We start from the raw sequence: 461373 nt of genomic DNA, 5'->3' as shown, positions 1-461373 counted from the left end.
CGACATAGCTGACGATCTTGCGAATTTCGAAACTCATGAGCTGCTCCGTTGGGGGATTGAGAGTGTCTGTGCGTCTGATGGTATACCATAATACCGATCCTGCAAGTCCCTCTGAAGAGATTTGCCTCATCACCCCGGCGAATGGTCATGTATTCAAATCCCGCACTCACCACCAACCCCTGTGGGAGCGAGCTTGCTCGCGAAGGCGGTGTGTCATTCAACTCAAATGTTGACTGATCCGGCGCTTTCGCGAGCAAGCTCGCTCCCACAGGGGAATTTCTTCGTTACAGAAGGCCGCTTTCGGTTAACAAAAGATAACGTGGCGCCGATTGTCAGACATTTGCAAAGCCCGATAGGATGAGCCAGCTTCCGAAGGGGCTCTGGATTGCGGGTTTCAGGACTATGCTTCCGAAACGCCACCAGCCGAGCACCCTTGCGGCGCCCTTGAAGGCCCGATGGCCCAACAATAATAAATAGGGGAAGGTCTATGAGTCGTTGCCGCCCGCCGGCGTTACGCAACACCGCGTTGCTGGCCACAGCACTCTCGCTGCTGGGCTTTGCCACGTTATCGGCACCTGTGATTGCGGCCGAGGCCCCGGCTGACGTGGTCTATGCCACCGAATCGGCCAAGGCCGCCAAAAGCCTCATTCTCGATGTCGTCCACGCTGGCGCGCGTCTGGTCGCGGTCGGCGATCGCGGGCACATCGTCTATTCCGATGACCAGGGCAAGACCTGGACCCAGGCCAAGGTGCCGACCCGGCAACTGCTCACCGCCGTGTATTTCGTCGACGACAAAAACGGTTGGGCCGTGGGCCACGACGCGCAGATTCTCGCCAGCGCAGACGGCGGTCTGACCTGGACCAAACAATTCGAAGACCTTGCACGTGAATCGCCGCTGCTCGACGTCTGGTTCAAGGACGCCAGCAGCGGCTTTGCCGTGGGCGCCTACGGCACGCTGCTGGAGACCACCGACGGCGGCAAGCACTGGGAAGACGTCAGCGATCGCCTCGACAACGAAGACCAGTTCCACCTCAACGCCATCGCCGCCGTGAAAGACGCCGGGCTGTTCATCGTCGGCGAGTCCGGCAGCATGTTCCGCTCCGCCGATGACGGCCAGACCTGGGAAAAACTCGAAGGCCCGTACGAAGGTTCACTGTTCGGCGTGATCGGCACGGCGCAAGCGCAGACCCTGCTGGCGTACGGCTTGCGCGGCAATCTTTATCGCTCCACCGATTTCGGCAGCAACTGGGAGCAGGTCGAACTCAAAGCCGCACGCGGTGCGCTGGAGTTCGGCCTGTCCGGCGGCACGCTTCTGGAAGACGGCTCGATCGTCATCGTCGGCAACGGCGGCTCGGTGATCAGCAGCAGCGACAACGGCGAAACCTTCAGCGTGTTCAACCGCCCGGATCGCATTTCGCTGTCGTCGGTCACCGCCGCCGGCAACGGCAACCTGATTCTGACCGGGCAGGGTGGTTTGCACATCACCCAGCCAAACGGTGCCGAGACCAATAACAAGAAGGCGGGGCTATGACTTCCTTGATCACTCCTCAGCAGGAAAAGGCGACGGTTCTCGAGCGCCTGATCTTCAACAACCGCCCGGCCGTGATCCTGATCTGCCTGGTGGTGAGCATTTTCCTGTTCTGGCAGGCCACGCTGATTCGGCCGTCGACCAGTTTCGAAAAAATGATCCCGCTGCAGCATCCCTTCATCGAAAAGATGATGGAGCACCGCAACGATCTGGCGAACCTCGGCAACACCGTGCGTATTTCGGTGGAAGCCACCGACGGCGACATTTTCTCCAAGGAGTACATGGAGACCCTGCGCCAGATCAACGACGAAGTGTTCTACATTTCCGGCGTCGATCGTTCCGGCCTCAAATCGCTGTGGAGCCCGAGCGTACGCTGGACCGAAGTGACCGAAGAGGGTTTCGCCGGCGGTGAAGTGATTCCGCAGAGCTACAACGGCTCCCAGGACAGCCTCGATCTGCTGCGCAACAACGTGCTCAAGTCCGGCCAGGTCGGACGTCTGGTGGCCAACGACTTCAAGTCGAGCATCGTCGACATCCCGCTGCTCGAGGCCTATCCGGACCCGCAGGATCAGGGCAAGTTGCTGGCGCTGGACTATCGCCAGTTCTCCCATGAACTCGAAGACAAGATCCGCAACAAGTTCGAAGCGCAGAACCCCAACATCAAGATCCACATCGTCGGTTTCGCCAAGAAAGTCGGTGACCTGATCGACGGTCTGGTGATGGTGGTGCTGTTCTTCGGTGTCGCCTTCGTCATCACCCTGATTCTGCTGCTGTGGTTCACCAACTGCCTGCGCAGCACCATTGCGGTGTTGAGCACGACGCTGGTGGCGGTGGTCTGGCAACTGGGGTTGATGCACTTCTTCGGCTTCGGGCTCGACCCGTATTCGATGCTGGTGCCGTTCCTGATTTTCGCCATCGGCATTTCCCACGGCGTGCAGAAAATCAACGGTATCGCCCTGCAATCCAGCGAGGCCGATAACGCCCTGACCGCTGCGCGGCGCACCTTCCGCCAGTTGTTCCTGCCGGGGATGATCGCGATTCTGGCCGATGCGGTGGGCTTCATCACCCTGCTGATCATCGACATCGGGGTGATCCGTGAACTGGCGATCGGCGCGTCCATCGGCGTTGCGGTGATCGTGTTCACCAACCTGATCCTGCTGCCGGTGGCGATTTCCTATGTCGGCATCAGCAAGCGCGCGATTGCCAAGAGCAAGAAGGACGCCAACCGCGAACACCCGTTCTGGCGCCTGCTGTCGAACTTCGCCAGCCCGAAAGTCGCACCGATTTCGGTAGCGCTGGCGCTGATCGCCTTCGGTGGCGGCCTCTGGTACAGCCAGAACCTGAAGATCGGCGACCTCGACCAGGGCGCGCCGGAACTGCGTCCGGACTCGCGCTACAACAAGGACAACAACTTCATCATCAGCAACTACTCCACCAGCTCCGACGTGCTGGTGGTGATGGTCAAGACCAAGGCCGAAGGCTGCTCGCGCTACGAAGCCATGGCGCCGATCGATCAACTGATGTGGAAGATGCAGAACACCGAGGGCGTGCAGTCGGCGATCTCGCTGGTGACCGTGTCCAAGCAGATGATCAAGGGCATGAACGAGGGCAACCTGAAATGGGAAACCCTGTCGCGCAACCCGGACGTACTGAACAACTCGATCGCCCGCGCCGATGGCCTGTACAACAACAGCTGCTCGCTGGCGCCAGTGCTGGTGTTCCTCAACGATCACAAAGCTGAGACCCTCGATCGTGCGGTGAGCGCGGTGCAGGAATTCGCCAAGGAAAACAACAAGGACGGCCTGGAATTCATCCTCGCCGCTGGTAACGCCGGGATCGAAGCGGCCACCAACGAAGTCATCAAACAGGCCGAGCTGACCATCCTGATCCTGGTGTACATCTGCGTCGCGGTGATGTGCATGATCACCTTCCGCTCCTGGGCTGCAACCCTGTGCATCGTCCTGCCGCTGGTGCTGACCTCGGTACTCGGCAACGCGCTGATGGCGTTCATGGGCATCGGCGTGAAAGTCGCGACGCTGCCAGTGGTGGCGCTGGGCGTGGGGATTGGTGTGGACTACGGTATCTACATCTACAGCCGACTGGAAAGTTTCCTGCGTGCCGGGCTGCCGTTGCAGGAAGCCTATTACCAAACGCTGAAGTCCACCGGTAAAGCCGTGCTGTTCACCGGCCTGTGCCTGGCGATCGGCGTGTGTACCTGGATCTTCTCGGCGATCAAGTTCCAGGCCGACATGGGCCTGATGCTGACCTTCATGCTGCTGTGGAACATGTTCGGCGCGCTGTGGCTGTTGCCAGCGCTGGCGAAGTTCCTGATCAAGCCGGAGAAACTGGCGGGGCAGAAGGGTAATTCGTTGTTTGCCCACTGATCTGAAGGCCTGAAACGACAAAGCCGCAACCTTGAGGGGTTGCGGCTTTGTTATTTTTGAACCAGGCGCCGATTCCCCTGTGGGAGCGAGCCTGCTCGCGAAGGCAGAGTGTCAGACAGCACAAATGTCACAGGCAGACCGCTTTCGCGAGCAGGCTCGCTCCCACAGGCCGATCTTCAGCTCTAAGTGAGCTCAGCACCCAGCACCACACTCAACGCACTGCGCGCATCATCCAGCTGCACCAGCGTCGCATGCCGGGCACCCAGCGCGTCGCGATTTTCAATTGCCGTCAGAATCGCCTTGTGCCTGGGCAACGCCAGTTCATGCAGATTCGGCCGTTGATTGGAATGCTTCAACGCCTCGGCGATCGCTACCGCCAACATGTTGCACAGGTTCGCCAGCAGGTCGTTGTGCGTGGCATCGGCAATGCGGCTGTGGAAGTCCAGGTCCGGCTGCAACAGCGCTTCCGGGGTCGGCGCGGCTTCCATGCGTTGGTAGGCTTCGTTGATCGCGGCGATGTCGGCATCCGTCGCATGCTGAGCGGCGAGGGCGGCGGCGGCCGGTTCGATGATGCTGCGCACACTGGTCAGCACGTTGAAGAATTCATTCTGCGGGCTGCTTTGCATCAGCCAGTGCAGCACGTCCGGGTCGAGCATGTGCCACTCGCGGCGCGCCTTGACGACCGTGCCCACGCGCGGTTTGGAATACACCAACCCCTTGGCCACCAGCACTCGAGTCGCTTCGCGCAACACCGGCCGACTGACCGCGTACTCCTCGCAGAGCAGGGCTTCGGCGGGCAGTTTGTCGTCGGGCAAAAAGCGTCCGGAGACGATCTGCATGCCCAATTCCTGGACGATGCGCGAGTGCATGCTTTTACGGTCGGAAGGTTTGCGGTAATCCATGGGGAGTGGCGCGATCCTGAGCGATGGAGATGCCGCGCATCATAGCAGGCACGGCACAATCTTGAGGTAGGCAATGATCGTTCCCACGCTCTGCGTGGGAATGCCTCAAGGGACGCTCCGCGTTCCAGCTCTGAAAGGGACGCGGAGCGTCCCGGGCTGCATTCCCACGCGGAGCGTGGGAACGATCAGTGGGGGGTCAATGGGAGTGACGCGGAACCTCGGCACCACGGCAACCGACCAGAAAGTCAAAGTCGCAACCCTGATCCGCCTGCAGCACGTGATCGATGTACAACTGACGATAACCGCCCACCAACAACTGCTGCGGCGCTTGCAGATCAGCCATGCGTGCGGCCAGTTCAGCATCCGGAATGTCCAGATGCAAACGGCCGCTGGCGCAATCGAGTTCGATCCAGTCGCCTTCCTGCACCGCCGCCAAAGGCCCGCCCGCTGCCGCTTCCGGCGCGACGTGCAGAACCACCGTGCCATACGCCGTGCCGCTCATCCGTGCATCGGAAATACGCACCATGTCGGTCACGCCTTCTGCCAACAGCTTGGCTGGCAAACCCATGTTGCCGACTTCGGCCATGCCCGGATAACCCTTCGGCCCGCAGTTCTTCATCACCAGAATCGAATCCTTATCGACGTCCAGCTCCGGATCGTTGATCCGCGCCTTGTACATGTCGAAGTTCTCGAACACCACCGCGCGACCGCGATGCTGCATCAGTTCAGCGCTAGCGGCGGACGGCTTGAGCACCGCGCCCAACGGCGCCAGATTGCCGCGCAACACACAGATGCCACCGTCAGCGCGAATCGGATTGTCGAGGGTGCGGATCACTTGGTCTTCGCCATAGATCGGCGCGTCCTTGGTGTTCTCGCCGATGGACTTGCCGTTGACGGTCAGTGCGTTCGGGTTGGGGATCAGATTGGCTTCACCCAGGCGGCGCAGCACCGCTGGCAAACCACCGGCGTAGTAGAACTCTTCCATCAGGAAACGCCCGGACGGTTGCAGGTCGACGATGGTCGGCATGCCGCGACCGATGCGCGTCCAGTCGTCCAGGTCCAGCTCGACGCCGATGCGCCCGGCGATGGCTTTCAAGTGAATCACGGCGTTGGTCGAACCGCCGATGGCAGCGTTGACGCGAATGGCGTTCTCGAAGGCTTCCTTGGTTAGGATCTTCGACAGTTTCAAATCTTCGCGAACCATCTCCACCGCACGCATGCCGGACATGTGCGCCAGCACATAACGGCGTGCATCCACAGCCGGAATCGCCGCGTTGTGCGGCAGCGAAGTGCCCAGCGCTTCAGCCATGCACGCCATGGTCGACGCGGTGCCCATGGTGTTGCAGGTGCCCGCCGAACGCGACATGCCGCCCTCGGCTGCGAGGAAGTCATCGATGGTGATGGTGCCGGCCTTGACCTGTTCGCTGAGCTGCCAGACCACGGTGCCCGAGCCGATGTCCTTGCCTTTGTGCTTGCCGTTGAGCATCGGCCCGCCGGTGACGACGATGGCCGGCACGTCGCAACTGGCCGCGCCCATCAACAGCGCCGGAGTGGTTTTGTCGCAACCGGTGAGCAGCACGACGCCGTCGATCGGGTTGCCGCGAATCGCTTCCTCAACGTCCATGCTCGCCAGGTTGCGGGTGAGCATGGCAGTCGGGCGCAGGTTCGATTCGCCGTTGGAAAACACCGGGAATTCCACCGGAAAACCACCGGCCTCGATCACCCCGCGTTTGACGTGCTCCGCGATCTGGCGGAAGTGCGCGTTGCACGGAGTCAGTTCCGACCAGGTATTGCAGATGCCGATGATCGGCTTGCCGTGGAACTGATGGTCGGCGATGCCCTGATTCTTCATCCAGCTGCGGTACATGAAGCCGTTCTTGTCGGCCGTGCCAAACCATTGGGCGGAGCGCAGGGTGGGTTTCTTATCAGACATGATCGATTCTCTTATTGTAAGACTATTGTTTGCGAGCTGACGCTTAATCTAAGCTCAAAATCTGCGCTTTGGAAGTGTTGTTGGGTAATTAGTATTACTATATAGTCGTTTTTGACGGAGGGATGGCCCTGGCTGTTTCGGCGAGAGGCGTCCCCCGAGGTTCTATAAAAACAACAATCGGAGACCGATCTCATGAGCCAGGAATTGCGGCTTGTCCGGCGCATCACACTGAAACTGATTCCCTTCCTGATCCTGCTGTACCTGATCGCCTATGTGGATCGCTCCGCCGTCGGCTTTGCCAAGCTGCACATGGGCGCCGACATTGGCATCGGCGACGCCGCCTATGGCCTCGGCGCCGGGCTGTTTTTCATCGGCTACTTTCTTCTCGAAATCCCCAGCAACCTGATGCTCGAACGCTTCGGCGCACGGCGCTGGTTCGCGCGGATCATGATCACCTGGGGCGCGATCACCATCGGCATGGCCTTCGTGCAAGGGCCGCACAGCTTCTATGTGATGCGCTTTCTGCTCGGCGCGGCGGAGGCGGGCTTCTTCCCCGGCGTGCTGTACTACATCACCCAGTGGTTCCCGGTGCGCCATCGCGGCAAGATCCTCGGCCTGTTCATCCTCTCGCAACCCATTGCGATGATGATCACCGGTCCCGTGTCCGGCGGTTTGCTGGGCATGGACGGCATCCTTGGTCTGCACGGCTGGCAGTGGCTGTTCATCGTCATCGGCACCCCGGCAATCCTGCTGACATGGCCGGTGCTGCGCTGGCTGCCGGACGGCCCGCAGCAAGTGAAGTGGATGGATCAGGCGGAAAAAGACTGGCTGACCGGCGAGCTGAAAAAGGATCTGCAGGAGTACGGCCAGACCCGCCACGGCAATCCATTGCATGCGCTGAAAGACAAACGCGTGTTGCTGCTGGCGCTGTTCTATCTGCCAGTGACCCTGAGCATTTATGGCCTCGGCCTGTGGCTGCCGACGCTGATCAAACAGTTCGGCGGCAGCGATCTGGTCACCGGTTTCGTTTCTTCCGTGCCGTACATTTTCGGGATCATCGGTCTGCTGATCATTCCGCGCAGCTCCGATCGTTTGAATGATCGCTACGGCCACTTGGCGGTGCTCTATGTGCTCGGTGCGCTGGGCCTGTTCCTCAGTGCCTGGCTGTCGCTGCCGGTGGCGCAACTGGCGGCGCTGTGTCTGGTGGCATTCGCGTTGTTCTCGTGCACAGCGGTGTTCTGGACCTTGCCCGGGCGTTTCTTTGCTGGCGCCAGTGCGGCGGCGGGGATTGCCTTGATCAACTCGGTGGGCAACCTCGGCGGCTACATCGGGCCGTTCGTGATCGGCGCGTTGAAGGAATACACCGGCAATCTGGCTTCGGGGCTGTATTTCCTCTCGGGCGTGATGGTGTTCGGACTGATTCTCACCGGCATCGTTTATCGCGTTCTGGAACGCAAGCATGTGCTGCCCGTCGACCAGTTCGCCGCCAGCGCCCGTGGCGCGACCCGAACCTGACACCTATGGATCAATTACCACCCCTGTGGGAGCTGGCTTGCCAGCGATGACGGCGGCACATCCAACATTGATGTGTCAGACAGGTTGCTATCGCTGGCAAGCCAGCTCCCACAGGGTTTTGCGGTGTTTCGGAATTTTGGATAAAGGAGAGGACATATGCATCTGGTTCAATTCGAATTACCCAACGGTGAGCGCCGTGTCGGCGTGGTCGACAACGGTCAGGTCCGCGAAGTGCAGGACGCGCGCAGCGTGCGCGATCTGGCTCTGTCCGCGATCGAAGCCGGCGGTTCGCTTGAGCAGCAAGTACAAGGCCTCGGCTTCGGCGCCAGCCACGACTACGCGCAGTTGCTCAAAGACCTGCGCATCCTGCCGCCACTCGATCACCCGGACCCGGCACACATGCTGGTCAGCGGTACCGGCCTGACCCATTTGGGCAGTGCCTCGGCCCGGGACAAGATGCACCAGCAGGCCGGCGATGAAGCGGCGATGACCGACACCATGCGCATTTTCAAATGGGGCGTGGAGGGTGGCAAACCGGCGGCGGGGCAGGCCGGCGTGCAACCAGAGTGGTTCTACAAGGGCGACGGCAGCATCGTCGTGCGTCCGGGGCAGCCGTTCCCGCTGCCGCCGTTCGCCGAAGATGCCGGCGAAGAGCCGGAGATGGCCGGCCTGTACATCATTGGCAACGACGGCAAGCCGTATCGCCTCGGTTTTGCGGTAGGCAACGAGTTCTCCGACCACGTCATGGAGCGCAAGAATTACCTGTACCTGGCGCACTCGAAATTGCGCAGTTGCAGTTATGGTCCGGAACTTCGCACCGGTGAATTGCCTCAACACCTTGCCGGCACCAGCCGAATCCTGCGTGACGGCGAAGTGCTCTGGCAGAACGAGTTCCTCAGCGGCGAGGCCAACATGTGCCACAGCCTGGCGAACCTCGAATACCACCACTTCAAATACAGTCAGTTCCTGCGTCCGGGCGACGTGCACATTCACTTCTTCGGCACTGCGACCCTGTCGTTTGCCGACGGCATCCGCACCCAGCCGGGCGACACGTTCGAAATCAGCCAGGGCGACTTCGGCGCTCCGCTGGTCAACGGTATCGCACCGGTCAAAGCGGCTTGTGAACCGGACAGCATCGGCACCCTTTAAGGAGATCCCATGACTCAGATTCTCGGTCACAACTACATCGGCGGTCAGCGCAGCGCCGCCGGCACCGTCAAACTGCACTCGGTCGACGCCAGCACTGGCGAGGCCCTGCCGCACGATTTCATTCAGGCAACGGCGGAAGAAGTCGACGCCGCCGCCAAGGCCGCCGCTGCGGCTTACCCAACGTATCGCAGCCTCAGCGCCGAACGTCGCGCGCAATTCCTCGATTCGGTCGCTGATGAACTGGATGCGCTTGGCGACGATTTCGTCGCCGTGGTCTGCCGCGAAACCGCGCTCCCGGCCGCTCGCATTCAGGGCGAGCGCGGTCGCACCACCGGGCAGATGCGTCTGTTCGCCAAAGTCCTGCGTCGCGGTGATTTCTATGGCGCACGCATCGATCTGGCCTTGCCGGACCGCCAACCGCTGCCACGTCCGGATCTGCGCCAATACCGCATCGGCCTCGGCCCGGTTGCGGTGTTTGGTGCGAGCAACTTCCCGCTGGCATTCTCCACTGCCGGTGGCGATACCGCAGCAGCACTGGCCGCCGGTTGCCCGGTGGTGTTCAAGGCGCACAGCGGCCACATGGCCACCGCTGAACTGGTCGCCGACGCGATCATTCGTGCAGCGGAAAAAACCGGCATGCCTGCCGGCGTGTTCAACATGATCTACGGTGGCGGCGTCGGCGAATGGCTGGTCAAGCATCCGGCGATTCAGGCCGTTGGTTTCACTGGCTCGCTGAAGGGCGGTCGCGCTTTGTGCGACATGGCCGCTGCACGTCCGCAACCGATCCCGGTGTTTGCCGAGATGTCGAGCATCAACCCGGTCATCGTCCTGCCCCAGGCACTGGCCACGCGCTCGGAAACCGTCGCGCGCGACCTTACCGCTTCGGTGGTGCAGGGTTGCGGTCAGTTCTGCACCAACCCGGGTCTGGTCATCGGTATTCGCTCGCCGCAGTTCAGCGCGTTTGTAGAGCAGGTCGCCGCTGCGATCGGTGATCAACCGGCGCAAACCATGCTCAACGCCGGCACCCTCGGCAGCTATGGCAAAGGCCTGGAAAAGCTTCTCGCGCACAGCGGCATCGAGCATCTGGCCGGTAATCCGCAGCAGGGCAACCAAGCGCAGCCGCAGCTGTTCAAGGCTGATGTCAGCCTGTTGATCAACGGTGACGAAGTGCTGCAGGAAGAAGTGTTCGGCCCGACCACGGTAATCGTCGAAGTGGCCGATCAGGCACAACTGAGCGCAGCGCTGCACGGCCTGCACGGTCAATTGACCGCGACGATCATTGGTGAGCCGTCTGACTTCGAGCAATTCGCCGAACTGACGCCACTGCTGGAACAGAAGGTCGGGCGCATCCTGCTCAACGGTTATCCGACCGGTGTCGAAGTGTGCGATTCGATGGTGCATGGCGGGCCGTACCCGGCGACGTCCGATGCGCGCGGCACCTCGGTGGGCACGCTGGCGATCGATCGCTTCCTGCGTCCGGTGTGCTTCCAGAACTACCCGGACAGCTTGCTGCCCGAACCGCTGAAAAACGCCAACCCGCTGCGGATTCAGCGCCTGGTGGATGGCAAGCCATCGCGAGAGGCGATCTAGCCAGCACCGTAATTTCCTGTGTCTTGATCGTTCCCACGCTCTGCGTGGGAATGCAGCCCGGGACGCTCTGCGTCCCACTGGAACGCGGAGCGTCCCTTGAGGCATTCCCACGCGGAGCGTGGGAACGATCAGATCAAAAGATCGCAGCCTTCGGCAGCTCCTACACAAGGGGCAGGGCGCCATGGGCTATCATTGGCCCTTTCCCCCTAGAAAGACTGTTTGCCATGACTGCCCAAACCCTTCTCAACGCCCTCGAACACTGCGGTATGGTCGAAATCGATGGCCTGCACGCCTTCGAATTCGCCCTCGACGAGGACGATAACCTGCACATCGAATGCATCGATGGCCGTGAAGCCAAGCACTGGGAATTCACCCCGGCGCAGGTCGCGGCGGCGACGTTCGATGAGACGCTGCAGAGCTGGCTGATCGTCGGTTACGCCAGCGACACCAAGACCACGGGCGAGCATCGTCTGGTGTGCCTCGGCGACGTAGTCAGCAGCAGCGACGATGAGGATGACAATAATGAAAATGCGTAACTTCTGGCCTTTGCTGATGGCCGGCAGCGTCGGCGCGATGGGGCTTTCCAGCGCCTCTGCCGACACCTTGCAGTTGCTGGTCGGCTCGTACACCGCCGGTTCCAGCCAAGGCATCTACCGCATGCAGTTCGACAGCGCCACCGGCCAGATCGACGCCAAGCCGCTGCAAGTGGTCAAGACCGAAAACCCTTCGTGGCTGACCCTCTCGAAAGACCAGAAGCGCTTGTTCGTGGTCAACGAAAACGGCCCGGGCCAGACTGACCCGGTCGGTCGTGTCAGCAGCTTCGCCATCGACCCGAAGACCCATGCCCTGAGCCTGATCAATCAGGTGCAGAGCCCGGGCAACGAGCCGACCCACTCCAGCCTCAGCGCTGACGCCAAACACCTGTTCGTCAGCAACTACTCGGTGATGGAAGATCCGGGCGGCACCCTGGCGGTATTGCCGGTCGATGCCGACGGCCAGCTGAAACCAGTGGTGCAGATGAGCGGCCACCCGGCGAGTCGGGTCAACCCTGAGCGCCAAGCCTCGAATCACGTGCACTCGACGGTGTCGTCACCGGACGGTCGTTACGTGTTCTCCAATGACTTGGGCGCGGACAAGGTTTTCATCTATCAATACGACCCGAAGGCCAACCCACACCTGCCGCTGACCCCGGCGAAAACCGCCTCGGTGGCACTGCCGGCCGGCAGTGGCCCGCGTCATCTGCTGTTCAGCGCTGACGGCAAGCACGCGTGGCTGACCATGGAGATGAGCGCGCAGGTTGCGGTGTTTGACTACAACGACGGCGTACTGACCCAGACGCAACTGGTCGATCTGGCGGCGGGCCAGCCAACCTCGGACAAGGCCGGCGCGGCGCTGCATGCCTCGGCTGATGGGAAGTTTCTCTACGTGAGCAATCGCGGCACGGCCAATCAGCTCGTAGTGTTCGGCATTGATCCAGCGACCGGTCAGCTCAAAGAGCTGCAAAAGCGCTCAGTCGAAGGTGATCACCCGCGCGAGTTTGCCCTCGATCCGAGCGGAAAATTCGTCTTGATTGCCAACCAGAAGAGCAACCAGATTGTCGTCGTCGAGCGCGATGCCAAGACCGGTCTGCTCGGCAAAACCGTGCAAAAACTGCCGATCGACGCGCCAAGCGATCTTAAATTCCTGGTGCGACAATAAGCCACAGGCCCCGGTCTGCGGGGCCTGCATCGTTGTATTAATTGCACTGATAACGGCTAATGCTACAAAAGATTTCAAGCGAGTAACCCTCGAGCGTTACGTTTGTTTCACAGCCCGACCGGGCAAACCAAGCAAACGAACACGAGGGTTACCGCCATGAACTTCAATCTCTTCTCCGTCATCGCCGCTTCCGCCATTTCTGCCACCGTGGTATTGCCAGCCGGTGCCAACGTCGAAATCGCCAGCAAAAAATCCCACACCCAGAGCTACACCCAGAAATACCTGCAACAAAGCGCCAACTTCTACGCCGCGCTGGATCACAAAACCCAAGCCTGAAATTCCCGTCTCCTGAAAAGGGCTGTCGAAGGCTGCGATTTACGTCAAAGATCGCAGCCTTCGACGGCCCTTTTTGCGCGCGCTCAACACCACCGATCGTTCCCACGCGCTACGTTTTTGATCGTTCCCACGCAGAGCGTGGGAACGATCGAACGATCAGTAAGAGGCATTAATTTGCGCGTGGGAACGATCAGTGGTGCGCGGCATTCGGTCATAGGTTTCTTCAAGCGAGGGAATAGAGCGGCTAAATAATCAACGAAGCTGATGTTCACCATTGCAAACCCTGAGTGGTTACCCCGGCTTTTTTGATTGATTCTGTGGCCATCGAAACCTTTGCCCACGGAGAACACCATGGCCAGCGCAATCCTCACTTCCGCCAAACGCGGCGCCTACCTGGCCATCGGTCTGTACTTGGCCGTGGTGCTGTTCGTCAGCATCAGCGCACAGATGGAACACAGCTTCGACGCTCCGATCGACGTCGCCCACCCCGGCATCCAGTTCGAACTGCGCTCGCAAAGCGCAATGGTTGACCGGGCCGAACTCGCAGGAGTCGGCGGCGCATGAAAGGCTACAGACTCTGGGTCATCGCCAGCCTTGCGCTGATGACCAACGGCGCTTCACTGTTGGGATTTGGCCAGGGCTCGGTGGGCGGCTTGGCTCGGGCGATAGAGGCCAACCACAACATCGCGCACAACATTGAACGAGCCAACACGCTGGGGCTGATGGCCGGCAATCCGCCGGTCAAGGTGGCGGTCGATTTCCTCGGACCGTTCGAAGTGGATTGCATGGCACTGGGCATGTGTAACGCCCTGGCGTAGACAGTGATCGTTCCCACGCTCTGCGTGGGAATGCAGCCCCGGACGCTCTGCGTCCCTCCAAAGCCGAACGCGGAGCGTCCGTTGAGGCATTCCCACGCGGAGCGTGGGAACGATCAATCGGGTTACTTCTTCATGATTGAAGTGAACAGCTCGGATTCGAGCAAGCGCTGTAACCAGGCTTGTAAGCGCACATAAGGCGTCTGCGCGAACCACTCGCGATCAACATGAGCGAACTGGCGCACGAAGGGCAGCAGGGCGATGTCGGCGAGGCTCGGATGATCGGCCAACAAATAAGCGCGGCCTTCGAGTAGCTCATCCAGTTTCTGCAGAAACAACGCACCTTCAGCTCGATAAGCCTCCATCGGCTGCTCAGGGTAGCGCTCGGCGTACTTGTAGCGATTCAATGCCGATTTGAAAATCTGATCATTACCCTCTATCAGTTTTTCCATCCACAGCGCTGCGAACGAATCCCCGGCCAGCAACCAATCATCCGGATCATTCTGCGCCAACGCCCAGCGCATGATCTGCAGACTCTCATCAATCACCACGCCATCGGCATTCAGCACCGGCACCGTGCCTTTGGGCGAGAGCGCGAGCATTTCCGCCGGCTTGTTCTTGAGGCTGACCTCAACGATCTCCACCGGCACGCCCGCATAGCGCAGGGCCATTCGCGCACGCATCGCGTAAGGGCAGCGGCGGAAGGAATACAGCGTGTTCATTTCACCTCCAGCATGCTCAAACCATTGCCCTGGCGTCGCACCTGAATCTGCACCGGGATGCGTTCGTGCATTTCCTGCACGTGGGAAATCACCGCCACCTTGCGCCCCTGCGCCTGCAAGCCGTCGAGCGCGTCCATGGCCAGTTGCAGCGATTCCGGATCGAGACTGCCGAAGCCTTCGTCGATAAACAGCGATTCGATTTTCAGCGTGCTCGACGCCATTGACGCCAGACCCAGCGCCAATGCCAGCGATACGAGGAACGTCTCGCCGCCGGAAAGCGAATGCACTGAGCGCAGTTCGTCGCCCATTTCCGTGTCCATCACCAACAGGCCGAGCATGCTGCCGCCGCGTTTGAGGCGATAGCGTTTGACCAGTTGGCGCAGCTGCGCGTTGGCGTGATGCACGAGCAAGTCGAGGTTGTAGGCCTGAGCGATCTTGCGGAAGGTGTCGCCGGTCGCCGAGCCGATCAAGGCACTGAGCCGCGCCCAGCGCTGGTACTCGGCGTAGGCCTCGGCGATCTGCTGGGCCAGCGCCTGATTGGCGTTCTGCCGGCGCTGGTCTTCAACCTGTTCGGCGCGCAATTCGGCGCAGTGCTGCTCGCTGACGGCGAACTGGTTTTGCAGCTCGGCGAGGGCGCTGTCGAGCTGTTCGGCGTCAAGAGTGCCGTCCTGCCGGGCCTGATGATCGAGCAGTCGCTGATCGCGCTCCTGCAACAAGACCTGGGCCTGTTCGATGGCTTTTTCGTTGTGCTGAAGGGTCTGGCGTAGCTCAGCGACTTGGGCGTCGTCAACGCTCAACAAGTCTTCCAGGCCGCCGTCATCCAGTTCCGGATGGCTGGCGCGCCACTCGGCGATCTTGTTGGCGAGCGCCTGGTCTTCAGCTTCCATCGCCTGCAAGCGTTCCTGCTGCGATTTGAGTTCTGCAGCGATTTGCACAAGCTGTGTGCGCACGCTTTGCAGCTCCTCAGCGGTGCTGGTTTCGGCACTGCGCGCCTGTTCCACCGTGTGTTCCAGTTGCTGCTGCCAATGCTCGGCGCTGCTGTGCTCGCCCAGTAACTGCGCGAGTTTTTCCTGACAGTTTTGCTGTTGCTCGGTCAACGCCGTGAATTGCTGCTCGGCGCTGTGCAGTTGCTGAGTGCGCAGCTGCTGGCGATCCTGCTCTTTCTCCAGCGTTTGTTGGCGTTGCTGCTGTTCGCTCAGTTCTTCCTTTTGCTGCTCGAGCTGGGCCAAACGCTCGGCGATCTGCCGGTCCAACTGCATGAACGTTGCCGCCGGCTCAAGGCGCAAGGCCTCGAGCGTGTCGGCGGGCAACAGCGGGCCGAACGCGGCGAGTTCTTCTTCAAGGCGCTGACGGTCGCTGTTGAGTTCATGCTGCTGATGGCTCAGCTGTTGCGTCGCTTGCTGATGCGCCACTTCGGCCTGACGCAATTGTTGCGACAGGCGCGCGGCGTCCTGTTGCAAGGTGAGCAGGGCGCTTTGCCGTTGTTCGTCCTGAGTGATGCTCTGGTTCAACTGCTCGGTCTGGCGGCTGAGCCAGGCGTCGCGTTTGTCGGCGTCCTGATTGAACAGTTGCGCGGCCAGCGGATGCGCGTCGAGGCTCGGCGCCAGGGCTTGTTGCTGCGCCGCCAGTTGTTCCTGTTGCTGCAGCAGCTCCTTCTGTTGTGCGATCACGCCACCGACTTCGCCGCGCAGCTCGATCAGTTTTTCCTTGAGCTGATCGACCACTTGCTGGACGTTGGCCTGTTCGCTTTCATCGTGGCGGCCGAGGCTTTGCAACAGCGCTTCGGGCTGATGATACGGATGCTCGTTGCTGCCGCAGACCGGACAGGGCTGATCGTCCTGCAACTGCGCGCGCAACTCTTCGACACTGGCGCTGCGCGCCAGCCGCTGCCGCTCGAGCAGTTCCCGAGTGACGCTGAGGGTCTGCTCGGCGACGGTCAGTTCGGCCTTGGTTTTCACCCCGTCCTGGGTCAGGCGTTCGCGTTGTTGCTGCGCGTCGAGCTGGCGTTGTTGCAACTCGGCGCTGCGCTTGTCGAGATCCTGCTGAGACGCCCACAAGCGCGACAGGTCTTCGATTGCGCGCAGCTGTTTGCGGTTGTCCTGGAGCAAGGTGCCGAGCAGGCCGATCTGTTCGGCCACCGCATCGGGCTCTGCGCCGGCCTCTTTGAACAGCACTTCAAGTTGCTGTTTGTGCGAGGCTAGTTGCTCAGCACTGCGCGCGGCGTTCTGTTCAAGGGACGCCAGTTCGCTCTGGCCCTTGTTCAAGCGGTTGCCGATCAGCATCAGCTGTTGCAGACGATCGCGATAGGCGCTCCAGGCATCGCTCAACGGCGCCAGATGCGCACTCTGCTCAAGCTCGCTGGCGATGCGTTGCAAGCGCGCGGCGACTTCAGCCTGTTTTTCCTGCAAAGCCTGAATCGCGCTCTGGCCATCCTTGAATGCTTGCTCGGCCGCTTGCCGGGCTTCGGCGCTGCTGGCGGTGTCCTTGATCAGGCGGGCGAGGGTGCTTTGTTCTTCGAATGCCTGACGCAGCAACGGTGCGTTTTCGCTCTGGCGTTGTTGCGCTTCGCTCAGGGCGACTTTTGCTGCGTCGAGGTTTTGCGCAAGTTGCGTCTGGCGTTCGCCCAGCGCCGCGTGTTGTTGGGTGTGCGCGGCAATCTGCGTCGCCAGTGGCGTGAGCAGCGCATCGAGCTCGGCCTTGCGCGCGAACTGATGGCGTTGCGGGCCAAGCTGTTCCAGACGCGTCAGTTTCACCCGCTCGCCGGCCAGTGCCTGCCATTGCTGTTGCGCGTTTTGCAGTTGTTCGCTGGCGGCTTTTTGCGCGTCCTGCAACAGACGCAAATCCTTCAGCCAACTGTGTTGTTGCTCAAGCTGTTTGAGCTGCGCCTGTTGCGCCTTCATCTGTTGCTGCGCGGCGTTGAAGCGCTCGTCGAGTTCGGCGCGGGCTTCCGGTGCCAGCGGCGTCACGCCGGTAGCCTGATCCTGCAACAGCTTGTGGGCTTCGCGGGCCTCTTTGGTCTTGTCGAAGGCGCGGCGGCCGAGGCGGGTGTACAGCGCGGTGTCGGTGAGTTTTTCCAACAGTTCACTGCGGTCGTTGTCGTCAGCCTTGAGGAACGCACTGAACTCACTCTGCGCCAGCAGCACAGCGCGAGTGAACTGTTCAAAGTTCAGGCCCAGCGCGGCTTCCAGCTGGGTTTTGTATTCGCCTTTCTGGCTGGCGAGCAGTTGATCCTGATCGATATCGCGCAGGCTCTGCCGACTGGCCTGGAGTTTGCCGCCAGCCTTCTCGCGAGCACGATTGGCTTCCCAGCGCGCGCGATAGCGGCGGCCATCGACGCCGACAAAATCCACTTCGGCATAGCCTTCACCGGTGCCGCGTCGCAGCAAGGTGCGCGGGTCGCCAGTGGCGATCTCTCCGTCAGCGTCGGGGACTTTGGCATCGCGACCGGTGTTGTTCAGGCGCGGCACGGCGCCGAACAGCGCCAGACACAAGGCATCGAGCAGGGTACTTTTGCCGGCGCCCGTCGGGCCGGTGATTGCGAACAGGCCGGCGCTGGCCAGCGGTTCAGCGGTGAAATCAATCTCAAACGGCCCGGCCAGCGAGGCCAGGTTCTTCAAACGAATGGCGAGAATCTTCATGGCTGCTCGCCCTCCAGTTGCACGTCCTGCAGCAGTTCGGCAAAGTCCTTGAGCGTCTGGTCGTCGACCTCGCTGCCGTAATTGTCGAGCCAGGCGCGGCTGAACAATTCCTGCGGGGTGAGCTGGTCGAGTTCGATCAACGTGCTGCCGTCATCGCTGCCATCGGCGCCACGATTGCCGGCGTATTCAGCGGCGATGCGCACCAGTCGCACGGCTTTGCCTTGCAGTGCGGTTTCCACTTGATGGCGCAGATCCGGTTGCGGCTCATCCAGGCGCACGCGCACTTCCAGCCATGGCTGGCGCTGGGTTTCGGCCAGCAGATCGATGTTCGGCAAGTCGGCCAGTTGCAGCAGGATCTCGGCCAGCGGCGCGGGGCCAATGCGTTGCAGATTGACCGAGCGCGGGATCAATTTCGGCTCGACGCTGACCAGAGTTTCACCGTCCAGGACCACATCGAGAATCTGATGCTGATAACCGATTTCGGAGAACGACAGCGGAATCGGCGAGCCGCTGTAGCGGATGCGCTCCTCGCCGTTGACCTTCTGCGGCTTGTGCAAATGGCCGAGGGCGACGTAACTGATGCTTTCGCCGAACAGGCTGGCGGGCAGCGCTTCGGCATTGCCGATGATCAGGCTGCGCTCGGAATCCTCCGACACCGAACCCCCGGCCATGTGCGCGTGGCTGATAGCGATCAACGCCTGACCGGGCTGGCGCTTGGCATTCGCCGCCGCGATCAGCCATTCATGCACCTGACCGATGCCGCGCAGATAGTTGTCACCCAGATGCGCGCCAGTGACTTCCGCCGGGCGCAAGAACGGCAGCGCCAGACACCACGCGGCGATTTCACCGGTTTTATCCGGCAACGGCAGCAACAGCCGTTCGGCGTCCAGTTGCCCGTCATCCAGCCACAACACCCGACCCAGCGCATGGGTGCGCAAACGCCGCATCAACGGCGCGGGCAATTCGATCCGTGAGCCGGAATCATGGTTGCCGGCAATCATGACGATGGTCAGCAGCGGCTGCTGTTCGTGAGCGCTGACGATGAAGTCGTAAAGGCGTTCCTGAGCTTTGACCGGCGGATTGACCGTATCGAAGATGTCCCCGGCGATCAGCAGCACATCCGGCTGCGCCAAGTGCAACTGGCGCAGCAGCCATTCGAGAAAACACGCGTGCTCGAAATCGCGCTCCTGGCCGTGCAGGTTTTGCCCAAGGTGCCAGTCGGAGGTGTGGAACAGACGCAAGGTGGACTCCGCATTTTGATCAAGAGGGTGGCCGCGAGGAACAAAGGGCGGCGAGAGGAGGGGAGTTTACTGGCAAATCACGCCCCTTGCCTTGTCGTGTGTCTGCTTGCACCGACAGCGGCGAATATTTCGGTAATCGGCCGATGCGGCTGGCGCTTGTGCATCCGCCGCACTTGTTCGCTCAGTCGCAACAACTCTTCACTGGGCTTGGCCCATTGCTCTTTCGGCAGCGGCTCGGACCATTCGCGCATGACTTCCGGCAGCGCCTGCTTGCCGATTCGTTCCAGGCGGCGCACTTCCCATTCGACCAAACGGTTGGGAATCGTCCATAAGGTCATGACGTGATACAGGTACCAGAAGAACCCCGACAACCGCGAGCGGCGGCCTTCATGGATCTGCTGATGCATCCGCGCGCGGGCGTTACGAAAAGTGTGCATGCCTTCGTGGGGTGGGTCGTCCGGGCCTTGCAGGTCTTGCAGGTCCTGGATCGATTTGAGGTCGTTGACCTCGTACTCCATGTAGCCGCGAATCGCTTCCCAGTGGCTGATCGCAAGCTCCAGGCCGGCGCATTGGAATTCGAGGCTGGTTAGGGTTTCGCCGTGGTGAAAACCGATGCCCATGCCGTATTGGCGATGGACGCCAAACTGGGTGGCGCCTTTGGCTTCGATGATCCAGGCGCTGAGCGATTCCCATGGAACGAAGACTGGTTCGGACGCCCCTTCGGGCATGAAGCAGACTTCGCGGCGTTGGCGGTTGAAGCGGGTTGGGATGAGGGAGAGGCGTGTTTTGTGGTGGTGGTGGTGCCAGACGCCTAGACTGATTGTTAGAGTGAGAAATAAAACCTCTAAGCCAAGCATTTTGGACTCTCGAAAAATCTCTTGTACGTAGGTCCAACTTTCCCACCCGTCTCCGGACGCCAGCCCAAGAATGCCTCCTGCCACAGGTGTCAGACAGACGAACCAGAAAGCAAGACTGAAAGGACCGCCCAAGGTCATCTGCCAAGAAAATATCTGTGGTGAGCCTGTGCCAAGATCCATGTAGACCTGACTGAGTTCGCCTATATGAGGCCCATAGGGGGGTATGGAAGTTGGTAATGGAAGTGGTGCGAGATAAGTGATTTTTCCACTCGAAAATGGTTCGATGCTTCCAGCTTTTCTGGCTTGCTCACAGATCGTCGTGTTAATCGGCTTGTGGGGTTTAATCTGCATGGTCAGCCCGCTCAAGAAACTGGACTTCGACCAGCAGTATTGGTGGTTTCTTTTTTATTTGCTGGGCTCCTACTACCGGAAAGTGGCCCTTTCCCCGTGGATCAAGTTGAATGATACGAGTTCGCGATATCCCCTCACCTTTTTCATTCGTTGACTCAATGCAAACTGCCAACTCAAGGGTTTCTTTCGCGGGCGTGTATTCAGAATCGAGATTGACTGGATACTTAAGACACAGCACTAATCCATCGGAATCAGACTTAGCGATACTTAGACTGGCTAAAATCTCGTCGCTGATAACTTCTCGCTTTTCCCGTGGCACTCCTCGGCTATGCAGCGGAACGGAAATACGATGCGCTCCTATACCTAAACGGTGCTTGGATTTTCCGCCAAAGGGTGGCAGCAATTCACTTAGTGTCAGGCTGGGTATGACTAGATGGATATCGCCGGGTTTGGGTGTGAGCAACAGTTTTCTCAACCATGACACGTCCTGGTTCGAACCGATCTGAACATAGGGAGCGTTGATCAGAAAGGCTAAATAACTTTGATAGTCGTGAAGTGTATGATCGCCACGCATCTCGGCATCTCTACCCCATGGTGTGATCCGTAACCATTTGTCATGAGCACTGATGTTGTAGCGGTTGAACAGCCAGGCCCCGCTCAACTCAAGCAAGGTGAACAACGCGCCGGCAAGATTAAACCGGAAAAAGACTGTAGAGAGACGGGTTCCGGCGGCGGCCCATGCAGCTGTTCTCGCAGCGCTGTTTGATGCATTGAGTACCTTGTAGCTTGCAGACAAAGTTTGTCCCAGACCATAGGCATTAGCCGACGTCATTCCACTTGCGCCTAAAACTGCGAGCGCGGCGGCCCTCTGTGCCGACGGATTACCACTGCGAATTGACTGTTGCCAATTTTCGAGTTGTTTTGCGAGATTGACTGCTGAGGTTACCAACCCAAGACCGTAGGTAAGAAAGCCCAGTCCGATGTGCAACTTGCCCATTTGTATGTGTACGCTTTGCAATGCCTCGTGCCGAACCCTGGCAATCAGCGCATCGCTACGAGCCTGCAACGCAGTATTGGCGAGGCTTTGCCCTGCAGTGAATCCAGCAGCCCCCGTAGCAGCGAGCGCATTGGCGAAAGGCCCCCACACCCTTTTATTCGCTGTTTGCCTACGTAACTCATGGAAAACTGCTGCCAAATTCACCACCTGCACCAACACCACCAACAACCCCATCCCCTCCGTCCGCACCAGACTCGCCTTCGAAACCCCCGCCACCCCCGCGCGAATATTCTCCAGCAACCCGCGCATTTCTCCGTGCTGCGCCGGCGGAAACACCACCGTCACGCCCGCTTTCGCCGGTGTGGCGCCATACAGTCGCGCCGAGCGATCAGGCACCTCATCAATCGGGCTTAGCGCTGCCGCGAGGCGGCCTTCGAACAAGGCCAGTTGCGTGCGCACGCGGACGATTTCCTGCTGCAATTCCACCGCCCGGGCGGTTTTGTGGCCCTGGCGGTTTTTGTTGTGGGTGAGCTGGTTGCGTTCGCGGTTGAGGGTTTTCAGGTAGTCGCGTTCGCGCAGCACTTCCTTGATCGTGGCTTGCAGCGCCGCTTGCTCCGCCGGGGTGGACACGGTGAAGGTCACGCCGCTGGTTCGCGCGGCGTCGAAGACGCGCAGGCGCAGGGCTTTGGGCAAGCGCTGGAACAGTTCGTCGAGGTCGGGGATTTTCTCGCCGGCAAGATCAAAACCTTCCAGCGCCCGGCTCAGGCCGAGGTTCAGCGCCGGGCTGTAGGTGTCCTGCACGGCATCGGCGAGGACGCGGCTGTGTGCGGGCAGATCGTCGAGGGCCGGCAGCTGCGGCTGCTCGATGCTCTGCAACTTGGCCAGCCAGTCCGGCAGGTTGTTGAACATCGCCATGCCGGCGTTGAACAGCGTTGAATATTGCCCGGCCTGTTCGGTCTGCAAGCGCAGCGGCAAGGTGTAGAACAGCGGACGGGTCAGTTGCGGGTGTTGCTCGAGGTAATCGAGCATTTGTTCGTTGGCCGCGTCGCTGCGGCCGATGTCCTTGAGGCAGGCGTATTCGCTGGCGAGCGCCTGATCGATCTGCAGTTGGCCGTCGAAATACCACGCCGAGCGATGGAAACGCCCGGCGCACAGCAGTTGCGCGCGATCGGCGGTGATGCGTTCGAGCAGGCGATTCCAGCGTCCGAGGTTGTCGCGATGACTGTTCAGCACCTCGTCCATGGCCGGACGGTCGATCAGGTCATTGATGCCGCGTTTGCCGCTGAGCAACGGGCCGTCGAGCACGTCTTTCATGCGCCGGTTCTGATCCTTGCCGAGGTCGACCAGTGTGTTCAGATGACGCTCGACGAAATCGGCCGGGGCGACTTCAGCAAAATATTCGCGGGTGTAAAAGCGTCGGTCCGCCTCGGCGGTGATGCGAGCGTGTGCGGTGAAATCCGGGGCGACGCCGTCGAAACGGTTCAGCGCCAGTGACTCGTCCAAAGCCTTTTCGCGCTGTTGTTGCAGTTCAGGTCGAGCCTGAGTATCGGTCGGGACAACCTCACCACCCTTGTTCAAATAGTCGAGCAGCGCCTGCCGGGTATTTTCCCGATCCGGTTCGGGCAATTGCTCCAGTTCAGCGAACAATGCCTGGGCGCGCGGATCGTCGCTGGCCTTGGCCAAAGTGTCGAAGTCCTGAGATCCGAGCTGACTCAGCGACTCGATGTAACTGGCCAGCAGATAGTCGCGCTCGTTGTTGTCGGTGTTGCTCCACTGCTCGATCCAGCCGACCACCAGGTCCTGATAATCAGCCAGATCACGCATCACCCCGAGGTCGTCGTTGACCAACAGAAACAGCGTGTCGTCCTGATATGGCCCCCGCACCCGCCCGAGAAATTCGCCGATATGCGCCTCGCGAAAACGTCGCGGGTTTTCCCACAGATAGGGTTCGCGTTCGTGCTCCGGCGCATCGCTGACCTGCACCGTCGGCATCCGCGTGGCGTCCGCCTCGGCCAGCGGTTTCGCTGTGCAGGCCACTTCCGCCAGCCACTGTTTGGCCTGGGCCACGGTGAGCAGATGCTCGCCGCCGATCAGACAATGCACCGGGCCGAGATCGACCGCCTGCATGAAGTGCTCGCGCTCCTCCGCGCTGTCCAGCACCTGCCGGCACTTCGCCGCGCTCAACTGCACGTCGGCGAAGGTCACGTAGAGGGTGCTTTTGCGCGAGAAGATCAACGCCGGACGTTCTTCGATGGCGCTGCGCTGCTCCTCGCTGACGCTTTTGCCGCGATGCAGCAATGCGCTGATCACGCCTTCAAGCACGCGGTATTCGTAGAGCTCACCGCTGAGACTGTCGACGATGTACAGCCAGCCATCGCGCAGGCGGCGAATGCCCATGGGACGCGTGGTCAGGGTGTACGGCAGCGTGAGTTCGCTGCTGGGGTCGAAGGGTTTTTCGACAAGGCCGTACGCGAGGGGCAACAGTTGCACGTGGGTGTTGCGCAAGGGGCAGGCGGCGGGGCCGATGATCGGGGCTTTGGACGCGGCGGCTGCCGCAAGGTTGGCGGGGTGCATCATTGAGCACATTTCCCTGTGTCTATTTGTGACAGAGAAATGTGCGTGTATCTGGAAAACGACAGCAGTCAGATCTTTCTGTGTTTTGCGTAGGAATCGAACACTCGGGATGAAACCTACAAGGGATCGTCCGAAATCTTACAGAGGTTACTTCGGATGAATCGTGAGTAACGCTGAAGGCCTACCCGCGCTCGCAAACCGACGCAGGGCAAACAGAGCCTTTAACAGGCGCATTGCCCGAGGATACGAGCTGTACCGCTCATCGAAACCGATTGTTCAACCCATCGATTGATTGACGCCAAAATAGTGGCCACCTAATATCATGCCGGCTGATGCGCTAGTGCAGAGAAGCCAGCGACTCTTTGCGCTCATCCGCGCCGCTGTCCGGCCGAGCATGGCACCTGATCAGATCGATTATTGCCCGTTACAGGATCTTCTACATGGACGTTCGTCGTTCGTATTCCTCGCGCACCAGTCTCCTGCTCCTGTGGGCGAACTCATCAGTTCATTGGCATGCCCAAGCGCGGACAGACGTTCCTGCTGGCAAACATCCTGGTCTTGCAGCCACTATGAGCGCAGTCCGATGGCATCGTCGTTGCCGATCCCAGTATCTCGCTGGATCGTGCGGGTAATGGAGCAGAACCAGGGACAAAACAAGTTCTGATAAACAGAGGACTGTCCCCCCGAGGTCCCCCGCGGCGGAAAATCGTGTCTGGAGCCCATGCAATGCATCTGATCAACTCTTTACCCTTCGTCATCGACACTGAACCCTATGACGCGTGGAAGCAGCAATGGGCAAATCAGGAAGGCCTGGATATTCATTCGTATATCAATGACCAATGCCACCCGGAACAGATATTGATGTTTTCCACGTTGCTGTTCCCGACGTTCATCGTGTCTGAGGGAGGCGTTTTCCTCGAGCGAAATTTTTCACACGAAGCGTTCGCGCGCTGCGTGAACCTTGCCGCTGGCGACATGGCGGAGGTTGAGCGGCTTATGAATTATGTGAAGATTTATGATGTTTTTGGCCAATACGGAAATGGTGTATCGCCCAGAATATTTTTTCAGCTGTGCGAGATGATCGGGTTTGCCTGGCGAATGGTGTTGAAGGAGAAATTCCGGGACACATTATTCACTGTCGAGGTGTCGAACTCGGATGAGGATTACGGCCCGGTGGTTACGTTCTATCAGGTGAAACAATGATTGATCCCATTCCCAACGCTCGCTGATAAAAAGATTTTTGTCTTGATGTGCTCGCCTCAAGACCGTGGGCGAGCAATTACGTTTCTTGAGTTGAGCCACCAATACAATGCCTAAATTTTCCTGCGTGTGCGGTCAGATAATCAATTTGTCTCATGGTACGTCCGAGTCCGAGTTTTCAATGGTTGCCGAGCGAAAGATAGATGAGCTGGGTGCTGCCTTGGCAGATCGTTGGTTGTCTGAGGAAGAGTTCTATCAGCAGATAGGTGCGAGTGCTACTGCTGTTTATCGCTGCAATAAATGCGAACGACTACATATTGATCAAGGTGGCGGAAACTTTTCTTCCTATATCAAGGAAGTATGATAGAGCGCGCCCACATGCTTTCGGGGAAAGAGTGGGAGCTGGATTGTTCACCAGCAAGAGGCTTCAAATGGACTTTTCAATTGCGGAATACGGATTGGTCGGCCCCCTGAATGGAAAACTGTTCAGAGCTCAAGTGCGCGAAATTCTGGGAGCCGGTTTCGAAGTGTTCTGGAAAACAGCTGACTCCTTGAATACTACGGATGCTTATTCTCAGCTCGACCTTCATGTCTACTATGACGAACGAGATATGGTTAAAGGGGTAGAGTTTTTCGAAAGAAGCACGGTGTCCTGGAACGGCCACAAGCTGGTAGGCGAAAGATCCACGGACGTGTTGGCTTTGTTTCGTCGCCACGGTATTGATCCCGTCATTGACGATGACGGATTTGAAGTCGGTGAGTTGGGTATGGGGTTTTACGTTGACGATGACGACGACTTGATCACCACTTTATATATCAATCTGCGCCGCGAAATTCATTTAACGGCGTCGTGCTCTAACAGGAGCCAGAGATGATCATCTGCCCAAGATGTCAGCAGGATTACATTGTCTGTGCCCATGTCAAGGCCACTGGGAAAGAGTTATTCATGTGCCCAGAGTGCGACGCTACCTGGTTTTCAGTTGAGGCGATCGGCGTTGCGCATTTTCTGGATTTTGGGACTTATATGGAAAGCATAGGCTTGTCGATGCTGTGGGACGAGTTGGACATTGTTTCCGATTCAGAAGACTCAAGAAATGACAGTGTCTGATCCGGCAATGAAGTGAGGTTGTTATGAAGGAGTTGTTCGGTCAGCCATACCGCCAGTCAGACCCTTATTGGATTGTCAAAGGGTATTTTGACAGGATTTATGATGATGGCCGTTTCATCGAGGCAGCCGGCTATATTGTTAGGCGTTGGGGGTTCAGTGTTGATGGAGCATACTGTAACTTCCCTGATGTAAATAGCTCATTTGAAGAGGGTCATTTCGAAGGAGTGGAGTTTTCTTATGGGTATCCCTCTAGCGATGCAGACACAATTGTTGTCAGTGAAGAGGTTTGCATGGAATACCTTCGGCTAGCTTGTGATAAATACCTACAGCGCCATCCTGAAAGTAACGCTGAAGTAGATGTTCTCTTAAGTGGGAGCTATATCTGATAAGTAGAAGTGTTCCATTTGTCTAGCGCAGCTAAAAGTTATCCGATCAAGAGAAAGTTGAAAGATGAAAGATGAATGATTTCGAGTCAGTAAAGAAACTGATCATCCAGTTGGTTAAAGATAAAGCCGGTGATTTTGATGGTGACAGTTGGGAAGCTGATTACAAGCTGAACTGGGAAGACGAGTTAGCGGAAAGGCTAGCAAACGCTTTCTACAATATGTCCAGAGCGGCATCCGCCAAGGAAAATGCAGACGATGTCATGTTGAAAGTTGCGCTGATGAATTCACGTGTGGACTTCATGGATCTCGCCAATTTTTTCAGGGATATTTTCGACGATTTGGATGCACTGCTGCGCAAGCCAGTCTGGCCGGATATTCCAGAAGGATTTGATTATCAGGGCTACCACCAGTGAGTTATCCATAGGTGCAGAATGCGACGACATCGGGTCTTTGATAAGGGGCGCGGGCGTCAGGCTAAAAGTGGACAGATTCGTTTTAGGAAATAAATCTGTCCTATTTTTTGCTTCCAGATAACAGAGGTTACGTAGTGGGCAATGCCACAAGAGATGGGCTCGATATCAAAGTTGTTTATGATACGGTTCTTAATCGTGTTGTAACAGGCTGTCCAGCGAATGTACTCAAGAATCCAAAATTATGAGTAGGGATGATGTCTTTGTTGAAAAAAGTCTCACAGCGCTCTTGGAGGAGCTTGAATCTCAGCCCGAAATGGCGATCTTCTTTGCGTCAGATATATTGGCTTATGAAGATACATTATCCAATATTAGAGAATGGTTGGAAGATGATAGCGAATATGGTTTGGCATACGAAGTGATGTTGTCCTTACTTGAGCGTTTTGATTTCAAGATTTCAGGAAAGTCAGCCGTCAGGTTGCTGGAAGTAGGGCTGTATTTCGGTTACAAGACCGATCTTGAAAGTGACCGTGATCTCGATTGGAGAACTTGATTGAAATTTTAGGCGACTTCTTAATCTCATTCCCTTTCACGCAGACGAGGTCTGAGACGTTTGGAGGAATAATGGGGCAGACCACGTTTAAATAAACGTGGTCTATCTCGAGGGGTCAAAGGTCTTTAACTTATGAAGGTTAGTGGGTAAATAAGGATGAATCACGTTTGGGACGTACTCCGAAAACGTGGTCTGTCCCCTTTTTATCCAGAAGGTTGTTTGGTGCCAAGTATGATGTAGCGATTAAGCAGATGTTGGAATATGCTTCGACTTTAAATCCGGACGACTTTAGGAAGAGATGACAATGATTTTCAATTTATTAGCCCGCGGTGATCTGGGATTGCTTCATGCTGGTATGTCACGAGATGAAACGAGGAAGGCTCTCGGTGGTGGGTTTGAGGAGTTTTTCAAATCCGAGGATTCTTCAGTACCGACTGACGCTTATGATGATTTAGGCATGCATTTATACTTCGATGAGAGCTTCATGGTGAGTGGTGTTGAGTTTTTAAAGTGGAGCCAACTCGTTTGGAACAGCCAGAAACTGGTCGGTGAAGACACGCTGCTGGTTCAAAGGTTTTTAATCGCGCAAGGAGAAAAATTGGCTTTCAATAATTCGGGCTTCAATATCATTGATATGGGCTTAAGATTTTACGTGCCCGATCTTGAAGAAGATGATGCCATCGTTGAAGCTGTTTACGTCGAACTCTTCCGTGCATGAAAAACCGCTAGGGGGACGGTTGTATATTTGCCGAGCGTGTTGGATAAATAGGACTATGCATGGTTCTTAGGAAGCTCCATTTCCGCTCCGCTCTGGAGTTTGTACAGTGATTACCGAAGACATAAAGATTGTCCAAGAGATTTTCCAGTTGGTCGAAGCCGGCATCGTCCATGGCTACGATGCGTTCTGCTATGGCGTCGAATGGGGCGGGAACTATATGGAAGCAGAGCTTGCCTTTGAAAAAGATGGTTTTGAACATTGGGATGCCGAAACCGATTTCAATAATTCAAAAATCTACATGCTCGTAGAGAAGCTTCACGGAAATGCAGCTGTAAGGGGCGAACCATGGAATTCCTTCGTGCTCTCGTATCGCGATGTGAACAAGTGCGAACGAAATTTGGTTATTGAATCCGATGTTTCTCAGCCTTTTCACCTGAGATCAAAGATCGCAGCCTTCGGCAGCTACTACACACAATCCGTAGGAGCTGCCGAAGGCTGCGATCTTGTGCTTTTACTTCGGATAAAGCGGCGGCAACCCACTCTCACTCACCGGGTCCTGCACGCGCTCGGCGGCGGGAATAGTACGAATCGCCCGCCACAAATCCTCACCCTGCCAGTGCTGCCCGGTCTCGCTGTACAGCGCACCATTCAACCCATCCAGCGCATCCGATAACGGTACAAACCGCGCGGCCATGTCCGCCAGTGTCTCCGGCTGTTGCCGCGCCCAGGCGTCCAGTGCCTGGCGGGTGGCGTGGGGGTCGTTGGCCTGGCTGGCGCGTTTGATGTCGTCGAGCAGGGTGCGCGGGCTCGGGCCGGTTTGGGCGGCGCGGTGGATTGCCGGTTGCCAGCGGGCGCGCCACCAGAGGCCGAAGCCGAGCAGGGTGGTGCAGGCGAGGATCAGGGTGCTGAGCTTCCACCACCACAGGGTGTCGTTGTCGGGCGTACTCGGTTGCAGGGTGCCGGCCGGGGTGTCGATTTGCAGGCTGGGGTTGTTCGCCACTTGCAGGGTGCGAGCGGGCAGGCTGCTGTGTTCGAGGTGGTCTTCGAAGGTGTTCCACCAGACCACGTCGACGGTTGGCAGGTCGATCGCGCCGCTGCGGCTTGGCACCAGTGCTTCGCGTTCTTCGCGGCTGCCGATGATCCCGCGGTCGCTGCTCTGGTTGCTCAGCACCGGTTGGTCGGGGTAGCGGCGCAGGCCGTTGACGTCGGTGGCGGGAAGGGCTGGCAGTTGCGAGCTGGCGAGGCCTTCGACTTTTAGCGTCAGGCTGCGGGTCAGGGAATCGCCGACCTGGGTGTGGTCCGGTTCCGGGCTCCAGCTTTCGCTGAGGCTGAGGTTGCGCGCCGGCAACCATGGCGCATCGACCGGGTAGGTCAGCGGTTTCGGTTTGACCGTCAGCGGAATCGACGCCGAGCTGACGCGCATCAGTTTGCCGGGCTTCGGCCCCGAGGCGTCTGCTGATGGCGCGGTATCGACCAGCGTGGCGCTGAACGTCTGCGGGGCGATCGTCAGCAGGCCGCTGTGCTGCGGGTAGATCGCGTAGCGCATCTCGATCACGCCGTGGCGCAGGCCGTTGATGTCTTTCTCGTAGGTGCGCGTGTCGCCGAGCTGTTCGATGCGCGCATCGGCGATTTGCAGCGGGCTCAGGCTGCTGTCGTCGTACAGCGAAACCGAGTGGTAGATGCGCAAAGTCAGGATGGCCTGGGCCTGCACATAAACGCTGGTCTGGTCGAGGCTGGCTTCGATGAACACCGGATCAAGGCTGTTGTTGTCTTCGCGGTTATCGCTGGCGATCACCTGCACGGTGATCGGCTGGCTCTGTGCGTCGCCCAGTTGCAGCGGCGGAATCACGACGCTGCCGTTTTCTTTCGGCAGCAGGGTGATGATCCAGCGTGTGGTTGCGCGGTTGTCGCCGTTGAGGGTGTTGAGCTGGTTGACCTGGCGTGTGCCGCGCACTTCGAACAGCGCTTCCAGCGCCGACAGATCGGGCTTGCCGAACTGGGTGACGTCGTCAGTTTCGAGGGTGAGCTCGACCGTCTCGCCGGAGTTCAGGCGACTGCGATCCACGCTGGCGATCAGCTCGGCCGCCTGAGCGGTGGCCGTGCAGATCAGCAGGGGCAGCAAGAGAGCGGTGAAGCGGGTCATCGAGTGTTTTCCTGATCCTGATGTTGTTGCTGTTCGTACCAGAATTTGCGCCTGAGCAGCTCACCCGGGTCGTCCGGGATCTTGCCCAGCCATTGCTCGAGTGCCTGACGCTGCTCGCCTTCGAGGTTGTTCTCGCTCGGGCGCAGGGTCGGCACCGTGTCGGTTTCCTCTTCCTCGTTGCTGCCGGGGATTTCATTGGGGCCGGGCAGCGGCGGGGCGGTCGGCGGCGGTTCGCTGGCCGACTCGGCCGGTTGCGCCTCGCTCTGGGTTTCACTGCTCACCGCCGGAGGTGGCGCGGTAGTGGGCGAGGGCTCATCGCCGGGCAGACTTTGTTCGTTCGGCTGGTTGTCCGGCTCGGGCGGCGGCGGGGCGTTTTTCTGCTTCAGCAGGTTTTCCACCAGCGCCTTGTTGGTCTGCGCCGGACGCAGATCCGGTTGCAGTTCCAGCGCCTGTTCGTAGGCGTCGATTGCTGCTTCCAGCTCGCCACTTTTTGCCAAGGCGTTGCCACGATTGTAGTGGGCGCGGGCATCGCTGCCCTCGGCAAAACGCTGAGCGGCGCCACTGTAGTCGCCGGCCTCATACAACGCCACCCCTTGCCACTGATGATCGTCAAAATGCTGCGCGGCTTCGGCCGGGCGTTTCTGCTTGAGCAGATGCAAACCTTGCTGGTCGGGGCGCAACCACAAGTCTTCGAAGTCGAAAGCGTAGCTCGGTTGCGGCAGGCACCACAGCAGCGGCAGGCAGAACAGCCAGCCACGGCGCCCGGCACACGCAGCCAGCAGCAACAGCGGCAACAGCAGCCAATAGCCCTGATCGGCCCACGTATCGAGGCGCACGGTCTGGCCGTCGTCGCGCAGGCTGCGCGGGCCGTTGAGCAGGCCAAGGGCGCCGAGATCGACCTCGTCGAGTCGGGCTGGGTGGTACTCGCCGCCGACGCTGTTGAGGAATGTCGCCAGACCAGGACTGTCGAGTTGCGGCACGCGGATCGCGCCTTGCTCGTCCTTGAGGAAACTGCCGTCCTCCTGGGCAATCGGCGCACCTTCGGCGGTGCCGATGCCGAGCATCAGCAGTTGCGTCGACTCGCCATTCAGAGCACGGCGAATGCCTCGCCGTTCTTCTTCATTGAGCGACGAACCTATCAGCAGAATCCGCCCCTGTCCCAGCGCACCTTGCTTGAGCAAGGCCAGCGCCTTGTCCACGGCCAGATCGGCGCGGTGGCCGGCTTCCGGCATCAGCGACGGCTTCAGCGCGTCGAGCAGGTTGCGGCTGGTGGCCAGATCATCCGACAGCGGCACCAGCGTGTGCGCGCTGCCGGCATAGACGACGATGGCGGTCTGCGCATCGCTGCGCGCCTGCAACAGGTCGAACAGCTTGCGCCGCGCCTGTTCCAGACGCGTCGGTGGAGAGTCGGTGGCGAGCATCTCCGGGGTCAGTTCGAGCACGACTACCAGCGGATCAGCGGGTTTCTGGCTGGTCTGTTCGACGCGCTCCCAGCTCGGCCCGAGCAAGGCCAGAATGGTCAGCAACCACGCCACGCCAAGGGCGATCCACGGCAGTTTGCTCTGGCGCCCGCTGCCGCCACTGAGCAGCGCAGCGTGAAATGCCGGCGGCAGAATCATCTGCCAGCGACCGGCGCGTTTCTGTCGGTGCCAGAGTTGCCAGAGCAGCCAGCCGAGCAGCGGCAACAGCAACAACCACCAAGGGCGGAACCAGTGCGGCCAGAGCGCAATCATCGGCGCCTCCGCAGACGCAAACGCTGCAAGCGCTCACGCCAGTCCGGCAGCGGACTTTGTAAATACAGTTGTTTGCTGAACAGGCGTTGCAGCGGATTGTCCGGCCACAGTTCGCGGACGACCAGCAACAGGCTCAACCATAGCGCCAACGCCAGCGGCCAGTGATACAAGGCTTGCGCCGGGCGTGCCTGAGTTGGTTGCTGGGTCACCGGTTCGAGCTGATCGAGAGTGTCCTTGATCGCTTGCAGCTCTTTGCCGTCGTGGGCGCGGAAGTACTGGCCGCCGGTGATTTCGGCGATGGCCTTGAGTGCCGGCTCATCCAGATCGAGGCTCGGATTAACCCCGAGCAGGCCGGTCGAGCCGCTGTCCTCCGGATTGGCGCCGATGCCGATCGGATAGATTCTGACGCCTTCACTGGCGGCCAGTTTTGCGGCGGTCAGCGGATTGATTTCGCCGCCGTTGTTGGCGCCGTCGGTGACCAGGATCAGCACGCGACTTTGCGCCGGGCGCAGACGCAAGCGTTTCAGGGCCAGACCGATGGCATCGCCGATCGCGGTGTTCTTGCCGGCGATGCCGATCCGCGCCTCGTCGAGCCACACACGTACGGTGCGCCGGTCGAAGGTCAGCGGTGCTTGCAGGTAGGCCTGACTGCCAAACAGGATCAAACCGACGCGGTCGCCATCGCGGCTTTCAAGGAAATCACCGAGCAAGTGCTGCACCAGCGACAGGCGACTGACTTCTTCGTCCTGCCATTGCATGTCGGGGAAATCCATCGAGCCGGACACGTCTACCGCCACCAGCAGATCGCGACCGCTGGCGGCAATCGGCAGCGGTTCGCCGAGCCATTGCGGGCGGGCGGCGGCGATCAGCAGGATCAGCCATAGCAAGATAAACGGCGCCTGCTGCCGCCATGCCGGCAAGTTGGCGCGGGCACGGCGGCGGGCGAGGCCTTCGAGGTCGGCGAGGAAACTGACTTTCAACGCCGGCTCGCCGCTGTCGGCCACAGGCAGGACCAGGCGCATCAGCCACGGCAGCGGCAACAGCACGAAGATCCACGGCCAGGCGAACTCAAACATGTTTGCGAATCCACGTGTCGACCGCTTGGGTCAGGCCGGCGATGGCTTTGTCATCGAGTTTGCATTCCGGTTTGTACGCGCCTTCGACCAGCACCATCCAGCGCGTCAGGCCGGCAGCCGGGCAGCGGTTATCGAGGAAGGCCAGCCATTTGCGTCCGTTGAGGGTGTGGCTCTGGCTGTACGGATAGTGGTTGCGGCACAGGCGTTTGAGCAGGCCGTTGAGTTGTTGCAGCCAAGCGCCGGCCGGTGCGCCGTCGTAAGGCTTGGGCATTTGCGCCAGTTCGGCGAGCGCGGCGATGCGCACCGGATCCAGCGGCTGCTCGGCGCGCACCACCGGGCGTTTCTTCATCGGAATGAAGCGGCGCAGCTTCCACACGGCAAAACCCAGCAGCGGCAACAGCAGAAGCAGCAGCCACCAGCCCGGTGCTGGCGGCCAGAAGGCGATCGGCGGCGGCGAGATCAGCGGTTGCAGATGGTCGAGGCCGTTCATCGACCTCTCCCCGGACGCTGCGGGTTGAGGAACTCGCGCATCTGCTCGACCATTTCGCTCTGCGTGCTCAACGGCATCAGCAACACCCGCAGCTTTTGTGCGAGCAATTCCCAGCGGGCAATGCGCGCTTCGGCCTGGGCGCGATAGGTCTGGCGCAGGTCGAAATTCAGCGTGTCGATTTCCAGTTGCGCGCCGCGCTCGGCGAAGCGCAGCAGACCAGCGGCGGGCAGGGCGTGATCGAGCGGATCGGACAGCGGCAACATCAGCAGATCGCAATGCCGCGCCAGCAAACTCAACTGCTGCTCGGCGCTGTCGGACAACGCGCGTTCATCGCAAATGACGATGGCCAGACTGCCCGGTCGCAGCACTTCCCGCGCGCGGCGCAGGGCCACGCCGAAGGCATCGCGATCCGGCTCGCGCTCGCTGTGCAGCGACTGATTGACCTTGACCAGGCGGTTGAGCAATTGCAGCAGGCTCTGCTTGCTCCGGCGAGGCTTGATTTCGTAGTGCTCGTTGTCGCCGAACACCAATCCGCCGACGCGGTCGTTGTGCCCCAGTGCCGCCCAGCCAATCAACGCCGCGACCTGCGCCGCCAGCACCGACTTGAACATCAGCCCCGAGCCGAAAAACAGCCGCGTGCTTTGCTCGACCATGATGAAAATCGGCCGCTCGCGTTCTTCATGGAACAGCTTGGTGTGCGGCTCCTGCGTGCGCGCGGTGACGCGCCAGTCGATGGTGCGCACGTCGTCACCGGCCTGATACACCCGCACTTGGTCGAAGTCGACGCCACGGCCACGGAATTTCGAGTGATGCAGGCCGATCAGCGGGCTGCGCTGGCTCGGCGTGGAAAACAGCTGCACCTCGCGCACGCGGTGACGCATCTCGATCAGCTCGGCGAGGCTGATGCGAATACCGGGTTCGGAGGGCAGGGCGGCGTTCATGGGGGTCAAGCGACGGCGACGACGTCGAGAATCCGCTGCACCACGCGGTCCTGATCGATGCCAGCGGCTTCGGCTTCGAACGACAGAATGATGCGGTGGCGCAATACGTCGAACAGTACCGCCTGAATGTCTTCCGGGCTGACGAAATCGCGACCGGCCAGCCAGGCGTGGGCGCGGGCGCAGCGATCAAGGGCGATCGAGCCGCGCGGACTGGCGCCGTAGGCGATCCACTCGGCCATTTCCGGGTCGAACTTGGCCGGGTTACGCGTGGCCATGACCAGTTGCACCAGGTATTCCTCCACGGCGTCGGCCATGTACAAACCAAGGATTTCCTTGCGCGCGGCGAAGATCGCCTGCTGGCTGACCCGGCGCTCGGGCTTGGTCTCGCCGTTCAGCGCCTCGCCACGGGCCTGCTGGAGGATGCGCCGTTCGACAGCGGCGTCGGGGAAGCCGATCTTGACGTGCATGAGGAAACGGTCGAGCTGGGCTTCGGGCAGCGGATAGGTGCCTTCCTGTTCGATCGGGTTCTGCGTGGCCATCACCAGAAACAGCGGCGACAGCTCATAGGTGCTGCGCCCGACGCTGACCTGACGCTCGGCCATCGCTTCGAGCAAGGCCGATTGCACCTTGGCCGGCGCGCGGTTGATTTCATCGGCCAGCACCAGGTTGTGGAAGATCGGCCCCTGCTGGAAGACGAAACTGCCGGTTTCCGGACGGTAGATTTCGGTGCCGGTGATGTCGGCCGGCAGCAGGTCGGGGGTGAACTGGATTCGATGGAACTGGGCTTCGATGCCCTCGGCGAGTTCTTTGATCGCTTTGGTCTTGGCCAGACCGGGAGCGCCCTCGACCAGCATATGGCCGTCGGCGAGCAGGGCGATGAGCAAGCGCTCGATGAGTTTTTCCTGGCCGAGAATCTGCGTTGAAAGAAAGGTTCGCAGCGCTAGCAGCGCTTCACGATGTTCCATCGGTGACTGTTCCTGGAAAGGGGTGGCCGGGGCGTTCGGATAACGCCGGGGCTGGGGGCGTTACTTTAATCCATCGCGGGGGGCGGCGACTAACGGCATTTTGTGCAAAAGAGCAAAAGATCGCGGGTTTCGGCAGCTTCCCGGTTGGAATGCGATCCCCTGTAGGAGCTGCCGAAGGCTGCGATCTTTTGATCTTTCGCAAAGCAGGAAATTGTAGCGGCGCCAGTGCCGGCCCTATCGCTGGCAAGCCAGCTCCCACAGGTTTCGGCGCAGTGCATGCGATTGGTGCAGCGCATCGGTCCCTGTGGGAGCTGGCTTGCCAGCGATAGGGCCCTTCCAGGCCCCATCAAACCTCGCTGATAAAGGTCCCGGTCCCATCTAGAATATTCTTCAAAGTCTCAACAACCTCATCCATATCCACCATGTCGGGGTTGAACGCGATCTCCAGCACATCATCGCCACTCAACGCATCGGCATCCGCGGCAGCAATCTCGATCTTCAGCAGCTTCGCAGTCAGCGTGACCTTCACCCCGTCGAGCGTCGATGGCTCGCCATCGAGAGTGATCTCCAGCTCATCCTCGTCCGGATAACGGCTCATCAGGAACATCTCGCCCTTGTCGCTGTGGCAGCACAGCATGGCCATGTTGTCTTCTTCGTCGTCGCACGGGTTGACGATCAGTAGGGCGGTGGTCATTTGCATGGGGAATTCCTGGGCAGTGGCGGCGGTGAATCTGTTCGAAGGCGCGATTTTGCCAGTCTCAACCGGTTTGCGCTGCTTGCATCGGTAAAAAGTGGCAAAGCAGGACATTTCCGTCGCCCACTTCCGAGTAGCGAGAAGGGGAAATCCGACGCCCCTGTAGGGCGATTACAGATGACGATTTTTCTACACGAAGTTGCGATGTTTCGCTTGAGATAGCCACCATTTTGCCGTTAGTTTTGCCCTCCCAGCAAAGGACCGCGCCCACCCCAATGAAAAAAAGGACCTCTTTCGATGAGCCCATATTTCGACCGCGCCGAAGAAATCTGCCACCTGTCCGATGAACAGATCGAGGAGATCTACAAGCGCTATCTCGAAGGCGAGAAAACTGCCGCGCTGATGGCGGAATTTCAGATCCCTGCAACGGTGCGCAGTCTGCTCAAGGTTCTGCCCCCGGTTATCAGTGCCGACCTCAGCTGTCCTTACTGCAATCTGCCGATGTGGATACGCCGACACGCCAGAGGTACTCCGCTTTCGCTGCGCAGTACATTCAAATGCGTACGCTGTGCGCACCAGCAAAGCCTTCCCGGTACCCATAGCCGCCAGACGACGTGCAGCTGCACAGAGTGTTTCAAGTTACGCCAGCAGCAGCTTGCCGCCCGGGCCGCGCGTGATCGCCTGGAATTGGAAGCTCGATATGGCGCGCGATGCCCCGCAGTGCCTTACGCCAATCTGGGGTTCGTGCAGAAGCTGACGTTGCTCGCCTTGCTGGATGATGGTTACGGCGCGACCGTTGAATGGATTGCGCCGTTGAATGCGCCATCCAGAGAAGAGCTGCTCGCCCTGACGTTCGAGGCCCGTGAAGAGTTGCTCAAGGGCCTGCACGAAGCCGGGGTGCTGGCGGTTTCCACCGATTCCGACATCAACGCCTTCGATCGCAGTGAGGGCTGCAATATCCGCGAGTACAGCGCGGTGCGCTGGCTGCCCAGCGTCACGCTCGACGGCGTGACGCGCAGTACCCGCGAGAATTTGTACCGGGTGCTGTATCAGGAGTTGTCGGGCAGCGTCAAAGCCGCCTGGAAGAGCGAAATCTATTCGCTGGTCTTCAGTCTCGCCCGCGAAGCGTCCATTCAATACATTCGTGTGCTGGCCGCGGAAGTGGATTTTGCCTTCACGGCCGAAGCCCGTGCCGAGGAGGTGGTCGGGCAGTTGCTGCAGGACTTTTCGGTGAGTCAGTTGTATTACTTCGCCCGCCTCGCGGTGAGGAACGCCGCGCACTTCTACGCCACCGGCAATTCCAAGGGACGCAGCCATGCCTCCAACACCATCCCGCGCAACATGCTCGGCACCGCGCAGGACGCGCTGGCGCGCAATTGGCGAAAGAACGCCCATCGCGACGCGCGGGTGCCGCAAACGGCCTTGCAACGCTTGCTTTACGACGTGGTGCTGAAGGACAGCGGCGCCGGATTTTCCAAATCGCCGGGCATGTACTGGCGTGACGAACTGGTCCCGCAATTCTTTTCCGCCGTGGCCTTCGACAGCGACTTGCTTAGCCACCTGCGGCTGTTCTGCCGCGAATGCGATTCGAGCAACATCGACGCCAGCATGGACAAGCAGATCCTGCAGACGATGTGCTACGACTGCGCCACGGTGAGCAAATTCAGAGCCTTCGAGGAACTGCCGGACTGATCCGCGTCAACCGTTGGCGCTGAACCGGATGCCACGCTCAGGGTCGATAACAGGGCCTTGGGCGTTTTCGTTTCCGGATATGTAACGTGCTGAAGGATCGTCCTGGCACGAAAGTCCCGTGAAACCGGGGTTTCGAACCTGCATTTCGGCGCACGCCTGCTAGTGTTGATGCAGGCGAAACCCTGCATTTACGTGCCAATGACCGAATATGTCGCAGCACCGCAAGCAGACACATTGTCGCACCCATTAAGCTGCGCAACGGATGAGTACCCGTAAAGGCATTGTCGGCAGTGCTGGCAGTCGCTTTTGCAGATGCTCATTCATGGAAGGTGAATGTGACCTGAGTGTCCCGTCCAGCTTCACCCACCTGTCTCCCTGTTTCCTCTGCCCGAGAATCAGGAACAGGGCGACACGAGGCCCGAAAGGGCTGTTGCACGCGACGCTTTCCATCAATAACAAGCTTAAGCGGAGTACCACAGATGGCGTTCTTCACCGCAGCCAGCAAAGCCGACTTCCAGCACCAACTGCAAGCGGCACTGGCGCAGCACATCAGTGAACAGGCACTGCCACAAGTGGCGCTGTTCGCTGAACAATTCTTCGGCATCATTTCCCTGGACGAGCTGACTCAACGTCGCCTCTCCGACCTCGCTGGCTGTACTCTCTCTGCGTGGCGCCTGCTTGAGCGCTTCGATCACGCGCAACCGCAAGTGCGTGTCTACAACCCCGATTACGAACGCCACGGCTGGCAGTCGACCCACACCGCGGTCGAAGTGCTGCACCACGACCTGCCATTTCTGGTCGACTCGGTGCGCACCGAGCTGAACCGTCGCGGCTACAGCATTCACACCCTGCAGACCACCGTGCTCAGCGTGCGTCGTGGCAGCAAGGGCGAATTGCTTGAAGTCCTGCCAAAAGGCAGCACCGGCGAAGGCGTGCTGCACGAATCGTTGATGTACCTGGAAATCGACCGCTGCGCCAACGCGGCCGAGCTGAATGTGCTGAGCAAAGAGCTTGAGCAGGTGCTCGGCGAAGTGCGCGTCGCCGTCGCTGACTTCGAGCCGATGAAAGCCAAGGTGCAGGACATCCTCACCCAGCTGGACAACAGCGCTTATCCGGTCGATGCCGACGAAAAGAACGAAATCAAAAGCTTCCTGGAATGGCTGGTGGGCAACCACTTCACCTTCCTCGGCTACGAAGAGTTCGTAGTTACCGATCAGGCCGATGGTGGCCACATCGAGTACGACCAGAGCTCCTTCCTCGGCCTGACCAAACTGCTGCGCACCGGCCTGACCTACGAAGACCTGCGCATCGAAGACTACGCCGTTGCCTACCTGCGCGAACCGACCCTGCTGTCGTTCGCCAAGGCCGCGCATCCGAGCCGTGTGCACCGTCCGGCCTACCCGGACTACGTGTCGATCCGCGAAATCGACGCCGACGGCAAAGTCATCAAGGAACACCGCTTCATGGGCCTGTACACCTCGTCGGTGTATGGCGAGAGCGTGCGGGTCATCCCGTTCATCCGCCGCAAGGTCGAAGAAATCGAGCGCCGCTCCGGCTTCCAGTCCAAGGCTCACCTGGGCAAGGAACTGGCGCAGGTCCTCGAAGTGCTGCCGCGTGACGACCTGTTCCAGACCCCGGTCGACGAACTGTTCACCACCGTGATGTCGATCGTGCAGATCCAGGAACGCAACAAGATACGCGTGTTCCTGCGCAAAGACCCGTACGGTCGCTTCTGCTACTGCCTGGCCTACGTGCCGCGCGACATCTATTCCACCGAAGTGCGCCAGAAGATCCAGCAAGTGCTGATGGAGCGCCTGAAGGCTTCCGACTGCGAGTTCTGGACCTTCTTCTCGGAATCCGTGCTGGCCCGCGTGCAGCTGATTCTGCGCGTCGATCCGAAGAACCGTCTCGACATCGACCCGCTGCTGCTGGAAAAAGAAGTGGTCCAGGCCTGCCGCAGCTGGCAGGACGACTACGCCGCACTGACCGTCGAAAGCTTCGGCGAAGCCCACGGCACCAATGTGCTGGCGGATTTCCCGAAAGGCTTCCCGGCCGGTTACCGCGAGCGTTTTGCCGCACATTCGGCCGTGGTCGACATGCAGCACCTGCTGAGCCTCAACGAAAAAAATCCGCTGGTGATGAGCTTCTATCAGCCGCTCGGTCAGGTTTCCGGCCAGCGCGAGCTGCATTGCAAGCTGTATCACGCCGACACGCCGCTGGCGCTGTCCGACGTCCTGCCGATTCTGGAAAACCTCGGCCTGCGCGTGCTGGGTGAATTCCCGTATCGCCTGCGCCACACCAACGGCCGCGAGTTCTGGATTCACGATTTCGCTTTCACCGCCGCTGAAGGTCTGGACCTCGACATCCAGCAACTCAACGACACCCTGCAGGACGCGTTCGTGCACATCGTGCGCGGCGATGCCGAGAACGATGCGTTCAACCGTCTGGTGCTGACCGCCGGTCTGCCATGGCGCGACGTGGCACTGCTGCGTGCCTACGCCCGTTACCTGAAGCAGATTCGTCTGGGTTTCGATCTGGGTTACATCGCCAGCACCCTGAACAACCACACCGACATCGCTCGAGAGCTGACCCGGTTGTTCAAGACCCGTTTCTACCTGGCGCGCAAGCTCGGCAGCGAAGATCTGGAAGACAAGCAACTGCGTCTGGAACAAGCGATTCTGACCGCACTGGACGATGTTCAGGTGCTCAACGAAGACCGCATCCTGCGTCGTTACCTCGACCTGATCAAAGCCACCCTGCGTACCAACTTCTATCAGACTGACGCCAACGGCCAGAACAAGTCGTACTTCAGCTTCAAGTTCAACCCGCATGCGATCCCTGAGCTGCCGAAGCCAGTGCCGAAGTTTGAAATCTTCGTCTACTCGCCACGCGTCGAAGGCGTGCACCTGCGCTTCGGCAACGTTGCCCGTGGTGGTCTGCGCTGGTCCGATCGTGAAGAAGACTTCCGCACCGAAGTTCTCGGCCTGGTGAAAGCCCAGCAAGTGAAGAACTCGGTCATCGTGCCAGTGGGCGCGAAGGGCGGCTTCCTGCCGCGTCGCCTGCCACTGGGCGGCAGCCGTGACGAGATCGCGGCCGAGGGCATCGCCTGCTACCGCATCTTCATTTCCGGCCTGTTGGACATCACCGACAACCTGAAGGACGGCGCACTGGTGCCGCCGGTCAATGTCGTGCGTCATGACGACGATGACCCGTACCTGGTGGTCGCGGCGGACAAGGGCACTGCAACCTTCTCCGACATCGCCAACGGCATCGCCATCGACTACGGCTTCTGGCTGGGTGACGCGTTTGCGTCCGGTGGTTCGGCCGGTTACGACCACAAGAAAATGGGCATCACCGCCAAAGGCGCGTGGGTCGGCGTACAGCGCCACTTCCGCGAGCGCGGCATCAATGTTCAGGAAGACAGCATCACCGTGGTGGGCGTCGGCGACATGGCCGGCGACGTGTTCGGTAACGGCCTGTTGATGTCCGACAAGCTGCAACTCGTCGCTGCGTTCAACCACATGCACATCTTCATCGACCCGAACCCGAACCCAGCGACCAGCTTCGTCGAGCGTCAGCGTCTGTTCGACCTGCCGCGTTCGGCCTGGACCGACTACGACACCAGCATCATGTCCGAAGGTGGCGGTATCTTCTCGCGCAGCGCGAAGAGCATCGCGATCTCGCCGCAGATGAAAGAACGCTTCGACATCAAGGCCGACAAGCTGACCCCGACCGAACTGCTCAACGCCTTGCTCAAGGCGCCGGTGGATCTGTTGTGGAACGGCGGTATCGGCACCTACGTCAAAGCCAGCACCGAAAGCCACGCCGATGTCGGCGACAAGGCCAACGATGCGCTGCGCGTCAACGGCAACGAGCTGCGCTGCAAAGTCGTGGGCGAGGGCGGTAACCTCGGCATGACCCAACTGGGCCGTGTGGAATTCGGTCTCAATGGTGGCGGTTCCAACACCGACTTCATCGACAACGCCGGTGGCGTGGACTGCTCCGACCACGAAGTGAACATCAAGATCCTGCTGAACGAAGTGGTTCAGGCCGGTGACATGACCGACAAGCAACGCAACCAGTTGCTGGCGAGCATGACCGACGAAGTCGGCAATCTGGTGCTGGGCAACAACTACAAGCAGACTCAGGCCCTGTCCCTGGCGGCGCGCCGTGCCTACGCGCGCATCGCTGAGTACAAGCGTCTGATGAGCGATCTGGAAGGTCGTGGCAAGCTGGACCGTGCCATCGAGTTCCTGCCGACCGAAGAGCAACTGACCGAGCGCGTCGCTGAGGGCCACGGCCTGACCCGTCCTGAGCTGTCGGTGCTGATCTCCTACAGCAAGATCGACCTCAAAGAGCAACTGCTAGGCTCGCTGGTGCCGGACGACGACTACCTGACCCGCGACATGGAAACGGCGTTCCCGCCGACCCTGGTCAGCAAGTTCTCCGAAGCCATGCGTCGCCACCGTCTGAAGCGCGAAATCGTCAGCACCCAGATCGCCAACGATCTGGTCAACCACATGGGCATCACCTTCGTGCAGCGACTCAAAGAGTCGACTGGCATGAGCCCGGCGAACGTGGCGGGCGCTTATGTGATCGTGCGCGACATCTTCCACCTCCCGCACTGGTTCCGTCAGATCGAAGCGCTGGACTATCAGGTTTCCGCTGACGTACAGCTGGAGCTGATGGATGAGCTGATGCGTCTGGGCCGTCGTGCCACGCGCTGGTTCCTGCGTGCCCGCCGCAACGAGCAGAATGCTGCCCGTGACGTCGCGCATTTCGGTCCGCACCTGAAAGAGCTGGGCCTGAAACTCGACGAACTGCTCAGCGGCGAAATCCGCGAGAACTGGCAGTCGCGCTATCAGGCTTACGTCGAAGCCGGTGTGCCGGAGTTGCTGGCGCGTATGGTTGCGGGCACTTCGCACCTGTACACGCTGCTGCCGATCATCGAAGCTGCCGACGTCACCGGGCAGGACCCGGCCGAAGTGGCCAAGGCCTACTTCGCCGTGGGCTCTGCGCTGGACATCACCTGGTACCTGCAACAGATCAGCGCCTTGCCGGTGGAAAACAACTGGCAGGCCCTGGCCCGTGAAGCGTTCCGTGATGACGTCGACTGGCAGCAACGGGCGATCACCATTTCCGTGCTGCAACAGGGCGACGGCTCCCAGGACGTGGAAGCGCGCCTGGCGCTGTGGATGGCCCAGCACGAAAGCATGATCGAACGCTGGCGCGCCATGCTGGTGGAAATCCGTGCTGCGAGCGGCACGGACTACGCCATGTACGCGGTGGCCAACCGTGAACTGCTGGATCTGGCGTTGAGCGGGCAAGCAATCGTGCCTGCGGTTGCTGCGAATGCCGAGCTTGAACTGGCGTAAGTAGTGGCTGAATGAAAAGGCCCCGGTATCGCGAGATGCCGGGGCTTTTTTATGCCTGTGTTTTTTGTGGTGTCTGGGCTGGCGCTTTCGCGAGCAGGCTCGCTCCCACAGTTGATCGCATTCCAAAATGTGGGAGCGAGCCTGCTCGCGAAGAGGTACTTACATTCAATACAATTTTTGAGCTGGTTTACTCTCGAGCATCGACACTTTCTCCACCGGCCGCACAACCAGATTACTGAGTGACCGATCAAACTCCCTTAACGCCTCAACCTGCAATTCTTCCTGCTGATTGATATCGGCCACGATCTCTTCCGAACGCTTGAAGTCCGCCCACACTGGCGTCAGCTCCCTAGCCTCCGAACCCTTCGCGGTGCCGATGTAGTTCAACTGCCCATCGTAAAAATCAGCACTGACATCCGCGCGGATATCCGAGCTGCGCGAGGTGATCAATTGGCTGTGGGTATCGACGATCGCCACCACATCAGGCCTCGCCGCGCGCAGGCTTTGCATGTCCGGGTACACCGTCACCGAACCGAACTGACGTTGCAGCGAAGCGTTGACCCACTCAACCGCGCGATCCGGGCTGGAGCTGGCGACGTAGGCGTCGTGAATCGGCTGCACCAGCAGGCTCTGACCGAAGCCGGTGCCGGCCTTGGCCTGATATTCGCGCAGGTATTGGCGATTGGCCTGGGTACCCGGGCTATAAATCACCCCCAGCGCGACGCCGGGACCGCTCTTGACCAAAGTGGCAGTGCTGCGACCGGTCGGGTGCGGCAGCAGCGTGTCGAGGGATGACACGGCTTGCGGGGCAGTGGGAACAGAACAGGCAGAGAGCAGCAAAGCCGAGATGGCCAGCAGGGCGGGAAGCGCAGGTTTCATGGTGTTTCTCCCGTGAAACAAGGTCTGTCGATGAGTGTGCACGGGCCGATGGTTCGGCGGATATTCAGGGTAAACCTGGGGGCCTGACCATTGGCTGAATAACCTGTGGGGCGTTAGTTTTATTGGCTTTAAGCGCTCCCAGTTAATGCCGCAAGGCAATAAAAAAGGCGCAAATACTCGATTTGCGCCTTTCGTTTATGGCTGATCAGGCAGCCATCAGTTTTCCAGCGGGATCAGCACCTGCTCATCCGGGGCCAGGACCATGAACACCAGCAATTTGGCCGGCTTGGTTGAACTGGCATTTTTCGACACCAGATGCTCCGAGCCAGCCGGCTCGTACCAGAACTGGCCCTTCTTGTAAGTAATCGCTTTTTCGCCCTTGACCTGGGAAATCACTTCGCCATCGAGCACGTAAGCCATCGCCGTACCTTCGTGTTTGTGGGCGATCGAGGATTGCCCGGGCTTGTAGTCGACTTCGATCATCATGGCTTTCTTGCCGGGGGCGTTTTTCAGCAGTTGTTCCTGCAGGACGGTGATTTTCTCGGACGGATCGTGAGCCATTGCCGAAGCGGACAGGCTGAAGGCGAGGGCGGCGGCGACGAGGGGCAGGGCTTTCATGGCGGGTTACCTGTGATGGTTGGGGTGTGCTCACAGTAGGCCGCAATGTGGCCGGTTCAAACGGCCAATATTCGGGAAGATCAGGTGACCAATTGGCCTCGGAAGGATTTCGGTGCGGCGCAAATCGCCTTCGCGAGCAGGCTCGCTCCCACAGGTTCTGCGGTTTCTCACCCATCTTGTGAACAACAAATAACCCTGTGGGAGCGAGCTTGCTCGCGAAGAGGCCAGCTCAGACGATGGGAAAGCTGTTGAAATCCACGCTATTGGCCAGGCGGCTGTCGATCAGGTCGATGAACCCCTGCGCCTCGGGCCGGTTGAAATGCGCCTGCATCGCCGCTTCCGACTGCCAGCGCGCGCTGACCGTCCAGCGGTGGCTGTCTTCGGGGCAGCGGTCGACCAGGTAGGAATCGCAGCCCGGAGTTTCGCGCAGGGTGTCGACGATCTTCTGCAATTGCTTGCCGAGCTCTTCCGAGCGGCCCGCAGCAGCCTTCACCTCAACCGTATTGATCACTTCGCTGGACATTGCTCACACTCCTGAATCAGGCCGGACGAATCCTGCTCACTGAGGGATAACGCCTGTGCAGAATAGGCCTGCCGCCATGAATCACCAATAACCAATCGGCGGTAAAAGCCTTATACCAACGGCTCATGACAGCTGTTCGAGGATGTCACGCAGGCGATCCAGAGCAATGTCGATGTCCAGGGTCTCGATGGCGCCGAAGCCGAAATACAGGCCTTCTTTCGCCGGCTGCTGGTAGTAGAAACCACTGATCGCATACAGGCCGACCTCGACCTTTTTTGCCAGCTCGATGACCAGCGGCAAATCGATCGGCACCTTGCAGAACACTGCCATGTGAAACCCGGCACTGGCTGGAACGGCTTGCAGCCAAGGTGCAAGGTCGGTGGCCATGCGCTCGAGAATGCGTTCGCGGCGTTGCGCGTAGATCGTGTGGCAGCGGCGGATGTGCTTGAGCAGGCAACCCTCGGCGATGAACTTGGCCAGCGCCCATTGCGGCAGGGTCGAGGCGTGCAGATCGGTCAGCTGTTTGGCGCGAATCACCGCCTCGATAATCGACGGCGGCAGGATCGCGTAGCCCAGACGCAGCTCTGGCAGCAGGGTTTTCGAGAAGGTGCCGACGTAGGCGACGATGCCGCGCTGGTCGAGGTTGTACAGCGAATCGGTGGGCCGGCCCTCGTAGCGGAATTCACTGTCGTAATCGTCTTCGATGATGATCGCGCCGAGCTCATGGGCCCGGGCGAGCAGGGCCTCGCGGCGCGCCTGACTCATCGCCATGCCCAGCGGAAACTGGTGCGAGGGCGTCACATAAATCAGCCGCGTGCCATCGGGAATCTGCTCGACCTGAATACCCTCGGCATCCACCGGCACCCCGACCACTTCGGCACCGTGCGTGCCGAACAACAAGCGCGCGGGCGGGTAGCCGGGATCTTCCATCGCCACCAGACTGCCGGGGCGGGTCAGCACGCGGGCAATCAGGTCCAGCGCCTGCTGTGCGCCGTTGCATACGACGATGTCTTCGTCCTGACAATTGATGCCGCGAGAAAACGCGATGTGCCGAGCGATCGCATTGCGCAGCGCCGGTAGGCCTTCAGCAACGCTGTAGAAGCCTTTGGACTGCGCCATCTGCCGCATCGCGTGGGCGACGCAGCGGCGCCAATCGTCCTGCGGAAACTGGCCCTTGCTGGTGGCGCCACCGATGAAGTCGTAGCGCAGCGAACCCTCCAGCGTCGGGTGGCGGAGGAACACCGGCAGATTGCGCCAGCTCTCGATCACCTCGGCACTGGCCAGCTCGGTGTGGCTCTGCTTGCGCTGCACCTGCGCAGGGCGGGCGTTGACGTAGGTGCCTTTGCCGATGACGCCGGTGAGGAAATTTTCGTAAGTCAGCTGCGCGTAAGTGTCGGAAATGGTCTTGCGCGAGATGCCCAATTGCTCGGCCAGCAAGCGGCTCGGCGGCAACTGCGTACCTGCGGCCAGCCGCCCGGATTCAATCGCCGCGCGCAACTGCTGATACAACTGACCGGCAAGATCCTTGCGGCCGTTGATCACGACATGAAGTTCCATACCGACGAGGCTCCCGGGTGTTGAGTGAAGTGTCGGTCAGATTAGCGTTGTTGGGCTTTTGGCAGTAGTTGCGTGGAGTAAAAACCGCAAATTGGCGTAAATCCCTGTGGGAGCGAGGCTGCTCGCGAAAGCGGTGGGTCATTGAACAGATTCGTTGTCTGACACTCCGCTATCGCTGGCAAGCCAGCTCCCACAGTTTTTGCGGCGTGCACAAATCTTGTGAACGACGTTAAACCTTGTGGGAGCTGGCTTGCCAGCGATGGCGGTGGTGCAGTGGATGAATATTTGTCTGGGAAACCACTTTCGCGAGCAAGCTCGCTCCCACAGGTATTGCGTTTGGCCGAGGTTCAGTGGTGTAGCCGAAATTCGTGGAATTGGGGCTGTAACACAGCCTGCACAGCCCTTACCGTGAACTCATCATTCCGCCTGCCGAGAGCCGCGCCATGTCCCTGCGTCTGGATTACTACAACGCGTCGCCCAAGGCGATGAAAGCGATGCTTGCCATGGAGGCGCTGACCAGCAACCTGAGCATCGAAGCGCCGCTGCTGCAATTGATCCGGATCCGCGCTTCGCAGCTCAACGGCTGCGCGTTCTGCACCGATATGCACTCGGTGGACGCGCGGCGAGCGGGGAGAGTGATCGGCGCTTGTATGCGATCGCGGTGTGGCGCGACAGCAGCTTCTTCAACCCCCGCGAACGCGCGGCGCTGGCCTGGGCCGAGGCGGTGACGCTGTTGGCCGAAAGCCACGTGCCCGATGACGTCTACCAGCAGGCGCGCGAGCAATTCGATGAAGGTGAACTGGTGGATTTGACGGTTGCGGTCAGCACGATCAACAGCTGGAATCGCTTGGCCGTGAGTTTCCGCCAGACCCCGAGTGACTGAAAAGCGCCCATCCCTGTGGCGAGGGGATTTATCCCCGTTCGGCTGCGCAGCAGACGCCAAAACGGTGAAAACGGTTTATCTGACAGATCAGAGTCAGGCGACTTCGGGGCCGCTGCGCAACCCAACGGGGATAAATCCCCTCACCACAGGCGCTAAATCCCCTCAGCACCCACAGTGCGATTCAATTCGCCGGCCGCTGCGGTTTCACTGATGTGCCAAACGTATTCCCCATCCGCGTACTGGTCGCCGCCGGCGTCGCCAGCCCGACCTGATTCGGCGCGCGCTTGTGCACCGGCACATTCAACGCTTCCATGTTCTTCTGCGCCGCCGCCGCGCCGTCAGGATTGTTACCCATCTGCTGGCTCAGGCAATCGTAATTCGGCGCCTTGTAACCGCCGACCGTGACCTCGACACAGCCCAGCGGCTCCTCCGCCTGCGCCGCGCCCACCGTCATCAGCAAGACCCACATCCACCGCGTTTTCATGTCCGCCTCCTGGCCCGCCCGATTGGGCCGCTCTGGGTTTGAGTCTAGTGCAAGCGCGGGGCAAAACCCGTGATGGTTTTTTTGCACCGCCCGTCATACCAGAGTCATAAATGCCCCGCAGGATAGCGATTTTCAGGGGTGCGCCAGTCGTGCAGCGAGGCAGTTCGCGGATCAGTCTTCAGCGCTCGGCGACGCTTGTGCGCCGCGCGGGTCTGGGGTGGCTGCTCGGTCTGCTGGCCAACGCGGCCAACGCAGATCCGGCAGCGGCGGACATGCGCATGACCTTGCACATCCCGGCGCAGGAGCTGGCCCGGGCGCTGGATCAATACAGCCGCGCCACGGGCGTCGCGGTGTTGGTCGACAGTCAGTTGAGCCGGGGCCGTCGCTCCCTTGCCGTGGATGGCGAATTCACCGCCGCCGACGCTTTGCGCCATCTGCTCGGCGGCACCGGGTTGATGGCGCGTTATGCCCGCGCCGACGCGTTCACCCTGCAAGCGGCGCAGGTGGAAGACCTGCCAGTGCCGACGGACAAACCCACGCCGGCCGCTGTCGCGGTCAACCGCAGTTACGCGACGGCGGTGCAAGCGGCGATCGAGCGCAAGCTGTGCCGTTCGCCGCTGACCCGGCCGGGCAGTTATCGCGCGGTGTTGCAGGTGTGGGTCGGGCGCGACGGCGTGGTGCAGCACAACCGGTTGGTCACTTCGACCGGCGATGTACGGCGCGATAACGCGCTGGTGGAAAGTTTTCGCAACCTCACAATCGATCGGCCGACGCCCAGCGCCTTGCGCCAGCCGGTCACGTTGCTGTTGTTACCGGAGTCGTCAGGGAAACGCATGGAATGCACGAGATGGGAAGGAGTTTCCGGGGGATGAAAGACGCCGGACAAAGCGTGATGGGCCAGCTGTTCCTCAGCTCCTACGAGGATCTTCGCGTGCGCCTGCGCCGCCGCCTCGGCTCCGAGGACCTGGCCAACGACGTGCTGCACGAAACCTGGCTGCGGGTCGATCGCATGGAGACCCCGCCAAACCTGCTCAAGCCCAACGCCTATCTGTATCGCATGGCCCTCAACATCGCCGCCGACCGCCGTCAGGCCGATGCGCGCCTGCTCACCGGCACCGAAATCGAGGAACTGCTGCAACTGAGCGACGAAGCCCTCGACCCGGCGCGGGTGGTCGGTGGGCAAAAGGAGATGCAGGCCCTGCTCAGCGCCTTGTACGAACTGCCGGCACGGCGTCGGCGGATCTTCATCGCCGCGCGGCTGGAAGAGGCGCCGCACCTGGAAATCTCCCAGCGTTTCGGCATCTCCACGCGCATGGTCGAAAAGGAAATCAAAGCCGCGTTGGGCTTCTGCGCAGCGAAACTTGAAAGAAAAGTGTTTCAGCGGTTCGGTCGCGGGGCCGGAAAACCGTCTAGCGAATAGTGACCCGATTAATCCGTTGAGAATTTGCGCGTTTGAACATCTTTCGACTGAAACCCGCCGAGCCTTTGGCCACCGAGTCTCTGCACAGCGAAGCCCACGACTGGCTGATCCTGCTGACCTCGGGCCGTGCCACCGTCGCCGACGCCCGCGCCCTGCGCGAATGGTGCGCGCGAAGCGGCGAACATGCCCGGGCCTTCGAAGAAGCCAAGCGGCTATGGCATCACCTGCAACCGGCCGCCGAAGCCGTGCAGGGCCGACGCGGCTTCGGTCGACGGGCATTTCTCGGCGGCGCGATTGCCGCATCCGCCGCATTCCTGCTGGTGCGCGGGACGATTCCCGGTGGCTTCGAAGGACTGGGCGCCGACTACATCACCGAAGTCGGCCAGCAGCGCCGGGTCGAACCGGCGCAAGGCGTCAGCCTCGAACTCAACACCCAAACCCGCATCAACCAGCGCAGCGTCGAAAACGGCGTGCAGGGCTTCGAACTGGTCAGCGGCGAAGTCGAAGTGCAAACCGCACGCTTGCCGCTGGCGATGCAGGCCGGAGCAGGGTGGTTGCGCGCCAGTCAGGCCCGCTTCAACCTGCGCAACACCGACCAGCAAGTCTGCGTGACCTGCCTCGACGGCGCGGTCGACGTCGCCATCGAAGGCCGCAACCTGCGCCTCGAAGCCGGCCAGCAAATCACCTACGACGCACGGCAAATCGGCAACGTACAAACCGTCGACACCGCCGCCGTAATGAACTGGCGCCAACAAGTGCTGGTGTTCAACGGCGCGACCCTTAGCCAGATGATCGACGAAATCAACCGCTACCGCCCCGGCATGCTCCTGCTGCTCAACCGCGAACTCGGCCAACGCCGCGTCCAGGCCCGCTTCAACCTCGACCAACTCGCCGGCGTCGCCCTGCTGATCCGCGATGCCTACGGCGTCAAATGCACCGAACTGCCGGGCGGCGTGGTCGTCCTCAGCTAACCGCCTGCCACACACAGATCCCCTGTGGGAGCGAGCCTGCTCGCGAAGGCGGTTTCCCAGCCGACCAATATCTTCCGGTCGCACTCGAACCCTGCGGGAGCTGGCTTGCCAGCGATGACGTCTAACAGCCACCCAACCTGCAACTGACCGCCCCCAACCCAACTGTGGGAGCGAGCCTGCTCGCGAAAGCGGTTTCCCAGCTGACCAATATCTTCCGGTCGCACTCGAACCCTGTGGGAGCTGGCTTGCCAGCGATGACGGCCTAACAGCCCACCAACCTGCAACTGACCGCCCCCAACCCAACTGTGGGAGCGAGCCTGCTTGCGAAAGCGGTTTCCCAGCCGACCAATATCTTCCGGTCGCACTCGATCCCTGTGGGAGCTGGCTTGCCAGCGATGACGGCCTAACAGCCACCCAACCTGCAACTGACCGCCCCCAACCCAATTGTGGGAGCGAGCTTGCTCGCGAAAGCGGTCTACCATCTGACCAATATCTTCCGGTCGCACTCGAACCCTGTGGGAGCTGGCTTGCCAGCGATGACGGCCTAACAGCCAGCCAACCTGCAACTCACCGCCCCCAACCCAATTGTGGGAGCGAGCCTGCTCGCGAAAGCGGTCTACCAGTAACAACAATATTGACTGACCCACCGCAATCGCGAGCAGGCTCACTCCTACAAAAGCCCTGCGGTGATCCCGGCTATTGCAACAACCCAATCACCTGCCGATACCGCTCAACCCCCTGCGCCGTCTGCCGGCTCAAACGAATCTCCAACCCCAACGGATCCTCCCGCCGATTGCCGCTCAACTGCCGCCAGCCCTTGTCCACCTCCCAAACCCGCACCTGCACATCACTCACCTCACTCAACACCGCAACCCCATTCCCAGGCGCCGGCAACGGATAGCGATTGCGCGCCTCAGCCACCGCCCGATACAACGTGTCGCCCTTGACCCACCAGCGAACCCGCTGCAACGCCCCCGGCTGATCCGCCGCGCTACGAATAATGTCCAGCCGAAACCCCTTGCTGTCGCTACTGCGCACCGTCACCGACGGCGGCGCGGTCGGCGCCTCATCCTCAGCCCCGACCTTGCGCGGCTCGCTCAACTCCACCCCCGCGCGCATGTCCACATCCCGCTGCAACTGATTCAACACCCGCAACAACCCATCGCTCTGCTCACTGCTCGCCTGCAAATGACTGTCCGCCCGCGTCACACTGTCCAGCCCGCGCCAGGCAATCAGACTCACCACCGCCATCAGCAGAATCGCGACCATCACCTCAATCAGAGTGAACCCTTGCTGAGTCTTCATTGAATACTGATCCGCCCAGTGCCATCGCGCAGCACACTCAGCCGATTGGCCCCATCCGACAAAATCAGCCGCAACGGCGGATTGATCCACTCGGCATTCAGCACCACCGTCTGCCGCGGCTCCACACGCACCTCGACCTTCGGGCTCTGCCACACACGCGGGCGCAACTGCGCATCCTCCTTGAACGACTCAAACCCCACGCCACCCTCACCACGCCGCCCAAAGCGAAACCCCTTGGCATCCGCCACCCACACAATCGGCCGCCCATCCGCGCGAGCCTCGGCCTGCGCCACCTGCAACAACTGCGCAACCCGCTCGGCATCCTTGCGCAACAACTGCAACGGATCGGGCTTGATACTCAAACTGATCGCCGCACTGGCAATCCCGATGATCACCAGCACCACCATCAACTCGATCAACGTAAAACCTTGCTGCCTGCTCATCACCCACGCGCTCCTTGGCGTCCCACCCCATCGTGCCCGGCGAACATGTAAGGCATGTGAAATAAAACGGAGAGAATTGCCGCGTAGGCTGGCAACAGGGACAACAAGGAGCGACAACCCATGAAATTCACCGCACGGATTACCCCGGCGCAAACCGTCCAGGCCCTGGCCCTGCTCGCCGCCCTGGTGGGCGTCGCGACATGGTCGTCGCTGCTGCTGACCACGGCGGAATCCCACACACCCGCAGCCGCCCCGCAAGTGCTCGCGGCGAGGAGCGATAGCCCGGCGTTGCAGTGGTTCTCCAATGAGACCGCACCGGTGGATATCAAGGTGAGCGGGGTGATCGCGGGCGGGAGTGGGACGGTGGCGATATTGAGTTTGAATGATGGCGCGCCGAGGAGTTTTTTGGTGGGGGAGAAGGTTGGGGTTGGGGTGAAGTTGGTGGGGGTTGAGGGGGAGGGTGTGGTGATTGAGCGAGGGGGGAGAGGGTGCGGTTGGGGGTGGAGAGGTTGGGGGAGGGGGTGGAGTTGCCGAGGCTGATCCGGCCGGAATTGTAGAGTGGGAAATAGGGACAACCCCGAGGTCTTGGCGTTTGCTTTTACCCAAAAACCAACAGCTGTGTTTGTCCGCTATCGGCCAATAGCGGTCCTTTGAAAGCGTCTACGGAAGAAGGACCGATTCACTCTGTACCAATTTTGCGCCAATCTGCCCAACGATACTGATCACGCCCGCTTGAAGCCCAACAAGGCGACTGTTATGTTGTCAAAATGGCATCATCGCCCAATATTCCAATCTCAAATGAAAAAGCACATGGACGCGGCAGAATTCAAAACACTCATTCGCAATACGTCTGCAAGTGAATTCGTGCAGACTAAGGTTCTCATAAGAGACTGCCCCCACTTCACTGAGGAACAGCTCAAGCACGTCCAAAAAACTATATCCGAAGCAACTGGCGTACAGATAAAGGATGACGAAATTTTTGTTGTAGGTTCAGCGAAGCTTGGGTTCGGCTTACACGCAAAAACCACAAGCGAAGGAAATATTCTGCCGGCCTTTCGGCCTTTTGACGCTGAGTCGGATATAGATATCGCCTTTGCATCTGCCGAATTATTCGATCTCGTTTGGCATGAACTCACCTCATTTGCTCACACACAGTCAAGATTTCCCGCAAAGATAAATAGACTAGGTGACTACTTGGTCTATGGATGGTTAAGACCTGACCATTTCCCCAAAGGTATAAGGCTTCTAAACTTTGATCGCTGGAATGATAAAGTCCGATCCCTTAAACGAGACAGGCTTCTAGGGAGAAGAAAAATTAGCGGCGCTCTTTATCGAAATGTAGAATTTATTACCAAATACCAAGAGCGCGGAATCAACGCCTGTAAAAAATCCCTGGAGCTAGCATGAGAACTTCTTCAACGAACAAGAAAGTCAGAGAGCTAATTACTCTTGTCAAGAGCGAAACAATAATTCCTCGACCAGAATTTCAACGCCGATTAGTATGGTCAAGAGAGGATAAAAACCACTTTATCGATAGCGTTCTAAACGGCTTTCCATTTCCTGAGATTTACCTTGCAGATGGTGATGTGGATCTTGATAGCGGCGAAGGATCTCAGCTGTTGGTCGATGGTCTACAGCGTATCAGTACATTGGTTCAGTATTTCGATGGCGACTCATCCTTGCGCCTCACTACTGTTCCTCCTTACGCCGATCTTAGCGAAACACAAAAAAGAGACTTCCTGCAATACGATGTATCAGTCCGAGACCTAGGCAATATTAGTAAAGCCCAGATTGTTGAAGCGTTCAAAAGACTAAACGCAACGAAGTATTCACTACTCGATATAGAAGTGAATAACGCAATTTACAGCGGAAAACTAAAGAAATTTGCTGAAGAATTGGCAGTCACCGATTTTTTTGTCGGCCACAATATTTTCAACGCGCTCGACTTCAAACGGATGGGCGATCTTAGATTTACGCTAACCATGATAGGAACGATGATAGAGGGCTATTTCAATCGAGACGATGCATTTGAAGAGCTTCTCAGTCGCTACAATGATGACTTTCTTATCGAAGACGAGATTAAACTGAGATTTGAGAGAGTCAGAAATTTTATTGATGAACTTGCGCTCAGCGATAAGTGCCGCGCTTGGAAGAAGGCAGACCTACTCAGCTTGATAATTGAGCTAGATCATATTCTGGAGAATGAGAACCCTGAATTAAATCCTTCAGACGCAGTGGAACGACTGACAGATTTTTACGACACTGTGGAATCATCAGCAATCAACGAGCCGACCATCCATTCAATATATTACAAAGCAGCGCTTCAAGCTTCTAACGACCGTATCAATCGTCTCCGTCGAGGCATTATTATCCACGGTGTTCTTTTGAATGATGAAGCAGAACACATTATGACGGATCTGCGTAATCAGGGCCTTTAACATTCACTTTCATGATCCTCGCGGCGCAGTTCAATTACCTTGCCTTCATCGGGTTTTGATCTTGAGTCCTCTCAGGCCGCGTGAGCCCACCAAAAACGGCGCTTTCGCGCTTCGCCGTTGGCGTACAGTGGGCTCAAGCGGCCTCCCATATGCCCTAATTTTGCCCTAAACAGCAATGGCGGCTCTCAGCCTGAAGCGGTCGTTCGCAAGCGGCAGCTATCGGCCATAAGCTGTCAGTCCTGGCTGTCAGCTTTCGGCAGAAAGTAGTCATTTCAAAGCGTCTATCTGTGGCATCGTTCTAGAGGTAACTAGTGCTAAATACCCGCAAGCCATATGTGCGGTGATTGAAGAGGTGGCTAAGTGGCTTTCCGAGACTGGAGTGTCGCTGCAAGCGCAATGAGGAGGAAAACTGGTACTGGCCACATCTCAATGCTTAAACTGACTAATGACACTCTAAGAACTCAATAAAACGTCTCCGATAGTATTTGTTACAAGAGTGAGGATTCGCATGGATGACATCAGAAAGCTGGCTGCAGAAATTGAACAGCATAATTTTATGTTGGCCGCTCTTCATCATAAATCGGCAAGGAAGTGCGCCTCGGAGAAATTAAAAGAATACAATCTTGACGATCGAATAATAGATGCGTGGGAATCGGTTGGGAAATCTGTAATAAGTTTATACTCGGCTTGCCGAGCTGTGGATATTGCTGAGAAAACCTCTGGAGCCTGCTCTTTAGCAGAAAGAAAAATAAAAGTTTGCATTTATGAGCAGTTAGGCAAAAAAATTAAGTTAACCAACAAAGGAATATTTGGTCGCGGAACTGCATCGCACGAAAAGAACTCAGTTGAAATTATCAACTCCCTTACCAATCAGCTAACTGGATCCATTCAGTACAATTTCGGCTATACAAGATTAAATGATGAGTTCATTGATAAACTATTGTCACTAGAGTCAATAGATATAGCCCCGGAAAAGGATAGCAAGACAAAACTACAAGAATATTGTCAACGTGTTGGCAGGAAGTTGCCCAGTTACACTCTACTCGAGGAAGAAGGCCCTGCTCACTCACGACATTTTAAAGTCAAGGTGGAAGCTCTAAACGTTCAATGTGAAGGTGCGGGGCCGTCTAAGCGACTAGCTGAACTCCAAGCCGCAGAGCGTTTTATTGAAGAGCACTCCATACGAGTGCAGCGAAATAAGAAGTCAGTAAATGCAAAAAAACAAGTTGATTATATCTCAATAGCAAAGTTAATGCCGCCACCGATCAATTCTCGTAAAATTAAATTGATTTTAGAGAAGCTAAAGCTGCCCATCTGGTCTGCGCCACTAGTTGGCCTGGCGTTAACTCATCGCAGCTACAGTTCGGCAAGTAAAAACTCGATTTTGGGTAAGAACAATACTGTTTTGTCATTTCTGGGAGCCAGTGTTATTGAGTGGGTTGCGTTCGATGCGGTTGTTAGAAATCTCAGCTTGGATGATCTTTCAAAAGCTGGAGGGATTCGAGAGGTAGTTAGGGCTGTAGTTAATGAGCGTAGTATTAGTAAGATTTACGAAGAGCTTCTAACTCTTGACATGCTTTTATTAGGGGGTGGAGAAAAAACTTAACTCAAGCGACTAAGTGTGAATTTGTTCAAGCGTTGTTCGGTGTGATTTTCTTGGTTGAGGAAAGAGAATTAGAGTCTGCAGAAACGTTAATTAGCAACGTGCCTATATTTTTAGATCACTTTGTAACCAAGCCTAAAAATATGAACTTGTCTCGCGATGAGGTTGTTCCGGTTAAATCAATATTTCAAGAAAAGTGCCAAATTCTTGGTTTGAAAGTTAAATTTCAAACCGATGTATTATTTCGCGATCAACAGCGGAGCGCAGCGCCGAACATCATCATTAAATCAGATTATCTTGATAGAGCTCTCAATATCCAAGGGGATACGCAGTTTTCAAAAAAGAACGAGGGAACACCAAACGTTGTACTAGAGTCGGAACTCGCCCGAAGCAATAAAAGCATATTTGACGTAGTTTTATTCAATGAGGTCGCTCCTGTACTTGGGGGTAGCCAATACCATTATATAAAGTGGCTTATTCAGCACTCCATTAGCTTGGCAAGAAATGCTGGAGGAAAAAGTGAGTCGTTGAGGATTTCCAAACTCATAAATAGAAACTTTCTAGCCGTAAATCTTATAAGAAAAATGAGCTTTACAGGTTTTGAGCGCTTTATTGAGTTGATAAGTAAATTTATTGATCTAGAAGCTGACTTGAATAAAGCTGGGCTAATAAAGTATTACGGGCATGCTGGCAGGAGTTTGGCATCAAACAAAAACAGTAGTTTGTCGAAAACCATCAAAGATCTTGAATTGGAGTTCTCTGAAGCCGATCCTCTTGAAGAATCGCACGATATACGAAAAGGGAGAGCTTTTAAAAATTTAATTTCTGAAGCAACAATTGCTCGATTAAAAGGCGGAGATATAGCCGTTACCAGTATTGGAGAAATTGTTGAAGAACTCAAACTTCTTCGGCGAGGTGGCGCAAATATAATCAGCAAGGCTGATTCCCTTGCTGAAGTCTTTGAGGTCGATGGGGCCCACTTGTGTCTGCTCGACATTTTTTTCAAAGCTGTGGACGCCAAGGATGATGCTATTGTTGTTGAATTTGATATTGATAATGGCGATCTACGTGTAGAAATTAAAGGTCTTACACGAAGTGAGCAAGAGCCTGTGCTTTCGTCTCCAATATTGTCCGACTTAAAGATTATACTCGGTGTCACTAAAATAGTTTCATCTGAAGACGCTATTGTAATCTTCATAGGGTCGCTTGCAACAAGTGTTTCTAGAAAAATATCCTTGGAGCTATGGTGGCAATACTATTTTAAGGACCCTTTTGAGGCGGCTGCAAATGACCGAATCTCTTCTATATTGCACGATGTAAAGAATAGCATATTGGGCTACTGTTTTACGTCTGAGTACGCTAGAAATAAAAGCAAAGGGCGAGAACGGTACTTGCTTGCTGCGGATGCTAGCGGCCACTTGGATAAAGCTAAGGTTGCGCTAAATATCGCAAAGAATCTGTCCAAGGAAACTGGTTCAGCAACCATTGCTTCCGTAAAAGTAAGTGTATTCATCAAGACGTTGATAAGCGAGTTGTGGTCGTGGGTTCCTAGTTCGATTAATTTAATTTTTTCACCATGCGATTCGAAAGTTGAGATCTACACTGACGAGCTTCGCTTGCGGGCGTTAATAAGTAATCTTGTCAAAAACTCTGTAGAAGCGATGAATGGTACCGGGAGCATCTACATTTCATACAGCATAGAAGAGACGTTGGAAGGCATGGAGTTCGTTATATCTGATGCTGGTCCTGGATTCAAAGCAGAACAACTAGTCGCGCTGGAGAATGGTATTCCACTTAAAACATCAAAAAAAATGGTCATGGCATAGGTCTCATGGCAGTAATGTTAACGACTAAGGACCTAGGTGGGAGTATAGTATTTTCGAATGCTGAAAATGGAGGAGGCGCTGTTAAATTATGGATTCCTTCAATACACCAAAATGACGAGCAGAGTGGTGGGTACAATTTATGATAAATATTCTTTGGGCTGACGACCAACAGGAAGTGATTGCTAGCATAGTGCGAATTCTAGGGCTGGACGATGTGGATTTTGAATTCACTAATGATGGCGAAGATGCGCTGCTCAAGATGCAAAAAAAGTTTATGACCTCGTGCTTATTGACTTGGCCATGCCTCCAGGCCGTTGGGGGGATTATGGCTGTTGCAAAAAATTAATGAATTAAAACTCAACCTTCCCTCAATAGTTGTCTCTGGAGAAGGCAGTCAAGCTGAGACAATCAAGGCTCTCCGATTAGGGGCCGTCGATTATGTCACAAAGGAGAATCTGATAACGGAGCTTCCACAACAGCTGAAACGCGCTTTAGATAATAATGCAGAAAAACATGCGAGCTTGACGTCTATTATTAAAGGCGGTGAAACAGATGTTGTCGAATTTAAATCAACCTTAAGAATAAACCTGCGAACCGGTGTTAAAGATCGTGAGATGGAGCTTTCGGTCCTTAAAACGATAGCCGGGTTTTTCAACTCTTCAGGGGGGACGTTGTTGGTAGGGGTTAACGACGAAGGAGAAGTGCTCGGTATTGATGGCGACCTATTTCCCAATAATGATAAATTTCAACTTCATTTTTGGAATATTTTCAGGGAGGCGATTGGTTCTGAGTTTTCTGAATTTGTCAGGTCGGATGTAATAAAAGTTGATGATAAATTTGTGTTTTCTCTGAGCTGTCTTCCGAGTAATCGACCCGTATTTCTGAAGTGGAAAGTCGCAGGTCAAAGTAAGAATGATGAGCTATTTTATGTGAGAATAGGCCCCCAAACAGATTTGCTCGGTATAAGGCAGGCGATAGCATATATCGAAGATCATTTTTAAGTAAAGGGGAGGTATCTATGCTTAAGAATTGATGCCTCCCAGTATTTAAGTTTGTTAATTTAGTATCGCCTTACTACTCCATGAAAATCTCAATACTAGTACTTTTCGAATCTGATGACTGGTGCAAGATTCGGTACCACGCGTTCAAGATCTGCGGAATTTGAGCGAATAGGTTGACGAATTTGCCTGTAGCGTAAAAATCGGGCGCCGTGATAGCGCAGAGTCATTACGAGAGACTGATTTTGGCCGGTCGCGGTCAGTTGCGAATGTACGCTTCTGGCCGGTAGCGGCCCGTCGTGCGAACGTCCGCTATTGGCCGAAAGCTGCCGCTCTCAAGGGTTAAAAGTCAGCCTGACAGGCCGATACGGGGCACATCTGTCCCGCCAGACGTGGCGCAATTGCGCCTCATAAACACAAATGTTTAAAAAGACATCTCCAGTCACGCTCCCAGGCTACATATCCTTGCGCCTTTGCCTACAGCTACGCCAGAATCCGCCGGCTTGTGCGCCTAGGGGGCGGGTTCTATTGTGGTGCGGTCGCTGACGAATCAGCGATCGGATTTGACCGTCCGCCCAATATCAAGGCGCGCCAGCGTTCTGCACCTGTTCAGGCATTGTCTGAAATTCTGTTGCGGTGGCTGTGCGTGGGACACCTTCGGGTGTGCCGGATTCCTTGATGTCCGGTCGGTCAACCCGCGTACAGCTGCCACCCTGTTTGTTTGACCGCGAACAGTGGCGGCTCCAGTCATCAAGGAGCTTCACCATGATCAAACCAACACCCAACCCGCCCGAAACCGATCCCACGTCTCCCTACGAATCCCTCGATTCCAACAAGCTCCACGAAGCCGCTGACCGCGCGCTCGATCATTACCTGTCTCCAAACAATCTCCTGCCGCCGCCACGTAAGGCGCGTGGGATGTATGCGGTGACGGCGGATACCAAGAATGAAGAACTGCTGGCGGATGCGAGTGAAACGCTTGCTTCGGCGAAGACGATTGCTCAGGACATTTCCAGTTTGCTGCCAGCGCCGCAGCGGCGGGCGTTGTTGGGGGTTGCTCAACTGATCATGCTGGGGGAGCTGGCGGTGAATCGGGTGATGGATAATTTGGAGGTGGCGGGGTGATGTCGTTGGCCTTGATCCGGCGCTGGGCCTTGGGATTTTAGGTGCGGCAGAAAAGCCCCTCACCCCAGCCCTCTCCCGGAGGGAGAGGGAGCCGACCGAGGTGTCTTGCGTTGTGCATCGACCTGGACGAGCGTGTTGATTATGGATTTTTGATGCTTATGCACCGCAGCAGAAGAGCCCCTCACCCCAGCCCTCTCCCGGAGGGAGAGGGAGCCGACCGAGGTGTTTTGCGTTATACATCGACCTGGAAGACCTTAGCGGCTATGGCTTTGCTGGGCTTCAGCAATGCTGGATTCAGAGCGATGCGTTCAGGTCGGCGTATCTCTGGAACATCCCCGAATCGGTTCCCTCTCCCTCGGGAGAGGGCTAGGGTGAGGGGCTTCCTGGCCGTGGCAACAGGGTCTCCAGTCTGGCCAACGGCGGCGCATCCTGGTTGCGATCAAATACTTGGATTCCAATCCTGAGCAGCCGTCCATTTTCTGCGCTGGCGATCACCTGTTCGCAGCGCAACATAAGCCGTCCTTGATCACATTCAACAGCCTTCATCCCATTCGGCAACCGACCTTCAAGGCGTAGCTCAGCCATCCGGCTCTGCGCGGCAATCAGGGCAATCGATCGATCCCGCAACACCCCATTACTCTGCGTCATCAACCCCGCGACGCGTACGGCGGCGGACATGGCGACGGCGATGATCGCCAGTGCCACCAGCACTTCAATCAGGGTGAATCCTTCCTCTCGCGTTCGCGCGCGCATACATGGCCCAAAAGCAAAACCCAGCCCTCGACGCTAACCCCCGTCCTTGACGGCTTGACGACGGAAACACCCGAGGATTTTCAACATCCCTGACATATCTTCTTGCAACACTGCGCGTCGAATTCGGATCAAGCCAGGGAATGTCGAGATGGATATCGCACCTTTGAAAACGCTCAGTCAGTCGCCGCGCATGCCACGTGGGCAGCAGGGTTTTACCTTGATCGAGATCATGGTGGTGGTGGTGATTCTGGGGATTCTGGCGGCGATGGTGGTGCCCAAGGTGCTCGACCGGCCGGATCAGGCGCGGGCGACGGCGGCGAAGCAGGATATTGGCGGGTTGATGCAGGCGTTGAAGTTGTATCGCCTCGATCACGGCACGTATCCGAGCATGAATCAGGGGCTGAAGGTGTTGGTCGAGCGGCCGGCGGATGCGAAGAACAGTAACTGGCGTTCGTATCTGGAGCGTTTGCCGAATGACCCGTGGGGCCGGCCTTATCAGTACCTCAACCCGGGCGCGAATGGCGAGGTCGATATCTTTTCCCTCGGCGCCGATGGCCAGCCTGACGGCGATGGCGTGAATGCCGATATCGGTTCCTGGCAGTTGTAAGGCCGGCCGTGAACACAGGTTCGCTCAACGGGGCGAAGCAACGGGGAATGGCGATTATCAGCGCGTTGTTGATTGCCGCCGTGGTGGCGGTGATTGCGGCGGGGATGTTGACGCGTCAGAGCGTGGCGACCCGGGCGCTGGAGGCCGATCAGCAGCGGGTGCAGGGGCGTTGGGTGGCGCAGGGTGGTCTGGAGATCAGCCGGCAGTTGCTCTGGGATGCGCGCCTGCGTGATCCGTTGACCCGGCGTGATCAGCCTTGGGCGCAGCCGTTGCTGGCGTCGGGTTTTGCCGGGCGCCTGGAGGACGAGCAGGGCAAGTTCAACCTGCGCAATCTGGTCGCCAATGAGCGCATCGATGAGGCGCAGGTGCAGGCGTTTGAGCGTTTGTGCGAGCTGATTGGTGTAAGCGCCGTTGTCGGGCAGCGCATTCGTCAGCGGGTGATTGCCGGGTATCCGCATCTGCTGAATGCGCAGATTGGCGCGACGGGCAAAGCCGGTTTCGACAGCGGCCGCGCGACTTCGCCCGATGCCGATCACAAACCGCCACCGCCGAAGGTGCCGATGCTGCGTACGCTGGATGATTTGCGCAGCGTCGAAGGCGTGACCGATGCGCTGATCGGCCAACTGGCGCCGTACGTGACGGTGATTCCGGCGACGACGTGGATCAACGGCAACACCGCCACGGCGCAGGTGCTGGCGGCGTATGTGCCGGGGCTTTCGCTGGAGGGGGCGACGGCGTTGATCGCGGAGCGTGACGCCGGGCGCTGGTTTATCAATCGCGGCGATTTTGTGAACCGCTTGCGCATGCCGCAGTTGGAAGTGAGCAGCGTCAAGGTCGGCATCACCAGTGACTGGTTTCGTTTGCGTGGTGAGGCGCGGCGGGATCAGCGTCGGGTCAGTCTCGACGCTTTGCTGCACCGCAGCGAGGATGGGCTGCCGCAGGTGATCTGGTCGCGGGTGGGCGCATGAGCCAGTTGCGCGTCGCGTTGCCGCCGCTGGCGGAGCTGGAGTTGCACAGCGAAGTGAGCTGCGCCTGGCTGGATCGTCAGGGGCAGGTCAGTCGTGAGGAGCGGCTCACTTTGAGTCAGTTGGGGCAACGGCCAAAACAGCCGCCGCTGCTGTGCTTTCTGCACCCGGCTGACAGCCTGCTCGCCAGCATTGATCTGCCGCCGCTGCCCGCGAACAAAACGGCGGCCGCTGTGCAGTGTGCGGCGCAGGCATTGATGCTCGGCGACAGCAACCAGATGCATATCGGCCACAGCCCTCGTGATGCGAGCGGGGAGGTGCAGATTTCCTGGGTCTCGCGGCAGCATTTGCAGCGTCTGGCTGCGGTGCTCAAGCAGGCGGGTTTGAGTTTGCGCGGTTTGTATCCGGCGCCTTATAGCCTGCCAGTGGCGCCCGGTGTTGTCGCTTGCGTGGCGGACGGTCATCTGCTCCGGCGCGAGAGTTTGAACAGCGCGCAGGTTGAGCCGTTGCTCGGTGATGAAGTTGATGAGGCATCGTTCGCAGCTGACGCGACACAACGCTGGATCGGCCCCTTGCCCGGTTGGGGGTTGCACGGCGGCCTGCAGCAAACCGGCGGCGAGCAACGTGGCTGGGGTCGTGCGGTCGGGTGTGTGGCATTGGCCGTGGCCGTTTGGGTGATTGGTCTGAATATCTACGCCGCTCGCGAAGCGCGGCAGGGCCAGCAGCTCAAGGCGCAGATGAGTCAGCGGGTGAAGCAGGCGTTTCCTGAACTGCCGGTGATTCTCAACCCGCTGCAACAGGCGCGTCAGCAACTGGAGCAGCGGCAAAAAGGCGCGGTCGATGACCCGGCGCAGAACTTCAATCGGCTGGTGTTGCAGGCCGGCACGGGCATGCCGTTCATGGCTGGCAGTGTCGAGCGCCTGACCTATCGCGACGGCGCCTTGCAACTGGCGTTGCTAAGCGATGCGAACCGTGGCGGCAACGACAAGGGCTGGCAAAGCACATTGGCCGAGGCCGGCATCAGCGTCACTGCCGATGACGCAGGCTGGACGCTGCGCCTGAGCGATGAATCCAGCGCCAACACCAACGAAGACGACGACAGCGGAGCAGACGATGAGTAGGGCGACGCTGGCGATTTACCGTGCGCGCTGGCAGCGCTTCAGCAGTCAGTTGCAGGCGCGTTGGCAGCCGTTGGCGCTGCGTGAGAAACGCATGGTCGGCGGCATGGCCGTGGTGCTGATCGGTGTGCTGATCTGGCTGACGCTGGTTAAGCCGCCGTTGGCCAGGATCACTTTTTGGCAGAGCGAAACGCCCAAGTTGCGCGCGCAAACCGAGGCGCTGGAAGTGCTGTTGCGCAGCGTCAACGTGCGGCCGCAGAGGCAAAGCGTTGGCCAGTCGCTGGAGCAAAGTCTGCAAGCGGCGGGGCTCGCCGGGCATTACCAATTACAAGCAGCGGAGGGCGGTACGTGGCAGTTGAATGTCGACGCCGCGCCGGCCGATGCGCTGCTCGACTGGCTGCTCAGCCAGCCGTCACAACTTTCTCTGCAGGTGGTCGAGGCGCAGTTGCAGCGCGCAAGCGAAACCTCGACCGATGTCACCGCCGGCACATTGTCAGGCACCGTTCGCATGGATCAGGCGCAGGGCGCTAAGGAAGCTTCATGAAGGAGTCACGCTGCAAACCGGCACGTCTGGCGCTGCCGTTGTTGCTGATGGCATTGAGCGCGTGCAACAGCACCACGACGCCGCAGAATCAGCCGCCGCTGTTGGTCGACAGCGAGCTCGGGCGGCCGCTGGCCAACACCCAGCGCAGCGGCGATGCGGTGGCCGATCGCGAACGGGCGCAGGCTCAGGCGCGGCCGGTGCCGAAGCAGTTGCACAACATCAGCCAGCGCGGGCGCAGTGGTGGCGCGGCGCCGAGTAACGCGGTTGCGCGCAATCCGTTGGGCGAGCAACCGGTGACGCTGAATTTTGTCGAGGCGGATATTCAGGCGGTGGTGCGTGCATTGTCGCGGGCCACCGGGCAGCAGTTTCTCGTCGATCCACGGGTCAAGGGCAATCTGACCTTGGTCTCGGAAGGTCAGGTGCCGGCCCGTCAGGCCTACGACATGCTGCTCGCGGCGTTGCGCATGCAAGGCTTCAGCGTGGTCGATGTCGGCGGCGTGGCGCAGGTGGTTCCCGAGGCCGACGCGAAACTGCTCGGCGGGCCGATCTACAGCGCCGACAAACCGGCCGGCAACGGCATGCTCACGCGCACGTTTCGCCTGCAATACGAGAACGCGGTGAACCTGATCCCGGTGCTGCGCCCGATCGTTTCGCCGAACAATCCGATCAATGCCTACCCGGGCAACAACACCGTGGTGATCACCGATTACGCCGAGAACCTCACCCGCGTCGCGCAGTTGATCGAGAGCATCGACACGCCGAGCGCGATCGACACCGATGTGGTGCAGATCCAGAACGGTATCGCCGCCGACATCGCGCCGATGGTGGCCGACTTGCTCGATGCGCCGGGCAATGATCCGACGCAGAAAATCGCGGTGATCGGCGACCCGCGCTCGAACACCATCATCATCCGCGCCGGCAGCCCCGAGCGCACCGAGCTGGCGCGCAACCTGATCTACAAACTCGACAACGCGCAGAGCAATCCAAGCAATCTGCACGTGGTTTATCTGCGCAACGCCCAAGCTGCAAAACTTGCGCAAGCCTTGCGTGGTTTGCTCACCGGCGAGAGTGACAGCGGCAGCAGCGACGCGGCGCGGTCGGTGCTCAGCGCAATGGGTAGCAGCACCGGCGGCAATGCCGGGCAGAACGGTCAGAGCAGCACACCGAGCACTGGCACTTCAACGACGACTGGCAGCGGCGCAACCGGCGGCAGTTATGCTCAGGGCAGTGGCGGCGCGGCCAGCAATGGCGGTACGCAGAGCAGTGAACAGAACGTTGCTTTCAGCGCTGGCGGGGTGACGATTCAGGCCGACGCCACCACCAACACGCTGCTGATTTCTGCGCCGGAACCGCTGTATCGCAATTTGCGTGAGGTCATCGATCTGCTCGATCAGCGCCGTGCGCAAGTAGTGATCGAGAGCCTGATCGTCGAGGTCGGCGAGGACGATGCCAGTGAATTCGGTGTGCAATGGCAGACCGGTAATCTCGGCGGCAAAGGCGTGATCGGTGGCGCCAATCTGGGCGGCGCGGGTCTCAACACGGGGGCCGGGAACAGCATCGACGTACTGCCGCAGGGTTTGAACCTCGGCTACGTCAACGGCACGGTCGACATCCCCGGCATCGGCAAGATTCTCGATCTGAAAGTGCTGGCCCGGGCGCTGAAGAGCAAGGGCGGCACCAATGTGCTATCGACGCCGAATCTGCTGACGCTGGACAACGAGGCGGCGAGCATTTTTGTCGGCCAGACCATCCCGTTTGTCAGCGGCAGCTACGTCACCGGCGGCGGGGGCACCAGCAACAACCCGTTCCAGACCGTGACCCGCGAAGAGGTCGGTCTCAAGCTCAACGTGCGCCCGCAGATTTCCGACGGCGGCACGGTGAAGCTGGATATCTATCAGGAAGTCAGCAGCATCGACGAGCGTGCATCCAACAGCGTGACCTCGGCGGGCATTGTCACCAATAAGCGGGCGATCGACACCAGCATTCTGCTCGATGACGGCCAGATCATGGTCCTCGGTGGTTTGCTGCAGGACGGTTACAGCCAGAGCAACGACGCGGTGCCATGGCTGTCGACGATCCCGGGCATCGGCGCGTTGTTTCGCAACGAACGCCGGGCGATCAGCAAGACCAACCTGATGGTGTTCCTGCGCCCCTACATCATCCGCGACAGCGAAGCGGGGCGCAGCATCACCCTCAACCGCTACGACTTCATGCGCCGCGCCCAGGGCGGCTTGCAGCCCGAACGCAGCTGGGCGATGCCGGATATGCAGGCGCCGCAATTGCCGACGGCGGCGCAAGGCGTGCCAGCGCCGGGGCCGACATCAGGCCCACGGGCCACGATCAAAGCCGTACCGATTGAAGGGAGCACCCGGTTTTGACTGGAATGATGACTGTGGCGAGGGGATTCATCCCCGCTCGGCTGCGCAGCAGTCGTAAAACCGGTACACGCGATTTGCCTGGAGAAACCGGTTCTAAGGTTTTGGGTCTGCTTCGCAGCCCAACGGGGATAAATCCCCTCGCCACAGAGGTTCCCATTGCCACAGGGCATCCCATTGCCACGGTACCGATTGAAAGGAGCACCCGGTTTTGACTGAGATGATGACTGTGGTGAGGGGATTTATCCCCGCTCGGCTGCGCAGCAGTCGTAAAACCGGTACACGCGATTTGCCTGGAGAAACCGGTTCTCAAGGTTTGGGTCTGCTTCGCAGCCCAACGGGGATAAATCCCCTCGCCACAGAGGTTCCCATTGCTACAGGGCATCCCATTGCCACGGTACCGATTAAAGGGAGCACCTGTTTTTGACTGAGATGATGACTGTGGCGAGGGGATTTATCCCCGCTCGGCTGCGCAGCAGTCGTAAACCGGGCACACGCGATTTGCCTGGAGAAACCGGTTCTAAGGTTTTGAGTCTGCTTCGCAGCCCAACGGGGATAAATCCCCTCGCCACTGGGGATCTCAGTGCCACATGGGACCGCATTGCTATGGCGAATTGTGGGGAGGGTGAGCGATGAGTGCATTGCCTTACGCCTGGGCCAAGGCGCAGCGGATTCTTTTGTGCGATGGCGTGTTGACGGTGTGCCCGTCAACACCTGGCTGGTCGATCAGCGAGGTGCGTCGGCAGTTCGGTGCAACACAAGTCGAGCGGGTGCGTGATGACGAGCTCGACGGTTTGCTCGCCAGCGCTTACGCCGACACCGGCAGTGCGGCAGCGGTGGTTGGCGCCGCTGAGAACGAAGTCGATCTCGATCGGCTGATGCAGGACATCCCGGAAATCACCGACCTGCTCGACACGCAGGACGGCGCGCCGGTGATTCGCATGATCAACGCCTTGCTCACTCAGGCCGCGCGCGATGAGGCCAGCGACATTCATATCGAGCCGTTCGAAACCCATTCGGTGGTGCGCTACCGCGTCGACGGCACCCTGCGCGACGTGGTCTCGCCGCGCAAGGCGTTGCACGGCGCGCTAGTGTCGCGGATCAAGATCATGGCCCAGCTCGATATCGCCGAAAAACGCCTGCCCCAGGACGGTCGCATCGCTTTGCGCGTAGCGGGGCGGCCGATCGATATTCGTGTGTCGACAGTGCCCACTGGCCACGGCGAACGGGTGGTGATGCGCCTGCTCGACAAACAGGCCGGGCGCCTGCATCTGGAAACCCTCGGCATGGATGCGCAGGTATTGGCAAAGCTCGACCACCTGATCCGCCAGCCCCACGGCATCGTCCTGGTCACCGGGCCGACCGGCAGCGGCAAAACCACCAGTCTCTACGCGGCGCTGGCGCGGCTGGATGCGAGCACCAGCAACATCCTCACCGTGGAAGATCCGGTGGAATACGACCTGCCGGGGATCAGCCAGATTCAGGTCAACGCCAAGATCGACATGACCTTTGCGTTGGCGCTGCGGGCGATTCTGCGCCAGGACCCGGACATCATCATGATCGGCGAGATCCGCGATCTCGAGACCGCACAAATCGCCGTGCAGGCCTCGCTCACCGGGCATTTGGTGCTGGCGACGCTGCACACCAACGACGCGGTGTCGGCGGTCAATCGCCTGATCGACATGGGCGTTGAGCCATTCCTGCTCGCGTCATCCATGCTCGGCGTCCTTGCGCAACGCCTGGTGCGGCGCCTGTGCAATCAGTGCAAACAAGAGGACCCGGCCACGCCCGGCACTTGGCGCCCGGTCGGTTGCGCGGCGTGCAATCACACCGGTTACAGCGGCCGCACCGGCATCCACGAATTGTTCTGCATCGACGACGACATCCGCACGCTGATTCACCAAGGGGCAGGGGAGCAGGCCCTGCGCGCGGCGGCGTCGAAAGCGGGGATGTTCAGCCTGCGTGAGGACGGTGAGCGCTGGATTCGCAGCGGTGCCACCGCACCGGAAGAAATCCTTCGCGTGACACGGGACGCCTGATGAATCGCTATCGCTTTGAAGCGGCGGATGCCACCGGGAAAATCGAGTCCGGGCACCTTGAGGCGGACAGTCAGAGTGCGGCGTTCAGTGCCTTGCGCGGACGTGGATTGACAGCGTTGTCGGTGCACGAGGAAAGCAACGTCGCCCGACACGGTGGCGGCGGTTTGTTCAGCGCCAGACTCTCCGACAACGACCTCGCCTGGGCCACGCGGCAACTGGCGAGCCTGCTCGGTGCCAGCCTGCCATTGGAAGCAGCGCTGAGCGCGACGGTCGAGCAGGCCGAAAAAGCACATCGCCCAGACCCTCAGTGCTGTGCGCGCCGATGTGCGCAGCGGCATGCGTCTGGCGGAATCGCTGGCGTCGCGGCCAAGGGATTTCCCCGAGATTTATCGGGCGTTGATTGCCGCTGGCGAAGAGTCCGGCGATCTGGCCCAAGTGATGGAACGGCTGGCGGATTACATCGAGGAACGCAACAACCTGCGCGGCAAGATCCTGACCGCGTTCATTTATCCGGGCGTGGTCGGGCTGGTGTCGATCGGCATTGTGATTTTCCTGCTCAGCTACGTGGTGCCGCAGGTGGTCAGTGCGTTCTCTCAAGCGCGGCAGGATTTGCCGGGGTTGACCCTGGCGATGCTCACCGCCAGTGATTTCATCCGTGCGTGGGGTTGGTTGTGTGCGGCAGTGATGGCCGGGGCGTTCTGGAGTTGGCGTCTGTATTTGCGCAATCCGGCGGCGCGTTTGAGTTGGCATCACCGGGTGCTGAAGTTGCCGCTGTTCGGGCGTTTCATTCTCGGCCTGAACACCGCGCGCTTCGCCTCGACCCTGGCGATTCTCGGCGGCGCCGGGGTACCGTTGTTGCGTGCGCTGGAAGCGGCGCGGCAGACCTTGTCCAACGACCGCTTGAGCCTGAGCGTCAGCGAGGCCACGGCGAAAGTGCGCGAAGGCGTCAACCTCGCCGCCGCGCTGCGGGTGGAGAATGTCTTCCCGCCGGTGCTGATTCACTTGATCGCCAGCGGCGAGAAAACCGGCTCGCTACCGCCGATGCTCGAGCGCGCGGCGCAGACCTTGTCGCGGGATATCGAACGACGGGCGATGGGCATGACTGCCTTGCTGGAGCCGCTGATGATCGTGGTGATGGGCGGGGTGGTGCTGGTGATTGTGATGGCGGTGTTGTTGCCGATTATTGAGATCAACCAGTTGGTGCAATAGCCCGGTTTGATGTTGTCAGGTCGGGCCTCATCGCTGGCAAGCCAGCTCCCACAGGTTTTTGTGTTGTACCCCAGGTTGCATTAACAACACTGCACCCCTGTGGGAGCTGGCTTGCCAGCGATTGGGCCATTCCAGCCAACAAATTTCCCAAATTACTTTCACCGGTCTGCCTACCACCCGAGCCTCAATCCGCCCATCCTCGGGTTCTCCTTTCTGTCATCTGCAACCACCCGCCAACGCCTCCAGCCCGATTCAGCCAAACCCGCGATCCAGACGCGCCGCAACCCACCGCAAACACCCGAGAAATCCGCGCAAAAATCCCCGCGCAGCTCCCGAGGTTTTTTCCTTTATCTGTCACCGGAAGCTGCGAATTTCTCCCTGCGGCTCCACCACGGTGGACCCTCCCGGTGTCATGCAAGCCTTCCGAAACCTGTGTTCCAAACCAAGTTGAAAAGGAGATTCTTCATGTTCAAGCGCACTCTGATCGCCGCCTCACTGACCGTCGCCGCTCTGGCTTCCGCCCAGGCCATGGCCGTAACCGGTGGTGGCGCCTCGCTGCCTGCCGCACTGTACAAAGGTTCTGCCAACAGCATCCTGCCTGCCAACTTCAGCTACGCCGTGACCGGTAGCGGCGTCGGCAAAAGTGCTTTCCTGACCAACAACGCTGCCCAGTTCAGCACCACCGGTACTGTGCACTTCGCCGCTAGCGACTCGATCCTCAGCGCTGCGGAACTGAGCACCTACACCGCCAACTTCGGTGCTTCGTACGGCCCGCTGATCCAGCTGCCATCGGTGGCCACTTCGGTTGCCATTCCGTACAAAAAATCCGGTCAGACCGCGCTTAACCTGACCAGCGCTCAACTGTGCGATGCGCTGTCGGGCACCGCCACCACTTGGGGCGCTCTGCTGGGTACCGCCGACAGCACGCCGATCCGTGTGGTTTACCGCAGCGTGTCCAGTGGCACCACTGAAATCCTCAGTCGTCACCTGAACGCCGTTTGCCCAGGCAAATTCGCCGTCAACTCCACCTTCACCAACGCTCGTCTGCCAGCCGGTTCCGCGCTGCCATCGACTTGGGTCGGCGTAGCCAACACCGCTGATGTGGCCACTGCGGTGAACGCCGTGGACGGTTCGATCGGCTATGTGGGTCCGGACGGCGTGAACGCCACCAGCAACGCTGTGGTTGCCCGCGTCAATGGCGTCCAGCCAACCAACGCTAACGTGACGCTGGCGCTGAGCACTGCACCGGTGCCAAGCGCACCTGCCAACCCGGCTGGCTGGGCCCCGGTCGTGCCTAACCCGGCAAGCGGTTACCCGATTGTGGCTTACACCAACTTCATCTTCGGCCAGTGCTACAAAGATGCAGCCGTGGCCACCGCCGTGCGCAACTTCCTGACCACCCACTACAGCAACCCGGGCAACAACGTCGCCACCGTCGCCCACAGCTTCACGCCGGTTCCCAACAACTGGAAAACCGCTGTGACCGCCAACTTCATCACCAACACCTCGGGCAACAACCTGGACATCAACAACGCCAACGCCTGCAACGGCATTGGTCGTCCTTTGTAAGCCTTGTCTCAACTGCAATGAAACGGCAGCAGCCTTCGGGCTGCTGTTTTTTTGCCGATTTACTCCTCGATCATGAAGTTTGTGTGACATCCGTTCGGTCGTGAGGCTCGCCAACTGCCTATGTCGTAACAGCAGGGCTGATCCGACCTGCCACCCAAAAGGACCTGTAGTGATGCTTGCTCGCACCTCCCGTCACAGTAACCGTATCCGGCCGATCAAACGTGGCGCGGGCGATCCCGCACAGTGGCTGCTCAAGCCATTGGCGCAAGCCGTCGCCTTGTGTCTGGTGGCGGGCAGTGCCGAGGCGGCGACAGCGTTCAGTTCCACCTGGTTTGCCGCGAAGGGCGCAGCGCAGCAGGCTTCGGCGTCGCGTCCGGGTGGGGGCGGTCTGCCGGGGATGACCCCACCGCTGGCGCAGCAGCAACGGGCCAGCCAGCAGTTGCAGCGCTCTTTGCAGACACTCAATAACACCGTGGCAGCGATTGCTGCTCAGCAGGCCGCACAAGCCGCTGGACGTGCCGCCGCGTTGGGCAGTGTGCAAGTGGTTCCGGACGGATTGGGCGAGGGCGGCCTGAAGGTCGATAACAGCCTGAGCCAGGGCTGGATGAACGCCAAAGGCCCGCAACAAACCCAGGCCGACGGCAAGACCACGGTGAAGATCGAGCAGACCGCCGACAAGGCGATTCTCAATTGGGAAACGTTCAACGTCGGCCGCAATACCACAGTGGAATTTGCCCAGCAGGCCAACTGGGCGGTGCTCAATCGCGTCAACGATCCGAGCGCACGGGCCAGCCAGATTCAGGGGCAGATCAAAGCGGACGGTACGGTGATGCTGATCAACCGCAACGGCATCGTCTTCAGCGGTGGCAGCCAGGTCAATGTGCGAAATCTGGTAGCGGCAGCCGCGAACATGACCGATGCCCAATTTCGCGATCGGGGTCTGTATTTCGACAGCACCGGCAGTCAGCCAACCTTTACCGACGCTGCTGGCAAAGTCCTGGTGGAGCGTGGCGCAGCCATACAAACGCATCAACCTGCGCTCTCCACCGACGCCGGCGGCTATACCTTGCTGCTTGGCCAGGACGTGCAGAACGACGGCTCGATCAGTACGGCCAAAGGTCAGACGGTGCTGGGTGCGGGGGACCGTTTCTATATCCGCAAGGGCTCGGGCACCGATGGCAATGGCTATTCAACCACCTTCGGCAGTGAAGTCATTCCCGGTTTCAAGGCTGACAGCTCGGGCAAGGTCAGCAACACCGGCCTGATCCAGGCATCCACCGGCGACATCACCCTGACTGGCCGCGACGTTGTGCAAAACGGTGTGCTGCTGGCGAGCACTTCGGTGGCGACGCGCGGCACCGTGCATTTGCTCAATCCGGCCAGCGATGCCCAGGGCCGTGTGACCCTGGGCGAAAATGGCGTCAGTGCGATTCTGCTCGACAGCAGCGATCTCACGGCCCTGGACAGCCAGCGCGAGGCGGCGCTGACCGGCGTCAATGCCAACAACCGGATCCGCAGCGATCAGTCACGCATCGACATCGGCAGCGGCGGCACCGTCGAATTCAAAAGCGGCTCGATCACCCTTGCCACCGGTGGGCAGGTGGCGGTTGCCGCCGGGCGACGCAGTCTGTTGCGCGAGGGGGCGGTGATCGACGTGTCCGGCGCCCTCGGCGTCAAAGTGGCGATGGCAAACAACAACATCAAGATCAACGTCCAGGGCAACGAGCAGCGTGATGCGCCGGTCAATCGCGAGAACGGCGCGCTCAACAGTAACGACATCTGGGTCGATGTCCGTGAGCTGGTATTCGTGCCGGCGGGCACCAACGGTTACGCCACCGACCGCTGGTACACCGCCGGTGGGTTGTTGGAGGTCGGCGGATACCTCGGCACCCAAGGCCATGGCGTTGGTGAATGGATGGCGCAGGGCGGTGAGGTGCGGTTTGCCGGAAAGGACGTGATCAGCGAAAAAGGTTCGCTGATCAATGTGTCCGGCGGCACGCTTGATGTGCAGGGCGGCGAGATTCGCCAGAGCTGGCTGCGCGGTGCGGACGGGCGGTTATACGAAGTGTCGCGTGCGCCGGGCGATATTCTCTACAACGGTCTTTACAACGGTTACGAAAGTCACAGCGAGCGCTGGGGCCAGACGGATTATTTCTATAGCCCGCTGATCGCGCCGACGCGTCGTCAGGAAGCGGGTTACACCGTTGGGCGGGATGCCGGCCAGTTGGTGATCGCCACGGGCAACGCCGTGCTGGAAGGCCAGCTGTTGGGCGAGGTGTTTCAGGGCGAACGGCAAATCCAGGCACCGCGGGCAGGTCTGGACGGCTATGCCCAGACCCAGACCGCCCGGGCGCGGCGAGGGCAGTTGGTGGTTGGCAGTTACGATGCTGCTTATGTCGCTGCCAGTGCCGGCCTGCTCTATCAACTCGACCCGTTGCTCGATCAGGTGCAAGTGGGGGGCGCGCATGCCAGCGTAGCGAACGCAGGGCTGACCGATGCGGTCGCGGCAGAACGCGCAGGCAAACTGTTCCTCGATGCCGGGTTGCTCAATGGTTTCGCGCTGGGCGCGCTGAAGATCTCGGCAAAAAACACGATTGAAGTCAATGAAGGCGTGACGGTGGATCACGGTGGCAACATCACCCTGTTCAGCCCTGACGTGCAGGTCAATGCCGATCTGATTGCGCAAGGCGGCAGCCTGCAATTGGGCAACGTTTTGAACCAGCTGGCCACCGATCGGCGTGATGACACCAGTCTCCAGGTTTCAGCAGGCAAGCAAGCGCGAGTGACGGTTGCGCAGGGTGTGCAGCTGCAGACACGCGGTCTGTGGCGCAACCTGTCGAGTAACCCGGACGACGCGGGCGGCCTGGCGTACCTCAATGGCGGGACGGTGTCGATCCGCAGTACCGGCGACATTCTGCTGGCCAGTGGCAGCCTGGTCGATGTTTCGTCGGGCGGTGCGGTATTGGCCAACGGCAAGACGCGTGGCGGCAAGGGTGGCGACGTGACGCTTGAATCCAGCGCCAACAGTGCGCCAGGCCTGTCGCGCATGGTGCTCGATGGCGAGGTGCAGGGCTATGGCGTGAACGGCGGCGGCACCTTGACCGTGCAGGCCAGCAAGGTGCGGATCGGCGCTGCCGGCGAAGTGTCCGAAGAACAGACCTTGCGCCTGACGCCGGAGCTGTTCAGCACAGGGTTCAGCGCTTACAAAATCATCGGTCTGAAGGGGCTGGAGGTCGCCGCGCAAAGCGCGATCGATGTGCAGATGCCGGTCTATCGATTTGGCGAATCCGCCTCGACCATTGTGTCCGGTATGTCGCCGCGCGCTGCGCTGGAGCTATGGACGCCCGCGCTATTCCAGGAAGACCCGCTCAAGGGCGTCTTGACGCAAAGGGCCGGCGCTTCTGTCGCATTGCAGGCCGGCGCGACGCTTGCTGGCTTGATTGATCCCGCCAGCAGTCCGTTGTCGATTGGCGAAGGCTCACGGATCAGTGTCGATCCCGGCCAGCGCATCGGTTTGCGCGGGGCAGGCCAGATCACGCTTGAGGGTGAACTCAACGCCTGGGGCGGTACTGTCGATATCCGTCAACAACAATTCGGCGCGATTGATGTGGCGACGTCCTTGCAAGAGGCCGATCCGACCCCGCACAACCGTTCGATCTGGATCGGTGAACATGCCTTGATTGATGTCGCCGGTCGGGCAGCGACCGCTGTCGATGCGCTGGGCCGCGTCTACGGCCAGGTTGGCAAGGGTGGCTCGATCATTGTCGGTGGCGAGATTGATGTGAAGAAAATCACGGCGACCGCTGCCGATGCTTTCGTCATCATCCGCCACGGTGCGCGACTGGAAGCGTCCGGTGCGCAAGCCGTGCTCGATAGCGGTGGGCAAGGCCCCGCTCGTGTGGCCACCGATGGCGGACGGATCACCCTGAGTTCCTACAATGGTCTGTTCATCGAGGGCAGTCTGCAGGCCAATGCTGGCGGTGCGGGTGCGGGTGCGGCGGGCGGGCGTCTGGAGATCGCTCTGGATACACCGGCGTACGGTTCCGCGAACTTGAGCAATGCGGTGCGCGTGCCACGTGAAATGATCATTGCCCAAGGGCCTGCGCCGGCACTGCCGCAGCCGCTGCGAGCGGGAGAGGCTTCGCCACTTTTACGCTACGGGCGTACACGCTTGAGTGCCGATCAGCTTATGAGCGGTGGCTTCGACAGCGTGAGTCTGCTGAGCAACGGTCTGATGACGTTCGACGGCGATGTCGACCTGCACATGGGACAGGGCCTGAGCCTGTTCGCCGGTTCTCTTTCATTGGCCGAGTCGGCGAGTGACAGCGCCCGGGTCAACCTCAGCGCACCTTACCTGCGCCTGTCAGGGCTGGGCACCTATTTCAGCTCGGAAGTCAAAGTGCGTCCGCGGGTGATGAGCAATCCGACAGCGCAGTTGTCCGGCGCGCAATTCACCGCCAGCGCGAACCTGCTGGACGTGGGCAACTCGCTTTCATTCGGCACCGAAGGGACTCTCGTGCAATCGGCCGCACCGGCGCTGGCGGTCAGCCGCCGTGGCTTTGGTCTGGTCACGCTCGACAGCCAGGGCGACTTGCGCTTCCTCGCGCCAACCGATGAACAGCAGCGCAGCCGTCTGTGGACTGCGGGTGACATGCACATGCGGGCTGCGCAGATCTACCCGGCCAGTGGCGTCTCGGCTGAGGTGCGAGTGGGCTATCAAAGTATGGCCGGATCGGTGCCGGAGCATACGTTGCGTATCGGCAATCACGGGGCGGCGCCGACCGCTTTGCCTTACTCGGTGTTCGGCAGCCTGACACTCAGTGCGGGACAGATCGAGCAGGGCGGCGTCATTCGTGCGCCTTTGGGGCTGATATCCCTGGGTGATGACATCATCGTCAAAACCCGTGAACTTCACCTTCTGCCGGGCAGCGTGACTTCAGTCAGCGCCGCCGGACTGGTCATGCCCTATGGAGGAACCACCGACGGTATCGACTATCGGTACAACGGCAAGTCGGTAGTGTTGAATGGCATTGCCGGAGCGACCTCCGGGGTCATCCTTGATGCGCAATACACCAATGTGCAGGCCGGGGCGCTGATCGACCTTTCGGGCGGCGGCGATTTGCGCGGTGCCGGTTTTGTCTCCGGACGAGGTGGCTCCACCGACGCGCGTTTCAATCCGCTGGTACGCAATGCCACCGATGGCACCTTCAGTTTGCCGGGGCTGGCCAATAACCCCGTGTATGCAATCCTGGCCGGTGACCAGAGCCGCTATGCGCCGATGCTGGCCGAGGCCGGCGCGGTCGACCCGCGTATCGGCCAGCAGATCACCCTCGGGACCGGCGTTGCCGGACTGGCACCCGGCACCTACACCTTGTTGCCATCGACCTTTGCCTTGTTACCGGCCGCCTTCCGGGTCGAAATCAATGGTCAAGCGATTGCGGGGCCGATGGACAGTGCGTTGAAGTTGCGCAATGGCTCGTGGACCACGGCCGGACAGCTGTCGATTGCCAACACCGGTATTCGTGACAGTTTGCCCAGCCAGGTCATCGTGACGTCTGCCGATGTGCTGCGGCGCTATTCACAGTACAAAGAAACCGGGTTCAGCCAATTTGTGCTCAATGATGCTGCCCGCCGCGGTCTGCCGCGCGCCCGCACACCGCTGGACGGCAACACGCTGCACCTGCGCATGGTCAGTGGCGGCGAGCACGACTCAGCCCTGGATTTCAACGGGCAGGTGCTGTTCAAACCTGCCAGCGGCGGGGTCATTGGTACGGCGGTCGTGCAGGGCGGTTATACCGGCGCAGAGTTTGAAATTCTCGGTGCCGGGCATACGCGAACGCCAGGGTTCGACGGTGTATCGCTGTACGCCGACACCCTCAACCGCTTGAATGCCGGACGTTTGACCATCGGTGGCACCCCAACCGTGTATTACGGTTCGGAGGGCGGCTCGATCAAGGTGATCGGCAATACCTCGGCGATTCGTCTGCGCGAAGGCGCGATCCTCTCGGCGCCAGAGGTTGTGCTGAGCAGTAACAGCGCCAATGGCGGCATCACCATCGATGCGGGAGCGGGCGTCAATACCTTGGGGCGAGGTAACGTCCCGTATGATGCCGCAGCCGGTTTCGTCTACGAACCGGGGCGCTCCAGCCTGCTGGTGGTGTCCAACGGCTGGACGCCGGTGCTTGCGCCCACCGATGGCGGGGGTGGGAGCATTCGTATCGGCAACTGTCCGACGGCCGATTGCACCGCTGCGGCGTTGCTGTACTCCAACGGCAGTATCATCGCCGCCACTGACAAAGACTTCGAACTGGGCGAAAGCGTGCGCTTTGGCACTCGCCAACTCGGGCTTTCGGTCGGTGTGGTCAATGCCGGCAGTGCGCAAGCACTGGCCGCAGCCAGCGGCCGCACACCCGCGGGCCTGACGCTTAACCAGAACGTGCTCGATCGCCTGTTGCAGGGCGACACGCAATCTGGCGCCCCCGCCCTGGAAACCCTGAGTCTGGTGGCCCGCGATGCGTTCAACTTTTTCGGCAGCGTGACCCTCGACACCATTGATCCGCAGACCGGCCAGAGCCGTTTGCAGAATCTGGTGTTGGGTAGCCCGGCCATCTACGGCTCGGGCGCTGCCACCGATGTCGCGACGATCCGCACCCGCAATCTGATCTGGAACGGGGCGACTCAGGCCCCGGGTACGGTGGTCAAGGACGGCGCCGGCAACGGGCACGGCACGCTGGATATTCAGGCGCAGCGGATCGAATTGGGTTATGGCCCGAACCCGCAGCCCAATGGCCTGGATCGCAATAACCGACTGGCCCTGGGGTTTGCCAACGTCAACCTCAACGCCAGCGAGCGCATCACCGCCAACCACAAGGGCAGTCTGGCGGTGTACGAATCCCAAGGGGCTTATGACGCGGTCAAGGGGTTCAGCTACAGCGGCGGCAATCTCAATCTGCGCACGCCATTGCTGACCGGCGAGGCCGCCTCGGTCAGTGAACTCAAGGCGGGCAACAACCTGACTCTGAGTGGTAGCGCCACAACGGCTGCCGCGGATGCCCTCGGTGCGCAACTGAGCCTGACGGCACGCAGTGTTGTGCTCGACAGTCGCATCGTCCTCGCCAGCGGCAAGCTGCTGGTCAATGCCGAGGATGATCTGCTGCTTGGCAGCGGTGCGCAGGTGGACATGGCGGGCCGGGTTCTGCCGTTCAATGATGTGCAGAAATACAGCTGGGGCGGGGACGTGTCGTTGCAGAGCAACAACGGCAATATTCGGCAGTCGGCGGGCTCGCGAATCGATCTGTCCGCCGTCAACAATCAGGCCGGCCAATTGAACGTTGTGGCGCTGGCCACTGACGCTGGACAGGTTGATCTGCAAGGGCAGATTGTCGGCAGCAGCAGTGGCTATTACGACGCGGGCGGCACGTGGGTGCCGTACAAGGCCGGTGGCGTGGACATTCGCGCCCAGCGCCTGGCGGGTGATTTGAGCGAGGCCTTTGCCAGCCTTAACCTGCGCTTGAATGCCGGCGGGGTAGTGGGCAGTCGAAGCTTCCAGTTCAAGCAGGGCGATCTGCGTATCGGTAACGAACTCAAAGCGGGCGAAGTCAATGTCTCGGTGGACAGCGGCAACCTGACCGTGGACGGGGTGATCGATGCCAGTGGTGAACGGGTCGGCAGCATTCGCCTTGCCGGCAAAAACGGTTTGAGCCTGACGGGCAACGCACTGCTCGATGCCCATGGCCGCGTACTGCGCGTCGACAGCTACGGCAAAATCATCGACGCACCGAACCGCGCCATGGTTGAACTCAATTCAGGTGACGGCGTGCTGACGCTGGCCGCTGGTGCACGGATTGATCTGCGTCAGGGCACCGATGCAGTGCCTGGAAACCAGGCGGGACAACGCGATGACGTGTTGCGTGGGACGCTGGAGCTGAATGCACCGCGCCTGGGCAGCGGTGACATCGCGGTGGATGCCAGCGGTACGTTGAATATTCAAGGTGCCCGCTCCATCGGGCTGAATGCCGTGCGAAGTTACAGTGATGCTGCCGATGGCACCGATCCGGCGGCCAGCGGTCGCCCGTATCAAGTGATCGATCAAGCCTACCTGGACCGCATTCACTCAGACAGCAGCGGCTTTATCGATGCGGCGCTGGGTAACAGTGATCTGCTACAACGCAAACTGGCCGGCCTCAACAATGCGACCTATGCCGATGCGTTTCATCTGCGCCCGGGGGTGGAAATCGTCAGCAAAACCGCTGACGGCGATCTGGTGGTGCAGGGCGATCTCGACTTGTCCGGCTACCGTTACGCCAGCCTCAACCCGCACACTCGCCGGACCTCGGTGTATGGCAGCGGGGAAGCGGGCAGCCTGTTGATCCGTGCCGGTGGCAACCTCGATATCTACGGCAGCATCAACGACGGTTTCGCACCGCCGCCGGAAACCGTGGACGACGCTGGCTGGAAACTGTTGCCGGGGATACAGCCTTTCGGCGGTGACCTGATCGTACCGGGCAGTGGTGTCAGCCTTGCCGAAGGGACGCTCTTTCCGGTTGGCGCCACCTTGAATTACGACCTGCCGATTCAAGCCGCCACACTGGCTGCGGGCACGGTGTTGCCGGTTCAGAGCACTTTGGCCGCACCTTACGTGTTACAGGGTGGCACGGTGCTGGCCGGCGATGTGCATGACGCGGCGGGTAACCTGATGTATGCCGCCGGTACGTTGCTCGACAACGCTGTGACCCTGCCGGCCGGCAGTCGTTTGGGTGCAGGTATCCGCTTGAACAACGCCACCGCACTGCAGGCCCTGCTCTGGCCCAAAGGCGTGCCGCTGCCGGGTGCGGTTGATGCCGACAATAAAAAGGTGGGTGTTGTGTTGAACGGAACGTTGGCGCTGTTGCGGGGTTCGCTGATCCCCTCCATGACTAACGTGAAGCTCGCCGATGGCACGGTATTCCTCGACCTGCGTCCTGCCAATGGCAACCAGCAAGGTCGTAACTGGGCGATCGCCAGCATGCTGCCGGCGGGCAGTGCGTCGTGGTCGATGCGCATGGTGGCAGGCGCCGATCTGACCGCGGCCGACAGCCGTAGCGTGAAACCTCAGGCCAGCGTCGGCAACTTGCAGATGGCCGACACTCACTATGGTGTGAGCATGATCGAGGTGGCCGGCAAACTGGTCTGGGCGGTGGATAACGAGTATGGCTTTACACCGTACGAACCGGTTCCCGAGGAATACCTTGTGCTCTGTGATATCGCTCCCGGTTCTTGCGCGCCCATGGCGCGCAGTGTGTGGGCGCCTGGCAACTGGATGGGCATGCCGGATTACACACCGATGAACGATGACGAATTGTTCTGGTGCTCCATCGACCCGGCACTGTGCATAGAAAACAATCCGAGCAAGAGCGCCCAGGCCCACACGCAGATGTTCAGCGTTTTGCGTACTGGCACCGGCGACCTGGATTTGATGGCGGCCGGTAACCTGAGCATGGCTTCACCTTTCGGCGTCTACACCGCCGGCACCCAATCGGCAGACGTCGATGCGCGTTATGACCAGCCCCGCGGAAGGCTGTCGTCTGATGGCTCGGTATTGGGCAGCGCTGGCAGCGATTACGAAAAATGGGTCGATGGCGGCAGTGCCAGCCTCTATCAGGCCTGGTATCCACAGATGGGCGGTAACCTGACGATCAATGCCGGCGGGTCTGTGTCCGGTGACGTGCTCGGCCGTCGCTCGGTCGCCACGGGCGACGGTACGCGGGAGCAGGTGCCGAGTGTGGCGGTGGGCAATTGGCTCTGGCGCCAGGGTACCGGCAACAACGATGTACCGACTGCCTGGTGGATCAATTTCGGCAGCTACGCTGCGCAGCCATTGCCAGCGCTGGGCGAGGAAACCAGACCTTATCTGGTGGGCTTTACCGGGTTCGGTACGCTGGGCGGCGGCAACATCAGTCTGAGCGCTGGCGGGGATGCCGGCATGCTCAAGGCCATGGGCGACGACAGGTATGCGTCGTACCCTCGCAGTCAGGGGTTGATCGTGGCTGTAGGCAGTACGGGCCGCGTGGACAGTGACGGGAACCTGCAACTGACCGGTGGTGGAGACCTGGATATTCGTCTGGGCGGTGTCCTTAATCCGTCTCTGCAGGCACGTGCCGGCCTGGCGGGTACCGGCACGCCGACGCACGACTTGCAGGGCGCGCTCATCAACCTGCGCGGTGCGGCGCAACTGACGGGCGCCGCGTTGGGCGGTATCAATCTGCAGTACGGTGCTTCGGCGCTGTTTCATGACCCACGGGAAACGCGCGCCTTCGATCCGTTCAACTCGACGGCCAGTAATGCCAGTGGTGGGCTGGTGCTGATTCCCGGTGACTCCGGCATGCGCCTCAACACCCGCGGCGATCTGGTCTTGGGCGCCGCCGCCGATCCGGGCCGCGTGCGGTTGCAGAACTCCACACCGTTTACCACGGCGGATGGCGTTTACCATGCCGGTGGCGGTTTGAGTGGTTTCTCGCTGTGGACCGATCACACGGCCATCGATTTGTTCTCGGCCGGCGGCAACCTGACGCCCAGCACCCAGTTGATGGAAACCACCGGGCAGGACCCCGTCGCCGGGCTTAACGGGTCACCGACCGATGACCGCTTCGTCTTTCCTTCGATATTGCGTGCCGTGGCCGGCCAGGGCTCGATTTATGCGGGACCATCAGCGGCCTACGGCATAGGCAACCCGGCGCCGGCTCTGGCCTGGTCATTGCTGTTGGCACCTTCCAGCGCGGGGCAGCTTGAACTGATCGCTGGGGATTCGATCTATGCCGGCGGCTACGCCATCAACCAGTCAGGGGCCAGCCCGGCGGCGCTCGCCACACCGTTTGCACCCGCGTTCAATGGCTACGGCAACAACCAGTCCGCACGGCCGATCATGACCAATGCCGGCAGTGATGGTGTGCTGGCGCAAGCCAATTCGCGCTATCCACTGTTTGCCTTTGGTCCCGATAGCTACTCGGGGTTGAGCAGTGTTCAGGGGCCGGCGCGCTTCTATGCACTGACCGGTGACCTGGTAGGAATTCGCACGGGCGAAACGCTGGCGTTCGCGACCACGAAGCGCACCTGGTATGAATCGGCAGGCCCGGTGTGGATGGTGGCGGGGCGTGACATCGTGGCGTCCGGTACCCATTTGGGGCAACCCACGTTTGCGCCCGTTGGGGGCATGAGTCGCAATAACGAACAGATCGCGTCTACCGGCAATCTGTTCGTGCATAACGATGCGCGCGACATTTCGCGGGTTTCGGCCGGGCGAGACATTCTCTACAGCAGCTTCGGCATTGCCGGCCCGGGTGTTCTGGACGTCAATGCCGGGCGCAATATCCTGATGGAAGATCGCGCCAGCATCACCAGCCTCGGCCCTGTCGTGGCAGGTGATCAGCGCCCCGGTGCGAGCATCGTGATGCAAGCGGGTGCGGGCGCGCAGGGGCCGGATTACTCACGGTTTATTGCGCGTTATCTGAATCCGCAAAACGTCGCGGATCCGGCTGTTGCCCTTAGCGCGCAACCGGGCAAAGTGGTCAAGACCTACGTCAAAGAACTGCAGAGCTGGCTGAGCCTGGGTTATGGCTTCAAGGGTAGCGACGAACAGGCGCAAGCGTTCTTCGCCGCACTGCCGAGTACCGAGCAGGCGATCTTCGCCCGCCAGGTGTACTTCGCCGAATTGCGCGCCGGTGGCCTGGAATACACCGATGCCGACGGCCCGCGCACCGGCAGTTACCTGCGCGGTCGCAACGCCATTGCGGCGCTGTTTCCGACCACTGATGTCGCCGGCAATCCGCTTCGCTACGACGGCGATATCACGATGTACGGCGGAGCAGGGGTCAAGACGCTGTTTGGCGGAGACATCCAGATGCTTACGCCAGGTGGTGGTCAAGTGTTCGGCATCGAAGGCGCGGCGCCGCCGTCGACGGCGGGGATCATCACTCAGGGTTCGGGCGACATTCAGATGTACTCGCAAGGCAGCATTCTGCTCGGCCAGAGCCGGATCATGACCACGTTCGGCGGCTCGATTCTCGGCTGGTCCGCCGAGGGCGACATCAACGCCGGTCGCGGCTCGAAAACCACCGTGGTCTACACGCCGCCAAAACGTGTGTACGACAGCTGGGGCAACGTCACGCTGTCGCCATCGGTGCCGAGCACCGGCGCCGGTATCGCCACGCTCAACCCGATCGCCGAAGTGGCGCCGGGCAACATCGACCTGATCGCGCCACTGGGCACCATCGACGCCGGCGAAGCGGGGATTCGCGTGTCGGGTAACGTCAACATCGCCGCGCTGACGGTGGTCAACGCCGCGAACATTTCCGTGCAGGGTAAAGCGACCGGCGTGCCGGTGGTGTCAGCGGTCAACACTGGCGCAATCACCTCGGCGAGCTCGGCGGCATCCTCCGCTACCCAGGCAGCGGAAGACGTCGCCCGTCAGCAACAGGCAGCAGCGCGGCAGAACCAGGCCTCGGTGTTCACTGTGCAGGTGCTCAGTTTCGGCAACGAGCAACTGGCGCCGTCGCGTGATGGTGCCAGTCGCGCGCCAGCGACCGGTTACAACCCTGACAGCCCGGTGCAGGTGCTAGGCGCCGGGGCGCTGGATGAACAGGCGAAACAGCAGCTGACCGAGGAGGAGCGTGGGCAGCTGACGTTGTAGAGGACTCTCGTGCAGTACGTTTGGGCGGCCGGTTGGCCGCCTTTTTTATGAGTGGTTATGGATATTTTTTACGGGCGTGCAACACGGTCAGAATTCTGATGTGGTCTGTCACCCGATAGACCAGTAAATAATTTGAGTTAATGACCATTTCGCGAGTGCCCGGTATTCGGCCGGAGCGGAAACCATGCGGTATCCAGGAAAGCCTTCGCGCTGCGGCGCTGAGCTTTTGGTGCAGTGCAACTGAAGCGACAGTGTTGCGTTGTTCTACGTATTCGATGATGTCAGCCAGATCTCCAAGAGCCGGTTTACTCCAGCTAACCGGCAGCGCGTCGATTCTTGCGTCTCTCTTCCAGCATCTGACCTAGCAGCACCATTGCCTCATCATGGGCAATAGGCGGGCGTGGATCATCAAGTGCAGCTTGTACCTTGGCGCGATACCAAAGGTCGTATTCCGCAGCCTCTTCTTCGGTTTCGAAGTCTGAAACGATAGGTGAAAGTTCAGCGCTCATCATGACCTCCATGATCAATGTGAAGCAGTCTAAGGGGGATGTGGCTCGTTGTCGTCACTGGCGGGACGAGGGAGACATCACCCCCAAACGGACGATACAAATCTGTCAGGCGCTTCGCATCTGATGCGTGCGAAGTCGATCAGCTGTGTAGTTCGATTCTGTAAGAAATCTGCCTGTGGTCATTGGGCGACGGCGAAGTGGGGACGGATAACATCAAGCTAATCGTCCCGCATCGAATTGGGCTCGAAAGGTACCGAATTGATCAACGACTGCGTATCGGTGTCGCCCAGCGCCTGATCTTCAACGTCATAACTGAAGATTGAGCCGAGTTCTTTTGCAAACTCCACACGGATCAGGGGTAGAAACCGGCCCGTGACGTTGAAATAATCGCGTTGGATATAGCGCGCACCGGTCAGTCGGTCACCAGCGATATGAGACGGGTTGAAAGTTGCGATCGCTTCCAGCGGGAGTTGCTCCGGACGATCTTCTGTCCACGCTGCCATAATCAGTTCATTCCAGCCTAACGGATCTTTGGCATCCGGGCGCACCGTGGTCGCCAGTTGAAAGCTCTGCGGCTCTGTGTTGAAGGCGCAGGTTCTGGTGGGAGCGCTCGCATACCGCGCAACCCATGACTCTCGACTGGCAATGCCAAGCTCTTCGCACTGACCGCCGTGAGTTCTACAGATATCTGCCGAACCGCCCGTACCCGCGTCGAAAGGGTACAGGCAACGCACGGTCAGCGGTTTGCCGGACGGCGCAAAAGATTCGCGGACAATAAATCCTTGAGCCTTGTACGTACGGGTCACTCTCGCGCCCGGATGAATGAACGTGAATGAAACACCATTACCCTTCGTTGAGCTGGGGCTGGGGTCCCAGGCGTGATGGCCGGTCGAGCCGCTGGTTGAACGAACCAGCACTCCCGCGCAGTTGAACGATGCGCTGTTGCCCTCGCATGAGGTTCTCGGGTCGACGGAGCGAGCATTCAAACGAGCAGCCACCTCAAAGCCGGTATACAACTGCTCTTGTTGAGTGAATCCGAACACCTGATCCGCTGGCTGGTTCAGATCCATGCGCACAATGGGCAGCCATTGGTCAGTGGCCTTGAAGTAGTCACGCTGGTCCCGTTGTGCGCCGAGTAATGAACCCGGATGGTTTACGTCGTGAAACAGCGCGAGCAAAGGCAATTGCGCCGGCGCCTGCTCCGGCCAATTTTTGACTTTCAGCAGCACTGGCTGCGCAGACCATGTGTCGCCAAGGGCCTGATGCGCGGTCAGGCTGGCGGCGAACTGCGCGGGATCGTTGCTGCTCAGTGAACACTGCGCAGCGAGCACGCTGCCTTCTCCGGCGAAGTGCGCAAGCCAGCTTGCGCTGTCCGTCGCGCCAAGCGCCGTACAGGAACTGACGTCCTGCACGCGATTGACAGCCGCCACCCAGCCACAACCGAAATCGGGGCGCGTGCTCTGCACCGGAAAGTCGAACGGATAGACACACAGCACATTCAACTCGTCGCGATCACCGATTGTCGTGGTTTCATCGCTGAACACCACGCCGAATTTCTGCGGCAAAGTTCTTGTGTCGAGATCGGCGCGCAAATAATGAACACTTTCAGCGCCAAGCGCGGTGGCGTGAGCACTGTGTTTCCAGAACTGCGCAGTACCCTGGCTGCCTAGCAGCAAGAGACCGCTGCAATGGTACGCAGGCTCATTGCCTGGACACTGTTTGGTGATTTTTTGATAACTGCGATTGAGCGATTGGGCGACCTCAGGACCGGTCAGGACGGGTGCAGCAACTCCGGCATTGCTGATCAGCAACAAGGACAGGGCTAGTGAGAGAACGGTGAGGGGAGAGGTGTGGGACATGTTCAATCCTCCCCTTTGCTTTGAGATTCTGCGTCAGGTCTGGAGATTCCCACTACGGGCAAAAACTCGGTCTTCGACTCGCTGCCGACATTTCCATTCTGTGATGCACCGTTCAGGTCGTAGGTATTGGCGGTATCGGCGCCGACGGTCGTTCCAGTCCATATCGGGTAACTGCGCCAGCCCAGGTAGGTGGCGACCGGTTTTTTTCCGGATAATAGTAAAGCGCCCAGAGACGTCCTGCCTCGTCGAGGCTGATCGGTTGCAAGCCCTTGTCGCTGCATCGTTTATTCTGGCCGTCCCAATCGTCGCCATGATTAAGATAATGAACTTCGCGGATACCCTTGACCGTCAGATGGTACTCATGGGTCTGACTATCGCTGTCGGTCGCACTGATGGAGCAGACCCCGTTCGTCAACGCGGTGACCTCTCCGGTTTCTTTATCGACACGGGCAACTTCCTCATTGTCGCTCGCGTAGTTGTAGGGGACGCTGCCCCAGTTGGCCTCGCGCGTCATGCATGCCGACGAGGGGACGACCGGCGGCGGCTTGTCGACGGCGATTATGTAATTTTCACTGCTTAGATCGAGCATTGCCGGGGCTTCGAACGCACTCTTGATCAGAAGCTCAAGCGTCTTTGATTTTACCGGGGTGCTGCTATCTTTCAGCTTTACCTTGTAGTGGATGCGAACGACCTCATCGGCATCGGCGACAAATTTATTCGCCGGAATGACGAAGACAACCTCCTCGTCGACCGCCGAGAAACCGATCGGCACGTCATCGACGGAGTCAACGTCATCGCCAATGTGGAGATAAACCCAGTCGCCGATTTTCATGAGCGGAGTCCAGGCTTGAATTTTCACAGTCGCGCCGTCGGCAGGGATTTTTTGCGGGTCCAACACGCCGTTAACGGCTTCTTTAACCGAAGGCAGGGTGTCGGCTATTTGTTTTTCCATGTCATCACCTCATCAGGCAAGTCGGCGACGCTCCTGCGAGCGCCGCATTGCGCGAGCAGAAAAGCGCAAAATCAGGAAGAACGGGGCGAAGCGTAATAGGACACCTGGCCTTTGAGCCGGTCTTGCGCGCCGCTACTGTCGCCACCGCCAAGAGGATCGCCCCAAGTCACCACATTGGCGTCGGCCGTGACTGCCGTGAAGCCATGGCGGTTGTCGTAAATCGCCCTGACCTTGACCAGCTGATCGGTGATCGCAGTGACATCTCCACCGGAGGCTGCTTCGCCCCAAGCCACGACAGTCCCGTCCTTGCACAACGCAGCAAACGCTCCGGAAGAACCTGCCAGTTGCACAAAGTCGTCTCTGCCGGCGATGGCATCGGGTACCAACCCGCCAGCGTTCTTGGCTGGCCACGCGACGATATGTCCGCTCGCTCTCAGCGCGGCGAATGCATTCGAGTTGGCAACCACGGAAACGACATCGGTCAGCGACTGAATTTCTCCGGGCACCTCCGCGCCATAGGTCGCATTGCCCCAGGCGACGACCTGCCGTGTTGCGCGAAGCGCGGTAAAGGCCTGAGCATTGGCGCAGGCCAGTTGTTTGATGTCGCCCAAAGACGCTATCGGATCCGGCACCAAACCACCGGCCGCCGGATTGCCCCATGCAACTACAGTGTCATTCGCTCGCCGTGCCACGAAGGCGTGGGCATTGCCCATCACTTGAATGACATCTGTCAGGCTGCCGATATCGGCAGGAACCACGCTGCCAAGCGCCTCGCCAGCGCCCCACGCAACTACCTGGCCGGTTGCGCGCAAGGCCGCGAACGCCTTCGCGGCAGGGATGATATCGACCACATCAGTCAGCGGCTTGACGTCGTCCCTCACCGTCCCGCCATTGGTCGCATCTCCCCAGGCATGGACGCTGCCGTTGGCTTTCCTGCCGGCGATTGCCAGGCTGTTTCCGCTCAGCTGGACGAAATTCTGTGGATCGATTCCGGTCATTTCGCCCCCTTGGCCTGCAGTGCCCGGCCAGGCGACGGTGAAGTTATTGGACCGGATTGCTGCGTACGAGCTGCCTGAGCAGGCAACCGAGAGAATGTCGGTGAAAGTCTGAAACGTCGCCGGGATCTTCGCGCCGTACAACGGATTGCCCCAGCCAGCGACATTGTTCTTGTCTCGGAGCGCGACGAACGCCCCGTCATTGGCTACTGTGCCTTCGCCACCGCTGCCAAATATGTTCAAGCGGGTGAGGGTGATCTGGTCGTCACCCGTGCGCACCTGCAGGGATTTTTCCGGGGCAGTGTCGGTCCACGTCGCCGCGGTCGTCCAGGTAGTCTCGTCAGAGTATTTCCACTCAGCCTGAACAGGCAGCAGCGTCGTGGCATTGAACGCTGAAATCAATCGACTGGCGCTCGACTCACGAAAAACACCGCGAGCGTAACGGGCGCCCATGACCAGCAACTTACCGCTGCCGATCACCTTGCGCACCTCGTAGACGGTTGAGCTGGACGGGCCATCGGTCCCGCCCGCCTTGCGCTCAACGGTGTACTTCAGTCCGACGGTTTTGCCGTCACACTTGACGATTTCTGCGTGCGGCACCTTGATCAGTGACAGCTCTTTCCCCGCTTGCGCTGCAGTGACGAGGTGCGGATAGACAGTAGTTGTCAGCCCTTCGAAACTCACGATTACCCTATCGTCTTCTTTCAACAGCGCATCAGCAGCAATCACCACCGTCGCGCCACCCAAGACATCGTCCGGGTTCAAGAGGTTTTTCTCCGTGCCGCTCGCTTCCTTGAACGTGGCAACGGGCAGTCTGACGGCATTCTGTACCACGCTCAGCGTGTAATCTTTGGCCGGCTGTTTAGTTCCATCGAGCAGTTCGACGTAATAGCCCAAGGTGACATCATGCCCCACACTGTCCTTGACGATGTTGGCAGGGATATTGACTTTGACCGGCTTGCCTTTGTTGGCTGAGGTGACGAGCCTGTCATCAGGGTGCTCGACTTTTCCGTCTGCAGTGGTCCACTTGATGTAATAGTGATGACCCGCGTTTTCAGCGTCATTGGCGGCGAATTCAGCGGTAGCACCGTTCGCTGCATCCGCCACATCAAGCACATCCTCGATGGCTTCGATCACCTTGCCTGGCGGCAGTTGCTGCTGGGCTGTGCCGATAATGAAGGGCAACGGATTGGACTGGTTCGTCTTGCCGGTTTCGAATCGCTTGATGAAGTAGTCGACCACCAGCTGTTCGCCGCGGCGGTTTTCGAAGTATTCGAGAACGAACGCTTCGTCGAGTGAAAAATGGATGTTTTTCCCGGCATTGAGCGCATTGACCAGTTTGTGATCGGTAAATAACAAAGTGGCGTCAGCGTCGTATAGTCGCCAGTGCACTTCATCCTTGCTTTTGGTCGGATCATTGATCGGGTTGGGGCATTCGACCTCGCTTCTGCCGTCGGCAAGATCTTTAGGCTCAAGAGCGCCGTTTTTTTCGCCTGACACGATAGGCTTGACCAGCTCGAACTGCGGCTCGCCGACATTGAGCAGTGAGGAACTCAGAGATGTCCGTCGGACGATCTCGCCATCTTCATCGGAGAGCAGATCGTACGAAAAGCGGACTTTGCCCCCATTCAGAGTCTTGATGTGCGCCCCGTCAAACGTGATGACATATGGCTTGCTGCCGTCGGCTTCTTCCTGGGAAATCTCGAACCATTCCAAGACCGGCTCGTAGTCGCTGCCGTCGAAACGAGTGCCCACTATGTGCAGTTCGATCATCTTGTCCGTGGACAATTGTTCATTATGGGGAATGTGGATTCGATACTTGGGAAGGTCGGGTGCAACCGCGCCACTGGCTGCATCCAGCGCAATCGGGGCGGCCAAGCGTTTGGCCTCGCCGATGACGTTGTAGGAGCGGGTCTTGGATTTTGCAATGACTTTCTCGTCACGTTCCAGTTCGTAGAAGTACACCGCTGTGCGCTTGGCGAGCTTGTACAGGCCGCTGTTGTCGTGCTCGATTGAGAACGGCGTCGGCGGTTCTTGGTCGATAGCCTTGCGCTTCACGATGTCGATCTGTTCGCCGCCGGCTGTGGTGCCGGTCAAATGCATGATGATGACGTCGTCTTTTTGAAACTCCGTCTCCAGCTCTACCCAGACGTACAGCAGGGGTATCTGTTCAAGCAGTACATTCAGATCCAGCTTGGCACCGTCAGCCTGTTCGAGGATGGGCGCGCCGCGTTTCGAGTTGTTGGTATCGACGGGGATGGCCACGGGCTTACACCAGTCTTCGGACTCGTTGTAGACGCAGTCGCGAATCTTGTAGCTGACGAGTACTTTTTCGGAGTCGCCGGCAGCGAGAATGACCTTCTCGCTGATGAAAACCTGGATCGGATTGTTGACCGGATCATCAATCTGTTTTTGACTGATGGGCGCCGAGTCGACGACTTTGCCGGCCCAGGCAACGGTAATCACATCTCCCTCGGAGACATTCGGGTAGGCCTCACCGCTGCCGGACTTGGGTACTACAACGACCGTCACACCGTCCTTGACGCTGTCCTTGTCGACACCGTCCTTCACGACGTTTGGGGGGATAAATCCTATCGCCAATTCGGAGTGCCCATAATTAGGGTCAGTGTCCTGCCCGCCGGGCAACTCAAGTTTGACGAACAGTTCAAGGGTCGGACCGGGATCTGGTTGCTGACTGAAGCGTTTGACTTCGTAACTCAGTTTCCACTCGCCGCTGAGCAAACGCTCCACCGGTACGAACAAGGTCGTGCGCTCGCGTAGCTCAATTGACTCGGTAACGGTTTGTTGATCAACCAGTTTGCCGTTCAGAAACAGCTTGCAGTTATCGTCTATGGCTTTGTTTGGCCAAATAGGAACATGAATCCTCAGGCCTTTTTCGGGATCCAGTAATCGCGCGGCCGCGAGGTTGACACCCCATCGGCCATCTTCCAGCTTTCGGCCATTGGGGACATCAAGGTCTTCAAAGGCAAGCGGGTGCATGTTTCTGAATGGCCGAATGAGCATGGTGGCATTCCTGTCTGGCGTCATGGGGACAGGAATGATTAGGGGATAGTTTTGCGATTTGCGCACCTGTCAAAGCTGACAGGTTTTGGCAGATATCAGACGAGTGGTCGTAAAGGCCTGCCGACCCTGATTGTTTCGCAAGGGCAGGTTTTTGATCTGATCAATCCGAGCTCCCGCGTCGTTGATGCCTCAACAATGCTACGCGCCTGGCTCCGGATGGAACACGGAGCGTCCCGGGCTGCATTCCCACGCGGGAGCGTGGGAACGATCAAGAATTGCTGATGACCAAAAAGGAAGTGCGCGACGAACACAAGGATCAGAAAGGCCGTCCCGAGCAAGCAACGCATCCGCCAGACCCGACGCGAGATGTCGTAGCGGCGGATGATGTCGGCGATTCCCGAAGCCGACGGGGTCATCACCAACCCGACTCACTACGCCTTCGCGCTCAAATACGACTCGGAGAAGGGCGGCGCGCTGGTGCTGCTAGGCAAGGGCAGCGACTTCATCGCCCTGAAAATCCACGAAATCGGTGTGTCCAACAAACTCATACCGCTTGAATCGCGCGCGCTGGCACGCTCGATCTTCTATTCCACGGAACTTGAGCAAGAAATTCCCGGCGGGCTATATCTGGCAGTCGCGCAGGTATTGGCTTACGCCTGCCAGATTCGCCAACACCTGGCGGGCAAGGGTAAACGTCCGGATCCGCTGAAGGATGACCTGCCGATTCCGCCGGATTTGCATCGGGATTCTTGACCTCCCGTGTGATACAAAAAAAGCCGTTCCGATTGAACGGGGCGGCGATTTTTATCCGTGAAGTGCTGCATCGGCTGAAGGCCATCTTCGAGCAAGGCCGCCCCACAGATTTGACTATGAACATCGCGCCGCTAAAACAGCATCAGCCAGGAGCAATGACCGTAGAAACGGTCAAAGTCCGCTTTGGCGTCGTTCCCAACTCCGGTGCGTTAGCCACAGCGGCTTGGAAGCTATGCAAACCCGGCTTCAGATCAATGACAAGTGCCTCCCATTCGCCTGTGGCAGAATCGGGATGCCCCAAACCTACTAATTTTGAAATCTCTGAATCCACGACCAAGACTGTCCCCTTGGGACTTTTGCCGCTAATCACCACGCTGGTCTCATGGGTCGTCTCACCTTCCTTGATTTCCTTGCCGCTTGAGCATTCCTTGATCAAGTCGAGCGTGAGCAGTTTGGGGCGCACCGATTCACCGATTACAAAATCCAGCACATTCGAATAACTGGTCGTGTTGCTGGCGGCCCGGAAGATTTCGTAATGCACCTGCACCGTTTTCCCGCGATTAGGCTCGATGTGCTGCGCCACAAACGCTGCGTTCAGCGGGAACTCCACGTCCTTGTCCTTGGACAGTGCGTTGAGTTTTTTGAAGTCGGTAACAGGCTTGTTGCTTTCAACGATCCAGAAATAAGTGACGATATCGTTGGCCTCGCTCGGAACAGCGACCGGCCGTGGGGCGGTGAGCTTGCTGGCGCCACCGGGCAGGTCCTTGGGTTCCAGGGCGCCGTCCTTTTCGCCAAGGACGACAGGTTTGACCAGCTCCCGTTGCGCTTCGCCGACGTTGAGCCGCGAAGCATGCAGCGACGCGCGGCGGGTGATGGTGCCGTCTTCGTCGCTCAGCAGGTTGTATGACAGATCCAGCGTGCCGCCCTCAAGGGTTTTGCCGTGTTCGCCGGGGACGGTGACGACGAAGCCCTCGGGATCATTGGCCTCGTCTTTGCTCGGGAAATACCACTCCAGTTCCGGGTCGTAAGTCGTGAGGTCCGCCCGGGTGCCGAACCATTTGAGTTCGATAGCATTGTTCGTGGTGATCAGTAGATTGTAGGGGATGCGGATGCGGTATTGGGGCGCGTCAGGGTCGAGCGCGCCACTGATGTGATCTATCGCGATCGGCGCGGCCAGACGTGTCGGTTCGCCGATTACGCTGTAGGCGCGGGACTTGGATTGGGAGTTGTCGACCACGACACCGTCGCGGCGGACATGAAAGGAGTACACCACCGTGCGTTTGGCCAAGGCACGCAGGGTACTGTTCTTGTGCTCGATCGAGACCACTACCGGCGGCGCGCTTTCGATCTTCTTGTCCACCAATTCACTGATCTCTTGACCTGCGTCGTCGATACCGGTGACGCTGAGGTAGATCTTGTCGTTCTCTTTGAAGATGTTCTCGTCAACCGCCCAAACGTCCACTATCGGCGGTTCGTCCCCCAGCACTTCCAGATCCACGACGAGGCCATCGGCCTGATCGAGGATGGGCGCATCCTGCCGCAAGCCCTCGGTGTCGACGACAATATGCACGGCCTCGCACCAGTCTTCGGACTCGTTGTACACGCGGTCGCGGATCTTGTAGCTGACCAACACGCGGTCGGAGTCTCCGGCCGAGAGGATGGTGGCCTTGTTGGCCAGAACGACGATCGGGTTATCTTCCGGATCGTCGAGCTGTTCCTGAGTGACGGGCTCGGAGTTCTCGGTTTTCCCGGCCCAGGCCAGGATGAGCACGTCACCGACGGCGGCATTCTTGTAGAGCAAGCCATCGCCGGGTTTGGGTTTGGCGTAGATCAGCACGCCTTTCTCAGCGGTGGCCTCGTCGACGCCGTCGCGCACCACATTCGGCGGATCGAAGGCGATGGTCAGTTCGGAGTGGCCATATTCAGGGTTAAGATCCTGACCGCCGGGCAGTTCGAGTTTGACGAAAAGCTTGATTGTCGGTCCCGGCTCGGGCTTCTGTCCGAAACGCGTGACCTCGTAGGACAGCTCCCAGTCGCCGCTGAGCAAGCGCTCGGGCGCGACGAAGAGAGTGACATGCTTGTTCACTTCAATGTCTTCGTTGATGGTCTTTTGCGCGACCATGGTGGTGCCCAGGTACAACTTGCAGTTATCGCTCTTGCTCATGTTGTTCCAGGCGGGAACCTGAACCTTCAGCCCCTTGTCGGGGTAGTTGAGTCGCGCGGCGGCGAGGTTGATGCCCCACTTGCCGTCATCCAGCAACCGGCCGCCGGGGATTTCCGGGTCGAGCAGGGACAGTACAGAGATTTCTTTGCGTGGTTGGATGAGCATGACGGGCACTCCTGTCTGGTGTGGGAACGACGGAGTGATTAGGCCTTGGTTCGGCGATTTGCACACCTGTCATATCTGACAGGTAGAGGCACGTTTCAGACCAGTCGCCCCCCTTGCGTGACCGTTGAGACGATTGCAAGAGGGGGAATGCAGTCGGGTGTTATCTGAGCCCGACGCCTAATGCACTATGGTTAAAGCCTGGCTTGGTTATACCGGAGGCGTTGGTTCCGTTGACAAGATGAACCGTTTTATTTCCTGGCCATGGCCAGTGGTAATTGGTCGGGGTACTGGACCAGTAGAAGCCGCTACCCATTGGCCAACGGCCCACGTAAGCGCTGAAAATTTCATAGAGTTCGTCGTAGCTGGGCATTCTGGCGCCATGTTGTGACGCAACGCCAACTATTGAATTCCATGTTCCCCCTCCAAGGCCGATGCAATGAATGACGTTGGTCACATATACGGTGTAGCTCTTGGACTGGTTTACCCCATCCCTTGCTGTTATCAACGCCGAACCCCGGCCGCGCGCGGTAACGAAACCTGCATTATCAACCGCAGCTACTGCGGGATTGCTGGAGCTGTAGCTGATTGCTCCGGAGCCACCCGATGCCTGATGCCGTACCGAGTTGCCCGCGTTGGGCGCGGGAAACAGGTGAGGGTAGGCTGGACATATATATGTTTTACCTCCCAGGGTTACCGGGTTCTGATTGAAGTTCAGGGGAGGGATCGGGTTATCCCGGCGGAAAGTCCGAGTGTTGGAATTCTGTCCGGTTGCCAGCGCTTTTGCATAGACCGAATGTCCGCCAAGTCCTACGCCCAGAGTCGTAGTCCAACTGCCGTTGCTTGGATGCCCGGTGATCTTTGGTCCTGCACTGTTGTTGTCATAAATCTGCACTTCATAACGGGGTGTCACAGTACCGCTCAGCGTGACGCTGGAGTCAGTAGTTGCACCTCCATTCAATAGGTCGCCTCCCGAGTGTCTGACTGACGTCAGCGTTACTGCCAGATGAGCCTTGACCGCAAAGTTATGCAGCGCCGATTCAAGTTGTTGGCCATAAAGCGCTCTGGCTTTGACCGCGTAACCTTTGATAGTCAAATCGGTGAGCGTGGTCGAGCCATTGCCCTCGCCATCAAGTTCGATGGCAACACCAATCGCTGTAGCGCTGTCGTAAAGCTGGATCAACTGGTCTGGGTCGGCCTTCACCGCGACGGTCACCGCAGAGTCGTAAGTAGTGCCATCCATGGCCACGGGCCCCTTGGAGTCATTGACCGCTGTGATGCTGGGTTTGGTAGCAACGCCGACGGTAAATGTTCTCGGATTACCGACCGGGACATCTGCGTCGTACAAGGCTTCGACAGTGATTTTTTGAAGGCCTTCGTTCAGGCTGTCGGCAGGGCACTCCCATGTCCAGAGTGCTGAGGCTTCGGGTGTGCCTTTCAGTACGTCATTGATCTTGATCTCTACCTTCTCGCCACGCGTCGCCGTGCCCTGAACCGTCACACGTTTATCGTATGTCAGCCCGGCTTCAGGAATGTCCTGGCCTTGCGGGTTCAACACTTTGGTGATGACAGGCGTCACGTAGTCATAACGGGTGCGGATGGTCAGCGGCAGAGAGGGAAACTCGATCGCTGCCGACATGTCTGTGCTGCCATCAAAAACAACCGCGCACTTCACTACGGCTGCAGAACTGTGCAGCAGTTTCAATAGTTCGCTTCTGGGCAAAGGCTCGTCCAGGCCTTGGATGGCTTGCTGATCGGTAATCAGGTGTGCCGTCAATACTTCAATGACGTAGCTGCCGGTGGTGGCAAGACCTTCGAGCCAGACCGAGGCGAGCTGGCCTTTGGCAATGAACGGCCAGGGTTTAACCACCACGCTGGCGTCGCCGGCGATCTCCATCAAATCCAGCACCGCGTCTATGGCCTGCGGCACCTCGGGCCGTGGCAGCTCTTTTTCCGGATCCTGAAAATCCAGTATTTGCAATGGCAGCAACTGTGATGACGTCCACAAGCCGTATCGCTGAACGTCGTAACCGACATTGACTGAACGCCGAATATTCGCACCCACAAACGAGGACGCGAGATGAAAGGACACGGTGCCGGAAGGTTCGGCTGGTTGTTCGAGATCTTCCGATGTGCCGGGGCCGGGTGTGCCACGCCATTTCAGCCCAAGTGTATCGAGCTCGACATCCATGGTGGGATAGCTGCACTGGATGTCCACTCCGTTGAGAGCATCCATCGGATTCAACGCAGCGCCGATCGCTTGCACAACTGTCGGTGGCTTCAATTCGCCAAGCGGTATCCCGACCATTACCTCGAACGGTGCGGAATAGCTGAACTTGCCGGTTTCCACATGGAGCAACGTATAGCGCACCGTTACCACGTAGCCGATATTGGCCGTGACGTATCTGGCATCCACGCGAAAGCGCACCGTTTTATCAATCGTCAACAACGTGATCGGCACGCTGCCTTTGGTTGAACTGTAAGGATTAACGCCAGACCAGTGGTACGTCAGGATGTCGCCCTTTGCCCAAGCGACCGGTTTGACCAGCACATGCGCCTGCGTATAAACCTGGGTCGGATCGATTACGCCCTCTTTGGCTTCTTCCACATCGGGCGCGGGAAGGGTGGCGGACAATCCGCGTACGTCGACTCGCAGGAAGTCTGACTCGCTGAGGCCAAAGTCGGCAGGATCTTCGTTGTAGACCCGGTAATACAATTTGAGGCTGCCATTGATCAGCGCAAGAATGTGTTCACCCATCACGTAGATGAAGATGAATCCCGTCTCTTCATCATTGCCGCTGACGTCGTAGGATTCCTCGTACAGGTAAGAGTTGCCATCGCCCTTCTTGCCTTCCCAGATCATGTTGATCGTATCGCCCACTTTCAGGCTCGGGTAAGCGATTCGCACGGTCGCCGCCAGGCTGTCACTCGGGAGGATGGCGCCGATAACCTCTTCAATCGTCGGCGCCGGCAACAGCGCCGGATTGCCAATCACTTTGACGAAGGCGCGTTTCGAGTAAAGCGGCGCGCTTCCGTCCTGCTTGAGCAATACGTAGGAACCATCCAGCGTACCGGTTGCGAAAAGGCTGACGAACTCGAAAGGAATAGGCACTTCGTGAATGTAGGCCGGATTGCCAACCGTTATCTCTACCGAAAATGTCCGTGACGCTGTTCCCGGGCGCCCGATGCCGATGACATTGACTCTGATTTTGTCGCCGGAGGTGAACTCGTCGTTGTCCTTGATATTGATCAGCAGGTTGGTCGCCTGATGATCCAGTTGATCGAGGTGCAGCTCCCCACCGTCGGCGTCGTCGAAGATAGGGATACCGAGGCGAGCGGCACCTGCTTCAACCCGAACTGTGGTTTCCTTCGACCATTTCTCGCTGAAGTTCCAGACTTCGTCATGTATCTCATACTTGATCAACAGCTTGAGGCTGTCGCCTGCGGTGAGGATGTCGCTGGGCGATGCTGTGACAACGATTTCGGCAGTGCCGTCGACCTCGGCCTGCGTCACGACATGGGGCGCCAGGAAAATACTGCCCCAGCACACCCAAATAACATCGCGTACCCGCATGTCCGGGTACTGCTTGATGATCATCGGGACGCCGCTGGCTGCCCATTCTTCAGTGACACCATTATTGATGACATCGACGGGCAGACCGACGATGTCCAGCTCTGAGTGCCACGGATATGGCTTTTCCTTGTCCTCACCGGCGGGGAGGGTGAGTTTTATGAAAAGCGTCAAGACAACCGAAGGGTCGTCCGGGAGTGTTTCGCCTGCGCGGGTCAGTTCGTAGCGACACGTGGAAAAGCCCGCGTCGATCTGGTCGGTTGGCAAGTAAAAGAACAGGCGCTCGTTGACCTGGGCGCTGTCTACCTTCAGTTGGAGGATCGCCTGGTCGTTCCAGAAGAGGACTACTTCATCTCCCTCAGCCATTCTTTCCCACGGGTCGATGACGGCATATAGGCCTTCATCGTATCGTTCGAACGTGTCCAGATTGATTCCGCCATCAGCGCCGAGGACCGGCTCGGTCCTGTCGGCGAAATAGACCGGATAGAGATTCGATGGCGAGACGGGAGAGTCCGGTCGTTTGGGGAAACGAGAGAATCTGAAGGAATTCATCGGCCAATCCATCCGAAGGAGATGGCCTGTTGTAAGCTGATTCGAAGTATCTGCCCACTGTCAAACCTGACAGGTTGACGGGGTTTTCCGATCAGTGGTAGTCACGCACTTGCACACCGTTGCGCATTGATAAGCAGGATGAAACGGGTGACTGCAACCACAATCCGGGGCGTCACCCCGAGTCGCGACAACAGTCACTCCCGAATCAATTTCCGTCCGCCACCTTACGCTCGATCTCATCAACCTTGCGCTGCAGTTCTTCCGCTTCCTGCTCTTTGACCCGAGTGGAAGACGGCGTGATGACCTTGTCCACGCCTTCGGTTTTGTCGTCACGGTCCTGCAGATCGCGTTCGACCACGTTCACCGGTTTACCGCTGGCATCGGTGGGCGGGGCGTTGGGGGTTTTGTCGTCGTTGGGGTTCATGGCGCTGGCCTCCTGTGGGTGTACACATTGGAGACAGCGCGGCGGCAGACGTTCGAAATTTTTCAGCGGCGAGGCCCTCTCCCGCAGGAGAGGGCGCAACAGCGATTTCAGTCCTTGAGAATGTCGCGGTCCTTGGTTTCCGGCAGGAAGAAGGTGCCGAGTATCGCCGTCGCCACTGCGATGACGATCGGGTACCACAGCCCGTAGTAGATATCGCCGGTGGCGGCGACCATGGCGAAGGCCACGGTGGGCAGGAAGCCGCCAAACCAGCCGTTGCCGATGTGGTAGGGCAGCGACATCGAGGTGTAGCGGATGCGCGTCGGGAACAGCTCGACCAGCCACGCGGCGATCGGGCCATACACCATGGTCACGTAGATCACCAGCACGGTCAGCAGGAGCAGCATCATCGGATAATTGATTTTCGCCGGGTCGGCTTTTTCCGGGTAACCGGCTTCTTTCAGCGCCGCGCCGAGGTTGGCGGTGAAGGCGTCGTTGCGGGTCTTGAAGTCGGCGGCGGGGAGGGCGCTGCCTTCGAAGCTCTCGACGACGCGGTCACCGATGCGCACCTGCGCCACCGTGTTCGGTTCGGCGGCGACGTTCTCGTACGGGATCGCGCGTTTCGCCAGCAGCGTCTTGGCCAGGTCGCAGGAACTGGTGAATTTGGCCTTGCCCACCGGATCGAACTGGAACGAGCACTGCTCGGGACTGGCGATCACCTTGACCGGATTTTTTCCTGGGCGACGAACACGTCCGGGTTGCCGTACTGGGTCAGCGCATGAAAGATCGGAAAGTACGTCAGCGCAGCCAAGATGCACCCGGCCATGATGATCGGCTTGCGCCCGATGCGATCAGACAGGCTGCCGAAAATCACGAAGAACGGCGTGCCGATCAGCAGCGAGCCGGCGATTAGCAGGTTTGCGGTCTGCGGATCGATCTTCAATGTTTGCAACAGGAAGAACAGCGCATAGAACTGCCCGGTGTACCAGACCACCGCTTGCCCGGCGGTGCCGCCGAGCAGGGACATGATCACCACTTTGAGGTTGTCCCAGCGCGCGAAGGACTCGGTCAGCGGCGCTTTCGAAGCCTTGCCTTCGTCCTTCATTTTCTGAAACACCGGCGACTCGCTCAGTTGCAGGCGGATATACACCGACACGGCCAGCAGAATGATCGACAGCAGAAACGGAATCCGCCAGCCCCACGCCTCGAACGCTTCGGTGCCCAGCGCCGTGCGGCAGGCGAGGATCACCAGCAGCGACATGAACAGACCGAGAGTGGCGGTGGTTTGAATCCACGAGGTGAAAAAGCCACGGCGATTACGTGGCGCGTGTTCGGCCACGTAGGTCGCGGCGCCGCCGTATTCCCCGCCCAGCGCCAGACCCTGGAGCAGGCGCAGGGTAATCAGGATCACCGGGGCGGCGACGCCTATGGTTGCGTAGCCGGGCAGCAGACCGACGATTGCCGTCGACACGCCCATGATGACGATGGTGATCAGAAACGTGTGTTTGCGCCCGATCATGTCTCCCAGGCGCCCGAAGACGATGGCGCCGAACGGCCGCACGGCGAACCCGGCAGCGAAGGCCAGCAGGGCAAAGATGAACGCGGTGGTTTCGTTGACGCCGGCAAAGAAGTGCTTGGCGATGATCGCCGCCAGTGAGCCGTAGAGGTAAAAGTCGTACCACTCGAAAACCGTGCCCAGCGAGGAAGCGAAGATGACCTTGCGCTCCTCCCTGGTGATGCCGCCGCTGCGGGGCGGTGTGCCGGTGGATGCTGTGTCGATTGTGGCCATGGGTGTTCTCCGTCGTGCTTATTGTTGTAGGCCGGAGTCCCCCGTTACTGCCTGTCGCACTCTGGCCCGTTGGCATCTGCCGCCGTTGCTCTCGCGTGAAGCTTGCACAGTCTGACCGCCTCGCAGGGCTGCAAGGTTTCCTGAAGCATAATCAGCTTTTGCCAGATATCCACTCGGCCTACGCTTTGACCCAACGCTGCCGGCTCCAGGCGCTCAGCCAGTCAACCAGAAACACCAGCAACAGCATCGCCAGAATCACCGTGCTGGCCTGGGCTTCCTGGAACAGACTGAGACTGACATACAGCATCTGCCCCAGCCCGCCAGCGCCGACAAAACCCAGCACGCTGGCCATGCGGATGTTGTTTTCCCAGCGATACAGGCAGTAGGCAAGCAGTTGCGGGGCGAGGTTGGGCAGGGTGCCGTAGCAGAACGCCAGAATCGGATTGCCGCCCTGCAAGCGGATCGCCTCGGCCGGTTGCGGCGGGGTGTTTTCCAGCGCTTCGGCGAACAGTCGGCCGAGTACGCCAGTGGTGTGCAGGGCGAGGGCGAGGGTGCCGGCGTTCGGGCCGAGGCCGGCGGCGAGCACCATCAGCGCCGCCCAGACCAGTTCCGGAATCGCCCGCAAGCCGTTGAGCAGCAGACGCGCCGCACTTTGCAGCGGCCAGCCGAAACGCCCGGCGGCGGGCAGCGCCAGGACGATGCCGAACAATGCCGCGAGCAGGGTGCCGAGGGCTGACATGGCCAGGGTTTCCAGCGAACCGTGGGCGATGGCTTTCAGGTAACTGGCGCTCAAGTCAGGGCTGAGAAAGCGCTGCACGTAACTGCCCATCTGCTTAAGGCTGTTGGCGCTGCCCAGTTCGGCCAGATCCAGTTCCAGATAAGCGAAAGACGCGACTACCGAGAGCGCAATGGCGGCGAGCAACAGCAGATTGATCAGGCGCCTCATGTCAGCCTCCAGCGCAGCAAACGGCTGAGTTGATCGGCGCACAGCACCAGCAGCAGGAACGTCAGCAACATGCTGGCGACTTCACCGCCGGCGAACATGCGGATCGACAAGTCAATCTGTTGCCCCAGGCCACCAGCGCCGACAAAGCCCATTACCACCGAGGCACGAACCGCGCACTCCCAGCGATACACCGTGTACGAGAGCAATTCGGCGGCGACATTCGGCAACGTGCCGTAAGCAAACGCCGCCAATCGACCGCTGCCGGCCTGCAACAGCGCGTGCGCCGGACGCTGGTCGGTGGATTCGAAAATTTCTGCGTAGACCTTGCCGAGCATGCCGCTGTAGGTGATGGCGATGGCTAACACACCCGCTGCCGGGCCGAGGCCGACCGCGCGGACGAACAACAGCGCCCAAACGATTTCCGGCACGCTGCGCAAAAAGATCAGCAAGCCGCGAACCGGCCAGCGCAGCAACCGCCCAAGCAGGCTCGGCACGCCGCCCCGTGACGCCGCCGAGAGCGACAACGCGCGACTGGCGATCAGGCTGGCCGGCACTGCCAGCAGCAGGGCCAGGGCCATGCCGGCCGTGGCAATCGCCAAAGTTTGCAGGGTGGCTTTGAGCAGCAGTTGCAGGAACGCTTGATCGTGCGCCGGGGGCCAGAACGCCGAAACGAAACGGCCCATTTCGTTCTGGCTATCGGCCTGAAACAACACGCCCAGGTCCAGCTCGCTGAGTTGAATGCCCGGCCACAACAGCGCAAGCGCCAGCAGCGTCAGCAACAGTCGCGGCCACGCCGCCGGGTCCCGTGAATCAGCTTTCAGCATCGCGGAATCTGCACAATCAAAGGCGCGGCCGCTGGCGCAGGCGATTGCAGTTGTTCATTGGCGTACAACGCATCGAGCTTGTCGCGACTGACTTCGTCAGAACGGCAGTCGAAAAGAATCTGCCCGTCGCGCAAACCGATGATCCGTGGAAAGTGCGCCAGCGCCAGATCCACTGCGTGCAGGCTCGCCACCAGTGTGACGTTGTGCTCGCGAGCATGGCGCGACAGGATCGACAATGTGTGGCCGGCGAGCACCGGGTCCATCGCTGACACCGGCTCGTCGGCGAGCAATATTTCCGGCGCCTGATACAGCACCCGCGCAATGCCGACGCGCTGCAGTTGCCCGCCGGATAGCTGCTGGCAATGGGCGAACAATTTATCGCCCAGATCCAACCGCGCCAACGCCGCGCGCGCCCCCGCCACATCCAGCGGATGCAGCAGGTTCAGCAGACTTTTGCCCAGACTCCACTGGCCAAGCTTGCCGGCCAGCACCGCCGTAATCACCCGCTGACGCGGCGGAATCGGTGGCGCCTGATGCACCAGACCGATGCGCGCACGCAGGCGCTGCCGCTGGCGCGCCGACAGGTGCCAGGCACGTTCGCCGAGCACTTCGATCTCGCCGCTGCTGGGCTTGAGCGCGGTCGCCAGCAGATTGAGCAGGCTTGATTTGCCCGCGCCGGACGGGCCGATGATCGCGACCTGTTCGCCAGTGCCAATCTGTACGTCGATAGTGCGAAGGGCATCGACGCCATTGGCATGGCGCAGGCTGCCCTGGGTGAGGCGTAGGGTCATTTCAGCAGTTCGGCGGCGCGGGCGGCTTCCTCGATGCCCTTGTAGTTCTCGGGCTTGGTGTCGATGAAGCGACTGGCGGCCTGCAGATCGAGGATCTTCTTCTGCTCAGGGTTGGCCGGATCGAGGTCGAGGAAGGCTTTCTTGATTTTCGCGGCCAGCTTCGGATCAAGGGTGCCGCGCACGGTCCAGTTGTAATCGAAGTAGGTCGGGGTGGTGGCGAAGACCTTGACCTTATTGGTGTCGACCTTGCCAGCGTCGACCAGTTTCTGCCAGACACTGGCGTTCAACACACCGGCATCGACCTTACCGGCCTGCACCCAGGCAACGGTGGCGTCATGTGCGCCGGAATAGGCAACGCGGCTGAAATAGCCTTCAGGCTTGATGCCGTCGTTTTTCAGCATGAAGTAACGCGGCATCAGGCTGCCGGAGGTGGACGACACCGAACCGAAGGCGAAGGTTTTGCCCTTGAGGTCGGCGAGGCTTTTCACGTTCGGGTCGGCGGTGATGAATTTGCTGGTGAACTGCGCATCCTGCTCGCGCTGCACCAGCGGGATCACTGGCGTGGTGGCGTCGGTCTTCAAACGTGCCTGCACAAAAGTGAAACCGCCGAGCCAGGCCATATCGAGGCGATCGGTGGCCAGCGCTTCAACCACCGCCGGGTAGTCGGCGACAGGCACAAACTGCACCTTCATGCCCAACTGCTGCTCAAGATAGGCACCCAGCGGTTCGAACTTGCGCAGCAGCTCGGTCGGAGCTTCGTCGGGAATCGCGCTGACGCGCAGGACATCAGCGGCCTGCGTCATCAGGGCAGAAAAGGACAGCGCCAGACCGGCGGTGAGGGCGAGGGTACGCTTGAACATAGAATTCTCCGTTTCATAAGCGTCAACATTCGAAGGGCTGCCGCTACAGAGCGGCGCGCCACGTCAGGGTAGACGAAACGGCGAGGTTATACGCATTCGCGAGGAGATTGGCCAGCCTCCGTGCCGGCGCGTTGTGTCTGTTTGTGTGCGGCGCCGGTCAGGCCGCTTCGGGCAGTTTCGCAATCACCTTGATCTCGAAATCGAAACCCGCCAGCCAGGTCACGCCGACAGCGGTGACAGTCGGGAACGGCGCTTCGCCCCAGAACTCTGGGACCACACTCCAGATTGTTTCGAACGTGGAGTGCGGATCGACCATGAACACAGTGACATCCACCGCGTCGTCGAAGCTGCAACCGGCCGCAGCGAGGATCGCGTTGAGGTTGTTGAACGCCGTGCGCACCTGACCGGGCAAATCGGCCTCGGGTGAACCGTCCTCGCGGCTGCCGACTTGTCCGGAGACAAACAGAAAACCGTTGGAGCGAATTGCCGGCGAGTAACGGTGACGCTCGTACAGGGCATGGCGGGCAGGTGGGAAAACGACATCGCGCTTAGACATGGTGCTGACTCCATCAGTGGTTGATGGAGCGACTTTAGGTATTTGCAGCTGCCGGATAAACGCGCAAGCTTGGCGTTCACTGTTTGTAAACCCCAAACAATCGAGGGGCGCGATGGACCGTTTCGATGCAATGCAGGCCTTTGCCCGGGTGGTCGAGGCGGGCAGTTTCACCAAGGCTGCCGAAACCTTGCACATGAGCAAGACCACGGTGACGCAATTGGTGCAGCAACTGGAGGCGCGGCTGCGGGTCAAGCTGCTCAACCGCACCACGCGCAAGGTCAACGTTACCGCCGATGGTGCGGCGTATTACGAGCGGGTGATCAAGTTGCTGGCCGACATGGACGACGCCGAAACCAGCCTGCCCGGCGCCGCCGCACGGCCACGCGGACGCTTGCGCATCGACGTGCCGAGCCCGTTCGCGCGGCTGATCCTGGTGCCGGCCTTACCGGAATTTCATGCGCGCTACCCGGACATTCAGATCGACATGGGCGTGAGCGACCGCATCGTCGACATCATCGATGAGAACGTCGATTGCGTGGTGCGCGGTGGCGAGCTGCTCGATCAATCGTTGATGGCGCGCAAGCTTGCCGATCTGCCCTTGGGCGTATTTGCCGCGCCGGCTTATCTGGCTCGCGAAGGTACGCCCGACCATCCGCGCCAACTGGAAGACTCCCATCACCGCGTCGTTGCTTTCCTCTGGGCGCGCACCGGCAAACCTCTTCCGTACACATTGCACAACGGCACCGAGCGCTTGCAGATCAAGGGGCGCCATGTGCTAGCGGTGGATGACGGCAATGCCTATCTCGCGGCAGGGCTGGCCGGCATGGGTGTGCTGTGGCTGCCAACGTATATGTCTGATGCCCCTGTGGCGCGGGGCGAGTTGGTGCAATTGTTTGAAGGCTGGCAGCTTGAGTCGATGCCGCTTTATCTGGCCTATCCGCCGAATCGGCATGTGAGCCTGAAGTTGCGGGTTTTTATTGATTGGGTCGTAGAGCTGATGGCACAGCCGGCGCCAATCGTGACGCGCCAGTCACGGCCATGATTGACTCTTGCGCAGAACCGGCCAACTATCGCCGCATAACAACGACCGATGGACCCGACCTTGATTGAACGACGTCAATTCAGCGGTGGCATGAAGGGCAAGAACCTTCGCTATCTGAACGAACAAAATACCGATGACACCGGCGTGACCCGCACCGGCTTTCTCTTGCTCGAACATTTTTCGCTTCCGGCCTTCACCCAGGCGCTGGACACGGTAGTCACCACCAACCTTTTGCGCCCGGGATTGTTCTCGTCGCGCACTTTCGGCCTGGGTGATGGCGAGGTGATCAGCGATTTGGGGCTGGTCATTCGCCCCGATGCGCGTCTGGATTCTGCTGCGCTTTACGATCTGGATCTGCTGGTGGTCTGCGGTGGTTATCGCACCGAGCTGCGCGCCAGCGACGAATTCATCGGCTTGCTCAAGTCGGCAGCGGAGCGGGGCGTGAGCCTCGCCGGATTGTGGAATGGATCGTGGTTTCTCGGCCGGGCCGGTTTGCTCGATGGCTATCGCTGCTCGATCCACCCGGAACATCGTCCGGCGCTCACCGAAATCGCCAAGAGCACCCACGTCAGTAGCGAGCCTTATGTGATCGATCGCGACCGCCTCACCGCGTCGAGCCCGTCCGGGGCTTTCCACATGGCGCTCGACTGGATCAAGGGCCTGCACGGCAAAGCGTTGGTCGAGGGCATCGAAGACATCCTCGCCTTCGAAGAGTCGCGCTATCGGCGGATCAAGCCGGATGAAAACATCTGCGTCAGTGCGCCGTTGCGTGAAGTGATCAAGCTGATGGACGCCAACCTGGAAGAACCGCTGGAACTGGAGCAGCTGGCGGTCTACGCCGGCCGCTCACGACGCCAGCTCGAGCGTTTGTTCAAGGAACAACTGGGCACCACGCCACAGCGCTATTACCTGGAACTGCGCATCACCGAGGCGCGACGCCTGCTGCAACACACGGAGCTGTCACAGGTGGAAGTGTTGGTGGCGTGTGGCTTCGTCTCACCGAGCCATTTCAGCAAGTGCTACAGCTCGTACTTCGGTTATCGGCCTTCGAAGGAAAAACGGCTGGTCAAATAGAACCAGCCGTTTCAATGACCCCGGAGGTTTTCTTCAGAGTTGGTCGGCATCCACTACTGCCTGGGCGAATGCCTTCGGCGCCTCTTGAGGCAAATTGTGTCCGACCCCACCTTCAACGAGCCTGAACTGATATTTCCCGGTAAAACGCTTGGCATAGTCCTCAGGCTTGGGATGCGGCGCGCCATTGGCATCGCCTTCCAGCGTAATCGTCGGCACGCTGATGGACGGCGCGGTGGCAAGCTTCTGCTCCAGCGCTGCGTATTTCGCCTCGCCCTGCACCAGGCCCAGACGCCAGCGGTAGTTGAACACAGTGATCTCGACGTGATCGGGGTTCTGCAACGCCTTGGCACTGCGGTCGAAGGTGGCGTCATCAAACTTCCACTGCGGCGAAGCCAGTTGCCAAATGAGTTTGGCGAAGTCGTGGGTGTTCTTTTCATAGCCGGCGCGGCCGCGCTCGGTGGCGAAGTAGAACTGGTACCACCATTGCAATTCGGCTTTCGGCGGCAGCGGATTTTGCCCGGCGGCCTGATTGCCGATCAGGTAGCCACTGACTGCCACCAGCGCTTTGACCCGCTCTGGCCACAGCGCTGCGACGATGTCAGCCGAACGCGCGCCCCAGTCGTAGCCGCCAAGCACCGCTTGTTTGATTTTCAGCGCATCCATGAAGTCGATCACGTCGCTGGCCAGCGCCGCCGGCTGGCCGTTGCGCAGGGTGTCTTTGAAGAGGAACTGCGTATCGCCGTAACCCCGCGCATATGGCATCAGCACGCGGTAACCCTTGGCGGCGAGCAGTGGCGCGACTTCGTCGTAGCTGTGAATGTCGTAGGGCCAGCCGTGCAGCAGAATCACCACGGGACCGTCGGCAGGACCGGTTTCGGCGTAGGCCACATCAAGTACGCCGGCCTTGATGTGTTTCAGCGGGCCGAAAGGTGAGGGCGCCGAATAGCTCGCGGCGGCCGGTTCAGTGGTTTGCGCCTGAGCGCTGCCAACCGCGCCGAGCAGCGACAGCGCCAGCATCGACAAGCCGAGCGCGTGGGTGATTTTTGAGGTGTGCAGAGCCTGTTTCATGCTGACGTCTCCTTTGCGAGCCTGTAGTCAAGGGACGAGATGAACCCTTGAAACCGTGGAGGCATTGAAGCGTGGCGAGGTATCCGCTCTGTGTCGCCGAACATGTTTTTTGCAAGGGTGTGTATGGCAGCGGGGAGCGTACACACTGTGATACACGGCAGCCAAACTCAACGTTTTCGCGCGAAAATAATAAGTGGCTGTTTTAAAACAAAAAATATTTCATCACGGGCTTCCCAAACGAAACGAATGTTGATAAATTGCGCCCCGTTCTCACAGCGATCCTCACGGAGCCGCTGACCAGAGCTACAGGGGCGTCGCCAAGCGGTAAGGCAGCAGGTTTTGATCCTGCCATGCGTTGGTTCGAATCCAGCCGCCCCTGCCATCTACGAAAAAACGCCAACTTCGCAAGAAGTTGGCGTTTTTTTATGCCTGCGATTTACGCGCTTGAGCCAAGCAGGCGTGCGAGATGCCGAAGCACCGCACACGCCGGTCACTCAGTGCGGTGCGCGCGGGATGGTTTTCATCAGGTCTTCAGGGCTGATGTGGCCGACCACGCTGCCCGGCTGCGGCAGATTGAGGATGTGGCCTTTCATCTTGCCGATGATGTGCATCTCGCAGGGCTTGCAATCGAACTTCAGCGTCAGCACTTCATCGCCGTGGATCAACTGCATCGGCGCGACTTTGGTGCGAACGCCGGTCACGCCTTTGGCCTGTTTCGGGCACAGGTTGAAGGAGAAACGCAGGCAGTGCTTGGTGATCATCACCGGCACTTCGCCCGGCTCTTCGTGGGCTTCGTACGCTGCGTCGATCAGCTTGACGCCGTGACGGTGGTAGAAGTCGCGCGCCTTCTGGTTGTAGACGTTGGCAAGGAAGGTCAGGTGCGAATCCGGATACACCGGAGGCGGCGTGGTTTCGGCCTTGCGGCTGCCACGCGGATGCGCGGCGACACGTGCCGCAGTCAGTGCTTCGATCACTTCACGGCGCAGGGACTTGAGCTGCGAGTTGGGAATGAAGAACGCTTGCGGCGCATCAAGTCTGACGTCAGTGGCGTGGTACTGCGTGGTGCCGAGTTGGCCGAGCAGGTCACGCAGTTGCTCCAGCGCTTGCTCTGGCTTGTTGGCGACACCGAACGGCCCGTTGAGGGTGACGCTGGCGCTGATGCCTTCTTCGCTGGTCGCGGTCACTTCCAGCTGTTCTTCACGCAGGCGGGCAAACCAGCTCAGGGCCACGCGACGTTCCGAAGAAGTCTTCTGCAACGCCTGCTGCCAGTTGTGATCGAGGTTGCGATTCAACGGGTGGTTCGGACGCAACTTGAACAGGCCCTCGGGCATTTCGTTCGGCTCGACGCGATAGCGGTAGCGCTTCTCGCCGTCTTCTTCGAACTCGCCTTTGGCTTCGGCGATGTTGGCGCGGAAACCGACCACTTCGCGTTTGACCAGAACGTTCAGACCATCACCGTTGGACAGCGGCTCGTGCGTCACCACCTGCATGTCACGCTTGCCGACTTTTTCCACGGTGCCGACCGGCAGGCCGGTGAAGGTCGGCGAATCGAAGGCGCCGATGTCGATCTTGCGATCGGTGACAAAGTAATCGGTGCTGCCACGGTGGAAGGTTTTTTCCGGATCAGGCAGGAAGAAATGCACGGTACGGCCGCTGGAAGCGCGGGCCAGGTCCGGGCGGTCTTCGAGCACATCGTCGAGGCGCTGGCGGTAATAGGACGTGATGTTCTTTACATAACCCATGTCCTTGTAGCGACCTTCGATCTTGAACGAACGCACGCCGGCCTCGACCAGTGCGCGGATGTTGGCGCTCTGGTTGTTGTCTTTCATCGACAACAGGTGTTTTTCGTAGGCGATCACGCCACCCTTTTCATCTTTCAGGGTGTAGGGCAAGCGGCAGGCCTGGGAGCAGTCGCCACGGTTGGCGCTGCGGCCGGTTTGCGCGTGGGAGATGTTGCACTGACCGGAGAAGGCCACGCACAGCGCGCCGTGGATGAAGAACTCGATGGCCGCATCGGTTTCATCGGCGATGGCGCGGATTTCCTGCAGGTTCAGCTCGCGGGCCAGCACCAGCTGCGAGAAACCGGCCTGATCGAGGAACTTCGCTCGCTCAAGCGTGCGGATATCGGTCTGGGTCGAGGCGTGCAGCTCGATCGGCGGAATATCCAGCTCCATCACGCCCAGATCCTGGACGATCAGCGCATCGACGCCAGCGTCATACAACTGATGGATCAGCTTGCGCGCCGGCTCCAGTTCGTTGTCGTGCAGGATGGTATTGATAGTGGTGAAGATGCGCGCGTGGTAACGGCGGGCGAATTCGACCAGTTCGGCGATTTCGCTGACTTCGTTGCAGGCGTTGTGGCGCGCACCGAAGCTCGGGCCGCCGATGTACACGGCGTCGGCGCCATGCAGGATGGCCTCGCGGGCAATGGCGACATCGCGGGCAGGGCTGAGCAATTCCAGGTGATGCTTGGGCAAGGACATAGTTTTTTTAGTCAGGCGGTCACGGGCAAGGGGCGCATTCTACCCGTGAAACGCGCGGCGGGCACGTGTGTGCTGCCCGATGGTGGCTGCCAGAATCGCGGCTACACACAAAACCATTGTAGGAGTGAGCCTGCTCGCGATAGCGGTGTGTCAGTCAAAACATCTCTGCCTGACAGACCGCTATCGCGAGCAGGCTCACTCCTACAGGGGGCATTCCAGAGTAATTGAAGATCAGCCCTTGGCCGCCATCGCCGTCACTTCCACACGCATTCCTTCAACCGCCAGCGACGCAACCCCCACCGCTGCGCGCACCGGCCACGGTTTGGCGAAGTAGCGTTTGTACACTTCGTTGAATGCCGCCCGATCGCCCATGTCGGTGAGGTAGATGGTCAAGTGCATTACGCGATCCATCGAACTGCCTGCACGTTCCAGTGCGACTTTCAACGCTTGCAGGGTGCACTCGCTTTGCTCGGTGATGCCGCCGAGTTCCAGGCTGCCATCGGCGCGGATCGGGATCTGCGTCGAGACCATGATCCCGCCGAAGGTGGCGACGTCGGAGGAAATCGAATCGGTGTCCGGATCGGGGGTGAAGGTGATGTCTTGATTGGCCATGGGCAACCTTTGTTCTAGTGAATGAAATTCGCGCCAGTTTACAGATTCCCGCCCGGCATGGCCCGTGCGTGGTCAGGCTGGCGGACTCGACAAGGATCAGCGCCTTCAGACAGGGGCTTTTGACTGCGGCACGTGACAGGTTTGTATGAGCGTGTATCCACCCTCAACGGATACACATGGCAACACCAAAACCAGCTTTCGAGACACATCCGCCCTACATGCCGAGCCCAAAGTAGCCCTCACACCAACACCACGTTAAAGAGGGCATCACCATGTACCGTCCACTGTTTCTGGCTTCCGCCGTTGTCTTCGCCGCCCTGACCGGCTTCGCCCATGCGGCGGATGCGCCGGCAACGAGCTGGCAGAAAGGTCTGAGCCGCACCGACCTGGTTCGCCAGGATCTCGGCGCTGACAATCGCGAAGTGATTCAGGCGCGTATCGATTTCGACGCTGGCGTCACCTCGCCTCGGCATGCTCATCCCGGCGTGGAAGTCGCCTATGTCATCAGCGGCACGTTCGAGTATCAGCTTGAAGGGCAAGCGCCAGTGACACTCAAGGCCGGCGATTCGTTGTTCATTCCGGCGGGCGTTGCGCATGTCGCGAAAAACATCGGCAGCGACAAGGGGGCGGAACTGGCGACTTATATCGTGCCGAAGGGCGAGCCGCTGCTGATCCTCAAGCCATGACCCGTCAGGCTGCTATTTCGAGCGGGGCTTGCTCATCGCACGTTTGATGCGCATCCAGTCCTGAAAGGCCGCCGTTCGCTTGGCGTCGGCCAGAGCCTTGGCTTCGGTGAAACGAGCCCAGGCTTCAGGATTGTCCGTGTCGTCCTCGATGAGTTTGTAGGCCGCTTCTTCGAGCAAGTCAGCTTCGCGGAACATCGCGGCGTTGTCGGCCATCTCGTCATCCCAGGATCGGCCGAAACCGAATTTCAAAATGTGTTCAGTCATTTTGCGTGATCCTCCTCCCAGATCAGCGGAACCGATGCCCGCCACTGCACTTGAGTTACACCAAAGCGTTCCGCCATTGGCTTGGAATAACGTTTCAACGGAGGACGGCCGGGACGCGCAATCGGCGAAATGCCCGCATCGCAACTTGCCCATTGCCAGGCTTCGGCATTGTTCCTGTTAGCTGTGCGGATGACGAAAGACCTGGGCTTTGCGTGAAGCAGGTAATCGATCACGTACAGATCCGCTGCGCTCATACATTTTCTCCGGTGACTTATATAGAAGGAGGGCTGGCGAAATGAATAATTCAGAGAAATTGCCGGTGGCGGGATGATCGGCTCACGACTTGTTCAAGGTTGTTTCTTCAGTGGAGAAGCGCGTCTGCCCAAGCGCTGAAGGCCATATTGCACGCATGGAAAAACGCGCCAACGGGGACGCGTTATTGAGTTGCACTTTTACGAATAGATGCACGAGCAGACGAAATCTGCATGGACCTCGGTGTTCTCGACCGCCGTGATCAAACCTGAATGCAACGCTTCTTCCGGATTGATGATGCGTGGAGCCGCCGTCAGATATTTCTCGGTTTCCAGCGCGTTCTTCCCGTTGCTCGTGCGTTCGGCGACGATTTGCGCGTAGAGGTGCAGGTCATAATCCAGGCTCATGGCGTATTCCGACATGCGCGAATGATCGACCGATCCTTGCAGATGCCAATGGAAAGGGTGAAACAGAAACTTGCTGTGGGTACAGGCGGTCCGGCGCTGGCCGGCCAGAAAGACAATATTGCCCATCGACTCGACGGTTCCCAGATTATGGGTGTGCACGGGAATAGGCAGGGCCAACAGGAAGTTGTACATCGTGAAACCGTAACTGCATTCACCGCCCATGGTGGCGATGTTGACGATCAGTCTGGGTGCATCTTCCTTTACGGCGAGCGAGGCTTTATCGATCAATTGACCGCAGGTCGAGGCGTTGATCGGGCCGGTGAAGTTGATGACGTGAACAGGCATGGCGATTCCCTCGGCTGGTCAGGACTCCTAAGCAATAGCTGTAATTTCGCTTGAATGAAAGTGGGCGGGGGAGCCACGCTCCCCGCACCTGGCGCATCAACTGTTGCGCCCGCCACCATGGCTGTTTTGACCACCCTTGCGTCCAGCCTCAGAAGCTTTTTCCCGATCATTGGCGAAGTTACCGCCGCTGCTCTGACCGCCCTTGCTGCCAGCTTCGGACGCTCTGTCCCGATCGTTGGCAAAATTGCCACCGCTGTTCTGGCCACCTTTGCTCCCGGCTTCAGCGGCCCGTTCCGGATCGTTCTTGAAGTTGCCGCCACTGTTCTGGCCGCCCTTGCTGCCGATTTCCTGATAGAACTCTTTGTCGTGCGAAGCTGAAGTGGCTTCCCCACCTTTTTTACCTGCTTCGTTTACCGACATGCCGCCTTGTTTATCTTGTGCCATTTCAAACTTCCTCATTTCTCTATATAGCAACTGGCGAATCAAGGATGCACAAACTGCGTGCCGTCGTCATTCGCAAAGTGCTGACTAGTTAGCTGATTGGTTTGCTGTTTGGGTCTCGCTTGTCTTGTAACTACAAGTTTGGCCGGTCTGCTAAGAAGAGCGCTCATAAGTAGGTTGTGTATTCGCAGTGCGGGAGTTCTCTGCGTTAACAGTAAGTTCCCGGCGTTCATAACATTCCTGCTGAACGCTTTCCCTGTATCGTGGACTGATTTGCTGTCTTTCAACACAAGGGGACACAGGCGAAACATCCGACCTCGTCACTTGCGAACTGCGCGCTGCTTCGGGATACACTTCTGCCCCCTTGTTTCGTTGCACTTCGCCTCGTGCAGAAGCCGTTACCGTTCTCATGATTGCGCTCCATCAGCCGATTTCAAAGGGCAGCAGGGCTGCCCTTGTGCTGCTCACTCAGGACTTGCGACCACCACCGTGGCTGTTTTGACCACCTTTGCGGCCAGCCTCGGATGCCTTCTCACGGTCATTGGCGAAGTTACCGCCCGATGCCTGGCCGCCTTTCTTGCCAGCTTCAGACGCCTTCTCACGATCGTTCGCGAAGTTACCTGGATTTTTATTTCCTGTAGTCATGATAGCTCTCCGATATCAATAAACGTTTCGCTAGTTGTGTCCATTGTTGCACCGGACATCTACTCCGATTACGAGCCGGCGAAGAATGTTTTGAAAATTTTTACTTAGGCCGATGAACGGTATGTTTGTGATGAAACTTATACAGGCGGGTGTTTATCATGCCGCTTCGTATAAGTTTTAAAGGTCGGGTTGGTCATAAAGCGGCGGCTGAATTTAATTGCCGTTTCGCTTGGCAGTCATAACCATTTGTCGGCGGGAAGTTGAACTGAAGTTTGTGCAATCTAGAGTCTGTGAAGTGTGACTACAACTCTGTGGAGGACAGGACCATGACCCATCATCACAAGGACCAGCCATTCGCCGAGGATTCGCAAAAAATCAAGGAAGCCGGCAAGAAGGGCGGGAATTCAGTCAACGTGAAAGTCGACCGTGCGGAAAAGGCGCGCGTCGGCGGACAGCACAGCCACGGCAGTACGCGCACGGGCAAGGGTGACTGAGGCGCCGGGAAACCGATAACTGCCGTCCTCTCTGCGCCAACGCAGAGAGGACTTTACGCTGACGCCTATCTGAACCGTGGTAACGGCCGGTCAATCGGCTTGAGCGTCGAGAGCGTGTCGCGAATCAGCGGCGCGTCTTTTTCGATATCGTGAAGTCGATCGCGGATGCGTAATGCCGTCGGGTGACCGCCCTGATGGTCGACCCAGTCGGCGATCTCTTTGCAGGCGGCTGCCAGGCGCGCCTGGCGGGCGTCGAGCAGGGTGAGGAGGGTAGTGATGGACTCTTTTTCGGACATGGAACACCTCCGTTCAATGAAACCGCTGAACCGCAACAAAAAGCCCGCAAGTAGCGAGCGTTTTGCCGTTGGGGTGCTGCTCCATCAGCTGGTTTCAGTATAGACCCGCTGTTGCCGGGCATCAGCCGGAGTGCTGGCGGGCCGGTAGTTGAGAACTCGCTGCGTTGAGGCGCTGACATTCGCGCTGAGCATCCGCTTGCTCGTCAAAGCCGTCGCGGATGAAGCCAGCGGTGCGTGTGTCGCAGATGCGAAACCATGCCGACGCTTCGGCGGGTTCCTGCTGGCTGTCTCCGGCGCGGCGGCCGTGAATGACGATCTTGTTGCAACGCTTCACGACGAAAATGTCTTCCATGGCGCCACCGCAATTGATTCGTGTCACATCAACTATAGAAGCCTTGTGCGATCGTGCAAAAAATAGCCAACTCAACTCGTCGGCGGAATCCATGTGGGAGCGAGCTTGCTCGCGAAGGCAGCGTGTCAGACACAGATGATCTGCCTGCCCCGACGCCTTCGTGAGCAAGCTCACTCCCACAGGTTTCGCGGCGGAACCCAAATTCAAGGCAGCCCCGCAAACCTCATGTGGGAGCGGGCTCGCTCGCGAAGGCGTCGGGGCAGGCTCAGATCAGTTGCCTGGCGCAGGATGAGCTTCTGATATCGGCGATCAGGAAGCTTCGGTCACCTCGCACATGCGTTCGAGAAACATCGCCAGCGCCACTTCCTCGGCGCGCAGACCTTTGCGCACGCGCGGGCGGGGCAGTTCGGCGAGGGCGCCGAGCATGAAGTGTTCGAGCACGGCGGGGTGGATGTAGCACTTGCGGCACACCGCCGGCGTGTTGCCCAGCTGTTTGGCGACGCTCTTCACGGCTTCCACCACATGACGCTTGGCTTCGGTTTCCGACTCATGTTGCAACTCGCGCAACACCGACAACGCCAACGCGCTGCCCGCCCAGGTGCGGTAGTCCTTGGCGGTAAACGCCGCGCCGGTGAGCTTTTGCAGGTAAGCGTTGACGTCGGAAGAGGTAACGGTGTGCCGCTCGCCGTGTTCATCCAAATACTGAAACAGGTTCTGCCCGGGAATTTCAAGGCAGCGCTTGATGATACGTGCCAGACGCCGATCCTTGACCGTGATCTGGTGCTCGATGCCGCTCTTGCCACGGAACTGGAACAGGATCGCGCTGCCATTGACCTCGACATGCCGGCTGCGCAACGTCGTCAAGCCATAGGAGCGATTGTCTCGCGCGTATTGGGTATTGCCGACGCGGATCAGCGTGGCGTCGAGCAAGGTGATCACCGTCGCCATGACCTTGTCACGACTGAAGCCCGGCTTATCGAGCAGCGCCTCGAGCTGGCGCCGCAGTTTGGGCAGGGCCAGGCCGAAGTCGCGCAGGCGCGAGTATTTGTCGGCGTCGCGCACTTCACGCCAGCGCGCGTGATAACGGTATTGCTTGCGCCCGCGTGCATCGCGGCCGGTGGCCTGCAAATGACCGCACGGGTCGGCGCAGATCCACACGTCGGTGTAGGCCGGTGGTACCGCAAGGGCGTTGATGCGTTTGATTTCGTCCGGGTCGGTGATGCGCTGGCCCGACGGTTCGAAATAGACGAATTTGCCGCGCAGTTTCTTGCGGGTGATACCAGGCTGAGTGTCATCGACGTAATGCAGGTCGGCGGGCAGAGCATCTGTCAGCACGGTATCGGGCATGGCGGCTTCCTTCGGTCATACGGCAGTCTGTAACTGCATTGACCGCAGCCGCTGGCCGTCGTGCCGAATGATTTACGCGAGCACCGCCACCGCCTTGATTTGCGCCCACAGCCGCTGGCCTGGATGCACGGCCAATTGGTCACGCGAGTAGCGGGTGATCCGCGCCAGCAGCGGCGTGCCCCCCGCGTCCAGGCGGATCAGCACGTGAGCACTGTTGTCAGCCGCCTGTTCGCTGATGACCGTAACGGGCAGACGATTGAGAATGCTGCTGGCTGCATCATTGTTCAGCGCCAGGCTGATGTCGCGCGCGTGCACTTTGCAGCGCAGGGCCTGGCCCACGGCCATCGGCGCATGGGTGACGCGAATGTTCATTTCGGTAGCCGGCAGTTGCAGGCTGATCAATTGATAGGTGGCGTCGTAGGCGCTGACTTGGCCTTCGATGATCACCCCGGCGTCATCGCCCAGCGCCAAAGGCAGATCCAGGCGCGCAAGGGTCTCGCCGATCGGGCCGCTGGCGAGGGCTTTGCCATCACGCAGCAACACCAGATGATCGGCCAGACGCGCGACTTCATCCTGGGCGTGGCTGACGTACAGCAGCGGAATATCCAGTTCGTCATGCAGGCGTTGCAGGTACGGGAGGATTTCGCTTTTGCGCCGGCTGTCGAGCGCCGCCAGTGGTTCGTCCATCAGCAGCAGTTTCGGGCTGGTCAGCAGGGCACGGGCAATGCCGACACGCTGCCGTTCGCCGCCGGACAGATGCTGTGGATGACGTTCGAGCAAATGGCCTATGCCGAGCAGTTCGGTCGCTTGGTTCATATCGACCCGGCGTTGCGACTTGGCGATGCGTTTGAGACCAAACTCCAGATTGGCCAGCACCGATAGATGCGGGAACAGGCTGGCTTCCTGAAATACGTAGCCGAGCGCACGTTTATGCGGTGCGACGAAAACGCCCTTGGCGCTGTCCTGCCAGACCTCATCATTGATCTGCACAAAGCCCTGTTCTGCGCGCTCCAGCCCGGCGACGCAGCGCAGGCAGGTGGTCTTGCCAGAGCCGGAATCGCCAAACAGCGCGGTGACGCCGCGGCCCGGCACTTGTAGATCGACATCCAGTTCGAACCCCGGATAAGTGCGCTTCAGGCGTACATCAATCATTGATTAGCTCCAGCCTGCGCGGGTTTTGCGGCTGGAATACAGCGCCAGCAACACCAGAAACGAAAACACCAGCATCGCCGCGGACAGCCAGTGCGCCTGGGCATATTCCAGCGCTTCGACATGGTCGTAGATCTGCACCGAGACCACGCGGGTCTTGTCGGGAATGTTGCCGCCGATCATCAGCACCACGCCGAATTCACCCACGGTGTGGGCGAAGCCGAGGATCGCTGCGGTGATGAAGCCGGGGCGCGCCAGTGGCAGGATCACGCTGAAAAACGTGTCCCAGGGATTGGCGCGCAAGGTCGCCGCGACTTCGAGCGGGCGGGTGCCAATCGCCGAGAAAGCGTTTTGCAGCGGTTGCACCACGAACGGCATGGAGTAGATCACCGAACCGATGACCAGCCCGGTGAAACTGAACGTCAGCGTGCCCAGCCCCAACCATTGAGTGAACTGACCGAGAAAACCGTGCGGCCCCAGTGCCAACAGCAGATAAAAACCGATCACCGTCGGCGGCAGCACCAGCGGCAGGGCGACGATGGCGCCAATCGGGCCGCGTAACCAAGACGAGGTGCGCGACAGCCATAACGCGATCGGCGTACCGATCATCAGCAGGATCGCGGTGGTCAGCGACGCCAGTTTCAGGGTTAGCCAGATCGCGGCGAAGTCGCCACTGGTCAGCGACATTTACAGTTGATACCCAAAGGATTTGATCACCGCAGCGGCTTTCGGCCCCTTGAGGTAATCGACCAAGGCCTTGGCAGCGGCGCTGTCCTTGCCCTTGTTCAAGATCACCGCGTCTTGCTTGATCGGATCATGCAGGGCGGCCGGGACAATCCACGCCGAACCGCTTCTGACTTTGCCGTCCTTGTAGATTTGCGACAGCGCCACAAAGCCCAATTCGGCGTTGCCGGTGGAGACGAACTGGTAGGCCTGGGTGATGTTCTGGCCTTCGACGATTTTCGCCTTGGTAGCGTCGGTCAGTTTGAGCTTTTCCAGCACCTGAGTGGCGGCGAGCCCGTACGGCGCGGCTTTCGGGTTGGCGATGGACAGGTGCTGGTATTGATTGGTTTTCAGTACTTCGCCTTGCGCATCGACATAGCCGTCTTTCGCTGACCACAATGCCAGGGTGCCGATGGCGTAGGTGAAGCGCGACCCCTGGACGGTCTCACCTTCCTTTTCGAGTTTCTCTGGCGTGGTGTCATCAGCCGCGAGGAACACTTCGAAGGGCGCGCCATTCTTGATCTGGGTGTAGAACTGGCCGGTTGCGCCGTAAGCGGCGACCAGTTTGTGGCCGGTGTCTTTTTCGAAGTCGGCCGCGATGGCCTGGATTGGCGCGGTGAAATTGGCGGCGACCGCCACTTGTACTTCGTCAGCCTGCGCGGCGCCGATATTGAATAGTGCGAGGAGTGAGGCGAGGCAGACAGGGGCCAAGCGTGTGGCAGCAAGTGTCATGTAAAGGCTCCGTGATCGGCGGTAAGTGCTTGGATTGGGATAACGCCGATACACGGGCGCAATCGCTGTATACGGAAATATATAGCGATACGCCGCCAAGTGGCGAGGGAATAAATTCGCCCACCCCATGAATTTAACGAAGGTGCAGTTTCGCCAGTGCGCCCTCGGCCAGTTGCCGGGTCAGTTCAGCGCTGCCGATGTCCTTGCCCAGCGTAAACGCCTGACCGGCCCAAAGATTGGCAAAGTCCGCGTCATCCTTGGCCCTTAGAGGCATCAGCGCACCGCCGGCCAACGGAAAAGCCGGCGCCTGCGCTGACATCGGGCCGAGCTCACGCATCGCCCGATTGACAATGCCCCGCGCCGGACGTCCGGTAAAAATGTTGGTGATCGCGGTCTGGCTTTCCTTGGCGGTGCGCAGGGCCTTGTGGTGTGAGGCGCTGACTTTGGCTTCCGGCGTGAACAGATATGCCGTGCCGACTTGCACCGCCGAGGCGCCGAGCATCAACGCCGCTGCAACACCCCGGGCATCGCTGATTGCCCCGGCTGCAATCACCGGCACCTTCACCGCGTCGACCACCTGCGGCACCAGGGCGAAGGTGCCGACCTGGGTGCTCAGATCATCGCTGAGAAACATCCCGCGATGGCCACCGGCTTCATAGCCCATGGCAATGATCGCATCGCAACCGTGCTGCTCCAGCCAGATCGCTTCTTCGACCGTGGTGGCAGACGAAAGGATTTTCGTTCCTGTAGCCTTGACCCGATCGAGCAAAGATTTTTCCGGCAGCCCGAAATGAAAGCTCACCACTTCGGGCCGGAATTCTTCGAGCACGGCGCACGCGGCTTCGTCGAACGGTGCACGGTTGGACACCGGCGTCGGTGCCTCGAAATCGGCGCCCAGTTCGCGGTAGTAAGGTTCGAGCAGGTTTTTCCATTCACGGGCGCGCTGTTCATCAGGCGCCGGTGGCTGGTGGCAGAAGAAATTGACGTTGAATGGCTTGGTGGTGTGCTGGCGTATGGTTTTCAGTTCTTCGCGCAGCTGCTCAATGCTCAGCATCGCCGCCGGCATCGAACCGAGGCCGCCAGCGTTGCACACCGCGATCACCATCGAAGAATTGGTCGCGCCGGCCATCGGGCTCTGGATGATCGGCAGTTCGATTCCGAGAAGATCAAGGATGCGGGTGTCTGGCCACTGGCTCATATAGCGATTCTCCGAACGATGAAACGGGCAGGGACGGCATTCGGTTTTTAGCAGCAAAACCGGCTGCGGAGCCAGTCTGAAATTCTGAACATTACGTGCAGTTTTTCAGCGTCGGTGCAATCCTCCGCCACCGCCAAACGAACGGTTCATCATTTGTGAAGAATGGTTGAAGTTGTGCGTGCGCTGATTGCCGAAATTACGTGCGGCGGATTCGCGGTTGAGATTCTGCAATTGCGCATTGTTGTTCGCGGGTCTGGTCCGGTTGGCACCGCTGCCGGCCACGGACTGCCAGCCGTTGTCGGTTTTCTTATAGACGTTGCCGTCGCGCCCGGCATAAACGTTATCGCCGACCCGCGCAGCGCCGCCGTCGCGGCCATGGATAACGCCGTATTGCGTGGTGTTGCCAGTATTGGGGTTGTAAACGGCGCCGCGATTGGCACTGACGTGAGTGCCACTGCGAACGTTGCCAGCGCTAACCCGTTCTCCGGCGATGGCGCCGCCGTTCGGGCCGACTGCCACGCCGCTGCGCCCGGCAGCGTAGTTGCCGGTGTAGGCGTTGTGCACCGCGCCACGTTGCCCGGCGGCGGCAATGCCGGTACGCGAGTTGTACGAGGCGCCAACCTGACCGGCCCAGCGATTGCCGGTCCAGGCGTTGTAGCCGGCGCCATAACGGCTGACCGTCGCGCGATCACCCCACTGATGATAAAGATTGCCGGTGGTTCCGGCCCAGCCACCCGGACCCCAGGCCACCGCGCCGCCGCGATAACCGTAGGCTGCGCCACCCCAGGCCAGCGGCGCCGGGTACAGACGCGGACCCCACGCGTAGCCCCAGCCGTAATTTCCCCACCACGGATAGGCGCCCCAACCCCAGCCCATGGCGACGGTGCTGCCGCCCCAGCTCCAGCCGAATCCGAAGCCGAAGGTCCAGCCAGTCCACGGCGTGTAACGAATCGCGACGCCGAAACCATAGGTCACCGGCGGCCCGTACCAGACACTGCCCACCCACGGCGTATACGGATAACCGGTGCCGTACACCACAACGCCAGTCGCCGGGTCCAACGTCGAGCCTTGATACCCCGGCGTGTAGCCGACCACCACAGTATCGCCGCTGGATTCGTAAACCTTCACGTACGTGAGGTAGTGCATCGGCGAGCTGGGCGGAATCGAATAAATCACCGCTGGTACTGAAGAGGCCACGCTCCACGGCCCGTTCAGTGAGGTGGCGCTGAACCAGATGCCGTTCTCCACCGCCCACCAACTGTCGTTGTCGACTCGAATAATCGGAGTCGCGCTGTTGACCACGTATTGCAGCGGCGTATTGCTGATCGCTTTGAGCTGCGGTTCACCGTCAAATTGCGGCGCCGTCATCTTCACCGCGCTTTTCTTGATCGCCGAGGTCTGCGGGATGGTCGCCGCAATCGCCGCCTCCTGTGCCTGTGGCGTGCCGGCTACCGAGGCCTTGACGTTCTCTTTGGCGCTGTCGTCAGGAATATTGGCAAAGTCGGCCGGCAGCTTGTCTGCCGGGACAAAGGTCCATGGCCCGCTCATGTCGCTGGCGCGGAACCAGCGCCCGGAGATCAGCACGTAACTGTTCTGGTCGCCGATTTCCTTGAAGATGTGCCCGGTGGTGTTGCTCACGTACAACAGGCTGGTGCCCTGAATCGGTTGCCATTGCGCGGCGCCGTCGGTCACCAACAGTTCCGTTGGCGTGGTGGCGATGAAGATTTTCGGCTGCGGCGGCTTGGCCAGGCTGGGAATCTTGTCCTTCGGATCGCTTTGCCCGGTGAGCAGGTCCACCTGGCGACTCTTGATCGCCGCCTGTTTGGCTTTTTCCAGACTGGCCAGCGGTGCAGCGAGACGCGTGTAATCGCCGGCCAATTGATCGGCAACCATCCAGCCGTCGAATACGTGCAGGTAATGTTTGCCTTGGGCATCCTTGAGCAGCAGTGGGCGCGTGTTGATCACCCGTTGCAGCTCCGTTCCTTCAACCGGCCGATAGGCCGCCTCGCCGTCGATGTATACGAGGATTGCCGGACGGTCGGAACTGACGATGGTCGGCGGCGTGTTTTCCAAGGGCGCGCGGTCGGCTTTCTGTTCAGCGTTGAGCACCCCAACCGCTGCTTCCAGCTGATCCAGTGAAATGGTTTTCCTGCGGCTCTCGGCATCTTTTTTCAGGATGGCGAGCCACGTTTCGGCCTGTTTCGCATCGGCGGGGAAATCGGCCTTGATGATTTTGTACTGATCGAGCGCGACCCAGCGAGTGGCCTTGTCGACGAGGGTATGAGCGCTGAACTGGACGATGCCGTAGGTGGACTTGCCATCGGCAGCCGTGGCTTCGACCGCCGCGCGGGCATTGAGCGTATAGCCGTCCCAACTGTCGAGCTGCGGCTGATACACCGTCAGCTTGCTCTTGCCGCTGCTGATCACCTGCGGCCATGTCGGCTCGCTTGGCGCCGTGTTCGGCTTTGCCGCCGGTGAGGCTGCCCAGGCATTGCCAAGTGTCAGCAGACATAACATCAGCAACGAGGGTAAAACGCTCAGGAAAGGCATCGTCAGCTCCATCGACACACCGGTTTGCAAGGCGCAACCGGGAAAACACAACCGTCGAAAAAGCATAGCCGCCCGCCGTGGATTTACCCGGCTGATTGAGCCGTTAGCGCAAAGTCGAGTGTGGCAATTTGTTGCGATGTGCTATTTCAAGGCATGCTTTTTCCAATCATCTTCGAGGGGCCGTCATGTTCAACGCCATTCTGATCGACAAAGACGACAGCGGTTATCGTGCCAATCTGCAGCAAATCGATGAGCAGCAATTGCCCGAAGGCAATGTCAGCGTGAACGTCGCGTACAGCACCCTGAATTTCAAAGACGGCCTGGCGATCACCGGCAGCAGTCCGGTGGTACGCAAGTTTCCCATGGTGCCGGGGATCGATCTGGCGGGGACTCTCGAGTCCAGCTCGCATGCGGATTTCAAGGCGGGCGATCGGGTGTTGCTCAACGGTTGGGGCGTCGGCGAAAGCCATTGGGGCGGCCTGGCGCAAAAGGCCCGGCTCAATGGCGACTGGCTGATTCCACTGCCCGCAGCTTTCACCCCAGCGCAAGCCATGGCCATCGGCACGGCCGGCTACACGGCGATGCTGTGCATTCTGGCGCTGGAGCGTCATGGCCTGACACCTGATCAGGGCGAAGTGCTGGTCACCGGCGCCAACGGCGGGGTTGGCAGCTTTGCCATCGCCTTGCTCAGCAAGTTGGGATATCGGGTGGTGGCGTCTACGGGCCGTGTGTCCGAGCATGAATACCTGCAGCAATTGGGCGCCGCAGAAATCATTGACCGCGCGACCTTGTCCGAACCGGGCAAGCCTTTGGCTAAAGAGCGTTGGGCGGCGGTGGTCGATTCGGTCGGCAGCCATACACTGGCCAACGCTTGCGCCAGCACGCGTTCGGAAGGCGTGGTTGCGGCATGCGGGTTGGCGCAAGGCATGGATTTCCCGGCCTCGGTAGCGCCGTTCATTCTGCGCGGCGTGACGCTGGCTGGAATCAACAGCGTGACCCAGCCCAAAGCACGCCGTATCGAGGCCTGGGACCGACTGGCCCGGGATCTGGATTTCTCTTTATTGCAACTGATCAGTCAAGAAATCAGTTTGAGCGAAGCCCTTGAGGCTGCGCCCAAACTGCTCGCCGGGCAACTGCGGGGCAGAGTGGTGGTCGACGTCAATCGTTGAGTTCGCGCTCAAGCAATTGGCGTTTGCGCTCGACGCCCCAGCGGTAGCCGGAAAGGTTGCCATCGCTGCGCACCACGCGGTGGCAGGGAATCGCCACCGCCAGGCGGTTGGCCCCGCAAGCCTGGGCCACCGCACGCATCGAAGTCGGCGCGCCAATGCGTTGCGCGATCTCGGCGTAACTGGCGGTGCGGCCTGCGGGAATCTCACGCAGCGCCTGCCAGACGCGCTCCTGAAACGCGGTGCCGCGTATATCCAGCGGCAGGTTCAGGTCTTTCGCCGGTGCTTCGACAAAGCCGACGACGCTGGCGATCAACTGTTCAAATTCGCTGTCGGCGCCAATCAGGTTGGCCTTGCGAAACTGATCCTGCAGATCGCAGACCAGTTGATGCGGATCGTCTCCCAGCAGAATCGCGCAAATTCCCCGTTTGCTTTGCGCCACCAGAATCGCCCCGAGCGAGCATAGCCCGACGGCAAAGCGGATGTCGTTGTTTTGCCCGGCGGCGCGGTAGTCGGTGGGCTTCATGCCCAGCAGTTGATCGGCTGATGCGTAGAAGCGGCTGTTGGAGTTGAAACCGGCGTCATACAGCGCATCGGTCACCGAACCGCCGTCCGCCAGGCGCGCACGCAGCTTGCGCGAACGTTGCGCGGTGGCGTAAGCCTTGGGCGTCAGGCCTGTTGCGGCTTTGAATAGCCGGTGGAAATGGAAAGGGCTCAGGCCAGCGCCCGCCGCGAGGCTGTTGAGCGCCGGCAGCGTCTCGGACGCCTCGATCTGCCGACAGGCTGCGGCAATGAGCACTGCATGCTTCGCATCACTCTGATCTTTACTAGCGCGTTTGCTTGGCCGATATCCCGCCGCTTCAGCCAATTCGGCGGTATCGAAAAACTCGACATTCTGCGGTTTCGGCAAACGCGCAAGACTGCTCGGTGTGCAGTAAATGCCGGTGGTTTTCACCGCGTAGACAAATTGCCCGTCCGCACGCGGATCGCGCGCCATCACAGCGGCCCAGCGTGGATCGTCTTCAATGCTGTTTGTGTTCGAAAGCGTGTCCATGAGAGGGAATCCGTTGACCTGTTTGATTCAGGTTAACCAGCATCGTAACTCGCGACACTCCGCGCCTTGCGGTCAAACTTTTACTGATCGCCAGCAACGCGGAAGGTGATGTTGACGCGCCGCTCGCCCAACAGCGGGTGATGGCCGGGTTTGATTGGCAGCACGCCGTGATAGCGCAGACGATCCACGCCGCCCCAGACCACCATGTCGCCATGCAGCAGCGGGATGCGCTGGCTTTTGTCGCTGCGCTCGAAGCCACCAAACAGAAACATCGCCGGCAGACCCAGCGACAACGAAACGATGGGCGCGGCATAACCCTTTTCGTCCTTGTCCTGATGCAGCGACATCTTGGCGCCGGGAACGTATTGGTTGATCAGGCAGGAATCGGCGTGAAAATCCTTGAAACCGGCGCGCTCAGCCGCTTCGTACGCCAGACCGGCATATAACGCCGGCATCGACGGCCACGCCAAACCGCTGAGTGGATCGACGCTGGAATAGCGGTAACCGCTGCGATCGGTGATCCAGCCCAACTGCCCGCAGCTACTGGTGCCGACCGACATGCTGAAACCGCCGGGCGTGACCATGTGGCGTAGCGGTGCGGCGGCAAGAATGGCTTCGAGCTCGGTCAGCAGCTGCTCGACCTGCGGCAAAGCGAATCCGCGCAGCACCCACGATTGTTCGCCGATCTGCTCGGCGCGGGGTTGCTGTACAGGTTCGTTGTCGGCGAACAGGTCAAACGTGGTCGGTTGCATGGTTCGGTTACAGCGCTTTGCTGACCTTGATGTCACTGAGTTCTTCGTCAGCGTGCATTTTCTTCAGCGCCGCTTTCGCTTCCTCGTCAGTGCCGGTTTCCAGCTCGGCGAATTCGAAACGCTGTTCACCGTCCAGTTTGTACTTGATTACGTATTTGGTTTTTTGCGCCACGGTCGTGTTTCCCTTTCAGAATAGGCTGCGCGTCTCAGCTCAGTTTAGTGCTGGAGCGACGGATGATCTTGATTGAATGGGTCAGCGTCGGCTTGCGCGTCACGCTGATCGCGCGGCGGTTGACGGTGTCGATGGTGATGTTCCAGAAGCCGGTGCTCGGGGCCGTGATGCGTGCCGGGAAGGTATCGAACGCGCCGCCGTGATAGGTGTGACGGCCGCCATTTTTGAAGCTGCGGAAGTTGGCGTCGTTCATCAAACGGATGTTGCACATCTGCGAGCATTGAATGACGACGATGTCGTCTTCGTTGAGGTGCTCGCGCTGGTGAATGAATTTCATGGGCGCCTCCAGAAGGGCTTTTTCTACTAAATCAAAACGATAGCTTGTCGATGGGCGCAGTTTATCAGCCCGCACGGGTTATTATCTGGCCGTCGGGCGTTGCTTTGACAAATTTTGAACAGAACTTCGCCACGGCGGGCGGGTTAAATGCACAGGACCCCGGAGAAAAGCAGCATTTGTGCTGTCGGACGGTCTTTAACGGAGGATTCATATGAATTGGGGTGTGGTGTGTGTGCCGTTGATTCTGGCGATGGCCGGTTGCGCAAATGTTTCCGAAATCAATGAGACGCTGCCAACCATGAGCGTGATCTCCGGCAAAAAGCCCCAGGAGTATGCGCAGTGCCTGACCGACAAGCTCGCTGACAGTCGCGGCGCGTTGCAGATGCAGCCGCAGAAGGACGGAGTACGACTCATCGTCCCGGGCAAACTGTCTTCAGGCCCGGCAGCCGTGTTTGATATCGAAGATCGCGCTGGCGGTAGCAGCATCAAGCTGCATGAGCGCATGTCCAACGTGCCGGTTCGCCCTCACGATGTGCAGAAAGCCGCGAACGCCTGCATTTCCGGCTGATAGACTAGCGAACATCAGCACCCGATGCCGTCACAGTCCTGCTGTGACGGCATCGTCATTTTTGGAGTTGCGATGAAGCGAGAGCACGTGCGCGAACGCCACGCAGAGGGCCTTATCTCTGCCACCCACGTCATCCAGAACCCGGCGAATCCCGGTGAGTGGATCGTGTTTTTCAAGAAGAGCGCAGGGCGCAGTTACTTCCTGGTGGATGACAATGATGAAGTCGAGTCCTTCAGTCGGCTCGACGATCTGATCGAGGTCGTCCGTGGCCTCGGGATCAAATTCGCCGAAATCCACATGTAAGGCTTACTTGCAGACGACCACGACGTTGCGCGTCTTGTAGTTGCCAACGTCAACGCCCAGGGTTTTATCATCTTCCTTCGGCGCCGGTGTGCCATCAGTGCCGACGATGCGATAACCGGTGCCTGCGCAAGAGGCGTCGGCCTTTTCGTAGCACATGGCCCAGGAGTTGGCCTCGCCCGAGCAGTCGATGCTCAGACCTTGTTCGCCATTATTCAGATAGGTCGGCTGCGAGGTGGCACAGCCGCTGAGTACCAGTACCGCGAAGAGCGGCTGCAGTTTGTTCAGGTTCATGGTTGCGTGATCTTCAAGTGGGGGACTGGATGCTCTGACAGCGCCGCGATGAAAAGGTTATAGCGATTGGCCACTTGTTTGCCAACAAGGCACAAAAAAGCCCTGCGTGCTGGCAGGGCTTGGCGCAAGTGCTGACAGGATCAGTCCTGACCCTTGCCACGGCGCTTGGAAGAAGCAGGTGTATCGGTGAACACCGAGGCGACATCCGTCGCCATCTGCTCGCTGTCGAAAGGCCCGGCGATGTGTTCGCCGTTGGTGGTGGTCAGCGTCCACTTGCCGTCTTTCTTGTCGATCACATACCCGTTGATGATTTTTACCGCAGCCATCTGGTCTTTCTCGTTCGCTGGTTCAAAGCCGCCATGATAGCGGCAAATGCTCGCATTGGGGGCCGATAAGCGTATGGTGATCCAGTTTGCCCGGATCTTGAGCTACGCTGAATTCGCCGCTGAAAAAACCGCAAGGAACTATCCGCGCGAATATTTCTCTATGTTGGCATCGGTTAGCCAGCGCGGGGCATTGTAAGGCGCACGCCGCCTGATTAGACTGCCCCGAAACTCGTACACACAGCCTTTTCAAGGACTTATATGATCAAGAAATGCTTGTTTCCAGCAGCCGGTTACGGCACTCGCTTCCTCCCAGCGACCAAAGCCATGCCTAAAGAAATGCTGCCGGTGGTAAACAAGCCACTGATCCAGTACGGCGTTGAAGAAGCACTGGACGCGGGCCTGACGGAAATTTCCATCGTTACCGGTCGTGGCAAGCGTGCTCTGGAAGACCATTTCGACATCAGCTACGAGCTGGAAAACCAGATCAAGGGCACCGACAAGGAAAAATACCTGGTCGGTATCCGCAAGCTGCTGGACGAGTGCTCGTTCTCCTACACCCGTCAGACCGAAATGAAAGGTCTGGGCCATGCGATCCTGACTGGCCGTCCGCTGATCGGTGACGAACCGTTCGCCGTGGTCCTGGCGGACGACCTGTGCGTCAACATCGATGGCGACGGCGTGCTGACGCAGATGGTCAAGCTGTACAAGCAGTTCCGCTGCTCGATCGTAGCCATTCAGGAAGTCGATCCGCAGGAAACCAACAAGTACGGCGTGATCGCTGGCGAAATGATCCGCGACGACATCTACCGCGTGCACAGCATGGTCGAGAAGCCAAAGCCGGAAGATGCGCCGTCGAACCTGGCGATCATCGGTCGCTACATCCTGACTCCGGACATCTTCGACCTCATCGAACAGACCGAGCCAGGCAAGGGCGGCGAGATCCAGATCACCGACGCCCTGATGAAGCAGGCCCAGAACGGCTGCGTGATGGCCTACAAGTTCAAGGGCAAGCGTTTCGACTGCGGTGGTGCTGAAGGCTACATCGACGCGACCAACTTCTGCTTCGAAAACTTCTACAAGACTGGCAAGGCTTACTAATAGCATCTGCCTCGCCTGCAAAAGAAAGCCACCTTCGGGTGGCTTTTTCATTTTCCGCCCTTATATGGATGGCAGTGCTTGCCCAATGGATGACTGCGGGTATGCTGATGGCCTGCCGAGGAGATAGAAATGGCCTACGATTTTGATCTTTATGTGATTGGTGCCGGTTCCGGCGGTGTGCGCGCTGCGCGATTTGCTGCCGGTTTCGGGGCGAAAGTGGCGGTGGCCGAAAGCCGTTACCTGGGCGGTACCTGCGTCAACGTCGGCTGCGTGCCGAAAAAACTCCTGGTGTACGGCGCGCATTTTGCCGAGGACTTCGAGCAGGCGTCCGGTTTCGGCTGGAACCTGGGCGAAGCCAACTTCGACTGGGCCACGTTGATCGCCAACAAGGACCGCGAGATCAATCGCCTCAACGGTATTTATCGCAATCTGCTGGTCAACAGCGGCGTGACCCTGCACGAGGCGCACGCGAAAATCGTTGGGCCGCACGAGGTTGAGGTCAATGGCGAGCGCTACACGGCCAAAAACATTCTGATCGCCACCGGCGGCTGGCCGCAGATCCCTGAAATTCCAGGGCACGAACACGCAATCGGTTCAAACGAGGCGTTCTTCCTCAAAGAGCTGCCCAAGCGTGTGCTGGTGGTTGGCGGCGGTTATATCGCGGTCGAGTTCGCCGGGATTTTCCATGGTCTCGGCGCCAACACCACGCTGCTGTATCGCGGTGATCTGTTCCTGCGTGGTTTCGACGGGTCGGTGCGCAAGCATCTGCAGGAAGAATTGACCAAGCGTGGCCTCGATTTGCAATTCAACGCCGACATCGAACGCATCGACAAGCAGGCTGACGGCAGCTTGAAAGCGACGCTCAAGGATGGTCGCGTGCTCGAAGCCGATTGCGTGTTCTACGCCACCGGCCGCCGTCCGATGCTGGACAATCTGGGCCTGGAAAACACTGATGTTCAGCTCGACGACAAGGGCTTCATCAAGGTCGACGACGAGTATCAAACCACCGAACCGTCGATTCTGGCGCTGGGCGATGTTATCGGGCGCGTGCAACTGACCCCTGTCGCACTGGCTGAAGGCATGGCGGTGGCGCGGCGCCTGTTCAAGCCAGAGCAATACCGTCCGGTGGATTACAAGATGATCCCGACCGCCGTGTTCAGCCTGCCGAACATCGGCACAGTCGGTTTGAGCGAAGAAGAAGCGCGCGAATGTGGCCACGAAGTAGTGATCTTCGAAAGTCGCTTCCGCCCGATGAAGCTGACCCTGACTGACTGTCAGGAGAAAACCCTGATGAAGCTGGTGGTCGACGCCAGGACCGACAAGGTGCTTGGCTGCCACATGGTCGGCCCGGACGCGGGCGAGATTGTGCAAGGTCTGGCGATCGCTTTGAAGGCCGGCGCGACCAAGCGCGACTTCGACGACACCATCGGGGTGCACCCGACGGCCGCCGAAGAGTTCGTCACCATGCGCACGCCGGTCAGCGCTTAAGGGGCTTTCGCTTTGGCCGAATCTGGGGCTGCCGCAACGGTAGCCGCCAGACGCTGGCTGTCCTCAAGGCTCGCCTGTGCTTTGAGCAATTCCTTTTCCAGTGACTGATTGAGCTGCGTCTGCTCGTCGACGCTCTGCTTGAGTGCCTGGCTTTCCAGCGTCGCCACGCGCAGGCGTTCCTGGAGGAGGGTGCGCTCGCTGTCCATGCGCGTGGCCTGTTCGAGCAACTGATCCTGACGCTGATTGCTCTGCTTGAGTTGATCCTGCACCAGGTTCAGCTCGCGCTGGGTGCCACGGTTTTCGGTGAGCAGGCGTTCGTTGTCGCGGTGCAGCTGAGTGATCTCATCCTGACGCACCAGCGCACTCTGCTGCGCTTGACGCAGTTCGGCCTGGATCTGCTGGATTTGCCCCTCATGGCGGGCCTGTTCCTGCTCGCGCTGTTCCTTGGTCGCGTTGCGGTAATGCTCCAGCGCATCGCGTGCGTGCAGGTGTTTTTCTTCCAGTGAGCGGATCTGCTCGTCCTTGTCCTGCAAGCGCAATTCAAAGTCGGCCAATGCCTGGTTGAGACCGGCGTTGCGCGTCTGTTCGGTCTGCAGCATCGAGCGGGTGTTGCTGAGCGCTTCGGATTCGCGTTGCAGGGCGGCGCCCTGAATGTCGTGGTCGTGTTCGAGTTTTTCCAGCGCCTGGCGAACCTGTTTCAGCTCGGTTTCCAGTGCTTCGCGTTGCTCCTCGAACTGTTCGCGGGCTTGCTCGATGGGCTCCTGAGCCTGTTCTTTCAGGCGCTGGGCGAGGCGAGAAACGAGTGCGGTCAGTTCGTCATCGATCGGCTCTGCTGACGCTTCTATTGGTTGGGCGCCGTCATCCAGTTCTTTCAGATAGCGATGGATCGTGGTTTTCGAGCCGGTGTTGCCCATTTCGATGCGTACTGCATCGATGCTTGGGTGTTCGCCGCGAGCCAGGATCGCTGTGCGCGCGATTTGCACCAGTGCTTTGGTAATGCCGCCACGGGCCATATGAACTCCTACGGTTACGTACTGTGGTACATGCCACTAAAGTACGAAGTGTACCATGCTAAAAATATAGGTAAATATTTGAAATGAAACAGGCGGGATATACTGGTATTACCCAATGTCAGGCGGCAAAATGCACATCCGCGCGCTTGAACCCGTACGCTACTGAGAAGACCCCCATGAGTGACATCGATCGATATCTGCAAGCCGCCACCCGAGACAACACCCGTCGCAGCTATCGAATGGCCATTGAGCACTTCGAGGTGTCGTGGGGCGGCTTTCTGCCGGCCACGGCGGACAGCGTCGCGCGTTATCTGGTGGAGCACGCCGGGGTGTTGTCGATCAATACGCTGAAGTTGCGTCTGTCCGCGCTGGCGCAGTGGCACAACAGTCAGGGCTTCGCCGATCCAACCAAGGCGCCAGTGGTGCGCAAGGTGTTCAAGGGCATTCGTGCTCTGCATCCGGCGCAGGAAAAACAGGCCGAGCCGTTGCAACTGCAGGATTTGCAACGCGTGATCGATTGGTTGGAGCAGGAAGCGCACACCGCGCGGCAAGAACAGGATCGCCCGACCTTGCTCAAGGCTTATCGGGACCGCGCGCTGATTTTGCTGGGCTTCTGGCGCGGCTTTCGCAGCGATGAGTTATGTCGTTTGCAGATCGAGCATGTGCAGGCGAGTGCTGGCAAGGGCATCACTTTGTATCTGCCGCGCAGCAAGGGCGACCGGGAAAACCTCGGGCAGACCTATCAGGCCCCGGCGCTGCTCAAGCTGTGTCCGGTGCAGGCTTACATCGACTGGATCACCGAGGCCGCGCTGGTACGCGGCGCGGTATTCCGCAGCATTGATCGTTGGGGCAATCTGAGCGAGGAGGGCTTGCACGCCAACAGCATCATTCCCTTGTTGCGCCAGGCGTTGCAGCGCGCCGGGATTGCCGCCGCGAACTACACCAGTCATTCGCTGCGGCGTGGCTTTGCCACTTGGGCGCATCAAAGCGGCTGGGATCTTAAATCGCTGATGAGTTACGTCGGCTGGAAAGACATGAAATCCGCCATGCGCTATGTTGAGGTCAGCCCATTCCAGGGAATGGCTCGGATTATGGATAAACCGGATCAACCGTAGAGATCGTTTTCTTCTATTAATACAGCCAGCTAATAGCGAAAACAAATCAGCAGTATCAGGTTTGCCAATGAGCCTTCCGTCGAGTGAGTGGGTAGGATTCACCCATCAACTTCATAACCCCTGACGGAGAGTCATCGATGCCTATCATCAACAGCCAAGTAAAACCGTTCAAAGCTACCGCGTTCAAAAACGGCGACTTCGTTCAAGTCTCGGATGCTGACTTGAAAGGCAAGTGGTCCGTTGTGTTCTTCTACCCAGCCGACTTCACCTTCGTGTGCCCAACCGAGCTGGAAGACCTGGCCGATAACTACGCTGAGTTCAAGAAGCTGGGCGTGGAAATCTACAGCGTTTCGACCGACACCCACTTTGCTCACGCTGCCTGGCACAACACTTCGCCAGCCATCGGCAAAATCGAATACACCATGATCGGCGACCCGACCCACGTCATCTCGCGCAACTTCGACGTGCTGATCGAAGAAGCTGGTCTGGCTGACCGTGGCACCTTCGTGATCAACCCTGAAGGCCAGATCAAAATCGTTGAACTGAACGATGGCGGCGTTGGCCGTGACGCTTCCGAGCTGCTGCGCAAAATCAAGGCTGCTCAGTACGTCGCTGCACACCCAGGCGAAGTTTGCCCGGCCAAGTGGAAAGAAGGCGAGGCCACTCTGGCTCCGTCGCTGGACTTGGTCGGCAAGATCTAAGTCTGTGACATGCAACGCAGGGCGGCACGCCGCACCTTCTTAAGTTAGCTGCACCGCCCAATAAAAATGCCCGGGCGAGATTCGCTCGGGCTTTTTTTCGCCTCAAATAAAGGAAATCGCCCGTATGTTGGACGCCAATCTTAAAGCCCAGTTGAAATCGTACCTGGAACGGGTCACCCAACCGATCGAGATCGTTGCATCCCTCGACGACGGTGCGAAATCCCGTGAAATGTTGGACCTGCTGAAAGACGTTGCCAGTCTTTCGAGCCAGATTACCTTGATCGACAGCGGTGACGATGCCCGCAAGCCATCGTTCTCGATCAACCGCCCCGGAGCCGACATCAGCCTGCGTTTTGCCGGCATCCCGATGGGCCACGAATTCACCTCGCTGGTGCTGGCGCTGCTGCAAGTCGGCGGCCACCCATCGAAAGCCAGTGCTGAAGTGATAGAGCAGATTCGCTCGCTCAAAGGCGAATTCACCTTCGAGACTTACTTCTCGCTGTCTTGCCAGAACTGCCCGGACGTCGTCCAGGCGCTGAACCTGATGGCCGTGCTCAACCCGAACATCCGCCATGTCGCTATCGACGGCGCGCTGTTCCAGGACGAAGTCAACGATCGCAAGATCATGGCCGTGCCGAGCATCTACCTGAACGGTGAAAACTTCGGCCAGGGCCGCATGGGCCTGGAAGAAATCCTCGCCAAACTCGACACCGGCGCCACCGTGCGTCAGGCCGAGAAGATCAGCGCCAAGGATGCCTTTGATGTGCTGGTCGTTGGTGGTGGTCCGGCCGGTGCTTCGGCGGCTATTTATGCCGCACGTAAAGGCATCCGCACCGGTGTCGCGGCTGAGCGCTTTGGCGGTCAGGTGCTCGATACCATGGCCATCGAGAACTTCATTTCCGTGCAGGAAACCGAAGGGCCGAAACTGGCCACGGCGCTGGAAGAACACGTCAAGCAGTACGACGTCGACATCATGAACCTGCAACGTGCCGACAGGCTGATCCCGGGCAAGAACGGCGAGCTGCACGAAGTCCACTTCGCCAGTGGCGCAACTTTGAAAGCCAAAAGCGTGATTCTTGCGACCGGCGCACGCTGGCGCGAAATGAACGTCCCGGGCGAGCAGGAGTACCGCAACAAGGGCGTGGCGTATTGCCCGCACTGCGATGGCCCGCTGTTCAAGGGCAAGCGCGTGGCGGTGATCGGCGGCGGTAACTCCGGCGTTGAAGCAGCCATCGATCTGGCCGGTATCGTGTCGCACGTAACGCTGCTGGAATTCGACGTACAACTGCGTGCCGACGCCGTGTTGCAGCGCAAGCTGCACAGCCTGCCGAACGTCACCGTGATCACCAGTGCGCAAACCACTGAAGTCACCGGCAATGGCGAGAAGGTCAACGGTCTGCGCTACAAGGACCGCACGACTGAGGAATTGCGCGCGGTTGAGCTGGAAGGCATCTTCGTACAGATCGGTCTGCTGCCGAACACCGATTGGCTGAAGGGCACCATCGAGCTGTCGCCGCGCGGCGAGATCATTGTCGACAACCGTGGCGAGACTTCGATTCCGGGGATCTTCGCAGCAGGTGACGTGACGACTGTGCCGTACAAGCAGATCGTGATCGCAGTGGGCGAGGGCGCCAAGGCTTCGCTGAGTGCGTTCGATCACTTGATCCGGACTTCGGCACCGGCGTAAGCCTCAGGCCTGAAATGAAAAAACCCATGAGCGATCATGGGTTTTTTTATGCCTGGCACAAATCCATGTGTAGGAGTGAGCCTGCTCGCGAAAGCGGATTGTCATTCAACGATACGTTGGCTGAACGGACGCCTTCGCAAGCAGGCTCGCTCCCACAATGGATTTATATCGTCAGTTACAGCGGCGCAGGCTGAATGATTTCGACCCAGTAGCCATCCGGATCCTTGATGAACGCCAGGCTCTTCATCCGGCCATCGGTCAGACGCTTCTGGAAATCACAGCCCAACTCTTCAAAGCGTGCACATGCAGCGACGATGTCCGGCACAGAGATGCAGATGTGGCCGAAGCCGCGCGGGTCGGTGTTGCCGTTGTGATAGGCGAAGTCGGCATCGTTTTCGGTGCCGTGGTTGTGGGTCAGTTCGAGAATGCCGGGGATCGACTTCATCCACTCGGTACGGGCAGCGGCATCGGCCGGGATTTGCGCTTTATCGACCAGTGCGAGGAAGTACAGGCTGAACTCGGCTTCCGGGAAATCACGCTTCTCGACCAGCGAGAAACCCAGCACACGGGTGTAGAAATCCAGCGACTTGGTGATGTCCTTCACGCGCAGCATGGTGTGGTTGAACACGAAGTTGCGGGTTGCGCTGTCTGGCGTGGCAGTCACGCCTGGAAAAGTGTTCAGTTCGTTGAGGCTCATGGGCCCTCCAATAACAATGGGCGAGTGAATGGGCGCAATGATACGCATGCTGGCCGGCATCGCCAAATGCAACGCGGGCTTGCCCTGCGCGAGGGCGGGGCTCAGACTTTGCCTTCTGTCTACGAGTGCGTCCGGCAATGATCCGACTGTTTAAATCCGTGTTTGTTTGTTTTGCCTTGTCGTCGGCTGTGGCTTTCCCTGTCATGGCCGAACCCAGCATCATTTGGCCGGCGGGCTGGGAGATCGAGGCGTTGCCGGACACCGCACCGCCAGTCTCGCGACAAAGAGCGGTGAAACACGATGCCGACGGTAATCAGGTAATGGTGATGGAGTTGACCACGACCCAAGTAGAGGCGGGGCATCAGATCAATTTGCAAGGCGTGCTGCAGGAGATGCGCAAATCCATCCAAAAGGATTTCTTTCGTAGCGGCTACCAGAGCGTCTGCAACCGAATTCATCCGGCGGCACTGGCTTCATTGACTGGCTTGGAGACAACCTGCACGGTGACCGAAAACGGTCGACACGTTTTATCCCAAACATTGGTAGTAGCCGTGGAAACAGACAAGGCTTATGTACTTTCTTACGCCGGCCAGGCCGACGTTTATAAGGCAAGCGCCGACGACATACAGGCGGCGCGCAACAGCTTGAAACTATAAGCGTTCGTACTAACTAGCGATTGCTTGATTGCCGGAAAGGATTAAGCACAAAGTTGGATCCCTTGCTCGGCGCAACATGAAGCAGCAAAATGTTTAGGTGTGATGATTCAGCAACGTTACACAGATCTCGAACTTGTTTGATGAAAATCATTTCATTTGTTAAATATTGTCAATAAAAAAGCCCTGCATCGAGCAGGGCTTTTTTGTTGGCGTCAGATTAACCGCGCAACCACGAATCAACGGTGGAGGCACCGTACTGTTCTTTCCAGGCTTTCAGACCGCGATGGTTGCCACCTTTGGTTTCGATCAGCTCGCCAGTGTGCGGATTCTGGTAAACCTTGACCACGCGAGCGCGACGGGTCTTCGGCGCTGCGGACTGCTGCAGACCGGACTTCGCCGGGTTTGGATCGAGGATGGCGATGATGTCTTTCAGGCCTTTGCCATAGGTTTTCATCAGTCCCTGGAGCTTTTCTTCGAATTCGATTTCTTTCTTGAGCCCGGCATCATTCTTCAGCGATTCCAGCTGTTTGAGCTGTTCCTGAAGGGCCTTTTCAGCTGCGCGAAATTCAGCGAGTCTGGACAATATCTTTACTCCAATAGTGTGTTTGGCTGATACCAACCGCAAACAAAGCTATAAGCCAGTCGCCTGGAAGCGACTCGGTGATAATTGGCTCACCTGCCAGTCTGGCTCAGGTTGAAAAAATTGTAGTAGTTAATGCGACAAGAGTAAATCCTGATGTTGTCGCCATGTAACAACAATGACTATTTGTATCAATTTGGTGCGGCTGTTCGGCGGTCCGTGCTAGCTACTTAATGCTGAGATAATGTGTCGATGAAATCTGCGGCAGGCATCGGTTTACCGTACAAGTAGCCCTGCAGAAACTTAACGTTATGCTCGGTCAGATAATCCGCCTGAGCCTGCGTTTCGACACCTTCGGCAACAATACCCAAGTCCAGTTTCGCGGACAGCTCGATGATGGAATCGAGAATATGCCTCGATAACGCGTCTATTCCGATCATGGCCACGAAGCTCTGATCGATTTTCAGAAAGTCGACATTGAAGGTGCGCAGATAACCAAGGCTCGAGTGCCCCGTACCGAAGTCGTCGATCGCGATTTTTACACCCAATGCGTGCAACTGCTCGAAGAGCTGCAAAGTGATGTCGTTCGGCTCGATCAGCTCGCGCTCGGTCAGTTCCAGCACCAGCTCCACGCTGCCTGGCTCAAATGCTGCCAGAAGATCGCGACAGTCCTCAACCAGCTCCAGGTCCTGGCAATGGCTGGCAGTGATGTTGATGCCTATATGAAACGGTTTGTCGGAGGTTGCCGTTTGTGGGCCCAGCAGGACGGCCGTCTGTTGCATCAGAGAGCGGGTCATGGGCACGATCAACCCGGAGTGCTCGGCAAACGGAATGAAGAGATCCGGACGCACCAGCCCCTCTTTCGGATGATTCCAGCGCATCAGTACTTCGGCGCCGGACCATCGCTTGGTGTCGGCGTGAACCACTGGTTGGAAGTACGCAATGAACTCGCCGGCTTCCAGCGCGCGCAGCATTTCGTGGCTGGGCGAGGTTGAGCGTTTCTGCACGAAGTGGCCAATGGCACCGGAAACTGCGCCGAAGAAAATCAACAGGCTGAACAGGGGTGGATACTCAGCCGCCATGTAACGCCAGGTTTCACCCTCGTGGTAACCAGCCGAGACGCTGAAGCCATAACGCGCGGATTCCAGCACGCTATGCGCTACCGGCAATGCCGGCAGCGGCCCCTGGTGAACTTGGCCGTCGGCGGTCAGCCAGTTATCGCCCACTTGCAACATCAGTAACGTCTGGCTGCCGATCAGGCGCAGGATATTGCTCAGGTGATAACCATCAAGGGTGGTCAGTGCGCCACCAGGACCGTCGCTGAGACGATAGATAAGCAATGCCGTATCGGGTGTCACCGGATTGCCATTCATCAGCCATAGTTTGCCCTCGTGGTAGTCCCCGGCATTGACAGCTTCCTTGAACGGGCCGAACAGTGAGCTGCAATAGAGATTGTTCTCCCAGACCAGATTGGTCGAGCGCACGAAAGGGCGACGGGTCACCTGTTCGCGCAAGGCCAGTTTGACTTCTTCACAGTCTTTCCCCGCTAACGGCAACAGGATTCGCGCCGCCTCGGCGGTGTTGTCGAGCATCAGCTCGAACTGGCGTAAAGCTTGCTCGGCAGTTTGCGCAGCGCTTTGCTCCAGAGTGCGTTCGGCCTGCATATAGAGGATCGCACTGCCCAGCACGATTGGCAGCAGACCGCTGAGCAAGGTGACGACGATGCGGGTGCTGCGCTTGCGGCGGGATCTTGCAGTCAGCGGCATGGATACATCCTGTGGCTTCGGAATCGGGCCCTCGGTAAACAATCGAGCCAGAGGGATAATAGATGGCAGATGGCTCTTGTGCCGTACGCACAAAAAGGGATTTTATATAGAGGGCAGACAGGCATGGTTACGCTGTGTAGAATCGGGTTACGCATACAATAATAATCGTCTTCTGGCAGCAGAAGCCTCGCCCGCAAGAGCTTTGGGTCGACAATGAAGATATTCGGGTTTCAACTGATCTACGGAGACTTTCTCGCCCGCAGCGTGCGTGGCATCTCCTGCGCGCCTCCTTCCACATCACTTTCCTGACAAATAACCCTGGTTAATTGATAAGAAATGATGAGGCGTCACCATGGCAGATTTATACGAAAACCCAATGGGCCTGATGGGCTTTGAGTTCATCGAGTTCGCAGCGCCGACTCCCGGCACCCTGGAACCGATCTTCGAGATCATGGGCTTCACCAAGGTCGCGACCCACCGCTCCAAGAACGTGCACCTGTATCGTCAGGGCGCGATCAACCTGATCCTCAACAACGAACCCAACAGCGTCGCCTCGTACTTCGCTGCCGAACACGGTCCGTCCGTTTGCGGCATGGCGTTCCGCGTCAAGGATTCGCAGAAAGCCTATTCCCGCGCGCTCGAACTCGGCGCTCAGCCGATCCACATCGAAACCGGTCCGATGGAGCTGAACCTGCCGGCGATCAAAGGCATTGGCGGCGCGCCGCTGTACCTGATCGACCGTTTCGGCGAAGGCAGCTCGATTTACGATATCGACTTCGTATTTATCGAAGGCGTTGATCGCAACCCGGTCGGCGCCGGCCTGAAGATCATCGACCACTTGACCCACAACGTGTATCGCGGTCGCATGGCCTATTGGGCGAACTTCTACGAGAAGCTGTTCAACTTCCGTGAAATCCGATACTTCGACATCAAGGGCGAATACACCGGCCTGACGTCCAAAGCCATGACCGCACCGGACGGCATGATCCGCATTCCGCTCAACGAAGAGTCGTCCAAGGGCGCCGGGCAGATCGAAGAGTTCCTGATGCAGTTCAACGGCGAAGGCATCCAGCACGTTGCGTTCCTCACCGACGATCTGATCGAGACTTGGGATCAGTTGAAGAAAATCGGCATGCGCTTCATGACCGCGCCACCGGACACCTACTACGAAATGCTCGAAGGTCGCCTGCCGAATCACGGCGAGCCGGTCGACCAGTTGCAGTCGCGCGGTATCCTGCTCGACGGCGCGTCGGAGCAGGGCGACAAGCGTCTGCTGCTGCAGATTTTCTCGGAAACCCTGATGGGCCCGGTGTTCTTCGAGTTCATCCAGCGCAAAGGCGACGATGGTTTCGGCGAAGGCAACTTCAAGGCGCTGTTCGAATCGATCGAGCGTGACCAGGTGCGTCGTGGTGTGCTGACCACCGAGTAATTCGCACCGGAAATAAAAAATCCCGGCCTGCAGAGATGCAGGGCCGGGATTTTTTTGCTTCATACAAAACCTGTGGGAGCGAGCCTGCTCGCGAATGCGGTCTTTCATTCAACAGTCATGTTGACTGGTCTGACGACTTCGCGAGCAGGCTCGCTCCCACATTTGTCTTGTGTTGCATTCAAGAGCGGCGTTGCCGCGTCAAATGCTTGAAGCCCTCGAAAACCAGCACCCCCACCGCCAGCCAGATGGGGATGTAGGTCAGCCATTCTCCCGGCTTGATGCTTTCCCCCAACAACAACGCCACCGCGAGCAACAACACCGGTTCCACATAACTCAACAAACCAAACAGACTGAACGGCAACAGGCGGCTGGCGATGATGTACACCACAAGTGCCGAGGCACTGATCAGGCCGAGCAGCGGAATCAGCCACATCAGCCCCGGATATTGATCGAACACCGCCAGCCCTTGTTCACCACCCTGCACAAGCCAGTAGGCGATGGGCAGCATCAGGGTCATGTCGACCCACAGGCCACCCAGGTTGTCGGTCTTCAGGTATTTGCGCAGCACGAAGTACAGCGGATAACCGACCACGACCACCAGTGTCGCCCAAGAAAAGCCGCCAACCTGATACAACTCGTTCACCACGCCGAGGCTGGCGAAAAACACTGCGATTTTCTGCAGATAAGACAGGCTCTCGCCGTAGGCAATCCGCCCGGTCAGCACCATCGCCAGTGGCAACAGGAAATAGCCCAGCGACACATCCAGGCTGTAGCCATTGAGCGGCGCCCACATAAATAGCCACAGCTGTACGCCGAGCAGGGCGGACGAAACCAGCAGCCCGGCGATCAGTTTTGGCCTGGCCGCCATCAATCGGAACAGCTCCAGCACCCGCCGCCATTCCCCGGACACCAGCATGAACAAGGTCATGCACGGCACGGTCAGGAGCATGCGCCAGCCGAAGATTTCCACGCCGCTCAGAGGCGTCAGCAGCGACGTGTAGTAATACATGACGGCAAACAGCACCGAGGCCGAAACCGATAAAGCGATACCTTTAGACAAACTGCCCTCGCGGCGTGAAGGTGAACGGGGCGCGCAGGATACGTGGTTTTTGTGCTGAATATTGAGCGCATGCTCATTATTCGAAACATCTCGCGCTCATTCGGTCGTGCGAACCTCGTCAAAAGATGCTGGCAGTTGCAGCATAGATGGCAAATGGACCGGCGTTAGTGGTCGCCGCCTGGATTGCTCTTGAATGGATTACCAAAGTGCTCGAGGTACAGCTCACCGAATTTGTACGAGGCGTAATCGGACACGTGGCCGATGTCGCGGTACACCGGCACGCCATCGACGCTGGTCAGGCACGTACCGTCCTGGCATTGCACTTTTTTGGATCAAGGACGATCAATTGTGGATATTCAACCTGCAGCTCGCCGAAAAGTCTGGTCAGGAAGGGATCCTCAAGGCCTGACCATGTCACCGCAGCACATGAACGGCTTTGTTCAGCGCTGCCGAGCATCCCGCGTAACTTGACCTGTCTGAGCAGGCATTCGTTGATTCTGGCGGGCATGGGCAATGTACTCATCAGCACAATCGGCGTGGCACCCGAGTCGACGATGATGTCCAGTGCCTGGCGAACCGCTACCTCAAGTCGTTGCTGCGTCAGTTCCAGGCTGCGTGGGTCATCAGGCTTGGTGACAATCGTCGCGGTGAGGTACGCCTCCCAGAACTGGCCGATGATCACATACTGGAAATGGCTGTCCGCAATCAGGTCGTAATAGCGTTGGGCAGCCGTATGGCACTTTTCATAAAGCGCGTTCTTGGCCTTGTACCAGTCGTAGAGATAGATGCCGGGCAAGGTCAGACAGGCCGGATAACCTTGGGCAAGAACCGACAGGCCGGCATCCTTGGCCAGCGTCTCGACAAATCCCCAATAGTGATTCGAATAGGAATCTCCGATCAGCAAAGCCTGCGACTCGGCCAGCGGAGCGCCCAGGACGCAGTCAGGATCAACCTTTTCGCTGTTACCCAGGCAATCCTCACGATGGCTCGGTACGTACGCCTTTAAAGTGCTGAACATCGCGATCGAATCTTCACCAAAACGGTTCGGCCATCCGTCATGATTCCTGCCGACGGAGTGAAGCAGCGACAGGCCGATGGCGGGCAGCAGCATCAACAGCAGTACGGTCTTTCCGAATCCGGCCCGAACCTTGCGAAACCTGTTTTCGATAAGCCAGAAGGAGAGGTAGCCCATCGCGAACGTGGCGGCGAAATAGCTGACTGTCACCGCTGGGCTCAGATCGACGCCCAGGTAGGCCAGCACCGCCAGAATCGGCCAATGCCACAGATACAGCGAGTAGGAAAGCGTGCCAATGAACACCAGCGGTTTGAATGCAAGGACATCCGAGGTGATGCTCACATTACCTATGCCGCGAACCAGCAGCAGCGCCGTGGCGACGCATACCGCGACCGCATGATAGTTGGGGAATCCGCTGAGGATATCGTCCTGGACCGCACAATAGGCGATCGTGACCAGTGCAACCGCGCAAATGAGCGAAGCGCTGGCACGACTCAGGCGAAACCTGTCCGCGCTGAACATGACGGCGCACGACCCCATCATCAATTCGAAGATGCGCGCGGTAAAAAAGTAATAGTTCAGGTCGGGAGCGACCTGCGACAAGTACAGCGCCATCGCCGTGGCTGCAAGGGTCAAACCCAGCACTGCGCTGCTCAAAGCCCGTTTCGCCACATAGCGATGCAGCAGCCAGATACCCAACGGTAGCAGCAGGTACCACTGCCATTCGATCGCCAGCGACCAGGTGTGCAACAGCGGAAGACTGGCGGCATCGGGCGTGGCGTAACCAGAAGTCACCTTGGAAAAATACTGGTTGGAAATCAGTAATGAGGTGTACTTTTCGCTTTTCAGGAAGTCGACGTAGTCATCGGGCAGATAAAGCAGTGTGGTAACCAGCAAGGTCACAACCAACAGCGCAACAACGGCCGGTTGCAAGCGCCAGATGCGCCTGACGTAAAACCCCTTGAAGCTGAACGTGCCGTTCTCCAGCGACTTCATGATGATAGAGGTGGTGAGATAACCGGAGATCACGAAGAAGATATCCACGCCGATAAAACCGGACGGGAATAAAGTCAGCCCTGCGTGAAATATCAGCACGAGCAGCACAGCGACAGCCCGCAGGCCATCGATGTCGGCCCGGTATCGAAGACCTGCGCTGTGCGATTCACAGCTGGCGGCCCCCAAGGACCGCGAGGCGTCGAATGCCTCCTTGTTATCGAACGCGTTAAACATCGCGCGCAATGGCTTGCGCACAAAATCGATGGGCCGATTGAACATTGACTATCCTTGGCAGACTTATTCGAGCGAGCGACCATTAGGTGCGGCTGCGTAAGCACGGTTCCATAGAACGGCAAAGTATAGAGATTTTCTTACAACGGCTCTGATCGGCTTCGACCTGCCCGCTCTTTCGCAGAGGGTGCGTGAAAAATCAGGACTGAATCGGTTTGCGTCCTGACACAAAATGGCTCACATCGTAGAACCCCGGTGTCGAGGCATGCCCCGGTGTCACCAGGGATCAATAAATGCCTTGTCTTCGGCTGTGATCTTCACCGCCTGCGCGAGCGAATAGGCGTCATTGCTGTTCAGTATGCGGGTCGGTGATCCGCAGCGGTCTTCGACGCTGGTCTGCTCGCCGAACATCATCGTGCAAAATGAAACCGAATAAAAAAACGGCCCGTAAGGGCCGTTTTGGTCATGCACGCGAGCTCAAGCCCGCAACGTTCGCGTCATCCGCAACGCCAGCAGACTCCCGCCAACGATCACCGCCGCCAGCACGTACAACGCCGCATCGGTCGAGCCAGTGCTGTCCTTGACCCAGCCCACCAGATACGGGCTGAGGAACCCCGCCATCTGCCCCATCGAGTTGATCAACGCCAGCCCACCAGCCGCGGCGCCCGCGCTCAGCATCGCCGTGGGCACCGGCCAGAACATTGGCAGGCCAGTCAGTGCGCCCATGGTCGCGATGGTCAGACCGAGAATCGCAATCGCCGGATTCGCTGCGAAATTCACTGCGATCACCAGCCCGACAGCGCCCATCAGCATCGGCACCACCAAGTGCCAGCGGCGTTCCTTGCGCAAGTCCGCCGAGCGCCCGACCACCAGCATGAACACCGCCGCGAGCAGATACGGAATCGCACTCAGCCAGCCGATCACCAGGTTATCGCTGAAGCCGAGGTTCTTGATGATCGACGGCAGCCAGAAGTTGATCGCGTAGACGCCGCTCTGGATGCAGAAATAAATCAGGCCGAAAGCCCAGATCGCTGGGTTCTTGAACACCGCGAGCAGCGAGTCGGTGGCGGTTTTCGGTTTGTTGGCGAGGTCTTCGGCGTGGTCGGCTTCGAGCACCGAACGTTCGTGGGCGGTCAGCCATTTGGCATTGGCGAAGCTGTCGCTCAACAGGAAATACGCCAGCGCACCGAGGATCACGGTGGGAATGCCTTGCAGCAGGAACATCCACTGCCAACCGGCCAGGCCACCTTGGCCAGCGGCGAAGTGGTTGAGGATCCAGCCGGAAAACGGGCTGCCAAGCAGACCGGAGACCGGGATTGCCGACATGAACAGCGCCATGATCCGGCCACGGCGGAAGGTCGGGAACCACTGCGAGAGATACAGCACAACGCCCGGGAAGAAACCGGCCTCAGCGGCACCGGTGAAAAAGCGCAGGGTGTAGAACTCGGTCGGGGTGGTGACGAACAACAGGCAGGTCGACAGCGTGCCCCAGGTGATCATCATCAAGGCAATCCAGCGGCGTGGACCGAAACGGGTCAGTGCCAGGTTGCTCGGCACACCGCACAGCACGTAGCCGATGAAGAAAATCCCGGCGCCGAGGCCGTACACGGTCTCGCTGAATTTCAGGGCATCGAGCATCTGCAGTTTGGCGAAGCCGACGTTGACCCGGTCGAGGTAGTTGAACAGGTAGCAGATGAAAATGAAGGGAATCAAACGCAGGGTGATGCGTTTGTAGACGGCGTTTTTACCGTCGTCGATGGTCTGGGTAGCTGCGGCGCTCTGCGACATAGCGGCTCTCTCTTTATTATGATTTTTTGCGATGCAAAGGGTAACGTTGATCGCCCTGAGAGTCTCGGCCACCTTTGGCCGGATTGTCTTTGTGCCTGAGCACAGGGTTTGCCGCCAGACCCTGTGCGGCTGAACAACCGCTAGTGCCTGAAATGAAGGATTGCCGCCGCTATGTTCGAACTCGATCACGATCTTGCCCAAGACATCGTCGACCGGGCCATGGCCATTTTGCCGTACAACGTCAACGTCATGGACAGTCAGGGCCTGATCCTCGGCAGCGGTGAACCGGAGCGCATCAACACCCGTCATGAGGGCGCGCAACTGGTGCTGGCCAACGGGCGCGTAGTGGAAATCGATGCGCAGACGGCGGTGCACCTCAAAGGCGTGCAGCCGGGTATCAATCTGCCGCTGCTGCTCGATCAGCGCTTGATCGGCGTACTCGGCATCACCGGGGAGCCGGAGCAACTGCGCACTTACGCCGAACTGGTGCGCATGACCGCGGAAATGCTCGTCGGCCAGCGCAATCAGCAGGCCGAGCAACAGTGGCGACGGCAGCGTTGCGATGATCTGCTGGCGTTGCTGTTGAGCGAGGCGGGGGATTCGCCGCGCCTGGTCGATGAGGCGCAACAGTTGGGGCTCAAGCCGCAACTGACGCGGGTCCCCTATTTGTTCGAACTGGGTCTTGAGCACGGGCCGGGGCAAACCGTCGAGGCACTGAGTGCGTGGCTGACCTCGCGTTACCCCGACAGTTGGTGCGTGAGTTCGGCGAAGTCTTCGCTGTTGTGGTGTCGCCCGGCGAGCCAGCAAGTGGAGCATGACCGCCTGCTGGAAAAACTCGATGGCCTCGGCTGGAAGATTCTGCGCATCGCCGTCGGCGGGCAGGCGGAGGGGCTCGCCGGGTTGCGTCGCTGTTATCGGCGGGTCGGCGACTTGCTGGCGTATGGTCGTGACGTGTTGCCGAACTCGAGGCTGCTGACGCTCAATCGCTATCGCTTGCCGGTCATGCTGTGGCGTCACCGCAACGATGATGCGCTGGACGAGTTGCTCAAACCGCTGCGCAAGGTCATCGCCAAGGACAGCAACGGCCAGTTGCTGGCGACCCTGCGCACTTGGTGCGAGCACGACGGGCAGAGCCAGGCGTGTGCCGATGCCTTGGGGATTCATCGCAACAGCCTGCGTTATCGCATGGAACGGATTGCCGAACTGAGTGGCGTTGATCCGTTGAAGCTGGACGGGATGCTGGCGTTGTACCTGGGGGTGCAGCTGTTGCCGCAGACTGATCCATTGACATGAGTTGTCCTTGCGGCCGCCATCGCTGGCAAGCCAGCTCCCACAGGTTAGGAGGCGTTCATAACTTCCATATCCACTGCAGAACCCTGTGGGAGCTGGCTTGCCAGCGATGAGGCCGGTACAACCAACACATATCTTTTGTGGAAATGAACAATAAACGCCGACGCCACTTGTGCAGCCGACCGGCGTCAAGGCGCAGGCCGACTGGCAGCATGAACGCCACTGCAACCGGAGAATTCCCATGAAGATCGTCATCGCCCCCGACTCGTTCAAGGACAGCCTGAGTGCCCAAGGCGTTGCCGAAGCCATTGCCCTCGGACTGGCCCAGGTCTGGCCGCAGGCGACGCTGATCAAATGCCCGATGGCCGATGGCGGCGAAGGCACGGTCGAGTCGATTCTCGCAGCCTGCGAAGGTGAATTGCGCCGCACCCGTGTGCGCGGTCCACTGGGCGCGCCGGTCGATGCTGCCTGGGGCTGGCTGCCGCACAACCACACCGCGATCATCGAAATGGCCGAGGCCAGTGGACTGCAATTGGTCCCACCGGGGCAGCGCGATGCGTGCATCAGCAGCACTTTTGGTACCGGTGAGTTGATTCGTGCAGCGCTGGACGCTGGCGCGCAGCGGGTGATTCTGGCAATTGGCGGCAGTGCGACCAATGACGGCGGTGCCGGGGCGATGCAGGCGTTGGGCGTGAAGTTACTGGATGGGCAAAATCAGCCGTTGGTGCCCGGTGGCCTGGCCTTGGCGCAACTGGCGCGGCTGGATCTGAATGGACTTGATCCGCGTCTGGCCAATGTGCGTTTCGACATCGCCGCTGATGTTAACAATCCGCTCTGCGGCCCCCACGGCGCCTCGTCCGTTTTCGGCCCGCAGAAGGGCGCATCGCCCGCGCAGGTTGAGCAGCTCGACCACGCGCTGGGGCACTTCGCCGAGCTTTGCGCGCAAGCATTGGGCAAGGACGTGCGCGATGAACCGGGCAGCGGTGCGGCGGGTGGTCTGGGATTTGCCGCCAAGGCTTTTCTCGGCGCGCAGTTTCAGGCTGGCGTCGAGGTGGTGGCGGAACTGGTCGGGCTCGCTGACGCGGTCAAAGGTGCGGATCTGGTGATTACCGGCGAAGGCCGCTTCGATGCGCAGACCCTGCGCGGCAAAACGCCGTTCGGTGTCGCGCGAGTTGCCAAACAATACGCCGTGCCGGTGATTGTAATTGCCGGGACCTTGGGCGAGGGCTATCAGGCGCTCTATCAACACGGCATCGACGCCGCGTTCGCCGTGACCAGCGGACCGATGACTCTGGAACAGGCCTGCGCCGAAGCACCTCGGCTGCTGGGTGAACGCGCTACCGATATTGCTCGGGTCTGGCAACTCGCCTCAGCCTGAAAAATATTTACCGCAGACCCGAAACCTTCCTCAAGCCTGGCCGATACAACGGTCAGGCGCACACAAAACCACAACTCAGTGCCGCCGGACTGTCGCCCGCTATGGGCCAGTGCTCACGGCATGGACGCTCGCAGTTTCTTTCTTTCGAGAGTCCGACCATGTCCCTGCGTAATCTGAATATCGCGCCCCGTGCTTTCCTCGGTTTTGCCTTTATCGCCTTGCTGGTGATTGTCCTCGGCGTGTTCGCCGTCAGCCGCATGACGGTCATTCGTCAGGCGTCGGTCGACATGGACACCAACCAATTGCCAAGCGTGACCCACCTCAGTGTGGTCACGGAGAACGTCCTGCGCATGCGCATCCTGTCGTTCCGTGTGCTGGTCAATCGCGAGCCGGCCAGCTTGCAAGAGGCGCAAACGCGCATTGCCGTGCTGGTCGACAAAGTGCGCAAAGCCCAGGCGAGTTACGCCGCGCTGCCGGCGGGCCCCGAAGAACAGGAGATTTTTCAGACGTTTTCCACCACTCTCGACAACTACCTGCAAGCGCAGAATCAGATGATCGAGCTGTCGCGTCAGGACAAACTTGATGAGTTGCGGACGCTGATCAACACGCGCATCAAGGAAGGCACCGATCAGATGGGCGAGCAACTGAACAAGCTGATCGCCATCAACACCGCCGATGCGAAAACGGCAGCAGCAAAGGCTGGTGATCACTACGACAGCGCGGTTACCGGAATCATCATCGTTGCCGTGATCGCCGCTTTGGCCACCGTGCTACTCGCCTGGTTGCTGACCCGCAGCATCGTCACGCCGCTCAACCGCGCCGTGCACGCTGCGCAAACCATTGCCGGCGGCGACCTGAGCAAAGTCATTGAAGTCGACGGCAAGGACGAACCGGCGCGCCTGCTCGAAGCCTTGGCCGCGATGCAGACCAACCTGCGCAAAACCATCGAGCAGATCGCCGGTTCCGCCACGCAACTGGGCGCCGCTGCCGAGGAACTTAGCGCTGTCACCGAAGAAGCCTCCCGTGGCTTGCAGCAGCAAAACAACGAAATCGAACAGGCCGCCACTGCCGTCAACGAAATGACCGCTGCGGTGGAAGAAGTGGCGCGCAACGCCGTGTCGACTTCCGAGGCCTCCAATCAGTCGACCCACGCCGCCCGCGAAGGTCGCGATCAAGTGGTGAAGACCGTCGACGCGATCCAGACCATGACTCATGACGTGCAGAACACCGCGCAGATGATCGAAGGCCTCGCGGCACAAGGGCGTGACATCGGCAAGGTGCTGGACGTGATTCGGGCGATCGCCGAGCAGACCAACCTGCTGGCGCTCAACGCTGCCATTGAAGCTGCGCGTGCCGGCGAGGCTGGCCGTGGTTTTGCCGTGGTGGCTGACGAAGTGCGCGCCTTGGCCCATCGCACCGCGCAGTCGACTCAGGAAATCGAAAAAATGGTCGCCGGCATCCAGAACGGCACCGGTGAAGCGGTTTCGTCGATGCAACAAAGCAATCAGCGCACCCAGTCCACGTTGGAAATGGCCCGCGCGGCCGGCGTGGCGCTGGAGCAGATCACTCAATCGATTCACCAGATCAACGAACGCAACCTGGTCATCGCCAGCGCGTCGGAAGAGCAGGCGCAGGTCTCGCGCGAAGTCGATCGCAATCTGGTCAACATCCGCGACCTCGCCACGCAATCGGCCGCCGGCGCCAACCAGACCAGCGCCGCGACCCACGAATTGTCGCGACTGGCAGTGGATTTGAACGCCATGGTGGCGCGTTTCGTGATTTGAGATACGGTGAAGGCTGGAAACCGCGCTAACAGGAGACGTACATGCGCTATTCAGCCTTGACCCAACGAATCGCCGGGGAGGGTGCCGCTGCCTGGCAGATTCACGACCGAGCGCTGGAACTGCGCGCCGAGGGCGTCGATGTTTTGTTATTGAGCGTCGGCGATCCGGACTTCGATACGCCGTTGCCGATCGTCCATGGCGCGATCGACAGTCTGCTGGCCGGTGATACTCATTATGCCGACGTACGTGGTCGGTTCGAGCTGCGCAGGCTGATTGCCGAGCGTCATCGCCAGCGCAGTGGTCACCGCGTTGATCCTGATCAGGTGATTGTCTTGCCAGGCGCGCAATGCGCGGTGTATTCGGTGGCGCAATGTCTGCTGGATCCGGGTGACGAAGTGATCGTCGCCGAGCCGATGTACGTCACCTACGAAGGTGTGTTTGGCGCCTGCGGTGCCAAGGTGATTGCGGTGCCGGTGCGCCCGGAAAACGGTTTCCGCGTCGACCCGGCCGATGTCGCCGCGCGCCTCACCCCGCGAACTCGGGCCATGCTGCTTAACAGCCCGAACAATCCCAGCGGCGCAAGCCTGCCCTTGCTGATCTGGCAGGAACTGGCGGCGCTGTGCATTCGCCATGACTTGTGGCTGATCAGCGACGAGGTGTACAGCGAGCTTTTATACGAAGGCGAGCACATCAGCCCGGCGAGCCTGCCGGGCATGGCCGAGCGCACTGCGACGATCAACAGTCTGTCGAAATCCCATGCGATGACCGGTTGGCGCATCGGCTGGATGATCGGCCCGAAACCCTTGGCCGAGCATCTGGTGAATCTGTCGCTGAGCATGCTCTTCGGTCTGCCGGATTTCGTACAGAAGGCCGCACAAGTGGCGCTGCAAAGCGATCTGCCGGAAGTCACGCAGATGCGCGAGGAGTATCGCTTGCGCCGCGATCTGGTTTGCGAACGTTTGTACGGTTGCCCTGGGTTGCAGCCGATTTGCCCGGATGGCGGCATGTTTGTGATGGTCGATGTGCGCCAGACTGGGCTTGGCGCTCAGGCATTTGCCGAGCGATTGCTGGAGGGTTATGGCGTGTCGGTACTGGCCGGCGAAGCGTTCGGGCCGAGTGCGGCGGGGCACATTCGTATCGGGCTGGTGGTGGATCGGGTCAAACTGGCGGATGCCTGCGCGCGGATTGCGTTGTGTGCGGTGCAGCTATTACAGGCGCGCAGTGCCTGAGGGGCTTGCATTGCCTGCCCCGGCCTTACCCTACACACTGATCGTTCCCACGCTCCGGCGCGGGAATGCAGCCCGGGACGCTCTGCGTCCCTTCGTAAGCTGGAACGCGGAGCGTCCCTTGAGGTATTCCCACGCTGAGCGTGGGAACGATCAGTTTAGAGGATTCACCAGATTCACCGGCCGCTGCCCATTCAACGCCGCCAGCAGATTCTCCACCGCACAGCGCGCCATCGCTTCACGCGTCTCGTGGGTCGCCGAGCCCATGTGCGGCGTCGCCACCACATTGCTCAACTGCAACAACGGCGAGTCATGATTCAACGGCTCGCGCTCGAACACATCCAGCCCCGCCGCGCGAATGCGCTTGTTGCGCAACGCCTCGATCATCGCCGCCTCATCAACCACCTTACCCCGCGAGATATTGATGAAGATGCTCTCCGGCCGCATCAGCGCAAACTGCTCGGCGCCGATCAAGCGTTCGGTCTGCGCCGTCAGTGGCAAGGTCAGGCAAATGAAGTCGGCCTGCTGGAGCAACTCTTCAAGGCTGCGATATTGCGCGTCGAAACGCTCCTCGACCGCCGGTTTGCGCGACTGGCTGTGGTAGATCACCGGCATGCCGAAACCGAAATGTCCGCGCTGGGCCAAGGCTTCGCCAATGCGGCCCATGCCGATGATGCCCAGCGTTTTGCCATGCACATCGGTGCCGAAATGCGCCGGGCCGATGTTGCGGCTCCATTGCCCGCCACGCACCATGTTGGCCAGTTCGACCACGCGCCGGGCAGCGGCGAGGATCAGGGCGAAACCAGTGTCGGCGGTGGTTTCGGTGAGCACATCCGGAGTGTTGGTCAAGAGGATCTGGCGCCGGCTCAGATAATCGATGTCGTAGTTGTCGACACCCACCGAGACGCTGGCAATCGCCTTCAGCTGCGGCGCCAGATCGAGCAACGCCGCATCGAGTTTCAGGCTGGCGCCGAGCAAACCGTGGGCGCGGGGCAGGGCATCGCGCAGCTGCATGAGGCCGTCGGCGTCGAGGCTTTCGATCAGTGTCACGTCAAACTGCTCTTGCAGGCGCGCCATCAGCGCGGGCGAAAGTTTCTTGTACAGCACGACCTGTTTTTTCATGGAAAAGTCCTTTCAGGAATGCGCCGGCACACGCGGTGTGGCGGCGGCTTTGGCGACGACGCGATCACTGGCGCCGGGCTTGAGGAAAATCGTCAGCACCACCGACAGCAGCAGCGCGCCGCTCATCAACAGATACGAGGCACCGGGCGAACCGGTGGAGCTGTTCAGATAGCCGACCAGATACGAGCCGCCAAACGAGCCGAGCGCGCCCATGCTGTTGATCAGCGCCATGGCGCCACCGGCGACGTTGGCCGGCAGGATTTCGGGAACGATGGCGAAGAACGGCCCGTACGGCGCGTACATGCAGGCGCCGGCAATCACCAGCAGCGTGTACGACCACCAGAAATGTTCGGCGCCCAAGGCATACGAGCCATAAAACGCAATCGAAGCGATCAGCAGCGGCGGCCAGACGAAGCGTTTGCGCTTCTGCAACTTGTCCGAACCCCACGACACCGCAAGCATGCCGATGACCGCCGCCAGATACGGCAGCGCCGACAGCCAGCCAGCCTCGATCATGTCCATCTGCGCGCCGGCCTTGAGGATCGACGGCAGCCACAACACGAAACCGTAAACGCCGATGCTCCAGCAGAAAAACTGCAGCGCGAGAATGATCACCTTTGGCGAACGGAACGCCTCGGCGTAGTTTTTCACAGCCTTGATGCCGACCTGCTCTGCGGCGAGAGCGCTTTCCAGATCTTGCTTTTCCTGGGCATTGAGCCACTTGGCCTGGGCCGGACGATCATCGGCCAGACGCCACCAGATAAACGCCCATAGCACCGCTGGCAGCCCTTCGATGATGAACATCCAGCGCCAGCTGAAATGTTGCACCAGATAACCCGATACCACCGACATCCACAGCATGGTCACCGGGTTGCCGAGGATCAAGAAGGTATTGGCCCGCGAGCGCTCGGCACGGGTGAACCAGTGGCAGAGATAGACCAGCATCGCCGGCATCACCGCCGCTTCGACCACGCCGAGCATGAAGCGAATGACGATCAGCCAATAGGCGTTGGATACCACGCCAGTCAGCGTCGCCAAGCCGCCCCAGAGGATCAGGCTGACGAAAATCAGCTTTTTCACGCTGTGCTTTTGCGCGTAGATCGCGCCGGGTACCTGGAAGAAAAAGTAACCAAGAAAGAACAGCGCACCGAGCAGCGATGACAGGCCCGGCGTGATCATCAGGTCTTCAGCCATCCCCGATGCGGCAGCGAAACCGTAGTTGGCGCGGTCAAGATAGGCCAGGCTGTAAGTGATGAACACAATCGGCATGATGTACCACCAGCGGCGGGCGGCGAGGGTTGCAGTTTTCATCGGAGTGACTCCTGAGCTTGTTGTTTTTGTCGCAGCAGGTTCAAAAATTTGCGTTGCCTAGGCAGGCCTCTTCGCGAGCAGGCTCGCTGCCACAGGGGATTGCATTCCAAATGTGGGAGCGAGCCTGCTCGCGAAGGCGGATTCAAATTCAACCGATAATTCCTGGCGGGTTGGGAGGCCCTCCATATCCCCACGACTCTGCACCGCACGACTGCCAATCCAGTTCGCCCGCTGCACTGCCTCGGCAAAACTCTGGTGCTCGAGCAGGGCACTGATCATCCCCACCGCGAAGCCATCGCCCGCGCCCACGGTATCGACCACGTTGGTCACCGGCACGCCAGCGACAAAACCCTGATCCAGCTGCGTGCGGTAATAAGCGCCTTCTGGCCCGAGCTTGATCGCCACCGCTTCGGCGCCCTGATTCAGGTAAAACGCAGCGATGTCAGCCGGGTCATCGAAGCCGGTGAGCAAGCGGCCCTCGCTTAACCCCGGCAACACCCAATGGGCGAGGGCGGCGAGGCGGTTGATCTCGCGTATCATCTCGCTTTCGCTGGCCCACAGGCTTGGGCGCAGATTCGGGTCGAATGACACGCTGCGTCCGGCGTTGCGCATGCGGGTCATCAGTTCGAAGGACATTTCCCGCGCCGAAGCCGACAGCGCCGGCGGAATACCGGTGGCGTGGAGATGGCGGGCGCTCAGCAGGTTGTCGCTGATGGAATGCGGGGACAAATGACTGGCCGCCGAGCCGCGGCGGAAATACTCGACCTGCGGATCGCTGCCATCGTCATTACGCGATTTGAACTGGAATCCGGTCGGATGGTTTTTGTCGACGTCGACGTGGCTGCAATCCAGACCTTCCTTGATCAGCGTCTCGACCACAAAGCGTCCGAGTGAATCGTTACCGACCCGGCTCAACCACGCGACGTTAAAACCCAGACGCGACAAGCCGATTGCGACGTTGCTGTCGGCCCCGGCAATACGTTTATGAAACTGCTCGACCTTGGCCAGATCACCGGTCTGCTCGGCGACCAGCATTGCCATGGTTTCACCGAAAGAAAGAATATCGATCTCAGACATGAGCTGGCTCCAGGCGCGATTGACCAAGGCGGGCGAGGGCGGCGACGTGTTCGCGGGTCAGCTGCACCAGGTCATCGCCTTGCAGCGGGTATTCAGCGGCGCGCATAACGCCTTGGTCCATGTGCCGCAGCAGTTGTTCCCACAGATGCAGGTCGCTGATGGCCGGCGGTACCGCGACCAGTTTGCCGTCGGCGCGGCGCGCAACGGCTTTGCAATGCACGTAACCGACATGACGACCAAGCGCGCGGGCGGCGCTGGCAGCGGACTGGTCCTGCCAGTGCCAGTTGCCAATATCGAAAGTCATCTTGATCGGCAAGTTGTGCTGCTCGACGGCGGCGAAGAAACGCTGGAACGGCTCGATTCGCCCGCCGTGCAAGGTCTGGTCGTTCTCCACCAGCAGTTGCACCGGGCTCTGCTTGAGTCGCTCGGCCAGGGCCTGCAAATCAGAGTTGTCAGTGAAATAGCCGAGCGACACCTTCAGCCATTTCGAACCGAATGCCTGCGCTTGTTGCAGCGCGGTAATCAATTCGGGATTGGGTTGCGCTTGCCCTGCCAGCCACAGTTCGGTGGGCGACGAATAGATGCTTTGCAGGCCCTGGGCCTGAGTCGCTTGAGCCAGTTGCGCAGGGTTTTCGCGGGTCAGCAACTCTTCGCGCCACTCGATGCGATTGGCGCCGGCTGCCGCGAGTACCTCGATAAAAGAATCCTGGCCTCGCTGGCGCACAAGCTCTGCACCGTAGCTGGACAGACTGATGGAAACGGCTGGTTTATTCATTGTTATTGACCTCTGAAACCGGTTTCATTTTTGTTCAAAAAAATATTAGGTGGTTCTGTGGTGTCCTTCCGGACATCTTCGCGAGCAGACGCCGCCAATCCCTCGGGTCGACCCCCGCTCAACCAGCACCGGTGCAAAATCCACCACCCGCGCCACCTCGTCATCCCCACGCAAGCGCTTGAGCAAACACTCGAATGCTCGCGCGCCAATCTCTTGTGTCGGCTGCGCCAGCGCGGTAATCCCGCTGCCCACCAACGGATACCAATCCAGATCATCCAGAGCGATCAGCCCGACGTCTTCAAACAAACGCACACCCAGTGCGCGCAATGCATGAGTCGCCGCCAGCGCTGCAACGCCATTGGCGCAAAACAGCGCTTTCGGGCCATTACCGGGTGTGTTTAAAAAGGTTTGAAGTTGCGCGTTCAGATCATCACCAGTCTCAACCACCGCACCGGTCAATCCTGAGCGCTGCGCGATCCGTGCCTGAAAACTGCTGACCCGCTCGATTCGCGAACTGGTGCCGTCAAACGGTTCAGTGACCAGCAAAAGATCGCGATATCCGCGCTGCTCCAGATGCGTCAGCGCCATCTCCACAGCTTGCGGGTTGTTCAGCCCGACTATATCGCTGTCGAGCCCCTCAACCTTGCGATCTACCAACACCATCGGCATCTCGCGTCGCAACTCGAGTAGTTCGTCCCGGTGATGGCCCAGCGTATTCACGATCAGCCCTTCGATGTTGTACGAGCGCAACAGCGCCAGATGCTGGCGCTCCTGCTCGTCATCGCGGTCGGTGTTGCACACCACCAGGCTGTAGCCGTGCGCACGGCAGGCGGTTTCCACCCCGTGCATTACAGCAATCGAATAAGGGTTACGGATATCGGCAACGAGCATGCCGATCAGGCGGGTTCGCCCGCGTTTGAGACCGCGGGCCATTTGGTTGGGGCGATAACCGAGTTCGTCGATGGCGTGCTCGATGCGTAGGGCGATGGCATCGGAGAGCAGAGCGCGGTCGTCGCCGATGAAACGCGAGACGCTGGCCTTGGACACGCCAGCGTGTTCGGCAACGTCGAGCATGGTCACGCGGCTGCGTTGGGCGGCGGAAAAATCATTCAATTGGATAGACCTTGTTTTTGGAATATCGCGTTTCACGGCACCAATGCTGTTGAAACCGGTTTCAGCAGACACTATCCGACCTGATGCCGTCAACCTTACAAATGCAGTTGAAGCAGTTACGGGAAAATGGTTTTCCGACAGACGGTCGACTTACCTGTCAGATCTGACAGTAGGCATCTTTCCAATACGGGAGCTTAATTTCTTTCAGGCCAAGATGACCAGCCAGTGAGAAATTCCATGCCGATCGAAACGTCAATTACCTCAAGCAATTCATCGAATCCCGGTGTGCTTCTGAGCCTGCCAAGGGTCGAAGGCGTCGATCCGCTTGACCCGGCCGGAACATTGCCGCCGGACGCAAAACAGGTGGGCATCGTTTGTATTATTGACCGCTGGCCGAATTTTCCTGTTTCAGGCGTGCGTAAAGACCGTGTTGAAATTTTCATCGTCGGCAACCCTGATTACATCGCATTTGCCGAATATGGGGCTGCGGACGATGCGCCAGAGTTTCGTATTCCATTGATTCCCGAGAAACTTCCGGATGTGGCTACGTTTGAGCTTTTGTACACGGTACGTGCGATCAACCCTACTACGTCGCCTTCACGACGTCTGACTTTTGCGATAGTTGCGCCGCCGCAACGTTTGAAGGAAGTTGCTTTTCCCGATGCGGATGGTTGGGGGTATATCGGATGTTACAAGAACCATCCCGATGATCCGGAAGCCTTGTTTATCTGGGAAGGGGTACGTATCGAGATTCCTTTCGATGACTTGTTTCAGCGTACGGATGTCCTCAGCCTGGATTGGCAGGCATGGGATTCTTTAAACGGGTCGGGAAACCCTTTGACACAGGTGTTTAACTTTACCGAGGTTGTGACAGATGTTGTGTCTAAGGAGCCGGTCAAGATCGTAATCAAGCCATTTGCTTCACATATAGAACCCATGGAGGAAAACGATTCGGCCACAGTGAGTTACCAGCTATTGCGCAACGGGGTACCCATCTTTCGCTCGTTTACCGGGCTGGTGAAGGTAGACAGGAAAATTCCGGGAAAAAGCAAGTATTGCTCGGATTCAAGTTGGATGAAGTGATCAGGGCGTAACAGTAGCGGCGATATTACGACTGCAGTTGGCGACGTCCGCCATTGTCGAAGATGCATGGATCAAAAAACATTTTCTACGCAATGGAGAAGGCACATGACAAGTATTCAAGCAGCGGACTCAAGCACACAAGCGGGAAATCTGGTCGCACCTACCCCGGAACTGCCAGACGGGCGCGGTGCAAACAAGGACATTATTCCGATAGCTGCGATTCCAGTGGGCGCCCCGCTGACACTTATGGTCAAGACCAATGTGTGGTTGAACCCCCACAATGGGGATCAGATTGCCCTTGATGTCACGCGAACCCAACCTCCGGCCAATCCGTTGCCGACAGATTTCACGCGGCTGCCCCGGGTAAGGCTGGGTGACGTGGCCAGCCGTCCTGTAGATTTTCCGATTACTGTGCCTACCGGATATCTGGGTGAGAATGCAACCCCGGACGGACCGACGCCGATCTGGGTTCGTAGCGTTCTGTATGAGCGGGGGCTCAACCCGCTGACCGGTCCTGTGATGCAGTTTTTTATTGACCGTACTGGTGCCTGGCAAGCGAAACCTGCACAAACAGGTACAAATCCGGGGCAGACCCCTGGCGCCAGGACAATTCCGCCAGCTACGTTTCCAAATGCCCCCGGCGATCTGGATGACACATGGGCGAGTCAGCCAGGTAACGAAGCGGGATTGCAGGTAGAAATTGATACAAGCTACGCCAACGTTCAGCCGGATGACACGTTGACCCTGTACGTGGCAGGTACACGTACCAACCCTCCGCAGGTGCCCCCTTTTTCAGCGGACCGATGCCCACCGGTGGCAAGCTGTCCATCCCGACTGCAGAGCTACGCAAGGTAACGAGCGGACGGGCGTTCATCTGGTTCATCATTACTGACGCTGCTGGCAACCAGAGCGCATGGGGCGTGTATTTCAAAAACGTACGCTTTCTGCCCCTTCCTAAACTGGGGGTCATTACCGTCCCGGCAAACGAAGATGGTCTGCTCGATTTGAAAGATGCACGTGCAGGTGTGAAGGTAAAAGTCAGCCGGTTGGTAGATACAATCGGCACCGACGGAGTGAGCCTGACATACGGCACTCAACCAGCCCAGGATCTGCAATTCAACGCACTCACGGAGCTGGAGTTCACCATTCCTTGGTCAAGTCTGAGCAAACAATACTTTGATAACCAGACGGGTACGAATTTCGAGTTGGACGTGGACGTCAAAGCTGACTTGATGCGCGGAGGTTTATCCATCGACGATGGAACAACGACTGTAAAAACAGATTTCTCGACGCATCCACCTTATACAGTCGACCCGACGAACCCGCCCCCTGAGGTTAATCCCGAATTCCGCAAGCTGATCGTCCGCGGACAGGCCCCTGTCACGGATAACGTGCTCGGCCCTCATGATGTCGATCAGACAGCCAAGGCTCACATCGATGTATCGCCTGTCACAGCCGGAACGACATTCCCCGATCCCGAACCGGGCGATCTGGTCACTCTGAAGTATCTCGGGAATCAAGGCGAAATTATTGTTAATTCAATTGCAATGGATGCATCGAATATCAACACGGTCGTTCAGATAGATTTGCCGTATAGCGTTGTCGGTCCGGGTGGCATTGGACCCAAACAAGCTTGGTGGACATATGAAAACCCGGCTCGAAATAATTCTCAAGATTCGGAAAAAGAGACGGTGACTGTCAATACAGTAGTTATTGTCCTCGATAAACCGGAATTTCAACGTCCACCGACCGATGGCACCGAGTACCCAAACATTATCTGCGAGAGCTTGGCGGGGAAGGATCACGTTGCAAAGTTCATGATCAAGCCCAATGATCATTTCACCGATGGGATGGACATTACATTCAATTGGCAAGGTTGGCATGACGATGCTTATACAGTAGATGCGCCGGCCGATACCGTGTTTAGTGATACACGTGCTATTACTTTGGCAGAACTAACGGCAGGGATGATCTGGGAAGTGCCGTATACACCTTTTATTCGCAAACTTCCTCGTCCTCCTGCTGACACTCCTGATCCAAGCGATTTTTATGCGGGCTATGTGAAAATCTGGTACTCCACACCGACTGTGTCTTCATCGGAAGTTGAAGAAATGGTTGTTTACTTGCTCAACGGCGACTTCCTGTACTGCGAGTCGGAACCGGGCTGGGATCCCGCGCCTGCTCCTTAATCGGCAATCGGTGTTACTGCATTGCCGGGAGAGCCAGCCTCTTCCGGCAACGAATTTCATTGGCGGTGTAAGAAATATCTCGAAATGTCGCGGGTGGGCGATTAAGCCCACCTACTAAGAGGAGTAGTCCTACAGAGAAAGTCCGGAGTAGCAGGTATTCTCCAGCGCCGTCTACAACGGTCGTCTGATGGAACATGTATGCCTGAACCGTCTTTCTTCCGTCCCGATAAAATCAACGAGAAGTGAACATGACGTTAGAAAAATGCTTGGGACCGACAGTTTTAAAACTCACTGGCACGCTCTCTTGCGCAGCATTGCTGATTGCAATATCCGAGACGGCCTTTTCCCGAAATCTCAATCCTGGCGAAGTCGAAACCGTATCCGTCGGTGCTACGCCAGAAGCCTGGTTCATCCCTGCCACGGCCACGCTCAACCTCAATGGTGGTGACGCGCTTGACATTGTTGTCGGCGGTGGGACGTTAAACGCGATTTTCGCCAACACTTCACAGATTGAAGCCTCAAATGCCTTCGTGACTCTGGACGGAGCGACGGTGACCGGTAGCAATTTCGACACTGCGCTGAGTTTGACCGACAGCTCGGCAGTTGTATCCGGCAGTACGCTGTCCAGCGATGGCAGAGCAATGTTGCTTGCGCGCGACTTGAACATACCCGTTGGCTCAACGGCGACCGTCACTGGCAGTACGCTGACAGGCGGTTTTTCGGGTGCAGCGGTGACTTCCCTCAGTACCTTGAATCTGGTGGACAGCCGGGTTGAAGGGACTGACGCAGATGGTGTTGGCCTCGAACTTTACGGCGGCAACGCCAATATCAGTGCAGCCAGCGAGGTGATCGGAGAACTGGACGGGATCATATTTGGCGAGGATACCGTCCTGAACCCGAGCGATGTCACCGCACAGAGTGTACTGAAGGTTGATGGGTCAACCGTGCAAGGCCGCACCGGCGCAGCGATCAAAGTCGATTTTGCGACGCCAGACGATCAACCGGTATTGATCGAGATAGCTAACCGTTCGAACCTGATTGGCGGCAACGGTAATATCCTCGAAGTCATTGATGGCGCAGCAGCGCGCTTTCAGATCGACGACAGCCAGTTGACCGGCAATGTAGAGGTTGCTGACGGCGGGACCGCCGCGGTTTTCTTGCAAAACAGTGCCAGCCTTGACGGCAATTTGATCAACGTCGATTCTGTTTCGCTCGATACCCGAAGCATACTCACCGGTAACATTCAGGGCTCCGGGACTGGCGTCGTGATGCTGGACAACGACTCGATCCTACACGGTTCGGTTACTGGCTTCAGCGATATGTCCATCGGGCGTGGCGCTGAATGGAACCTGGTTGGCAGCAATTCGTTATCGAATCTCGAAATGCAGGGCGGGAACGTGAGATTCGGCACGCCCGCCGAGTTCGTCCGCCTGGACGTTGCCAACTTGTCAGGCAACGGCCGGTTTTTTGGATGCTGACGTGTCCACCGGTGAAACGGACTTTCTCAATGTCACGGAATCAGCCAGTGGCCGGCACGAGCTGGTAGTCGGTGCAAGCGCCAGCGAACCTGTCACCGGTGCACCGGTTCAAGTGGCTAACATCGCTGGCGGGGATGCTCAGTTCGATCTGAGAAACGGTCAGGTTGATCGTGGTGCTTTGGCGTACAAACTGGTGCGAGAGGGCGAAGGTATATTCCTGCGAACTGATGGGACAACGCCGAGCACGGGTACACAAACGGCATTGGCCATTGCCGGTACAGCTCCTACGGTTATCTATTCGGAAATGACCACTCTCAATACCCGCCTCGGCGACCGTCGCATGGCCGGCACTCAGCCCCGATCGCAATCGGTTGCTGCACTGGACTCAGATAATCAGAACGCGACCACCGGCCTGTGGATACGGACTCATGCCAATCAGTACAACGTCAAGAATGCCTACGGCGATGGTTACAAACAAAATCAGACTGGCGTCTCATTGGGAGTGGATACGCCACTACCGATGGGTGATGGCCAATGGTTGATTGGGGTTTTTGGTGGATACAGCACCACTCGCCTTGACCTGGCCCGTGGCAGCGCGGGCACGATCAATAGCACCTATGGCGGGATGTATTTGTCGTGGTACGACGAAATGACCGGGTACTACGTGGATACCGTTGGCAAAATCAACCGTTTCAGTAATGACGTCAAAGTCACCTTGAGCGATGACACTCGAACAAAGGGTGACTTCGATAATCTCGGGATCAGTGGGACCGTCGAAGTGGGTAAGCATATTGTCTTGAACAGAGGTTACTTCATCGAGCCCTCTGCCCAGTTTGGTGTAGCGACTGTGAAAGGCAAAGACTACAAGTTGGACAATGGACTGCAGGTCGACAGCAACGAGACCCGCTCATTACTCGGCAAGGTCGGAATGACAGTTGGCCGCGAGGTGGTGCTGAACAATGGCGGAAAATTGCAACCCAGGCTACACGCGGCGGTAAGTCATGAATTCGTCAACAACAATCGTGTCAGCGTGAATGACACTGGATTCAACAACGATTTGTCCAGCACCAACCTCGAGCTGACCGGTGGCCTCAACTGGGTGCCGGCCAACAACAAATGGCAGGCATATGGCGAGCTAGGAACCAGCAGGGGCAGCAAAGCTGACCAGGAGCTAGGAGGGAGTCTTGGGCTGAGCTTCAGTTTCTGACTGCATCAACATAAAAAAGGAAGCCTCGCAGCTTCCTTTTTCCGTAGTCAGTAAGTGCTTTTTCTTTTGCTCAGGTCGGCGTCAACGACAAACTCCCCAGTGATCGGGAACTCTTCGTTGCCATTCTCTCCACCATGGTCGTAGGTACCGGACCAAGTGCCACTCAGTGTTTTTTCAATGTCGTCATATTTCAATGTCAGGCTCCCGCTCACAGAGACATGCAGGTCGCCCGTCGCGGGATTGGAATAGTAAGTGCTTCTGACATCATCGCTATCTTTGGACAGGTCATAGCTCAAAGATTGGGGTTTGAAAGGGAACACGAACTCAAGCGTACGCGTCACACCATCCTTGGTGTGTCCAGCTGTCAAAACGTAACGCAAGCCTTCCGGGTAGGGCTTCGGCCCGAAGGAAGGCACAGAGGTAGATCGAAACTCCATAAATTGAGGGACTTTGACAAACCTGTAGCGTGGATTGGCATCGCCGTTGATCGTGGCTGACAAAAAGGTCTGCGCTGTATCCGGCAAGATCGTCCTGTAGGCTCGGGCTGCATAGCTCATGAATTATATCTCCATACGATATGGTTGGGGACATCCAAAGACTGACCCGTCCTACTTCTGGATGTTGTATGGAAGCCTGAATACAGTGCGCCTGTAAACTGTCAGTGTTGACAGTTTACAGGCGCACTTTTTTGTGTGCTTTGAACTGCAAGAACATGCCGTGTTTTTTTCAGCCGAACAACCCTGCTGCAATGTTGATCGAGAACCCGAGGATCGCCGTATTGAACACAAATCCGATCAACGACTGCGCCAGCACAATCTTTCGAATATCCCGCGTTGCGACGCCCACGTCCGAAGTTTGCACAGCCACGCCGATGGTGAACGAGAAGTACAGAAAGTCCCAGTAATTAGGCGTGGTCAGTCCCTCAGCAAAACGCAGTGCCGGCTCCTTGCCGTTCCAGGTGTAAAACAACCGCGCGTAGTGCACGCAGAAAATTACCCCGATCAGCAGCCATGAGCCGATTACCGTCAGCGCTGTGAAGCCGTAGTGCATCAGTTTGTGTGAGGTTTCCAGATCCCTGCTACCGGCCAGTTCGAAGGTGATGGTGGCGAGACTGGCCAGCGCGGCGATACACACCACGAAAAGCACCAGCCCGGCGTTTTCATCCTCGATCTCGGCGATGCGGCGCACATCCGGGGCCTTGGCGCGTATGGTCAGCCAGAACATCAGGATCAGGTAAGTCCACACGCCGGTGTTCCAGCCGATAAGAATCTTGCTCGCGATGGAGTCGGCGGGGACCAGCAGGCCGGTGGCGAGGCCGAGCGCGGCGGCAGCGGAAAGGCGAGGGTGGGTACGGGCGAGGAAGGGCATGGGGACTCGGTGGGCAAGTGGGTAATGACACCTTAGCCCAGCGATGAGAGGTGTGACTACAATGCTGTCTGTATGCAGATCTCTGTGGGAGCGAGCCTGCTCGCGAAGGCGTCCGATCAGTCAATATCAGCTTTGAATGTACCGACGCATTCGCGCCTAGGCTCGCTCCCACAGTTTGGATCAGTGTTGCTTGGTGAATCGTTGTACGAGCTTCATGACCACGACGAAGAACACCGGCACGAAGATCACCGCCAGCGTCGCGGTGATCATCCCGCCGATTACGCCAGTACCGATTGCTTGCTGGCTCGCTGAGCTGGCGCCGGTGGCGATGGCCAAGGGCACCACGCCAAGAATGAACGCCAGCGATGTCATCACGATCGGCCGCAGGCGCAAACGCGCTGCCTGCAACGTTGCATCGATGAGATCGTGACCCTCGTCATACAGGCTCTTGGCGAACTCGATGATCAGGATCGCGTTCTTTGCTGACAGGCCGATGATGGTAATCAGGCCAACCTTGAAGAACACGTCGTTAGGCATCCCGCGCATTGTCACCGCCAGCACCGCGCCGAGCACACCCAGCGGTACCACGAGCAATACCGAAGTCGGAATCGACCAGCTCTCGTACAGCGCCGCCAGACACAGGAACACCACCAGCAGCGACAAGCCGAGCAGAATCGGCGCCTGATTGCCGGACAGGCGTTCCTGCAATGACAGACCAGTCCATTCCTGGCCCAGCCCTTTGGGCCCCAGCGCTACCAGTCGCTCGATTTCCTCCATGGCCTCACCGGTGCTGCGCCCCGCCGACGGTTCTCCAGAGATGGCAATCGCCGGATAGCCGTTGTACCGGGTCAATTGCGCCGGCCCCTGAATCCAGTCGGCCTGGACGAATGCCGACAGCGGCACCATGTTTCCGGCGTTGTTGCGCACGTGCATTTTCAGCAAGTCGTCCACCTGACTGCGCTGATCACCTTCGGCTTGCACAACCACGCGCTGCATGCGGCCCTGATTGGGGAAGTCATTGATGTAGCTCGAACCCACGGCAGTGGACAACACGTTGCCGATGTCGGCGAACGAAACGCCCAAGGCATTCGCCTGCTTGCGGTCGACGATCAGTTGCACTTGCGGCGCTTCGGCCAGCGCGCTTTCACGCACGTTCATCAGTACCGGGCTTTGCTCGGCGGCGGCGAGCAGTTCCGTACGCGCCTGCATCAACGTCGCATGGCCCAGTCCACCGCGATCCTGCAAACGGAACTCGAAACCGCTGGACGTGCCGAGACCATCGACCGGTGGCGGCAGCACCGAGAACGCCATGGCGTCCTTGATCTGGCTCAGGGCTGCGTTGGCGCGGTCAGCGATCGAGCTGGCGGCATCATCACTGCCACGTTCCGACCAATCCTTGAGCGTTGAAAACGCCAGCGCCGCATTCTGCCCGCTACCGGAGAAGCTGAAACCCAGGATCACTACGCTGTCACTGATTCCCGGCTCATCGGCGTTGTGCGCTTCGAGCTGTTCGGCTACTTGCACGGTGCGGTTTTTCGTCGCGCCGGGCGGCAATTGAATATCGGTGATGGTGTAACCCTGATCCTCGGTCGGCAGAAACGAGGAGGGCAGGCGCGCAAAACAGAACCCAAGTCCAATCAACAGGACTACGTAGATCACCAGGTAGCGACCAGTGCGCTTGAGCGCATAGCCGACCCAACCCTGATAGCGATCGGTCAGTTGCTCGAAACGACGATTGAACCAGCCAAAGAATCCGGACTTCTCGTGATGCTCACCTTTGGCGACAGGCTTGAGCAATGTTGCGCACAACGCCGGCGTCAACGTCAGGGCGAGAAACGCCGAGAACAGAATCGACGTGGCCATGGACAGCGAGAACTGTTGGTAGATCACGCCGACCGAGCCCTGCATGAACGCCATCGGAATAAACACTGCGACCAGCACCAGGGTGATGCCGATAATCGCGCCGGTAATCTGCGTCATTGCCTTGCGCGTGGCTTCCTTGGGCGACAAGCCCTCGCTGGCCATGATCCGCTCGACGTTCTCCACCACGACGATGGCGTCATCCACCAGAATGCCGATAGCCAGCACCATGCCGAACATGGTCAGCACGTTAATCGAGAACCCCAGCGCCAGCATGGTCGCGAACGTGCCCATCAACGCCACCGGCACCACCAGTGTCGGGATCAGCGTGTAGCGCACGTTTTGCAGGAACAGGAACATCACCGCAAACACCAGCAGCATCGCTTCACCGAGGGTGTAGATCACTTTGGTGATCGAGACTTTGACGAAGGGCGAGGTGTCATACGGAATCTTGTACTCCACGCCCGCCGGGAAGTAGCGCGCCAGCTCGTCCATCTTCGCCCGCACCAGCGTTGCGGTGTTCAGTGCGTTGGCGCCGGGAGACAGCTGCACGCCGACGGCGGTGGACGGCTTGCCGTTGAGGCGAGTGCCGAACTGATATTCCTGACTGCCGATTTCGACGCGCGCGACATCACCGATGCGCACCGTGGAGCCATCGCGATTGGCCTTGAGCACGATGTCGGCGAATTCCTGCGGCGTCGACAATTGGCCTTTGACCAGAATTGTCGCGGTAATTTCCTGCGTCGAAGGTGACGGCAGATCACCGATGCTACCTGCTGAAACCTGGGCGTTCTGCGCAACAATGGCTTCGTTGACATCGGCCGGCGTCAGATTGAACGCGATCAGTTTCTGCGGATCGATCCAGATGCGCATAGCCCGCTCGGCACCATACAACTGCGCCTTGCCGACACCGTCCAGACGCTTTATCTCGTTCATCACGTTGCGCGCCAGATAATCGCTGAGCGCCACGTCATCGAGCTTGCCGTCGCTGGAAGTCAAAGTGATCAGCAAGAGGAAACCGGAAGAGACCTTCTCCACCTGCAACCCTTGCTGATTGACCGCTTGCGGCAGGCGCGACTCGACCACCTTCAGGCGGTTTTGTACATCGACCTGCGCCAGCTCCGGGTTGGTGCCCGGCTGGAACGTCGCCTTGATCGTCGCGCTGCCCAGGCTGCTTTGCGATTCGAAGTAGAGCAGGTGATCGGCACCGTTGAGTTCTTCCTCGATCAGGCTGACCACGCTCTCATCGACGGTCTGCGCCGAGGCGCCTGGGTAGACGGCATAGATTTCGATCTGCGGCGGTGCAACGTCCGGGTATTGCGCGACCGGTAACTGCGGAATGGCCAGCGCACCGGCCAACAGGATGAACAGGGCGACCACCCAGGCAAACACCGGGCGGTCGATAAAGAACTGCGGCATATAAGAGCGTCCTGCTTACTGACCAGCGGTCTGGGCAAGTGGAAGAGGGTTTCGTCGACCTGTACTTTTTCCCCGGGACGGGCGTGTTGCAGGCCTTCGATGACAATGCGGTCGCCGGGCTTCAGGCCGCCGGTGACGATCCAGCGATTATTCTGCACCGCACCCAGTTGCACCGGTTGCTGTGCCACGCGCATCTGCTCATCGACGGTCAGCACCTGGGCAATGCCGGCACTGTCACGCTGCACCGCGCGTTGCGGCACGGTAATGCCGTTCTGAATGGTTGCCTGTTCAAGGCGTACGCGGATGAAGCTGCCCGGCAGCAGGTCGAGATCTGGATTGGGGAATTCACTGCGCAGGATGATTTGGCCTGTGCCCGGATCAACGGTGATGTCGCTGAACAGCAGCTTGCCAGGCAATGGATACAGGCTACCGTCATCCTGAATCAGTGTGGCTTTGACCTGATCCTGACCGACTTCCTGTAACTGCCCGGAACGGAACGCGCGGCGCAGCTCATTGAGCTCGCGGGTCGACTGGGTCAGGTCGGCATGGATCGGATTTAATTGCTGGATCAGCGCCAGCGGCGTGGTTTCGTTCTGCCCGACCAGCGCACCTTCGGTGACCAGCGCGCGGCCGATGCGGCCGGAAATCGGCGCGGTGACGGTGGCATAACCGAGGTTCAGTTTCGCTCTTTCAAGCGCTGCCTTGCTGGCGGCGACATCGGCGGCAGTCTGCCGAGCGGCAGCGCGGGCGTTGTCGTAGTCCTGACCACTGATGGCCTGGTCCTCGATCAACTGCGCATAGCGTTGTTCTTGCAGTTTCGCCTGGAAAGCGTTGGCCTCGGCCTTGCGCAGCGCAGCTTCGGCACTGTCCAGATCGGCTTTGAACGGCGCCGGGTCGATGCGGAACAGCACATCGCCTTTTTTCACGTCGCTGCCTTCGCGATAGGTGCGCTGCAACACCACGCCCGCCACTCGCGCACGCACTTCGGCAATCCGTGGCGCGGCGATGCGCCCGCTCAATTCGCTGCTGATCGACAATGGCTGGGTTTTGATGGTCTCGATGCGCACCGTGGCCGGTGGCGCTTGCTCTTCGGCAGTCGAGGATGAGTCGCAGGCGCTCAGCGTCAGCGCCAATGCGATCAGGCCGAGCCCGGCCAGCAGTTTTCCAGACATGTACAACCCCCAATATTTGAGGCCGCATCCTACGGCCAGACGGGGAGGTTAGCGGTGAAGCTTTGTAGCTGCTGTGTGAAATTGTGTAAGGGTTTTGCTCAGTGGCGGGTGAGGGCGTATATCCTGCAGGCCTTGAATTCTTTTGTGACGGTTAAACCGCTTTCGCGAGCAAGCTCGCTCCCACATGAGTTTTGTAAACAATGCAAAACCACTGTGGGAGCGAGCTTGCTCGCGAAAGCGGTCTGACATCTACTTCAGCAATATCTGGAACACCCCATGCCCAACATCCTCCTGGTCGAAGACGACACCGCCCTCGCCGAACTGATTTCCAGCTACCTGGAGCGCAACGGTTATTCCGTCAGCGTCATTGGTCGTGGCGACCATGTGCGCGAGCGCGCGCGTATCAGTCCGCCGGACCTGGTGATCCTCGATCTGATGCTGCCGGGCCTCGACGGCTTGCAGGTGTGCCGCTTGCTGCGCGCCGATTCAGCGACCCTGCCAATCCTTATGCTGACGGCCCGCGATGACAGTCATGATCAGGTACTGGGCCTGGAAATGGGCGCTGACGACTACGTCACCAAACCCTGCGAGCCGCGGGTGTTGCTGGCGCGGGTGCGTACCTTATTGCGGCGCAGCAGTCTCGGCGAACCGCTAGCGGCAAATGACCGGATCGTCATGGGTAATCTGTGTATCGATCTGTCCGAACGCACCGTGACCTGGCGCGATCAAGCGGTCGAGCTGTCCAGCGGTGAATACAATTTGTTGGTGGTGCTGGCGCGGCACGCCGGTGAGGTGTTGAGTCGCGATCAGATTTTGCAGCGCCTGCGCGGTATCGAATTCAACGGCACCGATCGCTCGGTGGACGTGGCGATTTCCAAGCTCCGGCGCAAATTCGATGATCACGCCGGCGAGGCGCGCAAGATCAAGACCGTATGGGGCAAGGGCTATCTGTTCAGCCGGTCCGAGTGGGAATGCTGAGCTGATGTTTCGTATTCTGTTTCGTCTGTATCTGGTGACGATCGTCTCCTATAGCGCGGCGATCTATCTCGTGCCGGATCTGGTCGTGATGGTTTTTCGGGATCGCTTCGTCACCTACAATCTGGAGTTCTCCAGAGGTCTGCAGTCACTGATCACCAAGCAATTTCATGCCGCGCCGCAAGAGCAGTGGCCAGCGATTGCTACTTCGATGGACAAGGAATTCCAGCCGCTGCACATCGTCCTGACGCCGATCGACGACCCGGTGTTCACGCCCATCGAGCAGGAACGTCTGCATCGTGGTGCAAACGTCGTGCGCATCGGCGATTGGGGTTGGCGCACCCTGGCGGTCACACCACTGAATGGCGAAATGGCCGTGCGCATGGTCGTACCGCCGGATCCGGTCGACGTCGATCTGTTGTACTGGAGCATCAACGTGCTGATCGGCGCCATGTTGCTAGGCTGCTTGCTGCTTTGGCTGCGTCCGCACTGGCGCGACCTGGAACGCCTGAAAGGCACCGCCGAACGCTTCGGCAAAGGCCATTTGAGCGAGCGAACAAAAATTGCCCCGAGTTCGAACATTGGCAGCCTCGCCAACGTGTTCGACACCATGGCCGGCGATATCGAAAACCTGCTCAACCAGCAACGCGACCTGCTTAACGCTGTGTCCCACGAACTGCGCACGCCGCTGACACGTCTGGATTTCGGCCTGGCGCTGGCGTTGTCCGAAGACTTGCCGGCCGCCAGCCGCGAGCGTTTGCAGAGCCTGGTTGCGCACATCCGTGAACTGGATGAACTGGTACTGGAATTGCTCTCCTACAGCCGCTTACAGAATCCGGCGCAATCGCCTGAGCGCATCGAGGTGTCGCTCGACGAGTTCATCGACAGCATTCTCGGCAGTGTCGATGAGGAACTGGAATCACCGGACATCGTGATTGACGTGCTCTTGCACGGTCAGCTCGAACGCTTCGCGCTGGACCCGCGCCTGACCGCTCGGGCCATCCAGAACCTGTTGCGCAATGCCATGCGCTATTGCGAAAAACGCATTCAGATTGGCGTACAGGTGATTGCCGGCGGATGTGAGATCTGGGTTGACGACGATGGCATTGGCATTCCCGACGACGAGCGCGAGCGGATCTTTGAACCGTTCTATCGGCTCGACCGCAGCCGTGATCGCGCCACCGGCGGATTCGGCCTCGGTCTGGCGATCAGCCGCCGAGCGCTCGAAGCACAGGGCGGCACGCTGACCGTCGAGAGTTCGCCGCTGGGTGGGGCGCGATTCAGGCTGTGGTTGCCGGCCACGGCCTGAACCGTATGACGAATATCAGGGCTGCGTTGTGCCGCTGGTCTGCAACACGCATTGCTGGGTTTTACTGTCCCACACTTGGCCTTTCGGACATTCGGGCTTTTTCACGGCGTCGCTTTCATCGACGGCGAAAACAGCAGGGCTGGACAGGGCAGCGACCAGCAGCGGGACGGCGAACAGCACTTGGCGGATATTCATGGTCAATCTCCACTTTCATCGGCTTGGAGCGGAAGTTGTTGTGTTCTTTTGCAGTGACTGTTCAGTCATTAGGAAGATTCAAAGTTCTGCAGCGGGCCATTGACTTGTCATCCGCCGGCAGGCTAATTTCCAGCCCATGACTTTCACCGTATCGCGCTGCCAGCCAAGCATTATTACCGCCATTCCTCATTTGGCGGGCTAGCTTACGACTGCAGCACCCAACCCGCCCTAGAGGCGGGTTTTTACTTTCTGTCTCCGGGGTTCTGAAAACTGTCAGGAGACGATCATGCCGCACAGCCCCGACCAGCAAGCCCTGCTCGAGCACTACGTAAAGAAAACCCTGGCCGCGCCGGTGTACGACATTGCGGTGCGTACCCCGTTGCAGCCTGCGCCGGCATTGTCGGAAACATTGGGCAATCGGGTCCTGCTCAAGCGCGAAGATCTGCAACCGACGTTCTCTTTCAAGATCCGTGGTGCTTACAACAAACTCGTGCAACTGAGCGATGAGCAGCGAGCGCAGGGAGTGATCACTGCGTCGGCGGGTAATCACGCGCAGGGTGTAGCGCTGGCAGCGCGGGAGTTGGGCGTCGCCGCGACGATCGTCATGCCGTCTACCACCCCTGAGCTCAAAGCGCTCGGCGTGCGCAGTCGCGGTGCCGAAGCATTGCTGCATGGTGAGAGTTTTCCGTTTGCTCTGGCCCATGCGCTGCATTTGGCCGAGCAGAGCGGATGCACGTTTGTTTCACCCTTCGATGATCCTGACGTGATCGCCGGCCAAGGCACCGTGGCAATGGAAATCCTGCGCCAGCATCAAGGCGCGCTGGATGCGATCTTTATCCCGGTCGGCGGCGGAGGTTTGATCGCCGGTATCGCGGCCTACGTCAAATACCTGCGCCCGGAAGTGCGGATCATTGGCGTCGAATCCGAACATTCGGCCTGTCTACAAGCCGCATTGCGCGCGGACGAGCGGGTGGTTCTACCAAGCGTCGGTACCTTTGCCGATGGCGTAGCGGTGGCGCAGATCGGCGCGTATGGCTTTGAGGTTTGCCGTTTTTGTGTAGATGAGGTAATCACGGTCAGCAATGACGAGCTCTGCGCCGCGATCAAGAATATCTACGACGATACCCGTTCGATCACTGAACCTTCAGGTGCGCTGGCCGTGGCGGGGATCAAGCAGTACGTGGCGCGCAGCGGCGTTCGCGATCAGACATTCGTCGCCATCGACTCCGGGGCCAACATCAACTTCGACAGTCTGCGCCATGTCGCCGAACGCGCCGCTGCTTGCGGCGTGCCGGCGTAACAAGCGCTCGGGTTATTCCTGCAGGGCGGTGCCGACTTTTTCCGACGCCGACCAGATGCGATAGCGCACTTCGACGTCCGATGGCGCGTACACCACGACTGGCAACTTGCTGTTGTAGCGCAACATGAAGCCGTCACCGACGACCGGAACGAAAGCGCGCTTTTTCTGGCTGCCGGGCGTGCAGGCCATCATCGTGCTCATCGGGCCGATGACCTTTTCCAGGCGATAGAACGGATAGCCCCAGCCTTGCAGGTTCTTTTCATCGAGAACACCGCCCAGACGTTGACGGTTGCAATCCACTTCCAGAGTTTTGCCAGCGAGAATTTCAACCTGGAAATTCTCCTCCTGCTCTTGTTTGGGCAGATGGATGACCTGACGGGTAAACCCGGCTTCTGCTTTGGGAAACGGCGCGACGTCTTCGAGTTTGGCGGCGTGAGCGAGGGTGGAAAGGCTGGCGATTAACAGGCCAGTGATCGCGCAAATTCGTAAGGAATTCATGGAAGCCTCCGTGCGAGTTGAATTGCAATGGGAGACATTCTTGCCGTCATGGTCTTCGAAAGCAAATTCGGCCGGAGATTGCAGATTGCAGTGGACGGGTGGTCGGTTCATGCATTTTGCAAATAGCAGGATACTGGCCACTTTTCCAAGTGCTTGATTTTGCAGGGCGTAAAACGAACCGATCAAAGGCACGGTTTATGCGTTCTTTCCGTGAGGCGCACTGGATTTGGGCGCCTACACTCCAATGGGCATTTCGCAGTACCACCACTTGCCGCACCAGGGAAACAGCGGGGGCACACCCGTGAAGGCGCAGCAGAGGGTCAGCGTGAATACTTGATTGGCAATCGCACAGAAAGGAGAGGGTTCGCCATGTTTTTATCTGCCTTGGAATTACGCAATATCATTGAAAGCAGCTTCTTGCCGAAACGCTGCCAGTGCACGCTGTCACCCGACTTGTCGATGTCCGTCAAAGTATTTGGCGACCATCGGACCGACCAAGCCGATCTCTACGTCAGTGGAATCGACGCCAGCCGCCTGAACAGCTGCCGTGAAATCAACAACCTGGTCGCTGGCCTGCGTTCCGACCTCGCGCAACAGACCACAACACATCAAACCAGCGCTCGTTCTCGAGCCGTTTAACCCACCGTCTCACCCAGTTCGACCGTCACGCGCCGGGCCTGCACAAAACCAAGGCCCAGCGCGAACTCGACCAGCACCGCGAGCAAAATCCCGGGGCCGGCATGGCCATTGAGCCACTCGCCAAAACCCAACGCCGCCAAACCGAAACAGCCGACGATGAAACCATTGCTCAGTGCAGCGCGTGCAGCTGACGGCGGAGCATTGCGCAGCAAATAAAACATCACCCCCAACGCCGCAAACAGCACCGCGCTGCGCCTTGCGACTACGCCAGTGCCTTCCGAATAGCCAATACTCCAGATCGCCAGCAACACCTCCGGAAAAAATCCCCAGACCAGTGCCAGCAGAACACACAGGATTGAAGTGAAGCTCGACAACGTGCGGAACGACAACTGCATGGCCAATCCTTGCGGCAGTAGGGAAGGCCCCGAGCATAACCGCCGGAGCCACCCCACGCCTATGGCGAACCGGAAAATCAGAAGCGTCTGTCAGTTCTGCCGACTGCATGCGTCAGATAATTTCCTGTAACTGATTTGTGCGGGCTTGCCGGTGTTGTCGATGTATTTCATGTCGGCGGTGATGACTTTGCATTCCGAGGTCGGCGGCTCGGTTAGCGAAAGCACCTTCGCCACGTGTAGTGGCATGCCGTATTGGTAGGATGTTTGATTCGATGTGGCGGAGGTGTCGTTGGCTTGGGCCAGTGCGGCGTATGAGCAGCAGGCGAGGGTGGCGGTGAGCAGGAGGGGACGAATGTTCATGAGAGGACTCCAGCGTAACGGATAGGCGCCCGGCACGAAGCCGAACGAGCCTGCCGCAGCCGGTTTCAGCGCGATGCCTGAGCGGAACAGTACCGTAGAGTCTTTGATTCGAGGATTAAGGGGGTAATTGGACTAATTAGGCTGAATAGATCGGGGATCACGCGGTAAGCACATTTAACCAAAGATATTTGCATTGAAGCGATTGCCGATCAGCCATAACCAGGAGCGATGATCCTGATTATGGCTCTCAAGTAGTTCGCGTCCTAACTCATTATTGATTAAAGTGAATTACCGACTTAGTTTTTCGGGAAAAAAAGACAGCGGAGGATGTGTAGCAGCCCATTTCTTTGTTTGCTCGTGCGCTTCGAAAATTTGTGCGGGTGTCAACTTGGCTGCAATGAGAGGGAGTTTGTATTCAACGTTTTCTTGCATTCCACCCCCGCCGTTCAGAATACTTAAGGATGAAACTAGTGAATAGCCTTTAACGGGGTCATATGGAAATCCATATGTGTCGGGCTCATGAGCAAGATATGAGCCATATCCATACACTGATTCCGCATAACCTGCTATCGCTGCTTGCTCATTCCAGTGTCTAAAACCTTCAAGATCTCCGCTCTCGAAAAGAAGAGCCGCATACTCCATCATGGAACGCGGATTTCCTGCTTCAGCGGACAGTTTGAACCATTTTTTTACTTCTTCTGTTCGTTTCCAAGGTAAGAAAAAGCCATCACCTTGCTTATAAGATACCGCCAGCCAGTACTGGGCCTGATCGTCACCCGCAATAGCTGCTTTTTCAAGCCACTGATCGTCTAGGGTAATTTCATACATAATGTACATTGCTTCAGCGTTACCGTTTTTTGCTTTCTCTATAGCTTGTTTCTTGGCTTCGTTCAGCCACTCGATCGGATCTTTCTGAGGTGGTTTGCAGTCGCGAGTGATATCGCATAGATCTTTTTCACTCCGTCCTAGCTGAATCATGGCGTATATGTTGCCTTGATTAGCCGACGCCTCATACCAAGCCCTAGCTTCGGAGCTCATGTAGTGATTTTTTTCTAAGCACTTCCGCTAACAAATATTGAGCTTCACTATCTCCTGCCTCCGATGCGATCAATAAAAAGGCTTGGCAGACTCGGTCTTCAATTGATTATAAAGGACAATGCCATGGTTTTTGGCCTGCTCTTGGCGTGGGGCGAGCTCTGCCAGAGAGGAGCTAGCAGAAGTGAGGAATATAACTACTGAGAATAGTGAGCGCAGCCACATATGCTTGTCTCTTTAATTCATTAATGGATGGTCGGAATAAATTTAGCCACACCTGCTGGTACGTATGTTCGTCCTTGATATTGGCTGCGCTGGCAAGATCCGTCACGTTTTGCACCTAACAATTTGACATGATCTTTATAGCGCGTTCGCATTTCCTCCCCTGAGGGAACAGTAAGGCGAAGGACTGCCTCAGTCATGAAATTATCAAGCGCCAAACGGTTTTCGCAATATTTCTCCTCAGCATTAGCTGGCTTCATTCCAAACTTATTCATGCACATGCAAATTTGCTCAAATTGATACTGAGCTTGTTCGATTGAATTTTGCTTGGTTGCACTTTTTACAATCCAGCCGAGAATGCGCTCAATGGCCTGCTGCTGAACTAGGTGCGCTTGATCACTGTCATATTTGCGCTCTTTTTTATCAGGTTTATCTGAGTTATTCGAATAATTTACAGAGAAATCATCAGGTGGGCTAATGAGTGTCATCAATAATGGTCCGAGCGCGCCTGGAATCGCATTGATGCACCATTCCTCAAGCTCTTCCACTGGATCGTAAAACATAATCGTATCAGCAATAGATCCGCCTTTTCCTGTCGCAGTCAAGCTCTCATAAAGCGTCATCACCGCATCAGCGCCCATAAGATAAATCATCCGAATATCAAAACCGCCAATGGCCAGCGTATTTAATTTTGAAAGGTACGCATAGGTTTCGTCTTCAATGACAAAGTAAGGGTTCTGTTTGTTTTTATATAGTTCTCTACGGAACATGTTAAGCAGCTCGGTGACGGCATCGTAGCCGACTTCGAACTTGAAGGAGCCACCGACGCCTGGGCCGGCGATCAAGGCTGCCTTGAGCACCAGAATCAGACGGCCCTCGTGCAGGGAAATACTCGCCTCAGCCCTCGCTCCGAGACCGGCAGCGGCGTTGAGTTCCACAGTCAAACGCGCAAGGCTGAACCATTCGCTGGCTTTCATTCCGGCAGCTTTTCCGGAAACGGGCGCTTTGGTTAGCAAGGCTACTTCGCCGGGTGGTGCCCAATTTAGCGCTCCGGTGACCATTATCCCGGTTTGCAGACCGGCGAATAGATTAAATGCGGCTTTCGCGCCATCCTGTATCTGTAGCGTTTCAGGAGCTTTTTTAATCTGTCCACTTTTTTCAGTTCTCGCGTAGCTGCGCTTATCGGGGTTGCGCACAACCGGTTCCGGAGGCGCTAAATGGAACCCAGCGTTGCTGACATCCAATGCAATTTCCGAAGAAAGCAACAATGATGCTCCTGCATAGCCCCAAGCCTTCGCGCCTAAATAGAGCGAAAAACGTCCAAGATTCATCTTTTGCTGTATGTCTTCTGCATTTCGGTAGGTGATGACAATATCTTTCGCGCTGGCACGATCTGGCAAGTCGACTTTAAAAAGCTCGACCTCGCCTCTGGCAAGATCAACGGCAAAAGTAGCCTTGGCGGAGGCTTGGAATCCTTCGGCCAGAGTCCAGTCCGGCCCCTCTACTTTTGTCGATGAATGGATAGTTTCCGTGGTGGAGGGCATTAGGCATCGAACCAACTGGGCTTGCGGTGTGATGTCGAAAATGCGGAATGTCTTGCGTACGTTGTCCTTGAACAACACTTGCTGCAATCGGTGCCCCCATTCTTTACGGGTACCAGCGTTTTCCAGCGCAGTGACCTTGTACTTTTTGTTTTCAAGGTAGGCGTTGAATTTTTCGATTTCGAACCACCCTTCGGCTGAGAACCAATCGCTTTCCTGATCCTTGATTCTTAACGCACCTTCGCTTTTCAGCCACTGTCCAAACAAACTCAGTTCAGTGTCCGTCGTTGCTTTTCCATCGCTATTGCCCGGACGCTTCATCAGATCTTTGACCTTGGCGCCAACTTTCTTCCAGTCATCCTTAACAGTTTGTTTGAGTCGTGGCAGCGAATACATGCTGAGATAGGTCAGCGGTTTTTTCAGGCTGTCCGCCATGCTCATCTCGGCCAGCGGGAAGCCGTTTTTAATCAAGCGCTCTTCAGGTCTTGCCTGAAATTGCTCTGGCTCCCACAATAGATGACGGCGAACAATTGCCGTTTCCACATTGCTCTCAGCCTGAAGTCGTAGTTTTTCTTTCGAAGCCTGCAAGCGGTCCCAGTCGGCACGTTCATTAGTGACCAGGTTGGTGGGCGCTTTGGCTTGTCGGCCACTTGCCTCGATCCAGCCTTTGTACTTGGCGCTGAGACGTTCATTGGTCTCTTTTTGCTCTTTCTCGAGCGCCATATATTGCTTGAACAGGTCGACTCCACTTTCGACTGCTCCGCCCTCAGAAATCAGCGCGAACTCCGGCAATGCGATTCCGTATTGTGCAACGTCGGTGATGGCCTCCAGATAAGCGCTGTAGGTCGCTTTCCTTTCCTTACGTTTGATTTCCTGGTCGCGTACATAGGTGCAGAGCATCAACTGATTGTTAGTGCCGCACATCGCGATCTCGTCGATTCGTTTTTTATCTTGAGCGAGCATCGGCGCGAGCTCTGCCGAGGTTAACTTGGTGAGATCCTTGTCCTCTAACAGCGCTTCTCGCGCTTTCAGATACTTTTGAACGGCTTCCCGGGCCGCGATGGCTTTGGGCGCATAAAGGTTGCCGCTTTCGTACGCGTAGCCTTTTTCCTTAGCGGCGGCGATGGCCATGCGCTTGAGCTTTTGCCATTCGCTATGCATGCCACGTACGCGGGTTGCAGCATCCCGGGCGGACAGGAAATGGTTTCTTTTAAGCTGATCTTGCTCAAGGGCGGTAAGCTGAGTGGAAGAATCTTCTGGCGCCGTGGTTTTTAAGTTCTGCTGAGCCTCTAGAAGTGCTGCATCTAGATTGCTGATATTCGGATGTTGAGCTTCGATTTCTAGCATCCGTGCTTTCTCGTCACCCTCAAGAAAGTTTGCCAGTTTAGGCTCTAGGAAATACTCAAGGAGTCCCGACTCGTAGAGCCCTTTTTTCCGTTCTTCTGGAGATTTGCTTGAGCTGACCTTCTGTTCCAAGTCACTGGAAGCTTCTTTCAGGGCGGAGTTTGTCCGCTCTGGTAGTAACCAGAAGGATTCATTTTCCGTATCGTAAATTGCACTGCCATAAATGGTGGAGCAGGGCGTTTTCACTTTGTCGTGATCGCCTGGTGTGTCTTCCGGCGCTTCGGGCTGTTCACCAATATCCCGAGGCGGTTTTGCACAAGTTTCATCAGCAACTACCGGTTTTGCAGGTGCCGACTCGGTGTTAGGTGCTGCGCTGGTATTTTGTTCCATTTCGCTTCCATTCATTCTTAACGGACGGGTTCATCAAGCAACGCTGGTGGTGAGTTGCTGCAGCTGCTGTACTTTGATGAACGACTCTTCCCTGGATTGCAGGATGGCCATTGCCTGTGGCTGTGTTTCAAGCAGTGGGCCATTTGTGATTGACCCCAGCTTCAGCAAGTGACGGCCTTCGTAAATATTGTGGGCAACCAGCACATTGAGGTTTGCCACAAGGTTGGGCAGATGCTCATCGCTCGGCTCGCCGTAATCTGCGTGATGTTCATCTGCCCAATAAACCCAACCCAAATGCTCTTGAACGTTCGCCGCGGATGGCGGCAGGCTGAACACTGAAGTATCGCCCAGCCATTCGACTTCCGAGACGGCGCGCCAACTGAGCCATGGACCTTTATTGCGCCCAAAATGAACCGGCGCTGGGCTGTATACGTGCTGCCAAGGGCCGAACAGCTGATGGGAGTTGTCGCCAACGGTATAGGCCAGCGCGGCCCACAGGCTTGGCTTGTGGTAGCTCAGCAGGCTCTGTCCGCCAGAACCATCATTAGCGCGCAAGAGCCAGCGCGCATGGGCGAGCGCTTTGTCAGAATCAGCTGTAGTAATGGCAATGCCAGAAAAGTTTTCCTCGCACAGCTTTGCTGCCTCAGCCGCAAGGCGACTGCTCCACGGCGCGGTGATCCAGAGCGGACCGTCAGCGGCGATCTCAGCGAAGGCGGTTTTGAGGAACAGGCCCTGTGCATCTACCACCGGTTCGCCAACACGATAAAGGCGGCTCATCGCGTCAGGCTGTCGAACCGGGTCAATAATGAAACACACTGTTGATTCAGAGCTTTCTCTCGGTAAATCAACGAACCCATGGCGTGGAGCTTCGAGGAGTGCGCTGAGCGCTTTCACATGCATGTGCAATCCTTACGGCTGCAGGCGCCGTTGCTTTGCTTGCCGCACAACGGCGTTATTCCAGATTCATTCAGACGTTTGGGCAGCGGGACAGGGACTTTCCCCGCCTTATCCGCATCCACAACCTTCATCGGCCCCGGCAACAACGGCGCCGCCGGCGTGCCCACCCCGGGCGAGCCGCCAGTATTGACCTTCACCTCAGCGCCGCTGATGGTCACGCCACCCGCATCGACCTTGACGAAGCTGCCGCCAGCCTTCGCGGTCAGCTCCATGGCGCCTTCGACCACGACTCGCTGGCCGGCGTAGTAATGGATTTCGTTGCCAGCCTCAACAAACTGCCCCGTCCCCACCTTCACATGCTGCGTCACACCCACCGTCAGGTGATCATCCGCGCGCATTTCGCTGATGCGGTCCAGATGGGTGATCCGGTGTTCTTCGACCTTGAACTCGCTCAACACATTGGCTTCAACGGTGTCATGCCGTTCATTGCCGACGCGGATTTTCTGGTCGTGTTCGATGTTTTCGTCCCAGTCGCGCTGGGCGTGGATGTAGATCTGTTCGGCGCCTTTCTTGTCTTCGATGCGGAATTCGTTGTAGCCCTTGCCGCCCGGGGAGCTGAGGGTTTTGAAGGTGCTGCGGGTTTTGTTGGCCGGCAGGTCGTAGGGGACGACGTTTTCCTTGTGGTATAGGCAGCCAGTGACGAGGGGCTGGTCGGGGTCGCCTTCGAGGAAGGTGACGAGGACTTCCATGCCGATGCGCGGGACGGCAATGCCGCCGTAAGCTGCGCCGGCCCAGCCGCTGGCGACGCGCATCCAGCAGGTGGTTTTATCGTCGGACTGGCCGTCGCGGTCCCAGTGGAATTGCACTTTGATGCGGCCGTATTGGTCGCAGTGGATTTCTTCGCCGGGCGGGCCGGTGACGACGGCGGTCTGGCTGCCGAGGACTTTCGGTTTCGGGTGTTCGAGGGCAGGGCGGTAGTGCGCGTCCCATGGGGTAGCGAGGAAGCTGTTGCGGTAGCCCTGGTGGAAATCGCTCTTGTTGTCGGTGACGTCGCTGGTGACGTTTTCACCGAGCACTTGCGGTTGTTTGCCTTCGTGGAAGACTTCCAGCAGCAGCCAGAGGTCGTTCCACTCGGCGCGCGGATGTTCGGCGAGCGTGAGGAAATGGCCGCTGGTCAGCGTCGGTTCATCACCTTTGCCTTCGGCAAGTTTGTAATCGCTGCGATGGCGTTCGAGGGCGCGGGTCGAGAGGAACTTGCCGCGCTCGCGGGTGGTGAAACGGCCGGGGTAATCGTAGTCTTCCAGGTCCGGGGCGAATTCGGATTTAGCCGCGCCTTCCGGCAGTAACTTGGGTTTTTCGAAATCGTAGTCGCGGCGGCTGACGCGGCTGGTGCGGGTTTCCAGGCGCAGGTTGAAGCGCTTGATCACCGGTTTCTCGGCGGCCATGCCGGAGTCCTGCTGGTAGCTCACCGGCTTCAGTTTGCGGAATACGGTCTGGTCGTCGCCGAACACCAGTTTGTGGCCGCTGCTGCTGTGCTGGAAGTGGAAGTGAATGCCTTCCTCTTCGCAAAGGCGCTGGATGAAATGCAGGTCGGACTCGTCGTATTGCACGCAATACTCGCGTTCCGGGTATTCGGCGCCGAGCTGGAAGCTGTAGGCGTCAGAGAGAATGCCGCGATCTTCCAGCACCTGGGCGATGATTTTCGGCACCGTCAGTTGCTGGAAGATCTGCTGATCATGGTTGTGCTGCAGGTAGGCCAGTTGCGGCACCAGGCTGATGCTGTAGCGGGTCAGGGTCTTGCCGGAGTCGCCCTGCTCGATGCGATAGACCTGGCCGTGAATCTTGCCTTCGCCGGTGGCGCCGAACGTCAGGCAGGCGCGCTTGTGCAGCAGCTCTTCGAGCTTCAGGTCGGGGCGGGCGCTGACCAGTTCGAGGTCGAAACGGAACGGTTCGTTGAGGGCTTCGCGACCGGTGAAGCTGAGGACTTGCAGGTCGGCGTTGGCGTCTTCGATCGAGAGGGTGATGTGGGTTGCATTGGCGTCCAGCATGCCTTGAATTCCGTCCGTTGAATAAGCAGGTGATGGATGTTGCAGGATTAGACGGCCTCATTCAAGGCGCAAATGGCGTAGATGTGGGGCCTTGATGTCATAGGGAAAACCCTTAGGAGGGCGATTTGGGTCAGTGAAATCGGGCCTTTCATAGACTTTGATGGTGTTTGAGAGATTGCCATCGCGGGCAAGCCCACTCCCACAGGTTTCTCGGGTGTAGACAAAATCGGCGTTCACTAAGGTCCTGTGGGAGCGAGCCTGGTCGCGAAGGGCTTCTACAACCAATGCCAGAACCGGCTCCAGAACCCGCGATTGAGGTCTTCCTTGCAGCCGGCGTATTGCTGGGCATACAGATCCGAACGGTTCTGCACCTTGCGCGCAGTCGGCAGTAACCAGGCCTTGCTCGCGTAGGTCTTGTTGCGAAAGCCGCCCCAGCCTTCGTGGTAGTTCAGGTATTGGTTATAGGCGTCGTATTTGTACACGCCGTTGATCGAGGTGGTCTTGTCCATGTACCAGCCGACGAAGTCGATGGCGTCGTCGAAGTCTTCGCGATCGGCCCAGTTGCGGCCGGTGCTTTTCTGATAGTCGGCCCAGACTTCATCCTTGGCTTGCGCATAGCCGGAAGCGGTGGAGACGCGGCCCCACGGAATTACCCAGAGCAGGTATTTGCGTGGTGTCTTGGCGTCGTAGCGGTAGCCGGATTCCTGATACATGATCGCGAAAGGCACCTGGATTGGCACGCCCCAGCGTTTCTGCGTGACTTGCGCAGCGTCGTACCAGTCGCTTTTCTCGCGGAAGATTGCGCAGATGTCTTCCGGCGAGCGGGGCGGCGAGGTGCCGCAACCGCTCAGCAGGGTGGCCAGGGTCAGGAGGGCGAGGATGTGCCTGAGATTCAAAAGCTTGTTTCCGTCGTGCGCAAAAAGGCCGACAGTCTACGCGCTCAGCTCAACTGATGACGATAGGGTAGATCCGGACCGGTTTTGCTGCAGGTCAGCGCCGCGGCTTGTACGGCGAACCTGAGCATGCCGTCAATCTGCTCGCGACTCAGCTGCTGCACGCCAGCGACCGAGTCCAGCGAGTGCTCGGTCAGCCAGGTGATCAGCGCCGCCTGAAAGGTGTCGCCAGCGCCAACCGTATCGGCGATCTGAACCTGATTGGCCGGTACCGACCACGAGCCATAGGCGCGACTGAACACGGTCGCGCCGTCGCCACCGCGCGTCAGGAAGACGATCTGGCAGCGATGTTCGAGCCAGCCGTCAATCACGTTTTGCGGATCCTGCTCGGGATAGAGCAGGCTCAGATCCTCGTCGCTTACTTTGATCAGATCGGCCAGGCGCACCAGCGTGGCGATGCGCTCGCGCCATAGATTGATGTTCGGCTCGGGATTGAGGCGCACGTTGGGATCGAGGCTGATCAGGCGTTTGCCGCTTTCGCGCTGGACCAGTTTCAGCAGTGTGTCGCCAATCGGCTGCACCACCAGCGAAAACGAGCCGATGTGCAGGCCGCGAACCTCGTCGCCGAATGTCGGCAGATGCGCCTCGCTCAGTTGTCGATCGGCGCAGCCTTCGCCACGAAAGCTGTAATGCGGCGAACCGTTGGCGCCCACGGCGACCATCGCCAGGGTGGTCGGCGCGGCGAAATCCACCAGATAGTCCGGGCGCACGCCTTCGTCCTGCAGCACTTGCTGCAAACGTCGTCCGAGGTAGTCGGTGGACAGGCCGCCGAACAACGCCGAATCCACGCCCAAGCGGCGCAGACCGACGGCGACGTTGAACGGCGAGCCGCCGGCAATCGCCTTGAAATTGACTTTCGAGGCCAGCCCGCTGGCATCGTTTTCGCTGAAGAAATCAAACAGGGCTTCGCCACACACCAGGTACATAGTTGTTTGCTCGTTATAGGGTTGCGACATGCTGTTGATAGCGTTCGTAGGCCTGCTGGAACGCCGCGACATTGGCGGCGATCGGCAGAGTTTCGCTGCGTGCGTCGAGTTTGACGCAGCGCTCGCACAGATCGGCCAGGGAGACATCATCGCCGTTAGAGCGCGACGCGCACCACGCTGCCTGAATCGCCGCGCCCAGTGCGGCGGCTTCGCTTTGCTCGGTGCAGATCACCGGGGCGTTCATGATGTCGGCGACGACCTGCCGCCACACCGCGCTCTTCGAGCCACCGCCGATCAGGCAAATGCGCAGGCTTTGTAAACCATTCTTGCGGAGCAAATCCAGCCCGTAGCGCAAACCGAAGGTGGTGCCTTCGACAGCGGCGCGGCACAGATTGGCCTGGGTCAGGTTATCCATGGTCAGGCCATGCAGGCTGCCGGTGGCGTGGGGCAGGGCGGGGACGCGCTCACCGTTGAGAAACGGCAGCATGCTCACGCCCTCGGCGCCGATCGGCGACTGCGCGACCAGTTGGTTGAAGGTCGGCAGATCGAGCTTGAACAGGTCGCGAATCGCGCCGGTGGCGTTGGTCAGATTCATCGTGCAGATCAGCGGCAGCCAGCCACCGCTGGAGGAGCAGAAAGTGGCGACCGAGGCATCGGCGCTGACGTTCGGCTCCTCCGAATAGGCGTAGACCGTGCCGGAAGAACCGAGGCTCATGGTGATCGCGCCGGGCTGGATATTGCCGGTACCAATGGCGCCCATCATGTTGTCGCCACCGCCGCTTGAAACTACAGCGTTGGGGTTGATGCCGAGTTGCTCGGCGACTGCCGGCAGGATAGTGCCAACGGCCGCGTGCGCGTCGATCAGCTCCGGCAGCGCGGTTTGCAAACGCCCGCTGGCGTCGATGTCGCGCAGTATCTGCAAATCCCACTGCCGCGTGCGCACGTTGAAATATCCGGTGCCGGAGGCGTCGCCGTATTCGCTGCAGGCGCGGCCGGTGAGCCAGTAGTTTAGGTAGTCATGGGGCAGCAGAATCCGAGCGATGCGCGAGAACACGTCAGGATGCTGCTCTTTGGTCCAGAGCAGTTTCGACACCGTGTAGCCTGGCGCAATGACCACGCCGAGGCGTTCCAGCGAGCCTTCCTCGCCGCCCAATTGCGCGAGCAATCGCTCGTTTTCCGGCGTGGTTTCGGTGTCGCACCAGAGCTTGGCCGGGCGCAGCACTGCGCCTTGTTCATCCAGCAGCACCAAGCCGTGTTGCTGGCCGGAGACGCCGACACCGAGGATCGCCTGACCGTCGACATTGGCCGCTTGCAAGGCTTGGCGCGTGGCGCTGACGAAAGCGTCGAGCCACTGCTGGACGTCTTGTTCGCGGCGGCCATTGGCGCCGCTGATCATAGTGTGCGGCGCCGCGCCCAGGCCTAGCACCTGACCGCTGTCGGCATCGAGGATGATCGCTTTGGTGCCTTGGGTGCCGCAGTCGATACCCAGGAAGAGCTTTGTTGTTGTCATGAAAACTCCACGGCTGCTCGTTCCCATGCTCTGCGTGGGAACGCCTCAATGGACGCTCTGCGTCCGCTTTTGATGGGACGCGGAGCGTCCGGGCTGCATTCCCACGCAGAGCGTGGGAACGATCAGGTTGCGAGGAGTTTTTCCAATGTCCGCGAAACCCCAACCTCGCGCAAACTCTGGCAGCACCACTCGAATGCCGCAACAAACTCCGCCGACTTCGGTATCGCTGTGCCAAAAATCTCCTCAACGCCCAGCAGCCGCTCGGTGATCAACTCATCGTCCGCCACCAATCCCTGACAGAAAGCCGCCCGCGGGTCCGGAATCGAATACGTGTCACCGTTCTCATCCACGCCTTTCAAATACAGCGCCCACGCCGCGACTACCAGGGCAGCGCGTTTGGTCTCGCGACTATCGGCAATCAGCCGATTGATCGTCGGCACGGTGAACTTGGGAAACTTCGACGAGCCATCCGAACACACTCGCTCCAGCTGATCGGCAATCGCCTGATTGGAAAACCGCGCGACTAGCGTGTCCTTGTATTCGCTCAGATCAATGCCCGGTACCGGCGCCAGTTGCGGCGTGACATCCAGGTCCATATAAGCGCGCATGTAACGCACGAACAGCGGGTCGTTCATGGTCTCGTGGACGAAGCGATAACCCTTGAGAAAGCCTAGATATGTCAGCGCCAGGTGACTGCCGTTGAGCAGTTTGATTTTCATCTCTTCGTACGGCGAGACATCGTCGGTGAACTGCACGCCGACCTTTTCCCAGGCCGGGCGGCCGTTGACGAATTTGTCTTCCAGCACCCACTGCACAAACGGTTCGCAGACCACCGGCCAAGCATCATCGACGCCGTGTTTGTCGGCCAGTTGCAGGCGATGCGCGGTGCTGGTCATTGGTGTTATGCGATCGACCATGGCGTTGGGGAAACTGACGTTCTGGTCGATCCAGTCACGCAATTGCGGATCACGCAGCGCGGCGAACGCCAGCAGTGCCTTGCGCGCGACGGCGCCGTTGTGCGGCAGGTTATCGCAGGACATCACGGTAAATGCCGGAACACCCGCCGCACGGCGTTTGGCCAACGCGGCGCAGAGGAAACCGAACACGGTGCCCGGCGTTTCGGGATGGGCGAGGTCGTGTTGAATCTGCGGCAGATGCGCCATGAATTCGCCGTTGCTGTCGTCGATGCAGTAACCGCCCTCGGTGATGGTCAGCGAGACGATGCGGATCTGCGGTTCGGCGAGTTTGTCGATCAGCGTTTGCGCCCCATCTTCGGCCAGCAGCATGTTGCGGATTGCGCCGATGACGCGCACTTCAGTGTCGTCGCTGTCGCCCAGTTCGAACAGGGTGAACAGGTAATTCTGCTCGCGCAGATCATCGCGGGCACGGCGATCTTCCGGGCGCAGGCCGACGCCGCAAATCGCCCAGTCCAGCGCTTCGCCAGTGTTCATCAAGGCATCGGTGTAATACGCCTGATGTGCGCGGTGGAAACCGCCGACGCCAATGTGGGCGATGCCCTGGCGTGTGTCGCTCAGGTTGTAGCCCGGCAGTTGCACTTCGGCGGCGAGGCGATTGAGGTTCGGTTGGTTGAGTTTCATCGGATAGTCTCGAAATCAGGCGGCAGCGCGCAGTGGGCGGGTCAGCGCCACACCTTCAGCGTCGAACAGGTGGCAGTGAGTCGGGTCCAGACGCAGGCTCAATTGCTCGCCATAACGGCTGGCCAGATCGCCGCGCACGCGCATGGTCAGGGCCTCGCCGGCGCTGGTGGTGACGTGGCAGAAGGTGTCGCTGCCAAGGCGTTCGCTGACGTCGGCGGTCACCTGCAACGTGCAGTCGCCGGGTTGCGCCAGCTCCAGATGTTCCGGGCGAATGCCCAACGTCACCGCGCTGCCGACGCTGAGGCTGGCCGCGTTGAACGGCAGGCTGATGCGCGTGCCAGCGTCCAGCGCAACTTCGCAGCTGGCGCCGTCGATGCGGGCAATCTTGCCTTTGAGGAAACCCATTTTCGGCGTGCCGAGAAAGCCTGCGACAAACAGATTGGCCGGATTGTGATAGAGGTCGAGTGGCGAGCCGACCTGTTCGATTCTGCCGCCGTTAAGCACCACGACTTTGTCGGCCATGGTCATCGCTTCGACCTGATCGTGGGTTACGTAGATCATCGTCGCTTGCAGGTCCTTGTGCAGGCGCAGCAGCTCCAGGCGCATTTGCACGCGCAACGCCGCGTCGAGGTTGGACAGCGGCTCATCGAAAAGGAAAATCTTCGGGTTGCGCACAATGGCACGGCCGATCGCCACGCGCTGGCGCTGGCCGCCGGACAGCTGTTTCGGTTTGCGCTCGAGCATTGGCCCGAGCTCGAGAATCCGCGCTGCTTCGCCAACCTTGCGCTCGACCTCGGCCTTCGGCACGCCGGCCAGATCGAGGGCGAACGACATGTTCTTTTTCACGGTCATGTGTGGGTACAGCGCGTAGGTCTGGAACACCATTGCCAGATCACGCTTGGCCGGGCTGACTTCGGTGATGTCGCGGCCATCGAGTTCGATGGTGCCGCCGCTGACCTCTTCAAGGCCGGCGATCAGGCGCAGCAGGGTGGATTTGCCGCAGCCCGACGGGCCGACGAAGACCACGAATTCCTTGTCGTTCACTTCCAGGTCAATGCCCTTGATGATGGAAAAGCCTTCGAAGCCTTTTTGCAGATTCTTGATTTTCAGGTTGGCCATGGGATGGGCCTCCGCAATATTGTTATTCGTTTGAAGCCTTGCAGGCTTTTTGTGGGAGCGGGCTTGCTCGCGAAGGGGCCCTGTCATTCACCATCAGTGTTGAATGACACACCGCATTCGCGAGCAAGCCCGCTCCCACATGGGGAAGGTTTCGCTTTGAGATCATTTCACGGCACCAAACGAAAGCCCGCGCACCAGTTGTTTCTGGCTGATCCAGCCAAAGATCAGAATCGGCGCACAAGCGAGGGTCGAGACCGCCGACAACTTGGCCCAGAACAGCCCTTCGGGACTTGAATACGAGGCGATCAACGCTGTGAGTGGCGCGGCATTCGAAGAGGTCAGGTTCAGCGACCAGAACGCCTCGTTCCAGCACAGGATCAGCGACAGCAGCACGGTCGAGGCGAGGCCGCCCTTGGCGATCGGCAGCAGCACGCGAACCATTTCCTGCCACAGCGTCGCACCGTCGAGACGGGCCGCTTCGAGGATGTCTTTGGGGATGTCCTTGAAGTAGGTGTAAACCATCCAGACCACGATCGGCAGGTTGATCAGCGTGTAGATCACGATCAGCGCAATGCGCGTGTCGAGCAGGCCGAAACTCTTGGCCAGCAGGTAGATCGGCATCAGCACGCCCACCGGCGGCAGCATCTTGGTCGAGAGCATCCACAGCAGCGTGCCTTTGGTGCGCTGGGTTTCGTAGAACGCCATCGAGTAGGCCGCCGGCACCGCGATCAACAGGCACAGGGCCGTGGCGCTGAACGAGATCACTACCGAGTTCCAGGCGAAGCTGAAGTAATCGCTGCGCTCGTTGATGTGCAGGTAGTTCTCCAGCGTTGGCGTGAAGATGAACTGCGGCGGCGTGGCGAAGGCGTCTATTTCGCTCTTGAAACTGGTCATCACCATCCAGAAGATCGGGAAGAAGATCACGATCGCGATGGCCCAGGCCAGCGTGCCGAGCAGCAGGCTTTGCAGGCGGCGGGATTGTTGGAGGGTCATGGCAGGCCTCACGCTTTGTCAGTCAGGTTTTTGCCGATCATCCGCACCAGAATGATCGCGGCGATGTTGGCGATGACCACGGCAATCAAACCGCCCGCCGAGGCCATGCCGACGTCGAACTGCACCAGCGCCTGGTTGTAGATCAGGTAGGCGAGGTTGGTCGAGGCGTAGCCGGGGCCGCCGTTTGTGGTGGTGAAGATTTCTGCGAACACCGAGAGCAGGAAGATCGTTTCGATCATCACCACCACGGCAATCGGCCGCGCCAGGTGCGGCAGGGTCAGGTGCCAGAAGATCGCGATCGGGCCGGCACCATCGAGGCGCGCGGCTTCTTTCTGTTCCTGATCCAGCGACTGCATGGCGGTCATCAGAATCAGGATCGCGAAGGGCAGCCATTGCCACGAAACAATGATGATGATCGACAGCAGCGGGTAGTGCGCCAGCCAGTCCACCGGTTGCGCGCCGAACAGCTTCCAGAGGTAGGCGAGGATCCCCGAGACCGGATGAAAAATCAGGTTCTTCCAGATCAGCGCGCCGACGGTGGGCATGATGAAGAACGGCGAAATCAGCATCACCCGCACCAGGCCGCGACCAAGGAACTCGCTGGCCTCCAGCAACGCGCTGATCAACACGCCGAAAACCACGCTGATCAGCAGCACACTGCCAACGAGCAACAACGTATTGGTCGCGCCGGGCATGAAGCCCGAATCGGTGAGGAAATAGGTGAAGTTCTCCAGCCCCACGAATTCGTTTTCGCCGGGGTAGAGCAGGTTGTAGCGGATCATCGAGAAGTAGACGGTCATGCCCAGCGGCACGATCATCCACAGCAGCAACAGCGCCACTGAAGGGCTGACCAGAAACCAGCCGGGATTGCGCACCCGCAGCTTGCGCGGGGGTGGCGACAGGTCGATGTGGGCTTTGGCAGTTGAAGTATTCATGGCATTCACAACCCAGTGGGTGCAGATAAATGTTCAGGAAAAACCAGCATTCCTGACATCGACGCGGACCCTGTGGGAGCGGGCTTGCCCGCGATGGCGATGGAAAGGACGACATCAATGTTGAATGTGCCGGCCTCATCGCTGGCAAGCCAGCTCCCACAGGTTTGGAGGCGTTACTTGGGATAACCCGCACGCTTCATCTCGCGTTCCGTGGTCTGCTGCGCCGCCGCGAGCGCTTGATCCACCGTGGTCTGGCCAATGAGGGCTGCCGAGAACAGCTTGCCGACCTGGGTGCCGACTGCCTGGAATTCAGGAATGGTCACCAACTGAATGCCAATGTACGGCACCGGCTTGAGCGTCGGCTTGCTCGGGTCGGCGGCCTTCAGCGATTCCAGCGTCACCTGGGCAAACGGCGCGGCGCTCATGTACGCGTTGCTGTAGGTCGAAGCGCGGGTGCCCGGCGGCACGTTGGCGATGCCGTCGGTCTTGGCAACCAGTTCGCCGTACTCTTTGGAAGTGGCCCAGGCACTGAAGGTTTTCGCCGCGTCCTTGGCCTTGGAGCTGGTCGGAATCGCCAGCGCCCACGAATACAGCCACGCCGAGCCTTTATCCGTGACCTGATGCGGAGCGAAGGTGAAACCGACGTGATCGGCGACCTTGCTCTGGGTCTTGTCGGTGACGAACGAGCCGGCGACGCTGGCATCGACCCAGATTGCACATTTGCCGCTGTTGAACAGGGCGAGGTTTTCATTGAAGCCGTTGCTGGATGCGCCTGGCGGGCCGGATTTCTTCATGGTGTTGACGTAGAAATTCAGCGCGTTTTTCCATTCCGGGCCACTGAATTCCGGCTTCCACTGCTCATCGAACCAGCGCGCGCCGTAAGCGTTGGCAACCGTGGTCACCAGGGCCATGTTCTCGCCCCAACCGGCCTTGCCGCGCAGGCAGATGCCGTACTGTTCTTTGTCTTTCTGGGTGAGCTTTTCGGCAAAGCCGGCGATTTCTTCCCAGGTTGGACGCTCCGGCATGGTCAGCCCGGCGTCCTTGAACAGGTCGGTGCGGTAATAGGTGATCGAACTCTCCGCATAGAACGGCAGCGCATACAGCGAACCCTTCACCGACAGGCCTTCACGCACCGATGGGAACACATCGTTGAGGGCGTAACTGGCCGGCAGGTCCTTCATCGGCTCCAGCCAACCCTTGCCGCCCCAGAGTGCCGCTTCGTACATGCCAATGGTCAACACGTCGAACTGGCCGCCCTGAGTGGCGATGTCGGTGGTCAGGCGCTGACGCAGGACGTTTTCTTCCAGCACCACCCAATTGAGCTTGATGTCCGGATGCTCGCTCTCGAAAGTTTTCGAGAGTTTCTGCATGCGGATCATGTCGCTGTTGTTGACGGTGGCGATGGTCAGGGTCTGGGCGCCAAGGCTGACGTTGCTGAGGGTCATGCAGGTGAGGGCGAGCAGAGCTTTTGCAGTGGGTTGCATCGTGCACTCCTTTTCTGGCACCCGACGGGGCAGAAGGACGGTTATTGTTTTTGTGTCTTCCGAATGCAGGAAGAATCTGCGCTGATTACAGCCTTCAACGGCAGGGCTGACAAATCATCCCTAGCACTTTTGTTGATACTTTTTTGCACTGGGGTTTGGTTGGGTGAGCGCAGGGAAGGGGTTTTGCGCGAGGTGCGGTTAACGAATGCGTACAGATTTCGCCAGCCGGGCACAACCTCTTGTGGGAGCGAGCCTGCTCGCGAAGACGATATCCCTGTCACAGGGTTCTTGACTGACAGAACGCTTTCGCGAGCAGGCTCGCTCCCACAGGTGGCGTGTCGTCAGAGATGATTCTGTTCAGTCAGCCGCTGCACCGCCAGCCGCCGATAATGCGACGGCGTCATGCCCTTGAGTTGCAGAAAGCGCCGATTGAAGTTGGAAATGTTGTTGAACCCCGATTCGAAGCACACCTCGGTCACCGGTTTGTCACCGTCGGCCAGCAATTCACAGGATTTGCTGATGCGCAGGCGATTGACGAACTCGATGAAGTTGCGCCCGGTGGCCTGTTTGAACACACGGCTGAAATAGGTCGGCGTCATGCCCAGATGTTCGGCCACTTCTTCCAGTGAGATGTCCCGCGCGTAGTGGCTGAAGATGTAATCGACCGCGCGGTTGGTGCGGTCGATGTTGTGTTCGTCGGCCAGTTGCGGCGTAGTCGCACCGGACAGTAACTGGAAATCGTCTGTGGAAGAAAGCAATTCCATCAGGATGAAAAAGTGCCCGAGGCGGGTGATACCGGTGCTGTCGGCGATCTTCTGCATCAGCGTCATCGCCTGGCGAATTGTGCGTTTGCAGCGAAACTCGATGCCGTATTGCGCGCGCTCAAGCAGTGGCGCGAGACTTTTCAGTTCAGCGAACACCTGATGCCCGCTTTCAAACAATTCGTCGGTGAAGTTGACCAGCATGTCGCGCTTCTCGACCACTTCATCCTCGGCGACCTGGCTGATCCAGTTATGCGGCAGGTTCGGACCGGTCAGAAACAGGGTTTCCGGATAGAAGTTGCCGATGTAATCGCCGATGAACACTTTGCCGGAACTGGCGACGATGAGGTGCAGCTCGTATTCCTTGTGAAAATGCCAGCGTACCAGCGGGCAGGGGAAGCCGTGCTGGCGGTAGATGATGGACAACCCGTTATGGTCATCCATCAACTCGTAGGAAGGATCGGTCACGCGAGCGGTTCGGGTCATGACAGGGGCGCTGTTCTTGTTCTCTGCGCAGGATCATGCCCGGTTTGTCATGCTCGGCGCCAGTCTGATGGCTGAGCAGATCAAACGGAGCGCCCGTGCACCTTGTTCAGGTTGGCCGTGCGGCAAAAATCGACGATTCGTGACTCTTCAATAAAATCGACATTGATGATGTTGCACAGCTGGGCCCAGTTGCTTTTGCCTGGATCGAACCATTCATTCAGCTGGTCATGAATATCCACCGGCCCGCCAAGGGCGCTGTAACTTGTTGCGGACAAGGACCAGAACTCCCAACTGGAAGATGGTTTCTTCAATAGCTGGGTGATGAATTGGTGCAGTTCTTGAGCGTTAGTGATGCTTTCGCCAGTCCATTCGTGGTCGATTTTGCCAATAAACACGCTTTCGTTCAGATCCCGGTGAGACTGTGCCGCCACCACAATACGTTGTCGCGGACTGATTTGCTTCAATTGTTCGATCGGCAAGTAATGATTGCTCCGGGGAATAATGCGCATGCCCAGAAAGTGAATAATCATTTGATTAAAATAGGCGAAGTCAAAGTTCTCACCGTCCAGCGCGTGAAAATCCAGCACAATAAATTCGTCAGGATGCTTTTCCAGAAAGTCATTTACGTCCGTAACAAGATGGCCCAGCGTTCGCGAATTGCGATGGCCGTTGTGATGTAGGCGGAATTTGGCCAACCCTTCGGCACTCTGCTCATAATCGAGGCGGATATCCAGGGCTCTTGCGCCGTGATGGAGCTGATGGAAAAACGTATTGTGCTGACATGCCAGCCAGTGGCGCGGCGGACCGAGGAGCGGATAAGAAGCTTGCCAGTCGCTACCCGCGTTGTGCGTGCCCGGCAGCGCCATTTGCAGAAGCGTCAAACTGTCGAGGGACGGTGTCGCCGTCATCCATTCATAAGTGTTGTATGGAGCGTTCATAATAAGCCTGCATGGTTTTTAGTTTGCGCCAACGGTCATGTTGGCGTTGCAGGTTGTTTATAGATAGATACGGCGAAGTTGCCAATACGATGAGTGATGCAATATGTTGTTCATTGTTTCTATTATTTGTCGCGTTTCTTTTCTTCGATCCATTGCGCCATGTATTGCGTGCTCTTAAGCGTGTGATGGCGCAGCATTGAACCTGTGAAGTTGTTTTTTCTAAGTTGCGGCAAAAGTTGTCGGCAGGCATGGATTCGTTCTATGAGCGCAGCGGCGTGAGTTGTTCGCTGATAACGCTGCTCAAGTAGTTCGAGGCTCCATTGTTGTGCTTGCTGCCACCGAAGCTGATCGTTATACAGCTGCACCGCTTGCTCGGCGAACTGATGCGCAGTGCTCACCACGGCGCCCGGCCATGGATGATTGTCATGCATGCCCTCGGTGCCGACGGGCGTGGTCACGCTCGGCGTGCCACACAACATCGCATCAATCAGTTTGCCTTTGATACCGGCACCAAACCGCAACGGTGCCAGACAGACTCGCGCCGCTGACATCACCTGCAAGGCATCCTCGGCACGGTTCATGATGTGAAAGCCTTGCGCCGCGTTATGCAGCGCCGAGGCTTTCGGCGGGGTGTACGCGCCGTAGACGTGTAACTGCGCCGCCGGAAGTTGCGCCCTGATCAACGGCCAGATTGTGGTCTTCAACCACAGCACGGCATCCCAGTTTGGCGCATGACGAAAATTGCCTATGCTGAGGAAATGCTCGCGCTCCGTGTATCCAGACGGCTCGAGGCCTGGTCGATCAACCATCAGCGGGCACCAGTGCAGCAACTCCGGCGACAGACCGAACTGCTCGACCAACAGCTTGATTTCCGTGGGAGAAATGATCAGGTTCAGATCGCACCGGTACAGCGCTGCAATCTCTCGTTTGGCCAGATCGGTGTCAGCCATCAGCTCAAATTCCTCGCGCAACCCTGGCGCGAAAAGATCAGTGAAGTCGTCCTGATCCTGGTTGACCTTCAAGCGGTCCTTCAGCCTTTGATGGCGCGCATGGCGCAAGCTCTGCAGATCAGATGTTTCGAGTACACGCAGAGCGGCAGGACAGTGTTTTTCCACACGCCAGCCAAACTGCTCTTCCATCATGAACTGATCGAACAGCACGATATCCGGCGCCAGCGCGCTGATGAACGTATCGAAACTGCTGTTGTTGAGTTCGATCGGCACTTCGCGAATGCCCAGCGCGCTGAGGTCCGCCTTATGCTCTCCGGGGCCGGCCGGGCTGCTGAAGGTGATGTCCCAGCCTTGCTCGAGGAACGTTTCGAGAATCTGCATGACGTGGCCGCTGGCTGCAGACGAGCGTGGTTCGGGCCAGACGTAGCCAATGACCAGGACTTTGGTGGTGGAGGGCAGTGTCATGACGGCAATCCTGAATATCAGCCGAGTCGGCAGAAAAAGGGCGCAATTAAACCACAGTGATCGTTATCTGCGCCCCTTTCGTCAGCACTGCATTTTCAAGCCCTGTTTAAAAAGCCGGTTTGGCCAGGTTGAGCAGGAGCGGGCCCTGAAGAAACTCTCCGGGAGCGGTGCTATCGATCGCATGGGTGATCGCGGCAAGGTTGAAGTGAAACGTGGCCTCGCTGGTTTGGTACTGATCGATCAAAGAGACAGCCAGGGAATAGGACTCGGCATTCAATAACGCCGGATGTTCTTGCACGATTTTTGGCCAGTTCGCAATGCTCGACTCAAAGTCCTCGAAGTCTTTTAACGTGGCAAAGCCGTAATGAGGGTTGGCCAGATTCTTGGGATGGGCCTTGCGAGGGTTTCTTGCGAAATCCAGCAGCCCGACCGCGTTGTACTCTGCCGGAGTGGCGCCCTTGAACACTTCACCGTAGTAGAAATCAAGCGTGTCGGGTGCACCGTGAGATATTTCATGCACAAGAACATCGCCGATCCTGGCATCGTCGTACTTGGCCGCTGCATAGTATTCATCAAGATTATCCGGGTACATGGCCAGGAAAGTCCTGGTGTTGACGTCCAGTCTGGTATTGGAGCTTACTGCCGCTTGCCAGCGTTTATAAGCTTGAGGCTGTAACGCAGCAAGGGTATCGCTACCCGGCGGTCGAAAGATCATGTTATCCAGACTGAGGAAGTCAAGATCCCTGCGCATCTTTCGCAAGTTGCTGGTGATGTGCTCAACTGCCGCATTCGAGTTGTCACCGAATACATGCCGGATGATTGCTCTGACTTCCTCGTTGCCGGCATCGGAGATTAACTGAATAGTGTTGTCGATTTTGCTCTTGGCGTGAGGAATCGCTTTTTTCAGATAGCCACGCGTGTAACTGAACGGCTTCGCTCGCTTGAGAGGGTTACGAAAGAAGTTGACCAGCTTAAGGTTTTTCAACTTTGGTCCCCACGGCTCACCCAAGCGGTTCACGGCGTACCATTCATCAGTGTGGCGGATGCCCCATACCTGGAATATGTCGCTCGAGTTTTGCGCATATTGCCGGGTGCCCAAGCGGATAGTGTCTGTATCGACCACCGAGGAAAGTGCATGGTAAGGCGGCTTTGCAGTCCATTTCCGAGCGTCGTGAATGGCGCCTTCGAGTGCGGCCACCCCGCTTTGCCAGCCTTTACGTAATAATTTCGCTCCTTTGAACACCACATCCGTAGCGCCATCCAGCGGGTTGAAGATACTGTTCACCAGTCCAGCACCCGTAGACGCAATTTTGCCGGCCTTCGTGGCGATGCTCATGCTTTTGGCAACCACACTGGCAATTTTTGCAACAGCGGCGACTACCAGAAGGATTGTCATTGCGGCTTCCAGTGTGCACGCTGCGGCTCCCTGAATCTGTCGTTCTACATCGTCGGAGGTCAGATCCTCGATACAGGATTTGAACGGCACGATAACGTTGAGGAATGTATCCAGATCCTTGTCCCGTTTGATCCGCAATGCCTCAAGCCGGGTCTGTCCCCAACACTCTTTGACGAGTTCATCGTAAGTGGCCACAGGTCTGTGCTTGAGCACGAAATTCACCAGGCGATCGAATTCCGTAGAGTAGAAGCTCTGATAGTAGCCATTGATCTGCGCCGGTGGCGCGGCGGACAGCTCACCGACTCTGTCGATGACTCCCGAACTGACAGCGACGAGGCCGGGCGTAACACCATGGGTATAACATTCGATGTCTGTTGGTAATTGATGCACTGTGGCCGGCGCTGAGTAATTTATCCCGGTGCGGCGAACTTTTGGCTCCAACAGGTTCTCACGCTGGATAAGTGCTGCCAGTTCAGTGTTTTCACGGCAGACGCCTTGCAACGTCAGTAATTCGTAACACGAAATCTGGCCTTCGAACTCGCAGTAAATCACAACCCCGTAACGGCCCTTTGCTTCATCTATTTCCTGATGGCTTTCAGTGGGTTTATGCCCATCTGTCTTCACGATCAAGTCAATGACCGACGCAATGGGATTAACGGACAGATTCGTGATGGTCTGGAGTTTTGCGACCGAGGGTCTGACCGTGAACATTGTTACTTTGCCTCTGAGCAAACGGATCCGGTCGGGCAGTGGCAAGAATGAGAATGCCTGTTTCAAATGCGTATGCATGGCTTGCGTGTGTGTGACATACGCTCGGTTGAACTGACGGTGAAACTCACCATCGGGAGAAACCAGATTGCGCAACAGGCCGGGAAACGCTTCATAAATACTTTCGCCTTTTTTCAGGTCCCAGTCGCCAGTCGCAAGATCATTGGACATGTGCAGTTCAACCGGTGACAGGCGCATCGTGCTGTACGCGTCCTCCAGCGGTGTGTTGCGTACTTGCTTGAGGACGTCTTTTTCAAGATAAGTGCAACCCTTGGCAACATGCTTGAGGATGTCCAGTGCAACGCCTCTGCGCGTTGGCAGCGGACGCGTCAATGTTTCAGCGTTTTCGGCCAGGGTTTTGGCATGCTGCACATAGGCGTTCGTGGCGACTTTCAGAGCCTCGGGGACAGACTTCTCGACATCTTCAGGCGAGAGGATCTTATTCAGTACGGCCCAGTCGATGACAGGATCCACCGCTGCCAGAGTGTCGAGTTGCTTGCGTGATTCGGTTGCCGGTTCCAGTGTTGAACGGTGTTGCAGCTGTGCGTAAGTCATTGAGCGGGTCGAGCCTGGCGCGATGATCTCATGCACTGCCACGGCTCGGCAGTATTCGACGCATTGCGGTGTGCCCAGTACCAGTTCTTCAGGCAGATCCTTGACCAGAAACTCGGGTGCGGGTTCGGCCAGTAACAGATGAGCTGCAAGCGCGGCGTTTTTACGGCTGACTCGATGATGCGTGATGAGGTGATTTTCGAACCTGGTCTGGACCTCTGCGAAGGAGAGTTCCAGATGCTCGGCGGCATATAAATCGAAGTCGGCCACATGGTTGCGCGGCTCTTGTTCACCGACTTGCGGGTGGAGATCGACCAATAGCGACGTCAGTATTAATTGTCTGCGGGACGCGGCCGATTGGGGTTGATCTGGTCGCGCGCCGTACCAGTCCAGATCGCGCACGTAGGCGTCCGCCCAATGAGCAGCGATCGGACTGGAGATTAATAGGTCTATCACGTTTTCTGCTTCGGAGCGTGTAAAGGGCGTTGACCGCCCGCCCAGAATACGTTCCGACAAATGTTCCAGTAAGGACTGGCCTTTCAAGTAGCTGGCAATCAGTTTTCGAAGCTCACCGAGTTGAGTCGCTGAAAGCGTGGCCGCATTGCCTTCGCTTGCCTTGATCATCTCCCGATAGTTACCGAACTTCGCGCCCGGATCGGGCGGGGCAGCCATGAATGCCATCAGGCGGAAAGTTTCGGCGGCATCGCGCGGAATTACATAACCATGGAATTTCAGCCATTGCGCTACATCAATCTGATCGATGCTGGAAATCTTGCCGCCGGTCAGCTCTGCCATTTCAATAAGTGTTTGCAGGTCTTCTTTCAGATCCGCAGCAAGTACGAAAGCGTTTGCGAATCCAGTAACGTTGTTAGAAGTTATTGCATTTATTTCGCCTTCAGCTGTTACTTCAAAAATGACACGCTCGGATAGTTGCAACGTTGTCAGCAGTTTTTGGAAGGACGCATGTTCGGACATCTTTTTCAGCAGCTGCCTACCCGGAAGCAGGGCGTCTTCCAGAGACGATCCAGGCTCGAGAGTAAGGGTTGCACCGACGAGGGATAGTGTTTGCGATGGGGTGAGACCCGCCGAGCGCTTTTTCAGTTTGTAAATAACTTCTTCGCGCTCGCGGTTGTCGCTGGGCGTGTGATCGCTCTGAAAGTCGGCGTAATCAGGAATCCTGGATAAGTTGCGTTGGCTCAGGAAATTTGCAGGTTTGATGTTCATGAAGTTCGCTTGTTGTTGGTCTGTAAGTGCGGCTTATCCTCTTTTTTAAATGGATACTAATCAACGTGCTTTATGTGAGTGAGTTTTTCAGTTGTACGAACGTTATTGTTCTTGAATTGGTGTCCCGAGGGGAAGTGTCATCATCAGATGAAGGTTGGTTAAGATTTTTGATCAATGATGGATTTTACTTTGTCGCGCAATTTGTCTATGGAGAACGGTTTGCCAATTACATACATGTCGCTGGGCACTTCGATAGTTTCGGCATAACCGCTGGCAAACAGGATGGGCAGAGCAGGGCGTAGTTCTCGCGCCTTTTCAGCAAGTTCGCGGCCATCCATGCCAGGCAGGCCGTGGTCGGTCATCATCAAATCGATCGGCTGCCCAGCATCCGCAATAATCTCAAGTGCCGCTTTACCGTCATCAGCCTCTAACACCGTGAATTCCAGCTCCTGCAATACATCGACGATGAGCATGCGCACGATGTCGTCATCTTCTACGACAAGGATGGTGGAGGCATTGGTAGACATGGCAGGGCTCTCAAATGAAATCGGGGGATACCGGGCGATCGAAAATGCCGGACTCTTGCATGAGTAAGTGGCGCATAGCCACAAGTTCCCGAGCTGATACAAAAAGAACAGCTCGGTGCGATGTGGCAAGGATAACCGTTGGCGTCGCCCAATGCGCAGACGTGCGTAGGAAAATGCCATCATTTGTGTGAGAAAAATGGATCCAGACCAGGGTTTTGGGGCAAACTCTCGGGTTTTCAACAGTTCGCCAAGGCCGCCCCATGTCCTCTTCGTCTTCGGTTGATGAACAACGGTTTCGCAAATTACTGAGTCGCAACGTCAGCCTGCCGCTGGGCGTCGGCGTGCTCAGCGCCGTGTTCTTCGTCTCGCTGATCACTTATTTGCTGTCGGTCATCCAGTGGGTCGAGCACACCGACCGGGTGATCAATAACGCCAATGAGGCGGTGAAGCTCACCGTCGATCTCGAAACAGGCATGCGCGGTTATCTGCTCAGCGGTGACGAGCACTTCCTCGACCCCTATGAAATCGCCAAGCCGCGTATCGAGGTCGCTCTCAATACGTTGCTGGAGCTGACCGCCGATAATCCGGTACAGACCGATCGTCTGCGCCGCCTGCAAGCGTTGCAGGTGGAATGGGCCAACTACGCGCAATCGATGATCGATCTGCAGCGCAGCAGCGGTGACTATCGCGGGGCGGTCAAGGCCGGACGGGGCAAGCGCCTGACCGACGAAATTCGCAAGCAGTTCGAAGACGTCATCGAGACCGAGCAGGTGCTGCGTGCCACGCGCAACGAAGACGTGCGACGCACCACCATCTGGAGCATCACCCTTTATCTGATCTTCATCGTCGGTATCAGCGGGTTGCTGGCCTACATCGGGCGCCGTGATCTGCTCAACCTGTCGACCAACTACAGCGCCAACCTCGCCGCACAGCTGGCCAGCGCCGAACGCCTGGAGAAGCAGGCGTGGCTGCGCAACGGCCAGACACAACTGGCCGAACAGGTGCTGGGGCAACTGACGCTCAATCTGCTGGGACGCAACATTCTGCAATTCTGCGCGCAATACCTCGGCACCGCCGTCGCCGCCCTCTATGTGCGCGAAGAGCACGGTGGGCTCAAGCGCGTCGCAACCTATGGCTTCTCCCGCGAACAGGAAGAGCGAAACCAGACGATCTACAGTGGCGAAGGCATCGTCGGCCAGGTCGCCGAACAAGCACGCTGGATCCGCCTCGATTCGGTTCCGGGCGACTATTTCAAAGTCAGCTCCGGTCTCGGTGCAGGCCTGCCGCACAGCGTGCTGGTGGTGCCGACCAGCGATGACGACCGGGTCAACGGTGTGATCGAGCTGGGTTTCCTGCGTCCGCTGTCCGAGCGCGACATCGAACTGCTGGAGCTGATTGCCGGCAATATCGGCACCTCGATCGAGGCGGCGCGTTACCGTCAGCGTCTGCAGGAAGTGCTCGCCGAAACCCAGCAGCTCAACGAAGAACTGCAAGTGCAGCAGGAAGAGCTGAAGACCGCTAACGAAGAGCTGGAAGAACAGTCGCGGATTCTCAAGGAATCCCAGGCGCATCTGGAAACCCAGCAAGTGGAGCTGGAGCAGACCAACGAGCAGCTCGCCGAACAGCGCGATGCCATGGACAAGAAAAACACCGAGCTGAATCAGGCGCAGATCCAACTCGAAGAGCGCGCCGAAGAACTGCAACGTTCGAGCAAGTACAAGTCCGAATTCCTCGCCAACATGTCCCACGAACTGCGCACGCCGCTGAACAGTTCGCTGATTCTGGCCAAACTGCTGGCGGAAAACCCGCAGCAGAATCTGTCGGCGGAACAGGTCAAGTTCGCCGAATCGATCTATTCGGCCGGCAACGATCTGCTCAACCTGATCAACGACATCCTCGACATTTCCAAAGTCGAGGCCGGCAAGCTTGAAGTGATCGCTGAAAACACCCGTGTCGATCGTCTGGTCGACGGCTTGCGCTCGATGTTCGAACCGTTGGCGGCGGACAAGAAACTGGCCTTCAGCGTCGAGGTTCAGCCGGACGCACCGGGCTTGCTGTTCACTGACCGTCAACGTCTGGAGCAGGTGATCAAGAACCTGCTGTCCAATGCGATCAAGTTCACCGAGCACGGCGCCGTCAGCCTGACCATCACCGCGCAGCCGAACGATCACATCGCTTTCAGCGTCAGGGATTCCGGGATCGGTATCGCTGCGGATCAGCAGGAAAGTATCTTCGAGGCGTTCCGTCAGGCGGATGGCACCACCAATCGCAAATACGGCGGCACCGGTCTGGGCCTGTCGATCTCGCGGGATCTGGCGACGTTGCTGGGCGGTTCGATCAGTGTAGAAAGCGTACCGGGGCAGGGCAGTACGTTCACGCTGGTGTTGCCGCGTCAGTATCACGAGTTCGGTGACTCGCCGGCCGCGCCGCTGACCTTTCACCCGGCACCTTCAGCGCCTGCTCCGGTCGCCGTTGCAACGCCGCTGGCATCGGCGATTCCGGCGGTCATTCCGCGCTTCGCCGATGATCGCGACAAGGCACCGTTTGCCACCCGCTGCATTCTGGTGGTGGAAGACGAACCGAATTTCGCACGAATCCTCTATGACCTGGCCCATGAGTTGGGTTACATGTGCCTGGTTGCCCACGGCGCCGACGAAGGTTACGACCTGGCCCGCGAATTCGTCCCGGATGCGATCCTGCTCGACATGCGCCTGCCGGATCACTCCGGTCTGACCGTGCTGCAACGCCTGAAAGAACGCGCCGAAACCCGGCACATTCCGGTGCACGTGATTTCCGTAGAAGACCGCGTCGAAGCGGCGATGCACATGGGCGCCATCGGCTACGCAGTGAAGCCGACCACCCGCGAAGAGCTCAAGGACGTCTTCGCTCGTCTCGAAGCCAAACTGACGCAGAAGGTCAAGCGCGTGCTGTTGGTCGAAGACGACGATCTGCAACGCGAAAGCATCGCGCGGCTGATCGGCGACGAAGACATCGAAATCACCGCCGTCGGCCTGGCTCAGGACGCCCTGGAGCTACTGCGCACGACCATCTACGACTGCATGGTCATCGATCTCAAGCTGCCGGACATGCTCGGCAACGATCTGCTCAAGCGCATGTCCACCGAGGACATCTGCTCATTCCCGCCGGTCATTGTCTACACCGGACGCAACCTGACCCGCGACGAAGAAGCCGAGCTGCGCAAGTATTCGCGCTCGATCATCATCAAGGGCGCACGCTCCCCGGAGCGGTTGCTCGACGAGGTCACACTCTTTCTGCACAAAGTGGAATCGCAGCTGTCCCATGAACGGCAGAAGATGCTCAAGACCGCGCGCAGCCGCGACAAAGTCTTTGAAGGTCGCAAAGTGCTGCTGGTGGACGACGATGTGCGCAACATCTTTGCCCTGACCAGCGCGCTGGAACACAAAGGCGCAGTCGTGGTGATCGGCCGTAACGGCCGCGAAGCGATTGAGAAACTTCATGAAGTCGAGGACATCGACCTGGTGCTGATGGACGTGATGATGCCGGAAATGGATGGCTTCGAAGCCACCATGGAAATCCGCAAGGATCCGCGCTGGCGCAAGCTGCCGATCATCGCGGTAACGGCCAAGGCCATGAAGGACGATCAGGAGCGCTGCCTGCAAGCGGGCGCCAACGATTACCTGGCCAAGCCCATCGACCTTGATCGTCTGTTCTCGCTGATACGTGTGTGGTTACCGAAAATGGAACGCATCTAGTGGAACGCAGCAGTTCAGCCGAGCGCAACAGCGAAATCGAATTACGCTTGTTGATCGAGGCGATTTACCTGAAATACAGCTATGACTTTCGCGACTACTCCGGCGCTTCGATCAAGCGCCGGGTGCAGCATGCGCTGAGTCAGTTCGAGTGCGCGACCATCTCGGCCCTGCAAGAAAAAGTCCTGCACGACCCGACCGCGTTCATGCAGCTGCTGCAACTGCTGACGATCCCGGTCAGCGAGATGTTCCGCGATCCGTCGCACTTCCTGGCGATCCGCAACGAAGTGGTGCCGCTGCTGCGCACCTATCCGTCGCTGAAAATCTGGATTGCCGGCTGCAGCACGGGCGAGGAGGTCTACTCGATGGCTATTCTGCTGCGCGAAGAAGGCCTGCTTGACCGCACGATCATCTACGCCACCGATATCAACCCGCGCTCGCTGGAAAAGGCCAAGCAGGGGATTTTTTCCATGGAAAACGTCCGCGCCTACACCGCCAACTATCAACAGGCAGGGGGCCAGCGTTCGTTTGCCGACTACTACACGGCCGCTTACGGCTACGCGATTTTCGACAAGAGCCTGTGCGAGAACGTGACGTTCGCCGATCACAGTCTGGCCACCGACAGCGTGTTCTCCGAAACCCAGTTGATCTCCTGCCGCAACGTACTGATCTACTTCAACAAGAAGCTGCAGGACCGGGCGTTCGGGCTGTTCCATGAATCGCTGTCGCATCGTGGCTTTCTGGTGCTGGGCAGCAAGGAAACCCTGGATTTTTCCAACTACTCGAACCAGTTCGAGGCGTTGGTCAAACAAGAACGGATCTACCGCAAATCATGACCGACACCCCGAGCCTGCCTCGCATCGAGGCTGTCGTGATCGGCGCCTCCGCAGGCGGTGTCGAGGCGTTGCTGACCCTGCTCGGGCCGTTGCGCAAAGGCTATGTGCTGCCGATCATCATCGTTCTGCATCTGCCGGAAGAACGCCGCAGTCATCTGGCGGAAGTTTTCTCCCGCCGTGTGGCGATGCCGGTCAAGGAAGCTGAAGACAAGCAGGACATTGAAGCCGGCACGGTGTATTTCGCCACGCCCGGTTATCACTTGTCGGTCGAAGCGGATCGTAGCCTGTCGCTGAGCCTTGAAGATCGCGTACATCATTCGCGGCCGTCTATTGATTATCTGTTTGAATCCGCCGCTGACGTTTACGGGGAGACACTCGCCGCCGTACTGCTGACCGGCGCCAATCAGGATGGCGCGCGCGGGTTGGCTTACGTCAAGCGCTGCGGCGGCCTGACCATTGTTCAAGACCCCGAGGATGCACAAGTCGCTACCATGCCCCAGGCCGCACTGAACGTTGTGCAGCCGGATCATGTCCTACCCATTCACGGCATCGGCCGTCTGCTAGTCGAGCTGGAACGAATCGCATGCTGAGTAATATCCAAGCCAAACTGTTGATCGTCGACGATCTGCCAGAAAACCTGCTGGCGCTGGAAGCGCTGATCAAGCGCGAGGATCGCACGGTCTACAAGGCTCTGTCGGCGGACGAAGCACTGTCGCTGTTGCTGCAACACGAATTCGCCATGGCCATTCTCGACGTGCAGATGCCCGGCATGAACGGCTTCGAGCTCGCTGAGCTGATGCGCGGCACCGAGAAAACCAAGAACATCCCGATCATCTTCGTCAGCGCCGCCGGCCGTGAACTGAACTATGCGTTCAAAGGCTATGAAAGCGGTGCGGTGGACTTTCTGCACAAACCGCTGGATATCCATGCGGTGAAAAGCAAGGTCAACGTTTTCGTCGATCTGTATCGCCAGAGCAAGGCCATGAAGCAGCAGGTCGAGGCGCTGGAGCAGGCCCGACGCGAGCAGGAAGCGTTGCTGCAACAGTTGCAAAACACGCAGCTTGAGCTGCAGCAGGCGGTGCGCATGCGCGATGACTTCATGTCCATCGTCGCTCACGAAGTGCGCACGCCTCTCAATGGCCTGATTCTCGAAACCCAACTGCGCAAGATGCATTTGGCCCGGGACAATGCCTCGGCGTTCACTCTCGACAAGATGCAGGCGATGGTCGATCGCGATGAGCGCCAGATCAAAAGCTTGATTCGCCTGATCGAGGACATGCTCGATGTCTCGCGAATCCGCACCGGCAAACTGTCGATCCGCCCCAGTCGTTTCGATCTGGTGCAACTGGTCAGCAATCTGCTGCAGAACTTTGCCCCGCAAATGGAAGCGGCAGAGACCAGTGTTTCCTTCGAAGCGTCCGAGCCGGTCGAAGGTTGCTGGGACGAATTCCGCATCGAGCAAGTGGTGTCCAATCTGCTGACCAACGCCTTGCGTTATGGTGGTCGCAGCCCGATTCAAGTGCGCGTTTATCGCGAAGGGGGCGAGGCGCGGGTCGAAGTCCAGGACCACGGCATTGGTATCAGTGCCGAGAACCAAAAGCGTATTTTTCAGCAGTTCGAACGGGTGTCCGCCAAGACGGTGGTGGCCGGGCTCGGGCTGGGTCTGTTCATTTCCGAGCAGATCGTCGCCGCCCATGGCGGCTCCATCGTCGTCGAGAGTGAAATCAACGAAGGCGCCCTGTTTCGCGTTTGTCTGCCGATCCAGGAAAACGGCATATCCGACGCAACCTCTGAGTGACCACACGGTCGTATCAGCAGCTATTGACCGAACAAAGGCTTCCCATGAGCGTAGATGCGCAAGATGTAGTACTCGTCGTCGAAGACGAACCGGTTATCTTGATGGTCCTGACGGATTACCTGTCAGGACAGGGCTATCGCGTGTTGCAAGCGGAAAATGGCGAGCAGGCTTTCGAGATCCTCGCCAGCAAACCTCACCTGGACATGCTGATCACCGATTTCCGCCTGCCGGGCGGTATCTCCGGCGTGCAGATCGCCGAGCCGGCAGTGAAGTTGCGACCGGACCTCAAAGTGATTTTTATCAGCGGCTACCCGCAGGAAATCCGTGAGACCGGCAGCCCGATCACCAACAAGGCACCGATTCTGGAAAAGCCTTTCGATCTGGATGTGCTGCAGGAAAAGATTCAGGAATTGCTGGCCTGATTAAAACAACGGGCGCCGTCTTGACGGCGTCCGTGGTTTTAGCTGTTGATCATCTCGCGCACCTTGGCGGTGAGCAGATCAAAAGTGAAGGGCTTGGTGATCATTTGCATCCCCGAGTCGAGGAAGCCTCCGCGCACCGCCGCGTGCTCGGCATAGCCGGTGATGAACAACACTTTCAGACCTGGTCGGTATTGCCGACCGACCTCCGCCAATTGCCGACCGTTCATGCCGGGCAGACCGACGTCGCTGATCAGCAGATCGATGCGCTGCGTTGAGTTGAGGATCGGCATGGCGCCGTCCGCATCACTGGCTTCCACGAAGGCATAACCCAACTCACTGAGCACGGCGCTGACCAGCACGCGCACTGCCGGGTCGTCTTCGACGATGAGCACGGTTTCGCCATCCATCGCGTACGGAGCCTGCTGCGAATCCGAGACGGGAATTTCCATTTCTTCACCACGGAAACGCGGCAGGTAAAGTTTTACCGTGGTCCCTTGGTCGACCTCACTGTCGATCGAGACATGCCCGCGAGATTGCTTGCTGAAGCCATAGATCATCGACAGGCCCAGCCCGGTGCCCTGGCCGATCGGCTTGGTGGTGAAAAACGGATCGAAGGCACGGCTGACCACACTCTGCGGCATGCCGCTGCCGTTGTCGGTGACGCTGAGCATCACGTAATCGCCCGGCTCCAGATTGCTGTAAGCGGCCGTGAAGTCGCTATGCAGCACCTGATTACTGGTTTCCACCACCAGTTTGCCGCCCTCGGGCATGGCATCGCGGGCGTTGATCACCAGGTTGAGCAGGGCACTTTCCAGTTGATTGGGATCCGCTTCGGCAACCCAGAGGTCGTCATCCAGGCGCATCTCCAGATGAATGCTTTCATTGAGGCTGCGTTGCAGCAGTTCGCCCATCGACAGCACCAGCGTGTTCATTTGCACGGCTTTCGGGTCGAGGGACTGGCGGCGAGAGAACGCCAGCAAGCGGTGAGTCAGGCCGGCGGCGCGGTTGGCGGAAGTCACGCCGAGGTCGATCAGGCTGTCGAGATCCTCGGTCCGTCCTCTGGCCAGACGCCGGCGCAGCAGTTCCAGGCTACCGATGATGCCGGTAAGCATGTTGTTAAAGTCGTGAGCGATGCCACCGGTGAGTTGGCCGACCGCTTCCATTTTCTGCGATTGGCGCAGCGCTTCTTCGTTGTGACGAAGTTGGGCGGTGCGCTCTTCGACTTGCTGCTCAAGGGTTTCCAGGGTCGATTGCAGGCGTCGCTCGCTTTCACTCAGGTCGATCAGCCGATCGCGCGCTTCATATTGTCGTCGCCGCCCGCGCAGGGCGGCAGAAACCAGGCTGACCAGCGTCGCCGGATGGAAAGGACGCTCAAGAAAAGTCACGTTGCCCAGCAGTGCACTGAGGCGTGACGGCGGCCCCTGTTCTTCGCCGCCGTGGTGGGTCAGCAGCACAATGGGCATGTCCGACCACGCCGGCTGTTGGTCGAGGTAGGCAATAAGCGCTTCCAGTTCCGGACCGCGCAATGCTTCAACAGCAATCAGCAGCAGCCCTGCACCGACCTCTAGCTCGGTGCACAGAGCGCCGAGACTCGGCGCCACCATACCGCCGTAGCCGGCTTCGTTGAGAATCATCAACGCGATCTGACTGTCGCGCCCCATGGGCGCCAGAATCAAGACCCGTTCGGCCAGCGTAGGGTTGACCGTCACAAGCTTTCATCCTCGAGCAGCGGATTACCCGTGCCCATGTAGGTCGGCACGCCCCGCAGCACGCCCTGGAAGGATTCGAGCGGTTGGCCGATGGTCATGCCGCGCGAAGAAATCCGGTATTCACGGATGGTCGATTCATGGTTGCCGGTGCGTTTCTTGATGATCGAAATGGCCCGCCGGACTTTGCCGAGAGCCTCGAAGTAACGCAACAGAATCACCGTGTCGGCCAAGTAAGTGATATCGACCGGCGCCTGCATATCGCCGACCAGACCGTGCTGAGCCACTGTCATGAAGGTCGCCGCGCCTTTGCGGTTGAGGTACAGCAGCAGCTCATGCATGTGCAGGACCAACGCGTTCTCTTCCGGCATCGCTGCCTGGTAGCCGTTGATGCTGTCGATAACCACGGTCTTGATGTCGCGCTCGTCGACGCAACGGCGCACGCGATGGGACAACTCCCCGGGCGACAGTTCGGCGGCGTCGACCTGTTCGATCAGCAGATTGCCCGTCGCCTGCAAGGCTTTGAGGTCGATGCCGATGTGGCGCATGCGCTCGAACAGCAAGCCCAGCTCTTCATCGAAGATGAACAGTGCGGCTTTTTCGCCTCGAGCCACCGCAGCGGCCGCGAAGATCATCGAAATCAGCGATTTGCCGGTACCGGCCGGGCCAAGAATCAGCGTGCTGGAACCGGTCTCGATACCGCCGCCTAGCAGCGCGTCCATTTGCGGGATGCCGCTGGACAACTGCAGTCGTGCGTAGTCGCCGCGATGCTCCGCCGCCACCAGGCGTGGGAAGACGTGGACGCCGTCACCCATGATGGTGAAATCGTGGAAACCGCCACGGTATTTCTGCCCGCGATACTTGACCACGCGCACCCGACGACGCTCGGCACCGTAGCTCGGTGTCAGTTCCTCAAGTCGAATCACGCCGTGGGCGACACTGTGTACGGTTTTGTCGAGGGATTCGGTGGTCAGGTCGTCGAGCAGCAGGACCGTGGCGTCATAACGCACAAAGTAGTGCTTGATCGCCAGAATCTGCCGACGATAGCGCAAGGAGCTCTGCGCCAGCAGGCGGATTTCCGAGAGGCTGTCCAGCACGACGCGGGTCGGCTTGAAGCGTTCGACCACTTCAAAAATCTGCTTGGTCGCCTCACCCAGCTCAAGGTCCGAAGAGTACAGCAGGCTTTGCTGATGCTCGGCGTTCAGCAGGCTTTCTGGCGGCGTCAGTTCGAAGATCTTGATGTTCTCGTTCAGCTCCCAGCCATGGGAGAGTGCACCTTGACGCAGTTCTTTCTCGGTCTCCGAGAGAGTGATGTACAGGCAGCGTTCCCCGGCCAGCGCACCGGCGCGCAGGAAGTGCAGAGCCACGGTGGTTTTGCCGGTCCCGGGTTCCCCCTCGAGCAAAAACACATGGCCGCGAGACAGGCCACCGGCGAGGATGTCATCCAGACCCGCGATGCCGACGGCAGCTTTCGCACTGATCAACTCGTTTGATGTAGTCAAAAAACGCCCTCTTATGACTAGGGTAATCCGGCGGCTGGTTTAGGTGAGCCGCCTGAATAACTTGACCTCAGGGCATGATCACGGTTCCGCTTTTTCTTTCGACAGGCGGTTGATTGCACCCGCTTTACCTTGTTTAAAGACCTTGTTGCAGGGCTGGGTCGTCCGGATTCAGCTGTTCCAGTTGCGCCAGCAGAATCTGTACATTCTGCAACTGGCCGCTTTCCTTCCAATAGTTGATCAGCAGCACCCGCGCCTTGCGATCCGCTGGGTGGCGCTGGACGATTTCCTGCAATTGTTTCTGCGCCGCTTCCAGTTCTTCAGCGCTGTGCAGGGTAGTGGCGAGGTCGTAGCGATAATCCTTGTTGTCCGGTTCCAGCTCGACCGCTTTGGACAGGCCGAGCAGGGCATATTCACGCTGGCCGTGGTGCAGCAGCCACAGGCCGAGGGCATGTTGCAGATAGGCTGAATCAGGTTGCGCCTTGAGCTGTTGCGCGAGCAACTGGCGGGCAGCATCGCTCTGGCCCTGGCGGTCGAGAACATCAATCTGCATGACCAGCGCCGGCAGGTTGCCGGGTTCCAGGCGCAACGTATTGTCCAGCGCCTCTCGGGCCTGTTTGTATTCGGCGTTGTGAATATACAAGCGTGCCAATTGCGCATGGTTGGCAGCGCTTTCTGGCTGGCTCTCGAGGGTCTGCTGCCAGCCGTCAATGGCCTGCTGTAGCGGTGCAAAATACAAACCCAACTCATCCGGGCTCAGGCCGAGCAGGGCGTTGATCGCGGCAAAACGGACAGTTTGTTCTTCATCGTCGAGCAACGGTCCGAGCAGCAGACTGCGCTGCCCGTTGGGCACCAGACCGACGATGCTTTTGATCGCTGCGACGCGAACTTGCGGCGCTTCGTGGTGCAAGTCGATGTCAGCCAGTTTCAGCGCCTGCGGGCTGGGATAATTAGCCAGCTCGGCATGCAGCCAGACCCGGCGCTTGACCGAGATGTCAGGGCGGCCCAATTGCTGGTACAACTGGCGCGCTGCTCCGGGTTCACCGGTGCGTGCAGCGTTCAGCGCTTCGCTGTAGCCATGTTTGATAGCGTCGGGGATGGTCGGTGTGCTGCTGCGCCAGGACAGCCAGACGACGCCGAGGATCAGTACGAGGCCTAGGCCGATCAGCAGGTTGCGGCGGGACTGAGTCATGCGGGTTTCCGAAAGCTTCGAACTTGAGCAGAGCGGCAAGCTTCGGTCAGCTTGGCGCATGAGTCAAACCCTTGCCAGCGAATCGTCCTACGACACGTGTCGACTGTGAAATCCGTCAGGCTTTTGTGGCAATGTCTACGCTTGCAGAAGTCGTTTTAAAGAGTGTGCCCATGTCAGCGCTGTTCACCTATTTCAAGGCTTTGATCCATCCCGGTCAGGCTGTTTTGCTGTTTGCCCTGCGGACCATTGCCGCCGGGCTGTTGACCCTGTATCTGGCGTTCATCTTCGATCTTGAACAGCCGAAGTGGTCGATCATGGCGGTGGTCATTGTCAGCCAGCCATTGGCAGGGATGGCGCTGGCACGCAGTTTCGGCCAGGTGATCGGCACCACCGTGGGCGCGGCCGTGGCAGTGGTCATCATGGCGATTTTTCCTCAGGCGCCACTGCCGTTCATCACCACGCTGGCGTTGTGGCTGGCGCTGTGCACAGCGGGCGGCACGTTGTTGCGGTACACCAGTTCCCAGGCGTTCGTGCTCAGCGGTTACACCGCTGTGGTCGTGGCCTTGCTGGCGATTCCCGATCAGGACGGCACGTTTCTGCTCGCGGTTACCCGTGTCACCGAAACGTTGCTCGCGGTGGCCTGCGTCTGCGTGGTCAGTTTGCTCACGGCGCGCCCGGAAGCCGTGGCCAAAGGTTATTTCGCCAAGGTCGATCAGGTGATCAGACTGGCCGCCAGCCACGCCGCCGAGGTGCTTCGCACGGAAGAAAGCGAAGCCGATTTCCAGCGGCGACAGATGCAACTGCTCGGTGAGATCAGCGCCCTGGAAGGATTGCGGCGCCATTTGTATTTCGATGCCCCACGTCTGCGCAGTGCCGACAACCTGGTATTGCTGCTCGGCAATCAACTGATGCTGCTCACTTCGCGACTGACCGCGCTGCGTCATCAACGTGAGTTGCTCATCGAGCGCTGGGAGGGCGATCTGCCGCTGGAGGTCCAGCAACTGCGTGCCGAAGAACTGGCATTGCTTGAGCAGTTGGCGCAACAGGGCCGCGCGCTGTCTGGTGCCGATCGGCAACGTTTCGTCACTTTGCAGCAACAGTTCGAAGCGTTGGCGTACAAGGCTGAGCAGCAGACCGAGAACATGAGCGCGACCCTGCGTTCACTGGCCTGGGCGCTACGTTGGGAGCAGGCGCGGCTGCTGCAGCAACTGGAGCAGATTCTCGAACTGAGTGACGCCATTCAGGAAGGCCGCCCGGCCAGTTGTCTTTATTGCGGGCAGAGCAGTCCTTTGCATCTGGATTTCACCTTGGCCTCGATGAATGCCATTCGCGCCTTTACCGCGCTGTTGGTCAGCGGCTTGATCTGGATCGAAACGGCGTGGGATGGCGCGCGTGGCGGGATGATTCTTGTGGGGATTCTCTGCTCGCTGATGGCGACCTTCCCGCGCCCGCTGATGGCCGCGCAAAGCTATGCCCGTGGCTTGGGCCTGGCGCTGGTGGTGTCGGCGTTCTATCAATTCATGCTGGTGCCGGCGATCAGTGATTTCGAGCTGCTCGCCTTGCTGTTGGCGCCGCTGCTGTATGCCATTGCCGTGGGTATTTCCAGTCCGGCCACCGCGGGGATCGGCATGGGCCTTGGCCTGTCCAGCTTTCTCATGCTTGGACCGCAAAATACCGGCACCGGGCAGAACACGGCGATCCAATGGTTCGAATTCGCCGGCGCTTATGTCAGTGCAGCGATGCTGGCCCTGATCGTCTATGCACTGATCTTTCCGTTCCGCCCGGACTTGCGCATTCGCCGCTTGTACGGCGAAGCGCGGGAGCAGGTGTATCAACTGAGCAAAATGCCGGCGACCGATGAACAACAATTCGCCTTCGAGAGTCGGATGACCGATCGCCTGACCAGCCTGCTCGGCCTACTGCCCGCGGCGAACGATCGCACCATGCAGCGCTTGTACGAAATCAGTCTGGCATGCGTGGCCTTGGGCGTGGCGATGCATCAGTTGCGGCAGCAAGCTTTGCACAATGGGTTGCTCACCGAAGCGTTCAGCCAGCGCCTGGCATCGGCGTTACGCAAAACCGGTCGCCTGGTTGCCGGACGCGGCGATGTGCAGCTCGCTGCGCTGCTGGACACGCTGCACGAACTCGGTGAAGAGCTGGACGAGTTGCACGCCGCCAGTCATGAACATTTATGGTCAGTGTTCCGTATGCGCGTGGCGCTGCTGATCGTCGTGTCGTTCCTAGAACGCCACGGCGAGTATTTGCAACCTCAAGCTCTGCAAGGAGAACCGCAACTTGCTCATTGATTTCGAGATTGGCGGGGTCTATCTGCCGCCCATTGCGCAGGCGCTGTTACTGGCCATCCCGATTTTCATGCTGCTGGACTGGTGTCTGCGGCGCCTCGGCGTACTGCGCTTGGTCTGGCATGAAGCTCTGTTCGAAGGCGCGCTGTATGCCTGTGTCTGCGCCACGCTGATTCTGTTGATGGGAGCCTGATGTCTTGAAAGCACTAGTTGCACGAATGATGACCGTGGCAGTGGTGATCCTGGCGATCGTCCTCGGCTGGTTCGCCTGGGAGTATTACACCCGGGCGCCATGGACTCGGGATGCCCGGGTGAGAGCGGATGTGGTGACGCTGTCGGCGGATGTCTCGGGGCGTATCGTCAAACTGGCGGTGCAGGACAACCAGCATGTCGACAAGGGTCAGTTATTGCTGGAAATCGATCCGGCGCGCTATCAACTGGCGGTCGAACATGCCCGGCGTTCGGTGGAAGTGTCCAAGGCTTCGCTGGGGCAATCGCAGGCCGCGATTGTTGCCAGTGAAGCGTTGCTCAAACAGCGTCAGAGCGAGGAGCGCCGCCGACGTACCTTGAAGCAGGGCTTTGCGATTTCCGGTGAGGAATGGGAGAAATCCAGCACCGACGTGGCGGTGGCGCAGGCGGATCTGTTGCGCAATCAGGCCAACCTTGGGCTGGCCGAAGCCAATGTGCAGTTGGCGATTGCCGCGCTGACTCAAGCCGAACTGGACTTGCAGCGTACCCGCGTCGAATCGCCGGTCAGCGGTTATGTCACCAACCTGCTGACCCGCCAGGGTGATTACGCGCAGGCGGGCGGTGCCCTGCTGGCGCTGGTCGACAGCGATTCGTTCTACGTCAGCGGTTATTTCGAAGAAACCAAGCTGCCGCGCATTGAGGAGGGTGACCGGGTGCGCATTCAGTTGATGAGCGGTGAGCGTTTCGGCGGCACGGTCGAAAGCATCGCCTTCGCCATTGCCGACCGCGAGAACGCGCCGGGGAGTCGACTGCTGGCGAACATCAACCCGAGTTACACCTGGGTGAAACTGGCGCAACGGGTGCCGGTGCGCATTGGCATTGATGGTGACTATGCCGGCAAGAATCGCCTGCGCGCCGGGACAACCGCCACCGTGACGGTACTGGAACCCTGATCCCCTATAGGAGCTGTCGAGTGCAACGAGGCTGCGATCTTTTGATCTTGGAACGCAGAGCGTCCCCGGCTGCATTCCGATCAAGTATCGCAGCCTCGTTGCACTCGACAGCTCCTACACGGATTGGTGATTCAGTGGCATAAAAAAACCCCGCGACCGAATGATACGCGGGGCAAAAAATTGGTTGGTTGCGGCCAACCAAAGGAGCTCTTTAACAACTTTTACTTGCTGGCGACTGTCTCCGGTTGCCAGCCACCGCCGAGGGCCTTGTAGATCGCCACGATGCCGCGATACAGCTCGACTTCGGCCTGGGCCTGACTGTCTTCAGCGTTCAGGCGCTCACGCTGGGCGTCGAGCAGGACGAGGAAATCGGTGGTGCCTTCGCGATAGCGGATTTCCGCCAGATCAGCGGCCTTTCGGCTGGATTCGCTCTGACGGATCAGCGAGATCAGGCGTTGCTGACGCTTGCCGTAATCGCTGAAGGCGTTTTCCGATTCTTCCAGGGCCAACAGCACTTGTTGCTCGTAGTTGGCCAGGGCGCCTTCGGCATCGGCGTCGGCGCCGCGCAAACGAGCTCGGACGCTGCCAAGGTCAAACGCAGCCCAGGTGATGCTTGGGCCGAGCGCCCAGGCGTTGGCCGCTGAAGAACCGATCTGCGAACCACGCCCGGCGGTCCAGCCGAGGAAGCCGCTGAGGCTGACCCGGGGGAACAGATCGGCTTTGGCCACGCCGATGCGCGCAGTGGCCGAAGCCAGTTGCCGCTCGGCGCTGAGGATGTCCGGACGCCGTTGCAGCAGTTCACCCGGATCACCGATCGGCAGCGCCTTGGCGATGGCCGGCAGGTCTTTCGGGCTCAGGTCGACGGTCAGTTTGTCCGGGCGCTCACCGAGCAGGGTAGCGATACGGTTTTTCTGCCGGACCTGTTCCGCCTGCAACTGCGGCACGGTGGCTTCGACGTTGGCCAGACGCGCATCGGCCCGTTCAACGTCGAGCTGATCGCCGACACCGGCATCACGCAGGCTGATGGTGATCTTGCGCGACTCCTGCTGGTTGTTCAGGTTGGCCACGGCGATTTTTCTCGCAGCTGAGCGCCGCGCAGTTGACCGTAGGCGTCGACCAGTTCGGCAATCATGGTGACTTGCAGCTGATACAGATCGGCTTCGGCGGCTTGCTGGTCGGCGTCGCTGGCTTCCAGATTGCGCTGGATACGGCCGAACAGGTCGAGCTCCCAGGCCATGTCCAGGCCGAGGTCATAGCGTTCGCTATTGACCCGGTCGGTGGTCTGGCCGGGATTCTGGCCCTTGCCCAGGTCACTGCTGGCGCGGCTGGTGATGGTCGGCATCGCGTCGTTGCTGGCGTCGTCGCGGATCGCGCGAGCGGCTTTCCAGCGGGCGAACGCCACGCGCAGCTCACGGTTGCCTTGCAGCGACTGGCTCACCAACTGGTTCAGGGTCGGATCGTCGAATTGCTGCCACCAGATGCCTTCGAATTTCGAACGGTCGAAGTTCTTTTGTCCGGCGGCGCCGTCGGTGGCGGTCGTAATATTGGCCGCCTCCGTGGCTGGGGTCTTGTAGTCGGGGCCGACGGCGCAGGCGCTGAGGGCCAGCACCAGCAGACTCGGCAGGAAGACTTTCAGACTCATTGTTGCGCCTCCAGTGGCTGTTGAAGAGAGTGCGCCTTGGCTGCTTTGCGCTGCTCGCCGCGTTCGACAAAGTTACGGATCAGTACGTAGAACACTGGCGTCAGCAGCAGACCGAAGAAGGTCACCCCGAGCATCCCGGAGAACACGGCCACACCCATGGCGTGACGCATCTCGGCACCGGCACCACTGGAGAACACCAGTGGCACCACGCCCATGATGAACGCGAACGAGGTCATCAGGATCGGTCGCAGACGCAGGCGGCAGGCTTCCAGTACCGCAGCGAGCGGGTCGAGGCCTTCTTCCTGTTTATCCTTGGCGAACTCGACGATGAGAATCGCGTTTTTACAGGCAAGTCCCACCAGTACGATCAAGCCGATCTGGGTGAAGATGTTGTTGTCACCGCCGGAGATGATCACACCGGTGATGGCCGACAGCAGGGTCATCGGTACGATCAGGATCACCGCCAGTGGCAGGCTCCAGCTTTCGTATTGTGCGGCGAGCACCAGGAACGCCAGCAGTACGCAGAGCGGGAACACGAACAGCGCGGTATTGCCGGACAGAATCTGCTGGTAGGTCAGGTCGGTCCATTCGTAGGTCATGCCGTTCGGAAGTTCTTCCTTGAGCAGTTTCTCGATGGCTTTTTCCGCCTGGCCAGAGCTGTAGCCCGGGGCTGCGGCACCGTTGATTTCCGCGGTGATAAAGCCGTTGTAGTGCATCACGCGATCCGGACCCGAGGTGTCGCTGACCTTGATGAAGGTCGCCAGCGGAATCATTTCGCCTTTGTTGTTACGTACTTTCAGCTGACCGATCTGGTCGGACTCAAGGCGGAACTGCTGCTCGGCCTGAACGTTGACCTGATAGGTGCGCCCGAAGCGGTTGAAGTCGTTGGCATACAGCGAACCCAGGTAGATCTGCAGGGTGTCGAAGATGTCGCTGACGGCCACGCCGTGGGTCTTGGCTTTTTCACGGTCGATAGCGGCATCGACCTGCGGCACGTTCACGGTGTAGCTGGTGAACAGGCCGGCCAGTTCCGGCACGTTGTGGCTCTTGTTGATGATGTTCATGGTTTCTTTGTACAGCTCGTCGTAGCCGAGGTTGCCCCGGTCTTCGATTTGCAGGCGGAAACCACCAATGGTGCCCAGACCTTGTACCGGCGGCGGCGGGAAGATCGCCATGTACGCTTCCTGAATGTTCGCGTACTGGCCGTTCAAGGCACCGGCAATTGCGCCGGCGGACATGCTCGGGTCTTTACGCTCGTCGAACGGTTTCAGGGTGACGAAGACGATGCCGGCGTTCGGGCTGTTGGTGAAGCCGTTGATCGACAGGCCCGGGAACGCTACGGCGCTTTCCACGCCTGGCTGTTTCAGCGCGAGGTCGGACATGCGCTTGATCACGTCTTCGGTGCGATCCAGGCTCGCGGCGTCAGGCAGTTGCGCGAAGGCCACCAGGTATTGCTTGTCCTGGCCGGGTACGAAACCGGTCGGCGTGCTGGAGAAACCGAAGAAGGTCAGCACCATCAGGCCTGCATACAGGAGCAGGGCGATGCCGCTGCTACGGATGACCCGGCGCACGGTACCGACGTAGCCATGGCTGGCGCGGTCGAAGAAACGGTTGAACGGACGGAACAGCCAGCCACCGAAAATCTTGTCGAGCACTTTCGAGAAGCGGTCTTTCGGCGCGTCGTGGCTTTTCAGCAAGACAGCGGCCAGTGCTGGCGACAGGGTCAGCGAGTTGAACGCCGAGATCACTGTCGAGATCGCGATAGTCAGTGCGAACTGTTTGTAGAACTGCCCGGTGAGGCCGGAAATGAAAGCCGCCGGAATGAACACCGCACACAGCACCAGTGCCGTGGCCACAATAGGCCCGGTCACTTCACGCATAGCGCGTTTGGTCGCTTCGACCGGCGTCAATCCAAGCTCGATGTTTCGTTCGACGTTCTCCACCACCACGATGGCGTCGTCGACGACGATACCGATGGCCAGTACCAGACCAAACAGCGACAGGGCGTTGAGCGAGAAGCCGAACAGGTGCATGACCGCAAATGTACCGATCAACGATACCGGCACCGCCACCAACGGAATGATCGAGGCGCGCCAGGTCTGCAGGAACAGAATCACCACCAGCACCACGAGGATCAGCGCTTCGAACAAGGTGTGAACCACTGCCTCGATCGAGCCACGGACGAAGATCGTCGGGTCATACACGATGCTGTAGTCCATGCCCTGCGGGAAGCCTTTCTTCAGCTCCTCCATCTTGCCGCGCACTTCGTTGGAAATGTCGATGGCGTTGGAGCCCGGACGCTGGAAGATCGGAATCGCCACCGCTGGCTGATTGTTCAGCAACGAACGCAAGGCGTATTGGCTGGAACCCAGTTCGATGCGCGCGATGTCTTTCAGGCGAGTGATCTCACCGTCGTCGCCTGCGCGAATAACGATGTTCTCGAACTCTTCCTCGGAAACCAGACGGCCCTGAGTGTTGACCGACAGCTGGAAGCTTTGTGCGGTCGGCGCAGGAGGCGCGCCCAATTGGCCGGCGGCGACCTGACGGTTCTGCTCGCGAATCGCGGTGACCACATCGGTCGCGGTCAGATTGCGCGAAGCGGTCTTGTTCGGGTCGAGCCAGACCCGCAGCGAATAGTCGCCCATGCCGAACAACTGCACGTCACCGACACCACCGAGGCGAGCGAGCTCATCCTTGATGTTGAGGATCGCGTAGTTGGACAGGTAGAGCATGTCGTAGCGCTTGTCCGGTGAGGTCAAGTGCACAACCATGGTCAGGTCTGGTGAAGCCTTGTCGACGGTGATACCGATGCGCGTCACTTCCTCGGGAAGCTTCGGCTCGGTTCGGGTCACCCGGTTCTGTACCTGCACCTGCGCGTTATCCAGGTCGGTGCCCAGAGCGAAGGTGATGGTCAGGGTGATTTTGCCGTCAGCGGTCGATTGCGAGGACATGTACAGCATGTTCTCGACGCCGGTGATCGCCTGCTCCAGAGGAGCGGCCACGGTTTCACCGATGACTTTGGGGTTGGCGCCCGGGAAGTTGGCACGCACGACCACGGTCGGCGGCACGACTTCCGGGTATTCGCTGATCGGCAACTGGAACAGCGAGATCGCACCGGCAATCAGGATCAACAGCGACAGCACCGCTGCGAAGATCGGCCGGGAAATGAAGAATTGGGAAAAATTCATCGGAGTTGTCGTCCCTTAACCGCGTGGGGTCGTAGCAGCCAGCTTCGCAGCCGAACCCGATGCGCCCTTGGCAGGGGCAACTTTGGGCAGGTTGCTGGCTTCCAGCGCTTGACGTTGTTGAGCGAGGGCGGCGAGGGTCTGCTCGCTGGCCATCGGAATCACTTCAGGGGTGACCGGTGAGCCAGGACGAACTCGCTGCAAGCCCTTGACGATGATCGTGTCGTCCTTGTTCAGACCGTTGCGCACGATACGCAGGCCTTCGATCTTCGGACCGAGTTCAACAGCGCGGTAGGCGGTCTTGTTGTCGCCATCCATCACCAGCACGAATTTCTTGCCCAGGTCGGTACCGACGGCTTCATCGTTGATCAGCATGGCGTTGTAAGTGCCGCTGCCGACCAGCTTCAAGCGAGCGTAAAGCCCCGGGGTGTAGGTGCCGTCAGCGTTGTCGAAGACAGCGCGACCGCGGATGGTGCCGGTTTTCGGGTTGACCTGGTTGTCGACGAAGTTCATCTGGCCCAGGTGCGGGTTGCCGTCCTCGTTGGACAGGCCCATGTACACCGGAGTCGTTGCGCCACGCTGACCATTGCGGGCCAGTTGGGTGTATTTGAGGAACACGCGTTCATCGGCATCGAAGTAGGCGTAGACCTTGTCGGTGGAGACGACGCTGGTCAGCGCGGTGGTGTCGGCGGTCACCAGGTTGCCGGCAGTGATTTCGGCGCGGCTGACGCGGCCACTGATCGGTGCGGTCACGCGGGTGAAGCTCAGATTCAGTTTGGCCAGGTCCAGTTGTGCCTGCAGAGCGCCAACGGCGGCGCGGGCCTCTTGGGCAGCGCTGGTGCGCGAGTCGGCCAGTTCAGCGGAAATCGCGTTGCTGGTGCGCAGACGTTCACCGCGAGCGGCTTCGTTTTCACTGCGAGTGGCGGTGGCGCGGGCCTGGGCGACCAGCGCTTCGAGGCGGCGTACCTCGGCCTGGAACGGGCGCGGGTCGATCTGGAACAGCAGGTCGCCTTTCTTGACCAGCGCGCCTTCGGTGAACGCGACCTGATCGATCTGGCCCGAAACCCGAGGGCGGATTTCAACGGTTTCCGGCGCTTCGAGGCGCCCGGTAAATTCGTCCCACTCGTTGACCGGTTGTTCCAGCACCTTGGCCACGCTGACTTTGGCAGCGGGCGGGGCGCCGGCAGTCTCCGGAGTTTTGCCGCAGGCGCTCATCACCAGTACGGCCAGCATGGCCAACGGGAAGCGCAAATGTTTGAGTGATTGTTCCATGGATGCAATCCGCCGAAGTATTGAAGATGGGCGGATGATGCTCGGCGCGGGTGTGATGGCACGAATCGAATGAAGCAAAGGTAACTATCATTCGGAATGATATAAGAGCCGAGGCAGCCCTCTAGCATGCACGTTTCGTTAGGTAGCTATCAATCGGCTTCAAAGCAATTCTGTGTTGCGCGATTCGCAATGATTCACTGCAACCGGAAATCGTTGGGCCAAAAATGCAGAAACGGCCTATGAAGGCCGTTCCGATCAGCGTGTTGCCGTGGTGTCAGTTGATGCCTTTGCGGTTGGCACCGAAGCGGTTCGGCCCAGGCTGGCTGTCCTGCGCGAGGAAAACGATGTTGACGATAGGCAGCAGCAACCACCAGCCACTGCGATCCGTGTCGTGCATACGGCGCACGCCGACGGCAATGCTCGGGATCAGCAGCGCCAGATTATAAAGGCCTTGCAGAACGCCACCGGTGTTGGCAAAGCCGTCAATGAAGCCCACCACGAACGCGACGCCCATGTTGATCAGGAAGAACAACCAGTATTCACGCCGGGTGGCGCGACCGTTGAATACGGCGTAATTCTTCAACGCCTCAAGGTAAGGGTTGCCTGTCGTGATGGCAGGGCCGCTTGGGTAGGCCTGCGGAGCTGCCTGAGGCGCGCCGCATTGAGGGCACGCCAGCGCCAGCGTACTGATTTCCTTGGCGCAACCGCGGCAGTAAACCATGCTCATATTTTTTCCCTAAAATTATTGGATCGATAGACAGAAAAGAACCAGCGCGGTTAGACCTGACAATAGGATGCCGGCGATCGCGAGGTTTCTTCCAGGGTGTTTTTCGTTGATGCAGATGATGCCGCAAGCCAGACCAGCGACGCTGAACAGTCCGACGCCGAGGATCGTTTCGAAGTCCCAATCGGAATCATCAAACAGAGTAAGAGCGCAGATAGTTCCGAAGATCAGCGAAACGATGGCCAGCCAGGGAGTCCCGGCTTGCGAAGATGGCACAAAGGCCTGTTGGCTCGCCCCGCATTGGGGGCAGGTGAGCGCCGTCTCATGGAGCTCCTTGGCGCAAGCACGACAATAGACCATTGCCATCGTTTTCCTTAACTGAATGCGAATGCCCGACCCTCCATCGGCGGGGCGGCGGTAATCTAATCTCTATCACGCGATTTGTCACGGCTCTTTGCCATCACGCGTTATGGCAGCATGACCTGGTACGTCTGCCTGAAAACATTGGCACTTCGCTCTAACATGAGTGGAAACTCATGCTCTGATCCTTCGCCAATCTCCGGAACCCCTCTGTATGCGAGACCTGCCCCCAACCGCGACGCTGCGTGCTTTTGAAGTGGCCACCCGACATCCGACATTCACCGCTGCTGCTCAGGAACTGCACGTGACCCAGAGCGCCGTCAGTCATCAGCTCCGGCACCTGGAGGATCTGTGGGGGCTGCAGTTGTTCGAGCGCGGCAAGGCGTTACGCCTCACTGCAGCGGGGGCGACGCTGGCGCCGATCGTGCGCGAATTTTTCACCAGCCTCGAAGCAACGTTGGAGGACCTGCGCGAGCAAAAGGACAGGGTTCGCCTGACTGTCAGCACTACCTATTCATTTGCGTTGAAGTGGCTACTGCCACGCTTGCCGAGCCTGTCACGCCAGCATCCGGAACTCTTGGTGTCGCTGGACACCACGGACAAGATCATTCACTTCGCCAGTGGCGAAGCGGATGTTGCAATCCGCTTGGGCAACGGCAATTACCCCGGTCTGTATTCAGAGTTCCTGTTCGGCGAACAGGTGTTTCCCGTGGCCAGCCCCGAACTGCTGCAGCGCGTCGGCAGGCCAGGCAGTCCCGCGGAGTTGCTGCAGATGCCGTTACTTATCCGCGACGGCGCCGAGTTGGCGCCGAAATGGGAGGTGTGGTTTCAGTCCGTCGGGCTGGAGTTTTTACCGCTGCGCGAAGGCGTCAGGTTTGGTGATACCAATATGACGGTAGAAGCTGCATTGCTCGGCCAGGGTGTGGCGCTGGTGCGCAGCGGGCATGTCGAAAATGAAATCGGCGACGGCCGCTTGGTAAGGCTGTTCGATGTGCCGTTCGCTTCGCCGCTGGCCTACTATTTCGTCTGTCCCAAAGGCATCGAAGCACAGCCACATATCGTCAATTTTCGTGAATGGTTACTTGGTGAGGCGTTGAAGGTGCGGAGCGCCCAGCGTTGAGGTATGAGTTTTTACTCATGTCTCAATGAGGAAACTTCGCTGTAATGCCAATGCCAGTGATGCCTAGAATGCCGCATGCCAATCCATCTCGTACTTCTGGTTCTGTTCGCCGCGCTCCTGCACGCCAGCTGGAACGCGCTGCTGCGCGGCGGCGCCGATCGGCTTTGGTCCATGACCGTGATGTGCGTGGCCATTGCCATCGTCTGCGCCGTCGCCGCACTTTTCTTGAGCCCGCCGGCACCTGAGAGCTGGGGTTATGCGCTGCTGTCGGCACTGCTGCATGTCGGCTACAACCTGTTCCTGGTGCGCAGTTATCGGGTCGGTGACCTTGGGCAGATCTATCCGATTTCCCGCGGCTCGTCACCGGCGCTGATCACCCTCGGCGCCGCGCTGTTTGCCGGCGAAACCATTACCCCCGGCGAATTGCTCGGCATTGGCCTTGTGTCGGGCGGGATCATGTCCCTGGCCTTTCGCGGACGCAGCCTGTCGGTGCCGAGCCTGCCGTATGCGCTGGGCACCGGTTGTTTCATTGCCGCCTACAGCGTGGTCGATGGCATTGGTGCCAGGCTGTCGGGGGCGCCGCTGGCTTACACCGTCTGGATGAGCGCGCTGTGGGGTGTGCTGATGCCGCTGGTGTATATCGGCCTGCGCGATGCTCGCAGTCTGTTTTCCGTACGGCCCGGAATGCTGACCGCTGTGGTCGGCGGCCTGGTCTCGTTGCTGGCCTACGCAATCGTTATCTACGCAATGAGCGAAGCGCCACTGGGCGCGGTGTCGGCCCTGCGCGAAACCAGCGTGTTGTTTGCCGCATTGCTCGGCTATTTGTTCCTCGGTGAAAAGCTCACCGTCCGCAGGATGCTGGCGTGTGTGGTCATCGCCAGCGGCGCCATCATCATCGGCTGACAAAGCCCGACTGCTCAGGAGAACATCGCATGGATAAAGCCTCGCAAGCACCGCTGATTCTGATCACCGGCGGCAGTCGCGGAGTCGGCGCCGCCACCGCCCGACTCGCTGCCGCGCAAGGCTATGACGTTGCCATCAGCTACGTCGCCAACGAGTCCGCCGCGCTGGCGGTGGTGGCGGATATCGAAGCGGTGGGGCGCAAGGCGCTCGCGGTGCGCGCCGATAGCGCTGACCCCGAGCAAGTTGCTGAACTGTTCTCGGCCATTGATCGTTCATTCGGGCGTATCGACGTGCTGGTCAATAACGCTGGCATGCTGGCGAAACAGTCCCGCATGGAAGACCTGGGCTTCGAACGCATGCAGCGCATCTTCGCGGTCAATGCTCTGGGGCCGATCCTGTGCGCGCAGCAGGCGGTGAAGCGCATGTCTCTGCGCCACGGCGGAACGGGCGGCGTAGTGATCAATATTTCGTCCGCCTCCGCGCGCCTGGGCAGTCCCAATGAATACGTCGACTACGCAGCGTCGAAAGGCGCGCTGGAAACCTTCACCATCGGCTTTGCCAAGGAAGTCGCGCGGGAAGGGATCAGGGTCAACTGCATTCGCCCGGGGCACATCTATACCGACATGCACGCCAGCGGCGGCGAGCCGGGGCGGGTGGATCGCGTCAAGGACTCGATCCCGATGGGGCGGGGCGGTCAGCCGGAAGAGGTGGCACGGGCCATCTTGTGGCTGGCCAGCGCGGAGGCCTCCTTTGTCACGGGTACTTTTCTGGATGTGACTGGCGGCAAGTAGGTCCGGGCTACAGGCTATCCGGATCGCCAAAAAACATCTGAATCCGCGACCTCAACCACCGCTCCCCCGGATCGTTGTCCTGCGACCCACGCCAAGCCATATGCAACTCGAACGTACGCGTCGGCAGTGGCGGATCTTCAGCCCGGAGACCGCCAGCTGCCGTCAGTGCCTCAGCCGTGTAATCCGGCACGGTGGCGACGATATCGGTGCCTGCCAGCAGCGTGCCCAATCCGTTGAACTGCGGCACCGCCAGCACCACGTGGCGTTTGCGTCCGAGTTTTTCCAGTTCTTCATCCACGAAACCACTGAGGTCGCCAGCGAACGACACCAGTGCGTGCGGTCGGGCGCAGTAGTCGTCCAGGCTCAGCGGCCCCGGCACGGTGTCGGCGCGCAGCAGCTTCGGTGCGCTGCGGCGCAGGACCTTGCGCTTGGCGTTGGCCGGCAGGTCGGTGGTGTAGCTGACGCCGATGGAAATCTCGCCGGAGGCCAGCAGGCCCGGCATCAAGATGTAGTTGACCCGCCGCACCACGAGGACGATGCCTGGTGCTTCGGCGCGCAGGCGCTTGAGCAGCATCGGCAACAGGGCGAATTCGACGTCGTCGGACAAACCGATGCGAAACACTGACGTGCTGGTCGCCGGGTCAAATTCCGCGGCACGACTGACGGCGGTTGAAATCGAATCGAGGGCAGGCGAGAGCAGGGCGAAGATTTCCACCGCGCGCGCGGAGGGTTCCATGCTGCGGCCGGTGCGCACAAACAAGGGATCGTCAAACAGGCTGCGCAGACGCGACAGCGCCGCACTGATAGCCGGTTGGCCGAGGAACAATTTTTCCGCGGCCCGAGTCACACTGCGTTCGTGCATCAATGTTTCGAACACGATCAGCAGGTTCAGGTCGACACGACGCAGGTCATTACGATTCATCTGGAGTCCTGGCAGAGTCATCAAACTTGACGAGGGCGACCATATGAGAACAATGGCCGGCATGAATCTTACGGGGAAAGGCTGGTACTCTGCACCGGAAAATTCAGCTTTACTGCGACGGTGGCAGGCCTTTTTTCATGGAATTTGCCAATGCCGCCCTTGGTGCGGAATCAATGACAGGCATGTCGACTATTAATAGCCACTGATGGTCTTGGGTCGAAAGCCCAGATAGAGTTCATGGCATTAGAGGTTACTTTGACGAGGTTTGCGATGTCCCGCACGATCCGTTTTCACAAGTTTGGTCCAGCCGAGGTGCTCAAATGCGAAGAGCATGCGGCTGCTCAGCCAGGTCCTGGCGAAGTGCAGGTGCGTGTCGAGGCGATCGGCATCAGTTGGTACGACACCCTGTGGCGTCAGAATCTGGCCTCGTCCCAGGCACGTCTGCCTTCGGGCCTCGGTCATGAAATGGCTGGCGTCGTCACTGCGGTGGGCGCTGACGTAGACGACCTGTCCGTCGGCGACAAAGTGGCCAGTTTTCCGGCCGAAAGCCCGAACGACTATCCGGTTTACGGCGAGTCGATCGTCCTGCCCCGCACGGCGCTGACCCGTTATCCGGATGTGCTTAGCCCGATCGAAGCGAGCGTGCATTACACGCCGCTGCTGATCGCCTACTTCGCGTATGCCGATCTGGCACGAGTCAAACCCGGCCAATTTGCGCTGGTCACTGACGCCAGCCACTGCGCCGGCCCGTCGTTTGTGCAATTGGGCAAAGCGTTGGGTGTGCGAGTGATCGCCGCGACCAAATCGGCGGAGGAGCGTGAGTACCTGCTGTCCCTGGGCGCGGAAAAGGTCATCGTCACCGAAGAGGAAGATCTGTTGATGCGCATCAACAAGATCACTGACAACCGTGGTGTCGATGTGGTTTTCGATGGTCTTGGTGGTCCGCAGATGTCCTTGCTCGGCGATGTGCTGGCACCGCGCGGCAGTCTGGTGCTGTACGGCCTGCAGGGTGGTAATCAGACCCCGTTCCCGGCGTGTGCAGCGTTCCAGAAGAACATCCAGTTCTTTGTGCACTGCATCGGTAACTTCACCGGCAAGCCGGAGCTGGGCATTGTTCAGGACCATGTTGCTCTGCAACGTGCCTTGCGTGACATCAACCAGTTGACGGCCGACCGTGTGTTGCTGCCGTTGAAGACTAGAGTATTTCCGTTCAACGAATTCGTCGAAGCGCATCGCTACATGGACGAATGCCCGTGCCGCGAGCGGGTTGCCCTGCAAGTCGAGCCAGCGTAAATCAACTCATCAGAGTCCGTGGCCTCACGGACTCTTTTTGTTTATTTCTGTCCAGTCAGTAAACCATTCCCGCTACCGCGCTCTTCACCACTTCAGCAACTGAACTGGTTTTTGCTCGACATCTGTATCTTCTAATCGTATTCCAAGTGCTGATAATTGAATGATTACTTTCATCTCAAGGAATGAGCTATGGCTGTGCATTCAATTTGTCCTCGGCAATATCAAACGGCTAACCCGATTGGCTTCGTCAATTTCTGTTTAATTGCTGTAGGGCGATTCCGAAGTTGCGTCTCTTTTTCTTGTAATGAATCTTCGTGAGACGTTGTGGGAAGTTTCCTCAGATTAATGGTCGCTGAAAAAATGCTAGTAAAAACAAATAGTTATAAAATTTGCTTTGCCGCTAACGGTTTTTTCGCAGGTCAAGTGTTTCAAATAACTACAACTTTGTAAGTGTTAGCATTTCAGCGTCTATTACTTAATGATCCAATTTGTCGGGCGCACACTGTCCAGTGCATGCGGCATGAAATTTTCTATACCGGGTAAATACCGATGAGCACGATCCACGATCAGGCAATGAACTATGTCTATCAGCAAGTTTTGCAGCGTTTGCTGAGTTTCTTTTCCCGCGCCGAGCGCACAGCTTTGCAGTTATTGATCCAGCGCCTGGTCGTGGCGGCCGGCGGAATGGACAACGTCGGGCAGTTCAAGGTGCTTGTGCATCAGTCTGGCTCGCGGGACAGCTGCTACACCCTGGCTTTGCTTCGCGCAGCGCAGTTGACCATTGCCAGTCGCGCCCCTGCTACATTCCAGCTGCGCGTTGCTACCCTGCGCTGGAACGGTGACAGCCCTGGCAACCTGCAAAACCTGCATCGCAGCTTCAGCGCACTGTTTCTCTATGACGACCCCCGGGTCGAGCTGCTGATGGTGGATAACCGCGAGGTGCTGCCCTTCGATCACCGCACAGCCGTCAGCAACGACGGTCATGAAGCCAGTCGGGTCAATCTGCTGCTCGTAGGCCACTGTCGTACCTGGATTGAGACTCCCGAATTGTGGGATGACGCTTACCTGGCCACTGCCGAGTACTACAGCCAGATCGCCCGCTGGAATAACGGCGTCGACGCCATGATCAGCACTGAAACCAGAAGCAGTCAGCGGCATTTCCTTGAGGGCCTGAACCGTGCGATGCAGAGAGTGGCGATCGCCGGCCCCGGGCTGGTCCAGAGCGGATTCGAAGCGCTTTTTCCATTGCTCGACGGGCTTGGTGACGATTTCTATCGCGAGCTACGTTCAGATGATGAGCGCACCGTCTGGCGCCCAGAGGGTGAATTCGAAGCCTGCCGTCGCACCAGTTTTATCGACATCAACGACATGATGGTTGGCAAGCTGGAGGATCGCTGGCCGCTATTGGGCGAATTTCTGGGGTTTGAACCGGATGATCTGGCGCTGTATCAGGGCGAAGCGTTATTTACCGATCCGCTGATTTCAGCCCACGTGCGAGGCTTGTACGCGCAATTCATCGAGGGGAGGGCGTATCAAGCGGGAGTCGACGACTACGCCCGCAATACCCTGGCCGACCTGCGCCGAAAACAAGCGGCGGAGCCCGTCTGCGAACACTTGATGTGCAGTTTTGAAAATGTCGGCGGGCCAGAGCAACTGCGAATACTGGCAGATGATTATCTGCTCAATGGTTTCGGCTTGAACGAAACGCAGTTGGTCTGCCTGTTATTCGCACCGTTTATCGACGGCGGCAAAGGTCTTGAAAGGTTTTTGCGTAATTGTCATCCAGGCATGCTGGTCGCGATGCCAGATCTGCACCGGGCCATGCAGGGCTTGCATGCCCCGGAGCAGGTGTTGAAATGGATGACCGAAGTCAGTGGTCTGCCCGTCAGGCTGATCACCCGTCTCTATGCGATGGGGCCTGTTCAGTTGTGCTCGCCGACCGAATTCGCCTCCGATGACCTGGATGCCTGCGAGGTGGGCGCCGTGTCACACGTCGAGCGGTCAACGGAACGCTGACGGTGAGACAAAGGTCGGGCCGAAAACCCCTGTCCATGGAATTGAGGTTGTGAAGGGCGCACGGGAACATGATTTTGTCTACCAGTCGGTTTATCGGTATCTGACAACGCTGATTGACGATGCCGGAGGGCATGCAGCAGTACGCATGCCCTCGTTACGCCAACTGGCCGACCGGCTGAATGTGTCGATTTCGACTGTGCAATACGCTTATGCGTTGCTGGAAAAAGAAGGCCGGGTCTATTCCATAGCCAAATCAGGTTATTACGCTCAAGCGCTTTACAGCCTGGACGCGCCCGGTGATGGCAGTGATCTGCTGGAGACCGTTTACGTTAACGCGAGACGTCCCGGCATGTGTGTTTTGAGCGCTGACGAACCGGCATCGCTACAACCGCTGGACAGTCCTTTGATGACGTTGGAGCGTGAACTCTTGCGCCAATACCCTCGCCAGCCTCAGACACTCGTGCAGCCTTGCGGGGAGCTGGAATTGCGGGTTGCCCTGGCGGCGCGGTACACCTGTTCGACGGCGAATTATTGGCATGCCGATGATGTTTATATTGGTGCTGATCTGCGCGGCGTTCTGGAAATCCTGATTTCGGTGCTTGAGTTGCGTGAAGCCGTCGTCGTGGTTGAATCTCCCTGTGACTGGGTGATTTTGCGTCTGCTCGAGTCGTGCGACGTGCGTGTGATCGAATGGCCTTCGCTGGCCGAGGGCGAGGTGGATTTGCCGGCACTGGAAATCCTGCTCAGGAACGAGCCGGTCCGTCTGGTCGTTTTGTCTTCAGTGTTGAGCCTGCCCCAAGGCTGCGGTTTTACCCGGGAACATCAGCAGGCAATCGCGAAGATGCTCGAGCGATATGGCATCTGGGTGCTGGAAAACGATTGCTACAGCGAGCTTGATGAGCGCGCTGATTCGCAACGGTTACGTAACTGGCTGGATCCGGATCGCTTGCTGGTGTTTTCCAGCTTCGAGAAATTCATTGGTGCGGAAGCGCCATTCGGCTTCGTTCTGTCGCGGCATTGGCGCAACGAGTTGCAACGGCATTTCCTGTTCCGTGCGTTTCGCCTGTCGCCCATTCGACAGAAAGCGATTGCCAGACTGTTAAGCGGGGGGCGTCTCGATCAGCATCTGTTCGTGTTGCGACGCATGCTCGGTGAGCGCCGCTCCTCGTTGATCCAGGTGTTGCGTGAACGGTTGGGCGACGCGCTGCAGATTGTCGAGCCACAGGGCGGGGCGACGGTGTGGGTGCGGTCGGTGCGACCGGTCGACATGGCAAATGTCTTCCGGCGATTGCTCAAGCAACAAATCATCGTGGCGCCGGGTGAGCTGTTCAGTCTGCGAGGCTTGCATGCCGATCATCTGCGTTTGAGTGCGCTGAATCACGGCGAGCGGGATTTATCAGGTGTCATCGGTTTGCTCGGCGATGCCTTGCGCCTGTCTGGGGCTCGATAATGTTAAAAAACATCGGAAGTGTTTCGGATACATCCCGTCGCACGGTGGTCAAACTGCCAGTAAACTGCGCAGCATTTCCTGAACCACTTCGATTTCAGAGGTTTTTGCATGACACTCAGTCCTTTTGCGGGCAAACCGGCACCGGCAGAACTGTTGGTCGATATCCCGCGACTGGTTACGGCCTATTACACCGGCCAGCCTGATGCATCGATTTCGACCCAGCGAGTGGCGTTCGGCACCTCCGGCCACCGCGGCAGCTCCTTCGATTTGAGTTTCAACGAATGGCATGTCCTGGCCATCAGCCAGGCGATTTGCCTGTATCGCGAAGCGCAAGGCATCACCGGCCCGCTGTTTGTCGGCATCGACACCCATGCATTGTCGACCCCGGCCGGCGCCAGCGCACTGGAAGTCCTCGCTGCCAACGGCGTCACCGTGATGGTTGCCGAAGGCGACGAGTACACGCCGACCCCGGCGATTTCCCACGCCATTCTCTGCTACAACCGCGGCCGTACGTCCGGCCTGGCTGACGGCATCGTCATCACGCCGTCGCACAATCCGCCGCAAAGCGGTGGCTACAAATACAACCCTACCAACGGTGGCCCGGCCGATACCCACATCACCAAGTGGATCGAAGCCAAGGCCAACGAATTGCTGGCGAACAAACTGGCCGGGGTCAAACGCATCAGCTATGAGCAAGCGCTCAAGGCCAGCACGACCCATCGCCACGATTATGTGAACACCTACGTTGCCGACCTGATCAACGTTATCGACTTCGATGCCATCCGTGACGCCAAACTGCGCCTGGGTGTCGATCCGCTGGGCGGAGCAGGGGTGCGCTACTGGTCGGCCATTGCCGAACACTACCGTCTCGACCTGGAAGTGGTGAATAAACAGGTCGACTCCACGTTCCGTTTCATGACCGTCGATTGGGATGGCCAGATCCGCATGGACCCATCGTCCAGCCACGCGATGCAGGGCCTGATTGGCCTGAAAGAACGTTTTGACGTGGCGTTCGCCTGTGACCCGGATCACGACCGTCACGGCATTGTCACGCCGTCCGGTGGCCTGCTCGCACCAAACAATTATCTGACGGTGGCGATCGATTACCTGTTCCAGAACCGCCCGCAATGGCGTGCCGATGCCGCCGTGGGCAAAACCGTGGTCAGCAGCGGCCTGATCGACCGCGTTGCCAAGCGTCTGGGCCGTCGCCTGTACGAAGTGCCGGTCGGTTTCAAATGGTTCGCCGACGGTCTGTTCGATGGCTCGCTGGGTTTTGGCGGTGAAGAGAGCGCTGGCGCCTCCTTCCTGCGCAAGGATGGCGGCGTATGGAGCACCGACAAGGATGGTCTGATCCCAGCCTTGCTCGCCGCCGAAATGACAGCGCGCACCGGCCGCGATCCAAGCCAGGCCTACCGCGCGCTGACCGACGAACTGGGCGAGCCGTTCTCGGTGCGTGTCGATGCCAAGGCCAACCCGGAGCAGAAGGCACTGTTGAGCAAGCTGGCGCCAGAGCAGGTCACCTCGACCGAACTGGCAGGCGAGAAGATCCAGAACATTCTCAGCCATGCACCGGGCAACGATCAGGCGATTGGCGGTCTGAAGGTCATGACCGAAAACGGCTGGTTCGCCGCGCGTCCTTCGGGCACTGAAGACATCTACAAGATCTACGCCGAGAGCTTTCTCGGCGATGACCACCTCAAGCAACTGGTGGCCGAAGCGCAAACGTTGGTGGATGGCGCTATTTCCAGCAAATGATGCGCACATGAAAAAGGGCAACCGTAATGGTTGCCCTTTTTTGTTGCCTGTAGATCAAGCCAGGTCGACCAGTACGATCTCGCTGTCCTCGATCGCCGTGACCGTCAGCACTTGCTCGTGGGCCACCGCCACACCGTCACGCGCTTGGGCACGCAAGCCATTGACCTCGATCACGCCAGTAGCTGGGACCAGATAAGCGCGACGCCCTTCGTCCAGCCGATATTCAGCGGTTTCACCGGCCTTGATGTTCGCAGCAACCAGCCGTGCATCGGCGCGAATGTGCAGACTCTCATCGTCGCCAGCCTTACCGCTGGCCAAAGTGACAAAGCCTTCGCGCTCGCCTTTGGGAAACGGCTTGGCTCCCCAGGAGGGCGGTGCACCGGTTTCGGTCGGCAGAATCCAGATCTGGAAGATCCTGGTTTCCTGGTCTTCCAGGTTGTACTCGCTATGAGCGATGCCGGTGCCGGCGCTCATCACTTGGACATCGCCGGCTTCGGTACGGCCCTTGTTGCCGAGGTTGTCCTGGTGCGTGATCGCACCTTCACGCACGTAGGTGATGATTTCCATGTCGCGATGCGGATGCTGCGGGAAACCGGTGCCTGCGGCGATGATGTCGTCGTTCCACACGCGCAGGTTGCCCCAGCTCATCCGCTGCGGATCGTAGTATTCGGCAAACGAAAAGTGGTGATGCGCGTCCAGCCAGCCATGATGGGCGCCGCCCAGCGAGCTGAAGGGTCTGAGTTCAAGCATGATCGTCTCCTAATAAGGGTCGTCAGGGGGCGGACCCCTTGGTTGATGATGACGATCATCTATCAAGCAATTATCGATAAAAAGCGCAAAAACTGCTGCATCATGATCGAGTAATTAGATGTGAAAGCGGCTCGAAATCATTTCATCGGACTTTCAATTCGTCGCCTAAACCGATGACCTGTAAGCATTTCGCTAGAACTGAACGGTAAATCCAGACACCATAGCCGCCAAAGCCTCACACCCTGGAGTCCGTCAGCGTGGCGCAACACACCCCCGATCTTCCTCCTGAACTTCGTCCACTGGCCGAGATGCCCTGGTTCAAGCGTCTGGCCGCGCGATTCTTTGGTCACGGCCTGACAAAATTGCGCGCCCAGCACCGGGCATCGTGGCTGCACGGGCAAGCCGACGGATTCCGCAGTGGCCACACCGCTGGTGTCGAATACGGTTTCAAGGAGGGCAAGCTTGAGGGGCTGGAGGAAGGCCGCCAGGTGCTGCTGATTCGCGACAGCCGCAACACCGAGCATCGCCCACCCGGCGTCGATACCAACCTGTTTGATGACTGGCGCCTGCCACTGACGGCGGAGCTGAAGAAGCGCATCAAGGCTGACGTCGCCCGTTTGCTCCCGGCCCACGCCCAGCCCAGCGCTGCGCAATGGAAGATGATCTTCAGCGATACGCCGTCCACCTCGGTGGTGGCCGGCGCCGGTGCCGGCAAGTCGACCACGCTGGTGCTGCGCATTCTGTTGCTCAGCCATTATCTGGGTTTTGAGCTGGATTCGATGACCGTGGTGACTTTCACCCGAGAATCGCGCAAGGACTTCATCAACAAGCTTATCGAGATATTCACCCTATGGGGCCAGCCGCTTAACCCCAAACAGGCGCGCGAACTGGTGCGAACCTTTCACTCGCGCATCCTGCCGATGGTCCGCAGTCTCCCGGGTTTCGAGCGCTTGCAGGCGTTCGAAAATCTCAGCGATCGCCCGCAAAGCGGCGCAGAGGAGGTCGACAGCAATCCGTTTGACCTGCGCATCAATGATGCGCAGCGACAGCAACTCAATGCCTGCTATCACCGGCTGTTCAACGAGGACGAGCGTTTCCGCCAGTTGATCCAGCCGCTGTCCCGTGCCGGGTTGCAGTTGAAGGAACTGGAGCGCGACCATCCCGATGTGCAGAAACGCATGGCGGTCACCGAGCTTGCGGCCAAGCGCGACGAAGAACTTTGCGATGTCATCGAGGACCTGTGGTTTCGCGCAGGGGCGTGGCCCATCAAAGGCATCGAGCCGAATCGGCAAACATTTGAAATCAACGGCTCGCGTTTCCACGCTCACGGTTACATACCGAGCGTCGATGCCTGGGTGGTGCTCGGCTTTGATCCCAAGGAAAACGCCCAGCTAACCCGACCCAACGCCAAGCTGAGTGTCCGCGCAGAGTGGGCGGTCAAGCGCACCCTGTTTCAAGCTTTCTGCCGTAAGCCGTTGATATGGCTGGATAGTTACGAGTCATCCAGGCGCGTTCTTGCGATGTTGGCCGGAGATGCCAGCGCCGGTCCCGGCTTTGATTACAAGGTCAAAGGCGAGCTGGCATCGGCGCCCTTGCTGGATTGTTTTGTCGGCGCAGCGGGCTTTATCGAAAACCTGGGCCTGGATGTGCCGGACGCGGTCAGTCGGATGAGCTTCGCCAAGGACGATCCCGATCGCTTTTTCTTCGAGGCTCTGAGCCTGTTCTGGCGCGCATTTGAAGATCACCTGCTGGATCAAAAACCACCAGTGATGACCTACAACCGCATGTTTGCGCTGTTCAGTGAGCATTCGCCGGAAAATCTCAAGCTGCTCAGCGATGAGCTGTTGCGGCCGATGGCGCATCTGATGATCGATGAATTTCAGGACGTTTCGCCGCAGATCGTTTCGTGGATTCGCGCCAGCCTCAACGAGATTCGCAGCCGTGGCCCGGCCATGCACGTCGGGCGCGGGGCGCAGCGGTCGTCGCTGTTGTGCGTTGGCGATGACTGGCAATCCATTTACGGCTGGCGCGGCAGTTCGCCGAGCTACTTCATGGAGTTCAACAAGGAATTCCCTTCACCCGGCACAACACGGGTCATGCTCAGCGACAACTACCGCAGCCACCAGCACATCATTGACGCCGCCGAGCACATTGTCCGTGCAGCGCCGGCGATTGCGGGGAAAAAGGCCAGGGCCAGTGGTGAGCCCAAGCCGCTGCAGCCGGTCAACGTGCTTGAGCGCGATGATGAAGCGCTGGGTCAGCGCCTCGCGGAGCACTACCGACGCGGTGACTCGATCTTGATGCTCTATCGAAGAAGCAGCGATAAGTTATTGATAGAGGAGCATATTCAGCCCGTACTTAATTTAGATTCGAGCTTGCCTCACGAGGCGCGGCGACTGAAACAACTGACTTATCACAGCGCCAAAGGCTTGCAGGCTGATGCGGTATTCCTGCTTGGTGATTGCCAGCATCTGACCAGTTCGCCGTACAAGAATCAGGTCTACCGTATGGCCGGGCTGGGCAAAACGGCTGACAGCGAGCCGTACGACAGTGCGCAAAAGGATGAAATCCTGCGCCTCGCCTACGTTGGCATCACCCGGGCCGTCAGCCATTGCTACTGGTACGTCGAACCGCAGGAAACCCAAGCGGTAAATATGCCGAGGGCGTCGGATCGGGTCGCCAAGAACAAACCTTTCTTCGTCGATCATCGAAGCGAAAAAGCCAGCGCCTGACCAAGAAAAAGCCCGCATCGCTGCGGGCTTTTTCTTTTATATCAGTTGGTTATGCGTAGTTCTTGAGAGATTCCGGAGGAGTGAAAGCTTCCAGTTCATCTTCGATGGCTTCGATGATGCGCTCGACGTCCGCCGCGTTCATCACCGTTGCGCACGGAATGCCGGCGATGGCGATCATGGTTTCGCCGCTGGCACGATCAAACAGCCGGGCGATCATGCTGCCCGGCGCATCCATCGTCGCCTCGAATCCCATGGGATGAAAATGCCAGCGCATCAGCTGGCAGGCGTTGGGAAAGGTGACTTTGCTGGACCCTTTGTTCATGGTGTTGCCCGCCTGCTTCATCGAGCGCTTCCTTTTGCTCATGTTAGGTGGGAAGAGCCTTCATTGGCTCAACCAGTGCTTGAGCTTTAAAAGTAGCATCCGTGTGTGAAAAAACTGTGAGTTTTTTCAGTCCGTTTAGCGATTGATTCGCATTTTTTGATGTAAGTCACTGGCTGATCGATTATCGCCAAAACGCCACCATGGATTTTTCATTGATGTGGCAGAGGAAGATAGGCAAGCTCGGTTCTTTTTCGCCGAGCCGCTTATGCACGCCGATGACGACGGCCCAGAACAGACCCAGGTCACGGCCGCCACGGTCATGCGCTATCACCTGAGCTGGAAGCATCGGGATCTGGACAGCGTCATGGCGCTCTATCACGCCGACATCCAGTACAACGACTTTTTTCAGAACCGCGTACTGGCTCTGGATGAGCTGCGTGAATATGTGCGCGTGAGCATGCCGCGAGAATCCGACGAACTGCTCGAGCACTGCGATCGCATTCGGGTGGATGGCAACACCGCGTTCATTCAGTACGAAGTGACCTTGCGCGGCGGCGATGGCCTGGTGTCGTTTCGGTCCAGCGAAGCGATCACGGTCAAGGACGGCTTGATCTGGCGCGTCAATGAATACGCCTCGCTGGTGCGAACCCACGCCGATGGCAGTTCGGCACCGAGTCAGCGTCCGGCGGTCAGTCGCCTCGGTCTGTCACCGCGCCAACTGAGCTTCATGGCCGAAGACCTTCAGCAGTATTTCGAAAAGCAGCAACCTTATCTGGATCCTGAGCTTGACCTGCAACGGGTGGCGAAGGAGTGCGGGTACAGCCGCAATCAGATTTCCTATCTGCTCAATCAGGTGCTCGGGCAAAGCTTTTATCGCTACGTCAATCAGGCGCGCCTGCAGCATTGGCTGCGTGCGCTCAATAGCGCCACGCGGCCGTTGCGTGTCGACGAGCTGGCGTTTGCTGCCGGCTTCAATTCGCTGTCAGCGTTTTACAAATGCTTTCGCGAGCACACCGGTCAGTCGCCCAAGGCCTACGCCAAACAAATTTCTCTGCGGGCACGCGCGCAAGACAGCCACTGAAGGCAGCCACTAGGATCGACGCCATCGAAGGTTTTCAGTGGCGGAGTCTGGCATGTCGGCGTGGCGCACGATCAGTTTGTGGATGAATCAGCTCGAAGAGCCGCTGCTCGCGCGGCCTGCGCTGGAGCAGGACCTGGACGTCGACGTTGCAATCATCGGCGCCGGTTATACCGGATTGTGGGCAGCGTACTACCTGAAAAAACACGCGCCAGGCCTGGATATCGCCATCATTGAGGCGCAAACCGCCGGGTTCGGTGCATCCGGGCGCAACGGCGGCTGGCTCATGGGTAACTTGCTGGGCGAGGATCGCTTGCTCGCAGGCTTATCGCCGCAGCAGCGCAGGGCGTCGTTCGATCTGCTGCACAGCATTCCCGATGAAGTGGAAATCGTCCTCGAGCGCGAGGGCATCGACTGCGATTACCGCAAGGGGGTGCTGTATTGCGCCGCGCGTTACCCAGAGCAGGAAGCCGTTCTGCGCGATTACCTGAGCAAGCTGCACGCCCAAGGCCTGACGGACGACGATTACCGCTGGCTCAGCCCCGAGCAACTGGCCCAGCAGATCCGCGTGGCCAAGCCCTACGGCGGCATCTTCGCCCCCCATGTCGCGACCATTCACCCAGCGAAACTGGTGCGTGGCCTGGCGCGGACCGTGCAGAACATGGGCGTGAAAATCTACGAAAACAGCCCCGTTACTCACTGGCAACCCGGCAGTTTGCGGACCGCCAAAGCCAGCGTGCGCAGCCGTTGGATCGTCCCGGCGGTGGAAGGTTATTCGGTGACCTTGCCGCCACTTGGCCGTTATCAATTGCCGGTGCAAAGCCTGATTGTCGCCACCGAGCCGCTGTCCGCTGCGACCTGGGACGAAATCGGCCTCAATCGCGGCCAGGCCTTCAGTGAATTCAGCCGCCAGGTCACCTACGGCCAGCGCAGTGCCGACAACCGCCTGATTTTCGGCGCCCGTGGCGGGTATCAGTTCGCGGGCAAGCTGCGTCACGACTTCAACCTGACCCGCGACGAAGTCGAACTGCGCCGCTATCTGTTCGGCGAACTGTTCCCGCAACTGAAAAACGTGCAGATCACCCACGCCTGGGGCGGCAACCTCGGCATGTCGCGGCATTTCAAGCCGCACATGCTTTGCGACCGCGCCAACGGCATCGCGTTGTCCGGCGGCTATGGCGGCGAGGGCGTTGGTGCCAGCAACCTTGGCGGCCGGACGCTGGCCGATCTGATTCTTGAGCGCGACAGCGAACTGACCCAACAACCGTGGGTGCTGCCCGACGGCGGCATTCATGCGCTGCGTGCCTGGGAGCCAGAGCCATGCCGCTGGCTCGGTTACAACGCGATCATCAAAAGCTTCGTGCACGAAGACCAGACCCTGGCCAATCCCGCGACCGCACCCTGGCGGCGCAAGCTTGCCAGCCGGGTTGCCGGGTTCATGGAAGGTTTCATGCACTGAACGTCGTTTACCTCAATAAACAGGACACGCCATGAGCATCACCCAATTCAAGAACACCGCCACGCTTGAGCTCGAGGAATCCAACCCGGTCGCCGTACCCCTGGGCGAGCCGGTCGCAATTGCCTCGACCACCAGCGTCGAGCGCGACGACGGCGTTGAAACCGGCGTCTGGGAATGTACTCCCGGCCGCTGGCGGCGGCAGATCACCGCGCAGGAGTTCTGCCATTTCATTTCCGGGCGTTGCACGTTCACCCCCGACGGTGGCGGCGAAACCCTGCACATACAAGGCGGCGACGCACTGATGTTGCCAGCCAACACGCTCGGGATCTGGGATATCCAGGAAACCGTGCGCAAGAGCTACGTGCTGATTTTCTGATTGTCGATCCTTTGATTGCCTGCCAACAAAAAAAGCCCATACAGGAATCGCCCCATGATCCAGAAAACCCTCGCATTGGCGCCGCTGCTGCTGGCCGCTTCCGTCAGTCACGCGGCCGACACGGTCAAGGTCTACAACTGGTCCGACTACATCGCTCCGGATACCACAAAGAATTTCCAGAAAGACACCGGCATCGGCGTTACCTACGACGTCTACGACAGCAACGAAACCCTCGACGGCAAGTTGATGACGGGCAAATCCGGCTACGACGTGGTTTTCCCGTCGAACCATTTCATGGCGCGGCAGATTCAGGGCGGGGCGCTGAAGAAGCTGGACAAGAGCCAGTTGCCGAACTGGAAGAACCTCAGCCCGGCGCTGCTCAAGGCTTTGCAGACCAACGACCCGAACAACGAGCACGGCTTCCCGTATCTGTGGGGCAGCACCGGTATTGGCTACAACATTGCCAAGGTCAAAGCGGTGCTCGGCGACAATGCACCGGTGGATTCCTGGGACCTGATCTTCAAGCCCGAATACATGGAAAAGCTGCAGAAATGCGGCGTGGCGATCCTCGATAACGGCCCGGAATTGCTCCCGGCGGCCCTTAACTACCTGGGCCTGCCGCACCACAGCAAGAATCCCGAAGACTACAAAAAAGCCGAAGCGCTGCTGATGAAGGTGCGCCCCTACGTCAGCTACTTCCATTCCTCCAAGTACACCAGTGATTTGGCCAATGGCGACATCTGCGTCGCGGTCGGGTTTTCCGGCGACATCCTCCAGGCCGAGAACCGCGCCAAGGAAGCGAAGAACGGCGTCGAAATCGGTTATGCGATTCCCAAGGAAGGCGCGGCGATCTGGTTCGACATGGTCGCCATGCCCGCCGATGCACCGGACGAAAAGGCTGGCTACGCCTTCATGAACTACCTGTTGCGCCCGGACGTGATGGCGGGAATCACCAACTACGTGCATTACGCCAATGGCAACGAACAGGCGGACACGCTTATCGATCCAGCGATCAAGAACGACACCAAGGTTTACCCGAGCGCGGAAATGATGGGCAAGCTGTTTGCGCTGGAAGCGATGCCGCTGAATATCGACCGGATTCGTACGCGGGTGTGGAACAAGATTCGCACCGGTAGCTGAGTTTCAGGCCAATATACAAGACTCCTGTGGGAGCGAGCCTGCTCGCGAAGCGGTTTGTCATTCGACACTTATGTTGAGTGGCTTGGCGTCTTCGCGAGCAGGCTCGCTCCCACATTCGTTATTCGATGGATCAGAATAGTTGATATCAAAGCACTGGCACCGCTGACTGAAAGTGTGACTTGCGCAACAAATCCGAACTTACCGATATTTAATATTTAAATAGAAAATCGCCAGACGATTCCCGCTATCTCAGCAACTAAAAAACTATCTTTCCTTCCCGCGCGCTTTGTTTACGGCAGTTTCCACAGCCAACCAAATTGGATCGCAAAAAAACTCTTTACGACAGATTTCAAATTGTGTCAGGTTCGTTACGCCTTCATTGGGCGAGTGATAGGACGATCTCGCCAAGATCGTCCTGTCGGACAAAAACTGTTCCATTGCTAAACAAGGAAGTGTGTTTATGTCGAAAGTTAAAACCAATGCTGTTGATTCCGCCGAACAGGCTTTCCAGCTGGCTGCCTTCAGCTCGGCGTACAACCAGATCAATAGCTTCAGCCATCAATACGATCGGGGCGGCAACCTCACGGTCAATGGCAAACCCTCGTACTCCGTCGACCAGGCGGCTACGCAATTGTTGCGTGACGGCGCTGCCTACCAGGACAAGGACGGCAGCGGCAAGATCGAACTGACCTATACGTTCCTGACCTCGGCTTCGAACAGCACGATGAACAAGCACGGAATCAGCGGGTTCAGTCAGTTCAGCGCGCAGCAGCAAGCCCAGGCCAAGCTCGCCATGCAGTCCTGGGCCGACGTGGCCAATGTCACCTTTACCGAGAGAGCCTCGGGCGGCGACGGTCACATGACCTTCGGTAACTACAGCGGTGGCCAGGACGGCGCTGCGGCGTTCGCCTATCTGCCAGGCACTGGCGCTGGCTATGACGGTACTTCGTGGTACCTGATCAATAGCGGTTACACGCAAAACAAGAGCCCGGACCTGAACAACTACGGGCGTCAGACCCTGACCCACGAAATCGGCCACACCCTGGGCCTTGCTCACCCTGGCGACTACAACGCCGGCAATGGCAACCCGACCTACAACGACGCGACTTACGGCCAGGACACCCGTGGCTACAGCGTCATGAGTTACTGGAGCGAGAGCAACACCAACCAGAACTTCAGCAAGGGCGGCGTCGAAGCCTACTCGTCCGGCCCGCTGATGGACGATATCGCAGCCATCCAGAAGCTCTACGGCGCCAACACCACGACCCGCACAGGTGATACCACCTACGGGTTCAATTCCAATGCCGGTCGCGATTTCCTCAGCGCTTCGTCGTCGAGCGACAAAGTGGTGTTTTCGGTGTGGGATGCCGGCGGCAAGGACACCCTGGACTTCTCCGGTTTCACCCAGAATCAGAAGATCAACCTCAACGATGCTTCGTTCTCCGACGTGGGCGGCCTCGTCGGCAACGTGTCGATTGCCAAGGGTGCGATCATCGAGAACGCGATTGGCGGTTCCGGCAGCGATCTGTTGATCGGCAACAGCGTGGCCAACGAGCTGAAGGGCGGTGCCGGCAACGACATCCTCTACGGCGCTGGCGGTGCCGACAAGCTGTGGGGCGGCGCCGGTTCGGACACCTTTGTGTTTGCCGCCAGCTCGGACTCCAAACCAGGTGCGATCGATCAGATCCTCGATTTTGTCAGCGGTCTGGACAAAATCGACCTGACCGGCATCACCAATGGCGCGGGCCTGCACTTCGTCAACAGCTTCACCGGTTCCGCCGGCGATGCGGTATTGACCTCGTCGGGCGGCAACAGCCTGTTGTCGGTGGATTTCTCCGGGCATGGCGTGGCTGACTTCATCGTCAGCACCGTGGGCCAGGCAGCGACCAGCGACATCGTGGCGTGATGTGAAAGGAAAGCGGCGCCCAAAGCGTCGCTTTCTTTACTTGCAACGGTAGGCGCTGTACGCAACGCTACGGGTTGGAGCGAATTTTCCCATGTTCAACAGAGCTTTTACCTACGCGGCATCGGCGTGGCTTTCAGTGGCGCTGGTTACGATTTCAGGAGCAACAGCAATGGCAAGCAGCCTCAGACTCGAAGAGCCTTCCGTGTTTGCTGGACAGTGGCAGGCAACGCTGTCCGCAACGGTCGATGAACGACAAGCGCAAAAGCTCCAGGACAAGCCGTCCAACAGTTGCAGCGTCGAACTGCTCGCCAACAAGACCCTTGGTCAGGGAGCAGAGTGTCTGGGCGCTTGGTTCGAAGACGTTCCGATCGGCTGGTTTCCTGATCCGGACGGCTTATCGATCACCGGTCACGAAGGCTCAAGAATCGGGTTTTTCAGCCGACAACGTGATGGGTTGTATCTGGCGACTTTGAAGTCGGGGCTGATCGTCACGCTGGAACGTACGGCGCCCGACAACTGATCTGCCCTTGTACATACCCATACGGTTATAGCGATCAGTCGTACGGTTATAAAGGCAAATAAAGTCAACTGCACTGCGTTAATCAGCGCTAGTTGTTATGAAAGTGTAAATGGGCGCCGCGGAAGTGTAATCCGGATTGGTCGCTTAATTAATTGAAGTCTCGCCTCTCAGGGGCGATGAATACTGTTCAGGAAAAATCAATGAAGATGGCGAAGGCCCCAGCCACCGCTCCGTTAATAAAGGCACTGGGTGACTATAAGAGCATCTTGATCAGCGTCGGTTGTTTCACCGCGCTGATCAATGTGCTGATGCTGGTGCCGTCCATCTACATGCTGCAAGTCTATGACCGGGTGCTGTCGTCACAGAACGAAACCACTCTGGCAATGCTGTCGTTGATGGTGGTCGGGTTCTTCGCTTTCATCGGCCTGCTGGAAGTGATCCGCAGCTTTATCGTTATTCGCATCGGCAGCCAGTTGGAGCGTCGTTTCAATCTGCGCGTCTACCAGGCGGCGTTCGAGCGCAACCTGTTCAAGGGCGAAGGCAATGCCGGGCAGTCGCTGGGCGATCTGACTCATATCCGCCAGTTCGTCACCGGCCCGGCGTTGTTCGCCTTCTTCGACGCACCGTGGTTCCCGGTCTATCTGTTTGTCATCTACCTGTTCAACGTCTGGCTCGGCGTGCTGGCGACGGCGGGCGCGTTGCTGCTGATCGCGCTGGCGTGCCTGAACGAATACATGACCAAGAAGCCGCTGGGCGAGGCTGCCGGGTTTTCCCAACAGTCCAGCCAGTTGGCCACCAGCCACTTGCACAACGCCGAAACCATTCAGGCGATGGGCATGCTCGGCGCGCTGCGCAAGCGCTGGTTCGGCGTGCATTCGCGCTTTCTCGGCTTGCAGAATCAGGCCAGCGACACCGGCGCGGTGATCAGTTCGTTGAGCAAGACCCTGCGTCTGTGCTTGCAATCCCTTGTGCTGGGCCTGGGCGCGTTGCTGGTGATCAAGGGCGACATGACGGCGGGGATGATGATCGCCGGTTCGATCCTGATGGGCCGGGTGCTGAGCCCGATCGATCAGCTGATCGCCGTTTGGAAACAGTGGAGCGGGGCGAAGCTGGCTTACCGCCGTCTCGATGCGCTGTTGCAGGCGTTTCCACCCAGCGACGAGGCGATGGCGCTGCCGGCACCGAAAGGCCAGATCACCTTCGAACAAGTCAGCGCCGGGCCGCCCGGGCAGCGTGCGGCGACGTTGCACCTGGTCAATTTCACTCTGGGCGCAGGTGAAGTGCTCGGTGTGCTTGGCGCCTCCGGTTCCGGCAAATCGACCCTGGCCCGGGTGCTGGTCGGCGTGTGGCCAGTTCTGGGCGGCACGGTGCGACTGGACGGCGCCGATATTCATCGGTGGAACCGTGACCAACTCGGCCCTTACATCGGTTATTTGCCGCAAGACATCGAGCTGTTCAGCGGCAGCATCGCCGAGAACATTGCGCGATTCAGTGAAGCCGACGCGCAGAAAGTCGTCACCGCCGCGCAACAGGCCGGCGTCCACGAAATGATCCTGCGCTTGCCACAAGGCTACGACACCAAACTGGGCGAGGACGGCAGCGGCTTGTCTGGTGGCCAGAAACAACGCGTAGCCCTGGCCCGCGCGCTGTACGGCACGCCAAGTCTGGTGGTGCTCGATGAACCCAATTCCAACCTCGACACCGTCGGCGAAGCGGCACTGGCCAGCGCTATAGCCCAGCTCAAGTCCCAGGGCACCACGGTGATTCTGGTCACGCATCGTTCTTCGGTATTGGCTCAGGCCGACAAATTGCTGGTGCTCAACGATGGTCGTTTGCAGGCGTTCGGCCCGAGTCAGGATGTGCTCAAGGCACTGTCCGGCCAGCAGGAACAGCAACGCGAGAAAGCTGCACAAGCACCGGGCGGGCTCAGCATGAGCCGGCAGTATCAGCCCTCGACAAGGAATTCGGGTGTATGAGCAGCGTCAGCATGAACACGCAAAACGAAGCGAACATGGAACACGCCTACCTCACCGAACGTCCGGAGCGCGATGCGAAATTCTTCGCGCGCATGGGCTGGATTCTGGCCATCGTCGGCGCTGGCAGTTTCTTCACCTGGGCGGCACTGGCGCCGCTGGATCAGGGCATTCCGGTGCAAGGCACGGTGGTGGTGTCGGGCAAACGCAAGGCTGTGCAGTCGATGAGCAGCGGCGTGGTCAGCCGGATTCTGGTGCGCGAAGGCGAGATCGTGAAGCAGGGCCAGCCGCTGTTCCGCCTCGATCAGACTCAGGTCGCCGCCGATGTGCAATCGCTGCAGGCGCAATACCGCATGGCCTGGGCCAGCCTCGCGCGCTGGCAGGCCGAGCGCGACAACCTCAAACAAGTAACCTTTCCGGCCGAGCTGAGCAACGACCCGGACCCGCGCCTGGCGCTGGTGCTGGAGGGCCAGCGGCAATTGTTCAGCAGCCGCCGCGAAGCGTTCTCCCGGGAACAAGCGGCACTGCGCGCCAACATCGAAGGCGCCACTGCACAACTGGCCGGCATGCGCCGCGCCCGCAGCGACCTCAATGCCCAGGCCAGTTCCTTGCAGCAACAGTTGAGCAATCTGCAACCGCTGGCCGACAACGGTTACATCCCGCGCAACCGCTTGATGGATTACCAGCGGCAACTGTCGCAAGTGCAGCAGCAACTGGCGGAAAACACCGGTGAAAGCGGGCGTGTGGAGCAGGGCATCCTTGAATCGCGCCTGAAGTTGCAGCAGCACGGCGAGGAGTACCAGAAGGAAGTGCGCACGCAACTGGCCGACGCGCAACTGAAAAGCGTGACGCTGTCCGAACAGCTGACCTCCGCCGGTTTCGACCTGCAACACAGCGAGATCCTCGCCACCGCCGATGGCGTGGCGGTCAACCTCGGTGTGCACACCGAAGGCGCGGTGGTGCGTCAGGGCGAAACCCTGCTGGAGATCGTTCCGCAAGGCACCACCCTGGAAGTGGAAGGTCACTTGCCGATCAACCTGATCGACAAGGTCGGCACGCATTTGCCGGTGGACATTCTGTTTACCGCGTTCAACCAGAGCAAAACCCCGCGCGTGCCCGGCGAAGTCAGCCTGATTTCCGCTGACCAGATGATCGATGAGAAAACCGGCGTGCCGTACTACGTGCTGCGCAGCAGCGTCAGCGATCAGGCCATGGAAAAGCTCAACGGCCTGGTGATCAAGCCCGGCATGCCGGCGGAAATGTTCGTGCGCACCGGTGAGCGTTCACTCCTCAACTACCTGTTCAAACCGCTGGTCGATCGCGCCGGTTCTGCGTTGACCGAGGAATAAGGATGTTCGGCTGTATGAAAAAGCTTTCAATGCTGGTTGCCGCGATGATGCTGCTCGCGAGTCACTCGGCAGTCGCGGCCATGGGGCCATTCGAGATTTACGAACAGGCGTTGCGCAACGATCCGGTGTTCCTTGGCGCGATCAAGGAGCGTGATGCCGGCCTTGAAAACCGTGTGATTGGTCGCGCCGGGCTGCTGCCTCGGATCGGCTACACCTACAACAAGGGCCGCAACTCGTCCAAGGCTACGTCTCTGGATGATCGCGCGCGCAACCGCACCGATGAGCGCAACTACAACAGTTACGGCTCGGCGCTGACGGTGCAGCAACCGCTGCTCGATTACGAGGCTTATGCGGCGTATCGCAAAGGTGTCGCGCAGTCGTTGTTTGCCGACGAAGCCTTTCGCGGCAAGAGTCAGGAACTGTTGGTGCGCGTGCTGGACAACTACACCAAAGCCTTGTTCGCCCAGGACCAGATCGACATCGCCCAGGCGAAGAAGAAGGCTTACGAGCAACAGTTCCAGCAGAACGAACACATGTTCAAGCAGGGCGAGGGCACGCGCACCGATATTCTCGAAGCCGAGTCGCGCTATGAGCTGGCGACTGCCGAGGAAATCGAAGCGCGTAACGAGCAGGATGCGGCCTTGCGCGAACTTGGCGCGCTGGTGGGCGTGCCGGCGGTGGATATCGGCGATCTGGCGCCGCTTGGTCAGCAATTCCAGACCTTCACGCTGCAACCGGCGAACTTCGACACCTGGCATGAACTGGCGATCAGCAACAACCCGAACCTCGCTTCGCAACGTCAGGCCGTAGAAGTGGCGCGCTACGAAGTCGAGCGCAACCGCGCCGGGCATCTGCCGAAAGTCAGTGCCTACGCCTCGATGCGCGACAACGAGTCCGAAAGCGGCAACACCTATAACCAGCGCTACGAAACCAACACCATTGGCCTTGAAGTCAGCGTGCCGCTGTACGCCGGCGGTGGCGTGTCGGCCTCGACGCGCCAGGCCAGCCGCACCATGGAACAGGCTGAGTACGAACTGGATGGCAAAACCCGCGAAACCTTGATCGAACTGCGCCGACAGTTCAGTGCCTGCCTGTCCGGGGTGAGCAAATTGCGCGCTTATCAGAAGGCCTTGAAGTCGGCCGAGGCGCTGGTGGTCTCGACCCGACAAAGCATTCTGGGCGGCGAGCGGACCAACCTCGACGCGTTGAATGCCGAGCAGCAACTGTTCACCACCCGCCGCGACCTGGCCCAGGCGCGTTACGACTACCTGATGGCCTGGACCAAATTGCATTACTACGCCGGGACGCTGAATGAGCAGGATCTGGCGCGGGTGGACGAAGCATTTGTGGTCGCGCAACAGCCCTCACCCTGACTCTCTACCAGAGGCAGAGGGGACTGACCGAGTGGCCTGCGATAGCCGCATCGACCTGAACGACCGAGCCGGACGCAGGTTTTGACATCAACACAAATCGGCTCCCTCTCCTCGGGGAGAGGGCTGGGGTGAGGGGAAGGGGCGACACCGCAATTCAGCCCTGAACAAAACAACAAAAACATGAGTGATGAACATGGACGTACGCATCAAGCCGATTTCGGTCGGTACCCTGTTGCTTGTAATTTCTGCAAACCAGGTTCAGGCGCAATACCTGGAACCCGGCCAGCCCGGCGATCCCTCCAGTTGGCGCAGCGCCGAGTTCCTGCGTGACTGGGGCCTGGAACGCATGCAGGCCGACCAGGCCTACGCCGCCGGCGTCACCGGCAAGGGCGTGAAAATCGGCGCGCTGGATTCCGGTTTCGATGTCGCCCACCCGGAATTCTCCGCCGATCGCTATCACCCGGTCTCCGCCAGCGGCAGCTACGTCGATGGCTCAGTGTTCAACGTCGACGGCACGCTCAACCCGAACAACGATTCCCACGGCACCCACGTCGTCGGGACCATGGGCGCTGCCCGTGATGGCAGCGGCATGCACGGCGTGGCATACAACGCGCAAATCTACGTCGGCAACACCAACAAGAACGACAGTTTCCTTTTCGGCCCAAGCCCTGATCCGCGTTATTTCAAAGCGGTGTACGACAGCCTCGCCGACGCCGGCGTGCGGGCGATCAATAACAGCTGGGGCAGTCAGCCGCCGGATGTCAGCTATCGCACTTTGGCCGACCTGCACGCCGCCTACGCGCAACACTGGAACAAAGGCACGTGGCTCGACGCCGCTGCCGACGTTTCCCGGCGCGGTGTGATCAACGTCTTCAGCGCTGGCAACAGCGGCTACCCGAACGCCAGCGTGCGCTCAGCGCTGCCGTACTTTCAGCCGGATCTGGAAGGGCACTGGCTGGCGGTGTCCGGGCTCGATCAGGGCAATCAACAGAAGTACAACCAGTGCGGCATCGCCAAATACTGGTGCATCACCACGCCGGGGGCGAAGATCGACAGCACCATTCCCGGCGGCGGCTACGGCATCAAGTCCGGCACCTCGATGGCGGCGCCGCACGCAACCGGCGCCCTGGCGCTGGTGATGGAACGCTATCCGTACATGAACAACCAGCAAGCGCTCGAGGTGCTGCTCACCACCGCCACCCAGCTCGACGGCTCGGCCACTGACGCACCGAACGAGCGCGTCGGCTGGGGCGTAGCGAATCTCAACCGGGCGATGCGCGGGCCGGGGCAATTGCTCGGTGCGTTCGATGCCAATCTGGGGGCAGGGCAGCGCGATGTCTGGAGCAATGACATCTCCGACAAGGCACTGCTCCAGCGTCAAAACGAAGACCTCGCCGAGCACAGCGCCTGGCAGCAAACCCTGCAGGACAAAGGCTGGCAGAACGACGTTGCGGCCGGCGCCAGTCAGCAGGACCAGACCGATTACGCGGTCGGCATGCTCCGTGATGCGGCAGCGGCGAACCGGGTGTATCAGGGCAGCCTGATCAAGTCCGGTGCCGGTCAGTTGCTGCTCAGCGGCGACAACACCTATCGCGGCCCGACCACCGTCAACGGCGGTCTGCTGACCGTCAATGGTTCGCTGACTTCAGCGGTCACCGTCAACGACAGCGGCACCCTCGGCGGCTCCGGACGCATCGGCGCATTGACCGCCAACAGCGGCGGCCGGGTCGCACCGGGCAATTCCATCGGCACCTTGAACGTCGCCGGCGATGTGACACTCGCCCCAGGCTCGACTTACGCCGTCGAGCTATCGCCCACCAGCAGTGACCGCATCGTTGCCGGCGGCACGGCAACCATCAGCGGCGCCAGCGTCAGTCTGGCGCTGGAAAACAGCCCGACCTTGCTCAGCAGCGCCGAAGCGCAAAGCCTGCTCGGTCGCCAGTACAACATCCTGCAAGCGGCCGGCGGCGTGCAAGGGCAGTTCGCTGCGGTGGTGCCGAACTACCTGTTCATCGGCGGCGCCCTCGATTACGCCGCAAGCGGCATTCAGCTGAATATCCAGCGCAATGCCACAAGCTTCGCCAGCGTCGGGCAAACGCCGAACCAGCGTTCGGTGGCGGCGGCAGTCGAAGGTCTGGGCGCTGGCAATTCGGTTTACGAAAGCGTGCTTCGTGCACCGACTCAAGCCTCGGCCCAGCAAGCCTTCCAGCAACTGAGCGGCGAGATTTATCCGGCGCTGGGCACGATGCTGATCAACGACAGCCGCCAGTTGCGTGATGCGGTCGGCGAGCGGCTGCACGATGAGTCCGCGACCCGCAGCAACGGCTGGATCAAAGCCCTCGGCGCTTGGGGCAGCACCGATTCGGGCCACGACACGGCCGGCTACAACACCTCGATCGGCGGTTTGCTGGCGGGTGTCGACGGCGCGCTGGACGAGCAGACCCGCGTCGGTCTGGTCACCGGCTACAGCGATAGCTCCTTGAGCATGGGTTCGGGCACGCATTCTTCGGCGAAAGTCGACAGCTATCACCTCGGCGCTTACGCCGGGCACGACATCGGCGCCTGGCGCTTGAGCAGCGGCGCGGCGTACAGCTGGCATCGTGGCGATGTGAAGCGCGATCTGCAATACGACGAGGTCAGCGCCAAGCAAAAAGCCAAGCTCGATGCGAGCACCACGCAGGTGTTCGCCGAGGCCGCGTATCGCTTGCAGCTGCAACCTTTGGCGCTCGAACCGTTCGCCAACCTTACCTACCTGCATCTCGACACCGAAGGCTTTACCGAGAAGGGCGATGCCGCGGCGTTGAAAAGCGCTGGCGATCAGCGCGATGCGGTGCTCAGCACCTTGGGCGTGCGGGCGAGCAAAACCTTCAACCTTTCCAGCCAGCAAGCGCTGGACGTCAGCGCCCGTCTCGGCTGGCAGCACAGCCTCAGCGATATCGAATCGGAACAGCACTTGCGCTTTGCCAATGGCGGCGCGCCGTATTCCGTGGAGAGTTCGGCGCTGGTTCGCGATGCCGCACTGGTCGGCGTGCAGGCCAGTCTGGCGTTGAGCAAGGACGTGCGGGTCAACCTCGATTACAACGGCCAACTGGCCAGCCGCGAGAAGCTGCATGGCGTCGGGCTGAGCCTGAACTGGCAGTTCTGATTGCATTCGTTTGAGCCACTGTGGCGAGGGGATTTATCCCCGCTCGACTGCGCAGCAGTCGCAAAACCTGTGTTGATCGTTCCCACGCGCAGCAAAGGAATGCAGCCAGGGACGCTCTGCGTCCCATTGGAACGCGGAGCGTCCCTATAGGCATTCCCACGCAGAGCGTGGGAACGATCAACGGCAGCACAGGCAACCGGATTTTTCGCAACATCACTAAGGAAGGTCGTGGATGGATAACAACAATACCCCCGCGCAATCGGGTGGCCGCTTTGCCCTGAAAACCCTGACAGTCGCCATGCTCTGTGCCAGTGCGCTGGCGCAGGCAGCGCCGTACGTGGAAAACGGCCGCAACGGCGATCCGTCGAGTTGGCGCAGCAGCGAATTCAAGGCTGATTGGGGCCTGGGCGCGATCGGTGCGGATTATGCCTATGCCGCCGGCTACACCGGCAAAGGCGTGAAACTGGGCATCTTCGATCAACCGGTCTACGCCGCGCATCCGGAGTTCTCTGGCAGTAACAAGGTCGTCACCCTGGTCACCAGCGGTATCCGCGAATACACCGACCCGTACATCCCGGTGAAAGCCGGCGACGCGTTTCGCTATGACGGTTCGCCCTCGGTCGGCTCCGACGGCAAGCTCGGCGCCCACGGCACCCACGTCGGCGGTATCGCGGCGGGCAGTCGCGACGGCGGGGTGATGCACGGCGTCGCGTTCGGTGCGCAAATCATCAGCGCCGACAACGGCGACCCAGGCCCCGAAGATGGCATCGTTCGCGGCAACGACGGCGCGGTGTACAAGGCCGGTTGGGATGCGCTGATCGCCAGCGGTGCGCGGATCATCAACAACAGCTGGGGCATCGGCATCACCGACCGCTTCGACCTCGGCGGCCGCGATCCGGCGTATCCGCACTTCACCGTCAACGACGCGCAGTTGCAGTTCAACGAAATCCGCACCTTGCTCGGCACCAAACCCGGCGGCGCCTACGACGGCGCGATTGCCGCCGCACGCAGCGGCATCGTCACTATTTTCGCAGCTGGCAACGATTACAACCTGAACAATCCGGATGCCATCGCCGGCCTCGGCTACTTCGTTCCGGACATCGCGCCGAACTGGATCACCGTCGCCGCGTTGCAGCAGAACCCGGACACCGCCAGTGCCAATCCGTACGTGATCAGCACGTTCTCCTCGCGCTGCGGCTATACGGCGAGTTACTGCGTCTCGGCACCGGGCACCAAGATCTACAGCTCGATCATCGAAGGCACCAACGCCGGCAACCTGACCACCAGCTATGCCAACTACAACGGCACGTCAATGGCGGCACCGCACGTCGCCGGTTCCATCGCCGTGCTGATGGAGCGTTTTCCGTACATGAGCGGCGACCAGGTCGCCAGCGTATTGCGTACCACTGCGACCGACCTCGGCGCGCCGGGCATCGACGCCTTGTACGGCTGGGGCATGATCAACCTGCGCAAGGCCATCGATGGCCCGGCGATGTTCGTCACCGAGCAGGACATTCCCGAGGAATTCCGCGTACAGGGCGCTTACGGCTCCGGCCAGTTCGTTGCTGACTTGCCGGGCATCGGCGCGATCATCGACCAGGGCAAACCCACCGAGCGCGTGTGCAGCGACATCACGTGCGGCCTCGACACCTGGCGCAACGACATCGGCGGCCATGGCGGTCTGACCAAGCAAGGCATCGGCACTTTGGTGCTGACCGGCAACAACACTTACAGCGGCCCGACCCTGGTCAATCAGGGCCGTCTGGCCATCAACGGTTCGCTGCAATCGGCGGTCACCGTCAACAATGGCGGGATCCTCGGCGGCAACGGCCGCATCGGCGCGCTGGCGGTGAACAGCGGCGGTACGGTGGCACCGGGCAATTCGATCGGCACCTTGAACGTGGCGGGTGACGTGACCTTCGCGCCGGGCTCAACCTACGCCGTAGAGCTGTCGCCAACCCGCAGCGATCAGATCGTCGCGGGCGGCAAAGCGGTCATCGACGGCGCCACGGTGAGTCTGTCGCTGGAAAACAGCCCGACCTTGCTCAGCACCGGCGAAGTGCAAAGCCTGCTCGGCACTCGCTACAACATTCTGCAAGCGGCGGGAGGCATCGAAGGGCGCTTCGGCCAGGTGTTGCCGAATTACGCTTTCCTCGGCGGCACTCTGGATTATTCGGCGGGCGGCATTCAGTTGGCAGTCGGGCGCAATGAGGCATCGTTCGCCAGCGTCGGGCTGACGCCGAACCAGCGCGCCGTTGGTGCGGCCGCCGAGCGTCTGGGCGCGGGCAATGCGCTGTTCGAAACCCTGTTGCTGTCGCCCAATGCCGCGTCGGCGCAGCAGGCCTTTCAACAGTTGTCCGGCGAGATTCACCCGGCCATCGGCACGCTGCTGATCAACGACAGCCGCTACCTGCGCGAAGCCGTCGGCGAACGCCTGCGTGAGCGTGATCTGTTCAATGCCGATGCGCCGACTGATGAGCGCAGCAACGTCTGGGTCAAGGTCCTCGGCTCATGGGGCGAGAGTGATGGCGGGCACGACAATGCCGATTCCAACAGCTCCATCGGCGGGCTGCTGGCCGGTGTCGACGGGCTGATCGCTGAAGACACCCGTCTCGGTTTCGTCACCGGTTACAGCGACAGCTCGTTGAGCATGGGCAGCGGCACGCATTCGTCGGCGTCGGTCGACAGCTACCACTTGGGTGCATATCTGGGCCATGAGATCGACGCGTTGCGCCTGACCGTCGGCGGCGCCTACAGCTGGCATCGCATCGATGTGAAGCGTGATCTGCAGTTCGGCGACGTCAGCGGCAAACAGAAAACCAAACGTGACGCGACCACCGCGCAACTGTTCACCGAGGCCGCTTACGATCTGGGCCTGCAACCGATGAACCTGGAGCCGTTCGCCAATCTGTCCTACGTGCACCTCAACACCGACAGCTTCACCGAGAAGGGTGACGCTGCCGCGCTCAAGGGCGGTGAGGACAATCGCGACGTGGTGCTGTCGACCCTCGGCGTACGCGCCAAGCGCAGCTTCGCCGTGTCGGATAAGCACCAGCTGGAACTGGGCGCGAGCCTCGGCTGGCAGCACAACCTGAGCAGCGTCGATGCCGACAGCCATCTGGCGTTCGCCAACGGCAACAGCGCGTTCACCGTGCAGAGCGTGTCGATGGATCGTGACGCTGCTGTGGTCGGCGTGCGCGCCGGGCTGGCGCTCAATCGCGACGTGCGGGTCAACCTCGACTACAACGGCCTGATCGGCTCGAACGAGAAAGATCACGGCGTGGGTCTGACCCTCGACTGGCAGTTCTGAGGCGTAACCGGCAGCGCTTCTCGGGCTGCCGGTTTTTCAAGAATAAGGAGCGCGCATGGGACTGTTCGATTACAAAAATCCAACTGTGCAGGAGATCCAAATGGGCAGGAGATTTTAATTGTGCAGGAGATCCAAATGTGGGAGCGGGCTTGCTCGCGAAAGCGGAGTGTCAGTCAAGATGGTGCCGTCTGACACTCCGCTTTCGCGAGCAAGCCCGCTCCCACAGGTACTGCGTACACATGATATTTGAGGGTCATCGCAAGACGTAATGAATGCTCCGGAGCCTCGCGCTCTGGCTGTGAGCTATCTCTGACAATTCCAACAACAAGAGAGGCAATGGCAATGGGTGTATACGACTACAAGCACTTCGGCACGGCCGATTCCAAGGCGCTGTTCAGCGATGCCATGGCGATCACGCTGTACTCCTATCACAACCTCGATAACGGTTTCGCCGCCGGTTACCAGCACAACGGCTTTGGCCTCGGTCTGCCGGCGACGCTGGTCACCGCGTTGATTGGCGGCACCGATTCGCAAGGGGTGATCCCCGGTATCCCGTGGAATCCCGATTCGGAAAAACTCGCCCTCGAGGCGGTGCAAAAGGCCGGCTGGACGCCGATCAGCGCCGCGCAATTGGGCTACGAAGGCAAGACCGATGCACGCGGGACGTTTTTCGGCGAGAAGGCCGGCTACACCAGCGCGCAAGTCGAAATCCTCGGCAAGTACGACGCCCAGGGTCACCTCACTGAACTGGGTATCGCCTTTCGCGGCACCAGTGGCCCGCGTGAGATTCTCATCGGTGACTCGATTGGCGACGTGATCAACGATCTGCTCGCGGCCTTCGGCCCGGCCGATTACGCAAAAAACTACGTCGGCGAAGCCTTCGGCAATCTGCTCAACGATGTCGTCGCATTCGCCCGGGCCAACGGCCTCAGCGGCAAGGACGTGCTGGTCAGCGGCCATAGCCTGGGCGGCCTGGCGGTGAACAGCATGGCTGACTTGAGCGCTGGCAAGTGGGACGGCTTCTTCGCCGATTCCAACTACATCGCCTACGCATCGCCGACTCAGAGCAGCACCGACAAGGTGCTGAATATCGGCTACGAAAACGACCCGGTGTTTCGTGCCCTCGACGGCTCTACTTTCACTGGCGCTTCGGTTGGCGTGCACGATGCGCCGCACGCGTCGACCACCGACAATATCGTCAGCTTCAACGATCACTACGCCTCGAACGCGTGGAATGTGCTGCCGTATTCGATCCTGAATATCCCGACTTGGATTTCGCACCTGCCCACTGGCTACGGCGACGGCATGACCCGCGTGCTGGAGTCGAAGTTCTACGACCTGACCAGCCGCGACTCGACGATTATCATCGCCAACCTGTCCGACCCGGCGCGGGCCAGCACGTGGGTGCAGGACCTCAACCGCAACGCCGAAACCCACAAGGGCAGCACCTTCATCATCGGCAGTGACGGCAACGACCTGATCCAGGGCGGCAGCGGCAATGACTATCTGGAAGGCCGCGCCGGCAATGACAGCTTCCGCGACAGCGGCGGCTACAACGTCATTCTGGGCGGGCAGGGCAGCAACACGCTCGAATTGCAGCAGACGGTGAAGCACTTCGATTTTGCCAACGACGGCGCCGGCAACCTGTACATCCGCGATGCCAACGGCGGGATCAGCATCACCCGCGACATCGGCAGCATCGTCAGCAAAGAGCCGGGGTTTCTCTGGGGCGTGTTCAAGGACGACGTGCTGCACAGCGTCACTGCCACCGGTTTGAAAGTCGGCAGTAATCTCACCGCTTACGAATCAAGCGTTAGAGGAACGGCCGGCGCCGACACACTGAAAGCGCATGCCGGCGGTGACTGGCTGTTCGGGCTGGACGGCGATGATCATTTGCTCGGCGGTACGGGCAATGATGTGTTGGTCGGTGGCGCTGGCAATGACCTGCTGGAATCCGGCGGCGGCGCGGATACGTTTCTGTTCAATGGCGCGTTTGGCCAGGACCGTGTGATTGGCTATACGGCCGATGACACGCTGGTGTTTCTTGGCGTGCAGGGCGTGTTGCCGGGGCAAGATTTGCGTGCCCATGCGTCGGCGGTCGGGCAGGACACCGTGCTGACGTTCGGTGCGGATTCGGTGACGTTGGTCGGCGTGGCACTGGGCAGTTTGAGCGCCGACGGGGTTGTTATCGCCTGAGGTTGATGCTTGGCCTTTGATGGACCCTTCGCGAGCAGGATCGCTCCCACACCGGAGCTGTGTCGTTCACAACTCCCTGTGGGAGCGAGGCTGCTCGCGAAGTACGATGACGCAGTACCAAAAGTGACTTGAAAGCCATTCTCCGACTCAAACCCCTGCAAAACAGGAAATGCGGCCTAAAGCCAGCACGTGCACACACGTTCTTCAGCTAACCGCCAACGAGTACAGGAGATTCATGCGTGAAAGGTTTCAAGGGGTATATCGGCGTCATCACACTGGCGCTGGGTTCAGCGAGTGTCTGGGCCGATCTGCCTCAGAGTTCGATTCTCAGCCGTTACGGCATCACCTCCGATCAACTGCCGGACCCGGCGAAGGATGAAACGCTTGAGCCGGTCGAACCGAAAAGTCGTTTTCAGATTCAGCCGGAGCAGCCGTTCGTGACGATCCGCCTGGGTGAAAACAAGCCACAGACGACTGGCAATCTCAGTATCGATCGAATGGATCAACAGGAGCGACAGCGTTGCCAGCGGTTGCAGGAGGAATTGGTGAAACGCGGCGGGAGTTACCTGAGCTGCGACGGCAGCATTCCCGGCATGCCGGCATTCGAATAATGAAACAATCCCTGTAGGAGCTGCCGAAGGCTGCGATCTTTTGATCTTCAATGCTTGAAGCAACATCAAAAGGTCGCAGCCTTCGGCAGCTCCCACAGGGAAAGGCGGCGGATCAGTCTTCCTTGCGCACGGTCGCGACTTCATCAGCGCGAACCTTGACCTTGGCCCCGGAGATGTCTTCGAACTCATAGAAGCCGTCTTCGGTCTTGGTTTTCGGCATGTCCTCGGTCAGGTACTGGGTGCCGTTCTGCAGCGTCACCACGGTCTGGGTCGAACAGCCGCTCAGCGCCAACAGGGCTGCGACTGCTACAGGAATGCCCAGCATCTTGATTTTCATACCCACCTCTGACTCCTTGCTTGAATGTGATTGCGGGCATTGTCGGCCCTCTAACGCGGTTGGTGCCAACATCGGCGGAAAAGTTCGATGGCGGCGCGAAAAAATGCCATTGATCTTTTTCCGTTTGCGCCGGGCAGGGCTGAGCTGGTATCTGTACGCATAACCAGTGTTCGCTTGCCGTGGCTTTGAAATCCCGTGACCTCCAACCCTCTCGACGATCCGTTTTATTACCTTAATAACTTCCGGCAAGTGCTTGATTGGCTTGGGCTTCGTTATGCGGATGTGATGAGCGCAAGCGAGCACGGCTTCATCCGCGACTTCAATACGCTGCCGCAAGCCTCGCAGGGATTGCTGGTGCGCATGGTCATGCGCAAGGGCATTCACTTTCGCGCGAGCAAACTCAATTATCTGGAAATCGGCGACATCGCTGTGGCGGCGCAGCCGTTGCTCGACCACGGCTGGCTCGACGAACACGCCGCGCTGACGCTGGCAGAACTGTTCGATGTCTTGCTCAAGGCTGAGCTGCTGCAAGCGTTCGGCACCTTTATCGAACAACCGAAAGGGCGTAAGGACGAGTGGCTGCCGGTGCTGACCGAACAGTTCAGCGAGGCGCAAACCCTGCGCGCCTGGGCCCCGCAACTGGCTGACCGGCTGTTCAGCCTGACCCTCATGGATTTGTGCGATCGCCTGCGCCTGATGTTCTTCGGCAACCTCTATCAGGACTGGTCGGAATTCGTCCTGGCCGACCTGGGCATCTTCACCTATGAAAAAGTCGAATTCTGCGCTGACTCCCGAGGCCTGCGCAGTCGCGAAGACGTCGACGCCTGCCTGTTCCTGCATCAGTGCCAGCTGCGTTTTGAGGCCGGCGAACCGCTGGAAGAGATCGTCGAGCAGATCAATGCCGTGCAGTTCGAAAACCCATGGCTGCGCCGTCGGCAGGCCAAGGCGTTGTTCCAGATCGGCCAATATGCCGAGCGCATCGGTGACTTCGCCCTGGCCCTGAGTGTGTATCGGGACTGCCATTATCCGGGCGCGCGATTGCGCATGATCCGTGTGCTCGAACGTTGCGGCGAATACGCGCTGGCGCTGGAGCTTGGCACGCTGGCCGAACAGGCGCCGCAAAGCGCGGCCGAGCAGCAAGGTCTGCAGCGCATCGTCCCGCGTCTACGGCGCAAACTCGGCGGCCCACCGCTCAAGCGTGTCAAGGCCAGAGAGGTCGAGCGTCTGGACTTGCACTTGCCGCGCACCGATCCGGCGCGGTCAGTGGAATTCCATGTGCAAGCGCACCTGCATGACGAAGACGGCCCGGTGCATTACGTCGAGAACAGCCTGATCAATTCACTGTTTGGCCTGTTGTGCTGGCCGGCGATCTTTGCGCCGTTGCCGGGTGCGTTTTTCCACCCGTTCCAGCGCGGTCCGGTCGATCTGCTCAGCGAAGACTTTCTCGAGCGCCGAGCCGAGCTGTTCCAGGCCTCCCTGGGCGAACTCGATGACGGTCGCTACGCCGAAACCATCCGCCAGCGCTTCGTCGACAAGTGGGGCATTCAGTCGCCGTTCGTGTTCTGGGGCGCGCTCAATGAAGACCTGCTCGAGCAGGCGCTGGCCTGTCTGCCCGCCGAACACCTGAAACACTGGTTCAACCGCCTGTTGCTCGATATCAAGGCCAACCGTACTGGCATGCCGGACCTGATCCAGTTCTGGCCGCAGCACAAGACCTACCGAATGATCGAAGTCAAAGGCCCCGGCGACCGCTTGCAGGACAATCAACTGCGCTGGCTGGAGTTCTGCCACGAGCACCAGATGCCGGTGGCGGTGTGTTACGTGCAGTGGGCGGAGCAGAGCGCTTGAGCTACAGCATCGCCGTCCGTGCACTGTGCGAGTTCACCGCCAAGACCGGTGACCTCGACCTGCGCTTCACCCCGTCACCGACCGCGCTGGAAGGCATCGTCGGCCATCGCACCGTGGCCTCGCGGCGCAGCGAGCAGTACCAGAGCGAAGTGGCGCTGCAAGGCGAATTCGGCGCGCTGAAGGTCAAGGGCAGGGCGGATGGCTACGATCCGGCGCAAAACTGCCTGGAAGAAGTCAAAACCTATCGCGGCGACCTGAGCAAGCAACCGGCCAATCACCGCCAGTTGCATTGGGCGCAGGCGAAGATCTACGGCTGGTTGATGTGCCAGAAACTGCAACTGCAGCAGATCAATCTGGCGCTGGTGTATTTCGACATCGTCAGCGAAAAGGAAACCTGCCTGGTCGAATCCCACAGCGCCGAGGCGCTCCAGGGGTTTTTCACGCAACAGTGCGGCTTGTTCCTGCAATGGGCCGAGCAGGAAATGGCCCATCGCGAGGCGCGCAATCTGGCCGCGCAACAACTGGCGTTCCCGCATGCGGATTTTCGTCCCGGCCAACGGCATCTGGCCGAGTCGGTGTTCAAAGCCGTCAGCACCGGCCGCTGCCTGATGGCCCAGGCGCCGACCGGCATCGGCAAAACCCTTGGCACGCTGTTCCCGATGCTCAAGGCGTTGGCGCCGCAGCAACTGGACAAAGTGTTCTTTCTCACCGCCAAGACCCCGGGGCGCAAACTGGCGCTGGATGCAAGCCAGGTGTTGTTCAGGCAAACGCCCGATTTGCCGTTGCGAGTCATGGAAATGGTCGCTCGCGACAAGGCCTGCGAGCATCCGGACAAGGCCTGTCATGGCGAATCCTGCCCGCTGGCCCAGGGTTTTTATGATCGCTTGCCCGCCGCCCGCGAAGCCGCCAGCCGCATCAACCTGCTGGATCAGGCAGCGATGCGTGAAGTCGCCGCGCAGCACAGCGTGTGCCCGTATTACCTGAGTCAGGAAATGGCTCGCTGGGCGGACGTGGTGGTAGCCGACTACAACTATTACTTCGATTTCAGCGCGCTGCTGTTCGGTCTCGCCCAGCTCAATCAGTGGAAAGTCGCGGTGCTGGCCGACGAAGCGCACAACCTGGTCGAGCGCGGCCGGCAGATGTACAGCGCCAGTCTCGACCAGTTCACCCTCGGCACTGTGCGCAAGACCGCGCCGGCAGCGCTGAAGAATGCCCTGCAGCGGGTCAACCGCGAATGGAACGCGCTGCATGCGCCGCAACTGGCGGCGTATCAGGCCTACGACAAAGCCCCAGACAAACTCCTGCAAGCCATTTCGCTATGTTGCGCGGCCATTGGCGATTACCTCAACGATCATCCGCAAGGCCTCGACAGCGGCTTGCAGAACTTCTATTTCGATCTGCTGCAATTCGCCCGGGTCGCCGAGCTGTATGACGAGCATTACCTGTTCGATATCAGCAAACGCGATCTCGAGCGCAAGCGTCCGCTGTCGCAACTGTGCCTGCGCAACGTGGTGCCGGCGGCGTTCATCGGCCCGCGCCTGAGCGCGGCGCGCAGCAGCGTGCTGTTCTCGGCCACGCTGAGCCCGCGCAACTACTACGCCGATCTGCTCGGCACGCCCGCCGACACCGTGTGCATCGACGTCGAGTCGCCATTCAGCGCCGAGCAGTTGCAGGTGCACATCGTCAGCCAGATCTCCACGCGTTTTAACCATCGGCAAGCTTCGCTGGAGCCGATTGTCGAGCTGATCGCGCACCAGTTCAGCGAGCGCCCGGGCAACTATCTGGCGTTCTTCAGCAGTTTCGATTACCTGCAACAGGTCGCGACGTTGTTGGCCGAGCGCCATCCGCACATCACCCAGTGGTTGCAATCGCGGGGCATGGCCGAGGGCGCGCGCCAAGCGTTTCTCGACCAGTTCAGCGCCGACAGCCAAGGCGTTGGCTTTGCAGTGTTGGGTGGTGCGTTTGGCGAGGGCATCGATTTGCCCGGTGCGCGGCTGATCGGTGCGTTCATCGCCACGCTGGGGCTGGCGCAGCTCAATCCGGTCAACGAGCAGATGAAGCGGCGCATGGCGGCGATTTTCGGCGCCGGTTACGACTACACCTATCTGTACCCGGGCATGCAAAAAGTCGTGCAAGCCGCCGGGCGGGTGATCCGCACCCGCGAGGATCGCGGCACGGTCATGCTCATCGACGACCGCTTTGCTGAAAGCCGCATCAAACAGTTGTTGCCGCGCTGGTGGGCGATCAGAAGCGAACCGGTACTTTTCAAATCGGCGGATTCACGCATACTTCTGCCCATGACAGTGGCGGGTGAGTGTGATGAGTGAGAACAACAGAACTGCAGCGATCGAAGACAGCCGTTTCCGGTTGCTGATCGACGCGGTTGTCGACTACGCGATCTACATGATCGACCCCGACGGTACTATCACCAGTTGGAACTCCGGCGCCAAACGTTTTAAAGGTTATGAAGAAGCCGAGATCATCGGCGAGCACTTCTCACGCTTCTATACCCCTGAAGACCGCGCCAACGGCATGCCGCAGAGGGCGCTGGACACGGCGATCCGCGAAGGTCGATTCGAAGGTGAAGGCTGGCGGGTGCGCAAGGACGGTACGCACTTCTGGTCGCACGTGGTGATTGACCCGATCATCGACCCCAACGGCACGCTGCTCGGGTTCGCCAAGATCACCCGCGACCTCACCGACCGCAAGATGGCCGAAGAAACCCTCAAGCAAAGCGAACAGCAGTTCCGCCTGCTGGTGCAGGGCGTCACCGACTACGCGATCTACATGCTCAGCCCCGAAGGTTGCGTCAGCAACTGGAACCAGGGCGCGCAGCGTATCAAGGGCTATCTGCCGGAAGAGATCATCGGCCAGCATTTTTCGATTTTCTATACCCCCGAAGACCGCGAAATCGGCGAGCCGCAGCGTTCGCTGGAGATTGCCACCCGCGAAGGCCGGTTCGAGAACCGCAGCTGGCGGATGCGCAAGGACGGTACGCGCTTTCTCGCTCACGTCGTGGTCGATGCGATTCGCGGCGACACCGGCACGCTGCTCGGTTTTGCCAAGATCACCCGCGATGTGACCGAGGCGCACGAGGCGCAGCAGGCCCTGGAAAAGACCCGCGAAGCATTGTTCCAGGCGCAGAAGATGCAGGCGATCGGCCAACTCAGCGGCGGTATCGCCCATGACTTCAACAACCTGCTGACGGTGATTCTCGGCAATCTCGAAATCGTGCAGAAGCGCATCGGTGACGCGCCGAAAATCGCCCGTCTGCTGGAAAACGCCACCCAGGGCGCCTTGCGCGGTGTGTCGCTGACCCAGCGCATGCTGGCCTTCGCCCGGCGCCAGGAACTCAAGACCGAATCGGTCGATATCCCGCAACTGGTGCAAGGCATCACCGGGCTGTTGCGCAGTTCGCTGGGGCCGGGAATTCGCATCGAAACGCGCTTCCCGAAAGATCTGCAACCAGTGCTGGCCGACAGCAACCAGCTGGAACTGGCGATTCTCAATCTGGCCACCAATGCCCGCGATGCCATGCCCGAGGGCGGCACGGTGATCATTCAGGCGCAAGCCGAAGTGGTGCTGGAACAAACTCATTCGACCCTGGCGGCCGGGCGTTACGTCTGCCTGAGCCTGATCGACAGCGGCGAAGGCATGGATGAAAGCACGCTGGCGTGCGCCCGCGATCCGTTCTTCACCACCAAAGGCCTGGGCAAAGGCACCGGGCTGGGCTTGTCGATGGTGCATGGCTTCATCGAGCAGTTGGGCGGACGCTTTATTCTCAAAAGCGAGAAGGGCCGCGGCACAGCGGCCGAGCTGTGGATTCCGGTGGCGCTCGAGCGGACAGTCAATCGCCCGACTTACAGCAACGCGGCGCCGATTGCGGTGCCGAGGCTCAGTGTGCTGGTGGTCGATGACGATTCGCTGGTATTGACCAGCACCGGTCTGTTGCTCGAAGACCTCGGCCATCGTGTCGTCGGCGCGACCTCCGGCGCTAAAGCGCTGGAATTGTTCGATCTGGGCGAGGTGATCGATCTTGTGATCACCGATATGGCCATGCCGCACATGAGCGGCGCGCAACTGGCCCACGCGTTGCGCATGCTCAAGCCGGATCTGCCGATCATTCTGGCCACCGGTTACGCCGAACGCCTGGAAGGTTTCGCCGCCGAACTGCCGCGTCTGCCGAAACCGTTCACCCAGTTGAATCTGGTGCAGATCATCGCCCAATCGATGAAGTGACGCGCTGGTCGATCCGGCTGAACTAGTCCTGACACGCGTCTTTCCAAAAGGTCTTGTTCACTTTCGGAGGGCATGTCTCTTGCCTCGCATATTGACCCAGCCAAGCGCTGCTGAAGAAGCCCTGGCCGAACACGACGCCAAGATGTTTGGCTCACCCAAGGAACGGCTGGATTTCTACCGCCGGGAAATCCAGTACGAAACCAGCATCCTCGCCAACCGCACCGACGCCTATCTGGCCGCGCAGTCTTTTCTGGTGATCGCTTTCGCTTCGTGCATGGCCAACCTCAATCCCGAGTGGGGCAAGATGTTTACGCTTGTCGTACCGCCGTTTCTGGCGCTGCTCGGTGTACTCAGCTCACTCAATGCCTGGCCGGGGATTCGCGCGGCTTACGACATCATCGATCACTGGCACTTCAAGCAGAGCCAGTTGCTGCACGCAGAGCCGGTGATGGGCGCGGCGTACGATGAATCGCCGCTGTTCAGCGAGATGGAATCGAGCCACAAGGGCTATCGCAAGTCGCTGCTGTTCTCGGTGCGCACGCCTTGGATCTTTGCGACGTTCTGGGTGATGCTGGGGGTGTATGCGGTGTTTATTCAGGTGACCAATCCTTGAGGTGGGTTGGTCGGGGGCAGGGTACAGGAGCTGGATTTTGTGGTGTCTGTGAGATCTAACCCCCTCACCCCAGCCCTCTCCCCCAAGAGGGCGAGGGGGAAAGGGAGCCGATCTTCATGCTTTTCATAATCTACATTCGGCGCGGTATTTCAGGTCGGGGTAATAGGCAAGAACACCCCGGTCAGTCCCCTCTCCCTCGGGGAGAGGGTTAGGGTGAGGGGCTTATGACTTTTATCACGCCGTTTCCAGCTCACGCCGCGGAGTAACCGCATTCTGCACCGCCGCCGGAATCGGCGGAAAATCCTCATTCAGCACACACAGATGATCGATTGCATCTTCAAATTTCGCATCGGCTTTCTTGCGCAGTGCCCGGTATTGCTCAAAGCGTTCGAAGTCAGTCGGCGTCTGTTCCAGCAGCGCGTTGGCTGCTCGGTTCAGTTCGTGGGCTTCTTCGAACAGTTGACGATTGCGTTCCAGAGCCAGTGCTCTGCAAGCCTTGATTTGCGCAGGAGTCGAGCATTCGTTCATGACCGTGACCTTGTTTGTGTCGGGGTTCCGTTTAATAGGCTGTTCACCGCAGGGGAACCGAACCTGCCGGGCCGCGCTGGATGGTTGGCGCGGTTAAAGTTGTGACCCTTCGGTCATGCGCAGCGATCCATTTTTTTCAGAAAAAACTTCGATAATTCCCAGCGAATCGAAGCGATTGAAGCATCAGCTTTTTCGTTGCTTGAGACTTTCATAGCGCGCCAGCATTGGCTGCGTGCTGATGCCATGCAGCAGAATGCTCAGTGCCACCACCGACAAAGTGATGTCGGTACAGACCTTCGCCACATCGGCATCCAGGCCATGGTTCAGGGCGAAGAACAGATAGAACAGACTGCCGATGCCGCGAATGCCAAACCAGCCGATCAGCAGGCGCTGCGGGCCGCTGAGCAGATTGCCCCACGGCATCAATGCCACGCTCAGCGGCCGGATCAAACAGAACAGCACCGCGCCGATCCACAGTGCGTGCCAATTCCAGTGGGCAATCAGCACGACGCCGAGCAGGGTCACCAGAAACACTTCCATCGCCCGTTCGACCAGGCTGCCGAACGCGAGCATGTCGCCCATCATGATTCCGGCGGCGACCTGGCTGTCTTCCAGTTGTTCGGTATCGCCATGCACAGCGTTTTCAGGTTCGATGTTCTGATGGCCGACCACCGGCTGCACCAGGTGCTCGGCAGGCACTTGGGTAATCCCGGTGGATTTCACCTCCTCCTGACGCAGGCCGAGACCGGCGGCAAACACCGCGAGAAAGCCGTAGCCGCCAATGGCATCGGCTACCACATAGGAAAGCGCAATCAGCGCGAGGGTCAGGTAGTCGTTGGGGCCGAGGGTGCTGTCCTCATTGTGAATGCGCAGCGACAGGGCGATGCGGCCGATGCCACGGCCCATCCAGTAACCGGTCAGCAAACCCGCCGGCACCGCCCACAACAGACTGCGGATCACCCAGTGCTGCCACTCGCCGGCACTGCCGTCACCGTGCAGCAACAGCAAGCCGAGAATAACGAAAGGGAACGCCACGCCATCGTTGAGCCCGGCTTCACCGGAGAGGCCGAAGCGCACGCTGTCGATGTCCTGCGCATCATTGACCTGCACCAGCGCCGCGAGCACCGGGTCGGTCGGAGCCAGCATCGCGCCGATCAGCAGCGAAGGCCCCCACGCCAGTTGCAGGCCCCAGTGCAGCAGCAGACACACGCCGATGATGGTCAGGATCATCACCGGCCCGGCCAGGCCAAAGGCGATACGCCAGGTCGTGTTGCCCAGCGGCAGACGCAGCTTCAAACCGCAGACAAATAAAGAAAAGAGCACCGCGACCTCAGTCAGGTGCTCCATCCACAACGATGATTCTTCCAGCGACAGTTTCAGCAGGTCGAGGCCGCTGGGGCCGATGGCAATGCCCAGCAGCAGGCACACTGCCGAGGTGGTGACCGGCATCCAGCGCAGCCATGAGGAAGTCAGGGCCAGCGTCAGCAGCACGGCGCCGAGCACCGCGACCCACACACCGAAACTCATGACCGCTCACAGCAGCGAATTTTCAAGGACAGGCGCACCGGGTCAGCCCACGGTCGTGCGCAGGTACTCGGGGATGAGTACGTTGAACCAGAGCAGGATCATCGATACCAGCATGGTCACCAGCACCAGCAAGCCAACGCCCCACACACAGGCCGAATACAACAAGCCTTGCTCCTTGCGCTCGTGCATGAAGGTCGGCAGGCCGACGAACAGCAAAAACGTCGAGTAGATCGACGCCGCGCCGAGCACCAGAATCGCCAGCCAGCGGCTCGGGTACAGTCCGGCAATGCCGGCGAGGAAAAACGGCGTCACCGTGTAAGCGGCAAAACCGATGCATTGATTCAGCGTCGGCCGCGCATCGAACGAGCGCGACATCCAGCGAATGAAACCGCCCATGACCGCGACACCCGCGACAATCGTCACGTACAGCAACACGCTCAATTGCAGTGCGCTGGCCGTGCTCAGGCGCACGTTTTCACCCACGGCGAGGCTCCAGCCGACTTGGGTGGTGCCGACGAACAGGCACACCGCCGGAATCAGCGCGAGCAGCAGCAGATGGGCGAGGTAGTGGCGGGGATGGGTTTCTTCTTCGCGGCGGATATCGGTCCAGGCGAAGTTGGGTTGGGTGAAGAGTCTGACGAGGGGGCGGACATGACAACCTCCTGTTCCTGATGGCCCGTAGGCGCTTACAGGTATGGAGGGATGCCATGCCGCTCGGGTTCAGTTTTTCTGCTGCACGGTTACAGCATCGGTTTACCGCCGGTCACACCGTAGCGCTGCCCGGTAATGTAGCTGGCTTCGTCGGAGGCCAGCAGCACGTAAATTGGCGCAACTTCCACCGGTTGGCCGGGACGGCCGAGCGGGGTGCTGCCGCCGAAGTTCTGCACTTCTTCGTCGGGCATGGTCGAGACGATCAGCGGCGTCCAGATCGGGCCGGGTGCGACGCTGTTGACGCGAATTTCCTTCGGCCCAAGCATCTGCGCCAGACCACCGGTGAAGTTGGCGATCGCGCCTTTGGTGGTGGCGTAGGCCAGCAGGGTCGGCTTGGGCATGTCCGAGTTGACCGAGCTGGTGTTGATGATCGATGAACCGGGCCCCATGTGCTTGATCGCCGCCTGGCAGATCCTGAACATGGCGGTGATGTTCACATCGAAGGTCATCACCCATTCGTCATCGGGAATGTCTTCGAAGTTTTCGTGGGTCATCTGGAATGCGGCGTTGTTGACCAGCACGTCGATGCGGCCAAAGCGCTCAACGGTCTTGTCGACCAGCGCCTGGCAATGCGCTTTCTCGGCGATATCACCCGGCAGCAGCAGGCACTGACGCCCGGCCTGTTCGACCCAGCGTGCGGTTTCCTTGGCATCTTCGTGTTCATTCAAGTAAGCCACGGCAACGTCGGCGCCTTCACGGGCGAAAGCAATCGCGACGGCGCGGCCGATGCCGCTGTCGGCGCCGGTGATCAGCGCAATCTTGCCGGCGAGGCGGCCGGAACCGACGTAGCTTTGCTCGCCGCAGTCTGGGTACGGCTCCATTTTGCGCTGCGAGCCAGGCACCGGTTGGGCTTGTTTCGGGAAGGGTGGTTTTGGATAGTCAGTCATCGCAGGGTCTCCTGATTTCAAGGCCAGTGTTCCGGGTTGACCCGGTGGCTTTGCCTGGAGTTCGATCGGATTTGCGCTGGATTTTGGTTGGCTGTGCAAAACCAATGTGGGAGCGAGCCTGCTCGCGAAAGCGGTGTGTCAGAAACAGATATTTACCTGTCCGGCCGCATTCGTGAGCAAGCTCACTCCCACAGGGTTTTCCGTTGTACTGAGGTTCCCGACAACTCCACAAATCTCATGTGGGAGCGAGCCTGCTCGCGAAAGCGGTCCGTCAGACGATAAATATGTCGACTGACACTGCGCTTTCGCGAGCAGGCTCGCTTCCACAGGGGATCACTTACACAGGGAATCTCGGGGCAGGATCAGAGATTGCGGTTAGCCAAAGCCCGCTCCATCCGCGCAATCCCTTCTTCGAGCAACGCCCGCGGGCAGCCGAAATTCAAGCGTACGAACTGCTGATGAGCGTCGCCAAAATCCAGTCCCGCACTCAATCCGACCTTGCCCTGTTCGAGAAAGAACCGCTGCGGATCCGGCAGATCCAGCGCTGTGCAATCGAGCCATGCCAGATAGGTGCCCTGCGGCACATTGATGCTCACGCCCGGCAGGCGCGTGCGCACCGCGTTCACCAGCCAGTCGCGGTTGGCCTGCAGGTAGGTTTTCAGTTCGGCAAGCCACGGTGCGGCTTCGCTGTAGGCCACGCGCGTGGCTTCCATGCCCAGCGGGTTGACGCTGTCGACCATGCCGCAGCGGGCGTGATTGACGCGTTCGCGCAGGGCGGCGTCCTGAATGATCATGAACGAGGTCTTGAGGCCGGCGATGTTGTAGGCCTTGCTCGCCGACATCAGGGTGATGGTGCGTTTGGATATTTCCGGACTCAGCGACGCGGTAGGAATGTGCACGCGGCCGTCGAAGCACAGCTCGGCGTGGATTTCGTCGGAGATGATCCACGCGTCCTGCGCTGCGCAAATGTCCGCCACTGCCTGCAACTCATCGCGGTCGAAGACCTTGCCGAGCGGGTTGTGCGGGTTACTCAAGAGCAGGGCGCCGCCGCCGATCAGCGACTCGCGCACTGCATCCAATGGCGTGGCGTAAGTGCCATCGGCCTGGGCGTTGAATTCCAGCTCCACCTTGTTCAGGCCCCAATGCCCCGGCGCATGGCGCAGCGGCGGGTAGTTCGGCACCTGCACGACGACATTCTGTTGCGCCTGGACCAAAGCCTTGAGGGCCATGTTGAAGCCCGACTCAACGCCCGGCAGGACGATCAGCTCCTGCGGTTTGACCTGCCATGAATACTTGTTCCACAGATCGGCGACGATCGCTTCACGCAGGTTGTCCTGGGCCACGCTGTAACCGAGCAGCGGGTGCAGCAGGCGCTGTTGCAAGGCTTCGATGATGACCGGCGGCGCGGCGAAATCCATGTCAGCGACCCACATCGGCAACACATCGGCCGGGTAGCGGCTCCACTTGGTGCTGCCAGTGTGGTGGCGGTCGAACAGCTGATCAAAATCGAAAGTCATGCATGGTCTCGTGACGGCGGGTGGTTCGTGGGCGCCATGATAAACCCGTGGCCCAGGCGAGGCACATAAATCCTGACGGCAACCTCATAACCCTGTGGGAGCTGGCTTGCCAGCGATGGCGTCGGCACAGTCGGCATAAGTGTTGTTGACCCACCGCAATCGCTGGCAAGCCAGCTCCCACAGGGATTGGGGTGCAGGGCAAATTATGCGCTCACACACCCGACGGTCGGTTTTCACACAGTCCGCAAGGTCTTTGTCTACAGTGAAAAAGTCAGCGCCGTCGCGCTGCAACCGTGATTGTCCAGATAAAGCCCGGCGCAAGTACCGGGTTCCACCTGATCAGGAGTGCACGATGGATCTCAGCCGTCGTCAGTTCTTCAAGGTCGCCGGTATCGGCCTTGCAGGCTCAAGCCTGGGCGCGTTGGGCATGGCCCCGACGGCGGCCTTCGCCGAGCAGGTGCGCCACTTCAAGCTCGCCCACACCCGTGAAACCCGCAATACCTGCCCGTATTGCTCGGTCGGTTGCGGCTTGATCATGTACAGCCAGGGCGATGCCGGCAAAAACGTGGCGCAAAACATCATTCACATCGAAGGCGACGCCGACCACCCGGTCAATCGCGGCACCCTGTGCCCGAAAGGCGCGGGCCTGCTCGACTTCATTCACAGCCCCGGCCGCTTGCAGTACCCGCAAGTGCGCAAGCCCGGCAGCAATGAATGGACGCGCATCGGCTGGGACGAAGCCCTCGATCGCATCGCCGACCTGATGAAAGCCGACCGCGACGCCAACTTCATCGAGAAAAATGCCAACGGGCAAACGGTCAATCGCTGGCTGACCACGGGTTTCCTCGCGGCGTCGGCGGCATCCAACGAAGCCGGCTACATCACCCAGAAGGTGATTCGCAGCCTCGGCCTGCTGGGGTTCGATAACCAGGCGCGTGTCTGACACGGCCCGACGGTGGCAAGTCTTGCCCCGACGTACGGCCGTGGTGCCATGACCAATACCTGGACCGATATCGCCAACGCGAATCTGATCCTGGTAATGGGCGGCAACGCAGCAGAAGCGCATCCGTGCGGCTTCAAATGGGTGACCGAGGCCAAGGCGCACAATGCTGCGCGGCTGATCGTGGTCGATCCGCGTTTTACCCGGACCGCTTCGGTGGCCGACTATTACGCGCCGATCCGTACCGGCACCGACATCGCCTTCATGGGCGGGCTGATCAATTACCTGCTGACCGAGGACAAGATCCAGCACGAATACGTGCGCAATTACACCGACGTGTCGTTCATCGTCAAAGCCGGCTATGGCTTCGAAGACGGCCTGTTCAGCGGCTATGACGCGGACAAACGCAGCTACACCGACAAGTCCGGCTGGGGTTACGAATTCGCCGAGGACGGTTTCGTCCGCGTCGATCCGACCCTGCAAGATCCGCGCTGCGTCTATCAACTGATGAAGCAGCATTACAGCCGCTACAACATCGAACTGGCCAGCCAGATCTGCGGCATGCCGGTCGACGCCATGCAGAAGATCTGGGAAGAGATCGCCACTTGCTCGACACCGGGCAAGACCATGACGATTCTCTACGCGCTCGGCTGGACGCAGCACTCGATCGGCGCGCAGATCATCCGCAGCGCGGCGATGGTGCAGTTGCTGCTGGGCAACGTCGGCATGCCCGGTGGCGGGGTCAACGCCTTGCGCGGGCACTCGAACATTCAGGGCCTGACCGACCTTGGCCTGCTGTCCAATGCCTTGCCCGGCTACCTCACACTGGCCAGCGACAGCGAGCAGGATTACGGTCAGTTCATCTTCAAACGCACGCAGGTGCCGCTCAGACCGGGGCAGCTCTCGTACTGGCAGAACTACAGCAAATTCCACGTCAGCCTGATGAAGTCCTGGTACGGCGCCAACGCCACCGCCGAGAACAACTGGCTGTTCGACCATTTGCCCAAGCTCGACATCCCCAACTACGACGTGCTGAAAATGTTCGACCTGATGAGCCAGGGCAAGGTCAACGGCTACTTCTGCCAGGGCTTCAATCCGATCGCGGCGTTGCCGGACAAGAACCGCGTGATGGGCGCCTTGGCCAAGCTCAAGTGGCTGGTGGTGATGGACCCGCTGGCCACGGAAACCTCGGAGTTCTGGCAGAACGTGGGGCCATACAACGACGTGAAAACCGAGGAAATCCAGACCGAAGTCATTCGCCTGCCGACTACATGTTTTGCCGAAGAGGACGGCTCGCTGGTCAACAGCAGCCGCTGGCTGCAATGGCACTGGAAAGGCGCCGACGGCCCGGGCGAAGCGCAGACCGACATTCGCATCATGAGCGAACTGTTCCTGCGCCTGCGCCAGCGTTATCAGCGCGAGGGCGGCAAGTTTCCCGATCCGCTGCTCAAGCTGTCGTGGCCGTACAAGATCCCCGACGAGCCTTCGCCGGAAGAACTGGCGCGAGAAATCAACGGCACCGCCGTCAGCGATTTCACCGATGCCAGCGGCGTTATGGTCAAGGCGGGGACGCAACTGGCCGGGTTTGGTTTGCTCAAGGATGACGGCAGCACTGCGTCCGGTTGCTGGATCTTCGCCGGCAGTTGGACCGAGGCCGGCAACCAGATGGCGCGGCGCGACAACGCCGACCCATTCGGCATGCACCAGCATCAAGGCTGGGCGTGGGCATGGCCGGCCAATCGGCGGATTCTTTACAACCGCGCCTCTTCGGACCCGGCGGGCAAACCGTGGGACCCGAAAAAACGTCTGGTGTGGTGGAACGGCAAGACCTGGACCGGCACCGACGTGCCGGACTACAAAGCCGACGTGCCGCCGGAGGCCGGAATGAATCCGTTCATCATGAACCCCGAGGGCGTGGCGCGGTTTTTCGCCGTGGACAAGATGAACGAAGGGCCATTCCCCGAGCACTACGAGCCGTTCGAAACGCCGATCGGCATCAACCCGCTGCACCCGCAGAACAAGAAGGCCACCAGCAACCCGGCGGCGCGGATCTTTGATTCGGTCTGGGAAACCCTCGGCGAAGCCAAGGACTTCCCGTACGCCGGCACCAGTTACCGGCTCACCGAGCATTTCCACTTCTGGAGCAAGCACTGCAAGTTGAACGCGATTGCTCAGCCCGAGCAGTTCGTGGAAATTGGCGAGGTGCTGGCGAACGAGAAGGGCATCGCTGCCGGTGATCGCGTGCGGGTTAGCTGCAAACGCGGGTTTATCGAGGCGGTGGCGGTGGTGACCAAACGGATCCGGCCGCTGCAGGTCAACGGCCAGGTCGTGCATCAGATCGGCATCCCGCTGCACTGGGGTTTTACCGGCCTGACGCGCCACGGTTACCTGACCAACACCCTGGTGCCGTTCCTCGGCGATGGCAACACTCAGACCCCGGAATCCAAGTCATTCCTGGTCAACGTGGAGAAACTGTAAATGGCCAGCCAAGACATCATTGCCCGCTCGGCCACTACCACGGTGCCGCCGTCGGTGAGAACCCAGCAGGGCGTTGCCAAGCTGATCGACACGACCAAATGCATCGGCTGCAAGGCCTGCCAGGTCGCCTGCTCGGAGTGGAACGAGTTGCGCGACGAGGTCGGCCACAACCACGGCACCTACGACAATCCGCAGGACCTGACGGCGGATTCGTGGACGCTGATGCGCTTCACGGAGCACGAAACCGACGCCGGCAACCTTGAGTGGCTGATCCGCAAGGACGGCTGCATGCATTGCGCCGAACCTGGTTGTCTGGCTGCGTGCCCGAGCCCCGGGGCGATCATTCAGCATGCCAACGGCATCGTCGATTTCGATCAGGACCACTGCATCGGTTGCGGCTATTGCATCACCGGTTGCCCGTTCAACATTCCGCGTATTTCGCAAAAGGACCACAAGGCCTACAAGTGCACGCTGTGTTCCGATCGCGTAGCGGTAGGGCTGGAGCCGGCCTGCGTGAAAACCTGCCCGACCGGGGCCATCGTCTTCGGCACCAAGGAAGACATGAAAGAACACGCCGCCGAACGCATCGTCGACCTGAAAAGCCGTGGCTTTGAAAACGCTGGTTTGTACGACCCGGCCGGGGTCGGCGGCACCCACGTGATGTACGTGCTGCACCACGCCGACACGCCAAAAATCTACGCCGGGCTGCCGGATCACCCGGCGATCAGTCCGCTGGTGGACTTGTGGAAAGGCATCAGCAAACCTCTCGGCCTGCTGGCCATGGGCGCGGCGGTGCTGGCCGGGTTCTTCCACTACGTGCGCATCGGCCCGAATCGTGTCGAGGAGGATGACCATCCGACGCCACCCGACACCTCGGTACACGTGGTCGACCCGGCGGTGCACACCTTTGACCCACGCGGGGAGGAGCGGCCATGAGCAACAAGACGATCCTGCGTTACAGCGCCAACCAGCGCACCAATCACTGGCTGGTGGCGATCCTGTTCTTCATGGCCGGATTGTCCGGGCTGGCGTTGTTTCATCCGTCGCTGTTCTGGCTGAGTAATCTGTTCGGCGGCGGCACCTGGACGCGGATCCTGCACCCGTACATGGGCATCGCGATGTTCGTGCTGTTCCTCGGCCTGGTGTTCAGCTTCTGGCGCACCAATTTCTTCATCGCCAATGATCGCCAGTGGCTGCGGCGGATCAATCGGGTGATGGTCAACGACGAAGAAAGCGTGCCGCCGGCGGGCAAATACAACGCCGGGCAAAAGCTGCTGTTCTGGACTTTACTGCTGTGCATGCTCGGGTTGCTGTTCACCGGGCTGGTGATCTGGCGCGCGTGGTTCAGCGTGTATTTCGGCATCAGTGTGATCCGCTGGGCCATGCTGTTGCATGCGCTGGCCGGGTTCGTGCTGGTGCTGAGCATCATCGTGCACATCTACGCCGGTTTGTGGATCAAGGGTTCGGTCGACGCCATGCTACATGGCTGGGTCAGCCGCCCGTGGGCGAGAAAACACCATGAGCTGTGGTACCGCGAGGTGACCCGCGACGAACAGCCTCGGGACGTGCCCGAGCGACCGCTGACGAAAAAGGGCTGACTTTTGCCAAGCATTCTTGAACCTGGGAAATCGAGGCGGCGGCCAGTTCGCCGCCGTTTCTGTATCTGCCACCCCGAAACCTGTTTGCCTTGCGTGCCGAGCGCCTTGAGCGTCTGGCCGAGGGCAACGGGTTGGCCGATTACCTGCGGCTGATCGCCGGATTGTGCCAGGCGCAACAGCAGGTTTTCGATGATCCGCCGCTGACCGCGCCGTTTGATGCGCAGCGTTTCGAGGCCTGTCAGCAGCATGGTCTGCCGCCGTTCGCGGCAGACACGTTGGTGCGCGAGGATGCTTGGCAGCCGTGGCTCGACGCTTTGCTGCAGCGCTATGCGCCAGCGAATCAGCCTGCGGTGATCGACGCGCTGGATACTTTGCGCGGCGCCAGTGCCGGCCAGTTGCGCGCGTGGGCGGTGGCGCTGGTCAGTGGGCAATATTCGCTGGTGCCGGCGGCGCTGGTGCCGTTTCTCGGCGCGGCGCTGCAAGCCGCTTGGAGCCACTGGCTGCTCAGCGTGCCGCAGCTGCAACTCAAACCTGGCGACAGCCTCAGCCAATGCCCGGCCTGTGGTTCGCCGGCCATGGCCGGGGTGATTCGCCATCGCGGCAAACACAACGGTTTGCGTTATCTGGTGTGCTCGCTGTGCGCCTGCGAATGGCATGTGGTGCGGGTCAAGTGCGTGTATTGCGAACAGAGCAAGGGCCTTGAATATCTGAGCCAGGAAGATGATCGACACAGCGCCGAACAGGCACCGCTGCGCGCCGAAGTCTGCCCGAGCTGCAACAGCTACCTGAAATTGCTTTATCTGGAGAACGACGCCGAAGCCGAAGCGTTGTCAGCGGACCTCGGCAGTTTGCTGCTGGACATGCGTCTGGCTCAGGATGGTTATCAGCGTCAGGCCCCGAATCTGCTGCTGGCGCCGGGCGACGAATGACGAGTGGAGAAACTGGGGGAGGGAGCTTGCTCCCGAAGGGGCCGTTCCAGCCCCCTAATTTTGACTGACTTACCGCCTTCGCGAGCAAGCTCGCTCCCACAGGTTTATGTGCCGAATCACAAAGCCCGGTCAGCCCCGAATTTCCCTGTAGGAGCGAGCTTGCTCGCGAATGGGGCGTTTCAGGCACATCATCTTCGACTGACTGACCGCATTCGCCAGCAAGCCCGCTCCCGCAGTTTGTCTACACTTCTGAAACCCGTGTGGGAGGGGCTTGCTCCCGAAGGGGCCTTTCCAGTCAAAACAGGAGTGGCTGATGTCTTCCAGCGTTGCCCTGCGGTTGCCGTCCATTGATGGCTTGTTGCGTCACCCGGCGTGCGCGCCGTTGGCCGAGCGTTACGGCCGGGATTGTTTGCTGACGGGCTTGCGCCAGTTGCTCGATGAGTTGCGTCCCGGTGTGTTGAGCGGGCAACTGTCCGCCGTTGAAATCGGCGCCGAAGTGCTTGCCGGGCGCGTCGGCGAACGCTTGGCGCAACAGCAGCGCAGTCAGGTGCGGCGGGTATTCAACCTGACCGGCACGGTGCTGCACACCAATCTTGGTCGCGCCTTGCTGCCCGAGGAAGCCATCGAAGCAGTGCAAATGGCCGCACGCTATCCGCTCAATCTCGAATTCGATCTGGCCACTGGCAAGCGCGGTGATCGCGATGATTTGATCGAAGGCCTGATCCGCGAATTGACCGGCGCCGAAGCGGTGACCGTGGTCAACAACAATGCCGCCGCCGTGTTGCTCACCCTCAATAGCCTCGGCGCCCGCAAGGAAGGCATCATCTCCCGCGGTGAACTGATCGAAATCGGCGGCGCCTTCCGCATCCCCGACATCATGGCCCGCGCCGGCGTGCGCCTGCACGAAGTCGGCACCACCAACCGCACCCATGCCCGTGATTACCAAGCGGCGATTGGCCCGCGCAGCGGCTTGATCATGCGCGTACACGCCAGCAACTACAGCATCGAAGGTTTTACCGCGCGAGTGCCGACCGCTGAGCTTGCCGAGTTGGCGCACACCCATGGTTTACCGTTGCTGGAGGATCTGGGCAGCGGCAGTCTGCTCGATCTGACCCGCTGGGGGCTGCCGGCGGAACCGACGGTGCGCCAGGCCTTGCTCGATGGTGCCGACATCGTCACCTTCAGCGGCGACAAATTGCTCGGCGGGCCGCAGGCCGGGTTGATCGTTGGGCGCAAAGAGCTGATCGCGAAGATCAAGAAGAATCCACTGAAGCGCGCACTGCGGGTCGACAAGTTGACCCTGGCCGCGCTGGAAGCGGTGCTCGGTTTGTACCGTGATCCGGATCGCCTTGCCGAGCGGCTGCCGAGCCTGCGCCTGCTGACCCGTCCGCACGCCGAGATTCATGCGCAGGCTCTGCGTTTGCAACCGTTGCTCGCCGATGTGTTGGGCGAGGTCTGGCAGGTCAGCGCGGCCAAGGCGTTGGGCATGATCGGCAGCGGCAGCCAACCGGTGGCGCGTCTGCCGAGCGCGGCGCTGTGTTGTCGCCCGCAAGTGACCAAACGCTGGCGCGGGCGTTATCTGCTCAATCTCGAAGCGGCGCTGCGCGGTTTGCCGATCCCGGTACTCGGGCGGATCGACGACGATGCGCTGTGGCTGGATCTGCGCCAGCTCGACGATGAACCGGCGTGGCTGGCGCAGCTGGCGCAATTGCAGGTCGACCTGTGATCGTCGGCACGGCAGGACATATCGATCACGGCAAGACCACGCTGTTGCAGGCGCTGACCGGACAAACCGGCGACCGCCGCCCGCAGGAGCGCGAACGCGGCATGACCATCGATCTCGGTTACCTTTATGCCGAACTCGAAGCGGGCGCCGGGCTGACCGGCTTCATCGACGTGCCTGGCCACGAAAAATTCACCCACAACATGCTCGCCGGCGCGCAGGGTATCGATCTGGTGTTGCTGGTGGTCGCGGCCGACGACGGCGTGATGCCGCAGACCCGCGAGCATCTGGCATTCGTCGAACTGCTCGGCATTCCCCGCGCCCTGGTGGCGATCACCAAGTGCGACCGCGCCGGAACGGGCAGGGTGGAAGAGGTGCAGCGCCAGGTGCTCGATCTGCTGGCGCCGGGGCCGTTTGCCGAGGCGCCGATCTTCACCGTGTCGAGCGTGAGCGGGCAGGGCGTCGATGCGTTGCGCGCGGCGTTATTGCAGGCACAGCGCGAAGTGCAGGCACGCAGTTGCGAAGGCGGATTTCGTCTGGCGATTGACCGTGCATTCAGCGTCGCGGGTGCGGGGATTGTGGTCACCGGCACGGCGTTGTCGGGCACGGTTGCAGTGGGCGAGAAACTGGTTCTGACGCCTGCGGGCAAATCGGTGCGCATTCGTGGCCTGCACGCGCAGAATCAGGCCGCCGAGCAGGCCTTTGCTGGCCAGCGCGTGGCGCTGAACCTCAGCGGCGAGCGCCTGGAACTGGCGCAGATCCACCGTGGCCAATGGCTGCTGGCGGATTGGCTGCATGCGTCAACCCAGCGCATCGACATCAAGATTCAGCTGTTGCCCGGCGAGCGCACTTTCGAACATTTCCACCCGGTACATCTGCATCTCGGCACCCAGGACGTCATCGCCCGCGTCGCCTTGTTGCAAGGCCCGCGCCTGAACTCAGGCGAACGCATGTTCGCGCAACTGCTGATCAATGCGCCGGTGCACGCGGTAAAAGGCGATCGGCTGATCCTGCGCGATTCCAGCGCCCAGCGCACCCTTGGCGGCGGCATCGTCCTCGACCCGTTCGCCCCGGCCCGCCAACGCCGCAGCCCCGAACGTCTGGCGCAACTGCAAACCCTCGCCCTGAGCGTCAACCTCGAACAAGCCCTGCCAGCGTTGCTCAACAACAGCCCCGGCGGCTTCGACCCACAACGCCTGGAACGCCAGTTCAACCGCCCGCGCGCGCAGTGGACGCTGGCGGAAAACATCCGCCTGATCGACACCCGTCAAGGCGCGCTGCTGTTCAACGTCCAGCGCTGGGGCCAGCTGAAATTCACCTTGCTCGAACAACTGGCGCGATTCCACGAACAGGAACCCGACCAGATGGGCCCGGACCGCGATCGCCTGCGCCGCTTCAGCGCGCTGGCCCTGGAACGTTCGACGTTCATCAGCCTGCTCGACGAATTGCTCAACGCCGGCTCAATCCTCACCAGCGGGCCCTGGTTGCACCTGCCTGATCACCAAGTGCGCCTGAATGCCGACGACGAAAACCTCTGGCAGCAATTACAGCCGTTGTTCGAACAGGCCGGTTTCGACCCGCCATGGGTGCGCGACGCCGCGAAAGTGCTCGGCGAAGAAGACGCCAGCGTCCGCTTGCTGCTGCGCAAACTCTCACGCCTTGGCCTGATGCACCAGGTGGTGCGCGACCTGTTCATCAGCGACATCGTCCTGCGGCAAATGGCGGCGCTGCTGCTGAAACTCGCCGAAGAAAATCCGGCGATCGAAGTGACAACCTTCCGCGATGCGCTAGGCTTGGGACGCAAACGGTGTATTCAGTATCTGGAATATTTCGACCGACTCGGCCTGACCCGCCGCCTCGGCGAATCCCGCCAGATCCGCCCCGAAAACGCACTGGCTAACGCCGACGCACTCTGAGTTCAGGAAGACAATCGCGCCCGGTGGCGCGGCCGGGCTTCAAACCCGGTTGGGGACGGCATCCGTTCCCGGGCAGGTTCGACTCCGGCTGTCTTCCGCCAGTTTTTCATAGCCATCCGCAATCCACTGCAGGAGCGAGCTTGCTCGCGAAAGCATTGTGTCAGTGACGGGGAAGTCGACTGACACTCAGCCTTCGCGAGCAAGCCCGCTCCCACAGGGACCTTCAGGTGTTGCAGGATTTGTGTCCGACATGGATCAAATGTGGGAGCGGGCTTGCCCGCGAAAAAATTGGGTCAGTGACGGGGAGGTCGACTGACACTCAGCCTTCGCGAGCAAGCTCGCTCCCACAGGGATCTTGCAGAGGTCGCAGAACTTGTATCCGACCAAGATCAAATGTGGGAGCGAGCTTGCTCGCGAAGAGGCCGGCACGGACACCGGATAATTCAGCCGGCTCGCATTATCCCGGCAGCTCCAGATTATCCAGCACCCGATTCACCGCCAGTTCCCCGAGCATGATCAGTTGCGCAATCCCCATCAGCGTTCGGCGCTGCGATGGCTTGACCAGTCCGGCGAATTCCTGGGCGATGGTTTTGTCCGAGGCGAGGGTTTCGCAGGCGTTGGCCAGCAGGTCTTCGTTTTTGGTGTCGGCAGTGACGGCGTACATGGCGCGGGGGCTGTAGGGTGGCGGGGTGGAGCCGGGCGTGCAGAGGTAATGGTCGAGGGCGCGGTCGGCGGCTTGGTGAAGTTTTTTCGAATCGAGGGATTCGTAGGGGGAGGTGGGGTCGGATTCGGGTGGGTTGGGTGTTGGTTTGATCATGGTGAGACTCCGTGGTTGATTTAGCCGCCACGGCTCATCGCTAAACAAGTAAAGGTGGCGGCTGTACGCAGGTTAGCGATCCGGGTCACAGAAACCCCGGGTAGACCCGAAGGTCTCCCACGCACAGCCACCATGACATCAAGTGCAGATCGAAAAATGCAATTGAGACTGGGCATTGGTGCGTCTGTAATGAGTCGGATCGCTAAACCCGATCGCTGATTCGTCAGCGACCGCACCACAATAGAACCCGTCCCCAAGGCGCACAAGCCGGCGGATTCTGGCTTGGCTGTAGGCAACGGCGCAAGGATTTGTAGCCTTGAGACCGTATCCGCAGGTGTCTCTTAAACAGCTTCGTTTAAATCGAAGAATTGCGTCGAACCCGATGGCCTCTTCGCGAGCAGGCTCGCTCCCACAGTTGGAATCCTGTTGTCAGCAAGAGCTGAGTGGGTGGTTCAGAAACCCAGCGGGTACTGAACGACCACGTAAATCCGGTCAATGTCATCTCCCGCCTGGGCTTCATTGGCGCGGTGGCTGACGTGCGATAGCTGCACCGACAGGTCCTTCGCGGCGCCGGACTGGACGATGTATTTCAGGTCGATGTCGCGTTCCCAGTGTTTGCCGCCATCACCCTGTTGCGGCTGATAGTCGCCACTGTCGGCATCGAACGGGTTGTATGCGCCGCCTCGGGGCGCGTGGCTGCCGTCGATTTGGCTGCCGCTGACGTAGCGGGTCATGAAGTTCAGGCCGGGGACGCCGAGAGCGGCGAAGTCGAAATCGTAGCGCGTTTGCCAGGAGCGTTCGTTGGCGCCGTTGAAGTCGGCGTATTTGATCGAGTTGGCGAGGTAGATCGAGTCGCCACCAACGAAATCGAACGGCGTGTCGCCATTGATCCGTTGCCAGCCGAGCATCACCGCGTGGGGGCCGAAGCTGTACTTGCCGGAGAGGCTGAAGGCGGTGTTGTCGATTTCGCCGGCCAATGCGCGACCGGTATCGCGGGTGTGGTAGAGGTTGGCGTCGAGCAACACACCTGATTGTTTGAAATGCAGGTTGCCGTAGTACTGATGCCAGGTGTCGCTCAGTTCCGAGGCATACAACGCGCCGCCGACCGGGCTGCTGAACAGGTCGGCGCCGACGAAGCTGATGCCGCCCGCTTCGGTGTTGGCGCCGTAACCGTAGAAGTCGCCTTGGCCGGAAGAGCTGTCCTGATTCTTGAACGCGGTGAAATGGCCGGCGACCAGATTGACGTTATCGAACTCGGCGCTGTTGAGCAGAAAGCCTGTGGCGTATTCCGGTTGCAGGCGTTTGTCGGATGTGTCGAAGACCGGGGTTTCCACGGTCATTTCGCCGAAGGCCAGGGTAGTGCGCGAGACTTTCAGCTTGAATGCACCGCCAGCGCTGGAGTAGTCATGTTCGCTGCGACCATCGCTGTCGACCGGCAGCAGACCGGTGCCGGAGTGACCCTTGCCGCCGTCGAGTTTCAGGCCGGCGAAGGCGTGGGCGTCGATGCCGAAACCGACGGCTCCATCGGTGAAACCTGATGAGAAGTTACCTATAACTCCTTGAGCCCACTCCTGTTTGTAATTTTTACCGGAGGGTGTTGGCGATCGGTAATCGTTGCTCAGGTAAAAGTTGCGCAGCAGTACATCGCTTTTCGCATCGGCGAAAAAACCATCGGCGCAGGCGCTAGCGCTGAGGCTGCAGAACAGTGCAAGCAGGGTGAAGCGCGAGGGGGCGCAGTTGATCATGGTCAGGGCCGGCGGCAATTGGGATGGCGCTGATGATCGACTGTGCCGAGCCAAAAGGATTGGGTCGATGTGCTCAGTTGGCGCTGGCCAGAGTCAGGCCATTGCCCGGCGCTTGAGCAGCAAAGTCAGGCCCAGTCCGGTCATGGACAGCAGTGCTGCGCTGAAGAAAATCCACGAATAACCCAGGTTCAACGCCACCGCGCCCATCAGCGGCCCGGCAATTGCCAAGGCCAGGTCGAAGAACACGGCATAAGCTCCCAGCCCTGAGCCGCGACTCGAACTCGGCACTTGCTTGATTGCTTCAACCCCCAGCGCCGGGTACACCAGCGACAGCCCGAACCCCGCCAGCCCCGCGCCAATCAGGGCATACGCGGTGGAAGGCGCCAGCCACAGCATCACCAGCCCAATGGTTTCCACTGTCATGCAGGCGATGGCCGAAGCAAAGCCGCCAAACCGGGCGATGGCCGAGATAAACAACAGCCGCGACAGAATGAAACAAACGCCAAACACGGTCAGGCAGTAAGCCGCGCCGGTCCAGCCTCGGTTGAGGTAATACAGGGTGATGAAGGTGGTCAGCGTGCCGTAACCGATCGAGGCCAGGGTCAGGCTGGTGCCGTACGGCGCAATCTTGCCGAACACCGCCCAGAACGACAGGCGCTCACCGCGAATCACTGGCACCGATGGCTTGTTGCGGATCAGCCACAACGCACCGGCCGCCAACGCCGACAGCGCAATGCCAAGGCTGACGAAACCGTATTCAGCCACCATCACCACACCCAGCGGCGCGCCGATGGCAATCGCGCCGTAGGAGGCGATGCCGTTCCAGCCGATGGATTTCGCCGTGTGCTCGACACCGACCTGGCCCATGCACCAGCTTATGGTGCCGACGCCGATCAGGCCTTGAGCAATACCGAGCAACAGACGCCCGGCAATCAGGATCAGCAGGCTGGTCAGCGGAAAACTTTGCAGCAAGGTCGACAGCAGGGTCAGCGCGCCACTGAGGACAATTCCCCACAAGCCATAAATGATCGCCCGCTTGGTGCCGAGGGTGTCCGACATGCGCCCGGCCATGGGCCGGCTGAGCAAGGTGGCGAGGTACTGCGAACCGATCACCAGCCCGGCGATGATCGCGCTGAAACCCAGTTGCTCATGGACGTAACCGGGCAATACCGCAATCGGCAACCCGATGCAGAGAAAGGCAATGAAAGTGTAGAAAACGATGGAGACGATCTGCAGGGTGATCGCCAGGGAGCTTTGCGGTGGCAGTGGCTGCGCAGACATGAGCACTCGTTCGCGGGTGGCGGTGGGAGAGTTGCGAACATCATGGCGCGGGGCCGGGATAAATGAAAGCAGGCTAACTATTAATCCGTCGGATCTGGGTGGTGAAGCTGAGGGCCCCTTCGCGAGCAAGCTCGCTCCCACAGGGATCACGTATTCCAAATGTGGGAGCGAGCTTGCTCGCGAATTTCTGCGCATCCACAATTCCCAAACGCCGAATGTAAAAAGCCCCGTCACAAAGGACAGGGCTCTTAACTTGCAGCTTGCAGCTTGAAATTAAAAGCTGCTCTTAGAAAACAACGCCCTGGCTACGCAGGTAGTCGTCATAAGTGCCGCTGAAGTCGGTCACGCCGTTCGGGCTCAGCTCGATGATGCGCGTGGCCAGGGACGATACGAACTCACGGTCGTGGCTGACGAAAATCAGCGTGCCCGGGTAGTTTTCCAGCGCCAGGTTCAGCGCCTCGATCGATTCCATGTCCAAGTGGTTGGTCGGTTCGTCCATGATCAGCACGTTCGGCTTTTGCAGGATCAGCTTGCCGAACAGCATGCGGCCTTGCTCACCACCGGAGATGACCTTGACCGACTTGAGGATCTCGTCGTTGGAGAACAGCATGCGGCCCAAAGTACCGCGAATCATCTGCTCGCCCTGGGTCCACTGACCCATCCAGTCGAACAGGGTGACGTCGTCTTCGAAGTCGTGAGCGTGGTCCTGAGCGTAGTAGCCCAGTTCAGCGGCGTCGGTCCATTTCACACTACCGGCGTCCGGGGTCAGTTCGTTGACCAGGGTGCGCAGCAGGGTGGTCTTGCCGATACCGTTCGGGCCGATGATCGCAACGCGCTCGCCGGCTTCAACCTGGAAGCTGAAGTCCTTGAACAGGGGCTTGCCATCGAAACCCTTGGCCATTTTCTCGACCATGACCGCCTGACGGTGCAGCTTCTTGTTCTGTTCGAAACGAATGAACGGGCTGACACGGCTGGAAGGCTTGACCTCGGCCAGCTGGATCTTGTCGATCGCCTTGGCGCGGGAGGTGGCCTGCTTGGCTTTCGAGGCGTTGGCCGAGAAGCGGCTGACGAACGATTGCAGTTCGGAAATCTGCGCTTTCTTCTTGGCGTTGTCCGACAGCAGCTGCTCGCGGGACTGGGTCGCCACGGTCATGTATTCGTCGTAGTTGCCCGGGAACAGACGCAGCTCGCCGTAATCCAGGTCAGCCATGTGCGTGCACACGCTGTTCAGGAAGTGACGGTCGTGGGAGATGATGATCATCAGGCTGTTGCGCTGGGTCAGAATGTTTTCCAGCCAGCGAATGGTGTTGATGTCCAGGTGGTTGGTCGGTTCGTCGAGCAACAGCACTTCCGGATCGGAGAACAGTGCCTGCGCCAGCAATACGCGCAGTTTCCAGCCTGGCGAGACTTCGCTCATCGGTCCGAAATGCTGTTCCAGCGGAATGCCCAGACCCAGCAACAGTTCGCCGGCGCGGGATTCGGCGGTGTAGCCGTCCATCTCGGCGAATTCGGTTTCCAGCTCGGCGACGGCCATGCCGTCCTCTTCGGACATTTCAGCCAGCGAGTAGATGCGATCGCGCTCGGCCTTGACCTTCCACAGCTCTTCGTGGCCCATGATCACGGTGTCGATCACGGTGAATTCTTCGTAGGCGAACTGATCCTGGCGCAGCTTACCCAGACGCACGTTCGGCTCGAGCATGACCTGACCGCCGGACGGGTCGAGATCGCCGCCGAGGATTTTCATGAAGGTCGACTTGCCGCAACCGTTGGCACCGATCAGGCCGTAGCGGTTGCCTGCGCCGAATTTGACCGAAACGTTTTCGAACAGCGGCTTGGCGCCAAACTGCATCGTGATGTTAGCTGTGGAGATCAATTACCTTACCTATCAATGGGTTAGAGCTGGTCTGTGGTGCCTGGTACAAATTTGAGTACCAATCTGGAGCTTTTCCAGCTCCCCCAGTCTGTGCTTGAGTTGAGCCAACGCGCATAAGCCGTCCGCAACTGGGGCCGTTGAAGGCAAGCTGCTGAGCGACGAGTGCGGGGTTCTTGTTGGACATTGGCGCGCATTGTCGCATAACTCAGACGGCAGTTATATGGCAGGCAAACGGGCGTACGCATCGGCGCGTCCGAGAAGCGACCGATATCCGCTGATCAAAATCTCGAAAACCCGAATGAACTCACTCGGCCATTTTCACTTCGGAAAGTGGAGCAGTAGCCATTTCGTTCAATCGAGTGAGGACCAAGCCATGCGAGCAATGACCTATCACGGCGCTCATGACGTGCGCGTCGAAACCGTACCGGACCCGAAACTTGAAGCCGCCGACGACATCATCCTGCGCGTCACCGCCACCGCCATCTGCGGGTCGGACCTGCACCTGTACCGAGGCAAGATACCCACCGTCGAACACGGCGATATCTTTGGCCACGAGTTCATGGGCATCGTCGAAGAAACCGGTCCAGGCGTCACCGCTGTGCAGCGCGGCGATCGGGTGGTGATCCCTTTCGTGATCGCCTGCGGCGATTGCTTCTTCTGCCAGCAAGAGCTTTATGCCGCTTGCGAGACCACCAACGAAGGTCCCGGCGCGGCGCTGAACAAGAAAATGATTCCGCCACCGGCGGCGCTGTTCGGCTACAGCCGCTTGTATGGCGGAATTCCCGGCGGCCAGGCGGAATTGGTGCGGGTGCCAAAAGCCAATACCGGCCCGTTCAAGGTGCCGGGCACGCTGTCGGACGAGAAAGTACTGTTTCTCTCTGACATCCTGCCGACTGCCTGGCAAGCCGTGATCAACGCCGGCGTGGTGCAAGGTTCGAGTCTGGCCATCTACGGCGCCGGCCCGGTCGGTTTGTTGACCGCAGCCTGCGCCAGAATGCTCGGCGCCGAGCAGATCTTCATGGTCGATCACCATCAGTACCGCCTCGATTACGCACAGCGCACCTACGGGGTGATTCCGATCAACTTCGATGAGGACGATGACCCGGCCGACACGATCACCAGCCAGACCCCAGGCCACCGCGGCGTTGATGCGGTGGTCGACGCCGTCGGCCTTGAAGCCAAGGGCAGCACCACCGAAACGGTCATGGCTACACTCAAGCTCGAAGGCAGCAGCGGCAAGGCCTTGCGCCAGTGCATCGCGGCCGTCCGGCGCGGTGGTGTGGTCAGCGTCCCGGGCGTATATGCCGGTTTCATCCATGGCTTTATGTTCGGCGACGCTTTCGACAAGGGCCTGACCTTCAAAATGGGCCAGACTCACGTACAGCGTTTTCTGCCGGAACTGCTTGGCTACATCGAAACCGGCAAGTTGCAGCCCGAGGCGATCATCACCCACAGGCTGTCGCTGGAACAGGCCGCCGAGGGCTATAAGATCTTCAATAAAAAACAGGAAGAATGCCGCAAGGTGATTCTGACCCCGGGTGGCAGCGATGTTCCGCTGGCGCAGATGGATGAAACCACGCCGTTCGCACCGGCCACCTGAAACTGAGGAGTTTTCATGGCGCTACCGTCATCTTCGTTCGCAGCCCCCGTGCGCGCATGGTTTGTCAGCCTGGCGCGTACTGGCTGGGGAGGGCGCATTTTCTGGCTGACCCTGGTCGGTGTGACCGTGTTGCTGCTGATCAGTGGCTACACTGGTTTGGTCAGTACGGGCCGCGACACCTTGCGCCTCGCCAGCCTTGGCGGGCTGTCGGGTTTTGCCGCTACGGCAGTCGGTGCGTTATTGGCCTTGGCGTTGCGGGCGATTACTTCGCGAACCCAGGACACCATGCTCGGGTTTGCGGCGGGGATGATGCTGGCGGCCAGTTCCTTTTCATTGATCCTGCCGGGCATCGCGGCGGCGAAGGAGGCGGTGAGCAGTCCCATGCTCGCCGCGGCCGTCGTCGTGGCCGGCATGGCTCTGGGCGTGGCGTTGATGGTCGGCCTCGACCGCTTCGTCCCGCATGAACATGAAAAAAGCGGGCGGCGCGGGCCTGAGGCGAAGCGCTTCAATCGGGTCTGGCTGTTTGTCCTGGCGATCACGCTGCACAACCTCCCGGAAGGCATGGCGATCGGCGTCAGCTTCGCCACCGGCGACATGAAAATCGGCCTGCCGCTGACCACTGCCATTGCCATTCAGGATATCCCCGAAGGTCTGGCCGTGGCGTTGGCGCTGCGGGTCACTGGCATTACCGCCGGTCGCGCGGCGTTGATTGCCGCCGCTTCAGGACTGATGGAACCGTTGGGCGCGATTATCGGTTTGGGCGTCACCAACAGCTTCGCGTTGGGCTTTCCGGTGGCGATGGGTCTGGCTGCGGGCGCGATGATTTTCGTGGTTTCCCATGAAGTGATTCCGGAAACTCACCGCAACGGTCACGAAACCCCGGCCACACTCGGGCTGATGCTCGGCTTTGGCGTGATGATGTTTCTCGATACCGCTTTGGGCTAAAACCCTCACACGCCACTGAGCGTATTGCCCCGCACAAAAAAGGAATTTTTTCAGCGCCAATCACTCTTTCGTTTATAGGCAATGCCAATAACGCAGGGGAATGAGTCATGTCGCTGATCGAAATCCCGACCAGGAAGTCTTCGGGTAAAACATCCATGCCGGCGGATACCGAGCGCCGGCTCTATGACCGATTGCTGGCGGAAGACTCCACGGTTGATCGCGCGGCACTGGACTTTTTGCGCCGGCAATTGAGCAAGGCGGCTGCGCTGCCTGACGATTTGCCGGCTACCGCCGAAGAGTTGTTGCAATGGTCCGAAAGCCGTTGCGCCAGCGTGGCTGCCGAATACGCTGAATACCTTGAACAACGCCAGCAGGGCGGGCCACGCCGCTATTTCCGCAACAAATCCCACGCGTTGTACTTCATTCTGCATGTGGCACCGACCAAAGAGGTCGATGGCGCTTGGCTGGCCGGGCTGTTGCCGCAGTGGCAGGATCCTCGTTTCGATGACTTGCTCGACACCTACCTTGAAGAGTTGGGCGAGGGCGTGCCTCGGCAGAACCATGTGGTGATCTATCGCAAACTGCTCGCCGAGCACGATTGCTCCGATCTGAGCGGTCTTGCTGACGAGTATTTTCTGCAAGGCGCGGTGCAGTTGGCACTGGGACGCTTCGGCGGGCAGTTTCTGCCGGAAGTCATCGGCTTCAATCTGGGCTACGAGCAATTGCCGCTGCACTTGTTGATCACTGCGTATGAGCTGGCAGAGCTGGGCATCGATCCGCACTATTTTCGCTTACATGTGACCATCGACAACGCCAGCACCGGCCACGCGCGCAAGGCTGTGCAATCGATGCGCGAACTGATGCCGCTGGGCGAAGAGCGCGACGAGTTCTACCGGCGCATGGCGATCGGTTATCGCCTGAATGATGTCGGCAAGGGCACCACCGCAGTGATCAACGAGTTCGATCTGGACCGCGAAGTGATCGCCATGCTTGAGCGCAAAGCGGTGTTCGGTCGGCACATGCATTCCGATTACTGCCGCATCGAAAACCGCACCATCAACCAATGGTTGGCCACGCCCGGGCAAATGGGTGAATTCCTCTCGGCGCTGGAGCGCAAGAGCTGGATCAAGCGCGGTGAGGCGGTGGAAGAAAGCCGTTTCTGGCGTTTGATCGACGGCAGCGATGCGGCGATGTTTGGTGTGTTCAACGGCTATGAAAAACAGCTGTTGCGTGACTGGATCACTCAGGATTGCCCGGCATCCCGGCCTCGGCCTTACGTGCGCCGCGAAGCCGCTGTCGAGGAAACCTTTGACGATGATGCCGATCTGCTCAATCTGGAAGCGGCACTGGCTGACAAGCCTGCCGTCGAGCAAATGGCATTGTTGATGCCTTGGCTGCAACCGCAGCGGCACTGGCGCCCGGCCGGACTTTTCGCGACGCGTCGCTTCATCCAACTGCGCGCCCGCTTGCGTTGAAACAAGGAGGCTTCATGTCGGCACAAGAAACATCGGACAGAGCGCTGTTCGAGCTGGGCAAGCGCCTGCTCGACAGCGGTTATCACTTCATTACCCCAACGCCGTTGACTCATGAACGATTTCTGCAGCGCTTTGCTACGCCGTTGGCCAAGGATCTGCGGGACGTGTTCGGCTGGTCGATGCCGTTTCCTGCCGAGCTGTTCAGCGCAGACGAACTGGCTAGCCTGGAGCAGGCCGGCATCGCCGAGCGCGATGGCGCGGTGTGGCGCAGCCATGTGCGCTGGTCGACGCTGAATGACCGCTTGTTCGCTCACTCGGCGTTTCCGACGACGGCGAGCGACGCGGTGTTCTTCGGCCCCGACACTTACCGTTTCGCCCAGGCCATCGAAGCGCAGTTGCAGCAGCGCTTTTCGCCGATCAGGCGCGCAGTAGATATCGGTTGCGGCAGCGGCGCCGGTGCGGTGCTGATCGCCAAGGCCCGGCCGGATGCCGAGGTGTGGGCGGTGGATATCAACCCGCAGGCGTTGCGCATGAGTGCGGTCAATGCCGAGCTGGCCGGGGCCAGCAATGTGTCGGTCTATCACAGCGATCTGCTCGCCAGCGTCGAAGGCCAGTTCGATTTGATCATTGCCAATCCACCGTACATGAATGACTCGCAACAGCGCGCTTATCGCCATGGCGGCGGGGCGCTGGGTGAGGGTTTGTCGGTGCGGATCGTGCGTGAGGCGCTGCCGCGCCTGGAGGTCGGCGGCACGTTGCTGGTGTATACCGGCGTGGCGATCGTCGCCGGGCAGGATCCGTTCCGCGAGGCGGTGGCGCCGCTGCTCAAGGGCGAGCGTTTCGGCTGGACTTATCGCGAGCTCGATCCGGATGTGTTCAGTGAGGAATTGCTCAAGCCTGAATATGAGCGCGCCGAGCGCATCGCCGTGGTCGCGCTGACGGTGACCCGCGAGCAGTGACCGATGATTGGGCCACTGCTCGCGCCGTGGCCTTTAACGATTTCTGATGCGCGAGATCGTCAGCAGGCAAACCCCCACCAACATCGCTGCCCCGGCTACCAGCAATGGAGAAGGGCGTATCGGCTGGCGCGAGATGCGCTCGATGCGCCCTGCGACCGAAGCGCGTACCGGCGCCGCAGGGTCCGCCTGATAGGGCGCTTCTTCGATCTCCAGGCGCAAGCCATCCGCCATCACCAGCGTCAGCCCCTCGATAGTGCCGGCAATCCTGTCCGGATAAACCGGCTCACCGGTCGGGTCGAGCTGGTCGTAGAAGAAAGTCTGCCCTTCAAGCCAGCCGACAGCGGTCTGCAATTCAGGTCCCAGGTAATACTTGCCATCAAGAAAAAAGCCAGAGAATTGCGGCGCGCGTTCGAGGCTCTCAATGCGATAGCGCTGACCTGGTTTCATACCGGTTTCTGGGGCGATCATGGGGGTTCCTCCGTTATTGGTAAGCGATAGAGGAGCGCGTGCCAAGCGTGGTTCCATCGAAATGAGCAACGGGCGTTTCGCCTGCTTGCGGAGCGGCGCGGGCATTACCTGAGAGAGCTGCAAGACAGTTTTTCACAGTTGAGGATTCACTATCGGTTACAAAGTGTGGCTAAAATGCCAGCCATTCACCGAGCGCCCGGAAACGGCGCGGGCCAAGGACGCGCCCTGTGCATCAAGACCGCTGCATAAGACGCTGGGCCCCAGGCCGCCACGCGCGCAGTTTGTTCACTTTTGACGTGTGACCCTTTTTCGTGAAACTCATCATTGCCGCTGTTTATGTCATCTCCATTGCTTACGTTCACCTGCGTGGACGCGTACGCCACAAGCTGGGGCGACAATTGAGTGACCATTCGACGTTCCTCGCGCCGATCAACTGCTTCCTCTATCTGTTTTCCAGGATGCCGAACAAGCCGTATCTGAACCCGGCGGATTTCCCTGATCTGAGCCCGTTGGAGGCCCATTGGGAAGAGATTCGCGAGGAAGGCCAGAATCTGCTGCGTGCCGGCGAGATCAAGCGTTCGAATCAGTATGACGATGTTGGCTTCAACTCCTTCTTCAAGACCGGCTGGAAGCGTTTCTATCTGAAGTGGTACGGCGACAGTCACCCGTCGGCAATGAAGTTGTGCCCACGCACCACCGAACTGGTGCAGAGCATCGGCTCGATCAAAGCGGCGATGTTTGCCGAGCTGCCACCGGGCTCGAAACTGGTGCGCCATCGCGATCCTTACGCCGGCTCATATCGTTATCACTTGGGTCTGGATACGCCGAATGATCCCGGCTGCTACATCAACGTCGACGGCGAGAACTATCACTGGCGCGATGGCGAAGCGGTGATGTTCGACGAGACGTTTATCCATTACGCAGAAAACACCACGGATCAGAACCGTATCATTCTGTTCTGCGACATCGAGCGACCGCTGAAATACCGCTGGGCCGCCGCCTTCAACCGCTGGTTCAGCCGCACGGTGATGTCCGCGGCGGGCGCGCCGAATGATGCCGGGGACAAGACTGGCGGCATCAACCGCTTGTTTACCAGGATCTACAAGATCCGTTTGCGCGGCAAAGAGCTCAAGAAGCGCAACCGCACGCGCTATTACCTGGAAAAATGGGCGATTTTTGCCGCGTTGTTGGCAATCTTCATTCTGATCTGAAGACTTGCGGTGTCATCGCTGGCCTCTTCGCGAGCAAGCCCGCTCCCACATTTGATTGGGGTGGATGCAAATATTGCATTCGACTCCGAACCCTGTGGGAGCGGGCTTGCTCGCGAATGCGGGCTCACATTCAACACGTTTGGTCCTGACTGCACCTGGCAATCTTCATTCTGATCTGAAGATTTGCGGTGTCATCGCTGGCCTCTTCGCGAGCAAGCCCACTCCCACATTTGATTGGGGTTGATGCAAATATTGCATTCGACTCCGAACCGTGTGGGAGCGAGCTTGCTCGCGAATGCTGGCTCACATTCAACACGTTTGGTCCTGACTCCACCTGGCGATCTTTATTCTGATCTGAAGATTTAAGGTGTCATCGCTGGCCTCTTCGCGAGCAAGCCCGCTCCCACATTTGATTGGGGTTGATGCAAATATTGCATTCGACTCCGAACCCTGTGGGAGCGGGCTTGCTCGCGAATGCCGGCTCCCATTCAACAGGTTTGGTCCTGACTGCACCTGGCAATCTTTATTCTGATGTGAAGATTTAAGGTGCCATTGCTGGCCTCTTCGCGAGCAGGCTCGCTCCCACATTCGAGTGGGGTAAATGCAATATTGCATTCGACTCCGAACCCTGTGGGAGCGGGCTTGCTCGCGAATGCTGGCTCACATTCGACACGTTTGGTCCTGACTGCACCTGGCAATCTTCATTCTGATGTGAAGATTTAAGGTGCCATTGCTGGCCTCTTCGCGAGCAAGCCCGCTCCCACATTTGATTGGGGTGGATGCAAATATTGCATTCGACTCCGAACCCTGTGGGAGCGAGCTTGCTCGCGAATGCTGGCTCACATTCGACACGTTTGGTCCTGACTCCACCTGGCGATCTTCATTCTGATCTGAAGATTTGCGGTGTCATCGCTGGCCTCTTCGCGAGCAAGCCCGCTCCCACATTTGATTGGGGTGGATGCAAATATTGCATTCGACTCCGAACCCTGTGGGAGCGAGCTTGCTCGCGAATGCCGGCTCCCATTCAACAGGTTTGGTCCTGACTGCACCTGGCAATCTTCATTCTGATCTGAAGATTTGCGGCGTCATCGCTGGCCTCTTCGCGAGCAAGCCCGCTCCCACATTTGATTGGGGTGAATGCAAATATTGCATTCGACTCCGAACCCTGTGGGGGCGGGCTTGCTCGCGAATGCGGGCTCACATTCAACACGTTTGGTCCTGACTGCACCTGGCAATCTTCATTCTGATCTGAAGATTTGCGGTGTCATCGCTGGCCTCTTCGCGAGCAAGCCCGCTCCCACATTTGATTGGGGTGAATGCAAATATTGCATTCGACTCCGAACCCTGTGGGAGCGGGCTTGCTCGCGAATGCTGGCTCACATTCAACACGTTTGTTCCTGACTCCACCTAGCAATCTTCATTCTGATCTGCAGATTTGCGGTGTCATCGCGGGCCTCTTCGCGAGCAAGCCCGCTCCCACATTTGATTGGGGTGGATGCAAATATTGCATTCGACTCCGAACCCTGTGGGAGCGGGCTTGCTCGCGAATGCTGGCTCACATTCAACACGTTTGTTCCTGACTGCACCTGGCAATCTTCATTCTGATCTGAAGATTTGCGGCGTCATCGCTGGCCTCTTCGCGAGCAAGCCCGCTCCCACATTTGATTGGGGTGAATGCAAATATTGCATTCGACTCCGAACCCTGTGGGAGCGGGCTTGCTCGCGAAGGGGCCTTCAGCTTCAAAGCAATTTCGTCTGATTCAACGCTCACTCCCCAGACGCCTTCCTGGTCTTCTTAGCCGGCGCCGCCTTGCTGGTTGATTTCGCCTTGGGCTTGGCCGGTGCCTTGCCGCCAAGGCTGCGTTTGAGCAGTTCGGTCAAATCGATAACATCGGCAGTCTTGCGCTCTTCCTCGCCAGTGGCGGTCTCGACGTCCTCGATCTTGCCTTCGTGGGCTTTCTTCTCGACCAGCGCCATGATCTTGTCTTCGAACTCGTCCTTATAGTCCTCAGGCGACCACTCCGAGGTCATGTCTTCAACCAGGCGTTTGGCCATGTCCAGCTCGCCCTTGGCCAATTGCGGCTTGGTCACTTCGCTGCCCAGCGCCAGTTCATCGAGGCTGCGCACTTCCTGTGGCCAGCGCAGTTTGACCAAAACCAGCGCCGACTCCAGCGGCATCAACGCAGCCAGGTATTGACGTGTATGCAGGACAACGCGGGCGAGGGCGACCTTGTTGGTTTTGCTCAGGGTTTCGCGCAGCAACGCGTAGACCTTGCCGCCGCGCTTGTCTGGCGCCAGGTAGTAGGGCGTATCGATGTTCTGCAGCGGAATCTGCTCGGCGTCGACAAACGAGAAAATATCGATGGTCTGCGTGGAAACGGGGTGCGCCGAGCGGATTTCCTCTTCGCTGAGCACCACGTAGCGGCCCTTTTCGTAGGCAACGCCTTTGACGATGTTCTCTTTGGTGACTTCCTTGCCGGTGACCTTGTTTATGCGTTTATAGCCCACCGGGTCCATGCTGCGGCTGTCGAGCCAGTCGAAGTCCACGCCTTGGGACGACGTCGCTGAAACCAGCGCCACGGGGATGTGTACCAGTCCAAAACTGATTGCGCCTTTCCAGATTGCCCGAGCCATGACCTGTCCTCCGAGTGATGATCAGGTGACCTGTGGCGCGGCGAGAAAGTTTCCAGTGATTGCGCGGCTTCCAGCGCTACGGTCAAGCCGTGTTACATGTTGTTTAAGGCACGAGGGTTAACAAATCCGAACCCACGGCGTAGCGTGGGCTCAAAGGCTCTAGTCCACGCACATCGAGAGGTATTTTCCATGAACCGGTTAATGATTGGCATCGCCGTCCTCGCCCTCAGTGGCGGCCTGGTTCATGCCGATGTCGTGCTGGCGCAAAGCCCTACCGGCAACAGCAACAATCCCTACAACAGCCCGATCCGCCGGGCCAATCCCAACAGCATGCAGGGCACCCAGTCCAGCGCTCCGCCCCTTCGCGGGCCGAACACCGTTCCCGTGCCACGTCAGCCGACCGTTGAAAATCGCGGTATCGGCAACGGCCAGCCAGTTCGCTCGGTGCCGAGCAATCCGCCAACCTTCATTCCCAACCCGCCCCCACGGGGCACCGGCAGCAACCGTTGAACGGCAGGACTGATGTTCTGTCAGCCTTTCACACGAACAAAAGGAATCGTGCATGTTGCGTAAAACCCTACTAGCCACCTGCTGCGCCGCCGCGCTGATCAGTGCCCCGGCCTTCGCCGCCGCGCCCAAGGAGCTGAAAAGCGAACAGGGCATTCTTGAAGTCACCACCGTTGCCCAAGGCCTGGAACATCCGTGGGCGCTGGCATTTCTGCCTGATCGGAAGGGCATGCTGGTGACCGAGCGCCCGGGCCACCTGCGCGTCGTGAGCAAGGACGGCAAACTGTCGGAGCCGATCAGTGGCGTGCCGCAAGTCTGGGCCAAAGGGCAGGGCGGTTTGCTCGATGTGGCGCTGTCGCCAGACTTCAAGCAGGACCGTATGGTCTATCTGTCGTATGCCGAAGGTGGTGGTGAGGGCGGCAAGGCTGGTACGGCGGTAGGGCGCGGACGGCTTTCCGATGACCTGAAGACGCTGAAGGACTTCAATGTGATTTTCCGTCAGGAACCGAAGCTGTCGGTGAGCAACCATTTCGGTTCGCGGCTCGTGTTTGATCGCGACGGATATCTGTTCATCACGCTCGGCGAAAACAACGATCGGCCGACTGCGCAGGATCTCGACAAGTTGCAAGGCAAAGTCGTACGCATCTTCCCGGATGGCAAGGTGCCGGACGATAACCCTTTCGTCGGCCAATCCGGCGTCCGGCCTGAAATCTGGTCCTATGGCCTGCGCAATCCGCAGGGCGCGGCGCTCAATCCGTGGACCGGCACGCTGTGGGAGAACGAACACGGGCCACGTGGCGGTGATGAAGTGAACATCATCGAGCGCGGCAAAAACTACGGCTGGCCGTTGGCGACCCATGGCATCAATTACTCGATGCAGCCGATTCCAGAGGCCAAGGGCAAAACTGCTGAAGGCACCGTGGCGCCGCACCATGTCTGGGAAAAATCGCCCGGCGTTACCGGCATGGCGTTCTACGACGCCGATCGCTTCAAACCGTGGCAGCACAACGCATTTATCGGCGCGCTGGTGTCCCAGGAACTGATTCGCCTGCAATTCGATGGCGACAAAGTCGTGCATGAAGAGCGTTTGCTGGGTGAGTTGAACAAGCGCATCCGCGACGTGCGGCAAGGGCCGGATGGTTACTTGTACGTGCTGACGGATGAAGAGAATGGCTCGCTGTACAGGCTGGGGCTGAAATGATTGCGTGCGGTGAGTGATCAGACGCCTTCGCGAGCAGGCTCGCTCCCACATTGAAATGAGTCTCCCTGTGGGAGCGAGCCTGCTCGCGAAGAGGCCCGCGCATCTTGCGCAGACTCAGAGCAGTCCCGCATTTGGCTGAACCGCCGTCCTGTTGCCTTGTTATAGTTCGGGCCTTAATTCCCAGCCCGGTAAAGGATTTCTGCCATGACTCAATACTCCGCCTTCAGCGTCGAACTGGCCGATAACATCGCGCATGTGCAGATCAATCGCCCGGAAAAGATCAACGCAATGAACGCGGCGTTCTGGAGCGAGATCGTCGAAATCTTCCAATGGATCGACGATACCGATGAAGTCCGCGTGGTAGTCCTCAGCGGTAACGGCAAACATTTCTCTTCCGGCATCGATCTGATGATGCTCGCCGGCGTCGCCAATGAACTGGGCAAGGACGTGGGCCGCAATGCGCGCCTGTTGCGACGCAAGATCCTCAATCTGCAAGCCTCGTTCAACGCCGTCGACAACTGTCGCAAACCGGTACTCGCCGCGATTCAGGGCTATTGCCTGGGCGGGGCAATCGATCTGATCGCCGCCTGTGATATGCGTTATGCCGCCGAGGACGCGCAATTCTCGATCAAGGAAATCGATATCGGCATGGCCGCCGACGTCGGCACGTTGCAACGGTTGCCGCGAATCATCGGAGACGGCATGCTGCGTGAACTGGCTTACACCGGTCGCACTTTTGGCGCCGAAGAAGCGCGCAGCATGGGCCTGGTCAATCGGGTCTACAGCGACAAGGACACACTGCTTGAGGGCGTATTCGACATTGCCCGTGACATCGCTGCGAAGTCGCCGATTGCCGTGACCGGTACCAAGGAAATGATCAGCTACATGCGTGACCATCGCATCGACGATGGTCTCGAATACGTTGCCACCTGGAACGCCGCCATGCTGCAATCCAACGATCTGCGCGTGGCCATGGCCGCCCACATGAGCAAACAGAAACCCGAATTTCTGGATTGAGTTAACCATGACCTCTCGCTGGACCACTGCAGTACTCGACACCGATCAACCCGGCGGCTGGGCCGTAGCGCACAGCCCGGAAGGCTTTCTGTTCGATGACAACGGCGCGCTGTTCCCGCGTGAATGGCTCAAGCGCCAGGACCTTTCGGTCCTCGCCGAGCATGGCATTGGTCATCTCGATGGCGAACCGGTGTATCTGCTCGAGTTGCGCAGTTCCAGCGAAGTGCCCGGTTGCGGTTGGAAAGGCCTGCGGGCGTTCATGCTCGAGGGGGATCACACCCTGTACAAAGTGCTCGGTTATGCCGCACAGATCGGCACTTGGGCGCGCGAGCATCGCTTCTGCGGCAATTGTGGACAGCCGATGACACAAGTGCCGCGCGAGCGGGCGATGTATTGCCAGCCGTGCGATCTGCGCAGCTATCCGCGCATCTCACCGAGCATGATCGTGCTGATCACCCGTGGCGACGAGATCCTTCTGGCGCGCTCACCGCGTTTCGTCACTGGGGTTTACAGCACGCTGGCCGGTTTCGCCGAGCCGGGGGAGTCGGCCGAGGATTGCCTGATTCGCGAAGTGCGCGAAGAAGTGCAGATCGAGGTGAAGAACATCCAGTACATCGGTAGCCAGTGCTGGCCGTTCCCGCATTCGATGATGCTCGGCTTCCATGCCGAATACGCCGGTGGCGAGATTGTCTGTCAGGAAGACGAGATCGAGGACGCCCAGTGGTTCAACGTGCATGAGCTGCCGCCGTTGCCGGCGTCGCGCTCGATTGCTCGATACCTGATCGATGTCTACGTGGCGCGGCGCTTAGGCCACGCTGAACCAGTGCTGCCAGGCTAGGCGCACAGTCAGGCCAAGCACCACGGTGATGAACACTGGACGAATGAATTTGGCGCCGCCGCTAATGGCCGTGCGTGCGCCAAAGAAGGCCCCGACCATCACCGACAGGCCCATGCACAGGCCAATGATCCAGTCGACTTGACCCGAGAAGATGAACACCGACAACGCCGCGATGTTGCTGACGAAGTTCATGCTGCGCGCCACGCCGCTGGCCTTGACCAGATCGATCGGGTACAGCAGCAGACTGCTCACCGTCCAGAACGCTCCCGTGCCGGGGCCAGCCACGCCATCGTAGAAACCGAGGCTGAAGCCTTGGGTCGATTGCCATTTCTTTTTGATCGGAGCATCGCTGTCCAGCGGCGCTTTCGGCGTGCCGCCAAACAGCAAGTACAGGCCGCAGGCGAAGACGATCACCGGCAGCATCTTGTTCAGCCATTCGGCCGGCAGGTAATGCGCAACCACCGCACCCGTGAGCGCACCGACCAGGGTACCGACAATCGCGTGGGTCCACTGGCGTGGATGAAACAGTTTGCGCTTGTAGAAGGTGAAGCTGGCAGTCGCCGAACCGAAGGTCGAGCTCAATTTGTTGGTGCCCAGCACCAGATGCGGCGGCAGGCCCGCCGTCAGCAGCGCCGGTGTGGTCAACAGACCGCCACCGCCAGCAATGGCATCGATGAAACCGGCAAGGAAGGCAACGGCAGCCAGAATGGCCAGGGTGGTGAGGTCAACGCTGAGTTCGAAAGGCATGGAGTCGACTTATTCGGCAGGGCGCAGAACGTGGGCTGCGGGGAGGGCGGTCATGTTACCTGTATCCAACTGTTGCGGCGAGCCAGAGCATGCCATGCCGATTGCATTTTGGAATGCGTTCCCGTGTAGGAGCTGCCGAAGGCTGTGATCTTTTGATTGATCGTTCCCACGCTCTGCGTGGGAATGCAGCCGGGGACGCTCTGCGTCCCGAAAGATCGCAGCCTTCGGCAGCTCCTACACAGGGGTGAGTAGCCTTTAGAGGCCGAGTTCACTCAGCCCCGGATGATCATCCGGCCGGCGGCCCAACGGCCAGTGGAATTTGCGCTCGCTTTCCTTGATCGGCATGTCGTTGATGCAGGCATAGCGCTGGAACATCAGGCCGTTGTCATCGAACTCCCAGTTCTCGTTGCCGTACGAACGGAACCAGTTGCCCGAGTCGTCGTGCCATTCATAGGCATAACGCACCGCGATACGCGTATCAGAGTAGGCCCAGAGTTCTTTGATCAAGCGATAATCCAGTTCCTTCGCCCATTTGCGCGTCAGGAAAGCCTTGGCTTCTTCGCGATTGTTGGCGAACTCGGCGCGATTGCGCCACTTGGTATCGACGGTGTAAGCGAGCGAAACCTTTTCCGGATCGCGGGTGTTCCAGCCATCTTCGGCGAGACGCACCTTCTCGATGGCTGAAGCATGGTTGAACGGGGGCAATGGCGGACGTACCTGGGCTGCAGTCGACATGTTCAATCTCCTGATTCATTTGATGTATGAACAACAAGTCCGGCTTATTAAGAGTTACAGGCCCAATAACTTTTGCGCCATGCATTGCGCATTATCGGCGGCACTGTGATCACCCATCACAAGCGCTACGGTAATGGCGCCTTCAATCAGGATCAGCAACTGTCTGGCCAATAGCTGCGGATCCTCGGCACCATATTCGGTACACAGCTCGCACACGTAGTCGAGCAGCTTCTGTTTGTGTTCCTTGGCCACCAGCCGCACCGGATCCAGTGGATCACCGGTTTCGCCGCTGGTGTTGATAAAGGCGCAGCCGCGAAAGCCTTCCGAGTCGAACCAGCCCTTGAGCACGGTAAACAGGTTGAGCAGGCGATCGGCCGGCGTTTCGGCCTGTTCGACAGCGTTTGTGTACCAGTGCATCCAGCGGATATCGCGTCGTTGCAGGGCGGCGACCACCAGCGCGTCCTTATCGGCAAAGTAACGGTAGATGCTTTTTCTGGAGACGCCGGCGGTCTTCACCAAGAGATCCATGCTGGTGGCAGCGATGCCACTTTTGTAGATCAACTTTTCGGTGACATCCAGAATGATGTCGCGTGTGTCATTGCTGATTGATTCGTTCATGTGACGAACAGTAGAACGACTGTTCTCCTTGGTCAAGCGAATTTCTTCGGCGTCTATAAAGGCGCTTTGAATGATCGTTCCCACGCTCTGCGTGGGAACGCAGCCCGGGCGCTCTGCGTCCCAAAGCGTACGCAGAGCGTCCATTGAGGCATTCCCACGCAGAGCGTGGGAACAATCAGGTTCCGGGCGTTCATAGACACTGACAACACCCGGCGCAGACGATGGTGTAAGCTCTCAAACTCTTCGGAATCGAACCTTGCGAGCCTTATGCCGTTGCTTTTCAAACGTTCTCTGCTGCCCAAACTGCGCAGCTTCGCGCTGACCGCCGAGGCGGTGAGCATTCTGTCCAGTGCTGCTGAATTCCGACGCTGCCTGCTCGAGCAAATCGCTGCAGCGACCCAACGCATCTACATCGTTGCGCTGTATCTGCAGCAAGACGAAGCCGGCCAGGAAATCCTCGACGCCCTGCACGCCGCCAAGCTCAAGCGTCCCGAGCTGGAAATCGCCGTGGTGGTCGACTGGTTGCGCGCCCAGCGCGGTCTGATCGGTGCCGGCAAGCAACCGGGCAATGCCGCCTGGTATCAGGACATGACTCGCACGCATCAAAGCGAAGTGCCGATCTACGGCGTGCCGGTGCAGACGCGCGAGCTGTTCGGTGTGCTGCACCTCAAAGGCTTCGTGATTGACGACAACGTGGTCTACAGCGGCGCCAGCCTCAACAACGTCTACCTGCACAAACTCGACAAGTACCGCTTCGACCGCTACCACGTGCTGCACAGCCGTGAGCTGGCGGATTCGATGCATCATCTGGTCAAGCATGGCCTGATCGAATCCAAAGCCGTGCATCGCCTCGACCTGCCGAACCTGCCGAGCACACGCAGCCTGCGCAACGACATCGGCGACCTGCGCAGCCGCCTGAAATACGCGACTTACGACACCGGGGCCGGCAGCACGAGTAAAGAAGGGCTGTCAGTCACGCCATTGCTCGGCGTCGGCAAGAACAACCCGCTGAACCGGGCGATTCTTGAACTGATCGCCAGCGCGCAAAAGCAGCTGACCATCTGCACGCCGTACTTCAACCTGCCCCTGGGCGTGATTCGTGAGATCAACCGTGCGCTGGCCCGTGGCGTGAAGATCGATATCGTAGTCGGCGACAAGACCGCCAACGATTTCTATATTCCGCCGAGCGAGCCGTTCAAGGTAATCGCCGCGCTGCCCTATCTGTATGAGATCAGCCTGCGCCGTTTTGCCAAACGTCATCAGCACAGCATCGACAGCGGCCAGTTGAACCTGCACCTGTGGCGCGACGGCGACAATACCTATCACCTTAAAGGCATGTGGATCGATCAGCGCTACACCTTGCTGACCGGCAACAACCTCAACCCACGGGCGTTCCGCCTCGACCTGGAAAACGCACTGCTGATCGAAGACCCGAAGGGCGAGTGGCTGGAGCCGCGGGCGACAGAGCTGGAAAACATCTTCCGCCATACCACGCGGATCGACAGTTTTCAGAATCTGGAGACACTGCCGGATTACCCGGCAGGGGTGGCGAAGTTTCTCAAGCGGGTGAGTCGGGTGAGGATTGAGCGGTTGCTCTACAGGATTCTCTAGCGCTGCTGAAATCGCTATCGCGGGCAAGCCCGCTCCCACAGTGTTCGATGTCGTTCACAAAGCCTGTGCACACCTAGAAACCTGTGGGAGCGGGCTTGCCCGCGATGAGGCGCTGAAGATTTAATTCAGACCCAACTTCCCGCGCATCATCGACAAATCTTCCGCCAGGGTATTCACCGGTCCGACCAGCGCTTTGCGGTCGTTGTCCTTCACTTTGTCATAGGTCTCAAATCCGCCATCCGCAGTCTTGTACTTGGCCAGAATCCTGTCCACCGTGGCGAAGTTCTTGTCGACTTTCGCTACGAACGCCTTGTCCTGCTGTTCGATCTGCGGGCGGAACAGATCGACGATCTTCTTGGCGCCGTCGATATTGCCCTGGAAGTCGTACAGGTCCGTGTGGCTGTAGCGATCCTCCTCGCCGGAGATCTTCGTCGCCGCGACTTCTTCCAACAGCGCAGCAGCGCCGCCGACGACTTTCTCCGGCGGGAAAGTCAGCCCGGCCACACGGGTTTGCAGATCCTGCACGTCCTTGTTCAAGCCGTCGGCCAATGCATCCAGGCCCTGGGTGGATTTCTCCGCGAACAGCGAATATTCGATGCGGTGGAAGCCGGTGAAATCTTCAGCCTTCACGCCTTTTTCGTGGTCGTCGACACGCGAGTCGATGGACGCATCGAGATCGCTGAACAGCTCGGCAATCGGCTCGATCGACTCGTAATACACCCGCGTCGGCGCGTAGAGCTTCTGCGCGGTGGCCAGATCGCCTTTCTTCACCGCGTCGGTGAACTGCTGGGTGTGGCTGGCCAGTTCATCGAGTTTTTCGGTGACGTAAATCTTGTAGTCCGACACCGGCCCCACCAGATCCAGCGGCGCCGTCGCGGCGAACGCCGACAGCGGGGTGTTGAGCAAACCAAGGGTCAGCAATAACGCGAGTGGCGTCTTTTTCATGGGGCGGCTCCAGTGTCGGTTGGGTGTCATGCGGTTTTGTTGTGGGAGGTGGCAGCCAGTAACGAGCGACCGATGAAATCGTCATCGCCGGTCACGCCGGGCAGGGTGAAGAAGTAACCGCCGCCGACCGGTTTGAGGTATTCCTCAAGCGGCTCGCCATTGAGGCGGGTTTGCACGGTGATAAAGCCTTTTTCCAGGTCGGCCTGGTAGCAGATGAACAGCAGGCCCATGTCGAGTTGGCCGTTCTTGTTGACGCCGTTGGAGTAGTTGAACGGCCGGCGCAGGATCAGGTTGGCCTGGGTCGCGGCGGTGCGCGGGTTGGCCAGACGGATGTGCGCGTCTAGTTTGGTCAGCTTGCCGGCCGGATCCTTGCTGTAATCCGGCACTTCGCTTTCAGTTTGGCCACCGAAGGGCGCGCCGCTGCTCTTGACCCGGCCAAGAATGCTTTCCTGCTCCTGCAAGGGCGTGCGATCCCAGCGCTCTACGAAGTTGCGGATGATGCGCACCGCTTGATAACTGCCATGGGCAGCCCAGGCCGGTTCGTCACTGTCCGGTTGCACCCAGACGATGCGGTCCATGGCTTTGGCGTCGTTGGAATCAGGGTTGGCCGAGCCATCGCGAAAACCGAGAAAGTTGCGCGCCGACTGCGCCGGCACACCGGGTTTGGCCGGCGCTTGCGGCGGTACGCTGCCTTCCTGTTTCCAGCGCACCAGCAGCAGGTCGGGGAGGTTTTTGACGATATCGCGCAGCGCGTGAATGTTGGTGTCGGCGGTGTTGGCGCAGAACTGCAGGCTCAGGTCGCCATGGCAGCAATCGGCGTCCAGCGCATCGTTGGGAAAGCCGACCATGCGTTGCAGGCGCTTGGGCTTTGCCGCCGCCAGACCGAAGCGCTCGTCGAACAGCGAATCGCCGACGGAAACGGTGATGGTCAGGTTGTCCGGGGTGACTACCGGGCCGAGGATGCCGGAGTCCGGCGGCGGCAGTTTCGGATCGATCTGTGCGACCGGGCCGCCCTTCATCAAAAACGCAATGCGTTCGTTGAGGGTGCGGAACAGCCGCTCGAGGTCTTCGCGATCACTGGCCAGCACATCGAACGCCACCAGCATCCCGGAGGCCGGGCGCGGGGTGACGATGCCGGCCTGGTGCACACCGTGAAAGTCGTGACGGTCTTCGGTCTTGTCGCTGCTCGGCGCTTCGGTGACTTGTGCCGGTGCAGCGGCCATGGCCGGGCAGCTCAGCGCCGATCCGGCAAGGGCGACACCGGCGGCGCCCATGCCCATCAGCACGCGACGTCGTTGCAGGTTGAGTGGTTCTGAATCGTTCATCGGGTCGTCTTCTGCTTACAGGCCGGAAAGGCCGAGGGCGGGGTCGATGCCATCCAGCGCCGTGGCCAGGGCCTTGGCGCTGTCGGCAATCTGCTGGCGTTGCGCGGCGGTCACGGCGTCGTAACTGACGTAGCCATCGGCGGATTTGAACGCGTTGAGCTGGTTGTCGAAGTCACTCAGCGCCTGATCGACGTTCGCCAACACCTCAGCGGAGGATTTGCTCAGCATTGGGCGCAACAGGTCGACGACCTTGCGCGCGGTTTGCGCGTTGGCGGCGAAACCGTTGAGATCGCTGTGGCTGTAGCGTTCTTCCTCGCCGCTGCCGGCGCGTACCTCGGCGAGGCTGTTGAGGTTGCGCACGATGATGCTGACCAGTTGCTCCGGTGGCAGTGACTGCGCGAGCAATTGCTGTTTGAGCTCGGTGACGTCAGCGAGCAGGCGCTGGGCAATCGGCGCGACATCGTCGAGTTTGCGCTGCTGAAACAGCGCGTATTCGAGGCGATGGAAACCGACAAACGCCGGATCCTGCTCGCGCTTCTCGAAATAATCGGCGCGGGCATTGATGTGATTGTCCAGCTCGGCCAGACGCTGCGCCGCCGGCGCCAGACGCTGATACGCGGCACGCGCCGGCAGGTACAACGCTTGCGCCTGCGCAAGATCGCCACTGACGACCGCCTGATTCAGCGCCGTCGCCGCTTTGATCAACGCGCTGCCCTGAACGGCCAGATACACGCGAAATTCCGACAATGGTCCAACGAACGCCACCATTGACGGCTTGGCCTTGGCGGCGGCATCCGACGCTGCCGTCGGTGTGACGTGCAAGGTGCCGCGCGGGTTGCTGAGCAAGCCGCAGGTGATCGCGTAGTCGCCCGGTTGCAGGTTGGCGTTGATCACCTGGCTCAGGCCCGGGGCGATGTTTTCCCGCTCTTCGACCACCAGCACGCCGTCGAGAATTTCCCACTCGACCGCACGCTCGGAGCGGTTGACGATGCGGAAGCTGGCGCGGCCGGCCGGCACCGTCAGCGCATTCGGCTCACAACTGTGCGGATGGATATTGACGATGATTTCGTCGTGGTTGTGCTGACGCTTGGCGGCGGCCATGTTCGAGGCGTACCAGAACAATCCACCGGCGGCGATCATCAGCACTACCGAGCCGGCCAGCGCCCAACGCAGGGCCCGAGGGGTTTGAATGTCAGACATGGGTGCCCTTATTGGTTGGAAACGGAAGTCGTTGGCGTTGCCTGGCGAGGCGCGGGCATGAAGAACATCACCAGCGCCAGCAGCAGATAAATCAGGTACGCACCGAGGGTGCTGACGGTCGGCGCGTCCTGATAGCCGAACATGCCGGCCAGCACCGAGCCGAGCGGGCCGTCCATCGGCAGCGTCGCGCTGAAGTCGAACAGCACGGTTTGCAGGTGATTCCACAGACCGGCTTCATGCAGCGCCTGCACCGAGTTGGCGAGGATGCCGGCGGCGACTACCAGGATGAACAATCCGGTCCACTTGAAGAACGCCGAGAGGTTGAGGCGCATGCTGCCGCTGTAGATCAGGAAACCGACGATCACCGCCAGGATCAGGCCGAGCAGGGCGCCGATCGGCGCGCCCGGGCCGTCGCTCTGCTGGAATACAGCAAGCAGGAAGAACACCGTTTCCAGGCCTTCGCGAGCGACGGCGAAGAAAACCATGGCGACCAATGCAATCACCTGATGCCTGGATTGCGTCAGCGCCTGATCCAGCGAGGCTTGCAGCGAGTGCTTGATCGACCGCGCGACCTTGCGCATCCAGAACACCATGGAACTGAGGATGCCCACCGCGACCAGGCCGACCACGCCTTCGAACAGCTCCTGCTGCTTTTGCGGAAATTCAGCACTGACCAGTTCCAGGCCACCACCGACCAGCAAGGCGAGGGCAGCGGCGAGGAAGACACCGATCCATACGGCCGGCATCCACTGGCCGCGGCCGGTCTGCTGCAGGTAGCTGGCGATGATGCCAACGATGAGCGCGGCCTCGATGCCTTCGCGCAACATGATTAAAAAGGGAACGAGCATTGGCTAGCCACAGCGATTTAGATAGGAGGCTAAGTTGTAACATAATGACACTCATTCCCAAATGGCATTCATTGACATTTAGCTGAACCTTAGCTGAACAACTGTGATTCCTGTGGGAGCGAGCCTGCTCGCGAATGCGGTATGCCTGTGACATTTCTTTATCTGACACACCGCTTTCGCGAGCAGGCTCGCTCCCACATTGGTCCTGCGGTGAAATCAGGAGCTGGGTTAAGATGCCCACCACCCGAAAATAACAAGGCTCATCTCGCTCCATGGGGGAAAAAGACACCATTGCCATTCAACTGGTGCGCGAAGCGCTGCTGCAGAGTTGTGCCCCGGGCGCGGCCAGCGATGAGGCGTTGAGCAAGGTCGGCATCGATCCGGCTCAGTTAACGGCCGACGAGGGCAGGGTGCCGGCTTCGCAATACGCCAGACTCTGGCGCCTACTGGCACGACGCGGTGATGACGAGTTCTTCGGCATGGACCCGCGCAAGCTCAAGTCCGGCAGCCTGGCGTTTCTATGTCGCAGCGCCATGGCACAACCGACGCTGGCGGCGGCACTGGATACTGGCCTGAGTTTCCTTTCACTGATGCTGGAAAAGCTGCCGGCGCAACTGGTGCATCAGCAGAGCCTGGCCGAAATCGTCCTGCTCGAAGACGACGCCGAACCGCGCCGGGCATTCACCTATTTCACTTACTGGATGATCGTGCACGGCGTGGCGTGCTGGCTGGCCGGGCGGCGAATTCCGATTCTGGCGATTGAACTGCGCTGCGCCGAACCGGATTTCACTGACGACTATCGGGTGATGTTTTCGGAAAACCTGCGTTTCGAGCGACCACGGACACGAATGATCTTTTCCGCCGATTGCCTCGATCTGCCGATCAAACGCAGTGCCGAAGAGCTCAAGCGCTTTCTGGCCCAGGCGCCGGCCAACATTCTGGTCAAGTACCGCGACCCCGACAGCCTGGCCAGCCGGATCAAACAGGATCTGCGACAGCTGCCCGCCGAGCAATGGCCGGAAACCGAAGCGCTGGCCCAGCAACTGTGTATTTCGGCGTCCACGCTGCGCCGCCGTCTCGCCGAAGAAGGGCAGACCTATCAGGGCCTGAAAGACAGCGTGCGAAAAGAGCTGGCGATTACCTGGCTGGCAGAGCCCTCGATCAGTTTCGTCGAGATTGCTGCACGGCTGGGTTTTGCTGATGCCAGTTCGTTCTACAAGGCGTTTCGCAAATGGTCCGGGTCGAATCCGGGGCATTACCGCACACTGATCCTCAATGAGGTGGTCTGACCCGACGCCTTCGCGAGCAGGCTCGCTCCCACCCAGGGCCACGTGATCATTCCCCTTACAAGGCTTGGCCAAACCAGTCAGCCACTTTGATAACTTTGACCATTGCCCCGAGTCCCGCGCGGCGCGACTATCCCTGTGTTGTTTACGGTTCCCAGCCTAATAAAAACACCGAGGGATTCTGGCAATGCGCGATTACATGTCTGCCACCGAACAGTTCAACTACCAGCGCACCGTCGACGCGTCGCTCAGCGGCACGCTTGAGGCACTCAACGCCTGCGTCGAATGCTGCGATCGCCATGCCTTGCCCGGGCGCATTGCGTTGTTCTGGGAAGGTCGCGACGGCTCGAGTGCGAATTACACCTTCACTGATCTGCAAGACAAAGCCGCGTGTTTCGCCAATTTTCTCCTCGCCCAAGGCGTGCAGAAGGGTGACAAGGTCGCCGGCCTGCTGCCACGCAACGTCGAATTACTCATCACCGTCCTCGCCACTTGGCGCATCGGCGCGGTGTATCAGCCGCTATTCACCGCATTCGGGCCTAAAGCTCTTGAACATCGCCTGAACAGCTCCAGGGCGAAGGTGGTGGTCACCGACGCGGTCAATCGCCCCAAGCTCAATGAAGTCAGCGCATGCCCGACCATTGTCACCGTGGGTGGTGTGAAAGGTCAGGGCATTGTCCGCGGTGATTTCAGCTTCTGGGCTGAGCTGGCCAACTATTCCAGCGTCTGCGAACCGATTCTGCTGACCGGCGAAGACCCGTTTCTGTTGATGTTCACTTCGGGCACCACGGGGCCCGCGAAAGCGCTGTCGGTGCCACTCAAAGCCATCGTCGCTTTCCAGAGCTACACCCGCGATGCGGTGGATCTGCGCCCCGAAGATGCGTTCTGGAACGTTGCCGATCCGGGTTGGGCCTACGGCATTTATTTCGGCGTGACCGGGCCGTTGGCGTTGGGTCACCCGATCACCTTCTACGATGGCCCGTTCACCCTCGAAAGCACCTGCCGGGTGATCAACAAATATGGCATCACCAATCTCACCGGTTCGCCCACTGCCTATCGCTTGCTGATAGCCGGGGGAGAGGAGTTCGCCAAATCGATCAAGGGCAAACTGCGCATCGTCAGCAGCGCCGGTGAGCCACTGAATCCGGAGGTGATCCGCTGGTTCGCCGATAACCTCGACGTGGTCATCCACGACCATTATGGCCAGACCGAGCTGGGTATGGTGCTGTGCAACCACCACGGCCTTGAGCACCCGGTGCATGTCGGCGCGGCCGGTTTCGCTTCACCGGGCCATCGCATCGTCGTGCTCGATGAGCAATACAACGAACTCGGCGTCGGCCAACCCGGCATTCTCGCCATCGACCGTCCGCAGTCGCCGATGTGCTGGTTCGCCGGCTACGAAGGCGCGCCGACCAAGGCCTTCGTCGGCCACTACTACCTGAGCGGCGACACCGTCGAGTGGAACCCGGACGGCAGCATCAGCTTCGTCGGCCGCAGCGATGATGTGATCACCACCTCGGGCTACCGCGTCGGCCCGTTCGACGTGGAAAGCGCCCTGATCGAACACCCGGCCGTGGTCGAAGCGGCGGTCGTCGGCAAGCCCGACCCGGAGCGAACCGAACTGGTCAAAGCCTTTGTCGTGCTGAGCGCGCAGTACCGCGCCGCGCCGGAGTTGGCCGAAGAACTGCGCCAACATGTGCGCAAGCGTCTGGCCGCGCATTCGTACCCGCGTGAAATCGAATTTGTCAGCGAATTGCCCAAGACCCCGAGTGGCAAATTGCAGCGCTTTATCTTGCGCAACCAGGAAATCGCCAAGGCTCAAGAGGCCGCGGCGCACAACGTTTCAGCTTGAATCCAAGGAAACACCGTCATGCAGATCGAGAATAAGGTTTTTATCGTCACCGGCGGCGCGTCAGGACTCGGTGCGGCCAGCGCTGAATTGCTGGTCAGTGCCGGCGCCAAAGTCATGCTGGTCGACATGAACGCCGAAGCCGTCGCCGCGCAAGCCCAGCGCCTCGGTGCGCAAAGCGTGGTCGCCGACATCAGCAACGAAGCCGCCGCCGAAGCCGCTGTGCAAGCAACCATCGCCGCATTTGGCAGCCTCAACGGGCTGATCAACTGCGCCGGCATCGTTCGCGGCGAGAAGATTCTCGGCAAAAACGGCCCGCACGCACTCAGCAGCTTCGCGCAAGTGATCAACGTCAACCTGATCGGCAGTTTCAACATGCTGCGCCTCGCCGCTGCGGCGATTGCCGAAAGCGAAGCCAATGCTGACGGTGAGCGCGGAGTAATCATCAACACCGCCTCGGTCGCTGCGTTTGATGGGCAGATCGGCCAGGCGGCGTACTCGGCATCCAAAGGCGCGATCGCCAGCCTGACTTTGCCAGCTGCGCGCGAACTGGCGCGCTTCGGCATCCGCGTGATGACCATCGCCCCGGGCATTTTCGAAACGCCGATGATGGCCGGCATGACCCCGGAAGTGCGCGACTCGCTCGCCGCCGGCGTGCCATTCCCGCCGCGCTTGGGCAAGCCTGCCGAATACGCCGCGCTGGTGCGTCACATCATTGAAAACAGCATGCTCAACGGCGAGGTGATCCGTCTCGACGGCGCCTTGCGCATGGCCGCCAAGTAAGGAGGATTTGTCATGACTATTGCCAACGATCCGATTGTTATCGTCAGCGCCGTCCGCACACCGATGGGCGGCTTTCAAGGCGAACTGAAAAGTCTCACCGCACCACAACTCGGCGCGGCGGCGATCAAGGCAGCGGTCGAACGCGCCGGTGTCGCCAGTGACGCGGTTGATGAAGTGCTGTTCGGCTGCGTACTGCCCGCCGGCCTCGGCCAGGCGCCGGCACGCCAGGCTGCGCTGGGTGCCGGGCTGGATAAATCGACGCGCTGCACCACGGTCAACAAGATGTGCGGCTCGGGCATGCAGACCACCATCATGGCCCACGACATGCTGCTCGCCGGCAGTGCCGACGTGGTGATCGCCGGCGGCATGGAAAGCATGTCCAACTCACCGTACCTGCTCGATCGCGCCCGCGCCGGCTATCGCATGGGCCATGGCCGCGTGCTCGATTCGATGTTCCTTGACGGTCTCGAAGATGCTTACGACAAGGGCCGCCTGATGGGCACCTTCGCCGAAGATTGCGCCGAGGCCAACGGCTTCAGCCGCGAAGCGCAGGATGCTTTTGCCATCGCCTCGACCACCCGCGCGCAGCAGGCGATCAAGGACGGCAGTTTCAAGGACGAAATCGTCCCGCTGACCGTGACCGTCGGCAAAGAGCAGGTGGTCATCAGCAACGATGAACAGCCGCCAAAAGCCAAACTCGACAAAGTCGCCTCGCTGAAACCGGCGTTCCGCGAGGGCGGCACGGTCACCGCGGCCAATTCCAGCTCAATTTCCGACGGCGCGGCGGCGCTGGTGCTGATGCGTCAGTCCCACGCGCAGCAACTGGGCCTCAAAGCGCTGGCGGTGATTCATGGCCACGCTGCGTTCGCTGATACCCCTGGGCTGTTTCCCACCGCACCGATTGGCGCGATCAAGAAACTGGTGAAGAAGACCGGTTGGGCGCTGGATCAAGTGGATCTGTTTGAAGTGAACGAAGCGTTTGCCGTGGTCGGCATGGCGGCGATGACGCACCTGGAGATTCCCCACGACAAGCTCAACGTGCACGGCGGCGCCTGCGCGCTGGGCCATCCGATCGGTGCGTCGGGGGCGCGGATTCTGGTGACATTGCTCGCGGCTTTGCGGCAGAAACAGCTCAAGCGCGGGATTGCAGCGATCTGCATTGGCGGCGGCGAAGCCACGGCCATGGCTGTGGAATGCGTCTATTGAGGTTGACAGTTGACCTTGTGGGAGCGGGCTTGCCCGCGATGGCAATGGAGCAGTCACCATCAATGTTGGATGTGACGGCCTCATCGCTGGCAAGCCAGCTCCCACAGGTTTTGTGGTTGTTTGGAAGAATTAAGGACTCACCATGATCCCCAACGAAGACCAGACCCAGATCCGCGACATGGCCCGGCAGTTTGCCGAGGAGCGGCTCAAGCCGTTCGCGGCCGAGTGGGATCGCGAGCACCGTTTCCCCAAGGAGGCCATCGCCGAGATGGCCGAGCTGGGCTTTTTCGGCATGCTCGTGCCAGAACAGTGGGGCGGCTGTGACACCGGCTACCTCGCGTACGCCATGGCCCTGGAAGAAATCGCCGCCGGCGACGGTGCGTGCTCGACGATCATGAGCGTGCACAACTCGGTCGGCTGCGTGCCGATTCTCAAGTTCGGCAATGACGACCAGCGCGAACGCTTCCTAAAACCGTTGGCCAGCGGCGCCATGCTCGGCGCCTTCGCGTTGACCGAACCGCAGGCCGGTTCCGATGCCAGCAGCCTGAAAACCCGTGCGCGGCTGGAAGGCGATCACTACGTGCTCAACGGCTGCAAACAGTTCATCACATCCGGGCAGAACGCCGGCATCGTGATCGTGTTTGCCGTGACCGACCCGAGCGCCGGCAAGCGCGGGATCAGCGCGTTTATCGTGCCCACCGACTCGCCCGGCTACAAAGTTGCGCGGGTCGAAGACAAACTCGGCCAGCACGCCTCCGACACCTGCCAGATCCTCTTCGAAGATGTGAAAGTGCCGGTCGCCAACCGCCTTGGCGAAGAGGGCGAGGGCTACAAGATCGCCTTGGCCAACCTCGAAGGCGGCCGCGTCGGTATCGCCTCACAAGCCGTCGGCATGGCCCGCGCCGCATTCGAAGCCGCGCGTGATTACGCCCGCGAGCGTGACACCTTCGGCAAGCCGATCATCGAGCATCAGGCCGTGGCGTTCCGCCTGGCGGACATGGCCACGCAAATTGCCGTCGCCCGGCAGATGGTGCATTACGCCGCAGCCTTGCGCGACAGCGGCCAACCGGCGCTGATCGAGGCATCGATGGCCAAGTTGTTTGCCTCGGAAATGGCCGAGAAGGTCTGTTCCATGGCCTTGCAAACCCTCGGCGGTTACGGTTACCTCAACGACTTCCCGCTGGAACGCATCTACCGCGACGTGCGCGTCTGCCAGATCTACGAAGGCACCAGCGACATTCAGCGCATGGTCATTTCGCGCAATCTCTGACAAGGAATTTTATTCATGACTTACGAAACGATTCTGCTGGAAACCCGCGACCGCGTCGGCCTGATCACCCTCAACCGGCCGCAGGCGCTGAACGCGCTGAACGCGCAACTGGTCAGCGAAGTGAACCACGCCCTCGATACGCTGGAAGCCGATGCGCACATTGGCTGCATCGTCCTCACCGGTTCGAAAAAAGCCTTCGCCGCCGGCGCCGACATCAAGGAAATGGCCGAGCTGACCTATCCGCAGATCTACATGGACGATCTGTTCAGCGACAGCGATCGAGTGGCCAACAGACGCAAGCCAATCATCGCAGCGGTCAATGGTTTCGCCCTCGGCGGCGGCTGTGAACTGGCGCTGATGTGCGACTTCATCCTGGCTGGCGACAACGCCAAATTCGGCCAGCCGGAAATCAACCTCGGCGTGCTGCCGGGCATGGGCGGCACCCAACGCCTGACCCGCGCCGTGGGCAAAGCCAAAGCCATGGAAATGTGCCTGAGCGGGCGCATGATCGACGCGGTAGAAGCCGAGCGCTGCGGCATCGTCGCGCGCATCGTGCCGAGCGATGAGCTGCTTGATGAGGCGCTGAAAGTTGCAGCGGTGATTGCCGGCAAGTCACTGCCGATTGCGATGATGATCAAGGAGAGCGTCAACCGGGCGTTCGAGGTCAACCTGACTGAGGGCGTGCGGTTTGAGCGGCGGGTGTTCCATGCCGCGTTTGCGACGCAGGATCAGAAGGAAGGGATGGCGGCGTTCATTGCCAAGCGTGAGGCTGCATTCCAAGGCAAATAAATGCGGTGCCCAAGCTGACGCCTTCGCGAGCAGGCTCGCTCCCACAGGAATCTCCACCGCCCAATGTGGGAGCGAGCCTGCTCGCGAAGCTTTTAGAGCTGATAGTTCTTCAAATCCCGCGCAATTACCATCCGCTGTATCTCGCTCGACCCTTCATAAATCTGGGTAATCCGCGCATCGCGGTAGTACTTCTCGACCGGGTAATCCTCAAGATAGCCGTAGCCGCCATGAATCTGGATCGCCGACGAACACACCTTCTCGGCCATTTCCGATGCGAACAGCTTGGCCTGTGATGCCTCGGACAAACACGGCTTACCCGCCGTGCGCAGTCGCGCCGCATGCAGGATCAGTAACCGCGCGGCGTTGATCTGCATGTGCATGTCAGCCAGCAGATTGGCGATGCTCTGGTGCTCGATGATCGGCTTGTCGAATTGCACCCGGTCTTTCGAGTAGGCCAATGCCGCTTCAAACGCCGCCCGAGCAATGCCCAGCGCCTGCGCGGCGATACCGATACGCCCGCCTTCCAGGTTGGACAGGGCAATCGCCAGGCCTTTGCCACGCTCGCCGAGCAGGTTGGCTTCGGGAATGCTGCAGTTGTTCAGCGTTACCGCGCAGGTGTCGGAAGCGCGGATGCCCATTTTGTGTTCGGTGCGATCGACGATGAAACCCGGTGTATCGGTCGGTACCAGAAACGCCGAAAGACCTTTCTTGCCCAGATCCGGATCGGTCACGGCGAAGACGATCGCCAGTTTCGCCCGCTTGCCATTGCTGACAAATTGCTTGGCGCCGTTGATCACCCATTGGCCGTCGCGCAGTTCGGCACGGGTGCGCAGGTTGTGTGCTTCGGAGCCGGCCTGGGGTTCGGTCAGGCAGAAGCAACCGATGGTTTGCCCGCTGGCCAGATCGGCCAGCCAGGTTTGTTTCTGCTCATCGCTGCCGTAGTTGAGCACCGGGCCACAGCCGACCGAGTTGTGGATACTCATGAACGCACCAGTGGCGCCGTCGCCAGCGGAGATTTCCTCAACGGCCAGCGCATAGGCGACGTAATCGACGTAAGTGCCGCCCCATTCCTCGGGCACGACCATGCCGAGCAGGCCCAGCTCACCCATCTTCGCCACCAGGGCATCGTCGATCCAGCCGGCCTTTTCCCAGGCTTGCGCGTGCGGGGCGATTTCACCACGGGCAAAATCCCGGGCCATGTCGCGGATCATCACTTGTTCTTCAGTCAGTTCGAGATCGTGCATGACTCAGCTCCCGCTCTCATCAAAACCATGGAAGAAACTGCCGACCTGCCCAGCGTCCAGCTCAGCGACGGTCGGTGGGTTCCAGCGCGGTGACTTGTCCTTGTCGATCAGCAGGGCGCGCACGCCTTCGATCAGGTCGCCCCGGGCAAACCACTGGCGGTCCAGATGCAGCTCCAGCGCAAAGCACTGCTCCAGACTCAGGTGCCTGCCGCGACGGAGCATTTCCGCGGTCACGGCCATGGCCAGCGGCGAGCGGGTTTCCAGGAGGTCCGCCGTGGTGACGGCCCATTCGTGGCTGTCGGCAACGGTAACGGCGCGCAGTTGCTCGATCATGCTCGGCACGTCGGGCAGGGCGAAGAAGTGGTCGATCGCCGGGCGCAGCGCCTCGAGTGGCGCATCGGGCAGGGTTTGCACGGCGTGCTTGGCCAGCAGGTTCTGCAGCGACTTGAGCGGCGTGTCCTGCCACTCCATCTGATCGAGTTTCTCATCGAGCAGCGCAAGTTTGCTGCTGTCCAGATACCAGTCGGCGAGGCCACAGTACAGCGCATCGGCGGCGCGAATCTGCACGCCGCTGACGCCCAGATAAATCCCCAGTTCACCGGGAATGCGTGGCAGGAAATAACTGCCGCCGACGTCGGGGAAATAACCGATGGCCACTTCCGGCATCGCCAGTCGGCTCTTCTCGGTCACCACGCGCAGATCGGCGCCTTGCACCAGGCCCATGCCGCCGCCGAGGACGAAACCGTCCATCAAGGCCAGCACCGGTTTGCGGTAGTGATGAATGGTCAGGTCGAGGGCGTATTCCTCGACAAAGAAATCTTCGTGCAGCGTGTCGCCGCTCTTGTAGCTGTCGTACAGCGAACGAATATCGCCGCCGGCGCAGAAAGCCTTTTCACCGGCGCCGCGCAATACCACGGCGTGCACCTCGGCATCAGACGCCCAGGCATCGAGCTGCTGTTGCAGCAGACGCACCATGTCGAGGGTAATTGCATTGAGGCCCGCAGGGCGGTTGAGGGTCAGGTGGCCGATATGGTTGCGCACCTCGGCCAGCACGTCGTTTGGTATGGCATCCATGGACGGGGTCCGCCGGGATGAAGCCTGAGCTGTCATCTGTAACTCCCTGCTTCTTATTGTCTTTATTCGAAAAGCCCGCGCGCGGGCGTTAGCGGATCGTAACAGTGCAAATTTGTCGTGTACAACGGGGATATGTGCAGGGGGAATCTGCGTTTTTCTCTCAGCTCCTACAGGGCTTATCTGAAAGTTTCGGTAATGCTGCGGCGTTTGGCGTGCAGTTCGCTGGCGTGGATCAGGCGTTCGAGGTCTTCGGGGGTGACGTCGATGAAGGCTTCCATGTCCGCCAGCGCAAGCTTGAGGTCTTCGGCGGTGATCGCCTGGCGGTCGACCGGGGCCACGGGCGGCGCAGGATCGGCGGCGCGTTTCGGGTAGCGGATGCGGGTCAGATTGTTGTAGGCCAGCGCGCTGGCGAGCATGCACAGGGCGCCGAGCATCACCGGTTCCATGGCTTTCCAGTCCATGGCGATGGTCGCAGGGTCGGCCAGCACCAGGGTCAACGCCAATGCGCCCGCCGGCGGGTGCAGGCAACGCAGCCAGCACATCAGAATCACCGCCATGCCGGCGGCGAGGCAGGCGCTGCCCAGCGTGCGGCCGAGCACGTGGGCCACCAGCAAAGCGACCACACCGGCGCACAGGTAGCCGCCGAGAATCGACCACGGCTGGGCGAGGGCGCCGGAGGATACGGCGAACAGCAGCACCGCCGAAGCGCCCAGCGGGCCGATTAGGTGAAAGGCAACGTCATGCCCGAACACCTGCGCACACATCCACACGCTGAACAGCGTGCCCAGGCCCATGCCGATCGCGGCACGGCTCCATTCAGTGGGGCGGGTGTTGATGGCAGCGGGCAACCAGCGAGCGAGCATGTAGAACTGATCCTTTACAAAATCCGAGACAAAAAAAGGACTTGTCCGGCAAATCCGGAAAGCCCTCGAAGCGTTCCAACATTGGGGGAGGAACGCGCGTAGTTTGCCGATCAAACTCGATGCTGACAAATTCATATAAATGCAGTTTTAGTGCACTATTTTTGCACTGAAGCGGTGCGGCGTGCACTGACGAAACATAGATAACCGCCCAGTGCCGCCAATCCGCTCAGGGCATAGAACATGCTCGGCGCGGGCGTGTGCATCAAGAGAAACCCGCAAATCACCGGGCTCGCGCCGCCGCCGAGTGCCGCCAGGTTCTGCGCGCCGTAGTAGCTGCCGCGCAGTGCCTCCGGGGCGAGGGTGTCGACGAAGAGGAAATCGGCCGGATAGATGATCATCTCGCCCAAGGTGAAGATGAACATCGCTACGCACCAGCCAATCAGGCTGTCGGCCAGACTGAAACCGATCAGCCCGACGATGAACAGCGCAGTGCCGCCGGCAATCCAGTGACGCAGGTGTTCGCGGCTGAGCCAGCGACCGATCTGATATTGCAGCAGGATCACCGTGATTGCGTTACAGGCGAGCAGGGCGGCCATGGTGTCGAGCATTTGTTGCTGATCATGGGTGACCAGCAGGTATTGCGACAGGTACAGGGTGAAACGCCCGTGCACCAATGTGCTGAGCAGGCAGCCAAGGGTGAACAGCACCATGGTGCGGTCGTTTTTCAGGATCATCAGCGTGTTGAGGAAACTTTGCGGTGCACTGCCGGCAGTTATCGGACTGGCATCCCTGGCCGCGCCGAGCAGCAGGAAAATACTGCCAATGGCGATCGCACCGGCAACGATAAAAGGCGCCGCGGGCTGCACGCCGGCAATCACCACGCCAATCATCGGGCCAATCGCGTAACCGATATTGGTCAGGGTGTAGTTGAGGGAAAACGCCTTGACCCGCTGGCCCACCGGCAGGTGTTCACTGAGGATTGCCTTGCTGCCGATGAGAAACAGCGCCGAGGCCGTTTCGCTGATGATCAGCACGACGGTCACCAGATACAGGTTCTGCGCGAAAGTCAGCAGGATCAGGCCGATACCGCTGGAGAGCATGCTCAGGATCAGTAACTGGCGCTTGTCCAGCTTGTCGATGATGTAGCCGCCGTAGAGCGACAGCAGCGTGGCGCTGAACACGGCGATGCCCAGCAGCAAGCCGACATCCTGCGGATCGAGGCCGAGCTTGTTGCTGAGGAACAGCGTCAGCAGCGGACTGACCAGGGCACGGCTGATGACCACGGTCAGCGAGCTGAGCATCAGCCGGCGGATGAAAGGTGAATAGGTGGCCACGGAAGGGGAATGTCCTTATTCGGAATGCCTGGGGCGAACGCCATCCTCTCTGGGCAAACGTCACCGGTCAACCTCCATCGCCCCCATGCACATTGTCCCTGTGGGAGCTGGCTTGCCAGCGATTGCGGTGTGTCAGGCAACATTTGAATCGGCTGATATTCCGTCATCGCTGCCTAGCCAGCTCCCACAGGGTCTGTGTGCAGTCCACTGCCATCACTGGCCACCGGCGGGCCGGTTCAGGCTACATCAGACGCCGCCGGCCGCTGCCGCAATGTGATCGGCAACCTGCACGATTCACCACGGCCCATCGGGAAATACTGAAAGCCATTGCGTGCCAGACGCTCGGCGTCGTAAAGGTTACGGCCGTCGAAGATGACCGGGCTGTTGAGCCGTTGTTTGATCAGCTCGAAATCCGGGGCCTTGAATTGTTGCCATTCGGTACAGATGATCAGCGCATCGGCGCCGGCCAGTACCGATTCCGGCGTGCCCATCAGCATCAGTTTTGCTTCGTCTGGATAGAGATTCTGGGTTTGCAGCATGGCTTCCGGATCGAACGCGCGCACGCTGGCCCCGGCAGCCCACAATGCTTCGAGCAGCACCCGACTCGGCGCGTCGCGCATGTCGTCGGTGTTGGGTTTGAACGCCAGGCCCCACAGGGCGAAGGTCCTGCCGCGCAAGTCACCCCGGTAGAACGCGTTGATGCGCTCAAAGAGCTTGTGCTTCTGCCGCTGGTTGATCGCCTCGACCGCTTGCAGCAGATCACTGGAGCAATGCGCCTGCTCGGCACTGTGGATCAGCGCGCGCATGTCCTTGGGAAAACACGAGCCACCGTAGCCGCAACCCGGATAGATGAAGTGATAGCCGATCCGCGTATCGGCACCGATGCCCTGGCGCACTGCTTCAATGTCCGCACCCAAGTGCTCGGCGAGTTCGGCGATCTGGTTGATGAAACTGATCTTGGTCGCCAGCATGCAGTTAGCGGCGTATTTGGTCAGCTCGGCGCTGCGCAGGTCCATGAACAGGATGCGCTCATGGTTGCGGTTGAACGGCGCGTACAGATCGCGCATCACATCGCGCACGTCTGCGCCTTCGCAACCGATGACGATACGATCCGGCCGCCGGCAATCAGCAACCGCTGAACCTTCCTTGAGAAATTCCGGGTTGGAGACAATATCGAACTGCAGCAGGCGGCCGACCTTGATCAATGCCTTTTCGATGTGGCTGCGCAAAGCGTCACCTGTGCCCACCGGCACCGTGGACTTTTCCACCACAATCAATGGCTGCTCACGATGCCGGGCGATCGCGTCGCCAACCGCCAACACGTAGCGCAGATCGGCCGAACCGTCCTCCCGTGACGGCGTACCCACCGCGATGAAGGCCACACGCCCGTGCAACACCGCGAGTCGTTCATCGGTGGTGAATTGCAGGCGTTTCGAATCCAGGCCCTCACGCACCAGACTGGCCAGCCCCGGCTCGAAAATACTGACGTGGCCCTGGCGTAACTGCTCAATCTTCTGCGCGTCGACATCCATGCACACGACCTCGTGACCGACCTCGGCCAGCACCGCCGCTTGCACCAGACCGACATAACCACTGCCAAACACCGTGATCTTCATGCCGCACTCCTGTTCGCAGTCCCTGCATTGAACATAAGAGCGCGATGTTTCAGTTCGCCTACCGTGCTGATAAAGCAGCAAACAGACCGTTCGGGGAATGCCCGATTGACTTTTATGGCCTCGAACGGCAGGTTGTCGGCCTTTCGCGGCAACCCCTGTCATTGCGCTACGCCGTTTTTTTGCGTTTCATTTCATGCATTTAGTGTTTTTGTTGAATCGTTTTTTATTTCAAGGCCGTTTCGTTTGAGTGATTTGTCGAGTACCCAACCCGCACCGTCCAACAGCAATCCGCTGACCGTTTACCTGGCGCGACTGGCGCCTTCCAGCCAGTTGACCATGCGCTATGTGCTGCAAGATGCCGCCGACCGTCTTGGTTTCGAGGACGTCGATATCGAAGACATCCCTTGGCACGGCCTGCAACCGGAAGACGTGGTGGCGCTGGTCGCCGCTTTGCGGGCCGACGGTTATGCACCGAACACCTCGTCGCTTTACGTGAACGCTGTACGCGGGGTGATGAACGAAGCGTGGCGCATGAGTCTGATCAGCCAGGATCACCTGCTGAAAATGCGCTCGGTCAAGGGCATCGCCGGCACACGGCTGTCCCAGGGGCGCAACCTCAAGCGCACGCTGATTCACGAACTGATGGAAGTCTGCGCTGCCGACCCACGACCACAGGGCTTGCGTGATGCGGCGGTGATTGCGCTGTTGTACGGCACCGGCATGCGCAAGTCGGAATCGGTGGATCTGGATCTGAGTCAGGTCGACTTCAAAGAGCGCAGCCTGACCGTCACCGGCAAGGGCAACAAACAGCTGATCAAGTACGCGCCGGCCTGGGCCTTCGCCAAACTCGACGCCTGGCTGGAACTGCGTCGTTCACAGCTCAAGGAAGGCGAGAGCGACGATGCGTTTCTGTTCAACCGCATTCGCCGGGGCAGCCACATCACCCGCGAGCGCATTACCAAACATGCGATTTACTACATCGCCCGCCAGCGCGGTACGCAGGTCGGGGTGAAAATCATGCCCCACGATTTTCGGCGCTCGTTCATCACTCGGGTGATCGAGGAGCACGACCTGTCGATCGCACAGAAACTGGCGCATCACAGCAATATCCAGACGACCGCCAACTACGACGTGCGCGATGACAACGAGCGGCGGCGGGCGGTGGATCGCTTCGATTTGTAAACGGCGTCAGGTCTGCGGCGGGCAGCGCGAGCCGCTGGCACCTTGCGCGATCTGCGCAGCGAGACGTTTGACGTTGTTCTGTTGCGCGGTCACCAGTTCGTCGATGCCCGGCCCTGAAGGCGTCTGCAACACCGAGCGACAGCTCAGCAGCGCCGCGTCCGCCGCACCCAGCGGGCGCACTCGCCATTTCACGTCGATCAAGGCGTACTGGCCGGGAATTGAATCGAAGCGCTGCACGTCGATACGCACGGAGGCGCGCTGCTGGCCGACGCCGCTGCTCAGTTGATCGGTCAAGGCACCGCGCAACTCATCGGCAAGAGTGGCGCTCCACCAATCGGTTTCCAGAATCGCCACGCCGCTGTTGCCTTGGCGGATGACAATTTGCGCGCGATCGACCTGCGGCGGCACGCTGATGCTTTCGATGGCGATGTCGGTGCCGTTGCGACCGGCACCCGGCTGCGCCGGTGTCAGGGTGTGAAAGCTGATCGGGTCGCTGCGACACGCGGTGAGCAGTACGACAGCAGCGAGCACGGTGATCTTCAACGGTAAAGCCATGGATGCAGCTCCTGTGCTCAATTGCGTGGCGGCCCTTTGAGATCCAGCGGCGCGGCGTTGTCCGGGCGCCCGCGAATCAACGACTCAGGGTGGCGACCGAGGTAATCCGACAGTTCACGCAACGAGCGTGACATGCGCCCGAGCTCGTCGAGGGTCTCGGTCAGCTGCTCACGTTGCGGTGAATCCTCGGCCAAAGTCGAATTGGCGGACTGCAAGGTCTTGCTGACGTCGGCGAGGGTGCTCTGTACGCCCGGCAGGGTCTTGGCATTGAACTGCTTCAGGCCTTTGCGCAGCTCGACCAGATTGCCGTCGAGGTTGCTGGCGATGCGTTCCACCGGCAGCGCGTTGATCTTGTTGACCATGGCTTCGAGTTTTTCCTGCAATTGCTCGAGGCTGCCAGGAACGGTCGGAATGGTGATTGGCCGTGCCGTAGGGTCGAAAGCGACTTTTGGTGCTTTGGGGTAGAAATCCAGCGAAATATACAACTGCCCGGTGAGCAGGTTGCCATTGCGTGCCTGGGCGCGCAGGCCATTTTCAACGAAAGTGCCGAGCAGACGCGCGCCGGTGGCTTCGTCGTTTTCGTCGCCATGGTAGGTTTTGAGAATTTTCGCGTGGGCGCGGCCGAGTCGCTGCGGATAAATGACGATGCCGACATTCACCGGAAAGGTGCGCTTGACCTCATCGAAATCGAGATTGACCGCCACTACCCGGCCGATTTCGATACCGAGAAACTCCACAGGCGCATCAACCTTGAGCCCGCGCAAGGCCTGATCGAACCGCAGCGCCAGATACTGCGCTTTGCCGTCAGGCGGGGCGAGGGCGGCGGCCTGATTGGCGAACAGTTCGAAATTCTTGTCGTCGCCGGCCGGCGTGTCGTTGGGGCTGTAGTCCGGCGCGCGGAAAGCGATGCCGCCGACCAGCAAGGTCGACAGCGATTCGGTTTTCACCGCAAAGCCGTTGGCGCCGACATTGATGTCGATGCCGCTGGCGTTCCAGAAGCGGGTGTTTTCGGTGACGTAGGCGTCATTGGGCGAATGCACGAAGACTTCGATATTGACGCCTTTGCCATCCTGGTCCAGCGCGTAGGACACCACCTGGCCGACGGGAATCTTGCGGTAATAAACGGGCGAGCCGATGTCCAGCGAGCCGAGGTCGGAGGTGTGCAGAGTGAAGCGCTTGCCCGGCTCGCCGTAGGTGATCGGCGGCGGATTCTCGAGGCCTTTGAAGTTCTTTGCCCGAGTGTTCGCTTGGCCGATGTCAGCGCCGATATAGTCGCCCGACAGCAGCGTATCGATGCCCGAGACACCGCCGGCACCGATGCGCGGGCGCACCACCCAGAACTGCGAATCCTCGCGGGTGAAGGCTTCGGCCTGTTTGGCCAGTTTGATCGTGGCGTTGACGTTTCTGTGATCGTCGGCCAGTTCGACTTCCGAGACATGGCCGATGACCACGTTGCGGTACCTGACTTCAGTCTTGTTGGCGGTCAGGCCATCGCCGGTCTTGAAGGTGACGGTGATGGTCGGGCCTTCCTGCAGGATGGTGTGGATCACCAGCGAAATGCCCACCAGCACCGCGACGATGGGCACGATCCACACCAGCGAAATGCCGAAACGGCGGGTTTTGATCGGCGCCTGACCGGGTGCTCGCGGCTCGTCGCTGGCTGACGACTTCATCCATGTCCTCCTCAATTATTCGGGCACTGAGCGTCAGAAACGCAAAAGCACTTCATCAATATAGAAGTGCTTGGCGATAGAGCAAATGTGTATAGCTGGCGTGGGACGCGATTGCAGTGCAAGGAGCTACCGAACGCTGCGACCTTTTGATCGAGTTTGGAGCGCTGAGCGTCCCGGGCTGCATTCCCACGCAGAGCGTGGGAACGATCAGTGTAAGCGCCTGTTAACCGAGCATTTCACGCAAGCGATACCAGAACATGCCCAGGGCCAGCAGTGGCGAGCGCAAGGCAGGGCCGCCAGGGAACGTCATGTGCGGCACGCCGCCGAACACGTCCATGCCTTGGCTGTGTCCGGCGTGGATGGCTTCGCCCAACAACTTCGCACACCAATGGGTGACATTGAGGCCATGGCCTGAGTAGCCCTGCGCGTAAAACACGTTCGGATGCTGCTTGAGCCGGCCGACCTGGGGGAAGCGATTGGCGGTGATGCCAATCTTGCCGCCCCACTGATAATCGATGCGCACATCGGCCAGTTGCGGGAACACCTTGAGCATTTTCGGCCGCATATAGGCGGCGATATCCGCCGGATCGCGGCCGGAATAATGACAGGCGCCGCCGAACAGCAAACGTCGATCCGCCGAGAGTCGGTAATAATCCAGCCCGACTTTTTGATCGCACAGCGCCAGGTTCTGTGGAATCAACTGCGCGGCGCGGCTCTCGTCCAACGGCTCGGTGGCGATGATGTAACTGCCGGCGGGCAGCACTTTGCCGCTGAGTTTCGGTTCCAGTTCATCCAGATGCGCGTTGCAGCCGAGCACCAGGCTGCCGGCGCGCACTGAACCCGTGGCGCAACGGACCTCGACAGTCGGGCCATGGAGGATTTCCAGCACCGGGCTGTGCTCGAAGACACGCACGCCCAGCGATGCCGCGAGACGCGCCTCACCTTGCACCAGATCCAGCGGATGCAAATGCCCCGAACCCATGTCGATCAATCCGCCGGCGTACACACCGGCGTCGACCACTTGCTGACGGATCTGCTCCGGGCCGACCAGCCTGGTTTCGTGGGCATAGTCGAGTTCGGCGAGGCTGTCCTGTTCCTGCTTGAACGCGGCGAATTGCGCGGCGGTGTTGGCCAATTCGCAAAAGCCCCAACGTAGATCACAGTCGATGGCGTTTCCAGTGATGCGCTGGCGCACCAGCTCCACCGAATCGATGCCGGCGCGCTGCAGATAACGCACGCCGTCCTGGCCGATATAGCGGGCGAACCCCTCAACTTCGTGGCCGATGCCGCGAATCAGCTGACCGCCATTGCGCCCGCTGGCGCCCCAGCCGATGCGCCGCGCCTCGAGCAAAACCACCGACAAGCCGCGCTGCGCCAGTTCAATCGCCGTATTGACGCCGGTGAAGCCGCCGCCTATCACGCAGACGTCGGCAATCAGATCGCCGTCCAGCGCGGGGTAGGGTGTGGTCGCCCGTGCAGAAGCAGCGTAATAGGAACGGGTGTGCTGTGCGCTGTGCTGAGTCATTTGTTCGACTTCACTTTGCTCCACGACCGGGTCATCAGACGCATGATCGCCTGGGGCGGGGTCGAGGAAATGTAGAGTTTGTCGAGCACCGATTGCGGCGGATACACCTCAGGATTGTTGACCAGTTCCTGATCCATGAACGGCTTGGCCGCCGGGTTCGGGTTGGCGTAGCCGACGGTCGCGCTGACCTTGGCGATCACCTGCGGATCGAGCAGGTAATTGATGAAGGCGTGGGCCTCTTTGGCGTTGCTCGCGTCGGCCGGAATCGCCAGCAGATCGAACCACAGGTTGGCGCCTTCCTTGGGAATGGCATAGGCGATATTCACACCGTTCTTGGCTTCCTTGGCCCGGTTGGCGGCCTGGAACACATCGCCGGAATAACCGAACGCGACGCAGATGTCGCCATTGGCCAGGTCCGAGACGTACTTGGAGGAATGGAAATAGGTGATGTACGGGCGAATGCTCAGCAGCTTGGCTTCGGCCTTTTTATAGTCCTCAGGGTTTTCGCTGCGCGGATCCATGCCCATGTAGTTGAGGATGGCCGGGAACACTTCGTCGGCGGAGTCCATCATCGACACGCCGCACTGGCTGAGCTTTTTCAGATTCTCCGGTTCGAACAGTACGGCCCAGGAATCGATGTGGTCGATGCCGAGCACTTGCTTGACCTTGTCGACGTTGTAACCGATGCCGTTGGTGCCCCACAGGTAAGGCACCGAGTGCGCATTGCCGGGATCATTTTTCTCAAGCAATTCAAGCAGTTTCGGGTCCAAGTTCTTCCAGTTTGGTAACTGTGAACGATCGAGCTTCATGAACGCGCCGGCCTTTACCTGACGGGCGAGGAAGTGGTTGGACGGCACTACCACGTCGTAACCGGTCCGGCCGGCGAGGAGTTTGCCTTCAAGGGTTTCGTTGGAGTCGAAGACGTCGTAGATCACCTTGATCCCGGTCTTGCTCTGGAAGTCGGCGAGGGTGGTTTCGCCAATGTAGTCGGTCCAGTTGTAGACGCTGACCTGGGGCTCGGCTTGGGCTGCTGCGCTGAACAGCACGCTCAGCGCGACGGGAAGTATGGATTTCAATGGACGCATATCGACACCTCTTCTTGTAATGATCGTTCCCACGCTCTGCGTGGGAATGCCGCAACGGACGCTCCGCGTTCGGCTTTGGATGGGACGCAGAGCATCCCGGGATGCATTCCCACGCGGGAACGTGGGAACGATCAACTGTGCGGCCGTCTTCGCGAGCAGGCTCGCTCCCACAGGGACGGAGCGCCGTCAGACGCTGAGCAGCAGGAATTCGCGCTCCCACGAGCTGATGACGCGTTTGAAGTTTTCGTGCTCGGCGCGCTTCACTGCCACATACCCGCGGACGAATTTGCTGCCCAGGTACTCAGCGACCTTCGGGCACTCTTCCATTTGCGTCAGGGCTTCTTCGATGGTGATGGGCAAGCGCAGATTGCGCCGTTCGTAGGCCCGGCCTTCGACCGCTGCGCTTGGCTCAATCTTCTCGACCATGCCGATGTAACCGCACAGCAGGCTCGCGGCAATCGCCAGATAAGGGTTGGCGTCGGCGCCGGGCAAACGGTTCTCCACGCGCATCGATTCAGGCCCCGAAGTCGGCACACGCAGTCCAACCGTGCGGTTCTCTTCGCCCCATTCGACGTTGACCGGTGCCGAGGTGTCCGGCAGGAAGCGGCGGAACGAATTGACGTTGGGCGCGAACATCGGCAGGACTTTCGGGATGTACTTCTGCAGCCCACCGATGTGATGACGGAACAGTTCACTCATGTTGCCCTCGGCATCGGCGAAGATCGGCTGACCCGTCGCGATCTCGACCACGCTCTGGTGCAGGTGCATGGCGCTGCCCGGCTCGTCGCCGATCGGCTTGGCCATGAACGTCGCAGTGACGTTGTGCTTGAGCGCCGCTTCGCGCAGGGTGCGTTTGAACACGGTGATCTGGTCGGCCAGATCCAGCGCATCGCCGTGGCGGAAGTTGATTTCCATCTGCGCCGGGCCGTCTTCATGGATCAGCGTGTCGAGATCCAGGCCTTGCAGTTCGCACCAGTCGTACACGTCTTCGAAGAGCGGATCGAATTCGTTGGCGGCATCGATCGAGAATGACTGACGCCCGCTCTCCGCACGGCCCGAACGGCCCAGCGGCGCCTTGAGCGGCAGGTCCGGATCTTCACAACGCTGGGTCAGGTAGAACTCCATTTCCGGCGCGACAATCGGCTTCCAGCCCTTGTCGGTGTAGAGCTGCAGGACTTTCTTCAGCACATTGCGCGGCGACAGTTCGATCGGATTGCCGAACTTGTCGAAGGTGTCGTGGATGACGATGGCAGTCGGCTCGATTGCCCACGGAATGACGTAGACGGCATCGGAAACCGGTTTGCAGACCATGTCGATGTCGGCCGGGTCGAGCAGGTCGTAGTAGATGTCGTCGTCGACAAAATCCCCGGTTACCGTTTGCAGCAGCACGCTTTCCGGCAGGCGCATGCCGCGCTCATGCAGGAACTTGTTGGTCGGTGCGATCTTGCCGCGGGCGATGCCGGTCAGGTCGCTGACCACGCATTCGACTTCGGTAATCTTGTGATCTTTCAGCCAGGTGAACAGCTGATCGAAAGGGGCGTTCATAAAGACCTCGTTATTGGTTTTGTAGACGCCGGGGAGGGCGGGTTTCATCTTCCGCCCCTTCCCCTGTGGCGCGTTGGCGACTATCTTGGGCGCGGCTTGCGATTCCATCTATCCACTTTCAGCAGCACCAAAGCGCACCAAAAGAGTGCGCAAGGTCACCCCATGACAACGTGCAATCCGCTTCAGGTACAAGCGTTCAATACCGCCGACGTGGCCGAGCAAATCCGCGCCACACCGGGCTGGGTCCAGCATTACCAACAGATGTCGCCGGGGCATTTCGCCGGGCAGATTCGTTATCTCGATCTGCAGGGCGTCGAGGTTTACGAGGAGCAGATGAACACCCGGGTCGAGCAGAATTTCAGCGCGCCATCCGGGGCGCTGGCGTTCTGCTTTGATCGCAGCGACAACGCGCTGTACCTGCTCAACGAAGAGAGCCGCAACATCTGGATCACCCCGGAGAACTACCGGGAAATCGCCGTGGTATTTGGTCCGGACTTCGTCCGCGAGCACGGTTTGCAAGTAGCGAAACTCGAAGGGTTGTTCATGGCGCCGCTCAACTGCGGACAGAACGCTTTGTTCAGCGGCTGGTTAAGCTCGATTCTCACGAAGTTATCGCAAGCTGCTGATCCACTTGATAAAGATCGACTGACGCAGCAGTTGCTTGAGGACTGCCTGTTCATCCTTGATAACGCTCACACCGGTCTGGATCGTGGCGGACTACAGCGGCGCAATGACGAACGCCAAATCATGAAGCGAGTAGGGGAGTGGGCGGCTGATTCGCCGGAAGACACGGTCAATCTGCTCGAACTTTCTCACGTTGCCGGCGTACCGCTGCGCCAGCTGCAACAGGCTTTCAAGGCTTACACCGGGATGACCCCGAGCCACTGGTTGCGCCTCAGGCGGCTGAACAGTGCGCACCGTGAATTGCTCAAGCGCAGGCCTAGCGAAACCACCGTTGCGGAAGTGGCGATGCGCTGGTCGTTCTGGCATCTGGGGCGGTTTTCCAGCAGTTACCACGCGCTGTTCAAGGAGCTGCCGAGCGAAACGCTCAAGCGCTGAACAGAAAAAGGCTTTGTGTCCTTGGCGAAGTTAAATAGAATCAGTCTCATTTGAATCTACCTTCGCGCAGGGTCTCTTGAGATGATTGAAGCCACGTCACCGTCGGAGCAGAGCCTGCAGCAGTTGTATCGCGAGCACCGCGGCTGGCTGGAAACCTGGCTGCGCCGGCGCATGGGCAACGCGTGGGATGCGGCTGACCTGAGTCAGGACACCTTTCTGCGCGTCCTGTGCAACGCACCGCCACTGGCCGAGTTACGCGAGCCGCGCGCGTATTTGCTCACTGTCGGCAAACGCCTGCTGAGCAATTTCTACACGCGACGCCATCTGGAAAAAGCCTACCTCGACGCCTTGGCCCAAATGCCGGAAGCGTGCGCACCGTCGCCGGAACAGCGCTGGTTGCTGCTGGAGACCTTGCAGGCGCTGGATGAATTGCTCGATGGCTTGCCGCGAGCGGTGCGCCGGGCATTTCTTTGGAGTCAACTCGAAGGCCTTGGCTACCGCGAGATCGCCGAGCGCTTGCAAGTTTCTGAACGGACCGTCAAACGTTACATGGCCCAGGCGTACGAGCATTGCCTGCTGGTGGAGCTGTAATGCGCGTTGCCCCCAGCGAGGAAACGCGGGAAGTAGCACGAGCGGCGGCGCAATGGCTGGCCTTGCTTGAATCCGGCGGTGCCAGCAATGAAGATCACGCGCGATTGCAGCATTGGCGTAGCAGCGACAGTCGCCACGAGAACGCTTGGCAGAAAATCCAGCAGCTTCGCCAGCGTTTCGCAGGTTTGCCGCCGACACTGGCCATGGCCACGCTGGACCGGCCGGATCCGGCGCGGCGCGCGGCGCTCAAGCGTGCTTTGGGCGTGGCCGCGCTGGTGCCGGCGGTGTGGTTGATCGGACGCGAACTGCCGCTGGAAGTGTGGCGCGCCGATATGCACACCAGTACCGGTGAGCGGCGCAAAGTGCAATTGGCACAGGGTTCTTCATTGCAACTCAACACCGACAGCGCGGTGAATGTCGATCTGCCTGCACGTCAGTTGACGCTGATTCGTGGGGAAATGGGACTCAGCGTGGCGGGCGATGCGGCCTTTATCGTCAACGCGCCTTATGGGCGGATGATCGTCAATCACAGCGACATCTCGGTGCGCCTCAATGCACGCAATTGCCAGGTCTGCGTGCTGCGCGGTTCGGTGCAATTGCAGCCGCTGCACGGCCCGGCGCTGGTATTGAAGCAGGGCCAGCAAGTCAGCCTGCAAGCTTCGGGCGCGGGAGCGGTGACGGCGTTCGATGCATTGATGCCGGGTTGGCGCGACGGCGTGCTGATGGCGCAAAACCAGCCGCTGGGTGATTTCCTTCGCGAGCTGAGTCGCTACCGCTCGGGTGTGTTGCGCTGGGATCCGGCGCTGGAATCGCTGCGCATCACCGGCAGTTTCCGCCTCGACGATACCGATCAAGTGCTCGCACTGCTGGCAGCCAGTTTGCCCGTCGACGTGCAAACGCGAACGCGATTTTGGGTGTCACTGGTACCGCGCGCAGAAAAAACTGGCTGAAGCCTGTCCCTTTTTTCGCCTCGCTGGTCATTCCAGGCAAGTGAACAAAATCGAGAGCTTCTTCCAATGCCCGCAGTATTTCCAGGTCGTTTGCGTCCGTTGTTGCAGTTGAGCCTTTTGCTGAGCCTGAGTGCCAGCCCCGTGTTGATCCAATCGAGCTGGGCCGACGACGGCAGCCGCCGCAGTTATCAGGTGCCGGCCGGTAGCCTGAGTGCGGCGCTGACGCGTTCTCGCCGGTCTCGCCGGGGTCAATCTGTCGGTGGATCCGGCACTGGTCAGCGGCCGCAACAGCAATGGTTTGTCCGGTGAATATGGCGTGGAGGAGGGGTTCAGCCGGTTGTTGCTGGGCTCTGGTTTGCAGCTGCAGCCGGTCGGCGATCAGGCTTATACGCTGGTGCCTGCGGCAGAAGGCAGCACCTTGCAGCTTGCGCCTACCTCGATTCTTGGCGCGAGCGACTCGGCGGATGCCGACGTGTTTGCCGGCGGTCAGGTCGCACGGCGTGGCTCGCAAGGGCTGCTGGGCTCCGGGGATTTCATGGAAACCCCGTTCAGCATGACCACTTACACCAGCGAAACGGTGAAAAACCAACAGGCGCGCACGCTGGGCGACCTGATCGGCAGCGACCCTTCGGTACGCGCAACCAACCCGGCCGGTGGCCGCTACGAGCAATTCACCATCCGTGGTTTCAGCTTGTTCAACAGCGACGTTTCCTACAACGGCCTTTACGGAATTTTGCCGACGTACACCATCGACATGGAAATGGCTGATCGCGTCGACATCCTCAAAGGCCCAAGCCAATTGATCAACGGGATTTCGCCACGGGGCAGTGTAGGAGGGGGGATCAACGTCGTGCCGAAACGCGCGGCTGACAAGCCGATTACCTCGCTGACGACCAATTACGCCTCGAACAACCAGGTCGGCGGCGCGGTGGATGTCGGTCGGCGCTTTGGCGAAGACAATCAGTTCGGGGTGCGCTTCAACGGGGTTAAACAGTCCGGGGATACCGAATGGGATCATCAGAGTGTCGATCGCGACATGGCAGTAGTCGGTCTGGATTTCCGTGGTGAACGCTTGCGACTTTCCACCGATATCGGCCACACCGAGCGCGACACCGACGCACCGCAAGAACGCGTGCAAGTCGCCGCCAATGCCAAGGTGCCGAACGCCAATGATGTGCGCGACAACTATGCGCAACCCTGGAGCCAGGCGCGCACCAAAGACACGTTCGGCACGGTCAACGGCGAGTTCGATGTCAGCGATTCGGTGATGCTGTATGGCGGCGTCGGCGCACGCAAAAGCAATCACGACTTCTTGCGCCATGCTGTTTCGGTGACCAACGATGCCGGTGACTTTAGCGTCCAGCCGCGAGATTTCACCCGCGACGAAAACGTTCGTACGGCTACCGCTGGGGTGCGTAACTGGTTCCAGACCGGGCCGGTCAGCCATGAGGTGAACCTGGCGGCCAACTACTTTTATATGGACTTCGAAAACGGCGGCGCCCGTTACGCGGCCGGGCGCAGTAATCTCTACGACCCGGTGGAAATCGCCAGACCCGGCACGCCGACCCGCAATGACGCCAAGGTCTACACAGAGAACCGCTTCAGCGGCGTGGCCTTGTCCGACACGCTCGGTTTCTTCGACGATCGCCTGTTGCTGACTTTGGGCGCGCGCTGGCAGCGGGTCAAAGTCGATGACTGGAGCGACGGCATCAAGGGCGACACGGCTTACGATGAGGAAAAAGTCTCGCCGTCGGGCGGAATTCTGTTCAAGGCAACCGACAAACTTTCGCTGTACGCCAACTACATGGAGGGTCTGAGCCAAGGCAAGATCGCGCCATCAACGTCAATCAACGAAGACGAAATCTTCCCGCCATTCATCAGCCGCCAGGTCGAAGTCGGCGCCAAGTACGACGCGGGCGCATACGCGCTGACGGCAGCGGTGTTCCGCATTAAACAACCGGCGTACGAAACCAACGCCACCACGCGAGTCTTCGGCCCGAACGGCAAGCGCGAGAACAACGGCGTGGAACTGAGCGTGTTCGGCGAACCGCTCAAAGGCTTCAGGTTGCTCGGCGGTGTGATGTACATCGATAGCGAACTGAGCCAGACCACCAACGGCACGTTCGACGGCAATCGCGCACCGGCGACACCCAAATACAACGTCAACCTTGGCGCGGAGTGGGATTTGCCAAACGTGCAGGGGCTGACCCTGACCAGTCGCGGGATTTACTCGAGTTCGCAGTATCTGGATCAGTCGAATGACAAAGAAATCGACTCCTGGGAACGGTTCGACGTAGGCACACGCTATGCTTTCAAACTGGATGAGAAGACCATTACCTTGCGCGCCAACGTCGAAAACGTGCTGGATAAACGCTATTGGAGTTCGGCGGGTGCATCGGATGACAGTGAGCCGGGGTTGACGCTTTCGACGCCGCGAACGTATCTGCTGTCGGCAACGGTGGATTTTTAGTGGAGTGGGGGAAAATCGTCGAATGTCGCCAAGAATACGTTAACTCCACTAAATGACCGTTTAGTTGAGCTAAACAAAAATACGGGCAACATCCCGGGGAAGGCCATGATTCAGCGTAAGCCGAATGCTACAGATGTGATTGCTGCGCTGAATCTACAGCCTCATGTCGAGGGCGGTTATTACCGCAGAACCTATCAAGCTGATCACCGTGATTACCTCGAAACGCAGAGAGGCCCGCGATATCTATTGACTTCGATCTACTATCTGCTCACTGAGCAATCGCCGGTGGGCCAGTTTCATTTCAACCAGTCCGACATCCTGCATTATTTCCAGTTGGGCGACGCCATCGAATACCACCTGAGCCACGCTGACGGCTCACTGCAAACGCTGGTAATGGGCAGCGATGTTTTGGCAGGCCAGCAATTGCAATTGCACGTATCGGGTGGAATTTGGAAAGCCTCTCGATTACTGGAAGGCTCGAACGGCTTTGGCTTGATCAGCGAAGCGGTTTCGCCTGGGTTTGATTTTGCCGATATGGAAATCGGTGATCGCACAAAACTGACGACGCAGTTTCCGCAGCATCGAGCGCTGATCGAAAAGCTGACGCGTGATGATGGATGAGAGTTGGAGAATGCAGGTTGTAGGGAAAGCTGGTTTTGAAGCGGCAACGCAGCTTCAAATCTCTCGGGCGACCGCGCTAATCTTGTAATACTTTGTTGCGTGTAATGTATATTATGTTAAATGATGTATGTGAGTGGCCTTGACTCTTAGCCAACTGCAGCACCTCTTGAAGTCATCGCCTAACCGATGCCGTTCGCTCGCAGCTTCAACAACCAATGTCGCTCGGTGGTCCATCCGAGGAAAACCCGAGCCCCTTCACTTCCTTGGCGAGCCTCCGTCAAAGGAGCTCCAGAAGCTGCAATTCGCAGTCCCGTAATCGCCGGCAGAAACCTTTCACGAAACGCACCAGGCTGTTTCGCGAAATGAGCTTCGATACTCGCGACTGCGTATTGCCTTTCTTCCTCACCGAGCATCGCTAGATAAAACACCATCTGCCGCCAGGCATAGGCCGTATTCTTAATCATCGCCATGCTGCTGTGATAAAGGCGCAATTTCATCTGTTGGCGTACGCATATCCATCTGAAGCATTCCTCGGCCATCGAAGCCAGGCGATGCTGCAACAGCGCCTTCAACCCGAGCTCACCAAACAACAGCGCAAGGTTTTGCGTCGTCAGGATCTGTTGTTGCTCGATGATCTTCCCGTTAGTCGCCGGTCGCCATGTCCCCGGGCCCTCATCAGCCCGCTGGGAGCACAATCTGGCCAATGCGTCACTGGAACTAGCGTCAGGCCTGGCAAACCTTTTACGCCTGGATTTCGGCTGATCGGGAAGGCTCACCAGTTGGTCTGCGTCGATGTCGTAGTAATTGGCGTATAGCGAGCCACCTATCAACGATGCCGCCTGCCTGGCAGCTTTTGTGTACTTGTTGGAGAAAGCGCCCATGAAAATGTCCGAGGCGACTTCTTCAACAAAAGGCAGATCCAGCTTGGCCATCGCAGCAAGCGCAGCAAATTCCTGAATGAGTTTGTTGGGCAGGATCGCTTGAGGAAAAGCGCAAAGAGTCATTGCTGCGGATTGGATCAGGAAGTGTTTCGCTGCCTCAGCGACCACCTCGTCCGTTTCTCGCTGGTCTTCAACAGCCGCCACCCACGGCAATTCCTTCATTTTGACCTGGGTTTGCAGATCCAATAGCAACAATGATCGGCGTTGTCGAAAGGCGCGATAGGTTGCGACAGACAGCATCCGCAGCGACGTATCGCGAAATCCTGCGCTGCAGAGCTCAGCCGTTATCGCTGGAAGCAGACGCGCCACGGTATCGCCAGATGTAATCAATCCCTTCTCGATCAACTCAGCAATTGTGCCCTTTCGACACCGCTCGACGCGTCGACGAATATCAGGAGGAATGCCGATACCTGTTAACAGCGAATGTGCGGTCGCTTCTTCGCAGGTAACGGGTTGCAACAGAGATGAAAAGTCGGAAACTCCGTCCGAACCGGGATACCTGCTCAGACGTGCGGCAACCGCTTTAGCAAATAGATGGTGCCCGGGTGAGGACACGTGACTGCATTGAGACTCTCTGTGCATTTGATGAGATTCGGATTCGGGATGACCATGCTTGCTTACGAAATCGTCGACGATCCTGCGAATTCGTCCGACTTGCCGTCCCGTAAGCGACGCCGCATCGCTAGCGCAACTCCCCAGCAGTGCAAACAACTCCCCTACTCGATCCCTTGAGCTTTCAGCTTCACCTGAAGCGCTGGGGCAAGAAGCATCGAACTGCCGCTTCAGAATTTTCGCCTGCTCGAACCAGCCCTCGGGGTACCGGCGACAAGGCCAATCATCCTGATACGTTACAAGGAACAGCGACACCGCCGAATCGTAAAGCGGTAAACGAGTTTCCACGACATGCTTCTGCACTGCCACGCGCGCCTGTGCCGGGCGATTTGAAAGCACGGCTCTGACATCCCCAACAGTAAAAACCTGCACTTGAGCTGTTGAAAGCGGCAAACCGTCAGAAGCCATCGGAAAGAATCGCAGCTGTTGAAAGAAAGGCGCTATCGCTTCAACCAGGTCCCATGCGGTCTCTTGACGTTGCTGCCCCAGCAACCAGGCCACCGTCAGCAGTGCAGCTTCTTCGGGCACCTCGATTCGATAATCCCCGCTCGCCAGCTTAGTTTGCAGTACCTCAATCCCCTCCTCCGTAAGGTGCCAAGTGTTGAGATCAAGTCGCTCGAAGCCAGGACGGATACCTGGAATCGAAGCAGCCAGCTGTCGCTCGTACTCGGTCAGTGCACCGCCGGCCATGAACTGCCCAGTGGCGAAACCTCCCGTGACGACTTCCAGCGTGATCCACTCAGGCACATCCGCGAATGGAGTTCGTGAGCCATACGACGCGGATCCCTGCAATATGTGCTCGATTACATTGCGCCAGCGCTCGATGCGCTTGCTCGTCCGTCCGTTATTATCGAGGCCCGATGCAGCGAGTGCCCGAGACAGTTGAAAGGCTGCACAGCCGGCACCTATGCCGGCATTTGCATTCGATTTCCTATCGTTCTTGGGCATGAGTCCGTCCGTGCCTGCGATGTTGTGGGTCCGGGGGCTGGATTCGAACCAGCGCCCACCCGGTTAACAGCCGAGTGTTCTACCGCTGAACTACCCCGGAACAGAGCGCGGATTGTCCACCAGCGCTGGACGATTGTGAAGATCGAAAACATTGACGCTTGTGAACCTGAACGGTCTCACCGGCGTCGCGAACCAATACGCCTAGAGACCGATGACTTTATTTCGGGTTGCGGGATTGTCAGCGAGTTTAGCGCTACTGTGCGCAATCGATTACTTCGCCGTTCCAATAGCAATTGTACGGGCTGGAGCGGCCGCGATTGGTACCGCAGTCAGAATACGTTTGATCTCGACCCACAGCGCCTCCCCTTCTGATTCAGCTCCGATTTGCCAAGCTCCAACCCCATAGTCCGCATGATAGGTCGGGCTGGCAAGCAGCGTTACGTTGTCTGCCCGAGGGATCAGCAGCGTCGCCAAACGCGCTCAAATGCTCAAGTGGTCGGATGGGTGTGGTAAATCTTGCTGACGATCGTCCACTTGCCTTCTACCTTCAGCAGATTGAAGAAGTCGGTGAATCGATATCCCGAAACATTGTCAGTATCAACGCGCGCACTGGCGGCAGTGCCTACGATGTCGATGCGAACGATCGCGGCTTTGGCCTCGGGAGATGGGCGGAAAGAGTTGTCGATGACGTCGTACAGATTCTGGATCGCGCCGCCGACGAGCTTGTCGCCGTCGACGCCAAACATGGTTGCTTGCTCGCTGAACGCGGGCTTCATCACAGTGCTATCAGCCTTGGCACCACCTTCGTTGTATTGACTCAGAACAGCAACGATCGCGTTGTATTCCTGGACGTAAGTTGGATTGCTCATGATGTACTCCTGGTTGCATGTTGCCGGTGACCCTTTTGGTCACTCGGGCACGGAAAACTCAAACGACAATTACCAATCCTGGCGAGTCGGCGAGATGATCAAATCGTTGACGGTGACATTTTCCGGTTGGTTGAGCGCGTATATCACTGCGCGGGCAATATCGTCCGGCGCAATGGCAATCCGGTTCAGCTCTTGGGCAGCCTTACGCCCTTCAGGATCACTGACCTTGTCCGCCCAGCCGGTATTGATCACGCCTGGGCTGACGGTGTTGACGCGGATGCCATGCTGCACACCCAACTCCTTTCGCATGGATTCGGTCATGGCCTGGACGAAAAACTTGGTTGCGCTGTAAACACCCGCCGCCGGGCCGACCCGGTGACCTGCAACGGAGTCCATGTTGAGAATCTGCCCGGTTTTCTGTTCGAGCATGAATGGCAATGCAGCAGCAATAGTGTTGAGGTAGCCCTTGATGTTCACATCGATCATCTTTTCCCAATCCTGCACGGCCAGATCGACCCAGTTGGAAAAGAGCATCAGGCCGGCGTTGTTGACCAGGATGTCCACTGCGCCATAGGTATCTTGTGCAAACTTCGTGAGCGCTTTGGTTTGATCCAGATGGGTAACGTCTGTGGTGAAAGCGACCACGTCGCTCCCGGCCTCACGCAGCTCGGCAACAAACGATTCCAACCCGCTCTGATCGAGTGCCGCTGCCACGACGCGAGCGCCATGCGCGGCCAACGCGCGGGTGGTGGCAGCACCAATGCCGGAAGACGCGCCAGTGACGATGGCAACCTTGTTTTGCAGATAATTCATATTTGAGTACCTCTTGTGCGGCGAAATTTTTCGCGACGAAGCCTCCCCGCGCCGAACTGACGCAAAGGGAATCTCCAATTAATTGGAGTTGGCCGTTGGCCAATCGATGTAGCCCTTGGCGCCTCCGCCGTAATAACTCTCGCGCGGCGCTATGCTCAGCTCGAGACCCCGACGCAGGCGCTCTACCAAATCGGGGTTGGCAATGAACAATCGACCAAACGCCACGGCATCAATCCGCCCTTGCGCCCTGCGCTCCCGCGCCATTTCCAGGTCATAGTTGTTGTTGCCAATGTACGGCCCTTCGAACTGCGCACTCAGCGCGTCCAGATCCACTCCTTCAGGAACGGTACGAGAGGTGGCTGTCGCGCCTTCGACGAAATGCAGATAGGCCAAGTTGAATCTGTTCAACTGCTGAATGAGGTGACCGTAGGTCGCCATGACGTTGCTGTCTGGAGGCGTGTTACCTGCATCAGGAGTTACTGGTGAAAGGCGGATGCCGACCCGGTCACTGCCCCAAATTGCGACCACGGCTTCGGTGACTTCAAGTGTCAGTCGTGTCCGATTTTCGATAGAGCCGCCGTACTGGTCAGTCCGCTGGTTGGTGGAATCACGCAGGAATTGGTCGAGGAGATAACTGTTGGCTGAATGGACTTCCACACCGTCGAAACCGGCTCGCTTGGCATTTTCTGCCGCATGCCTGTACTGCTCGATGATCCCCGGGATCTCTGAAGTCTCAAGCGCCCGAGGCATGGACACTTCGATCATGCCATTGTTGGTATAGGTCGTACCTTCGGCCTTGATTGCTGAGGGCGCGACCGGCGCTTCGCCGTTTGGCTGCAACTCAACGCTGGAGAAGCGACCTACGTGCCATAACTGGCTGACGATTTTCCCGCCGGCCGCATGCACTGCGTCAGTGACTTTTTCCAGCCTGCCACCTGCTCCTCGGACCAGATACCGGGCGTCATGGCATAGCCACGCCCCTGAGCAGAAATGTTCGTGGCCTCGGCGATGATCAGGCCCGCGCTGGCCCGCTGGGCGTAATAAGTGGCATGCATTTCGTTCGGCACGCCGTCGTCAGCCATTCGACTGCGAGTCACTGGCGCCATGACAATTCGGTTAGCCAGTTGCATCGCCCCCATCGTCATGGGGGAAAACAGGTCGGTGTCTGCGGCAATATCAATCATAAAAACTCCAAATGAATAGACCGGTCGTCTAGTTAAAGGCTTAAAAAAACCGCCCCTATGCCAGCAGGCGCTTGCTTGTGATCAGTCCGGTCGGCTAGTGACCTTGCTCAGTATCTGATGAACGACTAGACGCTAGACGCTGGTTGAGCCCGCGCAGGTTCCAGTTGCACCCTTTCCCACTTCGCAATCACCAGCGGTGCGATGGCATTACCCAGCACATTCAGCGTAGTGGTGCCGCTGTCGATGATCCTGAAAATGCCGGCAATCAACGCCACGCCTTCCAGTGGCAATCCGGCAGACGCCAATGTCGCGGACAAAATGATGATGGCAAAACCCGGCACCCCTGCCGCGCCCTTCGAAGTCAGCACCATCGTTACCACTAACAGAATCTGCTGCGATAACGTCAGATCGATGCCATAGAGTTGCGCCACGAAAATCGTCGCCACACCGAGAAAAATCGATGCGCCATCCAGGTTGAACGCATAACCCACCGGCACCACAAAACTGACGATCCGACGCGGTACACCGTAGTTCTCCAATCGCGTCATCAACTGCGGCATGACGGCGGCTGACGCGGCACTCGAAAACGCCAGAATCAGCTCATTGCGAAAGTACCGGATCAACTTGAAAATGTTTTCTCCAATCAAATAGCAAATGCCGCCGAGTATCACCAACGCGAAAACTATCAGCGCCAAATACACCACCCCTATTAGCTTGAGCAATGGCAACAATGAGGCGAAACCAAACGTCGCCACGGTCGCGCCGATCATTCCAAACACACCGATCGGTGCGTAGGCCATGACGATTGAAACAACCTTGAACATCGCATCGGAAAGGCTCTGAATCATCGCAATGAAAGGTGCGCTTTTGTCTTCGGGTAGAGCATTCAATGCCAGGCCCAGCAACACTGCAAAAAACAGTACTGACAGCAACTTCGCTTCTGACATGGCAACCAGCACATTGTCAGGGACGATGTTCTGCAAGATGACTAATGCGCCTTTGGACGGCTCCAGAGCGATCGATGCGGTACCGTGCGAAATACCGGAAATGTCGGTGCCCGTCCCCGGCTCGAAAACATTGGCGAAACATAAGCCTATGACAATGGCCAAGGCCGTAATTGCAAAAAAATAGCCCAGCGATTTTATCCCCATGCGGCCAAACGATTTGTTATCGCCACCGCCTGCGATGCCCAGAATCATGCAACAGAACACAATCGGTACAACCACCATCTTCATCATCTTGATGAAGATATCTCCGAGCGGTTTGAGGATCTCCGAACTCACCCATGTCTGATAATGCGGATGCGTATTGAAGTACCAACCGACAAGCACGCCAAGCAACAGCCCGGCAACGATTTGCCACACCAAGGGAATACGTTTCATGTCTAGCCTTTTTGTTGGAGTGAAAGGTCTGCGTCTATTCGCAGTTGCTAGAGTCATGAGCTTCCAGCTCATTTGAGATCAAATGGCACAACGCCGTTGTGCCATGGCTGTTGTTACTTGGCGAAGAGCTGGCTCATATCCTTGAAAGCCTTGAACTCAAGAGCGTTGCCGCACGGATCAAACAAAAACATGGTGGCTTGCTCGCCCACTTGGCCTTTGAAACGAATGTACGGCTCAATCACGAATTCAGTACCAAACGACTTCAGACGTTCGGCCAGTGCTTCCCACTGTTCCCAACCTAAAATGATGCCGAAGTGCGGAACTGGAACATCGTGTCCGTCAACTGGATTGCTATGCACGCTTTCCTGCGAAGCGGTTTTTGGATGTTCGTGAATCACCAGTTGGTGACCATAAAAATCGAAATCTACCCACTGCGTGCTGGAGCGCCCTTCTTCAAGACCAAAAACCTCACCGTAAAAGGTGCGAGCTGCAGCCAGGTCGTAAACAGGGATTGCGAGGTGGAATGGCGAGAGGCTCATCAGTACTCCAAATATTTTTGTTGGTTGGCGAACATTTCCACCGTCATTGACTCTCTGGATTAAGCCGTTTGCCGGGGGATGGGAAACATCGTAGGACGGGAAGCCAAACATAAAAAACAATATATATTTCTTAGAAACACAATTAATATTTGTGAATGATCAAAGAACTGAAGACACTCATTGCTGTGGCGCGGGAAGGCACATTCGCCGCTGCTGGCAACAAGATCGGCCTGACTCAGGCTGCTGTGAGCGCGCAAATCCAGCGCCTGGAAGCCGAGCTCGGGTTCGAAATTTTCGACAGGAAAGGACGCTCTGCCCATCTCAACAAAATGGGCCACCAGATACTTCTGCAGGCGCAGGAGCTGCTGAGACTTTATGACAATCTGGGCTCTACAGCGCCGGGCGAGCCTCCCAGCGTGCTGGTCAACATCGGTGCGATCGCGTCCGTGCAGCGCTCCTATTTGCCCGATGCGCTTGCGAAGTTTCACAAACAGTGTCCGCAGTGCCGCACACGTGTCATCCCAGGCCTTTCAATGGAGATGGTGAACCTCGTCGACGCCGGCGAGATCGACATGGCCGTCATCATTCGCCCGCCCTTCTCCCTCCAAAGTGACCTGCGCTGGACGACATTGGCGCTAGAGCCCTACCGACTGATCGTGCCACGTGACCTAGAGGGAGAAGACTGGTCGGAACTGCTGTCCAGCCAGCCATTCATTCGCTATGACCGATCATCCTTCGGCGGCAGGCAGGTCGATCGTTTCCTGCGGCAGATGCATTTCACCTTGCAGGAAGTTTGCGAACTGGATGAACTGGAGGCCATCATCAAGCTGGTTGAAAAAGGTGTAGGCATAGCGCTGGTGCCACAGACGGAATTCCAACAGGAATGGCCCGCAGGCGTACGAGCGATCGATTTGGGACAACACACCTTTCACCGGGATATCGGGCTGGTGCATAGGTCTCGACAGAGTTTTACGGAGCCTGTGCGAATTTTGGCTCAGCTTATTAGTGATCAGGTAACAGCAATCTCCAAATAAGAGCCTCAAAAAAAGGCCCTACAGGGCCCTTTTTCACTCAATCACCAAATCACTTGCTCAGCCAAGATTCAACTGTCGAAGCGCCGTGCTTTTGGTCATAGGTCATAGCCATTGATCACCAACGCTTTGGCGCAAGCTCCTTAAGAGAGTGATCCATGGACTCGTAGATCGAGTAGCGTCCGCACATGCTGTCACCCGTCGAATTGTCGTGCCTCTGAGATTGACCGCAAGCGAACCAAATCGTTAACTGTATGTACGTACAGTTAACCTCCTAAGGCTTGCATCATGAGCATCACCCTCCTCGGCCCACTCGCTACTGGCGGTAAGAAGCTGCCACTTTATTCATCCAAGGTACCAGCGGGCTTCCCCTCTCCTGCGGCTGATCATATCGAAAAGCACATTTCCCTGGATGAGCTGTTCGATATCCGGGCGCCGCACGTGTACCTGGTAAAGATAGATGGAGACAGTATGCAAGGCGCGGGTATCTATTCCGGGGATATGGTGATCGTCGATCGGAGCATCGAGGCGGTCAGTGGCGATATCGTTATCGCCGCGTTGAATTCGGAACCGTTCTGCAAGCGCCTGCTTCTGCGCGAGAACGCCGTGATGCTTGTGTCAGAGAACCCAAGATATCCGGCGAGACATGTCATGGAAGGCGATGAGCTTGTGATCTGGGGCGTTGTGAAATACAGCGTGCGCGATCATGACAACACGTGAGCCTGTCTTCGCCCTGATCGACTGCAACTCGTTTTACGCGAGCTGCGAGCGAGTCTTTAGACCGGACCTCGCCAAGACACCTATTGTGGTGCTGTCCAACAACGACGGCTGTGTGATCGCGCGTAGCTACGACGCCAAGCCTTTCGTGAAGATGGGCCAGCCGTACTTCCAGATCAAAGACCATCTACGCCGGCATGGCGTGGTGGCATTCAGCAGCAATTACGCTCTGTACGGTGACATGAGCGAGCGCGTCATGACGATCATCGAATCGATGGTGCCGGCACTTGAGGTCTACAGCATTGATGAAGCATTTGCTGATTTGACTGGCATGCCTGGAGATCTGTCCGCGTTCGGCAGGCACATGCGCTCCACCCTTCTCAAGCGCACAGGCATTCCAGTCGGGGTGGGTATTGCCGGCACCAAGACGCTGGCGAAGCTCGCAAACCATACCGCCAAAAGGCTGCTGGATATCACCGGCGGTGTGGTCGATCTCTGCGATCCGTTCAAACGGGACTGGACGCTGCGCAACACCGATGTCGGCGAAGTCTGGGGCATTGGCAAGCGGATGAAGGCTCACCTGGAAACGATGGGCATTAAGACCGCGATGGACTTGGCAAAAGCCGATCCGTGGATGCTTCGCCAGAAATTCAGCGTGGTGATCGAGAAGACTGCTCGCGAGCTGGCCGGTACACCATGTCTAGAACTAGGGGAAGCTGACCCACCGAAGCAGGAGATTTGCTGCAGCAGAATGTTCGGTATGCGGCTGACACAAATTGAGCCGATAAAGGAGGCCGTCGCCACCTACACCCAACGCGCGGCGGAAAAGCTCCGAGCGCAAAACTCGCTGTGCAAGAAGATCCGCGTGAGCATACGCACCGGCATGTTCAACCCTGACGAAGCGAAATATGCGAATGGCGCCTTGGTGGAGTTGCCATACCCGACCAACGACGTGCGGCTGATGACGAAGGCTGCGACCGAAGCGGTCAATCGTCTCTTTCGTCCCGGCTACAAATACAGCAAGGCGGAAGTGCTGCTGATGGATTTGCGACAACCCGGCGAATTCACCGATGACCTGTTCGCCCATTCGCAACCCGTGATAGCGGACAAGGTGATGAGCGTTCTGGATGAGATAAATGGCCGCTGGGGAAAGGGAGTGCTGCGTTTAGCCAGCGTGCCTGCCGCCCCTGATTGGGCAATGCGTCGGGAGCTGATGAGTCAGAGTTACACGACGAAGCTAGATCAGCTGTGGACGGTCAGAGCCAAGTAGCGACTACAAGATGGGCATACAGCGCCGCAGAAACGAGCAGCCTTGAACGGCTGCTTACGGCCAAAGCGGACACTAGGCGATTGCCGTCGCTGGCCATTCCTTAGCGGATCTACATTGGCGTTATTGTGAGCAGATGGCTAACGAAGCGTCACAGCTGATCAAGGTCTTTAGTAGCCTTACTGAACGCTTCGGTCATACCGTCGATCAACTCCCATTGCTCTTGCTCAGCACCCTGAGACGCTGGTATTGCTTGATCCAAAGAAAGATTCCCCCACCCAGGACGCTAGTCGCCCCTGTGAGAACAAACCACCGTGGGTACGAGATAGGGTCTGTAGCCCATCTTCCGGTTGATGCCCATACCTCAGTACCTGGGCGCCTACGATGGCAACCCCGCCCACTTGAATCCTCTAGTGCCCAAGGAATCGGCAAAGCGCTACGTCGAATAGATGGGAGGTAACGCCAAAGTGCTTGAAGCCGCCCGCGTGGCCTACGACAAGGGCGAATACCGGTGGGTCGCCGAACTGCTGGATCAGGCCGTGCTCGCCAAACCCGACGACACGGCCGCCAAGGAGTTGCTGGCCTGCGCATTCGAGCAAATGGGCTATCAGGCGGAGTCGGCGACCTGGCGCAACAGCTACCTGACCGCGGCCATGGAGCTGCGCAACGGCCCGCCGATTAAGGGCGTGAAACAACCACACTGATCTGTAAAAAGTCCATGGAATAGGCTAGCGCTGTCGGCTGTCGGCTGTCGGCTGTCGGCTGTCGGCTGACGGCCGACAGCGCACCAGCGCAAATTCGCTTCATCATTGATCTTTCGCGCCGCACCCAGTAAAAAACTGTCTTCCCTTTCCGCCCTTGCAAGGAGCTGCGGATGCTTGAGCTCACCACGCAACGCCTGGACCTGCGCACGATGGTCGAATCCGACTGGCCGCTGTTCCTCAGGCTGCATTCCGAGCCGCAAACCATGCAGTATGTGTTCGGTGAAATCGCTGAGGACCAGGTGCGCAAAGGCTTCGAGCATCGGCTTCCGGCCTGGGGGCCGCAGTCGGATCACTGGTTGTGTCTGGTGGTGATCGACAGGGCCAGCGGGCAGGAATTGGGTGTGACCGGATTCCGCATCCTCTCGCCGGGGCATGCCGAGGTGGGTTGCCTGCTGTTGCCCGAGCATCAGGGCAAAGGCTTTGGCACCGAGTCGCGGCAGGCGATCATCGACTATGCCGCGGACATCGGCCTGGACTCGTTGGAGTCGACCGTGACCGACGGTAATATCGCGTCATGCAAGGTTTTGGAGAAATGCGGGTTTGTATTCGAGCGCCGCGTGCCGCAGGCCTATCAGATTGGAGATCGGTGGTTTGACGACCTGATCTACCGCTATCAAATCAGCTGACCGGTTTTATCAGCGACCGCCAAGGAGGCCCTCCTCGTGAACCCTTATCAGTGCTTGCCACCCCGCGCTTTCTGGCGCACCGCCGTGGCGGACAAGCCCGCGCTGAACATCGATCAACTGTGGACGCCACAATTCGAGATCGGCAACAAGGACGCCATCGTCACCGCCGGCTCGTGTTTCGCCCAGCACATCGGCCGGGCGCTGGGCGAACGCGGCATGAACTGGCTGGATGCCGAACCGGCCCCGCCCGGACTGCCCGAAACCGACTGCAAGGCCCGTAACTACGGGGTTTTCTCGTTTCGCACCGGCAATCTGTACACTCCGGCGATGCTGTGCCAATGGCTGGAATGGGCGCTCGGGGTGAGCCTGCCACCCGACGAAACCTGGGCCCATGACGGGCGTTTCTTCGACCCGTTCCGCCCCGCCGTGGAACCCGACGGCTTTGCCAGCGAGGACGCACTGTTCGCCTCGCGCGAAGCCACCCTCGATGCCATCCGCACCGCCCTGCGCCGCGCCAAAGTGTTCGTGTTCACCCTGGGCCTGACCGAAGCCTGGCAGAACCGCCAGACCGGTCTGGTGTATCCCGTGTGCCCCGGCACCGTGCGCGGCACCTTCGATCCGCAGCTGCACTGCTTCTGCAACTTCGGCTTCATGGACACCTATGGCGACATGGTCAGGGCGCTTGAATTGATGCGTTCGATCAACCCGCAACTGCGTCTGCTGCTCACCGTGTCGCCGGTGCCCCTGACGGCAACCGCCACGGGCGAGCATGTGTTGAGCGCCACCACCTATTCCAAATCAGTCTTGCGCGCCGTTGCCGGGCAGCTGTGCGAAGACCTGCACGACGTCGACTATTTCCCCTCCTACGAAATCATCACCGGCACACCTTTCAAGGGCGCGTTCTACCAACCCAACCAGCGGGAGGTCACGCCTGAAGGCGTGGCATTTGTCATGCGGCAGTTTTTCGCCGGGCTCGATGCGGTTCAACCGCTGCAGGCGCCGACCAGCGTTGCCTCCACCTGCGTGTCCAGTGAGGAGCTTGTCTGTGAAGACGCCGTGCTCGATTACTACGCCTAGGTTTCTGCTGCTGGGCGATTCCCATGCCGGGGTCATCGGCAAGGCGGCGCAGGCCCGCGAGTTGCCTTTGAGTGGCGGCCCGCTGGGCACCGGCCGGGATTTCGCGGTGGATTTTTTCAGCCTGACCCGTCATGACGTGGTGTTTCGGGACGTCGAGATGGAGCGCCTGTATCGTCAGGCCCTTGAGCCATTCGAAGTACCGCAACTGGCGAAGGTCGGGGTGCCGCTGGTGAGTACCATAGGCCTAAGCCTGCATTATCTCGCCACCGCGCCGAACTGGACCTGCTACCAGACGCCGGACGGCGAATTCGACGAAGGTTTTCTCACCGGGCCGCTGTTCGAGTCCATCATCGACACCTTGTCCCGGCCTGCGCTGGCGTTCTATGAACAGGCCCGGGCGCTGAACCTCAAGGTGTTCGCCGTGCTGCCGCCGCAGCGGGTGCCGGAGCTGTCCGACCCACGCGTGTTCATGGCCGCGCAGGCGCTGCTGATCGAGCGCCTGCAAGGACTCGGCATCGAGCTGATCGACGTGCGCGCAATGGCGAATGATGAGCTGGGTTTTCAGCTTCCGGCGTACTGCGAGGTGGATGACCCGTTGCACGGGAATCTGGCGTTCGGCGAGTTGATCGTCGAGCAACTGCTCAAACAAGGTCTGTGAATGAGCGGTGGGAACGGCACCCGCTCCCACCGGTTTTTTAGACTCAAGCCTTGGGCTGCGTCCCCAGAATCGTCACCCGCTCGCCATACCGCGAGTGCGGAAAATAATCCCAGACCGCATGGTGCTGTGTGCAGCGGTTGTCCCAGAACACCAGGCTGTTCGGCGCCCAGCGCACGCGACAGCTGACGACCGGTTCGCGGGCGACTAGGTCAAACAGCATCTTCAACAGTACCTGGCTTTCACCGTCAGACAGCTGGACGATGTGCGAGGTGAACCCGGAATTGACGAACAGCGACTTGCGCCCGGTTTCCGGGTGGCGAACCACCACCGGGTGTTCGGTTTTCGGCAGATTGGCCGGCGCCTCATAGCCCTTCCACGGAATCGCACCGTCATGGATCGCGGTCAATCCGCCGAGAAACTGCTGCATCGTCGGCGACAGCATTTCCAGCGCCAGGTGCATGTTGGCGAACAGCGTGTCTCCACCGGTGCCGATGGCCGGGGTTTCCTTGACGTACAGCATCGAGCCCATGGACGGCGCCAGATCGGCGGTGCCGTCGGTGTGCCAGGTTTCGCCGGCCACGTAGCGCGATTGCGCATTGGCGCGGATCACCACCAGCTCCGGGTCATCGCCGTCGATGTCTTCCACCGGCAGGGCCCGCAGCTCACCAAACAGCCGGCCAAACGCCTTGTGTTCGTCCACCGTCAGGTGCTGATCGCGGAACACCACCACGTGGTTCTCCAGAAAGGCCCGGCGGATTTCCGTGAGCTGCTCGTCGCTCAGCGGCTGCGAAAGATCGACGCCGCCGATCTCGGCGCCGATGATCGGCGTGATCCGCTCGACCGTGATGTGCTGATACGGCGCTCGCCGTTCGGCGGCGATGCGCTCGATTGCCTTGAGTGCCAACTGATCCATGTTCCCTCACCTTTTTTATTGGAACGACACCGATGATTGCTCGTGCAGCGAACGCGGGCGGATGTCAATCCAGTGTTCGTTGATGTAATCCAGGCAGACCTGGCGTTCGCCACGCATCCCCGCCTCGTTCCAGCCGCTGGCCATCGGCTTGCCCGCCGGCCACAGGGAATACTGACCCTGGGCGTTGATCACCACATCGAATTGCAGGTGTGCGTCATTCATGTCGTTCTCCTGTTGAACGGGATTGCAGCGTGGCCAGACTCCGGTCGAGCCCGGCGGCGAGATGGTTGAATACGGCATGTCGCTGTTCGTCGCTCGAAGCGCAGGCCCCGACGTAAACCCGCACGGACGCCCCGCAGACCTGAGCGCAGGTGTCTGCATCGTCGTCCGCAAAGGCCCGGGCCGACACTTCGGCGTTGGCGCTGGCATGAGCTTGGGCAAACGCGGTGGCAGCGGCCTCGGTATTGAGTTGTGCGTAATACCCGGCGAACGCCTCGGCACCGCCGAAGTGCTCGGAAATCGTGGCGCTGTTGGCCGGTGCGCGGCCGTAGGTCATCGCACTGGCGTGGGCCTTGGCGTACGCCGCGTCGTAGGCGTAGGCCTTGCGGTACAGCGCCAGCAACACCGGTTTGAGCGTGGCCCGCCACTCGCCCTGACGCCCGATCACGCCGAGCGCCGCCCGCTGATGCAGGCTTTGCAACACGAGCAGCGCCTGCTGATGTTCCGGCAAGGCTTCGCAGAGCATCGGCATGACCACGTCGGCCTGCCAGAGATGAAACAGCTGGAACGGCACCTGACCCCGCAATTGCCTCAAGCGCAAGGCCGCGTTCGAATCGGCTTCGCACAACACCTTGGTCAAGGCCAGCCACCATCGCGGCATCGAGATCGGATCATTCATGGCGCAGGCTCATCCGTACCGATCGCCTCGGCCAGCAACCGCGCCCAGCGGCCCACCACGATGCCGTAGTGATCGGTGTCGAGGGTTTGCCAGCTGCGCAACTGCGGCAGCAAGGCCTGCCAATTGCGTTGCAGGTCGTCCGGGTTCCAGGCGTTGCCCAGCCCGTAAGGATTGGCCTGCCCGGCGATGAACAGCCGCACCGCCGTGTTCGCCAGCGCCGGCGGCTGGAAGTCGAGCATGCTGGTCATGTTGTTGCGACAGCACACCGTCAGCCGTTGCAGATACGCCTGACGTTCCTCGGCCATGCCCTGCCCTTCAACCTCCGGCCAGCGCTGCGCGAACTCGCGTTGGAATACCTGCTCGATCGTCTGTTCGTCGATGCCGGCCAGTTCCGCACCGGCATCCGGCGCGGGCGGGTCGATCAGGTATAACAACGGTTGCCTGAATCCGTCAGCCTGGGCCTGATAACACAGCGCCTGCGCCACCCATGCACCAAATGACCAGCCTGCCAGGCGCCAAGTGCTGCCGTGCGGAAGGTGGGCCTTGATCGCCGCCTGATACCGGCGTGCACGTTCGTCCACGCTGATGTTCGGCAACTGCGGCACACGCAGCGCCGGGTCGGCGATCACGCACACGCCCAACTCCGCCGGCAATGCCGACACCAGTTCTCGATAGGCCTGAACATCGCCGCCCACCGGGTGGATCAGGTACAGCCAATCGCGGCCGGCACCGGCATGCCATTGATCAATCCGTACCGCGTCGTGCCAGTCGTGCGGTGCAGCGAGGGGCGCCTCTTCAACCGTGGCGGTCGACACCAGCCCGAGCACTTCGCTCAGGCTGACCTTGTGGCTGAATTGCGACAGCTGGAATACCTCACCAGTGGCCGCTTGCAGTTCGTCGATCAGGTCGAGCAGCGTCAGCGAATCCGCGCCCAGGTCGTACAGTGAATCGTCGTCCTCCAGCTCGGCCACACCGAGCCACTTGCACAAACACTCACGCAGGCGCGTCGACAGATCCACGCCCTTCGGTGCCTCGACCATTGCGGCCACGGCACCATGGCGAACCGGATAGAACCGCCGCGCCGTGTCGATGCCAGTGGTCGAGATCAGTAGCTGCGGCAACTGCGTCGCCATCGCCAGATCGAACACCCGACAGCCCTCTTCGGCGGACAGACCAACCGTCAGATGCTCCAGATGCGCGGTGTCTGCGCTGTTGCTGGTGGTGGCCATGCCGATGTCGCGCCAGATGTCCCAGTTGATCTCCAGGCGCAGGCACGCGTCGGTCGCGTTCGGGCGATAGTGGGTGAAGCCGTCGAGCACCCCGCTGGCCGCTGCGTAGTCCAGATGCCCCGCGCCGCCAAACAGCGCTGACATCGACGAGCAGTACAGGACAAAATCCGGCGTCAGGTGCTCGATCAAGGCCTCGACCGCCAGCATACCGCGGGTCTTGGCGGCCATGGCCTCGGCCATTTGCCGAGCATCGCGGTGACGAATCAGGCTGCCTGCACCGACGCCCGCTGCATGAATCACCCCGCTCACACGACCGTAACGAACGGCCAGTTGATCGAGTACCTGCGGCCAGCGCGGTAGGTCAGCGATGTCTGCTTTGATGCAGTCGATCCGCAAAGCGTAAGCCGCCAGAGACGCCGGCAATTGCCCCTGACGTGAGAGCAGCACCACCCGGCGTGCAGGTGCCTGCAGCAGGTGTTCGCACAAGGTTCGGCCGATACCGCCGCTGCCGCCCAGTACCAGGAACGTACCGTCTTCCGGCAGAAGCCCTGATGTCGTTGCTGGGCCGGTCAATGGCTGAGGCATTAGACGTGGCTGCCAGAGATAACCATCGCGCACCGCCATTCGCCGAGGCAATGAGACCGGATCGACACACAACGCTGCCAACTCGCCCGCGTGCGCTCCGAGGCGTGAAGACGGCCAGTCCAGCCAGTGGCAACGCACCGGGTATTCCTGCGGCACCACTTCAGTGATGCCGGCCAGCGCTGCCAGTTCGGGCCGTTGAACCTCGCCGTCCACCGGGCATGCCTGCCACGACATCAACCACAACCGCAGACGGGTCGTGCGCGGGGTTTGCCCCCAGGCCTGCATCAGCGCACTGACCGTGTCCAGACAGGCCCACTGCGCCAGATCCAGCGATTGCTCGTTGACTGCACCAGACACCGCCAGTGGCAAGGCATGCAGCCAGTCGAGCTCGCCGAGTGCAGGTCCTGCGACCTCAGCGAGCAAACGGCTCAGGGCCTCAGTGTCCAGCGGATCAAGCTCGAAACTGTCCGTGCTCAGGCGTTTGAAACCGTTGCCGGTGCGCACTTGAATCACGCGTCGATACACGGCGTTGAGGCTGGCCAGCAATGTCGATTCGGGCGCGTCATGGCTGCACAGAATCAGCACCTCACGGGATCCGGCCGTCGCTGTCGCGCTCAGGCGCCGGATGCGCACCCACTGTCGCTGGTGGAACCAGTCCGCCAGCGGTTGTCGCTCAAGGGTTGGCGCATCAGGTTGAACCGCTACAGGTGGCTGGAAACGATAAGGCTGTAGATCGAATGTCGACGGCGGCAAATCCCAGGGCGGCGGTGCCGAGCGTTGTGGCCACTGGATATTCGCGCCTTCGTACCAAGCTTCCAGCAGCTCCTGCGGCGATTGATTACCGGCGATCAACGACGCGCCCGAGGCCGCTATTTCCTTGATCGCTGTCGGCTGCAAGGGAATGTCGTCACCCGGCCGGCACACTATCGCGAAGCGCCAGCGCAACTGCCGGCGACCTGACTGCAAGTGCCGTAGCAACGCAGTCTGCTGTTCCGGGTTCGCGTGCAGGTATTCGCGAATCGCCGCGATATCGCGCAGCAACTCCGCCCGGCTGTGCGCTGAAATCATCAGCAGCGGCAACGTTTCCTCAACAGTTTCCTGCGCCGTAGGTGCAGCACCAACGATGACGTGCGCGTTGGTCCCGCCGATCCCGAAACTGCTGACACCGGCCAGTCGTCGCCGCCCTTGCGGCCATGGCCGGGACGTGGTCGGCACATAGAACGGCGAATGCTCAAGATCGATCTGCGGGTTGATCCGGCCAAAACCCAGGTTCGGTGGCAGTACGCCATGGAACACCGCGAGGCTGGCGCGAATCAGCCCGACCACGCCCGCCGCCGCACCCAGATGACCGATCTGGCTTTTCGCCGAGGCCAGCGCGCATTGGCCGGCCGGCGCATCGCCGAACGCCTTGGTTAACGCCGCGACCTCGATCGGATCGCCGAGCAAGGTGCCGGTGCCGTGGGCCTCTACGTAGCCGATGTCGGCGCCGGTTAACCCGGCACGGCTCAAGGCATCGCGGATGACCGCGCTCTGCCCGGCCACCGACGGCGCGGTGTAACTCATCTTGGCCCGGCCATCGTTGTTCAACGCCGATCCTTCGACCAGCGCGTAAATCCGGTCGCCATCGGCCCGCGCCTTGGCCAGCGGTTTGAGCACCACTACGCCGTAGCCGCTGGCGCCAAGGGTGCCGCTGGCGTCGTCGCTGAACGGGCGACACAAACCGTCGGCGGAGAAAATGTGCTGCGGGCGGTGCCGGTAGCCCTCGGTCAGCGTCGGGTCGATCAGCACCCCGGCCGCGAGCATCACGTCGCTGTCGCCCTGACGCAGCATCGAACTGGCCAAGTGCACGGCGATCAGCGAGCTGCCGCAAGCAGCCTGCACGCTCAGGGCCGGGCCGTTGAGGTCCAGGTGATACGCGGCTTTGGTCGCCAGAAAATCCTTGTCGTGATGCAGCGCCAGCTGGAAGCCGTCGGGCAAATCGTCGTCTGCGGTTTCACGCAGCATTTGCTGGAAGTAAGTGGTTTCGCCGCAACTGGCGATCAGGCCGATGCGCGGGCCATTCGCCGACGGGACGATGGCCGCGTGTTGCAGGGCCTGAACGCACGCCATCAGCAGATGCCGCTGTTGCGGGTCCATCAGGCGCGCTTCCTGGCGGCTGATGCCGAAGTACTCAGCATCGAAATCGAGCATGCCCGCCAGTTGACTGCGGGCGCCGACCAGCCCCTCGTCAGCGGCAAAGTGCTCAATGCCCAGCCGATTGCCTTGCACCATCGCCCAGAACTCGGACAGGTTCTGCGCCCCGGCCACATTGACCGACATACCGATGATCGCCATCGGCTGATGGTCTGCATCGGTCTGCCGTACACGCTCGGCCACGGCCACCGGCGCGGTCGACAGATGCGCCGCCAGACGTCGCACCGTGACGTATTCGAACAGGTCGGCCATCGTCACCTTGTGCGGCAGCTCTTGGACGTAACGGCCATGCAAACGCATCAATCCGAGGCTGGTGGCGCCGGCCTCGAAGAAGGTCTGCTCCGGTTCGATGTCCCGTCCGATCACGGCCTGGAACAACTCGCTGAGTTGCCGTTCCAGCGCGGTCAATTGAACAACCGGTGTTGGCGTGCTGCGCCGCTCCAGGGCCTCGCCAACATTCGGCAAGGCCTTGCGGTCGATCTTGCCGCTCGGCGTGCGTGGCCAGAGGTCGATCCGCCGGTATTCATCGATTCGCACATGGGCCGGCAGCAGTTGCGCGACCTGACGATCCAGCTCTCCGGATGTCGCAGGTTCGCCCTCGAGCTGCAGCCAGGCGATCAGCCGTGGCGGATCGGCCTGCACCGCCACCACCGCGTTGACCACTTCCGGCACCTGCATCAGCGCCGACTCGATCTGGCCCAGTTCCAAACGTTGGCCGCTGAGTTTGATCTGCTGATCGTCACGTCCCAGATAATGCAGGCAGCCGTGGGCATCGGCCCACGCCAGATCGCCGGTGCGGTAGTACAAACGGCCGTCTGCCAGCTCGACAAACCGCGCAGCGTTCAACACTGGATCAGCCAGGTAGCACCGGGCAACCATTGGCCCGGCCACCAGCAGGTAGCCACGGCAGCCGGTGGGCACCGGGCGGTCATGCTCATCGACCAGCAGCAGCCGCGCATTGCCAACGGCATGGCCGATCGGCGCGCGCAACGACCAGTTCCGCGCCACGGACGGCAGGCGCAAGGCGCTGACCACGTGAGTTTCGGTCGGGCCGTAATGGTTGAACAGCGAGGCGTGCGGCATGCCGCCGAACCAGTTGCGCAGCGCATCGGTGCACAGCAGTTGCTCGCCGGCCGTGATCACCTCGCGCAACGCCGTAGGGTAAATGCCCCGGGCCAAGGCGGTTTGCGCCAGATGCTGCAAGGCCACGTACGGTAGAAACAGGCGCTCGATCCGCGCCTCGACCATGTACTCCAGCAATGCCTCGGCGTCCTGACGCCAGCGCGGCGTGATCAGGTGATAGCACCCGCCGCCGCACAGGGTGCTGAAAATCTCCTGAAACGACACATCGAACGACAGCATCGAGAACTGCAGGGTTACCGCTTTCGCCGGCAACTGGCCTTCGGTGCGCTGCCATTGCAGCAGGTTGCACAGGGTGCGCTCAGACACTTGCACACCTTTGGGCGTGCCGGTCGTTCCGGAGGTGAACAGCGTGTACAGCGGCCGTTCGCCGGCGTGGCGTCGACGTTCGAACGTTGCGGCATTGGCGCTCAGATCGACCCGATGGGTGGCGAATCGTCCGGCGTTCAGGGCATCTAGCGCTGACTTCGTCATATCGCTGAACAGCACGCAATGCGGTTGCGCCTGTTCCAGCACCTGGCGCTGGATCGCCACCGGATAGGCAGGATCCAGCGGCACGGCCGTCAGATTGAGTTTGGCCAGGGCCAGCAAGGCGACGATGTGTTCCACCGAGGCATCGAGGAACAGCACGACATGCAACGGCGCGTTCCCGACGGGCAACGGATGGCACTCGATCAGGTTTGCCGTCAGCGCATCGGCCAGCGCATTCAGTTCGCTGTAGGTTAGGCGCCGCTGGCCTTGAACCAGCGCAACCGCCTCCGGCGTGCAATGCACTTGATGCTCGAACCCGTCCGCCAGTGTGTTGAACGGCAGCGCAGTCCGAGGGCCCTCACTAGCCGGGGGCAAACCACGTCGATACGGACCGAGCAAATCGTTGAGGTTGGCCGCCGGGGTTTCCAACAACAGGTCCAGGCCTCGGCGAAACAGCGCATTCACTGCGCGCATCTGTTCGCCATCGAAGTAGCTGCACTGATATTCCCACCAGCATTCCAATTGCGACCCGCTGCCCACCATCAACAGCGTCAGCGGGCACTTGGCGTGCAAGTGCTCGTTAAATTGCAGCGTCGCGTGCAGGTTCGAATCGGCCAGCGCTGCGTAATCGGTGTTCTCCAGCACGAACATGAAATCGAACAGTAACGGGCTCGAGGACAGCCGCAGGTCTTCCACCAGATCCGCCAGCGCCACGTCCTGCAACGCCAGCACCTCGCGCACCGTGGCGGTCTGCTTGCGCAACTGTTCATCCAGGGTCGATGCCTGCTCGACGGCGGTCGGGATCAGCACGGTGTTGGCAAACATGCCGACCGTGTCTTCGAACTCCGCCAATGGCCGGTTGGACACCGGACTGGCGATCCGTGGCCGTTCGCACCCGGTCAGGGCGTACAGGCTCCAGGCGAAGACGCTGAACAGCACTTCGAAACGGGTCAGCCGTTGTTGGGTGCAAAAGCGTTCCAGGGCCGCGCTGCGCAGGGTGCCCAAAGGCTCCCGGTGCAACCGGGCGTCCGGGCTGATTTCGCGCATTGGCATCAATGCAGGCGGCGGTTCTTCCTGGCGGCGATGCAACTCGGCGAGGGCGCGGCGCTGGTCACGATAATGCGGATCGACGTTCCACTGGCGCTGCCACTGGCCAAACTCCAGCGTCGTCAAGCGGGCCGCGGGTTGCAGGCTGTCGCGGCCTTGCAGGACATCGCTGTAAAGCTGCGCCAGGTCATCGAACAGCAGGTTCACAGACCAACCATCGACGATGATGTGATGCAGGTTCAGCAACAGCCGGCAGCTGCCATCGGCGAACGGCAACAGCCAAGCCTGAAACAGCTTCGGGGTGGTCAGGTCGAACGGCACGGCGAACACCAGGTCGGCGAAGGCCTGCCAGTTGTCCTCGGTGAACTGCCCGAGCGCAAAGATGCGACAGGGCGAGCCCTGCTCGGCGATTACCTGGTCCAGTCCATCGGCACCCGCCACGAATGCCGTGCGCAACCCCGGATGACGCTGCACCAGACGCCCCAAAGCCTCGGCCAATGCCGCGACTTCGACACCTGGCGCCAGATTCAGAATCAGCGGCACGCTGTAGGCGGTCGAGGTCGGCGAGCGTTGTTGCAACAGCCACAGGCGGCGCTGTTCGGCGGTGGCCGGTAAGCGTTTTGCGCGACTGATCGCAGGCGCGGGTGGGTAGATCGACGCGCCGTTCGTTTCACCGCTCAGTTGTACGGCCAATGACGAGAAAGGCTCGTTGAGCAACGTATCGATCGCGATTTCGCGCTGCCAGCGGACACGGATCGCCGAACGCAGGCGCATCGCCTTGAGCGAGTCGCCGCCACAGCCCAGCCAATCGTCCTGCGCACTCAGAGCGGGTTGGCTGAGCAGCGAACGGGCCTGACTCAGCAGCCAATCCAGCGCCGGTGATGCGTTTTGGTTATCCGTAGTCGTCAGGACTGGGTGCCACGGACTCGAACCTTGGGCCAGCAAGCTATCACGATCGATCTTGCCGTTGGCCGTCAACGGCAGGCGCTCCAGCAGGAACAGCTGGTTAGGCCGCATGTAAGGCGGCAGTTGTGCCCGCAGATGGTTTTCGAAAGCGTGATAGTCCAGAGCCCGGCGAGGCACGATGAACGCCAGCAACTGATGATCTTCCGCCGCCTGCCGCCGGGTGCAGACATACACCTGCGCCACACCCGGATGCTCCAGGATCCGTTGCTCCACCTCCCCCGGCTCGATCCGGAAACCCCGGATCTTCACCTGCCGGTCGACCCGCCCCAGGTACTCGATCAAGCCTTCGGCATTGCGCCGCACCAGATCGCCGGTGCGGTAATGCACCTGCGCGCCACCGTCGAGGTCGGGTAAACGGACGAACTGGCGGGCGGTTTCCTCGGGCCGGTTGCGGTAGCCACGGGCGACACCGCTGCCACTCAAATACAGCTCGCCGACCTCGCCTGCCGACACCGGGCGTTGCTGCTCATCCAACACCTGCACGCCGGTATCCGGCAACGGCCGGCCAATGGGCGCCGAGTCACCGGCAAAATCGCGGCTGATCGGCCAGCACAGGGCAAACGTGGTGCATTCGGTGGGGCCGTAGACGTTGAAGATCCGGCAGCGGCTCTCAGGATTGGCCCGGTACCACCCGCGCACGGCGGCAGCGCTGATCTGCTCACCGCCGATCAGCACCTGACGCATGCTGGAAAAGCACGACGGCCACTGGGCAATCATCGTGTTGAACAGCGACACCGTCATGAACAGGTTGTCGACCTGCGTGCGCTCCAGCACCTCGGCCAGTCGACGCGCATCCAGCACGTCCTCGTCAGCGATCAGGACGCAGCAACCGCCGTTGAGCAGCGGCGCCCACAGTTCGAAACTGCACGCATCGAATGCCGGGTTGGACAGGCAGGCAAACCGGTCCGTCGGGCGAATCTCGATGTAGCCGTCAGTGGACGCCAGCCGCAGCAAGCCGCGCTCGCCAACCTCAACCGCTTTCGGCGTGCCGGTGGTGCCCGAGGTGTAGAACAGGAACATCACCTCGGCGAAATCGTCGGCCAGTGTTTGCGGCGCAGCGTCCGGCTGATCGAGCAAGGCCTCGACGCTGGTTTGCCACAGTGAAGGCGACCACACCGATTCTTCATTCAGGGTAATCAGGCCGACACACGCCGCATCCGCCAGCATCAGTTCCCGGCGTTGGCGCGGGCTGGCCCGGTCCAGCGGCACCACTACCGCGCCAACTTTCAACGCGCCGATAATCGCCGCCAACCACTGCCAGCATCGCGGCGTACACAGCGCCAGCGACTGGCCGGGCTCGACGCCGCGCGCCAGCAACCCTCGGGCGATGCGTTCGCTGGCGCTGGCCAGTTGGGCGTAAGTCAGCCTGACCGATTGATCGATTACCGCCGGGGCTTGCGGATTGCGCGCCACTTGCTCGGCAAATCGCGCGAGCAACGGCCTGTCATTGGACGCACTCATTATTTCGCCTCCTGCGCGTCGAAGCGTTGCAGCTCCCGACGGATGATTTGCGAGACCCGGTGGATTTCCGCGCTTTCGAGCATGTCCCAGTGCCCGCCGCTGACCAGTTTCGCCAGATAGCCGCTGCCCGCGCGGCGACGCCAGAAGCCGCGCAGTTCATGCAACTGATGGCGGCTGAAATCTTCCCGCGCCTGGATCAGCACCACACGACCGGCGCGCGGCGCGCACTCATAAGCAGCCATGGCCAGCCGGTTGTGGTTGTAGATGTTGAAATAGCGCTCGACCTGGGCGTCTTCGATGCCGGGGTACATGCCGTTGAAGCGCACCAGTTTGTCGCGAAACTCGGCCATGTCCACGGTGCCGATCTGCTCGCGGAAACAGGGGTCGTCGCTACCCTGGGTGTCAAGCAGCACCACCGTCACCTGACGCCGCCCCGCCGCCGTCAACCGTCGCGCCATTTCATAGGCTACGATGCCGCCGAACGACAACCCGGTGAGGATCAGCGGTTGCTGTGTCAGCGGCTCAATCTGGCGCAAGTAGGCCTCGGCCATCGCTTCGACCGTCGGCTCGGTGCTCTCCCCCGGATTCAGCCCCGGCGATTGCACGCCGTAGACGCCGGTTGTATCCGGCAGCACCTTGGCCAGCGATAGGTAGCAGAACGCCGTGCCGCCCGCCGGGTGAATGCACACCACGTTGTGCTGGCCGCTGCCACGTCGGAATTCGATCAGGTTGCTCAGGGCAAGCGCCGGGTTGGCCCCGACCCGCAGCCAGCCGCCCAGCGCTTCGATGGTCGGGTAGCTGAGCACCACGCGCACCGGCACTTCGACCGCGAACTGCTGGCTGATTTCATGGGCCATTTTGATTGCGGCGATGGAGGTGCCGCCGACATTGAAAAAGTTGTCGCGGATGCCGATCTGCGGCGCCAGCAACAGGCTTTTCCAGATCTGGTACAGCGCCAGTTCGATGTGATCGCGCGGGCTGCTCAGGTTGACCTGGCGGTTGGTCATCTCTTCATCCGCCAACGCTGTCAGCGCGGTTCGGTCGACCTTGCCGTTGGCGGTCAGTGGCAGCGCGTCGAGCCACAGGTAGCTGCCGGGGATCACCGCTCTGGGCAGTGTCGTCGCCAGATGGGCGTGCACCGCTGCTTCGTCCATGGTCTCGGTCACCACGCAACAGGCCACCAGCCGCTGATCCTGCGCTGCTTCGCCGACCATCAGCACCACGGCGCTGCGAATGCCGGGAAACGCTTCGAGCCGGGCCTCGATCTCGCCCAGTTCCAGACGCACGCCGCGCAACTTGACCTGAAAGTCGTTGCGACCGAGAAATTCCAGTTGACCGTCCGGGCGATAACGCGCCAGATCGCCGCTGCGATAGAGCCGATCGCCTGTCACAAACGGATTGTCGATAAAGCGCTCGGCACTGAGCTGCTTCAGTCCCAGATAGCCACGGGCCACGCCCACGCCGCCAATGTGCAGATGCCCGGTCACGCCCACCGGCACCGGCTGGTCGCGGTCATCAAGCACGTAAAAACGGTTATTGGAAATCGGCCGGCCAATCGGCAGCTGCCGGGCCGGCACCTCGGCGCCAGGCTCCAGGGTCCAGATGCTGTTGATCACCGTGGTTTCGGTCGGGCCATAGACGTTGTGCAACCGCGCGTGGGGCAGGCGCTCCTGAAAGCGCCGGGCCAGAGCCGGTGGCAGTTCACCGCCGCCGCTGAACACGTCAGTCAGCGACGCACACTGGCTGACCTCGTCGACCTCCAGAAACAGCTGTAGCATCGCCGGCACGAACACCAGCGCCGTGACCTTCCGTTCGCGCACCTCGCGCGCCAGATACGCTGGTTCGTAATGCCCGCCGGGCCGCGCGATCACCAGCCGCCCGCCAGTTGCCAGCGGCCAGAACGTCTCCCACGCCGAGGCATCGAAACCGAACGGAATCTTGTGCAGCATCGCCCCCGCTTCGCCGCAGACCTGCAAACACCACAGCAGCAGGTTGCTCAGGCCACGGTGGGCGACCATCGCCCCCTTGGGCAAACCGGTGGTGCCCGAGGTGTAGATCACGTAGGCGAGGTGGTCAGGGGTGACTCCGACATGGCGCGGATCAAGATTGTCCGCCGGCAATGACGCCCAGCTCGCGGCATCTTTTTCGAGGTCGAGAATCGGCGCTTCCCAGGTCGAGCCTTGCACGGCTTGGCGCAGGATACCGTGCGCCGAGCCGAGGGTCAGCAGCACCGCCGGTGTGCTGTCACCGAGCATATGGCTCAGGCGCCCCAGCGGATAATCCGGATCCAGCGGCACGTAGGCGCCGCCGGCCTTGAGCACTGCCAGCAACGCGACCGGCAACTCCAGCGAGCGCTCGATGCACACCGCCACGCGCACATCCGGGCCGACGCCCAAGTTGCGCAAGTGCCGCGCCAGGCGGTTGGCCCGGGCATTGAGTTCGGCGTAGTCAAGCGACTCATCCTCGAACACAACTGCGCAGGCCTGAGGGTTGCTCGCCGCCTGCGATTCGACCAGTTGATGCACGCAGGGCGCCGCTTGCGTCAGTGGCGCGGCGCGGTTGAAGTCCACCAGCATCTGCTGACGCTCCGCCTCGTTCATCAACGGCAACGCATTGATCGGTTGCTTGGCGTCGGCGGCGATCTGCTCGAGCAGGTGGCGGTAGTGCCCGCTCAGGCGTTCGATGGTCGCAACGTCGTAGAGGTCGGTGTTGTATTCCACCAGCAAGTCCAGTCGCCCTGCCCGCTCGACCCATTCGAATGCCAGATCGAACTTGGCCGTGGCACTGCTGGTGCCGTACGGCGCCAGTTCCAGAGCGGGCATCTGCACCGCGTTGCCCGGGGTGTTCTGCAGCACCAGCATCACCTGGAACAACGGTGAGTGACCGGGATCGCGCGGCGGGTTGACGGCCTCGACCACGCGGTCGAACGGCACGTCCTGATGGGCGTGGACGTCGAACATCTGCCCCCGCACCTCACGCAGCAGTTCAGCGAAGGTCTGCTGCGGATTCAGGCGCTGACGCAGCACCAGCGTATTGACGAAGTGACCGATCAGCGGCTCGATTTCCGGGCGATTGCGATTGGCGAACGGCGTGCCGATGCACAGATCCTGCTGACCGCTGTGGCGCCACAGCAGCACCGCCAATGCGCCCAGCAACACGTTGAACAGCGTGCCCTGGGTCTGCCGGGCCAGCGCGGTGAGTTCACGCAAGGTGCCGCCATCGACGGACGAACTGAACGTGGACCCGACAAAGCGCTGCACCAGCGGCCGCGGCCGGTCGGCGGGCAAGGTCGAGAGCAGCGGCGCGTCGTCCAGGGTGCGGCGCCAGTAATCGAGCTGCGCGTCCAGCGCCGCACCACCCACCCGCTGTTGCTGCCAGCACGCGTAGTCGGCGTATTGCACCGGCAACGGCGCAAGAGTCGAGGTTTCGCCACGCAGATAATCGCCGTACAGCGTGGCGACTTCATGCAGGATCACACTCATCGACCAGCCGTCGGCGATGATGTGATGCACGCTGTACAGCCACAGGTATTCATCGTCGGCCACGTGCAGTAACGACGCCCGCAGCAAAGGGCCTGCGGCCAGATCGAACGGCGCCCGGGCATCCTGTTCGACGGCGATTCGCACTTGCTGCTCGCGCTCGTCGGCAGGCAATTGGCGCAGATCGGTCACCGACAACGACAGCGGCATCGACGAATGCACCACCTGACGCGGTTCACCGTCCACGCTGCAAAACGTCGTGCGCAGGACTTCGTGGCGGGCCACCAGTTGGTTGAGCGCCCGCTCCAGCTGCGCGACGTCCAACTGTCCTTTCAGCGTTACCGCCGTCGGCACGTTGTAGAACGGGTTGCCGGGTTCCAGTTGATCAAGAAACCACAGTTGCCGTTGCGAAAACGACAATGGCCAGGCCCCGTGCGCACTTGCTCGGCGGGGAATTACCGCGTCATCTTGCCCGCCGAGCAAGGCGATCAGTTCCTGTTTGTGACGCTTGAGCGCCTGGGTCAGTTCTTCGGTGAGAAACCCGCGCGGCGCCTTGCAGCGCAGCCTGTCACGGTCAACCTCGAGCACCACGCCATGGCGAGCGAACAACGCCAGCAATTGATCGGCATTCATACTTCGAATTCCTCCATGTCTTCGTCGTCCAGGCTGGCGGTCACAGGCTCGATGGCAAACGCCTCGACTGGCGCGCAGTGTCGTTCATCGGCCGTGCGCAGGCCGCCGATCATCGAGTAGATCAATTCATGGCTCGGCCCGAGGTCGAACAACGTGGTCAGTTGCTGTTCTTCGACCGAGCCGATGCCGCACAGGCCCAGGCCCTGCTCGACGGCGGTCATGCTCAGCAACTGGGCCATGGCGCCGCTTTCGATGTGGCAGAAGTCGCGGCTGCGCTCGCCGTACAACGGACGAATCGCCGCCATGTCGGCGATGAAGAACAGCGAGAACGCGGCGTTCTCGTAGACCGGACGGTTGACGAAATAGTCATAGGTGTCCGGGTCGAGCGCTCCGCTCTGGAGCGCCAGCAGACGATGCTGGCGGGGATCGTAGTAATACGCGCCGCCGGGCACGCCGAGCACGCGATCCGGCTTGACGTAGAGGTACGCCTGAATCGGGTACAGCCCGCCCGCCGACGGGAACTGGTATTTCACCTCGCCATCGAGTTGCCCTTGGGCCAACGCCGCCAGTACGTGCGCGAAGGCCCGGGTGGCGATCGGTTGCCGATCGTATTGACGCACCGAGCGGTAATTGCTCAACCGTCGGGCGAAGGCCGGGTCTTGCGGCAGGTCCAGCGCCAGCGCCGGCAGGGTCTGAGCGAAGTCGCGGCGTCCACGCTGTTCGGCCTTGAACTTCGCCCGCTGCTGGGGATCTTCGATGATGTCCTGTACGAGATCCGAGGCCTGCTGCACCTTGCCGAGCACATCCTGTCGCGCCCGGTTCTGGCGGTACATGCCAAGCAGATGCAGCAACGTCGGTTGGGCCAGCAGTTGCGCCACGTGCGGGCGGAACTGCAAGGCGCCGGACAAGGCGTTGCTGATCCTGACGATATCGATCGACGTTGCGCCGAGGTTCAGCAGATTGGCGTTGGCGGCAATGGAACCGCGCTTGAGCACGTCCTGCACGATCGCCACCAGCCGTTGCTCCTGCGGGCCATCGACTTCGATCGCCGGTCCTTGCTCCTCGATCTGCTCCGGTTCCGGCAGGCGTTTCTTGTCGACTTTGCCGTTGGACGACAACGGCCACGCCTCAACAAAGGTGAACGACGGCGGAATCATGTAGGCCGGCAGTTTGTCGCTCAAGTACGCGCTCAAATCGTTGGCCTGCAACGCCGGATCGGCCTTGAGCACGTAACCCGCCAGACGCTTCTCGCCCAGCGCGCTGCCCAAAATCCGCACCACCGCGCTCTGCACGCCGGGATGGCGATTGAGCGCGGCTTCGATTTCGCCCAGCTCGATGCGATAACCCTGAACCTTGACCTGATTGTCTTCGCGGCCGAGGAATTCGATGTTGCCGTCCGGCAGCAAGCGCCCCAGGTCGCCGGTGCGATACAGGCGCTCGCCGGTCAGTGGATGATCAAAGAAACTGCCGGCGCTGAGCTTGTCATCGCGCCAGTAACCTTTCGCCAGACCGATACCGCCGATGTACAGCTGCCCCGCGACCCAGGTCGGGCGCACCTGCAGCGTTTCATCCAGCACGTAGAAACGCTGATGATCGAGAGCCTTGCCGTAGGGAATGCTGCGCCACGCCGGGTCGACATGCTGCACCGGGTAGCAGATCGACCAGATCGACGCTTCGGTGGCACCGCCCAGGCTGATCAACTGCAAATCCGCCCGCAAGGCCCAGGCCCGCTCGGGCAGAGTCAATGGAATCCAGTCACCGGACAGCATCGCCACCCGCAGGCTGGCGGGCAACGCGCCGCCCTCGCCCTCGACGTACTCGACCAGCATGCCGAGCAGCGCCGGGACCGAGTTCCACACGCTGACCTGGTGACGTTCGATCAACGCCAGCCAGTGCGCCGGATCCAGTGACAGTTGCGGTTCCAGGATGACCACCGCCGCGCCCACGGCGAGGGAGCCGAAGAAGTCATAGACCGACAGGTCGAAGCTCAGCGACGAGATCGCCAATACGCGGTCGTTCGGGCCGACGGCAAAGCGTCGGTTGATGTCGAGCAAGGTATTGACCGCACCGCGATGATCGATCATCACGCCTTTGGGCTGGCCGGTGGAGCCCGAGGTATAGATCACGTAAGCCAGGTCGCTTTCGTTCACCTGTACCGGTTGCAGTGGCTGTACATCGTATGAGACTTCATCGGTCACCGCGATGGCCGTGACTTGCACCGGCCATTCGATTTTGTCGAGCAGCGCGGGTTGGGTCAGGGCCAGACTCGCCTCGGCCCGCTCCAGAATATGGCGCAGCCGTTCCGCCGGCTGAGTCGGCTCGATGGGCAGATAAGCGCCGCCGGCATACAGAGTCGCCAGGGTCGCGACCACTTGCTCCCAACCACGCTCCATCACCACCGCGACCAAGCGGTTCGGCAGCACGCCTTGCGCTTGCAGACGGGCGCCGAGTTGCCGCGCCTCGTTGCGTAGCTGGGCGTACGTCAGCTGTCGCTCACCGATTACCGCCAGTGCATCCGGTGTGGCGAGGGCCTGACGTTCGAACAAGTCGTGCATCAACGGCAGCGTGTGCTGGTTGTCGACCGGTGCCGGCAAGCGTGCCTGCGGCAACAATTGCGGCGTGTTTGCGCCCCAGGCTGCCGGCTCGCACAGGCTGTCGAGCAGCGTGTTATACGCGACGAACATCTGCTCGATCATCCCTTGCGGGAACAGTTCGTCGATGCTGTCCCAGTTAAACAGCAGCCGTCCTTCCAGCTCCAGCAACGTGTGGTCGAGCCACACCTGCGGGGTCTGGGTGATGCTGTGCATGTGCCTGGCATTCAACGCGTCGGCGAGATTGAACTCGGCCAGTTCCGGCGCCGCTTCCGACAGAGTGCTGTTGAACACGATCGGCATCGCCGTCTGCTGCACGCCCCGGGCCTGGGACAATTCGCGCAGTACTCGCACACCGCTGACCACCGAATGGTCGATATCGCGCCACAGTTGCGCCTGCACCGCGCGGGCCTTATCGGTGAAACTCTGCGAACCGTCGATGCCGACTTCCAGCAGCACCAGCGAGGTGAAGTCGCCGATGATTTCGTCTACATCGGGATGAAGCGGCATGCGGTTGAACAGCGGCAGGCTCAGGGTGAAACGCGGCGTGCGGCTCCAGAGTGCCAGCACTTCACTGAACGCGGTCAGCAGCATTACCGACGGCGTCACGGCAAACTGTTTAGCCACGGCTTTGAGCTGCGTCCACTGAGTCGCCGACATGTCGCGGTCGCGGCGGGTGAAGTGCGGGTTGGCGATGCTTTCTGGCTGGCGCACCAACGGCAGGTCCGGCGCCGGGGCCAGAGTGGTCACCCGCTCACGCCAGTAGCCCAGCGCCTGCTCGTAGCGGCGGCCATCGCGCAGCTGTTGTTCGGCCAGCACATAGTCGCGGAAAGTCAGGCCCGGTTCCGCCAGTTCCAGCGTCGGATCGACATAGAACGCCATGAGTTCGCGGGCGAGAATCTGCGTGCTCGCCGCGTCGACGATCAGCGCGTCGAGGCTGATGTGCAAATGGGTGATGCCGTCGTCGAGCAACGACAGGCTGAACTCGAACAGCGGCCAGCGACTGGCGTCCAGCACCTGGTGGGACTGGCGTTCGCGGGTCGCCTCAAGGGTGCGTTGCGCTACATCAGCGGGCAACCCGCGCAGGTCGCTGCGCGGCATATGGTAGGTCGGCACCTGCCCCAGTACCTGTTGCGTACCGTTGCTGAGGAACACCACGCGCAGCATGTCGTGGCGCTGGATCATGCGGTTCAGCGCACGCTCGAAACGCTCGGCGTCGAATTCGCGAATGCGCAATTCTTCGTAGCCGTGGGCACTGACGCCGCCCAGACTGACCGTGGCCTCGCGACCGAACCAGTAGGCTTGCTGGATATCGGTAAGAGGGAACGGTTCATGTCGATTGCCGCGATCCGGCTCGAGCTGGATGAATGCCGGTTCAACGCTTTGCTCTTCACGCGACACCTGCGCCGCCAGATCCAGCAACACCGGGGTCTGGAACAGGCTGCTCAGGGACAGTTGCGCGCCCATGCGCTGGTTGATCGCGTAGATCATCCGCGTCGCCAGCAGCGAGTGGCCGCCGAGGTCGAAGAAGTTGTCGTGGATGCCGACCCTTTCGCACTTGAGCACTTCGGCCCAGATCCCGGCCATCTGACGCTCAATGTCATTGCGCGGCGCCTCGTAAGTCGCCCCGGCACTGCGTTCCGGCGCTGGCAGCGCCTGGCGGTCGAGCTTGCCGTTGCGGGTCAGCGGCAATTGCGACAGGCGAACCCAGGCACTCGGGATCATGTGTTCGGGCAACTGGCGTTGCAGTTCGGCGCGCAGGCATTCAGGGCGCGCGGTGCCGACCACATAGGCCACCAGACGCTTGTCCCCGGCCACGTCCTCACGCAGCAACACGGCGGCTTCCTGTACGCCGGGTTGTTGATGCAACAGGCTGTCGATCTCGCCGAGCTCGATGCGGAAACCGCGCAATTTCACCTGCTGGTCGATGCGTCCCAGGTATTGCACGTTGCCGTCGGCCTGGAACTTCGCGAGGTCGCCGCTGCGGTACATCCGCCCGCCCGGCTCGGCACTGAACGGGTCCGGCAGGAAGCGTTCGGCGGTCAGGTCCGGGCGGTTCAGATAGCCACGGGCCAGGCAAGCGCCAGCGATGTACAACTCGCCTGCCACGCCGGTCGGCACGGGATTCAGATATTCGTCCAGCACGTACAGCCGCGCATTGGCGATGGGGCGGCCAATGGGCGGCGCGTCCGGCCAGGATTCGGCCGCGTCGCAATCGAGGCTGAATTGGCTGACCACATGGGTTTCGGTCGGCCCGTACTGGTTGTGCAACTGCGCGCCGCCGAGCCCGCGGACAAAGCCACGCAGCTCGTCATTGATTTGCAGGGCTTCACCGGCGGTGATGATCTCGCAGCCGCCGGCCGGCATCGGTGCATCGGCCTCGGTCAGGCCGGCGAGTTGCTGCAACACGGCGAACGGCAGGAACGCCCGCTGTACACCTTCGGCCACCAGGGTCGGGCGTAGCGCGGCGAGGTCCTTGCGACTGTCTTCGGTCATCAGCAACAGGCTGCCGCCCTGGCACAGCGTGCTGCAGATTTCCTGGAACGAGACGTCGAAATTCAGCGAGGCGAATTGCAGCACCCGCTGCGGCGCCCTGGCCTGATCGAGTTGCCAGGTGATCAGGTTGTCCAGCGCACGACGGCTGTGGGCCACGCCTTTGGGGCGTCCGGTGGAGCCGGAGGTGTAAAGCACGTAGCCGAGGTGTTCCGGGCTCACCGTGACCTGCGGGTCGTCCGTCGGGTGTTGCGCCCAATGCGATGCGTCAGTGTCCAGGCAGCAGATTTTCGCCTCGTTAGCTGGTAGCCCGGCCATCAGGCTCGATTGCGTCAGCAGCAAGGTAGGCGCCGCATCACTGAACATGAACGCCAGACGTTCGCTCGGGTAAGCCGGATCGAATGGCACATACGCCGCACCGGCCTTGAGGATCGCCAGCAGGCCGATAACCATTTGCGGCGAACGCTCCAGGCACAGGCCGACGCGATGCTCGGGGCCGACGCCTTGTTCGATCAGGTAACGCGCGAGGCGGTTGGCGGCGCGATTCAGTTCGCCGTAGCTCAGTTGCTCACGTTCGGCGAGCAGCGCCACGGCGTCGGGTGTTTGCCGGGCGAGGCTTTCGAAACGCGCCACGCAACCGGGTAGCGCCGCGGTTTCCCGGGCGGTGCGGTTCCAGTCATGAACGATCTGCTGGTGTTGCTCGGCGCTCAGCAGCTTGATCCCCGCCAGCGACTGCTCGCTATTCTCGAACATCTGCGTCAGTACCCGACGCAGGTACTCGCCGAACTGCTCGACGGTGCCGCGCTCGAACAGGCCCGAAGCATATTCCAGACCGCCGACGATCCGCCCGTCACGCTCACTGAGGGCCAGTTGCAGGTCGAACTTGGCCACGTGATGGCTGCTCTCGACCGGGGTTACCTCAAGCCCGGTCAGCAGCAGATCGGAATCCTGATCCTGTTCCCAGGCAAACAGCACCTGAAACAGCGGACTGTGGGCCAGGCTGCGCGGCGGGTTGAGCAATTCCACCACTTGCTCGAACGGCAGGTCCTGATGCTCCTGAGCCTCCAGCGCCACTCGCCGCGCCTGTTGCAGCCATTGCGCCACCGACGGCGTACCCGACTGAGTCATCCGCAGAGCCAACGTATTGACGAAGAAACCGATCAGCCCTTCCAGTTCCTGTTGCGGACGGTTGGCCGACGGCACGCCGATCACCACGTCACTTTGCCCCGACAGGCGCGACAACAACAGCGAAAAACCGGCCAGCAGAGTCATGAACAGCGTCGTGCCTTGCTGCATGCCCAGGGCTTTCAATCGCGCGGTCAAAGCTTCGTCGAAGACCAATGGAACAAAGCCGCCGAGGTAATCCTGCACGGGCGGGCGCTTGTGATCGGTCGGCAGCGCCAGCAGCACCGGTGCGCCGCTGAGGGTTTCACGCCAGTAGCGGCTTTGCTGCTCCAGAACGTCACCGGACAGCCACTGTTTTTGCCACACGGCGTAATCCACGTACTGCACCGGCAATGGCGGCAGCGGATCGTCGCGATCCTGCAACGCCGCTGCGTACAGTTGGCCGAGCTCGCGGGTGAGCACGCCCATCGACCAGCCGTCCGAGATGATGTGGTGCTGGGTCAGCAACAGCACATGGTCATCCGCCGCCAGCCGCACCAGGCTGACCCTCATCAGCGGGCCGCGGCTCAGATCGAACGGTACGGCCCCCTCCTCGTCGATCAAGCGGCTCAGGCGTTTTTGCGCATCGTTCCCCTGCACGTCAATCACCGTCAGCCGGATACTGCGCGCAGGCGGCGAAACCCATTGTCGCCCTTCCCCTTCAACGGCAATGAACGTCGTGCGTAGCGCCGCATGGCGCGCCACCAGTTGATTGAAGCTGCGTTCGAGTGCTGCCACGTCCAGCGAACCGCGCAAACGCAGGTTCAACGGCATGTGATAGGCGGCGTTGCCACCCTCCATTTGCGCCAAAAACCACAGGCGCTGCTGAGCAGACGACAACGTTTGCGCGCCCGAGCGTTCAAGGGTTGTGATGGCTGGGCGAGCCGCCGCCTGACTGGCGTGCAGCCGTTCGGCGAACTCAGCCAGAACCGGCGCGGCAAACAGCGTCGAGGGTGCCACTTCCAGCCCCAGCGCATGACGAACCTGCGCCAGCACGCGCATCACCAGCAGCGAGTGACCGCCGAGGGCGAAGAACTGATCCTGACGCCCGACCTGCTCGATGCCGAGCACGTCGGCCCAGATTGCGGCGAGCGCTGTTTCCAGCGGGCCTTGTGGTGCCTGATACTCCTGCTGCTCGAACGCCTCCATGTCCGGCACCGGCAGGTTTGGTCGATCGACCTTGCCGTTGGCGGTCAGCGGCAACGTATCGAGACGCACGAAGGCGGTTGGCACCATGTAGTCCGGCAGACTGGTTTGCAGCTGTTCACGCAGCGCGCGCGGGCTCAGCGCTGAGTCTGGTTTTTCGCAGTAGTAGGCCACCAGACGCGGTTCACCGGGCCTGTCCTGACGCAGCAACACCACGCTTTCCCGCACGCCCGGAATGTCCGCGAGCCGGGTTTCGATTTCCCCCAGCTCCAGACGCAGCCCGCGCAATTTGGCCTGGGAATCGTTGCGGCCGAGGAATTCCAATTGGCCGTCGGCCCGGTAACGCGCCAGATCTCCGGTGCGATACAGACGCTCGCCCGCCACGAACGGGCTGTCGATGAAACGCTCAGTGGTCAGTTGCGGCAGGTTCAGATAACCGCGCGCCACGCCGATGCCACCGATGTACAGTTCACCGGCTGCCCCCTCGGCAACCGCTGTACCGTCAGCGTCGAGCAGGTAAATCCGGGTATTGGGCAGTGCCCGGCCGACGGGCAACACCGCGTCGATCTGGCTGCCTTCGGTGAATTCAAAACAGGTGCTGTCGATGCTCGCCTCGGTGACGCCATAGGCCTGGACGATCTGCACCTGCTCACCGCACAGCCTGCGTAATTGCCGGGCGCTGTGGGCGGTCCAGATGTCGGAGCCGCAGACCACGGTGCGCAGGAACGACAGGTCGTGGCCGGTCTCTTCGACCCACGCCAACAGCGGATTGAGCAGCGCCGGCACGAAGTCGGCAAAGCCGATGCGCGCGTCACGTATCAAGCGATACAGGGCCGGCGGGTCCATCAGGGTGTCCCGTGGACACAGCACCAGCGTGCCGCCAAAACCCAGCGCCCGGATCAGGTCGGCGCTGAACACGTCGAAGGAAAAACCGGCCATTTGCAGGTGGTTTATCGGCTCGCCCAACTCATAGAGTTGCGCCCAGTCACCACCCACCGCAACCAGCCCGCGATGCTCGACCATCACGCCTTTCGGGGTGCCGGTGGAGCCGGAGGTGTAGATCACGTAAGCCAGGTGACGGGGTGTCAGGCCGATCGCGTGAGGATCAGGGTTGTCAGCCGCAAGCGCAGCCCAATCGCGGGCGTCGGCCAGATCCAGCAGAGTGGGGGTGGTCGCCGACTGTTCGAGCGCCGCCCGCAAAACAACGCGCGCCTGTCCATGGGTCAGCACCACCGGCGGTGCGCTGTCGGCCAGCATGTGCGCCAGCCGCGCCTGCGGATAAGACGGGTCCAGCGGCACATAGGCGCCGCCGGCCTTGAGCACCGCGAGTACGCCGACCAGCATTTCCAACGAGCGCTCCAGGCACAGTCCGACTGGCACGTCCGGCCCGACCCCGAGCTTGCGAAGGTGATGGGCCAACCGGTTGGCGCGGGTGTTCAGTTCACGATAACTGAGCGCCTCCTGCTGCCAGCGTGCGGCGATGGCATCAGGGTTGCGCAGCACCTGCGCCTCAAACAGACCGTGCACGCACAGGTCTGCATCGAACGGTTTCAAGGAGCAAACGTCGGGCTGCGTTGGATTCGTCCCACGCAAGGAAGTGTTATCGAGCATCGGAGAGTACCGTCCATGACTACTTTATTGTTGTGATCAGGCCGGGACAGAACATGCCCCGCCAGTCAGGCCCCGGCATCAGATGCCGGCACGCTCATTCGAATTCAGGAGGATGGCACGGCGCGCGCGTGCAGACTCACGTTGAACGCGGGCACACGCAGAGATTCGGGGGAGACAGGCTGGAGAAGAACGCCGCCGCGCGGTCGGCGCAGGCAACTGGAAAGTGGGTCGAATCATTAGCGACAGACGTCGCCCCATTCAATACATCGACGATTGCAAACCGCGTGACCAATTGAAACCTCGCCTTCCATTTTGAGGGTCAACGACGAGGAACAACCTGCGCGGGGATGACAGCGCCAGGGTGGTCCCGATCGGCTGCGACTGCCGGGTCTGTGGACACACGACAATCTTCTGGCGCCGGGTTTGTGACCCGAAGCGCCGGCAGATAATAACCACGTTTTTTGCTGGTGAGGCAAACAAAATGTAGAAATTCTGCGAAATAAAAAATCAGCCTTTTCCCACATGATTGTGACGATGGCAAAGAGACAGGGATGTCAAAAATGTTCGTACATCGTACTGCCGTTTCCTGCAGGCCACGGGCATCGAAAATCGACGCAGAGTCTTGAGTGGCCAGCGAAAAAGTCACCACGCGACATACTTCGGTAGCCGGGCGCTAACAAGCGCTAACTACGCATAACTGACAGTCACTCGGCTGTGAAGGCAGGCTTGGATCTCACCGCTGAACGCCAGGACGTTATTCTCGATCTAGCCATAATGACGAACTAAAACCCCTGAATCACTGCTTGGCAAAAGGCAGCTTTGGGTCGAAAACAGCCACTCCCACTCGAAACATCTACGGAGCATTTGCCCTTGAAAACCGCTCTGATATCCGACACTCACAATCTCCTCCGCGCTGAAGCCATTGGCGCGCTCCAAGGCTGTGACCTGATCATCCACGCCGGCGACATCGGCAACCCGGACATCCTCGCCCAATTGTCCGAAATTGCTCCCGTCCACGCCGTGCGCGGCAACAATGATCTCAGCAGCCCATGGGCCAGAGACCTCCCCGACCGTCTGACCTGCACTATCAACGGCTGGCACACCCTTCTTGTCCACGACATCGCCGACGTCCCTGCCGACCTGGATCCAGACATAAAGCTCATCATCACCGGCCACTCTCACAAACCGTGCATCGAATGGCGCGGCGATCGTCTATACGTGAACCCTGGTAGCGCCGGCCCTCGGCGTTTCAAATTGCCGGTCACGCTGGCAATTCTCGACATACAACCCGACAGCATCGAGCCGCGCCTGATTGACCTGCTGGATCCCCCCGCCTGAAATCGCTACGGTTACCGCGATCCAGAACAGGGAATGCTGCAGCGTTTTGTGGAGGCGGTGTTCAAGCGCTTGGCGCCAGCCGGTTTCGAAGCGGTCAGGGGCAAGCTGACAGGTAGTCAAGTCTCGTCCGATTATCACTGGGCAGCGCGACAAAGGTGCCCATGCTGAGGATGCGGTGGCGAGTCAAATCGATGTAATCACGCACCTGGGGATAGCGGCAGAAAAAAGACCTGCAGTCGAGTCCTAACGAGCCCCATCATCATGGATCGGCTCTACATCAATCTCACTCGATTCACCCAACGCACGATACCGATCCCGCAATTTTCTCAGCTCGCGCGCCTCCATTTTCTCCAGACCCAGCGTGGCATTCTGGGCTTCATGGGTGGCGCGTATCAGCTCATCGATCTTCAAATGCAGAATGTCGTTGTCGCGGTTCTGGGTGTTTTGTATGAGGAACACCATCAGGAACGTAATGATCGTGGTGGACGTGTTGATGATGAGTTGCCAGGTGTCGTTATAGTGAAAGTACGGCCCTGTTCCGGCCCACGCAATGATCAAAACGATCGCTGTCAAAAAGGTCTTCGGGCTACCTGCCCAGTTGGAGAGCGCCTGGCAAAAACGTGCAAATCTCATCTTGAAGCCTCTGAATAAACCTAATCTCTTGACCTCGCTCAGTGGTGAAATACTTTGTCATATTTGCGCCGCTCGTCGGCGGTGCAGATTGGCAAGTGTGCTCAGGCGTCAGATCGAGAGGCTAGATCAGGGCGGCTCATCACCCGATCAATCTCCCCCACTACCCGCTCCGTCGCCTGCTCGATCGTCCCCTCATTCCGACACAAAAACCAACCCTGATCGGCAGCGGCCACCTTAAACGCCTCGGTACAAGCGACATGCTCCTCAAGACCGCGAAGCACCGTACTGCTCAAGCCGCGCCGGCGTGCCCCTGCCCTCGCCCATGAAATCTGCGCCGCTGTGATCACCCCGACATGCAGGTCGGGCACCTGGACGTTGCGGTCAATGTTCAACTGCAGGATTTCAGCGAACGGGACTATCCGGCGAAACGCCGCATCGGACGGGTACCAGCGATCGATCAGGATGATGCTGTCGGCGGGTTGTTTGGTGAGCACGTGTTGAGAAATCCAGCGGCGGCTATCAGCCAGGCGTTGGCAAACTTCCAGTTCCAGATCCCGGTCAGGATGGCGGACGAGTTGGTTCACCAAGTGCATTGTCTCGCCCCTGAACGGGTCGCTTTTTTCTCGCAGAGTCGGATGACTTTTTGCTTGTCCGCCCTCAGGACTTCAGTGATGGCCTCCAACAGCGAGGTTTTGCCGACGCCTTTGGGGCCATCCAGAGCGACAAACAGCGGACGAGTCATTTTTCTCACAGGCTTTAACGGGGAGTAGCGAGCACTCTAACTGATTTTCAGGTTGAACCTCTGTTGCTCGGACGGACTCCCAAACTCAAATCCAGGAGAAACCTATGACCCAGACAGCTCTAGTCGTGGGCGCCAGCGGCATTGTCGGCAGCGCCATCACTCAGTTACTCATCGACAACCAGTGGCAAGTCGCCGCGCTGTCGAGGCATCCGTCGCAAGCGCAAGGCGTGATCCCCGTCGCGGCAGACCTTCAGGACCCTGCTTCACTGGAACAGGCGCTGAGGGATGTGAAACCCACGCATGTGTTCATTACCACATGGTCGCGGCAAGCCACGGAGGCCGAGAACATTCGCGTCAATGCGGCCATGGTGCGCAACGTCCTCGCCGCCATTCGCCCAGCCAAAAGCGTCAAACACGTAGCACTGGTTACCGGCCTGAAACACTACCTCGGCCCTTTCGAAGCCTATGGAAAAGGCAGCCTGCCGCAGACACCGTTTCGCGAAGAACAGGGTCGTCTGGATGTCGAGAATTTCTATTACGCTCAGGAAGACGAACTCTTCGCCGCGGCTGAAAAGGATGGCTTCACGTGGAGCGTTCATCGTCCGCATACCGTCACTGGGGTGGCCGTGGGCAACGCGATGAACATGGCAACCACCCTCGCCGTCTATGCCTCGATTTGCAAACACACCAATCGCCCTTTCGTGTTTCCAGGATCAAAAGTGCAATGGGACAGCCTGACCGACATGACCGATGCGCGGCAGTTGGCGAAACAGCAACTGTGGGCAGCCACCACGCCGGCTGCGGCGAATCAGGCATTCAATATCACCAATGGCGATGTATTCCGGTGGAAATGGATGTGGAGCCGAATTGCCGAATACTTCGACCTGCCTGCTGCTGACTATCCTGCGTCACCCTCGCCTCTAGAGAAGCAGATGGCGGACGATCAGGCCGTATGGACGCAAATAGTCGCCGAGCACGGTTTGAAAGAGTCCGATATTGGACGTCTGATTTCCCCATGGCATACCGATGCCGACCTTGGCCGCCCCATCGAAGTGGTCACGGATATGTCGAAAAGCCGCCTGATGGGCTTCACTGCCTACCAAGCGAGTGATCAGGCATTTTTTGACGTGTTCGACAAACTGCGAGAGATGCGTTTGATACCTTAGACGGTTGCAGACAGATCGGGTGGGCACCTAGCGTGCCCCCTCGTTCAACAGGACTTTCCACGCACTCGCCCTCCCCTCATCTGCGACGTTCATTCGCTCTGCGAAATCCTCCCGCCAGTCACCGGCAGAACGCAGCCGATCGTATATCCCGACTCCAAAATAGCGCCTTCGACAGGTATTGCTCTGTATCCAAGTGTGTACGGACGCAAACACGTTACACAACATTGATCTTCCCGCCCCCTCAGACACAAGCGAGATACACCAGCACGATGAACTGCGCTCACGGCCAGCGCAGTGCTCCTGTGCCTGACACCTGTCAGTGGGAGCACCTGAACGGCTTCCACTTTCTTGACGACAAGTCGGAGGATTAAACCAATGCAAACAAACGCCTCATCGGTCTTGAATCGGCTGCACCTTAACCTCGATCGTGCTGGAGACTGGATCGCACCATTAAGCCTGCGAGTGTTTCTAGCGTGGGAGTTTTTTGAAGCAGGCTGGGAAAAGTGGAACGGCGAGAACTGGTTCCCCAGCATTCAAGGTGCCTTTCCTTTTCCCTTCAATCAGCTGCCGGCTACGTTCAATTGGCAGTTATCCATGTGGGCAGAACTGCTCTGTTCCATTGCTTTGCTTGTAGGCCTGGGAACACGCCTCTCGGCACTGATCCTCATCGTGGTCACCGTCGTGGCAACTGCCGCGGTTCACTGGCCAGCAGAGTGGTCGACGTTGAGCGAACTGGCTATGGGGTACTCCATCAGCAACAAAGGCTACGGCAATTTCAAGCTGCCGTTGATCTATCTCGTCGCACTTCTGCCACTGGTATTCACAGGCGCCGGCAAGCTGAGCCTGGATGCATTCATCGGTCGGTATCTCAAGCGTTTGAATGCACGCTGAGTGTTATCGCGTCACAAGGTTATCGCTTTCAAACCCCGCTAGTTAACCAGGAGTTTCACCATGACCCATATTGATAAAGTGCTGTACACCGGCAAAGTCCATACCTCCTCGGGTGGTCGTAATGGCACCGCTCTCAGTGACGATGGCCGACTGGATATAAAGCTGTCATCGCCTGGCACCTCTGGCGCCGGTACCAACCCAGAGCAGTTGTTTGCCGCAGGTTGGTCGGCCTGTTTCATCGGCGCGATGGGGCTTGCGGCGAGCAAGCTGAAAGTCACCCTCCCGGTTGACCTTGCCGTCGACGCCGAAGTGGATTTAGGCACAACCGATGGTGCGTATTTCCTCCAGGCTCGCCTTAACGTCTACCTTCCCGGGCTGGATCGCAACGTCGCTCAAGACCTGATCGATACCGCACACCAGACATGCCCGTACTCCAAAGCGACGCGGAACAACATCAACGTGGTGATCAACCTCGTTTGAGCAGAATCGTGGCGGGTTTCAATCGCCCGATTCACGCCCGCCCGGCTGCCAAAGGTGACCGCGGAGGTGGCGTGGATCGGGCGTTTCAGACGTCGAATCGGAGTATTGAGCTCATGCAAACGAACACTTCATCACCAACGCATTTAGATCCACAGCTCCCCCTTGAGGCGACCGTCGGGCTCGGATTGCGCCGTGCGCTGCTCAACACGCTTCGTGACGCTCCCGACGGTGATTTCGATTTTCTTGAGGTTGCTCCAGAGAACTGGATCGGCATCGGCGGCGCGCATGGAGAGGCCATGCAGTCGCTGGCTGAACGCTACCCGCTGTCATGTCATGGCTTGTCACTTTCGCTGGGTGGCAGTGCGCCGCTGGACGAGTCTTTTCTTGAGCAAGTCCGCGGTTTTCTCGATCGCTTCAACGTGCCGTTCTATAGCGAACACCTGAGTTACTGCAGTGACGATGGCCATTTATACGACCTGCTGCCGTTGCCATTTACTGAGGAGGCCGTTCATCACGTTGCGGCGCGCATCCGCCGTGCACAGGACATTCTCGGTCGTCGTCTTGCTGTGGAGAACGTCTCTTACTACGCCGCTGCTCATCAGGACATGGACGAACTCACTTTTACCAATGCAGTGCTCCGCGAGGCCGATTGCGACCTGTTGCTCGACGTTAACAATGTGTACGTCAACTCGGTGAACCATCGCTTCGATCCAGCGGTTTTCCTCGCCGGCCTGGAACCTGAACGCGTAGTCGCCATGCATGTGGCTGGCCATTACGACGAAGCCGAGGACCTGATCATCGACACCCATGGTGCGTCGGTCAAACCGGTAGTCTGGTCATTGCTGGGCCAGGCTTATGGTCTATTCGGTGTGAAACCAACGCTGCTGGAGCGCGATTTCAACTTTCCGTCCTACGACGAACTGGTGGCTGAGTTGAATACCATTCGGCGCTTGCAACGCGACGCCAATGCTCTGGTGCGGGTGACTGTCGATGGCTAACTCCCCTTCAAGTTTGCACAGTCAGCAGCTCGCGCTGACCCGGTACCTGCGTGACCCGGACAGTTATGCGCCGCCTGCGCAGATGAATCCCGCAAGAGCGCAGGTCTATCTCAACCTGGTGTTGAACAATCTATTGGGGTTGCTGGGCGGAACGTTTCCGGTGCTGGTTGCCGTGCTGGGTAACGCCGGTTGGCGTGCGCTCGTACGGCGTTTTTTGCGTGATTACCGCGCGCAAACGCCACGCTTCGGAGAAATTGCTCGTGAGTTTGTAGACTTCGTAGCGAGCCTGGAAGACTCGCCGGGCTTTGACCATCCCTGGTACCCATTCTTGCCCGAATTGGCCCATTACGAGTGGGTGGATATGGCGCTGCAACAGTTGGACGCTGCGCCGTTACAGGCCAGTGATGCGGCGCATTTACTCGAACGTCCCCTCAGGCTTTCCCCGCTCGTCTGGCCGCTGGCTTACACCTGGGCCGTACATCGTCTCGGGCCAGGCCACCTGCCTTCTGAACCGCCAGAACAACCGACGTTGCTGCTGATCAGCCGTGTGCCGAGTGGCCAAGTGCAGTTCTCCCAGGTCAGCCCTCTCGCGTTCCGTTTGTTGCAGCGGATCGAGCAGTTCCCTGACATGGCTGGTCGAGCGCAGTTGCGCGCGTTGGCTGCGGAGGCTGGTGCTTCAGACGTGACCGGCTTCGTCGCTGACGCACTGGTGCTGCTGCGCCAGCTGCATGCGCAAGCTGCCGTCGGCGTAGCAGCGACACCCGTTTTAAAGCTGTTGTCCTGACTGACGAGCAAAGGCTGAGGTCGGTTTTTGTATCTCTATGTACCCAAACGCGAAGTCTTGGGATTGGCTTACAAATGCTCCTCTTGCCTGATACATCGCCGATACATGACCCCCGCTAAATAGCCCTGCCCGAACAAGATCGCTCTGTCGAAGTGAAAGACGCTTGCGCCCTTCGCCCGGAGCTTCTTTGAGGGCCGATCCGCCCCTGTGGCATGAACCGCGGCCTGGCCGCGCAAAGCATCTGGAGAAGCACTATGTACCGTACACCTTTCTCGAACAAAACCAGTCTCGGCCTGGCCGCTATCGCTTTGGCCGGTGGCATGAGCCTGGCATCGTCTGCGGCATTCGCTGTTGAGCCATTGCCCCAAGGCTATCAATTGGCATCGGCGGATAAAGCCGGCGAAGGCAAATGTGGCGAAGGCAAATGCGGCGCCAGCGAAGCCAGCGAAAAGTCCGCTACTGCCGAAGGCAAGTGCGGTGAAGGCAAGTGTGGCGACGACTCTTTCGCTCGCACAGACACCGACCATGATGGCCTCGTCTCTCTTAAAGAACTGCTGGCTGTAGCGCCTCAGGGCGATGAAGAATTCAAAGCGATGGACACCAACCACGATGGTTTTCTTTCGGAAGGTGAGGTCTACAAGTTCAGAACCAACCAGTACATTTCCAATGGCAAGAAAGTACCCACCGAGCTATTTACCCGCATGAGCAAAGCGCAGAACTGATTCCTCCCGCCGTAGCATTCGCCCTCCCCGCGCCTGCAGCCAGGGAGGGCGATTTACCTTCTGCAAAGCCCTCAGTTGTATTGATTACATCGCGTTATAAGTGATGTTCTCCGCCCCTGATTTATCCCCTGAACGCAACACTCTAAAGTCCATCCCACTGCTCCCCTCATCATGTCGATGGGGCGCCTACTGGAGACTTATCCCATGCCTTTCATCAGCGTTCGTATCACTCGCGACGGCGTTACCAAAGAACAGAAATCTCAAGTCATCGCCGAGATCACCAAGACCATGCAAACCGTCCTCAACAAGGACCCGCATCTCACCCACATCGTTATTGAAGAGGTCGACACCGACAACTGGGGCTATGCCGGAATTACCACCACCGAGTACCGCCAACAGCTGACGGAGTCGAAGAAATGACTTTTCCCGTCAGTATCGACTTTGTATCGGATGTTGTGTGCCCCTGGTGCGCACTCGGCGCCACAGCGCTGGAACAAGCCATCGCCAATGTTGCCGGCGAGGTTGCCGTGGAGCTGACCTTCAAGCCCTTCGAACTGAACCCGGACATGCCGGCCGAGGGCGAGCACGCCATCAAGCACATGATGCGCAAATACGGGCGCAGCGCCGAAGAAGTCGCCTCGCGCAATGAAATGATCGTCGCGCGCGGCAAAGCCATCGGTTTTCAGTTCGACCTGGAAAAGCGCAGCCATTTCTACAACACCTTCGATGCCCATCGACTTCTGTTCTGGGCCGTGCAGGAGGGCCGCCAGGTCGCACTGAAGAAAATCCTGCTCAAGGCTTATTTCACCAATGGCGAGAACCCCAGCGACCACGAAACACTGGTGCGCCTGGCCGGTGAAGCGGGACTTTCAACCTCCCGCGCCCAAGAGATTTTGACTAGCGAGGCGTTCGCTCTCAAGGTTCGTGAACTCGAACGTTTTTACCTTGAACGCGGGATTAACTCGGTGCCGGCCATGGTGCTGAACGGTCGTCAGTTGGTGTCCGGATCGCTATCCGTCAAGGAATACGAACAAATCCTCAGGCAAGTGGCACGAGATTCCGCCCCGGCCTGACAGAAAGATTTACCAGCATGGGCGCACGGGCGAGCCCAGCGCACCGCTCACTCAACTTGCTTGGAGTACATCGTCATGTCGAACGCTCCTTATCCGCTCAATCGCACCGCTTACCTGCTGGTCGACCCGTACAACGATTTCCTCTCGGAAAACGGCAAGGTCTTCCCCTTGATCAAGCCGATTGCCGAACAGGTCGGGCTGCTCGACAACCTGCGAGCCCTCGATCGCGCCGTACGAGCGCAGAACATTCCGGTGGTCATCGTGCCGCACCACCGCTGGGAACATGGCGACTACGAAGGCTGGGATCATCCAACACCGACCCAGTGCAAAATCATGCACATGCACCACTTCGCACGCGGTGAATGGGGCGGCGAATGGCATCCCGATTTCGCGCCGAAGGACGGCGACATTGTCGTGCAGGAACATTGGGGCGCCAGCGGTTTTGCCAATACCGACCTTGATTTTCGCCTGAAGCAGAAAGGCATCACCCACGTCATCATCGTCGGCCTGCTCGCCAACACCTGCATCGAAGCGACCGCCCGCTACGCCTCGGAATTGGGCTACCACGTCACGCTGGTGCGCGATGCGACCGCCGCTTTCCGCGCGGAAATGATGCACGCCGCCCATGAGTTGAACGGGCCGACTTTCGCTCATTCAATCGTCACCACCCAGGAACTGATTGAAGCGCTGGCAGTGCAGGAGTAATGGCGATGAACCTCACAGGACAGTTGATCATCGGCGCAAACGACGTCGCGGCCACTGCCGGCACGATGAAGGCGCTCAACCCCGCCACTCGTGAATGGATCGAGCCGGACTTTGCGCTGGGCGATGCGACGCACGTGCATCAGGCTGCAATGCTCGCGGACGAAGCGTTCGACAGTTACAGCCACACCTCGCTGAGCCAACGGGCGGCGTTTCTGCATAGCATCGCCGATAACCTGGAAAGTGTGCGTTCAGAACTGGCATCACGCGCCGCACTCGAAACGGGCTTGCCCCAGGTGCAGCTCGAAGGTGAAGTGAACCGCGCAGCCACGCAGTTTCGCCAGTTTGGCGAGGTGGTGCGTCAAGGCCGCTTTCTGCAACTGGCGATCGACCCAGCGCAGCCTGAACGTCAGCCGCGCCCACGCATGGACCATCGGCTGCAAAAAATCGCCATCGGCCCGGTGGCAATTTTCGGCGCCAGTAACTTTCCGATTGCCTACTCGGTGGCCGGTGGCGACACCGCGTCGGCACTGGCCGCCGGCGCAACCGTGATCCTCAAGGCGCACAACGCGCATCCCGGCGCCTCGGAAATCCAGGCCCGTGCGATCCGTCAGGCGGTGCAGGAGCACGGCTTGCACGAGGGGGTGTTCTCAATGGTGCGGGGCGCCGGTAATACGATCGGCGAAGCGCTGGTCGATCACCCGCTGATCAAGGCGGTGACTTTCACCGGTTCGGAACACGGCGGCATGGCTTTGTATCGCCGCGCGCAACTGCGCCCGGACCCGATTCCGGTCTTCACCGAAATGACCAGCGTCAACCCAACCTTCATTCTGCGCGCCGCGCTCGCTGAGCGGGGTGGACAAATTGGCGACGGCTTCATCGAGCGCATGCTGGTCAATGTCGGCCAGGCCTGCCTGCGCCCCGCCCTTTTGATCGCGATCAAAGGCCCCGGTCTCGAAACGCTGCGCAGCGCCATGGTGAAACGCGTAAGCGAAGCCGCCGCACGGACGATGTTGACGCCCGGCATTCACGCCTCCTATCTCGACGGGTTGAAGCTCATTGAAAGTGCCGGCGCGCGTCGCATCGCGCAAGGTGGTGCAAGCCATGCGGACTTCGACGGTCAGTCGGCGCTGCTTGAGGTCGACGGCCTAAGGTTTCTGAGCGAACCGTTGCTGGCCCAAGAAGTGTTCGGGCCATCAGCGCTACTCGTGAGCGTCGACGACGAAGCACAATTGCTGGCCGTAGCGCGCTCACTCCGGGGGCAACTCAGCGCGGCCCTGCACTTGGAAAACAGCGACCTTGCACTGGCCCGGCGGCTGCTGCCGGTGCTGGAGCGGCGCACCGGGCGCATTGTCGTCAACGCCTTCGCTCACCCGCAGGAAGTCACCTACGCCACCGTCCACGGCGGCCCGTTTCCCGCGACCTCCGACAGCCGCTTCACCTCGGTGGGCATGAGTTCAATCGAGCGCTTCCTGCGTCCTGTCGCTTATCAGGGCTTCCCGGATGCGCTGCTGCCAGAAGCACTGCGCGAGGCTAATCCGTGGCAAGTGCCGCGCCTGCTCGACGGTCAATAAGAGCTTGTCAGATATCCGCTCGGGTCACCTGTCCGTGATGGCTTCAATGGCAGGAAAAATCCGCTGATGGATCCATGTAGATCCGTCTTCCGAGCGAAATGCTGCTACAACAATTGCTCGCGTAGAAAATCGATGAACGCCATCGTCCGCGCTGAACGTCGTCGCTCGCGGCTGAGTACGGCGCTGACAGGCAGCGCGCTGGTCTGATAGTTGTCGAGGACGGTACTCACCCTGCCCTGCTCGACGTCAGCTGTGAACAGCCATTGCGGTGAGAGGGAAATACCCAGGCCAGAGAGCACGATTTCGCGGATGGCCTCGCTGCTGTTGCTGGTGACGTTGCCTTGGATACCTACATCGAACGCTTGGCCGAGGTGCGTAAAGGTCCAACGGTCGTAATGCTCCAGCAACGTGAAGCCGATGCAGTTGTGTCCTGACAGTTCGCTGGGCTCACATGGCACGCCGTGTAGATCCAGATAACCGGGCGCCGCATAGACACGCCGTGGGCTATTGCCCAGTGGTAGTGCCACCAATCCCTCGCTCTTCACCGCGCCAATGCGGATCGCCAGATCGATGTTTTCCTTGAGCAGGTCTTCATTGTGGTCACTCAGCCGCAGGTCAATCCGCACATCAGGATGGCGTTGCAGGAAAATCCCTATGAGCGGTGCGATGCATAACCTTCCATAACTGACCGGGGCGGCGACTCGTAAAGGGCCGGCAATCTGCTCCTGGCCACTGGTGAAGCTTCGCGTGGCAGTTTCGACGTGGCCGAGAATTTCCTGGCAGTGGTCGTAGAAGCGTTGACCTTGGTCGGTCAGGGCCAAATGCCGGGTGCTGCGTGCGAACAATGGCCCACCCAGGTACTGCTCCAGCGCGCGCACTTGCTTGCTCACTGCTGGCTGCCCCATGTTCAGTTCACGGGCGACCGCCGAGAAAGACCCGCGCTCCACGACGCGAACAAAGACATGCATGCTGTCGAACAGATCCATCGACGATTGGTTCTCTTTGGGGAATAAGTCATATGCAAATTGGGTTTCTTATCGGAATGATTAAAGCGCGGCAATCTGTAAGCGTCCATCTCAACACAGGTTCCCGTCATGAAACATTCCATGCTTGCCGCCATCGCCGAGTCCGCTCAATCCCCTCTGGCCATCCGTCACATCGACCGCCCTGTTCCCGGTAAGGGGCAAGTACTGGTCAAGGTTCACGCCGCAGGGGTCAATCCGCTCGATACCAAAATTGCCGCCGGCGCAGGGGCTCACGCCCGCCAAACGCTGCCGGCCGTGCTCGGCCTTGATCTTGCCGGTACGGTGGTCGAAACGGGCGAAGCGGTCGAGGGGTTCACCCCGGGCCAGGAAGTCTTCGGCATGCCCGGCGGGATCGGCGGTGCCCAAGGCACCATGGCCGAGTACATTGCCGTGGATGCCCGCCTGATCGCGGTCAAGCCACACACCCTCAGCATGCGTGAGGCGGCTGCATTGCCTTTGGTATTCATCACCGCGTGGGAAGGTCTGGTCGATCACGCCAATGTCCGCTCTGGTCAGCGTGTCCTGATTCATGGGGGCGCGGGTGGGGTCGGCCAAGTGGCTGTGCAACTGGCCAAGGCACGCGGTGCCGATGTCTATGCCACCGGTTCGGCGGGCAGTCTCGACTTTCTACGCTCGCTGGGGGCTACAGCGATCGACTATCAGGCTCAGAGCGTTGAGGATTATGTCGAGCACTACACCGGCGGCGAAGGGTTCGACATTGTCTACGACACCGTCGGCGGCAGCACGCTGGATGCATCATTCAAAGCCGTGAAAGCCTATACCGGGCACGTGCTGAGCTGCCTGGGTTGGGGCCAGCACAGCCTGGCACCGTTATCTTTCAAAAGTGCCACCTACTCGGGCGTCTTCACCCTGGCGCCACTGCTCACCGGCAAAGGACGCGAACACCACGGCGCTATCCTGCGCGAGGCCGCTGCGCTGGCCAACGCGGGTCAACTGACGATCCGCGTGGATCAACAGCACTTTGCGCCGCAAGACGTCAACGAGGCATTTCGCCAAGTCGCCGAAGGTCGCGGCAAGGGCAAGACGGTGATCGAGTTTGTGGCTGCATAGTTCCTTGTAATCTCTTTAGAGCGCACTTGGCCAAAAGCGTGCGCAATGGTCCGCAACGTCCTCGCCGCCATTCTCCCAGCCAAAGGCGTCAAACACGTAGCACCCCACGAGTTGAACGGGCCGACCTTCGCTCATTCAATCGTGACCATTCAAGAACTGATTGAGGCGCTGGCAGCGCAGGAGTAATGGCCGATGACCCTCATAGGATAGCTGATCGATCACCGGCCCATTTCTACACGGCCCAACAGGAGCAGCCCAAGGCACCAAAAAACTTCGGGGGTCCGATACTGGAGCATTGGATCCCCATGCACCGGCATGATCGTGACCGTGCAGGCCGCAAAAGCTTGCGCAGCCGCACGAGGCCGCGACTTGGGCGCGCAGCGGAGCCAGCGAGTTTCTGCCTGCTCCGTCTGGGTCTCCCCAAGCGCCATAACCTTTAAAGGTACGCGTCGGCGACCAGTCAGGCATGGCGGGCGGTAGCGGGTTGTCGTCAAACCTGGCGAATTGGCCGGCCCCGTAAACCACGCGCCCGCCAACCACGGTCATATCGGCGGTAAGAAATGAAATCTCGTCCTCAGGCACAGAGAAGTAGTCCTTACTTGGCACAATCAGGTCAGCAAAGTGACCGGTCTGGATGCGACCACGTTTGCCCTCTTCGTTAGAAAACCAGGCGACATTCTCTGTCCACATCCGCAACGCCGCTTCGCGATCAAGCAGGTTTCGTTGAGGGTACAGATTCAGACCGCCCACCGTTTTACCGGTTACCATCCAGGATAGCGAAACCCAGGGGTTGTAGGAGGCAACCCGGGTGGCATCGGTGCCTGCAGACACTTTCACCCCTTTTTCCAGTATGCGCGCTACGGGCGGGGTCGCTTGCGCCGCACGGGCGCCGTAGCGCTCGACGAAGTACTCGCCCTGATAAGCCATACGATGTTGTACAGCGATGCCACCGCCGAGCGCGGCGATACGGTCGATCGATTTGTCCGAGATGGTTTCGGCATGATCAAAGAACCAATTGATGCCAGCGAGGGGGATGTCCTCGTTGACCTTCTCAAATACATCCAGCGCTCGGGTAATGGTTTCGTCGTAGGTGGCATGCAACCGCCACGGCCATCGGTTCTCTGCAAGGATGCGCACAACTTCCTCCAGTTCTCCCTCCATCTCGGGCTGCAGGTCCGGTCGCGGCTGGCGAAAATCTTCGAAGTCGGCAGCGGAAAACACCAACATTTCGCCCGCGCCGTTGTGACGGAAGTAGTCGTTTCCTTGCTTGTACTTAACGCTGGAGGTCCACTTGAGGAAGTCCTCCTTCTCTTCCTTGGGTTTCTGAGTGAACAGGTTGTAAGCCAACCTGACCGTCATTTGCCCATCGTTGTCCAACTTCTGGATCACTGCGTAATCGTCGGGATAGTTTTGGAAACCGCCGCCCGCATCAATAACCCCTGTCACACCCAAGCGATTGAGCTCGCGCATGAAATGGCGAGTGGAGTTGACCTGATAGTCGAAGGGCAACTTCGGTCCCTTGGCCAACGTGGCGTAAAGGATCGTCGCGTTGGGCGTGGCCAACAGCAGGCCCGTAGGCGCACCATTGGCATCGCGGTAAATTTTCCCGCCTGGTGGCTCGGGGGTATCTCGGGTGTAGCCGACCGCGCGCAAGGCCGCACCATTGAGCAAGGCCCGGTCATAGAGATGCAGAAGAAATACAGGTGTATCGGGCGCGATCGCATTGATCTCGGCTATGGTTGGCAAACGCTTTTCAACGAACTGGTGTTCAGTGAAGCCACCTACCACGCGAACCCACTGCGGTGCTGGTGTGTTAGCCACTTGGCGCTTGAGCATGTCCATGGCGTCAGCCAGTGAACGCACACCGTCCCAGCGCAATTCCAGATTGTAGTTAAGGCCGCCGCGGACCATGTGGGTATGGTTATCGACTAAGCCAGGGAGCACACAACGGCGCTTGAGGTCGACAATTTTTGTGGCTGAGCCAGCCAGCGCCATGACTTCCTGGTCTGACCCTACAGCCAGAAACTTGCCGTCTTTGATTGCAACGGCGTGGGCGACTGGGTTGGCGCGATCCAGTGTAGTGATCTCGCCATTGTGGAAAATGATGTCCGGAATGGAATCGGTCATATTGGGCCCTTCCCTACTTAGCGTTTCGGAAAAAGCGCTGCGTCCAAAGACACCCCCTAACGCTAAGGTGGAGGCGGCCTGGAGAAGTTTTCGACGCGATGTCATAGGTAGAGGCCTCACAGATACAAAGCCCGTTTCCAGGGCCTTCAGGGAATAGCGAACCTTGCGAACCGGTTACTCACGTCTGACTGGACTTTTAAACTGCATACATCCTCATGCTCCACCTCGTGTTTTGGACAATAACGCCGATGGGTGGAGCTATCGCGTCAGCCCTGCGCGACAGCTCTTGCATAACGGATTTATTTAGCAGGGTTTGGACCGATGTGCTCGCCATGTTGCACCCGCTCAGGCGCCTTATGCACCATGGTGTAGGCATAATCCACACCCATCCCGTAGGCGCCGGAATGTTCCTGCACGATCCCCATCACGGCTTCATAGGTCTCCTTGCGCGCCCAATCCCGCTGCCATTCGAGCAGCACCTGTTGCCAGGTAACCGGTACGATACCGGCCTGAATCATGCGGTCCATGGCGTAGTTGTGCGCGTCGACCGAGGTGCCACCCGAGGCGTCGGCAACCATATAGATTTCATAGTCTGTATCGCGCAGGCAGGACAGTGCGAAGGTCGTGTTGCAGACCTCGGTCCACAGGCCGGATACGACGATCTTCTTACGGCCGGCAATGGCGGACTCTGCCAAGGCATCACGAACGTTTTGGTCATCCCAGGAGTTCATTGAAGTACGTTCGAGGATTTTGTTCTGCGGATATACCGCTAGCAACTCAGGGTATGTATTGCCAGAGAAACCCTCGGTTTCCACAGTCGTGATGGTGGTAGGTATGCCGAACGCTTTGGCAGCCTTGGCCAACCCCACGACATTATTTTTCAGCACCTGCCGATCTATCGACTGCACACCAAAGGCCATTTGGGGCTGGTGGTCGATGAAAATCACTTGGCTGTTTTGCGGGGTCAGTATTTCTAAGTACTTGTTGGACATGGCGCATTTCCTTTGGTAAGTAGAGCAATACGAAAGCGGCGTTATGCGTGGCTGCGCAAGCAGAACGCTACCCGTCCTGGTAGGGCTAAAAGCCACTTTCCGGACGAGTTCAGGGGTGCCGAAAAGCCCCTTGAATTTACGAATGCAGCATTGTTCAGCCGCGTTCGCGGGGTTCAGTTAAATGCCCGAAAAACGCTTGCCAAGCTGCTTTTGCAAGTGCACATCATCTGCGGCTAATTCGCTCCCACCTTGAAGGGAAGTGCATCTTTGGATGTCTTCACGGTCCATGAACCGGACTGCCGGAACGAACTGGCAGACGCGTAGGTATCTTCCATGAACTGGAAATAGGTCATCTTTCCATCCTGAACTTTCGCATGGATGGAAAACGGTGATGTGAACAGATGTCCGACCGCCACGGAGCGGTAGGTGAACTTACCGAAAATCGCGACATCTTCGCCGGAAGCGATTTTGGTAGTAATCGTAAAGTCTTCGATTTTCCAGTAGTTTGAGACCTGCAAAAACAAAGAGCTAAAGGCTTTGGGACCTTTGTTTGTGCCGGTCCACGGCATGATTTTTCTGAGTTCTGGATTGTCAAAGTTTAGAGAAACATAGGTGGCGTCTGGAGCTGCCAACCTCATTGCCGCGGCTTCGACTTTATCGGGTGCGGTATTGGCCAGGAATTCCACGACAACCGCTAGTGAAGCAGCAGATTGCGCTTCAGTAGCTGACTGCGCCGACGCTGGAGTGATTGTTACTAACCATGAGGCGAGCGCCATTGCTGCAGTGATCAATTTGATGCTTCGAGTATTCATGAGCTCTCCATTTATGAGTACGATTTTGCGATTCGCGGTCATCCAACCCATGTTGCAAATAGCGACGCGTCGAAAAGCGACAAGTGGTACTGGAGCAAGGGCTATGCCAATTTTATAAACCTTATATAAATCGATATTTATCAATGACATATAGCTTAATGTGAGATCGCGAGTATCGGGCTCGGAGTTTATCGAGGGGCTTGTTTGATCATTTGATGAAGTCTCGGCGAGGTTTTGTTGATTTGATCAATCCAGCTCAAGCGTGGTCCACGGTGAACCGCCAGGCCGCCACGCAAAGTCACTCAAGACTCTCGTCATGCAACAAGCCGCTTTTCTTCAGGCGATAGGCCAGTGCCGGCCGGGTCAAGCCGAGCATGCGAGCGGCTTGCGAGACGTTTTGGTGTGAAAGCTCCATGGCGCGGCGCATCAGCCGTTCTTCCACAGCATCCAGGCTGATGTTTTTATCAAAGATCTGCGTAACCCAATCGGGACAAGGTTCTTCACCGCCAGCCTGAACCAACGCGCCATCAGAGTTGAGACGATCACCGTGCGAATCGTCTGTTTTTGGGAAGACTGCAAAGAGTGCATCCTGGCCTATGGTCTCGTTGCTGTCGGTCAGGATGACGCCACGCTCAATCGTATTTTCCAATTCGCGAATATTCCCCGGCCAGGCGTAGCGGCGACACAATTCAAGAGCTTTGTCTGATAAACCCAGCGTTCGCTTGTGATATTGCAAGTGAAACTTGCTTATAAAGTGCTCGGCCAGCAGTGGCAGATCTTCAAGTCGCTCGCGCAGTGGGGGAATCTGCACCGGAAACACATTCAAGCGGTAATAAAGATCGGCGCGAAACCGGCCCGCTTCGACGGCGTCGGCGAGGCTTTCATTGGTAGCAGCGATGACTCGCACATTGATCTTGCGGGTTCGGGAATCGCCTACCCGTTCCAGTTCACCCTCTTGCAGTACCCGAAGTAATGTCGCCTGCGCTCTGGGCGTCAGCTCCACCACCTCGTCTAGAAAAATCGTCCCTCCGTTGGCCCGTTCAAAGCGTCCTGGGCGGGTTTGATTGGCGCCGGTAAAAGCGCCTTTCTCAACACCAAACAATTCGGCTTCAATCAGGTCCTGAGGAATGGCAGCGCAGTTCACTGCGACAAACGCTTGCTCGGCGCGATCACTGCGCAGATGCACGCTCCGTGCGATGACCTCCTTGCCGACGCCAGTTTCTCCGAGCAGCAGGACGGAAATTTTTCCTTTGGCAGCCTTGTCGATCATCTTGCATACCTTCAAATAGGCAGGCGAGCGCCCTACTCCATAGAATTGAGCTTCCTGCTTCTCCAGGCTTCTACGCAGAGAGCTGATCTGTGATTGCAGTTCATACAGCTCCTCGATGATTGGGTCGGCTTGAAAGTACTGTCTGAATTCTGCGGCGTTCTCCCATTCCTCGGCAGGTTTACCAATAATGATGCAGCGCTCATCCCCGCATCCGCGACAGGTCGTTTCTTGGATGATGATTTCGCGTTTCATGAATGAAGAACTGTACGCACAGGCGTAGCCCAACAAAGACCAACAAACTGGTTCCTCCATCAGGCCGACTTCAGTCAGGCAAGTCTCGACCTCAAAGGAGTCAATCCATTCGAGCTCGCAATAAAAATGGCCGCTCTCCTGATCCAGCTCTAACTGAATGGGTTTCGCATTGACCATACCTTTGAGGGAATGCAGTTGCGGGCCGACCAGAAACATCTGCAACTGCGGACTGTCTGGTCTGAGCTTGCGGGCCATTTCCGCATCCTTGAGTCCAGACTGGTAGCCAAGGCGCAAGAAGAACCCCTTGGCGCGCTCGACGCCGAGGCTATTGATGAGTTCACGGCGAAAATTAGCCATCGCCGATACCTGCATCAACAACATGCGCTGCTCGCCAAACCAGATCTTGCCTTCCGTGCTTTGAAAACGAACCTGGTCGCTCAGGTCGTGAAAGCCGGAATAGTGGAGCTCAGGGTTGTAACTGACAGCCATTGAGAGAGACCTCGATTATTGTTTTGAGCGGTCTTGATCAAGCTGTGGCGCCGAGTGAAAGCACCCAAACAATCGATCGCGATATGAAGGGATTTTAGTCCATTGCTACGCAGTGCCAGCGGGCCTCCCGATGCAAAGACATGACGGTGCACGGACTTCGCGGGCAGATGAAGGCAGTTACCAAGCGCCAAAGTCACAGCCAGGCTTAATGTTGGTGATCTGGCCCGAGCCGGCCATGTGCTGTGTTGGACTAGGCATTGGTCATTCGCAATATCCCAGCAGATTGCGAATGCACGCCTTCAGTATCGGCCGTCGATGAACGCGGGAATGGGGCCCTCCCCGGCAACGCGGTACTTCATTGGCCCCCCACTCCCGTGCTGATCAACCTTCAGCGGGTACAGGCGTGTCGAGCAATTGCTGCTCCCACAGATAAGCAATGCCGCTACCTGCAGCATGCTGGAGAAGCACATCGGTTACAGCGCCTGCCGTATCGAGGCGTGCCCAGTCGCGTTGCCATTCAGCCATGACTGCCAACCAGGTCATGACATTTGCCCCGGCGCCGACCATGCGTTGGATGGCGACTTGATGGGCTTCGACCGAAACGCCACCGCACGCGTCGGTGACCACGGTAACGTCCCAGCCCTCGCCTAGTGCTTGAATCGCTGGCATGGCGACGCAGACCTCAGTCCACAGGCCAGCCAGGACCAATTGCTTGCGGCCTGTTGCCTTGACCGCGTCCACTACTTTCTTGTCTTCCCAAGTATTGATGAGCGTTCGGTCAATCACCTCCTGACCGGGGAAAACGTCGGTGATTTGCGGAAAGATCCAACCGCCACGCTCGGCAATCACACTGGTCAGAATGGTCGGGACGTTAAACGCCTTCGCAGCCTTCGCCAATGCTGTCGCACAGTTGACCGCTGCGTGCGGATCGTGGCTATTGAGATTGGTGAGTTGAAAAGGCTGGTGGTCGATCAACACAAGTACGGAGTCTTCTGGACGAAGAAGCGAAGCAAGACCGTTACGAAAAGCCATTAATCCATCCTCTTGTTGCCGTGGGTTGGCACGTTTATTTGCGGGATCAGGTTCCGTGCAGCGCGCCTTATGAGCGGCGATGCCTCATGCACTGTGCAGCGCCCTCAAACCTTCGGGTAGTAGCAGCGAATGACTAACTGTGTCGCGCAATGAGGAACGCCACGGTTTTTGCTGCCATTCTCTGGCGATGGCTTCACGGCTTCATGACGACGCGCCCCAGCGGTTTGCTTCGCTCCGCGAAGTCATGCGCAGCAGCCTGCGATAGGGTAAAGGCCCGTTCAATGACAACCCGTATACGCTCCCGCAATACATCCTGTAGCAGCTTGTCGACACTCGCACGCACTGCCGGCCGCTCGAAAAGCGGCCCCATGTACGCACAGATCAGGACGTCCCCGGGAACCGCTATTGGCGCCAAGGCGCGAACTCCGTAATGTGCAGTTCAGATGTACGTTCTGGTAGTCGCATTCCGTGCGTAGCTGCGTGGCAAAAAAGGAACGTGGAAATGGATATAGAAGAGCTTGAAACCTTTGTAGAAGTGGCCGATGCCGGCGGCATTTCCCGTGCGGCAACGCGCCTGGGCATGTCGAAATCTATCGTCAGTCGCCGGCTTGCCCGCCTGGAAGCAGAGCTGGGCGTGCAACTGATGGCGCGTACCACCCGCGGTGCGGCCCTTACCGAAGCTGGGGCGACCTTCCGCGACTACGCCGCCAGAATATGCGCTGAGGCCGAGTCGGCACGCGATGCGATCTTGCCTTCCGGCGAGCTTCGTGGCCGCCTGCGGATCGCCGCGCCCCTGACTCTGGGGCCAATACATTTCGCGCCGATCCTCGCGGAAATGGCCAGGCGTCACCCACAGCTTCATGTGCAAACGAACTACACCGATCGTTTCGTTGACCTCATCGCCGAGGGGTATGACTGCGCGATACGGGTGGGCTACCTGCCCGATTCCAACATGATCGCCCGGTGTATCGGACCGATCTTTGGCCAATTGGTAGCAAGCCCCGTCTATATCAAGGCGCATGGAGCGCCCGAAACACCCGACGAAGTCGTCAGCCACCAAGCACTGATGCAAGGCAATGAATCGTGGTCATTCATGGATGGTGACACGATGGTTACGGTGCGCCCGCAGGGAACGTTTAAAGCCGACAATGGCACCGCATTGCTGGCCGCAGCTTTGGCCGGCATCGGCATTGCCTGGTTACCTGACTGGGTCACGCATGAGCATTTGGCGAGCGGCGCACTTGTAGCGATCATGACGGATTATCCGCCGCCTCCAGCAGGCGCTTATGTAGTTCGACCGCCAGGCCAGCACCCTGCGCGAAAGATAAGGGTGCTCACCGAATTGCTGCTTGAATACTGCGACCAGGCGGCACATATTCCTGAGTCGCCACAGAGCTGAAAGACCCGATTCCAAGCTCCCTTCGAGTGAGTCCTGAAAGCAAAGTATGGATACCAGGCTTACTTATTGATCCATCAGAGCTATCGCGGCTAATACGTCCAGTCCTGATCAGCGCACCCGAATATTTCTCCAAAGCTTCATTCCTCACTCGCGAATAACGCCAACACCCGGTTGGATGTTCCGATTTGTGCGACACAGTAATACAACCCACGAGACTACAAACCAAGGAACTGGATCCCTAATATCCGCCCCCGTATCGGCACGCTTGCACCATCCCTGGTGAATGCGCGCGGCCAAATAACTGCATGCCAGACAGGTGAGTAATGATCGATTTGGAAGGAAAACGGGCGTTGGTGACGGGAGGAGCTCGCGGGATCGGCGCCGCTATCGCAGTGGCACTGGCAGAGAATGGGGCCGATGTTGCGTTCACCTACCAGCAGTCGACGGAAAAAGCTGAGGCAGTGGCCAAATTCATCGCTGGTAAAGGGCGTCGTGCTATCGCGATTCAAGCCGACAGTGCCAACCCGCAAGCCATTGAATGCGCAGTCGCGCAGGCCATCTCGACGCTGGGCGGCCTCGATATTCTCGTCAATAGCGCGGCTATCGGCTTGAACGGAATGATCGCCGACATTGATGTAGACGACTATCAAGCACTGATGGATATCAACGTGCGAGGCCCCGTCCTGTTCGCAAAGGCGGTCATCCCGCATCTGCCCGCTGGCGGAAGAATCATCTCAATTGGCTCGGGACTGGCAGAGCGGGTGCCCTTTGCGGGTGTAACAGCCTATGCAATGTCCAAGTCGGCGTTGCTCGCATTCACCCGGGGTTTGTCGCGTGAACTCGGCCCCACCGGCATAACCGTTAATCTTGTTCAGCCGGGATCGGTCGACACCGACGCAAATCCAGCCGACGGCCCCGCCGGCGACTTTCAGCGGAACCTGTCGTCCCCGGGACGTTTTGGCGAGCCTCGCGAGGTTGCGAGTGCGGTGGTCTATCTGGCCAGTCCTGCCGCGAGCCTGATCACTGGCGCCATCCTGACCGTGGACGGCGGTGCGATCGCTTGACTAACGCTCAGGCAGCTGTCCGCAGTGGACGTCTGCCATGGACTGTTGGTCAGGGGTTGAAACGCACTAATGGCCATTTGCAGAGGCAGGAAGCGTTGGATATTGATGATCTTCGAACCTTCGTCGAGGTAGCCGACGCGGGCGGTGTTTCGTCGGCGGCCCGGCGACTGGGTGTTGCGAAATCGATAATAAGCCGCAGGCTTCTGAAGTTGGAAACCCAACTGGGTGTGCAGCTATTGGCCAGGACAACCCGTGGTGCTGCTGTCACCGAAGCGGGAGCCGCCTTGCGAGAGTATGCGGCGCGGATCGTCGCTGAGTTTGACGCGGCCAGGGACGCCATTGTTCCAGATGGAGACCTTCGAGGCCGCTTCCGGATCGCAGCACCGATCTCGTACGGCCCGACACATATTGCCCCCGTGCTTGCTGAAATGGGGCGACGCCACCCTCTCCTGCACATTCATGCAAGTTACAGCGATCGTATCGTCGATCTGATTGGCGAGGGCTTCGATTGTGCTATTCGGGTCGGCCATTTACAGAGCTCCAATTTCATCGCAAAGCGTGTGGGTAGCATTCACGGCAAACTCGTGGCAAGCCCAGGCTATGTGAGTACACATGGAGCGCCAGAGGCTCCCCACGAGATTCTTGCGCATGAATCTCTTATGCAAGGTGCGGAAACCTGGCGGTTTATGGATGGCCAAAAGTCCATCATGGTTAATCCCCAAGGGCGCTTCAAGGCTGACAATCCTGTCGCGCTCGCCGCGGCAGCCGTTGCAGGTCTGGGTCTTGGGTACCTTTCTGACAGCGTCATCGACGAGCACATCAAATCTGGCGCATTGGTGTCCGTCATGCACAGATATCCCCCTGTTCCGGCGGGTATTTACATTGTTCGCCCCCAAAGCCAGCACCCTGCGCGAAAGATACGGGTGCTGACGGACATGCTGGTAGATTGGTTCGCAGATATGAGCCCGGGCTACGTCCTCTCCCTTTAGAAGGCAAGACACTCGGGACGGCGAGCGTTCAATCTATCCAATTGCCGGACGCATCTTCCACTCGTAGTTCCTGCAAAACCATGCCATTCGCCTGCATGCAGGCGCTGAGCTGCGCATGTTTGCCTAAGATCAATCGCCTGAGTAGAATGCGATTCATTATCAATCATGTATGTCCCGGGATGCCGATGCGTAGCGACGAAACACTAGGTACTGCAGATCCAGGGCTGCTCTATCGCACCCACTTCTCGTGGTTACAGGGCTGGCTGATCCGACGCATCGGGTGCCGCGATAATGCCGCAGATCTGGCGCAGGACACTTTCGTCCGTGTGCTCAAACACCGTCACCAGTCCGGCGCCCTGCGCGAGCCACGTGCTTATTTGAGCAGCATTGCCCGCGGGTTGATGATTGATCAGTATCGTCGTCGCGAACTCGAACGTGCCTACCTGGAAAGCATCACCTTGCTGCCTCAGCACGAGGTTCCATCGGAAGAAAGCCGCCTGATGATTCTCGATGCGCTTGAGCGCATAGACCGTCTGCTTGACTCGCTTAAACCAAGAGTACGCCAGGCGTTTTTATTTGCCCGACTCGACGGTCTGACCTGCGCGCAAATCGCCGAAAAGCTCGGAGTTTCCCGCGCGACGGTGGAACGCGACCTGGCCACAGCCCTGCAACATTGCTATCGCTTGCGTTATGTCGAGGCCTGAGCCCGAGGCGCTGGATCCGGCCATTGTCGAGCAGGCGATCCAATGGCTGGTGCGCCTTCGCTTCAATCAAGCCGATGAACAGACACAGCGCACGTTCGAACACTGGCTGCAGCAGCGCCCGGAGCATGGATTGGCGTGGCAGCGTGTGGAAACGCTGGGAGATGAATTCGAAGGCGTGCCAGCTCAGCTGGCTCGACAAACCCTTAAGGGCGCCCAACATGGAATGCGCCGGCGGGAAAGCCTGAAGCTACTGGGCGTATTGGCGACCGTCGGCACGGCAGCCTGGCTCGGCCGCGACTACACCCCCTGCCCTCCATGCTTGCACAGCAGCGCAGCAGCACCGGCGAGCAACGACGTTTCCAACTCGATGATGGCAGCCTTATCCAGCTCAATAGCGATAGCGCCGTCGACAGCGATTTCGACGCCCAGCGGCGCCTGATCATCCTGCGCCGAGGTGAAATCATCGTAAATGTCGGCGCGGATCAACACTCGCCGCAAGCGCGACCGTTGTGGGTGCAATCACGCGACGGGATCATGCGAGCCCACAGCTCGCGCTTTCTGGTGCGCGAGCGTGACGACGGCACTCTGGTCGCGGCGCAGGAAGGATCGGTCACGGTTTTCCCCGGTTCCGGTCAAGCGTCTGCGAGCCGCAACGTTCTGGCAGGAAACCAACTGCTGTTCACATCAAACGGCGCCCGCGCGTTCAGGGACATCGGCCTTGATCTATGGGCTTGGGGTGACGGTGTGATCAGTGCGAACCATATGCGCCTAGGTGACTTCATCGCAGAGTTGTCGCGTTATCGCCCAGGAGTCTTGCGCTGCGCTGAAGAGGTCGCTGATCGTCGCGTTTCCGGTACTTTCCAGCTCGCCGACAACGATCGGGTCCTGGCATTGATCGCGCAGTCACTGCGCCTGCACATTGATTACCGAACCCGTTATTGGGTCACCGTGAGCGCTGCCACCTGAGTCCGCCTGAATATTTTTTTGCTACCTGAAAAATAATGAGGTGGTTTCTCATTCTCGTTCGACCTGTAAGGAAGGCCGGAATACAGGCCAGTCTGCCGATGTCCTTTCTTGGAGCGAGAAAATGAGTTCGTCCCCTGTTTCGCAGCGCCATCCATTGAGTCGTGCCATGCACGGTGCGATTTTGGGTTTGATCGTGAGCAGCTATGCATTGCCATCGCTGGCGCAAACCTCGGGCGCTGACCACAGCAATCAAGTCAAACAGTGGAACATCGCCCCCGGCCCACTGGCGCCGGCGCTTGACCGCTTTGCGCGCGAGGCTGGCATCAGTCTTTCCTTCGACGCCTCGAGTGTGGCGAACCGCACCACGGCTGGCGTGAATGGCTCGCTCGAAACGTCGGCAGCGCTGTCAGCCCTGCTCCAGGGCAGCGAATTGCAGATCGAACAGCAAGGCCCAAATGCTTACCTGCTGACCCCTCAAGTAAAAACCGCCGGCCCGCTGGAGCTCGACGCAACGGCTGTTGAGGATTACCGTCTCGCCCCGCTCATCATCAATGCCAAGGTCCGGGTCAGTGCCGACGACGACGCCAACTCGGTGGTGGCCAAGGAACTCTGGGTGGGCGGCAAGGTGGCCACCAGTATTCTCAATACACCGGCATCGGTGTCGGTGGTGACCAACAAGGAAATGCAGCAACGCAGCGTCAGCACCACGGAAGAAGCGCTGCAATATACGCCGGGCGTGGTCAGTGACTTTTATGGTACGGATGATCGCAACGACTATTTCCAGATCCGCGGCTTCCAGGCGACCACCTACCGTGACGGCTTGACCCTGAGTTCGATGCGTGGCGTGCGCGAAGATCCGTTCGCCTATGAGCGCATCGAGATCCTGCGTGGCGCCAACTCCACGCTGTTTGGCCCTGCGGACCCGGGCGGTTCGGTGAATTTCGTGACCAAACAGCCGCGCTTCGAGAAGTTTGGCCAAGGCTATGTCACCTACGGCTCGTTTGATCATGTCGAGACAGGCATCGATGTCGGCGATGCGCTGAACGACGAGAAAACCCTGGCCGGCCGCTTTACTGCCAAAGGCCAGAACAGCGACCGCGAGTACGATCATTCGCAGGACGATAACCAGTTGTTTATGGGTGGGGTCACCTGGACGCCGACGGATTACACGTCGGCCACGATGATTCTGGACTACCTGAAAACTGAAAGTTCGCCCAACAGCGGCGGCTATCCGCTGGATCGGGAATACGACCGCAGCAAGTTTTATGGCGAGCCCAGCTACAACTTCCACGATGTCGAGCGCACCAGTCTCAGCGGTAACATCACCCATGACTTCGACAACGGTTTCGTGCTGCGCAGCAATCTGCGTTACAGCCAGTTGACCGATGATTTTGGCTACGTGTACCTCAGCGACAGCGCTGCACGTGTCGGTACCAGCGTCGATCGATACCTGTTTGGAACGGACACTGACGCCGACCAGTTCAACGGCAATCTGATGCTGCAATACGATGCCCGCTTCGAGAACATCGACAGCAGCAGCCTGGTAGGCGTGGAGTATCTCGATTCGACCACCAAGGAAAGCTCGGTCTACGCCCTGACGACACCGATCGATATTGCCAACCCTGTGTTTACTGGCGTTCCACGCTCAATCGCGCCGTATGCCGTCAACAAGCGAGAAGCGACCACCAAGGCCGTCTTCCTTCAGCAGAACCTGTCGTTCTACGAGCGTTTCATCGTCACCGGAGGCGTGCGCAACGACTCGATGGACCTGACCAGCAAAGGCTTGCAATCCACTGAGAAAGACAACTTCTCCGAAACCTCCTACCGAGGTGCGTTGACCTATATCGTCAACGATGAAGTATCAACCTACGTGAGCATGGTCGAATCCGTCTCGCCGCCGCAGGTTGGCGTAACACCGCAGACAGGCAGGCAGTACGAAGTGGGTGTGAAGTATGCGCCGATGGGAATGGACGCTCTGTTCTCCGCCGCCGTGTATGACCTGACCCAGGAAAACGTCACCATCGCCGTGGTGCTGCCGAGCGGCATCATTGAGCAGCAGACGGTGGGCGAATCGCGGGCGCGTGGCCTCGATCTGGAGGCCAAGGCGCAGGTAACGCAGAACCTCAGCCTGATCGGTGGCTATTCCTACATGGAGTCCGAAGTACTGCGCGGTTCGTTGTTCGACGGCAGCTCGCTGAAGGGTAACGAGTTCGCCACGGCACCCAAGCATTCCGCTTCGCTCTGGAGTTACTACGACGTGCCCGCCACTGACGTCAGCGTTGGGCTGGGTGCGCGCTACGTCGGCGCTTATTACTTCGATGCAGCCAACTCCGGCAAAAGCGATGGCACCACGCTGTTCGACGCCGCCTTCAACTACAAGATCGCCAAGGGCACCGACCTGGCGGTGAACGTCAGCAACCTGCTGGATGAACAGCACGTGGTCGGCTCCGGCACCGCGAACTTCTACAACCCGGGCCGCGAGATTACCGCCAAGCTGAGCTACAACTGGTAATTAGGCGGGTAGCCTATTTTCTCTTAAAGGAAACGGTGCCCGCTTTATCGCGGGCACCTTCGACTTGGTTATCAACCGCTGACCTCACGCAAAATTCTCTCAAGCTCAGGACGGGTCCACCTCTCCCAAGGGAATACCTCCCGGTCATCGCCGCTGTGCCAATACTCGCCCGCATCAAATGCCTGATAGATTGAAAACGCCGGCTCGGGCATCTCTGCGTACAAGGACAGATCGACGATATCGCTGATGACAATATTCATCACCTCATCACAGTAATGAAAATCGCGGCCGCCGGTGATAAACAGTCTTGCCACTGAGATCGCCAACTGATTGAGAAGATCGCGGCTGTCGATCTGCAGGTGCTCACACATGACACTTAATTTCGTGTTTGGGGCTTTCTCAATCATCCCCAGTACGTAATCAAGCTCGGCATCACTAAGACCTGTGGCCATATGATCAAAGTACTCGTGACTTCGGTTTTGCGATGGATTCAGGACAAGCCTGTTAGAAAGCATTTTGGCAGATTTGCTGTTTAGCGACAGCTATGGTTCGAAAGCAGCTTCTGATTGGGTGGTCCCGTTTTCCCCGGGGCTTATTCGGCAGAGGTCGACTTGGACTGTCATCAGATAAAGGTGACAAAGCGGGTATCGAGACCCGCGCTCACTGGCGCTAGCGAATTGAGATAGTACACAAACACAAGGGTGGCCGCTTTTGGGTATTTGGCGATCCGTGACACGAAGATCGGCCAGAAGCGGCCAGTCAGTATCGATGAAATACGTTAGATGATTCCAGTTTCAAATGAGCCGCGGGCAATACCCAGGTTGATCTACGCTTGAATGAAATCACGCGGAGAACCAGATCATGTCCCTCGCTCCCGGAAATCTATTGGTCCTGGTTTTGGGTGTCTTCGTTTGCACATCCGTGCTCGGACAAGGGGCAGCAGACAGCGATTCTCCGCCGGCGATACTGCCATTGGCATCCGAGAGTGCGCCGAGACTCATTGCCTACCCGCCGCTTGCCGAGCCGCTCGCCCGCGGAGTGGTCATCATCCAGTTTCGAACAGAGCACGCCAGGATCATGCCGGTGTTTGGCAAGGTGGCTGCCGAGGTATCACCACGTTTAGGTCACCTTCACGTGACCGTTGATGACTGGAAAGGTACATGGGCGCACACCAGTGAAGACCCGATTATCCTGGTCGGGCTAACCCCCGGTGCTCACAAGGTTCTCTTGGAAGTGGCCGACCCGACTCACCAGATCATCACCAGTACGACAGTGAGTTTTACAGTACCGGAGAAGCAACCAATGGACGCTCCCCGTACTGACGATCATCACGCGGTAAAACCATGACTGATGTGCTATTCACCAAACAGGCAATGATCGGCGTCTCTGCCAGCGAATGACTGGCTCAATACTTCCAGAAAACCGGCGTTACGAGCACCAAGACCGTCAGGATTTCCAACCTGCCTAGCAGCATGCCAACGGTGAGTAGCCATTTGGCCGCATCCGGCAGTGACGAGAAATTACCTGCCGGGCCGATGATTGTGCCCAGGCCGGGGCCGACGTTACACACCGCCGTAGCGGCGCCGCTCAGGGCGGTAATCCAATCAAGCCCGATCAGCGCCAGGCCCAAAGCGATGGCGGGAATCGTGATGGTGAAAAAACGAGAAGGTCAGCAGCGAACGAACGATCTCCTCGTCGATGGGATGGCCGTTGTATTTTTTCTCGTGGCCGATTCTCGTGCATCCGATTATGGCAACCCAAGAACTCTGACAACCTCGAAACCCGTCCAGACGAGCTAGCGTGTCGAGTACTCGATAGGTCAAAGGCTCGCTGGTTGGCTCGCTCTTGCAAGCTCGTTGAGGCAATAAATCTACATCCATCTACTTATGGCCGATTATGGTTTTTATCGGCATCCTGAATGACTGTTTTTGGCCGAAAGCAGGCGGGTATTACCTTGTTTCAGCTTCGTCAGGAGGCCAGCTCTCATAGAAAGAGCCGCCTACAGGGATCGGGTTGCCATCCATATGGTATGCGGCCCATGCCAGTACGTGTGCCATGCGTTCGGCAGCAACTGGCGACAGTCCGCAAGATTCTCTGACTTCGTCTAGCCGTATTCGGCAAACATCGAGGTGGCGTCGAACGCCGGAAAATCCACCAAGATAGAGAAAGAACTCGTCGAGAAGGATACCCACGCCTGGAACACCATAGGTGCCGGCCACACCTGGTGCCTCCTCATATATGGCCTTCACGTTATGGCCTTCCAAGGCCGCGACAGCGGTGAGTACCTCGCAAAAAGTATCTTTCATGCTGTTGCTGACCCAGAGGTCATAGCTGTTGCCGATAATGATGGGCGCGCCCATGAGTCTTACTCTGATGTCGATAATGGAATGCTGAAGAAGAGGCGTATTCAGCCATGTAGCCAATTTTCAATAGGCCGTCTCCGCTCCGATTATTATCTTTTGGGGCTGGAAAAGGCCATGCGTGGACGGCTGCTTTTGGCCAGAAGCTGCCTCCCAGGCAGCGAACCGTGAATGGTCACTCGTCAAACAAGGTCCAGCCATGACAAATGCCGGCAAAGTCTTTTGCCGTAAAAAATAACGTCAGTTCCTTTGGGTCAAATTCTTTGTAGAGCCAATGCCCAGGAATGGGGCCTCTCGTTATCGCGTATTCCAAGCGGTATTTTTGAACAGGTCCAAAACCGAAGGATCGTGAATTCAACTCAAACCTGTCACCTCTGTTGAGCGCCCATAGCTTTTCAACAAGGCAGTCATCAAGCACCACCTCTCCCGCTACCTCAACCAGATACTTTGAATGAAGTTTCTGTTGAAGCCTAACGCTTCTGGCCATGCATCAACCTACCTATGAACAGTCCGAGCATCGGCGCGATAATACTTGAACATGATGATGACCGCTTTGGGTTGGAAAAAATGCGTTGGGCGTCCGCATTTGGCCGATAGCTACCATCCGCCACCGGCAGCTATCAGCTGAGACGCTCTTACATCGGCCCCAAGCAAGCCACTCACCAACCCTGGCCCCAGGTTTTTCCTGCCTGAAATCCCAAACCCGCACAAAAAAACCACCGATGCGTTGTCAGCTGATCCTTTTCAGCCTATCTTCATAAAACCTATACAGGCAACCTGTATGCGTACAACCTTTTCGTCAGACATTGGTCCCGACTCAGCACCGCCACGAGTAACCCGAATGAGCCCACTACTAGCCAGCCATTACCGTGAAATCCTCGTTGGCGTCGGTGAAAATCCTGAGCGCGAGGGTCTGCTGGATACGCCCCAGCGCGCCGCCAAGGCCATGCAATACCTGTGCAACGGATACGCGATGAGCCTGGAAGACGTTACCAACGGTGCGCTGTTCGAGTCGCAGAGCGATGAGATGGTGATCGTCAGCGACATCGAGCTTTATTCATTGTGTGAGCACCATATGCTGCCGTTTATCGGCAAGGCGCATGTGGCGTACATCCCCACGGGCCGGGTGCTGGGGCTGTCGAAGGTCGCGCGGGTCGTCGATATGTTCGCGCGGCGCCTGCAGATCCAGGAAAATCTCACTCAGCAGATTGCTCAAGCCATCCAGCAGATCACCGATGCCGCCGGGGTCGCGGTGGTCATTGAGGCGCGGCACATGTGCATGATGATGCGCGGTGTCGCCAAGCAGAATTCGATCATGACCTCCTCTGTCATGCTCGGCGCCTTTCGCGACAGCTCGACAACGCGGCAGGAATTTCTCCAGCTCATCGGCCGGCGTTAGGCCTATACACAGCCTGTTAACTGTACAAGCTCAAGGAGTAGGAAGATGGCTCGATTTCTGCTGCTGTTAGGACTGGCGCTCAGCATTGCAAGCTGCGGCAGTGTCGATGTTGCTCGTTATGCGGATCAGCAACCGGCATTGAGTCTGGAGCAGTTTTTCAGTCAGCCCGTCAAAGCCTGGGGGATGTTTCAGAAGCGCAACGGCGAAGTGGTCAAGCGCTTTGAGGTCGATATTGCCAGCCGTCGTGAAGGTGAAAACCTGATCCTCGACGAGCGCTTCCTTTATAGCGACGGCACCCGTGAACGTCGGGTCTGGACCCTCACTCCTGGCGGTAATGGTCAGTGGAGCGGGCGCGCGCACGATGTGGTCGGTGTCGCACAGGGCCAGATTGCTGGTAACACCTTCCACTGGCGTTATCGCCTGAACCTGCCAGTCGACGACTCGACATACGAGATGAGCATGGACGACTGGATGTACCTGGTCGACGAAGACACGTTGATCAACCGCACCCGTATGTCCAAGTGGGGTTTCGAAGTCGGTCAGGTGACGGTGTTCTTCCGGCGCCAGAACGCTGGAGCGAATCCATGAGCAGTGGGTTGACCCTGGCCTCGTTCGGCGACGGTTATCGCGCCTTGGTGATCGGTGCCAGTGGCGCCCTCGGCACGGCGTTCTGCCAACATTTGAACCAGGATCCACGCTGCGCCAGCGTCCGTGCGCTGGGACGCAAAACTGTGCCGAAGCTCGACCTCGAGCAGCCCGAAACGATCGCCAGCGCCGCCGCCGAACTGGCAGGCGAAGCGCCCTATCACCTGATCATTCACGCGGCCGGCCTCCTCCATCGTGACCGGATCAAGCCGGAAAAAAGCTACAGCGCAATCGAAGCCGAGTCGCTGCAGGCCGTGTTTCAAGTCAACACGCTGGGGCCGGCATTGCTGCTGCGCGACTTTCTGCCATTGCTTGCACCTCAAGGAGCGATGGCGATGCTTTCGGCAAAAGTCGGCAGCATCGGCGACAACCGTTTGGGCGGCTGGTACGCCTACCGCGCCTCCAAGGCTGCGCTGAACATGCTGATCAAGACCGCCGCCATCGAGCTTTCGCGCACTCGGCCGCAGAGTCGCTTGCTCAGTCTGCACCCGGGCACGGTGGTCTCGCCGTTGTCGCAACCTTTTCGCGGAGCCTCAAGCGCCCGCCCGGCAGACATTGCCGCTGCGCAATTACTGAGTCTGATTGACACGCTGACGCCGGCCGATAGCGGCCATTTCTTCGCCTACGATGGAGAACGCCTGCCCTGGTAGGCAAGGAGTGAAGCATGAATCTGCAAACCCTCACCGAACGTGCGGCCAACAGTGAAGTTCGCGAACTGGAGCTGCTGTCACTCGAAGGTGGTTTTTATCTGGCGAGGATTCGCGTGGATCAAGGCCAGTTCACCTTGCTCGATGACGCGGCCAAGCCAATGCACCTGCGTTCGATCACCCACCTGCGCGACTTGCTGCAAACCGTGCCGGCGTTTCCGTGCGTGCTGGTGCAGCAATGCGTGCACGACGAAATGTGCGGCCGGGATTCAGGGCCGGTCGAAGAGCTGCGCATTCCATTTTCGCTGACCACGCCGTTATGACGCCGAAGCGAGGCAAGCGCTGCATGGCAGGCTGATAAGGCGCGCGTCGCCCACCGGCGACGCATTTATCGAACCCCTGCCCCGTCCACGGGTCTGCTTCACATCGATTCCCTGGAAGTAAAACCCATGTCCACTCAACACACGCTTGTCCTGCTTGCCCGAGGCGGATACGCCGCGCGCGGCGTTCTGTATCTGATCATCGGCATCTTCGCGCTGTTGGCAGCGCACGATTCCACCAAACCGAAAGACAGCCATAAGAGCCTTGAAGCATTGCTCAGCCAGCCGTTCGGCTACGTGCTGATCGGTATTGTGGTCGCCGGCCTGCTGGCCTTCGCCGCCTGGCGTGCGCTGCAAGCGATCCGCGATGTCGACCACCACGGCACCGATTTCAAAGGACTGGTCATTCGCGCAGGTTTGTTCGCTGGCGGTCTGGTCAATGCGGCGCTGGCCTTCTTTGCCCTGGGCCTGTTGGTGAGTGGTCTCAGGAGTTCGGGCGGTTCCGGCGATGGCAAGACCAAGGATCTGCTCGCGCAGCTGCTGTCGTTCGAGCACTCGAACCTGTTGATCTACCTGATCGCGCTGATCCCGCTCGGCGTCGGTATCGCCCACATCATCAAAGGCTGGAAGGCTACGTTCGAGAAATATTTCGAAGCGGATGACGAAGTGATGCGCTACGTGCGCCCGGTGTCGCGGTTTGGCTTGATCGCCCGCGGCGTGGTGTTTATCGAGATTGCAGTGTTGATGGCGGTCAGCGGCTCGGTTTATCAAGCGACCAATCCACCCGGCATGAAGGAAGCGCTGGATGCTTTGCAGAATCTGCCGGCCGGCGGCGTGCTGTTGATGCTGATGGCGTTGGGGTTGATCGCCTTCTCGGTGTACAGCTTTTCCGAAGCCGCGTGGCGCCGGATCGAAATGGATGTGCCGCTGTAAGCGGCCATTCGAGGGGCGTGCGCCCCCTCGACTGCTTCCCATCAAGTAAACAGATCAACGCCCAACTGGAACGCTACCCATAGCGCCAGACCGGTAGCAAACATCAGCGCGATGTTTTCAAACAGGTTGTTGCGATATTGCTTGTCCAGCAGCGATTTCTGGTTGGACATGATCAGCAAGCCCAGGGAAATCACCGGCAGACCAATGATGTTCAACGCGCTGACACCAATGGTCAGGGTCACGAAATCCGGCATCCCCGGCATCGACCAGATCAGCGGCGTGACCAGGATGAACAGCATGAACCACTTGTGCATCGGGTCATGATGGAACTCTTTGCCGTACTTCTCGCGACGCTCAGGACGAACATGCTGGAAGGCATCGGTGATCAGCATCGGAAACGCCGTGGTCTTGCCTGAAATACTGGCGAACAGTGTCGCGAACACGCCGATGAGGAACACGTACCAGCCGATCGGGCCGAAGAAGATTTCCAGCGCCTTGCCCAAGTCAGCCAGGGTTTTCACCTCGATGCCATTGGGGCGCAGGATTTCCGCACCGACGATCCAGATCGCGAGGTTGATGATGATCCCGACAAAGACCGCGAACAGCAGATCGTTACGCTGAATGCGCTTGTGCTGCGGCCCGGTCCAGCCTTTCTGGCGCATGACATAGGGGTGCACGAAGTTGGCGATCGAGCCGGCAACCGCGCCGATCACTGAAACCGCCACCAGCAACGCGCCATGCACGCCTTCGTCCGGCGGAATGCTGAAGCCGATGGTGCCTTTGATGATGCCGCTGACATCCGGGCCGGACATCACCGCCAAGGCGATGAACGCCAGGGTCATGATCGCCAGCAGCAGCTTCATCACGCCTTCGATCATCGTGTAGATGTTGCGCCCGACCAGCATCCAGACCGCCAGCACCACCGCCACCGAGCACAGCAATGGCTGATCGATCTTGAACAGCATCGCCAGCGACTCCCCTGCCCCCTTGATCATGTAGGCGTTCATCAAGTGGCCCATCAACAGGGCATAAGCCAGCATGAACCAGGCAAACACCGGGTTGAGCTGGGCGTAGCCCTGCAGGATGGTCATGCCCTGGTTATTGCACAACTGGAACCGGGCAATGATGTTGACGATCAGGTATCTGAGCAACAACGAGACTGCCAGCACCCACATCATCGCGTAGCCGTAGTTCGCACCGGCCACTGAAGACGTGATGAGATCGCCCGCACCGAGCCACGACAGCACGGCGATGATGCCTGGGCCGAGCAGTTTCAGCGTTCGCAGGAACAGGTTTTGCGGTTTCGCAGCGGCCTGATGATCGAGTGGAGCCATGCTCGTCATAGGGGTATCTCCGTTATTGTTTTTGTGAGAGTTGTTGCACTGCGCACATTAGGTAGGATGTCGTACAACAACGCTAACGGGAGAGTATGTAAAAATGTGTCAAACCTCCCTGATTAGCCTCCATCCCGATCATTTCTGCTGATAAAAATCATCTAGCACGCGCATGCCAATGAGCATGGCGACGTTGCAGGCCTACTAAAAAGCCGTTGATGCCCTAGCCAATCACTCATAGGATGACTGATCACAACAACAATAAGGCTGGAAATGATGAAAACAACCCTCTTGATCGCTGCGCTCGCCTCCACGTTGAGCGTGACGGCTAACGCCGCTACTTACGCTTACATCTCAAGTCCCGGCGACGGTCTGATCTCGCAGTACCGCCTTGATCAGAACAACGGCGCACTTACCCTCATCGAACAGATCCAGGCCGGTGATCAAGTCAATCCCATGGCCCTCACCCCGGACGGCAAGGTGCTATTTGCAGCCTTGCGGGTCAAGCCCTTCCAGGTCGTGGGTTATCGGATCGATCCCACAAGCGGTCACCTGACAAAATTTACCCAGGCACCCCTGGCAGAAAGCATGGCCTACCTGTCGACCGACCGAAAAGGACGCTACCTGCTCGCGGCCTCGTACGGCGCCGATGCCCTCAGCGTGCAGAAGATCGGCGAGGATCATCTACCTTCCGCCGACATCCTGCGCTACCCGACCGGCCTGCATGCGCATTCGATTCGCACCGAGCCGAGCAACCGCTTTGCCTATGCGGGCAATCTGGGCACTGACAAGGTGCTGCAATATCGCCTGGACGCCAAGACCGGCGAGCTCAGCCCGATCGGCAGCGGCTCGGTGAGTGTCCCGGAGAAAACCGGCCCTCGGCACTTGGCGTTCTCGCCGGACGGCAAATTCCTCTACGTGGTCGGCGAAATGAGCGGCACCGTGACCGCGTTTTCAATCGACGAAACCAGCGGCGCATTAACGCAAATCGCTGAAGCCAATGGCATTCCCCAGCGTTTGAAGCTGGCCCACGGCGAAGTTCGGGATGCGCGCAACAACGACTTGAAAGACGACCCGACCCCACGTATCTGGGCCGCTGACCTGCGCATGTCGCCGGACGGAAAACTGCTGCTGATGAGCGAGCGCACCAGCAGCAGCGTCTCGGCTTTTGCCGTGGACCCGGCCTCGGGAGGGCTCAAATTTCTCGACAACTACCCGGTGCAAGAACAGCAACCGCGCAACATCGCCTTCTCCCCCGATGGCCACTGGCTGCTGGTGACCGGCGAGAAAAGCGCCAAGGTCGGTACGTACGCGGTGAGCAAGGATGGCGCGTTGAAGCGTGTCGGTGAAGCGGCATCCGGCAAAGGCGCATTGTGGATCGAGGTACTGCAAACGCCTGATGCATGAATATCTGCGGAGCAGCAACTGCTCCGCCGTTCTGCAACTAATTCCCCGCCGCTTCGGTCATTAGGATTGCCGAGGTTGATACATTTTCGCAGGCCTCACTTTCAAGAGACTGCCCACCGTGATCAGCCATCTCGATCGCCGCAACAACCGCTCGCTGGACAGTCTGAATTTCTTTCTCGCCGATGTCCGCGACGGCCTCGGGCCGTACCTCGCCATCTACTTGCTCGCCGTACACCACTGGGACCCGGCCAGCATCGGCGTGGTCATGACTCTCGCCGGTATCGCTGCACTGATCACGCAGACACCGGCCGGTGCGCTGGTTGACAACAGTCGGGCGAAACGGGCGCTGGTCATCATCGCCGCGCTGTTGGTCACGGCGAGTTGTCTGCTGCTGCCGTTCATTTCTTCATTCAGTCTGGTGGCATTGACCCAAGCCTTGAGCGCGGCGGCAGCGTCTATTTTCGCTCCGGCGATTTCCGCGATAACGCTGGGCATCACCGGCCCGCGTGCATTCACCCGGCGCACCGGCCGCAACGAGACGTTCAACCATGCCGGCAACGCCTGCGCGGCGTTATTGGCCGGTTTGTTTGCCTATCTGTTCGGTCCGGTGGCGGTGTTTTATCTGATGGCCGTCATGGCCTTGGCGAGCGTAGTTGCCGTGCTGTTCGTTTCGGCAGAAGCGATAGATCACGACGTCGCGCGCGGTTTGCAGCCTGGCGATCAAAACCATCAGCCGTCCGGGTTCAAGGTGCTGCTGAGCAATCGCCCGCTGCTGATGTTTGCCCTGTGCTGCGCGCTGTTCCACTTGGCCAACGCGGCGATGCTGCCGCTGGTGAGCCAGAAACTCGCCCAAGCCAACTTGCACATGGCCACGCCGCTGACGTCGGCGTGCATCGTCGCCGCGCAACTGGTGATGGTGCCGATGGCGCTGCTGGCCGGTGCGAAAGCCGATGTTTGGGGGCGCAAACCGTTATTGCTGGCGGGTTTTCTGATCCTGCCGCTGCGTGGCTTGCTCTACACGTTCTCGGATGATCCGTACTGGCTGGTCGCCGTGCAGTTGCTCGACGGCGTCGGCGCCGGGTTGTTCGGCGCGCTGTTCCCAGTGATGGTCAAGGATCTGACCCTCGGCTCCGGGCATTTCAATGTCAGCCTCGGCGCGCTGACCACAGCGTTTGGCCTGGGCGCGGCGCTGAGCAATGGGTTGGCCGGTTTTGTCGTCGAGGCTGCGGGTTACAGCGCAGCATTCCTCACCCTCGCTGGTGTTGCAGCGGCGGCGTTTCTGCTGCTGTTGATTGGTGTTCCGGAAACACTGCAGCCGACTGAAAAAATCGAGTCCGCTGCAGTTATGGGTCAAAGCTGAGCAATCGGCGACGTTTGTATCAGCGTGTAGCTTTCGCCAACACAGATACACCCGCATGCGAAGGCCGGCCGTGCGCACACATAACTGACACATTTAGCGCGCTAAATACCACTGTCGCTTCCATTCCTACATTAACCAATCGACAGGACATCCCATGAACAAAGTCTTCGCTACCCTCGCCCTTACCGCCGCCATGTTCGGTGCCACTGCCGCGTTCGCTGCGCCGGTTAAACCTACCGTAGTGCTGGTGCACGGTGCCTTTGCCGATTCGAGCAGTTGGAACGGCGTGGTCAAGATTCTCGAGAAGGATGGCTACCCGGTGATCGCCGCTGCCAACCCGCTGCGCTCGGTCAAGGGCGATGCGCAATCGGTGGCGGATGTGCTGGCCAGCGTGAAAACCCCGGTGGTGCTGGTCGGCCACTCTTACGGTGGCCCGGTGATCAGTGAAGCCGCCTACGGCAATGCCAATGTCAAAGCGCTGGTGTACGTCGCCGCGTTCGCCCCGGAAAAGGGTGAAACCGCCGCTGAATTGTCCGGGCGTTTCCCCGGCAGCACCCTTGGCCCGACCCTGTCGGCCCCGGTTGAGCTGGCCGATGGTGGCAAGGATTTGTACATCCAGCAGGATAAATTCCACGATCAGTTCGCCGCCGATGTTTCCCCGGCCGATGCGAAGCTGATGGCCGCGACCCAACGTCCGGTGACCGTCGCTGCGCTCAACGAAGCCGCGACTGAGCCTGCGTGGAAAACCGTGCCGTCGTACTTCGTCTACGGTGACCAGGACAAGAACATCCCGGCGCAAGCCTTGGCGTTCATGGCCGAGCGCGCGCACTCCAAACAGACCGTAGTGGTCAAAGGCGCGTCGCACGTGGTGATGGTATCCAACCCGAAAGCCGTCGCCAGCCTGATCGAAACCGCTGCTGCGGCGAAGTGATTCATTGCTGAATTGAAACTTGAAGCGTTAGCCGTGAACCCTGTTCACGGCTTTCAGCGCTGGATGGTGCTGTAGCCGCTCGCTGAGAAAGTCCACGAACGTGCGCACCTTCGCCGGTACGCGCGGATGTTTCAGATAGACCAGTTGCACCGGTAACGCCGGCGGCTCAAAGGCCTGCAACACCAATTCCAGCTCACCAGCCGCAACCTGGCTGGCGACTTGATAAGACAGCACGCGTGTAATGCCCCAACCGGAACTGGCGATGTTGATCGCCGCCTGATTCGCGGTGACCACCAGACGCGGTTCGAAGCGAAAACTCAACGGGCCATCCGCATGGGCGAATTGCCAATCGCTGAGCAAATGACTGGCGGACGACATGACGATATTGGCGCGGCTCAACTCGTTCGGATGTTGCGGTCGGCCATACCGGGCGAAGTAATCCGGCGTGCCGCAGATCACTTGGCGGACCTCGCCGACCTTGATCGCATGCTGATTGTTTTCGTGCAGATGACCGATGCGCACGGCGACATCAATGCCCTCCTCGGCCATGTTCACTACGCGATCAACCAGCAAGGCCTTCAGATGCACCGAAGGAAACGCATCGACGTATTGCGCCAGCAACGGCGCGATGAACAGCTCGCCAAACAACACCGACGCGGTCACGCTCAAGTGCCCGCACGGCAGCCGATAACTGCCGGCAGCGGCTTCTTCGGCTTCGTCGACATCGCAAAGGATTCGCCGGCAATCGTCCAGATAACGATGGCCGGCTTCGGTCAGATGCAGGCTGCGCGTAGTGCGCGACAACAGACGTGTGCCGATGCGTTGCTCCAGCGCAGCGATGGCGCGGGTGACGCTGGGGGGCGAGGTGTTCAAACGCCGCGCCGCCGCCGCAAAGCCGCCCTCCTCGGCCACGGCCAGGAACATGCGCATTTCCTGAAAACGATCCATAGCTGGGGACCTGTCGAAGATTTTGAAAACCCACCGGCCCTGTGGGAGCGGGCTTGCCCGCGAAGGCGTCCTGTCAGTCAACTACGATGCTGAATGACCCACCGCTATCGCGGGCAAGCCCGCTCCCACAAGGTTTCGGCGTGTGCTGATATCAAGCGCTTTGCAGGCCCACCGCTGTACGCTGCATGCCGACGAATTTCGGCAGCGCCTCGACCCGCGCAAGCCATGCCCGCACATTTGGATATTCTTCCAGCGAGACATTGCCTTCCGGTGCGTGGGCGACGTAAGTGTAGGCGGCCACATCGGCGACGGTTGCCTTGTCGCCGGCAAGGAATACGCTGTTGGCCAACTCATCTTCCATCACTTGCAACAATCCATGGGAACGCTTGATCGCATCAGCCGCGTCGTAACCGGCGCCGAACACCGTGATCAAGCGCGCCGTCGCCGGGCCCGAGCTGATCTGCCCGGCAGCCACCGATAACCAACGCTGCACCTTGGCTTGCTCGACCGGATCACTCGGCAGCCACTGACCATTGCCGTATTTGCCGGCGAGATACACAAGAATCCCGTTGGAATCAGCGAGCACCGTGCCGTTGTCGTCAATCAACGGCACCTGGCCGAAACGGTTGAGCGCAAGGAACTCAGGCGTTTTGTGTGCGCCCTTCATCAGGTCGACGAACACCAGTTCGGTCGGCACATCCAGCAGGGACAACATCAACTCGACGCGGTGCGAGTGGCCGGACAACGGATGGCGGTACAGTTTGACGGCTGACTGGGACATGACGTGCTCCTGGATTATTTGAGGTCGACCCGCTGATCGTGTCGATGGGCTCATCCTGCTCCCCTGCCGCAAATCGCGGAATCCTCAGCCAATACAATCGAGCATTTCAGCCAGTGAAATAATCACCCGCCTCCTTAGGCTCGCGCGGGGATCATTTCACCGAGTGAAACAGTGGATTGCAATTTCTGGCCATTCCCTCGCAACCGGCCGGGGGCGAACATGAGCCCACTTGAGCTTCAGCCCCTGGCGGCTCACCGGCCCGTTTGCACCCGAGGAGAATCGAAATGGACACAGCGTCGAAACCGCAGCCCTCGCCCTGGCATGAAGGTGAGCTGACCCTGCAACGTGCCGTCGGCGCGGTGGAGATGATGGTCGGTGTCGGCCAGCGGCAACTGGCCCGCGACTGGATGCCGGACCAGCACCGCGAGTTCTATGCGCAACTGCCCTTCGTCGTGCTCGGCGCCGTTGATAGCCAGGGCGATCCGTGGGCGACGCTGCGCACCGGTCAACCGGGGTTCATGGATTCGCCGTCACCACAGGTTCTGAAGATCAAACTCGACGCGCAGCCCAACGACCCGGCCAATCAAGGCCTGCAGCCCGGTGATGCGATCGGCATGCTCGGCATCGAACTGCACACCCGTCGGCGCAATCGCATGAACGGCAACATCAGCCGCCGCGATGCCGACAGCCTCGAGATCAGCGTGACCCAGGCCTACGGCAACTGCCCGCGCTACATCAATCTGCGCCATTACGCCTTCGTCGATGAGACCACCGACAACGCGCTCGACTTGCCGGTCAGCGAACCCTTGGTGCGCGACATGATCACCGCCGCCGACTCGTTCTACGTGGCCACCTATGTCGTGCGCGACGGCGAGCGCCAGGTCGATGTGTCCCATCGCGGCGGCAAGTCCGGCTTCGTGCACATGGACGAGGACGGCACCCTGACCATCCCGGATTTCTCCGGCAATCTGTTCTTCAACACCTTGGGCAACATTCTGCTCAACCCGCGCGCCGGGCTGACTTTCATCGATTTCGAAAGCGGCGATCTGTTGCAGATGACCGGCAGCGCAGAAGTGCTGCTCGACGATCCGCAGATCGCCGCGTTCCAGGGCGCCGAGCGCCTGTGGCGCTTCAAGCCGCAGCGCATCGTTTACCGTCAGGCCGCGCTGCCGCTGCGCTGGGCCGAGCAGCCGCAAGGCGATTCGCCCAATTCGCAAATGACCGGCAGCTGGGAGCAGACCCGCGAGCGTCTGCAGGCCGAAGCGCTGCGCAATCAATGGCGCGCGCTGCACGTCACGCGGGTGGTCGACGAGAGTCCGCAGATCCGCTCCTTTTACCTGCAAGCCAACGACGGCTTCGGCCTGCCGCGCTTCGAACCGGGCCAGCACTTGCCGATCAAGGTCTTGCTCGACGGTCAGGACGCCGCATCGATCCGCACCTACAGCGTGTCCAGCGCGCCGTCGGACGAGTTCCTGCGCATCAGCGTCAAACGCGATGGCTCGGTGTCTTCGCATCTGCATGATCGGGTGCAGGCATTGGACTTGATCGAAGCCCGCGCGCCGCAAGGCGATTTCACCGTCAACGCCACCGAACGCCGGCCACTGGTGCTGTTGGCCGCAGGGGTTGGGGTGACGCCGTTGCTGTCGATGCTGCGCGAGGTGGTCTATCAGGGCAAACGCATCAGCCGCATGCGCCCGACCTGGGTGGTGCAAAGCAGTCGCACCGTCGAGGATCTGGCCTTTCGCGATGAAATCGACGCCTTGGCCGCGCGTGCAGGCGACAAGGTCAAAGTGCTGCGCGTGGTCAGCCAGCCGCCGCTGGAAGCAACAGCGCAGGGCTACGACCATCCCGGGCGCATCGACATCGCCTTGCTGAAAGGCCTGCTGCCGCTGGATGACTACGATTTCTATCTGTGCGGCCCGGGCAGCTTCACCCAGGCGCTGTACGACGGCCTGCGCAAAATGCGCATTCCCGATGATCGCATCCACGCCGAAACCTTCGGCCCGTCGACGCTGATCCGCGATGTCGAAATCAGCACCCCGGCGCCGCCGCAAGTACCGGTCGCCGAAGAACCGGTCAAGGTGTTGTTTGCCACGTCCGGCAAGGAAGCACGCTGGGAACCCGGCAGCGGCACCTTGCTGGAACTGGCCGAGGCGCGTGGCTTGAATCCGGAGTTCAGCTGTCGTGGCGGTTCGTGCGGCACCTGCAAAACCCGCCTTACCAGCGGTCAGGTGCATTACCTCACCCCGCCGGCCATGCGCCTGGCGGACGACGAAGTGCTGATTTGCTGCGCCGCCCCGGCGCAGGGCAGCGAGACCCTGGTGCTGGACGTTTGAATAATGAGGAGGTGCGCCATGAAGCCGTTTGCCGAAACCAACGTGGTTTGGCCGCAAGAGAAATCCGGACTGTCCGCCAGCGAATGCGAACGCAGTTTTTTGCTGCCGCAACTGATGGGCTCGCTCGCCGGTGAAACCTGCGCGTTGACTGGCTCACTCAGTCAACGTGAGCATCTGCCTTCGAGCCCGAACGGCTGGTTTTCCCGCGGGCTCAAGGCGTTGTTTGCTTAGGCTTTGCTAACAGCCGCCACCCTGCCCGCCGGCCGGTGCTGGCGGCTGGTGACCAGGCCAATGAACGAAATCAGCAGCGCCAGGCCAATGGTCGAAGTCACTTCCAGGCGATGTTCTGGGGTGATCATCATCACCGCCAGAGCGGCGCAGATAAAGGCGATGACCAGCCAGGTGAGCCAGGGAAACAGCCACATGCGCAAGGTCATTTCGACCTTTTCCCGTTCCAGTCGGCGGCGCATGCGCAACTGCGAAATGGCGATCACCAGATACACCAGCAAGGCAATCGCGCCGGAGCTGGCGAGCAGGAACTGAAACAGCCCGGCCGGCATGAAATAGCTGAGCAAGGTCACGCCTGCGCCGATCACCGTGCTGGCAATGACCGCAGCGCGTGGCACGCCGGCGGCCGAAGTCACCTTCAATGCCGGCGGCGCATCGCCGCGTCGGCCCAGCGAATAGAGCATGCGCGAGGAAATGTAGATCGACGAGTTCATGCAACTGGCCACCGCGATCAATACGACCACGTCGACGAGGAATTTGGCGTTGGGAATGTTCATCAGTTCCAGTGCGCGCTGGTAGGAACCGACCGAAGCAAGTTGCGGGTCGTTCCAAGGCACCACGGAAATCACCACGAAGATCGACAGCAGGTAGAAGATGCCGATGCGCCAGATCACCGAACGCGTGGCCTTGGCGATGTTCTGCGCCGGATTGTTCGACTCCGCAGCAGCAATCGTCACCGCTTCGGTGCCGATGAAACTGAACATGATGGTGATGAAAGCGCCGACCACCGCCGACATGCCGTTGGGCGCAAAGCCGCCGTGCTCGGCCATCAGCGTGCTCAAGCCACTGGCTTCACGCTCGGGAATCCAGCCCATCAGCACCGCAAAACCCAGGCCGATGAAACCGATGATCGCGATGACCTTGGCCATGGCGAACCAGAATTCGAACTCGCCGTATTTCGACACGCTGAACAGGTTGGTGATCACCAGCAGGACGATCGACAGCAAGGCGAACAACCACGCATCGACCTGGGGAAACCACTGATTGAGCACGTGCCCGGCGGCCAGCGCTTCGATGGGAATCACCAGCACCCAGAACCACCAGTAGAGCCAGCCAATGGTGAAGCCGGCCCAGCGGCCAATGGCTTGATCGGCGTAGGTGGAAAACGAGCCGGTGTCGGGATGCGCCACGGCCATTTCGCCGAGCATGCGCATCACCAGCACGACCAGCAGACCGGAGAACAGATACGCGAGCAGCACCGCAGGTCCTGCGGCGGCGATGGCGTGGCCTGAGCCAACGAAAAGTCCTGCGCCGATGATGCCGGCAATGGAAAGCATGGTGACGTGACGCGGTTTGAAACCTTGCGCCAACTGACCGTTGGAGTCCTTGGGGTTCAGGCTAGTCATGGGTTCTTATTGTTCTCATGATCGACGTTTGGGCCACTGACTGTGCGTCAGGCGATCATCATTTCCTGTGCCGATATCAGGCGAAAGCTGCGACGCAGACGCTTTGCCGACGAAATGATGCTTCACCTTACGTGGCCCGAGCGCCGTCCAACTAGCCTGAGTGCGGCATGCCGATGTCTGATTTCGACATGCCACTCTCAGGCCACCATTGGGCGGCGGCAACCGCTGCGGCGATTTACAGCGTGTAGGAAATCCCCACCTGCACGGTTCGCGGCGCGCCCGGGTAGGCGTAAACATTGCCGAAGGCGCCTTCCTCGTAGTCGCGATCGAAGATGTTTTTCACATCCAGATTGAGCCGCACCTTGTCGTTGACCTTGTAGAAGCTCAGCAGGTCGACCACGGTGTAGCTGCCCATGGAAAACGCGGTGTTGGCGGTCTGCCCGGCGCGCTCGTCGACGTATTTCAGGCCAGTGCCGAGGCCGAGGCCTTTGAGCGTGCCGTCCTGGAACTCGTACATATTGAGCAGGCTGAAGCTGTTCTTCGGGATGTTCAGCAGACGGGTGCCGGAGCGCAGCGTGTTGTCCTTGGTCACTTCCGCGTCGACGTAAGCGTAACCGCCGACCACTCGCCACTCCGGGGTGAGGTTGCCGGTGACGTTGACGTCGAAACCACGGCTGCGCACTTCACCGGCAGCGACGCTGAAGGTCGAATCCACAGGATCTGTGGTCAGCACGTTGCGTTTTTCGATCTGGTAGATCGCCGCGTCGACGCTCAACTGCTGATCCAGCGCTTCCCACTTCACGCCCATCTCGTAGGACTTGCCTTTCTCTGGAGCGAAGCCGCCGCCTTCGCGACTGGCGCCGGTGTTGGGCTTGAACGAGCGCGCGGTGTTGGCGTAGACCGCCAGGGTATCGGTCAAATCGTAGGTGATGCCGATACGCGGGGTGACGGCATTGTCGCTGGCCTGCCAGCTCTTGCCGCCCGGCACGTAGGTTTCGTAATCGTGCTCGAAGCGCTCGAAACGTGCGCCGGCCAGCACTTTCAGTTTGTCGGTCAGGGCGACCTGATCCTGCACGAACGCGGCGTAGGTCTTGAGGTTCTCTTTATCGTGGGTCGGTGTGCGGGTCAGCGCCGGGCGTGGCTGGCCGTAGACCGGATTGAAGATGTCGATCGGGTAGGCACTGACCGCGCCGCTGGAGCGCTGGATGATCGACTTGTAATCGTAATCTTCATACTCGATGCCGGTGAGCAAGGTGTGCTGCAGACCGCCAGTGTCGAAATGCCCGGTGAGGTTGAGCTGGGTGTCCCTGTCGGTCCATTCCAGCTTGCGGTAGTTGAAGTTGCGCCCCAGCGTGCGGCCGTCAGCGGCAATGCCGTTGGCCTCGATCGCGTTGCCCTTGAGCGAACCGTCGAGCCACTGGAAAGCACCGCCCAGGGTCCAGTCGTCGTTGAGCATGTGTTCGAAACGCAGTTGCGCCATGTTGTTGTCGTTGTGCAGCTTGCCGACGTCCTTCTCGCCAAAGAAGGTATCGCGCGAGGCGGTGCCGATCTGCGCCGGGTAGCGCGTCACACCGCGATCGAGCGGCGCGTTGTTGCGCATGAAATCGCCTTCGAAAATCAGCTTGGTCACGTCGGTGGCCTGCCAGGTCAGCACCGGCGTGATGCCGTAGCGCTCGGTCTCGACATGATCGCGGAAGGTATCGCCGCCCTCGCCCACCACATTCAAGCGATAGGCCAGACGCCCTTCTTCATCGAGTGGCCCGGAAGCGTCGAGGGTGCCGCGCTTCATGCCTTGGTCGTTCAATTGGCTGCCTAACGTAACGGTGCGCTCGGGCAACGGTTGTTTCGACACCACGTTGAAGGTACCGCCGGGATCGCCACGGCCATAGAGCATGGTCGCCGGACCGCGCAGCACCTCCAGACGTTCGATGGTGTTGGCGTCGGGCATGTTCGGGTAGCCGCGGTTGATCGGGAAACCGTTGCGGTAGAACTCACCGGTGGTGAAACCGCGCACAGTGAAGGTGGTCAGGCCCTGCCCCCGAAATTGTTCGCGCGACCGACGCCACCGGCGTAATCCAGCGCATCCTGCAAACGCGTCGCGCCGAGGTCTTCGACGGCGTCCTTGGTCACCACGCTGATTGACTGCGGGGTTTCATGAATGGAAGTGTCGGTGCGCGTGGCGCTGGCCGAACGCGTGGCGCGATAGCCCTGCACCGGGCCGTCTGCCCGTTCGTAATCTGCTGTGCCGACCACGTCGGTGGCTTCCAGCTCAAGCGTTGAAGAAGTCGGTTCGGCTGACTCAGCCCACGAGGAAGAAGACAACGCCTGCAGCACACAAATGGAAAGCAGAGTTCGACGCATGAGGTGAAAACCTTTACGAATAGGCCAGAACGAAGGGCAAAACCGCCAATGAAAACGCGGCGCATGGTATACCGGCGCATTGGTAATTGAAACTTATTCTTATTTGTCATGTTGGTCAGGATTCCTGAGCAGAATTCATCACTCCATCCTGAAACCGCGCATTATCAGCAGCGCGCCGATGGCCTAGGCTCGTAGAGATCCGACGTCAATCGATGGCTGCGCCGCGCTACGTGTGCGCCGCCAGCCTGTCTGAAAGGAATTCGCAAATGAAATTCGACACCCCGGCCGGCTCCAATCCGATCGATCAACTGAAGGTGATCGGCCAACCTGCCGACCGCATCGACGGCAAGCTGAAAACCACCGGCACCGCCACGTACGCCTACGAACAAAACGCAGCGGTGCCGGACGCCGTCTATGGCTATATCGTCGGCGCCGGGATCGGCAAGGGGCGCATTGCCTCGATCGATTCGACGCAAGCGCGGGAAGCGTCCGGGGTGATTGCCATCGTCACTTACGAAAACGCCGGGGCATTGGCCAAAGGCGAGTTTTACGTAGCCAAGGCGTTGGCCGGGCCGCAGGTCGATCACTATCACCAGGCCGTGGCGATTGTCGTCGCGGAAACCTTTGAACAGGCCCGCGCGGCCGCCGGCTTGCTCGACATCCGCTACGTGGCCGAGCCAGGTTCCTTCGATCTGGCGGCTGCGAAAGACTCCGCAACCCCACCGCCACCGGCCGGTTTTGGCCCGCCGCCGCAAACTAGCGTCGGTGACTTCGAAGGCGCCTTCAACGCTGCGCCCGTGCAAATCGATCAGCACTACAGCACGCCCGATCAGGCTCACGCGATGATGGAACCGCATGCAACCATCGCCCGCTGGAACGGCAAGCAGTTGACCTTGTGGACATCAATCCAGCAGATCAACTGGGGCGTGCGCGATCTTGCGAAAACCCTCGGCATTGCCAAGGAAGACGTGCGCCTGATCTCGCCGTATATCGGCGGCGGTTTCGGCGGTAAGGGCACGATTCTTTGCGACGCAGTCTTGGCATCCCAGTGCCGCTCGACATGCCGGGCGACCTGTAAAAGTCGCGCTGCCGCGGCCGCTGATGTTCAACAACCTGACCCATCGTCCGGCAACGATTCAGCGCCTGCGCATCGGTGCCAACCGTGACGGCGTGATCACGGCGATCGGCCACGAGAGCTGGTCGGGCAACCTGCGCGGCGGTCGCGCCGAAGCGGCGACCGCGTCAACCCGATTGCTGTACGCCGGGGCCAATCGCATGACCCGTTTGAATCTCGCCGTGCTTGATCTCGCCGAGGGTTCGGCGATGCGCGCACCGGGTGAGGCGCCGGGAATGATGGCGCTGGAAATCGCCATGGATGAACTGGCGGAAAAGCTGCAGATGGATCCGCTGCAACTGCGCATCCTCAACGACACGCAGGTCGATCCGGAGCAACCCACGCGGCCATTCTCCAAACGACAATTGGTGGAGTGCCTGAACACTGGCGCTGAGCGCTTTGGCTGGCAGCAGCGCAACCCTCAACCCGGTCAGCGCCGTGAGGGCGATTGGCTGATCGGCATCGGTCTGGCCTCGGCGATTCGCGGCGCACCGACCACCGCTTCGGCGGCACGCGTGCGTCTCGATCGTCAAGGCGTCATCACCGTAGAAACCGACATGACCGACATCGGCACCGGCAGTTACACCATCATTGCCCAGACCGCTGCGGAAATGATGGGCGTGCCGCTGGAGCGCGTTGTGGTGCATCTGGGCGATTCGCGCTTTCCCGAGTCGTCGGGCTCCGGCGGCCAGTGGGGCGCGGCCTCCTCCACTGCCGGCGTGTATGCCGCATGCCTGAAATTGCGCGAGGCCGCTGCCCGCGCCGTCGGGATTGACCCGCAGCAAGCCGAGTTTGTCGACGGGCAAATTCGCGCAGGCTCGCAGCAGGTTGGCTTGGCTCAGGCCGCAGCCAATGGCGAGCTGACGGGCGAGGACCGCATGGAATACGGCGACCTTGCCCAGCGCTTCGCCCAGCAGACTTTCGGTGCGCATTTCGCCGAGGTCGCGGTCAATGCGGCGACCGGCGAAATTCGCCTGCGTCGGCAACTGGCCGTGTGCGCCGCCGGGCGCATCCTCAACCCGAAAACCGCGCGCAGCCAGATTATCGGCGGGATGACCATGGGTGCGGGTGCGGCATTGATGGAAGAGCTGGCGGTGGATCATCGAATCGGCTTTTTCGTCAACCACGATCTGGCCGGATACGAGGTGCCGGTGCACGCCGATATTCCCCATCAGGAAGTGATCTTTCTCGACGAGGTCGATCCGTATGCCACCCCGTTGAAGGCCAAAGGCGTCGGCGAGCTGGGCATCAGCGGCGCGGCGGCGGCCATCGCCAATGCGATCTACAACGCGTGCGGCGTACGGGTGCGCGATTATCCGATTACGCTGGATAAACTCATCGGCGAGTTGTCCTATCCGGTCTGAGACTGGATCACGCAGGATATCGCCCATGTACCCCACCACCCCCGATGGCCGCTATTTTGTTGTCAAGCAGCAGCTCTGGCGTTGCAGCAATCCAGCGCTGCCAGCGGCCGAGCGTGAGGCGTTGGTTACCGAACTCATGTCGGCGCGGCGAGCGGTCAAAGAGGCCAAACACGCGGAGGATGCTGATGCATTGAAGTCAGCGAGAGCACGTGTGAACCAGGCCAAAATCGCATTGGGTGAACGCGGGCCGGTGTGGTGGGAGGATGGCAGCCCGGATTACAACCGGCACAAGGTGAGCAATACGCCGTATGCGCAGTGGTTTGCTCAACTGCCTTAGTGTTGACTGGCCTGCTGATCCCCAAACCCATAATCCACGCAGGTCCCCTGTGGGAGCGGGCTTGCTCGCGAATGCATTCGGTCTTGCGGTGAGATGTTTAATGTGCCGCCGTCTTCGCGAGCAAGCCCGCTCCCACACTGGATATTGTGGGTTGCCGGGATTTGGCACGCGCCGCGAAAACTGTGGGAGCGGGCTTGCTCGCGAATGCATTCGGTCAGGCGATGAAGATGTTGAATGTGCCGCCGTCTTCGCGAGCAAGCCCGCTCCCACACTGGATATTGTGGGTTGCCGGGATTTGGCACGCGCCGCGAAAACCTGTGGGAGCGGGCTTGCTCGCGAAGCCATTCGGTCAGGCGATGACAATGTTGAATGTGCCGCCGCCTTCGCGAGCAGTCTCGCTCCCACAGTAGTTTTGCGGGTTTCCTGGGTTTTGCACACGCCGCAAAAACCTGTGGGAGCGGGCTTGCTCGCGAATGCGCTGGGTCAGGCGATGAAGATGTTGAATGTGCCGCCGTCTTCGCGAGCAAGCCCGCTCCCACACTGGATATTGTGGGTTGCCGGGATTTGGCACGCACCGCGAAAACTGTGGGAGCGGGCTTGCTCGCGAATGCATTCGGTCGGGCGATGAGATGTTGAATGTGCCGCCGTCTTCGCGAGCAAGCCCGCTCCCACACTGGATATTATGGGTTGCCGGGATTTGGCACACGCCGCGAAAACCTGTGGGAGCGGGCTTGCTCGCGAATGCATTCGGTCAGGCGATGAAGATGTTGAATGTGCCGCCGTCTTCGCGAGCAAGCTCACTCCCACAGTAGTTTTGTGGGTTTCCCGGGTTTTGCACACGCCGCAAAAATCTGTGGGAGCGGGCTTGCTCGCGAATGCATTCGGTCTGGCGATGAAATGTTCAATGTGCCGCCGTCTTCGCGAGCAAGCCCGCTCCCACACTGGATGTTGTGAGTTGCCGGGATTTGGCACGCGCCGCGAAAACTGTGGGAGCGGGCTTGCTCGCGAATGCATTCGGTCTGGCGGTGAGATGTTCAATGTGCCGCCGTCTTCGCGAGCAAGCCCGCTCCCACACTGGATATTGTGGGTTGCCGGGATTTGGCACGCGCCGCGAACACCTGTGGGAGCGGGCTTGCTCGCGAAGCCATTCGGTCGGGCGATGAGATGTTTAATGTGCCGCCGTCTTCGCGAGCAAGCCCGCTCCCACACTGGATATTGTGGGTTGCCGGGATTTGGCACACGCCGCAACAACCTGTGGGAGCGGGCTTGCTCGCGAAGCCATTCGGTCAGGCGATGACAATGTTGAATGTGCCGCCGTCTTCGCGAGCAAGCCCGCTCCCACACTGGATATTGTGGGTTGCCGGGATTTGGCACACGCCGCGAAAACCTGTGGGAGCGGGCTTGCTCGCGAATGCGCTGGGTCAGGCGATGAAGATGTTTAATGTGCCGCCGTCTTCGCGAGCAAGCCCGCTCCCACACTCGATATTGTGGGTTGCCGGGATTTGGCACGCGCCGCGAAAACCTGTGGGAGCGGGCTTGCTCGCGAATGCATTCGGTCAGGCGATGAAGATGTTGAATGTGCCGCCGTCTTCGCGAGCAGGCTCGCTCCTTGTATGTTCCCCAGACACCAGCATGAATGAGATCTAAGCTCGCTGGTGCGACATACGAAGATGTGTTTCTGGGGAGACCGATCGCTCCTTAAGGCAGGACTTGCTCCTGACCTTGTCTGTAGAGAGGTCCCCCCGCCTCATTGCCCACCACGAAGAGTATCGAGAAGCCGACGAGTCGGACTTCGCATTACAAGGTTGCAGTGGCATGAAGTTCGAGGTCAGGGGAACCAGGAAGCATTTTTAACTCAGTTCTCTTGGAGTTGAAAGCATGAACATGCACGTCGGTTTGGATGTGGGATCTCGCACTACAGCGATGGGCTGGCGCAATGGCGGCCGCTTTGCAGGTCAGTGCAATATCGACCAGACGCCGGCGGGGCGCAAGGCTGCTGTCGGCAAATTGCTTGAGCTCAAGCCGATATCTGTGGTGATGGAAGCCACCGGTATCTACTACCTGGACTTGGCCATGGAGCTCGCTGCGGCGGGTTTGCCAGTCTCGGTTATCAATCCGAAGAGTTTTCACAACTTTGCAAAGCTGATGCTGAAAAACAGCAAAACGGACGCAATCGATGCCCAATTATTAGCTGAATACGGCGAACGGATGAGCCCAAGGTTGTGGACGCCGCCCACTTCAATACAGCTTGAGCTGCGTGCTATCGGCCGCCACATCAATCGTTTGACAGGTCACCGCACCCGCGCCAAAAACGAGCTGCATGCGCTAAAAGCTACTCAAACAACACTCCCGATGCTGATTGAGGATGAAGAAGAGGCCATCAACGCCTTTGACAAACGAATCGAGCGTTTCCGTGTCGCTGGTCGGGCATTGATCGACAACTGCCCAATGTTGAGCGCCCAGTTTGGACACATGATTGCCGCTCCAGGCATGGGTGAGATCTCAGTATTTGCAGCGCTGGCTGAACTGACGACCTTACCGGTGACGCTTAAATCCGCGCAGGTTAGCCGCCATGCCGGACTCGATGTCCGACTCACGCAATCAGGAAGCAGCATTGATAAACCCGGCCGGATAAGTAAGGGCGGCAATGCCTATTTGCGCTCAGCGATGTACATGCCTGCGCTGACCGCCATACGTTGCGACCCGAACGTGAAAGCGTTTTACGAAGCGTTGGTGGCCCGAGGAAAGAGGAAGATGCAAGCTATCGTCGCAGTCATGCGCAAATACCTGACCGGACTATGGGCCTGCATGCAGGCCGGAGAAGACTTCGACACGGCCAAGCTTTTTAGCGGTAAACACGTCCAAAAAGCTTGACCGTGAACAGAGTATCTACAGTGACCCGCGGCGAGGCTCAGACTTGCAACAACTGCCGGGTCATCGCCATCGAGGTTTCCAGCGACTGTCCGGTGCGCTGCAATTTGTTCAGCAGGCTGGCACCGAGCCAGAGCTGATACAGCGTCTCCGCCAACTTCCGCGCGTCGCCCTCGGGCAGGCTTTTGTCGGTCTGGCCTTGTTCGATGCATTCGGTGATGCGCGCGACGATGCGTTCGGCGCCGTCGCGCAGGGTCAGGCGCATTGACTCAGACAGGTCGGCGACTTCGGCGCTGAGTTTCACCACCAGGCATTCGTCGCCATGGCCCTCCAGGGTGCAACGGTTCTGCCAGCCCTGCCAGTAATCCATCAAACGCTCGAACGCAGTCAGCCCCGGCAGGGTCAGGCGGCGCTCCATGTCGGCGAGGTAGTCGACAAAGTAATCCTCGAGCAACGCCTGGCCGTACAACTCCTTGGATTTGAAGTAGTGATAGAACGAGCCCTTGGGCACGCCGGCGGTCTGCAGGATCTCGTTGAGGCCGACGCTGGTGAAGCCCTTCTCGGCCATCATCCGGTGGCCGGTGTCGAGCAAGTGTTGGCGGGTGTCGTCAAAGGTCGGCTTCATGGTGCGCAAAATTCCAGACAATAGACCAGTCGTATAGTTTTCAGGACCGGAGTTTGCCATAACCGACGGGCAAAAACATTTTCTGAAAAAATTACTAGACGACTGGTCTAATTGGAAACTATGCTGCGCCCCGACACACAAATTCATGCGGCACCGACAACAAGCGAATCCCTCGCCTCCTGCCGATGCCAGACCAACCCAAGGGTGCTCTATGAAAATCTTGATGGTTCTGACTTCTCACGATCAACTCGGCAACACCGGCAAGAAAACCGGCTTCTGGCTGGAAGAGTTCGCCGCGCCCTACTACGCCTTCAAGGACGCCGGCGCCGACGTCACGCTGGTATCGCCTGCCGGCGGCCAGCCACCGCTCGATCCAAAAAGCGATGAGCCAAGCGCACAGACCGCCGAAACCGATCGCTTCCGCGCCGATCCGGCCGCGCAACAAGCATTGGCCACCACTGGCCGGTTGGCTGACGTGAAGGCTGAGGATTTCGATGCCGTGTTCTACCCAGGCGGCCACGGCCCGCTGTGGGATCTGGCTGAAAACAAGGCCTCGATTGCACTGATCGAAGCCTTCGACCGCGCTAACAAGCCGCATGGTTTTGTCTGCCACGCACCAGGCGTGTTGTTGCACGTGGTGCGCGCTGACGGCCAGCCAATCGTCAAGGGCCGTGACGTCACCGGCTTCACTAACGCCGAAGAAGCGGCGGTCGGCCTGACTGACGTGGTGCCGTTCCTTATCGAAGACGAGTTCCAGCGTCTGGGCGGTCGCTATTCGAAAGTCGCCGACTGGCAGGTGCACGTGGTCGCTGACGGGCAACTGGTCACCGGCCAGAACCCGGCCAGCTCCGCCGCCGTTGCCGAAAAGCTGTTGAAGATGCTCGGCTGAATCCCTCGCTCTACCCCGATCAACGCCGCGTGCGTACCGCCCGGCGTTGTTTTTTTGCCCAGTCACTAGTCGACTGGTCTAATCAGATTCAAGGCTTATTCCATGAACAATGCTTTCTTCACGCCCGCTAAATTGGGCAACCACACCCTGAAAAACCGCATCGTCCTGCCGCCCCTCACCCGCCAGCGCAGCACGCAACCGGGCAATGTCGCCAACGAGTTGATGGCCGAGTATTACCAGCAGCGCGCCGGTGCCGGTTTGCTGGTCACCGAAGGCACGCAGATCGAACCGCGCGGCCAAGGTTATGCGTGGACGCCGGGCATTCACACTGCGGAGCAGATTGCCGGTTGGCGCAAAGTCACCGAGGCGGTGCACGCCGTGGATGGCGTGATCTTCGCCCAGCTCTGGCATGTCGGTCGGGTCTCGCACACGGCGTTGCAGCCCAATGGCGATGCGCCGGTATCGGCCTCTGCGGTGGCCACGGATCGCGTCAGTGTGTTTATCGAAACCGCGCCCGGTGCCGGTGAACTGGTGCCGCCGTCCGCTCCGCGCGCGTTGAGCACCGATGAAGTCCAGGAACTGATTCAGCTGTATATCCAAGCTGCACGCAACGCGATGGAAGCGGGTTTCGATGGCATCGAACTGCATTGCGCCAACGGGTATCTGGTCAACCAGTTCATCTCCGCCCACAGCAACCTGCGCACCGATCAGTACGGCGGCTCGCTGGACAATCGCTTGCGCTTCTTGCGCGAAGTGGTGGCTGGTGTTGCCGAATGCATCGGCAAGGACAAAGTCGGTGTGCGTTTCGCGCCGCTGTTCAGCACCACCGATGAAGCGCGGACATATCTGGGCCTGGTCGAGGAAGATCCGCACAGCACTTACATTGCAGCGATCAAGATTCTTGAAGACGTCGGCATCGCCTACCTGTCGATCGCCGAAGCCGACTGGGATAACGCGCCTGCGATGCCGCAGACCTTCCGCCAGGCGGTGCGCGACACTTTCAGCGGCGCGATCATTTATGCCGGACGCTACAACGCCAACACCGGGGCGCAGTTGCTCGAGTCGGGGCTGGCGGATCTGGTCGCGTTTGGCCGGCCATTCATGGCCAACCCGGACCTGCCAGCGCGGATTGCCAATGACTGGCCGTTGAATCAGTTGAACCCGGCGACGGTGTATGGCGGCGGCGCCGAGGGTTATATCGACTATCCGACCTACCCTGGCTGACAACCCAACACAAATCCCTTGTGGGAGCGAGCCTGCTCGCGATAGCGGTGTGTCAGCCGATGAATATGCAAGCTGGCCCACCACCTTCGGGAGCAAGCCCCCTCCCACATTGGTTCTGTGGTGGATCAAGAATCAGGTGGTGCACGCGCCATCCCCGTGGGAGCGGGCTTGCTCGCGAAGGCGTCCTGTCAGCCGATGAATATGCAAGCTGGCCCACCGCCTTCGGGAGCAAGCCCCCTCCCACATTGGTTCTGTGGTGGATCAAGAATCAGGTGGTGCACGCGCCATCCCCGTGGGAGCGGGCTTGCTCGCGAAGGCGTCCTGTCAGCCGATGAATATGCAAGCTGGCCCACCGCCTTCGGGAGCAAGCCCCTCCCACATTGGTTCTGCGGTGGATCAAGAATCAGGTGGTACACGCCCATCCCCGTGGGAGCGGGCTTGCTCGCGAAGGTGTGCTGTCAGCCGATGAGTATGCAGCTGGCCCACCGCCTTCGGGAGCAAGCCCCCTCCCACATTGGTTCGGTGGTGGAACAAAAATCAGGAGTTACGCCCGCGATCCCTGTGGGAGCGGGCTTGCTCGCGAAGGCGTCCTGTCAGCCGATGAATTTGCAGCTGGCCCGCCGCCTTCGGGAGCAAGCCCCCTCCCACATTGGTTCTGCGGTGGATCAAGAATCAGGTGGTACACGCCCATCCCCGTGGGAGCGGGCTTGCTCGCGAAGGCGTCCTGTCAGCCGATGAATATGCAAGCTGGCCCACCGCCTTCGGGAGCAAGCCCCCTCCCACAGTGGTTCTGCGGTGGATCAAGAATCAGGAGTTACGCCCGCGATCCCCGTGGGAGCGGGCTTGCTCGCGAAGGTGTGCTGTCAGCCGATGATGCCGCTGGCCAAGCAGGATGCGCTGTGGCAACGCGGGCAGATGCTGATGGCGAAACTGGATAAGGGCGAAGCTTTCTAGCGCATCAGGCCCGTCCGGCCATACCGTTGCGGCCAACCGCTTTCGCGCGGTACAGCGCCTGATCAGCGGCCTCGATCAAATCCGGCAGTGAATCCAGCCCCACGCCCGCGCCCACCGCGATACCAATACTCACCGTCACCCGCCCGAACGGACTGCCCGGATGGGCAATATGGGCCTGCTGCAAACGCTCGAGCATCAGCTGCGCGACCACCGTCGCCCCGGCGCTGTCGGTGGCCGGCATGATCACCGCCATTTCCTCGCCACCGTAGCGCGCAACCAGATCCGACGGCCGTCGCACGCAGCTTTCAAGGACCTTGCTGACCGCTTGCAGACAAGCATCGCCGGCGACATGGCCCAAGGCATCGTTGAACAATTTGAAGTGATCGATATCGATCATCAGCAGGGCCAGCGAGGTCCCGTCACGCTGCGCCCGCCGCGCTTCCACCGCCAGCGTCTCATCGAAACAGCGGCGGTTGGCCAAACCGGTGAGCGCGTCTTTCATCGCCAGCAATTCCAGCTGTCGATTGGACGCGAGCAACTGCTGCTGGGCATCGCGCAACGCCTCCTCGGCTGCGGTACGTCGGCGAATATCGAGGATCAGGAACCAGCCGATCAACCCGGTCAGCCCCAGCAGCCCGACGACCACCACCGCCGACAATCCCGCTTCGATGCGCCACGCCGCCAGTGCTTCATCCTTGCCCAGGGCCACGGTGGTGATCAGCGGCAGGGTTTCACTCTTACGGAACGCGTACAGCCGCTCGACGCCGTCGAGGCTGGAGGTGTACGAGGCGGTACCGACCGAGCGGTCGACCAGGTATTTGGCGTAGATCGGCGATTTGGAGAAGTTGCGCCCCATGTCCTGCTCGCGGAACGGATAGCGCACCAGCAGCGTGCCATCGGTGTACGACAGACCGATCGCACCGTCCTGGCCAACGTCGAGTTTGCCGAACACGCGCAGGAAGTTTTCCACTCCCAACGTCACCGCGACCACCCCGGCGAACTGGCCAGCGTCGTCATTGAAACGACGGCTGATGGTCACCACCCATTCGTGATTGGCACGGCTCTGGATCGGCGGGCCAATGAACGATTCGCGGCTCGGATCGTCACGGTGGTGCTTGAAATAGGCGCGGTCGCTGCTGTTCGCGCCTGCCGGAATCGGCCGGTTGGAGGACATCAACCAGTGCCCGTGCCGGTCGTAAATGGTGATGCCGCTGAGCTGCGGCATCAATGACTGCTGGCTGTCGATCAGGGTCTTGATGCGCTGAATCTGCGCCGGTCCATCGCCTTCGGCTTCGAGACGCTCGACCAGCCCCAGCAAGAGCAACGAGCTTTGCCGGACGATGCCTTCGGTGTAGGTGTTGAGCGCCTGGGTCAGGTTCAGGCCATGCACGTCGACCTCGGCCAGCGCACGCTCGCGCGAAGACCAGACTTTCCAGATGGTCAGCGAAGTCAGGGAACAGCCAATCACCAGCAGCAGGAGCATTACAAGGCGAGTATCACGCTTCACGTCAGTACCTTAAGGAAGTCCGGGTTCCCTTCCAGCCATCATTCGAACGTCGGCACTCACGGCGGCCACGTGTTCCGGGGCGCAAGCATACAAGCAGTCTCAAGCGGCTGCAGCAACAGAGTGTGCAGGGCTAAGCGGCGGGTGCAGCCGGTTGGAGAATCTCCACGAGGAAATCGATGAACACGTTGATCCGGCTCGAACCCCGGTGATTGGGCAAGTACAACGCGTTGATGCAACTGCTGGCGCTGCCGGGGTTGACTTCATAGTGTTCAAGCAAGCGCGTCAGGCGTCCGGCGGCGACGTCGTCGCGCACCAGCCAGTCGGCCAGCAGCGTCACCCCGCCACCGCCGATTGCGGCTTCGCGCAGGATGTCGGCGTTGTTGCTCTGCAGGCGACCCCGGACGTTGAGCTGGATCGGCTCTTCGTCGCCCTGAAAGGTCCAGTGGTGATGGCTGCCGCCGTAATCGAAACGCAGGCATTGGTGCTCAAGCAGATCCCGCGGGTGCTCCAGTACGCCACTGCGCGCGAGGTAATCGGGGCTGGCGACGACCCAGCGCTGGAATTGGCCGACGCGTTTGCTGACGATGTCCTCGCTGACCACTGTCGAGCCGAGGCGCACCGAAACGTCGATCTGTTCGCTGAGCAAATCGCTGACCTGATCACTCAGCGACAGGCTGATCTCCAGCCCCGGATGGCGCTCGAGCAAGCGACTCAGGTGCGGCGCAATCAGCCTGCGGCCGAATTCCACCGGCACGCTGATGCGCAAGCGGCCCTGGGCATCACTGCCACGATCGGCAACTACCGCATCGGCTTCGTCGATGGCATCGAGAATGGCCACGGCCTTCTCGAAATAGGTCTGGCCGGCGACGGTCACGCTGGTGTTGCGCGTGGTGCGATTGAGCAGGCTGGCACCCAACTCGTTTTCCAGCCCCGCCACTTGCCGTGTCACCGAAGACGTCGAAATCCCAAGCTTGCGCGCCGCCGAGGAATAGCCCCCGCAGCGCACGGTTTCAACAAACATCTTCAAGGCCAGCAACTTGTCCATAAGCGGGATCCGGTGGTGAGGGAACGCCGCTGATTGTGCATCAGCGCTCGCCACACGTCTTGTATCGTCGTGCTTGGGGGCGCTCTCTACAAAATGCATGTTCATCTGCTCCTGAAAAAATCGGCAAATCACACCGCCCCCTGTAGGAGTGAGCCTGCTCGCGAAGGCGTCCCGTCAGTCGAAAATGTGCTGCATGCCCCAACGCTTTCGGGAGCAAGCCCCCTCCCACATTGGTTTTGTGGTGGGTCACCGATCACGCGGTTGCCCGCAAAACCCTGTGGGAGCGAGCTTGCTCGCGAAGGCGGTGGATCAGGCAGCAATTTATTGACTGACACTCCGCCATCGCGAGCAGGCTCACTCCTACAGTGGCTTTGTGTCGTTCTTGAGATTCAGCTGTGCTCAGCCTTGCGACCCAGGAACAACGCCAACGCCAGTGCCGGCAACACCGCCACGGCGACGGCCGAGAGGTTCCAGCCGAAGTGTTCGTACAGCGGGCTGGCGATCAGGGAGCCGAGGGCGCCGCCGACGAAGATGCTGGTCATGTACACCGCATTGAGGCGGGCGCGGCTGTGCGGGTCGAGGGCGTAGACCTCGCGCTGGCCAAGCACCATGTTCAGTTGGACGGCAAAGTCCAGCAGCACCGCGCACACCACCAGCCACACGTAACCACTGCCCGGCAGCGCCGCGATCAACAGTGACAGCGGCGCCAGCAGCAACGCCACCAAGGTACCGCGACGACTGTGGCCGGCATCGGCAAGACGTCCAGCAATCGGCGCGGCAATCGCGCCCACCGCACCGACCAACGCGAAGATTGCCACTTGCGCCTGGCTGAAACCGTGGTGACGCATCAGCTCAATCGGCGCGAGGGTCCAGAACAGGCTGAAACTGGCGAACAGCAAACCCTGATACAGCGAACGCTGGCGCAACACAGGAAAGCGCCGGGCCAAGGCAAACACCGAACCGATCAACGCGACATAGGTGGCTTTGTGCGTCGGCACCCGGCGCGGCAATGCCACAGCGGTAATCAGCGCGATCACCGCCATCAGTGCCGCCGCGCTGTAAAACACCCCGCGCCAGCCGAACACTTCAACCAACAGACTCGACAGCGGCCGCGACAGCAGAATCCCCAAAAGCAAGCCGCTCATGATATTGCCGACCACGCGCCCCCGGCTGGCTTCCGGCGCCAAATGCGCGGCCAGTGGCACGAGGATCTGCACCGCTACCGAGGTCAGGCCGATCAGCAAAGAGAGCAGCAGGAACAGCGACGGCGAATGGGTCAGCCCGGCGCACAGCAGCGTCACGCTCGCGGCGAGGGTGAAACCGACCACCAGACGGCGGTTCTCCATCAGGTCAGCCAGCGGCACCAGCAGCAACAAGCCCAGCGCGTAACCGAACTGCGTCAGCGACACGATCAGGCTGGCATTGTCACTGGACAGGCCGATCTGCGGCGCGATCAGTTCGACGATGGGTTGTGCGTAATAGAGGTTGGCGACGACCGCGCCGCAGCAGAAGGCCAGAAACGCGACCATCAGGCCGGAGAGTGAAGCAGGCTGTTCGGCCGGGGCCGCAACGGCAGGGTTGCCGGTAAGCATGGTGACACCTCGTTGAGTTCGGGAATGTGCTGCCAAGGCTACGGTCGCCCGGCGGCCGCGAGAATCCGTGCCACTGGCAACGCACTGATGCGTGGCGCGCAACGTTGCTTGTGGCGCAACGCGCTGTTGCGCGGGCCGGTGATTCTCCGCCTCAAGCGTCTTCTCTACGCTTTGGCCCTGGCGCAGACGTCCGCATCGGCGCCCTTCCCCGGCTGCTACAAGGAGCGTTTCCATGACCCGCACTTCACTCGTCCTGCCACTGCCCGCCGCGTTTTTCTGCCGACCATGAACAACCATCTGCTCAAGTCCAGAACCCTGTGGATCTGCGTCGCCGTGCTCGCGGTGATCGGCCTGATCGTCGCCGTCGCGTTGATGTGGCGCCCGGCGATCGCACCCATCAAACGCCTCACGTCATTCGATACTGCGCAATTGCAGCGCGGCGCACGGGTGGTCGAGGCCGGCGACTGCGCGGTCTGCCACACTCGCCCCGGCGGCGAATACCTGGCCGGCGGGCTGCCGCTGGTGACGCCGTTCGGCACGCTGTACAGCACCAACATCACTCCGGATGAACAGACCGGCATCGGCGAATGGTCATTGCCAGCGTTCGAACGGGCCATGCGCGAAGGCATTGCTCGCGACGGCCACTTTCTCTACCCGGCGTTTCCCTACGTGCACTACCGGCGCATGAGCTCCGAAGACATCGCCGACGCCTATGCCTACTTGATGAGCGGCCCCGCCGTACACGCCCCGGCGCGGCAGAACCAGATGAACTTCCCGATGAACATCCGTCCGCTGGTGTCGTTCTGGAACCTGCTGTTTCTGCATGGCGAGCCACTGACGCCGCTGGCCGAACACAGCGCGGCATGGAATCGCGGGCGTTATCTGGTCGACGGCCCGGGCCACTGCGCCGGCTGCCATTCGCCGCTTAACCTGATCGGCGCTGAGAAATCCTCGCAATACCTACAGGGCGGCAGCGTCGATGGCTGGGAAGCGCCGGCACTGGTCGGCCTCGGCCAACGCGCCACTCCGTGGAATCGCGAGCAGTTGGCCGGCTACCTGCGCGCCGACGTGGTCGATGGCCACGGCACACCCGCCGGCCCGATGCGCCCGGTCAGCCTGAGTCTGGCGCGCTTGCCGGCCAGCGAAGCCGAGGCAATTGCCGACTACCTGCTGAGCCTGCAAAACCCGCACGCGGTGACTGAAACCACCGCGAAAAAGCCGTCGAGCGGTCCAGCGGATCACAGCACTGGCGCCCTGCTCTTCAGCAGTGCCTGCGCCGGCTGCCACGCAGCCGCCGCGCCGATGCGTGAAATCGACGGTCGCCCCGGCCTGCAGAGCACCTCGGCGCTGCAAGCGGCCAGCTCGCGCAACTTTCTCAAGACTGTACTCGAAGGCGTGCCCGCCATTCCCGGCGCACCCGGCCCGGTGATGCCGCCGTTCGCCGCCAGCCTCGACAACGCCCAGCTCGGTGCCCTCGCCGCGTATCTGCGCGAGCAAGCCAGACCCGATCAGCCATGGGCCGACCTCTCTTCCACTATCGAAGCGTTACGTCAGGAGACGAAATGAGCCAGATCACTCTCACCGTCAATGGAGCTGCCCAAGCGCTGGAGCTCGAACCGGACATGCCGCTGCTGTACGCGCTGCGTAATCACTTGAACCTCAACGGCGCCAAGTACGGCTGCGGCCTGGGCCAGTGCGGCGCGTGCACGGTGACCGTCGACGACCAGCCAGTGTTCGCCTGCCTGACACCGTGCGCCGGCCTTGAAGGCAAAAAGATCCGTACCGTGGAAAGCCTCGGCAGCGCCGACAAACCCGGCCCGTTGCAAGCGGCGTTCATCGACAAGCAGGCCGCGCAATGCGGTTACTGCATCGCCGGCATGCTGATGCGCGCGCAGTCGTTGCTCGAACGTGATCCGCACCCGGACGAACAAACCATCCGCGAGCACATGGCCGGCAATCTGTGCCGTTGCGGCACGCACTTGCGCATCATCGAGGCGATCAAACAGGTGGCTGGGCATAACGGGAGCCTGACATGAGCGAAGCTAACGGCTTGAACCCCAGCCGTCGGGCCTTCCTGCGTGGCGGCGCGTTGCTCATGGCTTTCACGCTGATGCCGGTAGCGCGGCGTGCCTTGGCCGACACCGAAGTCGACACCCTCGGCACGGTAGTGTTGGCCCCCGACCTTCCCGGCAGCCTGCGCACCAACCCATACTTGGACGCGTGGATTCGCATCGGCGCCGACGGCATCACCGTGTACACCGGCAAGGTCGAGCTGGGCACCGGGGTGAAAACCGCGTTGCTGCAAATTGCTGCCGAGCGTTTGCAGGTGCCGGCCAGCGCAATCAACTTGCTCACCGCCGACACCGCATTGACGCCCAACGAAGGCTACACCGCCGGCAGCCACAGTATTTTCGACAGTGGCACCGCGCTGTACAACGCTGCCGCCCAGGTGCGGGAAATGCTCGTCGAGGCTGCCGCGCGCAGCTGGCAAATCGAGGCTGCGCAACTGAGCACTCGCGACGGCATCATCCAAGGCCCCAGCAGGCAACGCATGGCGTATGCCGATGCGGTCAAGCATGTCGATGTGCACCAATACGCGAAAGCACAATCACCGATGATGGCGGCGGCCGACTTCAAACTGATCGGGCATAACCTGCCGCGTCTGGACATTCCGGCCAAGGTCAGCGGCGGCGCGGCGTTCGTGCAGGACATGCGCTTGCCGGGCATGCTGCATGCGCGGGTGATTCGCCCGCCGCGTCCCGGCTGCACGCTTCAGGCGTTCGATGCCGCATCTATCGAGGCGCTCAACGGCGTGGTCAAGGTGATCCGCGACGGCAACTATCTGGCGGTGGTCGCCCGTGATGAATGGCAAGCGATCAAGGCCATGCGCAGCGGCATCGAGAGTGCCAAGTGGAGTGGCGGCGAAGCGATTCCCGAAGCCGCCGATATTCACGATTTGCTCAAGCGCCTGCCGTCCAAGCGCTATCCGATCAGCAACAACGGCAATCCCGGCGGCGCGACCGAGACCCGCTTCAAAGCGCGGGTGACCAAGCAGTATCTGATGCACGGTTCGATCGGCCCGTCCTGTGCGGTGGCCTGGTTCAACGATGGCGTGCTCACGGTCTGGACCCACACCCAGGGCGTCTATCCGCTGCGCGCCGGCATCGCCGAAATGCTGCGGCTGCCGCCGGACCGCGTGCGCTGCATTCATACTGAAGGCTCGGGTTGCTACGGCCACAACGGCGCCGATGATGCCGCCGCCGATGCCGCGCTGATCGCCATGCGCCTGCCGGGCACGCCGGTCAGGGTGCAATGGATGCGCGAGCAGGAGAATCTCTGGGAACCGTACAGTTCGGCGATGGTTACCGAAGTCGATGCGAGCCTCAGTCAGGGCCGTTTGCAGGACTGGAACTACGAGCTGTGGACCACGCCGCACAATGAACGCATCGTCAATGCCGGGCGCTTGCTGCCGGCACGCCTGTTGGCGAAACCTTTCGCCTCGGCTCCGTCGGTGCCGATTGCCCAGCCCGAAGGTGACGGCGATCGAAATGCGGTGCCGCTGTACCAGCTGGGCGCGACGCGGATCAACATGAACTTCGTCACTACCATGCCCTTTCGCACTTCGGCCATGCGTTCACTGGGAGCGCACATCAACATCTTCGCCATAGAGGCGAGTATCGATGAGCTGGCGATCAAGGCCGGACTCGATCCCGTGGCGTTGCGTCTGGCCCATCTCAGCGATCCGCGTGCCCGTGCCGTGATCGAGCGCGTGCGCGACGAAATCGGCTGGCCACACAAGAGCAACGAGCCCGGCGCGGGGATCGGTTTCGCCTTCGCCCGCTACAAGAACATCATGGGTTACTGCGCCCTCGCGGTGAAACTGCGCGTGCATCCGCAGACCGGCGAGATTCGCGTGGATCATGTAGTCACGGCGGTCGACGTCGGCCAGATCGTCAGCCCCGATGGCCTGCGCAATCAGGTCGAGGGCGGTATCGTCCAGTCGGCCAGCTGGACGCTCTACGAAAAGGTCGCCTACGGCGCCGGCGGCATTCGCAGCTACGACTGGAGCGGCTACCCGATTCTGCGCTTCACGCAATTGCCGAAAAAAGTCGATGTGCATCTGCTCGATCAACCGGGCGAACCGTTCCTCGGTGCTGCCGAAATTGTCCAAGGGCCAATGGCGGCCGCCCTCGGCAACGCGGTCAGCAATGCCACTGGCCGGCGCTGGCTGAATCTGCCGCTGACTCGCTCGACCCAACCCGCCTGAACCACGCCCGCGCTTGTCATGGACGGGCGCGGGTGCCGTTGCGTAGCACGCAAAACTGCGTAGCGCCGGCCACGGATTATCAGCCCCGCCACGCCCGGTTAAGTTACCTGCACATCTCGCGGCACCTGGCTGCCGCACTTGAACCCTACTCATCGAAATCCGGAGCTACCCATGACCCGTCGCCTGTTCCAACCCATCGCCCTCGGCCCTTACACCCTTGCCCACCGCGTGGCGATGGCGCCCCTGACCCGCTCGCGTGCCGGCCAACCGGGCGACGTGCCGACCACGATGAACGCCGAGTACTACCGCCAACGCGCCAGTGCCGCGCTGATCATCACCGAGGCCACGCAGATTTCTCAGCAAGGTCAGGGCTATGCGTGGACGCCGGGGATCAACACCGATGCGCAAGTGCAGGCGTGGCGCGAAGTCAGCACGGCGGTGCACGCGGCGGGCGGTTTGATTTTCATGCAGCTGTGGCACGTCGGCCGGGTCTCGCACCCAAGCTTTCAGCCTGACGCCGGTTTGCCGGTGGCGCCGAGCGCTTTGCCAGTGCCGGGCAAGACCTTCATCGTCGATGAACAAGGCAATGGCGTGTGGGGTGATGTGCCAGTGCCGCGCGCCCTCGAAACAGCGGAAATCGCCGACATCGTCGAAGACTATCGCCGCGCCGCGCGCAACGCGTTGAACGCCGGCATGGACGGCGTGGAAATTCATGCCGGCAACGGTTATCTGCTCGACCAGTTTCTCAACAGCAACAGCAACCAGCGTGATGACGCCTATGGCGGTAGCGTCGAGAACCGTGCGCGCTTTTTGCTCGAAGTGGTCGCCGCCGTGGCTGACGAAGTCGGCGCCGAGCGCGTCGGCGTGCGTCTGACGCCGATGGGCCGCTTTATGGGCATGGGTGATGACACGCCCGAAGCGACCTTCGGTTATCTGGTCGAAGCGCTCAACCAGTGGAATCTGGCCTACCTGCACCTGGTCGAGCCGGCCATGGTCGGCACCGTCAAGGACGAAAACTTCGACCCGCGTTGGGACGCGATCATCGCCCAGTTGCGCCAGACCTGGAACGGCGTGCTGATCCTCGCCGGCGGTTACGACGCTCAATCCGCCGAACAGGCGCTGAATTCCGATCGCGCCGACATCATCGCCTTTGGCCGGCCATTCCTGGCCAACCCGGATCTGCCGCGTCGGCTGCACGATGGGCTTGAACTGAACACGCCGGATCCGAGCAGTTTCTTTGGCGGCGACCAGCGCGGTTACGTCGATTATCCGTTTCACGCCTGAGGCCTGCGCTTCATAACTTTTAAGGTTTGTTTAAGGACTTTAAATAAAGCCAGCGGCCAGACTTTGCCCATCGATCAGGAGAGCCGCCATGAACCCGCAATCGGTGAAGTCAGACCACCCCAACCAGCTCGCGCGCCCATTGGGCGCGCTGTCCGGCTGGCAGGAACGCCGCGCCAAGGCCTACATGCTGCACGATCTGAGCCGCAGCCTGCGCGTCAGCGAGATTGCCGAGCACTGCAATCTGTCGCGCAGTCACTTTTCCCGGGCGTTCAAGATCGTCACTGGCTGCTCGCCGCAGGAATGGATGCTGAAGATGAAGATCGACAAGGCCAAGGGACTTTTGCTGACCTCGATGGCGATTACCGAGATTGTTTATGAATGCGGATTTTCCGATCACTCGCACTTCACCCGCACGTTCGGGCGCATGGTGGGCATGCCCCCGAAGGTCTGGCGCCAACTGATGTGCGGAGCGCGGGTGGCGCTGGTGGACGCGGATGTCTGGCGGCTCAGCGATGGGTTGCTGAATTCGACGATGGGCCAGCGCTTGACGGAACTGCGGCCCTGAGTCGGATTTCAAAGGGTTTTGTTCACTCCTCCCTTTTGGCCGCGATTTTTCGCGGCTTTTTTTACCCGGTCTGCCAGACATCACTCAGCTACAAGTCAGGGGCTTTTGATCCTGACGTCCGGCGCAAGCGGCAGTCTGAAGCAGATCCGCGCGCCCTCCTCGCTGTCTTCCACGCGCAACGTCCCGCCATGGGCGCCGATCACCGTTCGGCAAATCGCCAGGCCCATGCCCATGCCGCTGCCCTTGGTGGTGAAGAACGCATCGAAAATTTCTTCACGCCGATGCTCGGCGATCCCCGGCCCGTTGTCCTGAAAAGCCACGCAGACCTGGCCATCGCTGATCGTCGACTCAATCACCAAGCGCCCGTCAGTCATGCCCTGCCCAGCCATCGCCTCGAGTGCGTTGACGATCAGGTTGTAAATCACCTGCTGAATCTGTACCCGATCACCCAGCACCGGGTCAGGAGCGTTGAGTTGTGTGTGCACGTTCACTCGACGATTGTGCAAATCGCTGGCCGTCAGTCGCATGACCTCTGCAATCAACGCGTCAATCGACACCGGCAATCGTTGCAGCGGCGCCTGCCTGGCCAAAGCGCGCAAGGCCTGGACGATCTCGGTGGCACGGGCGCTGTCGGAGCGGATGTCTTCCAGTCCCTGAATAGCCTCGTCGAGATCAGGCGTGTCGCGCTTGAGCCAGCGCAGACTGGCCGAGGCGTTCGATGAAATCCCCAGCAATGGCTGGCTGATTTCGTGGGCGATCGAGGCCGACAGTTCGCCCATCATTTTCAGGTGCGAGTTGCGCGCCAGTTCCGCCCGCGAGCTGCGCAAGTCGGCTTCCATCTGTGCACGCAAGCGGTTGTCTTCGACCAGTTGCGCGTAGAGCCGCGCGGTCTGCAGCGACACCGCTGCCTGCGAGGCGAGAATTTCCAGCATGGTCAGGCGTTCGGCGCTGAACAGCTTTGGTACCAGGCTGTTTTCCAGATACACCAGACCGATCAGCGCGCCCTGCTTGAGCAACGGCAGGCACATCAGCGAGCGCGTCTGCCGCTCGCGCAGGTCGGCGCTGTAGCCTTGCGGGCAGTCGGCGCGGGCATCGTCGAGCACGAGCGGCGTGCGCGTGCGCATGGTCGAATTGAGTACTGAAACCGGCGCGATCTGCTCCAGCGCGCGCTCGTTGTCCTGACTGACTCGCACGTTGCCCGCCTCGACATGCGCGGCGGCAGCCAGTTGCAACTCACCGTCGGCGACCAACAGCAACGCCCCCCGATCGGCGCCGGCCTGAATCATCAAGTGAGTCATCAAGGTATCCACTAACCGATCGAGCAACACCTCTTGCGACACCGCGCGCGCCGCTTCGATGCCGACTTCCAGATCAAGGCGTACCCGCGTCACCGGTGTGACCGTTTCCAAGGAATGCTCGCGGGCCAGAAAAGGATGCGCGGCTTCCAGTCGACGTGCCTTGGCCTCAGCGCCCCACAGCACATAACAGTCGCGGGCGACGCGCAGGTGATGATGCGTGCCGGAGACCAGACCGTTGCCCAGACACACCTCGGCCAGTTGTTCATGCGCCAGCGCCTGTTGATGGATAAATCCGGCAGCGGCCGCCGCGATTTGCGCTTGGTCGAAGCAGCGAATGGCGGCCAGCCCTTCGCCGCGCACGCGGGCCATCGCGCCTTCGATCAGCAGCAGTTTGTTGCTGAAGGTCGAAGGATTGAGCTCGACCCATGGCAGAAAACGCTGCCGTTGCTGCTCCAGTTTCTGCAGTTTTTCGGCAACAGAGCCCGGCGCCTCGGGACTGGCCAGTGCCAAGCTGTAGAACAGGTAGTAATGCGCCAAATCGATGTGCGCCGGCAGCGACCACGTCAATGCCTCGGCCGCTTCGAAACGGCTTAGTGCGTAACGCACATCGCCGAAATAGAACGCCGACATACCTGAGTACAACCACATCCAGAACAGTGTTGGCTGTGAGACGCGATCGCGATCCAGCGGGCCGAAGCAGTCATGTTCCAGAGCATCCAGCGCTGCGATCGAACGTGGCTCGCGCCCACTGCGCAAATCACTGGCAAACGCCTGTTGCGCCAGCAGAATGCGCTCGATGTCGATGTAGTGAAACTGCCGCACCCAACTCAGGCCGACGTCCAGCTCGTTCAACACCTTTTGCAGCGGCTCGCCCATGAACAGCAGATCGGAGCCGATGTGGTTGCAGGCGTAACACGACATGCCGAGATCGCCGCCGGCTTGACCGCACTCGAATGCGGCGAAAGCTTTCTGCCGGGCGTAGGCCATCGGTTTGGTCCATGGGCTGACCTGATCGAGCGCCACCAGCGTGCCGGTGCGCCCGGCTTCGTAGCCGTGCAGGTCGGTCAGATCGAGCGCCAGTTCGGCGAAAGCGACACCGTCCAGATATTCGCCATAACGGTCGGCGATCATCACGCCATACCAGGCAAAACCGTAGCCGCTGCTGGGTGTGGTGCCGTGCAAGAGGGTCAATTCGACCATCTTCGCCAAGTGCAGGAAAGCGATATCGTCCTGCAAAAACGAGGCGATCAGCGTGCTCAGCAACTCCATGGCCACTTCGATTCGCGGCTCGTCGGCCTTGGGCAATGCGCTCAGTTCAGCAATCTGCCGTGTGCCGACCAATTGCCGAACCCGCTCGAACGCTCCGGCCAGTTGCGCCGCCGATGGCTGGCGCTGCAGGGCAATGTCGAGTAGCGCCAGGCCACTTAGCGCTTCGCCGATCGCGCCTTGATAGTCGGAATGCAAGGTACGCAGGCTGGCGCGCAGGCGGTAGGTTTTCGCCCGGTCCAGCACGGTGGCAGCGTGTTCCAGGCAGTCGTCGAGACGCTGTTGCGCGCCGGGCAGATCCGCCAGCAACATCGCGCAGTCGGCTGCCAGCCAGCGCGCCGCGAAGGCTTGCGGGTAGAGCTGCGTCCAGCCGTTGTCGCCGAGTAACACCTCGGCGCTGCGCAGATAATCCACGGCCTGCTCGACAGCGGCGCTATCGCGAGCGCGCTCGGCGGCTTCGACCAATAACTGGATGAATTCGACGCGTCGACCTCCTGAAAGCGCATGACCGTCGCTGCGCTGAATCTGACTGGCAATATCGAACACCTTCGCCTGCCGTTGCCCGCCGCTTAGATCGAGCATGGCGGCTGCGATGCGCGCATGATCGGTGGCACGCCCGGCGGGCGCGGTCAGCGCAGCGGCGGCTTCCAACACTCGATCGTGGGGAAACACAAGTTGCCCCGGCTCGCGCAGGAGAAAGCCTGCACTGACCAGATAATCCACATCACCCCGCAACCGCGCTGGATCATCCGCCAACAGATTGCACAACAGCGCTTCATCGCAGCGACCACCGACGTAACCCGCCGTGCGCAACACTTCACGGGCACTGGCCGGCAGCCGCTGCAAACGTTGCACCATCAATTCGGCAACGTTGTCGGCGTAGCGATAGCCATCCACCTCCGCCTGATTCCACACCCAGCGGCGCATCTCAGCGTCGAAACGCAGCAGACGCTCATCCACCAGCGCGCGCGCCACCTGGCTGACGAACAACGGATTGCCGGCGGTTTTGAAGTGCACGACGCGGGCCAGCGCTTCGAGGTTGTCGACGTCAGCATCGAGTTCGACCGCCATCAATTGCGCGACGGCCTGCACCGACAGCGGCCCTAGTCCAAGGTCACTGACTGGCAGCGCGGGTGCTCTGCGCATTTCATCGAGCCAGCCACCCGGATGCTCCGTCAACTCGCCCTCGCGATACGCCAGAACCAGCAGCAGATGCCGCGTCGGTCGGGCGATAAAGGCTTTGAGAAACGCCTGCGTCGAGTCGTCAGCCCACTGCAAATCGTCGATAAACAGCAGCAGCGGATGCCCCGGTTGCGCAAAGACTTCGAGCACATCGAGCAGCGCCCGATTGACCCGGTCGAGGGCGTGGCGCGCCGGCATGTTCGGTAGTTCAGCGGTGGTGCCGATCAGCAGTTCGGCCTCCGGCACCAGGTCTACCAGCAAGCGGCCGCGGCCCTTGAGGGTTTCGCGTAATTGCTCGGTCAAGGCCTGCAAGGCCAGCGCGGGCCTGGCCAATACCTGGCTGATCAGTGACTGGAAAATCTGCGCCAGTGGCGCGAAAGGCCGGTCATTGTTCAGCAGTTCGATCTTGCCGCTGGCCCAATAACCGGGTGCCTGGCTACGCAGGACTTGCTGGATCAGCGTCGACTTTCCCGCTCCCGGTGCGCCGGCAACCAGCAGCACGCGAGCGATGCCGTCGCTGCGCACGCGCTGGATCTGTTCAAGCAGTTGCTGACGTTCGTCATCACGACCAAACAGCACATCGCCGCGCGTGGCCGTTGCGCGAGCATCGAAAGCGCCGAGGTGGAACGCTTCGATCTGGCCTTTTTTCTGCCATTGGCGCAGGCACCAGATTAGATCGGCGGCCAGCGATTCGATGCTTTGATAGCGCGCGTCCGGCTCCTTGGCCAGGCCCTTGAGCAGCACATGGCAAATGCCTTGCGGCAGTTCGGGTTGGTATTGCGCTGGCGACAATGGCTGGACGGCGGCGTGCACATGCAACCATTGCGAGGCGTCGCGAGCGATCAGCGGCGGGCGCCCGGTCAGCGCCTCGTAGAGGATTGCCGACAGCGCATAGACGTCGCTGCGCTCATCGCAATCGACGTTGTCGCGCTGCAGCTGTTCCGGCGCCAGATAAGGCAAGTGTTCCAGGCTCGGCAGTTCAGTCGCCGGCGTTTCCTGCGCGTGGGTGTGAAAGCCCATCAGCCTGACGCTGTCGTCAGCATCGACCAGCAGATGCCAAGGCAATAAAGAACACTGTGGGAGCGAGCCCGCTCGCGAAAGCGGTGGGTCAGTCAAGGGTGATGTCGGCTGGAATGACGCTTTCGCGAGCAGGCTCGCTCCCACAGGGTTTTGCGGTGTTTCCGGATGCCGAGAGTGGGCCAGCGCATTGGCAGCCGCAACGGCGATATTCAGCACTCGCCCGAGCGGTAAGCCGGCGGCGTCGAACAGGCCAGCCAGCGGCGCGCCCCATTGCGGATAGATCAGCACCGGCCCGTCCGCCGAACGAAGCAGCGCGAGCGGGTTGATCACCCACTGCGAAGGCAGTTGCAAATGAAAGTCGCGCTCCAGCCGCTGGCACAGCGCCGGGCGCTGAATCGGTGCGCGTACGGCGAACCAGGTCTGGCCCGAGCGGCTGTCTTCAAGGCTGAACCAGGTCAGCTCATGGTCGCGGCGCAGCAGGCTGAAACGGCAAGTTTCCAGCCATGTTTCATCGAGCATCGGCGCATCGGCCGCGCGCGACATTGCAGATGAGGATGGCTGGCCGGGCATACACATTCACCGCTGGAAATGGGATTCGGGCTGGTGGCGAAGTATACGCAGCGTTTTTTTGCCAGAGGGCCAGCCGCTGCGCTGATGTCCGTCTGCGGCCTCAAGATGGCTGTCCAGAGCCTCGCGCCGCTGTTTTCGCGTTATGAAAGCGCGCGTCTTATCCCTCGGGATAATTGCTTTATGGCAGGCCGTCCCCTAGCGTACGAGCCTGATAACCCGGCGCCCGCGCCCTGTCCTCCTCACCGCGACGCAGAGGCCTGCATGATCCGACTTGGCCAAGCCACGATTTCTTTGGAACGGCGCGAAGCCTTTCTCGATGGCCGGCCCTTGCGCATGGGCGGGCGGGCGTTCGAAATACTTTCGGTACTGATGCAGGCCGATGGGCGCATCGTCAGCAAGGACGATCTGATCAATCAGGTGTGGCCGGACATCGTCGTCGAAGAGAACAATCTGCAGGTGCAGATTTCCTCGCTGCGCAAACTGCTCGGGGAAAAAGAAATCATCCAGACGGTTGCCCGTCGAGGTTACCGATTATTGAAAGACCGCGAACCCAAACTGCCCGTGTTCAACGCCTTGGCCTCGGCGCCGATTGCGGCGCAGCCACCGCCGGTCGATGCGCAATCGGTGCCGGTGTTCATCGTTGACGATGAGGCCTGCGTGCGTAGCGCGCTGAGCCGCTTGTTGCGCGCCGAAGGCATCGAGCACCGGATTTTCCAGTCCGCCGAAGAACTGCTCGAGGCCGACATCGCCAATGGCCCGGCGTGCCTGTTGCTCGACGTCAGCCTGCCCGAAACCACAGGCCTGCAATTGCAGGCGGCGCTGAATGAGCGCGGCCAGCCGTGGCCGGTGATTTTCATGACCGGCCACGGCACGATTCCGATGTCGGTGCAGGCGATGAAGGCTGGCGCGGTGGAATTTCTGACCAAGCCGTTCAACGACGATGAACTGCTCGACATTCTGCGCAGCACCCGTCAACACGCCGCAACTGCGTTCAATCAGTGGCAACGGGTGCAGCATGTGCGGCAATTGGCGGCGCAACTGACGCCGCGTGAGCGCGAGGTGCTGCCACTGATTGTCGGCGGTCTGTCGAACAAGCAGATCGCCAACCAATTGGGCACCAGTGAAGTGACCGCCAAGGTTCATCGCAAACACATCATGGCGAAGATGCAGACCCGCTCGCTGGTCAACCTCGTCGAACTCTATGGACTGATCAGCGCTGCGCCTTCGCCTGGCCCATCGAGCCTGTCGTGAGCGGCCCGGTGGGTCGCCCGACGGCGATCGAGAACACCCGACCGACGATTGTCTGCATCGTCGATGACGACGCGTCGGTGCGCAAAAGCCTGTCGAATCTGCTGCGTTCGGTCGGTTATCGCGCGCAGGTTTATGCCAGTGGCGAAGCGTTTCTCGCCGAAGCCGATTTTGCCGAGATCGCCTGCCTGCTGCTGGATCTGCGCATGCCCGGCCTGTCCGGCATCGATGTCATGCGCGAGCTGCCGCGACAGATTCCGGTGATCTGCATGTCCGCCCATTGGGACGAGGCAGCGCTGGCCGAAACCGGGCATTACCAGGCATTCGAGTGCCTGTGCAAACCCTTCGAAGAAGAGGTTTTGCTAGCGGCACTCGACAAGGCCCTGCACCGCCAGCACTGATCGCTTCAGCTATCCTGCGTGGCTTCTTCCGCAGTTTCGATCGCGGGCAGCGACTCAGTCATCGAAGCGTGACAGACCGCCAGAATCTCATCGGCCAGCGCCGATTCGTCCGGGCACGCTCGCGACAGCATGATCGCCCCGACCGCCCGGGCCAGCAGGTCGATCATCCGGGTTCTGCCCTCACCTTGCGGCGCATCCACTGCGGTCGGGTATTTTTCGCCCAGGGTCTGCAATAAGCGCTCGATCCCCTCGGCAAACGCTGCCTTCACATCCCCCGACTGCCGCGCCGCATCGCCGCACAGCGCCGCCATGGTGCAACCGGTGGAACGGCCGTCGCGATGGTCGCGCGACACGTACACATCGATGAAGTCCTGCACGCTCATGGTTTCGGCGCTGGCGGTGGATTGCGCCAGGCTGTTGGCCGAGGCTTCGGCCATCAGGTCGGCCTTGGAACCGAAGTGTTTGTAGAAGCCGCCGTGAGTAAAACCGGCGGCCGCCATCAGGTCAGCCACGCCGACCCCGTCATAACCGCGCTCGCGGAACATCACCGAAGCGGTTTCGACAATGTGCTCGCGATTGGCCTGAGCCTGAGCCTTGGATACGCGCATGTTGAATACCTCCAGCGCTGAAAAATCATGCGCCGATGATACATAGATGTTGGCCATAATCAAAATCGTTGACAGTTTAGATTTCGATCATCATCCTAAAGGCCCGCAATCAGTCTTCTACTGAAAAGAGCCCACACCATGACTACTCGCCCTATTGTTCTGATCACTGGCGCCTCCTCCGGCATCGGCGCGGTCTATGCCGCACGTTTCGCCCTACGCGGGCACGATCTGGTGCTGGTCGCCCGTGACCAGGCGCGCCTGGACACCCTTGCTGCCGGTTTGCGCGCTGAACACAACGTCGATGTCGAAGTGCTACAGGCCGACCTCACGCAACTGAGCGACCTGCAAACCGTCGAGGCGCGTCTGCGTGACGACGCGCGCATCGGTATCCTCGTCAACAATGCCGGCGCCGCGCAGTCCGGGACATTCATCGAACAGAGCACCGACAGCGTGGCGCAACTGGTCGCGCTCAACACCACCGCGCTGGTGCGTCTGGCCAGTGCCATCGCCCCGCGCCTGGCCAAGGCTGGCGACGGCGCGATCATCAACATCGGCTCGGTGGTGGGCCTGGCGCCGGAGTTCGGCATGTCGGTGTATGGCGCAACCAAGGCGTTCGTGCTGTTCCTCTCCCAGGGCCTGAGCCTGGAGCTGTCGCCACAGGGCGTGTACGTGCAAGCCGTATTGCCTGCGGCCACTCGCACGGAAATCTGGGACCGCGCTGGTATCGACATCAACACCCTCAGCGACATCATGGAAGTCGGCGACATGGTCGACGCCGCGCTGGTCGGCTTCGACCGTCGCGAAGTCGTGACCATCCCGCCGCTGCACGAAGGCGAGCGCTGGGATGCCTTGCAAGCGGCGCGTCAGGGGCTGTTGGGGCAGATTCGCCAGTCGGCGGTGGCGCAGCGTTATCTGACTCAGGCCTGACCTCATCCAGACCCGCCGCAATGCCGGCGGGTTTCTACCGACAAGAGCATCCGTAATGAAGGCATTTTTCATCGAACGCTACGGCAAGCAGAGCGGCCGGATTGGCGACGTCGCCGAGCCGGTTGTCGGCGCACACGACGTGTTGATCAAGGTGCACGCCAGCAGCGTCAACCCGCTGGACCTGAAGATTCGCAGCGGCGAATTCAAGATGATCCTGCCTTATCAAATGCCTTTGATATTGGGCAACGATGTCGCCGGCGTGGTGATTGGCAGCGGTGCAGCGGTCAAGCATTTCAAGCCGGGCGATGAGGTTTATGCGCGCGCACCTGAAAACGCGATCGGCACGTTTGCCGAACGCATTGCCGTCAACGAACAAGCGGTCGCGTTAAAACCCACCAATCTCGATATGACCGAGGCGGCTTGCATGCCGCTGGTGGCGTTGACGGCGTGGCAGGCCCTGGTCGATGTCGCCAACGTGCAAAAGGGCCAGAAGGTGTTGATTCACGCCGGCTCCGGTGGCGTCGGTACGGTCGCCATTCAACTGGCCAAACACCTCGGCGCTTTTGTTGCGACTACGACCAGCACGGCGAATGTCGCGTGGGTCAAGGCGCTGGGCGCTGATCTGGTGATCGATTACAAGCAGCAGGATTTCGCCATTGAGCTGCGCGACTACGACGTGGTGCTCAACAGCCTTGGCGGCGATGTGCTGGAGAAATCGTTGAAGGTGTTGAAACCGGGCGGGCAACTGATTTCCCTGTCAGGACCGCCGACTGCGCGGTTCGCTCGGGAGCAGGGGTTGTCGTGGCTGCTCGGACTGGTGATGCGCCTGCTCAGCAGTGGTGTTCGCCGTAAAGCACGCAAACACGGGGTGGGTTATTCGTTTCTGTTCATGCGTGCCGATGGCGTTCAGTTGCAGAAAATCACTGCGTTGATTGAGGCCGGGGTGATCAAACCGGTGGTTGATCGTACTTTTCCGTTCGATCAGATAGCTGACGCGTTGCACTACGTTGGACAAGGTCGGGCCAGGGGCAAGGTTGCGATCGTGATCGATTCTGAAAGCCCCTCACCCTAGCCCTCTCCCAGAGGGAGAAGGAACTGACCGAGTTGAATGCGCGAGTTACACCGACCTGAAATACCGAGGTGAGCACATATCCCAAAAAGCCCACAAATCAGCTCCCTCTCCTCGGAAAGAGGGTTGGGCGGGCGGCGTTCCGATGAGGGGTGGATTCAGCGCGGTGTTTGTATATGTGCACTGCAATCGTAAGCCCGACTCGCCATCCACGCTGAAACGTCGAGAAACCCCTCTCGCCTTGCATTTTGCCCATCCTGCACCACGCTGTGATTCACAGAAGTGCACGTTTTCCTGGCAAAACTGCGGTTAACTGAATGGTTAGTTACCGTTATAATCCCGCGCTTCATTTAAACGGGACTTTCAATGTGAACCACAGTCAACGCGTCTCAGGCGTTTCAACGTTCATTCTGGTCGGCCTTGGCGTGATCATCGCCCTGCTCGGCCTGGCGCTCGCGGTCGGCGGTGTGAAGCTGGTCAGTCTGGGCGGTTCCTGGTACTTCCTGGTCGGCGGTCTGGCGATGACCGTTTCCGGGGTGCTGATCGCACTGAAGAAAACTGCAGGCGCCTGGCTGTTCGCCGCATTTCTCGTGGCCACCGCGATCTGGGCCGTGGCTGACGCCGGGCTGGTGTTCTGGCCGGTGTTCTCGCGGCTGTTCATGTTCAGCGCCATCGGTATGGTCGTCGCTCTGGTCTACCCGCTGCTGGCGCGCGCCAATGGCCGCGTGGCCGGCCGTGGTGCGTATGCCGTGGCCGCTGTGCTCGCGGTCGGTGTGGCCGTTGCGGCGGGCAACATGTTCGTCGCCCACCCAACCGTTGCCGCGACTGGCACTGGCCCGGGCCTGACTCCGGTCGAGCCGGCCAAGGCGCAGAAAGACTGGGCGCACTACGGCAACACCGAAGGTGGCAGCCGCTTCGCCGCGCTCGATCAGATCAACCGCAACAACGTCGACAAATTGAAAGTCGCGTGGACCTACCACACAGGTGACGTCGCCGAGAGCGATGGCAACGGCGCCGAAGACCAGCTCACCCCGCTGCAGGTCGGCAACAAAGTCTTCATCTGCACCCCGCACAACAACCTGATCGCCCTCGATGCCGACACCGGCAAAGAGCTGTGGAAGAACGCGATCAACGCGCAATCGAAAGTCTGGCAGCGCTGCCGTGGCATGGCCTATTTCGATGCCACCGCGACCATCGCTCAGCCGAGCAACTCGTCGATCATCGAAGCCAAACCGGCGCCGGCTGCCAACTGCCAGCGTCGTCTGCTGACCAACACCATCGATGCTCGCCTGATCGCGGTCGATGCTGACACCGGCGAGTTTTGCCAGGGTTTCGGCAACAACGGTCAGGTTGATCTGAAGGCCGGTCTGGGTGATGTTCCGGACAGCTACTATCAATTGTCGTCCGCGCCGTTGATGGCCGGCACCACCGTGGTGGTTGGTGGTCGCGTCGCCGACAACGTGCAGAGCGACATGCCGGGCGGTGTGATTCGTGGTTTTGACGTGATCACCGGCGCCATGCGCTGGGCGTTCGACCCGGGCAACCCGCAGGATCGCAACGCGCCGGCCGATGGCAAAACCTACGTGCGCAGCACGCCGAACAGCTGGGCGCCGATGTCCTACGACGCGGCGACCAACACGGTGTTCCTGCCGATGGGCAGCTCGTCCACCGACATCTATGGTGTCGAGCGCAGCGAACTGGACCACAAGTACGGCGCTTCAATCCTCGCGCTCGACGCCAGCACCGGTGAAGAACGCTGGGTGTTCCAGACCGTGCACAACGATCTCTGGGACTTCGACTTGCCGATGCAGCCGAGCCTGATCGACTTCGACAAGGACGGTCAAAGCGTTCCGGCGCTGGTCATCGGCACCAAGGCCGGGCAGATCTATGTGCTCGACCGCGCCACCGGCAAGCCGCTGACCGAGGTCAAAGAAGTACCGGTGAAAGCGGCGAACATCCCTAACGAGCCGTACTCGCCGACCCAGCCGAAATCCGTGGGCATGCCGCAGATCGGCGCGCAGCACCTGACTGAATCGGACATGTGGGGCGCCACGCCGTACGACCAGTTGCTCTGCCGCATCGACTTCAAGAGCATGCGCTACGACGGTCTGTACACCGCACCGGGGACCGACAAATCGCTGAGCTTCCCCGGTTCGCTGGGTGGCATGAACTGGGGCAGCATTTCCACTGACCCGGTGCACGGTTTCATCTTCGTCAACGACATGCGCCTGGGTCTGTGGATTCAGATGATTCCGTCGCAAAACAAAGGCCAGGCCGCTGGCGGTGGCGAAGCACTGAACACCGGCATGGGCGCTGTGCCGCTCAAAGGCACGCCGTACGCGGTGAACAAGAACCGCTTCCTCTCGGTGGCCGGCATTCCGTGCCAGGCGCCGCCGTTCGGCACTCTGACCGCGATCGACATGAAGACCCAGAAAGTCGCGTGGCAGGTTCCGGTCGGCACCGTTGAAGACACCGGTCCCCTGGGCATCCGCATGCACCTACCGATCAAGATCGGTCTGCCAACCCTCGGTGGCACCCTGTCGACCCAGGGCGGCCTGATCTTCATTGCCGGCACTCAGGACTTCTACCTGCGCGCCTTCAACAGCGGCAACGGTGAAGAAGTCTGGAAAGCCCGTCTGCCGGTCGGCAGCCAGGGCGGCCCGATGACGTACGTTTCGCCGAAGACCGGCAAGCAGTACATCGTCGTCACCGCTGGCGGCGCACGCCAGTCGACCGATCGTGGCGATTACGTGATGGCTTACGCCCTGCCGTAACTCGCTGCCGCACCACCAACCTCCCCCAGCGCGCGGTGCCCAAAAGCACCGCGTCGCCGTTTTATTGCGTTAAAGATTTCAGCAGGAAGGATTCACATGTCATCGGCTGTTCGCTTTTCTCGTACCAAGCTTTCCACTGGCCTGTTGCTGGGCCTGAGCTGCACCACTGCCCTTCCCGCGCTGGCGGCCAGCGAGTCTGATCTGCTGAGCCGCAGCACCCTGAGCGGTGACTGGGGCGGCCTGCGTCATCAACTCGATGAAGATGGCATCAGGTTCACTGGCGATTACAGCGGCGAAACCGCCTATAACGCCGACGGCGGCCTGCACCGCTCGGCGCGCTACTCGCAGAACATCAAGCTCGGCGTGCAGTTTGATCTGAGCAAGATCTATGGCGTCGACAATGCCGGCAAGGTGCAACTGACCATCAACGACCGTCGCGGCAACAGCGCTTCGGAAGATCTGGTCGGCAACCGCCTGCCGATTCAGGAAAACTACGGCGGTCTGTACACGCGCCTGACTGAACTCAGTTACGAGCGCAGCCTGTTTACCCCGGCGCTGAACGTAAAGCTCGGCTACATGGCCATGGGCAACGACCTCGGCGGTCTGGATAGCGGCATTCTGTGCAACTTCATGAATGCCGGTTTCTGCGGTCACCCGCTGAACATGTCCGGCGGCAGCGGCTGGACCAACTACCCCAACGCGCGTCTGGGCGTGCGGGTCAAATACGACCTGTCGCCGTCCTGGCAGCTGCGTGTGGCGGCGTTCAACGTCGATCCAGAAAGTAACGGCAATTCCAGCCGCGCCTGGCATCTGGGGCCAAAGCACACCACCGGCACCGTCGTACCGATCGAGCTGGTGTACAAGCACGCCGGCGAGCTGCCGGGCGAGTACAAGGTCGGCTATTACTACGACAGCTCCGACGTCAAGCGCATTGGCAGCGACGATGAAGTGTCCGGGCGTGGCGGGCATTATTTGCTGATCGATCAGGCCGTATGGCGTTCGCCGACCTCCGAGGGCCGCAGCCTGCATGCGTTCGGTCAATATTCGGCGGCCAGTGAAGCGGCTTCGCCGTTCAGCAAGTGGTACGGCACTGGCGTGGTTTTGTACAAACCGTTCGAAGGCCGCCCGCGTGACACCCTGGCGCTGGGCTATGGCCGCGCCGTGCCGAACCCGCGCAGCCGCGATGTGCAACAGGATGCCGCGCTGGACAACGGTGCTGCGTTCCCGAACCTCGACAGCGCCGAGCAGTTGATCGAATTGGGCTACGGCTACCAGGCCACCCCATGGCTGACCCTGCGCCCGAACCTGCAATACATCATCGAACCGGGCGCGTTTTCCGGCCAGGACATCGACAATGCGCTGGTGGTCGGTTTGCAGGTGAAGGCTGCGCTTTAAGCCTCGCGGTGAATGTAATGCCGCCTTCGTGAGCAAGCCCACTCCCACAAGATTCGGCGGCGTGCAAAGAATCCCGGCACAACACAGATCCACTGTGGGAGCGAGCCTGCTCGCGAAAGCGCCGGGTCAGGCGAAGGCGATGTTGGATGTGCCGCCCTCTTCGTGAGCAAGCCCACTCCCACAGGATTCAGCGGCGTGCAAAAAATCCCGGCACAACACAGATCCACTGTGGGAGCGAGCCTGCTCGCGAAAGCGCCGGGTCAGGCGAAGGCGATGTTGGATGTGCTGCCCTCTTCGTGAGCAAGCTCACTCCCACAAGATTCAGCGCCGTGCAAAAATCCCGGCACAACACAGATCCACTGTGGGAGCGAGCCTGCTCGCGAAAGCGCCGGGTCAGGCGGCTGTGATGCTGAATGTGATGCCCTCTTCGTGAGCAAGCTCACTCCTACAAGGCTCGGCGCCGTGCAAAAATCCCGGCACAACACAGATCCACTGTGGGAGCGGGCTTGCTCGCGAAAGCGCCGGGGCAGGCGGCTGTGATGCTGAATGTGATGCCCTCTTCGTGAGCAAGCCCACTCCCACAGGATTCGGCGGCGTGCATTAAATCCCGGCACAACACAGATCCACTGTGGGAGCGGGCTTGCTCGCGAAAGCGCCGGGTCAGGCGGCTGCGATGTTCGATGTGCCGCCCTCTTCGTGAGCAAGCCCACTCCCACAGGATTCGGCGGCGTGCAAAAAATCCCGGCACAACACAGATCCACTGTGGGAGCGAGCCTGCTCGCGAAAGCGCCGGGTCAGGCGAAGGCGATGTTGGATGTGCTGCCCTCTTCGTGAGCAAGCTCACTCCCACAAGATTCAGCGCCGTGCAAAAAATCCCGGCACAACACAGATCCACTGTGGGAGCGAGCCTGCTCGCGAAAGCGCCGGGTCAGGCGAAGGCGATGTTGGATGTGCCGCCCTCTTCGTGAGCAAGCCCACTCCCACAGGATTCGGCGGCGTGCAAAAATCCCGGCACAACACAGATCCACTGTGGGAGCGAGCTTGCTCGCGAAAGCGCCGGGTCAGGCGAAGGCGATGTCGGATGGGCTGCCCTCTTCGTGAGCAAGCCCACTCCCACAAGATTCGGCGGCGTGCAAAGAATCCCGGCACAACACAGATCCACTGTGGGAGCGAGCCTGCTCGCGAAAGCGCCGGGTCAGGCGAAGGCGATGTTGGATGTGCCGCCCTCTTCGTGAGCAAGCCCTCTCCCACAGGATTCAGCGGCGTGCATTAAATCCCGGCATAGCACAGATCCGCTGTGGGTGCGGGCTTGCTCGCGAAAGCGCCGGGTCAGGCGACTGCGATTTCGGATGGGCTGCCGTCATCGCGAGCAGGCTCACTCCTACAAGGCTCGGCGGCGTGCAAAGAATCCCGGCACAACACAGATCCACTGTGGGAGCGGGCTTGCTCGCGAAAGCGTCGGGTCAGGCGGCTGCGATGTTGGATGTACTGCCGTCATCGCGAGCAGGCTCGCTCCCACAGTGGATATAGAGGGCTTGCGTCGGGCGGGAAATTAATTCCTGCCAATGGTGAATTATTTCGTGTCCACATGTATCTGAGGCAGAAGAGCCGGCGCCATCATGGAGATGGCATCGCAGCGGTAATCTGGATCAGCGAGCGGGAACAGCGCAATGAAATCACGCAAGAACACTGTCAAACCGATCGGTTTGAAAGACATCACCATCGTCGACGACGCCAAGATGCGCAAGGCGATCACCGCCGCCGCACTGGGCAACGCCATGGAATGGTTCGACTTTGGCGTCTACGGCTTTGTCGCCTATGTGCTCGGCAAGGTCTTCTTCCCCGGCGCCGATCCCGGCGTGCAAATGATCGCCGCCCTGGCGACCTTCTCCGTGCCGTTCCTGATTCGTCCACTGGGCGGGCTGTTCTTCGGCGCACTCGGCGACAAATACGGGCGGCAGAAAGTCCTTGCCGCGACCATCGTCATCATGTCCCTGAGCACCTTCGCCATCGGCCTGATTCCGTCCTATGCCTCGATCGGCATCTGGGCGCCGATTCTGCTGTTGCTGGCGAAAATGGCTCAGGGTTTCTCGGTCGGTGGCGAATACACCGGCGCTTCGATTTTCGTCGCTGAATACGCCCCGGATCGCAAGCGCGGTTTCCTCGGCAGCTGGCTGGACTTCGGCTCGATCGCCGGTTTTGTCTTCGGCGCCGGCGTGGTGGTGATGATTTCGACGATCCTTGGTGAGCAGCGCTTCGAAGAATGGGGCTGGCGGATTCCGTTTTTCCTCGCCCTGCCGCTGGGCATGATCGGCCTGTACCTGCGTCACGCCCTGGAAGAAACCCCGGCGTTCCAGCAGCACGTGGAAAAACTCGAACAGGGCGACCGCGAAGGTCTCGCCGGTGGCCCGAAAGTCTCGTTCAAGGAAGTTGCGACCAAACACTGGCGCAGCCTGATGACCTGCATCGGCGTGGTGGCGGCGACCAACGTCACCTATTACATGTTGCTCACCTACATGCCGAGCTACCTGACGCACAACCTGCATTACAGTGAAAACCACGGCGTACTGATCATCATCGCGATCATGGTCGGCATGCTGTTCGTGCAGCCAATGATCGGTTTCATCAGTGACAAGATCGGCCGCAAGCCCTTCATCGTCGTCGGCAGCATCGGCCTGTTCATCTTCGCCATTCCGGCGTTCATGCTGATCAACAGCGGCAGTATCGGCCTGATCTTTTGCGGTTTGCTGATTCTCGCGGTGCTGCTCAATTTCTTTATCGGCGTGATGGCCTCGACCCTGCCGGCGATGTTCCCCACCCACATCCGCTACAGCGCCTTGGCCAGTGCCTTCAACGTTTCGGTGCTGATCGCCGGTCTGACCCCGACCGCCGTGGCCTGGCTGGTGGAAAGCACCAACGACCTGTACATGCCCGCCTACTACCTGATGGTCATCGCCGTGGTCGGCCTGGTCACCGGTGTAACCATGAAGGAAACCGCCAACAAACCCCTGCGCGGCGCCGCCCCGGCAGCCTCCGACCTCGAAGAGGCCAAGGAACTGCTGCAGGAGCACCACGACAACATCGAGCAGAAAATCGAAGACATCGATGCCGAAATCGCCGAGCTGGAGGCCAAGCGCAAAGTGCTGGTTCAGCAGCATCCGCGCATCAACGAATAATCCGCTGGACGCAGAAAAATCGGCGGGGCCGTCACCCCGTCGATTACTCGAAGCGCGGCTTGGTGTTAAATAGGCGCCAGTCTCAACCTTGTCGCTTAAAGCCGTGCAACGAGAACCGCTATGAATACCCCTGCCCAGAACATCCACGCCCAACAGGTGACCCCATGATCGAAGTCACCGAAGTCTCCATCGCGCAATTGCGCGCCGCCCTCGAATCCGGCCAGACCACTGCTGTGGAATTGGTGCAAGCCTATCTGGCGCGCGTCGATGCCTATGACGGTGCCGATACGCCGACAGCCCTCAACGCCGTAATCGTGCGCAATCCTGAAGCGTTGAACGAAGCACGCGCCTCCGACGCCCGCCGCGCCAAAGGTGAATCCCTTGGCCCGCTCGATGGCATTCCCTACACCGCCAAGGACAGCTATCTGGTCAAGGGCCTGACCGCCGCCTCCGGCAGTCCGGCGTTTGCCGATCTGGTTGCCCATCGCGACGCTTTCACCATCGAGCGCCTGCGCGCGGCCGGGGCGATCTGTCTGGGCAAGACCAATATGCCGCCGATGGCCAATGGCGGTATGCAGCGTGGCGTTTATGGCCGGGCGGAAAGCCCGTACAACGCTGCTTACCTCACCGCGCCGTTTGCCTCCGGCTCTTCCAATGGTGCCGGTACCGCGACTGCTGCGAGTTTCGCGGCGTTCGGTCTGGCTGAGGAAACCTGGTCGAGCGGCCGTGGCCCTGCGTCGAACAACGGCCTGTGCGCCTACACACCGTCGCGCGGAGTGATTTCGGTGCGCGGTAACTGGCCGTTGACCCCAACCATGGACGTCGTCGTGCCGTTCGCGCGGACCATGGCCGACCTGCTCGAGGTACTCGACGTAGTTGTCGCCGAAGACCCGGACACCCGTGGCGACCTGTGGCGTCTGCAACCGTGGGTGCCGATCCCGCGTGTCAGCGAAGTGCGCCCGGCGGCGTACAGCGAACTGGCCGTCGACGCCAAAGCCCTGACCGGCAAACGCTTCGCCATCCCGCGCATGTACATCAATGCCGACCCGGACGCCGGCACCAGTGACGCCCCCGGTATCGGCGGCCCGACTGGCCAGCGCATCAATACCCGCCCGTCAGTGATCGATTTGTGGAAGCAGGCGCGCCAGGCCCTCGAAGCCGCCGGCGCCGAAGTCATCGAAACCGATTTCCCGCTGGTCTCCAACTGCGAAGGCGACCGCCCCGGCGCGCCAACCGTGTTCACTCGTGGCTTGGTGTCGAAAGAATTCCTGCATCATGAACTGTGGGATCTGACGGCCTGGGCGTTTGACGATTTCCTGCAAGCCAACGGTGACCCGAAACTCAATCGTCTGGTCGACGTCGACGGGCCGAAAATCTTCCCCCATGACCCTGGCACCCTGCCCAACCGCGAAGGCGATCTGGCCGCTGGCATGGACGAATACGTGCGCATGGCCGAACGCGGCATCACGCCGTGGAATGAAATCCCTACCGTGCCTGATGGCTTGCGCGGTCTGGAGCAGACCCGACGCATCGACCTCGAAGACTGGATGGATAAACTTGGTCTCGACGCCGTGCTGTTCCCGACCGTCGCCGACGTTGGTCCGGCGGACGCCGATGTCAATCCAGCCTCGGCCGACATCGCCTGGAGCAATGGCGTCTGGGTGGCCAACGGTAACCTTGCGATCCGCCACCTCGGCGTACCGACGGTCACCGTGCCGATGGGCGTCATGGCCGACATCGGCATGCCGGTCGGCCTGACTTTCGCCGGCCGCGCCTACGACGATTCGAACCTGTTGCGCTTCGCCGCCGCCTTCGAATCCACCGGCAGCAAACGCCAGATCCCACCGCGTACGCCGCCGCTGTCCTGATCGGCGCAAGAGCAAGCCCGCTCGCAGCATTGATCAAATGTTGAAGGCGGGCTTACTGATCCGCCGTCTGCATCCCTGCTCGCGTCGATTTGCCCAGTGCATGGGCAAAAAATCGTCCGGCTTCGGAAATCAGGTTGCGGTGAATATCCTCGCGATCCACTCCATCAGCATCGGTGCACAACGCTGGCATGGCGCGGATCTGCTCTTCATTGCATGGCGCCAGAAACACGAAGTGCCCTGCCCCGGCCAGCAGCTTGAAGTCCGGCGCGGTGGGCAGCTTGCGCGCCAGGGCAGCCGCGTTTTTATCAAAGGCCACCAGTTTGTCGCCGTCGCCGCTATAGAGCAGCACCGGCACGTGTACGTCAGCGAGGGTATGGCGACCAAATTTCAGGCTCAGCGGCGCCATCAGCAGTAACGCGTGAACCCTTGGATCGGCCACTGGTTGCAAGTCTTCGCGATCGACAATCAGCTCACCCTGGGTGTTGCAGGCGTCGTGATCGTCCGGGCGTTCCTGGCAATAGCGGCGTAGACGATCAAGATCCGGCTGGGCGCCAGAAAGAATCAACGCCGTCTCGCCCCCCGCCGAATAACCGATCACACCGACCTGATCAGCGTTAACGAACGGCGCCAGCATGTTATCGGCGAGCGTCGCGGTTATCGCTTGGGAAATCTGGATCGGTCGCCCGTAAAGATTGCTCAACGTGCCGAGTCGGCTGTGGTCGCGGGAGTTGTCGCCGGGATGAATCACCGCCACCACTACGAAGCCCTTGCGCGCCAGCGACGTGGCCAGATCATGCAAGGCCAGCGGCGTACCGGTGTTGCCATGCGAAAGCATCAACATCGGAAAGCGACCGATGGCGACTTTAGTGTCTTCTCCGGCCTCGACCGAGTAACCCTCAAGCAAACTCATGTGCTCGCGGTCACTGGACGGGTAAAAAGCGATGGCGCGCATCGGTTGCAGATCGAGCGGGTCGAGAAAGGTCATCTCGTGATAACCGACGCTCCAGACCGGGTGTCGCCCCGGCGCGGCCTGCACTGAATTCAGGCTGCCCAGCAGGCAAATCAGCAACATTGCACAAAGATGCCTCATGAATGCCCCACCCTGTTGGACCACATCGTTGGATGTGCTGAAACTGCATAACCCGGGCCAGATTATGTAACAGACAGAAACAAAAAACTCCGTAATCGGCCCTTGCAGAACCAGAATACAGAGTTTTTTGGCGATTACCTGAACATCAGCTGTTCTTTACGCAAGCCTTACGCGGCTGCGAACAGTTGCTCGCTGATCTTCGCTTGCGCAGCGTTCATGGCGTTATTGCGCACTTCTTCGCCATAGGCCAGACCTTCAGCGCGGACGATTTCGATGTCGGTAATGCCTAGGAAACCGAGCACCAGCTTCAGATATTCCTCGTGAGCGATGCCGCTGGCCTGCCCGGCGTGGATGCCGCCGGAGGTCGACACGATGACCACTTTCTTGCCACCGCACAGGCCTTCCGGGCCGGCTTCGGTGTAGCGGAACGTCTGGCCGGCAACGGCAACGCGGTCGATCCACGCTTTCAATTGGGTTGGCACAGTGAAGTTGTACATCGGCGCGGCAATCACCACGGCGTCCGCAGCGATGAATTCGGCCAGGGTCGAGGCGCTCAGCTCGGCTTCGTGCTGTTGCGCGGCGTCGCGCAATTCGGCGGTGGTGCCAGCGGCGACCAGTGTGTTGGCCGAAAAATGGCTGATGGCATCGGCGGCCAAGTCGCGGTAGGTGACCACGGCGCTCGGCTCGGCGGCTTGCCAGGCGTCGACGACTTGACGGCTCAACTGACGGGAAGCCGAGTTGTCGCCCAGAATGCTCGAATCGATGTGCAACAGTTTCATGTGGGTGCTCCTGAAAGAATCGCCGGTGGCGACGGAATGGAGACAATCCTACGCAACAAACCAATAGCTGATTAGTCGCCGACAATGCGATAGTTCGTCCCATTGATAGAACGAGTGGAGAGGCACATGCAGGATCTCAACGATCTCTATTACTTCGCCAAAGTGGTCGAAGCCGGCGGATTTGCCGCCGCCGGGCGCCTGCTCGGTATTCCCAAGTCGCGGCTCTCCAGAAGGATTGCCGAACTGGAAGAGCGCCTCGGCGCGCGACTGCTGCAACGCACCACTCGCCAACTTAATCTCACCGCTGTCGGCGAGCGCTATTTGCGCCATTGTCAGGCGATGCTGCTGGAAGCGGAAATGGCTGACGAAGCCGTGGCGAGCATGTCCAGCGAACCACGCGGGCGCTTGCGGGTGTCGTGCCCGACCGGTCTGGCCCATGAAATGCTGCCGACGGTGATCAGCGACTTTCTCGGTAAATTTCCGCAGGTGCAACTGGAGGTCGTGCTGCTCAACCGCCGCGTCGATCTGGTCACCGAAGGCATCGATGTCGCTTTGCGCGTGCGCGATCACGGTGATGAAGACCCGTTGCTGGTCACCCGGCGCTTGCGTCAGGCTCAGGCTGTGGTAATCGCCAGTCCGGCCTTCATGCAGGGCAAGACCATCAATCATCCGCAGGACCTGAAAACTCTGCCAGTGCTCGGCGCCCTGGAAGCCGATCGCATGGTCCACGTGCGTCTGCTCGATCAGCAGGGCAAAAGCGTCGATCTGAGCATGGAAGCGCGGCTGGGCATCGATGACTTTGTCGTGCGCAAGGCCTGCGTGCTGGCCGGTCAGGGTTTCACCGTGCTGCCGATGATGTTCTGCGAGACCGAACTGCGTAACGGCACGCTGGTGCAGGTGCTGCCGGAATGGTCATTGCCTGGCGGCTGGCTGCAAGCGGTGTACCCGCACCGGCGCGGGGTAATGCCGGCGGTGCGCGCATGGATCGATCACTTGGTCGAATCGTTCAATGCCTGCGGGGAGCGGTTGTTATGACACAGGGAAAAATGAGCGAAACCGAGGTAGCCGAATTTTGTCTGGCTCTGCCGGGCGCGCGGGAAGATTACAAATGGGGCGGCGTGCGGGTGTTCTCGATCGCCGGCAACAAGATGTTTGCCTTGCAGGGATTACGCGGCGATTCGCTGGCGTTCAAGGTCGACAAGGATCTGTTTCTCGGCCATTGCGACCGCCCGGGGGTTCATCCGGCGCCGTATCTGGCGCGGGCGCAGTGGATCATCATGCACCCGCCCTACCCGCTGAGTGCCGAGGAATTGCAGGCGCTGTTGCAGCGGTCGCATCAACTGGTGGTGAGCAAACTGCCTAAAAAAACGCAAATCGGCCTGCTGTTGTAAGCACGCAAATCCTGTGGGAGCGAGCCTGCTCGCGAAGGCGGTTTGTCAGGCGACTCATCAGCGAGGATGAGATTGCTTTCGCGAGCAGGCTCGCTCCCACAGGGGATTTTCGGTGGACGTTAAATCAGCGACAGCAAGTTTGATCCGAGAAAAATCTGGTCAATCCAGAACACCTGATGCAGCAGCACGATCACCCAGAACAGAATCTGAAACGACACCTTGCGCGTCTTGTGCCGAAACACTTGCTGGGCGATCAACGCCCCCGGCCAGCCGCCCGCCAGTTCTACCGCATGCAGGATGTTTTCCGGGGTGCGCCACGCATCGGCGCGGGCCTTGCGCTTGTCGGCCCAGTACAGAAAAAACGCCAGCACACTGACAATCCCGTACGCCGCCAGCGGCACCCGCGAGAGGCCACTGAGCCACATCGACAGTGAGCCGAACAGCGGCAGCGCGCAGACGATCAACAGCACCACAAGCTTCAACTTCACATGCTGAAGGCGCCCGCCAGAAGCTCGTCCTTGCGGGCGCTGCGCGCGCGAATCGTTCATGGCTTGGCCGCCGACCAGTCCACCCAGCCGAACTGCCAGGTCGCCAGAATGAACAGGCCGAACGCTATTCGGTACCAGGCAAACGCTGCATAGCTGTGGTTGCCGATGAACTTGAGCAAACCGCGCACAGCGATCATGGCGAAAACAAACGCGGTGACGAAACCAATCGCGAACACCGGGAAATCCGCTGGCACAAACAGATCGCGGTATTTGTAGCCCGAATATACCGCCGCACCCACCATGGTCGGCATGGCGAGGAAGAACGAAAACTCGGTTGCAGTCTTGCGCGACAGGCCGAACAGCAAGCCGCCAATGATCGTCGAACCGGAGCGCGAAGTGCCGGGAATCATTGCCAGGCATTGCGCGAAACCGATTTTCAGCGCATCGGTCCAGCGGATCTCGTCAACGGTTTCGGCGTGGACTTCATGCTGACGTTGTTCGGCCCACAACATGATGATCCCACCAATGACCAGCGCCGCCGCTACGGTGATAGGGTTGAACAAGTATTCGTGGATCAGATCGGCAAAGATCACTCCGAGCACCACGGCGGGCAAAAACGCGATCAGCAGATTAGCCGTAAAACGCCGTGCACTCGGCTGGGTCGGCAAGCCGATCACCACGTCGAGGATCTTGCGGCGAAACTCCCAGACCACCGCGAGAATCGCGCCGAGCTGAATGATGATGTTGAACGCCATGGCCCGCTCGCCGCCGAAGTTCAGCAAGTCGGCGACGATGATCTGGTGTCCGGTACTCGAAATGGGCAAAAACTCCGTCAGCCCTTCTACAACTCCTAGTATCAGTGCCTGCAAGGCAGTCCAAAGATCCATCAATCCCCCAGAGAGCGATGCGCGCCGGCATGCCCCGATAGTATTTTTAGCGTTCACTGCGTTCAGCGTAGCTGGTTAAAGCTGTACCGATTCCGCGCGCACAGGATCCACACGAAACGGTAAAAATTCCGTGAAATGTCAAAACCGTGTTCAGGTTTTTGCGCGCGGGGCCGAAATCCTAACAGACAAGCCTTAATAGCGCTCCCCGCGCTGCATGGCTTGGCTGGCGCAGTCCCGAGCACTCAGCGGTGGCTGGATGCTGGCGATCATTTATTACAAGAACAAGAATCCGGAGTGACAGCGTTATGAACAGCTTGCGCAGTGTGTCGATCAGCCGACGCTTGTGGCTCATCTTGATCGTGGCGATGGTCATGTTGCTGACCTTGGGCGTGCTGATGCTCAAGCAGATCCACGACGACCTCTACCACGCCAAGGCGCAGAAAACCCAGCATGTGGTGCAGACCGCCAGCGGCCTGCTGAACTATTACCATGGCCTGGAAACCGCCGGCACCCTGACCAGGGACGCGGCGCAAAAGCAGGCACTGACCGCGATCCGTGGCCTGCGCTATGACCAGAGCGACTATTTCTGGATCAACGACCTCACGCCCGTGATGGTCATGCACCCGACCAACCCCAAACTCGAAGGCCAGAACCTCTCGGCGATCCGCGACCCGGACGGTTTTGCGGTGTTCAACGAGATGGTCGCCATCGCCAAGGCCAAGGGCGCGGGCATGGTCAATTATCGCTGGCCGAAACCGGGAGCGACTGATCCCGTAGCCAAGACCTCATATGTGAAGCTCTTTGAGCCGTGGGGCTGGGTGATCGGTTCCGGTGTGTACGTCGACGATGTGCAGGCCGAATTCCAGGGACAAATGATCAAGGCCTCGGCAATCGGTCTGGCAATTGCGCTGATCATGGCGCTGCTGGTGATTCTGATCGCGCGCAGCATCGTTCGTCCGTTGCAGGAAACCGTGAACGCCATGGCGAACATCGCCAGCGGCGAAAGCGACCTGACCCGCAGCCTCGATACCCATGGCAAGGATGAAGTCACCGAGCTTGCCCATCACTTCAATGCCTTCACTGCCAAATTGCGCCGAGTGATTGGAGACTTGCAGGTCTCGGCCAGCGCTTTGGGTCAGTCTTCCAGCGAACTGGGCAATGACGCCTCGCAAGCGCAGCAGCGCAGTCAGCAGCAATCGCAGCAGATGGAACTGGTGGCCACGGCGATCAACGAAGTCACCTACGGCGTGCAGGACGTGGCGAAAAATGCCGAACACGCCGCCGCCGAAATGCGCGATGCCGAAGCGCAGGCGCGACAGGGCCAGATCAACATTGACGGCAGCCTGCAACAGATCGACAAGCTTTCCGGGACCATCGATCAAGCGGTTGAGGTGATTCGCACCTTGGCTGCAGAAAGTACGCAGATCGGCAGCGTTCTGGAGGTGATCCGTTCGATTGCCGAACAGACCAACCTGTTGGCGCTTAATGCGGCGATTGAAGCGGCGCGTGCGGGTGAACAGGGTCGCGGGTTTGCCGTGGTCGCCGATGAGGTCCGGTTGTTGGCGCAGCGTACACAGAAATCGACAGCGGAGATTCAGTCGATGATCGAGCGTTTGCAGAACCACTCCGAGGCTGCGGTGAAGGTGATTGGCGACAGCAGCAAGGCCTCGCAATTGACCATCGAACAGGCGGGACTGGCCGGGGCGAGTCTCAGTGCGATTGGCCAGGCGTTGCGCAATCTCAACGGTCTGAATGCTTCGATCGCCAGCGCCACGTTGCAACAGGCCCATGTAGTTGAGGACATCAACCAGAACGTCACCCAGGCGGCCGGCCTTTCGCATAGCACCGCGTTGGCGGCGGAACAATCCAGTGCAGCCAGTCTGCGTCTTGGGCAGCTGAGCGAACAGCTCAACGGGTTACTGCGCCAGTTCAGGGTCTGACCCATAACCTGTGGGAGCGAGCCTGCTCGCGAAAGGGCCTGTCCAGTCGACATCTTTTTCCACTGACTGGCCCGACGCCTTCGCGAGTAGGCTCGCTCCCACAGGGTACTTCTGTGTCTGGGCGAATGCAGTACAATCCGCCCCCTTCTCGACTTCCCCAGGGATCCGCCATGTCCGGGCTTGAACTGTTCGCCGCTGCCCTCGGTGTCATCGCCGTGTGGCTGACGGTCAAACAGAATCCGTGGTGCTGGCCGATCGGGCTGGTCATGGTGTTGCTCTACAGCTGGATCTTCTTTGAGGTGAAGCTGTATTCGGACATGTTGCTGCAAGTGATCTATGCCGCGCTGCAAATCTACGGCTGGTGGCAGTGGACCCGCGCCGGGACGATGCATGACGGGCGCCAAGTCACCCGCCTCGACGCGCGCTCAATTCTGCTCGGACTCAGCGTCGGGGCCATCGGCAGCCTGCTGCTGGGCGCCGCGATGGCGCACTGGACCGACGCCGCCCAGCCGTGGCTCGATGCCGCGCTTACTGGTTTCAGCCTGGTTGCACAACTGTGGATGGCACAAAAACGCCTGCAATGCTGGGCGCTGTGGTTTGTCCTCGATGTCATTTTTGTAGGGCTGTTCATCTATAAAGGCCTGTACCTGACCGCAGGCCTCTATGGGCTGTTTACCCTGCTCGCCGTGCAAGGCTGGCGTGAGTGGCGCGCCGATCCGGCGTTGCGCACATGAAAGTCGTTGTCCTTACCGGCCCGGAATCCACCGGCAAGAGCTGGCTGGCGGCGGGATTGGAGCAGCGTTTCGGCGGCGTTCGCGTTGATGAATATGTGCGTCGGTTCATCGAAGACAATCCCCGCGACACCTGTTTGGCGGATATTCCTGCTATCGCCCGAGGCCAGTTGCGCTGGGAAGATCAGGCGCGAGCGCAGCAACCCTCCCTGCTGATCCTCGACACTCACCTGCTGAGCAACATCCTCTGGAGCCAGACCCTGTTCGCCGCTTGCCCGGGCTGGCTTGAAGCCGAGTTGCTCGCGCGCCACTACGACCTGC

At 59.7% G+C, this 461373-nt stretch carries 347 protein-coding genes, 3 tRNA genes and 19 pseudogenes (2 of these 369 cut by a window edge); 190 read left to right on the top strand and 179 right to left on the bottom strand.

Annotation, left to right across the window (positions count from 1 at the left end; all coding sequences use genetic code 11):
• Positions 1-37, bottom strand: partial view of an amino acid synthesis family protein gene (locus tag ACZZZ4_RS24325; protein ID WP_007968626.1) — the beginning only. It extends 554 nt beyond the left edge of the window; the window shows 37 of its 591 coding nt (coding positions 1-37); its start codon is at positions 35-37; the stop codon falls past the left edge of the window.
• 450 nt (positions 38-487) lie between these two features.
• On the opposite strand from ACZZZ4_RS24325, the gene ACZZZ4_RS24320 reads away from it, so the two are divergent.
• Both ACZZZ4_RS24320 and ACZZZ4_RS24315 read left to right on the top strand, forming a co-directional pair.
• Entirely contained in the window at positions 488-1531 is a 1044-nt protein-coding gene (locus tag ACZZZ4_RS24320; RefSeq protein WP_463549008.1) for a WD40/YVTN/BNR-like repeat-containing protein, read from the top strand.
• The gene (locus ACZZZ4_RS24315; protein ID WP_137214977.1) at positions 1528-3912 is read left to right on the top strand and encodes an efflux RND transporter permease subunit; all 2385 of its coding nucleotides are present in this window, start codon (positions 1528-1530) and stop codon (positions 3910-3912) included. Before ACZZZ4_RS24320 ends, ACZZZ4_RS24315 begins: the two co-directional genes overlap by 4 nt.
• 182 nt (positions 3913-4094) lie before the next feature.
• Here the strand turns inward: ACZZZ4_RS24315 and ACZZZ4_RS24310 are convergent, their stop codons facing one another.
• Entirely contained in the window at positions 4095-4814 is a 720-nt protein-coding gene (locus tag ACZZZ4_RS24310) for a FadR/GntR family transcriptional regulator (RefSeq protein ID WP_016775009.1), read from the bottom strand.
• Positions 4815-5010: 196 nt separating this feature from the next.
• On the bottom strand, positions 5011-6747 hold the full coding sequence (locus ACZZZ4_RS24305) for an IlvD/Edd family dehydratase (RefSeq protein WP_110645647.1): 1737 nt from the start codon (positions 6745-6747) through the stop codon (positions 5011-5013).
• 192 nt (positions 6748-6939) lie between these two features.
• Here ACZZZ4_RS24305 and ACZZZ4_RS24300 point away from each other — a divergent pair, with 192 nt between their 5' ends.
• The 8 genes from ACZZZ4_RS24300 to ACZZZ4_RS24265 all read left to right on the top strand — a co-directional run bounded on the left by ACZZZ4_RS24300 (position 6940) and on the right by ACZZZ4_RS24265 (position 13853).
• A complete protein-coding gene (locus ACZZZ4_RS24300) occupies positions 6940-8262 on the top strand; it encodes an MFS transporter (RefSeq protein WP_024013183.1) in 1323 nt (440 codons plus the stop codon).
• Between the two features lie 156 nt (positions 8263-8418).
• Positions 8419-9411 (top strand): AraD1 family protein, encoded by a 993-nt coding sequence (gene araD1, locus ACZZZ4_RS24295; RefSeq protein ID WP_463549007.1) that lies wholly within the window; start codon positions 8419-8421, stop codon positions 9409-9411.
• Positions 9412-9420: 9 nt separating this feature from the next.
• A complete protein-coding gene (locus ACZZZ4_RS24290) occupies positions 9421-11001 on the top strand; it encodes an aldehyde dehydrogenase (NADP(+)) (protein ID WP_463549006.1) in 1581 nt (526 codons plus the stop codon).
• A 224-nt stretch (positions 11002-11225) separates the two neighbouring features.
• Positions 11226-11537 (top strand): DUF5629 family protein, encoded by a 312-nt coding sequence (locus tag ACZZZ4_RS24285; protein ID WP_130911253.1) that lies wholly within the window; start codon positions 11226-11228, stop codon positions 11535-11537.
• The gene (locus ACZZZ4_RS24280; protein WP_463549005.1) at positions 11524-12699 is read left to right on the top strand and encodes a lactonase family protein; all 1176 of its coding nucleotides are present in this window, start codon (positions 11524-11526) and stop codon (positions 12697-12699) included. The genes ACZZZ4_RS24285 and ACZZZ4_RS24280 overlap by 14 nt, the downstream gene beginning before the upstream one ends.
• A 156-nt stretch (positions 12700-12855) precedes the next feature.
• A complete protein-coding gene (locus tag ACZZZ4_RS24275) occupies positions 12856-13035 on the top strand; it encodes a hypothetical protein (RefSeq protein WP_016775003.1) in 180 nt (59 codons plus the stop codon).
• A 351-nt stretch (positions 13036-13386) separates the two neighbouring features.
• Positions 13387-13599, top strand: a complete 213-nt coding sequence (locus tag ACZZZ4_RS24270; RefSeq protein ID WP_129999502.1) for a hypothetical protein — start codon at positions 13387-13389, stop codon at positions 13597-13599.
• Positions 13596-13853 carry a hypothetical protein gene (locus ACZZZ4_RS24265; protein WP_039763921.1) on the top strand — a complete coding sequence of 86 codons (258 nt, stop codon included), beginning with the start codon at positions 13596-13598 and terminating at the stop codon, positions 13851-13853. The genes ACZZZ4_RS24270 and ACZZZ4_RS24265 overlap by 4 nt, the downstream gene beginning before the upstream one ends.
• 122 nt (positions 13854-13975) lie before the next feature.
• Here ACZZZ4_RS24265 and ACZZZ4_RS24260 read toward each other — a convergent pair whose 3' ends face one another.
• From ACZZZ4_RS24260 to ACZZZ4_RS24240, 5 genes are all read right to left on the bottom strand, one after another.
• The gene (locus ACZZZ4_RS24260; protein ID WP_463538336.1) at positions 13976-14572 is read right to left on the bottom strand and encodes a glutathione S-transferase; all 597 of its coding nucleotides are present in this window, start codon (positions 14570-14572) and stop codon (positions 13976-13978) included.
• On the bottom strand, positions 14569-18210 hold the full coding sequence (locus tag ACZZZ4_RS24255) for an AAA family ATPase (RefSeq protein WP_463549004.1): 3642 nt from the start codon (positions 18208-18210) through the stop codon (positions 14569-14571). Before ACZZZ4_RS24255 ends, ACZZZ4_RS24260 begins: the two co-directional genes overlap by 4 nt.
• Positions 18207-19451, bottom strand: coding sequence for an exonuclease SbcCD subunit D C-terminal domain-containing protein (locus tag ACZZZ4_RS24250; protein WP_463549003.1), 1245 nt, complete (start codon positions 19449-19451; stop codon positions 18207-18209). The genes ACZZZ4_RS24255 and ACZZZ4_RS24250 overlap by 4 nt, the downstream gene beginning before the upstream one ends.
• 77 nt (positions 19452-19528) lie before the next feature.
• A complete protein-coding gene (locus ACZZZ4_RS24245) occupies positions 19529-20659 on the bottom strand; it encodes a hypothetical protein (protein ID WP_463549002.1) in 1131 nt (376 codons plus the stop codon).
• Positions 20649-24233 (bottom strand): toxin VasX, encoded by a 3585-nt coding sequence (locus ACZZZ4_RS24240; RefSeq protein ID WP_463549001.1) that lies wholly within the window; start codon positions 24231-24233, stop codon positions 20649-20651. The genes ACZZZ4_RS24245 and ACZZZ4_RS24240 overlap by 11 nt, the downstream gene beginning before the upstream one ends.
• Positions 24234-24956: 723 nt before the next feature.
• On the opposite strand from ACZZZ4_RS24240, the gene ACZZZ4_RS24235 reads away from it, so the two are divergent.
• From ACZZZ4_RS24235 to ACZZZ4_RS24205, 7 genes are all read left to right on the top strand, one after another.
• Positions 24957-25433, top strand: a complete 477-nt coding sequence (locus ACZZZ4_RS24235; RefSeq protein ID WP_122602640.1) for a hypothetical protein — start codon at positions 24957-24959, stop codon at positions 25431-25433.
• A gap of 428 nt (positions 25434-25861) precedes the next feature.
• A complete protein-coding gene (locus tag ACZZZ4_RS24230; protein ID WP_122602638.1) occupies positions 25862-26305 on the top strand; it encodes a hypothetical protein in 444 nt (147 codons plus the stop codon).
• Positions 26302-26538, top strand: coding sequence for a hypothetical protein (locus ACZZZ4_RS24225; RefSeq protein ID WP_240783222.1), 237 nt, complete (start codon positions 26302-26304; stop codon positions 26536-26538). The genes ACZZZ4_RS24230 and ACZZZ4_RS24225 overlap by 4 nt, the downstream gene beginning before the upstream one ends.
• 23 nt (positions 26539-26561) lie before the next feature.
• Positions 26562-26924 carry a ribonuclease toxin immunity protein CdiI gene (cdiI, locus tag ACZZZ4_RS24220; protein ID WP_129999495.1) on the top strand — a complete coding sequence of 121 codons (363 nt, stop codon included), beginning with the start codon at positions 26562-26564 and terminating at the stop codon, positions 26922-26924.
• A 71-nt stretch (positions 26925-26995) separates the two neighbouring features.
• Positions 26996-27337, top strand: coding sequence for a hypothetical protein (locus tag ACZZZ4_RS24215; RefSeq protein ID WP_039763943.1), 342 nt, complete (start codon positions 26996-26998; stop codon positions 27335-27337).
• Positions 27338-27578: 241 nt separating this feature from the next.
• The gene (locus tag ACZZZ4_RS24210) at positions 27579-27887 is read left to right on the top strand and encodes a hypothetical protein (protein ID WP_463549000.1); all 309 of its coding nucleotides are present in this window, start codon (positions 27579-27581) and stop codon (positions 27885-27887) included.
• A 304-nt stretch (positions 27888-28191) separates the two neighbouring features.
• Positions 28192-28605, top strand: coding sequence for a hypothetical protein (locus tag ACZZZ4_RS24205; protein WP_463548999.1), 414 nt, complete (start codon positions 28192-28194; stop codon positions 28603-28605).
• Positions 28606-29116: 511 nt separating this feature from the next.
• Here ACZZZ4_RS24205 and ACZZZ4_RS24200 read toward each other — a convergent pair.
• From ACZZZ4_RS24200 to ACZZZ4_RS24170, 7 genes are all read right to left on the bottom strand, one after another.
• Complete coding sequence (locus ACZZZ4_RS24200; protein ID WP_463548998.1) at positions 29117-30748, bottom strand: BatD family protein; 1632 nt, start codon at positions 30746-30748, stop codon at positions 29117-29119.
• Positions 30745-32481, bottom strand: coding sequence for a vWA domain-containing protein (locus tag ACZZZ4_RS24195; RefSeq protein WP_463548997.1), 1737 nt, complete (start codon positions 32479-32481; stop codon positions 30745-30747). Before ACZZZ4_RS24195 ends, ACZZZ4_RS24200 begins: the two co-directional genes overlap by 4 nt.
• On the bottom strand, positions 32478-33557 hold the full coding sequence (locus ACZZZ4_RS24190) for a vWA domain-containing protein (RefSeq protein WP_463548996.1): 1080 nt from the start codon (positions 33555-33557) through the stop codon (positions 32478-32480). The genes ACZZZ4_RS24195 and ACZZZ4_RS24190 overlap by 4 nt, the downstream gene beginning before the upstream one ends.
• Positions 33550-34047 (bottom strand): DUF4381 domain-containing protein, encoded by a 498-nt coding sequence (locus tag ACZZZ4_RS24185; RefSeq protein ID WP_463548995.1) that lies wholly within the window; start codon positions 34045-34047, stop codon positions 33550-33552. Before ACZZZ4_RS24185 ends, ACZZZ4_RS24190 begins: the two co-directional genes overlap by 8 nt.
• A complete protein-coding gene (locus ACZZZ4_RS24180) occupies positions 34044-34988 on the bottom strand; it encodes a DUF58 domain-containing protein (protein WP_463548994.1) in 945 nt (314 codons plus the stop codon). The genes ACZZZ4_RS24185 and ACZZZ4_RS24180 overlap by 4 nt, the downstream gene beginning before the upstream one ends.
• 5 nt (positions 34989-34993) lie before the next feature.
• On the bottom strand, positions 34994-35953 hold the full coding sequence (locus ACZZZ4_RS24175) for an AAA family ATPase (protein ID WP_007913915.1): 960 nt from the start codon (positions 35951-35953) through the stop codon (positions 34994-34996).
• 346 nt (positions 35954-36299) lie between these two features.
• A complete protein-coding gene (locus ACZZZ4_RS24170) occupies positions 36300-36653 on the bottom strand; it encodes a hypothetical protein (protein WP_039763952.1) in 354 nt (117 codons plus the stop codon).
• Positions 36654-36944: 291 nt separating this feature from the next.
• Here ACZZZ4_RS24170 and ACZZZ4_RS24165 point away from each other — a divergent pair, with 291 nt between their 5' ends.
• Positions 36945-38339, top strand: coding sequence for a hypothetical protein (locus tag ACZZZ4_RS24165; protein WP_463548993.1), 1395 nt, complete (start codon positions 36945-36947; stop codon positions 38337-38339).
• A gap of 479 nt (positions 38340-38818) precedes the next feature.
• Positions 38819-43714 carry an NAD-glutamate dehydrogenase gene (locus ACZZZ4_RS24160; RefSeq protein ID WP_463548992.1) on the top strand — a complete coding sequence of 1632 codons (4896 nt, stop codon included), beginning with the start codon at positions 38819-38821 and terminating at the stop codon, positions 43712-43714.
• A 165-nt stretch (positions 43715-43879) separates the two neighbouring features.
• Here ACZZZ4_RS24160 and ACZZZ4_RS24155 read toward each other — a convergent pair whose 3' ends face one another.
• The 4 genes from ACZZZ4_RS24155 to pdxR all read right to left on the bottom strand — a co-directional run bounded on the left by ACZZZ4_RS24155 (position 43880) and on the right by pdxR (position 47291).
• Positions 43880-44593: an ATPase gene (locus ACZZZ4_RS24155; RefSeq protein ID WP_463548991.1), complete on the bottom strand. Its 714-nt coding sequence runs from the start codon at positions 44591-44593 to the stop codon at positions 43880-43882.
• Positions 44594-44809: 216 nt separating this feature from the next.
• Positions 44810-45211 carry a cupin domain-containing protein gene (locus ACZZZ4_RS24150; RefSeq protein ID WP_463548990.1) on the bottom strand — a complete coding sequence of 134 codons (402 nt, stop codon included), beginning with the start codon at positions 45209-45211 and terminating at the stop codon, positions 44810-44812.
• A 229-nt stretch (positions 45212-45440) separates the two neighbouring features.
• On the bottom strand, positions 45441-45734 hold the full coding sequence (locus tag ACZZZ4_RS24145) for a putative quinol monooxygenase (RefSeq protein WP_039763960.1): 294 nt from the start codon (positions 45732-45734) through the stop codon (positions 45441-45443).
• A 123-nt stretch (positions 45735-45857) separates the two neighbouring features.
• A complete protein-coding gene (gene pdxR, locus ACZZZ4_RS24140) occupies positions 45858-47291 on the bottom strand; it encodes a MocR-like pyridoxine biosynthesis transcription factor PdxR (RefSeq protein ID WP_129999485.1) in 1434 nt (477 codons plus the stop codon).
• Positions 47292-47734: 443 nt separating this feature from the next.
• Between pdxR and ACZZZ4_RS24135 the strand changes: the two are divergent.
• Positions 47735-48174 (top strand): annotated as a pseudogene (locus ACZZZ4_RS24135) (carboxymuconolactone decarboxylase family protein).
• Positions 48175-48355: 181 nt separating this feature from the next.
• Here ACZZZ4_RS24135 and ACZZZ4_RS24130 read toward each other — a convergent pair.
• Positions 48356-48658 carry a hypothetical protein gene (locus ACZZZ4_RS24130; protein WP_041480100.1) on the bottom strand — a complete coding sequence of 101 codons (303 nt, stop codon included), beginning with the start codon at positions 48656-48658 and terminating at the stop codon, positions 48356-48358.
• A gap of 149 nt (positions 48659-48807) precedes the next feature.
• Here ACZZZ4_RS24130 and ACZZZ4_RS24125 point away from each other — a divergent pair, with 149 nt between their 5' ends.
• The 3 genes from ACZZZ4_RS24125 to ACZZZ4_RS24115 are packed head-to-tail and all read left to right on the top strand — an operon-like array spanning position 48808 to position 51049.
• Positions 48808-49530, top strand: coding sequence for a secretin and TonB N-terminal domain-containing protein (locus tag ACZZZ4_RS24125; protein WP_323164840.1), 723 nt, complete (start codon positions 48808-48810; stop codon positions 49528-49530).
• Complete coding sequence (locus ACZZZ4_RS24120) at positions 49527-50078, top strand: RNA polymerase sigma factor (protein ID WP_463548989.1); 552 nt, start codon at positions 49527-49529, stop codon at positions 50076-50078. Before ACZZZ4_RS24125 ends, ACZZZ4_RS24120 begins: the two co-directional genes overlap by 4 nt.
• Before the next feature lie 32 nt (positions 50079-50110).
• The gene (locus ACZZZ4_RS24115; RefSeq protein ID WP_463548988.1) at positions 50111-51049 is read left to right on the top strand and encodes a FecR family protein; all 939 of its coding nucleotides are present in this window, start codon (positions 50111-50113) and stop codon (positions 51047-51049) included.
• Positions 51050-51745: 696 nt separating this feature from the next.
• Here the strand turns inward: ACZZZ4_RS24115 and ACZZZ4_RS24110 are convergent.
• Together ACZZZ4_RS24110 and ACZZZ4_RS24105 are read right to left on the bottom strand one after the other, a co-directional pair.
• A complete protein-coding gene (locus ACZZZ4_RS24110; protein WP_463548987.1) occupies positions 51746-52354 on the bottom strand; it encodes a prepilin-type N-terminal cleavage/methylation domain-containing protein in 609 nt (202 codons plus the stop codon).
• On the bottom strand, positions 52351-52797 hold the full coding sequence (locus ACZZZ4_RS24105; RefSeq protein ID WP_463548986.1) for a GspH/FimT family pseudopilin: 447 nt from the start codon (positions 52795-52797) through the stop codon (positions 52351-52353). Before ACZZZ4_RS24105 ends, ACZZZ4_RS24110 begins: the two co-directional genes overlap by 4 nt.
• Before the next feature lie 120 nt (positions 52798-52917).
• Between ACZZZ4_RS24105 and ACZZZ4_RS24100 the strand changes: the two are divergent.
• The 7 genes and pseudogenes from ACZZZ4_RS24100 (at position 52918) to ACZZZ4_RS24070 (ending at position 60787) form a co-directional block, all read left to right on the top strand.
• Positions 52918-53354, top strand: a pseudogene (locus ACZZZ4_RS24100) (type II secretion system protein N).
• A 253-nt stretch (positions 53355-53607) separates the two neighbouring features.
• A complete protein-coding gene (locus ACZZZ4_RS24095) occupies positions 53608-54204 on the top strand; it encodes a hypothetical protein (protein ID WP_463548985.1) in 597 nt (198 codons plus the stop codon).
• Entirely contained in the window at positions 54201-55235 is a 1035-nt protein-coding gene (locus ACZZZ4_RS24090; protein ID WP_463548984.1) for a DUF262 domain-containing protein, read from the top strand. The genes ACZZZ4_RS24095 and ACZZZ4_RS24090 overlap by 4 nt, the downstream gene beginning before the upstream one ends.
• A gap of 508 nt (positions 55236-55743) precedes the next feature.
• Positions 55744-56841, top strand: a complete 1098-nt coding sequence (locus tag ACZZZ4_RS24085) for a putative dsRNA-binding protein (protein WP_463548983.1) — start codon at positions 55744-55746, stop codon at positions 56839-56841.
• Positions 56842-56882: 41 nt separating this feature from the next.
• Positions 56883-58664 carry a sensor histidine kinase gene (locus ACZZZ4_RS24080; RefSeq protein WP_463548982.1) on the top strand — a complete coding sequence of 594 codons (1782 nt, stop codon included), beginning with the start codon at positions 56883-56885 and terminating at the stop codon, positions 58662-58664.
• Positions 58665-58996: 332 nt separating this feature from the next.
• On the top strand, positions 58997-59665 hold the full coding sequence (locus ACZZZ4_RS24075; protein WP_463548981.1) for an AlbA family DNA-binding domain-containing protein: 669 nt from the start codon (positions 58997-58999) through the stop codon (positions 59663-59665).
• 762 nt (positions 59666-60427) lie between these two features.
• On the top strand, positions 60428-60787 hold the full coding sequence (locus tag ACZZZ4_RS24070; protein WP_016774969.1) for a DUF6124 family protein: 360 nt from the start codon (positions 60428-60430) through the stop codon (positions 60785-60787).
• Positions 60788-61153: 366 nt separating this feature from the next.
• Here the strand turns inward: ACZZZ4_RS24070 and gspI are convergent, their stop codons facing one another.
• The gene (gene gspI / locus ACZZZ4_RS24065; protein ID WP_463548980.1) at positions 61154-61540 is read right to left on the bottom strand and encodes a type II secretion system minor pseudopilin GspI; all 387 of its coding nucleotides are present in this window, start codon (positions 61538-61540) and stop codon (positions 61154-61156) included.
• 148 nt (positions 61541-61688) lie between these two features.
• On the opposite strand from gspI, the gene gspG reads away from it, so the two are divergent.
• The 9 genes and pseudogenes from gspG to ACZZZ4_RS24020 all read left to right on the top strand — a co-directional run bounded on the left by gspG (position 61689) and on the right by ACZZZ4_RS24020 (position 84630).
• Positions 61689-62147 (top strand): type II secretion system major pseudopilin GspG, encoded by a 459-nt coding sequence (gene gspG, locus ACZZZ4_RS24060; protein ID WP_056789534.1) that lies wholly within the window; start codon positions 61689-61691, stop codon positions 62145-62147.
• Between the two features lie 47 nt (positions 62148-62194).
• On the top strand, positions 62195-63115 hold the full coding sequence (gene gspK, locus ACZZZ4_RS24055) for a type II secretion system minor pseudopilin GspK (RefSeq protein ID WP_463548979.1): 921 nt from the start codon (positions 62195-62197) through the stop codon (positions 63113-63115).
• Positions 63112-64233: a type II secretion system protein GspL gene (gene gspL / locus ACZZZ4_RS24050; RefSeq protein WP_463548978.1), complete on the top strand. Its 1122-nt coding sequence runs from the start codon at positions 63112-63114 to the stop codon at positions 64231-64233. The genes gspK and gspL overlap by 4 nt, the downstream gene beginning before the upstream one ends.
• Positions 64226-64774, top strand: coding sequence for a type II secretion system protein GspM (gene gspM, locus ACZZZ4_RS24045; protein ID WP_463548977.1), 549 nt, complete (start codon positions 64226-64228; stop codon positions 64772-64774). The genes gspL and gspM overlap by 8 nt, the downstream gene beginning before the upstream one ends.
• Entirely contained in the window at positions 64771-67152 is a 2382-nt protein-coding gene (gene gspD / locus ACZZZ4_RS24040) for a type II secretion system secretin GspD (protein WP_463548976.1), read from the top strand. Before gspM ends, gspD begins: the two co-directional genes overlap by 4 nt.
• Before the next feature lie 629 nt (positions 67153-67781).
• A complete protein-coding gene (gene gspE / locus ACZZZ4_RS24035; RefSeq protein WP_415762281.1) occupies positions 67782-69188 on the top strand; it encodes a type II secretion system ATPase GspE in 1407 nt (468 codons plus the stop codon).
• A pseudogene (gspF, locus tag ACZZZ4_RS24030) lies at positions 69188-70397 on the top strand (type II secretion system inner membrane protein GspF). Before gspE ends, gspF begins: the two are co-directional and overlap by 1 nt.
• 465 nt (positions 70398-70862) lie before the next feature.
• Positions 70863-71966 (top strand): substrate-binding domain-containing protein, encoded by a 1104-nt coding sequence (locus ACZZZ4_RS24025; RefSeq protein WP_463548975.1) that lies wholly within the window; start codon positions 70863-70865, stop codon positions 71964-71966.
• A gap of 172 nt (positions 71967-72138) precedes the next feature.
• Complete coding sequence (locus ACZZZ4_RS24020) at positions 72139-84630, top strand: filamentous haemagglutinin family protein (RefSeq protein ID WP_463548974.1); 12492 nt, start codon at positions 72139-72141, stop codon at positions 84628-84630.
• A 55-nt stretch (positions 84631-84685) separates the two neighbouring features.
• Here the strand turns inward: ACZZZ4_RS24020 and ACZZZ4_RS24015 are convergent, their stop codons facing one another.
• From ACZZZ4_RS24015 to ACZZZ4_RS23995, 5 genes are all read right to left on the bottom strand, one after another.
• Positions 84686-84907 (bottom strand): type II toxin-antitoxin system RelE/ParE family toxin, encoded by a 222-nt coding sequence (locus ACZZZ4_RS24015; protein WP_240783224.1) that lies wholly within the window; start codon positions 84905-84907, stop codon positions 84686-84688.
• Positions 84908-84944: 37 nt separating this feature from the next.
• Positions 84945-85139 carry a type II toxin-antitoxin system RelB family antitoxin gene (gene relB / locus ACZZZ4_RS24010; protein WP_463548973.1) on the bottom strand — a complete coding sequence of 65 codons (195 nt, stop codon included), beginning with the start codon at positions 85137-85139 and terminating at the stop codon, positions 84945-84947.
• Between the two features lie 218 nt (positions 85140-85357).
• The gene (locus ACZZZ4_RS24005; RefSeq protein ID WP_463548972.1) at positions 85358-86998 is read right to left on the bottom strand and encodes a hypothetical protein; all 1641 of its coding nucleotides are present in this window, start codon (positions 86996-86998) and stop codon (positions 85358-85360) included.
• 112 nt (positions 86999-87110) lie between these two features.
• The gene (locus ACZZZ4_RS24000; RefSeq protein WP_463548971.1) at positions 87111-87950 is read right to left on the bottom strand and encodes an Ig-like domain-containing protein; all 840 of its coding nucleotides are present in this window, start codon (positions 87948-87950) and stop codon (positions 87111-87113) included.
• Positions 87951-88021: 71 nt separating this feature from the next.
• Positions 88022-91969 carry an RCC1 domain-containing protein gene (locus ACZZZ4_RS23995; protein ID WP_463548970.1) on the bottom strand — a complete coding sequence of 1316 codons (3948 nt, stop codon included), beginning with the start codon at positions 91967-91969 and terminating at the stop codon, positions 88022-88024.
• A 272-nt stretch (positions 91970-92241) separates the two neighbouring features.
• Between ACZZZ4_RS23995 and ACZZZ4_RS23990 the strand changes: the two are divergent.
• Positions 92242-92722 (top strand): annotated as a pseudogene (locus ACZZZ4_RS23990) (EscU/YscU/HrcU family type III secretion system export apparatus switch protein); the annotation flags it as partial.
• 142 nt (positions 92723-92864) lie between these two features.
• On the opposite strand, the gene ACZZZ4_RS23985 reads toward ACZZZ4_RS23990, so the two are convergent.
• The 9 genes and pseudogenes from ACZZZ4_RS23985 to ACZZZ4_RS23945 all read right to left on the bottom strand — a co-directional run bounded on the left by ACZZZ4_RS23985 (position 92865) and on the right by ACZZZ4_RS23945 (position 105358).
• Complete coding sequence (locus tag ACZZZ4_RS23985; RefSeq protein ID WP_463548969.1) at positions 92865-95051, bottom strand: hypothetical protein; 2187 nt, start codon at positions 95049-95051, stop codon at positions 92865-92867.
• A 160-nt stretch (positions 95052-95211) separates the two neighbouring features.
• Positions 95212-99171, bottom strand: coding sequence for an Ig-like domain-containing protein (locus tag ACZZZ4_RS23980; RefSeq protein ID WP_463548968.1), 3960 nt, complete (start codon positions 99169-99171; stop codon positions 95212-95214).
• A gap of 205 nt (positions 99172-99376) precedes the next feature.
• On the bottom strand, positions 99377-99595 hold the full coding sequence (locus ACZZZ4_RS23975; RefSeq protein ID WP_129999464.1) for a hypothetical protein: 219 nt from the start codon (positions 99593-99595) through the stop codon (positions 99377-99379).
• Between the two features lie 107 nt (positions 99596-99702).
• Positions 99703-101381: pseudogene (locus ACZZZ4_RS23970) on the bottom strand (MFS transporter).
• Between the two features lie 178 nt (positions 101382-101559).
• Positions 101560-102327 (bottom strand): phosphonate ABC transporter, permease protein PhnE, encoded by a 768-nt coding sequence (gene phnE / locus ACZZZ4_RS23965; RefSeq protein WP_129999458.1) that lies wholly within the window; start codon positions 102325-102327, stop codon positions 101560-101562.
• Positions 102324-103151 carry a PhnE/PtxC family ABC transporter permease gene (locus tag ACZZZ4_RS23960; RefSeq protein WP_463548967.1) on the bottom strand — a complete coding sequence of 276 codons (828 nt, stop codon included), beginning with the start codon at positions 103149-103151 and terminating at the stop codon, positions 102324-102326. Before ACZZZ4_RS23960 ends, phnE begins: the two co-directional genes overlap by 4 nt.
• Positions 103145-103942, bottom strand: coding sequence for a phosphonate ABC transporter ATP-binding protein (locus tag ACZZZ4_RS23955; protein ID WP_133336349.1), 798 nt, complete (start codon positions 103940-103942; stop codon positions 103145-103147). The genes ACZZZ4_RS23960 and ACZZZ4_RS23955 overlap by 7 nt, the downstream gene beginning before the upstream one ends.
• Positions 103939-104802: a putative selenate ABC transporter substrate-binding protein gene (locus tag ACZZZ4_RS23950; protein ID WP_415762290.1), complete on the bottom strand. Its 864-nt coding sequence runs from the start codon at positions 104800-104802 to the stop codon at positions 103939-103941. The genes ACZZZ4_RS23955 and ACZZZ4_RS23950 overlap by 4 nt, the downstream gene beginning before the upstream one ends.
• 157 nt (positions 104803-104959) lie before the next feature.
• Complete coding sequence (locus tag ACZZZ4_RS23945) at positions 104960-105358, bottom strand: RidA family protein (protein WP_110645435.1); 399 nt, start codon at positions 105356-105358, stop codon at positions 104960-104962.
• A 112-nt stretch (positions 105359-105470) separates the two neighbouring features.
• On the opposite strand from ACZZZ4_RS23945, the gene ACZZZ4_RS23940 reads away from it, so the two are divergent.
• Positions 105471-106400 carry a LysR family transcriptional regulator gene (locus ACZZZ4_RS23940; protein WP_463548966.1) on the top strand — a complete coding sequence of 310 codons (930 nt, stop codon included), beginning with the start codon at positions 105471-105473 and terminating at the stop codon, positions 106398-106400.
• 48 nt (positions 106401-106448) lie between these two features.
• Positions 106449-107474: a GlxA family transcriptional regulator gene (locus ACZZZ4_RS23935; protein ID WP_463548965.1), complete on the top strand. Its 1026-nt coding sequence runs from the start codon at positions 106449-106451 to the stop codon at positions 107472-107474.
• A 33-nt stretch (positions 107475-107507) separates the two neighbouring features.
• Here the strand turns inward: ACZZZ4_RS23935 and ACZZZ4_RS23930 are convergent, their stop codons facing one another.
• Positions 107508-108542, bottom strand: a complete 1035-nt coding sequence (locus tag ACZZZ4_RS23930) for an alpha/beta fold hydrolase (protein WP_463548964.1) — start codon at positions 108540-108542, stop codon at positions 107508-107510.
• 307 nt (positions 108543-108849) lie between these two features.
• Between ACZZZ4_RS23930 and ACZZZ4_RS23925 the strand changes: the two genes are divergently transcribed.
• Positions 108850-108924, top strand: a tRNA-Gln gene (locus ACZZZ4_RS23925).
• Positions 108925-109036: 112 nt separating this feature from the next.
• Here the strand turns inward: ACZZZ4_RS23925 and ACZZZ4_RS23920 are convergent.
• Together ACZZZ4_RS23920 and ACZZZ4_RS23915 are read right to left on the bottom strand one after the other, a co-directional pair.
• Positions 109037-111025, bottom strand: coding sequence for a peptidase U32 family protein (locus ACZZZ4_RS23920; RefSeq protein WP_039764037.1), 1989 nt, complete (start codon positions 111023-111025; stop codon positions 109037-109039).
• A 231-nt stretch (positions 111026-111256) separates the two neighbouring features.
• Positions 111257-111637 (bottom strand): RidA family protein, encoded by a 381-nt coding sequence (locus ACZZZ4_RS23915; RefSeq protein ID WP_463548963.1) that lies wholly within the window; start codon positions 111635-111637, stop codon positions 111257-111259.
• 272 nt (positions 111638-111909) lie between these two features.
• Here ACZZZ4_RS23915 and ACZZZ4_RS23910 point away from each other — a divergent pair, with 272 nt between their 5' ends.
• Positions 111910-112323 (top strand): cupin domain-containing protein, encoded by a 414-nt coding sequence (locus tag ACZZZ4_RS23910; RefSeq protein WP_039764042.1) that lies wholly within the window; start codon positions 111910-111912, stop codon positions 112321-112323.
• A gap of 12 nt (positions 112324-112335) precedes the next feature.
• Here the strand turns inward: ACZZZ4_RS23910 and ACZZZ4_RS23905 are convergent, their stop codons facing one another.
• The 5 genes from ACZZZ4_RS23905 to ACZZZ4_RS23885 all read right to left on the bottom strand — a co-directional run bounded on the left by ACZZZ4_RS23905 (position 112336) and on the right by ACZZZ4_RS23885 (position 114677).
• Positions 112336-112587: a hypothetical protein gene (locus tag ACZZZ4_RS23905; RefSeq protein ID WP_052269162.1), complete on the bottom strand. Its 252-nt coding sequence runs from the start codon at positions 112585-112587 to the stop codon at positions 112336-112338.
• Positions 112584-112841: a DUF6555 family protein gene (locus ACZZZ4_RS23900; protein WP_463548962.1), complete on the bottom strand. Its 258-nt coding sequence runs from the start codon at positions 112839-112841 to the stop codon at positions 112584-112586. The genes ACZZZ4_RS23905 and ACZZZ4_RS23900 overlap by 4 nt, the downstream gene beginning before the upstream one ends.
• 198 nt (positions 112842-113039) lie before the next feature.
• Positions 113040-113591 (bottom strand): ATP-dependent Clp protease proteolytic subunit, encoded by a 552-nt coding sequence (locus ACZZZ4_RS23895; RefSeq protein ID WP_039764045.1) that lies wholly within the window; start codon positions 113589-113591, stop codon positions 113040-113042.
• A gap of 96 nt (positions 113592-113687) precedes the next feature.
• Complete coding sequence (locus ACZZZ4_RS23890) at positions 113688-114035, bottom strand: con-10 family general stress protein (protein ID WP_039764046.1); 348 nt, start codon at positions 114033-114035, stop codon at positions 113688-113690.
• A 465-nt stretch (positions 114036-114500) separates the two neighbouring features.
• Complete coding sequence (locus tag ACZZZ4_RS23885; RefSeq protein ID WP_039764047.1) at positions 114501-114677, bottom strand: con-10 family general stress protein; 177 nt, start codon at positions 114675-114677, stop codon at positions 114501-114503.
• A 326-nt stretch (positions 114678-115003) separates the two neighbouring features.
• Here ACZZZ4_RS23885 and ACZZZ4_RS23880 point away from each other — a divergent pair, with 326 nt between their 5' ends.
• Positions 115004-115171 carry a con-10 family general stress protein gene (locus ACZZZ4_RS23880; protein ID WP_463548961.1) on the top strand — a complete coding sequence of 56 codons (168 nt, stop codon included), beginning with the start codon at positions 115004-115006 and terminating at the stop codon, positions 115169-115171.
• A gap of 65 nt (positions 115172-115236) precedes the next feature.
• Here the strand turns inward: ACZZZ4_RS23880 and ACZZZ4_RS23875 are convergent, their stop codons facing one another.
• The 8 genes from ACZZZ4_RS23875 to ACZZZ4_RS23840 all read right to left on the bottom strand — a co-directional run bounded on the left by ACZZZ4_RS23875 (position 115237) and on the right by ACZZZ4_RS23840 (position 123518).
• On the bottom strand, positions 115237-115467 hold the full coding sequence (locus tag ACZZZ4_RS23875; protein ID WP_016774936.1) for a hypothetical protein: 231 nt from the start codon (positions 115465-115467) through the stop codon (positions 115237-115239).
• A gap of 121 nt (positions 115468-115588) precedes the next feature.
• Positions 115589-115819, bottom strand: a complete 231-nt coding sequence (locus ACZZZ4_RS23870; RefSeq protein ID WP_463549312.1) for a hypothetical protein — start codon at positions 115817-115819, stop codon at positions 115589-115591.
• Positions 115820-116128: 309 nt separating this feature from the next.
• Positions 116129-117166, bottom strand: a complete 1038-nt coding sequence (locus ACZZZ4_RS23865) for a DNA topoisomerase IB (RefSeq protein ID WP_463548960.1) — start codon at positions 117164-117166, stop codon at positions 116129-116131.
• Between the two features lie 72 nt (positions 117167-117238).
• On the bottom strand, positions 117239-118318 hold the full coding sequence (gene modC / locus ACZZZ4_RS23860) for a molybdenum ABC transporter ATP-binding protein (protein ID WP_463548959.1): 1080 nt from the start codon (positions 118316-118318) through the stop codon (positions 117239-117241).
• Between the two features lie 3 nt (positions 118319-118321).
• Positions 118322-119002 (bottom strand): molybdate ABC transporter permease subunit, encoded by a 681-nt coding sequence (modB, locus tag ACZZZ4_RS23855; protein ID WP_415762307.1) that lies wholly within the window; start codon positions 119000-119002, stop codon positions 118322-118324.
• On the bottom strand, positions 119003-119770 hold the full coding sequence (gene modA, locus ACZZZ4_RS23850) for a molybdate ABC transporter substrate-binding protein (RefSeq protein ID WP_463548958.1): 768 nt from the start codon (positions 119768-119770) through the stop codon (positions 119003-119005).
• A 133-nt stretch (positions 119771-119903) separates the two neighbouring features.
• The gene (locus tag ACZZZ4_RS23845) at positions 119904-120968 is read right to left on the bottom strand and encodes an NAD(P)H-dependent flavin oxidoreductase (RefSeq protein ID WP_463548957.1); all 1065 of its coding nucleotides are present in this window, start codon (positions 120966-120968) and stop codon (positions 119904-119906) included.
• Between the two features lie 105 nt (positions 120969-121073).
• A complete protein-coding gene (locus ACZZZ4_RS23840; protein WP_463548956.1) occupies positions 121074-123518 on the bottom strand; it encodes an autotransporter in 2445 nt (814 codons plus the stop codon).
• A gap of 185 nt (positions 123519-123703) precedes the next feature.
• Here ACZZZ4_RS23840 and acuI point away from each other — a divergent pair, with 185 nt between their 5' ends.
• Positions 123704-124687, top strand: a complete 984-nt coding sequence (gene acuI / locus ACZZZ4_RS23835; RefSeq protein ID WP_463548955.1) for an acrylyl-CoA reductase (NADPH) — start codon at positions 123704-123706, stop codon at positions 124685-124687.
• Here acuI and ada read toward each other — a convergent pair.
• From ada to ACZZZ4_RS23815, 4 genes are all read right to left on the bottom strand, one after another.
• Positions 124677-125738 carry a bifunctional DNA-binding transcriptional regulator/O6-methylguanine-DNA methyltransferase Ada gene (gene ada / locus ACZZZ4_RS23830; protein ID WP_463548954.1) on the bottom strand — a complete coding sequence of 354 codons (1062 nt, stop codon included), beginning with the start codon at positions 125736-125738 and terminating at the stop codon, positions 124677-124679. The two genes, acuI and ada, sit on opposite strands and share 11 nt — an antisense overlap.
• 80 nt (positions 125739-125818) lie before the next feature.
• Positions 125819-126490 carry a DNA oxidative demethylase AlkB gene (alkB, locus tag ACZZZ4_RS23825; RefSeq protein WP_415762313.1) on the bottom strand — a complete coding sequence of 224 codons (672 nt, stop codon included), beginning with the start codon at positions 126488-126490 and terminating at the stop codon, positions 125819-125821.
• Between the two features lie 7 nt (positions 126491-126497).
• Positions 126498-126662: a hypothetical protein gene (locus ACZZZ4_RS23820; protein ID WP_165368422.1), complete on the bottom strand. Its 165-nt coding sequence runs from the start codon at positions 126660-126662 to the stop codon at positions 126498-126500.
• Positions 126663-126696: 34 nt separating this feature from the next.
• A complete protein-coding gene (locus ACZZZ4_RS23815; protein WP_007912251.1) occupies positions 126697-126999 on the bottom strand; it encodes a DUF1883 domain-containing protein in 303 nt (100 codons plus the stop codon).
• A 211-nt stretch (positions 127000-127210) separates the two neighbouring features.
• On the opposite strand from ACZZZ4_RS23815, the gene ACZZZ4_RS23810 reads away from it, so the two are divergent.
• Both ACZZZ4_RS23810 and ACZZZ4_RS23805 read left to right on the top strand, forming a co-directional pair.
• A complete protein-coding gene (locus tag ACZZZ4_RS23810; protein ID WP_463548953.1) occupies positions 127211-127567 on the top strand; it encodes a hypothetical protein in 357 nt (118 codons plus the stop codon).
• 72 nt (positions 127568-127639) lie between these two features.
• Positions 127640-127870, top strand: coding sequence for a hypothetical protein (locus ACZZZ4_RS23805; protein WP_039762740.1), 231 nt, complete (start codon positions 127640-127642; stop codon positions 127868-127870).
• A 3-nt stretch (positions 127871-127873) separates the two neighbouring features.
• Here the strand turns inward: ACZZZ4_RS23805 and ACZZZ4_RS23800 are convergent, their stop codons facing one another.
• Together ACZZZ4_RS23800 and ACZZZ4_RS23795 are read right to left on the bottom strand one after the other, a co-directional pair.
• A complete protein-coding gene (locus tag ACZZZ4_RS23800; protein ID WP_016774923.1) occupies positions 127874-128161 on the bottom strand; it encodes a hypothetical protein in 288 nt (95 codons plus the stop codon).
• A 140-nt stretch (positions 128162-128301) separates the two neighbouring features.
• Entirely contained in the window at positions 128302-128487 is a 186-nt protein-coding gene (locus tag ACZZZ4_RS23795; RefSeq protein ID WP_415762314.1) for a hypothetical protein, read from the bottom strand.
• 258 nt (positions 128488-128745) lie between these two features.
• On the opposite strand from ACZZZ4_RS23795, the gene galU reads away from it, so the two are divergent.
• Both galU and gorA read left to right on the top strand, forming a co-directional pair.
• Positions 128746-129585: a UTP--glucose-1-phosphate uridylyltransferase GalU gene (gene galU / locus ACZZZ4_RS23790; protein WP_024013124.1), complete on the top strand. Its 840-nt coding sequence runs from the start codon at positions 128746-128748 to the stop codon at positions 129583-129585.
• A gap of 129 nt (positions 129586-129714) precedes the next feature.
• Complete coding sequence (gene gorA / locus ACZZZ4_RS23785; protein WP_415762316.1) at positions 129715-131073, top strand: glutathione-disulfide reductase; 1359 nt, start codon at positions 129715-129717, stop codon at positions 131071-131073.
• Here gorA and ACZZZ4_RS23780 read toward each other — a convergent pair.
• Positions 131070-132086, bottom strand: coding sequence for a DNA-binding protein (locus ACZZZ4_RS23780; RefSeq protein WP_463548952.1), 1017 nt, complete (start codon positions 132084-132086; stop codon positions 131070-131072). The two genes, gorA and ACZZZ4_RS23780, sit on opposite strands and share 4 nt — an antisense overlap.
• A gap of 176 nt (positions 132087-132262) precedes the next feature.
• Between ACZZZ4_RS23780 and ACZZZ4_RS23775 the strand changes: the two genes are divergently transcribed.
• The 3 genes from ACZZZ4_RS23775 to ahpF all read left to right on the top strand — a co-directional run bounded on the left by ACZZZ4_RS23775 (position 132263) and on the right by ahpF (position 135589).
• Complete coding sequence (locus ACZZZ4_RS23775; RefSeq protein ID WP_415762318.1) at positions 132263-133201, top strand: site-specific integrase; 939 nt, start codon at positions 132263-132265, stop codon at positions 133199-133201.
• 137 nt (positions 133202-133338) lie between these two features.
• The gene (gene ahpC, locus ACZZZ4_RS23770) at positions 133339-133902 is read left to right on the top strand and encodes an alkyl hydroperoxide reductase subunit C (RefSeq protein ID WP_016774916.1); all 564 of its coding nucleotides are present in this window, start codon (positions 133339-133341) and stop codon (positions 133900-133902) included.
• A gap of 124 nt (positions 133903-134026) precedes the next feature.
• Positions 134027-135589: an alkyl hydroperoxide reductase subunit F gene (gene ahpF / locus ACZZZ4_RS23765; protein WP_463548951.1), complete on the top strand. Its 1563-nt coding sequence runs from the start codon at positions 134027-134029 to the stop codon at positions 135587-135589.
• 175 nt (positions 135590-135764) lie between these two features.
• Here the strand turns inward: ahpF and gloA are convergent, their stop codons facing one another.
• Entirely contained in the window at positions 135765-136286 is a 522-nt protein-coding gene (gene gloA, locus ACZZZ4_RS23760; RefSeq protein ID WP_039762746.1) for a lactoylglutathione lyase, read from the bottom strand.
• Between the two features lie 137 nt (positions 136287-136423).
• Between gloA and ACZZZ4_RS23755 the strand changes: the two genes are divergently transcribed.
• A complete protein-coding gene (locus ACZZZ4_RS23755; protein WP_463548950.1) occupies positions 136424-136942 on the top strand; it encodes a DUF4946 domain-containing protein in 519 nt (172 codons plus the stop codon).
• A 217-nt stretch (positions 136943-137159) separates the two neighbouring features.
• On the opposite strand, the gene ACZZZ4_RS23750 is transcribed toward ACZZZ4_RS23755, so the two are convergent.
• Positions 137160-137525, bottom strand: a complete 366-nt coding sequence (locus ACZZZ4_RS23750; RefSeq protein ID WP_039762749.1) for a histone-like nucleoid-structuring protein, MvaT/MvaU family — start codon at positions 137523-137525, stop codon at positions 137160-137162.
• Between the two features lie 227 nt (positions 137526-137752).
• Complete coding sequence (locus ACZZZ4_RS23745; RefSeq protein WP_463548949.1) at positions 137753-139288, bottom strand: EAL domain-containing protein; 1536 nt, start codon at positions 139286-139288, stop codon at positions 137753-137755.
• A 352-nt stretch (positions 139289-139640) separates the two neighbouring features.
• Here ACZZZ4_RS23745 and hppD point away from each other — a divergent pair, with 352 nt between their 5' ends.
• Positions 139641-140717: a 4-hydroxyphenylpyruvate dioxygenase gene (hppD, locus tag ACZZZ4_RS23740; protein ID WP_463548948.1), complete on the top strand. Its 1077-nt coding sequence runs from the start codon at positions 139641-139643 to the stop codon at positions 140715-140717.
• 178 nt (positions 140718-140895) lie between these two features.
• Here hppD and rarD read toward each other — a convergent pair whose 3' ends face one another.
• The 5 genes and pseudogenes from rarD to ACZZZ4_RS23715 all read right to left on the bottom strand — a co-directional run bounded on the left by rarD (position 140896) and on the right by ACZZZ4_RS23715 (position 145807).
• Positions 140896-141777, bottom strand: a complete 882-nt coding sequence (gene rarD, locus ACZZZ4_RS23735) for an EamA family transporter RarD (protein ID WP_039762751.1) — start codon at positions 141775-141777, stop codon at positions 140896-140898.
• Positions 141778-141941: 164 nt separating this feature from the next.
• A complete protein-coding gene (locus ACZZZ4_RS23730; RefSeq protein WP_463548947.1) occupies positions 141942-142100 on the bottom strand; it encodes a hypothetical protein in 159 nt (52 codons plus the stop codon).
• The gene (locus tag ACZZZ4_RS23725) at positions 142073-144067 is read right to left on the bottom strand and encodes an acyltransferase family protein (RefSeq protein WP_463548946.1); all 1995 of its coding nucleotides are present in this window, start codon (positions 144065-144067) and stop codon (positions 142073-142075) included. Before ACZZZ4_RS23725 ends, ACZZZ4_RS23730 begins: the two co-directional genes overlap by 28 nt.
• Positions 144068-144218: 151 nt before the next feature.
• Positions 144219-144392, bottom strand: a pseudogene (locus tag ACZZZ4_RS23720) (aldo/keto reductase); the annotation flags it as partial.
• 104 nt (positions 144393-144496) lie between these two features.
• The gene (locus tag ACZZZ4_RS23715; RefSeq protein WP_039762752.1) at positions 144497-145807 is read right to left on the bottom strand and encodes an MFS transporter; all 1311 of its coding nucleotides are present in this window, start codon (positions 145805-145807) and stop codon (positions 144497-144499) included.
• Positions 145808-145978: 171 nt separating this feature from the next.
• Between ACZZZ4_RS23715 and ACZZZ4_RS23710 the strand changes: the two genes are divergently transcribed.
• The 4 genes from ACZZZ4_RS23710 to ACZZZ4_RS23695 all read left to right on the top strand — a co-directional run bounded on the left by ACZZZ4_RS23710 (position 145979) and on the right by ACZZZ4_RS23695 (position 151488).
• Positions 145979-147100 (top strand): sugar diacid recognition domain-containing protein, encoded by a 1122-nt coding sequence (locus ACZZZ4_RS23710; protein ID WP_129999432.1) that lies wholly within the window; start codon positions 145979-145981, stop codon positions 147098-147100.
• 238 nt (positions 147101-147338) lie between these two features.
• Complete coding sequence (locus ACZZZ4_RS23705) at positions 147339-148475, top strand: glycerate kinase (RefSeq protein WP_463548945.1); 1137 nt, start codon at positions 147339-147341, stop codon at positions 148473-148475.
• 158 nt (positions 148476-148633) lie between these two features.
• A complete protein-coding gene (locus ACZZZ4_RS23700) occupies positions 148634-150259 on the top strand; it encodes a methyl-accepting chemotaxis protein (RefSeq protein WP_463548944.1) in 1626 nt (541 codons plus the stop codon).
• Positions 150260-150300: 41 nt separating this feature from the next.
• The gene (locus ACZZZ4_RS23695; protein WP_039762757.1) at positions 150301-151488 is read left to right on the top strand and encodes a pyridoxal phosphate-dependent aminotransferase; all 1188 of its coding nucleotides are present in this window, start codon (positions 150301-150303) and stop codon (positions 151486-151488) included.
• A 150-nt stretch (positions 151489-151638) separates the two neighbouring features.
• On the opposite strand, the gene ACZZZ4_RS23690 is transcribed toward ACZZZ4_RS23695, so the two are convergent.
• From ACZZZ4_RS23690 to ACZZZ4_RS23670, 5 genes are read right to left on the bottom strand one after another with little or no spacing between them, the layout of a single operon-like run.
• Entirely contained in the window at positions 151639-152607 is a 969-nt protein-coding gene (locus ACZZZ4_RS23690) for a 2-hydroxyacid dehydrogenase (RefSeq protein WP_463548943.1), read from the bottom strand.
• 12 nt (positions 152608-152619) lie between these two features.
• Entirely contained in the window at positions 152620-153918 is a 1299-nt protein-coding gene (locus tag ACZZZ4_RS23685) for an MFS transporter (protein ID WP_463548942.1), read from the bottom strand.
• A gap of 57 nt (positions 153919-153975) precedes the next feature.
• A complete protein-coding gene (locus tag ACZZZ4_RS23680) occupies positions 153976-154995 on the bottom strand; it encodes a sugar kinase (protein ID WP_463548941.1) in 1020 nt (339 codons plus the stop codon).
• Positions 154988-155770, bottom strand: a complete 783-nt coding sequence (locus ACZZZ4_RS23675; protein ID WP_415762341.1) for a sugar phosphate isomerase/epimerase family protein — start codon at positions 155768-155770, stop codon at positions 154988-154990. The genes ACZZZ4_RS23680 and ACZZZ4_RS23675 overlap by 8 nt, the downstream gene beginning before the upstream one ends.
• 45 nt (positions 155771-155815) lie before the next feature.
• Entirely contained in the window at positions 155816-156883 is a 1068-nt protein-coding gene (locus tag ACZZZ4_RS23670; RefSeq protein ID WP_463548940.1) for a LacI family DNA-binding transcriptional regulator, read from the bottom strand.
• Positions 156884-157120: 237 nt separating this feature from the next.
• On the opposite strand from ACZZZ4_RS23670, the gene ACZZZ4_RS23665 reads away from it, so the two are divergent.
• From ACZZZ4_RS23665 to ACZZZ4_RS23645, 5 genes are all read left to right on the top strand, one after another.
• Entirely contained in the window at positions 157121-157966 is an 846-nt protein-coding gene (locus ACZZZ4_RS23665; RefSeq protein ID WP_463548939.1) for a hypothetical protein, read from the top strand.
• A gap of 105 nt (positions 157967-158071) precedes the next feature.
• Positions 158072-158821 (top strand): hypothetical protein, encoded by a 750-nt coding sequence (locus ACZZZ4_RS23660; RefSeq protein WP_463548938.1) that lies wholly within the window; start codon positions 158072-158074, stop codon positions 158819-158821.
• On the top strand, positions 158770-160155 hold the full coding sequence (locus ACZZZ4_RS23655) for a hypothetical protein (RefSeq protein WP_463548937.1): 1386 nt from the start codon (positions 158770-158772) through the stop codon (positions 160153-160155). Before ACZZZ4_RS23660 ends, ACZZZ4_RS23655 begins: the two co-directional genes overlap by 52 nt.
• A gap of 248 nt (positions 160156-160403) precedes the next feature.
• Positions 160404-161633, top strand: a complete 1230-nt coding sequence (locus tag ACZZZ4_RS23650; RefSeq protein ID WP_463548936.1) for a hypothetical protein — start codon at positions 160404-160406, stop codon at positions 161631-161633.
• A 1-nt stretch (position 161634) separates the two neighbouring features.
• A complete protein-coding gene (locus tag ACZZZ4_RS23645) occupies positions 161635-162840 on the top strand; it encodes an autotransporter outer membrane beta-barrel domain-containing protein (RefSeq protein WP_463548935.1) in 1206 nt (401 codons plus the stop codon).
• A gap of 47 nt (positions 162841-162887) precedes the next feature.
• On the opposite strand, the gene ACZZZ4_RS23640 is transcribed toward ACZZZ4_RS23645, so the two are convergent.
• From ACZZZ4_RS23640 to ACZZZ4_RS23625, 4 genes and pseudogenes are all read right to left on the bottom strand, one after another.
• Positions 162888-163397, bottom strand: coding sequence for a hypothetical protein (locus ACZZZ4_RS23640; protein ID WP_463548934.1), 510 nt, complete (start codon positions 163395-163397; stop codon positions 162888-162890).
• A 169-nt stretch (positions 163398-163566) separates the two neighbouring features.
• Positions 163567-164208 carry a DUF1345 domain-containing protein gene (locus ACZZZ4_RS23635; protein WP_415762349.1) on the bottom strand — a complete coding sequence of 214 codons (642 nt, stop codon included), beginning with the start codon at positions 164206-164208 and terminating at the stop codon, positions 163567-163569.
• A 180-nt stretch (positions 164209-164388) separates the two neighbouring features.
• A complete protein-coding gene (locus ACZZZ4_RS23630) occupies positions 164389-167487 on the bottom strand; it encodes a multidrug efflux RND transporter permease subunit (protein ID WP_463548933.1) in 3099 nt (1032 codons plus the stop codon).
• A 15-nt stretch (positions 167488-167502) separates the two neighbouring features.
• A pseudogene (locus tag ACZZZ4_RS23625) lies at positions 167503-168659 on the bottom strand (efflux RND transporter periplasmic adaptor subunit).
• Between the two features lie 276 nt (positions 168660-168935).
• Here ACZZZ4_RS23625 and ACZZZ4_RS23620 point away from each other — a divergent pair.
• Both ACZZZ4_RS23620 and ACZZZ4_RS23615 read left to right on the top strand, forming a co-directional pair.
• Positions 168936-169637: a response regulator gene (locus tag ACZZZ4_RS23620; protein ID WP_039762772.1), complete on the top strand. Its 702-nt coding sequence runs from the start codon at positions 168936-168938 to the stop codon at positions 169635-169637.
• A 4-nt stretch (positions 169638-169641) separates the two neighbouring features.
• A complete protein-coding gene (locus ACZZZ4_RS23615; protein ID WP_463548932.1) occupies positions 169642-170943 on the top strand; it encodes an ATP-binding protein in 1302 nt (433 codons plus the stop codon).
• 15 nt (positions 170944-170958) lie between these two features.
• Here the strand turns inward: ACZZZ4_RS23615 and ACZZZ4_RS23610 are convergent, their stop codons facing one another.
• Positions 170959-171138 carry a hypothetical protein gene (locus tag ACZZZ4_RS23610; RefSeq protein ID WP_130901604.1) on the bottom strand — a complete coding sequence of 60 codons (180 nt, stop codon included), beginning with the start codon at positions 171136-171138 and terminating at the stop codon, positions 170959-170961.
• 286 nt (positions 171139-171424) lie between these two features.
• On the opposite strand from ACZZZ4_RS23610, the pseudogene ilvA reads away from it, so the two are divergent.
• Positions 171425-172414: pseudogene (gene ilvA, locus ACZZZ4_RS23605) on the top strand (threonine ammonia-lyase, biosynthetic); the annotation flags it as partial.
• 36 nt (positions 172415-172450) lie between these two features.
• On the opposite strand, the gene eco reads toward ilvA, so the two are convergent.
• Positions 172451-172936, bottom strand: coding sequence for a serine protease inhibitor ecotin (gene eco, locus ACZZZ4_RS23600; protein WP_463548931.1), 486 nt, complete (start codon positions 172934-172936; stop codon positions 172451-172453).
• Between the two features lie 369 nt (positions 172937-173305).
• Between eco and ACZZZ4_RS23595 the strand changes: the two genes are divergently transcribed.
• Positions 173306-173575 carry a DUF1652 domain-containing protein gene (locus ACZZZ4_RS23595; protein WP_016774885.1) on the top strand — a complete coding sequence of 90 codons (270 nt, stop codon included), beginning with the start codon at positions 173306-173308 and terminating at the stop codon, positions 173573-173575.
• Here the strand turns inward: ACZZZ4_RS23595 and ACZZZ4_RS23590 are convergent.
• The 19 genes from ACZZZ4_RS23590 to ACZZZ4_RS23500 all read right to left on the bottom strand — a co-directional run bounded on the left by ACZZZ4_RS23590 (position 173572) and on the right by ACZZZ4_RS23500 (position 199392).
• Positions 173572-173970, bottom strand: a complete 399-nt coding sequence (locus ACZZZ4_RS23590; RefSeq protein WP_463548929.1) for a hypothetical protein — start codon at positions 173968-173970, stop codon at positions 173572-173574. The two genes, ACZZZ4_RS23595 and ACZZZ4_RS23590, sit on opposite strands and share 4 nt — an antisense overlap.
• A gap of 90 nt (positions 173971-174060) precedes the next feature.
• Positions 174061-174330 (bottom strand): DUF2790 domain-containing protein, encoded by a 270-nt coding sequence (locus ACZZZ4_RS23585; RefSeq protein WP_463548928.1) that lies wholly within the window; start codon positions 174328-174330, stop codon positions 174061-174063.
• Between the two features lie 288 nt (positions 174331-174618).
• On the bottom strand, positions 174619-175368 hold the full coding sequence (locus tag ACZZZ4_RS23580) for a tetratricopeptide repeat protein (RefSeq protein WP_463548927.1): 750 nt from the start codon (positions 175366-175368) through the stop codon (positions 174619-174621).
• Positions 175369-175610: 242 nt separating this feature from the next.
• Positions 175611-178862, bottom strand: a complete 3252-nt coding sequence (locus ACZZZ4_RS23575; protein WP_463548926.1) for a hypothetical protein — start codon at positions 178860-178862, stop codon at positions 175611-175613.
• Positions 178863-178895: 33 nt separating this feature from the next.
• Positions 178896-179762, bottom strand: a complete 867-nt coding sequence (locus tag ACZZZ4_RS23570; RefSeq protein WP_415762360.1) for a DUF4123 domain-containing protein — start codon at positions 179760-179762, stop codon at positions 178896-178898.
• Positions 179753-181807 (bottom strand): type VI secretion system Vgr family protein, encoded by a 2055-nt coding sequence (locus tag ACZZZ4_RS23565; RefSeq protein ID WP_463548925.1) that lies wholly within the window; start codon positions 181805-181807, stop codon positions 179753-179755. The genes ACZZZ4_RS23570 and ACZZZ4_RS23565 overlap by 10 nt, the downstream gene beginning before the upstream one ends.
• Positions 181808-182082: 275 nt before the next feature.
• Positions 182083-182703: a transglycosylase SLT domain-containing protein gene (locus tag ACZZZ4_RS23560; RefSeq protein WP_415762362.1), complete on the bottom strand. Its 621-nt coding sequence runs from the start codon at positions 182701-182703 to the stop codon at positions 182083-182085.
• Positions 182704-182747: 44 nt separating this feature from the next.
• Entirely contained in the window at positions 182748-183686 is a 939-nt protein-coding gene (locus ACZZZ4_RS23555; RefSeq protein WP_463548924.1) for a carbohydrate kinase family protein, read from the bottom strand.
• A gap of 13 nt (positions 183687-183699) precedes the next feature.
• The gene (xylB, locus tag ACZZZ4_RS23550) at positions 183700-185196 is read right to left on the bottom strand and encodes a xylulokinase (RefSeq protein WP_463548923.1); all 1497 of its coding nucleotides are present in this window, start codon (positions 185194-185196) and stop codon (positions 183700-183702) included.
• 122 nt (positions 185197-185318) lie between these two features.
• Positions 185319-186794 carry a mannitol dehydrogenase family protein gene (locus ACZZZ4_RS23545; RefSeq protein ID WP_463548922.1) on the bottom strand — a complete coding sequence of 492 codons (1476 nt, stop codon included), beginning with the start codon at positions 186792-186794 and terminating at the stop codon, positions 185319-185321.
• Positions 186795-186809: 15 nt separating this feature from the next.
• A complete protein-coding gene (locus ACZZZ4_RS23540; RefSeq protein WP_039761573.1) occupies positions 186810-187913 on the bottom strand; it encodes an ABC transporter ATP-binding protein in 1104 nt (367 codons plus the stop codon).
• 162 nt (positions 187914-188075) lie between these two features.
• The gene (locus ACZZZ4_RS23535; RefSeq protein WP_016774872.1) at positions 188076-188906 is read right to left on the bottom strand and encodes a carbohydrate ABC transporter permease; all 831 of its coding nucleotides are present in this window, start codon (positions 188904-188906) and stop codon (positions 188076-188078) included.
• A gap of 8 nt (positions 188907-188914) precedes the next feature.
• Positions 188915-189841 (bottom strand): carbohydrate ABC transporter permease, encoded by a 927-nt coding sequence (locus tag ACZZZ4_RS23530; RefSeq protein ID WP_039761586.1) that lies wholly within the window; start codon positions 189839-189841, stop codon positions 188915-188917.
• Between the two features lie 173 nt (positions 189842-190014).
• Positions 190015-191325, bottom strand: a complete 1311-nt coding sequence (locus tag ACZZZ4_RS23525; protein WP_463548920.1) for an ABC transporter substrate-binding protein — start codon at positions 191323-191325, stop codon at positions 190015-190017.
• Between the two features lie 341 nt (positions 191326-191666).
• Positions 191667-192572: an AraC family transcriptional regulator gene (locus tag ACZZZ4_RS23520; RefSeq protein ID WP_129999404.1), complete on the bottom strand. Its 906-nt coding sequence runs from the start codon at positions 192570-192572 to the stop codon at positions 191667-191669.
• An 80-nt stretch (positions 192573-192652) separates the two neighbouring features.
• Positions 192653-193510 carry a phospholipase gene (locus ACZZZ4_RS23515; protein ID WP_463548919.1) on the bottom strand — a complete coding sequence of 286 codons (858 nt, stop codon included), beginning with the start codon at positions 193508-193510 and terminating at the stop codon, positions 192653-192655.
• Positions 193511-193632: 122 nt separating this feature from the next.
• Positions 193633-194925, bottom strand: coding sequence for a glycosyltransferase (locus ACZZZ4_RS23510; RefSeq protein ID WP_415762372.1), 1293 nt, complete (start codon positions 194923-194925; stop codon positions 193633-193635).
• A 106-nt stretch (positions 194926-195031) separates the two neighbouring features.
• On the bottom strand, positions 195032-198865 hold the full coding sequence (locus ACZZZ4_RS23505) for a M35 family metalloendopeptidase (protein ID WP_463548918.1): 3834 nt from the start codon (positions 198863-198865) through the stop codon (positions 195032-195034).
• 158 nt (positions 198866-199023) lie between these two features.
• On the bottom strand, positions 199024-199392 hold the full coding sequence (locus ACZZZ4_RS23500) for a response regulator (protein WP_415764008.1): 369 nt from the start codon (positions 199390-199392) through the stop codon (positions 199024-199026).
• A gap of 260 nt (positions 199393-199652) precedes the next feature.
• On the opposite strand from ACZZZ4_RS23500, the gene ACZZZ4_RS23495 reads away from it, so the two are divergent.
• The 5 genes from ACZZZ4_RS23495 to ACZZZ4_RS23475 are packed head-to-tail and all read left to right on the top strand — an operon-like array spanning position 199653 to position 206179.
• The gene (locus ACZZZ4_RS23495; protein ID WP_463548917.1) at positions 199653-203126 is read left to right on the top strand and encodes a response regulator; all 3474 of its coding nucleotides are present in this window, start codon (positions 199653-199655) and stop codon (positions 203124-203126) included.
• Positions 203126-203959 carry a CheR family methyltransferase gene (locus tag ACZZZ4_RS23490; protein ID WP_016774863.1) on the top strand — a complete coding sequence of 278 codons (834 nt, stop codon included), beginning with the start codon at positions 203126-203128 and terminating at the stop codon, positions 203957-203959. The genes ACZZZ4_RS23495 and ACZZZ4_RS23490 overlap by 1 nt, the downstream gene beginning before the upstream one ends.
• Entirely contained in the window at positions 203956-204549 is a 594-nt protein-coding gene (locus ACZZZ4_RS23485) for a chemotaxis protein CheB (protein WP_129999400.1), read from the top strand. Before ACZZZ4_RS23490 ends, ACZZZ4_RS23485 begins: the two co-directional genes overlap by 4 nt.
• Positions 204543-205757, top strand: coding sequence for a hybrid sensor histidine kinase/response regulator (locus ACZZZ4_RS23480; RefSeq protein ID WP_463548916.1), 1215 nt, complete (start codon positions 204543-204545; stop codon positions 205755-205757). The genes ACZZZ4_RS23485 and ACZZZ4_RS23480 overlap by 7 nt, the downstream gene beginning before the upstream one ends.
• A 44-nt stretch (positions 205758-205801) precedes the next feature.
• A complete protein-coding gene (locus ACZZZ4_RS23475; RefSeq protein WP_039761562.1) occupies positions 205802-206179 on the top strand; it encodes a response regulator in 378 nt (125 codons plus the stop codon).
• 38 nt (positions 206180-206217) lie between these two features.
• Here the strand turns inward: ACZZZ4_RS23475 and ACZZZ4_RS23470 are convergent, their stop codons facing one another.
• The 3 genes from ACZZZ4_RS23470 to ACZZZ4_RS23460 form a co-directional block, all read right to left on the bottom strand.
• Positions 206218-207888: an ATP-binding protein gene (locus ACZZZ4_RS23470; protein WP_463548915.1), complete on the bottom strand. Its 1671-nt coding sequence runs from the start codon at positions 207886-207888 to the stop codon at positions 206218-206220.
• Entirely contained in the window at positions 207885-209387 is a 1503-nt protein-coding gene (locus ACZZZ4_RS23465) for an ATPase domain-containing protein (RefSeq protein ID WP_129999397.1), read from the bottom strand. The genes ACZZZ4_RS23470 and ACZZZ4_RS23465 overlap by 4 nt, the downstream gene beginning before the upstream one ends.
• 133 nt (positions 209388-209520) lie before the next feature.
• On the bottom strand, positions 209521-210576 hold the full coding sequence (locus tag ACZZZ4_RS23460) for a tetratricopeptide repeat protein (protein ID WP_039761559.1): 1056 nt from the start codon (positions 210574-210576) through the stop codon (positions 209521-209523).
• A 170-nt stretch (positions 210577-210746) separates the two neighbouring features.
• Here ACZZZ4_RS23460 and ACZZZ4_RS23455 point away from each other — a divergent pair, with 170 nt between their 5' ends.
• The 3 genes from ACZZZ4_RS23455 to ACZZZ4_RS23445 are packed head-to-tail and all read left to right on the top strand — an operon-like array spanning position 210747 to position 214021.
• Positions 210747-212882 carry an FUSC family protein gene (locus ACZZZ4_RS23455; protein WP_463548914.1) on the top strand — a complete coding sequence of 712 codons (2136 nt, stop codon included), beginning with the start codon at positions 210747-210749 and terminating at the stop codon, positions 212880-212882.
• The gene (locus ACZZZ4_RS23450; RefSeq protein WP_039761556.1) at positions 212872-213072 is read left to right on the top strand and encodes a DUF1656 domain-containing protein; all 201 of its coding nucleotides are present in this window, start codon (positions 212872-212874) and stop codon (positions 213070-213072) included. Before ACZZZ4_RS23455 ends, ACZZZ4_RS23450 begins: the two co-directional genes overlap by 11 nt.
• Before the next feature lie 25 nt (positions 213073-213097).
• On the top strand, positions 213098-214021 hold the full coding sequence (locus ACZZZ4_RS23445; protein ID WP_463549311.1) for a biotin/lipoyl-binding protein: 924 nt from the start codon (positions 213098-213100) through the stop codon (positions 214019-214021).
• A 221-nt stretch (positions 214022-214242) separates the two neighbouring features.
• Here ACZZZ4_RS23445 and ACZZZ4_RS23440 read toward each other — a convergent pair.
• From ACZZZ4_RS23440 to ACZZZ4_RS23420, 5 genes and pseudogenes are all read right to left on the bottom strand, one after another.
• Positions 214243-215663 (bottom strand): annotated as a pseudogene (locus ACZZZ4_RS23440) (efflux transporter outer membrane subunit).
• Complete coding sequence (locus tag ACZZZ4_RS23435) at positions 215660-218851, bottom strand: efflux RND transporter permease subunit (RefSeq protein WP_129999394.1); 3192 nt, start codon at positions 218849-218851, stop codon at positions 215660-215662. Before ACZZZ4_RS23435 ends, ACZZZ4_RS23440 begins: the two are co-directional and overlap by 4 nt.
• A 15-nt stretch (positions 218852-218866) precedes the next feature.
• Positions 218867-220120, bottom strand: a complete 1254-nt coding sequence (gene mexE / locus ACZZZ4_RS23430) for a multidrug efflux RND transporter periplasmic adaptor subunit MexE (RefSeq protein ID WP_039761553.1) — start codon at positions 220118-220120, stop codon at positions 218867-218869.
• 274 nt (positions 220121-220394) lie between these two features.
• A complete protein-coding gene (locus ACZZZ4_RS23425; protein WP_039761551.1) occupies positions 220395-220847 on the bottom strand; it encodes a DUF805 domain-containing protein in 453 nt (150 codons plus the stop codon).
• 15 nt (positions 220848-220862) lie between these two features.
• Positions 220863-221210, bottom strand: coding sequence for a DUF4190 domain-containing protein (locus tag ACZZZ4_RS23420; protein ID WP_463548913.1), 348 nt, complete (start codon positions 221208-221210; stop codon positions 220863-220865).
• Positions 221211-221418: 208 nt separating this feature from the next.
• On the opposite strand from ACZZZ4_RS23420, the gene gcvA reads away from it, so the two are divergent.
• The 3 genes from gcvA to ACZZZ4_RS23405 all read left to right on the top strand — a co-directional run bounded on the left by gcvA (position 221419) and on the right by ACZZZ4_RS23405 (position 224018).
• Positions 221419-222324 carry a transcriptional regulator GcvA gene (gene gcvA, locus ACZZZ4_RS23415; protein ID WP_463549310.1) on the top strand — a complete coding sequence of 302 codons (906 nt, stop codon included), beginning with the start codon at positions 221419-221421 and terminating at the stop codon, positions 222322-222324.
• A 75-nt stretch (positions 222325-222399) separates the two neighbouring features.
• Positions 222400-223227 carry an EamA family transporter gene (locus ACZZZ4_RS23410; RefSeq protein ID WP_463548912.1) on the top strand — a complete coding sequence of 276 codons (828 nt, stop codon included), beginning with the start codon at positions 222400-222402 and terminating at the stop codon, positions 223225-223227.
• A 29-nt stretch (positions 223228-223256) separates the two neighbouring features.
• Positions 223257-224018 (top strand): SDR family oxidoreductase, encoded by a 762-nt coding sequence (locus tag ACZZZ4_RS23405; protein WP_463548911.1) that lies wholly within the window; start codon positions 223257-223259, stop codon positions 224016-224018.
• A gap of 7 nt (positions 224019-224025) precedes the next feature.
• On the opposite strand, the gene ACZZZ4_RS23400 is transcribed toward ACZZZ4_RS23405, so the two are convergent.
• Complete coding sequence (locus ACZZZ4_RS23400) at positions 224026-224940, bottom strand: LysR family transcriptional regulator (protein ID WP_042610061.1); 915 nt, start codon at positions 224938-224940, stop codon at positions 224026-224028.
• Positions 224941-225210: 270 nt separating this feature from the next.
• Between ACZZZ4_RS23400 and ACZZZ4_RS23395 the strand changes: the two genes are divergently transcribed.
• From ACZZZ4_RS23395 to pgm, 4 genes are all read left to right on the top strand, one after another.
• Entirely contained in the window at positions 225211-226233 is a 1023-nt protein-coding gene (locus ACZZZ4_RS23395) for a zinc-dependent alcohol dehydrogenase family protein (RefSeq protein ID WP_064362651.1), read from the top strand.
• 549 nt (positions 226234-226782) lie between these two features.
• Positions 226783-228249, top strand: coding sequence for a hypothetical protein (locus ACZZZ4_RS23390; RefSeq protein WP_463548910.1), 1467 nt, complete (start codon positions 226783-226785; stop codon positions 228247-228249).
• A gap of 49 nt (positions 228250-228298) precedes the next feature.
• A complete protein-coding gene (locus tag ACZZZ4_RS23385; RefSeq protein WP_463548909.1) occupies positions 228299-229699 on the top strand; it encodes an aminotransferase-like domain-containing protein in 1401 nt (466 codons plus the stop codon).
• 108 nt (positions 229700-229807) lie between these two features.
• A complete protein-coding gene (gene pgm / locus ACZZZ4_RS23380; RefSeq protein ID WP_463548908.1) occupies positions 229808-231454 on the top strand; it encodes a phosphoglucomutase (alpha-D-glucose-1,6-bisphosphate-dependent) in 1647 nt (548 codons plus the stop codon).
• Positions 231455-231508: 54 nt separating this feature from the next.
• Here pgm and ACZZZ4_RS23375 read toward each other — a convergent pair whose 3' ends face one another.
• Positions 231509-232204 (bottom strand): pirin family protein, encoded by a 696-nt coding sequence (locus ACZZZ4_RS23375; protein ID WP_039761539.1) that lies wholly within the window; start codon positions 232202-232204, stop codon positions 231509-231511.
• Between the two features lie 257 nt (positions 232205-232461).
• Here ACZZZ4_RS23375 and ACZZZ4_RS23370 point away from each other — a divergent pair, with 257 nt between their 5' ends.
• A complete protein-coding gene (locus ACZZZ4_RS23370; protein WP_463548907.1) occupies positions 232462-234936 on the top strand; it encodes a UvrD-helicase domain-containing protein in 2475 nt (824 codons plus the stop codon).
• Between the two features lie 49 nt (positions 234937-234985).
• Here the strand turns inward: ACZZZ4_RS23370 and ACZZZ4_RS23365 are convergent, their stop codons facing one another.
• The gene (locus ACZZZ4_RS23365; protein ID WP_415764010.1) at positions 234986-235258 is read right to left on the bottom strand and encodes a DUF1652 domain-containing protein; all 273 of its coding nucleotides are present in this window, start codon (positions 235256-235258) and stop codon (positions 234986-234988) included.
• A 265-nt stretch (positions 235259-235523) separates the two neighbouring features.
• Here ACZZZ4_RS23365 and ACZZZ4_RS23360 point away from each other — a divergent pair, with 265 nt between their 5' ends.
• From ACZZZ4_RS23360 to ACZZZ4_RS23300, 13 genes are all read left to right on the top strand, one after another.
• Positions 235524-236339 (top strand): helix-turn-helix domain-containing protein, encoded by an 816-nt coding sequence (locus tag ACZZZ4_RS23360; RefSeq protein ID WP_463548906.1) that lies wholly within the window; start codon positions 235524-235526, stop codon positions 236337-236339.
• Between the two features lie 52 nt (positions 236340-236391).
• Positions 236392-237795 carry an NAD(P)/FAD-dependent oxidoreductase gene (locus ACZZZ4_RS23355; protein WP_463548905.1) on the top strand — a complete coding sequence of 468 codons (1404 nt, stop codon included), beginning with the start codon at positions 236392-236394 and terminating at the stop codon, positions 237793-237795.
• Between the two features lie 31 nt (positions 237796-237826).
• A complete protein-coding gene (locus tag ACZZZ4_RS23350; RefSeq protein ID WP_024013066.1) occupies positions 237827-238171 on the top strand; it encodes a cupin domain-containing protein in 345 nt (114 codons plus the stop codon).
• A 54-nt stretch (positions 238172-238225) separates the two neighbouring features.
• Complete coding sequence (locus ACZZZ4_RS23345; protein WP_463548904.1) at positions 238226-239311, top strand: polyamine ABC transporter substrate-binding protein; 1086 nt, start codon at positions 238226-238228, stop codon at positions 239309-239311.
• 460 nt (positions 239312-239771) lie between these two features.
• On the top strand, positions 239772-241217 hold the full coding sequence (locus tag ACZZZ4_RS23340; protein ID WP_463548903.1) for a serralysin family metalloprotease: 1446 nt from the start codon (positions 239772-239774) through the stop codon (positions 241215-241217).
• A gap of 91 nt (positions 241218-241308) precedes the next feature.
• On the top strand, positions 241309-241737 hold the full coding sequence (locus ACZZZ4_RS23335) for an AprI/Inh family metalloprotease inhibitor (RefSeq protein ID WP_463548902.1): 429 nt from the start codon (positions 241309-241311) through the stop codon (positions 241735-241737).
• A gap of 200 nt (positions 241738-241937) precedes the next feature.
• Entirely contained in the window at positions 241938-243713 is a 1776-nt protein-coding gene (locus tag ACZZZ4_RS23330) for a type I secretion system permease/ATPase (RefSeq protein ID WP_463548901.1), read from the top strand.
• Positions 243710-245059 carry an HlyD family type I secretion periplasmic adaptor subunit gene (locus ACZZZ4_RS23325; protein WP_463548900.1) on the top strand — a complete coding sequence of 450 codons (1350 nt, stop codon included), beginning with the start codon at positions 243710-243712 and terminating at the stop codon, positions 245057-245059. The genes ACZZZ4_RS23330 and ACZZZ4_RS23325 overlap by 4 nt, the downstream gene beginning before the upstream one ends.
• 2 nt (positions 245060-245061) lie before the next feature.
• Complete coding sequence (locus ACZZZ4_RS23320; RefSeq protein WP_310407804.1) at positions 245062-246432, top strand: TolC family outer membrane protein; 1371 nt, start codon at positions 245062-245064, stop codon at positions 246430-246432.
• Positions 246433-246625: 193 nt separating this feature from the next.
• On the top strand, positions 246626-249577 hold the full coding sequence (eprS, locus tag ACZZZ4_RS23315) for an autotransporter serine peptidase EprS (protein ID WP_463548899.1): 2952 nt from the start codon (positions 246626-246628) through the stop codon (positions 249575-249577).
• A gap of 232 nt (positions 249578-249809) precedes the next feature.
• Positions 249810-252887 carry an autotransporter domain-containing protein gene (locus ACZZZ4_RS23310; protein ID WP_463548898.1) on the top strand — a complete coding sequence of 1026 codons (3078 nt, stop codon included), beginning with the start codon at positions 249810-249812 and terminating at the stop codon, positions 252885-252887.
• A gap of 342 nt (positions 252888-253229) precedes the next feature.
• Positions 253230-255083, top strand: coding sequence for a polyurethane esterase (locus tag ACZZZ4_RS23305; protein ID WP_463549309.1), 1854 nt, complete (start codon positions 253230-253232; stop codon positions 255081-255083).
• A 239-nt stretch (positions 255084-255322) separates the two neighbouring features.
• A complete protein-coding gene (locus ACZZZ4_RS23300; RefSeq protein WP_129999379.1) occupies positions 255323-255694 on the top strand; it encodes a hypothetical protein in 372 nt (123 codons plus the stop codon).
• Positions 255695-255806: 112 nt separating this feature from the next.
• Here the strand turns inward: ACZZZ4_RS23300 and ACZZZ4_RS23295 are convergent, their stop codons facing one another.
• Positions 255807-256031 carry a YgdI/YgdR family lipoprotein gene (locus ACZZZ4_RS23295; RefSeq protein WP_039761518.1) on the bottom strand — a complete coding sequence of 75 codons (225 nt, stop codon included), beginning with the start codon at positions 256029-256031 and terminating at the stop codon, positions 255807-255809.
• Positions 256032-256226: 195 nt separating this feature from the next.
• Here ACZZZ4_RS23295 and ACZZZ4_RS23290 point away from each other — a divergent pair, with 195 nt between their 5' ends.
• From ACZZZ4_RS23290 to ACZZZ4_RS23275, 4 genes are all read left to right on the top strand, one after another.
• Positions 256227-257879, top strand: coding sequence for a VRR-NUC domain-containing protein (locus ACZZZ4_RS23290; RefSeq protein ID WP_463548897.1), 1653 nt, complete (start codon positions 256227-256229; stop codon positions 257877-257879).
• Entirely contained in the window at positions 257876-260206 is a 2331-nt protein-coding gene (locus tag ACZZZ4_RS23285; RefSeq protein ID WP_463548896.1) for an ATP-dependent DNA helicase, read from the top strand. The genes ACZZZ4_RS23290 and ACZZZ4_RS23285 overlap by 4 nt, the downstream gene beginning before the upstream one ends.
• On the top strand, positions 260199-262118 hold the full coding sequence (locus tag ACZZZ4_RS23280) for a hybrid sensor histidine kinase/response regulator (RefSeq protein WP_463548895.1): 1920 nt from the start codon (positions 260199-260201) through the stop codon (positions 262116-262118). Before ACZZZ4_RS23285 ends, ACZZZ4_RS23280 begins: the two co-directional genes overlap by 8 nt.
• 79 nt (positions 262119-262197) lie before the next feature.
• A complete protein-coding gene (locus ACZZZ4_RS23275; RefSeq protein WP_310408759.1) occupies positions 262198-262731 on the top strand; it encodes a hypothetical protein in 534 nt (177 codons plus the stop codon).
• Positions 262732-262965: 234 nt separating this feature from the next.
• On the opposite strand, the gene ACZZZ4_RS23270 is transcribed toward ACZZZ4_RS23275, so the two are convergent.
• The 5 genes from ACZZZ4_RS23270 to ACZZZ4_RS23250 all read right to left on the bottom strand — a co-directional run bounded on the left by ACZZZ4_RS23270 (position 262966) and on the right by ACZZZ4_RS23250 (position 267901).
• On the bottom strand, positions 262966-263259 hold the full coding sequence (locus ACZZZ4_RS23270) for a hypothetical protein (protein WP_039761510.1): 294 nt from the start codon (positions 263257-263259) through the stop codon (positions 262966-262968).
• 183 nt (positions 263260-263442) lie between these two features.
• A complete protein-coding gene (locus ACZZZ4_RS23265) occupies positions 263443-264786 on the bottom strand; it encodes a cation:proton antiporter (protein ID WP_415762401.1) in 1344 nt (447 codons plus the stop codon).
• A 42-nt stretch (positions 264787-264828) separates the two neighbouring features.
• The gene (locus ACZZZ4_RS23260; protein ID WP_463549308.1) at positions 264829-265482 is read right to left on the bottom strand and encodes a Yip1 family protein; all 654 of its coding nucleotides are present in this window, start codon (positions 265480-265482) and stop codon (positions 264829-264831) included.
• Between the two features lie 44 nt (positions 265483-265526).
• Positions 265527-266384: a glucose 1-dehydrogenase gene (locus ACZZZ4_RS23255; protein WP_133336178.1), complete on the bottom strand. Its 858-nt coding sequence runs from the start codon at positions 266382-266384 to the stop codon at positions 265527-265529.
• Positions 266385-266746: 362 nt separating this feature from the next.
• Complete coding sequence (locus ACZZZ4_RS23250; RefSeq protein WP_463548894.1) at positions 266747-267901, bottom strand: MalY/PatB family protein; 1155 nt, start codon at positions 267899-267901, stop codon at positions 266747-266749.
• Between the two features lie 352 nt (positions 267902-268253).
• On the opposite strand from ACZZZ4_RS23250, the gene fdnG reads away from it, so the two are divergent.
• The 7 genes and pseudogenes from fdnG (at position 268254) to ACZZZ4_RS23215 (ending at position 277586) form a co-directional block, all read left to right on the top strand.
• Positions 268254-271319, top strand: coding sequence for a formate dehydrogenase-N subunit alpha (gene fdnG / locus ACZZZ4_RS23245; RefSeq protein WP_463548893.1), 3066 nt, complete (start codon positions 268254-268256; stop codon positions 271317-271319).
• Entirely contained in the window at positions 271320-272255 is a 936-nt protein-coding gene (fdxH, locus tag ACZZZ4_RS23240; RefSeq protein ID WP_129999369.1) for a formate dehydrogenase subunit beta, read from the top strand.
• Complete coding sequence (locus ACZZZ4_RS23235) at positions 272252-272917, top strand: formate dehydrogenase subunit gamma (RefSeq protein WP_463548892.1); 666 nt, start codon at positions 272252-272254, stop codon at positions 272915-272917. Before fdxH ends, ACZZZ4_RS23235 begins: the two co-directional genes overlap by 4 nt.
• A 3-nt stretch (positions 272918-272920) precedes the next feature.
• Positions 272921-273846, top strand: a pseudogene (fdhE, locus tag ACZZZ4_RS23230) (formate dehydrogenase accessory protein FdhE).
• A 313-nt stretch (positions 273847-274159) separates the two neighbouring features.
• Positions 274160-275572 (top strand): L-seryl-tRNA(Sec) selenium transferase, encoded by a 1413-nt coding sequence (gene selA / locus ACZZZ4_RS23225; protein ID WP_463548891.1) that lies wholly within the window; start codon positions 274160-274162, stop codon positions 275570-275572.
• Complete coding sequence (gene selB / locus ACZZZ4_RS23220; RefSeq protein WP_463548890.1) at positions 275569-277485, top strand: selenocysteine-specific translation elongation factor; 1917 nt, start codon at positions 275569-275571, stop codon at positions 277483-277485. The genes selA and selB overlap by 4 nt, the downstream gene beginning before the upstream one ends.
• 5 nt (positions 277486-277490) lie before the next feature.
• A tRNA-Sec gene (locus ACZZZ4_RS23215) sits at positions 277491-277586 on the top strand.
• A 356-nt stretch (positions 277587-277942) separates the two neighbouring features.
• Here ACZZZ4_RS23215 and ACZZZ4_RS23210 read toward each other — a convergent pair.
• The 4 genes from ACZZZ4_RS23210 to ACZZZ4_RS23195 all read right to left on the bottom strand — a co-directional run bounded on the left by ACZZZ4_RS23210 (position 277943) and on the right by ACZZZ4_RS23195 (position 283201).
• On the bottom strand, positions 277943-278302 hold the full coding sequence (locus tag ACZZZ4_RS23210; protein ID WP_415762410.1) for a DUF6124 family protein: 360 nt from the start codon (positions 278300-278302) through the stop codon (positions 277943-277945).
• Between the two features lie 452 nt (positions 278303-278754).
• Positions 278755-280047 carry an OprD family porin gene (locus ACZZZ4_RS23205; protein ID WP_463548889.1) on the bottom strand — a complete coding sequence of 431 codons (1293 nt, stop codon included), beginning with the start codon at positions 280045-280047 and terminating at the stop codon, positions 278755-278757.
• 93 nt (positions 280048-280140) lie between these two features.
• A complete protein-coding gene (locus ACZZZ4_RS23200) occupies positions 280141-281328 on the bottom strand; it encodes an MFS transporter (RefSeq protein ID WP_463548888.1) in 1188 nt (395 codons plus the stop codon).
• 286 nt (positions 281329-281614) lie between these two features.
• Entirely contained in the window at positions 281615-283201 is a 1587-nt protein-coding gene (locus ACZZZ4_RS23195) for an ABC-F family ATPase (RefSeq protein ID WP_016774693.1), read from the bottom strand.
• A 373-nt stretch (positions 283202-283574) separates the two neighbouring features.
• Here ACZZZ4_RS23195 and ACZZZ4_RS23190 point away from each other — a divergent pair, with 373 nt between their 5' ends.
• The 4 genes from ACZZZ4_RS23190 to ACZZZ4_RS23175 all read left to right on the top strand — a co-directional run bounded on the left by ACZZZ4_RS23190 (position 283575) and on the right by ACZZZ4_RS23175 (position 288180).
• Positions 283575-284801 (top strand): zinc-dependent alcohol dehydrogenase, encoded by a 1227-nt coding sequence (locus ACZZZ4_RS23190; protein ID WP_415762412.1) that lies wholly within the window; start codon positions 283575-283577, stop codon positions 284799-284801.
• Positions 284802-284816: 15 nt separating this feature from the next.
• Positions 284817-285746: a ZIP family metal transporter gene (locus tag ACZZZ4_RS23185; protein WP_463538233.1), complete on the top strand. Its 930-nt coding sequence runs from the start codon at positions 284817-284819 to the stop codon at positions 285744-285746.
• A 107-nt stretch (positions 285747-285853) separates the two neighbouring features.
• Entirely contained in the window at positions 285854-287221 is a 1368-nt protein-coding gene (locus tag ACZZZ4_RS23180; RefSeq protein WP_463548887.1) for an iron-containing redox enzyme family protein, read from the top strand.
• Between the two features lie 14 nt (positions 287222-287235).
• Positions 287236-288180 (top strand): methyltransferase, encoded by a 945-nt coding sequence (locus ACZZZ4_RS23175; protein ID WP_463548886.1) that lies wholly within the window; start codon positions 287236-287238, stop codon positions 288178-288180.
• 33 nt (positions 288181-288213) lie between these two features.
• Here ACZZZ4_RS23175 and ACZZZ4_RS23170 read toward each other — a convergent pair whose 3' ends face one another.
• A complete protein-coding gene (locus ACZZZ4_RS23170) occupies positions 288214-288648 on the bottom strand; it encodes a short chain dehydrogenase (RefSeq protein ID WP_463548885.1) in 435 nt (144 codons plus the stop codon).
• A 311-nt stretch (positions 288649-288959) separates the two neighbouring features.
• On the opposite strand from ACZZZ4_RS23170, the gene lpxO reads away from it, so the two are divergent.
• Positions 288960-289859: a lipid A hydroxylase LpxO gene (lpxO, locus tag ACZZZ4_RS23165; RefSeq protein WP_463548884.1), complete on the top strand. Its 900-nt coding sequence runs from the start codon at positions 288960-288962 to the stop codon at positions 289857-289859.
• A 1767-nt stretch (positions 289860-291626) separates the two neighbouring features.
• Here lpxO and ku read toward each other — a convergent pair.
• On the bottom strand, positions 291627-292493 hold the full coding sequence (ku, locus tag ACZZZ4_RS23160; RefSeq protein ID WP_039762960.1) for a non-homologous end joining protein Ku: 867 nt from the start codon (positions 292491-292493) through the stop codon (positions 291627-291629).
• Between the two features lie 189 nt (positions 292494-292682).
• Between ku and ACZZZ4_RS23155 the strand changes: the two genes are divergently transcribed.
• The 4 genes from ACZZZ4_RS23155 to nudC all read left to right on the top strand — a co-directional run bounded on the left by ACZZZ4_RS23155 (position 292683) and on the right by nudC (position 296056).
• Entirely contained in the window at positions 292683-293003 is a 321-nt protein-coding gene (locus tag ACZZZ4_RS23155) for a hypothetical protein (RefSeq protein ID WP_463538229.1), read from the top strand.
• Between the two features lie 52 nt (positions 293004-293055).
• Positions 293056-294201, top strand: coding sequence for a PQQ-dependent sugar dehydrogenase (locus ACZZZ4_RS23150; protein ID WP_463548883.1), 1146 nt, complete (start codon positions 293056-293058; stop codon positions 294199-294201).
• A gap of 204 nt (positions 294202-294405) precedes the next feature.
• Positions 294406-295218, top strand: coding sequence for a crotonase/enoyl-CoA hydratase family protein (locus ACZZZ4_RS23145; RefSeq protein WP_129999355.1), 813 nt, complete (start codon positions 294406-294408; stop codon positions 295216-295218).
• Between the two features lie 7 nt (positions 295219-295225).
• Entirely contained in the window at positions 295226-296056 is an 831-nt protein-coding gene (gene nudC, locus ACZZZ4_RS23140; protein ID WP_463548882.1) for an NAD(+) diphosphatase, read from the top strand.
• Here nudC and ACZZZ4_RS23135 read toward each other — a convergent pair.
• The 3 genes from ACZZZ4_RS23135 to ACZZZ4_RS23125 form a co-directional block, all read right to left on the bottom strand.
• The gene (locus ACZZZ4_RS23135; RefSeq protein ID WP_016774706.1) at positions 296024-296803 is read right to left on the bottom strand and encodes a TSUP family transporter; all 780 of its coding nucleotides are present in this window, start codon (positions 296801-296803) and stop codon (positions 296024-296026) included. The genes nudC and ACZZZ4_RS23135 overlap by 33 nt on opposite strands.
• Before the next feature lie 255 nt (positions 296804-297058).
• Positions 297059-297538 (bottom strand): nuclear transport factor 2 family protein, encoded by a 480-nt coding sequence (locus tag ACZZZ4_RS23130; protein WP_463548881.1) that lies wholly within the window; start codon positions 297536-297538, stop codon positions 297059-297061.
• Between the two features lie 54 nt (positions 297539-297592).
• On the bottom strand, positions 297593-298156 hold the full coding sequence (locus ACZZZ4_RS23125) for a TetR/AcrR family transcriptional regulator (protein WP_463548880.1): 564 nt from the start codon (positions 298154-298156) through the stop codon (positions 297593-297595).
• Positions 298157-298423: 267 nt separating this feature from the next.
• On the opposite strand from ACZZZ4_RS23125, the gene pssA reads away from it, so the two are divergent.
• Positions 298424-299767, top strand: coding sequence for a CDP-diacylglycerol--serine O-phosphatidyltransferase (gene pssA, locus ACZZZ4_RS23120; RefSeq protein WP_463548879.1), 1344 nt, complete (start codon positions 298424-298426; stop codon positions 299765-299767).
• A 120-nt stretch (positions 299768-299887) separates the two neighbouring features.
• On the opposite strand, the gene efeO (ACZZZ4_RS23115) is transcribed toward pssA, so the two are convergent.
• The 4 genes from efeO (ACZZZ4_RS23115) to efeU are packed head-to-tail and all read right to left on the bottom strand — an operon-like array spanning position 299888 to position 304085.
• Positions 299888-300712 carry an iron uptake system protein EfeO gene (efeO, locus tag ACZZZ4_RS23115; RefSeq protein ID WP_252887938.1) on the bottom strand — a complete coding sequence of 275 codons (825 nt, stop codon included), beginning with the start codon at positions 300710-300712 and terminating at the stop codon, positions 299888-299890.
• A gap of 26 nt (positions 300713-300738) precedes the next feature.
• Positions 300739-302037, bottom strand: coding sequence for an iron uptake transporter deferrochelatase/peroxidase subunit (gene efeB, locus ACZZZ4_RS23110; protein ID WP_463548878.1), 1299 nt, complete (start codon positions 302035-302037; stop codon positions 300739-300741).
• A gap of 15 nt (positions 302038-302052) precedes the next feature.
• A complete protein-coding gene (gene efeO / locus ACZZZ4_RS23105; protein WP_463548877.1) occupies positions 302053-303237 on the bottom strand; it encodes an iron uptake system protein EfeO in 1185 nt (394 codons plus the stop codon).
• 8 nt (positions 303238-303245) lie between these two features.
• Positions 303246-304085 carry an iron uptake transporter permease EfeU gene (gene efeU, locus ACZZZ4_RS23100; protein ID WP_310408707.1) on the bottom strand — a complete coding sequence of 280 codons (840 nt, stop codon included), beginning with the start codon at positions 304083-304085 and terminating at the stop codon, positions 303246-303248.
• A 272-nt stretch (positions 304086-304357) separates the two neighbouring features.
• On the opposite strand from efeU, the gene ACZZZ4_RS23095 reads away from it, so the two are divergent.
• The 6 genes from ACZZZ4_RS23095 (at position 304358) to ACZZZ4_RS23070 (ending at position 311268) form a co-directional block, all read left to right on the top strand.
• Positions 304358-305374, top strand: coding sequence for an AraC family transcriptional regulator (locus tag ACZZZ4_RS23095; RefSeq protein WP_463548876.1), 1017 nt, complete (start codon positions 304358-304360; stop codon positions 305372-305374).
• 184 nt (positions 305375-305558) lie between these two features.
• Positions 305559-307223, top strand: a complete 1665-nt coding sequence (locus ACZZZ4_RS23090; RefSeq protein ID WP_463548875.1) for an AMP-binding protein — start codon at positions 305559-305561, stop codon at positions 307221-307223.
• Between the two features lie 18 nt (positions 307224-307241).
• Positions 307242-308003, top strand: coding sequence for an SDR family NAD(P)-dependent oxidoreductase (locus ACZZZ4_RS23085; protein WP_039762936.1), 762 nt, complete (start codon positions 307242-307244; stop codon positions 308001-308003).
• 12 nt (positions 308004-308015) lie between these two features.
• Positions 308016-309209, top strand: coding sequence for an acetyl-CoA C-acyltransferase (locus ACZZZ4_RS23080; protein WP_463548874.1), 1194 nt, complete (start codon positions 308016-308018; stop codon positions 309207-309209).
• Between the two features lie 142 nt (positions 309210-309351).
• Positions 309352-310479, top strand: coding sequence for an acyl-CoA dehydrogenase (locus ACZZZ4_RS23075; RefSeq protein ID WP_463548873.1), 1128 nt, complete (start codon positions 309352-309354; stop codon positions 310477-310479).
• A gap of 15 nt (positions 310480-310494) precedes the next feature.
• Positions 310495-311268, top strand: coding sequence for an enoyl-CoA hydratase (locus tag ACZZZ4_RS23070; RefSeq protein ID WP_039762933.1), 774 nt, complete (start codon positions 310495-310497; stop codon positions 311266-311268).
• Positions 311269-311360: 92 nt separating this feature from the next.
• On the opposite strand, the gene ACZZZ4_RS23065 is transcribed toward ACZZZ4_RS23070, so the two are convergent.
• The 5 genes from ACZZZ4_RS23065 to ACZZZ4_RS23045 all read right to left on the bottom strand — a co-directional run bounded on the left by ACZZZ4_RS23065 (position 311361) and on the right by ACZZZ4_RS23045 (position 317399).
• Positions 311361-312512: an acyl-CoA dehydrogenase family protein gene (locus tag ACZZZ4_RS23065; protein ID WP_041480377.1), complete on the bottom strand. Its 1152-nt coding sequence runs from the start codon at positions 312510-312512 to the stop codon at positions 311361-311363.
• A gap of 3 nt (positions 312513-312515) precedes the next feature.
• Complete coding sequence (locus tag ACZZZ4_RS23060; RefSeq protein ID WP_463548872.1) at positions 312516-313622, bottom strand: enoyl-CoA hydratase/isomerase family protein; 1107 nt, start codon at positions 313620-313622, stop codon at positions 312516-312518.
• Between the two features lie 140 nt (positions 313623-313762).
• Positions 313763-314449: an HPP family protein gene (locus ACZZZ4_RS23055; RefSeq protein ID WP_463548871.1), complete on the bottom strand. Its 687-nt coding sequence runs from the start codon at positions 314447-314449 to the stop codon at positions 313763-313765.
• A gap of 155 nt (positions 314450-314604) precedes the next feature.
• Positions 314605-315783, bottom strand: a complete 1179-nt coding sequence (locus ACZZZ4_RS23050; protein WP_463548870.1) for an MFS transporter — start codon at positions 315781-315783, stop codon at positions 314605-314607.
• Positions 315784-316019: 236 nt separating this feature from the next.
• The gene (locus tag ACZZZ4_RS23045) at positions 316020-317399 is read right to left on the bottom strand and encodes a UDP-glucose dehydrogenase family protein (RefSeq protein ID WP_463548869.1); all 1380 of its coding nucleotides are present in this window, start codon (positions 317397-317399) and stop codon (positions 316020-316022) included.
• Positions 317400-317735: 336 nt separating this feature from the next.
• Here ACZZZ4_RS23045 and ACZZZ4_RS23040 point away from each other — a divergent pair, with 336 nt between their 5' ends.
• Complete coding sequence (locus ACZZZ4_RS23040; RefSeq protein WP_235374498.1) at positions 317736-318581, top strand: site-specific integrase; 846 nt, start codon at positions 317736-317738, stop codon at positions 318579-318581.
• A gap of 6 nt (positions 318582-318587) precedes the next feature.
• On the opposite strand, the gene ACZZZ4_RS23035 is transcribed toward ACZZZ4_RS23040, so the two are convergent.
• The 5 genes from ACZZZ4_RS23035 to ACZZZ4_RS23015 all read right to left on the bottom strand — a co-directional run bounded on the left by ACZZZ4_RS23035 (position 318588) and on the right by ACZZZ4_RS23015 (position 324964).
• Positions 318588-319136, bottom strand: a complete 549-nt coding sequence (locus ACZZZ4_RS23035) for a PqiC family protein (protein WP_463548868.1) — start codon at positions 319134-319136, stop codon at positions 318588-318590.
• Positions 319137-319153: 17 nt separating this feature from the next.
• Complete coding sequence (locus tag ACZZZ4_RS23030) at positions 319154-320809, bottom strand: PqiB family protein (RefSeq protein ID WP_463548867.1); 1656 nt, start codon at positions 320807-320809, stop codon at positions 319154-319156.
• Positions 320810-321032: 223 nt separating this feature from the next.
• Entirely contained in the window at positions 321033-322334 is a 1302-nt protein-coding gene (locus tag ACZZZ4_RS23025) for an NAD(P)/FAD-dependent oxidoreductase (protein WP_415762437.1), read from the bottom strand.
• Complete coding sequence (locus ACZZZ4_RS23020; protein WP_415762438.1) at positions 322331-323419, bottom strand: polyamine ABC transporter substrate-binding protein; 1089 nt, start codon at positions 323417-323419, stop codon at positions 322331-322333. The genes ACZZZ4_RS23025 and ACZZZ4_RS23020 overlap by 4 nt, the downstream gene beginning before the upstream one ends.
• 186 nt (positions 323420-323605) lie before the next feature.
• Positions 323606-324964, bottom strand: coding sequence for a glutamine synthetase family protein (locus tag ACZZZ4_RS23015; protein ID WP_016774729.1), 1359 nt, complete (start codon positions 324962-324964; stop codon positions 323606-323608).
• A 162-nt stretch (positions 324965-325126) separates the two neighbouring features.
• Between ACZZZ4_RS23015 and ACZZZ4_RS23010 the strand changes: the two genes are divergently transcribed.
• From ACZZZ4_RS23010 to ACZZZ4_RS22990, 5 genes and pseudogenes are all read left to right on the top strand, one after another.
• Positions 325127-326023 (top strand): helix-turn-helix domain-containing protein, encoded by an 897-nt coding sequence (locus tag ACZZZ4_RS23010; protein WP_129999333.1) that lies wholly within the window; start codon positions 325127-325129, stop codon positions 326021-326023.
• A gap of 81 nt (positions 326024-326104) precedes the next feature.
• On the top strand, positions 326105-326614 hold the full coding sequence (locus ACZZZ4_RS23005; protein WP_039762918.1) for a sigma-70 family RNA polymerase sigma factor: 510 nt from the start codon (positions 326105-326107) through the stop codon (positions 326612-326614).
• The gene (locus ACZZZ4_RS23000) at positions 326614-327564 is read left to right on the top strand and encodes a FecR domain-containing protein (RefSeq protein WP_463548866.1); all 951 of its coding nucleotides are present in this window, start codon (positions 326614-326616) and stop codon (positions 327562-327564) included. Before ACZZZ4_RS23005 ends, ACZZZ4_RS23000 begins: the two co-directional genes overlap by 1 nt.
• 66 nt (positions 327565-327630) lie before the next feature.
• Positions 327631-330034, top strand: a pseudogene (locus tag ACZZZ4_RS22995) (TonB-dependent siderophore receptor).
• 105 nt (positions 330035-330139) lie between these two features.
• Positions 330140-330655, top strand: a complete 516-nt coding sequence (locus ACZZZ4_RS22990; protein ID WP_463548865.1) for a cupin domain-containing protein — start codon at positions 330140-330142, stop codon at positions 330653-330655.
• Positions 330656-330834: 179 nt separating this feature from the next.
• Here ACZZZ4_RS22990 and ACZZZ4_RS22985 read toward each other — a convergent pair whose 3' ends face one another.
• From ACZZZ4_RS22985 to ACZZZ4_RS22955, 7 genes and pseudogenes are all read right to left on the bottom strand, one after another.
• Positions 330835-333156 carry a hypothetical protein gene (locus tag ACZZZ4_RS22985; protein ID WP_463548864.1) on the bottom strand — a complete coding sequence of 774 codons (2322 nt, stop codon included), beginning with the start codon at positions 333154-333156 and terminating at the stop codon, positions 330835-330837.
• 25 nt (positions 333157-333181) lie between these two features.
• Positions 333182-333256: transfer RNA gene (locus tag ACZZZ4_RS22980), tRNA-Asn, on the bottom strand.
• A 388-nt stretch (positions 333257-333644) separates the two neighbouring features.
• Positions 333645-334025, bottom strand: coding sequence for a nuclear transport factor 2 family protein (locus ACZZZ4_RS22975; protein WP_463548863.1), 381 nt, complete (start codon positions 334023-334025; stop codon positions 333645-333647).
• 69 nt (positions 334026-334094) lie between these two features.
• A complete protein-coding gene (locus ACZZZ4_RS22970) occupies positions 334095-334838 on the bottom strand; it encodes an SDR family oxidoreductase (RefSeq protein ID WP_463548862.1) in 744 nt (247 codons plus the stop codon).
• Between the two features lie 78 nt (positions 334839-334916).
• Positions 334917-336022: pseudogene (locus ACZZZ4_RS22965) on the bottom strand (alkene reductase).
• Positions 336023-336147: 125 nt separating this feature from the next.
• The gene (locus ACZZZ4_RS22960) at positions 336148-337404 is read right to left on the bottom strand and encodes a cation:dicarboxylate symporter family transporter (RefSeq protein WP_039762907.1); all 1257 of its coding nucleotides are present in this window, start codon (positions 337402-337404) and stop codon (positions 336148-336150) included.
• Positions 337405-337517: 113 nt separating this feature from the next.
• The gene (locus ACZZZ4_RS22955; protein WP_039762906.1) at positions 337518-337943 is read right to left on the bottom strand and encodes a VOC family protein; all 426 of its coding nucleotides are present in this window, start codon (positions 337941-337943) and stop codon (positions 337518-337520) included.
• Positions 337944-338098: 155 nt separating this feature from the next.
• Between ACZZZ4_RS22955 and ACZZZ4_RS22950 the strand changes: the two genes are divergently transcribed.
• From ACZZZ4_RS22950 to ACZZZ4_RS22920, 7 genes and pseudogenes are all read left to right on the top strand, one after another.
• On the top strand, positions 338099-338977 hold the full coding sequence (locus ACZZZ4_RS22950) for a LysR family transcriptional regulator (RefSeq protein WP_039762905.1): 879 nt from the start codon (positions 338099-338101) through the stop codon (positions 338975-338977).
• Positions 338978-339262: 285 nt separating this feature from the next.
• Positions 339263-339694, top strand: a complete 432-nt coding sequence (locus tag ACZZZ4_RS22945; RefSeq protein WP_129999327.1) for a LexA family protein — start codon at positions 339263-339265, stop codon at positions 339692-339694.
• Positions 339681-340961 carry a translesion error-prone DNA polymerase V subunit UmuC gene (gene umuC / locus ACZZZ4_RS22940; protein WP_463548861.1) on the top strand — a complete coding sequence of 427 codons (1281 nt, stop codon included), beginning with the start codon at positions 339681-339683 and terminating at the stop codon, positions 340959-340961. The genes ACZZZ4_RS22945 and umuC overlap by 14 nt, the downstream gene beginning before the upstream one ends.
• A gap of 362 nt (positions 340962-341323) precedes the next feature.
• Positions 341324-341635: pseudogene (locus ACZZZ4_RS22935) on the top strand (alkyl sulfatase dimerization domain-containing protein); the annotation flags it as partial.
• A 197-nt stretch (positions 341636-341832) separates the two neighbouring features.
• On the top strand, positions 341833-342348 hold the full coding sequence (locus tag ACZZZ4_RS22930) for a GNAT family N-acetyltransferase (protein WP_065617339.1): 516 nt from the start codon (positions 341833-341835) through the stop codon (positions 342346-342348).
• Between the two features lie 36 nt (positions 342349-342384).
• Positions 342385-343425: a GSCFA domain-containing protein gene (locus ACZZZ4_RS22925; protein ID WP_463548860.1), complete on the top strand. Its 1041-nt coding sequence runs from the start codon at positions 342385-342387 to the stop codon at positions 343423-343425.
• Complete coding sequence (locus ACZZZ4_RS22920; protein ID WP_039762899.1) at positions 343394-344083, top strand: hypothetical protein; 690 nt, start codon at positions 343394-343396, stop codon at positions 344081-344083. The genes ACZZZ4_RS22925 and ACZZZ4_RS22920 overlap by 32 nt, the downstream gene beginning before the upstream one ends.
• Before the next feature lie 43 nt (positions 344084-344126).
• Here ACZZZ4_RS22920 and ACZZZ4_RS22915 read toward each other — a convergent pair whose 3' ends face one another.
• Genes ACZZZ4_RS22915 through ACZZZ4_RS22890 form a run of 6 tightly spaced genes read right to left on the bottom strand, consistent with a single transcriptional unit; the run spans position 344127 to position 368103 of the window.
• Positions 344127-344996 carry a TauD/TfdA dioxygenase family protein gene (locus ACZZZ4_RS22915; RefSeq protein ID WP_463548859.1) on the bottom strand — a complete coding sequence of 290 codons (870 nt, stop codon included), beginning with the start codon at positions 344994-344996 and terminating at the stop codon, positions 344127-344129.
• Between the two features lie 15 nt (positions 344997-345011).
• Positions 345012-345218, bottom strand: a complete 207-nt coding sequence (locus ACZZZ4_RS22910; RefSeq protein WP_463548858.1) for an MbtH family protein — start codon at positions 345216-345218, stop codon at positions 345012-345014.
• Positions 345211-345894, bottom strand: coding sequence for a hypothetical protein (locus ACZZZ4_RS22905; protein WP_463548857.1), 684 nt, complete (start codon positions 345892-345894; stop codon positions 345211-345213). The genes ACZZZ4_RS22910 and ACZZZ4_RS22905 overlap by 8 nt, the downstream gene beginning before the upstream one ends.
• On the bottom strand, positions 345891-354986 hold the full coding sequence (locus ACZZZ4_RS22900; protein ID WP_463548856.1) for a hybrid non-ribosomal peptide synthetase/type I polyketide synthase: 9096 nt from the start codon (positions 354984-354986) through the stop codon (positions 345891-345893). The genes ACZZZ4_RS22905 and ACZZZ4_RS22900 overlap by 4 nt, the downstream gene beginning before the upstream one ends.
• Complete coding sequence (locus ACZZZ4_RS22895) at positions 354986-359098, bottom strand: non-ribosomal peptide synthetase (protein WP_463548855.1); 4113 nt, start codon at positions 359096-359098, stop codon at positions 354986-354988. The genes ACZZZ4_RS22900 and ACZZZ4_RS22895 overlap by 1 nt, the downstream gene beginning before the upstream one ends.
• Positions 359095-368103: a non-ribosomal peptide synthetase gene (locus ACZZZ4_RS22890; protein WP_463548854.1), complete on the bottom strand. Its 9009-nt coding sequence runs from the start codon at positions 368101-368103 to the stop codon at positions 359095-359097. The genes ACZZZ4_RS22895 and ACZZZ4_RS22890 overlap by 4 nt, the downstream gene beginning before the upstream one ends.
• 870 nt (positions 368104-368973) lie before the next feature.
• Here ACZZZ4_RS22890 and ACZZZ4_RS22885 point away from each other — a divergent pair.
• Positions 368974-369441, top strand: a complete 468-nt coding sequence (locus ACZZZ4_RS22885) for a metallophosphoesterase family protein (RefSeq protein ID WP_463548853.1) — start codon at positions 368974-368976, stop codon at positions 369439-369441.
• 243 nt (positions 369442-369684) lie between these two features.
• On the opposite strand, the gene ACZZZ4_RS22880 is transcribed toward ACZZZ4_RS22885, so the two are convergent.
• Together ACZZZ4_RS22880 and ACZZZ4_RS22875 are read right to left on the bottom strand one after the other, a co-directional pair.
• Positions 369685-370074, bottom strand: coding sequence for a low affinity iron permease family protein (locus ACZZZ4_RS22880; protein WP_129999317.1), 390 nt, complete (start codon positions 370072-370074; stop codon positions 369685-369687).
• Positions 370075-370175: 101 nt separating this feature from the next.
• Positions 370176-370816: pseudogene (locus tag ACZZZ4_RS22875) on the bottom strand (dTMP kinase).
• 104 nt (positions 370817-370920) lie between these two features.
• On the opposite strand from ACZZZ4_RS22875, the gene ACZZZ4_RS22870 reads away from it, so the two are divergent.
• From ACZZZ4_RS22870 to ACZZZ4_RS22825, 10 genes are all read left to right on the top strand, one after another.
• Positions 370921-371982, top strand: coding sequence for an SDR family oxidoreductase (locus tag ACZZZ4_RS22870; protein ID WP_039762885.1), 1062 nt, complete (start codon positions 370921-370923; stop codon positions 371980-371982).
• Positions 371983-372357: 375 nt separating this feature from the next.
• The gene (locus ACZZZ4_RS22865; protein WP_463548852.1) at positions 372358-372873 is read left to right on the top strand and encodes an HvfX family Cu-binding RiPP maturation protein; all 516 of its coding nucleotides are present in this window, start codon (positions 372358-372360) and stop codon (positions 372871-372873) included.
• Positions 372874-372933: 60 nt separating this feature from the next.
• Positions 372934-373353 carry an organic hydroperoxide resistance protein gene (locus ACZZZ4_RS22860; RefSeq protein WP_463548851.1) on the top strand — a complete coding sequence of 140 codons (420 nt, stop codon included), beginning with the start codon at positions 372934-372936 and terminating at the stop codon, positions 373351-373353.
• Positions 373354-373466: 113 nt separating this feature from the next.
• The gene (locus ACZZZ4_RS22855) at positions 373467-374351 is read left to right on the top strand and encodes an HvfB family MNIO-type RiPP peptide maturase (RefSeq protein WP_463548850.1); all 885 of its coding nucleotides are present in this window, start codon (positions 373467-373469) and stop codon (positions 374349-374351) included.
• Positions 374344-375135 carry an HvfC family RiPP maturation protein gene (locus ACZZZ4_RS22850; protein ID WP_463548849.1) on the top strand — a complete coding sequence of 264 codons (792 nt, stop codon included), beginning with the start codon at positions 374344-374346 and terminating at the stop codon, positions 375133-375135. Before ACZZZ4_RS22855 ends, ACZZZ4_RS22850 begins: the two co-directional genes overlap by 8 nt.
• 254 nt (positions 375136-375389) lie before the next feature.
• On the top strand, positions 375390-375857 hold the full coding sequence (locus tag ACZZZ4_RS22845; protein WP_463548848.1) for an HvfA family oxazolone/thioamide-modified RiPP metallophore: 468 nt from the start codon (positions 375390-375392) through the stop codon (positions 375855-375857).
• 204 nt (positions 375858-376061) lie between these two features.
• On the top strand, positions 376062-376277 hold the full coding sequence (locus tag ACZZZ4_RS22840; RefSeq protein WP_016774741.1) for a tautomerase family protein: 216 nt from the start codon (positions 376062-376064) through the stop codon (positions 376275-376277).
• On the top strand, positions 376274-376930 hold the full coding sequence (locus ACZZZ4_RS22835; RefSeq protein WP_310408631.1) for a DsbA family oxidoreductase: 657 nt from the start codon (positions 376274-376276) through the stop codon (positions 376928-376930). The genes ACZZZ4_RS22840 and ACZZZ4_RS22835 overlap by 4 nt, the downstream gene beginning before the upstream one ends.
• Positions 376931-377005: 75 nt before the next feature.
• On the top strand, positions 377006-377635 hold the full coding sequence (locus ACZZZ4_RS22830) for a cysteine hydrolase family protein (protein ID WP_463548847.1): 630 nt from the start codon (positions 377006-377008) through the stop codon (positions 377633-377635).
• 5 nt (positions 377636-377640) lie between these two features.
• Positions 377641-379206, top strand: coding sequence for an aldehyde dehydrogenase (NADP(+)) (locus ACZZZ4_RS22825; protein ID WP_463548846.1), 1566 nt, complete (start codon positions 377641-377643; stop codon positions 379204-379206).
• Between the two features lie 104 nt (positions 379207-379310).
• Here the strand turns inward: ACZZZ4_RS22825 and ACZZZ4_RS22820 are convergent, their stop codons facing one another.
• Positions 379311-380192 (bottom strand): LysR family transcriptional regulator, encoded by an 882-nt coding sequence (locus ACZZZ4_RS22820; RefSeq protein WP_463548845.1) that lies wholly within the window; start codon positions 380190-380192, stop codon positions 379311-379313.
• Between the two features lie 108 nt (positions 380193-380300).
• Between ACZZZ4_RS22820 and ACZZZ4_RS22815 the strand changes: the two genes are divergently transcribed.
• On the top strand, positions 380301-381302 hold the full coding sequence (locus tag ACZZZ4_RS22815) for a zinc-dependent alcohol dehydrogenase family protein (RefSeq protein WP_463548844.1): 1002 nt from the start codon (positions 380301-380303) through the stop codon (positions 381300-381302).
• 45 nt (positions 381303-381347) lie between these two features.
• Positions 381348-381488, top strand: coding sequence for a hypothetical protein (locus ACZZZ4_RS22810; protein ID WP_415762470.1), 141 nt, complete (start codon positions 381348-381350; stop codon positions 381486-381488).
• 46 nt (positions 381489-381534) lie between these two features.
• Here ACZZZ4_RS22810 and ACZZZ4_RS22805 read toward each other — a convergent pair.
• The 5 genes and pseudogenes from ACZZZ4_RS22805 to ACZZZ4_RS22785 form a co-directional block, all read right to left on the bottom strand.
• Positions 381535-383534: pseudogene (locus ACZZZ4_RS22805) on the bottom strand (amidohydrolase).
• A 194-nt stretch (positions 383535-383728) separates the two neighbouring features.
• Positions 383729-384421, bottom strand: coding sequence for a hydrolase (locus ACZZZ4_RS22800; protein WP_122507374.1), 693 nt, complete (start codon positions 384419-384421; stop codon positions 383729-383731).
• Positions 384422-384654: 233 nt separating this feature from the next.
• Positions 384655-385233 carry a nuclear transport factor 2 family protein gene (locus ACZZZ4_RS22795; protein WP_016774755.1) on the bottom strand — a complete coding sequence of 193 codons (579 nt, stop codon included), beginning with the start codon at positions 385231-385233 and terminating at the stop codon, positions 384655-384657.
• A 298-nt stretch (positions 385234-385531) separates the two neighbouring features.
• A complete protein-coding gene (locus tag ACZZZ4_RS22790) occupies positions 385532-387244 on the bottom strand; it encodes a sigma 54-interacting transcriptional regulator (protein WP_463548843.1) in 1713 nt (570 codons plus the stop codon).
• Positions 387245-387625: 381 nt separating this feature from the next.
• Complete coding sequence (locus ACZZZ4_RS22785) at positions 387626-388276, bottom strand: hydrolase (RefSeq protein ID WP_071172471.1); 651 nt, start codon at positions 388274-388276, stop codon at positions 387626-387628.
• A gap of 502 nt (positions 388277-388778) precedes the next feature.
• Between ACZZZ4_RS22785 and ACZZZ4_RS22780 the strand changes: the two genes are divergently transcribed.
• The 6 genes and pseudogenes from ACZZZ4_RS22780 (at position 388779) to ACZZZ4_RS22755 (ending at position 395910) form a co-directional block, all read left to right on the top strand.
• Complete coding sequence (locus ACZZZ4_RS22780; RefSeq protein ID WP_463548842.1) at positions 388779-389675, top strand: LysR family transcriptional regulator; 897 nt, start codon at positions 388779-388781, stop codon at positions 389673-389675.
• Positions 389676-389998: 323 nt separating this feature from the next.
• Entirely contained in the window at positions 389999-390739 is a 741-nt protein-coding gene (locus ACZZZ4_RS22775) for an SDR family NAD(P)-dependent oxidoreductase (RefSeq protein WP_463548841.1), read from the top strand.
• A gap of 95 nt (positions 390740-390834) precedes the next feature.
• Complete coding sequence (locus ACZZZ4_RS22770; RefSeq protein ID WP_463548840.1) at positions 390835-391728, top strand: LysR family transcriptional regulator; 894 nt, start codon at positions 390835-390837, stop codon at positions 391726-391728.
• 185 nt (positions 391729-391913) lie between these two features.
• Positions 391914-392432, top strand: a complete 519-nt coding sequence (locus tag ACZZZ4_RS22765; protein ID WP_051600722.1) for a sigma-70 family RNA polymerase sigma factor — start codon at positions 391914-391916, stop codon at positions 392430-392432.
• A pseudogene (locus ACZZZ4_RS22760) lies at positions 392419-393398 on the top strand (FecR domain-containing protein). The gene ACZZZ4_RS22765 and the pseudogene ACZZZ4_RS22760 overlap by 14 nt, the downstream one beginning before the upstream one ends.
• Positions 393399-393519: 121 nt before the next feature.
• Complete coding sequence (locus ACZZZ4_RS22755; RefSeq protein ID WP_463548839.1) at positions 393520-395910, top strand: TonB-dependent siderophore receptor; 2391 nt, start codon at positions 393520-393522, stop codon at positions 395908-395910.
• Between the two features lie 71 nt (positions 395911-395981).
• Here ACZZZ4_RS22755 and ACZZZ4_RS22750 read toward each other — a convergent pair whose 3' ends face one another.
• Positions 395982-396362 (bottom strand): hypothetical protein, encoded by a 381-nt coding sequence (locus ACZZZ4_RS22750; protein WP_463548838.1) that lies wholly within the window; start codon positions 396360-396362, stop codon positions 395982-395984.
• Between the two features lie 409 nt (positions 396363-396771).
• Between ACZZZ4_RS22750 and ACZZZ4_RS22745 the strand changes: the two genes are divergently transcribed.
• A complete protein-coding gene (locus ACZZZ4_RS22745; RefSeq protein ID WP_463548837.1) occupies positions 396772-397257 on the top strand; it encodes a DUF6130 family protein in 486 nt (161 codons plus the stop codon).
• Positions 397258-397315: 58 nt separating this feature from the next.
• Here ACZZZ4_RS22745 and ACZZZ4_RS22740 read toward each other — a convergent pair.
• The 3 genes and pseudogenes from ACZZZ4_RS22740 to ACZZZ4_RS22730 form a co-directional block, all read right to left on the bottom strand.
• Positions 397316-397583: pseudogene (locus tag ACZZZ4_RS22740) on the bottom strand (potassium transporter TrkG); the annotation flags it as partial.
• A 276-nt stretch (positions 397584-397859) separates the two neighbouring features.
• A complete protein-coding gene (locus ACZZZ4_RS22735; protein WP_463548836.1) occupies positions 397860-398270 on the bottom strand; it encodes a hypothetical protein in 411 nt (136 codons plus the stop codon).
• A gap of 175 nt (positions 398271-398445) precedes the next feature.
• A complete protein-coding gene (locus ACZZZ4_RS22730; protein ID WP_122880606.1) occupies positions 398446-398757 on the bottom strand; it encodes a hypothetical protein in 312 nt (103 codons plus the stop codon).
• A gap of 354 nt (positions 398758-399111) precedes the next feature.
• On the opposite strand from ACZZZ4_RS22730, the gene folE reads away from it, so the two are divergent.
• The 5 genes from folE (at position 399112) to ACZZZ4_RS22705 (ending at position 402214) form a co-directional block, all read left to right on the top strand.
• Positions 399112-399669: a GTP cyclohydrolase I FolE gene (gene folE, locus ACZZZ4_RS22725; RefSeq protein ID WP_039762860.1), complete on the top strand. Its 558-nt coding sequence runs from the start codon at positions 399112-399114 to the stop codon at positions 399667-399669.
• Between the two features lie 45 nt (positions 399670-399714).
• On the top strand, positions 399715-400257 hold the full coding sequence (locus ACZZZ4_RS22720; protein WP_463548835.1) for a DUF3833 domain-containing protein: 543 nt from the start codon (positions 399715-399717) through the stop codon (positions 400255-400257).
• Entirely contained in the window at positions 400254-400964 is a 711-nt protein-coding gene (locus tag ACZZZ4_RS22715) for an SDR family oxidoreductase (RefSeq protein ID WP_463538186.1), read from the top strand. Before ACZZZ4_RS22720 ends, ACZZZ4_RS22715 begins: the two co-directional genes overlap by 4 nt.
• A 14-nt stretch (positions 400965-400978) precedes the next feature.
• Positions 400979-401284, top strand: a complete 306-nt coding sequence (locus ACZZZ4_RS22710; RefSeq protein ID WP_016774774.1) for a DUF6482 family protein — start codon at positions 400979-400981, stop codon at positions 401282-401284.
• A 126-nt stretch (positions 401285-401410) separates the two neighbouring features.
• Positions 401411-402214 carry a DUF1206 domain-containing protein gene (locus ACZZZ4_RS22705; protein WP_463548834.1) on the top strand — a complete coding sequence of 268 codons (804 nt, stop codon included), beginning with the start codon at positions 401411-401413 and terminating at the stop codon, positions 402212-402214.
• A gap of 41 nt (positions 402215-402255) precedes the next feature.
• On the opposite strand, the gene ACZZZ4_RS22700 is transcribed toward ACZZZ4_RS22705, so the two are convergent.
• On the bottom strand, positions 402256-403548 hold the full coding sequence (locus tag ACZZZ4_RS22700) for an Nramp family divalent metal transporter (RefSeq protein WP_463549307.1): 1293 nt from the start codon (positions 403546-403548) through the stop codon (positions 402256-402258).
• Positions 403549-403821: 273 nt separating this feature from the next.
• On the opposite strand from ACZZZ4_RS22700, the gene ACZZZ4_RS22695 reads away from it, so the two are divergent.
• The 3 genes from ACZZZ4_RS22695 to ACZZZ4_RS22685 all read left to right on the top strand — a co-directional run bounded on the left by ACZZZ4_RS22695 (position 403822) and on the right by ACZZZ4_RS22685 (position 407246).
• Entirely contained in the window at positions 403822-404955 is a 1134-nt protein-coding gene (locus tag ACZZZ4_RS22695; RefSeq protein ID WP_463548833.1) for a lactonase family protein, read from the top strand.
• Positions 404956-405073: 118 nt separating this feature from the next.
• On the top strand, positions 405074-406315 hold the full coding sequence (locus tag ACZZZ4_RS22690; protein ID WP_463548832.1) for an MFS transporter: 1242 nt from the start codon (positions 405074-405076) through the stop codon (positions 406313-406315).
• A gap of 154 nt (positions 406316-406469) precedes the next feature.
• Complete coding sequence (locus tag ACZZZ4_RS22685) at positions 406470-407246, top strand: alpha/beta fold hydrolase (protein ID WP_122692547.1); 777 nt, start codon at positions 406470-406472, stop codon at positions 407244-407246.
• 27 nt (positions 407247-407273) lie between these two features.
• Here the strand turns inward: ACZZZ4_RS22685 and ACZZZ4_RS22680 are convergent, their stop codons facing one another.
• Positions 407274-408194 (bottom strand): LysR family transcriptional regulator, encoded by a 921-nt coding sequence (locus ACZZZ4_RS22680; RefSeq protein ID WP_076562867.1) that lies wholly within the window; start codon positions 408192-408194, stop codon positions 407274-407276.
• 151 nt (positions 408195-408345) lie between these two features.
• The gene (locus ACZZZ4_RS22675; RefSeq protein WP_463548831.1) at positions 408346-408975 is read right to left on the bottom strand and encodes a glutathione S-transferase family protein; all 630 of its coding nucleotides are present in this window, start codon (positions 408973-408975) and stop codon (positions 408346-408348) included.
• A 284-nt stretch (positions 408976-409259) separates the two neighbouring features.
• Between ACZZZ4_RS22675 and ACZZZ4_RS22670 the strand changes: the two genes are divergently transcribed.
• Positions 409260-411311: a 2Fe-2S iron-sulfur cluster-binding protein gene (locus tag ACZZZ4_RS22670; RefSeq protein WP_463548830.1), complete on the top strand. Its 2052-nt coding sequence runs from the start codon at positions 409260-409262 to the stop codon at positions 411309-411311.
• An 18-nt stretch (positions 411312-411329) separates the two neighbouring features.
• Positions 411330-411542 carry a hypothetical protein gene (locus ACZZZ4_RS22665; RefSeq protein ID WP_463548829.1) on the top strand — a complete coding sequence of 71 codons (213 nt, stop codon included), beginning with the start codon at positions 411330-411332 and terminating at the stop codon, positions 411540-411542.
• Here ACZZZ4_RS22665 and gabP read toward each other — a convergent pair.
• The 3 genes and pseudogenes from gabP to ACZZZ4_RS22650 all read right to left on the bottom strand — a co-directional run bounded on the left by gabP (position 411539) and on the right by ACZZZ4_RS22650 (position 415306).
• Positions 411539-412945 carry a GABA permease gene (gene gabP / locus ACZZZ4_RS22660; protein WP_071172494.1) on the bottom strand — a complete coding sequence of 469 codons (1407 nt, stop codon included), beginning with the start codon at positions 412943-412945 and terminating at the stop codon, positions 411539-411541. The two genes, ACZZZ4_RS22665 and gabP, sit on opposite strands and share 4 nt — an antisense overlap.
• 235 nt (positions 412946-413180) lie before the next feature.
• A pseudogene (locus tag ACZZZ4_RS22655) lies at positions 413181-415042 on the bottom strand (TonB-dependent receptor); the annotation flags it as partial.
• A complete protein-coding gene (locus ACZZZ4_RS22650) occupies positions 414971-415306 on the bottom strand; it encodes a TonB-dependent receptor plug domain-containing protein (RefSeq protein WP_463548828.1) in 336 nt (111 codons plus the stop codon). The pseudogene ACZZZ4_RS22655 and the gene ACZZZ4_RS22650, both read right to left, overlap by 72 nt.
• Positions 415307-415572: 266 nt before the next feature.
• On the opposite strand from ACZZZ4_RS22650, the pseudogene paoC reads away from it, so the two are divergent.
• From paoC to ACZZZ4_RS22635, 3 genes and pseudogenes are all read left to right on the top strand, one after another.
• A pseudogene (gene paoC, locus ACZZZ4_RS22645) lies at positions 415573-417784 on the top strand (aldehyde oxidoreductase molybdenum-binding subunit PaoC).
• A 25-nt stretch (positions 417785-417809) separates the two neighbouring features.
• Positions 417810-418121, top strand: coding sequence for a hypothetical protein (locus ACZZZ4_RS22640; RefSeq protein WP_463548827.1), 312 nt, complete (start codon positions 417810-417812; stop codon positions 418119-418121).
• A gap of 1878 nt (positions 418122-419999) precedes the next feature.
• Positions 420000-420995, top strand: a complete 996-nt coding sequence (locus ACZZZ4_RS22635) for an IS110 family RNA-guided transposase (RefSeq protein WP_310408833.1) — start codon at positions 420000-420002, stop codon at positions 420993-420995.
• A 37-nt stretch (positions 420996-421032) separates the two neighbouring features.
• On the opposite strand, the gene ACZZZ4_RS22630 is transcribed toward ACZZZ4_RS22635, so the two are convergent.
• Positions 421033-421617, bottom strand: coding sequence for a TetR/AcrR family transcriptional regulator (locus ACZZZ4_RS22630; protein ID WP_016770670.1), 585 nt, complete (start codon positions 421615-421617; stop codon positions 421033-421035).
• 211 nt (positions 421618-421828) lie between these two features.
• Between ACZZZ4_RS22630 and ACZZZ4_RS22625 the strand changes: the two genes are divergently transcribed.
• Positions 421829-422506 carry a type 1 glutamine amidotransferase domain-containing protein gene (locus ACZZZ4_RS22625; RefSeq protein ID WP_463548826.1) on the top strand — a complete coding sequence of 226 codons (678 nt, stop codon included), beginning with the start codon at positions 421829-421831 and terminating at the stop codon, positions 422504-422506.
• A gap of 102 nt (positions 422507-422608) precedes the next feature.
• Complete coding sequence (locus ACZZZ4_RS22620; RefSeq protein WP_463548825.1) at positions 422609-423730, top strand: alkene reductase; 1122 nt, start codon at positions 422609-422611, stop codon at positions 423728-423730.
• 958 nt (positions 423731-424688) lie between these two features.
• Here ACZZZ4_RS22620 and ACZZZ4_RS22615 read toward each other — a convergent pair.
• The 3 genes from ACZZZ4_RS22615 to ACZZZ4_RS22605 all read right to left on the bottom strand — a co-directional run bounded on the left by ACZZZ4_RS22615 (position 424689) and on the right by ACZZZ4_RS22605 (position 428828).
• Entirely contained in the window at positions 424689-426191 is a 1503-nt protein-coding gene (locus ACZZZ4_RS22615; RefSeq protein WP_463548824.1) for a sensor domain-containing diguanylate cyclase, read from the bottom strand.
• 130 nt (positions 426192-426321) lie between these two features.
• Positions 426322-427236 carry a LysR family transcriptional regulator gene (locus ACZZZ4_RS22610; protein WP_463548823.1) on the bottom strand — a complete coding sequence of 305 codons (915 nt, stop codon included), beginning with the start codon at positions 427234-427236 and terminating at the stop codon, positions 426322-426324.
• A 389-nt stretch (positions 427237-427625) separates the two neighbouring features.
• On the bottom strand, positions 427626-428828 hold the full coding sequence (locus ACZZZ4_RS22605) for an MFS transporter (RefSeq protein ID WP_463548822.1): 1203 nt from the start codon (positions 428826-428828) through the stop codon (positions 427626-427628).
• 24 nt (positions 428829-428852) lie between these two features.
• Here ACZZZ4_RS22605 and ACZZZ4_RS22600 point away from each other — a divergent pair, with 24 nt between their 5' ends.
• The 5 genes from ACZZZ4_RS22600 (at position 428853) to ACZZZ4_RS22580 (ending at position 434944) form a co-directional block, all read left to right on the top strand.
• Positions 428853-430394 (top strand): c-type cytochrome, encoded by a 1542-nt coding sequence (locus ACZZZ4_RS22600; RefSeq protein ID WP_463548821.1) that lies wholly within the window; start codon positions 428853-428855, stop codon positions 430392-430394.
• On the top strand, positions 430391-430864 hold the full coding sequence (locus ACZZZ4_RS22595) for a (2Fe-2S)-binding protein (protein ID WP_463548820.1): 474 nt from the start codon (positions 430391-430393) through the stop codon (positions 430862-430864). Before ACZZZ4_RS22600 ends, ACZZZ4_RS22595 begins: the two co-directional genes overlap by 4 nt.
• Positions 430861-433095, top strand: a complete 2235-nt coding sequence (locus ACZZZ4_RS22590; RefSeq protein WP_463548819.1) for a xanthine dehydrogenase family protein molybdopterin-binding subunit — start codon at positions 430861-430863, stop codon at positions 433093-433095. Before ACZZZ4_RS22595 ends, ACZZZ4_RS22590 begins: the two co-directional genes overlap by 4 nt.
• 171 nt (positions 433096-433266) lie before the next feature.
• Positions 433267-434379 (top strand): alkene reductase, encoded by a 1113-nt coding sequence (locus tag ACZZZ4_RS22585; protein ID WP_463548818.1) that lies wholly within the window; start codon positions 433267-433269, stop codon positions 434377-434379.
• 88 nt (positions 434380-434467) lie between these two features.
• On the top strand, positions 434468-434944 hold the full coding sequence (locus tag ACZZZ4_RS22580) for a helix-turn-helix domain-containing protein (RefSeq protein WP_052269116.1): 477 nt from the start codon (positions 434468-434470) through the stop codon (positions 434942-434944).
• A gap of 95 nt (positions 434945-435039) precedes the next feature.
• Here the strand turns inward: ACZZZ4_RS22580 and ACZZZ4_RS22575 are convergent, their stop codons facing one another.
• Complete coding sequence (locus tag ACZZZ4_RS22575; protein ID WP_463548817.1) at positions 435040-440280, bottom strand: trifunctional serine/threonine-protein kinase/ATP-binding protein/sensor histidine kinase; 5241 nt, start codon at positions 440278-440280, stop codon at positions 435040-435042.
• A 261-nt stretch (positions 440281-440541) separates the two neighbouring features.
• On the opposite strand from ACZZZ4_RS22575, the gene ACZZZ4_RS22570 reads away from it, so the two are divergent.
• On the top strand, positions 440542-441531 hold the full coding sequence (locus ACZZZ4_RS22570; RefSeq protein WP_463548816.1) for a response regulator: 990 nt from the start codon (positions 440542-440544) through the stop codon (positions 441529-441531).
• A complete protein-coding gene (locus tag ACZZZ4_RS22565; protein ID WP_235374479.1) occupies positions 441528-441929 on the top strand; it encodes a response regulator transcription factor in 402 nt (133 codons plus the stop codon). Before ACZZZ4_RS22570 ends, ACZZZ4_RS22565 begins: the two co-directional genes overlap by 4 nt.
• A 5-nt stretch (positions 441930-441934) precedes the next feature.
• On the opposite strand, the gene ACZZZ4_RS22560 is transcribed toward ACZZZ4_RS22565, so the two are convergent.
• A complete protein-coding gene (locus ACZZZ4_RS22560) occupies positions 441935-442537 on the bottom strand; it encodes a TetR/AcrR family transcriptional regulator (protein ID WP_463548815.1) in 603 nt (200 codons plus the stop codon).
• Positions 442538-442675: 138 nt separating this feature from the next.
• Here ACZZZ4_RS22560 and ACZZZ4_RS22555 point away from each other — a divergent pair, with 138 nt between their 5' ends.
• The 6 genes from ACZZZ4_RS22555 to ACZZZ4_RS22530 all read left to right on the top strand — a co-directional run bounded on the left by ACZZZ4_RS22555 (position 442676) and on the right by ACZZZ4_RS22530 (position 453746).
• The gene (locus ACZZZ4_RS22555; RefSeq protein ID WP_463548814.1) at positions 442676-443464 is read left to right on the top strand and encodes an SDR family NAD(P)-dependent oxidoreductase; all 789 of its coding nucleotides are present in this window, start codon (positions 442676-442678) and stop codon (positions 443462-443464) included.
• Between the two features lie 55 nt (positions 443465-443519).
• A complete protein-coding gene (locus tag ACZZZ4_RS22550) occupies positions 443520-444536 on the top strand; it encodes an NADP-dependent oxidoreductase (RefSeq protein WP_463548813.1) in 1017 nt (338 codons plus the stop codon).
• A gap of 365 nt (positions 444537-444901) precedes the next feature.
• Positions 444902-447307 carry a glucose/quinate/shikimate family membrane-bound PQQ-dependent dehydrogenase gene (locus ACZZZ4_RS22545; protein ID WP_143128171.1) on the top strand — a complete coding sequence of 802 codons (2406 nt, stop codon included), beginning with the start codon at positions 444902-444904 and terminating at the stop codon, positions 447305-447307.
• 96 nt (positions 447308-447403) lie between these two features.
• The gene (locus ACZZZ4_RS22540) at positions 447404-448702 is read left to right on the top strand and encodes a carbohydrate porin (RefSeq protein ID WP_463548812.1); all 1299 of its coding nucleotides are present in this window, start codon (positions 447404-447406) and stop codon (positions 448700-448702) included.
• A 1670-nt stretch (positions 448703-450372) separates the two neighbouring features.
• Positions 450373-451878 carry a glycine betaine/L-proline transporter ProP gene (gene proP / locus ACZZZ4_RS22535; protein ID WP_039760584.1) on the top strand — a complete coding sequence of 502 codons (1506 nt, stop codon included), beginning with the start codon at positions 450373-450375 and terminating at the stop codon, positions 451876-451878.
• A gap of 164 nt (positions 451879-452042) precedes the next feature.
• The gene (locus ACZZZ4_RS22530) at positions 452043-453746 is read left to right on the top strand and encodes an amidase (RefSeq protein WP_039760583.1); all 1704 of its coding nucleotides are present in this window, start codon (positions 452043-452045) and stop codon (positions 453744-453746) included.
• Positions 453747-453798: 52 nt separating this feature from the next.
• Here the strand turns inward: ACZZZ4_RS22530 and ACZZZ4_RS22525 are convergent, their stop codons facing one another.
• Positions 453799-454836: an alpha/beta hydrolase family protein gene (locus ACZZZ4_RS22525; protein ID WP_129998712.1), complete on the bottom strand. Its 1038-nt coding sequence runs from the start codon at positions 454834-454836 to the stop codon at positions 453799-453801.
• Positions 454837-455003: 167 nt separating this feature from the next.
• Positions 455004-455615, bottom strand: a complete 612-nt coding sequence (locus ACZZZ4_RS22520) for an FMN-dependent NADH-azoreductase (protein ID WP_415762506.1) — start codon at positions 455613-455615, stop codon at positions 455004-455006.
• Positions 455616-455741: 126 nt separating this feature from the next.
• Between ACZZZ4_RS22520 and ACZZZ4_RS22515 the strand changes: the two genes are divergently transcribed.
• Entirely contained in the window at positions 455742-456650 is a 909-nt protein-coding gene (locus tag ACZZZ4_RS22515; RefSeq protein ID WP_039760577.1) for a LysR substrate-binding domain-containing protein, read from the top strand.
• Positions 456647-457006, top strand: coding sequence for an MmcQ/YjbR family DNA-binding protein (locus ACZZZ4_RS22510; RefSeq protein WP_463548811.1), 360 nt, complete (start codon positions 456647-456649; stop codon positions 457004-457006). Before ACZZZ4_RS22515 ends, ACZZZ4_RS22510 begins: the two co-directional genes overlap by 4 nt.
• A gap of 119 nt (positions 457007-457125) precedes the next feature.
• On the opposite strand, the gene ACZZZ4_RS22505 is transcribed toward ACZZZ4_RS22510, so the two are convergent.
• Both ACZZZ4_RS22505 and ACZZZ4_RS22500 read right to left on the bottom strand, forming a co-directional pair.
• Entirely contained in the window at positions 457126-457554 is a 429-nt protein-coding gene (locus ACZZZ4_RS22505) for a DUF1294 domain-containing protein (protein WP_415762508.1), read from the bottom strand.
• Entirely contained in the window at positions 457551-458381 is an 831-nt protein-coding gene (locus ACZZZ4_RS22500; protein ID WP_039760572.1) for an undecaprenyl-diphosphate phosphatase, read from the bottom strand. The genes ACZZZ4_RS22505 and ACZZZ4_RS22500 overlap by 4 nt, the downstream gene beginning before the upstream one ends.
• Before the next feature lie 305 nt (positions 458382-458686).
• On the opposite strand from ACZZZ4_RS22500, the gene ACZZZ4_RS22495 reads away from it, so the two are divergent.
• The 3 genes from ACZZZ4_RS22495 to ACZZZ4_RS22485 all read left to right on the top strand — a co-directional run.
• Entirely contained in the window at positions 458687-460321 is a 1635-nt protein-coding gene (locus ACZZZ4_RS22495; protein ID WP_310404687.1) for a methyl-accepting chemotaxis protein, read from the top strand.
• A gap of 170 nt (positions 460322-460491) precedes the next feature.
• Positions 460492-461055, top strand: coding sequence for a nicotinamide riboside transporter PnuC (pnuC, locus tag ACZZZ4_RS22490; RefSeq protein ID WP_129998708.1), 564 nt, complete (start codon positions 460492-460494; stop codon positions 461053-461055).
• Positions 461052-461373, top strand: the 5' portion of a protein-coding gene (locus ACZZZ4_RS22485; RefSeq protein ID WP_463548810.1) for an AAA family ATPase. 203 nt of this gene lie beyond the right edge of the window; only the first 322 of its 525 coding nucleotides appear in the window; its start codon is at positions 461052-461054; the stop codon falls past the right edge of the window. The genes pnuC and ACZZZ4_RS22485 overlap by 4 nt, the downstream gene beginning before the upstream one ends.

Source organism: Pseudomonas sp. AC252, assembly GCF_979258105.1.
Note: the sequence above shows the minus strand (reverse complement) of the source record. Positions and strands in the feature narration are given on the sequence as shown.

Bases quoted from the DNA above. Each gene is read 5' to 3' on its own strand.
- ACZZZ4_RS24320 (WP_463549008.1), top strand. From the start codon at position 488: ATGAGTCGTTGCCGCCCGCCGGCGTTACGCAACACCGCGTTGCTGGCC.
- ACZZZ4_RS24315 (WP_137214977.1), top strand. From the start codon at position 1,528: ATGACTTCCTTGATCACTCCTCAGCAGGAAAAGGCGACGGTTCTCGAG.
- ACZZZ4_RS24310 (WP_016775009.1), bottom strand. From the start codon at position 4,814: ATGGATTACCGCAAACCTTCCGACCGTAAAAGCATGCACTCGCGCATC.
- ACZZZ4_RS24305 (WP_110645647.1), bottom strand. From the start codon at position 6,747: ATGTCTGATAAGAAACCCACCCTGCGCTCCGCCCAATGGTTTGGCACG.
- ACZZZ4_RS24300 (WP_024013183.1), top strand. From the start codon at position 6,940: ATGAGCCAGGAATTGCGGCTTGTCCGGCGCATCACACTGAAACTGATT.
- araD1 (WP_463549007.1), top strand. From the start codon at position 8,419: ATGCATCTGGTTCAATTCGAATTACCCAACGGTGAGCGCCGTGTCGGC.
- ACZZZ4_RS24290 (WP_463549006.1), top strand. From the start codon at position 9,421: ATGACTCAGATTCTCGGTCACAACTACATCGGCGGTCAGCGCAGCGCC.
- ACZZZ4_RS24285 (WP_130911253.1), top strand. From the start codon at position 11,226: ATGACTGCCCAAACCCTTCTCAACGCCCTCGAACACTGCGGTATGGTC.
- ACZZZ4_RS24280 (WP_463549005.1), top strand. From the start codon at position 11,524: ATGAAAATGCGTAACTTCTGGCCTTTGCTGATGGCCGGCAGCGTCGGC.
- ACZZZ4_RS24275 (WP_016775003.1), top strand. From the start codon at position 12,856: ATGAACTTCAATCTCTTCTCCGTCATCGCCGCTTCCGCCATTTCTGCC.
- ACZZZ4_RS24270 (WP_129999502.1), top strand. From the start codon at position 13,387: ATGGCCAGCGCAATCCTCACTTCCGCCAAACGCGGCGCCTACCTGGCC.
- ACZZZ4_RS24265 (WP_039763921.1), top strand. From the start codon at position 13,596: ATGAAAGGCTACAGACTCTGGGTCATCGCCAGCCTTGCGCTGATGACC.
- ACZZZ4_RS24260 (WP_463538336.1), bottom strand. From the start codon at position 14,572: ATGAACACGCTGTATTCCTTCCGCCGCTGCCCTTACGCGATGCGTGCG.
- ACZZZ4_RS24255 (WP_463549004.1), bottom strand. From the start codon at position 18,210: ATGAAGATTCTCGCCATTCGTTTGAAGAACCTGGCCTCGCTGGCCGGG.
- ACZZZ4_RS24245 (WP_463549002.1), bottom strand. From the start codon at position 20,659: ATGCAGATTAAACCCCACAAGCCGATTAACACGACGATCTGTGAGCAA.
- ACZZZ4_RS24240 (WP_463549001.1), bottom strand. From the start codon at position 24,233: ATGATGCACCCCGCCAACCTTGCGGCAGCCGCCGCGTCCAAAGCCCCG.
- ACZZZ4_RS24235 (WP_122602640.1), top strand. From the start codon at position 24,957: ATGCATCTGATCAACTCTTTACCCTTCGTCATCGACACTGAACCCTAT.
- ACZZZ4_RS24230 (WP_122602638.1), top strand. From the start codon at position 25,862: ATGGACTTTTCAATTGCGGAATACGGATTGGTCGGCCCCCTGAATGGA.
- ACZZZ4_RS24225 (WP_240783222.1), top strand. From the start codon at position 26,302: ATGATCATCTGCCCAAGATGTCAGCAGGATTACATTGTCTGTGCCCAT.
- cdiI (WP_129999495.1), top strand. From the start codon at position 26,562: ATGAAGGAGTTGTTCGGTCAGCCATACCGCCAGTCAGACCCTTATTGG.
- ACZZZ4_RS24215 (WP_039763943.1), top strand. From the start codon at position 26,996: ATGAATGATTTCGAGTCAGTAAAGAAACTGATCATCCAGTTGGTTAAA.
- ACZZZ4_RS24210 (WP_463549000.1), top strand. From the start codon at position 27,579: ATGAGTAGGGATGATGTCTTTGTTGAAAAAAGTCTCACAGCGCTCTTG.
- ACZZZ4_RS24205 (WP_463548999.1), top strand. From the start codon at position 28,192: ATGATTTTCAATTTATTAGCCCGCGGTGATCTGGGATTGCTTCATGCT.
- ACZZZ4_RS24200 (WP_463548998.1), bottom strand. From the start codon at position 30,748: ATGACCCGCTTCACCGCTCTCTTGCTGCCCCTGCTGATCTGCACGGCC.
- ACZZZ4_RS24195 (WP_463548997.1), bottom strand. From the start codon at position 32,481: ATGATTGCGCTCTGGCCGCACTGGTTCCGCCCTTGGTGGTTGTTGCTG.
- ACZZZ4_RS24190 (WP_463548996.1), bottom strand. From the start codon at position 33,557: ATGTTTGAGTTCGCCTGGCCGTGGATCTTCGTGCTGTTGCCGCTGCCG.
- ACZZZ4_RS24185 (WP_463548995.1), bottom strand. From the start codon at position 34,047: ATGAACGGCCTCGACCATCTGCAACCGCTGATCTCGCCGCCGCCGATC.
- ACZZZ4_RS24180 (WP_463548994.1), bottom strand. From the start codon at position 34,988: ATGAACGCCGCCCTGCCCTCCGAACCCGGTATTCGCATCAGCCTCGCC.
- ACZZZ4_RS24175 (WP_007913915.1), bottom strand. From the start codon at position 35,953: ATGGAACATCGTGAAGCGCTGCTAGCGCTGCGAACCTTTCTTTCAACG.
- ACZZZ4_RS24170 (WP_039763952.1), bottom strand. From the start codon at position 36,653: ATGCAAATGACCACCGCCCTACTGATCGTCAACCCGTGCGACGACGAA.
- ACZZZ4_RS24165 (WP_463548993.1), top strand. From the start codon at position 36,945: ATGAGCCCATATTTCGACCGCGCCGAAGAAATCTGCCACCTGTCCGAT.
- ACZZZ4_RS24160 (WP_463548992.1), top strand. From the start codon at position 38,819: ATGGCGTTCTTCACCGCAGCCAGCAAAGCCGACTTCCAGCACCAACTG.
- ACZZZ4_RS24155 (WP_463548991.1), bottom strand. From the start codon at position 44,593: ATGAAACCTGCGCTTCCCGCCCTGCTGGCCATCTCGGCTTTGCTGCTC.
- ACZZZ4_RS24150 (WP_463548990.1), bottom strand. From the start codon at position 45,211: ATGAAAGCCCTGCCCCTCGTCGCCGCCGCCCTCGCCTTCAGCCTGTCC.
- ACZZZ4_RS24145 (WP_039763960.1), bottom strand. From the start codon at position 45,734: ATGTCCAGCGAAGTGATCAATACGGTTGAGGTGAAGGCTGCTGCGGGC.
- pdxR (WP_129999485.1), bottom strand. From the start codon at position 47,291: ATGGAACTTCATGTCGTGATCAACGGCCGCAAGGATCTTGCCGGTCAG.
- ACZZZ4_RS24130 (WP_041480100.1), bottom strand. From the start codon at position 48,658: ATGAAAACGCGGTGGATGTGGGTCTTGCTGATGACGGTGGGCGCGGCG.
- ACZZZ4_RS24120 (WP_463548989.1), top strand. From the start codon at position 49,527: ATGAAAGACGCCGGACAAAGCGTGATGGGCCAGCTGTTCCTCAGCTCC.
- ACZZZ4_RS24110 (WP_463548987.1), bottom strand. From the start codon at position 52,354: ATGAAGACTCAGCAAGGGTTCACTCTGATTGAGGTGATGGTCGCGATT.
- ACZZZ4_RS24105 (WP_463548986.1), bottom strand. From the start codon at position 52,797: ATGAGCAGGCAGCAAGGTTTTACGTTGATCGAGTTGATGGTGGTGCTG.
- ACZZZ4_RS24095 (WP_463548985.1), top strand. From the start codon at position 53,608: ATGGACGCGGCAGAATTCAAAACACTCATTCGCAATACGTCTGCAAGT.
- ACZZZ4_RS24090 (WP_463548984.1), top strand. From the start codon at position 54,201: ATGAGAACTTCTTCAACGAACAAGAAAGTCAGAGAGCTAATTACTCTT.
- ACZZZ4_RS24085 (WP_463548983.1), top strand. From the start codon at position 55,744: ATGGATGACATCAGAAAGCTGGCTGCAGAAATTGAACAGCATAATTTT.
- ACZZZ4_RS24070 (WP_016774969.1), top strand. From the start codon at position 60,428: ATGATCAAACCAACACCCAACCCGCCCGAAACCGATCCCACGTCTCCC.
- gspI (WP_463548980.1), bottom strand. From the start codon at position 61,540: ATGCGCGCGCGAACGCGAGAGGAAGGATTCACCCTGATTGAAGTGCTG.
- gspG (WP_056789534.1), top strand. From the start codon at position 61,689: ATGGATATCGCACCTTTGAAAACGCTCAGTCAGTCGCCGCGCATGCCA.
- gspK (WP_463548979.1), top strand. From the start codon at position 62,195: ATGGCGATTATCAGCGCGTTGTTGATTGCCGCCGTGGTGGCGGTGATT.
- gspL (WP_463548978.1), top strand. From the start codon at position 63,112: ATGAGCCAGTTGCGCGTCGCGTTGCCGCCGCTGGCGGAGCTGGAGTTG.
- gspM (WP_463548977.1), top strand. From the start codon at position 64,226: ATGAGTAGGGCGACGCTGGCGATTTACCGTGCGCGCTGGCAGCGCTTC.
- gspD (WP_463548976.1), top strand. From the start codon at position 64,771: ATGAAGGAGTCACGCTGCAAACCGGCACGTCTGGCGCTGCCGTTGTTG.
- gspE (WP_415762281.1), top strand. From the start codon at position 67,782: ATGAGTGCATTGCCTTACGCCTGGGCCAAGGCGCAGCGGATTCTTTTG.
- ACZZZ4_RS24025 (WP_463548975.1), top strand. From the start codon at position 70,863: ATGTTCAAGCGCACTCTGATCGCCGCCTCACTGACCGTCGCCGCTCTG.
- ACZZZ4_RS24020 (WP_463548974.1), top strand. From the start codon at position 72,139: ATGCTTGCTCGCACCTCCCGTCACAGTAACCGTATCCGGCCGATCAAA.
- relB (WP_463548973.1), bottom strand. From the start codon at position 85,139: ATGAGCGCTGAACTTTCACCTATCGTTTCAGACTTCGAAACCGAAGAA.
- ACZZZ4_RS24005 (WP_463548972.1), bottom strand. From the start codon at position 86,998: ATGTCCCACACCTCTCCCCTCACCGTTCTCTCACTAGCCCTGTCCTTG.
- ACZZZ4_RS24000 (WP_463548971.1), bottom strand. From the start codon at position 87,950: ATGGAAAAACAAATAGCCGACACCCTGCCTTCGGTTAAAGAAGCCGTT.
- ACZZZ4_RS23995 (WP_463548970.1), bottom strand. From the start codon at position 91,969: ATGCTCATTCGGCCATTCAGAAACATGCACCCGCTTGCCTTTGAAGAC.
- ACZZZ4_RS23985 (WP_463548969.1), bottom strand. From the start codon at position 95,051: ATGCTCATCCAACCACGCAAAGAAATCTCTGTACTGTCCCTGCTCGAC.
- ACZZZ4_RS23980 (WP_463548968.1), bottom strand. From the start codon at position 99,171: ATGAATTCCTTCAGATTCTCTCGTTTCCCCAAACGACCGGACTCTCCC.
- ACZZZ4_RS23975 (WP_129999464.1), bottom strand. From the start codon at position 99,595: ATGAACCCCAACGACGACAAAACCCCCAACGCCCCGCCCACCGATGCC.
- phnE (WP_129999458.1), bottom strand. From the start codon at position 102,327: ATGAGGCGCCTGATCAATCTGCTGTTGCTCGCCGCCATTGCGCTCTCG.
- ACZZZ4_RS23960 (WP_463548967.1), bottom strand. From the start codon at position 103,151: ATGCTGAAAGCTGATTCACGGGACCCGGCGGCGTGGCCGCGACTGTTG.
- ACZZZ4_RS23955 (WP_133336349.1), bottom strand. From the start codon at position 103,942: ATGACCCTACGCCTCACCCAGGGCAGCCTGCGCCATGCCAATGGCGTC.
- ACZZZ4_RS23950 (WP_415762290.1), bottom strand. From the start codon at position 104,802: ATGTTCAAGCGTACCCTCGCCCTCACCGCCGGTCTGGCGCTGTCCTTT.
- ACZZZ4_RS23945 (WP_110645435.1), bottom strand. From the start codon at position 105,358: ATGTCTAAGCGCGATGTCGTTTTCCCACCTGCCCGCCATGCCCTGTAC.
- ACZZZ4_RS23940 (WP_463548966.1), top strand. From the start codon at position 105,471: ATGGACCGTTTCGATGCAATGCAGGCCTTTGCCCGGGTGGTCGAGGCG.
- ACZZZ4_RS23935 (WP_463548965.1), top strand. From the start codon at position 106,449: ATGGACCCGACCTTGATTGAACGACGTCAATTCAGCGGTGGCATGAAG.
- ACZZZ4_RS23930 (WP_463548964.1), bottom strand. From the start codon at position 108,542: ATGAAACAGGCTCTGCACACCTCAAAAATCACCCACGCGCTCGGCTTG.
- ACZZZ4_RS23920 (WP_039764037.1), bottom strand. From the start codon at position 111,025: ATGTCCTTGCCCAAGCATCACCTGGAATTGCTCAGCCCTGCCCGCGAT.
- ACZZZ4_RS23915 (WP_463548963.1), bottom strand. From the start codon at position 111,637: ATGGCCAATCAAGACATCACCTTCACCCCCGATCCGGACACCGATTCG.
- ACZZZ4_RS23910 (WP_039764042.1), top strand. From the start codon at position 111,910: ATGTACCGTCCACTGTTTCTGGCTTCCGCCGTTGTCTTCGCCGCCCTG.
- ACZZZ4_RS23905 (WP_052269162.1), bottom strand. From the start codon at position 112,587: ATGACTGAACACATTTTGAAATTCGGTTTCGGCCGATCCTGGGATGAC.
- ACZZZ4_RS23900 (WP_463548962.1), bottom strand. From the start codon at position 112,841: ATGAGCGCAGCGGATCTGTACGTGATCGATTACCTGCTTCACGCAAAG.
- ACZZZ4_RS23895 (WP_039764045.1), bottom strand. From the start codon at position 113,591: ATGCCTGTTCACGTCATCAACTTCACCGGCCCGATCAACGCCTCGACC.
- ACZZZ4_RS23890 (WP_039764046.1), bottom strand. From the start codon at position 114,035: ATGGCACAAGATAAACAAGGCGGCATGTCGGTAAACGAAGCAGGTAAA.
- ACZZZ4_RS23885 (WP_039764047.1), bottom strand. From the start codon at position 114,677: ATGACTACAGGAAATAAAAATCCAGGTAACTTCGCGAACGATCGTGAG.
- ACZZZ4_RS23880 (WP_463548961.1), top strand. From the start codon at position 115,004: ATGACCCATCATCACAAGGACCAGCCATTCGCCGAGGATTCGCAAAAA.
- ACZZZ4_RS23875 (WP_016774936.1), bottom strand. From the start codon at position 115,467: ATGTCCGAAAAAGAGTCCATCACTACCCTCCTCACCCTGCTCGACGCC.
- ACZZZ4_RS23870 (WP_463549312.1), bottom strand. From the start codon at position 115,819: ATGGAAGACATTTTCGTCGTGAAGCGTTGCAACAAGATCGTCATTCAC.
- ACZZZ4_RS23865 (WP_463548960.1), bottom strand. From the start codon at position 117,166: ATGCCCGATACCGTGCTGACAGATGCTCTGCCCGCCGACCTGCATTAC.
- modC (WP_463548959.1), bottom strand. From the start codon at position 118,318: ATGATTGATGTACGCCTGAAGCGCACTTATCCGGGGTTCGAACTGGAT.
- modB (WP_415762307.1), bottom strand. From the start codon at position 119,002: ATGTCGCTGACCAGTGGCGACTTCGCCGCGATCTGGCTAACCCTGAAA.
- modA (WP_463548958.1), bottom strand. From the start codon at position 119,770: ATGACACTTGCTGCCACACGCTTGGCCCCTGTCTGCCTCGCCTCACTC.
- ACZZZ4_RS23845 (WP_463548957.1), bottom strand. From the start codon at position 120,968: ATGAGCCAGTGGCCAGACACCCGCATCCTTGATCTTCTCGGAATCGAA.
- ACZZZ4_RS23840 (WP_463548956.1), bottom strand. From the start codon at position 123,518: ATGCCTTTCCTGAGCGTTTTACCCTCGTTGCTGATGTTATGTCTGCTG.
- acuI (WP_463548955.1), top strand. From the start codon at position 123,704: ATGTTCAACGCCATTCTGATCGACAAAGACGACAGCGGTTATCGTGCC.
- ada (WP_463548954.1), bottom strand. From the start codon at position 125,738: ATGGACACGCTTTCGAACACAAACAGCATTGAAGACGATCCACGCTGG.
- alkB (WP_415762313.1), bottom strand. From the start codon at position 126,490: ATGCAACCGACCACGTTTGACCTGTTCGCCGACAACGAACCTGTACAG.
- ACZZZ4_RS23815 (WP_007912251.1), bottom strand. From the start codon at position 126,999: ATGAAATTCATTCACCAGCGCGAGCACCTCAACGAAGACGACATCGTC.
- ACZZZ4_RS23810 (WP_463548953.1), top strand. From the start codon at position 127,211: ATGAATTGGGGTGTGGTGTGTGTGCCGTTGATTCTGGCGATGGCCGGT.
- ACZZZ4_RS23805 (WP_039762740.1), top strand. From the start codon at position 127,640: ATGAAGCGAGAGCACGTGCGCGAACGCCACGCAGAGGGCCTTATCTCT.
- ACZZZ4_RS23800 (WP_016774923.1), bottom strand. From the start codon at position 128,161: ATGAACCTGAACAAACTGCAGCCGCTCTTCGCGGTACTGGTACTCAGC.
- ACZZZ4_RS23795 (WP_415762314.1), bottom strand. From the start codon at position 128,487: ATGGCTGCGGTAAAAATCATCAACGGGTATGTGATCGACAAGAAAGAC.
- galU (WP_024013124.1), top strand. From the start codon at position 128,746: ATGATCAAGAAATGCTTGTTTCCAGCAGCCGGTTACGGCACTCGCTTC.
- gorA (WP_415762316.1), top strand. From the start codon at position 129,715: ATGGCCTACGATTTTGATCTTTATGTGATTGGTGCCGGTTCCGGCGGT.
- ACZZZ4_RS23780 (WP_463548952.1), bottom strand. From the start codon at position 132,086: ATGGCCCGTGGCGGCATTACCAAAGCACTGGTGCAAATCGCGCGCACA.
- ACZZZ4_RS23775 (WP_415762318.1), top strand. From the start codon at position 132,263: ATGAGTGACATCGATCGATATCTGCAAGCCGCCACCCGAGACAACACC.
- ahpC (WP_016774916.1), top strand. From the start codon at position 133,339: ATGCCTATCATCAACAGCCAAGTAAAACCGTTCAAAGCTACCGCGTTC.
- ahpF (WP_463548951.1), top strand. From the start codon at position 134,027: ATGTTGGACGCCAATCTTAAAGCCCAGTTGAAATCGTACCTGGAACGG.
- gloA (WP_039762746.1), bottom strand. From the start codon at position 136,286: ATGAGCCTCAACGAACTGAACACTTTTCCAGGCGTGACTGCCACGCCA.
- ACZZZ4_RS23755 (WP_463548950.1), top strand. From the start codon at position 136,424: ATGATCCGACTGTTTAAATCCGTGTTTGTTTGTTTTGCCTTGTCGTCG.
- ACZZZ4_RS23745 (WP_463548949.1), bottom strand. From the start codon at position 139,288: ATGCCGCTGACTGCAAGATCCCGCCGCAAGCGCAGCACCCGCATCGTC.
- hppD (WP_463548948.1), top strand. From the start codon at position 139,641: ATGGCAGATTTATACGAAAACCCAATGGGCCTGATGGGCTTTGAGTTC.
- ACZZZ4_RS23725 (WP_463548946.1), bottom strand. From the start codon at position 144,067: ATGTTCAATCGGCCCATCGATTTTGTGCGCAAGCCATTGCGCGCGATG.
- ACZZZ4_RS23715 (WP_039762752.1), bottom strand. From the start codon at position 145,807: ATGTCGCAGAGCGCCGCAGCTACCCAGACCATCGACGACGGTAAAAAC.
- ACZZZ4_RS23710 (WP_129999432.1), top strand. From the start codon at position 145,979: ATGTTCGAACTCGATCACGATCTTGCCCAAGACATCGTCGACCGGGCC.
- ACZZZ4_RS23705 (WP_463548945.1), top strand. From the start codon at position 147,339: ATGAAGATCGTCATCGCCCCCGACTCGTTCAAGGACAGCCTGAGTGCC.
- ACZZZ4_RS23700 (WP_463548944.1), top strand. From the start codon at position 148,634: ATGTCCCTGCGTAATCTGAATATCGCGCCCCGTGCTTTCCTCGGTTTT.
- ACZZZ4_RS23695 (WP_039762757.1), top strand. From the start codon at position 150,301: ATGCGCTATTCAGCCTTGACCCAACGAATCGCCGGGGAGGGTGCCGCT.
- ACZZZ4_RS23690 (WP_463548943.1), bottom strand. From the start codon at position 152,607: ATGAAAAAACAGGTCGTGCTGTACAAGAAACTTTCGCCCGCGCTGATG.
- ACZZZ4_RS23685 (WP_463548942.1), bottom strand. From the start codon at position 153,918: ATGAAAACTGCAACCCTCGCCGCCCGCCGCTGGTGGTACATCATGCCG.
- ACZZZ4_RS23680 (WP_463548941.1), bottom strand. From the start codon at position 154,995: ATGTCTGAGATCGATATTCTTTCTTTCGGTGAAACCATGGCAATGCTG.
- ACZZZ4_RS23675 (WP_415762341.1), bottom strand. From the start codon at position 155,770: ATGAATAAACCAGCCGTTTCCATCAGTCTGTCCAGCTACGGTGCAGAG.
- ACZZZ4_RS23665 (WP_463548939.1), top strand. From the start codon at position 157,121: ATGCCGATCGAAACGTCAATTACCTCAAGCAATTCATCGAATCCCGGT.
- ACZZZ4_RS23660 (WP_463548938.1), top strand. From the start codon at position 158,072: ATGACAAGTATTCAAGCAGCGGACTCAAGCACACAAGCGGGAAATCTG.
- ACZZZ4_RS23655 (WP_463548937.1), top strand. From the start codon at position 158,770: ATGCCCACCGGTGGCAAGCTGTCCATCCCGACTGCAGAGCTACGCAAG.
- ACZZZ4_RS23650 (WP_463548936.1), top strand. From the start codon at position 160,404: ATGACGTTAGAAAAATGCTTGGGACCGACAGTTTTAAAACTCACTGGC.
- ACZZZ4_RS23640 (WP_463548934.1), bottom strand. From the start codon at position 163,397: ATGAGCTATGCAGCCCGAGCCTACAGGACGATCTTGCCGGATACAGCG.
- ACZZZ4_RS23635 (WP_415762349.1), bottom strand. From the start codon at position 164,208: ATGCCCTTCCTCGCCCGTACCCACCCTCGCCTTTCCGCTGCCGCCGCG.
- ACZZZ4_RS23630 (WP_463548933.1), bottom strand. From the start codon at position 167,487: ATGCCGCAGTTCTTTATCGACCGCCCGGTGTTTGCCTGGGTGGTCGCC.
- ACZZZ4_RS23620 (WP_039762772.1), top strand. From the start codon at position 168,936: ATGCCCAACATCCTCCTGGTCGAAGACGACACCGCCCTCGCCGAACTG.
- ACZZZ4_RS23615 (WP_463548932.1), top strand. From the start codon at position 169,642: ATGTTTCGTATTCTGTTTCGTCTGTATCTGGTGACGATCGTCTCCTAT.
- ACZZZ4_RS23610 (WP_130901604.1), bottom strand. From the start codon at position 171,138: ATGAATATCCGCCAAGTGCTGTTCGCCGTCCCGCTGCTGGTCGCTGCC.
- eco (WP_463548931.1), bottom strand. From the start codon at position 172,936: ATGAATTCCTTACGAATTTGCGCGATCACTGGCCTGTTAATCGCCAGC.
- ACZZZ4_RS23595 (WP_016774885.1), top strand. From the start codon at position 173,306: ATGTTTTTATCTGCCTTGGAATTACGCAATATCATTGAAAGCAGCTTC.
- ACZZZ4_RS23590 (WP_463548929.1), bottom strand. From the start codon at position 173,970: ATGCAGTTGTCGTTCCGCACGTTGTCGAGCTTCACTTCAATCCTGTGT.
- ACZZZ4_RS23585 (WP_463548928.1), bottom strand. From the start codon at position 174,330: ATGAACATTCGTCCCCTCCTGCTCACCGCCACCCTCGCCTGCTGCTCA.
- ACZZZ4_RS23580 (WP_463548927.1), bottom strand. From the start codon at position 175,368: ATGAGCTCCGAAGCTAGGGCTTGGTATGAGGCGTCGGCTAATCAAGGC.
- ACZZZ4_RS23575 (WP_463548926.1), bottom strand. From the start codon at position 178,862: ATGGAACAAAATACCAGCGCAGCACCTAACACCGAGTCGGCACCTGCA.
- ACZZZ4_RS23570 (WP_415762360.1), bottom strand. From the start codon at position 179,762: ATGCATGTGAAAGCGCTCAGCGCACTCCTCGAAGCTCCACGCCATGGG.
- ACZZZ4_RS23565 (WP_463548925.1), bottom strand. From the start codon at position 181,807: ATGCTGGACGCCAATGCAACCCACATCACCCTCTCGATCGAAGACGCC.
- ACZZZ4_RS23555 (WP_463548924.1), bottom strand. From the start codon at position 183,686: ATGTACCTGGTGTGTGGCGAAGCCCTGTTTGATTTCTTCAGCGAAAAC.
- xylB (WP_463548923.1), bottom strand. From the start codon at position 185,196: ATGACAACAACAAAGCTCTTCCTGGGTATCGACTGCGGCACCCAAGGC.
- ACZZZ4_RS23545 (WP_463548922.1), bottom strand. From the start codon at position 186,794: ATGAAACTCAACCAACCGAACCTCAATCGCCTCGCCGCCGAAGTGCAA.
- ACZZZ4_RS23540 (WP_039761573.1), bottom strand. From the start codon at position 187,913: ATGGCCAACCTGAAAATCAAGAATCTGCAAAAAGGCTTCGAAGGCTTT.
- ACZZZ4_RS23535 (WP_016774872.1), bottom strand. From the start codon at position 188,906: ATGACCCTCCAACAATCCCGCCGCCTGCAAAGCCTGCTGCTCGGCACG.
- ACZZZ4_RS23530 (WP_039761586.1), bottom strand. From the start codon at position 189,841: ATGAATACTTCAACTGCCAAAGCCCACATCGACCTGTCGCCACCCCCG.
- ACZZZ4_RS23525 (WP_463548920.1), bottom strand. From the start codon at position 191,325: ATGCAACCCACTGCAAAAGCTCTGCTCGCCCTCACCTGCATGACCCTC.
- ACZZZ4_RS23520 (WP_129999404.1), bottom strand. From the start codon at position 192,572: ATGACCCGAACCGCTCGCGTGACCGATCCTTCCTACGAGTTGATGGAT.
- ACZZZ4_RS23515 (WP_463548919.1), bottom strand. From the start codon at position 193,510: ATGAACGCTCCATACAACACTTATGAATGGATGACGGCGACACCGTCC.
- ACZZZ4_RS23510 (WP_415762372.1), bottom strand. From the start codon at position 194,925: ATGACACTGCCCTCCACCACCAAAGTCCTGGTCATTGGCTACGTCTGG.
- ACZZZ4_RS23505 (WP_463548918.1), bottom strand. From the start codon at position 198,865: ATGAACATCAAACCTGCAAATTTCCTGAGCCAACGCAACTTATCCAGG.
- ACZZZ4_RS23500 (WP_415764008.1), bottom strand. From the start codon at position 199,392: ATGTCTACCAATGCCTCCACCATCCTTGTCGTAGAAGATGACGACATC.
- ACZZZ4_RS23495 (WP_463548917.1), top strand. From the start codon at position 199,653: ATGTCCTCTTCGTCTTCGGTTGATGAACAACGGTTTCGCAAATTACTG.
- ACZZZ4_RS23485 (WP_129999400.1), top strand. From the start codon at position 203,956: ATGACCGACACCCCGAGCCTGCCTCGCATCGAGGCTGTCGTGATCGGC.
- ACZZZ4_RS23480 (WP_463548916.1), top strand. From the start codon at position 204,543: ATGCTGAGTAATATCCAAGCCAAACTGTTGATCGTCGACGATCTGCCA.
- ACZZZ4_RS23475 (WP_039761562.1), top strand. From the start codon at position 205,802: ATGAGCGTAGATGCGCAAGATGTAGTACTCGTCGTCGAAGACGAACCG.
- ACZZZ4_RS23460 (WP_039761559.1), bottom strand. From the start codon at position 210,576: ATGACTCAGTCCCGCCGCAACCTGCTGATCGGCCTAGGCCTCGTACTG.
- ACZZZ4_RS23455 (WP_463548914.1), top strand. From the start codon at position 210,747: ATGTCAGCGCTGTTCACCTATTTCAAGGCTTTGATCCATCCCGGTCAG.
- ACZZZ4_RS23445 (WP_463549311.1), top strand. From the start codon at position 213,098: ATGATGACCGTGGCAGTGGTGATCCTGGCGATCGTCCTCGGCTGGTTC.
- ACZZZ4_RS23435 (WP_129999394.1), bottom strand. From the start codon at position 218,851: ATGAATTTTTCCCAATTCTTCATTTCCCGGCCGATCTTCGCAGCGGTG.
- mexE (WP_039761553.1), bottom strand. From the start codon at position 220,120: ATGGAACAATCACTCAAACATTTGCGCTTCCCGTTGGCCATGCTGGCC.
- ACZZZ4_RS23425 (WP_039761551.1), bottom strand. From the start codon at position 220,847: ATGAGCATGGTTTACTGCCGCGGTTGCGCCAAGGAAATCAGTACGCTG.
- ACZZZ4_RS23420 (WP_463548913.1), bottom strand. From the start codon at position 221,210: ATGGCAATGGTCTATTGTCGTGCTTGCGCCAAGGAGCTCCATGAGACG.
- gcvA (WP_463549310.1), top strand. From the start codon at position 221,419: ATGCGAGACCTGCCCCCAACCGCGACGCTGCGTGCTTTTGAAGTGGCC.
- ACZZZ4_RS23410 (WP_463548912.1), top strand. From the start codon at position 222,400: ATGCCAATCCATCTCGTACTTCTGGTTCTGTTCGCCGCGCTCCTGCAC.
- ACZZZ4_RS23405 (WP_463548911.1), top strand. From the start codon at position 223,257: ATGGATAAAGCCTCGCAAGCACCGCTGATTCTGATCACCGGCGGCAGT.
- ACZZZ4_RS23400 (WP_042610061.1), bottom strand. From the start codon at position 224,940: ATGAATCGTAATGACCTGCGTCGTGTCGACCTGAACCTGCTGATCGTG.
- ACZZZ4_RS23395 (WP_064362651.1), top strand. From the start codon at position 225,211: ATGTCCCGCACGATCCGTTTTCACAAGTTTGGTCCAGCCGAGGTGCTC.
- ACZZZ4_RS23390 (WP_463548910.1), top strand. From the start codon at position 226,783: ATGAGCACGATCCACGATCAGGCAATGAACTATGTCTATCAGCAAGTT.
- pgm (WP_463548908.1), top strand. From the start codon at position 229,808: ATGACACTCAGTCCTTTTGCGGGCAAACCGGCACCGGCAGAACTGTTG.
- ACZZZ4_RS23375 (WP_039761539.1), bottom strand. From the start codon at position 232,204: ATGCTTGAACTCAGACCCTTCAGCTCGCTGGGCGGCGCCCATCATGGC.
- ACZZZ4_RS23365 (WP_415764010.1), bottom strand. From the start codon at position 235,258: ATGAACAAAGGGTCCAGCAAAGTCACCTTTCCCAACGCCTGCCAGCTG.
- ACZZZ4_RS23360 (WP_463548906.1), top strand. From the start codon at position 235,524: ATGCACGCCGATGACGACGGCCCAGAACAGACCCAGGTCACGGCCGCC.
- ACZZZ4_RS23355 (WP_463548905.1), top strand. From the start codon at position 236,392: ATGTCGGCGTGGCGCACGATCAGTTTGTGGATGAATCAGCTCGAAGAG.
- ACZZZ4_RS23350 (WP_024013066.1), top strand. From the start codon at position 237,827: ATGAGCATCACCCAATTCAAGAACACCGCCACGCTTGAGCTCGAGGAA.
- ACZZZ4_RS23345 (WP_463548904.1), top strand. From the start codon at position 238,226: ATGATCCAGAAAACCCTCGCATTGGCGCCGCTGCTGCTGGCCGCTTCC.
- ACZZZ4_RS23340 (WP_463548903.1), top strand. From the start codon at position 239,772: ATGTCGAAAGTTAAAACCAATGCTGTTGATTCCGCCGAACAGGCTTTC.
- ACZZZ4_RS23335 (WP_463548902.1), top strand. From the start codon at position 241,309: ATGTTCAACAGAGCTTTTACCTACGCGGCATCGGCGTGGCTTTCAGTG.
- ACZZZ4_RS23330 (WP_463548901.1), top strand. From the start codon at position 241,938: ATGAAGATGGCGAAGGCCCCAGCCACCGCTCCGTTAATAAAGGCACTG.
- ACZZZ4_RS23325 (WP_463548900.1), top strand. From the start codon at position 243,710: ATGAGCAGCGTCAGCATGAACACGCAAAACGAAGCGAACATGGAACAC.
- ACZZZ4_RS23320 (WP_310407804.1), top strand. From the start codon at position 245,062: ATGTTCGGCTGTATGAAAAAGCTTTCAATGCTGGTTGCCGCGATGATG.
- eprS (WP_463548899.1), top strand. From the start codon at position 246,626: ATGGACGTACGCATCAAGCCGATTTCGGTCGGTACCCTGTTGCTTGTA.
- ACZZZ4_RS23310 (WP_463548898.1), top strand. From the start codon at position 249,810: ATGGATAACAACAATACCCCCGCGCAATCGGGTGGCCGCTTTGCCCTG.
- ACZZZ4_RS23305 (WP_463549309.1), top strand. From the start codon at position 253,230: ATGGGTGTATACGACTACAAGCACTTCGGCACGGCCGATTCCAAGGCG.
- ACZZZ4_RS23295 (WP_039761518.1), bottom strand. From the start codon at position 256,031: ATGAAAATCAAGATGCTGGGCATTCCTGTAGCAGTCGCAGCCCTGTTG.
- ACZZZ4_RS23280 (WP_463548895.1), top strand. From the start codon at position 260,199: ATGAGTGAGAACAACAGAACTGCAGCGATCGAAGACAGCCGTTTCCGG.
- ACZZZ4_RS23270 (WP_039761510.1), bottom strand. From the start codon at position 263,259: ATGAACGAATGCTCGACTCCTGCGCAAATCAAGGCTTGCAGAGCACTG.
- ACZZZ4_RS23265 (WP_415762401.1), bottom strand. From the start codon at position 264,786: ATGAGTTTCGGTGTGTGGGTCGCGGTGCTCGGCGCCGTGCTGCTGACG.
- ACZZZ4_RS23255 (WP_133336178.1), bottom strand. From the start codon at position 266,384: ATGACTGACTATCCAAAACCACCCTTCCCGAAACAAGCCCAACCGGTG.
- ACZZZ4_RS23250 (WP_463548894.1), bottom strand. From the start codon at position 267,901: ATGACTTTCGATTTTGATCAGCTGTTCGACCGCCACCACACTGGCAGC.
- fdxH (WP_129999369.1), top strand. From the start codon at position 271,320: ATGGCCAGCCAAGACATCATTGCCCGCTCGGCCACTACCACGGTGCCG.
- ACZZZ4_RS23235 (WP_463548892.1), top strand. From the start codon at position 272,252: ATGAGCAACAAGACGATCCTGCGTTACAGCGCCAACCAGCGCACCAAT.
- selA (WP_463548891.1), top strand. From the start codon at position 274,160: ATGTCTTCCAGCGTTGCCCTGCGGTTGCCGTCCATTGATGGCTTGTTG.
- ACZZZ4_RS23210 (WP_415762410.1), bottom strand. From the start codon at position 278,302: ATGATCAAACCAACACCCAACCCACCCGAATCCGACCCCACCTCCCCC.
- ACZZZ4_RS23205 (WP_463548889.1), bottom strand. From the start codon at position 280,047: ATGATCAACTGCGCCCCCTCGCGCTTCACCCTGCTTGCACTGTTCTGC.
- ACZZZ4_RS23200 (WP_463548888.1), bottom strand. From the start codon at position 281,328: ATGTCTGCGCAGCCACTGCCACCGCAAAGCTCCCTGGCGATCACCCTG.
- ACZZZ4_RS23190 (WP_415762412.1), top strand. From the start codon at position 283,575: ATGCGAGCAATGACCTATCACGGCGCTCATGACGTGCGCGTCGAAACC.
- ACZZZ4_RS23185 (WP_463538233.1), top strand. From the start codon at position 284,817: ATGGCGCTACCGTCATCTTCGTTCGCAGCCCCCGTGCGCGCATGGTTT.
- ACZZZ4_RS23180 (WP_463548887.1), top strand. From the start codon at position 285,854: ATGTCGCTGATCGAAATCCCGACCAGGAAGTCTTCGGGTAAAACATCC.
- ACZZZ4_RS23175 (WP_463548886.1), top strand. From the start codon at position 287,236: ATGTCGGCACAAGAAACATCGGACAGAGCGCTGTTCGAGCTGGGCAAG.
- ACZZZ4_RS23170 (WP_463548885.1), bottom strand. From the start codon at position 288,648: ATGATCGCCCCAGAAACCGGTATGAAACCAGGTCAGCGCTATCGCATT.
- ku (WP_039762960.1), bottom strand. From the start codon at position 292,493: ATGGCTCGGGCAATCTGGAAAGGCGCAATCAGTTTTGGACTGGTACAC.
- ACZZZ4_RS23155 (WP_463538229.1), top strand. From the start codon at position 292,683: ATGAACCGGTTAATGATTGGCATCGCCGTCCTCGCCCTCAGTGGCGGC.
- ACZZZ4_RS23150 (WP_463548883.1), top strand. From the start codon at position 293,056: ATGTTGCGTAAAACCCTACTAGCCACCTGCTGCGCCGCCGCGCTGATC.
- ACZZZ4_RS23145 (WP_129999355.1), top strand. From the start codon at position 294,406: ATGACTCAATACTCCGCCTTCAGCGTCGAACTGGCCGATAACATCGCG.
- nudC (WP_463548882.1), top strand. From the start codon at position 295,226: ATGACCTCTCGCTGGACCACTGCAGTACTCGACACCGATCAACCCGGC.
- ACZZZ4_RS23135 (WP_016774706.1), bottom strand. From the start codon at position 296,803: ATGCCTTTCGAACTCAGCGTTGACCTCACCACCCTGGCCATTCTGGCT.
- ACZZZ4_RS23130 (WP_463548881.1), bottom strand. From the start codon at position 297,538: ATGTCGACTGCAGCCCAGGTACGTCCGCCATTGCCCCCGTTCAACCAT.
- ACZZZ4_RS23125 (WP_463548880.1), bottom strand. From the start codon at position 298,156: ATGAACGAATCAATCAGCAATGACACACGCGACATCATTCTGGATGTC.
- pssA (WP_463548879.1), top strand. From the start codon at position 298,424: ATGCCGTTGCTTTTCAAACGTTCTCTGCTGCCCAAACTGCGCAGCTTC.
- efeO (WP_252887938.1), bottom strand. From the start codon at position 300,712: ATGAAAAAGACGCCACTCGCGTTATTGCTGACCCTTGGTTTGCTCAAC.
- efeB (WP_463548878.1), bottom strand. From the start codon at position 302,037: ATGAACGATTCAGAACCACTCAACCTGCAACGACGTCGCGTGCTGATG.
- efeO (WP_463548877.1), bottom strand. From the start codon at position 303,237: ATGTCTGACATTCAAACCCCTCGGGCCCTGCGTTGGGCGCTGGCCGGC.
- efeU (WP_310408707.1), bottom strand. From the start codon at position 304,085: ATGCTCGTTCCCTTTTTAATCATGTTGCGCGAAGGCATCGAGGCCGCG.
- ACZZZ4_RS23095 (WP_463548876.1), top strand. From the start codon at position 304,358: ATGGGGGAAAAAGACACCATTGCCATTCAACTGGTGCGCGAAGCGCTG.
- ACZZZ4_RS23090 (WP_463548875.1), top strand. From the start codon at position 305,559: ATGCGCGATTACATGTCTGCCACCGAACAGTTCAACTACCAGCGCACC.
- ACZZZ4_RS23085 (WP_039762936.1), top strand. From the start codon at position 307,242: ATGCAGATCGAGAATAAGGTTTTTATCGTCACCGGCGGCGCGTCAGGA.
- ACZZZ4_RS23080 (WP_463548874.1), top strand. From the start codon at position 308,016: ATGACTATTGCCAACGATCCGATTGTTATCGTCAGCGCCGTCCGCACA.
- ACZZZ4_RS23075 (WP_463548873.1), top strand. From the start codon at position 309,352: ATGATCCCCAACGAAGACCAGACCCAGATCCGCGACATGGCCCGGCAG.
- ACZZZ4_RS23070 (WP_039762933.1), top strand. From the start codon at position 310,495: ATGACTTACGAAACGATTCTGCTGGAAACCCGCGACCGCGTCGGCCTG.
- ACZZZ4_RS23065 (WP_041480377.1), bottom strand. From the start codon at position 312,512: ATGCACGATCTCGAACTGACTGAAGAACAAGTGATGATCCGCGACATG.
- ACZZZ4_RS23060 (WP_463548872.1), bottom strand. From the start codon at position 313,622: ATGACAGCTCAGGCTTCATCCCGGCGGACCCCGTCCATGGATGCCATA.
- ACZZZ4_RS23055 (WP_463548871.1), bottom strand. From the start codon at position 314,449: ATGCTCGCTCGCTGGTTGCCCGCTGCCATCAACACCCGCCCCACTGAA.
- ACZZZ4_RS23045 (WP_463548869.1), bottom strand. From the start codon at position 317,399: ATGAAGATCACGGTGTTTGGCAGTGGTTATGTCGGTCTGGTGCAAGCG.
- ACZZZ4_RS23040 (WP_235374498.1), top strand. From the start codon at position 317,736: ATGCGCTATGTGCTGCAAGATGCCGCCGACCGTCTTGGTTTCGAGGAC.
- ACZZZ4_RS23035 (WP_463548868.1), bottom strand. From the start codon at position 319,136: ATGGCTTTACCGTTGAAGATCACCGTGCTCGCTGCTGTCGTACTGCTC.
- ACZZZ4_RS23030 (WP_463548867.1), bottom strand. From the start codon at position 320,809: ATGAAGTCGTCAGCCAGCGACGAGCCGCGAGCACCCGGTCAGGCGCCG.
- ACZZZ4_RS23025 (WP_415762437.1), bottom strand. From the start codon at position 322,334: ATGACTCAGCACAGCGCACAGCACACCCGTTCCTATTACGCTGCTTCT.
- ACZZZ4_RS23020 (WP_415762438.1), bottom strand. From the start codon at position 323,419: ATGCGTCCATTGAAATCCATACTTCCCGTCGCGCTGAGCGTGCTGTTC.
- ACZZZ4_RS23015 (WP_016774729.1), bottom strand. From the start codon at position 324,964: ATGAACGCCCCTTTCGATCAGCTGTTCACCTGGCTGAAAGATCACAAG.
- ACZZZ4_RS23010 (WP_129999333.1), top strand. From the start codon at position 325,127: ATGACAACGTGCAATCCGCTTCAGGTACAAGCGTTCAATACCGCCGAC.
- ACZZZ4_RS23005 (WP_039762918.1), top strand. From the start codon at position 326,105: ATGATTGAAGCCACGTCACCGTCGGAGCAGAGCCTGCAGCAGTTGTAT.
- ACZZZ4_RS23000 (WP_463548866.1), top strand. From the start codon at position 326,614: ATGCGCGTTGCCCCCAGCGAGGAAACGCGGGAAGTAGCACGAGCGGCG.
- ACZZZ4_RS22990 (WP_463548865.1), top strand. From the start codon at position 330,140: ATGATTCAGCGTAAGCCGAATGCTACAGATGTGATTGCTGCGCTGAAT.
- ACZZZ4_RS22985 (WP_463548864.1), bottom strand. From the start codon at position 333,156: ATGCCCAAGAACGATAGGAAATCGAATGCAAATGCCGGCATAGGTGCC.
- ACZZZ4_RS22975 (WP_463548863.1), bottom strand. From the start codon at position 334,025: ATGAGCAATCCAACTTACGTCCAGGAATACAACGCGATCGTTGCTGTT.
- ACZZZ4_RS22970 (WP_463548862.1), bottom strand. From the start codon at position 334,838: ATGAATTATCTGCAAAACAAGGTTGCCATCGTCACTGGCGCGTCTTCC.
- ACZZZ4_RS22960 (WP_039762907.1), bottom strand. From the start codon at position 337,404: ATGAAACGTATTCCCTTGGTGTGGCAAATCGTTGCCGGGCTGTTGCTT.
- ACZZZ4_RS22955 (WP_039762906.1), bottom strand. From the start codon at position 337,943: ATGAGCCTCTCGCCATTCCACCTCGCAATCCCTGTTTACGACCTGGCT.
- ACZZZ4_RS22950 (WP_039762905.1), top strand. From the start codon at position 338,099: ATGATCAAAGAACTGAAGACACTCATTGCTGTGGCGCGGGAAGGCACA.
- ACZZZ4_RS22945 (WP_129999327.1), top strand. From the start codon at position 339,263: ATGAGCATCACCCTCCTCGGCCCACTCGCTACTGGCGGTAAGAAGCTG.
- umuC (WP_463548861.1), top strand. From the start codon at position 339,681: ATGACAACACGTGAGCCTGTCTTCGCCCTGATCGACTGCAACTCGTTT.
- ACZZZ4_RS22930 (WP_065617339.1), top strand. From the start codon at position 341,833: ATGCTTGAGCTCACCACGCAACGCCTGGACCTGCGCACGATGGTCGAA.
- ACZZZ4_RS22915 (WP_463548859.1), bottom strand. From the start codon at position 344,996: ATGGATCAGTTGGCACTCAAGGCAATCGAGCGCATCGCCGCCGAACGG.
- ACZZZ4_RS22910 (WP_463548858.1), bottom strand. From the start codon at position 345,218: ATGAATGACGCACACCTGCAATTCGATGTGGTGATCAACGCCCAGGGT.
- ACZZZ4_RS22905 (WP_463548857.1), bottom strand. From the start codon at position 345,894: ATGAATGATCCGATCTCGATGCCGCGATGGTGGCTGGCCTTGACCAAG.
- ACZZZ4_RS22900 (WP_463548856.1), bottom strand. From the start codon at position 354,986: ATGAGTGCGTCCAATGACAGGCCGTTGCTCGCGCGATTTGCCGAGCAA.
- ACZZZ4_RS22895 (WP_463548855.1), bottom strand. From the start codon at position 359,098: ATGAATGCCGATCAATTGCTGGCGTTGTTCGCTCGCCATGGCGTGGTG.
- ACZZZ4_RS22890 (WP_463548854.1), bottom strand. From the start codon at position 368,103: ATGCTCGATAACACTTCCTTGCGTGGGACGAATCCAACGCAGCCCGAC.
- ACZZZ4_RS22880 (WP_129999317.1), bottom strand. From the start codon at position 370,074: ATGAGATTTGCACGTTTTTGCCAGGCGCTCTCCAACTGGGCAGGTAGC.
- ACZZZ4_RS22870 (WP_039762885.1), top strand. From the start codon at position 370,921: ATGACCCAGACAGCTCTAGTCGTGGGCGCCAGCGGCATTGTCGGCAGC.
- ACZZZ4_RS22865 (WP_463548852.1), top strand. From the start codon at position 372,358: ATGCAAACAAACGCCTCATCGGTCTTGAATCGGCTGCACCTTAACCTC.
- ACZZZ4_RS22860 (WP_463548851.1), top strand. From the start codon at position 372,934: ATGACCCATATTGATAAAGTGCTGTACACCGGCAAAGTCCATACCTCC.
- ACZZZ4_RS22855 (WP_463548850.1), top strand. From the start codon at position 373,467: ATGCAAACGAACACTTCATCACCAACGCATTTAGATCCACAGCTCCCC.
- ACZZZ4_RS22850 (WP_463548849.1), top strand. From the start codon at position 374,344: ATGGCTAACTCCCCTTCAAGTTTGCACAGTCAGCAGCTCGCGCTGACC.
- ACZZZ4_RS22845 (WP_463548848.1), top strand. From the start codon at position 375,390: ATGTACCGTACACCTTTCTCGAACAAAACCAGTCTCGGCCTGGCCGCT.
- ACZZZ4_RS22840 (WP_016774741.1), top strand. From the start codon at position 376,062: ATGCCTTTCATCAGCGTTCGTATCACTCGCGACGGCGTTACCAAAGAA.
- ACZZZ4_RS22835 (WP_310408631.1), top strand. From the start codon at position 376,274: ATGACTTTTCCCGTCAGTATCGACTTTGTATCGGATGTTGTGTGCCCC.
- ACZZZ4_RS22830 (WP_463548847.1), top strand. From the start codon at position 377,006: ATGTCGAACGCTCCTTATCCGCTCAATCGCACCGCTTACCTGCTGGTC.
- ACZZZ4_RS22825 (WP_463548846.1), top strand. From the start codon at position 377,641: ATGAACCTCACAGGACAGTTGATCATCGGCGCAAACGACGTCGCGGCC.
- ACZZZ4_RS22820 (WP_463548845.1), bottom strand. From the start codon at position 380,192: ATGGATCTGTTCGACAGCATGCATGTCTTTGTTCGCGTCGTGGAGCGC.
- ACZZZ4_RS22815 (WP_463548844.1), top strand. From the start codon at position 380,301: ATGAAACATTCCATGCTTGCCGCCATCGCCGAGTCCGCTCAATCCCCT.
- ACZZZ4_RS22810 (WP_415762470.1), top strand. From the start codon at position 381,348: ATGGTCCGCAACGTCCTCGCCGCCATTCTCCCAGCCAAAGGCGTCAAA.
- ACZZZ4_RS22800 (WP_122507374.1), bottom strand. From the start codon at position 384,421: ATGTCCAACAAGTACTTAGAAATACTGACCCCGCAAAACAGCCAAGTG.
- ACZZZ4_RS22795 (WP_016774755.1), bottom strand. From the start codon at position 385,233: ATGAATACTCGAAGCATCAAATTGATCACTGCAGCAATGGCGCTCGCC.
- ACZZZ4_RS22790 (WP_463548843.1), bottom strand. From the start codon at position 387,244: ATGGCTGTCAGTTACAACCCTGAGCTCCACTATTCCGGCTTTCACGAC.
- ACZZZ4_RS22785 (WP_071172471.1), bottom strand. From the start codon at position 388,276: ATGGCTTTTCGTAACGGTCTTGCTTCGCTTCTTCGTCCAGAAGACTCC.
- ACZZZ4_RS22780 (WP_463548842.1), top strand. From the start codon at position 388,779: ATGGATATAGAAGAGCTTGAAACCTTTGTAGAAGTGGCCGATGCCGGC.
- ACZZZ4_RS22775 (WP_463548841.1), top strand. From the start codon at position 389,999: ATGATCGATTTGGAAGGAAAACGGGCGTTGGTGACGGGAGGAGCTCGC.
- ACZZZ4_RS22765 (WP_051600722.1), top strand. From the start codon at position 391,914: ATGCGTAGCGACGAAACACTAGGTACTGCAGATCCAGGGCTGCTCTAT.
- ACZZZ4_RS22755 (WP_463548839.1), top strand. From the start codon at position 393,520: ATGAGTTCGTCCCCTGTTTCGCAGCGCCATCCATTGAGTCGTGCCATG.
- ACZZZ4_RS22750 (WP_463548838.1), bottom strand. From the start codon at position 396,362: ATGGCCACAGGTCTTAGTGATGCCGAGCTTGATTACGTACTGGGGATG.
- ACZZZ4_RS22745 (WP_463548837.1), top strand. From the start codon at position 396,772: ATGTCCCTCGCTCCCGGAAATCTATTGGTCCTGGTTTTGGGTGTCTTC.
- ACZZZ4_RS22735 (WP_463548836.1), bottom strand. From the start codon at position 398,270: ATGGGCGCGCCCATCATTATCGGCAACAGCTATGACCTCTGGGTCAGC.
- ACZZZ4_RS22730 (WP_122880606.1), bottom strand. From the start codon at position 398,757: ATGGCCAGAAGCGTTAGGCTTCAACAGAAACTTCATTCAAAGTATCTG.
- folE (WP_039762860.1), top strand. From the start codon at position 399,112: ATGAGCCCACTACTAGCCAGCCATTACCGTGAAATCCTCGTTGGCGTC.
- ACZZZ4_RS22720 (WP_463548835.1), top strand. From the start codon at position 399,715: ATGGCTCGATTTCTGCTGCTGTTAGGACTGGCGCTCAGCATTGCAAGC.
- ACZZZ4_RS22715 (WP_463538186.1), top strand. From the start codon at position 400,254: ATGAGCAGTGGGTTGACCCTGGCCTCGTTCGGCGACGGTTATCGCGCC.
- ACZZZ4_RS22710 (WP_016774774.1), top strand. From the start codon at position 400,979: ATGAATCTGCAAACCCTCACCGAACGTGCGGCCAACAGTGAAGTTCGC.
- ACZZZ4_RS22705 (WP_463548834.1), top strand. From the start codon at position 401,411: ATGTCCACTCAACACACGCTTGTCCTGCTTGCCCGAGGCGGATACGCC.
- ACZZZ4_RS22700 (WP_463549307.1), bottom strand. From the start codon at position 403,548: ATGGCTCCACTCGATCATCAGGCCGCTGCGAAACCGCAAAACCTGTTC.
- ACZZZ4_RS22695 (WP_463548833.1), top strand. From the start codon at position 403,822: ATGATGAAAACAACCCTCTTGATCGCTGCGCTCGCCTCCACGTTGAGC.
- ACZZZ4_RS22685 (WP_122692547.1), top strand. From the start codon at position 406,470: ATGAACAAAGTCTTCGCTACCCTCGCCCTTACCGCCGCCATGTTCGGT.
- ACZZZ4_RS22680 (WP_076562867.1), bottom strand. From the start codon at position 408,194: ATGGATCGTTTTCAGGAAATGCGCATGTTCCTGGCCGTGGCCGAGGAG.
- ACZZZ4_RS22675 (WP_463548831.1), bottom strand. From the start codon at position 408,975: ATGTCCCAGTCAGCCGTCAAACTGTACCGCCATCCGTTGTCCGGCCAC.
- ACZZZ4_RS22670 (WP_463548830.1), top strand. From the start codon at position 409,260: ATGGACACAGCGTCGAAACCGCAGCCCTCGCCCTGGCATGAAGGTGAG.
- ACZZZ4_RS22665 (WP_463548829.1), top strand. From the start codon at position 411,330: ATGAAGCCGTTTGCCGAAACCAACGTGGTTTGGCCGCAAGAGAAATCC.
- gabP (WP_071172494.1), bottom strand. From the start codon at position 412,945: ATGACTAGCCTGAACCCCAAGGACTCCAACGGTCAGTTGGCGCAAGGT.
- ACZZZ4_RS22650 (WP_463548828.1), bottom strand. From the start codon at position 415,306: ATGCGTCGAACTCTGCTTTCCATTTGTGTGCTGCAGGCGTTGTCTTCT.
- ACZZZ4_RS22640 (WP_463548827.1), top strand. From the start codon at position 417,810: ATGTACCCCACCACCCCCGATGGCCGCTATTTTGTTGTCAAGCAGCAG.
- ACZZZ4_RS22635 (WP_310408833.1), top strand. From the start codon at position 420,000: ATGAACATGCACGTCGGTTTGGATGTGGGATCTCGCACTACAGCGATG.
- ACZZZ4_RS22630 (WP_016770670.1), bottom strand. From the start codon at position 421,617: ATGAAGCCGACCTTTGACGACACCCGCCAACACTTGCTCGACACCGGC.
- ACZZZ4_RS22625 (WP_463548826.1), top strand. From the start codon at position 421,829: ATGAAAATCTTGATGGTTCTGACTTCTCACGATCAACTCGGCAACACC.
- ACZZZ4_RS22620 (WP_463548825.1), top strand. From the start codon at position 422,609: ATGAACAATGCTTTCTTCACGCCCGCTAAATTGGGCAACCACACCCTG.
- ACZZZ4_RS22610 (WP_463548823.1), bottom strand. From the start codon at position 427,236: ATGGACAAGTTGCTGGCCTTGAAGATGTTTGTTGAAACCGTGCGCTGC.
- ACZZZ4_RS22605 (WP_463548822.1), bottom strand. From the start codon at position 428,828: ATGCTTACCGGCAACCCTGCCGTTGCGGCCCCGGCCGAACAGCCTGCT.
- ACZZZ4_RS22600 (WP_463548821.1), top strand. From the start codon at position 428,853: ATGTGCTGCCAAGGCTACGGTCGCCCGGCGGCCGCGAGAATCCGTGCC.
- ACZZZ4_RS22595 (WP_463548820.1), top strand. From the start codon at position 430,391: ATGAGCCAGATCACTCTCACCGTCAATGGAGCTGCCCAAGCGCTGGAG.
- ACZZZ4_RS22590 (WP_463548819.1), top strand. From the start codon at position 430,861: ATGAGCGAAGCTAACGGCTTGAACCCCAGCCGTCGGGCCTTCCTGCGT.
- ACZZZ4_RS22585 (WP_463548818.1), top strand. From the start codon at position 433,267: ATGACCCGTCGCCTGTTCCAACCCATCGCCCTCGGCCCTTACACCCTT.
- ACZZZ4_RS22580 (WP_052269116.1), top strand. From the start codon at position 434,468: ATGAACCCGCAATCGGTGAAGTCAGACCACCCCAACCAGCTCGCGCGC.
- ACZZZ4_RS22575 (WP_463548817.1), bottom strand. From the start codon at position 440,280: ATGCCCGGCCAGCCATCCTCATCTGCAATGTCGCGCGCGGCCGATGCG.
- ACZZZ4_RS22570 (WP_463548816.1), top strand. From the start codon at position 440,542: ATGATCCGACTTGGCCAAGCCACGATTTCTTTGGAACGGCGCGAAGCC.
- ACZZZ4_RS22560 (WP_463548815.1), bottom strand. From the start codon at position 442,537: ATGCGCGTATCCAAGGCTCAGGCTCAGGCCAATCGCGAGCACATTGTC.
- ACZZZ4_RS22555 (WP_463548814.1), top strand. From the start codon at position 442,676: ATGACTACTCGCCCTATTGTTCTGATCACTGGCGCCTCCTCCGGCATC.
- ACZZZ4_RS22550 (WP_463548813.1), top strand. From the start codon at position 443,520: ATGAAGGCATTTTTCATCGAACGCTACGGCAAGCAGAGCGGCCGGATT.
- ACZZZ4_RS22540 (WP_463548812.1), top strand. From the start codon at position 447,404: ATGTCATCGGCTGTTCGCTTTTCTCGTACCAAGCTTTCCACTGGCCTG.
- proP (WP_039760584.1), top strand. From the start codon at position 450,373: ATGAAATCACGCAAGAACACTGTCAAACCGATCGGTTTGAAAGACATC.
- ACZZZ4_RS22530 (WP_039760583.1), top strand. From the start codon at position 452,043: ATGATCGAAGTCACCGAAGTCTCCATCGCGCAATTGCGCGCCGCCCTC.
- ACZZZ4_RS22525 (WP_129998712.1), bottom strand. From the start codon at position 454,836: ATGAGGCATCTTTGTGCAATGTTGCTGATTTGCCTGCTGGGCAGCCTG.
- ACZZZ4_RS22520 (WP_415762506.1), bottom strand. From the start codon at position 455,615: ATGAAACTGTTGCACATCGATTCGAGCATTCTGGGCGACAACTCGGCT.
- ACZZZ4_RS22515 (WP_039760577.1), top strand. From the start codon at position 455,742: ATGCAGGATCTCAACGATCTCTATTACTTCGCCAAAGTGGTCGAAGCC.
- ACZZZ4_RS22510 (WP_463548811.1), top strand. From the start codon at position 456,647: ATGACACAGGGAAAAATGAGCGAAACCGAGGTAGCCGAATTTTGTCTG.
- ACZZZ4_RS22505 (WP_415762508.1), bottom strand. From the start codon at position 457,554: ATGAACGATTCGCGCGCGCAGCGCCCGCAAGGACGAGCTTCTGGCGGG.
- ACZZZ4_RS22500 (WP_039760572.1), bottom strand. From the start codon at position 458,381: ATGGATCTTTGGACTGCCTTGCAGGCACTGATACTAGGAGTTGTAGAA.
- ACZZZ4_RS22495 (WP_310404687.1), top strand. From the start codon at position 458,687: ATGAACAGCTTGCGCAGTGTGTCGATCAGCCGACGCTTGTGGCTCATC.
- pnuC (WP_129998708.1), top strand. From the start codon at position 460,492: ATGTCCGGGCTTGAACTGTTCGCCGCTGCCCTCGGTGTCATCGCCGTG.